General features: G+C 65.5%; 440 protein-coding genes, 3 tRNA genes, 2 other RNA genes, 3 pseudogenes and 2 riboswitches (2 of these 450 only partly in view). Of the genes and pseudogenes, 181 read left to right on the top strand and 267 right to left on the bottom strand.

Going from position 1 to position 446,047, the window contains the following annotated elements; genetic code table 11:
- On the top strand, positions 1-700 hold the 3' portion of the coding sequence (gene lexA, locus PV773_RS05520) for a transcriptional repressor LexA (RefSeq protein ID WP_347965370.1). The gene continues 17 nt to the left of window position 1, outside the view; 700 of the gene's 717 nt are visible here — the last part of the coding sequence; its start codon lies beyond the left edge, outside the window; it ends in the stop codon at positions 698-700.
- Between the two features lie 402 nt (positions 701-1,102).
- Here the strand turns inward: lexA and PV773_RS05515 are convergent, their stop codons facing one another.
- Positions 1,103-3,592: a ComEC/Rec2 family competence protein gene (locus PV773_RS05515; RefSeq protein WP_347965369.1), complete on the bottom strand. Its 2,490-nt coding sequence runs from the start codon at positions 3,590-3,592 to the stop codon at positions 1,103-1,105.
- 109 nt (positions 3,593-3,701) lie between these two features.
- Between PV773_RS05515 and gltX (PV773_RS05510) the strand changes: the two genes are divergently transcribed.
- Together gltX (PV773_RS05510) and gltA are read left to right on the top strand one after the other, a co-directional pair.
- Positions 3,702-5,123 (top strand): glutamate--tRNA ligase, encoded by a 1,422-nt coding sequence (gene gltX, locus PV773_RS05510; protein WP_347965432.1) that lies wholly within the window; start codon positions 3,702-3,704, stop codon positions 5,121-5,123.
- 181 nt (positions 5,124-5,304) lie between these two features.
- Positions 5,305-6,594, top strand: coding sequence for a citrate synthase (gltA, locus tag PV773_RS05505; RefSeq protein WP_340041396.1), 1,290 nt, complete (start codon positions 5,305-5,307; stop codon positions 6,592-6,594).
- A 46-nt stretch (positions 6,595-6,640) separates the two neighbouring features.
- Here gltA and lpxB read toward each other — a convergent pair whose 3' ends face one another.
- The 15 genes and pseudogenes from lpxB to PV773_RS05430 all read right to left on the bottom strand — a co-directional run bounded on the left by lpxB (position 6,641) and on the right by PV773_RS05430 (position 21,154).
- A complete protein-coding gene (gene lpxB / locus PV773_RS05500) occupies positions 6,641-7,807 on the bottom strand; it encodes a lipid-A-disaccharide synthase (RefSeq protein ID WP_347965368.1) in 1,167 nt (388 codons plus the stop codon).
- On the bottom strand, positions 7,804-8,697 hold the full coding sequence (gene lpxI, locus PV773_RS05495; protein WP_347965367.1) for a UDP-2,3-diacylglucosamine diphosphatase LpxI: 894 nt from the start codon (positions 8,695-8,697) through the stop codon (positions 7,804-7,806). The genes lpxB and lpxI overlap by 4 nt, the downstream gene beginning before the upstream one ends.
- Positions 8,684-9,520 carry an acyl-ACP--UDP-N-acetylglucosamine O-acyltransferase gene (gene lpxA, locus PV773_RS05490; protein WP_347965366.1) on the bottom strand — a complete coding sequence of 279 codons (837 nt, stop codon included), beginning with the start codon at positions 9,518-9,520 and terminating at the stop codon, positions 8,684-8,686. The genes lpxI and lpxA overlap by 14 nt, the downstream gene beginning before the upstream one ends.
- Positions 9,521-9,531: 11 nt before the next feature.
- Complete coding sequence (fabZ, locus tag PV773_RS05485; RefSeq protein WP_347965365.1) at positions 9,532-9,996, bottom strand: 3-hydroxyacyl-ACP dehydratase FabZ; 465 nt, start codon at positions 9,994-9,996, stop codon at positions 9,532-9,534.
- Entirely contained in the window at positions 9,989-11,047 is a 1,059-nt protein-coding gene (lpxD, locus tag PV773_RS05480) for a UDP-3-O-(3-hydroxymyristoyl)glucosamine N-acyltransferase (RefSeq protein ID WP_347965364.1), read from the bottom strand. The genes fabZ and lpxD overlap by 8 nt, the downstream gene beginning before the upstream one ends.
- Before the next feature lie 69 nt (positions 11,048-11,116).
- Complete coding sequence (gene bamA / locus PV773_RS05475; RefSeq protein ID WP_347965363.1) at positions 11,117-13,489, bottom strand: outer membrane protein assembly factor BamA; 2,373 nt, start codon at positions 13,487-13,489, stop codon at positions 11,117-11,119.
- Between the two features lie 220 nt (positions 13,490-13,709).
- Positions 13,710-14,849 (bottom strand): RIP metalloprotease RseP, encoded by a 1,140-nt coding sequence (rseP, locus tag PV773_RS05470; protein ID WP_347965362.1) that lies wholly within the window; start codon positions 14,847-14,849, stop codon positions 13,710-13,712.
- A gap of 71 nt (positions 14,850-14,920) precedes the next feature.
- Positions 14,921-15,751, bottom strand: coding sequence for a phosphatidate cytidylyltransferase (locus tag PV773_RS05465; protein ID WP_347965361.1), 831 nt, complete (start codon positions 15,749-15,751; stop codon positions 14,921-14,923).
- Positions 15,752-15,762: 11 nt separating this feature from the next.
- A pseudogene (locus PV773_RS05460) lies at positions 15,763-16,494 on the bottom strand (isoprenyl transferase); the annotation flags it as partial.
- Positions 16,495-16,513: 19 nt separating this feature from the next.
- Positions 16,514-17,068 carry a ribosome recycling factor gene (gene frr, locus PV773_RS05455; RefSeq protein WP_347965360.1) on the bottom strand — a complete coding sequence of 185 codons (555 nt, stop codon included), beginning with the start codon at positions 17,066-17,068 and terminating at the stop codon, positions 16,514-16,516.
- Positions 17,069-17,112: 44 nt separating this feature from the next.
- Positions 17,113-17,835 carry a UMP kinase gene (pyrH, locus tag PV773_RS05450; protein WP_347965359.1) on the bottom strand — a complete coding sequence of 241 codons (723 nt, stop codon included), beginning with the start codon at positions 17,833-17,835 and terminating at the stop codon, positions 17,113-17,115.
- Positions 17,836-17,946: 111 nt separating this feature from the next.
- A complete protein-coding gene (gene tsf, locus PV773_RS05445) occupies positions 17,947-18,867 on the bottom strand; it encodes a translation elongation factor Ts (protein ID WP_347965358.1) in 921 nt (306 codons plus the stop codon).
- Positions 18,868-18,986: 119 nt separating this feature from the next.
- A complete protein-coding gene (gene rpsB, locus PV773_RS05440; protein ID WP_340041372.1) occupies positions 18,987-19,766 on the bottom strand; it encodes a 30S ribosomal protein S2 in 780 nt (259 codons plus the stop codon).
- A gap of 292 nt (positions 19,767-20,058) precedes the next feature.
- Positions 20,059-20,313: pseudogene (locus PV773_RS05435) on the bottom strand (DUF4031 domain-containing protein); the annotation flags it as partial.
- Positions 20,314-20,323: 10 nt separating this feature from the next.
- The gene (locus PV773_RS05430) at positions 20,324-21,154 is read right to left on the bottom strand and encodes a cell envelope integrity EipB family protein (RefSeq protein ID WP_347965357.1); all 831 of its coding nucleotides are present in this window, start codon (positions 21,152-21,154) and stop codon (positions 20,324-20,326) included.
- 143 nt (positions 21,155-21,297) lie between these two features.
- On the opposite strand from PV773_RS05430, the gene PV773_RS05425 reads away from it, so the two are divergent.
- Genes PV773_RS05425 through PV773_RS05415 form a run of 3 tightly spaced genes read left to right on the top strand, consistent with a single transcriptional unit; the run spans position 21,298 to position 23,748 of the window.
- Positions 21,298-21,762, top strand: coding sequence for a RidA family protein (locus PV773_RS05425; protein WP_347965356.1), 465 nt, complete (start codon positions 21,298-21,300; stop codon positions 21,760-21,762).
- A gap of 13 nt (positions 21,763-21,775) precedes the next feature.
- Positions 21,776-22,504: a glycerophosphodiester phosphodiesterase gene (locus PV773_RS05420; RefSeq protein ID WP_347965355.1), complete on the top strand. Its 729-nt coding sequence runs from the start codon at positions 21,776-21,778 to the stop codon at positions 22,502-22,504.
- A 38-nt stretch (positions 22,505-22,542) separates the two neighbouring features.
- On the top strand, positions 22,543-23,748 hold the full coding sequence (locus PV773_RS05415; RefSeq protein WP_347965354.1) for a GNAT family N-acetyltransferase: 1,206 nt from the start codon (positions 22,543-22,545) through the stop codon (positions 23,746-23,748).
- 3 nt (positions 23,749-23,751) lie between these two features.
- Here the strand turns inward: PV773_RS05415 and PV773_RS05410 are convergent, their stop codons facing one another.
- Positions 23,752-24,081: a multidrug efflux SMR transporter gene (locus tag PV773_RS05410; RefSeq protein WP_347965353.1), complete on the bottom strand. Its 330-nt coding sequence runs from the start codon at positions 24,079-24,081 to the stop codon at positions 23,752-23,754.
- Between the two features lie 88 nt (positions 24,082-24,169).
- Here PV773_RS05410 and PV773_RS05405 point away from each other — a divergent pair, with 88 nt between their 5' ends.
- Positions 24,170-24,604: an HIT family protein gene (locus PV773_RS05405; RefSeq protein ID WP_347965352.1), complete on the top strand. Its 435-nt coding sequence runs from the start codon at positions 24,170-24,172 to the stop codon at positions 24,602-24,604.
- Positions 24,605-24,626: 22 nt separating this feature from the next.
- Here the strand turns inward: PV773_RS05405 and PV773_RS05400 are convergent, their stop codons facing one another.
- From PV773_RS05400 to PV773_RS05385, 4 genes are all read right to left on the bottom strand, one after another.
- Positions 24,627-25,763 carry a phosphatase PAP2 family protein gene (locus PV773_RS05400; RefSeq protein ID WP_347965351.1) on the bottom strand — a complete coding sequence of 379 codons (1,137 nt, stop codon included), beginning with the start codon at positions 25,761-25,763 and terminating at the stop codon, positions 24,627-24,629.
- A complete protein-coding gene (locus tag PV773_RS05395) occupies positions 25,760-26,716 on the bottom strand; it encodes a phosphatase PAP2 family protein (protein ID WP_347965350.1) in 957 nt (318 codons plus the stop codon). The genes PV773_RS05400 and PV773_RS05395 overlap by 4 nt, the downstream gene beginning before the upstream one ends.
- Positions 26,717-26,810: 94 nt before the next feature.
- Complete coding sequence (locus tag PV773_RS05390) at positions 26,811-27,158, bottom strand: AzlD domain-containing protein (RefSeq protein ID WP_347965349.1); 348 nt, start codon at positions 27,156-27,158, stop codon at positions 26,811-26,813.
- On the bottom strand, positions 27,155-27,868 hold the full coding sequence (locus PV773_RS05385) for an AzlC family ABC transporter permease (protein ID WP_347965348.1): 714 nt from the start codon (positions 27,866-27,868) through the stop codon (positions 27,155-27,157). Before PV773_RS05385 ends, PV773_RS05390 begins: the two co-directional genes overlap by 4 nt.
- Before the next feature lie 218 nt (positions 27,869-28,086).
- Here PV773_RS05385 and PV773_RS05380 point away from each other — a divergent pair, with 218 nt between their 5' ends.
- A complete protein-coding gene (locus tag PV773_RS05380) occupies positions 28,087-29,337 on the top strand; it encodes a GGDEF domain-containing protein (RefSeq protein WP_347965347.1) in 1,251 nt (416 codons plus the stop codon).
- A gap of 57 nt (positions 29,338-29,394) precedes the next feature.
- Here the strand turns inward: PV773_RS05380 and clpA are convergent, their stop codons facing one another.
- The 3 genes from clpA to PV773_RS05365 form a co-directional block, all read right to left on the bottom strand.
- Entirely contained in the window at positions 29,395-31,866 is a 2,472-nt protein-coding gene (gene clpA, locus PV773_RS05375; RefSeq protein ID WP_347965346.1) for an ATP-dependent Clp protease ATP-binding subunit ClpA, read from the bottom strand.
- Positions 31,867-31,874: 8 nt separating this feature from the next.
- On the bottom strand, positions 31,875-32,204 hold the full coding sequence (clpS, locus tag PV773_RS05370) for an ATP-dependent Clp protease adapter ClpS (RefSeq protein WP_340041485.1): 330 nt from the start codon (positions 32,202-32,204) through the stop codon (positions 31,875-31,877).
- Positions 32,205-32,472: 268 nt separating this feature from the next.
- Complete coding sequence (locus PV773_RS05365) at positions 32,473-32,802, bottom strand: phasin family protein (protein ID WP_347965345.1); 330 nt, start codon at positions 32,800-32,802, stop codon at positions 32,473-32,475.
- A gap of 316 nt (positions 32,803-33,118) precedes the next feature.
- Here PV773_RS05365 and PV773_RS05360 point away from each other — a divergent pair, with 316 nt between their 5' ends.
- Entirely contained in the window at positions 33,119-34,558 is a 1,440-nt protein-coding gene (locus PV773_RS05360; RefSeq protein WP_347965344.1) for a D-alanyl-D-alanine carboxypeptidase, read from the top strand.
- Between the two features lie 41 nt (positions 34,559-34,599).
- On the opposite strand, the gene PV773_RS05355 is transcribed toward PV773_RS05360, so the two are convergent.
- The 5 genes from PV773_RS05355 to PV773_RS05335 form a co-directional block, all read right to left on the bottom strand.
- On the bottom strand, positions 34,600-35,295 hold the full coding sequence (locus PV773_RS05355) for a DnaJ domain-containing protein (protein WP_347965343.1): 696 nt from the start codon (positions 35,293-35,295) through the stop codon (positions 34,600-34,602).
- Positions 35,292-36,023, bottom strand: a complete 732-nt coding sequence (locus PV773_RS05350; protein ID WP_347965342.1) for a VWA domain-containing protein — start codon at positions 36,021-36,023, stop codon at positions 35,292-35,294. The genes PV773_RS05355 and PV773_RS05350 overlap by 4 nt, the downstream gene beginning before the upstream one ends.
- A gap of 64 nt (positions 36,024-36,087) precedes the next feature.
- Complete coding sequence (locus PV773_RS05345) at positions 36,088-36,525, bottom strand: DUF1489 family protein (protein ID WP_347965341.1); 438 nt, start codon at positions 36,523-36,525, stop codon at positions 36,088-36,090.
- A gap of 244 nt (positions 36,526-36,769) precedes the next feature.
- Positions 36,770-38,173, bottom strand: coding sequence for an L-serine ammonia-lyase (locus PV773_RS05340; RefSeq protein WP_347965340.1), 1,404 nt, complete (start codon positions 38,171-38,173; stop codon positions 36,770-36,772).
- A 170-nt stretch (positions 38,174-38,343) separates the two neighbouring features.
- The gene (locus tag PV773_RS05335) at positions 38,344-38,475 is read right to left on the bottom strand and encodes a hypothetical protein (protein WP_347965339.1); all 132 of its coding nucleotides are present in this window, start codon (positions 38,473-38,475) and stop codon (positions 38,344-38,346) included.
- A 317-nt stretch (positions 38,476-38,792) separates the two neighbouring features.
- On the opposite strand from PV773_RS05335, the gene PV773_RS05330 reads away from it, so the two are divergent.
- The gene (locus tag PV773_RS05330) at positions 38,793-39,512 is read left to right on the top strand and encodes a DUF599 family protein (RefSeq protein ID WP_347965338.1); all 720 of its coding nucleotides are present in this window, start codon (positions 38,793-38,795) and stop codon (positions 39,510-39,512) included.
- On the opposite strand, the gene PV773_RS05325 is transcribed toward PV773_RS05330, so the two are convergent.
- The 6 genes from PV773_RS05325 to PV773_RS05300 form a co-directional block, all read right to left on the bottom strand.
- Positions 39,467-40,258, bottom strand: coding sequence for a YdcF family protein (locus PV773_RS05325; RefSeq protein ID WP_347965337.1), 792 nt, complete (start codon positions 40,256-40,258; stop codon positions 39,467-39,469). The two genes, PV773_RS05330 and PV773_RS05325, sit on opposite strands and share 46 nt — an antisense overlap.
- Positions 40,259-40,282: 24 nt before the next feature.
- Positions 40,283-41,848: an amidase family protein gene (locus PV773_RS05320; protein WP_347965336.1), complete on the bottom strand. Its 1,566-nt coding sequence runs from the start codon at positions 41,846-41,848 to the stop codon at positions 40,283-40,285.
- Positions 41,849-41,852: 4 nt separating this feature from the next.
- Positions 41,853-42,314, bottom strand: a complete 462-nt coding sequence (locus PV773_RS05315; RefSeq protein ID WP_347965335.1) for a GNAT family N-acetyltransferase — start codon at positions 42,312-42,314, stop codon at positions 41,853-41,855.
- Between the two features lie 6 nt (positions 42,315-42,320).
- Complete coding sequence (gatC, locus tag PV773_RS05310; protein WP_340041325.1) at positions 42,321-42,608, bottom strand: Asp-tRNA(Asn)/Glu-tRNA(Gln) amidotransferase subunit GatC; 288 nt, start codon at positions 42,606-42,608, stop codon at positions 42,321-42,323.
- A gap of 84 nt (positions 42,609-42,692) precedes the next feature.
- Positions 42,693-43,112 carry a hypothetical protein gene (locus PV773_RS05305; RefSeq protein ID WP_347965334.1) on the bottom strand — a complete coding sequence of 140 codons (420 nt, stop codon included), beginning with the start codon at positions 43,110-43,112 and terminating at the stop codon, positions 42,693-42,695.
- Between the two features lie 38 nt (positions 43,113-43,150).
- Entirely contained in the window at positions 43,151-43,858 is a 708-nt protein-coding gene (locus PV773_RS05300) for a metal-dependent hydrolase (RefSeq protein ID WP_347965333.1), read from the bottom strand.
- A 73-nt stretch (positions 43,859-43,931) separates the two neighbouring features.
- On the opposite strand from PV773_RS05300, the gene ruvX reads away from it, so the two are divergent.
- Positions 43,932-44,417: a Holliday junction resolvase RuvX gene (ruvX, locus tag PV773_RS05295; RefSeq protein WP_347965332.1), complete on the top strand. Its 486-nt coding sequence runs from the start codon at positions 43,932-43,934 to the stop codon at positions 44,415-44,417.
- On the opposite strand, the gene PV773_RS05290 is transcribed toward ruvX, so the two are convergent.
- Entirely contained in the window at positions 44,384-44,695 is a 312-nt protein-coding gene (locus PV773_RS05290) for a DUF6105 family protein (RefSeq protein WP_347965331.1), read from the bottom strand. The two genes, ruvX and PV773_RS05290, sit on opposite strands and share 34 nt — an antisense overlap.
- A 198-nt stretch (positions 44,696-44,893) precedes the next feature.
- Positions 44,894-46,522 (bottom strand): acyl-CoA dehydrogenase family protein, encoded by a 1,629-nt coding sequence (locus tag PV773_RS05285; protein WP_347965330.1) that lies wholly within the window; start codon positions 46,520-46,522, stop codon positions 44,894-44,896.
- A gap of 182 nt (positions 46,523-46,704) precedes the next feature.
- Between PV773_RS05285 and PV773_RS05280 the strand changes: the two genes are divergently transcribed.
- Genes PV773_RS05280 through dprA form a run of 4 tightly spaced genes read left to right on the top strand, consistent with a single transcriptional unit; the run spans position 46,705 to position 50,726 of the window.
- Positions 46,705-47,670: an aspartate carbamoyltransferase catalytic subunit gene (locus tag PV773_RS05280; protein ID WP_347965329.1), complete on the top strand. Its 966-nt coding sequence runs from the start codon at positions 46,705-46,707 to the stop codon at positions 47,668-47,670.
- Positions 47,667-48,953, top strand: a complete 1,287-nt coding sequence (locus PV773_RS05275; RefSeq protein WP_347965328.1) for a dihydroorotase — start codon at positions 47,667-47,669, stop codon at positions 48,951-48,953. Before PV773_RS05280 ends, PV773_RS05275 begins: the two co-directional genes overlap by 4 nt.
- 28 nt (positions 48,954-48,981) lie before the next feature.
- Positions 48,982-49,593 (top strand): glycerol-3-phosphate 1-O-acyltransferase PlsY, encoded by a 612-nt coding sequence (plsY, locus tag PV773_RS05270; protein ID WP_347965327.1) that lies wholly within the window; start codon positions 48,982-48,984, stop codon positions 49,591-49,593.
- Positions 49,590-50,726 (top strand): DNA-processing protein DprA, encoded by a 1,137-nt coding sequence (gene dprA, locus PV773_RS05265; protein WP_347965326.1) that lies wholly within the window; start codon positions 49,590-49,592, stop codon positions 50,724-50,726. Before plsY ends, dprA begins: the two co-directional genes overlap by 4 nt.
- Here dprA and PV773_RS05260 read toward each other — a convergent pair.
- Complete coding sequence (locus tag PV773_RS05260) at positions 50,688-50,894, bottom strand: hypothetical protein (RefSeq protein WP_347965325.1); 207 nt, start codon at positions 50,892-50,894, stop codon at positions 50,688-50,690. The two genes, dprA and PV773_RS05260, sit on opposite strands and share 39 nt — an antisense overlap.
- A 282-nt stretch (positions 50,895-51,176) precedes the next feature.
- Between PV773_RS05260 and topA the strand changes: the two genes are divergently transcribed.
- The 6 genes from topA (at position 51,177) to rpmG (ending at position 58,823) form a co-directional block, all read left to right on the top strand.
- Entirely contained in the window at positions 51,177-53,768 is a 2,592-nt protein-coding gene (gene topA, locus PV773_RS05255; RefSeq protein ID WP_347965324.1) for a type I DNA topoisomerase, read from the top strand.
- A gap of 6 nt (positions 53,769-53,774) precedes the next feature.
- Positions 53,775-56,090: a ribonuclease R gene (gene rnr, locus PV773_RS05250; RefSeq protein WP_347965323.1), complete on the top strand. Its 2,316-nt coding sequence runs from the start codon at positions 53,775-53,777 to the stop codon at positions 56,088-56,090.
- 2 nt (positions 56,091-56,092) lie between these two features.
- Positions 56,093-56,530 carry a DUF983 domain-containing protein gene (locus PV773_RS05245; RefSeq protein ID WP_347965322.1) on the top strand — a complete coding sequence of 146 codons (438 nt, stop codon included), beginning with the start codon at positions 56,093-56,095 and terminating at the stop codon, positions 56,528-56,530.
- Positions 56,531-56,603: 73 nt separating this feature from the next.
- The gene (locus PV773_RS05240) at positions 56,604-57,344 is read left to right on the top strand and encodes an NUDIX hydrolase (RefSeq protein ID WP_347965321.1); all 741 of its coding nucleotides are present in this window, start codon (positions 56,604-56,606) and stop codon (positions 57,342-57,344) included.
- 11 nt (positions 57,345-57,355) lie between these two features.
- Entirely contained in the window at positions 57,356-58,552 is a 1,197-nt protein-coding gene (locus PV773_RS05235; RefSeq protein WP_347965320.1) for an MFS transporter, read from the top strand.
- Between the two features lie 103 nt (positions 58,553-58,655).
- Positions 58,656-58,823 carry a 50S ribosomal protein L33 gene (rpmG, locus tag PV773_RS05230; protein ID WP_019173400.1) on the top strand — a complete coding sequence of 56 codons (168 nt, stop codon included), beginning with the start codon at positions 58,656-58,658 and terminating at the stop codon, positions 58,821-58,823.
- A gap of 414 nt (positions 58,824-59,237) precedes the next feature.
- Here the strand turns inward: rpmG and PV773_RS05225 are convergent, their stop codons facing one another.
- Positions 59,238-60,611, bottom strand: a complete 1,374-nt coding sequence (locus PV773_RS05225) for a PleD family two-component system response regulator (RefSeq protein ID WP_347965319.1) — start codon at positions 60,609-60,611, stop codon at positions 59,238-59,240.
- 30 nt (positions 60,612-60,641) lie between these two features.
- Complete coding sequence (locus PV773_RS05220) at positions 60,642-61,013, bottom strand: response regulator (protein WP_108607955.1); 372 nt, start codon at positions 61,011-61,013, stop codon at positions 60,642-60,644.
- 211 nt (positions 61,014-61,224) lie between these two features.
- On the opposite strand from PV773_RS05220, the gene PV773_RS05215 reads away from it, so the two are divergent.
- The gene (locus PV773_RS05215) at positions 61,225-61,524 is read left to right on the top strand and encodes a DUF3572 domain-containing protein (RefSeq protein ID WP_347965318.1); all 300 of its coding nucleotides are present in this window, start codon (positions 61,225-61,227) and stop codon (positions 61,522-61,524) included.
- Positions 61,521-62,174, top strand: coding sequence for a hypothetical protein (locus PV773_RS05210; RefSeq protein ID WP_347965317.1), 654 nt, complete (start codon positions 61,521-61,523; stop codon positions 62,172-62,174). Before PV773_RS05215 ends, PV773_RS05210 begins: the two co-directional genes overlap by 4 nt.
- A gap of 108 nt (positions 62,175-62,282) precedes the next feature.
- On the opposite strand, the gene folK is transcribed toward PV773_RS05210, so the two are convergent.
- The 3 genes from folK to folP are packed head-to-tail and all read right to left on the bottom strand — an operon-like array spanning position 62,283 to position 63,996.
- Positions 62,283-62,798 carry a 2-amino-4-hydroxy-6-hydroxymethyldihydropteridine diphosphokinase gene (gene folK / locus PV773_RS05205; RefSeq protein WP_347965316.1) on the bottom strand — a complete coding sequence of 172 codons (516 nt, stop codon included), beginning with the start codon at positions 62,796-62,798 and terminating at the stop codon, positions 62,283-62,285.
- Entirely contained in the window at positions 62,782-63,141 is a 360-nt protein-coding gene (gene folB / locus PV773_RS05200) for a dihydroneopterin aldolase (protein ID WP_347965315.1), read from the bottom strand. Before folB ends, folK begins: the two co-directional genes overlap by 17 nt.
- Before the next feature lie 6 nt (positions 63,142-63,147).
- Positions 63,148-63,996 carry a dihydropteroate synthase gene (gene folP / locus PV773_RS05195; RefSeq protein ID WP_347965314.1) on the bottom strand — a complete coding sequence of 283 codons (849 nt, stop codon included), beginning with the start codon at positions 63,994-63,996 and terminating at the stop codon, positions 63,148-63,150.
- Positions 63,997-64,146: 150 nt separating this feature from the next.
- Here folP and PV773_RS05190 point away from each other — a divergent pair, with 150 nt between their 5' ends.
- The gene (locus tag PV773_RS05190; RefSeq protein ID WP_347965313.1) at positions 64,147-64,761 is read left to right on the top strand and encodes a DUF922 domain-containing protein; all 615 of its coding nucleotides are present in this window, start codon (positions 64,147-64,149) and stop codon (positions 64,759-64,761) included.
- Between the two features lie 3 nt (positions 64,762-64,764).
- Here the strand turns inward: PV773_RS05190 and PV773_RS05185 are convergent, their stop codons facing one another.
- From PV773_RS05185 to PV773_RS05175, 3 genes are all read right to left on the bottom strand, one after another.
- On the bottom strand, positions 64,765-65,793 hold the full coding sequence (locus PV773_RS05185; protein ID WP_347965312.1) for an NAD(P)/FAD-dependent oxidoreductase: 1,029 nt from the start codon (positions 65,791-65,793) through the stop codon (positions 64,765-64,767).
- Between the two features lie 84 nt (positions 65,794-65,877).
- Positions 65,878-66,198, bottom strand: coding sequence for a 2Fe-2S iron-sulfur cluster-binding protein (locus PV773_RS05180; protein WP_347965311.1), 321 nt, complete (start codon positions 66,196-66,198; stop codon positions 65,878-65,880).
- A gap of 97 nt (positions 66,199-66,295) precedes the next feature.
- On the bottom strand, positions 66,296-66,670 hold the full coding sequence (locus PV773_RS05175; protein WP_347965310.1) for an Hpt domain-containing protein: 375 nt from the start codon (positions 66,668-66,670) through the stop codon (positions 66,296-66,298).
- Between the two features lie 279 nt (positions 66,671-66,949).
- Here PV773_RS05175 and PV773_RS05170 point away from each other — a divergent pair, with 279 nt between their 5' ends.
- Positions 66,950-73,312, top strand: coding sequence for a kinesin (locus tag PV773_RS05170; protein WP_347965309.1), 6,363 nt, complete (start codon positions 66,950-66,952; stop codon positions 73,310-73,312).
- Positions 73,313-73,526: 214 nt separating this feature from the next.
- Here the strand turns inward: PV773_RS05170 and PV773_RS05165 are convergent, their stop codons facing one another.
- From PV773_RS05165 to PV773_RS05150, 4 genes are all read right to left on the bottom strand, one after another.
- A complete protein-coding gene (locus PV773_RS05165; RefSeq protein ID WP_347965431.1) occupies positions 73,527-74,087 on the bottom strand; it encodes an ABC-type transport auxiliary lipoprotein family protein in 561 nt (186 codons plus the stop codon).
- Between the two features lie 119 nt (positions 74,088-74,206).
- On the bottom strand, positions 74,207-75,580 hold the full coding sequence (locus tag PV773_RS05160) for an MlaD family protein (protein ID WP_347965308.1): 1,374 nt from the start codon (positions 75,578-75,580) through the stop codon (positions 74,207-74,209).
- Between the two features lie 4 nt (positions 75,581-75,584).
- The gene (locus tag PV773_RS05155; RefSeq protein WP_347965307.1) at positions 75,585-76,415 is read right to left on the bottom strand and encodes an ABC transporter ATP-binding protein; all 831 of its coding nucleotides are present in this window, start codon (positions 76,413-76,415) and stop codon (positions 75,585-75,587) included.
- A 1-nt stretch (position 76,416) separates the two neighbouring features.
- A complete protein-coding gene (locus PV773_RS05150; RefSeq protein WP_347965306.1) occupies positions 76,417-77,604 on the bottom strand; it encodes an ABC transporter permease in 1,188 nt (395 codons plus the stop codon).
- Between the two features lie 78 nt (positions 77,605-77,682).
- Here PV773_RS05150 and dgcA point away from each other — a divergent pair, with 78 nt between their 5' ends.
- Positions 77,683-78,666 (top strand): N-acetyl-D-Glu racemase DgcA, encoded by a 984-nt coding sequence (dgcA, locus tag PV773_RS05145; RefSeq protein ID WP_347965305.1) that lies wholly within the window; start codon positions 77,683-77,685, stop codon positions 78,664-78,666.
- Here the strand turns inward: dgcA and PV773_RS05140 are convergent.
- Positions 78,628-79,851, bottom strand: coding sequence for an MFS transporter (locus tag PV773_RS05140; RefSeq protein ID WP_347965304.1), 1,224 nt, complete (start codon positions 79,849-79,851; stop codon positions 78,628-78,630). The two genes, dgcA and PV773_RS05140, sit on opposite strands and share 39 nt — an antisense overlap.
- A 291-nt stretch (positions 79,852-80,142) precedes the next feature.
- Positions 80,143-80,961 (bottom strand): UDP-2,3-diacylglucosamine diphosphatase, encoded by an 819-nt coding sequence (locus tag PV773_RS05135; RefSeq protein WP_340039051.1) that lies wholly within the window; start codon positions 80,959-80,961, stop codon positions 80,143-80,145.
- A gap of 118 nt (positions 80,962-81,079) precedes the next feature.
- Between PV773_RS05135 and PV773_RS05130 the strand changes: the two genes are divergently transcribed.
- The 3 genes from PV773_RS05130 (at position 81,080) to PV773_RS05120 (ending at position 85,545) form a co-directional block, all read left to right on the top strand.
- Positions 81,080-81,859, top strand: coding sequence for an SDR family oxidoreductase (locus PV773_RS05130; RefSeq protein WP_347965303.1), 780 nt, complete (start codon positions 81,080-81,082; stop codon positions 81,857-81,859).
- A 240-nt stretch (positions 81,860-82,099) separates the two neighbouring features.
- Positions 82,100-84,412, top strand: coding sequence for an NADP-dependent malic enzyme (locus tag PV773_RS05125; RefSeq protein WP_347965302.1), 2,313 nt, complete (start codon positions 82,100-82,102; stop codon positions 84,410-84,412).
- A 224-nt stretch (positions 84,413-84,636) separates the two neighbouring features.
- The gene (locus PV773_RS05120; RefSeq protein WP_347965301.1) at positions 84,637-85,545 is read left to right on the top strand and encodes a DUF2865 domain-containing protein; all 909 of its coding nucleotides are present in this window, start codon (positions 84,637-84,639) and stop codon (positions 85,543-85,545) included.
- Here PV773_RS05120 and gltX (PV773_RS05115) read toward each other — a convergent pair.
- Positions 85,463-86,836, bottom strand: coding sequence for a glutamate--tRNA ligase (gene gltX / locus PV773_RS05115; protein ID WP_347965300.1), 1,374 nt, complete (start codon positions 86,834-86,836; stop codon positions 85,463-85,465). The two genes, PV773_RS05120 and gltX (PV773_RS05115), sit on opposite strands and share 83 nt — an antisense overlap.
- 161 nt (positions 86,837-86,997) lie before the next feature.
- Complete coding sequence (locus PV773_RS05110; protein WP_347965299.1) at positions 86,998-88,800, bottom strand: ABC transporter ATP-binding protein; 1,803 nt, start codon at positions 88,798-88,800, stop codon at positions 86,998-87,000.
- Between the two features lie 341 nt (positions 88,801-89,141).
- Here PV773_RS05110 and PV773_RS05105 point away from each other — a divergent pair, with 341 nt between their 5' ends.
- Genes PV773_RS05105 through PV773_RS05095 form a run of 3 tightly spaced genes read left to right on the top strand, consistent with a single transcriptional unit; the run spans position 89,142 to position 90,495 of the window.
- Positions 89,142-89,456, top strand: coding sequence for a metalloregulator ArsR/SmtB family transcription factor (locus PV773_RS05105; protein WP_347965298.1), 315 nt, complete (start codon positions 89,142-89,144; stop codon positions 89,454-89,456).
- Complete coding sequence (locus PV773_RS05100; RefSeq protein ID WP_347965297.1) at positions 89,453-89,839, top strand: SRPBCC domain-containing protein; 387 nt, start codon at positions 89,453-89,455, stop codon at positions 89,837-89,839. Before PV773_RS05105 ends, PV773_RS05100 begins: the two co-directional genes overlap by 4 nt.
- A 35-nt stretch (positions 89,840-89,874) precedes the next feature.
- Positions 89,875-90,495 (top strand): ATP-dependent Clp protease proteolytic subunit, encoded by a 621-nt coding sequence (locus tag PV773_RS05095; protein WP_347965296.1) that lies wholly within the window; start codon positions 89,875-89,877, stop codon positions 90,493-90,495.
- Positions 90,496-90,501: 6 nt separating this feature from the next.
- On the opposite strand, the gene PV773_RS05090 is transcribed toward PV773_RS05095, so the two are convergent.
- Genes PV773_RS05090 through PV773_RS05075 form a run of 4 tightly spaced genes read right to left on the bottom strand, consistent with a single transcriptional unit; the run spans position 90,502 to position 94,675 of the window.
- Positions 90,502-91,737 (bottom strand): MFS transporter, encoded by a 1,236-nt coding sequence (locus PV773_RS05090; protein ID WP_347965295.1) that lies wholly within the window; start codon positions 91,735-91,737, stop codon positions 90,502-90,504.
- 1 nt (position 91,738) lies between these two features.
- Positions 91,739-92,158 carry a GNAT family N-acetyltransferase gene (locus tag PV773_RS05085; RefSeq protein ID WP_347965294.1) on the bottom strand — a complete coding sequence of 140 codons (420 nt, stop codon included), beginning with the start codon at positions 92,156-92,158 and terminating at the stop codon, positions 91,739-91,741.
- A 40-nt stretch (positions 92,159-92,198) separates the two neighbouring features.
- Complete coding sequence (locus PV773_RS05080) at positions 92,199-93,908, bottom strand: NAD+ synthase (RefSeq protein WP_347965293.1); 1,710 nt, start codon at positions 93,906-93,908, stop codon at positions 92,199-92,201.
- 53 nt (positions 93,909-93,961) lie between these two features.
- Positions 93,962-94,675, bottom strand: a complete 714-nt coding sequence (locus tag PV773_RS05075; RefSeq protein ID WP_347965292.1) for a DNA-3-methyladenine glycosylase I — start codon at positions 94,673-94,675, stop codon at positions 93,962-93,964.
- A gap of 95 nt (positions 94,676-94,770) precedes the next feature.
- On the opposite strand from PV773_RS05075, the gene PV773_RS05070 reads away from it, so the two are divergent.
- On the top strand, positions 94,771-95,337 hold the full coding sequence (locus PV773_RS05070) for a DUF1003 domain-containing protein (protein ID WP_347965291.1): 567 nt from the start codon (positions 94,771-94,773) through the stop codon (positions 95,335-95,337).
- On the top strand, positions 95,334-95,915 hold the full coding sequence (locus PV773_RS05065; RefSeq protein ID WP_347965290.1) for a DedA family protein: 582 nt from the start codon (positions 95,334-95,336) through the stop codon (positions 95,913-95,915). Before PV773_RS05070 ends, PV773_RS05065 begins: the two co-directional genes overlap by 4 nt.
- 3 nt (positions 95,916-95,918) lie before the next feature.
- Here the strand turns inward: PV773_RS05065 and PV773_RS05060 are convergent, their stop codons facing one another.
- The 4 genes from PV773_RS05060 to PV773_RS05045 all read right to left on the bottom strand — a co-directional run bounded on the left by PV773_RS05060 (position 95,919) and on the right by PV773_RS05045 (position 98,284).
- Positions 95,919-96,512, bottom strand: coding sequence for a hemerythrin domain-containing protein (locus PV773_RS05060; RefSeq protein WP_347965289.1), 594 nt, complete (start codon positions 96,510-96,512; stop codon positions 95,919-95,921).
- Between the two features lie 40 nt (positions 96,513-96,552).
- Complete coding sequence (locus PV773_RS05055) at positions 96,553-96,912, bottom strand: diacylglycerol kinase (RefSeq protein ID WP_347965288.1); 360 nt, start codon at positions 96,910-96,912, stop codon at positions 96,553-96,555.
- A gap of 49 nt (positions 96,913-96,961) precedes the next feature.
- The gene (locus PV773_RS05050) at positions 96,962-97,759 is read right to left on the bottom strand and encodes a class III extradiol ring-cleavage dioxygenase (protein ID WP_347965287.1); all 798 of its coding nucleotides are present in this window, start codon (positions 97,757-97,759) and stop codon (positions 96,962-96,964) included.
- Positions 97,760-97,864: 105 nt separating this feature from the next.
- On the bottom strand, positions 97,865-98,284 hold the full coding sequence (locus PV773_RS05045) for a GFA family protein (RefSeq protein ID WP_347965286.1): 420 nt from the start codon (positions 98,282-98,284) through the stop codon (positions 97,865-97,867).
- Positions 98,285-98,614: 330 nt separating this feature from the next.
- Between PV773_RS05045 and PV773_RS05040 the strand changes: the two genes are divergently transcribed.
- From PV773_RS05040 to PV773_RS05030, 3 genes are all read left to right on the top strand, one after another.
- On the top strand, positions 98,615-99,679 hold the full coding sequence (locus tag PV773_RS05040) for a GGDEF domain-containing protein (protein WP_347965285.1): 1,065 nt from the start codon (positions 98,615-98,617) through the stop codon (positions 99,677-99,679).
- An 80-nt stretch (positions 99,680-99,759) separates the two neighbouring features.
- Positions 99,760-100,140, top strand: a complete 381-nt coding sequence (locus tag PV773_RS05035) for an MbcA/ParS/Xre antitoxin family protein (protein ID WP_347965284.1) — start codon at positions 99,760-99,762, stop codon at positions 100,138-100,140.
- Positions 100,100-100,870 carry an RES family NAD+ phosphorylase gene (locus tag PV773_RS05030; RefSeq protein WP_347965283.1) on the top strand — a complete coding sequence of 257 codons (771 nt, stop codon included), beginning with the start codon at positions 100,100-100,102 and terminating at the stop codon, positions 100,868-100,870. Before PV773_RS05035 ends, PV773_RS05030 begins: the two co-directional genes overlap by 41 nt.
- 51 nt (positions 100,871-100,921) lie before the next feature.
- Here PV773_RS05030 and PV773_RS05025 read toward each other — a convergent pair whose 3' ends face one another.
- From PV773_RS05025 to rpiA, 4 genes are all read right to left on the bottom strand, one after another.
- Positions 100,922-102,295, bottom strand: coding sequence for a 3-deoxy-7-phosphoheptulonate synthase class II (locus tag PV773_RS05025; protein WP_347965282.1), 1,374 nt, complete (start codon positions 102,293-102,295; stop codon positions 100,922-100,924).
- A gap of 227 nt (positions 102,296-102,522) precedes the next feature.
- Positions 102,523-103,917, bottom strand: a complete 1,395-nt coding sequence (gene gor / locus PV773_RS05020) for a glutathione-disulfide reductase (protein ID WP_347965281.1) — start codon at positions 103,915-103,917, stop codon at positions 102,523-102,525.
- Positions 103,918-104,075: 158 nt separating this feature from the next.
- Positions 104,076-104,630, bottom strand: coding sequence for a DUF2059 domain-containing protein (locus tag PV773_RS05015; protein ID WP_347965280.1), 555 nt, complete (start codon positions 104,628-104,630; stop codon positions 104,076-104,078).
- Between the two features lie 18 nt (positions 104,631-104,648).
- Positions 104,649-105,347: a ribose-5-phosphate isomerase RpiA gene (gene rpiA / locus PV773_RS05010; RefSeq protein WP_347965279.1), complete on the bottom strand. Its 699-nt coding sequence runs from the start codon at positions 105,345-105,347 to the stop codon at positions 104,649-104,651.
- Positions 105,348-105,492: 145 nt separating this feature from the next.
- On the opposite strand from rpiA, the gene PV773_RS05005 reads away from it, so the two are divergent.
- The 3 genes from PV773_RS05005 to PV773_RS04995 all read left to right on the top strand — a co-directional run bounded on the left by PV773_RS05005 (position 105,493) and on the right by PV773_RS04995 (position 106,780).
- On the top strand, positions 105,493-106,176 hold the full coding sequence (locus tag PV773_RS05005; protein ID WP_347965278.1) for a phosphoglycolate phosphatase: 684 nt from the start codon (positions 105,493-105,495) through the stop codon (positions 106,174-106,176).
- 67 nt (positions 106,177-106,243) lie between these two features.
- Positions 106,244-106,318 (top strand) — tRNA-Val (locus tag PV773_RS05000).
- A 210-nt stretch (positions 106,319-106,528) separates the two neighbouring features.
- A complete protein-coding gene (locus tag PV773_RS04995) occupies positions 106,529-106,780 on the top strand; it encodes a hypothetical protein (RefSeq protein WP_347965277.1) in 252 nt (83 codons plus the stop codon).
- Between the two features lie 43 nt (positions 106,781-106,823).
- Here PV773_RS04995 and PV773_RS04990 read toward each other — a convergent pair whose 3' ends face one another.
- Positions 106,824-108,689: a murein L,D-transpeptidase gene (locus PV773_RS04990; protein WP_347965276.1), complete on the bottom strand. Its 1,866-nt coding sequence runs from the start codon at positions 108,687-108,689 to the stop codon at positions 106,824-106,826.
- A 288-nt stretch (positions 108,690-108,977) separates the two neighbouring features.
- Between PV773_RS04990 and PV773_RS04985 the strand changes: the two genes are divergently transcribed.
- Positions 108,978-109,373 carry a rhodanese-like domain-containing protein gene (locus PV773_RS04985; protein WP_347965275.1) on the top strand — a complete coding sequence of 132 codons (396 nt, stop codon included), beginning with the start codon at positions 108,978-108,980 and terminating at the stop codon, positions 109,371-109,373.
- A gap of 5 nt (positions 109,374-109,378) precedes the next feature.
- Here the strand turns inward: PV773_RS04985 and PV773_RS04980 are convergent, their stop codons facing one another.
- Entirely contained in the window at positions 109,379-110,287 is a 909-nt protein-coding gene (locus tag PV773_RS04980) for an alpha/beta hydrolase (RefSeq protein ID WP_347965274.1), read from the bottom strand.
- Positions 110,288-110,336: 49 nt separating this feature from the next.
- On the opposite strand from PV773_RS04980, the gene PV773_RS04975 reads away from it, so the two are divergent.
- Entirely contained in the window at positions 110,337-110,786 is a 450-nt protein-coding gene (locus PV773_RS04975) for a MarR family transcriptional regulator (protein WP_347965273.1), read from the top strand.
- Here the strand turns inward: PV773_RS04975 and PV773_RS04970 are convergent, their stop codons facing one another.
- The 3 genes from PV773_RS04970 to PV773_RS04960 all read right to left on the bottom strand — a co-directional run bounded on the left by PV773_RS04970 (position 110,787) and on the right by PV773_RS04960 (position 112,817).
- Complete coding sequence (locus PV773_RS04970) at positions 110,787-111,674, bottom strand: protein-methionine-sulfoxide reductase heme-binding subunit MsrQ (protein WP_347965272.1); 888 nt, start codon at positions 111,672-111,674, stop codon at positions 110,787-110,789.
- 112 nt (positions 111,675-111,786) lie between these two features.
- A complete protein-coding gene (locus PV773_RS04965) occupies positions 111,787-112,398 on the bottom strand; it encodes a pyridoxamine 5'-phosphate oxidase family protein (protein WP_347965271.1) in 612 nt (203 codons plus the stop codon).
- A gap of 65 nt (positions 112,399-112,463) precedes the next feature.
- Positions 112,464-112,817, bottom strand: a complete 354-nt coding sequence (locus tag PV773_RS04960) for a DUF971 domain-containing protein (RefSeq protein ID WP_347965270.1) — start codon at positions 112,815-112,817, stop codon at positions 112,464-112,466.
- Positions 112,818-112,960: 143 nt separating this feature from the next.
- On the opposite strand from PV773_RS04960, the gene PV773_RS04955 reads away from it, so the two are divergent.
- From PV773_RS04955 to PV773_RS04905, 11 genes are all read left to right on the top strand, one after another.
- Positions 112,961-113,380, top strand: coding sequence for a lysozyme inhibitor LprI family protein (locus tag PV773_RS04955; protein WP_347965269.1), 420 nt, complete (start codon positions 112,961-112,963; stop codon positions 113,378-113,380).
- Between the two features lie 173 nt (positions 113,381-113,553).
- Positions 113,554-114,564, top strand: coding sequence for a GTP 3',8-cyclase MoaA (gene moaA, locus PV773_RS04950; protein ID WP_347965268.1), 1,011 nt, complete (start codon positions 113,554-113,556; stop codon positions 114,562-114,564).
- A 37-nt stretch (positions 114,565-114,601) separates the two neighbouring features.
- Complete coding sequence (locus tag PV773_RS04945) at positions 114,602-115,072, top strand: hypothetical protein (protein WP_347965267.1); 471 nt, start codon at positions 114,602-114,604, stop codon at positions 115,070-115,072.
- Between the two features lie 85 nt (positions 115,073-115,157).
- Positions 115,158-116,078, top strand: coding sequence for a DMT family transporter (locus tag PV773_RS04940; protein ID WP_347965266.1), 921 nt, complete (start codon positions 115,158-115,160; stop codon positions 116,076-116,078).
- 5 nt (positions 116,079-116,083) lie between these two features.
- Positions 116,084-116,701 (top strand): molybdenum cofactor guanylyltransferase MobA, encoded by a 618-nt coding sequence (mobA, locus tag PV773_RS04935; protein ID WP_347965265.1) that lies wholly within the window; start codon positions 116,084-116,086, stop codon positions 116,699-116,701.
- Complete coding sequence (gene mobB / locus PV773_RS04930) at positions 116,701-117,213, top strand: molybdopterin-guanine dinucleotide biosynthesis protein B (protein ID WP_347965264.1); 513 nt, start codon at positions 116,701-116,703, stop codon at positions 117,211-117,213. Before mobA ends, mobB begins: the two co-directional genes overlap by 1 nt.
- A gap of 161 nt (positions 117,214-117,374) precedes the next feature.
- A complete protein-coding gene (locus tag PV773_RS04925) occupies positions 117,375-118,151 on the top strand; it encodes an ABC transporter substrate-binding protein (protein ID WP_347965263.1) in 777 nt (258 codons plus the stop codon).
- A 131-nt stretch (positions 118,152-118,282) separates the two neighbouring features.
- Positions 118,283-118,996 (top strand): ABC transporter permease, encoded by a 714-nt coding sequence (locus PV773_RS04920; protein WP_347965262.1) that lies wholly within the window; start codon positions 118,283-118,285, stop codon positions 118,994-118,996.
- Entirely contained in the window at positions 118,993-119,823 is an 831-nt protein-coding gene (locus PV773_RS04915) for an ABC transporter permease (RefSeq protein ID WP_347965261.1), read from the top strand. The genes PV773_RS04920 and PV773_RS04915 overlap by 4 nt, the downstream gene beginning before the upstream one ends.
- Positions 119,824-119,908: 85 nt before the next feature.
- Entirely contained in the window at positions 119,909-120,778 is an 870-nt protein-coding gene (locus PV773_RS04910) for an NAD(P)-dependent oxidoreductase (protein WP_347965260.1), read from the top strand.
- An 11-nt stretch (positions 120,779-120,789) separates the two neighbouring features.
- A complete protein-coding gene (locus tag PV773_RS04905) occupies positions 120,790-121,491 on the top strand; it encodes a DNA alkylation repair protein (protein WP_347965259.1) in 702 nt (233 codons plus the stop codon).
- Here PV773_RS04905 and PV773_RS04900 read toward each other — a convergent pair whose 3' ends face one another.
- From PV773_RS04900 to PV773_RS04885, 4 genes are all read right to left on the bottom strand, one after another.
- Positions 121,492-121,983 (bottom strand): Lrp/AsnC family transcriptional regulator, encoded by a 492-nt coding sequence (locus tag PV773_RS04900; protein WP_347965258.1) that lies wholly within the window; start codon positions 121,981-121,983, stop codon positions 121,492-121,494.
- 92 nt (positions 121,984-122,075) lie between these two features.
- Positions 122,076-122,708 (bottom strand): uracil-DNA glycosylase family protein, encoded by a 633-nt coding sequence (locus tag PV773_RS04895; RefSeq protein WP_347965430.1) that lies wholly within the window; start codon positions 122,706-122,708, stop codon positions 122,076-122,078.
- Between the two features lie 2 nt (positions 122,709-122,710).
- Positions 122,711-123,322, bottom strand: a complete 612-nt coding sequence (locus tag PV773_RS04890) for a glutathione S-transferase (protein WP_347965257.1) — start codon at positions 123,320-123,322, stop codon at positions 122,711-122,713.
- A 39-nt stretch (positions 123,323-123,361) separates the two neighbouring features.
- Positions 123,362-123,976, bottom strand: a complete 615-nt coding sequence (locus PV773_RS04885; RefSeq protein WP_347965256.1) for a thermonuclease family protein — start codon at positions 123,974-123,976, stop codon at positions 123,362-123,364.
- 76 nt (positions 123,977-124,052) lie between these two features.
- Here PV773_RS04885 and PV773_RS04880 point away from each other — a divergent pair, with 76 nt between their 5' ends.
- Positions 124,053-125,570: a HAMP domain-containing sensor histidine kinase gene (locus tag PV773_RS04880; protein WP_347965255.1), complete on the top strand. Its 1,518-nt coding sequence runs from the start codon at positions 124,053-124,055 to the stop codon at positions 125,568-125,570.
- Between the two features lie 16 nt (positions 125,571-125,586).
- Here PV773_RS04880 and PV773_RS04875 read toward each other — a convergent pair whose 3' ends face one another.
- Positions 125,587-126,582: a nicotinate-nucleotide--dimethylbenzimidazole phosphoribosyltransferase gene (locus PV773_RS04875; protein WP_347965254.1), complete on the bottom strand. Its 996-nt coding sequence runs from the start codon at positions 126,580-126,582 to the stop codon at positions 125,587-125,589.
- Between the two features lie 232 nt (positions 126,583-126,814).
- Between PV773_RS04875 and PV773_RS04870 the strand changes: the two genes are divergently transcribed.
- Complete coding sequence (locus PV773_RS04870) at positions 126,815-127,045, top strand: DUF1289 domain-containing protein (protein ID WP_347965253.1); 231 nt, start codon at positions 126,815-126,817, stop codon at positions 127,043-127,045.
- A 15-nt stretch (positions 127,046-127,060) separates the two neighbouring features.
- Entirely contained in the window at positions 127,061-127,762 is a 702-nt protein-coding gene (locus tag PV773_RS04865; RefSeq protein ID WP_347965252.1) for a TIGR02281 family clan AA aspartic protease, read from the top strand.
- On the opposite strand, the gene dusA is transcribed toward PV773_RS04865, so the two are convergent.
- From dusA to PV773_RS04850, 3 genes are all read right to left on the bottom strand, one after another.
- Positions 127,759-128,763 carry a tRNA dihydrouridine(20/20a) synthase DusA gene (dusA, locus tag PV773_RS04860; RefSeq protein ID WP_347965251.1) on the bottom strand — a complete coding sequence of 335 codons (1,005 nt, stop codon included), beginning with the start codon at positions 128,761-128,763 and terminating at the stop codon, positions 127,759-127,761. The genes PV773_RS04865 and dusA overlap by 4 nt on opposite strands.
- A gap of 123 nt (positions 128,764-128,886) precedes the next feature.
- Positions 128,887-129,327, bottom strand: coding sequence for a YbaN family protein (locus PV773_RS04855; RefSeq protein WP_347965250.1), 441 nt, complete (start codon positions 129,325-129,327; stop codon positions 128,887-128,889).
- A 97-nt stretch (positions 129,328-129,424) separates the two neighbouring features.
- Positions 129,425-130,567, bottom strand: coding sequence for an alpha-hydroxy acid oxidase (locus PV773_RS04850; protein WP_347965249.1), 1,143 nt, complete (start codon positions 130,565-130,567; stop codon positions 129,425-129,427).
- Positions 130,568-130,878: 311 nt separating this feature from the next.
- Between PV773_RS04850 and PV773_RS04845 the strand changes: the two genes are divergently transcribed.
- The gene (locus tag PV773_RS04845; protein ID WP_347965248.1) at positions 130,879-131,409 is read left to right on the top strand and encodes a dihydrofolate reductase family protein; all 531 of its coding nucleotides are present in this window, start codon (positions 130,879-130,881) and stop codon (positions 131,407-131,409) included.
- A gap of 131 nt (positions 131,410-131,540) precedes the next feature.
- Here the strand turns inward: PV773_RS04845 and PV773_RS04840 are convergent, their stop codons facing one another.
- From PV773_RS04840 to PV773_RS04830, 3 genes are all read right to left on the bottom strand, one after another.
- Complete coding sequence (locus PV773_RS04840; protein WP_347965247.1) at positions 131,541-132,338, bottom strand: xanthine dehydrogenase family protein subunit M; 798 nt, start codon at positions 132,336-132,338, stop codon at positions 131,541-131,543.
- A gap of 114 nt (positions 132,339-132,452) precedes the next feature.
- Positions 132,453-134,804, bottom strand: coding sequence for a xanthine dehydrogenase family protein molybdopterin-binding subunit (locus PV773_RS04835; RefSeq protein WP_347965246.1), 2,352 nt, complete (start codon positions 134,802-134,804; stop codon positions 132,453-132,455).
- 119 nt (positions 134,805-134,923) lie between these two features.
- A complete protein-coding gene (locus PV773_RS04830; protein ID WP_347965245.1) occupies positions 134,924-135,424 on the bottom strand; it encodes a (2Fe-2S)-binding protein in 501 nt (166 codons plus the stop codon).
- A gap of 238 nt (positions 135,425-135,662) precedes the next feature.
- Here PV773_RS04830 and PV773_RS04825 point away from each other — a divergent pair, with 238 nt between their 5' ends.
- The gene (locus PV773_RS04825; protein ID WP_347965244.1) at positions 135,663-136,361 is read left to right on the top strand and encodes a fumarylacetoacetate hydrolase family protein; all 699 of its coding nucleotides are present in this window, start codon (positions 135,663-135,665) and stop codon (positions 136,359-136,361) included.
- Between the two features lie 20 nt (positions 136,362-136,381).
- Here PV773_RS04825 and PV773_RS04820 read toward each other — a convergent pair whose 3' ends face one another.
- From PV773_RS04820 to PV773_RS04800, 5 genes are all read right to left on the bottom strand, one after another.
- A complete protein-coding gene (locus PV773_RS04820; RefSeq protein ID WP_347965243.1) occupies positions 136,382-136,873 on the bottom strand; it encodes a MaoC family dehydratase in 492 nt (163 codons plus the stop codon).
- Positions 136,874-136,950: 77 nt separating this feature from the next.
- Positions 136,951-138,459, bottom strand: a complete 1,509-nt coding sequence (locus PV773_RS04815) for an ATP-binding protein (protein ID WP_347965242.1) — start codon at positions 138,457-138,459, stop codon at positions 136,951-136,953.
- Between the two features lie 230 nt (positions 138,460-138,689).
- Positions 138,690-139,121 (bottom strand): TIGR01841 family phasin, encoded by a 432-nt coding sequence (gene phaP, locus PV773_RS04810; RefSeq protein WP_347965241.1) that lies wholly within the window; start codon positions 139,119-139,121, stop codon positions 138,690-138,692.
- A 70-nt stretch (positions 139,122-139,191) separates the two neighbouring features.
- Positions 139,192-140,499: a DUF445 family protein gene (locus PV773_RS04805; RefSeq protein WP_347965240.1), complete on the bottom strand. Its 1,308-nt coding sequence runs from the start codon at positions 140,497-140,499 to the stop codon at positions 139,192-139,194.
- A 70-nt stretch (positions 140,500-140,569) separates the two neighbouring features.
- Positions 140,570-141,142, bottom strand: coding sequence for a GNAT family N-acetyltransferase (locus PV773_RS04800; protein ID WP_347965239.1), 573 nt, complete (start codon positions 141,140-141,142; stop codon positions 140,570-140,572).
- A gap of 221 nt (positions 141,143-141,363) precedes the next feature.
- On the opposite strand from PV773_RS04800, the gene rirA reads away from it, so the two are divergent.
- Positions 141,364-141,822: an iron-responsive transcriptional regulator RirA gene (rirA, locus tag PV773_RS04795; RefSeq protein WP_340038986.1), complete on the top strand. Its 459-nt coding sequence runs from the start codon at positions 141,364-141,366 to the stop codon at positions 141,820-141,822.
- Between the two features lie 2 nt (positions 141,823-141,824).
- On the opposite strand, the gene PV773_RS04790 is transcribed toward rirA, so the two are convergent.
- From PV773_RS04790 to hemP, 5 genes are read right to left on the bottom strand one after another with little or no spacing between them, the layout of a single operon-like run.
- Complete coding sequence (locus PV773_RS04790; protein WP_347965238.1) at positions 141,825-142,616, bottom strand: heme ABC transporter ATP-binding protein; 792 nt, start codon at positions 142,614-142,616, stop codon at positions 141,825-141,827.
- A gap of 19 nt (positions 142,617-142,635) precedes the next feature.
- Positions 142,636-143,745 (bottom strand): iron ABC transporter permease, encoded by a 1,110-nt coding sequence (locus tag PV773_RS04785; RefSeq protein ID WP_347965237.1) that lies wholly within the window; start codon positions 143,743-143,745, stop codon positions 142,636-142,638.
- Positions 143,746-143,755: 10 nt separating this feature from the next.
- A complete protein-coding gene (locus PV773_RS04780) occupies positions 143,756-144,658 on the bottom strand; it encodes an ABC transporter substrate-binding protein (RefSeq protein WP_347965236.1) in 903 nt (300 codons plus the stop codon).
- Positions 144,659-144,663: 5 nt separating this feature from the next.
- The gene (locus PV773_RS04775; protein ID WP_347965235.1) at positions 144,664-145,719 is read right to left on the bottom strand and encodes a ChuX/HutX family heme-like substrate-binding protein; all 1,056 of its coding nucleotides are present in this window, start codon (positions 145,717-145,719) and stop codon (positions 144,664-144,666) included.
- A gap of 11 nt (positions 145,720-145,730) precedes the next feature.
- Positions 145,731-145,955, bottom strand: a complete 225-nt coding sequence (hemP, locus tag PV773_RS04770; RefSeq protein ID WP_347965234.1) for a hemin uptake protein HemP — start codon at positions 145,953-145,955, stop codon at positions 145,731-145,733.
- Between the two features lie 202 nt (positions 145,956-146,157).
- Between hemP and PV773_RS04765 the strand changes: the two genes are divergently transcribed.
- Genes PV773_RS04765 through PV773_RS04755 form a run of 3 tightly spaced genes read left to right on the top strand, consistent with a single transcriptional unit; the run spans position 146,158 to position 149,953 of the window.
- Positions 146,158-148,212: a TonB-dependent receptor gene (locus PV773_RS04765; RefSeq protein ID WP_347965233.1), complete on the top strand. Its 2,055-nt coding sequence runs from the start codon at positions 146,158-146,160 to the stop codon at positions 148,210-148,212.
- Between the two features lie 4 nt (positions 148,213-148,216).
- Entirely contained in the window at positions 148,217-148,663 is a 447-nt protein-coding gene (locus tag PV773_RS04760) for a hypothetical protein (protein ID WP_347965232.1), read from the top strand.
- Positions 148,664-148,672: 9 nt separating this feature from the next.
- A complete protein-coding gene (locus PV773_RS04755; RefSeq protein WP_347965231.1) occupies positions 148,673-149,953 on the top strand; it encodes a TonB family protein in 1,281 nt (426 codons plus the stop codon).
- Positions 149,954-150,110: 157 nt separating this feature from the next.
- Here the strand turns inward: PV773_RS04755 and putA are convergent, their stop codons facing one another.
- A complete protein-coding gene (gene putA, locus PV773_RS04750; protein WP_347965230.1) occupies positions 150,111-153,716 on the bottom strand; it encodes a bifunctional proline dehydrogenase/L-glutamate gamma-semialdehyde dehydrogenase PutA in 3,606 nt (1,201 codons plus the stop codon).
- Between the two features lie 171 nt (positions 153,717-153,887).
- Here putA and PV773_RS04745 point away from each other — a divergent pair, with 171 nt between their 5' ends.
- Positions 153,888-154,340, top strand: a complete 453-nt coding sequence (locus PV773_RS04745; protein ID WP_340038976.1) for an Lrp/AsnC ligand binding domain-containing protein — start codon at positions 153,888-153,890, stop codon at positions 154,338-154,340.
- Here the strand turns inward: PV773_RS04745 and PV773_RS04740 are convergent.
- The 3 genes from PV773_RS04740 to PV773_RS04730 all read right to left on the bottom strand — a co-directional run bounded on the left by PV773_RS04740 (position 154,337) and on the right by PV773_RS04730 (position 158,389).
- Positions 154,337-155,494, bottom strand: a complete 1,158-nt coding sequence (locus PV773_RS04740) for a cytochrome c peroxidase (protein ID WP_347965429.1) — start codon at positions 155,492-155,494, stop codon at positions 154,337-154,339. The genes PV773_RS04745 and PV773_RS04740 overlap by 4 nt on opposite strands.
- A gap of 330 nt (positions 155,495-155,824) precedes the next feature.
- The gene (locus PV773_RS04735) at positions 155,825-157,282 is read right to left on the bottom strand and encodes an NAD-dependent succinate-semialdehyde dehydrogenase (RefSeq protein ID WP_347965229.1); all 1,458 of its coding nucleotides are present in this window, start codon (positions 157,280-157,282) and stop codon (positions 155,825-155,827) included.
- Positions 157,283-157,438: 156 nt separating this feature from the next.
- A complete protein-coding gene (locus tag PV773_RS04730; protein ID WP_347965228.1) occupies positions 157,439-158,389 on the bottom strand; it encodes an AEC family transporter in 951 nt (316 codons plus the stop codon).
- Between the two features lie 160 nt (positions 158,390-158,549).
- Between PV773_RS04730 and PV773_RS04725 the strand changes: the two genes are divergently transcribed.
- From PV773_RS04725 to PV773_RS04700, 6 genes are all read left to right on the top strand, one after another.
- Positions 158,550-159,095 carry a histidine phosphatase family protein gene (locus PV773_RS04725; protein ID WP_347965227.1) on the top strand — a complete coding sequence of 182 codons (546 nt, stop codon included), beginning with the start codon at positions 158,550-158,552 and terminating at the stop codon, positions 159,093-159,095.
- A 123-nt stretch (positions 159,096-159,218) separates the two neighbouring features.
- A complete protein-coding gene (locus PV773_RS04720) occupies positions 159,219-159,527 on the top strand; it encodes an acyl carrier protein (RefSeq protein ID WP_340038972.1) in 309 nt (102 codons plus the stop codon).
- Positions 159,528-159,544: 17 nt separating this feature from the next.
- The gene (locus PV773_RS04715) at positions 159,545-160,735 is read left to right on the top strand and encodes a beta-ketoacyl-ACP synthase (RefSeq protein ID WP_347965226.1); all 1,191 of its coding nucleotides are present in this window, start codon (positions 159,545-159,547) and stop codon (positions 160,733-160,735) included.
- 18 nt (positions 160,736-160,753) lie between these two features.
- Positions 160,754-162,025: a beta-ketoacyl-ACP synthase gene (locus tag PV773_RS04710; protein ID WP_347965225.1), complete on the top strand. Its 1,272-nt coding sequence runs from the start codon at positions 160,754-160,756 to the stop codon at positions 162,023-162,025.
- 42 nt (positions 162,026-162,067) lie between these two features.
- Entirely contained in the window at positions 162,068-163,096 is a 1,029-nt protein-coding gene (locus tag PV773_RS04705) for a zinc-binding dehydrogenase (RefSeq protein WP_347965224.1), read from the top strand.
- 52 nt (positions 163,097-163,148) lie between these two features.
- Complete coding sequence (locus PV773_RS04700) at positions 163,149-164,108, top strand: lipid A biosynthesis lauroyl acyltransferase (RefSeq protein WP_347965428.1); 960 nt, start codon at positions 163,149-163,151, stop codon at positions 164,106-164,108.
- A gap of 5 nt (positions 164,109-164,113) precedes the next feature.
- On the opposite strand, the gene PV773_RS04695 is transcribed toward PV773_RS04700, so the two are convergent.
- From PV773_RS04695 to PV773_RS04675, 5 genes are all read right to left on the bottom strand, one after another.
- Positions 164,114-165,034 (bottom strand): DmsC/YnfH family molybdoenzyme membrane anchor subunit, encoded by a 921-nt coding sequence (locus PV773_RS04695; RefSeq protein WP_347965223.1) that lies wholly within the window; start codon positions 165,032-165,034, stop codon positions 164,114-164,116.
- Positions 165,035-165,037: 3 nt separating this feature from the next.
- Positions 165,038-165,799, bottom strand: coding sequence for a 4Fe-4S dicluster domain-containing protein (locus PV773_RS04690; protein ID WP_347965222.1), 762 nt, complete (start codon positions 165,797-165,799; stop codon positions 165,038-165,040).
- On the bottom strand, positions 165,796-168,636 hold the full coding sequence (locus PV773_RS04685) for a molybdopterin oxidoreductase family protein (protein WP_347965221.1): 2,841 nt from the start codon (positions 168,634-168,636) through the stop codon (positions 165,796-165,798). The genes PV773_RS04690 and PV773_RS04685 overlap by 4 nt, the downstream gene beginning before the upstream one ends.
- A gap of 193 nt (positions 168,637-168,829) precedes the next feature.
- Entirely contained in the window at positions 168,830-169,660 is an 831-nt protein-coding gene (locus PV773_RS04680) for a hypothetical protein (RefSeq protein ID WP_347965220.1), read from the bottom strand.
- Positions 169,661-169,899: 239 nt separating this feature from the next.
- Positions 169,900-170,325 (bottom strand): L,D-transpeptidase, encoded by a 426-nt coding sequence (locus PV773_RS04675; protein ID WP_347965219.1) that lies wholly within the window; start codon positions 170,323-170,325, stop codon positions 169,900-169,902.
- A 308-nt stretch (positions 170,326-170,633) separates the two neighbouring features.
- Here PV773_RS04675 and PV773_RS04670 point away from each other — a divergent pair, with 308 nt between their 5' ends.
- The 8 genes from PV773_RS04670 to PV773_RS04635 all read left to right on the top strand — a co-directional run bounded on the left by PV773_RS04670 (position 170,634) and on the right by PV773_RS04635 (position 179,775).
- The gene (locus PV773_RS04670) at positions 170,634-172,235 is read left to right on the top strand and encodes a flavin monoamine oxidase family protein (protein ID WP_347965218.1); all 1,602 of its coding nucleotides are present in this window, start codon (positions 170,634-170,636) and stop codon (positions 172,233-172,235) included.
- A 50-nt stretch (positions 172,236-172,285) separates the two neighbouring features.
- Entirely contained in the window at positions 172,286-172,699 is a 414-nt protein-coding gene (locus tag PV773_RS04665; protein ID WP_347965217.1) for a cytochrome c, read from the top strand.
- Positions 172,700-172,755: 56 nt separating this feature from the next.
- Positions 172,756-173,253, top strand: a complete 498-nt coding sequence (locus PV773_RS04660; RefSeq protein WP_347965216.1) for a RidA family protein — start codon at positions 172,756-172,758, stop codon at positions 173,251-173,253.
- 115 nt (positions 173,254-173,368) lie between these two features.
- Positions 173,369-174,649, top strand: a complete 1,281-nt coding sequence (locus tag PV773_RS04655; RefSeq protein ID WP_347965215.1) for an acetylornithine deacetylase/succinyl-diaminopimelate desuccinylase family protein — start codon at positions 173,369-173,371, stop codon at positions 174,647-174,649.
- 136 nt (positions 174,650-174,785) lie between these two features.
- Positions 174,786-176,267 (top strand): ABC transporter substrate-binding protein, encoded by a 1,482-nt coding sequence (locus tag PV773_RS04650; protein WP_347965214.1) that lies wholly within the window; start codon positions 174,786-174,788, stop codon positions 176,265-176,267.
- 78 nt (positions 176,268-176,345) lie between these two features.
- Positions 176,346-177,293, top strand: a complete 948-nt coding sequence (locus PV773_RS04645; protein WP_347965213.1) for an ABC transporter permease — start codon at positions 176,346-176,348, stop codon at positions 177,291-177,293.
- A complete protein-coding gene (locus PV773_RS04640; protein ID WP_347965212.1) occupies positions 177,290-178,159 on the top strand; it encodes an ABC transporter permease in 870 nt (289 codons plus the stop codon). The genes PV773_RS04645 and PV773_RS04640 overlap by 4 nt, the downstream gene beginning before the upstream one ends.
- Positions 178,156-179,775, top strand: coding sequence for a dipeptide ABC transporter ATP-binding protein (locus PV773_RS04635; RefSeq protein WP_347965211.1), 1,620 nt, complete (start codon positions 178,156-178,158; stop codon positions 179,773-179,775). The genes PV773_RS04640 and PV773_RS04635 overlap by 4 nt, the downstream gene beginning before the upstream one ends.
- A gap of 9 nt (positions 179,776-179,784) precedes the next feature.
- Here PV773_RS04635 and PV773_RS04630 read toward each other — a convergent pair whose 3' ends face one another.
- Entirely contained in the window at positions 179,785-180,210 is a 426-nt protein-coding gene (locus PV773_RS04630) for a TerB family tellurite resistance protein (RefSeq protein ID WP_347965210.1), read from the bottom strand.
- Between the two features lie 157 nt (positions 180,211-180,367).
- Between PV773_RS04630 and PV773_RS04625 the strand changes: the two genes are divergently transcribed.
- Positions 180,368-181,153 carry a TSUP family transporter gene (locus PV773_RS04625; protein WP_347965209.1) on the top strand — a complete coding sequence of 262 codons (786 nt, stop codon included), beginning with the start codon at positions 180,368-180,370 and terminating at the stop codon, positions 181,151-181,153.
- A 5-nt stretch (positions 181,154-181,158) separates the two neighbouring features.
- Here PV773_RS04625 and PV773_RS04620 read toward each other — a convergent pair whose 3' ends face one another.
- Together PV773_RS04620 and PV773_RS04615 are read right to left on the bottom strand one after the other, a co-directional pair.
- On the bottom strand, positions 181,159-182,628 hold the full coding sequence (locus tag PV773_RS04620; protein ID WP_347965208.1) for a cobyric acid synthase: 1,470 nt from the start codon (positions 182,626-182,628) through the stop codon (positions 181,159-181,161).
- 2 nt (positions 182,629-182,630) lie between these two features.
- Positions 182,631-183,242 (bottom strand): dimethylsulfonioproprionate lyase family protein, encoded by a 612-nt coding sequence (locus tag PV773_RS04615; protein ID WP_347965207.1) that lies wholly within the window; start codon positions 183,240-183,242, stop codon positions 182,631-182,633.
- A 116-nt stretch (positions 183,243-183,358) separates the two neighbouring features.
- Here PV773_RS04615 and PV773_RS04610 point away from each other — a divergent pair, with 116 nt between their 5' ends.
- Positions 183,359-184,537: an isobutyryl-CoA dehydrogenase gene (locus PV773_RS04610; RefSeq protein WP_347965206.1), complete on the top strand. Its 1,179-nt coding sequence runs from the start codon at positions 183,359-183,361 to the stop codon at positions 184,535-184,537.
- A gap of 106 nt (positions 184,538-184,643) precedes the next feature.
- Positions 184,644-185,528 carry a 3-hydroxyisobutyrate dehydrogenase gene (gene mmsB, locus PV773_RS04605; RefSeq protein ID WP_347965205.1) on the top strand — a complete coding sequence of 295 codons (885 nt, stop codon included), beginning with the start codon at positions 184,644-184,646 and terminating at the stop codon, positions 185,526-185,528.
- 313 nt (positions 185,529-185,841) lie between these two features.
- On the opposite strand, the gene PV773_RS04600 is transcribed toward mmsB, so the two are convergent.
- The 3 genes from PV773_RS04600 to PV773_RS04590 all read right to left on the bottom strand — a co-directional run bounded on the left by PV773_RS04600 (position 185,842) and on the right by PV773_RS04590 (position 188,174).
- Positions 185,842-186,222: a hypothetical protein gene (locus tag PV773_RS04600; RefSeq protein WP_347965204.1), complete on the bottom strand. Its 381-nt coding sequence runs from the start codon at positions 186,220-186,222 to the stop codon at positions 185,842-185,844.
- A gap of 109 nt (positions 186,223-186,331) precedes the next feature.
- Positions 186,332-186,745 carry a carboxymuconolactone decarboxylase family protein gene (locus PV773_RS04595; protein ID WP_347965203.1) on the bottom strand — a complete coding sequence of 138 codons (414 nt, stop codon included), beginning with the start codon at positions 186,743-186,745 and terminating at the stop codon, positions 186,332-186,334.
- A gap of 49 nt (positions 186,746-186,794) precedes the next feature.
- Positions 186,795-188,174: an aspartate aminotransferase family protein gene (locus PV773_RS04590; protein ID WP_347965202.1), complete on the bottom strand. Its 1,380-nt coding sequence runs from the start codon at positions 188,172-188,174 to the stop codon at positions 186,795-186,797.
- A 317-nt stretch (positions 188,175-188,491) separates the two neighbouring features.
- On the opposite strand from PV773_RS04590, the gene PV773_RS04585 reads away from it, so the two are divergent.
- The 5 genes from PV773_RS04585 (at position 188,492) to PV773_RS04565 (ending at position 195,526) form a co-directional block, all read left to right on the top strand.
- Complete coding sequence (locus PV773_RS04585) at positions 188,492-188,869, top strand: hypothetical protein (protein WP_347965201.1); 378 nt, start codon at positions 188,492-188,494, stop codon at positions 188,867-188,869.
- Between the two features lie 193 nt (positions 188,870-189,062).
- Positions 189,063-190,637 carry a trimethylamine methyltransferase family protein gene (locus PV773_RS04580; protein WP_347965200.1) on the top strand — a complete coding sequence of 525 codons (1,575 nt, stop codon included), beginning with the start codon at positions 189,063-189,065 and terminating at the stop codon, positions 190,635-190,637.
- Positions 190,638-190,829: 192 nt separating this feature from the next.
- Entirely contained in the window at positions 190,830-191,345 is a 516-nt protein-coding gene (locus PV773_RS04575; RefSeq protein ID WP_347965427.1) for an endonuclease domain-containing protein, read from the top strand.
- The gene (locus tag PV773_RS04570) at positions 191,342-193,915 is read left to right on the top strand and encodes an FAD-dependent oxidoreductase (protein ID WP_347965199.1); all 2,574 of its coding nucleotides are present in this window, start codon (positions 191,342-191,344) and stop codon (positions 193,913-193,915) included. Before PV773_RS04575 ends, PV773_RS04570 begins: the two co-directional genes overlap by 4 nt.
- A gap of 261 nt (positions 193,916-194,176) precedes the next feature.
- Complete coding sequence (locus PV773_RS04565; protein ID WP_347965198.1) at positions 194,177-195,526, top strand: Xaa-Pro peptidase family protein; 1,350 nt, start codon at positions 194,177-194,179, stop codon at positions 195,524-195,526.
- Positions 195,527-195,574: 48 nt separating this feature from the next.
- Here the strand turns inward: PV773_RS04565 and PV773_RS04560 are convergent, their stop codons facing one another.
- Together PV773_RS04560 and PV773_RS04555 are read right to left on the bottom strand one after the other, a co-directional pair.
- Entirely contained in the window at positions 195,575-196,375 is an 801-nt protein-coding gene (locus PV773_RS04560) for a PhnD/SsuA/transferrin family substrate-binding protein (RefSeq protein WP_347965426.1), read from the bottom strand.
- Positions 196,376-196,423: 48 nt separating this feature from the next.
- Positions 196,424-197,434, bottom strand: a complete 1,011-nt coding sequence (locus PV773_RS04555) for a fatty acid desaturase (RefSeq protein ID WP_347965197.1) — start codon at positions 197,432-197,434, stop codon at positions 196,424-196,426.
- Between the two features lie 216 nt (positions 197,435-197,650).
- Between PV773_RS04555 and PV773_RS04550 the strand changes: the two genes are divergently transcribed.
- Both PV773_RS04550 and bmt read left to right on the top strand, forming a co-directional pair.
- A complete protein-coding gene (locus PV773_RS04550; RefSeq protein ID WP_340038941.1) occupies positions 197,651-198,499 on the top strand; it encodes a helix-turn-helix transcriptional regulator in 849 nt (282 codons plus the stop codon).
- 121 nt (positions 198,500-198,620) lie between these two features.
- On the top strand, positions 198,621-199,637 hold the full coding sequence (bmt, locus tag PV773_RS04545; RefSeq protein ID WP_347965196.1) for a betaine--homocysteine S-methyltransferase: 1,017 nt from the start codon (positions 198,621-198,623) through the stop codon (positions 199,635-199,637).
- A gap of 5 nt (positions 199,638-199,642) precedes the next feature.
- On the opposite strand, the gene PV773_RS04540 is transcribed toward bmt, so the two are convergent.
- From PV773_RS04540 to PV773_RS04490, 11 genes are all read right to left on the bottom strand, one after another.
- Entirely contained in the window at positions 199,643-199,963 is a 321-nt protein-coding gene (locus tag PV773_RS04540) for a hypothetical protein (RefSeq protein ID WP_347965195.1), read from the bottom strand.
- Between the two features lie 140 nt (positions 199,964-200,103).
- Complete coding sequence (locus tag PV773_RS04535) at positions 200,104-200,646, bottom strand: PadR family transcriptional regulator (protein WP_347965194.1); 543 nt, start codon at positions 200,644-200,646, stop codon at positions 200,104-200,106.
- A gap of 286 nt (positions 200,647-200,932) precedes the next feature.
- A complete protein-coding gene (locus tag PV773_RS04530) occupies positions 200,933-201,379 on the bottom strand; it encodes a hypothetical protein (RefSeq protein WP_347965193.1) in 447 nt (148 codons plus the stop codon).
- A gap of 118 nt (positions 201,380-201,497) precedes the next feature.
- The gene (locus tag PV773_RS04525; RefSeq protein ID WP_347965192.1) at positions 201,498-203,534 is read right to left on the bottom strand and encodes a VWA domain-containing protein; all 2,037 of its coding nucleotides are present in this window, start codon (positions 203,532-203,534) and stop codon (positions 201,498-201,500) included.
- Between the two features lie 2 nt (positions 203,535-203,536).
- Entirely contained in the window at positions 203,537-204,094 is a 558-nt protein-coding gene (locus tag PV773_RS04520; protein WP_347965191.1) for an RNA polymerase sigma factor, read from the bottom strand.
- 57 nt (positions 204,095-204,151) lie between these two features.
- Positions 204,152-205,330: an NAD(P)/FAD-dependent oxidoreductase gene (locus PV773_RS04515; protein ID WP_347965190.1), complete on the bottom strand. Its 1,179-nt coding sequence runs from the start codon at positions 205,328-205,330 to the stop codon at positions 204,152-204,154.
- Positions 205,331-205,428: 98 nt separating this feature from the next.
- The gene (locus PV773_RS04510; protein ID WP_347965189.1) at positions 205,429-206,160 is read right to left on the bottom strand and encodes a dienelactone hydrolase family protein; all 732 of its coding nucleotides are present in this window, start codon (positions 206,158-206,160) and stop codon (positions 205,429-205,431) included.
- A 68-nt stretch (positions 206,161-206,228) separates the two neighbouring features.
- Positions 206,229-207,539, bottom strand: coding sequence for an MFS transporter (locus PV773_RS04505; RefSeq protein WP_347965188.1), 1,311 nt, complete (start codon positions 207,537-207,539; stop codon positions 206,229-206,231).
- Complete coding sequence (locus PV773_RS04500; RefSeq protein ID WP_347965187.1) at positions 207,536-208,213, bottom strand: FadR/GntR family transcriptional regulator; 678 nt, start codon at positions 208,211-208,213, stop codon at positions 207,536-207,538. Before PV773_RS04500 ends, PV773_RS04505 begins: the two co-directional genes overlap by 4 nt.
- A gap of 96 nt (positions 208,214-208,309) precedes the next feature.
- Positions 208,310-209,005 (bottom strand): hypothetical protein, encoded by a 696-nt coding sequence (locus tag PV773_RS04495; RefSeq protein WP_347965186.1) that lies wholly within the window; start codon positions 209,003-209,005, stop codon positions 208,310-208,312.
- Positions 209,006-209,097: 92 nt separating this feature from the next.
- Positions 209,098-210,672, bottom strand: coding sequence for a trimethylamine methyltransferase family protein (locus PV773_RS04490; RefSeq protein ID WP_347965185.1), 1,575 nt, complete (start codon positions 210,670-210,672; stop codon positions 209,098-209,100).
- Between the two features lie 252 nt (positions 210,673-210,924).
- Here PV773_RS04490 and PV773_RS04485 point away from each other — a divergent pair, with 252 nt between their 5' ends.
- Positions 210,925-211,623 carry a B12-binding domain-containing protein gene (locus PV773_RS04485; protein ID WP_347965184.1) on the top strand — a complete coding sequence of 233 codons (699 nt, stop codon included), beginning with the start codon at positions 210,925-210,927 and terminating at the stop codon, positions 211,621-211,623.
- A gap of 84 nt (positions 211,624-211,707) precedes the next feature.
- Here PV773_RS04485 and PV773_RS04480 read toward each other — a convergent pair whose 3' ends face one another.
- Entirely contained in the window at positions 211,708-211,842 is a 135-nt protein-coding gene (locus PV773_RS04480) for an entericidin EcnAB (protein WP_340038929.1), read from the bottom strand.
- Positions 211,843-211,903: 61 nt separating this feature from the next.
- Between PV773_RS04480 and PV773_RS04475 the strand changes: the two genes are divergently transcribed.
- From PV773_RS04475 to PV773_RS04420, 12 genes are all read left to right on the top strand, one after another.
- A complete protein-coding gene (locus tag PV773_RS04475) occupies positions 211,904-212,542 on the top strand; it encodes a DUF1638 domain-containing protein (RefSeq protein ID WP_347965183.1) in 639 nt (212 codons plus the stop codon).
- 41 nt (positions 212,543-212,583) lie between these two features.
- Positions 212,584-213,159, top strand: a complete 576-nt coding sequence (locus PV773_RS04470) for a DUF4893 domain-containing protein (RefSeq protein WP_347965182.1) — start codon at positions 212,584-212,586, stop codon at positions 213,157-213,159.
- A gap of 127 nt (positions 213,160-213,286) precedes the next feature.
- Positions 213,287-213,946, top strand: coding sequence for an exopolysaccharide biosynthesis protein (locus tag PV773_RS04465; RefSeq protein ID WP_347965181.1), 660 nt, complete (start codon positions 213,287-213,289; stop codon positions 213,944-213,946).
- Between the two features lie 228 nt (positions 213,947-214,174).
- Positions 214,175-214,477: a virulence factor gene (locus tag PV773_RS04460; RefSeq protein ID WP_340038925.1), complete on the top strand. Its 303-nt coding sequence runs from the start codon at positions 214,175-214,177 to the stop codon at positions 214,475-214,477.
- Complete coding sequence (locus PV773_RS04455) at positions 214,470-215,078, top strand: methylenetetrahydrofolate reductase C-terminal domain-containing protein (RefSeq protein WP_347965180.1); 609 nt, start codon at positions 214,470-214,472, stop codon at positions 215,076-215,078. The genes PV773_RS04460 and PV773_RS04455 overlap by 8 nt, the downstream gene beginning before the upstream one ends.
- Positions 215,075-216,175: a methylenetetrahydrofolate reductase gene (locus PV773_RS04450; RefSeq protein WP_347965179.1), complete on the top strand. Its 1,101-nt coding sequence runs from the start codon at positions 215,075-215,077 to the stop codon at positions 216,173-216,175. The genes PV773_RS04455 and PV773_RS04450 overlap by 4 nt, the downstream gene beginning before the upstream one ends.
- Positions 216,176-216,253: 78 nt before the next feature.
- Entirely contained in the window at positions 216,254-217,222 is a 969-nt protein-coding gene (locus PV773_RS04445; RefSeq protein WP_347965178.1) for a methyltetrahydrofolate cobalamin methyltransferase, read from the top strand.
- 227 nt (positions 217,223-217,449) lie between these two features.
- A complete protein-coding gene (locus PV773_RS04440; protein WP_347965177.1) occupies positions 217,450-219,555 on the top strand; it encodes an ASKHA domain-containing protein in 2,106 nt (701 codons plus the stop codon).
- Between the two features lie 196 nt (positions 219,556-219,751).
- Positions 219,752-219,931: a hypothetical protein gene (locus tag PV773_RS04435; RefSeq protein ID WP_347965176.1), complete on the top strand. Its 180-nt coding sequence runs from the start codon at positions 219,752-219,754 to the stop codon at positions 219,929-219,931.
- Between the two features lie 164 nt (positions 219,932-220,095).
- The gene (locus tag PV773_RS04430; RefSeq protein WP_347965175.1) at positions 220,096-220,398 is read left to right on the top strand and encodes a hypothetical protein; all 303 of its coding nucleotides are present in this window, start codon (positions 220,096-220,098) and stop codon (positions 220,396-220,398) included.
- A gap of 140 nt (positions 220,399-220,538) precedes the next feature.
- Entirely contained in the window at positions 220,539-220,721 is a 183-nt protein-coding gene (locus PV773_RS04425) for a hypothetical protein (protein WP_347965174.1), read from the top strand.
- Positions 220,722-220,797: 76 nt separating this feature from the next.
- Complete coding sequence (locus tag PV773_RS04420) at positions 220,798-221,100, top strand: DUF1330 domain-containing protein (RefSeq protein ID WP_347965173.1); 303 nt, start codon at positions 220,798-220,800, stop codon at positions 221,098-221,100.
- Between the two features lie 30 nt (positions 221,101-221,130).
- Here PV773_RS04420 and PV773_RS04415 read toward each other — a convergent pair whose 3' ends face one another.
- A complete protein-coding gene (locus tag PV773_RS04415) occupies positions 221,131-222,030 on the bottom strand; it encodes a LysR substrate-binding domain-containing protein (RefSeq protein WP_347965172.1) in 900 nt (299 codons plus the stop codon).
- Between the two features lie 223 nt (positions 222,031-222,253).
- Here PV773_RS04415 and PV773_RS04410 point away from each other — a divergent pair, with 223 nt between their 5' ends.
- From PV773_RS04410 to PV773_RS04400, 3 genes are all read left to right on the top strand, one after another.
- Positions 222,254-222,433 carry a hypothetical protein gene (locus PV773_RS04410; RefSeq protein WP_347965171.1) on the top strand — a complete coding sequence of 60 codons (180 nt, stop codon included), beginning with the start codon at positions 222,254-222,256 and terminating at the stop codon, positions 222,431-222,433.
- 314 nt (positions 222,434-222,747) lie between these two features.
- Complete coding sequence (locus PV773_RS04405) at positions 222,748-222,888, top strand: hypothetical protein (RefSeq protein WP_347965170.1); 141 nt, start codon at positions 222,748-222,750, stop codon at positions 222,886-222,888.
- A gap of 317 nt (positions 222,889-223,205) precedes the next feature.
- The gene (locus PV773_RS04400; protein WP_347965425.1) at positions 223,206-224,144 is read left to right on the top strand and encodes a GlxA family transcriptional regulator; all 939 of its coding nucleotides are present in this window, start codon (positions 223,206-223,208) and stop codon (positions 224,142-224,144) included.
- Between the two features lie 22 nt (positions 224,145-224,166).
- Here the strand turns inward: PV773_RS04400 and PV773_RS04395 are convergent, their stop codons facing one another.
- The 4 genes from PV773_RS04395 to PV773_RS04380 form a co-directional block, all read right to left on the bottom strand.
- Positions 224,167-225,009 (bottom strand): DUF1194 domain-containing protein, encoded by an 843-nt coding sequence (locus PV773_RS04395; protein ID WP_347965169.1) that lies wholly within the window; start codon positions 225,007-225,009, stop codon positions 224,167-224,169.
- Between the two features lie 136 nt (positions 225,010-225,145).
- A complete protein-coding gene (locus tag PV773_RS04390) occupies positions 225,146-227,707 on the bottom strand; it encodes an FAD-dependent oxidoreductase (RefSeq protein ID WP_347965168.1) in 2,562 nt (853 codons plus the stop codon).
- A 188-nt stretch (positions 227,708-227,895) separates the two neighbouring features.
- On the bottom strand, positions 227,896-228,162 hold the full coding sequence (locus PV773_RS04385; protein ID WP_340038910.1) for a hypothetical protein: 267 nt from the start codon (positions 228,160-228,162) through the stop codon (positions 227,896-227,898).
- A gap of 144 nt (positions 228,163-228,306) precedes the next feature.
- On the bottom strand, positions 228,307-230,790 hold the full coding sequence (locus PV773_RS04380; protein WP_347965167.1) for a mechanosensitive ion channel family protein: 2,484 nt from the start codon (positions 230,788-230,790) through the stop codon (positions 228,307-228,309).
- 195 nt (positions 230,791-230,985) lie between these two features.
- On the opposite strand from PV773_RS04380, the gene PV773_RS04375 reads away from it, so the two are divergent.
- From PV773_RS04375 to soxG, 4 genes are read left to right on the top strand one after another with little or no spacing between them, the layout of a single operon-like run.
- Positions 230,986-232,245, top strand: a complete 1,260-nt coding sequence (locus PV773_RS04375) for a sarcosine oxidase subunit beta family protein (protein WP_347965166.1) — start codon at positions 230,986-230,988, stop codon at positions 232,243-232,245.
- 11 nt (positions 232,246-232,256) lie between these two features.
- Positions 232,257-232,556 (top strand): sarcosine oxidase subunit delta family protein, encoded by a 300-nt coding sequence (locus PV773_RS04370; protein ID WP_347965165.1) that lies wholly within the window; start codon positions 232,257-232,259, stop codon positions 232,554-232,556.
- Positions 232,553-235,549: a sarcosine oxidase subunit alpha family protein gene (locus tag PV773_RS04365; protein ID WP_347965164.1), complete on the top strand. Its 2,997-nt coding sequence runs from the start codon at positions 232,553-232,555 to the stop codon at positions 235,547-235,549. The genes PV773_RS04370 and PV773_RS04365 overlap by 4 nt, the downstream gene beginning before the upstream one ends.
- Complete coding sequence (gene soxG / locus PV773_RS04360) at positions 235,542-236,129, top strand: sarcosine oxidase subunit gamma family protein (protein WP_347965163.1); 588 nt, start codon at positions 235,542-235,544, stop codon at positions 236,127-236,129. The genes PV773_RS04365 and soxG overlap by 8 nt, the downstream gene beginning before the upstream one ends.
- Positions 236,130-236,152: 23 nt before the next feature.
- Here the strand turns inward: soxG and PV773_RS04355 are convergent, their stop codons facing one another.
- A complete protein-coding gene (locus tag PV773_RS04355; RefSeq protein ID WP_347965162.1) occupies positions 236,153-236,584 on the bottom strand; it encodes a DMT family transporter in 432 nt (143 codons plus the stop codon).
- Between PV773_RS04355 and PV773_RS04350 the strand changes: the two genes are divergently transcribed.
- Together PV773_RS04350 and PV773_RS04345 are read left to right on the top strand one after the other, a co-directional pair.
- Positions 236,583-237,650 (top strand): LysR family transcriptional regulator, encoded by a 1,068-nt coding sequence (locus PV773_RS04350; RefSeq protein ID WP_347965161.1) that lies wholly within the window; start codon positions 236,583-236,585, stop codon positions 237,648-237,650. The two genes, PV773_RS04355 and PV773_RS04350, sit on opposite strands and share 2 nt — an antisense overlap.
- A 76-nt stretch (positions 237,651-237,726) precedes the next feature.
- Positions 237,727-238,122 (top strand): RidA family protein, encoded by a 396-nt coding sequence (locus PV773_RS04345; protein WP_347965160.1) that lies wholly within the window; start codon positions 237,727-237,729, stop codon positions 238,120-238,122.
- A gap of 1 nt (position 238,123) precedes the next feature.
- Here PV773_RS04345 and PV773_RS04340 read toward each other — a convergent pair whose 3' ends face one another.
- Positions 238,124-238,834 carry a nitroreductase gene (locus tag PV773_RS04340; RefSeq protein ID WP_347965159.1) on the bottom strand — a complete coding sequence of 237 codons (711 nt, stop codon included), beginning with the start codon at positions 238,832-238,834 and terminating at the stop codon, positions 238,124-238,126.
- A gap of 228 nt (positions 238,835-239,062) precedes the next feature.
- Here PV773_RS04340 and PV773_RS04335 point away from each other — a divergent pair, with 228 nt between their 5' ends.
- Genes PV773_RS04335 through PV773_RS04315 form a run of 5 tightly spaced genes read left to right on the top strand, consistent with a single transcriptional unit; the run spans position 239,063 to position 246,369 of the window.
- Positions 239,063-239,605, top strand: coding sequence for an XRE family transcriptional regulator (locus PV773_RS04335; RefSeq protein WP_347965424.1), 543 nt, complete (start codon positions 239,063-239,065; stop codon positions 239,603-239,605).
- Between the two features lie 21 nt (positions 239,606-239,626).
- Positions 239,627-242,080, top strand: a complete 2,454-nt coding sequence (locus PV773_RS04330; RefSeq protein ID WP_347965158.1) for an FAD-dependent oxidoreductase — start codon at positions 239,627-239,629, stop codon at positions 242,078-242,080.
- On the top strand, positions 242,080-242,745 hold the full coding sequence (locus PV773_RS04325) for an HAD family hydrolase (protein WP_347965157.1): 666 nt from the start codon (positions 242,080-242,082) through the stop codon (positions 242,743-242,745). The genes PV773_RS04330 and PV773_RS04325 overlap by 1 nt, the downstream gene beginning before the upstream one ends.
- Position 242,746: 1 nt before the next feature.
- Positions 242,747-243,928, top strand: a complete 1,182-nt coding sequence (locus PV773_RS04320) for a pyridoxal phosphate-dependent aminotransferase (protein ID WP_347965156.1) — start codon at positions 242,747-242,749, stop codon at positions 243,926-243,928.
- Complete coding sequence (locus PV773_RS04315) at positions 243,925-246,369, top strand: FAD-dependent oxidoreductase (RefSeq protein ID WP_347965155.1); 2,445 nt, start codon at positions 243,925-243,927, stop codon at positions 246,367-246,369. Before PV773_RS04320 ends, PV773_RS04315 begins: the two co-directional genes overlap by 4 nt.
- Position 246,370: 1 nt before the next feature.
- On the opposite strand, the gene PV773_RS04310 is transcribed toward PV773_RS04315, so the two are convergent.
- The 7 genes from PV773_RS04310 to PV773_RS04280 are packed head-to-tail and all read right to left on the bottom strand — an operon-like array spanning position 246,371 to position 252,925.
- Positions 246,371-246,958, bottom strand: a complete 588-nt coding sequence (locus PV773_RS04310) for an NAD(P)H-dependent oxidoreductase (protein WP_347965154.1) — start codon at positions 246,956-246,958, stop codon at positions 246,371-246,373.
- Positions 246,958-247,539 carry an NAD(P)H-dependent oxidoreductase gene (locus PV773_RS04305; RefSeq protein WP_347965153.1) on the bottom strand — a complete coding sequence of 194 codons (582 nt, stop codon included), beginning with the start codon at positions 247,537-247,539 and terminating at the stop codon, positions 246,958-246,960. Before PV773_RS04305 ends, PV773_RS04310 begins: the two co-directional genes overlap by 1 nt.
- Before the next feature lie 8 nt (positions 247,540-247,547).
- Positions 247,548-248,945 carry an FAD-binding oxidoreductase gene (locus tag PV773_RS04300; protein WP_347965152.1) on the bottom strand — a complete coding sequence of 466 codons (1,398 nt, stop codon included), beginning with the start codon at positions 248,943-248,945 and terminating at the stop codon, positions 247,548-247,550.
- A gap of 4 nt (positions 248,946-248,949) precedes the next feature.
- Complete coding sequence (locus PV773_RS04295; RefSeq protein ID WP_347965151.1) at positions 248,950-250,242, bottom strand: cytosine deaminase; 1,293 nt, start codon at positions 250,240-250,242, stop codon at positions 248,950-248,952.
- 2 nt (positions 250,243-250,244) lie between these two features.
- On the bottom strand, positions 250,245-251,096 hold the full coding sequence (locus PV773_RS04290; RefSeq protein WP_347965150.1) for an ABC transporter permease: 852 nt from the start codon (positions 251,094-251,096) through the stop codon (positions 250,245-250,247).
- Positions 251,083-251,907: an ABC transporter ATP-binding protein gene (locus tag PV773_RS04285; protein WP_347965149.1), complete on the bottom strand. Its 825-nt coding sequence runs from the start codon at positions 251,905-251,907 to the stop codon at positions 251,083-251,085. The genes PV773_RS04290 and PV773_RS04285 overlap by 14 nt, the downstream gene beginning before the upstream one ends.
- A 13-nt stretch (positions 251,908-251,920) precedes the next feature.
- A complete protein-coding gene (locus PV773_RS04280; RefSeq protein ID WP_347965148.1) occupies positions 251,921-252,925 on the bottom strand; it encodes an ABC transporter substrate-binding protein in 1,005 nt (334 codons plus the stop codon).
- A gap of 261 nt (positions 252,926-253,186) precedes the next feature.
- Between PV773_RS04280 and PV773_RS04275 the strand changes: the two genes are divergently transcribed.
- Both PV773_RS04275 and PV773_RS04270 read left to right on the top strand, forming a co-directional pair.
- A complete protein-coding gene (locus PV773_RS04275) occupies positions 253,187-253,570 on the top strand; it encodes a RidA family protein (protein ID WP_347965147.1) in 384 nt (127 codons plus the stop codon).
- A gap of 60 nt (positions 253,571-253,630) precedes the next feature.
- Positions 253,631-254,428 carry a creatininase family protein gene (locus tag PV773_RS04270; protein WP_347965146.1) on the top strand — a complete coding sequence of 266 codons (798 nt, stop codon included), beginning with the start codon at positions 253,631-253,633 and terminating at the stop codon, positions 254,426-254,428.
- Here the strand turns inward: PV773_RS04270 and PV773_RS04265 are convergent.
- Both PV773_RS04265 and cobD read right to left on the bottom strand, forming a co-directional pair.
- Positions 254,425-254,940: a tyrosine phosphatase family protein gene (locus tag PV773_RS04265; RefSeq protein WP_347965145.1), complete on the bottom strand. Its 516-nt coding sequence runs from the start codon at positions 254,938-254,940 to the stop codon at positions 254,425-254,427. The two genes, PV773_RS04270 and PV773_RS04265, sit on opposite strands and share 4 nt — an antisense overlap.
- Positions 254,937-255,983 carry a threonine-phosphate decarboxylase CobD gene (gene cobD / locus PV773_RS04260; RefSeq protein WP_347965144.1) on the bottom strand — a complete coding sequence of 349 codons (1,047 nt, stop codon included), beginning with the start codon at positions 255,981-255,983 and terminating at the stop codon, positions 254,937-254,939. Before cobD ends, PV773_RS04265 begins: the two co-directional genes overlap by 4 nt.
- On the opposite strand from cobD, the gene cbiB reads away from it, so the two are divergent.
- Positions 255,982-256,947 carry an adenosylcobinamide-phosphate synthase CbiB gene (gene cbiB / locus PV773_RS04255; RefSeq protein WP_347965143.1) on the top strand — a complete coding sequence of 322 codons (966 nt, stop codon included), beginning with the start codon at positions 255,982-255,984 and terminating at the stop codon, positions 256,945-256,947. The two genes, cobD and cbiB, sit on opposite strands and share 2 nt — an antisense overlap.
- Positions 256,948-256,961: 14 nt before the next feature.
- Here the strand turns inward: cbiB and cobO are convergent, their stop codons facing one another.
- From cobO to PV773_RS04225, 6 genes are all read right to left on the bottom strand, one after another.
- The gene (gene cobO / locus PV773_RS04250) at positions 256,962-257,579 is read right to left on the bottom strand and encodes a cob(I)yrinic acid a,c-diamide adenosyltransferase (RefSeq protein ID WP_347965142.1); all 618 of its coding nucleotides are present in this window, start codon (positions 257,577-257,579) and stop codon (positions 256,962-256,964) included.
- 1 nt (position 257,580) lies between these two features.
- A complete protein-coding gene (gene cobU / locus PV773_RS04245) occupies positions 257,581-258,090 on the bottom strand; it encodes a bifunctional adenosylcobinamide kinase/adenosylcobinamide-phosphate guanylyltransferase (protein ID WP_347965141.1) in 510 nt (169 codons plus the stop codon).
- Positions 258,083-258,847, bottom strand: coding sequence for a CbtA family protein (locus PV773_RS04240; RefSeq protein ID WP_347965140.1), 765 nt, complete (start codon positions 258,845-258,847; stop codon positions 258,083-258,085). The genes cobU and PV773_RS04240 overlap by 8 nt, the downstream gene beginning before the upstream one ends.
- A 15-nt stretch (positions 258,848-258,862) precedes the next feature.
- A complete protein-coding gene (locus tag PV773_RS04235; RefSeq protein ID WP_347965139.1) occupies positions 258,863-259,042 on the bottom strand; it encodes a CbtB-domain containing protein in 180 nt (59 codons plus the stop codon).
- A gap of 35 nt (positions 259,043-259,077) precedes the next feature.
- Positions 259,078-259,272, bottom strand: a riboswitch (cobalamin riboswitch).
- A 67-nt stretch (positions 259,273-259,339) separates the two neighbouring features.
- A complete protein-coding gene (locus tag PV773_RS04230; RefSeq protein ID WP_347965138.1) occupies positions 259,340-260,029 on the bottom strand; it encodes a gamma-glutamylcyclotransferase in 690 nt (229 codons plus the stop codon).
- Positions 260,030-260,092: 63 nt separating this feature from the next.
- Positions 260,093-260,302, bottom strand: a complete 210-nt coding sequence (locus tag PV773_RS04225) for a hypothetical protein (protein WP_347965137.1) — start codon at positions 260,300-260,302, stop codon at positions 260,093-260,095.
- Positions 260,303-260,391: 89 nt separating this feature from the next.
- Here PV773_RS04225 and PV773_RS04220 point away from each other — a divergent pair, with 89 nt between their 5' ends.
- Both PV773_RS04220 and PV773_RS04215 read left to right on the top strand, forming a co-directional pair.
- Entirely contained in the window at positions 260,392-261,390 is a 999-nt protein-coding gene (locus PV773_RS04220; RefSeq protein ID WP_347965136.1) for a DUF1624 domain-containing protein, read from the top strand.
- On the top strand, positions 261,387-261,863 hold the full coding sequence (locus PV773_RS04215) for an isoprenylcysteine carboxylmethyltransferase family protein (protein WP_347965135.1): 477 nt from the start codon (positions 261,387-261,389) through the stop codon (positions 261,861-261,863). Before PV773_RS04220 ends, PV773_RS04215 begins: the two co-directional genes overlap by 4 nt.
- 21 nt (positions 261,864-261,884) lie before the next feature.
- Here PV773_RS04215 and PV773_RS04210 read toward each other — a convergent pair whose 3' ends face one another.
- The 3 genes from PV773_RS04210 to PV773_RS04200 form a co-directional block, all read right to left on the bottom strand.
- Positions 261,885-262,271 (bottom strand): MerR family DNA-binding transcriptional regulator, encoded by a 387-nt coding sequence (locus tag PV773_RS04210; protein ID WP_340038876.1) that lies wholly within the window; start codon positions 262,269-262,271, stop codon positions 261,885-261,887.
- A 157-nt stretch (positions 262,272-262,428) separates the two neighbouring features.
- Positions 262,429-263,856, bottom strand: coding sequence for a magnesium transporter (mgtE, locus tag PV773_RS04205; RefSeq protein WP_347965134.1), 1,428 nt, complete (start codon positions 263,854-263,856; stop codon positions 262,429-262,431).
- A gap of 112 nt (positions 263,857-263,968) precedes the next feature.
- Positions 263,969-264,406: a helix-turn-helix domain-containing protein gene (locus tag PV773_RS04200; RefSeq protein ID WP_347965133.1), complete on the bottom strand. Its 438-nt coding sequence runs from the start codon at positions 264,404-264,406 to the stop codon at positions 263,969-263,971.
- Positions 264,407-264,477: 71 nt separating this feature from the next.
- On the opposite strand from PV773_RS04200, the gene PV773_RS04195 reads away from it, so the two are divergent.
- The gene (locus PV773_RS04195; protein ID WP_347965132.1) at positions 264,478-266,739 is read left to right on the top strand and encodes a heavy metal translocating P-type ATPase; all 2,262 of its coding nucleotides are present in this window, start codon (positions 264,478-264,480) and stop codon (positions 266,737-266,739) included.
- A gap of 218 nt (positions 266,740-266,957) precedes the next feature.
- On the opposite strand, the gene PV773_RS04190 is transcribed toward PV773_RS04195, so the two are convergent.
- A tRNA-Leu gene (locus PV773_RS04190) sits at positions 266,958-267,042 on the bottom strand.
- 207 nt (positions 267,043-267,249) lie between these two features.
- Here PV773_RS04190 and lipB point away from each other — a divergent pair.
- Entirely contained in the window at positions 267,250-267,990 is a 741-nt protein-coding gene (lipB, locus tag PV773_RS04185; RefSeq protein ID WP_347965131.1) for a lipoyl(octanoyl) transferase LipB, read from the top strand.
- A gap of 463 nt (positions 267,991-268,453) precedes the next feature.
- On the opposite strand, the gene PV773_RS04180 is transcribed toward lipB, so the two are convergent.
- The 23 genes from PV773_RS04180 to PV773_RS04070 all read right to left on the bottom strand — a co-directional run bounded on the left by PV773_RS04180 (position 268,454) and on the right by PV773_RS04070 (position 291,854).
- Positions 268,454-269,137 (bottom strand): ABC transporter ATP-binding protein, encoded by a 684-nt coding sequence (locus PV773_RS04180; protein ID WP_347965130.1) that lies wholly within the window; start codon positions 269,135-269,137, stop codon positions 268,454-268,456.
- A complete protein-coding gene (locus tag PV773_RS04175; RefSeq protein ID WP_347965129.1) occupies positions 269,137-270,423 on the bottom strand; it encodes a lipoprotein-releasing ABC transporter permease subunit in 1,287 nt (428 codons plus the stop codon). The genes PV773_RS04180 and PV773_RS04175 overlap by 1 nt, the downstream gene beginning before the upstream one ends.
- Positions 270,420-271,748: a proline--tRNA ligase gene (gene proS / locus PV773_RS04170; protein ID WP_347965128.1), complete on the bottom strand. Its 1,329-nt coding sequence runs from the start codon at positions 271,746-271,748 to the stop codon at positions 270,420-270,422. The genes PV773_RS04175 and proS overlap by 4 nt, the downstream gene beginning before the upstream one ends.
- A 442-nt stretch (positions 271,749-272,190) precedes the next feature.
- Complete coding sequence (locus tag PV773_RS04165) at positions 272,191-272,460, bottom strand: DUF1467 family protein (RefSeq protein WP_347965127.1); 270 nt, start codon at positions 272,458-272,460, stop codon at positions 272,191-272,193.
- Positions 272,457-272,861 carry a methylmalonyl-CoA epimerase gene (mce, locus tag PV773_RS04160; protein ID WP_347965126.1) on the bottom strand — a complete coding sequence of 135 codons (405 nt, stop codon included), beginning with the start codon at positions 272,859-272,861 and terminating at the stop codon, positions 272,457-272,459. Before mce ends, PV773_RS04165 begins: the two co-directional genes overlap by 4 nt.
- 17 nt (positions 272,862-272,878) lie before the next feature.
- The gene (locus PV773_RS04155) at positions 272,879-274,549 is read right to left on the bottom strand and encodes a ribonuclease J (protein ID WP_347965125.1); all 1,671 of its coding nucleotides are present in this window, start codon (positions 274,547-274,549) and stop codon (positions 272,879-272,881) included.
- A gap of 23 nt (positions 274,550-274,572) precedes the next feature.
- Positions 274,573-275,400 (bottom strand): biotin--[acetyl-CoA-carboxylase] ligase, encoded by an 828-nt coding sequence (locus PV773_RS04150; RefSeq protein ID WP_347965124.1) that lies wholly within the window; start codon positions 275,398-275,400, stop codon positions 274,573-274,575.
- Between the two features lie 4 nt (positions 275,401-275,404).
- Positions 275,405-276,841 carry an NADH-quinone oxidoreductase subunit NuoN gene (nuoN, locus tag PV773_RS04145; protein WP_347965123.1) on the bottom strand — a complete coding sequence of 479 codons (1,437 nt, stop codon included), beginning with the start codon at positions 276,839-276,841 and terminating at the stop codon, positions 275,405-275,407.
- 17 nt (positions 276,842-276,858) lie between these two features.
- Positions 276,859-278,364 carry an NADH-quinone oxidoreductase subunit M gene (locus PV773_RS04140; RefSeq protein ID WP_340038855.1) on the bottom strand — a complete coding sequence of 502 codons (1,506 nt, stop codon included), beginning with the start codon at positions 278,362-278,364 and terminating at the stop codon, positions 276,859-276,861.
- The gene (gene nuoL, locus PV773_RS04135; protein ID WP_347965122.1) at positions 278,364-280,352 is read right to left on the bottom strand and encodes an NADH-quinone oxidoreductase subunit L; all 1,989 of its coding nucleotides are present in this window, start codon (positions 280,350-280,352) and stop codon (positions 278,364-278,366) included. Before nuoL ends, PV773_RS04140 begins: the two co-directional genes overlap by 1 nt.
- 10 nt (positions 280,353-280,362) lie before the next feature.
- Positions 280,363-280,671, bottom strand: a complete 309-nt coding sequence (gene nuoK / locus PV773_RS04130; protein WP_340038853.1) for an NADH-quinone oxidoreductase subunit NuoK — start codon at positions 280,669-280,671, stop codon at positions 280,363-280,365.
- Between the two features lie 2 nt (positions 280,672-280,673).
- Complete coding sequence (locus PV773_RS04125) at positions 280,674-281,294, bottom strand: NADH-quinone oxidoreductase subunit J (RefSeq protein WP_340038852.1); 621 nt, start codon at positions 281,292-281,294, stop codon at positions 280,674-280,676.
- 128 nt (positions 281,295-281,422) lie between these two features.
- The gene (gene nuoI / locus PV773_RS04120; protein ID WP_340038851.1) at positions 281,423-281,914 is read right to left on the bottom strand and encodes an NADH-quinone oxidoreductase subunit NuoI; all 492 of its coding nucleotides are present in this window, start codon (positions 281,912-281,914) and stop codon (positions 281,423-281,425) included.
- Entirely contained in the window at positions 281,914-282,957 is a 1,044-nt protein-coding gene (nuoH, locus tag PV773_RS04115) for an NADH-quinone oxidoreductase subunit NuoH (RefSeq protein ID WP_347965121.1), read from the bottom strand. The genes nuoI and nuoH overlap by 1 nt, the downstream gene beginning before the upstream one ends.
- An 8-nt stretch (positions 282,958-282,965) precedes the next feature.
- Positions 282,966-285,047, bottom strand: a complete 2,082-nt coding sequence (nuoG, locus tag PV773_RS04110) for an NADH-quinone oxidoreductase subunit NuoG (protein ID WP_347965120.1) — start codon at positions 285,045-285,047, stop codon at positions 282,966-282,968.
- 140 nt (positions 285,048-285,187) lie between these two features.
- Positions 285,188-285,931 (bottom strand): NADH-ubiquinone dehydrogenase, encoded by a 744-nt coding sequence (locus PV773_RS04105; RefSeq protein ID WP_347965423.1) that lies wholly within the window; start codon positions 285,929-285,931, stop codon positions 285,188-285,190.
- A 92-nt stretch (positions 285,932-286,023) separates the two neighbouring features.
- Positions 286,024-287,325, bottom strand: coding sequence for an NADH-quinone oxidoreductase subunit NuoF (gene nuoF / locus PV773_RS04100; protein ID WP_340038847.1), 1,302 nt, complete (start codon positions 287,323-287,325; stop codon positions 286,024-286,026).
- Complete coding sequence (locus PV773_RS04095) at positions 287,325-287,951, bottom strand: hypothetical protein (RefSeq protein WP_347965119.1); 627 nt, start codon at positions 287,949-287,951, stop codon at positions 287,325-287,327. The genes nuoF and PV773_RS04095 overlap by 1 nt, the downstream gene beginning before the upstream one ends.
- 13 nt (positions 287,952-287,964) lie before the next feature.
- A complete protein-coding gene (locus PV773_RS04090) occupies positions 287,965-289,104 on the bottom strand; it encodes an NADH-quinone oxidoreductase subunit E (RefSeq protein WP_347965118.1) in 1,140 nt (379 codons plus the stop codon).
- Entirely contained in the window at positions 289,105-290,295 is a 1,191-nt protein-coding gene (locus tag PV773_RS04085; RefSeq protein WP_347965117.1) for an NADH-quinone oxidoreductase subunit D, read from the bottom strand.
- A gap of 9 nt (positions 290,296-290,304) precedes the next feature.
- Entirely contained in the window at positions 290,305-290,910 is a 606-nt protein-coding gene (locus PV773_RS04080; RefSeq protein WP_347965116.1) for an NADH-quinone oxidoreductase subunit C, read from the bottom strand.
- 6 nt (positions 290,911-290,916) lie between these two features.
- The gene (locus PV773_RS04075) at positions 290,917-291,498 is read right to left on the bottom strand and encodes an NADH-quinone oxidoreductase subunit B (RefSeq protein ID WP_310317485.1); all 582 of its coding nucleotides are present in this window, start codon (positions 291,496-291,498) and stop codon (positions 290,917-290,919) included.
- Complete coding sequence (locus tag PV773_RS04070) at positions 291,489-291,854, bottom strand: NADH-quinone oxidoreductase subunit A (protein WP_340038842.1); 366 nt, start codon at positions 291,852-291,854, stop codon at positions 291,489-291,491. The genes PV773_RS04075 and PV773_RS04070 overlap by 10 nt, the downstream gene beginning before the upstream one ends.
- Positions 291,855-292,197: 343 nt before the next feature.
- On the opposite strand from PV773_RS04070, the gene PV773_RS04065 reads away from it, so the two are divergent.
- The 8 genes and pseudogenes from PV773_RS04065 to PV773_RS04030 all read left to right on the top strand — a co-directional run bounded on the left by PV773_RS04065 (position 292,198) and on the right by PV773_RS04030 (position 302,806).
- Positions 292,198-293,424, top strand: a complete 1,227-nt coding sequence (locus PV773_RS04065; protein WP_347965115.1) for a winged helix-turn-helix domain-containing protein — start codon at positions 292,198-292,200, stop codon at positions 293,422-293,424.
- Positions 293,420-293,623: riboswitch (cobalamin riboswitch) on the top strand. Its footprint overlaps the gene before it by 5 nt.
- A gap of 111 nt (positions 293,624-293,734) precedes the next feature.
- Complete coding sequence (locus PV773_RS04060) at positions 293,735-294,094, top strand: DUF1636 family protein (protein ID WP_347965422.1); 360 nt, start codon at positions 293,735-293,737, stop codon at positions 294,092-294,094.
- Positions 294,091-295,128 carry a cobalamin biosynthesis protein CobW gene (gene cobW / locus PV773_RS04055; protein WP_347965114.1) on the top strand — a complete coding sequence of 346 codons (1,038 nt, stop codon included), beginning with the start codon at positions 294,091-294,093 and terminating at the stop codon, positions 295,126-295,128. The genes PV773_RS04060 and cobW overlap by 4 nt, the downstream gene beginning before the upstream one ends.
- A gap of 143 nt (positions 295,129-295,271) precedes the next feature.
- Positions 295,272-299,087 (top strand): cobaltochelatase subunit CobN, encoded by a 3,816-nt coding sequence (locus PV773_RS04050; RefSeq protein ID WP_347965113.1) that lies wholly within the window; start codon positions 295,272-295,274, stop codon positions 299,085-299,087.
- Positions 299,084-300,692 (top strand): annotated as a pseudogene (cobG, locus tag PV773_RS04045) (precorrin-3B synthase). The gene PV773_RS04050 and the pseudogene cobG overlap by 4 nt, the downstream one beginning before the upstream one ends.
- The gene (locus PV773_RS04040) at positions 300,667-301,299 is read left to right on the top strand and encodes a precorrin-8X methylmutase (protein WP_347965112.1); all 633 of its coding nucleotides are present in this window, start codon (positions 300,667-300,669) and stop codon (positions 301,297-301,299) included. Before cobG ends, PV773_RS04040 begins: the two are co-directional and overlap by 26 nt.
- Complete coding sequence (locus tag PV773_RS04035) at positions 301,296-302,045, top strand: precorrin-2 C(20)-methyltransferase (RefSeq protein WP_347965111.1); 750 nt, start codon at positions 301,296-301,298, stop codon at positions 302,043-302,045. Before PV773_RS04040 ends, PV773_RS04035 begins: the two co-directional genes overlap by 4 nt.
- A complete protein-coding gene (locus PV773_RS04030) occupies positions 302,042-302,806 on the top strand; it encodes a precorrin-3B C(17)-methyltransferase (protein ID WP_347965110.1) in 765 nt (254 codons plus the stop codon). The genes PV773_RS04035 and PV773_RS04030 overlap by 4 nt, the downstream gene beginning before the upstream one ends.
- Here the strand turns inward: PV773_RS04030 and PV773_RS04025 are convergent.
- Positions 302,770-303,534 (bottom strand): cobalt-precorrin-6A reductase, encoded by a 765-nt coding sequence (locus PV773_RS04025; protein WP_347965109.1) that lies wholly within the window; start codon positions 303,532-303,534, stop codon positions 302,770-302,772. The genes PV773_RS04030 and PV773_RS04025 overlap by 37 nt on opposite strands.
- A 266-nt stretch (positions 303,535-303,800) precedes the next feature.
- Here PV773_RS04025 and cbiE point away from each other — a divergent pair, with 266 nt between their 5' ends.
- Genes cbiE through cobM form a run of 3 tightly spaced genes read left to right on the top strand, consistent with a single transcriptional unit; the run spans position 303,801 to position 306,174 of the window.
- Entirely contained in the window at positions 303,801-305,030 is a 1,230-nt protein-coding gene (gene cbiE / locus PV773_RS04020; RefSeq protein ID WP_347965108.1) for a precorrin-6y C5,15-methyltransferase (decarboxylating) subunit CbiE, read from the top strand.
- Positions 305,027-305,413, top strand: coding sequence for a cobalamin biosynthesis protein (locus PV773_RS04015; RefSeq protein WP_347965107.1), 387 nt, complete (start codon positions 305,027-305,029; stop codon positions 305,411-305,413). The genes cbiE and PV773_RS04015 overlap by 4 nt, the downstream gene beginning before the upstream one ends.
- Positions 305,410-306,174 carry a precorrin-4 C(11)-methyltransferase gene (gene cobM, locus PV773_RS04010; protein ID WP_347965106.1) on the top strand — a complete coding sequence of 255 codons (765 nt, stop codon included), beginning with the start codon at positions 305,410-305,412 and terminating at the stop codon, positions 306,172-306,174. Before PV773_RS04015 ends, cobM begins: the two co-directional genes overlap by 4 nt.
- Here cobM and PV773_RS04005 read toward each other — a convergent pair.
- Positions 306,141-307,256, bottom strand: a complete 1,116-nt coding sequence (locus PV773_RS04005; RefSeq protein ID WP_347965105.1) for a cobalt-precorrin-5B (C(1))-methyltransferase — start codon at positions 307,254-307,256, stop codon at positions 306,141-306,143. The genes cobM and PV773_RS04005 overlap by 34 nt on opposite strands.
- A gap of 53 nt (positions 307,257-307,309) precedes the next feature.
- Here PV773_RS04005 and cobA point away from each other — a divergent pair, with 53 nt between their 5' ends.
- The 6 genes from cobA (at position 307,310) to PV773_RS03975 (ending at position 313,117) form a co-directional block, all read left to right on the top strand.
- On the top strand, positions 307,310-308,095 hold the full coding sequence (gene cobA, locus PV773_RS04000) for a uroporphyrinogen-III C-methyltransferase (protein WP_347965104.1): 786 nt from the start codon (positions 307,310-307,312) through the stop codon (positions 308,093-308,095).
- Positions 308,092-309,405 (top strand): cobyrinate a,c-diamide synthase, encoded by a 1,314-nt coding sequence (locus PV773_RS03995; RefSeq protein WP_347965103.1) that lies wholly within the window; start codon positions 308,092-308,094, stop codon positions 309,403-309,405. The genes cobA and PV773_RS03995 overlap by 4 nt, the downstream gene beginning before the upstream one ends.
- Position 309,406: 1 nt before the next feature.
- Positions 309,407-310,165 carry an adenosylcobinamide-GDP ribazoletransferase gene (cobS, locus tag PV773_RS03990; protein ID WP_347965102.1) on the top strand — a complete coding sequence of 253 codons (759 nt, stop codon included), beginning with the start codon at positions 309,407-309,409 and terminating at the stop codon, positions 310,163-310,165.
- Between the two features lie 24 nt (positions 310,166-310,189).
- Positions 310,190-311,200, top strand: coding sequence for a nicotinate-nucleotide--dimethylbenzimidazole phosphoribosyltransferase (gene cobT, locus PV773_RS03985; protein ID WP_347965101.1), 1,011 nt, complete (start codon positions 310,190-310,192; stop codon positions 311,198-311,200).
- Positions 311,201-311,390: 190 nt separating this feature from the next.
- Positions 311,391-312,377: a sulfate ABC transporter substrate-binding protein gene (locus PV773_RS03980; protein WP_347965100.1), complete on the top strand. Its 987-nt coding sequence runs from the start codon at positions 311,391-311,393 to the stop codon at positions 312,375-312,377.
- Between the two features lie 290 nt (positions 312,378-312,667).
- Positions 312,668-313,117 (top strand): Rrf2 family transcriptional regulator, encoded by a 450-nt coding sequence (locus PV773_RS03975; RefSeq protein WP_347965099.1) that lies wholly within the window; start codon positions 312,668-312,670, stop codon positions 313,115-313,117.
- 477 nt (positions 313,118-313,594) lie between these two features.
- Here the strand turns inward: PV773_RS03975 and PV773_RS03970 are convergent, their stop codons facing one another.
- The 8 genes from PV773_RS03970 to PV773_RS03935 form a co-directional block, all read right to left on the bottom strand.
- Entirely contained in the window at positions 313,595-313,747 is a 153-nt protein-coding gene (locus PV773_RS03970) for a hypothetical protein (protein ID WP_347965098.1), read from the bottom strand.
- A gap of 309 nt (positions 313,748-314,056) precedes the next feature.
- On the bottom strand, positions 314,057-314,329 hold the full coding sequence (locus PV773_RS03965; RefSeq protein WP_347965097.1) for a glycine zipper domain-containing protein: 273 nt from the start codon (positions 314,327-314,329) through the stop codon (positions 314,057-314,059).
- Between the two features lie 185 nt (positions 314,330-314,514).
- Positions 314,515-316,467: an AI-2E family transporter gene (locus PV773_RS03960; RefSeq protein ID WP_347965096.1), complete on the bottom strand. Its 1,953-nt coding sequence runs from the start codon at positions 316,465-316,467 to the stop codon at positions 314,515-314,517.
- Between the two features lie 198 nt (positions 316,468-316,665).
- Entirely contained in the window at positions 316,666-317,604 is a 939-nt protein-coding gene (locus PV773_RS03955; RefSeq protein WP_347965095.1) for a glutaminase, read from the bottom strand.
- A gap of 137 nt (positions 317,605-317,741) precedes the next feature.
- Positions 317,742-317,817 (bottom strand) — tRNA-Lys (locus PV773_RS03950).
- Between the two features lie 102 nt (positions 317,818-317,919).
- Positions 317,920-318,840 carry a PhzF family phenazine biosynthesis protein gene (locus tag PV773_RS03945; protein ID WP_347965094.1) on the bottom strand — a complete coding sequence of 307 codons (921 nt, stop codon included), beginning with the start codon at positions 318,838-318,840 and terminating at the stop codon, positions 317,920-317,922.
- A 215-nt stretch (positions 318,841-319,055) separates the two neighbouring features.
- Positions 319,056-319,772, bottom strand: a complete 717-nt coding sequence (locus tag PV773_RS03940) for a hypothetical protein (RefSeq protein ID WP_347965093.1) — start codon at positions 319,770-319,772, stop codon at positions 319,056-319,058.
- 10 nt (positions 319,773-319,782) lie between these two features.
- Positions 319,783-320,895 carry an endonuclease/exonuclease/phosphatase family protein gene (locus tag PV773_RS03935; protein WP_347965421.1) on the bottom strand — a complete coding sequence of 371 codons (1,113 nt, stop codon included), beginning with the start codon at positions 320,893-320,895 and terminating at the stop codon, positions 319,783-319,785.
- Between the two features lie 154 nt (positions 320,896-321,049).
- Between PV773_RS03935 and PV773_RS03930 the strand changes: the two genes are divergently transcribed.
- Together PV773_RS03930 and PV773_RS03925 are read left to right on the top strand one after the other, a co-directional pair.
- Positions 321,050-321,535 (top strand): BA14K family protein, encoded by a 486-nt coding sequence (locus tag PV773_RS03930; protein WP_347965092.1) that lies wholly within the window; start codon positions 321,050-321,052, stop codon positions 321,533-321,535.
- A 135-nt stretch (positions 321,536-321,670) separates the two neighbouring features.
- Positions 321,671-321,964 (top strand): PilZ domain-containing protein, encoded by a 294-nt coding sequence (locus PV773_RS03925; protein WP_347965091.1) that lies wholly within the window; start codon positions 321,671-321,673, stop codon positions 321,962-321,964.
- A gap of 13 nt (positions 321,965-321,977) precedes the next feature.
- On the opposite strand, the gene PV773_RS03920 is transcribed toward PV773_RS03925, so the two are convergent.
- The 5 genes from PV773_RS03920 to PV773_RS03900 form a co-directional block, all read right to left on the bottom strand.
- Positions 321,978-322,211 (bottom strand): hypothetical protein, encoded by a 234-nt coding sequence (locus PV773_RS03920; protein ID WP_347965090.1) that lies wholly within the window; start codon positions 322,209-322,211, stop codon positions 321,978-321,980.
- A gap of 8 nt (positions 322,212-322,219) precedes the next feature.
- Positions 322,220-323,284 carry a trypsin-like peptidase domain-containing protein gene (locus tag PV773_RS03915; protein WP_347965089.1) on the bottom strand — a complete coding sequence of 355 codons (1,065 nt, stop codon included), beginning with the start codon at positions 323,282-323,284 and terminating at the stop codon, positions 322,220-322,222.
- A gap of 206 nt (positions 323,285-323,490) precedes the next feature.
- Positions 323,491-324,510: a ketol-acid reductoisomerase gene (ilvC, locus tag PV773_RS03910; RefSeq protein ID WP_340038812.1), complete on the bottom strand. Its 1,020-nt coding sequence runs from the start codon at positions 324,508-324,510 to the stop codon at positions 323,491-323,493.
- Between the two features lie 24 nt (positions 324,511-324,534).
- Positions 324,535-325,188, bottom strand: a complete 654-nt coding sequence (locus PV773_RS03905) for a TetR/AcrR family transcriptional regulator (RefSeq protein ID WP_347965088.1) — start codon at positions 325,186-325,188, stop codon at positions 324,535-324,537.
- A 178-nt stretch (positions 325,189-325,366) separates the two neighbouring features.
- Entirely contained in the window at positions 325,367-326,278 is a 912-nt protein-coding gene (locus PV773_RS03900) for a LysR family transcriptional regulator (RefSeq protein ID WP_347965087.1), read from the bottom strand.
- Between the two features lie 89 nt (positions 326,279-326,367).
- On the opposite strand from PV773_RS03900, the gene PV773_RS03895 reads away from it, so the two are divergent.
- On the top strand, positions 326,368-327,423 hold the full coding sequence (locus tag PV773_RS03895; RefSeq protein WP_347965086.1) for an SDR family oxidoreductase: 1,056 nt from the start codon (positions 326,368-326,370) through the stop codon (positions 327,421-327,423).
- 36 nt (positions 327,424-327,459) lie between these two features.
- Here the strand turns inward: PV773_RS03895 and PV773_RS03890 are convergent, their stop codons facing one another.
- The 3 genes from PV773_RS03890 to PV773_RS03880 form a co-directional block, all read right to left on the bottom strand.
- The gene (locus PV773_RS03890) at positions 327,460-328,734 is read right to left on the bottom strand and encodes an NAD(P)/FAD-dependent oxidoreductase (RefSeq protein WP_347965085.1); all 1,275 of its coding nucleotides are present in this window, start codon (positions 328,732-328,734) and stop codon (positions 327,460-327,462) included.
- Positions 328,735-328,801: 67 nt separating this feature from the next.
- Positions 328,802-330,721, bottom strand: coding sequence for a potassium transporter Kup (locus tag PV773_RS03885; RefSeq protein ID WP_347965084.1), 1,920 nt, complete (start codon positions 330,719-330,721; stop codon positions 328,802-328,804).
- 106 nt (positions 330,722-330,827) lie between these two features.
- Positions 330,828-331,568 (bottom strand): pyridoxine 5'-phosphate synthase, encoded by a 741-nt coding sequence (locus tag PV773_RS03880; RefSeq protein WP_347965083.1) that lies wholly within the window; start codon positions 331,566-331,568, stop codon positions 330,828-330,830.
- 119 nt (positions 331,569-331,687) lie between these two features.
- On the opposite strand from PV773_RS03880, the gene PV773_RS03875 reads away from it, so the two are divergent.
- Positions 331,688-332,095 carry an STAS/SEC14 domain-containing protein gene (locus PV773_RS03875; RefSeq protein ID WP_347965082.1) on the top strand — a complete coding sequence of 136 codons (408 nt, stop codon included), beginning with the start codon at positions 331,688-331,690 and terminating at the stop codon, positions 332,093-332,095.
- Here the strand turns inward: PV773_RS03875 and PV773_RS03870 are convergent, their stop codons facing one another.
- The 10 genes from PV773_RS03870 to PV773_RS03825 form a co-directional block, all read right to left on the bottom strand.
- On the bottom strand, positions 332,096-333,223 hold the full coding sequence (locus PV773_RS03870; RefSeq protein WP_340038803.1) for an ATP-dependent RecD-like DNA helicase: 1,128 nt from the start codon (positions 333,221-333,223) through the stop codon (positions 332,096-332,098).
- A 49-nt stretch (positions 333,224-333,272) separates the two neighbouring features.
- A complete protein-coding gene (locus PV773_RS03865) occupies positions 333,273-333,668 on the bottom strand; it encodes a type II toxin-antitoxin system VapC family toxin (RefSeq protein WP_347965081.1) in 396 nt (131 codons plus the stop codon).
- Positions 333,665-333,910 carry a type II toxin-antitoxin system VapB family antitoxin gene (locus PV773_RS03860; RefSeq protein ID WP_347965080.1) on the bottom strand — a complete coding sequence of 82 codons (246 nt, stop codon included), beginning with the start codon at positions 333,908-333,910 and terminating at the stop codon, positions 333,665-333,667. The genes PV773_RS03865 and PV773_RS03860 overlap by 4 nt, the downstream gene beginning before the upstream one ends.
- A gap of 218 nt (positions 333,911-334,128) precedes the next feature.
- On the bottom strand, positions 334,129-334,452 hold the full coding sequence (locus PV773_RS03855; protein WP_347965420.1) for a nitrile hydratase accessory protein: 324 nt from the start codon (positions 334,450-334,452) through the stop codon (positions 334,129-334,131).
- A 13-nt stretch (positions 334,453-334,465) separates the two neighbouring features.
- A complete protein-coding gene (nthB, locus tag PV773_RS03850; RefSeq protein ID WP_347965079.1) occupies positions 334,466-335,125 on the bottom strand; it encodes a nitrile hydratase subunit beta in 660 nt (219 codons plus the stop codon).
- Positions 335,122-335,739, bottom strand: a complete 618-nt coding sequence (nthA, locus tag PV773_RS03845) for a nitrile hydratase subunit alpha (RefSeq protein ID WP_347965078.1) — start codon at positions 335,737-335,739, stop codon at positions 335,122-335,124. The genes nthB and nthA overlap by 4 nt, the downstream gene beginning before the upstream one ends.
- A gap of 47 nt (positions 335,740-335,786) precedes the next feature.
- Complete coding sequence (locus PV773_RS03840) at positions 335,787-336,383, bottom strand: LysE family translocator (protein WP_347965077.1); 597 nt, start codon at positions 336,381-336,383, stop codon at positions 335,787-335,789.
- Between the two features lie 121 nt (positions 336,384-336,504).
- A complete protein-coding gene (locus PV773_RS03835) occupies positions 336,505-337,218 on the bottom strand; it encodes a hypothetical protein (protein ID WP_347965076.1) in 714 nt (237 codons plus the stop codon).
- Positions 337,219-337,375: 157 nt separating this feature from the next.
- Positions 337,376-337,948, bottom strand: a complete 573-nt coding sequence (gene ilvN / locus PV773_RS03830) for an acetolactate synthase small subunit (protein ID WP_347965075.1) — start codon at positions 337,946-337,948, stop codon at positions 337,376-337,378.
- Positions 337,949-338,023: 75 nt separating this feature from the next.
- Positions 338,024-339,808: an acetolactate synthase 3 large subunit gene (locus PV773_RS03825; protein WP_347965074.1), complete on the bottom strand. Its 1,785-nt coding sequence runs from the start codon at positions 339,806-339,808 to the stop codon at positions 338,024-338,026.
- A 367-nt stretch (positions 339,809-340,175) separates the two neighbouring features.
- Between PV773_RS03825 and PV773_RS03820 the strand changes: the two genes are divergently transcribed.
- Positions 340,176-341,993 (top strand): ATP-binding protein, encoded by a 1,818-nt coding sequence (locus tag PV773_RS03820; RefSeq protein WP_347965073.1) that lies wholly within the window; start codon positions 340,176-340,178, stop codon positions 341,991-341,993.
- Between the two features lie 34 nt (positions 341,994-342,027).
- On the opposite strand, the gene PV773_RS03815 is transcribed toward PV773_RS03820, so the two are convergent.
- Positions 342,028-342,816 carry a GGDEF domain-containing protein gene (locus PV773_RS03815; protein WP_347965072.1) on the bottom strand — a complete coding sequence of 263 codons (789 nt, stop codon included), beginning with the start codon at positions 342,814-342,816 and terminating at the stop codon, positions 342,028-342,030.
- 54 nt (positions 342,817-342,870) lie between these two features.
- Positions 342,871-343,815, bottom strand: coding sequence for a tRNA (adenosine(37)-N6)-dimethylallyltransferase MiaA (gene miaA, locus PV773_RS03810; RefSeq protein ID WP_347965071.1), 945 nt, complete (start codon positions 343,813-343,815; stop codon positions 342,871-342,873).
- Between miaA and serB the strand changes: the two genes are divergently transcribed.
- Together serB and PV773_RS03800 are read left to right on the top strand one after the other, a co-directional pair.
- On the top strand, positions 343,799-344,686 hold the full coding sequence (gene serB / locus PV773_RS03805) for a phosphoserine phosphatase SerB (protein WP_347965070.1): 888 nt from the start codon (positions 343,799-343,801) through the stop codon (positions 344,684-344,686). The genes miaA and serB overlap by 17 nt on opposite strands.
- The gene (locus PV773_RS03800; protein WP_347965069.1) at positions 344,683-345,255 is read left to right on the top strand and encodes a GNAT family N-acetyltransferase; all 573 of its coding nucleotides are present in this window, start codon (positions 344,683-344,685) and stop codon (positions 345,253-345,255) included. Before serB ends, PV773_RS03800 begins: the two co-directional genes overlap by 4 nt.
- Before the next feature lie 45 nt (positions 345,256-345,300).
- On the opposite strand, the gene PV773_RS03795 is transcribed toward PV773_RS03800, so the two are convergent.
- From PV773_RS03795 to PV773_RS03775, 5 genes are all read right to left on the bottom strand, one after another.
- Complete coding sequence (locus PV773_RS03795) at positions 345,301-346,815, bottom strand: DegQ family serine endoprotease (RefSeq protein ID WP_347965068.1); 1,515 nt, start codon at positions 346,813-346,815, stop codon at positions 345,301-345,303.
- Positions 346,816-346,936: 121 nt separating this feature from the next.
- Positions 346,937-347,122 (bottom strand): DUF2065 domain-containing protein, encoded by a 186-nt coding sequence (locus PV773_RS03790; RefSeq protein ID WP_340038789.1) that lies wholly within the window; start codon positions 347,120-347,122, stop codon positions 346,937-346,939.
- Positions 347,123-347,130: 8 nt separating this feature from the next.
- Entirely contained in the window at positions 347,131-348,075 is a 945-nt protein-coding gene (locus tag PV773_RS03785) for a protease modulator HflC (RefSeq protein WP_347965067.1), read from the bottom strand.
- A complete protein-coding gene (gene hflK / locus PV773_RS03780; protein WP_340038787.1) occupies positions 348,075-349,172 on the bottom strand; it encodes an FtsH protease activity modulator HflK in 1,098 nt (365 codons plus the stop codon). The genes PV773_RS03785 and hflK overlap by 1 nt, the downstream gene beginning before the upstream one ends.
- A gap of 149 nt (positions 349,173-349,321) precedes the next feature.
- On the bottom strand, positions 349,322-349,843 hold the full coding sequence (locus tag PV773_RS03775; RefSeq protein ID WP_347965066.1) for a dihydrofolate reductase: 522 nt from the start codon (positions 349,841-349,843) through the stop codon (positions 349,322-349,324).
- 340 nt (positions 349,844-350,183) lie between these two features.
- On the opposite strand from PV773_RS03775, the gene PV773_RS03770 reads away from it, so the two are divergent.
- Positions 350,184-350,321: a hypothetical protein gene (locus PV773_RS03770; protein ID WP_347965065.1), complete on the top strand. Its 138-nt coding sequence runs from the start codon at positions 350,184-350,186 to the stop codon at positions 350,319-350,321.
- Between the two features lie 198 nt (positions 350,322-350,519).
- Here PV773_RS03770 and groL read toward each other — a convergent pair whose 3' ends face one another.
- The 4 genes from groL to PV773_RS03750 form a co-directional block, all read right to left on the bottom strand.
- Entirely contained in the window at positions 350,520-352,145 is a 1,626-nt protein-coding gene (gene groL / locus PV773_RS03765; protein ID WP_347965064.1) for a chaperonin GroEL, read from the bottom strand.
- Between the two features lie 184 nt (positions 352,146-352,329).
- Positions 352,330-352,632, bottom strand: a complete 303-nt coding sequence (locus PV773_RS03760; RefSeq protein ID WP_347965063.1) for a DUF982 domain-containing protein — start codon at positions 352,630-352,632, stop codon at positions 352,330-352,332.
- A gap of 178 nt (positions 352,633-352,810) precedes the next feature.
- Positions 352,811-353,605: a thymidylate synthase gene (locus PV773_RS03755; protein ID WP_347965062.1), complete on the bottom strand. Its 795-nt coding sequence runs from the start codon at positions 353,603-353,605 to the stop codon at positions 352,811-352,813.
- 190 nt (positions 353,606-353,795) lie between these two features.
- Positions 353,796-354,107 (bottom strand): DUF2853 family protein, encoded by a 312-nt coding sequence (locus PV773_RS03750; protein ID WP_347965061.1) that lies wholly within the window; start codon positions 354,105-354,107, stop codon positions 353,796-353,798.
- 170 nt (positions 354,108-354,277) lie between these two features.
- Here PV773_RS03750 and ssrA point away from each other — a divergent pair.
- Together ssrA and PV773_RS03740 are read left to right on the top strand one after the other, a co-directional pair.
- Positions 354,278-354,637: a transfer-messenger RNA gene (gene ssrA, locus PV773_RS03745) on the top strand.
- A 125-nt stretch (positions 354,638-354,762) separates the two neighbouring features.
- Entirely contained in the window at positions 354,763-355,308 is a 546-nt protein-coding gene (locus tag PV773_RS03740; RefSeq protein ID WP_347965060.1) for an AAA family ATPase, read from the top strand.
- Between the two features lie 162 nt (positions 355,309-355,470).
- Here PV773_RS03740 and PV773_RS03735 read toward each other — a convergent pair whose 3' ends face one another.
- Positions 355,471-356,676 carry a multidrug effflux MFS transporter gene (locus PV773_RS03735; RefSeq protein ID WP_347965059.1) on the bottom strand — a complete coding sequence of 402 codons (1,206 nt, stop codon included), beginning with the start codon at positions 356,674-356,676 and terminating at the stop codon, positions 355,471-355,473.
- Positions 356,677-356,841: 165 nt separating this feature from the next.
- Between PV773_RS03735 and PV773_RS03730 the strand changes: the two genes are divergently transcribed.
- From PV773_RS03730 to PV773_RS03715, 4 genes are all read left to right on the top strand, one after another.
- Positions 356,842-357,501, top strand: coding sequence for a TetR/AcrR family transcriptional regulator (locus tag PV773_RS03730; RefSeq protein ID WP_347965058.1), 660 nt, complete (start codon positions 356,842-356,844; stop codon positions 357,499-357,501).
- A gap of 92 nt (positions 357,502-357,593) precedes the next feature.
- Complete coding sequence (locus tag PV773_RS03725; protein WP_347965057.1) at positions 357,594-358,127, top strand: SspB family protein; 534 nt, start codon at positions 357,594-357,596, stop codon at positions 358,125-358,127.
- 18 nt (positions 358,128-358,145) lie between these two features.
- Positions 358,146-358,343 carry a DUF4169 family protein gene (locus tag PV773_RS03720; RefSeq protein WP_347965056.1) on the top strand — a complete coding sequence of 66 codons (198 nt, stop codon included), beginning with the start codon at positions 358,146-358,148 and terminating at the stop codon, positions 358,341-358,343.
- On the top strand, positions 358,340-358,576 hold the full coding sequence (locus PV773_RS03715; RefSeq protein WP_347965055.1) for a ribbon-helix-helix domain-containing protein: 237 nt from the start codon (positions 358,340-358,342) through the stop codon (positions 358,574-358,576). Before PV773_RS03720 ends, PV773_RS03715 begins: the two co-directional genes overlap by 4 nt.
- Positions 358,577-358,588: 12 nt before the next feature.
- On the opposite strand, the gene PV773_RS03710 is transcribed toward PV773_RS03715, so the two are convergent.
- Positions 358,589-362,542 carry an AsmA family protein gene (locus PV773_RS03710; RefSeq protein WP_347965054.1) on the bottom strand — a complete coding sequence of 1,318 codons (3,954 nt, stop codon included), beginning with the start codon at positions 362,540-362,542 and terminating at the stop codon, positions 358,589-358,591.
- 193 nt (positions 362,543-362,735) lie between these two features.
- Positions 362,736-364,151 (bottom strand): FAD-linked oxidase C-terminal domain-containing protein, encoded by a 1,416-nt coding sequence (locus PV773_RS03705; RefSeq protein WP_347965053.1) that lies wholly within the window; start codon positions 364,149-364,151, stop codon positions 362,736-362,738.
- 117 nt (positions 364,152-364,268) lie between these two features.
- Here PV773_RS03705 and PV773_RS03700 point away from each other — a divergent pair, with 117 nt between their 5' ends.
- Together PV773_RS03700 and PV773_RS03695 are read left to right on the top strand one after the other, a co-directional pair.
- Positions 364,269-364,748, top strand: coding sequence for a thioesterase family protein (locus PV773_RS03700; protein WP_347965052.1), 480 nt, complete (start codon positions 364,269-364,271; stop codon positions 364,746-364,748).
- A gap of 148 nt (positions 364,749-364,896) precedes the next feature.
- Entirely contained in the window at positions 364,897-365,094 is a 198-nt protein-coding gene (locus PV773_RS03695; RefSeq protein ID WP_340038769.1) for a hypothetical protein, read from the top strand.
- 74 nt (positions 365,095-365,168) lie between these two features.
- On the opposite strand, the gene PV773_RS03690 is transcribed toward PV773_RS03695, so the two are convergent.
- The gene (locus PV773_RS03690) at positions 365,169-366,047 is read right to left on the bottom strand and encodes a dienelactone hydrolase family protein (RefSeq protein WP_347965051.1); all 879 of its coding nucleotides are present in this window, start codon (positions 366,045-366,047) and stop codon (positions 365,169-365,171) included.
- Between the two features lie 264 nt (positions 366,048-366,311).
- Between PV773_RS03690 and PV773_RS03685 the strand changes: the two genes are divergently transcribed.
- Complete coding sequence (locus PV773_RS03685) at positions 366,312-368,810, top strand: UvrD-helicase domain-containing protein (RefSeq protein ID WP_347965050.1); 2,499 nt, start codon at positions 366,312-366,314, stop codon at positions 368,808-368,810.
- Between the two features lie 7 nt (positions 368,811-368,817).
- Here the strand turns inward: PV773_RS03685 and PV773_RS03680 are convergent, their stop codons facing one another.
- On the bottom strand, positions 368,818-369,096 hold the full coding sequence (locus tag PV773_RS03680) for a DNA-binding protein (protein WP_347965049.1): 279 nt from the start codon (positions 369,094-369,096) through the stop codon (positions 368,818-368,820).
- A 186-nt stretch (positions 369,097-369,282) separates the two neighbouring features.
- Between PV773_RS03680 and PV773_RS03675 the strand changes: the two genes are divergently transcribed.
- On the top strand, positions 369,283-369,474 hold the full coding sequence (locus PV773_RS03675; protein WP_347965048.1) for a DUF1059 domain-containing protein: 192 nt from the start codon (positions 369,283-369,285) through the stop codon (positions 369,472-369,474).
- A gap of 89 nt (positions 369,475-369,563) precedes the next feature.
- Here PV773_RS03675 and PV773_RS03670 read toward each other — a convergent pair whose 3' ends face one another.
- The 5 genes from PV773_RS03670 to PV773_RS03650 form a co-directional block, all read right to left on the bottom strand.
- A complete protein-coding gene (locus PV773_RS03670; protein WP_347965047.1) occupies positions 369,564-369,863 on the bottom strand; it encodes a hypothetical protein in 300 nt (99 codons plus the stop codon).
- Positions 369,864-369,992: 129 nt separating this feature from the next.
- Positions 369,993-370,397, bottom strand: coding sequence for a low affinity iron permease family protein (locus tag PV773_RS03665; protein WP_347965046.1), 405 nt, complete (start codon positions 370,395-370,397; stop codon positions 369,993-369,995).
- A 53-nt stretch (positions 370,398-370,450) separates the two neighbouring features.
- Positions 370,451-370,816, bottom strand: coding sequence for a DUF488 domain-containing protein (locus tag PV773_RS03660; RefSeq protein WP_347965045.1), 366 nt, complete (start codon positions 370,814-370,816; stop codon positions 370,451-370,453).
- Positions 370,817-370,849: 33 nt separating this feature from the next.
- Positions 370,850-371,479, bottom strand: coding sequence for a DapH/DapD/GlmU-related protein (locus PV773_RS03655; RefSeq protein WP_347965044.1), 630 nt, complete (start codon positions 371,477-371,479; stop codon positions 370,850-370,852).
- A 36-nt stretch (positions 371,480-371,515) separates the two neighbouring features.
- Complete coding sequence (locus PV773_RS03650; RefSeq protein ID WP_347965043.1) at positions 371,516-372,004, bottom strand: CreA family protein; 489 nt, start codon at positions 372,002-372,004, stop codon at positions 371,516-371,518.
- Between the two features lie 163 nt (positions 372,005-372,167).
- Between PV773_RS03650 and PV773_RS03645 the strand changes: the two genes are divergently transcribed.
- From PV773_RS03645 to PV773_RS03630, 4 genes are all read left to right on the top strand, one after another.
- On the top strand, positions 372,168-372,311 hold the full coding sequence (locus tag PV773_RS03645; protein ID WP_347965042.1) for a hypothetical protein: 144 nt from the start codon (positions 372,168-372,170) through the stop codon (positions 372,309-372,311).
- Positions 372,312-372,339: 28 nt separating this feature from the next.
- Positions 372,340-372,918, top strand: a complete 579-nt coding sequence (locus PV773_RS03640; protein WP_347965041.1) for an SCO family protein — start codon at positions 372,340-372,342, stop codon at positions 372,916-372,918.
- Between the two features lie 19 nt (positions 372,919-372,937).
- The gene (locus PV773_RS03635; RefSeq protein ID WP_347965040.1) at positions 372,938-373,810 is read left to right on the top strand and encodes a 50S ribosomal protein L11 methyltransferase; all 873 of its coding nucleotides are present in this window, start codon (positions 372,938-372,940) and stop codon (positions 373,808-373,810) included.
- 170 nt (positions 373,811-373,980) lie between these two features.
- Entirely contained in the window at positions 373,981-375,810 is a 1,830-nt protein-coding gene (locus tag PV773_RS03630; protein WP_347965039.1) for an aminopeptidase P family protein, read from the top strand.
- Between the two features lie 42 nt (positions 375,811-375,852).
- Here the strand turns inward: PV773_RS03630 and PV773_RS03625 are convergent, their stop codons facing one another.
- The 22 genes from PV773_RS03625 to mraZ all read right to left on the bottom strand — a co-directional run bounded on the left by PV773_RS03625 (position 375,853) and on the right by mraZ (position 402,187).
- Positions 375,853-376,149, bottom strand: a complete 297-nt coding sequence (locus tag PV773_RS03625) for an AzlD family protein (RefSeq protein ID WP_347965038.1) — start codon at positions 376,147-376,149, stop codon at positions 375,853-375,855.
- Positions 376,146-376,817, bottom strand: a complete 672-nt coding sequence (locus PV773_RS03620) for an AzlC family ABC transporter permease (RefSeq protein ID WP_347965419.1) — start codon at positions 376,815-376,817, stop codon at positions 376,146-376,148. Before PV773_RS03620 ends, PV773_RS03625 begins: the two co-directional genes overlap by 4 nt.
- Before the next feature lie 132 nt (positions 376,818-376,949).
- Positions 376,950-379,100: an NAD-dependent DNA ligase LigA gene (ligA, locus tag PV773_RS03615; RefSeq protein ID WP_347965037.1), complete on the bottom strand. Its 2,151-nt coding sequence runs from the start codon at positions 379,098-379,100 to the stop codon at positions 376,950-376,952.
- Between the two features lie 135 nt (positions 379,101-379,235).
- Entirely contained in the window at positions 379,236-380,912 is a 1,677-nt protein-coding gene (gene recN, locus PV773_RS03610) for a DNA repair protein RecN (protein WP_347965036.1), read from the bottom strand.
- A 10-nt stretch (positions 380,913-380,922) separates the two neighbouring features.
- A complete protein-coding gene (locus PV773_RS03605) occupies positions 380,923-381,795 on the bottom strand; it encodes an outer membrane protein assembly factor BamD (protein ID WP_347965035.1) in 873 nt (290 codons plus the stop codon).
- Between the two features lie 183 nt (positions 381,796-381,978).
- Positions 381,979-382,914, bottom strand: a complete 936-nt coding sequence (gene lpxC / locus PV773_RS03600; protein ID WP_347965034.1) for a UDP-3-O-acyl-N-acetylglucosamine deacetylase — start codon at positions 382,912-382,914, stop codon at positions 381,979-381,981.
- Between the two features lie 372 nt (positions 382,915-383,286).
- Positions 383,287-384,978, bottom strand: a complete 1,692-nt coding sequence (ftsZ, locus tag PV773_RS03595) for a cell division protein FtsZ (protein ID WP_347965033.1) — start codon at positions 384,976-384,978, stop codon at positions 383,287-383,289.
- A gap of 72 nt (positions 384,979-385,050) precedes the next feature.
- Complete coding sequence (gene ftsA, locus PV773_RS03590) at positions 385,051-386,361, bottom strand: cell division protein FtsA (protein ID WP_347965032.1); 1,311 nt, start codon at positions 386,359-386,361, stop codon at positions 385,051-385,053.
- The gene (locus tag PV773_RS03585; RefSeq protein WP_347965031.1) at positions 386,358-387,299 is read right to left on the bottom strand and encodes a cell division protein FtsQ/DivIB; all 942 of its coding nucleotides are present in this window, start codon (positions 387,297-387,299) and stop codon (positions 386,358-386,360) included. Before PV773_RS03585 ends, ftsA begins: the two co-directional genes overlap by 4 nt.
- Complete coding sequence (locus tag PV773_RS03580; RefSeq protein ID WP_347965030.1) at positions 387,287-388,213, bottom strand: D-alanine--D-alanine ligase; 927 nt, start codon at positions 388,211-388,213, stop codon at positions 387,287-387,289. Before PV773_RS03580 ends, PV773_RS03585 begins: the two co-directional genes overlap by 13 nt.
- A 317-nt stretch (positions 388,214-388,530) precedes the next feature.
- Positions 388,531-389,541 (bottom strand): UDP-N-acetylmuramate dehydrogenase, encoded by a 1,011-nt coding sequence (gene murB / locus PV773_RS03575; protein ID WP_347965029.1) that lies wholly within the window; start codon positions 389,539-389,541, stop codon positions 388,531-388,533.
- Positions 389,496-390,902, bottom strand: a complete 1,407-nt coding sequence (gene murC, locus PV773_RS03570; protein ID WP_347965028.1) for a UDP-N-acetylmuramate--L-alanine ligase — start codon at positions 390,900-390,902, stop codon at positions 389,496-389,498. The genes murB and murC overlap by 46 nt, the downstream gene beginning before the upstream one ends.
- The gene (gene murG, locus PV773_RS03565) at positions 390,899-392,026 is read right to left on the bottom strand and encodes an undecaprenyldiphospho-muramoylpentapeptide beta-N-acetylglucosaminyltransferase (RefSeq protein ID WP_347965027.1); all 1,128 of its coding nucleotides are present in this window, start codon (positions 392,024-392,026) and stop codon (positions 390,899-390,901) included. The genes murC and murG overlap by 4 nt, the downstream gene beginning before the upstream one ends.
- A 1-nt stretch (position 392,027) precedes the next feature.
- Positions 392,028-393,182, bottom strand: a complete 1,155-nt coding sequence (gene ftsW, locus PV773_RS03560) for a putative lipid II flippase FtsW (protein ID WP_347965026.1) — start codon at positions 393,180-393,182, stop codon at positions 392,028-392,030.
- A complete protein-coding gene (murD, locus tag PV773_RS03555) occupies positions 393,179-394,582 on the bottom strand; it encodes a UDP-N-acetylmuramoyl-L-alanine--D-glutamate ligase (RefSeq protein WP_347965025.1) in 1,404 nt (467 codons plus the stop codon). The genes ftsW and murD overlap by 4 nt, the downstream gene beginning before the upstream one ends.
- A 7-nt stretch (positions 394,583-394,589) precedes the next feature.
- Positions 394,590-395,672, bottom strand: coding sequence for a phospho-N-acetylmuramoyl-pentapeptide-transferase (mraY, locus tag PV773_RS03550; RefSeq protein WP_340038738.1), 1,083 nt, complete (start codon positions 395,670-395,672; stop codon positions 394,590-394,592).
- A 24-nt stretch (positions 395,673-395,696) separates the two neighbouring features.
- A complete protein-coding gene (locus PV773_RS03545) occupies positions 395,697-397,130 on the bottom strand; it encodes a UDP-N-acetylmuramoylalanyl-D-glutamyl-2,6-diaminopimelate--D-alanyl-D-alanine ligase (RefSeq protein WP_347965024.1) in 1,434 nt (477 codons plus the stop codon).
- Complete coding sequence (locus tag PV773_RS03540) at positions 397,127-398,581, bottom strand: UDP-N-acetylmuramoyl-L-alanyl-D-glutamate--2,6-diaminopimelate ligase (RefSeq protein ID WP_347965023.1); 1,455 nt, start codon at positions 398,579-398,581, stop codon at positions 397,127-397,129. Before PV773_RS03540 ends, PV773_RS03545 begins: the two co-directional genes overlap by 4 nt.
- 48 nt (positions 398,582-398,629) lie before the next feature.
- Positions 398,630-400,339, bottom strand: coding sequence for a penicillin-binding protein 2 (locus PV773_RS03535; protein ID WP_347965022.1), 1,710 nt, complete (start codon positions 400,337-400,339; stop codon positions 398,630-398,632).
- On the bottom strand, positions 400,336-400,710 hold the full coding sequence (locus tag PV773_RS03530; RefSeq protein ID WP_347965021.1) for a hypothetical protein: 375 nt from the start codon (positions 400,708-400,710) through the stop codon (positions 400,336-400,338). Before PV773_RS03530 ends, PV773_RS03535 begins: the two co-directional genes overlap by 4 nt.
- Positions 400,711-400,715: 5 nt before the next feature.
- A complete protein-coding gene (gene rsmH / locus PV773_RS03525; RefSeq protein ID WP_347965020.1) occupies positions 400,716-401,732 on the bottom strand; it encodes a 16S rRNA (cytosine(1402)-N(4))-methyltransferase RsmH in 1,017 nt (338 codons plus the stop codon).
- Positions 401,729-402,187 carry a division/cell wall cluster transcriptional repressor MraZ gene (mraZ, locus tag PV773_RS03520; RefSeq protein ID WP_347965019.1) on the bottom strand — a complete coding sequence of 153 codons (459 nt, stop codon included), beginning with the start codon at positions 402,185-402,187 and terminating at the stop codon, positions 401,729-401,731. Before mraZ ends, rsmH begins: the two co-directional genes overlap by 4 nt.
- A gap of 409 nt (positions 402,188-402,596) precedes the next feature.
- On the opposite strand from mraZ, the gene PV773_RS03515 reads away from it, so the two are divergent.
- Complete coding sequence (locus PV773_RS03515; protein WP_347965018.1) at positions 402,597-403,712, top strand: cystathionine gamma-lyase; 1,116 nt, start codon at positions 402,597-402,599, stop codon at positions 403,710-403,712.
- A gap of 225 nt (positions 403,713-403,937) precedes the next feature.
- On the opposite strand, the gene PV773_RS03510 is transcribed toward PV773_RS03515, so the two are convergent.
- From PV773_RS03510 to PV773_RS03490, 5 genes are all read right to left on the bottom strand, one after another.
- A complete protein-coding gene (locus PV773_RS03510; protein WP_347965017.1) occupies positions 403,938-404,210 on the bottom strand; it encodes a type II toxin-antitoxin system ParD family antitoxin in 273 nt (90 codons plus the stop codon).
- A gap of 157 nt (positions 404,211-404,367) precedes the next feature.
- Positions 404,368-404,763, bottom strand: an RNA gene (gene rnpB / locus PV773_RS03505) — RNase P RNA component class A.
- Between the two features lie 82 nt (positions 404,764-404,845).
- Entirely contained in the window at positions 404,846-405,511 is a 666-nt protein-coding gene (locus PV773_RS03500; RefSeq protein WP_347965016.1) for a transglycosylase SLT domain-containing protein, read from the bottom strand.
- 197 nt (positions 405,512-405,708) lie between these two features.
- Positions 405,709-406,476: an N-acetylmuramoyl-L-alanine amidase gene (locus tag PV773_RS03495; RefSeq protein WP_347965015.1), complete on the bottom strand. Its 768-nt coding sequence runs from the start codon at positions 406,474-406,476 to the stop codon at positions 405,709-405,711.
- Complete coding sequence (locus PV773_RS03490; RefSeq protein WP_347965014.1) at positions 406,473-407,192, bottom strand: DnaJ family molecular chaperone; 720 nt, start codon at positions 407,190-407,192, stop codon at positions 406,473-406,475. The genes PV773_RS03495 and PV773_RS03490 overlap by 4 nt, the downstream gene beginning before the upstream one ends.
- A gap of 157 nt (positions 407,193-407,349) precedes the next feature.
- Between PV773_RS03490 and PV773_RS03485 the strand changes: the two genes are divergently transcribed.
- Complete coding sequence (locus PV773_RS03485; RefSeq protein WP_347965013.1) at positions 407,350-408,252, top strand: DMT family transporter; 903 nt, start codon at positions 407,350-407,352, stop codon at positions 408,250-408,252.
- Between the two features lie 50 nt (positions 408,253-408,302).
- On the opposite strand, the gene PV773_RS03480 is transcribed toward PV773_RS03485, so the two are convergent.
- Positions 408,303-408,512 (bottom strand): hypothetical protein, encoded by a 210-nt coding sequence (locus PV773_RS03480; RefSeq protein ID WP_347965012.1) that lies wholly within the window; start codon positions 408,510-408,512, stop codon positions 408,303-408,305.
- 210 nt (positions 408,513-408,722) lie between these two features.
- Between PV773_RS03480 and PV773_RS03475 the strand changes: the two genes are divergently transcribed.
- Both PV773_RS03475 and PV773_RS03470 read left to right on the top strand, forming a co-directional pair.
- Complete coding sequence (locus tag PV773_RS03475) at positions 408,723-409,970, top strand: DUF3419 family protein (protein WP_347965011.1); 1,248 nt, start codon at positions 408,723-408,725, stop codon at positions 409,968-409,970.
- A complete protein-coding gene (locus tag PV773_RS03470; RefSeq protein ID WP_347965010.1) occupies positions 409,967-410,632 on the top strand; it encodes a class I SAM-dependent methyltransferase in 666 nt (221 codons plus the stop codon). Before PV773_RS03475 ends, PV773_RS03470 begins: the two co-directional genes overlap by 4 nt.
- Here PV773_RS03470 and PV773_RS03465 read toward each other — a convergent pair.
- Positions 410,625-412,010 (bottom strand): serine hydrolase, encoded by a 1,386-nt coding sequence (locus tag PV773_RS03465; RefSeq protein ID WP_347965009.1) that lies wholly within the window; start codon positions 412,008-412,010, stop codon positions 410,625-410,627. The genes PV773_RS03470 and PV773_RS03465 overlap by 8 nt on opposite strands.
- Before the next feature lie 222 nt (positions 412,011-412,232).
- On the opposite strand from PV773_RS03465, the gene PV773_RS03460 reads away from it, so the two are divergent.
- Both PV773_RS03460 and PV773_RS03455 read left to right on the top strand, forming a co-directional pair.
- Positions 412,233-413,036, top strand: coding sequence for a GH25 family lysozyme (locus PV773_RS03460; RefSeq protein WP_347965008.1), 804 nt, complete (start codon positions 412,233-412,235; stop codon positions 413,034-413,036).
- 192 nt (positions 413,037-413,228) lie between these two features.
- Positions 413,229-414,407: a lytic murein transglycosylase gene (locus tag PV773_RS03455; protein ID WP_347965007.1), complete on the top strand. Its 1,179-nt coding sequence runs from the start codon at positions 413,229-413,231 to the stop codon at positions 414,405-414,407.
- Between the two features lie 123 nt (positions 414,408-414,530).
- Here PV773_RS03455 and PV773_RS03450 read toward each other — a convergent pair whose 3' ends face one another.
- Positions 414,531-415,754 (bottom strand): alanine racemase, encoded by a 1,224-nt coding sequence (locus PV773_RS03450; RefSeq protein WP_347965006.1) that lies wholly within the window; start codon positions 415,752-415,754, stop codon positions 414,531-414,533.
- Positions 415,755-415,927: 173 nt separating this feature from the next.
- Between PV773_RS03450 and PV773_RS03445 the strand changes: the two genes are divergently transcribed.
- Entirely contained in the window at positions 415,928-416,824 is an 897-nt protein-coding gene (locus tag PV773_RS03445) for a DMT family transporter (RefSeq protein ID WP_347965005.1), read from the top strand.
- A 441-nt stretch (positions 416,825-417,265) separates the two neighbouring features.
- Here PV773_RS03445 and metF read toward each other — a convergent pair whose 3' ends face one another.
- A complete protein-coding gene (metF, locus tag PV773_RS03440; RefSeq protein ID WP_347965004.1) occupies positions 417,266-418,180 on the bottom strand; it encodes a methylenetetrahydrofolate reductase [NAD(P)H] in 915 nt (304 codons plus the stop codon).
- On the bottom strand, positions 418,180-419,187 hold the full coding sequence (locus PV773_RS03435; RefSeq protein WP_347965003.1) for a metalloregulator ArsR/SmtB family transcription factor: 1,008 nt from the start codon (positions 419,185-419,187) through the stop codon (positions 418,180-418,182). Before PV773_RS03435 ends, metF begins: the two co-directional genes overlap by 1 nt.
- A 118-nt stretch (positions 419,188-419,305) precedes the next feature.
- Here PV773_RS03435 and tsaA point away from each other — a divergent pair, with 118 nt between their 5' ends.
- Both tsaA and PV773_RS03425 read left to right on the top strand, forming a co-directional pair.
- Positions 419,306-419,809, top strand: a complete 504-nt coding sequence (tsaA, locus tag PV773_RS03430; RefSeq protein ID WP_347965418.1) for a tRNA (N6-threonylcarbamoyladenosine(37)-N6)-methyltransferase TrmO — start codon at positions 419,306-419,308, stop codon at positions 419,807-419,809.
- Between the two features lie 2 nt (positions 419,810-419,811).
- On the top strand, positions 419,812-420,126 hold the full coding sequence (locus PV773_RS03425) for a DUF2293 domain-containing protein (protein ID WP_340038714.1): 315 nt from the start codon (positions 419,812-419,814) through the stop codon (positions 420,124-420,126).
- An 83-nt stretch (positions 420,127-420,209) separates the two neighbouring features.
- Here PV773_RS03425 and PV773_RS03420 read toward each other — a convergent pair whose 3' ends face one another.
- Positions 420,210-420,806, bottom strand: coding sequence for a TetR/AcrR family transcriptional regulator (locus tag PV773_RS03420; RefSeq protein WP_347965002.1), 597 nt, complete (start codon positions 420,804-420,806; stop codon positions 420,210-420,212).
- Positions 420,807-420,897: 91 nt separating this feature from the next.
- Here PV773_RS03420 and PV773_RS03415 point away from each other — a divergent pair, with 91 nt between their 5' ends.
- Positions 420,898-421,935: a hypothetical protein gene (locus PV773_RS03415; protein WP_347965001.1), complete on the top strand. Its 1,038-nt coding sequence runs from the start codon at positions 420,898-420,900 to the stop codon at positions 421,933-421,935.
- A gap of 170 nt (positions 421,936-422,105) precedes the next feature.
- On the opposite strand, the gene PV773_RS03410 is transcribed toward PV773_RS03415, so the two are convergent.
- The 3 genes from PV773_RS03410 to PV773_RS03400 all read right to left on the bottom strand — a co-directional run bounded on the left by PV773_RS03410 (position 422,106) and on the right by PV773_RS03400 (position 424,645).
- Positions 422,106-422,723 carry a molybdenum cofactor sulfurase gene (locus tag PV773_RS03410; protein ID WP_347965000.1) on the bottom strand — a complete coding sequence of 206 codons (618 nt, stop codon included), beginning with the start codon at positions 422,721-422,723 and terminating at the stop codon, positions 422,106-422,108.
- A gap of 94 nt (positions 422,724-422,817) precedes the next feature.
- Positions 422,818-423,939, bottom strand: coding sequence for a beta-ketoacyl-ACP synthase III (locus PV773_RS03405; protein WP_347964999.1), 1,122 nt, complete (start codon positions 423,937-423,939; stop codon positions 422,818-422,820).
- A 64-nt stretch (positions 423,940-424,003) separates the two neighbouring features.
- Complete coding sequence (locus PV773_RS03400) at positions 424,004-424,645, bottom strand: hypothetical protein (protein WP_347964998.1); 642 nt, start codon at positions 424,643-424,645, stop codon at positions 424,004-424,006.
- A gap of 24 nt (positions 424,646-424,669) precedes the next feature.
- Between PV773_RS03400 and PV773_RS03395 the strand changes: the two genes are divergently transcribed.
- The 5 genes from PV773_RS03395 (at position 424,670) to PV773_RS03375 (ending at position 427,701) form a co-directional block, all read left to right on the top strand.
- Positions 424,670-425,218 (top strand): hypothetical protein, encoded by a 549-nt coding sequence (locus tag PV773_RS03395; protein ID WP_347964997.1) that lies wholly within the window; start codon positions 424,670-424,672, stop codon positions 425,216-425,218.
- Positions 425,211-425,471, top strand: coding sequence for an acyl carrier protein (locus tag PV773_RS03390; RefSeq protein ID WP_347964996.1), 261 nt, complete (start codon positions 425,211-425,213; stop codon positions 425,469-425,471). The genes PV773_RS03395 and PV773_RS03390 overlap by 8 nt, the downstream gene beginning before the upstream one ends.
- Positions 425,464-426,282 carry a hypothetical protein gene (locus tag PV773_RS03385; RefSeq protein WP_347964995.1) on the top strand — a complete coding sequence of 273 codons (819 nt, stop codon included), beginning with the start codon at positions 425,464-425,466 and terminating at the stop codon, positions 426,280-426,282. The genes PV773_RS03390 and PV773_RS03385 overlap by 8 nt, the downstream gene beginning before the upstream one ends.
- A gap of 171 nt (positions 426,283-426,453) precedes the next feature.
- On the top strand, positions 426,454-427,098 hold the full coding sequence (locus PV773_RS03380) for an MT-A70 family methyltransferase (RefSeq protein WP_347964994.1): 645 nt from the start codon (positions 426,454-426,456) through the stop codon (positions 427,096-427,098).
- Positions 427,099-427,101: 3 nt separating this feature from the next.
- On the top strand, positions 427,102-427,701 hold the full coding sequence (locus tag PV773_RS03375; protein WP_347964993.1) for a BglII/BstYI family type II restriction endonuclease: 600 nt from the start codon (positions 427,102-427,104) through the stop codon (positions 427,699-427,701).
- Between the two features lie 28 nt (positions 427,702-427,729).
- Here PV773_RS03375 and ettA read toward each other — a convergent pair whose 3' ends face one another.
- The 4 genes from ettA to PV773_RS03355 all read right to left on the bottom strand — a co-directional run bounded on the left by ettA (position 427,730) and on the right by PV773_RS03355 (position 432,104).
- Positions 427,730-429,379, bottom strand: a complete 1,650-nt coding sequence (gene ettA, locus PV773_RS03370; protein ID WP_340038706.1) for an energy-dependent translational throttle protein EttA — start codon at positions 429,377-429,379, stop codon at positions 427,730-427,732.
- A 305-nt stretch (positions 429,380-429,684) separates the two neighbouring features.
- On the bottom strand, positions 429,685-430,377 hold the full coding sequence (locus PV773_RS03365; protein ID WP_347964992.1) for a DUF2461 domain-containing protein: 693 nt from the start codon (positions 430,375-430,377) through the stop codon (positions 429,685-429,687).
- 42 nt (positions 430,378-430,419) lie between these two features.
- A complete protein-coding gene (locus PV773_RS03360; protein WP_347964991.1) occupies positions 430,420-431,181 on the bottom strand; it encodes an ABC transporter permease in 762 nt (253 codons plus the stop codon).
- Complete coding sequence (locus tag PV773_RS03355; RefSeq protein WP_347964990.1) at positions 431,178-432,104, bottom strand: ABC transporter ATP-binding protein; 927 nt, start codon at positions 432,102-432,104, stop codon at positions 431,178-431,180. The genes PV773_RS03360 and PV773_RS03355 overlap by 4 nt, the downstream gene beginning before the upstream one ends.
- A 200-nt stretch (positions 432,105-432,304) precedes the next feature.
- Here PV773_RS03355 and PV773_RS03350 point away from each other — a divergent pair, with 200 nt between their 5' ends.
- From PV773_RS03350 to PV773_RS03325, 6 genes are all read left to right on the top strand, one after another.
- Positions 432,305-433,237, top strand: coding sequence for an alpha/beta hydrolase (locus tag PV773_RS03350; protein ID WP_347964989.1), 933 nt, complete (start codon positions 432,305-432,307; stop codon positions 433,235-433,237).
- A gap of 88 nt (positions 433,238-433,325) precedes the next feature.
- A complete protein-coding gene (locus PV773_RS03345) occupies positions 433,326-434,501 on the top strand; it encodes a CaiB/BaiF CoA-transferase family protein (protein ID WP_347964988.1) in 1,176 nt (391 codons plus the stop codon).
- Positions 434,498-436,147, top strand: a complete 1,650-nt coding sequence (locus PV773_RS03340) for a thiamine pyrophosphate-binding protein (RefSeq protein ID WP_347964987.1) — start codon at positions 434,498-434,500, stop codon at positions 436,145-436,147. Before PV773_RS03345 ends, PV773_RS03340 begins: the two co-directional genes overlap by 4 nt.
- 102 nt (positions 436,148-436,249) lie before the next feature.
- Complete coding sequence (locus PV773_RS03335; protein WP_347964986.1) at positions 436,250-436,966, top strand: glycosyltransferase family 2 protein; 717 nt, start codon at positions 436,250-436,252, stop codon at positions 436,964-436,966.
- Positions 436,963-437,292: a lipid-A-disaccharide synthase N-terminal domain-containing protein gene (locus tag PV773_RS03330; RefSeq protein ID WP_347964985.1), complete on the top strand. Its 330-nt coding sequence runs from the start codon at positions 436,963-436,965 to the stop codon at positions 437,290-437,292. Before PV773_RS03335 ends, PV773_RS03330 begins: the two co-directional genes overlap by 4 nt.
- A gap of 8 nt (positions 437,293-437,300) precedes the next feature.
- Positions 437,301-438,989 carry a glycosyltransferase family 39 protein gene (locus PV773_RS03325; RefSeq protein WP_347964984.1) on the top strand — a complete coding sequence of 563 codons (1,689 nt, stop codon included), beginning with the start codon at positions 437,301-437,303 and terminating at the stop codon, positions 438,987-438,989.
- A gap of 156 nt (positions 438,990-439,145) precedes the next feature.
- Here the strand turns inward: PV773_RS03325 and PV773_RS03320 are convergent, their stop codons facing one another.
- The 8 genes from PV773_RS03320 to PV773_RS03285 all read right to left on the bottom strand — a co-directional run.
- Positions 439,146-440,117, bottom strand: coding sequence for an ABC transporter substrate-binding protein (locus PV773_RS03320; protein WP_347964983.1), 972 nt, complete (start codon positions 440,115-440,117; stop codon positions 439,146-439,148).
- Positions 440,118-440,165: 48 nt separating this feature from the next.
- On the bottom strand, positions 440,166-441,299 hold the full coding sequence (locus PV773_RS03315) for an ABC transporter permease (protein ID WP_347964982.1): 1,134 nt from the start codon (positions 441,297-441,299) through the stop codon (positions 440,166-440,168).
- Positions 441,296-442,174 (bottom strand): ABC transporter permease, encoded by an 879-nt coding sequence (locus PV773_RS03310; protein ID WP_347964981.1) that lies wholly within the window; start codon positions 442,172-442,174, stop codon positions 441,296-441,298. The genes PV773_RS03315 and PV773_RS03310 overlap by 4 nt, the downstream gene beginning before the upstream one ends.
- Positions 442,175-442,178: 4 nt before the next feature.
- The gene (locus PV773_RS03305) at positions 442,179-442,592 is read right to left on the bottom strand and encodes an endonuclease domain-containing protein (protein ID WP_347965417.1); all 414 of its coding nucleotides are present in this window, start codon (positions 442,590-442,592) and stop codon (positions 442,179-442,181) included.
- 157 nt (positions 442,593-442,749) lie between these two features.
- A complete protein-coding gene (locus PV773_RS03300; RefSeq protein WP_347964980.1) occupies positions 442,750-443,571 on the bottom strand; it encodes an ABC transporter ATP-binding protein in 822 nt (273 codons plus the stop codon).
- Between the two features lie 176 nt (positions 443,572-443,747).
- Positions 443,748-444,404, bottom strand: a complete 657-nt coding sequence (locus PV773_RS03295; RefSeq protein ID WP_347964979.1) for a hypothetical protein — start codon at positions 444,402-444,404, stop codon at positions 443,748-443,750.
- Between the two features lie 16 nt (positions 444,405-444,420).
- Entirely contained in the window at positions 444,421-445,872 is a 1,452-nt protein-coding gene (gene hydA, locus PV773_RS03290) for a dihydropyrimidinase (protein WP_347964978.1), read from the bottom strand.
- Positions 445,873-445,989: 117 nt separating this feature from the next.
- A protein-coding gene (locus tag PV773_RS03285) for a DUF559 domain-containing protein (protein ID WP_347964977.1) crosses the window boundary here: on the bottom strand, positions 445,990-446,047 show its final stretch. It continues 308 nt past the right edge of the window; the window shows 58 of its 366 coding nt (coding positions 309-366); its start codon lies off the right edge, out of view; it ends in the stop codon at positions 445,990-445,992.

Genomic DNA, 446,047 nt, shown 5'->3' with positions numbered 1-446,047 from the left:
ACACGAGCTTCTGCTGTTCATTCATGAGCGGCTGAAGGAGGCGGGCATCCCCCCGTCCTTCGACGAGATGAAGGAGGCGCTCGACCTCGCTTCCAAGTCGGGCATCCATCGCCTGATCACCGCGCTCGAGGAGCGCGGCTTCATCCGGCGCCTGCCGAACCGCGCGCGTGCGCTGGAAGTCATCCGCTTGCCCGACTCGATCGCGCCCGGCCTCAACGCCGCCAGGAAGTTTTCGCCGAGCGTCATCGAGGGCAGCCTGGGGCGCAAGCCCGAGCCGTCGCGTACGCTTTCGGCCGGCAACGACGACGATGCGGCTGCGGCTGTCGCCATTCCGGTGATGGGACGCATCGCCGCCGGCGTACCGATCGACGCCATCCAGCACAGGACGCACTCGATCTCGGTGCCGCCGGACATGATTTCGGGCGGCGAGCACTATGCGCTGGAGGTCAAGGGCGATTCGATGATCGAGGCCGGCATCTTCGACGGCGACACGGTCATCATCCGCAATGCCAGCAACGCCAATCCGGGCGAGATCGTCGTTGCCCTGGTGGACGACGAGGAGGCGACGCTCAAGCGCTTTCGCCGCAAGGGCGCCTCGATCGCGCTCGAGGCCGCCAATCCCGCCTATGAAACCCGCATCTTCGGCCCCGATCGGGTCAAGGTTCAGGGCAAGCTAGTCGGGCTGATCCGGCGCTACTAGGGCAATTCCAAAAAAAAGCGCGAAGCGAGTTTCCGTCCGGGTTTGCGTGGAAGCAAAAAGACAGAGCGTTTTCGCGATTCGAAGAAAAGCGGAAGTGCTCTCGGCTCTGCTCTCCCAGCGCTGGTCAGGAGCGATCGCCTTTCAGGGGCAGCGCACCCGATCAGGGTGCAGCGCATCCGGGCTAGAGAAATTCCGCTTCCCTTCGAATCACGAAAACGCTCTATCTCTTTGTTTTTGCGCAATTCCGGGCGGAAAACCGCTGCGCACTTTTCCTGGTAGCGCGGCGGGCATTTCGACGACTGCATCCCGATGAGGGCATTCCGCGCCTCGCTGCTTTTCTCGGCCGCATTCATGCGACGCCGGCGCGTCTCTGTCTGGCTGCAAGTTGCTTTATGGCGCGGCCTACTCCGCCGGCGGCTTTGCACGGTCCCGGCGGAAGGGCGGCAGGCCGCGCGCCTCACGGGAGAATGCCCGCTGCGCGTGCCATGGCCGATAGGGCTCGGCGATCGCCTTCTGGATTTCGATCCGGCGGCTCGCCTGCTCCCCTTGCGCCGGCAGGAATGCCGCGACGCTGCCGAAGCGTGCCAGGTCGCGCTTGGTGACGACGGTCGTCGCCGAACCTGTGCAGGGGTCCCGCGCCGTCGCGTCATCGATCACGATCAGGCTCGCGACGGCGCAGGCAGGCTTCGCCATTGCCGCATTGCCGGCATAGGCGATCACGGCGCCTGACGGGTGCTCGATGGTGCACAGGCCGCCGCCGCAGACGAAGGCCTGCCGGCGGCCCGGTTTTTCTACCCCTTGCAGGGACATGGCCGCCTCGAGCGCCGAGGCATCCGCCCGATCAGGGGGGGCCTTGGCGTCCGGGGCCGCCTCGCCGCCGGTGCCAAGCGGGCCGACCAGTTCCCCCGCCACAACCGCCCTCTTCCAGCTGTCGGTGACGAATTCGCTCGGACGTGCGCGGTTGACCGCCAGCCTGCCGCCCGCCGTCGGCACGCCGACCAGCCGGCCGTCTTCGGAGATCAATATGTCTGGCGTCCTTGCCTCGCCGAGCAGCAGCAATCCGCTCGCGGCGAACGGCAGGGCGGCCAATTTGAGCCGGGTGGTCGCCATGGAGACAATACAGAGCGCGACCGACACCAGTATCACCGAGCGGACGGAAATCAGGCCGACGGCGTCGACCGGCGACCGCTCGGAGAACCATCGCGCCATGGCGATCATCATGGCCAGGCCGCGCCCCATCGTGTCGAGGAACAGGCCGTCCAGGCCGAGCGGCATGAGCACGCCGGCCGCAACCGCAAAAGGCATCACCAGCACCGAGACGATGGGCATCACCGCCAGGTTGGCGAACAGGCTGAGCGGCGAGATGCGCTGGAAATGCCAGGCCCCGAACACGCTGGTCGCCAGCCCGGCGATCAGCGAGGTCGCCAGGAGCCCGACCGCCAGGGTCCAGAGCCTGCGCCACGTCTTTGCCGCGAGTGAAAGCTGCATCGCCGGCTGCACCCGCTCGGCCTGCCTGTCCGACCACCAGCCATAAGCGCCGACCAGTGCCGCGGTGGCCGCGAACGACATCTGGAAGCTCGGACCGACCACCTCGTGGGGAGACAGGAGAATGACGATGATGGCAGAGATGGCGAGATTGCGCATGGTCAATGCGGCGCGGTCGAACAGCACGGCCGTCAGCATCACGGCGAGCATGATGAAGCTGCGCTGCGCCGCCACTTCGGCGCCGGAAATGGAAAGATAGCCGCCTGTGGAGACGAGGGCCGCCAGGGCGGCGTATTTCTTCACCGGATGCCGCGATGCGAAGGCCGGAAAGGCCGCGAAACCGAGCCGCAGGCCAAGCATGACGGTTCCGGCGACCATGGCCATGTGCAGGCCCGAAATGGAGATGATGTGATAGAGGCCCGTCCGCCGCAGCGCTTCGTTGACCTCCTCGGGAATGCCGCCGCGCACGCCGACCATGAGTGCGGCGGCGATTTCGCCCTCCACGCCGCCGATCCGGTCGCGGATGCGCTGGGCAATGCGGTCGCGACGGTTTCCGAGCCAGGCCTCGATCCCAAGTGCGAACGGAACGGGTTGCGCATCCGCGACCAGTTCCGGCCCCTTCATGAAGAAGCCGCTGGCGCCGAGCCCGTCGAAATAGCTTTCGAAGGAGAAGTCGTAGCTGCCGGGCCGAATCGGACCGGAGGGTGGCATCAGCCGCGCATAGCCGCTGACCAGCGATCCCGCAGCGAGGCCTGCCGGCGCCCGGCGCGCCGTCAGGCGCACGCGATCCGGCGCATAGCGGAGCGCTGGCCGCGCGGTGGCAATGACGTCGATGGTCAGGCGGACTCGCCCTTTGTCGAGCCGGTCGATCCCCACGACGCGGCCCTGCACCTGCGTCGAGATTTCGGCGCCGAGCATTTTCGTGCCCAGGCGGGCGGTTTCGAGCTTTGCCGCGACCATGCCGAGCAGGCAGAGGGCAAGCGCGGCCAGCCCGTAGTGAAGCCATCTCCTGGGGCGCGTGGCGAAAGCCAACGCGGCCACAACCAGGGCTACCGCAGCGATCGGCAGCAAGGCCGGCTCCTCGGCGAGGCTGAAATAGGCCAGCGCCCCAATCGCCAGGAACACCGGGACGAGCAGGTACGCCACGCCGCGGTCGAGCTCGGTCTCGACCGCAGCGGCTAGTGTCCGGGCCGTGAACGGTCCATGGACGACGGTTATGGCTCCTGGCAGCCGCGACAGCAGGCCACCCGGCGGGGCGGTGCGTTCGATTGCGGAGGCTGGCTGCAGGTCGAGCTGGCGCCCCCAGACGAGCGGGGGCAACAACTCCCCCCCGGCGAGCAGGACGCGCTCGGCCGTTTCCGCGACCGGGATTTCGCCGGCTCGCCCCTCCCGCACATGGTCGCCCATCGGGCATGCCCCTTGCGCCCCAGACCTTCTATGCTACATCAACGCCACCGAAACGCCATGCGCCGCCGGTCTCCGGCCGGGCGACGCCATGCCTGCCCTGGAATACGCCATGCCCGTCGTCACCCGCTTCGCCCCCTCGCCTACCGGCTACCTGCATATCGGCGGGGCCCGCACCGCACTCTTCAACTGGCTCTATGCCCGCCACACCGACGGCACGATGCTGCTGCGCATCGAGGACACCGATCGCGAGCGCTCGACCGACGCGGCGACCGCGGCGATCCTCGATGGACTGACCTGGCTGGGACTCACCTGGGAAGGCGAGCCGATCTCGCAATTCGAGCGCGCCCCGCGCCACCGCGAGGTGGCCGAGGAGCTCGTCCGCATGGGCAAGGCCTATCATTGCTACGCCTCGCCGGCCGAGCTCGACGAGATGCGCGAGAAGGCGCGCGCCGAGGGCCGCCCGCCGCGCTATGACGGCCGCTGGCGCGACCGCGACCCGTCGGAGGCCCCCGAGGGCGTCAAGCCGGTCATCCGCATCAAGGCGCCGACCGAGGGCGAGACGCTGGTGCGCGACCGCGTGCAGGGCGACGTGCGCTTCCCCAACAAGGATCTCGACGATTTCATCATCCTGCGCTCGGACGGCGTGCCGACCTACATGCACGCCGTGGTCGTCGACGACCACGACATGGGCGTCACCCACATCATCCGCGGCGACGACCATTTGACCAACGCCGCGCGCCAGACGGTGATCTACGATGCCATGGGCTGGGACGTGCCGGTGATGTCGCACATCCCGCTGATCCACGGCGCCGACGGCGCCAAGCTGTCCAAGCGCCACGGCGCGCTCGGCGTCGACGCCTACCGGGCCATGGGCTACCTGCCGGAGGCTCTGCTCAACTATCTCGCCCGCCTCGGCTGGAGCCATGGCGACGACGAGGTGATGAGCATCGCCGACATGATCAGCTGGTTCGAGATCGAGGACGTCAACAAGGGCGCCGCGCGCTTCGACTTCGCCAAGCTCGAGGCGCTGAACGGCATCCACATGCGCCAGATGGACGACGCCAGGCTGCTCGACATCTTCATCGCCACCCTGCCCTACCTGCCAAATGGCGCAATCGTTACCGAGGGCCTCAACGACCGCACCAGGGCGCAGCTGGTCGACGCCATGCCCGGCCTGAAGGAGCGCGCCAAGACGCTGGTCGAGCTGGCAGACGGTGCCGCCTTCCTGTTCGCCCAGCGCCCGTTGGCCGTCGACGAGAAGGCTGCCGGCCTGCTGGCAGGCCCGGCCAAGGATATCCTCAAGGGCGCCCATGCGGCCCTTTCGACGGTGGCTGGCGCAGACTGGAACGCGGCCTCCGCCGAGGCTGCAATCCGCGAGTTCGCCGGTCGCGAAAATGTGAAACTGGGCGGGGTCGCCCAGCCGTTGCGCGCCGCCCTGACCGGCAAGAGCACGTCCCCCGGCGTGTTCGATGTACTCGCCGTTCTGGGGCGCGACGAAAGTCTGGCCCGCATTTCCGATCAAATCGATTAGGTCAGCAGTGCTTTCCTAATTTTGCATTGTAATGAGGCTTTTGCGGTGCAACATTGCGGCAACAGGCCAATTTGACAGCAGCGGGAAAGCTGGAGGGCGAGACCGAGCGTTCCGGACCTATCGGGTTGCTTGTTAACAAGATTGCGCCGCCCAGCGGCAACTCAGCACTAAGGAGTATGCGATGACAGATTCAACCGCCAAACTGGAGTTCCGCGGCCAGACCCACGAGTTCAAGGTCCGAGGCGGGACGGTCGGGCCGGATGTCATCGACATCGCCTCGCTCTACTCCACCACAGGCGCGTTCACCTACGATCCCGGCTTCACCTCGACGGCAAGCTGCGAGTCGCAGATCACCTTCATCGACGGCGACGCCGGCGTGCTGCTGCACCGCGGCTACCCCATCGACCAGCTCGCCGAGCACGGCGACTTCCTCGAGGTCTGCTACCTGCTGCTCTACGGCGAACTGCCGACCAAGGCCCAGAAGGACGACTTCGACTATCGCGTCACGCGCCACACCATGGTGCATGAGCAGATGTCGCGCTTCTTCACCGGCTTCCGCCGCGACGCCCACCCGATGGCGGTGATGTGCGGCGTGGTCGGCGCGCTGTCGGCCTTCTACCACGACTCGACCGACATCTCCGATCCGCACCAGCGGATGGTCGCCTCGATCCGCCTGATCGCCAAGATGCCGACGATCGCCGCGATGGCCTACAAGTACCACATCGGCCAGCCCTTCATTTACCCGAAGAACGAGCTGAACTTCGCCGCCAACTTCCTGCACATGTGCTTTGCCGTGCCGTGCGAGGAGTACAAGGTGAACCCGGTGCTGGCACGTGCCATGGACCGAATCTTCATCCTGCACGCCGACCACGAGCAGAATGCCTCGACCTCGACCGTGCGCCTCGCCGGCTCGTCAGGCGCCAATCCGTTCGCCTGCATCGCGGCCGGCATCGCCTGCCTCTGGGGCCCGGCTCACGGGGGCGCCAACGAGGCCGCGCTCAATATGCTCTCCGAGATCGGCTCGGTCGACCGCATCCCGGAATTCATCGACCGCGCCAAGGACAAGAACGACCCGTTCCGCCTCATGGGCTTCGGCCACCGCGTCTACAAGCACTACGATCCGCGCGCCAAGATCATGCAGAAGACCACGCACGAGGTGCTCGGCGAACTCGGCATCAAGGACGATCCGATGCTCGACGTGGCGATGGAACTCGAGCGCATCGCGCTGACCGACGAGTACTTCATCGAGAAGAAGCTGTACCCGAACATCGACTTCTACTCGGGCATCACGCTGAAGGCGCTGGGCTTCCCCACCACCATGTTCACCGTGCTGTTCGCGCTCGCCCGCACGGTCGGCTGGATCGCCCAGTGGAAGGAGATGATCGAGGATCCGCGCCAGAAGATCGGCCGTCCGCGCCAGCTCTACACCGGCGCTCCCGAGCGCGACTACGTGCCGATCGCCAAGCGCTGAGCCGGTACGACGTCAATGTGAAACGCCCGCCTTTCGGCGGGCGTTTTCATTTGCGGATATGTCTGAGGACGACCTGGGCCGCCAACTCGCCGGAGGGCCGCTCGGTCGCGAACCGGCGCCTGACCTCGGCAAAGCCGTCCTTCTGCCACTGCCGCAGCGCGCTGTCGGTCAGGAGCCCCTCGAGATGGCGGGCCATCCACTGCGGCCGCACATACTCGTTGTAGGCCTCGATGACCACCGTGCGGTCGGCGACGAGGTTGGGCAGCGAGGCGCTCCACACCGTGATCAGGCGCTGGGCCATGCGCATCACCGCATCGAGCTTGTAGCACGACATCATCGGCACGCCGGAGAGCGCCAGTTCGAGCGACACCGTGCCCGAGGCGATCAGGGCAGCATCGGCCTCGCCGAAGGCCTGCCATTTCTTCTGCGCGTCGAGGATGATTTCCGGCTTGTCGGGCCATTGGCCCGTGATCGACGTGACCATGTCGGCGACATTCGGGACCGTGGGCAGCAGGAGGCGCAGGCGATGCCCGCGCGCCTTGAGGATCGAAACCGTCTCACCGAACGGCCCCAGCAACGCGCGGACCTCGCTGCGGCGCGAGCCCGGCAGCAGCAGGAGGGTCTTCTCGCCGCCTTGTTCCGCCGGATCGCTGCCGTGCTCCTGCATTGCAGCCGCAATCAGCACGCCGGGATCGCTGATCAGCCGATGGCCGACGTAGGTGCCGGGCGGCCCGTCCAGCCTGGCAAGTTCCTTCGGCTCGAACGGCAAGATGCAGAGCACCTCGTCGACATGCGGCCGCATGGCCTTGGCGCGACCGGGTCGCCACGCCCAGACGCTCGGGCAGACATAATGGACGATCGGGATGTCGGGGGCGAGCGCGCGCACCTTCCTGGCGACGCGGAGGGAAAAATCGGGACTGTCGATGGTGATCAGGCAATCCGGCTTCTCGGCCGAGACGAAGCGCGCGGTCTCGCCGATCCGCCGGATCAGACGCGGCAGGTCGCGCAAAATCGCCGACAGGCCCATCAGGGCGATTTCGCCGGCATTGAAGAGCGGCGATAGCCCGAGTTCCTTGAGATGCCGGCCGCCCACTCCCACCAGTCGCACGTCGCGCCCGCTCATCTGGCGCAGGGCACGCACGAGGTCGGCCCCAAGCAGGTCGCCCGATTCCTCGCCCGCCACGATCGCGATCTTGAGCGGCGGCTGGGTCATCGATCCGTCTCCTTGCCGGTGAGGCCGACGACGAACAGGCCGAGCCGGTCGGCCCGCTCCACGAGTTCGCCGAAATCCAGCACGAGCGAGCGTCCGGCCTCGACGCCGATACCGGCAAGCCCCGCGGCATGTGCGGCATCGACGGTCGCAGGACCGATCGTCGGCAGGTCGGCGCGCAGTTCCTGGCCGGGTTTCGCGCATTTGACCAGCACGCCGCGCTTTCGCCCGGCTATCCGGCCGTTGTCGCGCAGGTCGCGCACGCGTTCGAGCAAAAGGTCCGTTCCTTCGATGCCCTCGAGCGCTATTGCACGTCCGCCAACGGCTACGGCCGCCTGCCCGATATCGAGCGCGCCGATGGCACGGGCGGCTTCCAGCCCCGCATTGAGGTCATCCCAATCGGCCGCAAGCGGTGCATGCGCGCCCATGCGGCCTTCAACCGCGAGCAGTTCCGGCACGACCTGGTGGGCACCGACCACCTTGATGCCTTTGTCCTCGATGAGGTCGACCAGGATGCGCAGAAGACCGTCGTCGCCGCGCCGCAAGGCGCGGATGGCGCGCGGCAGGATCGACAGCAGAGACAGGCTGGGGCGTATGGCGCGCCACACTGGCCGCCGGCTCACCCCGCCGGCGAGCACCACATGGGTGATGCCATGGCGCTTGAGCATGGGCAGAAGCCCGGCGAACTGCTCCACGGCTAGCGTGGACCCCGGGTAGGTTTCGAGGCTGGTGCCGGCGTCGGTCTCGCCGGCGATGCGCACGATGAAAGGCACGTGCCCGGCCAAGGCCAGGCTTTCGGCGACGTTGACGGGCAGCCGGCCGCTGCCGGCGACTATGGCGACCTTATCGGCCGCGGCAAGGATTGTCTTCCGCCCAGCCTCAGCTTTCGTCATCGGCGGCGTCGTCGGAGACGGCGTTGCGCAGCGGCGGGACGGTGAAGTGGCGCTTGCCGCGCGCCTGGATGAAATCGAGCATGTCGCGGACGATGGGAGACGTGCCGAACAGCTTCTCGACCTCGGGGATGTTCTCGGCCACCGCCCGGGACGGGTCGAAGATCATCTTGTAGGCCTTGCGCAGCGCGAAGATCTCGGCCCGCGCAACGCCAGATCGCTTCATGCCGATGACATTGAGCCCGCGCAGGCGAGCGCGGTTGCCCATGACCATGCCGTAGGGAATGATGTCGCCGTCGATGATCGCGGCACCGCCGGCGAAGGCGTGATGGCCGATGCGCGTCATCTGGTGCACGGCGACGAGGCCGCCGAGGGTGACGTTGTTGCCGACCTCGACATGGCCGCCGAGGGTGGCGACATTGGCCATGGTGACGTTGTCGCCGACGACGCAGTCATGCGCGATATGCGCGTAGGCGAGGAAGTGGCCGTTGTCGCCGACCGTCGTCTCGCCGCGGCTGCTGTCGCTGCCGAGATGCATGGTCACGCCTTCGCGGATCGTGCAGTTCCTGCCGACCACCAGCGTAGTGCGCCCCCCCTTGTGCTTGTTGTTCTGCGGCGCAGCACCAAGGGTGGCCTGCGGGAAAACCCTGCACCCTTCGCCCAGCGTCGTCGCCCCCATGATCGCGACATGGCTGACCAGTTCGACCCGGTCGCCGATCACGGCATCGGCGCTGACATGACAGAAGGGCCCGACGCGCACGCCTGTGCCGAACTTGGCGCCGGCTTCGACGATGGCCGCGGGATGGATGAATGTCTCGGTCTGCATGACGATTGGTACTATTCCTTGGGCACCATCATCGCTGCAACCTCGGCCTCCGCCACGGTCGCGCCGTCCACCCGCGCGTCGCAGGCGAATTTGAGGATGTTGCCGCGCTTCTTGATCTTCTTGACGTGGATTCGCAACTGGTCGCCGGGCACGACCGGCTTGCGGAACTTCGCCGCATCGACGGTCATCAGGTAGACCAGCGACGGGCTTTCATCGACCACCAGGCGCAAACAGATCGCGCCCGCGGTCTGCGCCATCGCCTCGATGATGAGCACGCCGGGCATCACCGGCTGGCCGGGGAAATGGCCCTGGAAATGCGGCTCGTTGAAGGTGACGTTCTTGATGCCGACGGCGGAGTCGTCGCCGTCTATCTCGACGATGCGGTCGATCAGCAGGAACGGATAGCGATGCGGCAGCAGCTCGAACAGGCCGAGGATATCGACGGCCTCGAGCGTCGTTGTTGCCTGGTCAGTCATTGCCCCCACCCTCTTTGGTCCTGGCCCTGGCCAGCTTCCTGAGCACCGCGAACTCGCGCATCATTTCCTTCATCGGCTTGCCCGGGAAACCGCCCCAGACCTCGCCTGCCGGCACATTGTTCATGAAGCCGCTGCGGGCCGCCAGCTTGGCGCCGTCGCCGACGGTCAGATGGTCCGCCAGCCCGACGCCGCCGCCCATCATCACGTTGTCGCCGATGACGCAGGAGCCCGAAATACCCGTCAGCCCGGCGATGACGCAATTGCGGCCAATGCGCACGTTGTGGGCAATCTGGACGAGATTGTCGATCTTGGTGTTTTCGCCGATGACCGTATCCGCCAGCGCGCCGCGGTCGACGGTGGTATTGGCGCCGATCTCGACATTGTCCTGGATGATGACGCGGCCGATCTGCGGCACCCGTTCCGGCCCCTTGGGGCCGCCGGCAAAACCGAAGCCGTCCTGGCCGATCCGGGCACCGGCATGGACGATGACGCCATTGCCGAGCAGCGCATACTGGATCGAGCTGTGCGGTCCGATGTAGCAATCGCGGCCGACCTGCGCGGAACGGCCGATGACCGCATTGGCCGCAACCACGGTGCCCGTGCCCACTGCGGCATTGGGGCCGATGACGGCACCGGCTTCGACGATCGCCCCCGCCTCGACATGAGCCGTCGGGTCGATATGGGCATGGGGCGAGATGCCGGTCTCGCCGGTCGCGCCCACGGGGCGCTCGGCTGCCGGGTAAAGCATGCGGCCGATGCGGGCGAAGGCCTGCTGGGTTCTGGGCGTGACGAGTGCGGCAATGCTGGCGGGAACGAGGCCGACGACATCCGGCGTGCACAGCACCGCCGCCGCCTTGAGCGTCGCAAGGGGGGCGGCATTGCGCTTGCCGTCGACGAACACCAACGCGCCCTCGCCGCCTTCGGCGGCAGAGGCGATGGTAGTGATGATGATGTGGGAGTGGCCGGGATCTGCGAGCACGGCGCCGGTCAAGTCGGCCACCTCGCCCGCGGTCAAGCGGCGTGACGGCACAAAGAACACCGGGTCCGTCATGAAGTGCTTTTCCAGCTGAGCCGGGCGGGCTTCCGGGCCGTCGAGGCCCGGAAGCATCGTTCCACGCGATTAGAAGCGGGTCGAAATGCCGAAGTTGAATTCCTGGGTGTCGTCGGTGTCTTCCTTCTTGACCGGCACCGCGTAGTCGATACGCAGCGGGCCGAAGGGCGACGCCCAGAGCAGGCCGATACCGACAGAGGCACGCCATTCCATGCCCGTCGAAACGATATCGGTACCCGCGACATCGACCTTGTTGCCATACAGCGTCGCGGCATCCGCGAACACTGCACCACGCAGGCCGAAGCTCTCGGGAACGACCGGGATCGGGAACTGCGCCTCGGCGGAGGCATTGAAATAGGTCGTGCCGCCGAGATGATCCTCGCCATTCTGATCGAACGGACCGATGCCGTTGTACTTGAAGCCGCGGATCATGCGGTCGTTGTTCTTGAAGTGGTCGAACACGCGCAGGCCATCGTCGCCGAAGCCCTGGATGTGACCGCCACCGACCGAAACCAGACCGACGATGTCCATCTCCTCGGAGATCGTCTGGTAGTAGCTGCCGCGGCCCGTGAACTTGACGAACTTCGCATCGCCACCGAGGCCGGCAACTTCGGTCGTGAAGTTGGCGTAGATGCCGTTACGCGGATTCTTCATGTCGTCGATGGTGTTGTAGACCAGCGTGCCGCTGACCGACGACTTGATCCACGGGCTGCGCTCGACGCCATCTATGATCGCAGGCGACACGTCGCAATCAAGATCCGGGCTGTTGGGATCCGTTGCACCGTCGCAATCGTCCGAGAAGGAATATTCTTCCTGCGAGATGTTGTACGCCAGCTGCGTCGAGATGTTGTCCGTGATCGGCAGGCCGAAGCGGATCGTGCCGCCGGTGATGTCGCTGTCGTACTCGTCGTACTTGCGGGTCTGACGATAGATGTCGAAACCTGCAGCGATGCGGCGGCCGAGGAAATACGGCTCGGTGAACGAGAAGCTGTAGTCTCGGGAGTTCTTGCCGCCGCCGGCGGAGAACTTGATGAACTGGCCGCGGCCGAGGAAGTTGCGCTCGGTGATCGAGCCTTCCACCGACGGGCCGGCATTGTCGCCACCCGTCGAGTAGCCGGCGCCGATCGAGAACTCGCCGGTCGACTTCTCGACCAGATCGACCACCAGCACGACCTGGTCCGGCTGCGAGCCGGGGGCCGTCGAAATCTCGACGCGCTCAAAGAAATTAAGCGCTTCAAGCCGCTTCTTCGCGCGCTGGATGAGAACCTGGTTGAAGGCGTCGCCTTCGCTGACGTCGAACTCGCGACGGATGACGAAGTCACGCGTGCGCTCGTTGCCGCGGATCTCGATGCGCTCGACATAGGCCTTGGCGCCCTGGTCGACCGTATAGACGACGTTGATCGTGCGGGTCTCGAAGTTGCGGTCGCCGCGCGGGGTCACCTTGGCGAAGGCATAGCCCTTGCCGGCGACGTTCTCGGTGATCGCGATGATCGAATCTTCGACGTTCTTGGCGTTGTAAACGTCGCCCTTGCGGGTCTCGACCAGCGACTGCAGCGTGGTGCCGTCGATTTCCGGGATGGTGCTTTCCACCGACACGTCGCCGAAGGTGTAGCGCTGACCCTCGTCCACCGTGATGGTGATCGTGTACTGGTTGGTCGCCTCGTCGAGCTCGCCGAAGGCGGACACGACCTGGAAGTCGGCATAACCGCGATTGAAGTAGAAGCGGCGCAGCGCTTCCTCGTCGGCGCGCAGACGATCCTCGTCATAGATGTCGTCGCGCAGCATGAACGACAAGAACGACGAGCGCTTGGTCGAAATCACGTCCGCCAGGCGGCGGTCGCCATAGGCGTTGTTGCCGACGAAATTGATGGCAGCGATCTTGGTGCGGCCGCCTTCGTTGATCTCGTAGACCACGTTGACGCGGTTTTCGCCGAGATCCATGACCTGGGTCGTGACGGTCACGTCGTCCCGACCGACGCGCTTGTAGGCTTCCTTGATCGCCTCGGCATCAGCCTCCATCGTCGCCTGCGAGAAGGCGCCGCGCGGCTTGAGCTGGACGGCAGCGCCCAGCTGGGCGTCCTTCAGCTTCTTGTTGCCCTGGAACAGGACGTTGTTGACGACCTGGTACTCGGACACCTGGACGACGAGCGTCGACCCGACCTGGTTGATGCGGACGTCGGAGAACAGGCCGCTGCCGAACAGCGACTTCACCGCCTCATCGATGTCGGCGTTCGAGAACGTCTTGCCGGGCTTGATGGTGATGTAGTTGCGAATCGTCTCGGCGTCGACGCGCTGGTTACCGCGCACCTCGATCCGGTTGACGACGGCAGCTTCCGCCGCCGAAACGGCGGCAAACTGAACAACGGCCGCGCCAGGCACAGCCAGAGCGGCGGACAGAGCCACCGCGGACGCGGCGCTCGCAAACTTAAATGCTGCCTTCATCGGCCTTTACAACCTTTTCTCGAAGTCCCCACGGCGAGAAAACCGGACGTCGCGGTAAATTTTCCCGTACCGTAATAACCGGATTTTCCCTACACGCAAGGGTTCTGGTTAATTTGCACTTACTTACCCAGCGAGCGTGACTTTCGCGTCACTCATACCGACCGGGATGGTAAATGGTCCCTCAACAGACGCCCTCTCCGCGTCGATTTTCTTCATGAATTCAACATCCAAATAGGTCGTTCCAAAAAACGAATCCCATGAACGCAAGAACCAGAATCATTCCCACCCGATATACAGCCTCCATGGCCCTTTCGGAAACAGGGCGACGGATGACCGCCTCGACCGCGTAGAAAGCCAGGTGGCCGCCATCGAGCGGCGGAATCGGCAGCAGGTTCAGGAACCCGATGCCGACCGACAGCAATGCAACCAGCTGCACCAGCCAGCCGAAGCCCAGCTTGGCCGCCTTGCCGGCCATGTCGGCGATCTTGACCGGCCCGCCGAGCTGGCACTTGTCCTCGCGCCCGAAGACGAAACGCTTCAGGAACTGGCCGGTCCGGGCGATGATCTGGCCGGTTTCTGTGACGGCCTGGACGAAGGCTCCGCCCGGGCCGTAGGTGATGAGCCTCGGCTGACCCAGCTCCTCGTTGTTGACCACGCCGATGACGGCGACCTTGACCTTGTTCCCCAGGGCGTCCTGCTGCTCCATCAGTTCCGGCACGGCGGTGACGGAAACTTCCTTGCCGTCCCGCATCATGACGAAGGCGATCGGATCGCCGCCGCGGCCCGACACCAGGCGCTGGACGTCGGAGAAGGTCTCGACCTGCCTGCCGTCGACGCTGACGAATCGGTCGCCCGGCTGGATGCCGGCCTTGGCCGCGGGGCTTTCTGCACGCACCTCGGCCACCGTGGGCTCCATGACATAGCGGCCATAGGCCGTGAACAGCACGGTGAAGACGGCGATCGTGAGCAGGAAGTTGAACAGCGGCCCGGCAAACACCGTTGCGGCGCGCTTCCAGACGGGCTGGGTGTGGAAGGCTACCTTGCGTTCGGTTGCGCTCAGCCTTTCCGCCTCGCCGCCCTCGGGCGAACTGGTGACGTTCATGTCGCCGACGAATTTGACGTAGCCGCCGAGTGGAATGGCACAGAGCTTCCAGCGTGTGCCGCGCCGGTCATTGAAGCCGATCAGCTCCGGCCCGAAACCGACGGCGAAAGCCTTCACGCCGATGCCGCACCAGCGACCGACGAGGTAGTGCCCCATCTCGTGCACGAACACGACGATCATCAGCACGAACAGGAATGGAACGATCGTGCCGAGCAGCAGGCCATCCGTGCTCAGGAATGCGGGAAGATACTCGCTCAAGTCATGCCCTCAACCACGAACCGCCGCATCACCCCTCCGTCGGGCACCCTTCGGGCACTGCCGCCGGCAACTCAGACCGGAAACAGGGCTTGCGCCGGATGATCGGCCGAACCAGACAGCCACCCGATGACGTATAGGGCAAAAGCCGCGGCGACAAGCCCGTCCACCCTGTCCATCACGCCGCCGTGACCGGGTATGATCGATCCTGAATCCTTGTAGCCATGCCGGCGCTTGACCCACGACTCGAAAAGATCGCCCGCCTGCGAGATCGCCGACAGGAGCAACGCCACGCCGGCGAGCATCGCGACGTTGCCGGCGCCGACTGCGAGCGCGAGCAGAACGCCCGCCACAATGCCGCCTACGGCACCGCCGACAGCGCCGCTGCGCGTCTTGCCGGGCGAAATGGCGGGGGCGAGCTTCGGACCGCCGACGCTGCGGCCGACGAAATAGGCGAAGATGTCGGTCGACCACACCACCGCAAAGAGAAACAGGATGGCGGCGAGGCCAGCTGCGTCATTGCCGCGCAGTAGCGCGAGCGAGAGCCCCGAAAGGGCGGCATAGGCGAATCCCGCAGCGTCCCACGCGCCGGCCTCGCGAATCCGTCCCGACAGCCACAGCACGGCCGCAGACAGGACCGCCAGCCCGATGAGCACGATGGCCGGCGCGCCCAGCGCCAGGGCAACCGCGAAGATGAGAATCAGCGCCTCCGGCACGAAACCGAGCCGGCCCGGCGCCCATGCGCCCTCCGCCCGGGTCCGCGACATGCGCGACCATTCGTAGAAGATGCCGAGCGCGATGCCGGCAGAAAGCAGCCTGAAAGGCAGGCCGCCGGCCCAGGTCAGCGCCAACGCGGCAACGGCCAGGATGACCGCCGAGATGGTCCGGAGCTGAAGATTGCTCATGCCTGCCGCCGTCACAAGGCGATGTCGCGAGCCGCAAGCCCGCCGAAGCGACGCTCGCGGCCGGTGAATTCGCGCAACGCCTCGGCCAAATGCTCGCGCGTGAAATCGGGCCAGTAGCAGGGCAGGAAGACCAGTTCGCTGTAGGCCGACTGCCAGGGCAGGAAATTGGAAAGCCTGACCTCGCCGCTGGTCCTGATCACCAGGTCCGGATCCGGAATGCCCGCGGTATCGAGACGCTCGGCAAAGAGCTCGGGCGTGATCTCCGCGCTAGACAATTCGCCTCTCACGACGGCCTCGGCGAGCTGTCGCGCGGCGCGCGCGATCTCGTCGCGTCCACCGTAGTTGAAGGCGATGACCAGGTTCAGCACCGCGTTGCCGGCCGTCAGCGTCTCGGCTTCCTCCAGCAGGCTTCTGATGTCGGACTGCAGGGTCTGGCGGTCACCGATGACGCGAACCCTGACGCCGGCGTTGTGCAATTCGGCAAGGTCGCGGCGGATGAACAGCTTCAGCAAACCCAGCAGATCGGTGACTTCCGACTTAGGGCGCGACCAGTTCTCCGAGGAAAAGGCGTAGACGGTCAGCCAGGAAATGCCGAGATCGCTGGCGGCGCGGACAGTGTTGCGCAACGCTTCCACGCCAGCGCGATGCCCTGCAACGCGCGGCAGGCCGCGGGCCTTTGCCCAGCGGCCATTGCCGTCCATGATGATCGCGACATGCGCGGGCGTAGTCATCAGTTCGCTTTCGGGCCGGCTCTTCGTCGGCTCAGACTTGCATGATCTCGGCTTCCTTGCCGGCGAGCAGGCTGTCGATCTGGCTGATGGTGTCGTCGGTCAGCTTCTGCACCTTTTCGGACTTGACGCGATGGTCGTCCTGGCTGATGTCGCCATCCTTCTCGGCCTTCTTGAGCGCGTCCATGCCGTCGCGGCGCACGTGACGGGCCGCAACCTTGGCATTCTCGGCATAGGTGTGCGCGATCTTCACCAGTTCCTTGCGGCGCTGCTCGTTGAGTTCCGGCAGCGGGATACGCAGATTGGTGCCGTCGACGATCGGATTGAAGCCGAGATTGGCCTCGCGGATGGCGCGATCGACCGCGCCGACCATCGACTTGTCCCAGACCGAAACCGAGATCATGCGCGGCTCCGGCACGGATACCGTGGCGACCTGGTTGATGGGCATCGCCGAGCCGTAGGCCTGGACGTGGATCGGATCGAGGAGGTTGCTCGAGGCGCGACCGGTGCGCAGCGAAGCGAGGTCGTGCTTGAAAGCGCTGATGGCGCCATCCATGCGCCGCTGGAGATCGTTGTAGTCAAGGCTCATAGCAGTCTCCTTGGTCCCGAATCCCGGGACCACCGTTCATATCCTCAGGCGTCCGCAACAACCGTGCAGTGGCCGCCACCCTTCAATATTTCGCCGAAACCGCCTTTTTCGTGGATCGAATAGACGATTATCGGAATGTTGTTTTCCCGCGCAAGCGCAATCGCCGCCGTATCCATGATGGTCAGGCCCCGGTTTATCACTTCGGCGTGGGTGATGCGCTCGAAGCGCGTCGCGCTCGGGTCCTTCTTGGGATCGGCGGAATAGACGCCGTCGACCTGCGTCCCCTTGAACAGCGCATCCGCGCCGATCTCGGCGGCGCGCAACGCCGCGGCCGAATCCGTGGTGAAGAACGGGTTGCCGGTGCCGCCCGCGAAGATCACCACCTTGCCGGCGTTCATGTAGGCGGTCGCCTGGCGCTGGGAGAAGCTCTCGCAGAGTTCCGGCATGGCGATGGCCGACAGCACGACGGCATCCACGCCGATCTTGACCAGCGACGTGCGCAGCGCCAGCGAGTTGATGATGGTGGCGAGCATGCCCATGTGGTCGCCGGTGACGCGGTCGCCGCCTTTCGAGGCCACGGCCACGCCGCGGAAGATGTTGCCGCCGCCGATGACCACGCCGACCTCGACGCCGAGCGCCCTTGCCTCTGCGATGTCGGACGCGATGCGGTCCACCACCGACACGTCGATACCGAAATGCTGGTCGCCCATCAGGGCTTCGCCGGAGGCCTTGAGCAGAACACGCCTGTAGAGCGGCTTGGCGGTCATGAATTCCTCGCGGCTGTTGAAAGATCGGGAGTTCCGATACACGAAGGGCGCCGCGATGTCACGCGGCGCCCTTGGGCTATCCTCAGGAAGCGCTTGATGCAGCGCTGCTTTTTAGCCCTTAACAGCGGCTGCGACTTCGGCTGCGAAGTCGCTCTCTTCCTTTTCGATGCCCTCGCCGAGAGCGAAGCGGATGTAGCCCGTGATCTTGGCCGGCGCGCCGATCTGCTTCTCGGATTCCTTGAGTGCCGCCTCGACCGTCAGGTCGGGGTTGAGCACGAAAGCCTGCTTCAGCAGCACGACTTCCTCGTAGAACTTGCGCATGCGGCCTTCGACCATCTTCTCGATGATGTTCTCCGGCTTGCCCGACTGGCGGGCCTGATCGGCGAAGATCGCCTTTTCGCGCTCGACGTGAGCGGCGTCGACTTCGTCGGGGGTCAGGGCGAGCGGGTTGGTCGCGGCGACGTGCATGGCGACCTGACGCGCAAAGGCGCGGGCCGCATCATGGTTGCCGGCGGTCTCGATCGCGACAAGGACGCCGAGCTTGCCGAGGTTGTCGGCGACGGCGTTGTGGACGTAGGTCGCAACCACGCCTTCCGAAACCGAGAGCTTGGCCGAACGGCGGAAGCTCATGTTCTCGCCGATGGTGCCGACGGCATCCTTGATGGTGTCGCTGACCGACTTGTCGGAGCCGGGATACTTGGCCGCAGCGACAGCCTCGGTCGTGCCATAGGCGAGTGCGACCTTGGCGACGTTGGCGACGATCTCCTGGAAGGCGGCGTTGCGGGCGACGAAGTCGGTCTCGGAGTTGACCTCGACGACAACGGCTTCGCGGACGCCGGCGTCGACGCCGATCAGGCCTTCGGCCGCCGTACGGCCGGCCTTCTTGTCGGCCTTGGAGATACCCTTCTTGCGCAGCCAGTCGACCGCGGCCTCCATGTCGCCGCCGGTCTCGGCCAGCGCCGCCTTGCAATCCATCATGCCCGCGCCGGTGAGTTCGCGGAGTTCCTTAACCTGTGCTGCCGAAATGCTCATTGTGGCCTCTTTGTTTCTAAATGCGCTGGCGCACCACCGAGGGTTCGATGATGCGCCGTACGCCGGCGCGAGGTATGCGCCAAATCCTGAAAGGAAGGCCGGTCGCCCGGCCTTCGCGATTACGCCTCGGCTTCGCCCGAAGCGGAATTGTCGAGAGCCGGCTCGACCGGAGCTTCGGCCGCTGCGCCGATGTCGACGCCCAGCGCGCCCTGCTGGCGGGCGATGCCGTCGATGGCAGCCTTGGCGATCAGGTCGCAGTACAGCTGGATCGCGCGGGCGGCGTCGTCGTTGCCCGGGATCGGGAAGTCGATCTTGTCCGGGTCGCAGTTCGAATCGATGATCGCGACGACCGGGATGCCGAGACGCTTGGCTTCCTGGATGGCGATCGCTTCCTTGTTGGTGTCGATCACGAACATCAGGTCCGGGGTCGAGCCCATGTCCTTGATGCCGCCGAGGGCCTTGTTGAGCTTCTCGCGCTCACGATCGAGGTTGAGGCGCTCCTTCTTGGTGAAGCCCTGGGCTTCGCCGGCGAGCATCTCGTCGAGCTTGCGCAGACGCTGGATCGAATTCGAGATCGTCTTCCAGTTGGTCAGCATGCCGCCGAGCCAACGCGAGTTGACGTAATACTGGGCCGAGCGCTGCGCGGCATCGGCAACGATGTCCGAAGCCTGGCGCTTGGTGCCGACGAACAGCACGCGGCCGCCGCGCGACACGACGTCCGAAACCTGCTTCAGCGCCTGGTGCAGCAGCGGAACCGTCTGCGACAGGTCGATGATGTGGATGTTGTTGCGGGCGCCATAGATGTAGGGCGCCATCTTCGGGTTCCAGCGGTGGGTCTGGTGGCCGAAGTGAGAACCAGCTTCGAGGAGCTGGCGCATGCTGAAATCAGGCAATGCCATCTGTCATTTTCCTTTCCGGTTAGCCTCCACGGACCATGACGCTTTTTGCTGGATCGCTCTAAACGCCACCGGAGGTCTCAGCCGGATTTCTCCCGGTCGGAAACCAAAGTCCGTGTGTGGAATGCGGCGGCATATAGACGTGTTGCGCCGCGAAGGCAACCCCGCGGACCGCATCGCCTGCCCTGCCCGCTCGGGCACGGGCCGTTCAGCTGCCGGCGGCCCATCGCGAAAGCGTCGGCTCGGGCGGCGCCTGCTTCTCCGCGGGCTTCGGATCGCGCCGCTTGAAGTTGCGGACACGGACCCTCCGGAACACCGCCACGATCTCGTCGCGGCTGCATTCGATCGCGCCGAGCCTGACGGCGCGATCGCGTTCGAAGCCAGTGATGTCGTAATGCGGCGCCGACGTCTTGGGCGGCCCCTGATAGGAGGACTGCTTCAGGCCCAGCTGCGCGGCGAAACGATGCAGCTCCGCCGTGTCGTCGGCGAGCAGGTGGCACCAGCGGTGGCCCACCCACTTCCAGATAGCCGCGTCGACATAGACCGCCACCGGCGCCCGCTTACCGCTTGCACTCGCCCTTGGGCGTGGGGAACAGGGAGAGATTGACCAGCTTGCCGGTCATCGAGAAATCGCCGTAGTCCATGACGAGGTCGCGGGTCAGCCCGTTCTCGTGCAGCTTGAAACTGATGCGGTACTCCGGCACTTCCTCGCCGCTGCCCTTGCTCAGGTCGAAATAGGCGATGTCGACCGGCCAATATTGGTCCTTGGCGAGCCCAGCCAGCACCGGCAGCTCCGGATCGCCGCTCGGTGCCTGGCTCTTCTTGCCGACGATGACGGTGGTGGTCATCACCTTGTCGGCATCTTCGGAACCGTCGAACAGGCTTGTCTCGTAGAAGGTCTCGCCCTTCTCCGCCTTGCCGATCAGTTCGACCAGGTGCTGGGTGGGGAACTGCGTCTTCGCCAGATCCACCACGCCGGCCTGCGGCTTCTCCAACTCGACCTTCACACCGTTGGGCTCGAGCGTCGCGGTGCCCTTCACCTCCCGGTCGAGGGCCTGGTCGACGAAGGACTTGGTGACGAAGGAGAAGGTTTTTCCCTCCGCATCCTCAAAGGTCGTCGTCTGCTGGTCGGTCACGCGCGTATTCTCGCGCGTCGCGATCTGCGTGACGAAACGGAACTTGACCGTGTAGCCCTCGCAAGGCGAGCCGTTGAATTCATAGACCATGCGGCCCGTCAGGCCGGTGATTCCCGACCGGTCCGAGGCCTGGTCGAGCACGAGGTCGTAGACCGCGCGGTGCGGAGCGAGCGCCACAGGGGCGGCAAAGGCAGGCATGGCGCCGAAGGCCGGAGCGGACAGGGTGGCAAGTAGGGCAAGGCGCGCTGCGCGCATATATGAGGCTCCGGTCGGCGCGGCCTGACAGACCGCTGGGAATGATGGTCCACCTTAAAAAAAGTCGTGGCGGAAGCGAGGCAAAAATAGCAGTTTCGGCGCCAACTCACCTTCCACGCCAGACTCAGAGATAAGGAAAGACAATGGGCGAAACAATCGAAAAGCGGCTAAACGATCTCGGTGTCACGCTGCCCGCCGCCGCGGCACCTGCGGCCAACTACGTGCCGTTCATGCAGACCGGCAGCTACGTCTTCACCGCCGGCCAGCTGCCGCTCAAGGATGGCAAGCTCATCGCCTCCGGCCTGGTTGGCCGCGACGTCGACACGGCGGGGGCGAAGGACGCCGCCAAGCAGTGCGCCGTCAACATCCTGGCCCAGGTGAAGGCAGCCCTCGGCGACCTCGAGAAGATCCGCCGCGTCGTCAAGATCACGGTCTTCGTGGCGTCCACCCCCGACTTCACCGAGCAGCACCTGGTCGCCAACGGCGCCTCCGATTTCCTCGTGGCCGTGCTCGGCGAGCGCGGCAAGCATGCGCGTTCGGCGGTCGGCGTGGCCTCGCTGCCGCTCAATGCAGCGGTCGAGATCGAAGCGATCGTCGAAACCGAGTGAACGGATAGTTCCGATGACCGACCTTGCATGGCTGACTGCCCGCCCCATCGCCCACCGCGGCCTGCACGACCTCAACAAGCAATGCTGGGAAAACACGCTGTCGGCATTCGAAAGGGCCGCCCAGCGCGGCTACGCGATCGAATGCGACGTGCATCTGACGGCGGACGGCGATGTGGTCGTCTTCCACGACAATGCACTCGACCGCCTCACCGGCACGGAAGGCTATGTCTGGCAGCGGACCGCGGCCGAATTGGGCGCGCTCCGTATCGGCGGCACCGCCGACCACGTGCCCACGCTCCACGAACTGCTCAGGCTCGTCGACGGTCGCGTGCCGTTGGTGATCGAACTCAAGGGCATTCCGGGCAAGGACGACGGCCTCGTCGCCAAGGTGGGCGCAGCCCTGCGCGACTACCACGGCAAGGCGGCGATCATGTCCTTCGACCACTGGCTGATCCGGGATTTCGCGAGGCATGCCCCGGGCATTCCCGGCGGTCTGACCGCATGGGGCGAGAAGGATCACGAACTCGAGGCGCATTTCTCCATGCTCGCGCACGGGATCTCATTCGTTTCCTACGCGGTCGATCATCTGCCCAACCGTTTCGTCGGCTTCGTGCGCGGGCGTCTCGGCATGCCGGTCATCACCTGGACGGTGCGCGACCGCAACGCGGTCGAGAGGACTTTCGCCCATGCCGACCAGATGACCTTCGAAGGGTTCCTGCCCGACGAGGCGCCAGTCGCCTAACCTCTTGCAACGGCGGCTTTCGAGCGTAAGTAAGGCCAATGACCAATGCGAGCGACGCCGGGGCGAAATTGGCGGATGGCGGATACGCCGTCCGCGTCGCCGCCTCGATCGCAGAGTTCAGCCGCGACGAATGGAGCAGGCTGTCGGGCGCGGCCAAGGGCCAGTCAGGAACGCCTTACAACCCCTTCGTTTCATTCGATTTCCTGAACATCCTGGAAGAGTCCGGCTGCGCCGTCCGCAAGACCGGCTGGCAGGGGCATCATCTGCGGCTGGAAGCCTCGGACGGCACCTTTCTCGGCGCCCTTCCCTGCTACGCCAAATCCCACAGCCAGGGCGAGTATGTGTTCGACCATGGCTGGGCCGACGCCTTCGAGCGCGCCGGCGGACGCTACTATCCCAAGCTGCAGTGCTCGGTTCCGTTCACGCCGGCCACCGGCCCGCGCCTGCTCGCGGTGGCCGAGACCGACGCCACGCGAGCGAGATCGGCGTTGGCGACCGCCCTGCGCAGCGTCGCCGAGGGCTTGGGCGTCTCCTCGGCGCATGTGACTTTCGCCCCGGCCGAAGAGGTCGAGGTCCTCGACGCGGCCGGCTTCCTGCGCCGCACCGACCAGCAGTTCCACTTCATCAACGAAGGCTTTGGCTGCTACGACGACTTCCTGGCGACGCTCGCCTCGCGCAAGCGCAAGGCGCTGAAGAGAGAGCGGCGCGAGGCGCTGGCCGCGGGCATCTCGATCGAATGGCTGACCGGGCGCGACCTGACCGAGGCGGTCTGGGACGACTTCTTCGCCTTCTACATGGACACGGGCGGCCGCAAATGGGGCCGGCCCTACCTCAACCGGACATTCTTCTCGCTGATCGGCGAACGAATGGCCGACGACGTGCTGCTCGTCATGGCCCGCCGCGGCGGCCGCTATATCGCCGGCGCCATCAACTTCATCGGATCGGACACGCTCTTCGGCCGCAACTGGGGCTGCATCGAGGACCACCCGTTCCTGCATTTCGAGGTCTGCTACCACCAGGCCATCGACTTCGCCATCGAGCGCAAGCTCAAGGTCGTCGAGGCCGGCGCCCAGGGCGAGCACAAGCTGGCACGCGGCTACCGCCCCGTCACCACACAGTCGGCCCACTACATCGTGCATCCCGGCCTGCGCCGGGCCGTGGCCGAATATCTAGAGCGCGAGCGGCAAGAGGTCGCCGAAATCGGCGAGTACCTGGAAGACCACGGCCCGTTCCGGCGCGGCTGAGCTTCAGTGCGCGACCGATTTCGAGAACAGGTTGATGACCACCACGCCGGCCATGATGAGGCCGATGCCGAGCAGCGCCGGCAGATCGAGCGACTGACGGAACCACACCCAGGCGATGCCCGTGATGAAGACGATTCCGGCACCCGACCACAGGGCGTAGACGATGCCGACCGGGACGACCCTCAACACCAGGGACAGGTAGTAGAAGGCGAAGCCGTAGCCCGCGAGCGCTATGACCGACGGGACCAGCTTGGTAAAGCCTTGGGTTTCCTTGAGCGCCGAGGTGGCGACGACCTCGAAGGCGATGGCGATGATCAGATAGACGTAGTTCAACTTCGCTCCTCTCGGCCCCTCGCGGCTTGACGTCGTCGGCGCCAGCGCCGAAACATCCACCACGAAATCACATCAAACGGGATAGGCCATGTCGAGCGTCGCTTACGATCCAAACAACGTCTTTGCCAAGATCCTGCGTGGCGAATTGCCGTCGCACAAGCTCTACGAGGACGCCGACACGCTCGCCATCATGGACATCATGCCGCGCGGCGAAGGCCACTGCCTGGTGCTTCCGAAGCAGCCGGCGCGCAACATCCTCGACGTGGAGCCGGAGAGCCTGGCAGCGGTGATGCGCTCGGCCCAGAAGCTGGCGCGCGCGGTGAAGAAGGCTTTCGACGCCGAGGGCGTCACCGTGCACCAGTTCAACGAAAGCGCCGGCGGCCAGGTGGTCTTCCACCTGCATGTGCACGTGATCCCGCGCTTCGAGGGCGTGGCGCTCAAGGCACCGGGCGGGCCGATGGAAAAGCCGGAAATCCTCGCGGCCAACGCCGAGAGGATCAGGGCGGCGCTGGCAAACGCCTGAACCCGCTGGTGCGGACCAAGGCCTACGGTCGAACTGGCTCCGCGACGTGAAGCGGGGCCATTGCGCGGCGGGCTGCGGCGTTGCCGGTCAGGAGCCCAGACAGTTTCCAAAGCAGGGCAACGCCGAATGCCGATGCATATGCATCAATGGCATAGTGCCAGCCCAGATGGACCGATCCGACAAAGATAATCAGGGCGAAGACCGCCGCGGCCGCGGCCAGCCAGCGGTTGATATGCCGGGCTGCAAGAAAGAAAAGCACGCACATCGCGTTGTGGATGGAAGGCATGGCCGAGATGCCCGAAATGATTGTGTCGATATCGTTCACATAGGAAGCCCACAACACGTCGCGGACCTGCAGGGTATTCAGGCCCCAGGCGGCATTTACCGCCTCGAGATTGCGGGTCAACTCGGTGAACGAGGACGGCCCGCCATAGGCGCGATCGTAGAAGATCGGACCGACGGATGACAACGCCGTGGCGAATATGATGCCGAGGACGCCCCAGATAAGCACATAGGTCAGCATGAACCGGTGGCGGATGCCGAACTTGTCCGGCAACCCCATCACCAGTCCCATGGAAAGATACACGGCGAAGAACCACAGGTAGTAGATGCGGTCCAGGATCACCGTTGCAGTTCCGTATCCCAGCACGGCATCGAGCCATCTCCACGGGTCCGTTCCGAAATGCAGATAGCGATCTGCATCACTGAACAAGGCATCGAGCCCATACGGATTGAAAGTCGGGATCGCCGATTTGAAATGACTGAACGAATTCATCAGCAGGCCGGCAGCCACCAGGGCCGGAATGGCCACGGCCGCATTGCGCCGTGTGAACACTTCAGCCCAAAGGTATTCGAAGCTCTTCGAAAGCGATCCCGAGCTAAGCGACCTGATCGCCAGGTAGCCGCATATGGCCAACGCCCAGGCCCCGACGAATGGCCGCAGGCTCTGCGTGATGGACCATGCCATCATTTCAACTGCGCCGGGCAACAGTATCAAACGGGCGGCAACCACAAGCAGAACCGCTCCCAGAAACAGGCCCTGTTCCTTGCAATTCAGGCGAAGGAACTCGGCCAACCTCCGGCCGAGTGACGCATCCCCCACCAGGGTGCGCGGGGCGAGCGAAGGGCCAGGACCATCGCTGAATGGAATCTCGCTCATGAACCCGCCCGAATGAATGTCCGCACCGCGAAGAAGCGACCGGCCAATGCCCACGCCGCGAAGGCGACGGCAATGCCGCCGATCACGTCGACGAGGTGGTGACCACCGTCCACTGGCGTGGAGAAGATCACGGCGAGATTGAGGGCCAACACCAGCCAGAACCACCTGCCTGCCCCCACGAACGCGAGGACGACAAGGACGGAGAGTGTGCTGTGGTAGGAGGGGAAGGCGATGAGGCCACGCGGTTCGTCGAGCGAAATCAGGCGGCCAAGACCATCGCGCAGGTCGAAGAAGGCTTGCTTGTATTCCAAGTCGACGACAGGGTTGTTCGCCGCAATGAAGTCCGGCGATGGTCTGATCGTGCCCAATGCGCCAGCCGCAGGCAGCAAAGCAGAGATGACAATGCAGATCAGCGCGCCAAACATCACCGAAAGCACAAAACGCTGGACCCTCTGGAGGTGTCCCAGCATTCCGACGGCAACAACCGTCAGCGCCACCTGCGAGATCGTGGTCACATAGACCAAGGACGACGCCACACCGAGCCAGGGCCTGTCATTGACGAAGCCCACATAGGCCAGCCAGTCGAAACCCAACTCGGCGTCGATCGCCATCAGCCTGTCGTCGACCAAGGGCAAGCCGATTGAGGTCATCAGGACGCTGAAGACCGCAGCCGATGCGGAAAAGGCCAACAGGAACGCCGTCTCGGTGCAAAGCGTCTCGAACTGCCTTATCGGGCGTTTCACGCGGTAGAACCAGGAAATGGCGACCAATGCGATGGTGACGGCCGCAACCTTCGCCAGGCTGCGCAGATCGAATTCAAAGTCCGACGCGGCGATCCAGATCGTGTCGATGACCACGAGACTGGAAATCAGGGCGATTTTCAGCCGTCCCGCCGTGCCCAGATCCGCTCCAGCGACCTGTATGTGCCTGACCGTCGAATGGATTTCCACCATTTGCCCCTCGCACCCGAGCAGCACATTAGTTAGCGGCGGTTAAGCCCGTGTGAATCCATCCTTGTCACGACGCCCCCTTCGAGCGCGACGGCAGTTAGAACAGGGCGATCCGCCCAAGCAGCACCGCTTCTGCCACGAAGATGCCGACGATGACCTTTCGCCCCAGCAGCATGTAGGCGGCGAAGCCCGCCGCGACGGCGGCCAGGCGCAGCGCGAGCGATGTCTCGGCCAATGCGCCGCTGGGAAAGACGATGAGGTTGCCGATGACCGCAGCGACAAGTGCCGTGGCGAGCGCCCGGACCAGCACGAGCAGGTCGGAATCCTCAGAGAGGCGATCTCCCAGATAGACACCCAGGAAGCGCCAGGCGTCGGTGGCCAGCCAGCCGCCCACCAGGATAAACAGGAACGGCCACCACCATGCATCGAGCGATTGAAACGTCACGCCGGCGCCCTCCGACGCGACAGCTTGTGGAAGATGAACGCGGCGCCACCGCCGATCAGCCCTGCCCCAAGCAGATCGAACCCCGGCGCCACGAGGTGGAGCAAGGGACCGACGACCAGCCCGATGACCATGGCCACGTGCCCTGCCCGCTCGCGCGCCGAGCCCCACAGCGAGGTGAGGAAATACATCGGCGTGAGCAGGAAAAGGGCTGCCGAAACCGCCGGCGGCAAGCTGTCGGCCACCAGGAACACGATCGCGACCACGGCCATGTTGACCAGCACCAGCGTCGAGCCGAGCCCGGCATAGTAGCTGGTGCGCATGTCGCGGGGGATGCCGCGCAGCCGCTCCATGGCGAGCACCCACGAGGTCACGGCGACGAAATGGGAAAGCACGTAGAGCACCCAGCGCGGCGTTTTCGGTCCGCGCAGTTCCGGAACCAGGGCAACCACCATCGGCGCGAGGCGAATGGACGAAAGCGCGACCGCGAAGGCGGCGGCGGGCAGCGAGGCTCCGGACAGGATGGCGCCGACGAGCACGACCTTGGCGGGCAAGGCCCAGACCATGCCGACCATGAACACGGTCTCTGCCAGAGTGAGCCCCGCTTCCTTGGCGAGGCCGGCAAAGCCGACGAAGGCGCTGGCCAGGATGAGGCCCGGAATGGAAACCGCCGTTCGAGCGCCGCGCAGATACCAAAGACGGCGTGAGGTCATGCTCGGCACGGATGGTGGTGGGTCGGGGCAGCCATGCCAAGCCGATAGCACGGCCCTTGCGCCAAGTCAGCGCCGCCGCCCGACCCACGCGACGGTCCTGCCAGCCGATAGGCCCTCGGTCCTGCAGCCATGTCAAAGTTGCGGAAGGCCGCAACGGCATATTGACAACTTACGCACCGTCAACATGTAGAGAAGTCTTGTGGGCAAGCGAGGAAGTCATGTCCGGCACGATTCTGCTAGTGGTGCAGGCTCTGATCTATTTCGCAACCATGGCGGCCGTGTTCCACGCCCGGCACAGGTTCGGCATCGGCATCTTCGTCTGCGTGCTGGGCGTGATGCATTTCCTCGAGACCTATCTGGCCGCGGTCTTCTTCCTGCCGCTGCCCTTCGGCCTCATCTCGCCCGGCTCGACCGTCATGTTCTCGGGCAAGCTGGTGATGTTCCTGCTCCTCTATATCAAAGAGGACGCCGAGACCGTCCGCCAGCCGATCTACGGCCTGCTGATCGGCAACTGCCTGATGGTGGCGCTCGCCCTGATCCTGCGCCTCTACGCCAGCGTCGCCCAACTACCTGGCTACCAGCCGGACCTCACTTTCCTCGACCAGATGGGCCTGCTGATGGTGTGGGGCACGCTGCTTTTGTTCGTCGACAGCATCGCCCTCATCCTGCTCTACGAAAAGCTCGGCCAGCGCATCGCCGGCACGATCTTCAAGCGGGCATTCCTGAGCCTTGCAGTGGTGCTGACTTTCGACCAGCTGCTGTTCTTCATCGGCCTGCGCCTCGTCACGGGCGTGCCGATAAGCGCGCTCTACGGCGGATGGATTGCCAAGATGGGGGCGGCCGCGCTCTACAGCCTGCTGCTTGTCGGCTATCTGCGCTACGTCGAGACCCGCCCCGCCCCTGCCAGCCCAGAGCCGCTGCTCAAGGTCTTCGACAGGCTCACCTTTCGGCACCGCTACGAAGACCTGTTGCAGCGCACCGGCATCGATTCGCTGACCGGCGCGCGCGACCGCGGCCAGTTCGAATCGATGGCGCAGTCGCTGGTCGACCGGGCCATCGGAGCCGGCAAGCCCGTGAGCCTGCTCATGATCGACATCGATCATTTCAAGAACATCAACGACCAGTTCGGTCACGTGACCGGCGACAAGGTCCTGAAGGACGTGGCGCATGCGTTGGCCGGCTCACTGCGCAGCGGCGACTACCTCTTCCGCTACGGCGGCGAGGAATTTGCCGCGATCTGCCAGGACCTGCATGCGGGCGATGCCGCGGTCATGGGCGAGCGCCTGCGCGCCGCGGTCGCGTCGGCCAGCGTCACCGATCTCGGCATGAGCGCCACCGTCAGCATCGGCATCACCACCGTCGAGGGCGGTCCGGCGACAGTTGAGGAAATGACCAAGGACGCCGACAAGTGGCTCTACGAGGCCAAGCGGCGGGGGCGCAACCGCGTCGAGAGCGCAATCCTGGACTGATCGCCGGCGGAATGCCAAAAAAAGAAAGCCCCGTCGCCGGGGCTTTCTTGTCTGATGTCAACCCTTTCTGGGCAATTGCGGAACCAGGCTCCGCTTGCCTCCGTCCTTGCCCTTGGGGTCGGACTTCGGCTTGGTGGCCACGATCTTCTTGGCCGCGGGCTTCTTGGCGGCAGTCCGCTTGGTCTTGGGCCGGTCGGCGGGTTCTTCCTTCTTCGGCTTGACCGGCACGTCGTCGGCCACGGTTTCGAGCTTGAGACCGGTTTCGCCGGTCTCCTTCTTCTCCACTGTGACGCGAACCGTCCCGCCCTTCTTGAGCTTGCCGAACAGGACCTCTTCGGCCAGCGGCTTCTTGATGTGCTCCTGGATGACGCGGCCGAGCGGCCGCGCGCCCATGCGCTCGTCGTAGCCCTTGTCGGCCAGCCAGGCGACCGCCTCTTCCGACAGGTCGAAGGTGACGCCACGCTCGGAGAGCTGGGTCTCCAGCTGCATGACGAACTTCTGCACCACCTGGTGAACGACCGGCACCGGCAGCGAGCCGAACGGGATGATGGCATCGAGACGGTTGCGGAACTCCGGCGAGAACAGCCGGTTGATCGCCTCCATGTCGTCGCCTTCGCGCTTGGACGAGCCGAAGCCGATGGCCGCCCTCGCCATGTCGGAGGCGCCCGCATTCGTGGTCATGATCAGGATCACGTTGCGGAAGTCGATCTGCTTGCCGTTGTGGTCGGTCAGCTTGCCGTGGTCCATCACCTGCAACAGGATGTTGAACAGGTCGGGATGCGCCTTCTCGACCTCGTCGAGCAGGAGCACGCAGTGCGGGTGCTGGTCGACGCCGTCGGTGAGCAGGCCGCCCTGGTCGAAGCCGACATAGCCGGGCGGCGCGCCGATCAGACGGCTCACCGTGTGGCGCTCCATGTATTCGGACATGTCGAAGCGCAGCAGTTCGACGCCCAGCGAGGCTGCGAGCTGCTTGGCGACCTCGGTCTTGCCGACGCCGGTCGGACCCGAGAACAGGTAGGAGCCGATCGGCTTCTCCGGTTCGCGCAGGCCTGCACGCGCCAGCTTGATCGATGCGGCAAGCGCCTCGATGGCCGTGTCCTGACCGTAGACGACGCGCTTGAGCTCGGTCTCGAGGCCGGCGAGCACCTTCTCGTCGTCGGCGGAGACAGTCTTGGGCGGGATGCGCGCCATGGTGGCGATGGTCGCCTCGATCTCCCTGATGCCGATGGTCTTCTTGCGCTTGCCCTCGGGCAGGAGCATCTGCGAGGCGCCGGTCTCGTCGATGACGTCGATCGCCTTGTCCGGCAGCTTGCGGTCGTTGATGTAGCGCGCCGAGAGTTCCACCGCGGCCTTGATCGCCTCGTTGGTGAACTTCACCTTGTGGAAATCCTCATAGTAGGGCTTCAGGCCCTTCATGATCTCGATGGCATCGGCAACCGTCGGCTCGTTGACGTCGATCTTCTGGAAGCGGCGGACAAGCGCCCGGTCCTTCTCGAAGAACTGGCGGAACTCCTTGTAAGTCGTTGAACCGATGCAGCGGATGGCGCCTGACGACAGGGCTGGCTTGAGCAGGTTGGAAGCATCCATCGCCCCGCCCGAGGTGGCGCCGGCGCCGATCACCGTGTGGATCTCGTCGATGAACAGCACCGCGCCGGCATATTCCTCGAGTTCCTTGACGACCTGCTTCAGCCGCTCCTCGAAGTCGCCGCGATAGCGCGTGCCGGCGAGCAGCGTGCCCATGTCGAGCGCGAAGATGGTGGCATCCTCGAGCACTTCCGGCACGTCGCCTTCAACGATTCGCTTGGCCAGGCCCTCGGCGATCGCCGTCTTGCCGACGCCAGGATCGCCGACGTAGAGCGGATTGTTCTTCGACCGCCGGCACAGCACCTGGATGGTGCGGTTGATCTCGGCCTCGCGGCCGATCAGCGGATCGATCTTGCCGGCGCGCGCCTTGGCGTTGAGGTTGACGCAGTAGGCCGTCAGCGCGTCCTGCTGCTTCTTGGTCTTGGCGCTTTCCTCGCCCGCCTCGTTGCCGGGGCCGTGCTGTTCCTCGTCGGCGCCGCGCGGCGTGCGGCCCTCGGTGGCGCCGGGACGCTTGGCGATGCCGTGCGAGATGTAGTTGACCGCGTCGTAGCGGGTCATCTGCTGTTCCTGCAGGAAGTAGGCGGCGTGGCTCTCGCGCTCGGCGAAGATCGCCACGAGCACGTTGGCGCCCGACACTTCCTCGCGGCCGGACGACTGCACGTGGATGACGGCGCGCTGGATGACGCGCTGGAATCCGGCCGTCGGCTTGGAGTCCTCGTCATAGCCGGTGACGAGGTTGTCGAGCTCGGTGTCGATGTAGGTCAGCACCGTCTGGCGCAGTTCGTCGAGATCGACGTTGCAGGCGCGCATGACGGCGGCAGCCTCGGTGTCGTCGATCAATGCGAGCAGCAGATGTTCTAGCGTCGCGTATTCGTGGTGACGCTCGTTGGCGAGCGTCAGCGCCTGGTGCAGCGCCTTTTCGAGGCCTTGGGAGAAAGCCGGCATTCAATACCTCACTTCTTCTCCATCACGCATTGTAGCGGATGCTGGTTCTGTCTGGCAAAATCCATGACCTGAGACACCTTGGTCTCGGCCACCTCATAGGTGTAGATCCCGCACTCGCCGACGCCATGGTTGTGGACGTGCAGCATGATGCGGGTCGCGGCCTCCCTGTCCTTCTGGAAGAAGCGTTCGAGCACATGCACGACGAACTCCATCGGGGTGTAGTCGTCGTTGAGGATGAGGACCCGGTAGAGGCTCGGCCGCTTGGTCTTGGTCTTGCTGCGGGTGATGACTGCCGTTCCGCGGCCGGGGCCGTTGCCGCCCTCGTCACCGTTCTGCATCCGCGCCACATCAAGCCGTGTGGCCTCCAAGCCGATAGTCACCGTGGTCCTGCCCTTCGTCAATTCCGACCCACCTCGTCATGTAGGTGTCACTGGGAGGATTTTAAGCCCTTCTAACGTGCTGACAATATGGCCACTGGACTACCCAGAGCGTTTTGCCCCTTTCGTGAAGCCGCCGACCGCTCTTGCAACAAAAAACCCGGCTGCGGAGGCGCAGCCGGGTCTTTCTTGGCGGATGCTGAGATCCGCCCCCCACTGTTGGGGTCGGTCACTTCGCCTTGGCGACGAGCGACTCGAAGGGCTTGTAGGCGTCCTTGGCCAGTTCGGCGTAGAGTTCGCCGAGCTTGGTCGCCTCGGCGACGAAGCCCTCGTAGGCCTGCTTGACGTAGTCGGCCTGGATCTCGACGGCCTTGTCGAACGACTTGACGCCGAGCAGTTTCTCGAAGGCGGCAGCGCCCGTCTCGAAGCTCTTCTTGGTGTAGTCGGTCGCCTCGGTGGCGATCGCCTGGGCGCCCTTGGAGAGCGAAGCATAGCTCTTCAGGCCGGTGTCCACGAATTCCTTGCCGTACTTGCTGAAATCTTCATAGGTCTGGGTCATCGCTGCATCCTTTCGGGTTGGGAGCGCTGCGCTATGTGATTGTGCGATGCAGCCTACATATTGTGCACCGCACAAATTGTCAACTGACCCTGCGTCATTTGCGAACCTGCGTCATTCCCTAGATTTCGATTTAAGCCCGAGCAAATGTGTGAACGGGGCAGTTACCATAAACGGATTGGTAACGCTGCCGCCCTTAGAGTGCGCGGATATGGGGCAGGAACCTTTGCCGCCCCGAACGCAACGATAATCCAAGGGTGAAACAGTGCGTCAGGCGTTGCCGGGTAAGCTCTTCAAGGCGGCTATCTCATTAAAATCCATGATGGTTTACACGCTCGCGGCAGCGATCGGACTGTCGACGGTCGCCCCTACTTCGGCAGCGAAGGACAGCAGGTACGCAGCCATCGTCATCGACGCCAACACCGGCAAGGTGCTGCATTCGTCGAGCGCCGATTCCCGGCGCTATCCGGCTTCGCTCACCAAGATGATGACGCTCTACATGACCTTCGAAGCGCTTGCGAAGGGCAGGATCCGCAAGGATACACAGGTCGTCTTCTCCAAGAACGCAGCGTCCGAGCCGCCGACCAAGATCGGCGTCAAGGCTGGCAGCTCGATCACGGTCGAGGCCGCGATCCTTTCGCTCGTGACGCGCTCGGCCAATGACGCAGCGACCGCGCTTGGCGAGATGATCGGCGGTTCCGAGGAGAACTTCACCCGCATGATGACCGCCAGGGCGCGCAGCCTCGGCATGAAGGGCACCGTCTTCCGCAACGCCAACGGCCTGCCCAACAGCGCCCAGTTCACCACCGCGCGCGACATGGCGACGCTCGGCATCGCGCTGCGCGAGCATTTCCCGCAGTATTACGGCTATTTCTCGACCCGCTCCTTCGCCTTCGGCCGCCAGCGGATCGCCAACCACAACCGCCTGCTCGGCCGCGTCAAGGGCGTCGACGGCATCAAGACCGGCTACACCCGCGCCTCCGGCTTCAACCTGGTTTCCTCGGTGCAGGACGGCAACCGCAGCCTGGTCGCCGTCGTCATGGGCGGTGCCAGCGGCGCCGGCCGCGACAGCCGCATGGCCGAACTGATCAAGACCTATCTTCCGCAGGCGTCCAGGCGCGGCGGCGGCGGCGATCTGATCGCCAAGGCCGACGTGAGCGCCCCCGAGCCGGTCGTCGCCAAGGTCGCGCTGCCCAAGCAGGAAGTGCCGACGCCGGATCGCCGTCCGCAGGTGGAGCAGCCGATCGAGGTCGCAGCCGTTTCCGACGACGCGCCGGCCGCAGCGGCCGAAGTCGCTCCGGTGGCAGTGCCTGCGCCCAAGCCGACCATCGGCCTCTCCGCCAAGCCCAAGATCGCGATGGCCTCGGCCGAGCGCTTCGGCGGCAACATCCCGTTCCAGATCCGCAAGTCCAAGGAAGTCGTTCCGAGCAACGCCGCCGAGGCCGTCGAGCAGGCATTCGCAGAGCCGTCAGAGGCTCCGGCCGTGGACGCCTTCAAGACCGCCTCCGTGCCGGCCGGCTGGGCCGTCCAGATCGCCTCGTCGCCGAGCGACGCGGAAGCCCGCACCATCCTCGACAAGGCCGCCAAGCAGGTTCCGCAGGTCCTTGCCGACGCATCCGCATTCACCGTGCCCTTCGAAAAGGGTGGCGTGACCTATTTCCGCGCCCGCTTCTCCGGCTTCGATTCGAAGGACGCAGCCTGGAAGGCCTGCAACGCGCTGAAGAAGAAGAAGATCGCCTGCTACGCCATCGCGCAGTAGGCGGTCGCCAATCTCCTGAATTGTATCGCGTCGAAGGAGAGTTAGTGATGATCGGAGAGAAGGACGTCCTTGGCTTCGTTGATCCGCGCCGCCAGGAAAGACGACCCGCCGAGATCGGGATGCAGGCGCTGAATCAGTCGGCGGTGGGCCTTGCGGACATCCGCCGCGGCAGCCCCCGCTTCAAGACCAAGGATCTTGTAGGCCTCCTCCTTAGTCATGGCGCCAGAACCTGGCGGAACACCCAGCCCCTCGTGACCGTCAGGCTTCGCGTCTTCGCGCCAAACGGGAAACCTGCCGTCAAGGTAGGTCTCAAGTAGTTGCCGGCTCTCCGGATCGCCGGAGAGCTCGGCCAGAAGTCCCTTCAGCTCGGCGAGACCGAGCGAGGCGAGCGACTTCCCCTCCTGGCGGCCGGCCAGGACAATCCCGGTCAGAACACCGCTGTCGTGATCGAGTTCCATTTCGAGGGCCGCCGTCCGAACGGTCGATCGGCGCCCCGGCGTCCTGGCTAACGAGCCGCCGCGCCGGCTCGCGGCATACCAGGCCAGCGCCGCCGATATCAGCCCGCCTCCGATCGCGGCGCGCCCCAGAAGCAGCAGCACGACACCGACCAACCCCAGGGCAATCGGACCTGCCATTTTCAGCGCCCGGGCGAGCTTGGCCGCATCGGCCCGCGCAAGCAGGGCGATCAGCGCGGCCGAGGTCAGCAGGACGAACGCAATGACGGCGAACGCGGTCATGGCGAACTGCGCCCCCTCATGTGCTCGATCATCAGCACGTCCTCCGGCCGCCCCCTCGCCTCCAGCGCCTTGATGCCGCCGGTCGCAAAGACTGCGACTGCCGAAAGCAGCTTGGACAGCGTTGCCGCAGCCTTGCGGTCGAACCGGAACCATGCGCCCTTGGACAGCCGCGCTATCTCCTTGAACGCACGTTCGGCCTCGGCATCGTGCCCTTCCTGGAAAACGAAGGCCGGAACGCCGCGCAGGCCCAGCCGGCCTGCCTTGTCGGCGAGTTCATCGACATTTTCCTCCATCGCGTCGCCGATGTAGACGATCGCGTCCACCTTGGCGGCCGTGGTCTCCTTGAGCGCGTGGCTGAGCACCTTGCCGAGCTGCGTCTGGCCGCTGCGGCACTGGATCGAGGTCATCAGGCCTTTGAGGGCAGTTGTATCGGCAACGAACTTCGAAGCCCGGCATTCGCCCAGCCCGCGGAAGTAGACGAGCTGCACGTTGAGCTTGCCGGCCTTGCCGACCGCGTCGAACATCTGACCCTGCAGTTCGCAGGCAAGGTCCCAGGTCGGCTGGCGGCTCATGGTGGCATCGAGCGCGAGGATCAGACGGCCATTGGCCTTGGCCCCAGCAAGCGCGCGCGCCTGGCGCACGAAGGCATCGATCTCCACAGCATCCGAACGGCGCTCCGCCGGAGGGCGGTTCGCGGACGGTGCGAGTGGCTTGCGGTCGTCGCTCATCACCCATCAAGATGTGGCGGCACGCGCCGGCTTGCAAGCCCGTCAATACGGCGGAGCGGTGGCGTCAGAGCAGGCCGAGTTCGGCCAGCTCCAGCCTGAGCTTGGGCGGCATTTCGGCAAGTGCAGCATTGCCCTGGCCGAGATCGGCCGGGGCGTCCTCGGGCTTGAGATAGCGCCACCCCTGGAAGGCGCGGCGCGGTTGCCATTCGGTACGCACGACCGTCGGCTCAAGCACAAGGTGGCAACGCGAAATGCCTTCCGAATCGGTGAAGGGGCGAATCTCCAGCAGGCGCTGGCGGCACTGCACGCTGCCCTTGATCACCCAGTAGAGCGAACCGCCGTCGGTGATCTCCGTGCCCCGCGTCGGCACCATGCGAGTGGTATGGAACTGCTCCGCGGGCTCGCCGGCACGACGCCGTTCATCGAGGCGGAAGGCGATCCAGTCCTCGAGATCCTCGACGCTGTCGCAGCCGACGCAGAGCTTAATTAGGTTGAGTGACATGTTTCGAACATGGGCGCGACAATTGCTGCGGTCAACAACGAACGGGCTCTCGCCCACAGCTCAGGCAGCCTGCGGGCGCGCTCGATCCGACAGCCGTTCGTCCAGGCTCTTGCTTTCGGCTCCGGCAACCACCACCGCTACGGGCAGGCGGAAGAAGGGCTGAGCCAACCTCGCAGATCGATGCGCCGCCCCTCATCCGGCCCTTCGGGCCACCTTCTCCCGGTGAACGGGGAGAAGGAAAACTTCAGCACTCCACCACGTTGACCGCGAGGCCGCCGAGGCTGGTTTCCTTGTACTTCTCGCTCATGTCCATGCCGGTCTGGCGCATGGTCTCGATTGCGGCGTCGAGCGGAACGAAATGCTTGCCGTCGCCCTTGATCGCCAGGGATGCGGCAGTGACGGCCTTCACCGCGCCGAGCGCGTTGCGCTCGATGCACGGAACCTGGACGAGGCCGGCGACGGGATCGCAGGTCATGCCGAGATGGTGCTCGAGCGCGATCTCGGCTGCGTTCTCCACCTGCTCCGGCGTGCCGCCCATGACGGCGCACAGCCCGGCGGCGGCCATGGCCGAAGCCGAACCCACCTCGCCCTGACAGCCGACCTCGGCGCCCGAGATCGAGGCGTTGGTCTTGATGATGCCGCCGACAGCGGCTGCGGTCAGCAGGAAGTCGCGGATGCTCTCCTTGTCGGCCTCGACATGGAAGTGCAGCCAGTAGCGCAGCACCGCCGGCAGCGTGCCGGCCGCACCGTTGGTCGGCGCGGTGACGACGCGCCCGCCGGCCGCGTTCTCTTCGTTGACCGCCATGGCGTAGATCGAAAGCCAGTCGTTGGCGAGCAGCGGATTGGGCCGGTTCTGGCTCCACTGCTCCTGCAGCTTTTCGTGCAGCTGGCGCGCCCGGCGGCGCACCTTCAGCCCGCCCGGCATGATGCCGTCCTGCGACAGGCCACGGTCGATGCACCGGCTCATGGCGTCCCAGATCGCGTCGAGGCCGGCATCGAGCTCGGCCCGCGGCATGTGAACTTCCTCGTTGGCCCGCTTCATCTCGGCGATGGAGAGCCCGCTCCGCGCCGCCATGGCCAGCATCTCGACCGCGTTGGAGAAGGGATAGGGCACGCGCTTGCCCTGGGCGGGCGCCGCGGTCTTGGCCTTCATGCGCTGCAGTTCTTCCTCCGAGACGACGAAGCCGCCGCCGATCGAATAGTAGATGCGCTTGAGCAGCAGCCGGTCGCCGGAATCATAGGCGTAGAAGGCCATGCCGTTGGCGTGGCCGAGCAGCGGCGTCTTCTTGTCGAGCACGAGATCGACGGACGGATCGAAGCGATAGGACGGATGGCCGGGCGGAGACACCCGCTTGTCCTCGGAAACCTCGTCGATGATCGCGTCGGTCTTGTCCGGATCGACCGTCACGGGCGTCAATCCGGTCAGGCCGAGAATGACCGCCCTGTCGGTGCCGTGGCCCACGCCGGTGTAGGCGAGCGAGCCGTGCAGGCTTGCCGCCAGCCTGTCGACCCTGGCGCCGGCCGGACGGGGCCAGTCGCCGCTGAGAACCTCGTCGAGGAAGCGCGCCGCCGCCGTCATCGGCCCCATCGTGTGCGAACTCGACGGACCGATGCCGATCTTGAACAGGTCAAATACCGATAGGAACAAGTTTCACTCCCTGCGGCGACGGCGGTCGCATATCCATGCGATCTTCCCGCCCATTCTACACCAATGCTTGGCACGCTCCGACGCCGCCTGATCATCGCGCGACATTTGCCACATAGCAAAAAAGCGCGGCTCTGCCGCGCTTTTTGTATCCATTCCAGCCTACAATTGGATTAGCCGGCGGTCACGGCCGCCACCTTTTCGGCGTTGCCGCTGACGAGCCAGGCAAGGAGGAGAAAAACCGCAAAACCGAGCACTGCCTTGGCCGTCAAGCCCCAGCAGGATTTCTGAACGCCGTCGTCCATGATGTGTCGCAAGACCCTTGTCGTTGGGCGGGCCGGCGGTTTCGCCGCCTTGCAGCCCGTCCCGAGTGGGACTGCTGGATACGCCCTTGCCGGGGATTGCGCAACGGCAAAAGATGGCGAAACCATGGCAATCAGGGTCGCTTCATCTCGCATCGGGACAGTCATTGTAGTGAATTCAGATATTTAGTCCGGCACGGACGTTAATGCATCATCAACACGTGCGGCGACGGCGTGATGGGTGGACGCTCTCGAAAACGCGCTTCCCGCCGTGCTATCTCTAGCGGATGAGCGGCGATTCTCTTTCGATCTTGGGGCTGATGAGCACACTCGACGTGGCCGCGCTGGCGTTCTTCGTCGCCGGCTGGGTGTTCCACGCCGCGGCGGCCGAGGGCCATGTAGTCAAGCGCATGTCGCTCACGCGCGCGATGAACGCCCAGAGATCCGCCTGGATGGCGACCATGGCGCGCCGCGAGGTCCGCATCGTCGACACCTCGATCATGAACGGCCTGCAGCAGGGCACGGCCTTCTTCGCGTCGAGCTCGCTGATCGCCATCGGCGGCTGCTTCGCGCTGCTCGGTGCGTCCGATCGCGTGCTGGCAGTCTTGAGCGACGTGCCACTGGCGGGCGATACGGCGCGGCCGCTGTTCGAGATCAAGGTCTTCGGCCTGATCGTCGTGCTCGCCTATTCGTTCTTCAAGTTCGGCTGGGCCTATCGCCTGTTCAACTACTGCTCGATCCTGATCGGCGCGGTGCCGCAGCTTCGCGCCGGCGGCGAGCCCGATGACGAGATCGGCCTGGCGGTGATGCGGGCCACGCGCATGAACGTGCTTGGCGGCAAGCATTTCAACGCCGGGCTGCGCGGCGTGTTCTTCTCGCTCGGCTACCTCGGCTGGTTCGTCGACGCCAGCGTCTTCTTCGTCACCACCATGGTGCTGCTGGCGGTGCTGGTCCGGCGCCAGTTCTTCTCCGAAGCCCGGCGGGCCGTCCTGCTTCAGGGACCGGGGAAAGGCTCGTCGATACGGCCGGACAGCCAGTAGGCGAGCAGCCCGGTCCATTCGCGCAAGACCATCGTCGTGTTCTGCAGCGAATCGGCCGGGTTGTCGGCGAACAGGCCGATACCCTCCTGGCCGGACGTGCGGTAGTCGACGGGCCACGCAACAACGGCAAACCCGGCCTTCGCAAACAGCGCCATCGAGCGCGGCATGTGGAAGGCCGAGGTGACGAGCAGCCAGGTCTCGCCCGGCTTCGGCGACACCAGTTGCTTCGAATAGAGCGCGTTCTCGTAGGTGTTGCGGGAGCGGTTCTCGAGGATCAGCCGGTCGCGCGAGACCCCGAGCGCCTCGAGCAGCCGGGGCGCCGTATCGGCATCACCCTCGCCGTCGAGGACCAGCGTGCCGGTGCCGCCCGAGACGACGATCTTCGCCTGCGGGTAACGGCGCGCCAGAACGGCCGTTTCGACGAAGCGATCGCCGCCGCTGTTGAGCTCGTAGCCGCCGCGCGCGAGGTTGATCGCACCCTCGAAGCCGCCGCCGAGCACGACGATGCCGGCCACGTTGTCCGGCGCGGCTGGCCGCGGGTAGCGCTCTTCGAGCGGGGTCAGCAAGGCGGCGCCGAGCGAGGTCCAGGCCGCGATCGCAAGGATCAGGAAGGCCAGGAACGACGCCGTTCGGAGAAGGCGGCGCCGGCCGAGGAAGCTGGCAGCGAGCCCGAACGCCAGCAGGAGGATCGCGAAATTGAGCGGCTGGGCGAAGAACCAGAAGATTTTCGAGAGGTAGAAGAACATCGCCTCAAGGCAGGCGCGAAGCGCCTACCACCACTTCTCCGGCGCGAAGCGTCCGGCCGCCTGCTCGACCGCATGCGCGGTCTGGAACAGCGTCTCCTCGTCGAACGGCCGCCCGATCAGCTGCAGGCCGAGCGGCAGGCCATGGCCGTCGAGGCCGGCAGGCACGGCGATGCCCGGAAGGCCGGCCATGTTCACCGTGACGGTGAAGATGTCGTTGAGGTACATCTTGACCGGATCGGAGGCCATGTCCTGGTCGGCGATGCCGAAGGCGGCCGAAGGCGTTGCGGGGGTGAGGATGACGTCGACGCCGGCGGCGAAGACCTGCTCGAAGTCGCGCTTGATCAGCGTGCGCACCTTCTGCGCCTGCAGGTAGTAGGCGTCGTAGTAGCCGGCCGACAGCACATAGGTGCCGATCATGATGCGGCGCTTGACCTCGCGGCCGAAGCCGGCGGCGCGCGTGTTCTCGTACATCTCGACGATGTCCTTGCCCGGCACGCGCAGGCCGTAGCGGACGCCGTCATAGCGGGCGAGGTTGGACGAGGCTTCGGCAGGCGCCACGATGTAGTAGGCGGGCAGCGCGTATTTGGTGTGCGGCAGCGAGATGTCGACGATCTCGGCACCGGCGTCCTTGAGCCAGGCAATGCCCTTCTGCCACAACGCCTCGATATCGTCCGGCATGCCGTCGACGCGGTATTCCCTCGGGATGCCGACCTTCATGCCCTTGAGCGACTTGCCGATGGCGGCCTCATAGTCCGGCACCGGCAGGTCGACGGACGTCGTGTCCTTCGGATCGACCGAAGCCATCGACTTGAGCAGGATGGCGGCGTCGCGGACGTCGCGGGCGATCGGACCGGCCTGGTCGAGCGACGAGGCGAAAGCGACGGTGCCCCAGCGCGACACGCGGCCGTAGGTCGGCTTGATGCCTACGGTGCCGGTGAAAGCCGCCGGCTGGCGGATCGAGCCGCCGGTGTCGGTGGCCGTGGCACCGGCGCAGAGCCATGCGGCAACGGCGGCGGCCGAGCCGCCGGAAGAGCCGCCCGGCACCAGCTGGGCATTGTCCAGCGTGCGCGCCGTCCTGGCGCCGCCCGCGGAAACGAAGCCGCCGTCGCCCTGATGGGTGGTCGGCGTCACGACCTGATCGAGGCGCGAGCGGCGCCACGGGTTGACCACCGGGCCGTAGTAGGAGGTCTCGTTGGACGAGCCCATGGCGAACTCGTCCATGTTGAGCTTGCCGAGCATGACGGCGCCGTCGGCCCAGAGATTGGCCGTGACCGTCGATTCGTAGCGCGGCTTGAAACCGTCGAGCACATGGCTGCAGGCCTGGGTGTGGACGCCCTCGGTGGCAAAGAGATCCTTGATGCCGAGCGGAATGCCTTCGAGCGCCCCGCCCTCGCCCCTGGCGAGCCTGGCGTCGGATGCCTTGGCCATCTCGCGCGCCGTGTCGGGCGTCGTCGCCACATAGGCGTTGAAGGTCGGGTTGGCCTGCTCGACGGCCGACACATAGGCCTCGGTCAGCTCCGAAGCGGTGATCTCCTTGCCGCGCAGCTTCCCGCGCGCTTCGGCAATCGTCAGTCTGGTCAGATCGGTCATGTGCTCAGCTCGAAAGATTCTTTTCGTAGAAAACCGACCACTGCGAGTCGGGATAGTCGAGTACCGGGCCGCAGCGGCTGAAGCCGGCGCCCTCATAGACCGCCCAGGCGGCCGGATGACGGTCGCCCGTCTCCAGCACCAGGCGGGTAATGCCTTCCTCGCGCGCCATTGCCTCGATCCGGCCGACGATGTCGGCGCCGATCCTTTTGCCGCGGTGGGGCGGGCGCGTGTACATGCGCTTGACCTCGCCAACGCCATCGTCGTGGCGCTTCAGGGCGCCGCAGGCGACCGCCTCGCCGTTGTCGCGGGCGATGAAAACCGTGGTATCCGGCTCGGCCATCTGCTCGGCCGTCATATGGAAGCAGAATTCCGGCGGCGTCAGCTCGAGCAGGGTTGCGTTGAGCTCGGCGATCAGGCCGCGGACCTCATCCTGCAACGGGCTTTCGACGGCGATATCGATGGCCACCGGGGCTTACTCCACCACCTTGGGCACCAGGAAGAAGTTCTCGTCGGTCGCCGGCGCGTTGGCGACGATGTCGGCGGCCTTGTTGCCGTCGGTGACAGCGTCGACGCGCTTCTTCATCTCCATGGGCGTGACCGAGGTCATCGGCTCGACACCGGAAACATCGACCTCGTTGAGCTGCTCGACGAAGCCCAGGATGGCGTTCAGTTCGCCGGTCATGCGCTCGGCATCCTCCTCGCTCACCGCGATGCGGGCGAGATGCGCGACGCGCTTGACTGTCTTGAGATCAACGGACATCGAAAAAACTCCGGCAGACCGGGGGAAAGGATCATTGGCGGCTATAACGGCGCGGCGCGCGCGGCGCAACACGCATGATCGCACTCACGGCATGGTGACGCCGTCGCAGAGGTAGTAGGTGCCGGCATTGCTGACGGCGCCATTCTCGTCGTCCACGGTCCGCACCGAGGTGAGTTCCATCTGCGTCGGGCTGAGTTCGAGGATCGACAAGACGTCGGGGAACAGGTGCCCCGGCTCCTGGCAGAGCGCGGTGACCGCCCAGGCCGGCGAGCGTTGCCCCCTTGCGATGTTCAGGAACTCGCAATTGTACTCGACGCCTTCGATGCCGTTGGCCGACAGCATCAGGTTGCCCTCGTCGATGACCGTTTGCAGCGTTTCCTTCTTGGCCTTGGAGCAAAGCTCCTCGGATTGCAGGTAGACGCCCTTGATGAATTCTTCGGCCGCCGTGACCTCGACACCCAGCACAAGCGCCGGAATGGCTGCAAGCAGTCGCCAATCACGCATCGAAGCCCCCTTTTGTGCGCAGCCGCAGGCCGCCGCGTTCAGATTTCCCTCGCCTCGCCTACCTTCGGCAGCACCACCTCGACGCCCGAGTCCTCCAGCCCGGCGACGAATTTCTCGGCCGTCTGGTCGATGATCGGGAAGCTGCCGTAGTGGCTGGGCAGCACGGTCTCGAAATCGAAGAAGCGCCGGCAGGCGAGCGCCGCCACAGCTCCGCCCATGGTGAAGCGATCGCCGATCGGCACGATGCCGATCTTGGGCTCGTGCAGCTCGTTGATCAGCGCCATGTCGGAGAAGATGTCGGTGTCGCCCATGTGATAGAGCGTGCGCTCGTCCGGGAAATGCAGGATCAGCCCGGCGGGGTTGCCCAGATAGGTGTTGGTGCCGCCCGCGCCGCCGGCGGAGGACGAATGCAGCGCGTTGACGAAGGTGGTTGTGAACCCGCCGCAATCGACGGTGCCGCCGAGATTGCCCGGATTGATCTTCCTGTCGCTGACGCCCTTGCCGACGAGGTACATGCAGATCTCGAAATTGGCGACCAGCATGGCGCCGGTCTTCTTCAGGATTGCCGCGGCGTCGCCGATGTGGTCGTCGTGCCCATGGGTGAGCAGCACATGGGTGACGCCCTCGGCCGCCTGCTCCCACGACTTGCCCCAGGACGGATTGCCGGTGAGGAACGGGTCGATCAGGATCGTCGCGCCCGCCGCCTCGATGCGGAACGCCGAATGTCCGTACCAGGTGAGCTTCATTCGTCCGGCACTCCTCGCAATTTCGTCGGCCAGAGGATAGAACGCCGCCATCGCATGTCAAAAGGAAAGCCGCGTGGCCGTCGTCACCATTGAACAGCTTCCAGCCCTGCTCGCCGGCGGCAAGACACTCGCCGGGCTCGACCTCGGCGACAAGACGATCGGCGTGGCCGTTTCGGACCGCGGGCTGTCCTTCGCGCACCCGCGTCCGGTCATAATGCGCAAGAAGTTCACGCTGGATGCCGGCGCCCTCATCGGGCTCCTGACCAAGGAGAATGTCGCAGCCGTCGTGATCGGGCTTCCCATCAACATGGACGGGTCCGAGGGCCCCCGCGCCCAGAAGTCGCGCGCCTTCGTGCGCAACATCTCGACGTTGACCGAACTTCCGTTCGCCTTCTGGGACGAACGGTTGTCGACGGTGGCGGCAGAGCGGGTCCTGATCGAAATGGACGTCTCGCGCCGGAAACGCGACGAGCGGATCGATTCGGCCGCCGCCGCCTTCATCCTGCAGGGCGTGCTGGACCGGCTTCAGACGCTGGGGGCGGATTCCGCCGGAAAATAACGCGTCCGCAGTGACCGCAACTTCACCGCGATGACCTTGCGGCGGCGGAACGCCCAGATCGCCAGCAGGATCAGCGTGTCGATGACGCAGGCTTTGGCGATCATCCACGGGATCGTGGCCGGGTCGACGCCCAGCACTTCGCCGTAGAGGTCGAAGATCGCGAGGTTCAACGCCCTGCTGAACCAGGGGGTGCCGAAGTTTACGTCGTTGATCGACAGGAAGTACCAGCCCCAGAAGAGCGCCAGTGGTGCTGCCCAGGCCGCGAAAATATAGCGCATCACATGCCGTCCCGGGCCTGGGAGCCCTGGAGTTCGCCGATGTCTGGCCGGTGCCTTGAAACGCGCATGGGGAAATCCCGCCTGTTCGCGGAGGACTGTGATCCCTGCGTCCCCTCCGCGCAACGTAAACCATTCGTTAAGGTTAACAGAGAGACGGGGGATGCAAAGTTGCGTCGCGGCCGACTTCCCCCGGCGTGCTCAGTTTGCCTGGGGATAGAGCGTGTCGATGATCAGGCGGGAATCATGGCGCGCGTCGAGCATGCCGTAGGTGCCGCGCCACTGGCCGGCGAGCCTCGTCTCGATGAAGGCGTCGGCGATGCGCCCTGCCCCCATGCGGCGCAATTCCGCCGCCGCCGCCGAGATGGCCAACTGCTCGGTCAGGATGCGGGCCGAGCCCTCGTCGGAATTGGCCACCTGCATCGCCGCCCGGAGCACGCCCAGGATGCTGCGGCCGCCTGCGCCGAGATCGCGCTCGATGCTCGCCAGCACGTCGTCGAACAGGCCGGGCGCCCTGCCCAGGACGCGCAGGACGTCGAGCGCCATGACGTTGCCGGAACCTTCCCAGATGGCGTTGACCGGCGCCTCGCGATAATGGCGCGCCAGCGCCATCTCCTCGACATAGCCATTGCCGCCCAGGCATTCCATGGCCTCGTAGAGCAGCGCCGGCGAGATCTTGCACACCCAGTATTTCACCACAGGCGTCATGGCGCGCGCGAACGCAGCCTCGCTGCGGTCGCTGGCGGCCTCGTCGAACGAGCGCGCCAGGCGGAAGGCGAGCGCGGTCGCGCCGGCGACGTCGAGCGCCATGTCGGCGAGCACCCGCTGCATCAGCGGCTGGTCGATCAGGTTCTTGCCGAACACCTGGCGATGGCGCGTGTGATGAACCGCCTCGGCAAGCCCCGCCCGCATGATGGCCGAGGACGCCACCGCGCAGTCGAGGCGCGTAAGCGTCACCATGTCCATGATGGTCTTCACGCCGCCGCCGGGTTCGCCCACCAGATCGCCGATGGCATCCTGGATCTCGACTTCGGAGGAGGCGTTGGAGCGGTTGCCGAGCTTGTCCTTGAGGCGCTGGAACTGCAGCCCGTTGGCGGAACCGTCGCTCAGGATGCGGGGCACCAGGAAGCAGGAAAGCCCTTCGGGCGCCTGCGCCAGCATCAGAAAGGCGTCGGACATCGGCGCCGACATGAACCACTTGTGGCCGGTGAGCCGATAGAAGCTGCCGCCGGCACGCTCGGCCCTTGTCGTGTTGGCGCGCACATCGGTGCCGCCCTGCTTCTCGGTCATGCCCATGCCGAGCGTCAGGCCGGCCTTTTCCACAGGCGGCTTCTGCGCCTGGTCGTATTTGCGCGTGGTCACACGCGGCGCCCATTCGCGGAACAGCTTCGGGCTCGCCATCAGCGCGGCGAGCGAAGCGCTGGTCATGGTGATCGGGCAGAGGTGGCCGCATTCGAGCTGGGCGGTGAGATAGAATCGCGCCGCGCGGACCTGGTGCCTGCGTCCGGTCTCGGCCTCGCCGTTTTCCCACACCGACGAATGCAGGCCGCCGGCGATCGAGCGACGCATCAGGGCATGGTAGGCCGGGTGGAACTCGACCTGGTCGATGCGGCGGCCCTGCCGGTCATGGGTCTTGAGCTTCGGCACCTCGCTGTTGGCGAGCCGCGCCAGATCCTGCGCTTCTTGGGTGAAGACGAAGCGCCCCAGCCCGTCCAGATCACGCCGGACAGGTTCCGAAAAATTTTCCGCGATCTGGATCAGCAGCGGATCGCCGCGCCAGGCATTGCTGCCCGTCAGCGGCGGGGGCTGGTTCGGCACGTCCTGCGTCACGCTCGTCCTTCATCGGTCTGGCGACGGCACGAATCCGCTGCCCTTGGCCGGCTTTATAGCCGAAATGCTTATCGATAGCTTATGGCGCAGCTTTCTCGCGACGAAAATCCCGGGGGACAACTTTCGGCATCCAAAAGTCGGCTTGCGGGTCAATTAAGCACAGCCTATAGCAGCGGCTTGAGATGACCGAAGCTCCGCACCTGCCGCTCTATCCGCACCGCCATCTTCTTGGCATACGCGACCTTTCCCCCTCCGACATAGACTTGCTGCTCGATCGTGCCGACGCAGCCGTGTCGATCTCGCGCCAGTCCGAGAAGAAGACCTCGACCTTGAGGGGACGCACCCAGATCAACCTGTTCTACGAAGCCTCGACGCGCACGCAGTCGTCCTTCGAGCTCGCCGGCAAAAGGCTGGGCGCCGACGTCATGAACATGTCGGTGGCAAGCTCCTCGGTGAAGAAGGGCGAGACGCTGATCGACACGGCGATGACGCTGAACGCGATGCGGCCCGACATCCTCATCATCCGCCACCAGTCGGCGGGTGCTGCCGCCCTGCTGGCACAGAAGGTAGGCTGCTCGGTGGTCAACGCCGGCGACGGCGCGCATGAGCATCCGACCCAGGCGCTGCTCGACGCGCTGACCATCCGCCGCGCCAAGGGCAGGATCGGGCGCCTGACCGTGGCGATCTGCGGCGACATCCTGCATTCGCGCGTCGCCCGCTCCAACATCCTCCTGCTCAATGCGCTCGGCGCCCGCGTCCGCGTCGTAGCCCCGTCGACGCTCTTGCCATCGGGCATCGCCCAGATGGGCGTCGAGGTGACCCAGTCGATGGCCGACGGCCTCAAGGACGCCGACGTGGTGATGATGCTGCGCCTGCAGCGCGAGCGCATGGCCGGCGCCTTCGTGCCGTCGGTGCGCGAATATTTCCGCTACTGGGGCCTCGATGCCGAGAAGCTGAAGGCGGCCAAGGAAGACGCGCTCGTCATGCATCCCGGCCCGATGAACCGCGGCGTCGAGATCGCATCCGAAATCGCCGACGGCCCGCAGAGCGTCATCCAGGAACAGGTGGAGATGGGCGTCGCCGTGCGCATGGCGGTGATGGAGGCGCTGCTCGACCCGCGCCGCAACCGCGACGGAATGAACGCATGAGCATCACGGTTTTCCAGCGCGCCCGGGTCGTCGACCCCTCGCGCGGCATCGACGAGACCGGCTCGGTCGTCGTCGACGGCAAGAAGATCATGGCTGCAGGTGCGGCGGCCCTGAACCAGGGTGTGCCGGAAGGCGCCGAGGTCATCGACTGCGCCGGCAAGGCGATCGTCCCGGGCCTCGTCGACGGACGCGTCTTCATCGGCGAACCCGGTGCCGAACATCGCGAGACCATCGCCTCGGCGAGCGTTGCCGCAGCCACGGGCGGCGTCACTTCAATCGTGATGATGCCCGACACCGACCCGGTGATCGACAATGTCGCGCTCGTCGAGTTCGTGCTGCGCACCGCCAAGGAAACGGCATCGATCAACGTCTTCCCGGCAGCCGCCATCACCAAGGGCCTCGACGGCCACGAGATGACCGAATTCGGCCTGTTGCGCGAGGCAGGTGCGGTCGCATTCACGGACGGGCGCCACACCATCGCCAACTCGCTGATGATGCGCCGGGCTCTGACCTATGCGCGCGACTTCGGCGCCGTCCTCGCGCACGAGACGCAGGATGCGGACCTCGCCTCGTCGGGCGTCATGAACGAAGGCCTCTACGCCAGTTGGCTCGGCCTGTCCGGCATCCCGCGCGAAGCCGAAACCATCCCGCTCGAGCGTGACCTGGCGCTGGCCCGGCTGACGCGCGGCAACTACCACGCCGCCAAGATCTCGACCGCGATGGCGGCCGGCGCGGTCGCCCGCGCCAAGGCCGACGGCGCGAAGGTCACGGCAGGCGTGTCGATCAACAGCCTGTCGCTCAACGAGAACGACGTCGGCGAATACCGCACCTTCTTCCGCCTGGCGCCGCCGCTGCGCGCCGAGGAGGACCGGCTGGCCATGATCGAGGCGCTCAGGGACGGCGTCGTCGACATCATCGTCTCCTCGCACGACCCGCAGGACGTCGACACCAAGCGCCTGCCTTTCGCCGACGCCGCCGTCGGTGCGATCGGGCTCGAGACGCTGCTCGCGGTGGCACTGCGCCTGCATCACAACGGGGAGGTCCCGCTCATCCGGCTCATCGAGGCGCTGTCGACGGCACCCGCCAGGCTGTTCGGCCTGCCCGGGGGCACGCTGAGGCCGGGCGCCTCCGCCGACCTCGCGCTCGTCGACCTCGACGAGCCGTGGATCGTACGCGAAACGGATATCCGCTCGCGCTCCAAGAACACCTGCTTCGAAGGCGCGCGGCTCCAGGGCAAGGTCTTGCAAACCATGGTCGCCGGCCGCACAGTATTCGCGGCCTGACGGCCACGGGGGGAGAATAAGTATCTTGATGCCGGACGACATTTTTCCGACGGCGGTGAGCGTGCTGATCGCGGCTGCCGTTTTCGGCTACCTGCTCGGCTCGATTCCATTCGGCCTGCTCTTGACGCGCGCGGCCGGCCTCGGCGACGTGCGCAAGATCGGCTCCGGCAATATCGGCGCCACCAACGTGCTGCGTACCGGCAACAAGAAGCTGGCTGCCGCGACCTTGCTGCTCGATGCGCTCAAGGGCACCGTCGCGGTCCTGATCGCCAGCCGCTGGAGCCACGACGCCGCGATCTTCGCCGGCTTCGGCGCCTTCATCGGCCATCTCTATCCGATCTGGCTGGGCTTCAAGGGCGGCAAGGGCGTCGCCACCTATCTCGGCGTCCTGCTCGGCCTGTCCTATCTCGGCGCGCTCATCTTCGCCGCAACCTGGCTCTTCATGGCACTTGTCAGCCGCTATTCCTCGCTCGCCGCCCTGACCGCGGCAGTGGTCGTCCCCGTCGCCCTCTATCTGACGGACCTTCCCAAGGCGGCAGGCTTGCTCGCGCTGATGAGCGTGATCGTGTTCATTCGCCACCGCGCCAACATCTCGCGGCTGCTTTCCGGCACCGAATCGCGGATCGGAGCCAAGGGATGAGCCAAACCGCCGCCGGGCCGCAACTGAGCGACCGGCAGCGGCTTCACTGGCTGCGCCTCATCCGCACGCCCAATGTGGGTCCGGCGAGTTTCCGCGACCTCATCAACCGCTTCGGCTCGGCCGAGACGGCGATCGAGATGCTACCCGAGGTCATGCGCGCGGGCGGCGCCCCGCGCAGCGTTCGCATCCCTTCCGTGGCCGAAGCCGAGGCCGAGCTGGACGCGGCCCGCCGATTCGGCGCCCGCTTCGTCGCCATCGGCGAGGCCGACTACCCGCCGATGCTCAGGCGCATGGATCACCCGCCTCCCCTCCTCGCACTGAAGGGAACGGCTGCCGTCCTGCACCTGCCGCCGGTGGCCATCGTCGGCGCCCGCAACGCCTCGCTCGCCGGCATCAAGATGGCGCGCACCCTGGCCGCCGAGCTCGGCCGCAACGGCTATGCCGTGATCTCCGGCCTGGCGCGCGGCATCGACACGGCCGCCCACCAGGGCAGCCTCGACACCGGCACCGTGGGCGTGCTGGCCGGCGGCCTGGACCATCCCTATCCGCCGGAAAACAGCGACCTGTGCGACGAGATCGCCGTCCGCGGCGCGATCGTCTCCGAAATGCCGTTCGGCTGGGAGCCGCGCGCGCAGGATTTTCCCCGGCGCAACCGAATCGTCGCCGGCCTCGCGCTCGGGCTGGTGGTGGTCGAGGCGGCGACGCGCTCCGGTTCGCTGATAAGCGCGCGGCTCGCCGCGGAACTTGGCCGCCTGGTATTCGCCGTTCCCGGATCGCCGCTCGATCCGCGTGCGGCCGGGACCAACGGGCTGCTCAAGGAGGGGGCGACGCTGGTAACGGATGCCTCCGACGTGATCGAGGCGCTTGCCCCACTCGCCGGCGGCGAGTTGCCGGCGACGCCGCCGAAGGTCGAGGAGCCCCCGGATTTCGCCGCGGCGCCGCCGCCCGCCGAGGGCGACCGGGCGCGCATCGTCGAGGCCTTGGGGCCGGTTCCGGTCGAAGTCGACGAACTCATTCGCCATACCGGCCTGCATCCGGCGCAGGTCTTCATGGTCTTGCTGGAACTCGACCTAGTCGGCCGCCTCGAGCGCCACTCAGGCGGACGGGTTTCGCTCGTCACGCCGGACGACTGAGGGCCGCTCGCCGCGCAGGATATCGCCCGCCTCGATGTAGGCCATCTCGATGAGATAGGCGAGCATGTGGCAGCGCTCGACTTCGGCCATCTGCCGCAACTGGCCGAGCATCGACTGTATATAATCCAACGTTTCGGCCCGCCGTCGGACGGGCGCGTTCTGATGCATGGCATCACTTTCCTTGAAATTGCCGGGCGAGTGCCAGAACCCACCACGGCATCCGCCGGCGAGATCTTGCTCAACCGGCACTGGTGGAAATATAGCAAATCGACTACAGATTGCAACATCTGCAGGTCAATAACTTTAGGTTGCATTACTGGGCAGACCGCCCGTTTTTGCCCCCCTCCCCTTGACCGGACGAAAAAGGGCGGCCATTTGACGTGCGAATTGAAATCTGTCCGTCACGCGCCTCAGCCGTTGTCCGGCGCTTCACTGGAAAATCAGCCGCATATGGACGTCGTCGTCGTCGAGTCACCCAACAAGGTGAAGAGCATCAACAAGTACCTGGGCCGGAACTATAAGGTTCTGGCCTCGTTCGGTCACGTCCGCGACCTGCCGGCCAAGGACGGATCGGTGAAGCCAGATGACGACTTCGCCATGTCCTGGTCCGTCGACACGGCGTCTGCCAAGCGGCTTTCCGACATCGCCAAGGCGGTCAAGGACGCCGACGGGCTCATCCTCGCAACCGACCCGGATCGCGAAGGCGAAGCCATTGCCTGGCACGTGCTGGAAGTGCTCAAGCAGAAGCGCGTGCTGAAGGACAAGTCGATCAAGCGCGTCGCCTTCAACTCGATCACCAAGCAGGCCGTGCTCGACGCCATCGCCAACCCGCGCGAGATCGATCCGCCGCTGGTGGATGCATACCTGGCGCGACGCGCGCTCGACTACCTCGTCGGCTTCACGCTGTCTCCGGTGCTCTGGCGCAAGCTGCCCGGCGCACGCTCCGCCGGCCGCGTGCAATCGGTGGCGCTGCGCTTCGTCTGCGACCGCGAGGCCGAGATCGAGCGCTTCGTGCGCGAGGAGTACTGGCAGATCGCCGCGATCCTGGGCACGCCGCGCAGCGAGAGCTTCGAAGCCAAGCTCGTCGCCTACGACGGCAAGAAGCTGCAGAAGCTCGACATCTCCTCGCAGGGCCAGGCCGACGACATCAAGGCCATGCTCGAAGGCGCATCGTTCAAGGCGCTTTCTGTCGAGGCGAAGCCTACCAAGCGCAATCCCGCGCCGCCCTTCACCACCTCGACGCTGCAGCAGGCGGCTTCCTCGCGCCTCGGATTCTCGGCGACCCGAACCATGCAGGTGGCCCAGCGCCTCTACGAAGGCATGGACCTCGGCGGCGAGACCACCGGCCTGATCACCTATATGCGTACCGACGGCGTGCAGATGGCGCCCGAGGCGATCGGTGCCGCCCGCGACGCCATCGGCAAGATGTTCGGCGCGAAGTACCTGCCCGAGAAGCCGCGCTTCTACACGACCAAGGCCAAGAACGCTCAGGAAGCCCACGAGGCGATCCGGCCGACGGACTTCAACCGCAGCCCGGCCGAGATGCGCAAATATCTCGATGCCGACCAGGCTAGGCTCTACGAGCTGATCTGGAAGCGCGCCATCGCCAGCCAGATGCAGCCAGCCGAGATCGAGCGCACCACCGTCGAGATCGAGGCGCGCAACGGCGCCAAGCTCGCGGGCCTGCGCGCCATCGGTTCGGTCACCCGCTTCGACGGCTTCATCGCAGCCTACACCGACCAGCGCGACGAGGATTCGGAGGACGAGGAAAACCGCCGGCTGCCCGAGATCCGCGCCGACGAGACGCTGAAGCGCGAAACCATCAACGCCACCCAGCATACGACCGAGCCGCCGCCCCGCTACTCCGAGGCGAGCTTCATCAAGAAGATGGAGGAGCTCGGCATCGGCCGTCCGTCGACCTATGTCGCGACGCTGAAGACGCTCGAAGACCGCGACTACGTGAAGATCGAGAACCGCAAGCTGGTGCCCCAGCCGAAGGGGCGGCTGGTGACGGCCTTCATGGAGAGCTTCTTCGAGCACTATGTCGAGTACGACTTCACCGCCTCGCTGGAGGAGAAGCTCGACGAGGTCTCGGACGGCAAGCTCGCCTGGCGCGACGTGCTGCGCGACTTCTGGAAGGATTTTTCGGGCGCCGTCGACGAGATCAAGGAACTGCGCGTCACCGACGTGCTCGACGCGCTGAACGAGGAGCTGGCGCCGCTGGTCTTCCCGGAACGCGAGGACGGCTCGAATCCGCGCATCTGCCCGAAATGCGGCACCGGCAACCTGTCGCTCAAGCTCGGCAAGTTCGGCGCCTTCGTCGGCTGCTCGAACTATCCCGAATGCGGCTACACGCGCCAACTCGACGGCCCGAACGGCAATGGCGAGAACGGCGGCCTGGAAGACGGCACAAAGGTTCTCGGCACCGACCCCTACACCAGCGAGGAGATCACGCTGCGCAGCGGCCGGTTCGGCCCCTACATCCAGCGCGGCGACGGCAAGGACGCCAAGCGCTCCAGCCTGCCCAAGGGATGGACGCCGGCAACCATCGACCACGAGAAGGCGCTGGCATTGCTGGCGCTGCCGCGCGACGTCGGCCAGCACCCCGAAACCGGCAAGATGATCTCGGCCGGTCTCGGCCGCTACGGCCCCTTCGTGCTGCACGACGGCACCTATGCCAATCTCGAGAGCATCGAGGACGTATTCTCGATCGGCCTAAACCGGGCCGTGACCGTGCTCGCCGAGAAGCAGTCCAAGGGCAAGGGCGCGCGCGGCGGCGGCACGCCGGCAGCGCTCAAGGACCTTGGCGCACACCCCGGCGGCGGCGGCAACGTCACCGTCCGCGACGGCCGCTACGGACCCTATGTCAATTTCGGCAAGGTCAATGCTACCTTGCCGAAGGGCAAGGACCCGGCCTCGGTGACGCTGGAGGAAGCCCTCGTCCTGATCGCCGAGCGAGAGGCGAAAGGCGGGGGAGCCAAGAAGCCGGCGCGCGGCGGAGCCAAGAAACCGGCCAGCAGCAAAGCCAAAAAGAAGGACTGACCCACCTTGGCGCGCAAGATTTCCGGACGAAACGCCGGCTCCAGACGCGCCGCAAGCGACGAGGTCAGGGGCAAGGACGTCTATCGCCCCTCGCGCGACGAGGTTCTCCGCTACATTGCGGAGAATCCGGATCGCAGCGGCAAGCGCGACATCGCCAAGGCTTTCGCGCTCAAGAACGACGACCGCATCTGGCTGAAGAGCCTGCTGCGCGACCTGCAGGACGAAGGGCTGCTCGAGAAGAGCCGCAAGCGCCTGCACCGGGTCGGACAGCTCGCGCATGTCGCGGTGCTCGACATTTTCGGCCGTGACGAGGAAGGCGCGCTTCTGGCCCGCCCGTCGGAGCAGCCGGATGGCCCCGTCGTCCAGATCAGGCTGCCGCGCGGCGGCAACGGGCCAACGCCCGGCGTCGGCGACCGCGTGCTCGCCAAGACCTTTCCGATCGAGGACCACATCGGAACCGAGAACGAACCGGCCTACACCGCGCGGGTGATGAAGGTCTTCGAGAAGCGTACCGACACGGTTCTCGGCATCTTCCGCATCCTCGCCGACGGCACCTTCCGCATCGAGCCGGTCGAGCGCCGCCAGCCCGAACTGGTGGTCGACAAGGAATTCCAGAACGACGCCAAGCCGGGCGACCTGGTCGAGGTCGAGCCGGCCCGCGCGAGCCGCTACGGCCTGCCGCGCGCCAAGGTGCTGTCGGTGCTGGGTTCGCTGACCAACGAGAAGGCGGTCTCGATGATCGCCATCCACGCCCACGAAATTCCGCACATCTTCCCGCAGGAGGTCATTGCCGAAGCCGAGGCCATCCGGCCGGCCACGCTCGACGGACGCGAGGACTGGCGCGACCTGCCGCTCGTCACCATCGACCCGGCCGACGCCAAGGACCATGACGACGCCGTCTATGCCGAGCCGGACACCGACGAGAAGAACGTCGGCGGCGTCATCGTCACCGTCGCCATCGCCGACGTTGCAGCCTATGTGCGGCCGGGCACCGCACTCGACCGCGAGGCATTGAAGCGCGGCAACTCGGTCTATTTCCCCGATCGCGTCGTGCCGATGCTGCCGGAGCGGATCTCGAACGACCTGTGCTCGCTGCGCGAAGGCGTCGACCGTCCGGCGCTCGCGGTGCGGATGACATTCTCCGCCGAGGGCCGCAAGGTAAGGCATTCCTTCCACCGCATCATGATGCGGTCCGCCGCCCGCCTCGCCTATCCGCAGGCCCAGGCCGCGGTCGACGGAACGCCGGACGACAAGACGACACCGATCCTGGAAACCGTCCTCAAGCCGCTCTGGGCGGCATATGACGTGCTCAAGCGCGGCCGCGACGCACGCCAGCCGCTGGAACTCGACCTGCCCGAGCGCAAGATCCTGCTCAAGCCGGACGGCACCGTGGACAGCGTCGTCGTGCCCGACCGCCTCGACGCCCACAAGCTGATCGAGGAGTTCATGATCCAGGCCAACGTCTCGGCCGCCGAGACGCTGGAGAACAAGAAGCAGAAGCTGGTCTACCGCATCCACGACGGCCCCTCGCTCGCCAAGCAGGAATCGCTGCGCGAGTTCCTCCAGACGATCGGGCTGTCGCTGGCGCGCGGCGCCCAGATGCGGCCGAGCCAGTTCAACGGCATCCTCGAGCGCGTCCGCGGCGAAGACAACGAGCAACTGGTCAACGAAGTGGTGCTGCGCTCGCAGAGCCAGGCCGAATACAACCCCGACAATATCGGCCATTTCGGCCTCAACCTGCGCCGCTACGCCCATTTCACCTCGCCGATTCGCCGCTATGCCGACCTCATCGTCCATCGCGCCCTGATCGGCTCGCTCGGCCTCGGCGCCGGCGGGCTGATGCCCTCCGAGGAAGCGCGACTGGAAGAGATCGCCGGGCTGATCTCGCAGACCGAACGCCGCGCCATGGCGGCCGAGCGCGACACCGTCGACCGGCTGATCGCCGGATTCCTGGCCGAGCGTGTCGACGAGACCTTCGACGCCCGCATCTCCGGCGTTACCAAGGCGGGACTATTTGTCCAATTGCCGCAATATGGCGCGGATGGTTTCATCCCCGTGTCATCCTTGGGTGACGATTATTATCACTTCGATGAAGCTGCCCGCTCGCTGTTCGGGGAGCGCACCGGCAAGGGATATCAGCTGGCCGACCGCGTTCAGGTCAGGCTGGTCGAAATCGCCCCGCTCGCCGGCGCCATGCGCTTCGAGATGCTGACCGAACCGAAGCCCCTGCCCGGCTCGAAACGGTCGTTCCACAAGGCGAAGGGGCAACGAACGCGTGCCCGCGCCTCCCAGCCGAGACGAGGACCGCGCGGCAGGAGATGACTATGGAAGAACAGGTTTTCGGCGGCGGACACCAGCAGGTCGACCGGCAGGCGCGCCCGCTGTGGCCCGCGATCAAGCGGGGCCTGTTGGGCAAGTGCCCGAACTGCGGCGAGGGCAAGCTGTTTGCATCCTTCGTCAAGACCGTCGAGCGCTGCGCCGTCTGCGGCGAAGAGATATTCCACCATCGCGCCGACGACCTTCCCGCCTATCTCGTCGTGGTGATCGTCGGCCACATCGTCGTCGGGGCCTTCATGGCGGTGGAGGCGACGAGTTCGCTATCCACCTGGCAGCACCTGGCAATCTGGGTGCCGCTGACCATCATCTCGGCCCTCGCCCTGCTGCGCCCCGTCAAGGGAGCGGTCGTGGGCATGCAGTGGGCACTCTACATGCACGGTTTCGGCGGCGAGGACGACGAGATCAAGGGCCATCCCGAGGCGTGAGCCTCCGCTGGCGCAATGCCCGCCTGCGGCCAAGCGCTTCCCTCCACCCCGACATTCCGTTAGGACAGCCGCGATGGATGGCATCAGCAAAGCAGAACTCGACCGGCTCGAGGCGCGCGAGATGGCGAGCGGCCCCGCTCCGCTCAGGCCGCGCGACGCGGCGACCCTCATCCTCCTCGAACGCAGAGGCGGCGACGTGCTGGTGCTGATGGGACGCCGTCACATGAAGCACGCCTTCATGCCCGGAAAATTCGTCTTCCCCGGCGGCCGCACCGATCCGGCCGACAGCCGCATCCGCGTCGCCGACGAACTGCATCCCATCGAATTGGAAAAACTGCGCGCCGGCATCGGACGCGTCAGCGTGGCCCGCGCCCGTGCCATCGCCCTGTCGGCCATTCGCGAGACCTATGAGGAGGCCGGGCTGCTGATCGGAAGGCGCAGCACCTTCGCCACCACCAAGCCCGACTGGCAGGGGTTTGCCGAACAGGGGGTGGAGCCCGCCCTCGCTCCCCTGCGCTTCATCGCCCGCGCGATCACGCCTCCGGGACGCGTCAGGCGCTTCGACACGCGCTTCCTTTCGGCCTGGCGTAGCGACGTTGCTGTCGAACTGCCGGAAGGCGGGCCGACCAACGAACTCGAGGAACTGGTATGGCTGCCGCTCGAACAGGCGATGCAGGCCGACATTCCCGAGATCACGCGGTCGGTGCTCGGCGATCTCAGGCAGCGGCTGGAGGGCGATCCGGACCTGAGCCCCGGTGGCCGGGTGCCTTTCTACCGCATGCTCAACAAGCGCTTCCGGCGCGTCATTCTGTAGGCCGCCCAGCTATGAACGAGACCATCCGGGAGGCCGAGAGCGACGAGCGCGTGCATTGGCGATCGATTTCAGCCGCCATCGCGTCCATCAGCGTCGTCGGCATAGCCATCGGGCTCGGCATTCCACTGCTCAGCGTGATTCTCGAATCGCGCGGCTATTCGTCGTCGATGATCGGTCTCAACACCGCCGTCGCAGGCATCGCCTCGATCGTCGCGGCCCCTCTGGCTACGCCGATAGCCATGCGCTTCGGTGTCGTCTGGACCATGCTCGCAATGATCTTCGCGGGAGCCCTTGCCTTCGTCGGCTTCCACTTCGCCGGTGCCTTCTGGATGTGGTTTCCGCTCAGGGCCATCCTCCACTTCGCGCTCACCGTGCTGTTCATCCTGTCGGAGTTCTGGATCAGTGCGTGCGCGCCGCCCCATCGCCGCGGCCTTGTGCTCGGCGTCTACGCCACCGTTCTGTCGCTCGGCTTCGCCGCCGGCCCGTGGATCTTTTCCCAGATCGGCAGCGACGGCTTCCTGCCCTTTGGACTGACTTTCGGACTGGTGACGCTGGCTTCGATCCCGGTGCTGCTCGCACGTGCCGAAAGCCCCCGGATCGTCGCCGAAGGCGGCAGCGGCGGCTTCTTCCGCTACATCTGGATCGTGCCCACCGCGACGGCCGCGGTGCTCGTGTTCGGCGCGGTCGAGACCGGCGGCTTCGCGCTGTTTCCGGTCTACGGGCAGCGCATCGGCTACAGCGAGGGCGACGCGGCGATGCTGCTCACCATGATCGGCCTCGGCAACGTCATCCTGCAGATCCCGATCGGCATGATCAGCGACCGCGTGCGCGATCGCCGCACGCTGCTGCTCGTCTGTGCCGCCACCGGCCTGGTCGGCACCCTCGCAATGCCGTGGATCGCAGGCAACTGGCACGTCATGGCCGGCATGCTGTTCGTGTGGGGCGGCGTGGTCGCCGCCCTCTACACCGTGGGCCTCGCCCATCTGGGGGCGCAGCTGTCCGGCCGCGACCTCGCCTCCGCCAACGCCGCCTTCATCTTCTGCTACGGACTGGGCATGATCCTCGGCCCCCAGGCGATCGGCATCTTCATGGATGTGTTCGGCCCCAACGGATTCGGCTGGGCCCTGGCTGTGTTCTTCGCCGGCTACATGGCCCTCGGACTGGGCAGGATCGCCGTGAAATCGAGGCTTTCGCGCTCTGAGGCTTGACTTTCCGGGCGCGATCTTTATGTGTCGCGCCAAGTTTTCCGCGTCCGGGGTCGTTTCCCGTCATGAGGCGGTTGCAACACCAGACATCTAACGGACGAGAATCATGGCCAAGGCTGCAAACATCAAGATCAAGCTTCTGTCGACCGCCGACACCGGTTTCTTCTACGTGACGAGCAAGAACAGCCGCACGAAGACGGAGAAGCTGTCGTTCCGCAAGTACGACCCGGTCGCCAAGAAGCACGTCGAGTTCAAGGAAACGAAGATCAAGTAATTCGGGTCCATATCCGATTGCCAAACGCCGCCCTCCGGGCGGCGTTTTCGTTTGGCACGGCAGCCAGGCGATTTCGCGCGGCCAGACGGCCGCGGCCCCTTGCCTTCGACGATGTTGGCGAAAGTCGGATAAAGGGGGCCGGTCGGCTATCTGGCAGCGGTACGAGGAGGCCACTATGTGCCAGAGCCGGCCGGCCGACCCCACGGACCCAGGAGATGCGGCGGACCTGAGCATCATGGGGTATCGAGCGAACTTGCCGGCCTAGCTCCTCGTGCCGACGTCCGTTCGTGTTCTCATTTCCACAGTCGCGCAAGATTACTTGAAAATCAACACTTTCTTAACCACGGCCGCGAATCGCGTGGAACAAGGTAAACAATTGAGCTTAACGCTACTGACCATTCGGAGGTTGCAGCCCTACGCAGCGCTTGCAACCACCCGATTTCGGCCAGCGGTCTTGGCGTCGTAGAGCGCAAGGTCGGCACGCTTCATCAGGCCGGCGACGCTGTCGCCTTCCTGCCGCAGCGACGACACGCCGACGCTGACGGTGACCGGTATCGGCTTGTCCGCGCCGCTGACTGCAAACGGCGTCTGGGCAACCTCATTGCGGATCCGCTCGGCCACGACCTCGGCGAGAGCCCCGTCCGTGTCGGGCATCACGATCACGAACTCCTCGCCGCCAAATCGGCATGCAAGGTCGATGCCCCGGACGCTTTTCCTCAATCGGCGCGCAAATTCGCGAAGCACCTCGTCGCCACCGTCGTGGCCATAGGTGTCGTTGACCTGCTTGAAGCGGTCGAGATCGGTGATCATCACCGAGAGCGGCCGCCGCCGGGCGACGGCACGCTCGAACAGCTTCGGCAGGTGACCGTCGAGATAGCGGCGGTTGTGCAGGCCGGTCAGCCCGTCGGTGACGGCCATCTCGATGGTCTGGCTGACGCTCTGGCGCAGTTCGTCGTTGTAGCGCTTGCGCCGCACCTGCGTACGCAGGCGTGCAATCAGTTCCTGCGGGTCGAGGGGGCGAACGAGATAGTCGTTGATGCCCAGCTCAAGCCCCCTGATGATGCGCTCGTCCTCCTTGGTCCCGGCCAAGAGCACGATCGGCAGCGAGCGCGTGCGTTCGAGCGAGCGCAGCTGCGAGCACAGCCGCAGCGGGTCGAACGCAGCGAAGCCGGTGGAGACCATGACGCACTCATAACCGCCCTCGGCAGCCTGGAAGAGGCCGGCCTGCGGGTCCAGAGCAAGGTCCACTTCGGCAGCCCCGTCGAGCAATGCGCATATGTGGGAGGCGGACGAAGTCTGCTCGTCGATCAACAGCACCCGTGGCAGCGAATCCTGCAGCAGGCCGGAATGCGACAGCAGACCTTCGACGCCGATCCTGTGGGTGGACGACGCGCGCAGGCGCAATTCGTCGGTCAGCATCTTGAGGCGCACCAGACTCCTGACCCGCGTCACCAGTTGCAGGTCGTTGACCGGCTTGGTGAGGAAATCGTCCGCGCCTGCGTCCAGCCCGCGCACCCGGTCCGCTGCCTGGTCGAGCGCCGTCACCATGACGACAGGGATGTGGGAGGTGGCCGGCTCGGCCTTCAGCCGGCGGCAAACTTCGAACCCGTCCATGCCCGGCATCATGACGTCGAGGAGCACGACATCGACGTTGCCGTTCTCGCAGGCGGAAATGGCGTCAGGTCCGTTCGAAGCCGTCGAGACCTCGAAATACTCGGCAAGCAGCCGGGCCTGGAGCAGCTTAGCGTTTGCCGGAATATCGTCGACAACGAGGATGCGAGCGGTCATGCCGGTACCCTGTGACAACAGGCGAGCATGTCAGGCGTCGCCGAGATAGGATTTTATCGTCTCGATGAAGCGAGGCACCGAGATCGGCTTGGAGATGTAGGCCTCGCACCCGCCCTGGCGGATGCGCTCCTCGTCGCCCTTCATGGCAAACGCGGTGACGGCGATCACCGGGATCGTGTGGAGGTCGTCGTCCTCCTTCAGCCATTTGGTGACCTCCAGCCCCGACACTTCGGGCAACTGGATATCCATCAGGATGAGGTCGGGCCGATGCTTGCGGGCGAGGTCGAGCGCCTCCAGGCCGTTGCGCGTGCGCACGGTCTCGTAACCGCTTGCTTCGATGAGGTCGCGGAAGAGCTTCATGTTGAGCTCGTTGTCCTCGACGATCATCACCTTCTTAGCCATCGAATTTCCGTCCGGATTGCGCGCCGCGATTCGGCAACAATCATCCTGCGCGCCGACCGCGCACGCCAAGCCCGAATCCGACAATAACTCAAGAACATTACGAAACGTAAAACGCCGCTGCCAACCCACGACTGGTTGAACCACGCTTTGCGGGTTGCCGTGCGACCGGCTTGCCGCTACTCCGTGAGGCATGGCAATGATCGGAGCGCACATGCTCAAGGATGACAAACAGCGCGAAAACGCCGAATCCCTGGCGATCCGGGCGCTCGGCTTCGTTGCATCCGATGCCGAACTGCTGCCGCGTTTTCTGGCGATCACCGGCATAGAGCCGCACCAGATCCGCCGCGTCGCGACCGAGCCGGGCTTCATGGCGGGCGTGCTGAACTTCGTCCTTGCGCATGAACCGACGCTGCTGCGCTTTGCGGAAGAGGTGGGCATCGCCCCCGGCGACGTCGCCAAGGCCCTGCGCGCCCTGCCGCTTGGAAACGACGACTACGACCGTTCGACATGAGCGACGATCCCGAGACCGCACGCCAGATCGCCGAACTCGCCCGAGACAGCCGACCGCTGCTGGTGCTGGACGTGGACGAAGTGCTGCTCGAATTCACCGTACCCTTCATGCGCTTCCTCGAGGCACAGGGGTGCGAATTGTTGCTGAGGTCGTTCAGGCTGACCGGCAACATCGTCGACCGCCGGAGCGGCAGCGAACTGAACCAGGAGGCGGTCAGGTCGCTGATCGACGGGTTCTTCCACGCCCAGCGCGAATGGCAGACGGCGACGCTTGGCGCTCGCGAGGCGGTGGCTACTCTGGCAGCAGAGGCGGAGATCGTGATGCTCACGGCCATGCCGCATCGGTATCGCGACGTCCGGCGGCTCCACCTCGACGCGCTGGGATTCCCCTACCCGCTGCTGACGACCGAGACCGCCAAGGGCCCCGCACTCAAGCTGCTGAGGGGCGACAGCGGCCGGCCCGTCGCCTTTGTCGACGACATTCCCCACAACTTGGTGTCGGTGCGCGAGGCGGTCGCCGACGCGCACCTGTTCAACCTGATGGCCTTTAGGGACATGCGCCGGCTGCTGCCCCCGCTTCCCGACGGCATCGTCGTGACCGACGATTGGGACGAAGCCGCCGTGAAGATAGCAGCGGCGCTCGGCCTCTAGCGCATCCGGGCGAGGCCGCGCCCGATCACTCAACGCAGAGAAAAGACAGCCAGTTGGAGCGACATGTTGATGTCGTGTCCAAAGCGGCGAGCTTCACGCGTCATCGCCCTAGGCGCGCCACCAGTCGCGTCCGCTGTCGAGCTTTTCGATGCCGGAACTGTCCAGCCCGAGCGCCCATTCGGCGGCAGTCTTGCCGGCCAGCACCAGGTCCGGCGCGATTTCGGCCAGCGGCACCATCACGAAAGCCCTGTCGAGCATGCGCGGGTGCGGAATCTCCAGCCCGACGTCGCTGACATTCGTGTCGCCGTGCAGGAGCACGTCGATGTCGATCAGGCGCGGCCCCCAGCGCTCGACGCGAACCCGCTTGAGGCGGCGCTCGACGTCGAGGCAGAGCTCGAGCAGTTCGAGCGGCGCGAGCGAGGTCGCCACTTCGGCCGTCACGTTCAGGAAGTCGGGCTGGTCGACCTTGCCCCAGGGCGGCGTCCGGTGCAGCGACGAGACGGAGACGACCCGCGTGCTGCCGCTGGCGTCGAGCAGGTGCAGCGCCGTAGCCATCGTCTTCGCCGGGTCGCCGAGATTGCCGCCCAGGCTGAGAAAGGCGCGCTCCTCAACGTGGCCAGACAACGGTCACCTCTACGTGGTCCAGCACGCCGCGCACCGGCGCATTGGGCTTGCGGACGGTAATCTCCGCCTTCCTGATCTGCGAGAACCTGTCGCAGAGCGCCTTGCCGACCTCCTGCGCCAGCGCCTCGATGAGGAAGCGCCGCTGACCCGTGACGATCTTCTCGATCACCTCGAAGGCGATGCCGTAGTCGACGGTGCTCTGCATGGAATCCTCGTCGAGAGGACGGTCCGGATCGACGGTCAGCTCGGCGTCGACATAAAAGCGCTGGCCGAGCGTCTCCTCCTCGTCCAGCACGCCGTGCCGGGCAAAGAAGGCGCAGTTCTTCATGCGGATCAGGTACATCGGCGGTCAGCTTCCCCGGGAATTGTTCTGGCGCGCCAGCATAGCATCGGCAAAGGCGAGCGCGTCGACGTTGATTGCGACATTGTGGACGCGAAATATACGCGCCCCTTTCATGCGGAGTATGACACTGGTGGCCGCGGTTCCGGCATCGCGGTCGGCGGGTTCGCGCCCGGTGACATGGCCGACGAAGCGCTTGCGCGAGGTGCCGGCGAGCAGCGGATAGCCCAGTTGCGAAAGCTCGTCGAAACGCGCCATCAGGTCGAGGTTCTCGTCGGCCTCCTTGGCGAAGCCGAAGCCCGGATCGAGGACGATCTGCCCCTCACTTACACCCGCCTGACTGGCGATCTCCAGTGAGCGCCGCAGAAACAGCAACTGGTCGTCGATCACGTCCGCCAGCTTCTGGCGTTCGCGGCCGGTATGCATGATGACCAGCCCTGCCCCGGTTTCCGCAGCGATCCTGGCGATGCCCGGCTCGCGCTGCAGGCCCCACACGTCGTTGACGATGTGCGCACCGGCCTCGACCGCCAGGCGCGCGGTCTCCTCGCGATAGGTGTCGATCGAGATCAGCGTGTCACCGGCAGCGGCCAGTGCCGCGATCACCGGCAGGACCCTGTCCTGCTCCTCGGCCGCGGATACGGAAGCTGCGCCGGGCCGCGTCGACTCGCCGCCTACATCGATGATCGACGCCCCTTCGTCGCCCATGCGGCGCGCCTGGTCGAGGGCGCGGTCGAGGCCTTCGAAGCGGCCGCCGTCGGAAAAGCTGTCCGGCGTGACATTGAGGATGCCCATGACGAGCGCCTTGTCGCCCAACTCGACGTGGCGCCCATGCGCCAGTTGCCATCGTATGCCGGTCATGTCGTCGCCACAAAAGAAATCCAAAGCATCGACCGCGTCACGAAATATCAACGCTTCGCACGTCAATTCGCGGACGGTCACTTTTTGCGGCGCCTTGAATTCCGTTGCGCCGCCACCGCCCCTAACGCAAGGTAGGCCAAGAGGCAACTAATGAAGCATCTCCTCCTCGCCGCCATCCTTGCCGTCGGCACCGGCCTTCCGGCCCAGGCTGCCAATGTGTCGAAGAGCTATAGCTACTTTACCATCACCGGCAAAACGCTCGACGAGATCGAAAGCCAGCTCATGACCCGCGGGCCCGAGGTGAAGAGCACCGGAGGGCGGCACCCCGGGGCGACGCAGATGGAGTTCACCACCCGCATCGGCTACTCCGAGGTCAAGGGCGGCTGCGCCATCGTGTCGGCCCACGTCACCGTCAAGGCCAAGGTCATCCTGCCGCGATGGCGGCAGAGCGGCAAGACGGCCCAGGAGGTCAGGCTGATCTGGGACACGCTGTCGGCCGACATCAAGCGCCACGAGGAGAGCCACGTGGTGATCGCCAAGAACCACGCGCGCGAACTCGAACAGGCGTTGCGCGTCATCGGCAAGAACAAGACCTGCCAGGCCGCGGCAGCCGAGGCCAAGGCGACGAGCGAGCGCATCCTCAGCCGGCACGACCGCGCCCAGGCGGAATTCGACCGCATCGAAGGCATCAACTTCGAAAGCCGGATCATGCGGCTGCTGCGCTACAGGCTGGAGCGGATCGACGCGGGCAAGCTCAAGGGCTGAAGCTCAGTCGGGAACGCCGAGCTTCCTGTGCAGGCTGGTCGACGAGGTCGTGTACTGGAAGACGATCCGCTCCTTGGGGCTGACGACGTGCTTGGCCGCCTGGGCCATGAGCGCCGCCTCGTGAAAGCCCGACAGGATCAGCTTCAGCTTTCCCGGATACCAGTTGATGTCGCCGATCGCGAAGATCCCCGGAACCGAGGTCTCGAACTTCTCGGTATCGACCGGGATCTGGTTCTCGTGAAGGTTGAGCCCCCAGTCGGCGACGGGGCCCAGCTTCATCGTCAGACCGAAGAATGGCAGCAGCCGCGTGCACGCGACCTCGACCTCCCCATCCGGTCCCTTGACCTGAATGGAGCGCAATTCACCGCCCTCGCCGTTCAGCCCTGAAACCTGGCCGATGACAAGGTCGATCGCGCCTGAATCGGCAAGCGCATGCATCTTGTTGACGCTGTCGGGCGCGGCACGGAATTCCGGCCGACGGTGTATCAGAGTGACCCGCCTGGCGACGGGCTGGAGGTTGAGGGTCCAATCGAGCGCCGAGTCGCCGCCGCCCACCACCACCACGTCGTGCCCGCGCAGGTCCTCCATGCGCCGCACCGCATACTGGACGCTTGCGCCTTCGAAGGCCTCGATGCCTGGGATCGGCGGTCGCTTCGGCTGGAACGAGCCACCGCCCGCGGCGATCACCACCACCTTCGCCTCGAACACCTCGCCCTCGTCGGTCGTCAGGCGAAAGCCGCCGCCCTCCAGGCGCTGCAGGGCGCTGACCATGCGGTTGAAGGTAAAGTCAGGCTTGAACGGCGCGATCTGCAGCAGCAGCTTGTCGACCAGTTCCTGCGCGTTGATCGCAGGATAGCCGGGAATGTCATAGATCGGCTTTTCCGGATAGAGCTCGGCGCACTGGCCGCCGGGCCGGTCGAGAATGTCGATCAGATGGCAGCGCATGTCGAACAGGCCGAGTTCGAACACCGCGAAGAGCCCGACGGGCCCCGCACCGATGATGAGAACGTCGGTCCTGGTGATTTCGCTCACGGCCACCCTCGCCTCTCATGCACGCAACCGGGACTGTGCATGACGCGACAGTTCATGCCAAGCGAAGCGAACGTCGCCTCGCCGTCAGCCCTGTCGTTCGGGCACGGTGACGACCAGCCCGTCGAGTTCGTCGCGGACCTTGATCTGGCACGACAGGCGCGAATTCGGCCGCACCTCGTAGGCGAAGTCGAGCATGTCTTCTTCCATGGCCTCGGGTTCGCCGACGACCGGCATCCATTCTTCGTCGACATAGACGTGGCAGGTCGCGCAGGCGCAGGCGCCGCCGCACTCGGCCTCGATGCCGGGCACGGCGTTGCGGATCGCGTTTTCCATTACGGTCGAACCGTTCTCCGCCTCGACGTCGAAACGCGTCCCGTCATGGGCAATGTAGCTAAGCTTGGTCATGCTCGTTCCTGAGAGAAGTCACCCGGCAGATAATCACTCCACCGAGCAAGTCAACAGCCGCGCGATTTCGCCGCGTCCTGTCGATTTGCGGACACCGCTAGCGATTGATGGCGGCGATGTAGTCGCGGGCTTCGTCGATCAGTCGCGAAAGGCGCTGCACTGGTGCCGGATCGTCCGGCCGGCTTTCGATCTCGGCGACGCAATCGGCAATGGCGAAAGCGCCCACGCCGCGCGCCGACCCCTTGAGCGCGTGAGCCAGCCTGAGCTTCTCGGCAAGGTCCGACGAGGCCAGGCTGTCGCGCACCGAAAGCGCATGATGAACAAACAAATCGAGCACTTCGCGCTCGATCTCGCGGTCGCCCATCGACTGCCGCCCGAGGTGATCGAGGTCGATCGGACGCCCGCCTGCACTGCCCGAAGATTCGCCGCCCGGTTTGCCGAAGGCCACGGAATCCGTTTCGCGGGCTGCCATTGAAGCCCTGTCCGTCCACTCGCCCATGGGTTGGTAGACTAGGGGCCGCATGTGGATAACCCGTTAACCCCGCAAAGCCAGGAATCCCGCGGAAACGGGGCTCATAATCACTCCAGTGTTAACCTTATATTTAAACTTTTACGTATCCGGGCGAATGCAGGTTTTCTTTACCGGTTTGTGTCACTACGATACGGGCGGTCCATAATGAGCCTCGTACGCGGACAAAAATAGGACAAAAAGTCCAGCAATTCCGCGTCGTTAGTACAGGGTAGCGAAGGCATGGCGAAAAAGTCCACTCCGATCAAGAACATCGATATTGACGTAGCCAAGGAGCTCGAAGAGGCCCTCGACTTCGACCTGACCGGTGCCGATGACGGCGGGTTGGACATGGCTGCCTCGATGGAAGATCTGGAAGCACAGATCTCGCAGGCGGCGGAAGAACTCGCGCGCGAAAGCAATATGCAGAAGCCCGCGCAGCCGAAGAGCGAGCCGGCTCCGGCACGCGCCGCAAGCGTCGTCGCGGAGCCCCCGACCGTATTGCGTCCAGTCGAGACGCGCAGCAGCCAGCCGCTTCAGCCCGAAGGCTTCAAGCCCGCCAACGACGAGCGCCAGAAAGACTACAAGAACCTGCTGCACAGCCTCAACCGGCGTGCGTCCAGCACCGTCTACTGGGCGGTCGGGTTCGTTTCGGTGGCATGGGCGGCCGGCGGCGTAGCGCTGGCCGACCGCTTCGTCACGCCCAGCATCTGGAGCATCAGGTCGCTCGACGACATCCTCGCGCGTCCCAGCCTGCTCGCATTCGCGACCGCGACGGCCGTGCCGATCGCACTGTTCTGGGCCTTTGCCTCGATGGTCCGCCGCGCCCAGGAGATGCGCCTGGCAGCGCAGTCCATGACCGAGGTCGCCTTCCGGCTCACCGAGCCGGAGAACATGGCCCAGGACCGCGTCATGATGGTCAGCCAGGCGGTGCGCCGCGAAGTTGCGGCCATGGGCGAAGGCATCGAGCGCACGCTCGCGCGCGCCGTCGAACTCGAGACCCTCGTCCATACCGAAGTCAGCCAGATCGAACGCTCCTACTCGGAGAATGCCGCGCGCATCCGTTCGCTCGTCGACGGGCTCGGCAGCGAGCGCGAAGCCGTGGTCTCGCACGCCGAGCGCGTCCGCGCCTCGATCGCCGGCGCGCACGAGACCCTGCGCGACGAGCTCGGATCGGCCAGCGACATCATCCGCGACAGCATCATGAATGCGTCGACCAAGCTGTCGATGACCATCACCAATTCCGGAGATGCGCTGATCGACCGCCTGAACGAGGGCGGCATGGGCCTGTTCGAAGCGATCGACGGCCGCCTGGATTCGATCAGCGACCGGCTGTCGACCTCCGGCGAAGCCTTCGCCAGCCTGCTCGACACGCGCATCGCCAAGCTGACCCAGAGCACCGATCACGTAACCCGCTCGCTGACCGAACTGCTCGACGACCGCACCTCGGGCATGGTTTCGCTGCTGGGCGGCGCCGCCAAGACGATCAATTCGGAGTTCGAGACCAGCCTGCACAACATCGAGCGGACGCTGGCGGAGCGCGGCCAGGCGCTCATCGGCGAGTTCCAGACCCGCGCCGAGGCGCTCGACACCGGCACCGCCAAGCTCAACGCCGCACTCGAAGCACGTGCCCGCCAGATCAACGAAACGCTGGTCGAGCGCGCCCGCGAGATCGCCACGACATTCGTCGAGGGCCGCGACTCGCTGTCGGCGATGATCGACCAGGGCAAGACCCAGATCGGCACCGACCTCGCCGACATCATCACCTCGACCTCTACCATGCTGGAATCCCGCGCCAGCGACTTCGCCGGCCGCATGGAGGCCGCGCGCCTGCATGTGTCGCGCGCCTTCGACGGCGACATCCAGCGCCTTTCGGACGCCCGCGTCGGCATCGAGCAGGCCGTCGAGGATCACACCCGCAAGCTGTCGGAAGCACGCGACCGCATGGCCGCGGCCCTCAAGGACGACCTCAGCAAGTTCGCAGAGGGCCGCGCCAGCATCGAGGCCGCCGTCGGTTTCCAGGTGCAGAAGCTGGCAGAAGGCCGCAGCCTGATCTCGCGAGCGCTAGACGACGACATGCGCAAGCTCGAGCAGTCGCGCCAATCCATCGACGACACGCTCAGCAGCCAGTTCAGGCAACTCGCCCAAGGCCGCGAACAGCTCGCCCAGGCGCTCATGGAAGACTCTGAGCGCCTGGTCCAGGCCCGTACGAACATTGACGAAATGGTCGCCGGCCATGTCGGCAAGCTGGCCGAGGGCCGCAACATCCTGTCGCGCGCTCTGGACGCCGATCTCACCAAGCTGGCCGACAGCCGCAGCAGCATCGACGGACTTGTCGCCGGCCAGGTCGAGAAGATCGCGGAAGGCCGCGCCGTGCTGGCCAAGGCGCTGGAGACCGACCTCGAAGGCATCAAGGCCCTCGTCGATGGTCATTCCTCGAAGCTGGCTGCCGACCGCGCCGAGCTGACACGCAGCCTCGAAGCCGACATATCGGGCGTCCACAACCTGATCGAGGCTCACGCCGGCCGGCTGTCGGAAGAACGTACGCTCTTGTCCAAGACGCTGGAATCCGATCTTGCCAAGCTGGCCGAGAGCCGCGCCGGCATCGATGGTCTCGTCGCCGGCCAGGTCGAGAAGCTGGCCGAGGGCCGCGACATCCTCAAGCGGGCGCTCGAATCCGACCTGAACACGATCCGCTCGACCATGTCGGCCCAGGCCGAGCAGCTCGGCGAGGATCGCGCCATGCTTTCGCGCTCGCTCGAAGCCGACCTCGAGAAGGTCCGCGGTCTGGTGTCGAGCCACGCTGACAACCTGGCTTCGGAACGCGGCGCGCTGTCCAAGGCGCTGGAGGACGACCTCGCCAAGCTGGCCGAGAGCCGCACCGGCATCGACGGCCTCGTCGCGGGCCAGGTCGAAAAGCTGGCCGAGGGCCGCGACATCCTCAAGCGTGCGCTGGAGGCCGACCTCAACGCCATCCGCGGCTCGATGTCGGCACAGACGGACAAGCTCGCCGAAGACCGCGCGGCGATGGCCCGAGCGCTCGAGGCCGACCTCGACAACGTCCGGGGCTTGATGTCGGGTCACGCCGATCGGCTGGTGGCCGAACGCGGCGCCCTGTCCAGGGCGCTGGAGGACGACCTCGCCAAGCTGGCGGAGAGTCGTTCGGGCATCGACGGCCTGGTCGCCGCCCAGGTCGAAAAGCTGGCAGAGGGCCGCGATATCCTGCGCCGCGCGCTCGAAGCCGATCTCACCAAGATCGACGGCATGATGCTCGGCCAGGTCGACAAGCTGGCAGCCGGCCGCGACACGCTCACCAAGGCGCTCGAAGCCGACCTGGCCATGCTCAGCGAAAGCCGCGCTACCATCGACGGCATCGTCACCGGCCACGTCGGCAAGCTGGCCGAGGGCCGCGACACCCTGGCGCGCGCGCTGGACCAGGACCTCGGCAAGCTCGCCGACGCGCGGCGCGAGGTCGACCTGGCGATCGCCGGGCATATCGACCAGATCGCCGCCCGCCGCTCCGATATCTCCGACGCGCTCGCTGGCGACATCGAGAAGATCGAGGATGCATTCCGTCGCCAGACCGGCGTCATCGAAGAGCGCACCGGCACCATGGAGCGGGCGCTTTCGCTCGGCATCGACAATGTCCGCGGCGTGCTCGAAAAGAGCGCGGTCTTCGTGGCCGGCGCGCTGCGCGACAAGGTGATGGAAGTCACAGCCGCCCTCAACGAGGAGGCCGGCAGGGCCTTTACCGATGCCGACCGGGTCATCGCCGAGCGCGCCGAGCAGACGTCGAGCGCCCTGCTCTCCCGAGCCGAGGACATCGCCCGCGCCTTCGAGGATGCGGACCGCAGGCTTGCCGCCCGCGCCGAGGAGACGTCGAGCTCGCTGCTCGCCCGTGCCGAGGAAACCGCCGACACGCTGTCGGCCAAGGCGGGCGAGATCGCCCGGACATTCGATACGGCAGACCGCTCGCTCATCGCACGCGCCATCGAGACGGCGGAATCGCTGTCGTCGCGTGCCGGCGACATCCTGCGCAACTTCGACTCCGCCGATGAACGGCTCGCCCTGCGCATCGGGGAATCGGCCGACGCGCTGGCGGCACGCGCCGCCGAACTCGGCCGCATCTTCGATACGGCCGACGAGAAGCTTGCGGCACGCATCGCCGAAGGCGCGGATTCGCTCGGCGACCGTGCCGGCGAACTCAGCCGCATCTTCGATGCCGCCGACGAGCGCATCGCAGCCCGTGTCGCCGACAGCTCGGCAACGCTCGGCAGCCGCGCCGGCGAAATCGTGCGCAACTTCGAGGAGGCCGACGAAAGGCTCGCCGCCCGCGTGTCGCAGACCGCCGACGTGCTGGCGACCCGCGCAGCCGAGATCGGAAGCGCCTTCGAGAACGCCGACAGCCGGATCGCCGCGCGCGTCGAGCAGTCGGCCGACACTTTGCTCGGACGCGCTGCCGAGATCAGCCGCGCCTTCGACGAGGCCGATGGCCGCATTGCAGCACGCATCGATGTGACCTCGCAGTCCCTCTTGGGGCGGGCGACGGAAGTCGGCCAGGCCTTCGACGACGCCGGCCAGCAGCTTGCCGCCCGCATCGCCGAAAGCACATCGGGCATCGGCGAGCACGCGGCGCAGATCGCCAACGCCTTCACCGAGACTGAGCAGCGCGTGGTGGCGCGCGCCCACCGCACGGCAGCCGAACTCGACGCCCGCGCCAAGGCGATCGAGGAAACGCTCGCCAATGTCGACGAGCGCCTCGCCCGCGGTGCGGAAGGCGTCGGAGCGCGCATCGACGAACACCTGTCGAGCGCGCAGAACCGCCTCGCCTACGGCGCCGAATCGATGGGCGAGAAGCTCGCCGAGCAAGTTGCCCAGGCCGAAGCTCAACTGGTCGCCCGCGCCAATGTGATTGCCGAGACCTTCACGGCCGTCGGCCAGCACATCGGCCAGAGCACCAACGAAGCCGCGCGCACCATCGGCACCAACACCCGCGAACTCAACGCCATGCTGGCCGAGCGCTCGAACGAGATCGCCAAGATCCTCGACGAGACCGCCCGTCCGCTGGTCGAGCGTTTCGCCGAGGGCGGCTCGGAGCTGCAGCGGAGCATGGAGGAAGCCACCGCCCGCGCCACCGAGAAGCTGCGCATCGAGAACGCGAGCCTGGTCGACGCCATTTCCAGCCGCACCGCCGAAACCCTGTCGGCGGTCGAGGGCGCCCGGTCGACTTTGGCCGAAAACGTCGCCGACCTCATCGGCCGCATGTCGACCTCGAGCAACCAGCTCGGCGAGCTGATCGAACGCGCGGCGCAGAACCTGGCGACCGTCGACGACCGCCTGACGAGCAGCACCACGGCCTTCTCGGCGACCACCGACAAGGCGGCGCAGACCTTCGCAAGCGCTGCCCGCCTCGTCGATTCGAACACGAACCGCCTGACCGACCTGTCGTCGAGCACGCTGCGCGAGGTGGCCTCCATCGCCACCAAGTTCGATGAGCACAGCCGCCTGCTGTCGAGCGCCTCCAACCTGCTCGCCTCGGCCCAGAGCAATCTCGAACACACGCTCGAGCGGCAGTCGTCGCTGGAGGACCTGGCCGTCGGCCTGGTCAAGAAGTCGGAGGAACTCGAGCGCGTCATGCAGTCGTTCGAGCGCCTCGTCGGCCAGACGCTGGAAAGCGCCGAGGGCAAGACGATGGAATCGGCCGAGAAAATCCGCAGCACCATCGCCGACGTCGTCGAAACCGCCACCAAGCGCTTCGCCGATGCGACCGACGACATGCGCCGCACCGCGGGGTCGATCAAGACCGAGCTCGAAAGTACCCGCGCCGAACTCAAGAAGGGTGTGCTCGACATGCCGCAGGAGGCCAAGGAATCGACCACGGCCATCCGCCGTGCGGTTTCCGAGCAGATCAACGCGCTGAAGGAACTCTCGGCCATCGTCGCCAAGTCGGGCCGCACGGTGGACGTGTCCGACGCATCGCTGCGCACGCCGCCGCAGGCGCCGCGCCGCCCTGCGCCCCAGCCGGAACGCGGCGAGCCGCATGTCCCGCTCAGCGGCGGCACCGGCCTGCGCGGCACGCTCGACATCGAGCGCCCGGCGGCTCCGGCCCAACAGGCTCAGCCGGTGCGCGAACCGGCCAGCCGCGCCCAGCAGGGTGGATGGGTGCGCGACCTCCTGACGGGAGCCTCGCGCGAGCAGGAGCCGGCCCGTCAGGCAGCACAGCCCGAGCCGCGCGCGGTACCGGCGCAACGCTCGCCGCTGCATGTGGTCGAATCGCTCAACTCGCTGTCGGTCGACATTGCCCGCGCGATCGACCACGACGCCTCGATCGAACTGTGGAACCGCTATCGTCGCGGCGAGCGTGACGTCTTCACCCGCAGGCTCTACACGCTGAAGGGCCAGCAGACCTTCGACGAGATCCGCCGCAAGTATCAGGGCGACGCCGAGTTCCGTTCGGCCGTCGACCGCTACTGCGACGACTTCGAGAAGCTGCTCAAGGACGTGTCGCGCAACGACCGCGACAACATGATGACCCAGACCTACCTGACATCGGATACGGGCAAGGTCTACACGATGCTCGCTCACGCCGCCGGCCGCCTGAAGTAGGGCGGCTGCCGGAAGGCAGCAGGACTCCAAGGCAAAGGGCAGCAGGTTCGTACCTGCTGCCCTTTTGCTTTCCGGGTCATGTTTGCAGCGCCGACGTTTACCTCGCCAGCCCAGGCACTTGCTGCCGCTTACAGGATCGAACCACGAGCAAGGCGAGTGGAATTGCCACGTCAGGCACCTACTGCCCTACCTCCCTACTCCCTTGCTGACCTGTTCAGATCAGCGATTCCGTCCATTTGACGATTTCGGCCGCGGCCTGCCCGAAGGCGGCGTCGAGGGCGGCGACATAAGCGTCGTTGCCCGCCCCCGAAACCGGGACGCCGGCCGTGAACACGCGCGAGGCGCGCACCTGGCCGTTGCGATCGTTGAGCAGCCGGACGAACAGGTCGACATCGGAGCGCTCGCCGCCGCCGACCCTGATTTCGAAGCTGCGGATCTCCACGATGACCTGGTAGTCGATCGCCAGCCCTTCGCCGGGCTTGCCGATGCCTATGAAGCCGCCGGCGCGCTGGAACGTCTCCGCCAGCCGGGCCTGGACGATGCGCGGCAGACGGTCGGACCACTGCGCGCCCTTGAGGAACTGGATGGAGCCGGGTGCCGGCTTGATGACGATGCGCTCGCCGTCGAGCGCCTTCAGCGCCGACGGTTCGGCAATGAGGATCTGGCGGCGGCTCTGGCCATCGCGGCCGTCGACGGCCGGCGCGGAAAGCTCAAAGGTGTCGAGCGGCGGCGGCGTGCTGACGAGAAGCGAGGCGCAGCCCGACAGCGCCAGCATGGCCGCAGCAAGCAGCGTTGAAGTTCCACCAGCTTTCACGTGTTGTCCCCGGACACGACTCACTCGCGTAATGCGCGAACCACCCTCCAGACGTGTCATGCTGCGACGGGCCGGCGATGTCAACGACGCACCCGTCCGTCGAACTCGCGTACGGTGCCTTCGCCTCCGGTGATGATGCGTTGCGGATTGCGCTGCAGGTCGGTGATCGCCTCTTCGATGCGGGTGACCGAACGCCGGCTGTCCTGGACCAGCGCCTCGACGTCGCGTAAGCCCTGGCCGGAGAAGCGGGCGAGGCCATCGGTGATCGTGCCGAGCCGGGCATTGAGCGTGTCTGCGACCTGCTTGAAGGCCTTCAGTGTTTCGCTCGCATCGGACATGACGCCCTCGGCCTCGCCGGTGCCGAGGAGCTTGTCGACCTTGGCCAGCACGCCGTCGACCCGCGTGGAGGCCTGGTTGAGCCGCGAGGCCAGTTCCTTGGCATCTGTGACGATCTGGTCGATGTCTTCAGCCCGGTTGCCGAATTTGTCGGTGACCTTGGCGATGTCGGCCGCCACCTTGTCGGCGTTCTCGCTGGCCTTGCGGATGTTTTCGAGCGACTCGCGCACGGTGGCCCCATCGACGCCTTCGAGCGCTCCGTCGAGCTTGGTGAGCGTCTGCTGGGTTTTCTGGGCGAAGTCGTTGATCGACGCGACGGCGGTGTTCACGCCCTTGACGACGTCGTCGATCTGGTCGCTCTGCTCGCCGAGCTTGGTGGTGAAGGTCTCGACGTTGGCGACGATGGTCTTGACCTTGTCCCGGTCCACCGACTTGAGGAGGCTTTCGGCGGCCTCGATGGTGCCGTCGAGCTTGCCCGAAACGCCTGCCAGTTCCTCCGAGAGCGCGCTCACGCTCGCCAGAAACTTGTCGACGCCTTCCGAATTGCGCGCCAGCGACTGCGAGAATTTCTGCGCGTTTGTAACCGTCTCGGTCAGTGGGCCGCGGACGTCGTTGGTGAACCCTTCGAGATTGGTCAGCACCGTGTCCGCACGCTTGAAGATGTCCTGCGCGGTCTGCAGCAGATTGGTGACGGCCGAGGGGTTGGCGACGATCTCGGCGGTCGTGCCTTCGGCCTCGGCCTGGTCGAGCAGGTTCGGCTCGTTGACGTCGGCGCCCTTGAGCTCGATGTTCGCCTGGCCGGTGAGGCCGGCCAGGCCGATATCGGCCTGCGTCGACTGCGTGATCGGCGTCAGCCTGTCGATCTCGGCATCGGCGATCGCCACGCGCGGATTGGTGACGTCGAGATAGACCCGCCGGACGTCGCCGACCTTGACGCCATTGAACAGCACGAAGCTGCCGCGGCTGAGGCCGGAGGCGGAACCGGGAATGCGTACGCGCAGCATCGCCGTCTCGCCGCGCTCGCCGATGGCAGCCGTCCAGTAGACGAAGGCAAAGGCAGCCAGGATCGCGACCAGTGTGAAGATGCCGACGATGACGTAGTTGGCCCGAGTCTCCATCACATCATTCCATCTCTACCCTGGCCGCAAGATCAAGCTGGCGGGCACGCTTTCCACGGAAGTACGACTTAACCCACGGCTCGTCGCTCTTCAGCATGTCATCGATCGTTCCTTCGACGAGCACCTTCTTGTTACCGAGCACGGCGACGCGGTCGCACACCGAAAACAGGCTGTCGAGGTCGTGGGTGACCATGTAGACGGTGAGCCCCATGGTGTCGCGCATCTTGGCGACCAGTTCGTCGAACTCGGCAGCGCCGATCGGGTCGAGACCCGAAGTCGGCTCGTCGAGGAACACGATGTCGGGGTCGAGCGCCAGCGCCCGGGCGAGCGCGGCGCGCTTGATCATGCCGCCCGACAGTTCCGAGGGATATTTGTCGGCGGCATCCGGCGGCAGCCCGACCAGGTCGATCTTGAGCCTGGCGAGCTCGTCCATGAGCTTTCGCGGCAGGTCGAGGTACTCGCGCATCGGAACCTGCACGTTCTCGAGCACGGTCAGCGCCGAAAACAGCGCCCCGTGCTGGAACAGGACGCCGAGCCGCATGTCGATCCTCAGCCTTTCCAGCTCGTTGGCCTTCTCCAGATCGACCCCGAACAGCCTGATCGTTCCCGACTGCTTGCGGATCAGGCCGAGGATGGTACGCAGCAGCACCGACTTGCCCGATCCGGACGCGCCCACAAAGCCGAGGATCTCCCCCCTCCGGATTTCGAGCGACAGCTTGTCGAGAATGACGTTGTCGCCGAACGCGACCGTGAGGTCGCGCACCGAAAGCAGCACCTCGCCCTTGCTCCCGGGATCCTGGATCTCGGCGTGGATGGTATTGGTCCTGCTGCCCATGTCAGAAGTCGATCGCGGCGTAGAACATGGCAAACAGGCCATCGAGGATGATGACCACGAAGATGGCCTTGACCACCGAGGCGGTGACGTGGCGCCCGAGCGACTCGGCGCTGCCGCCGACCTTCAGGCCCTCGACAGAGGCGATGGTGCCGATGATCAGCGCCATGAACGGTGCCTTGATCAGGCCTGCGAAAATGGTGCTGAGGTCGATGGCAACGCGCAGACGCTCGATGAAGGCGGCCGGAGGAATATCTGAATAGAACCAGGCCGTGGCCATGCCGCCGCCGAGCGCTGCAAAGTTGGCGAGGATGGAAAGGCACGGCAGCGCGACGACGAGCGCGACCAGGCGCGGGAAGACCAGCACGCCGATGGGATTGAGGCCGATGACAGTGAGCGCGTCCACCTCCTCGCGCATCTTCATCGAGCCGATCTCGGCGGTGATCGCGCTGCCGGAACGGCCGGCGATCATGATCGCCGTCATCAGCACGCCGAGTTCGCGCAGCACCAGCACGCCGATGAGGTCGACGACGAAGATGTCGGCGCCGAAATAGCTGAGCTGGAACGCGCCCTGCTGGGCGACGATCGCACCGACGATCGTCGACATCAGCAGGACGACGGGGATGGCGCCGACGCCCATGCGGTCGACCTGGTGGAAGATCGCCGCGGGATTGACCGCATGGCCCCGGCCAAGCTTCATCTGGGCGCCGCGGATGGTTGCGCCCAGGATGTTCATCGCAGCGAAAAAATCGTCGCGCATCTCGTAGACGCGTCGTCCGATGGTCTCCAGGAAGCGGATGGCGATGTTGGGGTTTTCCGCCTCGGCCCTGGCGGCCTCGCGGCGCGCCGCCTCGCCGACCGCGCCCAGAAGGATATCAGCCGCTTCGCTGCGCCCTTCGACGCTGACGCGCACGCCCTTCCTTTCGTTGGCGCTGACCAGCCTGTCGATGATCCAGGCACCGGCGGTGTCCATCTTTTCGATGCCGGCGAGGTCGAGCGCCAGGGCCCTAAACCCCGTGCGCGCCTCGATCTTGCGCATCTCGGCGTCGACTAAGGCCACGGTACGGGTCGTCCAGATGCCCGTGAAGACGCAAGCCAGCACGCCGTCGCGCGCCGCCACCGCAACCTGCGGTCGGTGGTTGCTGTCGCCGGTCGCCCCGCTGCTTGCTTCCCGTTTGCCGATGGTCAACATGGCACACTACTTAACGCGTCGGCTGCGGCATGTCGATTTATGCACCTCAGAACCGGCATCCTTGCGGAGCAGTTTTTCATGTCTCGTGTCCTTTCAGTCGCCGCGGAGAGCTTCCCTATTGCTGGAACCTTCACCATTTCCCGCGGATCGAAGACCGAGGCCGACGTAATCACCTGCACGATCGCCGAATCAGGCCGCCTCGGCCGCGGCGAGTGCGTGCCCTACAAGCGCTACGGCGAGACGATGGAGAGCGTGCGCGCGGCGATCGAACTGGCCCGGCGGGCGATCGAGGCAGGCGCCTCCCGCGCCGACCTGCTCGAGCTCATGCCGGCCGGCGCCGCCCGCAATGCGGTCGACTGCGCTCTCTGGGACCTGGAAGCGAAGACCAGCGGCATCCCTGCCGCCGCGAAGCTCGGTCCGGCCGAACCAAGGTCGCTGGAGACGGCCTACACGCTGTCGCTCGCCGAGCCGGAGGCGATGGCGGCACAGGCACGCGCCAACGCCGCCCGGCCGCTGCTCAAGGTCAAGATCGGCGGCGACAACGACATCGCCCGCATCCGCGCGGTCACCCAGGCCGCGCCGAACAGCCGCATCATCCTCGACGCCAACGAGGGCTGGACCGAAGCCAATGTCGCCGGGAACCTCGCGCTTGCCGCCGAACTGGGCATCGCCCTGATCGAGCAGCCCCTGCCCGCCGGCGCCGATGAGATCCTGGCCCGGATACCCCATCCCGTGCCGATCTGCGCCGATGAAAGCGTGCATGTCGCCGCAGACCTCGACGCCCTGCGCGACCGCTACGACGCCATCAACATCAAGCTCGACAAGGCGGGTGGACTCACCGCCGCACTGGAGCTGCGCGACCGTGCCCGCGCGCTCGGCTTCCAGCTGATGGTCGGCTGCATGGTAGGCACGTCGCTCGCCATGGCGCCCGCGGTGCTGCTTGCCCAGGACGCGGAATTCGTCGACCTCGACGGGCCGCTGCTGCTGGCGCGGGACCGCCAGCCCGGCCTCGCCTACGAGGGCTCAGTGGTAGCTCCGCCCTCGCCCGAGCTTTGGGGCTGAACGAGACCCGAGCAAGACCAGGCCGATGGCGAAGGCGGCGACGCCTGCCATGAAGAAGAAGCCGTTGGCGCCGAAGCGATCGTAGAGCGGTCCGGAAATCAAGGTCACCACCGCCATCGACATGCCGTTGGTGAAATAGGCGACGCCCTGCGCGGCACCCGTCTTTTCCTCGGGCACGGACTCGGCGATCAGCTTCTGCACGCCGATCAGCACCAGGGCGGTGGACAGCGCATGCAGGCTTTGCACGGCGAAGAAGCCTGCAACGCCGAGCCCCAGCGGCCAGATCAGCGGATAGGCGAGCCAGCGCAATATCGCGCCCACGCCGGCCAGCACGAGCACGAACGCGGTCGAGCGTCCGCCGAACAGCCGGGCGAAGAGCATGAACATGACGATCTCGGCAGCGACGCCCCAGCTCCACAGCAGCCCGACCACGGTCTCGTTGATGCCGAGCGACTTCCAGTAGATCGATACGAATCCGTACAGAAAACCGTGGCTGGCGATGATGACGCCGGTGCCGCCAGCCATGAGCAGGAAATAGCGGTTGAACAACTTGGGCGCCTGCTGCTGCAAGTCGGTGGCCGACAGCGGCGAGGCGCGTCTCGGCCTGCCGAGGCGCGGCGTGACGAACGACATCAGGAAACAGCCGAGCAGCCCGACGGTGATGATGGCGGGAACGGCGTCGGCTCCGGTCAAAGACAGGATGAACCCCGCTCCGAGGCTGCCGCCGAGAAAAGCGATGGAGCCCCAGATGCGCATCGCCGCATAGTCCGAGCCGTAGCGGCGCACGCCCGACAGGGCCAGCGAATCGGCGATAGGCGCGTGCGGCGTCCAGACGACGGACAAGGCCAGCGAGACCGCGAGCACGACGAAATAGGTCGGCTCGAGGAAATAGCCGAGCGACAGCAACAGCGACGAGACGGCCAGGACCAGGAACACATTGGCGCGGTCCTTCGCCCGATCGGCCATCGCGGCGATCAGCGGCGTGGTGATGACGCGGAGGAACATCGGCGCCGACAAAATGACGGCGATCTGCTCCGGATCGAACCCCTTGGCCTCGAGCCAAAGCGGAAAATAGGGCAGATGCACGCCCATGGGGACGAAGAGCGCCGCGAAGAGCAGCGATATGCGCAGCTCGAAGCGGCGCGGCTTGATCTGCTGTTCGGGCGTGAGCGGCGGAAGGGTCATGGCGGGCATTCGGTCCGGGTGCAGACCCGAACCATGCAAGCCTCACCGATTTGCCCGATCCATTATCACGGGTGCCCGTCGCGCGGAAGCTGTCGACTTGGGCGCAAGGATTGGGCCACGCGCCCTGCGCCGCGGGCTCGTCATCTCGCCGGACGGTCGTTCGCAGGCACCTAGGCGAGTCGAGTGCCGTCGCACCAGCAGGCCGACCGGTGCCGCCTCGATTGCGGCATGGCCAGGCCCCTCGCGCCAGCGACGCGACCTATGGGTTGGATCGCACATGGAAGGGTCCGATCAGGCCGCCTTGCCGACCGCCTGATCGATCGCCACCGGCACGAAGGGCTCGTTCACCAGCCTGCCCGCCATCACATGCGGCCAGCGCAGGATGACGAAGCTGCCGTCGAAATTCTCGGCCACGGCGGTGCAGTTTTCCACCCAATCGCCGGTGTTGATGTACTGGATGCCATCGAAATCCTCGATCGCGGGGTGGTGGATATGGCCGCAGATGACGCCCTCCACTTCCGAGCGCCGGGCTTCCTCGGTCAGGACCTGCTGGAAGGCACCGATGAAGTTCACCGCCTTCTTCACCTTCACCTTGGCCCAGGAAGAGAACGACCAATAGGGCATGCCGAAGGTACGGCGGAAGCGCGCCACCACGCGGTTCGTCGCCATCGCCGCGTCGTAGGCGAAGTCGCCGAGATAGGCGAGCCAGCGCGCATTCTGGACGACGGCATCGAACTGGTCGCCATGGATGACGAGGAAGCGCTTGCCGTCGGCGGCCTCGTGGATGGCGCGGTCGGCGACGACGATGCCGCCGAAATGCACGCCCTGGAAATTGCGGGCGAATTCGTCGTGGTTGCCGGCGATGTAGGTGATCTCGGTTCCCTTGCGCGCCTGGCGCAGCAGCTTCTGGACAACGTCGTTGTGAAGCTGCGGCCAGTGCCACTGCCGGCGCAGGCGCCAGCCGTCGACGATGTCGCCGACCAGGAAGATCTTCTCGGCCTCGTGATGGCGCAGGAAGTCGATGAGGAATTCGGCCTTCGCGGCCTTCGACCCCAGGTGCACGTCGGAGATGAACAGCGTGCGGAAATTGCGTGTGCTCGTGCCGGACATGGCATTCGACCCGTTGCTTTTGCCGTGGCTATGCCCAGATTCATGCAACAGGCGTATGACGGTTGCGGCTCGGGCGCGGCGGTTCTAGGCTGCGCCACCACCGACAGGAGAACGCATCATGGATCTCGGCATCCGCGGGAAGAAGGCTATCGTCTGCGCTTCGAGCAAGGGTCTCGGCAAGGGTTGCGCCATGGCGCTGGCGGAGGCCGGCTGCGAGCTTTTCCTCAACGGTCGCGACGCCCGCGCCCTCAGCCGCACCGCCACCGAAATCCGCCAGCGCTACGGGGTACAGGTAACCGAGATCGTCGGCGACATCTCGGAGCCGGCGGTGCAGAAAGCGCTGCTCGCCGCCTGCCCTGAACCCGATATCCTGGTCAACAACAACGGCGGTCCGCCCTATCGCGATTTCCGCGAACTCGACCGCGAGAAGATCCTCGCCGGCGTCACCAACAACATGGTCACGCCGATCGAACTCATCAAAGCGGTGATCGACGGCATGGCCACGCGCGGCTTCGGCCGCATCGTCAACATCACCTCGCTGTCGGTCTATACGCCAATTCCCGGCCTCGACCTGTCGTCCGGCGCGCGTGCAGGCCTGACGGCTTTCCTAGCCGGCGTGGCGCGTACGGTCGCCGACCGGAACGTCACCATCAACAACATGCTGCCTGGCAAGCTCGACACCGACCGCCTGCGCGGCCCGCACGAACCGGGAAGCATCGAGGACCCAGCGGAAGGTGCCGCGAGGCGCGCCCGCCTCGGCGCCGGCGTCCCCGCCGGCCGGCTCGGCACGCCGGAGGAGTTCGGCCAGATCTGCGCCTTCCTGTGTTCTGTCCACGCGGGTTACATGACCGGGCAGAACATACCGGTCGACGGCGGGCTCTATGTGAGTTCCTTCTAGCCTTCGCGGCGCCTGGACCACCCTATGAACAGGTCAGCCTGCGCGTCCCATGGACGCGCTGCGCCCGCTCAGCCTCACAAAAGACCGAATCTGCATTTCAACCGCCGCCCACAAGTAGCTGGAATGATTGCACTTCCGGCTTTTGAAAGTGATTCAACGTCCATTTGGCCGTTGATGCCTCGAAAATTGCGCAGGCCGTGCTAATAACGGCCTTTGAAACTAATTTTGAAGGAGCTGGACATGGCCGGGGACGACAAGAAGAAGGAGCCGCTGTCGGACCTCGACCAGGCCGCGCTCTTCTTCCACAAGAGCCCCGTCCCGGGAAAGCTGGAGATCCAGGCCACGAAGCCGCTCGGCAACCAGCGCGACCTGGCCCTCGCCTATTCGCCCGGCGTCGCCGCTCCCTGCCTCGCCATCAAGGACGATCCCGAGACTGCCGCCGACTATACCGGCCGTGCCAACCTGGTCGCCGTGATCTCCAACGGCACCGCCGTGCTCGGCCTCGGCAACATTGGCCCACTGGCCTCCAAGCCGGTCATGGAAGGCAAGGCCGTTCTGTTCAAGAAGTTCGCCGGCATCGACGTCTTCGACATCGAGATCGATGCACCCGAGATCGACCAGATGGTCAGCACCATCGCCGCGCTCGAGCCGACCTTCGGCGGCATCAATCTCGAGGACATCAAGGCGCCCGAGTGCTTCGAGGTCGAGGCCCAGCTCAAGGCCAGGATGGACATCCCCGTCTTCCACGACGACCAGCACGGAACCGCCATCATCGTCGCGGCCGCGGTTCTCAACGGCCTCGAACTCGCCGGCAAGAAGATCGAGGACGTCAAGATCGTGACGTCGGGCGCGGGCGCGGCGGCGCTCGCCTGCCTCAATCTCCTGGTCTCGCTCGGCGCCAAGGTCGAGAACATCTGGGTCACCGACCGCTTCGGCGTCGCCTACAAGGGGCGGACAGACGAGATGGACCGCTGGAAGGATCCCTACGTCAAGGACACCAACGCGCGCACCCTCGCCGACGTCATCGGCGGCGCCGACGTGTTCCTCGGCCTGTCCGCGGCGGGCGTGCTTAAGCCCGAACTTCTCACGGAGATGGCGGAAAGGCCGCTGATCCTGGCGCTCGCCAACCCGAAGCCGGAGATCATGCCGGAAGAGGCGCGCGCGGCGCGTCCCGACGCGATGATCTGCACCGGCCGTTCGGATTTCCCGAACCAGGTCAACAACGTGCTCTGCTTCCCCTACATCTTCCGCGGCGCGCTCGACTGCGGCGCACGCGCGATCAACGAGGAAATGAAGATGGCGGCGGTGCGGGCGATCGCAGCCCTTGCCCGCGAAGAGCCGTCCGACGTCGCCGCCCGCGCCTATTCCGGCGAGACGCCGACCTTCGGGCCCGATTTCCTTATCCCCTCGCCCTTTGACCCGCGGCTCATCCTGCGTATCGCGCCCGCCGTCGCCAAGGCGGCCTGCGACAGCGGCGTGGCCAGCCGGCCGATCACCGATTTCACCGCCTATGTCGACAAGCTCAACCGCTTCGTCTTCCGCTCCGGCCTGGTGATGAAGCCGATCTTCTCCAACGCCAAGCAGGCGGCGGCCAAGCGGGTCATCTATGCCGATGGCGAGGACGAGCGCGTGCTGCGTGCGGCCCAGGTCGTGATCGAGGAGAACCTGGCCAAGCCCATCCTCATCGGGCGCCCGCATGTCATCGAGGTGCGCTCGAAGCGCTATGGCCTGCGCATCCGCCCGGGCATCGACTTCGAGGTCATCAATCCCGAGGACGATCCTCGCTACCGCCACTATGTCGACCACCTGATCGAACTCGGCGGCCGGCGGGGCATCACGCCGGAGGCGGCCCGCACCATGGTGCGCACCAACAATACGGTGATCGCCGCGATTGCGCTCAAGCGCGGCGACGCCGACGCCATGATCTGCGGCCTGGAGGGCCGCTTCGAGCGCCACCTGCGCAACGTCCAGCTGATCGTCGGCGTGCGCGAGGGCGTCAAGGACCGCGACCTCTCGGCCCTGTCGATGCTGATCACCCAGCGCGGCGTGCTGTTCTTCACCGACACCTATGTGACGATCGATCCCACCGCGGAGGAGATCGCCGAAATGACCATGCTGGCGGCCGACGAGATCCGCCGCTTCGGCATCGAACCGAAGGCGGCATTGCTGTCGCATTCGAACTTCGGCTCGCGCGAATCGGCCGGCGCACTGAAGATGCGGGAGGCTGCGGCGATCCTGAAGCGCCTCGCCCCGGAGCTTGCCAGTGACGGCGAAATGCACGGCGATTCGGCACTTTCCGAAGCGCTGCGCCACCGCGTCTACCCGCATTCGAGCCTGAAGGGCGAAGCCAACCTCCTGGTGTTCCCGAACCTCGACGCCGCCAACATCGCGCTCACCACGGTCAAGACGATGATGGACGCGCTCCATGTCGGGCCGATCCTGCTCGGAACGGCCCAGCCGGCGCACATCCTGACGCCTTCGGTCACCTCGCGCGGCATCGTCAACATGACGGCGCTGGCCGTGGTCGAGGCCTCGCAGCGGGCTCAGGCGTAGAGCATCTGGAACTCGAGCGCGGCCCCAAGGAACGGTTAACGGGTCGAGGCTAGCCTTTGGCTGCAACAGCGGCTGGTGGCATGTATTGGCGATGCGATAACAAGGAACGCCCTGGCGGCCGCCTGTTGGCGGCCTTCGCCGGTATGGCGTTGGCCCTGCTCGCGGCCGACGGCGCGGTTGCGGCGTCGCGTCTTTGCCGACAGTTGCAGGCGGAGTTGGCGCGGTTGTCGGAAGAAGGTTCGCCGGAGGCGGCACGATACCGGGAAGCGGCGGAAATCCAGCGCAGCGAGATCGACCTGGCCCGCGGCGAGGCCGCCGATTTCGGCTGCGACCGGGCGATCGCCGGCGAGATGATCGCCGAATGCGCGGGCCTGAACGCCAAGATCGACGAGATGGCCCGCAATCTCGAAGACCTGGAGAGCCGGCTGGCCGAGCTTTCCGAGACGCGCGAGCGGGCAAGGCTGCTGGACGCGCTCGCCGCCAATGACTGCCCCCGGCAGGAACCGGATGCCGAGGCAGGTGCGAGCGACCAGGACCTGTTCGAGGAGGTTTTGGGCGGCACGATCATCCGCGGCGGGGCAAGCCGGGACGCGGCGGACGACGGTCGCTATCCCAAGCGGATCGTCATCGGCAAAGGCGAAGGATCGGGCGGCGGCGAATTTCGCACACTCTGCGTCCGAACCTGCGACGGCTATTTTTTCCCGATGTCGAACGGCGCAGCGCTTTCCGACTTCGAGCGCGACCAGAAGAGGTGCGAGGCGGCGTGCCCGGGCACCGAGCTGTTCTATCATCTCGCCGACGGCGAAGCGCAGGAAGACATGGTGTCCGCACGGACGGCCGAACCCTACCGCGAGCTGCCATCGGCCTATCGGTACAAACGGACCGGCCTGCCGCGCACGCCGGATTGCGGCTGCAACGCCAGGCAGGACAGCAGCTTCTCGATCCTCGCGGGTGAAGGCCGGCCGATCCCGCAATCGAACAAGGCGCCAGTCGACGCAGAAAAGCCGATGCCGGCGACGCCGGCAGCCAGGCCCGATCCGGACCGCAAGGTCAGGGTCGTCGGGCCAAAGTTCCTTCCCGACCCACCAGGGGCAACAGATCTGCGAGTTCCGGTCCCGACTCCAGTCCAGTGAGCGCCAACCGCAGCGGCATGAACAGGGCCTTGCCCTTGCGGCCGGTCGCCTTCCGCACCTTGGCGGTCCAGTCCTTCCAGACATCGCCGTCCCATGGCTCTTCGGGCAGCAGATCGAACGCCTGGCCGACGAATTCGCGGTCCTCCTCGGGCAGTTCCGCCGCCTGCTGCGGTCCATCGCGGAGGATGCGCCACCATGTGCCCGCGTCGCTGAGCCTGTCGAGATTGCCGCGCACGGCCACCCAGAACGTCTCCGCATGCTCGCCGCTGATGCCGAGCAGCATCAGCCGGTCGCGCACCTCGGCGAACGGCATGTGATGCAGCAGCGCACGGTTGAGCACGACGAGTTCGTCGGGATCGAACTTGGCGGCAGACTTTGAAGTCGATGCCGGATCGAATTTCTCGGCGAGTTCCGAAAGGTTGGTGGCTGCCGCCACGTTCTCGGACGTGCCCACCAGAACCGCGAGCGACGCCACCGACATCGGCTCGATGCCACCGTCGCGCAGGCTTTCGATCGACAGCGCGCCGGTACGCTTGGAAAGTCCCTCGCCCGACGCTGTCGTCAAAAGGTTGTGGTGCCCGAAGACCGGGGGCTCGGCGCCGAGCGCCTTGAACAGCGCGATCTGGACGCCCGTGTTGGTTACATGGTCGTCGCCCCGGATGATGTGCGTGACACCCATTTCGATGTCGTCCACCACCGACGGCAGCGTGTAGAGGTAAGTGCCGTCCTCGCGCACCAGCACGGGATCCGACAGCGACGCCAGATCGACCGTCTCCTCGCCGCGAACGAGGTCGTTCCAATGGACTTCCGTCCGCTCGGACTCGAATGGATCCGAAACGAAGTTGGGCAGCAGGAAGCGCCAATGCGGCCTGCGGCCATCCTGATCCAGGGCAGCGCGCTCGTCGTCGGTCAGTTTCAGCGCCTCGCGCCCATAGACGGGCGGCATGCCGCGCGTGCGCCGCACCTTGCGGCGCAGGTCGAGTTCCTCCGCCGTCTCGTAGCAGGGATAGAGCAGGCCCGCGGCCTTCAACGTCTCGACGGCGGCGTCGTAGCTCGCAAAGCGGCGCGACTGGTACTCGGTCTGGTCGGGGAAGATGCCGAGCCAATGCAGATCGTAGAGGATCGAGTCGGCGAATTCCTGGCGCGAGCGCTCCGTGTCCGTGTCGTCGAACCGCTGGATGAACCGGCCCCGGTTCCTGAGGGCGAACAGCCAGTTGAAAAGGGCCGTGCGCGCATTGCCGATATGGATGCGGCCGGTGGGCGAAGGAGCAAAGCGAACGGTGACTGTCATGTTCGGGGCGTAGCGGATGGCTTTCACATTGACAAGGCAGCGCCCCCGCCGCGTGCATCCAGAGATAAAGCAAGGCCTCGCCGAATGGAAGCTGACCAAAGGGGCTAAATATAACCGGCGAAACAACAAATGGGCCGCAATCGCTCGCGGCCCATGAGGCGTCAGACGAGGCCCTTGGTGAGTTCCAGGGCTTGGCGCTCGAACAGGCGGCGATAGATGCCGCCATCGAGGCGGACGAGCGCTTCGTGCCGGCCTTCTTCCACGATCTTGCCGCGGTCGAAGACGAGCAGCCGGTCGAGCGCCCGCACCGTCGACAGCCGGTGCGCGATGATCAGCGTCGTGCGCCCCACCATCAGCCGCTCCATCGCCTCCTGGATCAGCACCTCCGATTCCGAATCGAGGCTCGACGTGGCCTCGTCCAGGATCAGGATCGGCGCGTCGGCCAGGAAGGCGCGCGCGATCGCCACACGCTGGCGCTCGCCGCCCGACAGCTTGACGCCGCGCTCGCCCACCAGCGTGCCGTAGCCCTTGGGCAGCCGCTTGATGAAGTCATGCGCACTGGCAAGCTTCGCCGCGTGCTCGATTTGAGCCTGGGACGCGCCGGGCCGGCCATAGGCGATGTTCTCGGCCAGCGAGCGATGGAACAGGATCGGCTCCTGCTGCACGATCGCGATCTGAGAACGCAGCGACGACTGACTGGCCTGGGCAATGTCCTGCCCGTCGATCAGGATCCGCCCCTCGCTCACGTCGTAGAGGCGCTGGACGAGCTTGACGAAGGTCGTCTTGCCCGAGCCCGAGTGCCCCACCAGGCCGACGCGCTCGCCCGGCCGGATCTTCACGGAGAAGTCCCGGTAGAGCGGCAAGGCATGGTTGCCGTAGTGGAAGGTCACGTGATCGAACTCGATGCCGCCGTCGCGGATTTGGATCGGCTCCGCACCGGCGCGGTCGGCGACGCCCAGCGGCTGCGCCTGGATGTCGACCAGTTCCTCCATGTCGTTGACCGAACGCTGCAGGTTGCGGATGTGCATTCCGACATCCCGCAGGTAGCCCTGCAGCAGGAAGAACGAGGTCAGCACGAAGGCCAGGTCGCCCGCGCTCGCCTGTCCGCTCGACCAGAGATAGAGCGCAAAGCCGATGATCGCTGCACGAAGCACCGCCAGGGTGACGTTCTGCGCCGTCCCGTTGAAGGTGCCGCGCATCCAGGTGCGGGCCGTCCGGTGCCGCCACTTGCCGATGACCCTGGCGAGCCGCGCCTCCTCACGCTCTTCGGCGCCGAATGCCTTGACCACCGAGTTGCAGCTGACGGCATCGGCCAACGAGCCGCCGAGCCGCGTGTCCCAGCTGTTGGCGAGGCTGGCGGCCGGCGCGACGAAGCCGAGCGACATCATCACCGTCTGGCCGATGAACAGGAGCGAGCCGACGGCGATGATGAGCCCCATCATCGGCCAGTGCCATCCCAGCAGGACGGTCGAGCCGACCAGCATGACCACCGACGGCAGCAATGCCACCAGCAGCGTGTCGTTGAGCAGGTCGAGCGCCCACATGCCGCGCGTGACCTTGCGCACCGTCGAACCGGCGAAGCTGTTGGCATGCCAGTCGGTGGAGAAGCGCTGAACGCGGTGGAACGCATCGGACGCGATGTCCGACATCATCTTCAAGGTGAGCTCGATGATGCCGCTGAAGGCGATGTGGCGGAACACCAGCGAGCCGGCAGCCAGCGCCAAAAGCGTCAAGAACGCAGCCATGGCAGCATTCCAGGCGACCGCATCGCTGGCCGCGCCGCTGGCGACGGCGTCGATCAGGCGCCCGGAATAGAGCGGGGTCAGCACGTCGGCCATGGTCGAGACCAGCACGGCGGCCGAAATGATGGCGAGCCGCACCGGCTGACGTTGCCAGTGCCGGAAGGTGAATCCGAGAACGCTGCGGAACGCCCCGCCGCGCAGGTCGATACGAAAACGAGTCATGATGTCATTGAGGCGCCGGAACCGACGCCATCCTCGAATAAAGAATGTCCAAAAGCGCGACGAATAATTCTTGCGGAACCAGGAAGTCGCGATACGGCAGCGTCAGGAAAGGGAGACGCCGGAGGCGGTATGCCGGGTCAATGACCCAGGATCATACCTCGGGAGGACATGTCGTATGCTGGCATTAAGACCTCCCTGTTAGTGGCCGCGAAAGATTTGCTTATAACCGAGCATTTCTTCTCCGCCAACCCCCGCGCTGGACCGAAGCTGGTTGTGCCAGAAAGGCGGCTTTTCCGGCAGCCGGCTTGCGCAACAAATAAGTGTATGCTTATCTCATTCGCATGAACGAATCCGACGTCTTCCGTGCCCTCTCAGACCCTACGCGCCGCGCCGTGCTCGACCGGCTGCTGGCCGGCGAGAAGAACGCGACCGAGCTGCGCGAAGGGCTCGAAATCTCTCAGCCGGCCGTCTCGCAGCATATCGCCGTGCTGCGCGGCGCCGGGCTGATCAACGAAGAACGTGCCGGCCGGCACGTGAACTACAGCGTCAACCCCGACGGGCTGAAACCTCTGTTCGACTGGCTCACCCGCTACCGCGCCTTCTGGCCGGACCGCGTCGAACGGCTGAAGGCCCTGCTCAAGGAGATGGACCAATGACGGACATTCTCGTAGCCGACGAGAAGTGCGACGCGATCGTGGTCGAATGCGAACTCGAGGCGGAACCGGAAAAGGTCTGGCGTGCGCTGACCGTGCCGGAACTGGTGTCGGCCTGGCTCGACGTGCCGGCGGCAGACGATGTGGCTGCCGACACAACCGGGCCGGTCTATCGCATCGTCGAGGCCCTGCCCTTCTCGCGCGTCCGCTACGCCTGGAACGACGACTCGGCCGGCGAGCCCGACGGCTTCGTGACCTTCGATCTCGCGGCACAGCCGGGCGGCGGCACATGGCTCCGCCTCACCCACAGCGCTGAAATCGGCCGTAGGCCAGCGGGTGCTGCGGCCAATTCGAACAGCCCGCCGGTCATGGCGCGCGCCGCCTAATTCAAGCAAATCGGAACATGGAAAGGAACTCGCGCATGCGCGACACGATGCAGCTCGTCCCTATTGTCGTTGAGCAATCGCCTCGCGGCGAACGTTCGTTCGATATTTTTTCCCGTCTGCTGCGCGAACGGATCGTCTTCCTCAACGGCGAGGTCAACGACCAGTCGGCTTCGCTGATCTGCGCGCAATTGCTGTTTCTGGAATCGGAAAACCCGAACCGGGAGATCTCCTTCTACATCAACTCGCCCGGCGGCGTGGTCACCAGCGGCTTCGCCATCTACGACACGATGCGCTTCATCCGCTGCCCGGTGTCCACGCTGTGCATGGGCACGGCGGGATCGATGGGCTCCTTCCTGCTGGCGGCCGGCGCGCCGGGCCGGCGCATTGCCCTGCCCAATTCGAGCGTGATCCTGCACCAGCCATCCGGCGGCTTCCGCGGCCAGGCTTCCGACATCGAACGCCACGCCGAGGACATCCTCAAGCTGAAGCGCCGGATGACTCGCCTCTACGCCGAGCATTGCGGCCGCACTGAAGAGGAAGTGGCGCGCGTGCTCGACCGCGACTTCTTCTTCACCGCGGAGGAAGCCCGCGACTGGGGCATCGTCGACCATGTCTACGACAGGCGCGAAATCGTCGAGGGACTTCCGGTGAAGTAGCCCGCCTCAGGCGGTCGCCGGATGCGGCACTGGCTGGTTTCGGTCGCGTACCCGCCGGGACACCCTTTGGAGCAGCAGCGATACGGCGAAGCAATAGGCGCCCATGGCGAGAATCTGGCTCGGAAAACTGACGCCGCCGTCGATGAGGTAGCCGGTGAGGCCCGGCCCGATCGCCGAGGCGAAGACGCCGGCCGATACGATCAGCGCCCGGATCGCACCGAGGTGCCTGAGTCCGTAGACCTCTGGCCAGACGGCGCCGAACAGCGTGGTCGACAAGCCGTTGGACAGGCCCAGCAGCGCCATGAAGCCGAAGGCGCTCCACTGCGCCTCGACGCTGCCGAGCAGCAGGCAGGCAAAGCCGAGAGGCAACAGCACGACCGGCAGCAGCGCCACGCCGGAATACCTGTCGATCAATTGCCCGACCACCAGCGTGAAGATGCTGTTGATGACCGCCGCCACGGCGAAGGAGGATGCGAACACGCCGAGCGACCAGCCGCGCGTTTCCACCAGATGGACCTGGTGGAAGAACACCGACGTGACGATGAAGGCGGGCGCCATCACCCCGAGCATCAGCAGGTAGAAGACAGGATCGCGGACCACCTCGGCGCGGGTCCAGTCGCGGGCATCGACGATGCGCGGCGACGGATCGGAAGCACGCGGGTGCCTGTCGACGGAAACGAGCACGGCAATTGCAGGCAGCGCCACGAGCAGCAGCGCGAAGGCCGCAATCAGCCAGCCCTGCCGCCAGCCGAGCGCGCCGGCGACCGTGACGAAGGCGATGGGCAGCACCGCATCGCCAACATTATGCCCGAGAATGATGGTGGAAAGCGCCCGCCCCCGCTGCGCCGAGAACCGACGCGCGGCGGCCGTGTAGGCCGCGTGGACCATCATGCCCTGCCCGAACAGCCGAAGCAGGTAGATGCTGGCGAAGAGCAGCGCGAGATGGCGCGAAAAGGCCATGCCCATAGCGGCGATGGCCAGCATCGGCACGACGAAGAGGCTGACCTTGCGCACGCTGTGGCGGTCGACGAGCTGGCCCAGATGCGGCAGCGTGAACGCGCTCGCCAGCGTCGCGGCCATGTAGAGCGTGCCGAAGGTGCCGTGCGACAGCCCATATTCGGCGCGGATGTGGCCCGCCGACAGCGAGATGAAGGACGTCTGGCCGAAGGTGGAGAAGCTTGTGAGCAGAAGGCCGCCGGCGAGCCAGCGCGCGTTGTCGCGCACGAAAGTCAGGTAAGACATGCTATCCCGCCGGCAAGCGCGTCCGAGACAGCCGCATGTACAGGCCGTCCGTGGCCGTCACGAAGCCGAACTTCTCATAGAGGCTGTGTGCGTCGGCCGTCCGCAGCGAGAAGCCGGTCACGCTGGCAAGCTCGGGATGGTCGAGCAGCGCCTGGATCAACTTCTTGCCAATGCCGTGGCCGCGCCGCTCCGGCCAAACGATGACGTCGGCGACATAGGCGAAACAGGCGTAGTCGGTGATGACGCGCGCAAAGCCCACCTGCTCGCCGTCGATATAGGCGCCGACGCATAGGGAATTGGCGAAGGCGCGGCGGTGGATATCGTCGCTGCGGTCGTCGCCCCAATAGCTCGCCTTGATGACCTCGGATGTCTTGTCGAAGTCGATCCTGGAGACGTCAAAGCTGATCTCGACCTCGGCCACAGGTTCCTCCGATCGACGGATTTCATTTCGTTTCAGGGGTCTAATCCCGGTCCCTGTACCTGTTCGTGATCGGATAGCGGCGGTCGCGGCCAAAATTCTTCTTGGTGATCTTCACGCCGGGCGCGGCCTGCCGTCGCTTGTATTCGGCGATATAGAGCAGATGTTCGATCTTGTGCACGACCTCCCGGTCATGGCCGCGTGCGACGATCTCGTCGACGCCCATCTCGTTCTCGACGAGGCACTCGAGGATGTCGTCGAGCACCGGATAGGGCGGCAGCGAATCCTGGTCGGTCTGGTTGGGCCTGAGTTCCGCCGACGGCGCCTTGTCGATGATGTTCTGCGGAATGACGATGCCGGAAGGTCCGAGCGCCCCCGGCGGCACATGCGTGTTGCGCCAGCGCGACAGCGCATAGACCTGCATCTTGTAGAGGTCCTTGATCGGGTTGAAGCCGCCGTTCATGTCGCCATAGAGCGTGGCATAGCCGACCGACATCTCGCTCTTGTTGCCGGTGGTCACCACCATCGAGCCGAACTTGTTGGACACCGCCATCAGGATGGTGCCGCGGGCGCGGCTCTGCAGGTTTTCCTCGGTAATGCCTTCCTTGGTGCCCTCGAAAAGCTGCGTCAGGGCATGGGAAAAGCCGTCGACCGGCTCGTGGATCGGCACGATGTCATAGCGGCAGCCGAGCGCGCGGGCGCAATCCTCGGCGTCCTTCAGCGAGTCGGCGGAAGTGTAGCGATAGGGCATCATGATCGCGCGCAGCCGCTCCTCGCCCAGCGCATCGACGGCGAGTGCCGCGCAGATCGCCGAGTCGATGCCGCCGGAAAGGCCTAGCACGACGTTCTTGAAGCCGTTCTTGTTGACGTAGTCGCGCAGGCCGAGCAGGCAGGCGCGGTAGTCGGCCTCCTCGCGGTCGGGGATCTTGGACATCGGGCCTTCGACGCAGGCCCAGCCCTCATGCCCTTGATCTTGCGCGCCTGCGGCATCGCGGCCGCGCTTCCAGGTGGTAATCGCCACCGTCTCCTCGAACTGGCTCATCTGGAAGGCCAGCGAGTGGTCGGCGTTGATGGCAAAGGAGGCGCCGTCGAAGACGAGTTCGTCCTGGCCGCCGAGCTGGTTGGCGTAGAGCAGCGGCAGGCCGCTCTCGATCACCTGGCGGATCGCCACCTGGTGGCGCACGTCCATCTTGGCGCGATAGTAGGGCGAGCCGTTGGGCACGAGCAGGATTTCGGCACCGCTCTCGGCCAGCGTCTCGCAGACGCCGAGTTCGCCCCAGATGTCCTCGCAGATCGGGATCCCGAGCCGCACGCCACGGAAATTGATCGGTCCGGGCATGTCGGGACCGGCCTGGAAGACACGCTTCTCGTCGAACTCGCCATAGTTGGGCAGGTCGACCTTGAAGCGCTCGGCGATGATCTTGCCGCCGTCGGCGACGATGATCGAATTGTGCAGGCCGCTCTTGCGCTTCAGCGGCACGCCGATGATGACGCCCGGCCCGCCATCGGCGGTCTCGGCGGCGAACTCTTCGGCCGCTCGCTCGCAGGCCGCGACGAAGGCCGGCTTCAGCACCAGGTCCTCCGGCGGGTATCCGGCGATGAACAGTTCGGTGAACAGCACGAGGTCGGCGCCCTGGCGCGCAGCATCCGCCCGCGCCTCGCGCGCCTTGGCGAGATTGCCCCTGACGTCACCCACCGTGGGGTTGAGCTGGGCGACTGCGATGCGCAGGATGTCGGGAGATCTTTTCGTCATGTCAGCGGTTTAGCCTGCGTATTGAAGAGGGGCAATGCCGTTCGATTGGGCCATCATTCGCCCATGTAGCTCGCCAGTTCCTCGGCCGGACGGTTGACCCCGATCGACATGGAGAGGATGCGCGAAATGTGTGCCCGCGGCAGCCTGGTCGCGTCCGCCCACTCGTTGATCTGCATCTGGATCTTTGCGAGGTCCTTCTTCGAAGTCGCGGCCTCGCCGATGTCGAGGCCGGCGTCGCGCAAAGCCAGGACCACGTCCTGCGACAGGATGAAGGTGTCCCAGCCGAGCCAGCGCAGCAGATATTGCCCGGTGTTACCGCCGAGCCGGCTGCCATGCTTGCCGAGATAGGCGGTCAGCCCGACTTGATCGTCCGCCGGCCATTCGGCCAGGAACTTGCCGAAGCTGCCGTGCTCCTTCGACACGCGATCCACGAAGGCGGCGTTGTCTCTCACCGATCTGATCTTCTGCGGATTGCGCACGATGCGCTTGTCCGAGGCGAGTTCGTGCCAGAAGTCGTCGGGCTGGAACAAAAGCCGCTTCGGCTCGAAATGAAGGAACGCTTCTTCGAAACCCGGCCACTTCTGCTCGATGACGCGCCAGACGAACCCGGCGGCGAAGACGCGTTCCGCCATGGTCGAGAGGATGCGGTCGTCCGGGACCTCGGCAAGCGCTGCATTGTCGGGCACCGGCCCAAGCAGCGACCGAAGCACGGCTTCGCCGCCCTTGCGCTCTGCCGCCCTCGCCCTGATCTTACCGAAATCCGGCATATGCCCTCCTCTTGCCGCCGCCGTGGCAAAGCGTTGCACTATCTTCGTATAAGGAACTTGCGCTGCCAAGACAGCGGCCCATTTCGGAGCAGGACATGAACAAGACCGTCGCAGAACTGGCCGGCCGCTGGATGACCCACAAGGCCGACGCTCTGAGCGAGCTCGAGCACAAGGTGCTGCAGAGCGCAATCGACCGGAAGCCCGTCGCCCGGAACGTCAACGACAGCATCGCGAGCCGCGAGGGCGGCGGCGACCGCCTGGCAGACGCGATCGCGCGCATTGGCGGCTCGTGGACCTTCATCCTCAGCTTCCTGGCCTTCCTGGTGGCCTGGGCCGGCCTCAATGCCTGGCTGCTGGGGCGCGCGGCTTTCGACCCCTACCCGTTCATCTTTCTCAACCTCGTTCTGTCCATGCTTGCGGCCATCCAGGCCCCGATCATCATGATGTCGCAGAACCGCCAGGCGGAGCGCGACCGGATCGATGCCGCGCACGACTACGCAGTGAACCTCAAGGCCGAGATCGAGATCATGGCCCTGCATGAGAAGCTCGACGAAATCCGCTTCCAGGAAATCATCCTGCTGCGCGAGCGCATCGAAGCGCTTTCTACACAGATCGCGCGGATTGCCGACGCGGGCGCCACCGGCGAACCCTCCGCCAGATGACCGACGCCATCCACTATCTCGTCGAACGCTACGGTCTCCTGGCCGTGTTCATCGGCTGCATGGCCGAAGGCGAGAGCGTGGCCATTCTCGGCGGTTTCTTCGCCCACCAGCAGGTTTTCGCCGCATGGCAGGCGTTTGCGGCGGCCTTCCTCGGCGCATTCTTCGGCGACACGCTGTTCTTCGTCCTCGGACGACGCTTTGCGGGCAACAGATGGGTGCGGCTGATGCGCCGGAGACCCGGATTCAGCCACGCCTACCGGATGGTGCAGGCGCACCCGAAACTTTTCGTGCTCGGCAACCGCTACATCTACGGCATGCGGCTTGCGGGCGGCATCGTGGCGGGCCTGTCGAACATACCCACGGCTCTCTTTCTGGGGCTCAATGCGCTGTCGGCGCTCGTCTGGGCCGGCATTTTCGTGAGCCTAGGCTATGTCTTCGGCGTCGGCGCCGAGCAGATACTGGGCGAGGCGCTGAAGGCCCATCAGCGCCTCTTTATCGCGTTCGGGATCGGCCTGGTGGTCGCGGCCGGCGCATGGCTGCTTGCCCGCCACGTCGCCAGGAAAGAGCCGCAAGAGTAGCCGTCAGCCGATACCGAGGTCCCGCTCGCCGCGGTCCAGGATGAGCGGGATGATCAGATCCTCCTCGTCGGCGAGATGCCTGGTCAGCATGGCGATCAGGCGTGCATTCTCGTCGGCATAGGAATCTGCCGCGAAACGCTGCCTGTCGGCATCCTCGCCAAGCGCGCGGATGAAGGCGTTCGCAGCCTCCGCGTTGCGTGCCAACGCCTCGTGGATGAGGTGATGGTCGGCATCGAGGATTTCGAACCCGCGCTTGAGGCGCTTCTCCGCATCGGCGAAGACCGGGAAATAATGCTGGTCCTCGACATTATGGTGGCCGTCGAGATTGCCGAGGAAGAAGTTGAGGCGAGGCGCGAACCAGCGGGCGAAGCCCTGCGCATCCAGCCGCGCCTCGCGGTAGTCGCCGATACCTTCGGTCAGCATGCCGCCGAGTTCGCGGAACATGTCGTGCCGCTTGAGCCACATCGACGCCATGCCGTGGACGTTGTCGTGGCCGAGCCAATCCTCGCGCGGGTACCTTTCGACGAGCCAGCGCAAATCGTCCGGCAGCCCGGTACGGATTTCAAGATGATGGTTGGGTTGGGCTTTCTCAGCCATGTCGGTCTCCTTTGGTAACCGACATATAGGTATGCCCTGTTCAGATCGGGAGACCGAAGAAACGCTCGGCAATGGCGAAGCCCCAGATGCCGAGCACGATCACGATCGAGATCAGCACCGCGAGCGAGCCGCAATCCTTGGCAAGCTGGATGTCGATGTTGAATTCGCGGCTGACCGCGTCACAGGCGGCCTCGATGCCGGTGTTGAGCACTTCCACGGTGATGAGGAACAGGATGGCGCCGATCAGCAGCGCGTAACCGCTCCAGCTTTCGGCGATGAACCAGCCGATGGGGAGCGCCGCAACCAGCAGCATGACTTCCTGCTGGAATGCCGCCTCGGTGCGGATCAGCCTGGAGAAGGCGCGCACCGAATTCTGGAAAGCCTTGACCAGCCGCTCCATGAAAATCCCCTTGAGTTCGATCGAGGGGCATCATGTAGCGGCTCGGCGGTCAATCGAACAGATAGGAATCGTTGGCGAAGAAACCGTAGTCGACTGAATTGTGGACCCGGCGGCCCTTCGCGCCTTCGCCAGCAGCGCCGTAGGCGAAGAAGATCGGCATCAGATGCTCGTCGGTCGGGTGGTTCTCCGACGGGTAAGGCGCCTTCTCCCTCCAGTGCAGCAGCGCGTCGGCGTCGCCGGCGGCGAGCTTTTCCTCGAACCATTCCGTGAAGGCGTGCACCTTGCCCGCCAGCACCGGATCCAGTTCGGCACCACGCCTCACGGTGGTGAAATAGGCCCGCAGATTGTGCGTGATATGGCCCGAGCCGATCAGGAGGATGCCTTCGTCGCGCAACGGCGCCAGTGCCTTGCCGATGGCATAATGCCAGGCCGCATCGCGGCTGGGGTCGATCGACACCTGCACGATGGGGATGCCGGCGTCCGGGAACGCCAGCTTGAGCGGTGTCCAGGTTCCATGGTCGTAACCGCGCTTTTCATAGGTATGCGGGTTGAGCCCGGCCGTCTCCAGCATGGCGAAGACCCTTTCCGCCAGCGCCGGCTCGCCCCTGGCCGGGTAGACCATCTTGTAGAGCTCGGGCGCGAAGCCGCCGAAATCATAGATCATGCCCGGCTTCGGGTCGGTGACGACCGCGACGCCGTCGGTCTCGAAATGAGCCGAGACGATGACGATGGCCTTCGGCCGGGACGTGAGTTCCGACACGGTCTCGAGATAGTGTCGCGCCGGCGTGTCGGCGAGCACGATGTCCGGACCGCCATGGGAAACGAAGAGTGTGGGCAGCGAAGTCATGTTCTTTCTCCTTGCCCTGGAATATACGCCTCCTCCACTTGCCGCGGCAGTGCATCGCTTTGCGACGAAGCGTTCAACATAAATGAACGAGGTTGGGGAATTCGTTCAACTGACGGGCAGTCTCGTCGTTTGCGACGATCCTTCGAACTGCGGCAACTCGTCGTCGATGTCGTAGTAGGCGCCCTTCTCGGCCACGAAGATGTGGCACAGCCCCGTCAGCGAGGAAGACTCCTCGAACGCTCCGGCCATGATGGAGACGTAGGGCATGTCGTTCGGCTTCCAGAACATCACCGAGCCGCACCGGCTGCAGAAGCCGCGGCGGGCGAGATCGGATGCCGCATACCAGGTGAGGTGCTCTCCGCCTTCGACCTCGATCCTGTCGTCGGCGACATTGGTGGCCGCGTAGTAATGTCCGCTCTGCTTGCGGCACTGCGTGCAGTGGCAATAGATGACGCCGCGCAGTTCACCATGCGCCTTGAAGCGTATGGTGCCGCAGAGGCAGGCTCCTTGATGTGGTTGGCTCATGGTTCACCTCCGTTGCTCGTCAGGCTGCAAGATAGACTGCCGCCCTGCAAGATGAACCCTCGAATGCGACGTCCGATACACTGCTACGTCCCCGATAGGCTTCCGTTGCGTCGGAGAATACACCCTCTGGTAGAAAAATCGGATGCACGACTGTGGAAATTAAGGAAACTTTAGCCTGCCTAAATTAAGCCGGGATACAGGCGACGGATGCAGAGGGGACCTGCAGCGTTGCAAGCATTCACACTTTTACCGCTCGCGCCCCCGAACGGTCGCACGCCAGAACGATGCTGGCGTGCCGGCTGACGGCTGGCCAATCGAAACGGGTCATAGATGCAAACCGCACAAGCCCCGACAGATAGGGGCAATGAGATTGCGAGCACCGTGGTGGCGACGATGGTCCAGATGGGCGTCATCGGCCTGCCGAGGAACTACGAGATATTCTACGAGGCATTGACCGGCTCCAATCCGGCGCTCAGCCTGGAGGTCATCGCGCTCGGCAATCGTCCAACCCAGGAACAGCTGGACGAGATCGGCCGCAAGTTCTTTGCGCAGAACCACGAACAGGGCATCGTCGAACAGGCGCGCGAAATCATCGCCCGCGAGCTCGAGGGCGTCGCGACCCTGCTGCGCAGCGAGCGCAACTACATCGAGCGCTACGGCAAGGTCCTCGACGAGACGTCGAGCGGCTTGAACAGCCGCACCGTCATGTCGCAGGAACTGCTGCAGAAGATCGTCGGCGTCATGTCGGTCGCGACCGCCTCGACCATCGATCACGGCAAGCAGGTGGCGAGCACGCTCGGCGACAAGTCCGCCGAACTCGAAACAGTCAAGTCGAAGCTCGAGGAATACAAGAAGCTCGCCGACACCGATCCCCTCACCCACGTGTGGAACCGCCGCGCCTTCGACAAGCGGATCTCGAAAATCTACAACGACAACCGCGGTGTGCTGTTCAGCGCGCTGATCCTTGCCGACATTGACCGCTTCAAGGAGATCAACGACCGCCACGGCCATCCGGCCGGCGACCAGATCCTGCGCATCATTGCCGACATCTTCCAGAGCAGCGTGCATCAAGACATCTTCGTGGCCCGCACCGGCGGCGAAGAGTTCGCCCTCATCGTCGAGGGCACGACGGAAGAAGCAACCTTCGAGATCGCCGACCGCATCAGGATGCTGGTGGCACAAACCTCGCTGAAGGACGTCCAGCCCGGCTGCGGCCAGGTCACCATCTCGATGGGGGTCTGCATGGCGGCAGACGCCGACAGCGCCGACGACCTCTATGCCAAGGCGGACCGGGCGCTCTACCGCTCCAAGCTGATCGGCCGCAACCGCGTCACGCGCTACTCGACCATCGCCGAGCGACAGGGCAAGAACTGGCTGCTCTACAAGAAGGACTGATCGCGCATCGCGCAAACTGCGGTCACGGGTCTTTCCATATGAATTTCTCTGACTTATATTTGCCAGAGAAAGGAGCCGCCATGCGGAGTCGCTCTCATCCAGCCACGGCGGCGGAGCCCGGCGCCGTCATTACCAAGGCAACGCTGCGCGCCGCCGACCTGCTCGGCATGACCGCCAAGGTGCTTTCCGCGGTCATCGGCGTTTCGGAAGCGACCGTTTCGCGGATGCGCAAGCAGGAGTTCGTACTCGAGGCCGGCGGCAAGCCGTTCGAACTCGCCGTCCTATTCGTCCGCATGTTCCGTGCCCTTGACGCCATCGTGGGCGGTGAGGCGCCCGTCGCCCGGGCCTGGCTGCGCAACGACAACACCGCGCTCGGCGCGGCCCCCGTGGACAGGATCATCACCATAGCCGGGCTCGTCGATGTCATCGCCTATCTGGACGCCCGAAGAGCTCTCGTCTGAGGCCCGCCCGCTCGAAGGTCGCTGCTGGCGGCTCGTGGAGGCCCAGCACCGCGTCTCGACGCTGAAGCTCGTCGACAGCCTCGACGAGCAGGCGCTGCTGGAGCAGCTGATCGAGACCACCAAGCCGCATATTCCGGTGGAGTGCGGCCATCTGCATTATCTCCTGGCGACGCCCTTCCGCTACGGCTCCAACTATCCGACCGGCTCGCGCTTCCGGCGCGCCGGAAGATCGCTCGGCGTCTACTATGCGGCCCAGCGGGTGCAGACTGCGGTGGCCGAGATGGCCTTCTATCGGCTGCTGTTCTTTTCGGAATCGCCCCACACGCCATGGCCGAGCGACGCAGCAGAGTACACGGCATTCGCGGCATCCTTCAAAGCGGCCCGCGCGATCGACCTGACCATGCCGCCATTGTCGAGAGATGCCGAGAGCTGGACGCATCCGACCGACTATGCCGCCTGCCAGCAACTCACCGACGACGCGCGCGGCGGAGGCATCGAGGCTATCCGCTACCGTTCCGTGCGCGATCCGGCCGGCGGCGCCAATCTGGCGCTGCTGACCTGCACCGTCTTCGCCAAGCCGGCCCCCGTCGACCGCCAGACCTGGCGCATCCGCCTCGGTCCATCGGGCGTTCAGGCCATCTGCGAATTCCCCGAGCTCCGCATCGGCTTCGACCGTGGCAGCTTCGCCGGCGATCCCCGCCTCCGGGACATGCGCTGGCCCCGCCAATGAAAAAGGCGCCGGTCGAAACCGGCGCCTTCGGATGAACATCCGACCTGCGGATCAGGCGTTGACGGCCTGCTTCTGCTCGGTCGCGGTGCCCTTGCGCAGCAGCTCCGAAACCAGGAATGCCAGCTCGATGGCCTGGTCGGCGTTGAGGCGCGGATCGCAATGCGTGTGATAGCGGTCCTGCAGTTCTTCCGCCGTGATGGCACGGGCGCCGCCGGTGCATTCGGTGACGTTCTTGCCGGTCATCTCGACATGGATGCCGCCCGGGTGCGAGCCCTCGGAGCGGTGGATGTCGAAGAAGCTCTGCACCTCGCTCAGGATGCGGTCGAACGGACGCGTCTTGTAGCCGGCAGCGGTGATCGTGTTGCCGTGCATCGGATCGCACGACCAGACGACCTTGCGGCCTTCCTTCTCGACCGCGCGGATGAGCTTCGGCAGGTGCTCGCCGACCTTGTCGTGGCCGAAGCGCGCAATCAGGGTGAGGCGGCCAGCCTCGTTCTCCGGGTTGAGCGCATCGATCAGCTTGAGCAGGTTGTCGGGCGTGATCGACGGGCCGCACTTGAGGCCGAGCGGGTTCTTCACGCCACGGCAGTACTCGACGTGGGCGTGGTCGAGCTGACGCGTGCGGTCGCCGATCCAGATCATGTGGCCCGAGGTCGCGTACCAATCGCCCGAGGTCGAGTCGATGCGGGTCAGCGCCTGCTCGTAGCCGAGCAGCAGGGCTTCATGGCTGGTGTAGAAATCGGTCTCGCGCAGCGCGTAGTTGGTCTCCGAGGTGATGCCGACGGCCTTCATGAAGTCCATCGTCTCGGTGATGCGGTTGGCCAGCGCCTCGTAGCGCTCGCCCTGCGGGCTGTTGGAGACGAAGCCGAGCATCCACTTGTGCACGTTCTCCAGGCTGGCATAGCCACCCTGGGCGAAGGCGCGCAGAAGGTTCAGCGTCGCCGCCGACTGGCGGTAGGCCATCTCCTGGCGGGCCGGATCCGGCACGCGCGACTTCTCGTCGAATGCCGGGCCGTTGATGATGTCGCCGCGGTAGCTCGGCAGAGTCACGTCGCCCTTGGTCTCGTTGTCGGCCGAACGCGGCTTGGCGAACTGGCCGGCGATGCGACCGACCTTCACCACCGGCTGCGCGCCGGCGAAAGTCAGCACGACCGACATCTGCAGGAAGACGCGGAAGAAGTCGCGGATATTGTCGGCGCCATGTTCGACGAAGCTCTCGGCGCAGTCGCCGCCCTGGAGCAGGAAGGCCTCGCCATTGGCGACAGCGGCCAACTGCTTCTTCAGCTTTCGCGCTTCACCTGCAAAAACCAAGGGTGGAAAGGTGGCGAGACGGGCTTCCGTTTCTGCGAGAGCCGCAGCGTCCGGATAAGCCGGCACCTGCTGGATCGGCATGCTTCTCCAGGAATTCGGTGACCATTTCGTCATGTTCGCACCCAAAAGTTTCGCCAGCGGGCACCTCACCCGCGCTATGACCCGCCTATTACGGGAACGGGGCTCCTTACACGAAGAAAGGCCTGCATTCTACCCCGGATTGCCAGCGAAACGAAGTTCGCCGGCTTCGCCAACCAATCTGTTGCCGCAACGACAACCGGGGGCACCGATCCGCCCGACGGCTAGCGGCGTTTTCAGTCCGCGGCCGAGCGATTGCGCGGTCAATCGTCCAGGCGAACGCCGTCCTTCACCAGGTAGCTCGGCTTGTACATGGTCACCAGCTCTTCGGCCGCGGTCGGATGCACCGCCATGGTGCGGTCGAAGTCCTCCTTGGTAAGCCGTGCCTTGAGCGCAATGCCGAGCAGCTGCGCCATCTCGCCGGCATCGGGGCCGAGGATATGGGCGCCGACGACGATGCGCGTGTCGGCATCGACCACGAGCTTCATCAGCATCTTTTCCTGGCGTCCCGACAAGGTATGCCGCATCGGACGGAAGCTGGCCCGATAGATTTCGAGGTTCTTGTAACGCTTGGCGGCGTCGTCCTCCGACAAGCCGACGGTCCCGATCTCGGGCTGCGAGAACACCGCGGTCGCGATCGTGTCGTGATCCGGAGCAGTCGGATTGCCCTTGAACGCCGTCTCGATGAAGCACATCGCCTCGTGGATGGCCACCGGCGTCAGCTGTACGCGATTGGTGACGTCACCCACGGCCCAAATGTTGTCGGCGCTGGTGCGCGAATAGGCGTCTACGACGATAGCGCCTACCTTGTCCAGCTCGACGCCGGCCGCCTCGAGACCGAGGTTCTCGGTGTTCGGCGTGCGGCCGATGGCAAGCAGCACCTGGTCGACGGTCAGCGACCGACCGGTGTTCAACTTGACCTCGAGCCGGCCGTCGTCGCGCTTGCTGACCTCCTGCGACACGGAATGCAGCAGGATCCTGATGCCTTTCTGTTCCATCGTCTCGTGAAGCGTGCGCCTGAGATCCATATCGAAGCGGCTCAGGATTTCCTTGCCGCGGTAGACGAGCGTCGTTTCCACGCCGAGGCCGTGGAAGATGTTGGCGAACTCCACGGCGATGTAGCCGCCACCCTCGATCATGATCGCCTTGGGCAGTTCGGGAAGGTCGAACACCTCGTTGGAATAGATGCAATGCTCGTGCCCCGGCAGCGCCGGATGCGTGCTCGGCCGGCCGCCCGTCGCGATCAGTATCTGGTCGGCGGTCACCGTGCGCCCGTCCGCCTCGATGCGGACCGTGTGCCTGTCGACCAGGGTCGCGCGCGAATGGATCGTCTCGCCGCCCGAATTGTCGACGTTGCGCTTGTAGATGGCCTCGAGCCGCGAGATTTCGCGCTCCTTGTTGGCGACGAGCGTCTTCCAGTCGAAGCTGCTCTCGCCCACCGTCCAGCCATAGCCGGCCGCATCCTCGAAATGCTCCGGGAACTGCGAAGCGTAGACATAGAGCTTCTTCGGCACGCAGCCGCGGATGACGCATGTGCCGCCGAACCTGAACTCCTCGGCCAGCGCCACGCGCTTGCCCATCGCCGCCGCCACGCGAGCCGCGCGCACCCCGCCGGAGCCGCCGCCGATGACAAAGAGATCGTAGTCGTACTGAGGCATCGTCTCGTTCCTGCTTTGAACCGGCCGGTCGGGCGGCATCGCGCCCGGCACTCAAGCCTCTGGCGGCTGCGTGGTGCGCCACAGGTAGTGGCAGCCGCCCCAAAAGAAAAGCCCGGCGGATGCCGGGCTTGTCTCGAGTGACGTATGGTCGCGGCCGTTCAGTTCTTCGGCGCTTCCGCCGGAGCCGCGCCCTCGGCCGCCGGAGCCTTGGTCCCGGCCACTGCCTTGAGCTTTTCGCCGACCTGCTGGGCGAGATCGCGGGCGATGCCGTTCTGCCAGATGTCGGCGGCCTTGACCAACTCCCGGGTCGCGATCGGGCCGCTCTCGATCAGCTTCTTGCCGGCTTCCGAATTGTAGAAGGTGGCGATCTCGGTGAGCTCCTGCTCGGTGAACGCACGCGCATAGGCGAGCGCTGATTCCTTCTCCAGGTCGGCGCGGCGCGAGGCGAGCTCAAGCGTCTTCTCGTCGACGGTCTGGGTGATCAGTTCCTGCATGTCGGGATTCTGCTGGATCAGCTGCTGCTTCAGCGCCGCGGCCGCCTGCGGCAGGATCGAATCGAAGGAATCCGTCGCATGGATCGCAGAGATCGCCGCATGCGCGGCCTTGAGGTGGGAGGCGGCGATCTCCTGGGCCTGCGCCGAAAATGCCGTGGCCATGAATGCCGAAGCCGCCACCATGACGGAGAAGCGGCGAAGCCGGTTTGTCAAAATCATGATGAGTAGAACTCCTGTTTAGCGGGCCGGGTGGACGGTTCTGACCCCGTCGGCACCGGCAATGACGGCAACGGTGGCCAGACCCAGAAAGAGACCATGTTCCACGACGCCGGGTATGGCGTGCAGCACATCCGACAGCGCTCTTGTATCCGGAATACGGCCAAAAGATGCATCGATGATGAAATGTCCACCGTCCGTCACGAAGGGCGCTTCACCCGCCATCCGCAGCGTGAGCGGACCGTTGAGGCCGAGCTTTTCAGCGGCCTTGGCGATGGCGATTTCGGTGGCCTTGAGGCCGAACCGGTTGACCTCGATGGGCAGAGGAAAGCGTCCGAGCGCGTCGACGAGCTTCGACTGGTCGGCGATGACGACCATGCGCGCGGAAGCCGACGCCACGATCTTTTCGCGCAGCAGCGCACCGCCGCCGCCCTTGACCAGGGACAGCGCCGGATCGATCTCGTCCGCGCCGTCGATCGTCAGGTCGAGTTCCGGCGTCTCGTCGAGCGTCGACAACGGCACCGACAATTCGCGGCACAATGCTGCCGTGCGTTCGGAAGTCGGCACGCCGACCACCTTCATCCCGCCGGCGACCTTCTCCGCCAGCAGCCGAACGAACTCCTCAGCCGTGGAACCGGTGCCGATGCCGAGCCGCATCCCGCTCTCGACATAACCAAGGGCGGCACGCGCCGCCTCGATCTTCAAAGCCTTGGCATCCATGATATGTTCGCAAAGTTCCCGAATAACGGTCTGGCTCCTAGCATTTTTGCCCGATGGGTCAAAGGCTTTATGGAGTCCGCGGCTTGCACCGAACCCACCTGGGGGCTATCGCCTGCCGCGACGACAACCGACGAAAGCCGTGCCCATGTCCAGACCGATCATCGTTTTCGACCTCGACGGAACCCTTGTCGACACCGCTCCCGACCTGCTCGACAGCCTGAACCACGCACTGGTCGCAGGCGGGCTGATACAGGTGGACGACGCCGCTTTCCGCCGCTTCGTCGGCATGGGCGGCAAGATCATGATCGAACGGGCCTATGCCGCGCAGCAGAAGCCACTCGCAGGCGACGAGAACGAACGGATGCACGATATCTTCCTCGATCACTACACGCTCAACATTCCCGGCCGCTCGCAGCCCTATCCCGGCGTCGTCGCGGCGATGGCACGCTTTGCCAACGCCGGCTATCTGCTTGCCGTCTGCACCAACAAGTACGAGACCCTCGCGCGCAACCTGATCAGCGGGCTCGGCCTTGCCGACCGCTTCGCCGCGATCACCGGGCCCGAAACCTTCGGCATCCGAAAACCCGACCCCAGGCACCTGACCGAAACCATCGCCATGGCCGGCGGCGACGCATCGCGGGCGGTCATGGTCGGCGATTCGGTCACCGACATCGACACGGCCAAGGCAGCCGGCATTCCGGTCGTCGCCGTCGATTTCGGCTACACCGATCGCCATGTCAGCGAATTCGAACCTTCGGCGGTCATCTCGCATTATGACGAGCTGACGCTTGGCCTCGCCGAAAAGCTGATCAGTGCGGGAAGTCGCTAAAGCCGCCTTGACACGACTCCTGCCGCTCCCCTATATCGCCGTCACGTTCGGCCCCAGGGCCAAGGACGGGCGATTAGCTCAGCGGGAGAGCACACCCTTCACACGGGTGGGGTCGTAGGTTCAATCCCTACATCGCCCACCATTCTCTTCGCGCAGATTTTGCCAGACAAGTCGAACCTCGCGCCGCGACGGTACGTCCGTACGGCGTCATGCGGCACCGTCTCCGCAGTCGCAGTCGGGGCAGTCTTGCAGACACTTGACGCTGCGCGCATCATGCCAGCGCGGTCGGAATTCCCGCTTGTCGAACCCACCACCACCCGACCGGCCGCAGGCATCCCGACGGAGGCCGCGCATGCAGGATGCTGCCCAACCAGCCAAGCCAGCCGTCGTCATGGCTTTCAATCGCGACGAACAAGGCGGCCTCACGCCGGCTTTTCCGCCCCGGGAAATGCAGAACCATGACGCCGCCGTGCGGTTTGCCAAGATGATCGAGGACCACCACGCCGGTGTAGTCGTTTGGGCGGGCTCGACCGGTACGCCCGCTGACGATCGCTCCCCGGAAACCGTCCTATATCGTCACGGCGACGTGCCCGGGATGGGATGATCCCGATCAGCCCGAGTGCCGGTATGCCGCTTCGGGCGCCAGATCAGATGCTCGGCGTCCGCGCTGCCTCGGTCTTGGCGAACGCTTCCATCACCCGCGCATCGCGCTCGTAGACATCGCCGAAATAGTCGATCTTGCCGTCGGCTTCGGGCCAGGCGGTGAAATAGGCCACGTAGACCGGAATCTTACGGGTGACCTTTTCGAACGAGTGACCCTGCTTGAGCTTCGCCGCGACATGGTCGACCGTCGTCCCCAGCACGGCAGCCGCCATCCCGCGCGGGTCGGACAGGCGAATGCAGCCGTGGCTGAAGGCGCGGCTGTCGCGATCGAACAGCGCCTTCTGCGGCGTGTCGTGCATGTAGATCGCGTGCTTGTTGGGAAACAGGATCTTGAGTTCGCCGAGCGCATTGGCCTCGCTCGGCGCCTGCCGCACGCTGTAGGGCACCTTGCCGCCGTACTGGCTCCAGTTGATCGCCGAGGACGGAATGCGCTGGCCGCTCGAATCGGTGACCTCGTAGCCGGCACGGTCGAGATAGCCGGGATCGCTGCGCAGGCGCGGTAGCATCTCGTTGACGATGATCGACTGCGGAACGCCCCAATAGGGGTTGTAGTCGACCTGCTCGATCTCGTCCTGGAAGAAGCTCGTCTGGTTGGTGGTCTTGCCGATCACCGTCTTCATCTTGAGCTTTTCAGCACCGCCTTCGAAGTAGCTGGCGGTGAAGGCGGGCTGGTTGATGAACACCCGCGTGCTGCCGAGATCGGACGGCAGCCAGCGCAGTTGCTCCAGGGCCACGAGCACCTTGTCGAGGCGATCGGCCTTCGACGTTCCGGCAAGCACGGCCACCGTGCGCGGGCCGACGACGCCATCGGCCTTGAGCCCTGCCCGCTTCTGCACCGCCTCAAACACCGGCACGAGCTCTGGCACGTAGACTTCGCTGCCGGCCAGGCGAGCCAGCGCTTCGCCGAACTGGCCGCCCATCTCGTCGTCGAGATTGCGCGCGATCAATTGCAGGAGCTTCGGCAGTTCCGCACTCGCCTCCCCCGGCTTCAAGAGCAGCTTGGGATCGACGACGATGTCGTTTTCCTCGCTGGCCCGCAGCGCCTCGAGTTCGACGCGTAGTGCCTGGTACTGAGGGTTCTGCGGATGCTTCAAGTCGAGGAACGCACGGACGTCCGCCGTTTGGCTCAGCGTCTTCAGGACGCCGGCCATGTCGAGCGGCTTGGGCGCGAAATCGTGGTAGCCCGAGATGCGGTTGGGATCGATGCGACCGCCCTGTGCGTCGTGCACGTAGCGCAGCACACGCGCCGACATCGCCATCTCGAAGCGCATCAGTTCCTTCAGCCGGTCGGCGGTGCTCTCGAGCGCATAGGCCGCGGGCGGAACCGACACGGCATAGTCGGCCGGCAGGAGCCCGTGGCTCGCGGCATCGCTCAGCACACGGACGGTGTCCTCGGCACGGCTGTTGGCCGTGGAGCCGGTGACCCAGATGAAGTCGGGATTGGCCGAATAATAGTCGATCAGAGCCTTGGCGATGTCCTTCTCTGCAACGAGATCGGAATCGGCGAGGCTCGGGATGGCCTCACGGAAGGAAGTGCCCGCGAGCGACGGCTCCAGCGACACCGACTGTCCGCCGGCCGCCAGCTTCGAGAAGTCCACCCGCACCATCGGATCGGTCTTGTAGGTGTAGTATGACGGCGCGCTGATCTTGGCGATCTTGGCCGGCGCCCTCTTTGGCAGGGCGCTGGGCGGCGGCGGATACTCGCCGCGAGGCTGGCGCTGCACGCGATTGCCGTTGCCGAACAGGATGTCGAACAAATTCTGGGCGGACGCATCCGGCACGCCGAGCGCAACGCTGGCGGCCAGCGCCGCGGCAAGTGGCAACGGCAATTTGAGGAATGAAATTTTCATTGGTCACCCGTCCCCGCCCGTGACTGTATCGGAATCAGCGAATTCCGCCCGAAGAATTCGTGCTGCCGCATGGCCGATGTAAGGCGCGACAATATCGCTTCGTTGAGACAGCTCATACCGACAGCGTTAATGTTTCATAAATTTGCGCATCACTGTTGCCGAACAGTTTCACACAGCAGGCAGAGTTTGCGGTGGCCGCGCGCCGATGCCACCATGACAGACAGGGCCCCCGGGTGCCATTACTTGGCGTGCCAAGGTGAACCGCACAGAGGGTGACGCGAGGGAAAGATGAAGAAGGGCTACAGGGATCTGCTCGACGAGGCCAACGCCGTGGTCGAGGTCGTCTCGCCCGGCGAAGCCGCGACGCTGCTCGACGACGACGACACGATCTTCGTCGACCTGCGGGACCCGCGCGAGGTCGAGCGCGAAGGGCGCATCCCCGGGGCGCGCCACTGCCCGCGCGGCATGCTCGAATTCTGGATCGACCCGGAAAGCCCGTATCACAAGCCTTTCTTCGCCAGCGGCAGGAACTTCGTCTTCTTCTGCGCCGGCGGCTGGCGCTCGGCACTTGCCGCCAAGACGGCCAAGTACATGGGCCTGGAACCGGTGCGGCACATTCTGGGCGGCTTCACCGCCTGGCGCGACGCCGGACTGCCCACCGAACCCGGCGACGGGAGGAACTGACCGGCCTAGTGCACCAGCACCCGGTCGGATTCGGCAGCCACGAACCCGACGGTCTCGCGAACGACCGATGCGTCGGACAAGATCCGGCGGTGCCCGAGGCCATTCGCCCACAGCATCCTGACGTGGTCGCCTGCGCCCGCCATGGCACGCGCCTCCGCCTCCGGTACCTCGCGGTCATCACGGGCATGGACGACGAGCGTCGGGACGGGCAGTCGCGCCAGCATCTTTGCATTTTCAAAGTCGCGGAGCGGCGTTCCCGTAACCCGTTCGACCCGCGCTTCCAGGACCCGATAGCCCGCCGGCCCGAGGCTGACATGGCGGCCGAACTCGCGGAACAGCCGCGGCATCGAATTCGGTGCGGCGATGAGCACGAGGCGGCTCGTTTCGAGCGGCGCGAAGCGCCCGATCGAGCCGGCCGCGGCATTGACCGCGACCGCACCACCGAACGAATGGCCGACGACCGCGGCGAACGGCCCGAACCACTGACCCGCCAGATGCGCCGCCTCGACTGCACGAGCCATGTCGAGGGCGCGGCCAGTCGAACCGCCATGCCCGGGCAGGTCGAGCGACACCACCTTGAAGCCGGCATCCCGGTGGCCCTCGATCAATGCCCGCATGTATTCGGTGCGCGAGCGCCAACCATGGAGGACCAGCACCGTGCCGGCCGAAGGCCCTTGCCGCGGGCGAAATTCGTGCAGGGCAAGGCAACCGTAGCTGGCCCGGATGCGGTGATGGCGGGCTTCCGCCATGAAGTCGGCCGCACGTTCCACGGCACGCCTTTCCCCGTCGGTCATGGACTTCGGGCTCGGCGTGCGCCGGAAAAGTTCGAACGCCGCGCGGCCGGCGAGCTTCGGCGAGACCAATTCCGCAGCCGCAAGAATCCGGCGGATGACCTTCAGCCCGATTGATGCCATAGTGAGCGCCCATTCGTCCGTTCAATCATGAACATATATTCGTTCAATCATGAACAATAAGCAAGATTTGCCTTGGGACAATCCACGGTTCCGAAACTGGGTCGCGGTGGCAAAGGCATGCCACTCGATGGAGCGCGCGCTGGGTGCGGCGCTGCAGCCGCACGACCTGAAGCCGGCCCAACTCGACGTGCTGATGAATCTCTATCGTCATCCCGGCATGTCGCAGCACGACCTCGCCCGTAAGCTGCTGGTCGGCCGCTCGAACATCACCATGCTCCTGCCGCAGCTCGAAAGGCGCGAACTCGTGCGCCGCGAGGCCGACGGCAAGGATCGGCGAATCATGCGGCTGATCTTGACGGACGATGGCGAGGCGCTGCTGCTACGGGCGCTGAAGTCCTATAGCGCGCTGATCGAGAAGGCGATGAGCGCCTCGACCCCCGAACAATGCGACCTGATCGGATTGCACATGCAGCGCGTGGCAGAGGCTCTGCGGGATTAGTCAGGCCGCGGCCTTGGCCGGAGCCCTTCGCCCTCGCTGAACTTGGGACTTGTCGGGAGCGCGTACGTAGCCGAGCAATGCGACGGCCGCGCCGGCAGCGAGTATCCACCAGGCCGGCCGGACCGAATAGGAAAACTGCAGGTTTGCCGCAAGCACCCGCTCAGGCGGCACGCCGGTCGCGATTCCATACCAGGCGACTTCGACCGCGGCCGTGGCGAGCGCCGCGCCGATCGCGATCGCCAGAAGGACGAGCGCGGAATTGAGGCTGAAGCCGCGCCAGTGGGCCAGCCTGTAAGCCATGAGCAGCAGGAAGAAGCCGGCAATCAACGTCGGCTGGTAGACGTCGGCCTTGGACTGCATGAAGAAGTGCAGCGCCGCCAACATGCCGATGCCGTAGACGATCTTGTGCAGACGGTTCCAATTGGCGCCGAGCTTGCGGATCGCCGCGTCCGTCGACGTCGACCCCAGCGCGACAAGGCCAATAAGGGCGACAAAGCCGATGGTCAGGTAGATTCGCAGCGCGATTTCGCTGGCGACGCGCCACAGGTCCCAGTTCTGGTCGAAGAAATACAGTGTCAGATGGCCGAGCGCATAGCCGAGCGCCGCCACGCCGAGCATCCGCCGAACGAGGATGAGCCGCGGCCATTGTCCGATGCGGCGCAGCGGTGTCACGGCCAGCGACAGGACGAGAAAGCGGATGGCCCAGTCGCCGGTGTGGAGGATCGCGGCATTGAACGGTCGCGGTCCGAGCAGGCTGCTGGTCACCGCACCCTTCGGAAACCCGGCCACGGCATAGTAGGCGAGCAGCAGCGCCGGCACGAGCGTGGCGACGAAGGTCGCCGTCTTGAGCAGCGAGAGGTTTCCGGCGCGGTCCGTCCAAGGCATCATCAACTGAATTCCCAGCTACCTTGCCGGTATACGTACAGAAAACCGGCAAAGTTACGCGCTGGCAATCACTTTATGTTGAGTCCGGCGGCCTTCTGGGCAGCCGTGCCTCTGCCTACCACATGGTCTGGCTGGCGCGCGCCGGCCAGTCGCGGTCATAGGCTGCCCCGTCGATCTTCTCCGCGCTGGTGACGGCCAGGATCTGTCCCGGCGTCGGCAGCGAATTGGGATCCACATGCCGTTCGGCGTTCCACAGGTCGGAGCGGACGATCGCCCGTGCGCACTGGAAATAGACCGCCTCGACCTTGATCACGATCACCGACCGCGCCGGCTTGCCTTCGACGGCGAAGGACGTGCAGAGGTCGGGGGCGACGCTGAGGTGGGCGCGGCCGTTGACGCGCAAGGTCGTGCCCGAGCCCGGCACCAGGAAGAGCAACCCGACCCGCGGGTCGCGGATGATGTTCTTGAGCGAATCGGCTCGATTGTTGCCGCGCCGGTCGGGCATCATCAGCGTCTTCACATCGTGGATGCGGACGAAGCCGGCAAGGTCGCCGCGCGGCGAGCAGTCGAGCCCCTCCGGTCCGCTGGTTGCCAGCCCGACGAAGGGCGATGCCTCGATGAAGGCGGCATATTCCGGGATGATGTGGTCGAGTTCCTTCACCAGCGAGGTCTCGCCGGGAAGGCCATAGAGCGCCTCGAGTTCCTCGACCGTGGTGATGACCGTCATTGTCCCGCCTCGCATCTGCACTTCGTCGCGTCCTGCCTCACCAACATGACGTAGCTACGACGACGTCACCTGTCGCGCGAAAGCCCCTTCTGCGCCAATTCGCCGAGATAGGCCTGCCAGCGTGCGTCCTTCTCGTGGCCGAGCGTGTGCAGATAGTTCCAGGTGAAGATGCCGGTGTCGTGGAAATCGTCGAAGGTGATGCGAACCGCGTAGTTGCCCACCGGCTCGATCTTGAGGATCGCGACGTTCCTCTTGCCCGGCACCGTCACGCGTTGCTCCGGCGAATGCCCCTGCACCTCGGCGGAGGGCGAAAGCACGCGCAGCAATTCGGCCGAAAGCTCGAATGGCGCATGATCGGGAAAGGTGACCGTCAACAGCTTGCGATCCTTGGAGACCCTGAGTTCCTTCGGCGCTGACATATCTGCTCCCTGCTTGTCACCTCCGGTTACGCCGAAACTGCCCGCGAAGGAAGCGGCAAACAGAATGGCTTGGTCTGGAATCCTGCTCGCATCTTGCTAACCTCGACGCGGCCTTGCGAGAGGCCGTCAGCGAGGAGCGGGACATGCGGATTTCAGGGTTGACGCTTTGGCCGATCGCCGGGTTGGCGATCCTGGCGGCGACCGCCGCTCAAGCGGCCGACAATTGCGCCAATGCAAACGATCAGGCGACGATGAACGAATGTGCCGACAAGGCCTTCAGGGCATCGGATGCCGAACTCAACACGCTGTACAGGCAGATCCAGGGCCGGCTGAAAGACGATCCGGGCGCGGCCAAGCTGCTCGTCGCCGCGCAAAGGGCCTGGGTCGGCTTCCGCGACGCCGAGTGCGACTTTTCGAGTTCGGGTGTCGCTCAAGGCTCCATCTACCCGATGACAGTGCTGCAATGCCATGATGGCATGACCCGGCAACGTATCAAGGACTTGCAGAACTACCTCAAATGCGACGAAGGCGACACGAGTTGCCCCATACCGGCCGCAAAATGATGGGCATTCCGCCGCCGGAAATGCAACATTATGGTCGGTACGGGACATCGATTGCCCCGCCAGCCAGCCAAATGTTACCTGTAAGGGTCCTTCGGGCTTGAATGGTAAGGTTTTTTGAACGACATGAAAGGCAGCGGTCTGGGAAACCGCCTGAGGGAGTGAGCAAAGGCAAGATGGGAATTCACGACACCGGCATGATCGATCCCTTCGGTCGCTCGATTACCTATCTGCGCGTGTCGGTGACCGACCGCTGCGATTTCCGCTGCACCTATTGCATGGCGGAAGACATGACCTTCTTGCCCAAGAAGGATCTCCTGTCGCTCGAGGAACTGGATCGCCTGTGCACCGTCTTTGTCGAGAAGGGCGTCAAGAAGCTGCGGCTGACCGGTGGTGAACCGCTGGTGCGCAAGAACATCATGCACCTGATCCGGCAGCTGTCGCGGCATCTCGACAGCGGCGCCCTGGAAGAGCTGACGCTGACCACCAACGGCTCGCAGCTCTCCCGCTTCGCCCGCGAACTGGCCGAATGCGGCGTGCGCCGCATCAATGTCTCGCTCGATACGCTCGACCCGGAAAAGTTTCACGCGGTGACCCGCTGGGGCAACCTCGTCAAGGTGATGGAAGGCATCGACGCGGCGCAGGCGGCCGGCCTGCACGTCAAGCTCAATGCGGTGGCGCTCAAGGACTTCAATGACCATGAGATCCCGGAGATGCTGCGCTGGGCGCACGGCCGTGGCATGGACCTGACCGTCATCGAGACGATGCCGATGGGCGAGATCGACGGCGACCGCACCGACCAGTACCTGCCGCTGTCGCTTTTGAGGGCAAGCCTCGAGCGCCAGTTCACGCTGAACGACATTCCCTTCAAGACCGGCGGCCCCGCGCGCTATGTCGAGGTCGCGGAGACCGGTGGCAGGCTCGGCTTCATCACGCCGATGACGCACAATTTCTGCGAAAGCTGCAACCGCGTGCGCCTGACCTGCACGGGGACGCTCTACATGTGCCTCGGACAGGACGACGACGCCGACTTGCGGACGCCTCTGCGCGCTTCGGAGGGGAATGAACTGGTGTCGACGGCGATCGACGAGGCCATCGGCCGCAAGCCCAAGGGCCACGACTTCGTCATCGACCGTCGCACGAAGCGTCCCGCCGTGGCCCGTCACATGAGCGTAACCGGAGGCTGAGCGGCACCACCGAACAGACTGCCCCGGAGGGGAACGGATGGCTCGCAGTCTTGGAACGTCGCTTTCGGCAGCACTGCTCGCCTGCGCCCTCGCCTCACCTGCCATCGCGAAACCGTTCACCTACACCAACGCGCGCTTCGGCACGTCGGTCACGTTCCCGGGCGAGATATTCACCGGCCAGGCCGAGCCGCCCGAAAATGGCGACGGCATGACCTTCCTGGCGCCGGACGGTGCCAGCCTCGCCGTCTATGGCTCGAACAACGCCCTGGAGCAGTCGCCCAGGCAACTCGCAGACTTCGTCGCGGAGGGGCACGACGTCACCTATCGCAAGGTCGGCAGCAATTGGGTTGTTCTCTCCGGCCGCGACGGCGACGAGATTTTCTACCAGCGCCTCGAACTCGGGCGCGGCGGAGTGATCCACGCCTTTCTGCTCAAGTACCCGGCCTCCGCCAGGAAGAAATACGACGCCCTGGTCTCGCCCCTCGCGTCCAGCCTCGAAGGGCCTTGAGATCGCGTTGGTCCATGCGTTTGCCGTTGCTGTTTTGCGTGGCGGTGCGTAAGCCTTGATCTGCAAGCAGTAGTGGAAGGCCGAATTGCCTCTTTCATCCAACATGCGCGGCGCCCTGTTCATGGTGATCGCCATGGCCGCCTTCACCTTCAACGACACGCTGACCAAGCTCGCGGCGCAGTCGGCCAACATCGGCCAGATCCTGCTGGTTCGCGGCCTGTTCGCTTCGGCTCTGATCGCGGTCCTCGCCTGGCACCAAGGTGCCCTGAAGGGCGTGCGCGACTATCTGCACCCCATGGTGTTGCTCCGCCTCTTCGCCGAGATCTTCGCGACGCTCAGCTTCCTGAGTGCCCTGCCGCATCTGCCGCTGGCCAACATCTCGGCCGTCCTGCAGGCACTGCCCCTGGCTGTGACCATGGGCGCCGCGCTGTTCCTCGGCGAAGGCGTCGGCTGGCGCCGCTGGCTGGCGATCGCCGTCGGTTTCACTGGTGTGCTGATCATCGTGCGGCCGGGCTTCGAGGGCTTCAATGTCTTTTCGCTGCTGGCGCTGGTTTCTGTCGGCTTCTGCGCCCTGCGCGACCTTGCCACCCGACAGATACCGAGCCACGTGCCGTCGCTCTTCGTATCGACCGCGACCTCGATCGCCGTCACGCTCACCGGTGCTGCGACGCTCGTCCCGTTCGGCGGCTGGGCACCCATGTCGGGCGACGTCGTTGGCTACCTTGCCGGCGCTGCCGTGCTGCTGCTGTTCGGCTATCAGTTCGTCATCATGGCGATGCGAGAAGGCGAAGTGTCTTTCATCGCCCCGTTCCGTTACACCGCGCTCATCTGGGCGATCTCGCTGAGCATCGTGGTTTTCGGGGACATTCCGGATCTGCCGATGATCGCGGGCGCCAGCCTCATCGTCGCCTCGGGCCTCTATTCGCTCTACCGCGAACGCGTCGTCGGCAGAAGCCGGCCCGCCGCCGCGAGCACCAGCCCGGCCACGGCTCCGGACGGGATGTGACGCCGATGCGGATCGCGGGGCTCATTCTCGCTGGCGGGCGATCGACCCGGATGGGCGGCACGGACAAGACCCTCCTCGTCCTCGGCGGGCGGCCGATGATCGCGCGTGTGCTCGACCGGCTGCAGCGGCAGGCGTCGCCCATGGCCATCAACACCAACGGCGACCCGTCCGCTTTCGCCCACTTCGGCGTTGACGTCATCGCCGACACCATAGCCGGCCATCAGGGGCCGCTCGCCGGCATACTGGCCGGCATGGAATGGGCAGCGAACCGTTCGACGGGCACGCATCTGCTGAGCGTCGCCGGCGACACGCCGTTCTTCCCTGGCGATCTCGCCGCAAGGCTTGCACATGGTGGATCGGCCGACCGCATCGCCGCTGCGGCCTCCAATGGCCGTGTGCACCCCACCTTTGCGCTATGGCCCGTCTCTTTGCGGCGCACGCTTGCGGAGTTCCTGGAAAGCGGCAATACGCGCAGGGTGATGACCTTCATGGAACAGGCCGGGATGGACGTGGTGGAATTTCAATCGGAAGAGCCCGGGATCGCGCCTCTCGACCCGTTCTTCAACATCAACACGCCCGAAGACCTGGCGGAAGCCGAGCGCCTGCTCGCGGGAGCCAGGTGATGGCGCATCGCGTCTTCGGAATCACCGGCTGGAAGAATTCCGGCAAGACCACGCTGACCGAGCGGCTCGTCACGGAACTGACCAGCCGCGGCTGGAAGGTCTCCACCGTCAAGCATGCGCACCACGACTTCGACATCGACAAGGCGGGCACCGACAGCTTCCGCCACCGCCAAGCGGGCGCCAGCGAAGTCGCCATCGTCTCGGGCCGCCGCTGGGCGCTGATGCACGAACTGCGCGGCGAGGACGAACCGACGCTGGATGATGTTCTTGCCCGCCTGGCGCCCTGCGACCTGGTCCTCGTCGAGGGCTACAAGCGCGAGGGCCATATGAAGATCGAGGCACGCCGCCTCGAGGCCAAGGACCGGTCGCCGCTGTCGGTGAGCGATCCGGCGATCGTGGCCATCGCCGCCGATCACCCCGTCGACGGTGAGCAAGTCCCGGTCTTCCGCATCGACGACATCAGCGCCATCGGCGACTTCATCGAGGCTCGATCCGGCCTGAAAAGGGTGTGACGCTGCGTAATCTCCAGGCCGGCGCAGTTCACGAGAAACACCCGATTCACGATTGATTTTTAACCGAAAACAGTGGGAGTATCGCCGCCAATGCGGAGGGAAACTTCCGTTTGGCCGACCGGATGAACACGGATCGGCCGGAAGAAAGTGGAGAGGAACAAATGGGAACTTCGATGCGTATCGCCTTGGCCGCCACGGCGGCAATTGCGCTCCTGGCCGGAGCCGCGCAGGCGCAGGAGAAGACGATCAAGATCGCCACCGAGGGCGCATACCCTCCCTACAACAGCCTGACCTCCGACGGTAAGCTGGTCGGCTTCGACGTCGACATTGCCAATGCCCTCTGCGACGAAATGAAGGTCAAGTGCGAGATCGTCGCCCAGGAGTGGGACGGCATGATTCCCGCCCTCCAGGCCGGCAAGTTCGACGCCATCATCGCCCAGATGTCGATCACGCCCGAGCGCAAGGAGAAGATCGACTTTTCGAAGAAGTACATCAACACCCCGGCCGTTATCGCCGCCGCCAAGGATAGCGACATCAAGGGCGTGACCAAGGAAGACCTGGCCGGCAAGAAGATCGGCGTGCAGGGGTCGACCATTCACTTCAACTATGCCGAGAAGGTCTACACCGACAGCGAGGTCAAGTCGTACCCGACCGCCGAGGAGTACAAGCTCGACATGGCCAACGGCCGCCTCGATGCCGTCAGCGACGACGCCGTGACCCTGGGCGCTTGGTTGGAAACGGCCGATGGCTCATGCTGCAAGATCGTCGGCACAATTCCGAACATGCCCGAAATCCACGGTGACGGCGCCGGCGTCGGCGTCCGCAAGGGCGATCCGCTGGCCGGCGAGTTCACAGCGGCCATCGCGGCGATCCGCGCCAATGGCAAGTACAAGGAAATCAACGACAAGTACTTCAAGTTCGACGTCTACGGCGACTGAGCCGCGGCCATCTGAAGCTTACCGGATGGCGGGACAAATCCCCGCCGTCCGGCTGGAATCGAGATAACAACGAGCCGCCATGAAAGGCGGGCCGCCTCTGGCAAGCAGAGGCAAAAGGGGACAGCCGGCCGATGCAGAGCATCTGGGCGCTTCTAAGTTTCGGACCGGAAGGCTGGGGTGACGACCTTGCCTACGGTGTCTTCATCACCGTTTCCCTCGCCCTGGTGACGCTGCCGCTGGGGCTCATGATCGGCTTCCTGGTGGCACTCGCCAAGCGGTCCGAGGAGCCGTCGCTGCGGCTTGCGGGCAACATCTACACCACCATCTTCCGCGGCCTGCCCGAGCTTCTGACGCTGTTCCTGGTGTTCTATGGGGCGCAGATCGGCATCCAGCAGCTCGTCCGCCTCGTCAGCCCGGAAACGACCGTCGAGATCAACAGCTTCATCGCCGGCATGGTGGCACTCGGCGTGGTCTTTTCCTCCTACGCCAGTGAAGTCTTCCTGTCCGCCTTCCGGGCCATCCCGCGCGGACAGTATGAGGGCGGTTATTCCGTCGGCCTGTCGCCGCGCCAGACGATGCGACTGGTGATCCTGCCGCAACTGGTGCGCATCGCCCTGCCCGGACTTTCCAATCTCTGGCTGATCCTGCTCAAGGATACCGCGCTCGTATCGGCCGTTGGCCTGACGGACATCGTGCGCCAGGCCAGCATCGCCGCCCGCGTCACCAAGCAGGCGTTCCTGTTCTTCGGCGTTTCGTGCCTGATCTACCTGGCTCTCGCCATCATCTCCTCCTTCGGCATCAACGCCATCGAGCGCCGTGTCGGCAAGCGCGAGGTGGCCAAATGAGCGCCTCGGCCCCAAGCGTGCAGAAAGTGCAGCGCCCCCCGGCCCCGCCCCGCGGCTGGCCCCGGTCGCGCGTGTTCGGCTGGGCCCTTGTGAGTCTCTGGATCCTGCTTGGCCTCGGTCTGGTCGGCTATCTGATCAGAGCCTGGAACCCCGAGCTTTTCAACAAATACGCGCCGTCCTATCTGTCCGGCCTCGGCGTCACTCTCGGACTGGTGGCGATCTCCATCACCATCGGCGCCATCCTGTCGCTGCCGATCTGCTACGCCAGGATGTCGAAGAACCGCGTTCTTTCGGCTATCTCCTACGGCTATGTCTATTTCTTCCGCGGCACGCCGCTACTGGCCCAGACTTTCCTGATCTATTACGGTCTGGGCTCGTTCCGGCCGCAGCTCGAGGCGATCGGGTTGTGGAGTTTTTTCCGCGAGGCCTGGTACTGCGCGATCTTTGCCTTTTCGCTCAACACGGCCGCCTACCAGGCCGAAATCCTGCGCGGCGCCATCGAGAGCGTCGGCAAGGGACAGTGGGAGGCAGCCTCCGCGCTGGGGTTGTCGAAGCTGCAGACCCTCTACAAGGTCGTGCTGCCGCAGGCGCTGATCGTGGCGCTGCGGCCCTACGGCAACGAGATCATCCTGATGGTCAAGGGCTCGGCCATCGTCGCCATCATTACCGTCTACGACCTGATGGGCGAGACGCGGCGCGCCTTCTCGCGCAGCTTCGACTTCCAGACCTACCTATGGGCAGCGTTGTTGTACCTGTCCCTGGTCGAAACCCTGCGCCACGCCATCGACTGGATCGAAAGACGCATCACGCGGCACCTGCACCGATAGGCCTGGACCAAGCCCCGTCATCTTGACGAATCCGCCTCATGGCATAGACCACCGGGTGGACGAACACGCTTGGAAAGGGTCTCGCATGGCATCGGTCGCGTTCCTGGGTCTCGGGGTCATGGGCTATCCCATGGCCGGCCATCTCAAGAACAAGGGCGGGCACGACGTGACCGTCTACAACCGCACGATCGCGAAGGCCGAGCAGTGGGCAGCCCGGCATGGCGGGAGCCACGCGCCGACGCCGGCGGAAGCCGCCGGAGGCAAGGACTTCGTCTTCGCCTGTGTCGGCAATGACGACGACCTGCGCGCCGTCACCATCGGCGAAAACGGCGCCTTCCATGCGATGGAGAAGGGCTCCGTCTTCATCGACAACACCACGGCCTCCGCCGAGGTCGCGCGCGAGCTCGCCGCCGAAGCCGAGGCGCGCGGCTTCCATTTCCTCGACGCCCCTGTCTCCGGGGGCCAGGCCGGCGCCGAAAACGGCGTTCTGACCGTCATGGTCGGCGGCGAACAGGCCGCCTTTGACCGGGCCAAGCCGGTGATCGAGGCCTTTGCCCGAATGGTCGGCCTGATGGGACCGGCGGGCGCCGGCCAGCTCACCAAGATGATCAACCAGATCTGCATTGCCGGCCTCGTGCAGGGCCTCGCCGAAGGCATCCACTTCGGCAAGAAGGCCGGGCTGGACATCGAAAAGGTGATCGACGTCATCTCCAAGGGGGCCGCCGGCTCCTGGCAGATGGAGAACCGCCACAAGACGATGAATGCGGGAAAATACGATTTCGGCTTCGCCATCGACTGGATGCGCAAGGACCTCGGCATCTGCCTCGCCGAGGCGGACCGCAACGGCGCAAGACTGCCGGTGACCGCGCTTGTCGACCAGTTCTACAAGGACGTGCAGGCGATGGGCGGTGGCCGATGGGACACATCCTCGCTTCTCGCCCGGCTCGAGAAGTAGCGCGAGCCCCTATGTCGCTGTCGCCCGCATCGACCACGGACGAGATCGTCGCGCATCTGCGCACGCTCGGCTCCGAGGAGGACCGCGCCGGCATCGCCCGCTTCGGGATCGCCAACGACCGGGCGCTCGGCATTTCCAACGCCGTACTCAGACCGATCGCCAAGGCGCTCAAGCAGGATCACTTGCGTGCGCGGGCGCTGTGGGCCACCGGCATCCGCGAGGCGCGCATCCTCGCGATCTCGACCGACGAGCCGGCGAGGCTGACGCGCGCCGGGGCCGATGCGCTGGCCGCCGACTTCGACAGCTGGGAGATCGTCGACCACGCAGCCTACCTGTTCTGCGAAGCGAGGCTCGCCCACGAGCTCATCCCCGCCTATGCGGCGGACCAGCGCGAATTCGTCCGACGCGCCGCTTTCTCGACCATTGCCACCGCAGCCGTGCATCTCAAGAAGGAGCCGGACGAAACCTTCGTCGGCTGGCTCGATCTGGTCGAGGCACATGCCGGAGACGACAGGAACTTCGTCAAGAAGGCGGTGAACTGGGCACTCAGGCAGGTGGGCAAGCGGTCGCCTGCGCTGCACGCCCCGGCGCTGCGGATGGCAGAGGCGCTCGCCGCCTCGCCCGACAGGACGGCCAGATGGATCGGCAAGGACGCCATGCGCGAACTCACCGATCCGAAGCAGGTCGAACGGCTTGAAGCCAGGAAGGCCTGATCACGCGGCCGACGCCCCGCTCTCCTTGTCGAGGATCATGTAGTCGAGCGGCAGCTCGGTCGTGTACTTGATCTGCTCCATGGCAAACGACGACGAGACATCGCGGATCTCGATCTTGGCGATCAGCCGCTTGTAGAAGGCGTCATAGGCCCCGATATCCGGCACGACCACGCGCAGCAGGTAATCGACGTCGCCGCTCATGCGGTAGAACTCGATGACCTCGGGGAATTCCTGGATCACCTCGGAGAAGCGGCGCAGCCATTCGTGGCTGTGCGAATTGGTGCGGATCGCCACGAAGACGGTAACGCGTGCATTGATCTTCTCGGGCTCGAGCAGCGCCACGCGCCTCTTGATGACGCCTTCCTCCTCGAGTTTCTGGATGCGGCGCCAGCAGGGCGTGGTGGACAGCCCGACTTTCTTGGCGACGTCGGCAACGGCCAGCGTTGCATCCTCCTGGAGGAGGCGAAGAATTTTCCTGTCGAGGCGGTCCATTTTGGGCTCCGTTAGAAAAGGCTCGCCATAATCCTGATATTCAAGAGATCATACAAGAAAGGAATTCTCCACGCACCCCGCATGCGCGGTAATTATTTGCGTTCGATCTGGCCGATGCGATGCCTGATTTCCGCCCGGAGGAAAGGCAGCAATTCCATTTCGAACCACGGATTCCGCTTGATCCAGCCCGTGTTGCGCCAGGACGGGTGGGGCAGCGGCAGGACATGCGGCGCGGATGAACGCGCCCAGGCCGAGCGCCAGTCGGCAACCGTCTCGGTGAGCGAACCGGCCCGCGCCGCCCCCATGTGCCAGTGCTGGGCATACTGGCCGATCGCCAGCACCAGATCGACCTGCGGCATGCCCGCCATCAGTTTGGCGCGCCAGGCCGGGGCGCATTCGCGTCGCGGCGGCAGGTCGCCGCCCTTGGCGTCCTGTCCCGGGAAACAGAAGCCCATCGGCACGATGGCGACTTTCGAAGGGTCGTAGAACTCCTCCGGAGTGACGCCCAGCCAGTTGCGCAGCCTGTCGCCCGAGGCATCGGTGAATGGCGCGCCGCTCAGGTGAACCTTGGTGCCGGGCGCCTGCCCGGCTATCAGGATTCGCGCCGTGGCCGAGGGCACGACCACCGGTCGCGGCTCGTGCGGCAACGGCTTGCCGGACGGTCGTTCCACGCAGATGCGGCAGGCCTTGATCTCGGCAACCAGCCCGCCGAGGTCCGCAGCCATCGTCACGCGGCAGCACTCGGCCGGGAGGCAAGCGCGGCATGCCAACGGCGGACGTTGGAAAATTCCTCGGGCACGGCAATCCGCGCCGGTTTCATGAAGTCGATGGCGATCAGGCCGGTGATGTCGGCGATGGAGAACTGGTCGCCGGCCGCGAATTCGCGTGCAGCGAGTTCCTGGTCGAGCAGTGCCAGGAAATCGATGACCTTGGGCTTGTTGACCTCGCCCCATTCAGGCACCTGCGGCACCTCCCACTCCTTCATTGCCGGATGGATATGGCGGAAGGCAAAGCCCACCGGCAGGAACAGGTTGAGCTCGATCCGCCGCTGCCACATCTCGACCAGTGCCTTGCCGAGCGCGACGCGGCCGAACAGCGCCGGCTCGGGATGAAGCTCCTCGAAGTAGCGGCAGATGGCGACGGACTCCGTGAGGATCGTGCCGTCGTCGAGTTCCAGCACGGGCAGCCGCTGCAGCGGATTGCGCGTGGCAATGCCCGCCTGCTTATGCTCGAAGGCGGCCATGTCGACGCGCACCATCGGCACTTCGAGGCCCTTTTCTGCGAGGAACACGCGCACGCGCCGCGGATTGGGCGCCTTGCCTCCGTCGAACAGCTTCATGATGCCTCCTTGCTTCACGTGCCAAGTATAGGTCGCAAGCTACGAGAATCGAAAGATTTCTCTGAGCCAGTTGAGGATGCGGCCATAGGTGCCGGGCTCGATGTCGGTCATTTCGCCATGAGTAGCGCGCCAGTCGCGCGGCCGGTCGAACTCGCCGGCCCACATGCCCCTTCCGGCCCGGCGCGCTGCAAGCTCTTCGGCCTGGTAGTCGCCATAAGCGACCGCCCAGCCGGCCTGGACCTGCGCCCGGTTGAGATCGATCCCGCCCGCGCTGCATTCGCCGAGCAGCCGGTCGTACTTGTCGCGTTCCCAGCCGGCGCAGGCGACGCGGCGCCCGGCTATGAGCTTCGACAGCGCCTCCCGCGCGCGCCTGCCACAGGCATATTCCTCGCCGTCCTTCCTGCAGACCTGCGCGAACTCGGGCGCATCTATGCCGCGGAGGCGGACGCGTTCGGCGCCGAGCGTGATCGAATCGCCGTCATTGACGATAGCCACGCCTTCAGTGTTGCGCATGTCGAAGCGGTCGAGGCGGGCCGAGACCAGCGCCAGCAGCGCAAGGATGGCGGCAGTCAGGCCATAATCGGCGAGCTTGCGCCAGCGGCTGCGCGGCCGAAATTGCCGCTGCCGCGGTCTGCCGGACCACGAACGGCTCATATGGAAAACAATCCCTTAATCATTCGGACGTAGCGTGGAGAACTAAGGTAAGCGCGCGCGAAAATCGACTTAACACATGCCGTTGCAACGCTCGGACACGGCGGACAAGATCATTGTGGACCGCAGGAAACGCCACCGCAACAGCGATGTTGCGCGTGCCGTGCGCAAGACGCGTGATCGTCTCTCGCAACAACCCGGCGGCCTGGCCTTCGACCGCGAGTTGCTGAAGCAGCACGCCGGGTCGATCGTCGCCAACTCGGCAACGATTCCGCTCCTGGTCGCTGTCCTCGCCGCGACCGCCGTCGCATTCGGCGCCGGCGCCGAGATCCTGGTCTGGGCGATCGCGGCCATTACCGGCTATGTCGGCCTCGCCATTCTTGCCCGCCGCGTCGACAGCGCCCCACCGGCAGAGATTTCGCCGGTGTCCGCGCGCCGCAACTTCCTCGCCGGCCATTTCATCACCGGCCTTGCCTGGGCCTATCTGGCGGCCATGACCTGCCCGGCCTGCGAACCGGGCCAGCTGACGATCGTCAAGGGCGTATCGCTGCTGGTCGCCATGGCCGCCACGGCCATATTGGCCTCTTCGCTGCACGGTGCGCTGGTCGCCACCTTTGCCCTGCCTGTTGCCGCCTATGCCGCTTTCGGGGTCGAGCTCTCCGAACCGCTGGGCATCATGATGGTGGCCCTGCTCGTCGCGGCCCTGCCCTTCTTCGCCTATGTGGCCCGCATCATGAACCGCTCGGCCCTGATGCTGATGTCCTTCCGCTCCGAGATGGACGCGCTCGTCGCCGAACTGGAAACGGCCAAGTCGATGTCCGACGAGGCAAGGCGACGCGCCGAGGATGCCAATCTCGCAAAGTCGCGCTTCCTGGCGACGATGAGCCATGAACTGCGCACGCCGCTCAACGCGATCCTTGGCTTCTCCGAGGTGATGGCAGGCGAGGTACTCGGGCCGATCAACAGCCCGACCTATCGCGAGTATGCGCGAGACATCCACGATTCGGGCCAGCACCTGCTCGACCTCATCAATGAAATCCTCGACCTTTCCCGTATCGAGGCCGGCCGCTACCGGCTCAACGAGGAGCCGCTCGCCCTGCTCTCGGTCGTCGAGGATTGCTGCCACATGATGGAGCTCAAGGCGCGCAACAAGGACCTGCGCATCGTCCAGGACTTCGAGGCGTCGCTGCCGCGCCTGCTCGGCGACGAGCGGGCGGTCCGCCAGATCACGCTCAATCTCCTGTCGAACGCGATAAAATTCTCGCCGACAGGCGGCGAAATACGGGTGCTCGTCGGCTGGACCGCGGGCGGCGGGCAATACATCTCGGTCAAGGACAATGGACCCGGTATCCCGCCCGAGGAGATACCGATCGTCCTCTCCGCCTTCGGCCAGGGCTCGATCGCCATCAAGAGCGCGGAACAGGGAACCGGCCTCGGCCTGCCGATCGTGCAGGGGCTGCTTGCCCTGCACGGCGGCGAGTTCGACCTCAAATCGAAGCTGAGGGAAGGCACCGAGGCGGTCGCGATCTTCCCGCCGGCCAGGGTGATCGATGGCCTACCGACGTCGCTGCCGCGAAGCCTGGCCGCCCGCTCCTAGGGCAGTCCTTCTGCCGTCAGCGTACGGCCGCCGCCATGCCCGAGCTGATCTGGGCCGCCGTCTTGACAAGGCCGGCGGCAAGCCCTGCGCCCACCGCCTCGCCATGGTCGATCCCGAGGCCGAGCAGCGGCCGGGCTCCGAGCTTGGCGAGCAGGCGGGCGTGGCCCGGTTCGGTCGAGACATGCGAGAACATGCAGTGGTCGAGCGCTCTCGAGTCGCAAGCGTAAAGCACTGCCGCCGCCGCCGTCGTGGCGAAGCCGTCGAGCAGCACCGGTATCTTCTCCATGCGCGCTGCAAGGATGGCGCCGGCGATCGCCGCGAACTCGCGCCCGCCCACTCGGCGAAGCGCCTCGAAGGGATCCCTGAGGCGGTCGCCGTGCAAGGCGAGCGCCCGGTCGACGACTGCCGCCTTGCGGGCCTGCATCGCCGCGTCGGCGCCGGAGCCCGGCCCGACCCAGTCCGCGCCTCGGCCGCCAAACAGGGCGGCCGAGAGGGCTGCTGCAACGGTGGTGTTGGCGACGCCGAGATCGCCGATGCAGAAGAGGTCGGTGCCGCCGGCGATCGCCTCCATGCCGAAGGCCATGGTGGCGGCACAGGCGCGCTCGTCGAGCGCCGGCTCGACCGTCATGTCGGCCGTGGGCAGATGCAGGGCCAGGTCGAAGACCTTGAGGCCGAGATCGTTGGCAACGCAGATCTGGTTGATCGCCGCACCGCCTGCTGCGCACAATTCGACACGCTGCGCCGTCGCCTCCATCGCCCGCGGCGACACGCCGTGCACCGCAACGCCATGGTTGCCCGCAAAGATCGCCACCATCGGCTTCAGCACCGATGGCGGCGCACGGCCGCTCCAGCGCGCCAGCCAGGCCGCGATGTCCTCGATGCGCCCGAGCGAGCCCTGCGGCTTGTCGGCCTTGGCAAACAGCGACCACACCTTGCCCGCCTGCGCCACGTCGCCTTCTGGCATGTGCGCGAACAGGTTGCGGAAGTCGTCAAAGGGTTGGGCGCTTGTCATGATCGCTGGGCCTGCCGTTCGGAAATCGTCGCTCGCCGAATAACCCTCCCCGCACGGGAAAACAATCGCGGCATGGCGTCCGATCTGTCGCGACGTCGCGCAGACGACGCGTCACGCCGCTGCGGTGCGGGCTTGCATCATGCGGCATGCTGCACCATCTGGCTGAGGCAGCCTGCATATTGCGGCGGCAAGCGGCAGCGGGCATAAGCAGGCCCATGCACCGGAATTCATGATGACGGCTATAGAATCGCCCTGCATCCTCGTCTGCTCCATCGACACGGCCACCGGCTATTGCTTCGGCTGCGGCCGCACCCGCGCCGAAATTTCCGCCTGGCTCGAGATGACGCCGCAGACGCGCCGCGCGGTGATGGCGGAGCTGCCCGCCCGGCTCGAAACGGTCGAGCGCAAGCCGCGCCGCGAAACGCGCCGCGCACGCATGGCCCGCGAACGCGGCGCAGTCTGAGGACCTTCGAAGCACATGGGCCGACTGTTCTGGATCGTCATCGCGGTGCTCGGCGGCGGATTGCTGCTGCTGATGCTCAACGATTCCGGCGGCGAGACGCTCGGCCTGGACAACGACAGCTTCGGCAGGCTGGTCTATCTCGGCGCGCTGGCGCTGGTCATCGGCGCCGGCATCCTCGGACGCCGCACGCATCTGGGTGCCAGCCTGCGCAGCTTCGCGCTATGGCTGCTCATCGTCCTGGTCCTGGTGGCAGGCTACCAGTACCGGTATGAGCTGCAGGATGTCGCAAGCCGCGTGACCGCCGGGCTCGTGCCCGGCAGCCCGCTGTCGGTGATCGACGGCGACGGCCGCGCCACCGTAACCCTCGACAAGCTTCCGAACGGCCATTTCGGCGCGCGCCTTCAGGTCAACGGCGCGACCATCCAGGCCATGGTGGACACCGGCGCCACCAGCACGGTGCTTACCGCCTCCGACGCCCGCCTCGCCGGCTTCGACCCCGAAAGCCTGAACTTCGCCGTGCCGGTCTCGACCGCCAATGGCGTCGCCCGCGCCGCTCGCGTGACGGTCGAGAGCATCCGGCTCGGCGCGATCGAGCGGAAGAACCTGCCGGTGCTGGTGGCCGACCGCGGACTGGAGCAGAGTCTGCTCGGCATGAATTTCATCGGATCGCTGTCGGGCTTCGACGTCCGCGGCGACCGGATGATTCTGAGAGATTAGGCTGCTTCGCTGGCGGCGCCGAGATCGACGGCGGCAAAGGCCCGGTGCAGCACCTCCGGGCCGGCACCCGCCTTGGTCGCATCCGTCGACAGGATCTGGCGATAGCGCCGCGCCCCGGCATGGCCGTGGAACAGCCCGACCATGTGGCGCGTGACATGTCCGAGGCGTCCGCCGGCGGCAATGTGGCCGGCGGCATAGTCGGCCATGGCATCGATCAGGGCCGCGTAGTCGATGTCCTCCGGCTCTGCTCCGCTCAGCAGCGCATCGGCGCCGCCAAGCACGCTTGGCGTGTGGTAGGCGGCACGGCCGAGCATGACCCCGTCTACCTTTTCGAGATGGGCCCTGCTTTCCTCCAGCGTCTGAACGCCGCCGTTTATGCCGATGAACCGGTTGGGATAATTCTGCTTGAGCCGATAGACCCGATCGTAGTCCAGCGGCGGGATTTCGCGGTTCTCCTTAGGGCTCAGCCCCTCGAGCCAGGCCTTGCGGGCATGCACCCACAGCGCGTCGGCACCCGCGGCAAAGACCTGTGCGGCAAGCGCATCGAGCGCCGGCTCGGGGTCCTGATGGTCGACGCCGATGCGGCACTTCACGGTGACAGGGATCTTCACCGCCGCCTTCATCGCCGACACGCATTCTGCGACGAGTTCGGGCGTCTTCATCAGGCAGGCGCCGAAGGTGCCCGACTGCACGCGGTCGGACGGGCAGCCGACATTGAGGTTGACTTCGTCATAGCCGAAGCCCTCGCCGATGCGTGCCGCCTCGGCAAGCTTCGCCGGATCGGAGCCGCCAAGCTGCAGCGCGATGGGATGCTCGGAGGCGTCGAAACCGAGCAGGCGCTCGCGCGGGCCATGGATGACCGCGTCCGCCACCACCATCTCGGTGTAGAGCAACGCATCCCTGGCGATCCGCCGGTGAAAGTTGCGGCAGCACCTGTCGGTCCAGTCCATCATCGGTGCGACGGCGACTATTTTCGCGCCGTCGGCATAAAGCTTGGTCATGGCTTCTCGAATTCGCGCAGGGCTGCAGATAACGCCGCTCCCTAGCACAACAAGGCTACGGGACCAAATCAGCCAGGGCGCGCCGTAAATTGTCCCCCAATCAAAGGCCGTCGCCAGGTCCCGCTACTCGTCTCCGGGGCCGGCCGCGACATCCGGCTTCGGCTTTGGATCCGGCCGCGTCGCCACATAGGCGGCACCTGCCGCGACGAAGGCCGTCGCCGCTGCTGCGACCAGCGCATCGGGCTTTCCGAGCCAGAACAGCCCATATCCCAGTGCCATGCCGATCCAGGCCGTGACCTTGGCCTTGCGCGGAATGGCGCCCTGTTCGCGCCAGTCGTGCAGCGGCGGACCAAAGCGGGGATGGTCGAGCAGCCAGGCTTCGAAACGCGGCGAAGAGCGCCCGAAGCACCACGCGGCGGCGATCAGGAAGATGGTCGTCGGCATCAGCGGCAGGAATGCGCCGACGATGCCGAGCAAAAGCATGAGCAGGCCCAGGGCCAGGAAACCGGCGCGCCTGGTGTTGAGGGTCGCGATGCCGGCAAGGCGGCGAAACTGCCGTCTCACTGGAGTCGCTCCGAGCCAGGCGCACCTGCGATCGGACGGCTTGCCCCAGGCTCCCGCGGGCCTGGACGGACTGCAGCGCCCGCTTGGCCCTCGCCGGTCATCGCCGCGCGATGATGCGGCCGTCGACGTCCCTGATGTCGCGCAGGCCGCAGAAGGCCATCGTGGTGTCGAGCTCCTTGCGGATGATGTCGAGACAGCTGGTCACGCCCGCCTCGCCGCCGGCACCGAGCCCGTAGAGGAAGGCGCGTCCGATGAACACGCCCTTGGCGCCCAGCGCCACCGCCTTGATGACGTCCTGGCCCGAGCGGATGCCGCCATCCATCAGCACCTCGATGCGGTCGCCGACCGCGTCGACGATCTCGGGCAGCGCCGAAACCGACGAAACCGCGCCGTCGAGCTGGCGCCCGCCATGGTTGGACACGATCAGCGCGTCCGCACCGCTCGCCGCTGCCTTTTCGGCGTCCTCCGCGTCCATGATACCCTTGAGGACCAGCTTGCCGCCCCACTGGTCCTTGATCCACTTGACGTCGTCCCAGCTCAGCGCCGGGTCGAACTGCTCCGCAGTCCAGGACGACAGCGAGCGCAGGTCAGTGACGCCCTTGGCGTGGCCGGCGATGTTGCGGAAGGTGCGCCGGTTGGTGCGCAACATGTTGAAGCACCAGCGCGGCTTGGTGGCGAGGTTGACAATGTTCGGGATGGTCATCCGCGGCGGCGTCGACAGGCCGTTGATGATGTCCTTGTGGCGCTGGCCGAGAATCTGCAGGTCGAGCGTCAGCATGAGCGCCGAGCACTTCGCCGCCTTGGCGCGCTGGATCAGCCGCGAAACGAAATCGCGATCCTTCATCACATAGAGCTGAAACCAGAACGGCTTCGAGGTGTTCTCGGCGACGTCCTCGATCGAGCATATGCTCATGGTCGAGAGCGTGAAGGGGATGCCCGCCTTCTCGGCGGCGCGTGCCGCGTGGATCTCGCCGTCGGCATGCTGCATTCCGGTCAGGCCCGTCGGCGCGATCGCCACCGGCATCGACACCTTTTCGCCCACCATCGTCGTCTCGAGCGTGCGGTTGCGCATGTCGACGGCGACGCGCTGGCGCAGCTTGATCGGCACGAAGTCGCTCTCGTTCTCGCGATAGGTGCTTTCCGTCCACGAGCCGGAATCGCAATAGTCGTAGAACATGCGCGGCACGCGGCGCTTGGCGATAGCGCGAAGATCGGCGATCGAAGTTATCGGGCGCGCCATTCCGTTTTGCTCCACGTCTCGGGACTGCGATGTAACCGTGCGCGGCATGTAAGCCGCCTTGGCGATCCATGCCAAGAGCCAGTCGCCAAGATGTTGGGCCTGCCGCCGCAGACTTTGGTCCTAGGCCGTTAACCCCTAAATCGGAAATGACCGAGGGTGTTTGGGAACGGTATGCCTTGTACCTACAGGCTGGAAAGCGGAACTCCGCTATTGGTCTCACCGACGAAGCGGCGGCCAGATTGTGACCAGCTTCGTTTCTGCGTAGCATCGGCTCAAGCCTTTTGAGGAGCTTGGCGAGGAGATCCTGCAGCATGGCGAAGCTCGTGTTCGCTTTGAACCAGTCCCTGGATGGGTATGTAGATCACACGGAATTTGCGCCCGATCGCGCGCTCTTTCGCCATTTCATCGACGACGTGCGCGGCCTGGCCGGCAGCGTCTACGGTCGGGGCATGTACGAGGTGATGCGGTATTGGGACGAAGACCATTCCGAATGGGACGAGGACGAACGCGAGTACGCTGCGGCTTGGCGGAGCCAACCGAAATGGGTCGTGTCGCGCACGCTGAAGTCCGTCGGCCCGAATGCCACACTTGTCGCAGATGACGTCGAGACGGCGATACGCGGGCTGAAGGCTCGCCTGGATGGGGAGATCGAAGTTTCCGGACCCGAGCTGGCGCGAAGTCTGACCGAGCTAGGTCTCGTTGACGAGTATCGACTGTACATCCATCCCGTCGTGCTTGGTCGCGGCAGGCCGTTCTTCGCCGGCCCGCGGCCGCCGCTGCGCCTCGTGGCGAGCGATCGAATCGGCAGGGACGTGATCAGGTTGACATACGTTCCGGCATAGTCGCGCGGCCAGTCCGGCGGAACTCCAGGAGTGGCAATTTCGACGATGCATCGAATGGCCACCGCGGTCACGCGCCCGGAAAAGTCAAAGGGGCCCGGAGGCCCCTTCGCTGATCCCAGTTCGGCGATCGGTCAGGCGTTTGCCGCGGCGACCGCGCGCCTGGCCATCACGACCACGAGGTTGGCGCGATACTCGGCCGAGGCGTGGATGTCGCTCATCAGGTTCTTGGCCGGGACGGTCACGCCTTCGAGCGCTGAAGCCTCGAATTTCCTGGCAAGTGCTGCCTCGATCTCCTTGGAGCGGAACACGCCATCGTCGCCCGCCCCGGTCACGGCCACGCGCACGCCGTCCTTGCCCTTGGCCGCGAACACGCCGGTCATGGCGTAGCGGGAGGCCGGGTTCGGGAACTTCGCGTAGCCCGCCTTGGCGGGCGCGGTGAAGGTGACGGCGGTGATCACCTCGTCATCCTTGAGCGCGGTCTCGAACAGGCCCTTGAAGAATTTGTCGGCCGGCAGCTCCCGCTTGTTGGTGACGACGGTAGCCCCCAGAGCCAGCATCGCCGAGGGATAGTCCGCCGCCGGATCGTTGTTGGCGATCGACCCTCCGATGGTGCCGCGATGCCGCACGGCCGGGTCGCCGATATGGCTCGCCAGCGCGCACAGCGCCGGGCAGACCTTATTGAGCTTCTCGTCATTGGCGACCTCGGCATGGGTGGTCGTTGCGCCGATGGTGACGGTCTTGCCCGAGACCTTGATGCCCTTGAGCTCGGCGATGTGGGTGAGGTCGACGACATCGGAAGGTGCCGCGAGCCGCGTCTTCATGGCCGGGATGAGCGTCATGCCGCCGGCGAGGAACTTGCCGTCGCCGGCCTTCACCTTCTTGACGGCATCCGCGACCGAGCTGGCGCGATGGTAATTGACGGAATACATCGATCTTTCTCCCTTCGGGGAAAGAGCGAACAGGGAATGGCGAACAGCGATTGGTTCCGCATCCGCCTTCGTCTCTTCCCTAGTCGCTACTCCCTAGTTCCCTGTTCGCTTTTCTCAGTGCTTCGTGCCGGCGCGCAGCGCGGCCCACACCCTGCCCGGCGTCGCCGGCATGTTCAGGTTGTCGTGGCCGAGCGCGTCGGTGATGGCGTTGATGACGGCAGGCGGCGAGCCGATGGCGCCGGCCTCGCCGCAACCCTTGATGCCGAGCGGATTGCCCGGGCACGGCGTGTTGGTGGTCGAGACCTGGAACGACGGCAAATCGTCGGCGCGCGGCATGGTGTAGTCCATGTAGCTCGCCGTAAGCAGCTGGCCAGTTCCATCATAGACGGCCCCTTCCAGCAGCGCCTGGCCGACGCCCTGGGCGATACCGCCGTGCACCTGGCCCTCGACGATCATCGGGTTGATGATGTTGCCGAAGTCGTCGGCTGCCACGAACTGCACGATGTCGGTCTTGCCCGTGTCGGGATCGACCTCGACCTCGCAGATGTAGCAGCCCGCCGGGAAGGTGAAGTTGGAGGGGTCGTAGAAGGCCGTCTCCTTCAGCCCCGGCTCCATGCCCGCCGGCAGGTTGTGCGCGGTGTAGGCGGCGAGCGCCATCTGGAACCACGGCACGCTCTTGTCGGTGCCTGCCACCTTCAATGCACCGTTCTCGATGACGATGTCACCCTCGTCGGCCTCGAGCAGGTGGGCCGCGATCTTCTTGGCCTTGGCCTCGACCTTGTCGAGCGCCTTGACGATCGCCGACATGCCGACAGCACCAGAGCGCGAGCCGTAGGTGCCCATGCCCATCTGCACCTTGTCGGTGTCGCCATGGACGATGGAGACGCTGTCGATCGGCACGCCAAAGCGCTGGTTGACGAGCTGGGCGAAGGTCGTCTCGTGGCCCTGGCCGTGGCTGTGCGAGCCTGTCAGCACCTCGATGGTGCCGACGGCGTTGACCCGGACCTCGGCGGATTCCCACAGGCCGACGCCGGCGCCGAGCGAACCCACCGCCGCCGACGGCGCGATGCCGCAGGCCTCGATGTAGCAGCTCATGCCGATGCCGCGCAGCTTGCCCTTCTTGGCCGCCGCCGCCTTGCGCTTGGCAAAGCCGGCATAGTCGGCCTGCTTCATCGCCGCATCCAGCGAAGCTGCATAGTCGCCCGCGTCATAGTTCATGATGACGGGCGTCTGGTGCGGGAACTGGGTGATGAAGTTGGTGCGCCTGAGGTCCGCCGGCGAGACGCCGAGTTCGCGCGCGGCGATCTCCATCGTCCGCTCGAGCAGGTAGGTCGCCTCGGGCCGCCCTGCCCCGCGATAGGCATCGACGGGTGCTGTGTTGGTGTAGACGGTCCTGACATTGGCGTGGATCGCCGGGATGTCGTACTGGCCCGACAGCAGCGTGGCGTAGAGATAGGTCGGCACGCAGGACGAGAACAACGACATGTATGCGCCGAGATTGGCGATGGTGTCGACCTTGAGCCCGGTGATCTTGTTGTTCTTGTCGAAGGCCATTTCGACCTTGGAGACATGGTCGCGACCATGCGCATCGGTCAGGAAGCTCTCGGTGCGGTCGGCCACCCACTTGACCGGAACGCCGGCGCGCTTGGACGCCCACAGGCAGATGATCTCCTCGGGATAGATATAGATCTTCGAGCCGAAGCCGCCGCCGACGTCGGGGGCGATGACGCGCAGCTTGTTCTCCGGCGCGACGTTGTAGAAGGCGCTCATCACCAGGCGGGCGACATGCGGGTTCTGCGAGGTCGTCCAGCAGGTGTAGTGGTCCTCGGCCTTGTCGTAGTGGCCAAGTGCTGCGCGCGGCTCCATCGCATTGGGCACGAGCCGGTTGTTGTGGATGGTGACCTTCGTCACATGGGCAGCAGCCTTGATCGCCGTATCCACGGCCTTGCCGTCGCCGATCTCCCAGTCGAAGATCAGGTTGCCCTCGGCTTCGGGATGCAGTTGCGGCGCGCCCTTCTTCAGAGCCTCGACGGCGTCGATGACGGCCTTGCGCTCCTTGTAGGTGATCTCGACCGCTTCGGCCGCGTCGCGCGCCTGGCCCTTGGTCTCGGCGACGACGATGACGACCGCGTCGCCGACATAGCGGACCCTGTCGACCGCCAGCGGCGACCAGGCGCCCATCTTCATCGGTGATCCGTCCTTGGAATGGATCATCCAGCCGCAGATGAGATTGCCGATGCCGTCGGCCTTGAGCTGCTTGCCGGTCAGCACGGCAATCACGCCGGGCATGGCCTCTGCAGCCTTGACGTCGATCTTCTTGATGTCGGCGTGCGCATGCGGGCTGCGCGCGAATGCCGCATGTTTCATGCCGGGCACGACCATGTCGTCGACATAGCGGCCGCCACCGGTGATGAACCTCTTGTCTTCCTTGCGCGTCACGCGCGCGCCGATGCCTTCCATTCCCATCTGAATTCTCCTCCGGAGGGGCAGTACGGGAGTAAGGCAATAAGGCAGTAGGTGAGCTTCCGTGGGCGGCAGCTTCTTCCTACTGCCTCACTGCCCTACTGCCCTACTCCCAATTCTGTTCAAGCAGCCTTCTTCGCCTTGCCCTTGGATGCTTTGGCCATCGTCTTCGATGCCGCGAGGATCGCCTTGACGATGTTGTGGTAGCCGGTGCAGCGGCAGATGTTGCCTTCCAGTTCCGCGCGCACGGTCGCTTCGTCCAGGCCTTCGGGGTAGCGGCGGATCATGTCGGTCGCCGTCATGATCATGCCGGGCGTGCAGAAACCGCACTGCAGGCCATGATGTTCCTTGAATGCCGCCTGGACCGGATGAAGGTCGGCGCCGTTGGCAAGGCCTTCAATGGTGGTCACGGTAGAGCCGGAGGCCTGGGCCGCAAGCATGGAGCAGGACTTCACCGCCTTGCCGTCGACATGGACGACGCAGGCGCCGCATTGCGAGGTGTCGCAGCCCACATGCGTGCCTGTCAGCCCCAGATGCTCACGCAGGAAATGTACAAGAAGCGTGCGGTCCTCCACCGCGCCGCTGACCTTTCGGCCATTCACGACCAAAGTAACCTCTGACATGAAACCTCCCACTGTTGCCGCGACCGGCCAGGCAGAACCCCGCACCCGTCAGGTGCGCAAATCCTATCCCTGCAAATTGCGGCTGCAAGCGCCTTTTTGGAGGCCAGACACGCATTGCGTGCAGTCCAGCGCAAATGGGTCCACCGGCATACGCGATCTTTGGAAGGTGCCGGGCTTGCGGGTGACAGTGGCGGCCCGATCGTGCGAGAACGCCGCAACGGTTCCAAGGAGTGACATCGTGTCGGACTTCGTCTTTGCCCCGCCCGCGCCCGCTTCGGTCGCCGTCTCCGGTTCCTCAGACCGTTTCCCGGTGCGGCGCATCTTCTGCGTCGGCCGCAACTATGCCGCTCACGCCCGCGAGATGGGCCAGGACCCCGATCGCGAACCGCCGTTCTTCTTCGACAAGCCCGCGGATGCCGTCACAGACAGTGGCGCGACCATCCCCTACCCGCCTTTGACCGCGAACCTGCACCACGAGATCGAACTCGTGGTGGCCATCGGCAAGGGCGGCTTCCGCATCTCCGTCGCGGAAGCGCTCGACCATGTCTGGGGTTATGGCGTGGGCATCGACTTAACCCGTCGCGACCTGCAGGACAGCGCCAAGAAGATGGGCCGTCCCTGGGATTGGTCGAAGGGCTTCGACCGGTCCGCGCCCTGCGGGCCGCTGCTCCCCGCCGCCACGAGTGGCCATCCGACGCGCGGCCGCGTCTGGCTCGCCGTCAATGGCGACCCCAGGCAAGAGGGCGATCTCACCGAACTGATCTGGACGATCCCCGAGGTGATTGCGATCTGCAGCGAGGCGATGGAACTCGAGCCCGGCGACCTGATCTACACCGGCACACCGGCCGGGGTCGGCGCGGTCAAGGCTGGCGACAGGATCACCGGCGGCGTCGAGGGCATCGGCGAGATCGAGATCGTGATCGGCGCGCCGCGCTGAACCTTGCCGAGCGCGACGGCTCAGGCCGTCGCCTTGCCGCGCCGCTCGTAGAGCATGACCAATGTCTCGGCGACGAGCGCCGGCTTGTCCTCGCCTTCGATCTCGATGGTGTTTTCGGCCTTGAGCAGATACTGCCCCGGCCCCTTGTCTTCCATCGACATCAGCGTCGTGCGCAGGCGAACGCGCGACCCGACCTTGACCGGCGCGATGAAGCGCACCCTGTCGAGGCCGTAGTTGAAGGCGGCAAGCGTGTTTTCCGGAACGACCCCGATCTCCTGCACCAGGGAGCCGACCAGCGACAAGGTCAGGAAGCCGTGGGCGACGGTGGTACGGAACGGGCTGCGCCGCCGCGCCCGCTCGGGATCGACATGGATCCACTGGCGGTCGCCCGTGCAATCTGCAAAGGCGTCTATGCGGCTCTGGTCAACGAGCAACCAATCGGAAACGCCCAGCTCCTGCCCGATATGCGCGCGCAGGTCCTCATAGGTCTCGATCCGCTTCTCCAGGCTCATTTCCCCCACCTCCCAAGCTTGGAGCATTCTGGGAACCATGAAGCCTTCGCTTGTCAACCTCCGCAGCAGCTCATCGCCTACTCGGCCGCCTGGCGCTCCGTGAGGTCATCGGTCCGTTCCGGATCGCCTGGCGCGGTCTCGCAGCCCAGATCGGGGAACGCGACGGATCGCTTGCCGTGGAAGTCGGTGCGCACAACCACCAGCCCCTGCTCTTCGAAATAGGTCAGCAGGCGCCGCGCCCGGCGCGCCGAGTGGCTGCCATAGGCCTGTGCGATCGCGGCGTCGGATGGGCATGGCGCTCGCTTGACCGCCGCCTGCGCGACGATCAGGAACACCGCCTGGAGGTCCTCCGGCAGCGAGGCGGAAAGCACCAGCGCCTGCTGCCAGCTGTCGCTCGAGGCCGTCTCCTCGTCGATGCCCGACCGCGCCACCGCATAGCGGCGGCGGAAGGTCGAAAGCGGCGGCGGCTCGCCCTGCATGCGCTTGATGCGGCAGCGCACGAGAAAGTCCTGGTAGAGCACCGCATCGGTGCGGAAGGCCGCATCCGGGTCCTCGACCATCTCGCGCACGATGGTATCGATCAGCGCCTCGCGTTCGGCCTCGTCGAACAGCGGGAAAATGGGTTCGGCTACAGGTGCGGACGCTTCTGCCTTCACCTGGGTAAGCTGGGCGATGATGTCGGCCGTTGGCGTGGGCGCGGGCGGAGCCTGACGGCGAGCCGGCTGACGCGCTTCCAGGGGAGCCGGCGCGAAGATCAGCTCGCGCGTATCGTCGTTGGCGTCGGGCAACGGCATCAGCTTGGGGCTGACGGAACGCGCGGACGTTTCCACCGGGCCGATGGCGACAGGCAGCGGGCGGCGCGACATCGCCGGTCCAAGCGCCACGAAGTTGCCGCGCGCAAGATCGCGGAACATCTCCGCCTGGCGCCGCTCCATGCCGAGCAGGTCGGCGGCGCGCGCCATGTCGATGTCGAGGAAGGTGCGGCCCATCAGGAAGTTGGACGCCTCCGCCGCGACGTTCTTGGCGAGCTTGGCAAGACGCTGCGTGGCGATCACTCCGGCAAGGCCGCGCTTTCGGCCGCGGCACATCAGGTTGGTCATGGCGCCGAGCGAAATCTTGCGCGCCTCGTCGGACACCTCGCCCGCGACCGCGGGGGCGAAGAGCTGTGCCTCGTCGACGACGACGAGCACCGGGTACCAGAACTCGCGATCGGCATCGAACATGCCGTTTAGGAAGGCGGCCGCGCCGCGCATCTGCTGCTCGACGTCCAGACCCTCCAGGTTGAGCACGACGGAGACGCGGTGCTGGCGGATGCGGCCGGCGATGCGGGTGAGCTCGGCTTCCGTGCGCTGGGCGTCGACCACGACATGGCCGAAGCGGTCGGCCAGAGTGACGAAATCGCCCTCCGGGTCGACGACGCATTGCTGGACCCAGGGCGCGCTCTGCTCGAGCAGGCGGCGAAGCAGGTGCGACTTGCCGGAGCCCGAATTGCCCTGAACGAGCAAGCGGGTCGCCAGAAGCTCTTCGAGATCAAGCTGAGCCTTCGTCCCGCCGGACGCCGACCCCATCTCGATACCTACCTTCATCCTCTTCCTCGGCCGAATGCCGGCGCCGCTTCCGGCAGCGGGAATCAACTGCCGGACCTTCACGCACAGGTTCCAGGTGCTGCAGCGTCTCTGCGAGTCCCAATGACTGGCGAGGCTGCAAATGTGACGGGCATTTCTTAGCACCCGGCGGCCGGCAATGCGCGGCCTGTGTGGCGAAACCCACAGGAGAGCAGAATCCGACGCCCAGCCAGAAGCTTGGTTCAGGTGCGCTATTTCTTCTTTTCGATGCTGTCGCGAATTTCCTCGATCGACTCGTGGATGCGGCTGCGCAGGATGTCGACCGACTCCTCGCCCGATTTGCGCACGATCGCAGCCACTTCGCCGGCGTTCTTGACCGCGGCCTCGAACGAGCGCTTGGCGAAATCGGACTGCTTGGCGAGCATTTCCTGCGGATTGCCGGGAACCCGCAGGCTCTGCGCCGCGTCGGTGATCTCGCGCAACGCGTCCTGCAGCATCTCGCGTTGCTTCGACATCAGCGACGACGCCCCCGAGGCGGTTGCCTTGACCGACCGCTCCAGCGCCTCGAAATTCTTGCGATGATGGCTGACAATGGCCTCGACATCGACTTCGGGCATCTTCAGGTCGCGCCCGAACCTCGCAAACATGTCCATGAAGGATTCCGGTTCCGGCTTCTTCGCCATGGCTTGCTCCCGTCTGCTCCGGGCCTCCCCCGGAGGTGGCAAGGCCAGCATAGACCAGCAAGACGCCCGGTCAATTCGCCAGCAACAGCAACTCCGCGGAATAGAGCACCAGCCCGGCAAGTCCGCCGATCAACATGCCGTTGAAGCGGATGTATTGCAGGTCGCGCCCGACATTGATCTCGATGATGCTGGTCATCTGGCCGAGGTCCCAGCCCTTGACCTGCTCGGCGATGAAGCCGGAAACGCCGTTCTTCTGGCTCTCGACGAAGGACGCCAGGGCAACGACGAAGCCCTCGTTCATGTCGGCCCTGATCTGCTGGTCGCGCGCGAGGTTCTGGCCGATCTCGACGAACAGGCTGGTCAGGTGCCGGCGCGTCATAGAGCGCTCCGCCGCTGCATCCTGCTCGATGAAGCGGCGCATGCTCTCCCACACGTCCCGAGCAAGGTCGCGCAATTCGGGGCGCGCCAGGAAGTTGCGCTTGAACTGCTCAGCCCGCCGCGCATAGTCCGGCGACTGGCGCAGCCGCTCGACGAAGCCATGGACGAAGCTGTCGAACTCGCCGCGCAGAGGATGATCCGGGTCGGCGCGCACCTCCTCGAGCAAGGTCGCGGCCGATGCGACGATGCGCTTCAACAGGTAAGCATCGGCCCTGAACATGTTGAAGACAGATGGCAGCTCGTCGCGGATCTTTTCGCGCATCGCGGCGAGCGCCTGCTCGTCCTTGAGGAAGTTGCCGATGATCTTGGTGAATTCGTCGAGCAGGCGCTGGTGCCGCCGGCCGTCGGTGAAGGCGGACAGCAGCTCCGCAGCGAGCGGCGCCAGGTCGACCTTTCCGATGCGCTCCAGCATCCGCTTGGTGGTGAAGTCACGCAGGCCCGTGTCCTCGACGGCCTGCAGCATTTTCGGCACCAGCCGACCGACGAAGCGGGCGAGCACCTCGGCCTTGGCGCGATCCGACAGCCAGTCGGCCACCAGCGCCGCAAAGTCGACCTCCTTCAGCTTTTGCCGGACAGGCTCCGGTGCGAGGAAGTTGGTTTCGATGAAGCGGCCGAGATTGTCGGCGATGCGGTGCTGATTGGAGGGGATGATCGCCGTATGCGGGATGGGCAGGCCAAGCGGCCGCTTGAACAGCGCGACGACCGCATACCAGTCGGCCAGCCCGCCGATGGTCGCCGCTTCGGCAAAGGCGGCGATAAAGCCGAGCCAAGGCCAGCGCCCCTGGAACGACTTGGCGACCGCGAAGACCAAGACGCACAGCACCAGTGCTGCGGTGGCCAGCAGTTTCGTCCGCCGCAACGCGGCAAGCCTTTCGGCGTCGATGGCCCTGGCGGAGGCGATCGCGCCGGAGGGTGCGACCCGGCTTTGCAATGACGACATCAGGCGCCTTCCCCGTTGAACACAGGGACAATATCGGCACGTCGGCCGGGCGCTTCAATTCGGAAAAGCGTCAGGCCGCGATCGCCTTGCCGGGGCCGCGCTTGCCGAAGTCGGCCGGCAGGCGCATCTCGAAGTCGAATTCCGGCGTGCCCTCGGCGTCCAGTTCGATCACGCCGTGGGCTTCGCCATGCTCGAAGCTGAGCTTGGCGTTGAAGCGGCGCGCTAGCGCCCTCATGGCGCCGTTGTTCGAGTGCGTCGTCACCTGCAGCCGGCTATATGCGAGCCCCCTCGCCTGCGCGATAAGGCGCCGGAAGAGTCGCCCGCCGATACCACGGTGCTGCAACTGACTTTCGACGCTGAACGCGATTTCTGCCGTCGGCTCGCTTTCTTCCGGCCGTTCATGCAGTTCGGCAGCCCCCAGAACCTTGTCGCCCTCGACATAGCCGACCACGGTCACGCCTTCGCGGAAGCAGCGCTCGGCATAGGCGCGCAGGAAATCATCGTCCGTCAATCCGTTGAAGCGGTCACGGCGGCTCTGGTTGTCCAGCCTCAGCAGATGTTCGGCAAATCGGGTCAGATCGGAAGGCCGGAGCTGGCGGATCGTGCCGACCAGGGGGCGCTGAGCAGGTTTGATCTGTTCCATGTCGCAGTCCTCATGGGTTCCTCCCCAGAGTCTTCGACTCCCGACGTGCGCAATATTGTGCAGTGCAAAATGAAATTCAAGCGCCCAGCCCGGTCATGAACGCAAGGCTGGCTTGCGCCGGGAGCGGGACGGCGCGGAAATTGTTGACAGCGCTTGTCTGGAATTATTCTAAGATGTAGGCCATATAAGAAGCCTGTCCGCGCCACTGCGAGGAATCACCGATGCGACTCACACGCCAGACCAACTACGCCATGCGTATCCTCATGTACTGCGCGGCCAATGAAGGACGGCTGAGCCGCGTTCCCGAGATTGCCGCCGCCTACACGGTGTCGGAGCTGTTCCTGTTCAAGATCCTGCAGCCGCTCGTCGAGGCAGGTCTGGTCGAGACCGTGCGCGGCCGCAACGGCGGCGTGCGTCTGGGCAAACCCGCCGACAAGATCTCGCTGTTCGACGTCGTGCGCGTGACCGAAGAGAATTTCGCCATGGCCGAGTGCTTCGAGGCCGACGCCGAGTGCCCGCTGATGGACAGCTGCGGCCTCAACTCGGCATTGCGCGAGGCCCTGAACGCCTTTTTCGAGGTGCTGGGCCGCTACACGATCGCCGACCTCGTCGCCGCCCGTCCGAACATGCGCGACGTGCTGGGCATCAACTTCCCCGCGCCCCAGTCGCTGGCAAGCTGAGTTCAGGCCGCCGCCGACTGCGGCAGCACGAACGGTACGCGAGATGGCGGCAGGGCGCCGACGCGCAGGCGGCAGTCGAACACCCTTTCGATCAGTTCGTCACTGAGCACCTCGTGGGGCGAGCCCCTCGCCGCCAGGCGGCCGCGATGCATGACGCCGATCGTGTCTGCGTACATCGCGGTCAGGTTGAGGTCGTGCAGTATGGCCACGACCGCACCGCCGCGCCGCGCGAAGTCGCGGGCGATCTCCATGATGATCAGCTGGTGTTTGATGTCGAGGCTGGACACCGGCTCGTCGAGGAAGAGGTAGCGCGGCTGCCCGTCGAGCACCGGCGCCCACACCTGGCAGAGGACGCGCGCCAACTGCACACGCTGCTGTTCGCCGCCCGAAAGCTCCTGATAGAACCGTCCCGAAAATCCTTGCAGGTCGACGCGCGCCAGCGCCCGCTCCGGCAGCCTGTCGTCTTCGCCGGCCAATGCGCCTGAACGACCGCCGGTGACGCCGAGCTTGACGATCTCGCGTACCGTGAAGGGAAACGAAAGTGCGGTCGACTGCGGCAGCACCGCGCGCATGGCGGCGGCCTGCCACGGCTTGAGGGACGCGATGTCGCGGCCGTTGAGCGAGGCGTTGCCGGAATACGGCAGCTCGCCGGTCAAGGCCTTCAGCAGGGTCGACTTGCCGGATCCGTTGGGACCGACGATCGCGGCCAGTTCGCCGGGGCGAACGGAGAAGTCGACGTCGGCGACGATCCGCCTGGAGCCGATGTTCACGCAAACCTGACGTGCTTCGAGCATGTTCTTGTCCTTTCCAGCGTCAGAGGTCGACGACGCCGCGCTTGCGCAGCAGGATCCAGAGGAAGAACGGACCGCCCACCGCGGCCGTGACGATGCCGATCGGCAATTCGGCGGGTGCTACGATGGTGCGGCTCACCGCATCGGCGAGCAGCAGCAGGCAGGCGCCGAGAAGCGCCGAGGCCGGCAGCAGGTAGCGGTTGTCCGGACCGATGGCGAGCCTCAGCAGATGCGGCACGACGATGCCGACGAAACCGATGCCGCCGCTGACGGCCACCGCGGCACCGATGGCCGCCGAGACCGCGACGATGGCGATATATTTCAGGCGTTGCACCGGCACGCCGAGATGGGCGGCGGTGGCCTCGCCGAGCGCCATGGCATTGAGCCCCCTGGCGAGGAACGGGGTCGCGGCTAGCGCCGCCACGATGATCGGGCCGGCCGCGCCGATCTTGACCCAGGTGGCGCCGGCGAGCGAGCCGAGCTGCCAGAAGGTCAGGTCGCGCAGCTGCCGGTCGTCGGCCATGTAGACTAGGATGCCGGTCAGCGCGATCGCCATGGCGCCCAGCGCGATGCCGGCGAGCAGCATGGTGGCGATCGAGGTTCGCCCCTGCCGCGTCGCGACGTTGTAGAGGATGATCGTCGTCACCAACCCGCCGAAGAAGGCCGCCAGCGGCAGGGCATAGCTGCCGAATACCGCGGTGAACGGCGCAAGCAGGGTCGAGCCGAGCACGATCACCGAGACGGCGCCCAGGCCCGATCCGGCGGACACCCCGACGAGGCCGGGATCGGCGAGCGGGTTGCGGAACAGACCCTGCATGACGGCGCCCGAAACTGCGAGCGCTGCTCCGATGAGGATACCGAGGATTACGCGCGGCAGGCGGATGTCGTAGACGATGATGGCATCGCGTGCAGACAGCGCCTCGTTGCCCGGATCGACGCCGAACAGCCATGCGCGGAGCAACCCGATCGCCGAGGCATCGGACGCGCCCCAGGTGAGACTGGTGAGCGCCGTCACCGCAAGCATGGCGGCCAGGAGACCTATCACCAACAGTGCCCTGGCGGAACGGTCGCCGCTTACATGACGACCGCCCGCCTCCGCGCCGGCCACGCCGGCAATCGCTTCATCCGTCACTGTATCGGTCCTATCGCTTCACCGCGTCGCCATAGAGCGCCGCAGCGAGGTCCTTGACGGCGCTTGCCGTGCGCGGTCCGAAGCCGAGCAGATAGGCTCCGTCCATCCGGATCAGCTTCCTCGCCTGGCCGGCCGGCGTCGAGGCGATCGCAGGGCTGCCGTAGACCTGCGCATCACCGATGGCGAGCTCGCCCTCGCGGTCCATCATCAGGATGATGTCCGGCCTGGCGGTGAGCGCCGCCTCGTCCGTCAGCTGCTTGTAGCCGGAAAAGCCCTCGACCGCGTTGACCCCTCCGGCCAATGCGATAATGCCGTCGGCGGCGGTGCCGCTGCCGGAAGCCATGATCTTGCCGCCCTGCATGCCGAGGATGAACAGCACCCGCTTTCGCTCGGCCTGCGGGATGTCGGCCGTCAGCGCCTCGGCGGCACTGAGCTGCGCGTCGACCTCCTTGGCCAGCGTTTCGGCCTTCGCCTCGGCATCGAGCGCCTTGCCGACGATCCGGATCTTGTCGACGATACCCTCATGGCTGAAGCCTTCGGGCACGGTGATCAGCGGTATGCTCGCCTTCTTGAGCACATCCACCGCTTCCTTGGGACCGCTGCCCTCGAGCGCGAGGATGCCCGAAGGGTTGACCGAGAGCACGCCCTCCGGCGACAGCGCCCGCATGTAGCCGACGTCGGGCAGCTTGAGGGCCGCTTCGGGATAGACGCTCGTCGAATCGCGCGCGACCAGCGCCTTTTCCTCGCCAAGCGCGTAGACGATCTCGGTGATCGAGCCGCCGACCGTGGCAATCCGCGAGCGATCCGGCAGCACGCCAGGTTCTTCCGCCGTTCGGCCTGCGCCTGCGGTCGACAGCAGGACGAGCCCGATCGCGGCCGAGCGAGCCAGCCCCTTGGTGATCGACATGTTCATTCTCCTTACGCCGCGTTCTGCTGTGCGGCAGCCGGCAGCGTCTCGACGAGGCCACGCCACCCCTGGCGTTCACCCTGCCCTTCCTTCCGCATGCCGAAGAACTGGATGATCATGTCGCCATTGGCGTCATAGGCCTCGACCGAGGTCACATGGCCGTCCTTGTTCGGCTTGCGCACCGCCCAGAGTTCCTGGACGTGGTCGGCGCGCAGATGGAGGTGGAAGGTTTCGTCCATGACGTTGATCCACGGCCCCACCGGCTTGACGTTCTTCACCGAACCCGAGTGGATCTGGATGCAGCCGCGGTTGCCGACGAAGCACATGATCGGCAGCTCCGTCTCGGAAGCCTGGTGGAACATCGTCTGCAGCGCGCCCCCGTCCAGCATCCATGCATAGTCGCGGCCGACCATGCGCATCGCCTCCTGGCGGCCGAGCTTCAGCGACTTGAGCATGCCGAAGAACTGGTGCGTGTCGGTCATGCTGCTCCAGCGCTGGCGCAGCTCGTCGACGCTTGCCGAGCTGTCGTCGGCAGGCTTGTCGAGTGCTGCCGGCACCGTCACCATCGTCGGCTCCTGATCGGCGCTGGCCAGCGCCTCGACCAGCTTCTGATAGGCATAGAGGTTGGACGCAGGGCGCAGATGCACCTTGTGCACGGCATTGCCCGCGGCATCGAAGAACTGCAGGCTGCGGCGAATGTCGTCGCCATCGCGCTTCTCGACGGCAAACCCGTGCGCCCAGGCGCCCGGGAAGATGCGCAGGTCGATCTGCTCGCCCAGCACCATGGCGCTCAGCTTGCCCTGCACCACCTTGTCGTAGACGCCGATCTTCTCGTGCACTGCGCTTTCGTTGCGGGTCAGCGCCATCACCTCGCCGACGGCCTCGAGCCCGGCGAGCAGGTCGTTGACGCGCGGTTCGATGCGAACCACGCCCTCGCCGCAGTGGGCGGCAACCAGTTCCGCCTCGGATATCCCCAGTTGCCCGGCCAGGTCGCGCTCGCGCATCTTGGGGTTGCCCGATCGCGCCCGCCTGATTGCATGCGGGGCGGGTTTCACGCGCTGGTCCATTTTCGAAGCACCTACTTGTTGAGAATGAGCTTGCCCTGACGGGTGATCTTGAGGCGGTAGAGCGCACCGCCGTGGTTGATGCCGATCTCGTAGTCGCCGAGGAACAGCGACTCGCTGGTCAGGGTCCTGACCACCAGGGATTCGGCGATCGGGCGCGTGCCCATCTGCCCTTCCGGGCGCCGGTATCCGTGCCTGTACTGGCCCGAACGGAAGTGGTTCGGATTGTGCGAATTCATCTCATTGCACTCCTTGGTCCACCCATCCAGCCGGACCATTCCGGCGGGCTGAAATGTTCAAATCAAATTGTTGACTCAAACTATCATGTTTACTAGTCAGTGCAATACCGGAGCGAACGAGTCAAGATTAAGACGAACCGGGCAGACGAAAAAGTGCGAGCAAGCAGCGGGCAAGCCAGCATGGGACATTTGGAGTTGGGATATGGGGCTGGTTGCTCGGAACAAGGCTGCTCTTCTGGGCGGAGCGGCGATGATGGTGCTGGCTGGACTGCAGGCCGCGAAAGCCCAGGAAGTCCAGACCAATGAACAGGACAAGAAGGGCCGCGTGACGCTGCTGCAGCGCCTGATCGTGGGTGCCGGCGCCGAAAAGGTGGCCATCGACACGCCACAAGCGGTGTCGGTCATGGAGCAGGAGGACATCGATCAGAAGCAAGCCGAAACGGTCGGCGAACTGGTCAAGACGATCCCGGGCGTCAACGTGTCGGGCTCCGACCGCGCGCTCGGCCAGACCTTCAACATCCGCGGCGTCGGCGGTCCCGAGAGCGGCGGCGAGGAAGGCCGCATCATCGTCAACGTCGACGGGGCGACCAAGTTCTACGAGCAGTACCGCGTGGGCGGCCTGTTCACCGACACCGAGCTGTTCAAGCGCGTCGAAGTGCTGCGCGGGCCCGCGTCGTCCACGCTCTACGGATCGGGCGCGCTGGGCGGCGTCATCAACTTCACCACCAAGGACGCGGCCGACTTTCTGGCCGACGGTCAGAAAGGCGCGCTGCGGCTCAAGTCCGCCTTCGATTCGAATTCCGAAGGCGCGCTTGGTTCGGCGATCCTGGCGACACGCCTCGGCGACAATTTCGAACTGTTGGCCGCTGGCAACTATCGCTACGCCAACGCCTACACCTCCGGAAACGGCACCGAAATCCCCGGCTCCGAGATCGGCGCCCCGTCGGGCCTGCTGAAAGGCACCTATCGCTTCGGCGACAACGACGAGCAGGCCCTGCGTGCATCCTACATGCAGTGGCAGACCGACGAGGACGACCAGTACTATAACCAGACCGGCATCGACGTGCCGCCCGGCTTCGGCACGGTCGACCGCAAGATTACCGACAAGACGGCTATCATCGCTTACGAGAACCCGGCCTCGGACAATCCCTGGCTCGACCTCAAGGTGCAGGCGTCCTTCTCCGACACCGTCAACGACCAGTCGGACGCCACCATCCCCTCGCTCAACCGCACCTTCGGCTACGAAACCTATCAGTTCAGCGTGCAGAACACCTTCGACTATGTAGGCGACAACTTCGTCAATCATCTCACCGTCGGCTCGCAGAGCAACTTCCAGGAGCGGACGACGCTCAAGAGCAAGTCCGGCACCCACCCGCAGGGTACCCGGACGGCAACCGGCGCCTTCATGCAAAACGAATTCATCTGGGACGAGCGCCTGACGCTCATCGCCGGCGCGCGCCTCGACTGGCAAAGGCTGGAGCCGACCGACATCGCCGCGGCCAGCGCCAAGGACCACACGGCCTTCTCCCCGAAGATCGCGGCGCACTACAAGTTCAATGACACCTTTGCCGTGTTCGGGTCGGTAGCCCATACGGAGCGCGTGCCCACCATCGACGAGGTCTTCGATTCGGCGCAGATCGGACGCCCCGACCTCAAGAAGGAACTGTCGAACAACTACGAGGCCGGCGTCGCGGTTTCGCTCTACGACGTGGCCCAGCCGGGCGATGCGGTGCAGCTCAAGACCACCGGCTTCTACAACGACATCACCGACCTGATCACCGACAACGGAAACGGCGCCAATCCGCGCTACACCAACATCGGCGCGGCACGCATCTATGGCGCCGAGGTCGAACTGGCCTATGATTCGGACTACGTCTTCGGCAACGCGGCCTATTCCTACGTGATCGGCGAGGACCTGCTGAAGGACATGCCGCTGAACACCGTCGCGCCGCATGAGTTCGCCTTCACCCTTGGCGGCCGGGTGCCTGATCGCGACCTGTCCTTCGGCTGGACAAGCCGTTTCGTGGCGGCCCAGGACCGCGTCAGCAAACTGCCCAACACGCGCCGGCCCACCTCTTCCTTCGCCACCCACGACATGTTCGTGACGTGGAAGCCGCAGGACGGCGCTTGGAAGGGTTTCGAGACCAACTTCCGCGTCGACAACATCTTCAACGAACAGTACCGCGAGTTCCTCTCGGGCACGGCCGGCAAGGGCCGCACCTTCAAGCTCACCCTCGTCAAGCAGCTGGACTGGTGATGCGATGAGGGAGAACGCCTGGACGTTTCCCATTCTGGCAGCGGCAGTGACTGCCCTCCCTGGGGCAGTGAGTTCAGCTGGGGCGCAAGGCGCCCCGGCAACACCGGAACTGCTGCTCGAACTCAATGCCGCCACCCCATCCGACAAGGGCTGCCGCCTCACCTTCGTGGTCAGCAACAGGCTAGGAGCCGAGCTTTCCCGCGCGGCGTTCGAGATCGCCCTGTTCAACCAAGCAGGCGTGGTCGACCGCCTGACCGTTCTCGACTTCGAGCAACTGCCTGCAGGCAAGACCAAGGTGACACGGTTCGACCTGCCCGGCACCGACTGCACCAAGGTAAACCGCGCGCTGGTCAACCGGGCCACCGACTGTGCCGGCCCCGGCGTGGAGCCGTCGGCTTGCCTGAAGTCGCTGCGGACCGAATCCAAATCCGGCATCGCATTCGGGATTTGAGGGGCTGCCGTGGGACTTGAACCGGCCTTCGCCAAAAGCACCGTCGCCTGGCCGCTGGCCGGCGTCGGGACGTGGCCGATCGAGCCCGACGATCCGGCCTTCGCGATTCCTCACGGCGCCCTCAGGATCTGCGCCAGCGACACGGCGCACAGGACCTACATAGCCGACGCCAGCCCGCTGCTCACGGTACCGGCGAGCGAACCGCTCGCTGCGAAGCCGGCTCCAGCCAAGGCCCGCAGCCGGAAGTGGCTCACGGCGGTACTCGCCTCCGTCGCGCTGCATTCGGCGGTGGCAATGTTCTTCATGACCCGCAACGACAGCGAGCAGATCCTGATCGAGGGAAGTGCCGACGCCGGCATCACCCTGCTCGGCAATGCCGCCGAGGATCAGTCCACCGCAGGCGATCCGTCCGAAATCGACTCAAGGACGGTCACCAACGTGACCATAGTCACCATGCTCGACGCCAAGCCGGTCGAGACGACCGAAGCCGAGGCTCAGCCGGATATTCCGCCTGTGAAGCCGGTCCAACCTGTGGCCCAGGAAACGCCTGCCGAAACGATCCAGCCTGTCACCAGCCAACCGGGCGTGCCGGCGGCCACGGAACCGCTTCCGGAAATCCTCGCGACCGACAGGGTCGCCCCCGTCGAGGAAGACGATGTCGTCCAGAAGCCTGTCGAGATGGCCAATGTCGAGCCTGCAGAGACGAAGGCCGAAGTCGTGCCGGCACCCGACCCTGAAACGGTTGTCGCCGACCCCGAACCGGAACCAGCCAAGCCTGAGGGGAAGCCGGAGCCGGTGAAGAAGGCCGAGCCGAAGCCGGCCAGGAAGCCGGAAACCAAGGCCGAGCAGCCGAAGAAATTGGCAAAGGCGCCCGCGAGAAAAGAGAAGGCCGGATCGGCGGGCAAGAGTCAGGTGGACGCCCGCAAGGGCGATGCCGACGGCGCGGCAAACGGCACCACGGCCGCCAAGGGCAAGAGCGGCAGCAGCACGTCCGCCGGCAACGCATCGGTTTCGAACTATCCCGGCAAGGTTGCGGCCAAGCTGCGCCGCGCCCTGCGCGGCATCTCGCGCGCCGCCAGAGCCAAGGCCCGCAGCGACGTGCAGGTAACCTTCACCGTTGGCGCGTCGGGCGGTGTCGGCGGCATCCGCATCGTCCAGAGTTCCGGGTCGGCCGAACTCGACGCCGCCGCCCTGGAAGTCGTCCGCCGCGCCGCCCCGTTCCCGCCGATTCCTGCCGAGGCAGGCCGGTCCAGCTGGCAGTTCACCCTGCCGCTCGGCATCGGCCGTTGACCATCGGAGAACTTGCGCAACGCGCGCAGGAACGCGCGCTCGGCCGAGCCTTCGGCCATCCGCAATTCAACGGATTTTCGGCGGTCGAAGTCAGGTGACGTGACCGCCGGCGCCTTCAGATTCGAAAGGGGCAGGCCCGAGCCCGCCCCTTTTTTCGCTAGACGGACGCCAGCAGGCTGGCGTTGCCGCCGGCGGCCGTCGTGTCGACGCAGACCGCCCGCTCGTGGGCATAGGCCGCCGGATAGATCACCTCGCTGATCAGCGGAACGATCGGTCCCTTGCGCTCGGCCAGCACCTTGCGGATGATCTTCATGCCTTCCTGCGTGCCGGAATAGGCAACGACATCGACCGCCAGCGCGCGTGCTTCGACCGGATCGGCGCGACCATCGATCGACGAGATCGGCAGTCCCTTGCCCAGCAGCGCCTGCAATGTCGCCGGCGCACCTGGAGCCACCGCCAGTACCGAGCAGCCGGCCGCAAGAGCCTGGATCGCCTGGGCGAGCAGCGTTTCGGCATCAGGTCCAAGCACCAGAACGCGACCGCGCGGATTGAGCGACAGCGTGTTGGCCTCGCCCGTCGGTCCGGGCAGGTCGACCTGGCCGAAGTCGATGGCTGCCGCAGCCGCAATCGCAGCCGCACCCTTGCCGCGCAGATGCTTGCGCAGGATGGCGATGCGGTCGCCGCGCATTGCCCACTCGCCGGCATCGACGAGATTGTCGACCAGCTCGGTCGCCGTCACCTTGCGGCCGTCGGCCGTAACCTGGCCGCTCTCGGCCGCCTTGCGGAAGCGGCGGAGATAGTGGGGACCGCCGGCCTTTGGGCCGGTGCCGGACAGGCCCTCGCCGCCGAAGGGCTGCGAGCCCACCACTGCGCCGATCTGGTTGCGGTTGACATAGATGTTGCCGGCGTGGATGCGGTCGACGATGTGCTGCACGCGGCCCTCGATGCGGGTGTGCAGGCCGAAGGTCAGGCCGTAGCCCTTGCGGTTGATAGCCGAAACCACCTCGTCGATCTGGTCCGCGTCGAAGGTCGCGACATGCAGGACGGGACCGAAGATCTCGCGTTCCATCTCCTCGATGCCCTTGACCCTGAAGACATGCGGGGCGACGAAACGGCCGTCGGCGGGCGCATCGAGCTTGGCGATCAGCTTGCCCTTGGCTTCCATCTTCTCGCAGTAATCGCGGATGCCGCTCTGCGCCTCCTCGTCGATGACGGGACCGACGTCGGTCGACAGCAGCCACGGATCGCCGACGGTGAGCGCGTCCATCGCGCCCTTCAGCATCTCGACCATCTTCTTCTCGACGTCCTTCTGAACGTAGAGCACGCGCAGCGCCGAGCAGCGCTGGCCGGCACTCTGGAACGACGAGGCAAGCACGTCGCGGATCGCCTGCTCGGGCAGAGCGGTGGAGTCGACGATCATGGCGTTGAGGCCGCCGGTCTCGGCGATCAGCATGGCGTCGGGCGCGGCCGTCTCGGCAAGCTGCCGCTCGATGGTCTTGGCAACCTCGGTCGAACCGGTGAAGCAGACGCCGGCAATGCGCGGGTCGGCGGTCAGCGGCGCGCCGACGGTCGGACCGTCGCCGGGCAGCAGCTGGATGACATCTTCCGGAACGCCGGCCTCGCGCATCATCTCGACGGCACGCGCGGCGATCAGCGGGGTCTGCTCGGCAGGCTTGGCTATGACGGTGTTGCCGGTGACGAGGGCCGCCGCGATCTGGCCGGTGAAGATGGCCAGCGGGAAGTTCCACGGCGAAATGCAGACGATGGCGCCGCGTGCCTCGGTGCCCGCTTCGGCCTTCTCGGCCTCGGCAGCGTAGTAGCGCAGGAAGTCGACCGCCTCGCGCACCTCGGCGACGCCATCGGACAGCGACTTGCCGGCCTCGCGGGTGGCAAGCGCGAAGAACTCGGCCGCGTTGGCCTCGTAGAGATCGGCGGTACGGCGCAGGATCGCGGCACGCTCGGCGACGGGCTTCCTGGCCCAGGCCGGCTGCGCCTCGACGGCGATGCGCACGGCCGTGTCCACCTGCTTGGCGGCGGCTTCGGTCACCGTGCCGACGATGTCGGACGGCTTGGCCGGATTGGTCACCTTGCGCGACGCGCCATAGCCGGCGGCGCGCGTGATCGGCTTCGCGACCCAGCGATCGGCACCGTTGAAGCCCGACTTGGCATGGTCGATCGCAGCAAGCGTGGTCGTATCGGTGATGTCCCAGCCCTTGGCGTTCTGACGGCCGGCGCCGAAGATCGCGGCAGGCGTGGGGATCGACGGGTTGGAAGCAGGCCCTTGCGTCTCCACCGTTTCGAGCGGGTCGCGGGCGATGTCCTCGGGCGCCACGTCCTCGTCGGTCAACTGATGGACGAAGGACGAGTTGGCGCCGTTCTCGAGCAGGCGACGAACCAGATAGGCAAGCAAGTCGGAATGTGCGCCGACGGGAGCGTAGATGCGGCAGCGCGTGCCCTCGGCCTTGCGCACCGTCTCGTGCAGGGCTTCGCCCATGCCGTGCAGGCGCTGGAACTCGAAGGACGTGCGGTCCGTGGCCATCGACAGGATGGCGGCAACCGTGTGCGCGTTGTGGGTGGCGAACTGCGGGTAGATGCGGTCGGTCATCGACAAGAGCTTGCGGGCGCAGGCCATGTAGGACACGTCGGTGTTGGCCTTGCGGGTGAACACCGGATAGCCGGGCAGGCCCAGCGTCTGGGCGCGCTTGATCTCGGTGTCCCAGTAGGCGCCCTTGACCAAGCGCACCATGATCTTGCGGTCGAGCTTGTTGGCCAGTGCATAGAGCCAGTCGATGGCGAAGGCCGTGCGCGGACCATAGGCCTGCACGACGACGCCGAAGCCGTACCAGTCGGCGAGATCGGGATGCGCCAGCACGCGCTCGATGACGTCGAGCGACAGGTCGAGACGGTCGGCCTCCTCGGCGTCGATGTTGAGGCCCATGCGGGCGCGCTTGGCGGCAAGGCACAGCGACAGCAGCCGCTCGGCCATCACCGGCAGCATGTCGTCGCGGTGCGAGACCTCGTAGCGCGGATGTAGCGCCGACAGCTTGACCGAAATGCCGTGGTTGTAGCGGATGTCGGGGCCGTTGCTGCCGTTGTCCAGCGACGAGATCGCCTCGGCATAGGCCCGATGGTAGCGCAGCGCGTCGGCCTCGGTGCGGGCGGCCTCGCCCAGCATGTCGAAGGAGTAGAGGTAGCCTTTCTGGATCATCGAGCGGCCGCGCTTGACGGCTTCGGTGATGGTGCGGCCGAGCACGAACTGCTCGCCCATCTCGCGCATGGCGGCGGCAACCGCGGTGCGGATCACCGGTTCGCCGAGACGGCGCACCATGGCGCGCAGGGTGCGCTCGATCGAGCCTTCGCCCTCGTCCAGCACGCGGCCCGTCAGCATCAGCGCCCAGGTCGAGGCGTTGACGAAGATCGAGCTGGAGCCGCCCGAGTGGGCCGACCAGTCATGCGGCGCGATCTTGTCGGCGATGAGGTCGTCCATGGTCTCGGTGTCGGGTACGCGCAGCAGCGCCTCGGCCAGGCACATCAGCGCCACGCCTTCCTTGGTCGACAGGCCGTAGGCCGAGAGGAAGACCTCCATCAGCCGCGGATCGGTCGAGCCGCGAACGGCACGCACGAGGTCGGCGGCGCGCGCCGAGATCGCCTTGCGGTCGTCGACGGACAGGTTGGCGAGAGCCGCCAGCCGCTTCACGGCTGCTGCTTCGTCGGGGAGGTAGTTGGCGCGGATTTCCTGGCGGATGGCGTCGAGCGCTTGCATGGCGATCCTGTGGAGCGGTTGGCATGATGGCGCGGCGGCAGAAGGTGCCGCAGAGCCCTTTGCCGGAAGCTAGCATAACGCCAGCTCGGCAACCGGTCCAAAGAAGTCGACGCGGCAGGCCATATGATCTACCATTGAGGCAAATCGACGACGTTATAGATTACCAAGGCGATGTCAGAAGACCAATTGGACCGCATTGACCGCAATATCATGTTCGCCCTGTCGCGCGACGGCCGGCTGTCCATGGCCGAACTCGCCACAAAGGTCGGCCTTTCCAAGACGCCGGTCCAGGCGCGGGTCAAGCGGCTGGAGAAGGATGGCTACATCAGGGGCTATCAGGCAATCATCGACAGCGAACGCATGGGCGAAGGCCACGTCGCCTTCGTCCAGGTCAAGCTGTCGGACACCCGCTCGGCCGCGCTCGACGATTTCAACCGCGCCGTTCATGCCGTGCGCGAGATCGAGCAGTGCCACATGATGGCGGCGAGCTTCGACTACCTGCTGAAGGTGCGCACCAGGGACATCGCCGCCTACCGCCGCGTGCTCGGCGAGCGCATCTCCGCCCTGCCCCATGTCGCCCAGACGTCGACCTTCGTGGCGATGGAAACGGTCAAGGACCGCTAGTCCGACAGCGTCTTGAGGAACGCCACCAGGGCCGCCCGCTCCTGATCGGACAAGATCAACGGATGAAGCTCCGTCTCGCCCTCGACCGCCCTCGGCGCCGTGGCGTAGTGGTTCACCACCTGCTCCAGCGTCGCGAACTGCCCGGCATGCATGTAGGGCGGACGGTCGCCAACCCCTCGAAGCGACGGCGTCTTGTAGGCACGCACCAGTTCCGGCGAGCCTTTCTGCATGAAGCGCAGCTCGCCGCACGCCTCTTCCCCGCCGTCGCGGAATTTTCCCAGGCAATTGAACGGATCGGCGAACATCTCGCCCAGTACTGAGATGCGGCCGCGATCCTCGGGCAGGTCTGCAACCGGCGGCACACCGGTATTGTGGAACTCATTGTCGGTGAAGCGCGGGCCTATGTGGCAGGTCGAGCACCTGGCCTTGCCGATGAACAGCTTGAGCCCCTGTCGCTCCTCATCAGAAAGATCGTTCTCCGGTGCGGGCATGCCGCCTTTGGCAAGGGCGTCGGCGAAGCGGTCGAACCGGGTCTGGCCATGGACCAGCGAGCGCTCGAAGGCGGCGATGGCCTTGCCGATGTCGGCAAAGACCAGATCGACGCCGTCGCGCTCCGCTTGAGTCATGCCCGCCCAAGCGGCCTGTTCGGCCGGCGTTCCGAACGGCCCGGCGCTCGCCGGCAGGCCGGAAAGATCAGGCAGCGGGCGGAATATCCGTTCGTAGCGCTCGCCGAAACGGCGCTTGAGGTAGTGAGCATAGGCCAGTCGGGTGCCCGCCTGCTCCTTGGGGTTCTCGAGCGGCAGCAGTGCCTGCGCCCAGAGGCTGTCGCGCCGCCCGTCCCAGAACAAGAACGGATCGCGCGCCACGCCCGCCAGTGGCATCGTGCGACGGTTGGTTTCGGCAACACCGACACCGCGCGGAAGATCGTCCTGGAATTGGCGGTCGATCTTGTGACAGGTGCCGCAGGCGACGTTGCCGTCGCGGCTCATGCCTGTGTCGAAGAACAGCGTCGCCCCCAGGGCCGCAGCGCCGGGATCGTCGGCGAAGCGATTGGTGAGATCGGGCGGTAGCGGCGCAAGCGCCGACAGCGACATCGACGCGATGGTGCGCTTTTCGGCATCGTTTAATTCAGGCTCGCTGCTGCCGGCCAGCATCACCACCAGCGAAGCAGCCAAGGCGAGATGTCTGATTGCAGCCGACTTCATTTTCCCGCAGGCGCCTCGCCCTCCTCGCCTCCTGCCGACAACGTTTTCAGCAGATCCGGCATTCCCGAGCGCGCCGACTATAGCCGATGGCAGCAATATCTACTGCAAAGAGGAGTATCTTTATCTCGCCCACGGCCTCGAACTCATGGTCATGGCAAATTTACCAATTAAAACATAATCTTGTATTCATTTCCGGATTTCCCTTGTCAATGCCCGAAAATGAAAACGCGCGATCTCTTGCGAGACCGCGCGCCGATTTTGCAGAAGTTGGCAGACCTCCTAGAAGCCCAGCCCGCCGATGCAGACATATTTGGTGTCGAGATAGTCCTCGATGCCCTGGTGCCCACCCTCGCGGCCGAGGCCGGACTCCTTGACGCCGCCGAACGGCGCCTCGGGCGTGGTGATCAAGCCCTCGTTGACGCCGACCATGCCGTATTTCAGCCCCTCCATCACGCGGAAGGCGCGGCCCAGGTCGCCTGTGTAGAAGTAGCTGGCGAGGCCGAACTCGGTGTCGTTGGCGAGCGCGACGGCCTCCTCCTCCGTCTCGAACTTGAAGACAGGCGCGACGGGGCCGAAGATTTCTTCTTTCATGAACATCATCGCTGGTGTCGCGCCGGAAATGACGGTCGGCTCGAAGAATGACCCGCCGAGCGCATGGCGCTTGCCGCCGGCAACCACCTTGCCACCCTTGGCCGTGGCGTCGGCGATGAACTCCTCGACCTTCTCGACGGCCTTTTCGTCGATCAGCGGGCCCTGCTGCACGCCTGCGTCGAGACCCGAGCCGACCTTGAGCCTGTTCGAGGCCTCGGCCAGCTTCGCCACGAACTTGTCGTAGATGCCCGCCTGGGCGAAGAAGCGGTTGGTGCAGACGCAAGTCTGGCCGGAATTGCGGAACTTCGCGGTGATGGCGCCCTCGACGGCGCGGTCGATATCGGCGTCGTCGAAGACCAGGAACGGCGCGTTGCCGCCGAGTTCCATCGACACCTTCTTCACCGTCGAGGCCGACTTGGCGATCAGCATCTTGCCGACCTCAGTCGAGCCGGTGAAGGTGATCTTCTTGACCAGCGGATTGGCGCAGATCTCGTCGCCGATTTCGCCGGCCGAGCCGGTCAGCACGTTGACCACGCCCTTGGGGAAGCCGACTTCCTCGCACAGCGCGCCCCAGGCCAGGCCCGAATAAGGCGTCTGCGATGCAGGCTTGACCACGGCGGTGCAGCCCGCGGCAAGCGCCGGTCCGAGCTTGCGTGACAGCATCGAGGACGGGAAGTTCCACGGCGTGATCGCGGCAATGACGCCCACCGGCTCCTTGGTGACGAGCACGCGGCGGTCGGCCCATGGCGAAGGCACGACGTCGCCATAGGTGCGGCGCGCTTCTTCCGCGAACCACAGGACATAGGCAGCCGAAGAGCCGACCTCGCCCTTGGCTTCGGTCAGCGACTTGCCCTGCTCGATGGTGAGCAGTTCGGCCAGCGCGTCCTGATTGTCCATGATCGCGTCGTGCAGCTTGCGCAGCAGCTTCGAACGATCGAGCGCCGAGGTCTTGCGGAACGTCTTGAACGCCTCGTTGGCGGCCTCGATGGCGCGGCGGGTCTCTGCGGCCCCAGACCTGGGCACGGTGCCGATCTTCAATCCCGTCGCCGGGTTGATGACGTCGATGGTCTTGCCGGAATCGGCCTGAACCCATTCGCCGTTGATGAGATTGGCCTGCCGCATGAACTGACTGACTTTCTGGAGCATGGCTCGCCTCCCTGTCTGCCTGTCGATGCAGGCTTTTCGTGTCGCTAGAAACATTGGGCGGACGGACGCTTGCCTCCCCGCCACGGCCGTCAGATTAGTATCTTGCCGCAATGTCCGCGATCAACCGCATTATGGCATAGATACGTTGGTCCAGCCTCATCCGAATACGGCAGTTGCAACCGTCAGCCAGAAGGCGGTCGTCACCGCAGCGCAGGCCGTGGCGATGGTCATCTGGTTCGAGGCCAGCGCCTGGCCGGTGCCGAACTGGGTGGCAATGAGGTAGGAATTGACCCCGGACGGAAGGCCGGCGGCGGCGACCGCCACCTTGGCCGTCAGCGGCGGCAGGCCGAGCATCCACGCGAAGGCCAGTGCAACCGCGGGCATCACGAACAGCTTCAGCCCCGAAAGGACCAGCGCCGGCCGGATATTGCCGGAAATCCCGAACTTCCTCAGCCCGAGGCCCATGGCAAACAGCGCCACCGGGCCGGCGACGTTGGCGAGCGCGTCGACGAAGCGATTGGCGAGCGACGGCAGCGGCATGCCCGTGAGGCGCCAGGCAAGGCCCGCGAGGATGCCGATGATGAGCGGATTCCGGAAGATCTTGCGCAGGAAGTCGCCGATGATCCTGAGCGGATGCACGGGTTCGTTGCGGCGCGGCCCGAACAGCTGGAACAGGATGATCGAGGCCATCAACATCGTCGGCAGATGCACCGACACGATCAGCGATAGTATCTCGAAGCCCTCCTGACCGAAGACCCCGAGCATGAAGGGGATGCCGAGCAGCACCAGGTTGGAGAAGGCAGAGGAGACGCCGCCGACCACACCAGCCTGCCCGTCCCGACCGAAGACCCGCGTGGTCACCAGATGACCGGCAGTCCAGGCCACGGCCACTGCCGCGAAGTAGGTGGCCCACAGGCCCCAGGGCGCCGCACCCTGGAAATCGGCGCCCAGCATCGTGCGGAACAGAAGCAGCGGCAGCGCCACCCCGACTGCGAAATGGGATAGCTGGTCCCCGGCCTCGGCCCGCAGATAGCCGGTCGCGCCGGCGAGGTAGCCCAGGGCAACGAGACCGAAGACGAAGAGCACTGTTTCGACGAGTGGTGACATCGGAGCTTGCAAGGTGAGGAATCGCCCGCCAGCATTGCCGCCTATTCCGTCCCGATCAAGTCGGCCGGCGTCTTTCGGCCACCCGCTGCGATTGCCGGCCGCCTTGCCTTTCAATCGGCTTTGGCATCCCTATATCCGCATTGCGAATTCGGGACGATTCATGCTCAGGCTCGTGCTTGCCGTCATAGTATTTCTGGGCGCCCTGCCGGCCCAGGCGACCGAAGCCGGCTGGGCGCTCCTGCGCAACGGCGGCCATGTCGTGCTGCTGCGCCACGCCGCCACGACGGGAACCGTCGAGCCGCCGAGCTTCGACATCGAAAAATGCGCCACCCAGCTCAATCTCTCGGATAGGGGACGCCAGCAGGCCCGCAAGATCGGTGCATTGTTCGCCGCCCGCGCAGCACCCGTCGAGAAGGTGCTTTCCAGTCGCTACTGCCGCACGCTCGAAACCGCCCGCCTTGCTTTCGGCGACCGCATCGTCGAGCCGCTGGCCGCGCTCGATAAGCCCACCGAAGCGACGATCGAGGCCGACGTGGCGGCGGTAAAGGAGATCATCCGCAACTTCTCTGGCTCCGACAACATCGTGCTGGTGACCCATCTCGAGAACATCCAGGCGCTGACGGGCGCATCGGCGCGCGAAGGCGAAGCCGTCATCGTAGGGCTCCAGGGAGAGAAATTGCATGTGCTCGGCCGCATCGTCTTTTGACGCGCCTTCCCCAACGTACGGGAGCAGACGCCTATTGAAGGCACAGGATTTAGCCTTTTCCTGTCCGGAAAAACCGATTAGACAGCCCCACAAAACTATGCGCGCAGAATCTGTCCCGGGTTCATGACCGCCCTCACCAAAGGAAAAGCCGTGTCCACGACCTTCGAGAAAGTCGCCAAGATCATTGCCGAAACCAGCGAGATCGACCTCGACACCATCACGCCCGAGAGCCACACCATCGACGACCTGGGCATCGACAGCCTCGACTTCCTCGATATCGTCTTTGCGATCGACAAGGAATTCGGCATCAAGGTGCCGCTCGAGAAGTGGACGCAGGAAGTCAACGACGGCAAGGCTTCGACCGACGAGTACTTCGTCATGAAGAACCTCTGCGCCAAGATCGACGCGCTCGTCGCGGCCAAGAACGCCTGAGCAGGCGAACGCCGCCCATGGCCAACCGCGACGTCGTCATCACTGGCATCGGCCTCGTCTCCTCGCTCGGCGAAGGCGGCGGGGCGCATTGGGACAAGCTGAGCACGGCCGGTGCCACGCCGGTTATCGATGCCGAGCGCTTCTCGCCCTACACCGTCCACCCCCTTCCGGAGATCGACTGGGGACTGCAGATCGCCAAGCGCGGCGACCAGCGGCAGATGGAGACCTGGCAGAGGCTCGGCACCTACACCGCCGGCATGGCGCTCGACGACGCCGGCATCAAGGGCAACGACGACCTCAGCACGACCATGGACATGGTGGTTGCGGCAGGCGGTGGCGAGCGCGACGAATCCGTCGACGCAGGTGTCCTCGATGCTTCCAACACCCGCAGCGACCGTGGCGTACTGCTCAATGAAAAGTTGACGACCGAGCTTCGGCCGACGCTGTTCCTCGCCCAGCTCTCCAATCTGCTTGCCGGCAACATCTCGATCGTCCACAAGGTCACCGGCTCGTCCCGCACCTTCATGGGCGAGGAAGGTGCCGGCGTCTCCGCCATCGAGACGGCGGCCGCGCGCATCCGTTCGGGCCAGTCGACGCATGTGCTGGTCGGCGGCGCCTTCCAGACCGAACATTGCGACATGTTGCTCGGCTACGAGCTGGCCGGCTATCTGCATCGCGGCCCGTGGAAGCCGGTCTGGCAGCGGCAGGGCTCGGAAGGTGGCGGCGTGGTCACCGGCTCGGGCGGCGCGTTCCTGGTGCTCGAGTCCCGCGAGCATGCCGAGGCCCGCGGCCAGAAGATCTATGCCCGGCTGGGTCCGATCGTGTCCGGCCGCGCCAGGCGCCGCGGCAAGGGCGGCCTGGAGGGAGGTCTCACCGAGCTGCTGGCCAAGATCGAGCTTCCCCAAGGCGACCTGCTGGCGATTTCCGGCGCGTCCGGCGCACACGCCGCGACCGCGGCCGAAAAGGCTGCGCTCGACGCCAATCCCGCGATTGCGGCACGTGCCCTTTCGTCGCTGGCCGGCCACATGAAGGAAGCGCAATTCCCGTTCGCGGTTGCGCTCGCGGCCCTCGCCGTCGACAAGGGCGCCGGCTATCCGGCGTTCGAGGCTGGCGAGAAGGAATTTGCCGGTGCACCGAAAAACGTACTGGCAACAGCCGTCGGCTATCACCAATTCGAAGGCGTGGCGCTCGTCTCCGCGCCGCGCTGAAGGGTGTCAGGACAGAACATGGCCAATCTGAAGGATCATCTCGGCAGACCCGTCGTCGCCGTTACGGGCATCGGCGTCGTCACCTCGCTCGGCGTCGGCAAGGCCGACAACTGGGCGGCGCTGACCGCAGGCAAGTCGGGCATCCACCCGATCACCCGCTTCCCCGTCGACCACCTGAACACCCGCGTCTCCGGCATGGTCGACTTCCTGCCGTCGAGCACCAAGGGCTCCAGCGCCCTGACCTACGAACTCGCGGAAACGGCCGCACAGGAGGCCGTCGCCGAGGCGGGCTTCGACGCGGGCGACTTCGACGGCCCGCTGTTCCTCGCCTCCCCGCCCGTCGAGCTCGACTGGGCCGACCGCTTCGCGCTCTATGCCGGCGACGATCAGGGCTCCGCTTCCGAGCGCCTGCTGCGTGTCGCCCGCAACCTCAATTCGCTCGACATGTTCGACACCTCGCAATTCGGCTCGATTGCCGATCGCCTTGCCGACCGCTTCGGCACACGCGGCCTGCCGATCACGCTGTCGACCGCCTGTGCATCGGGCGCCACCGCCATCCAGCTCGGCGTCGAGGCGATCCGCCGCGGCGAGTGCGACCGCGCGCTGTCGATCGGCGCCGATGGCTCGGCCACCGCCGAGGCGCTGATCCGCTTTTCGCTGCTGTCGGCGCTGTCGACCAACAACGATGTTCCGGAGAAGGCGTCGAAACCCTTCTCCAAGGACCGCGATGGCTTCGTGCTGGCGGAAGGCTCCGCAGCACTGGTGCTCGAGTCGCTGGAAAGCGCGCTTGCCCGCGGCGCCGAGGTGCTCGGCATCCTGCGCGGCTGCGGCGAAAAGGCCGACGATTTCCACCGCACCCGCTCCAAGCCGGACGGTTCGCCGGCCATCGGCGCCGTCAAGGCCGCGCTGGCGGATGCTGGCCTCAGCGAGGACGAGATCGACTACGTCAACGCCCACGGCACCTCGACCCCCGAAAACGACAAGATGGAGCACATGTCGCTGTCGACCGTGTTCGGCGAGCGCATCCGCAAGATCCCGGTGTCGTCCAACAAGTCGATGATCGGCCACACGCTCTCGGCGGCAGGCGCGATCGAGGCCGCTTTCTCGCTGATGACGATGCGCGAGGGCGTAATCCCGCCGACGATCAACTACGACAATCCCGATCCGTCGATCGAGCTCGACGTGGTGCCGAATGTGAAGCGGGAAGCCAAGGTTCGCACCGTGCTCTCCAACTCCTTCGGCTTCGGCGGCCAGAACACCTGCCTTGTCATGGCGCGGGAACCGGTCTAAGCGACCGTCTCAACGTTCCAGAGACAAGGATTTAGCGACACCATGCGCGCATTGCAGCTCGTCGAGGACCGCCGGCTCGAGCAGGTGGACATTGCCCCGCCGCCACCTCCCGGCCTCGGTGAGATCACGCTCCGCATCAAGGCCGTCGCGCTCAACCACATAGACGTCTGGGGCTGGCGCGGCATGGCCTTCGCCAAGCGCAAGATGCCGCTGGTGATCGGCGCCGAAGCCTCCGGCGAAGTCGACCAGGTCGGCCCGGGCGTGACCGGCCTCGCCCCCGGCCAGCTCGCATCGATCTACGGCGCCCGCACCTGCGGCCTCTGCCGCCCCTGCCGCGAGGGCCGCGACAATCTCTGCGAGCACGTTTCGGGCGTGCACGGTTTCCATCTCGACGGTTTCGCCCAGGAAAAGATCAACCTGCCGGCCCGCCTGCTGGTGCCCGCCCCTCCCGGCGTCGACGCCATCGGTGCAGCGGTTGCCCCCGTCACCTTCGGCACCGTCGAGCACATGCTGTTCGACAACGCCAAGCTTGAGCCGGGCGAGACGATCCTGGTGCATGCCGGCGGCTCCGGCATCGGTTCGGCGGCGATCCAGCTCGCCAAGAAGATGGGCTGTACGGTCATCACCACGGTCGGCTCCAACGACAAGATCGAGAAGGCCAAGGCGCTGGGCGCCGACCACGTCATCAACTACCGCGAGGACCGGTTCGAAGGCGTCGTGCGCAAGCTGACCAGGAAGAAGGGCGTCGACGTCGTCTTCGAGCATGTCGGCAAGGACACCTGGGCCGGCTCCATGTTCAGCCTCAGGCGTGGCGGCCGCCTCGTCACCTGCGGCTCGACCTCGGGTGTTTCGACAGACATGAATCTGATGATGCTGTTCCAGCAGCAGCTGAAGATCCTCGGCTCCTTCGGCTGCCGCATGGAGAACATGGCCAATGCCATGCAGAAGATGGCCGCCGGTCTGGTGAAACCGATCATTGATACCGAAGTGGATTTCAACTCCATCGACACGGCGCTCAAGCGCATGGAAGGCCGTGACGTGTTCGGCAAGATCATCCTCCGCATCGACTGAGGATTTTCCCGAATTGCCGCGCAAGAAGGCCAGCAAGATACCCAGTCCGACGATGATGCGGATCATGGGGCGACTACGCCAGCTGAACTACTGGCTGATCGCGCAGGTGGCGCTCGTCGTGCTCAAGCTACTCAGGTTGCTGCCCGTCGACAGGGCGCTGAATTTCGCCGACAGCGCCGCCCGCACCGTCGGCCCCCGGTTCGGCCGTCATCGCGTGGCCGTAGCCAACCTGCGTGCCGCCTATCCCGAAAAGAGCGACACCGAGATCGAGGCCATCGCCCTGGACATGTGGGGCAACATGGGCCGGCTTGGCGCCGAATACATCTTCCTGGACCAGATCTTCGACTTCGATCCGAATGCCGCGGTCCCGGGCCGTATCGAGGTTTCAGGCACCGAAAACTTTGCAAGGATCGCCAACGAGGACAAGCCGCATATCGTCTTCACCGGCCATCTCGGCAATTTCGAGCTGCTGCCGATTGCAGCCGCTACCTTTGGCATGAAGATCACGGCGCTGTTCCGGCCGCCGAACAATCCCTACCTCGCCGAGTACATCTTCTCGACCCGCAGCTCCAGCATGGGCGATCTGCTTGCCTCGCAGCGCGGCGCGTCCTTTGCGCTTGCCGGCATCCTCGACCGCGGGGGCAATGTCGGCGTGCTCGTCGACCAGAAGTTCAATCGCGGGCTGAGAACGACCTTCTTCGGTCGCGAATGCGAGACCAACCCGGTGCTCGCCATGCTGGCGCGCCACTACGACTGCGACGTCTATCCCGCGCACTGCATCAGGTTGCCCGGCAACCGCTACCGCCTGGCCATCGAGGACAAGCTCGACCTGCCCCGCCGCGACGACGGCGCCGTCGACGTCCAGGCGACGACGCAGTTGCTGAATGACACGGTCGAACGCTGGATCCGCGAGGATCCGGGCCAGTGGATGTGGTTCCATAAGCGCTGGGTGCTTTCGCGCGGCAAGAAGCGGAGGGTCAACACTGCCGGCAAGCAGGCCGAGCGCTCCTGACTTCGCTATCCGCCGTAAAAGTTCGTCACGGCGTGGCGTGCTTCGGCGAAGAACAGCCAACGTTCGACGACGATGCCCAAGGCGTATGACGCCACCGCCAGTGCCGACGCGACGGTGGCCACGGCGCCCGCGCCTGAGAATGCGGCAATCGCAAGCAGCACTGTCGGCACGGCCCCACCGGCGATCATCGCCAGATTAGACAGCTTCACCGCATGCTTACGGACGACCTTGAAGCCCATTTCGCGCGTCAGGTAGTTGTCGTTGACATGCGGCCGCTCGAACAGCCGCACGCGGCCGATGCTGCCGAGGCCAGTGGCGCTCTCCGGCGTCGACAGCGGCGCCATGGTGCGCAGCCGGGTCCACCAGGTGCGTTTCGCGCCCCATGCGGCGATCGACGCAGCAATTGCCAACAGCGGAACGAGGATGCCATCGCCGCCCGATGCATAGCCGACCAAGGCCGAGATCACCAGGCCGCCCGCGACGGCGAATAGCAGGTAGCAGAGCGGCGTAAGCTGGGTGTTCCAGGCCTGCACCGCCCGCAGCGAGGCATAGATCATAGCAGTGCAGTAGACCGTCGCAAGGCACATCGCTGCCCCGAGAAACCCGACCGGCGGCAGGTATCGCCCTTCGATCACTGATAGCCAGGCCGATACGGTCAGGGGCGCGAAGGTCGCGATCGCCATCACGCCTTCGCGCGACAGCCAGCTCGAACGCCATTGCGACAGCGCCCGCCAGGCGCGCTGCGGGTTACCGAGATGCAGCGTCGACGACAGCAGGCCGCCGGCGATCATCGCCAGCGCAAGCACGTGCGCGACTTTCGTAGCCACGGCTCCAGGATCGAGCAAACCGAGCCCGAGGATTGCGGCGAGCCCGTAGCCCATGCCGGACAGCGTGGTGAAGATGATGATGGAAGGCGCGGGATGCATATGTCAGATTCGGTCCAGCATGCCGTCGAGCCAGGCGAAAAAGCCCCTGGCCCCGTCGGTATTTTCGGCCAGCACCGCCGAGCTTGCGGCGAGCGGTTTGCGCGCCCGCGGCGGCAGGTACTTGTTGGTGGGCCGGGTGCCCTGCTCCGGCATCAGGTCGAAGCCGCCGCGTTCTGCCACCATCCGCGACACTTCCGAGGATGGATCGCCAAGGTCGCCGTAGTGCCGGGCATTGGCAGGGCATGTCCGCACGCAGGATGGAACCCGGTCGATCTCTTGAAGCGTCTCGTTATAGATGCGGTCGATGCACAGCGTGCATTTTTTCATCACGCCGGCGGCCAGGTCCATTTCGCGCGCGCCATAGGCGCAGGACCATGCGCACAACCCGCAGCCGATGCACTTGTCCTCGTCGACGAGCACGATACCGTCCTCGGCGCGCTTGTAGGAAGCGCCAGTCGGGCAGACGGTCACGCAGGGCGCGTCCTCGCAGTGCAGACAGGATTTCGGAAAATGCACGATACGCGCTTCGCCAGCCTCGCCGATGACCTGTCCGCCCTCCGGCACCACCTCGAAGCTGTGGATGCGGTTGAGGAAGGCACCGGAGACGTCGGCGCCGTACGGATTCTGGTCGGACAATGCGGCGCCGTAGCCACCGGTGTTCCATTCCTTGCAGCTGATGACGCAGGCATGGCAACCGACGCAGACGTCGAGATCGATGACCAGCCCAAGCCTTTTCGGTGTCGGTAGCGAAGGCAGGGTGGTCATTTCGCCCACTCCTGCCCGTAACGCAGTTCATCCACATGCAGCCGCTTCGGCGCAACCGCCGTAAAATGCGGCTCGCTGACCTCGGCCGGCTGGGCCTTCTCGATGCGCACGCGCAGGTCGTACCAAGCTGCCTGCCCGGTGATCGGGTCGGAGTTCGACCAGCGCAGCCCGTCGCCCTTCGGCGGTAGAAGTTCGTGGATCAAGTGGTTCATCAGGAAGCCTTTTTTCGCCTCCGGGGCATCCCTGTCGAGCGCCCACGCGCCCTCGCGCTTGCCGATCGCGTTCCAGGTCCAGATCGTGCTCGGGTTCACCGCCTCCATGCGCGCGATCTCGACCTTGATGCGGCCGTGATGCGAGATGACCCAGACCCAGTCGCCGGTGGCCAGCCCGAGTTCGTCGCAGATCGCGCCGGGCACATAGAGCGGGTTCTTCGAATGTATCTGCCTGAGCCAGGCGTTCATCGAGCCCCAGGAATGGTACATCGCCGCCGGCCGCTGGGTGATGGCATGGTAAGGATACTCGTCCGGGCTTACCGCCGCTTCCTCGAAAGGCCGATACCAGACCGGCAGCGGATCGAAGGTGTCGAGGATGCGCTGCCGGTGCGTTTCGGGCGCCACCGGCTCGCGCGCGCCCTCCGCCGACAGCCGGAATTTCTGCAGCGTCTCCTGGTAGAGCTGGAAGATGACCGGCTTGGGTTCGTCAAAGAAGCCCATGCGCACGCCAAAGTCCTGGTAGGCCCTGTTGGCGTGCTTGAAGAACTGCGCTTCCAGCGGAATATGCGCCGAAAAGAACGAGCCGTTTTCGATGTAGCGCTCGATCTGTTCGGGATTGATCGCCCCTCGCCCGGCACGGTCACCCTTGCTGCCGCGGAAGCCTGCCAGCGGCCCGATTCCCGGCCGGCGTTCGTGGCGGACGATATAGTCGGCATAATCCTTGTAGAGCGGCTTGCCGTGGTTGTCGGCGAAGCCCGGCAATCTCAGCCGGGCGCCGAGATCGAGCAGCACCGTCTGGAAGGGGCGCACGTCGCGATCGGGCTGTACCACCGGCCAGCGTATGGCGTCCTGCACCGCGTCGGGCTCGGAGATCGGCCGATCGAGCAGCGAGATGCAGTCGTGCCGCTCGAGATAGGTCGTGTCGGGCAGCACCAGGTCGGCATAGGCGACCATCTCCGACGAATAGGCGTCCGAGTAGATGATCTTCGGAATGCGGTATTCGCCGGAGGCGGGGTCCTTGTCCTCCAGCATCTTGATGACGCCGGCCGTGTTCATCGACGAGTTCCAGGCCATGTTGGCCATGTAGAGGAACATCAGGTCGACCGGGTACGGATCGCCGGCATACGCATTGGCGATGACCATGTGCATCAGGCCGTGGGCCGAAATCGGCGCATCCCAGGAGAATGCCTTGTCGATACGCATCGGCCGGCCGTCGCCGTCGACCAGAAGGTCCTCCGGCCCGCGCGGAAAGCCGAGATGCGGGCCCGACAGCGGCTTGTTGGAACCGAAATGCTCGGCCTTGCCGTGAGGCGTGGGATGCGCCTCGACCGGCTTCGGGTAAGGCGGCTCGAAGCGGAACCCGCCGGGACAGTCGACAGCCCCGATGAGCACTTGCAGCATGTGGAGCGCCCGCGCCGTCTGGAACCCGTTCGAATGGGCCGACAGGCCCCGCATGGCGTGGAACGACACCGGCCGACCGACGAAGCCGTCGTGGCGCTGGCCGTTGACGTCCGTCCACGGCTGGTGGACGACGATGGCCTCGTCGAAGGCCACGCGCGCGATTTCGGCTGCCAGGCCGCGGATGACCTCGGCTGAAACACCGGTCTCCTTCGCGACCGCCTCCGGCGCATATTGCGGATCGAGGTACTTTTCGGCGAGCAACTGGAACACGGGCACCGCGAAACGGCCGTCCGGCAGCTCGACCCGACCGGAAAGCCCGGCTCGCGCGCCCGAGGTGCCAAGCGGCACGACCTGTTCGGTCACCGTTTCGTGGATCTGGGCCTTGCCGTCCTTGTCGCGCAGGAAGAGGCCATGCTCGGGCGTGCCCGGCGCATCGACCACCAGCCAGGTCGCGTTGGAGTAGCGGACGATGTAGTCGACGTCGATCCTGCGCGCCTTGAGCAGTTCATGGACCAGCGACAGGATCAAGAGGCCGTCGGTGCCCGGACGAATGCCGATCCAGTTGTCGGCGACCGCCGAATAGCCTGTCCGCACCGGATTGACCGAGACGAAGCGGGCGCCGCGCTTCTTGAGCTTGGAAATGCCGATCTTGATCGGATTGGAATCGTGATCCTCGGCCACCCCGAACATGACGAACAGCTTGGTCCGGTCCCAGTCGGGAGCGCCGAACTCCCAGAAGGCGCCGCCGATGGTCATGATGCCCGCCGCCGCCATGTTGACCGAGCAGAAGCCTCCATGGGCGGCATAGTTGGGCGTGCCGAACTGCTGCGCCCAGAAGCCGGTCAACGATTGCGACTGGTCTCGCCCGGTGAAGAAGGCGAGTTTCTTCGGATCGGACTGGCGCACCTCGTCGAGCCATCGAGTGGCGAGCGCCAGTGCCTCGTCCCAGGAGATTTCCTTGAATTCACCCGATCCGCGCGGTCCGGTCCGCAGCATCGGCGCGCGCAGGCGCGCCGGGGCGTAGTGCTGCATGATGCCGGCGGAGCCCTTCGCGCACAACACGCCGCGATTGACCGGATGGTCCCTGTTGCCTTCGATGTAGCGAATCTTTCCGTCCTTGAGATGGACGTCGATGCCGCAGCGGCAGGCGCACATGTAGCAGGTCGTCTTGCGGACCTCGTCGGACACGGGTTCCGAAAGGGCCACGCGCTGTTCAGACTTCATCCGGCAACCTCCCTGCGATGAGTCCTACTCAGGCGCTTGATGAAAGGAAATGCCCGAAAACGTAAGTCTACGGCAAAATTTGTCTAAACCACAGAAGGAACTTAGTTCAGGCAGCTAAAGTCCGGTCCGAAATAGAAAGGCCGGGGAGCCCCCACTCCCCGGCCGTCGCAGGCCCGTCGCTGCGAAATCCTGTCTAGAAGAACAGGTAGCTGGACCGCTGCGTATCCATGGTCGCACCGTTGCGGTCCTCGTCCAGAAGCGTGTCGGCACCGAATGTGGCACGCACGCCAAGGACCAGCTTATGGAGATTGACGCCATCGCTGCTCAGGCCGGTCAGACGGTCGAACTGATAGCGCCCGAAGACCGTCCAAGGCGTGCCGTCAAAACGGTAGTTGCCCTGCAGAGCCGCAGTAACCGAGTCCGCACCATCGGACACGTCGACGGAGCGATAGCCAAGCTCGCCATCGAAGCGCAGATTTGGTTGAACGAAGTAGCGTGCCACGCCGCGAACGCCCCATATATCGGCGTGATCCGATGATCCGGATTCGCGAAGCTGTCCGTAGTAGGCTTGGCCGTATAGCGTGACGTTGTCGAAGTAGACCTGAGCCTCCGGGCCGACCGTGAAGGTATATGCGTCCCCGGGCCCTGAGTCGCCGCCATAGCCGGTGATGGTCGCAAATCCGCCCGCTGCAAAACTGCTGGGATCGCGCCAGTAGGCATGCACGGCGCCGCCATAGCTGTTGAAATCGCCCTCGTCGAACCAAGCGCCATCGGCGAACAGGTCGCCTTGAATGTTCCAGCGCGCGTCTATCGGAAAGTTGAGTCGGGCAGCGCCCCCCGCCACCCATCCACCGTCATTGCCGCCTTCTGCATCGATCCAGAGGCCGCCCAGAAATGCCTCGACATGGCCCGCGATCCGTGGCCCCGACGCGACAGGCTCCTCGGCGATCGGCGCCACCACATCCGCCGCGAATGCGGGAGAGGCAACCACCGCAAGCATCGCACCAGCCAAAAGTCGCTTCATGAAGACCCACCTTACCCCGAAATAGGTAGCCACCTTAATTTAGCACCTGCTTGGCCACTGGCAATTGAGGAGGCACTCACATCTGTCCCGACCGCAGATTTCGTCTCCGGCATGATACAATTCTGCAACAGAGCACAGTCGCCACTGACCATCGGGCAAGTTAAAATCGCAAATATTTCCAATATAGTAGGCGCTGCCCGATGCAGGTTCTTTGGTCGCGAGGCCGGGGCGACGCAGGCTCAGTTTGCGACGATGATCCGGGTGTTGCTGGGCCCGACTTCCCTGACCAGGGAATAGAACCGCGCCGCATTGGCAACATTGAGCCTGACGCAGCCGTGGGAGGCAGGTCGGCCAAGCGACCTCACCGCCCCCGTGCCGTGGATCGCATAGCCACCGTTGTAAAAGACTGAATAGGGCATCGGCGAGTTCTCGTATTTGCTCGAGTACCACATCCGGTGCAGCCGCTTGGGCCGCCAGCTGCCGCGGGGCGTCACGTATCCCCTGCGGGCCGTGGACACCGGCCAGCGATGGATCACCCGCCCGTCGATCGTGACGGTCATGGTCTGCGTCGAAATGTTGACCCTGGCCACAAGAACATCGGCGGCGGCCTGCGCAGGAAATCCAGCAATCGCCAGGACCGCGGCCACGAAGAGAGCTTTGTACATCTCCGCACACTCCCCCGATCGACAGCAACTCTGCCGTACCCGGAGGAATGGGACCACGAAAAGTTGTACGGTTGGTAAATCTAGCGCGAAGAGCACACCCAAACCCGGACTGCCGTCAGAGGCTGTCGAAACGACCTTTGCCGGCTTCGCCTGCGGCACTCCAGCCCCTATCGCCGCCCGGCTCTGGCCTAGTTGACTCGACTTTGCATGAGCATAGGCTGCCTCCCGTGGCTGGAAGGATTTTTCCACGCCGTTCAACAAGACAACGTGCGGCCGTGTGCGGACCGTCGCCCGGAGGATCTTAAATCATGCAACAATCCGAACCATTTAGCGGCATCAGCCGGCGAAATCTGCTTTCGCTGATCGGCCTCACGGCCGGCTCGGCGGCAATGTATCAGGCAATGACCAGCCTCGGTCTGGCAGTCGAATCCGGCTACCGGGGACCGCCAAAACTGGAAGGCGACCCCAAGGGCGCCACCGTGCTGATCCTTGGGTCGGGCCTCGCCGGCATGACTGCGGCGCTGGAACTTCGGCAGGTCGGCTACAAGGTCAAGATCCTCGAATACAACAGCCGTTCGGGCGGCCGTAACTGGACGCTGCGCGGCGGCGACACCTACACCGAACTCGGCGGCGCAACGCAGAAATGCGAGTTCGACGAAGGCTTGTACCTCAATCCCGGACCCTGGCGCATCCCCTACCACCACAACGGCCTGCTGGCCTATTGCCGACGCCTCGGCGTGACGCTGGAGCCGTTCCAGCAGCTCAACCACAATGCGTTCCTGCATTCGTCCAAGGCCTTCGGCGGCAAGCCACAGCGCGTGCGCGACATCAAGATAGACTTCCAGGGGCACGTCTCCGAACTGCTCGCCAAGGTGGCGCATACCGGCAAGCTCGAAGGCGGCGTCACCAAGGAAGACCAGGAGATGCTGCTCGAGGCGCTCCGCTCCTGGGGCGCGCTCGACAAGGACTACGCCTACGCCAAGAGCGTCGCGACCTCCGAGTTCCGCGGCTTTGCCAAGGATCCCGGCGGCGGCCTGACCGCGGTGCCGACACCGAGCGACCCGATCGCGCTCAGGGACATCTTGAGTTCGGGCCTGTGGAGCAACCTTGCCAACTTCGCCCTCTACGAATTCCAGACGACCATGTTCCAGCCGGTGGGCGGCATCGACATGATCGGCAAGGCCTTTACCAAGGAGGTCGGCGATCTCATCACCTATCACGCCAAGGTCACCAAGATTCACCAGGACGACAAGGGCGTCACCGTCACCTACGAGGACCAGCAGAAGCCCGGAACCATGGTCGAGGAAAAGGCCGACTGGTGCATCTGCACCATTCCGCTCACCATCCTCAGCCAGATCGAGCTCAATGTCAGCGCTCCGATGCAGGCCGCCATCGAAGCCGTTCCCTATGCCTCGTCGGTCAAGGTCGGCCTGCAGTTCAAGCGCCGCTTCTGGGAGCAGGACGAGCTGATCTTCGGCGGCGTCAGCTACACCGACCTGCCGATCGCCCAGATTTCCTATCCGAGCACCAGCTTCAACAGCAACGGCAAGGGCGTACTGCTCGGCGCCTACACCTGGAACGGACCGCACTCCTACGAGTTCACCGCTATGCCGCCGGAGGAGCGCGTCAAGCGCGCGGTCGAATACGGCTCCCAGATCCACCCACAATACAAGGACGAGTTCGAGAACGGCATCTCCATGGCCTGGCATCGTTCGCCCTTCACGCTGGGCTGCGCCGGCGACTGGACCGAGGAAGCCCGCAAGGAGCACTACGAGAACCTCTGCAAGATCGACGGGCGCATCGTGCTGGCAGGCGAGCACGCCTCCTACATTCCGGCCTGGATGGAGGGCGCGATCCTGTCGTCGCTCGACGCGATCACCCGGTTGCATCAACGCGTCGTCGCGGGATGACGGCCATGCCTCGCCATCCCTCACCTCCCGTTTTCGCAAGGCACGCCACAATGACCCAGCAACTTGCACGGCCCATCGGCCTTTTCGCCGCGGCGGCGTTCGCAGCCGCCCTTTCCGCAACCGCAGCACTCGCCGATTCTGCCGGTGTGACGCTCAGCGAGGGCGACAATTTCTCGGAGAAGACCGGCCAGGAACTCTACGCCAACGTCTGCCAGGCCTGCCACATGGATCAGGGACAGGGCGCGGTCGGCGCCGGCAAGTATCCGGCGCTGGCCAAGAACGAGAACCTCGCCTCCGGCGCCTATCCCGTCTACGTCGTCCTGCACGGGCTCAAAGGGATGCCGCCCGTCGGCAAGATGATGAGCGACGAGCAGGTGGCCGCAGTGGTCAACTACCTGCGGAGCAATTTCGGCAACGACTACAAGGACGCGGTGACGGTCGAGGACGTTGCCGGCGCCCGCTGAGCTTCGAGACCGCCGGCTCCGGCGGTCTCGCCTGCCTTTCATGATAGGAGAATGTGATGACCAAGATGCAGATCGCTGCCACGCTGGCGGCTGCCCTCCTGCTTGCCGGCAACGCGACGGCCGAGGAGGTCATACGCCACAAGACGCCGAACTCGGACTTTCCGATCGCGCGGGCCGTGGAGGTCCCGGCGGGTAAGACAACAGTCTATGTCAGCGGTGCCGTGCCCTCGGTCGTCGACGAGAAAGCCGACAAGGGCAGCATTGCCGCCTATGGCAATACCAAGACCCAAACCGAATCGGTGCTGAAGTCGATCGACAAGACCCTTGCCGATCTCGGGCTCAAGATGGGGGACGTGGTGAAGATGCAGGTCTTCCTCGTCGGCGATCCCGACAAGGGCGGCAAGATGGATTTCACCGGCTTCATGGAAGGCTACACGCAGTTCTTCGGCACCGAGGAACAGCCCAACCTGCCGGCACGCTCGGTGATGCAGGTCGCGGGCCTGGTCGCGCCCGGCTGGCTGGTCGAAATCGAAGTGACGGCCGTCCGTCCCTGACCGAAAATCTTTGTCCGGTTGCCCCGGCATCAGGGCAACCGGCTGTGCTCGACACGCTTGCCCAGATGCGCAAGACTGGTGGTCGATCAAGGTCAATCGGGTTGATGTCGACCGCATGCACGACAAGCTTTTCAAGACCATAGACGATCGTCGCGACGAAGTGGCGGAGCTTGCCGCGGAACTGATCCGCTTCCCGACCATCAACCCGCCCGGCGACGCCTACGGCCCCTGCGCCGAATACATCGGCCGACGCCTGGCCAAGCGCGGCTTCGGCGTCGAATATGTCCGCGCCGACGGCACGCCCGGCGACACCGACCGCTATCCGCGCATAAACGTGATCGCCCGCTTCGACGGCAGGACGAAAGGCCCGACGGTTCATTTCAACTCGCACATCGACGTGGTCGAGGCCGGCGAAGGCTGGACCCTCGACCCGTTTGCCGGCGTCATCCGCGACGGCCGCGTCTACGGCCGCGGCGCCTGCGACATGAAGGGCGGGCTCGCCGCTTCGATCATCGCCGCCGAAGCCTTCATGGACGTCAACCCCGACTTTCCCGGCGCTATCGAAATTTCGGGCACTGTCGACGAGGAATCCGGCGGTTTTGGCGGCGTCGCCTATCTCGCCGGCAAGGGCTACTTCTCCAAGCCGAAGGTCGACCACGTCATCATCCCCGAGCCGCTGAACAAGGACCGCATCTGCCTCGGCCACCGCGGCGTCTGGTGGGCGGAGATCGAGACCAAGGGCGAGATTGCCCACGGCTCGATGCCGTTCCTCGGCGATTGCGCCGTCCGCCACATGGGCGCGGTGCTGGAAGCCTTCGAACAGGAGCTGTTCCCGGCGCTCGACCGCAAGACGACGCGCATGCCGGTCGTGCCCGAGGGCGCGCGGCGGTCGACCATGAACATCAACTCCGTCCATGGCGGCCAGACGGACGACTTCCGTCCAGGGCTGCCTTCGCCAAACGTGCCCGATTCCTGCCGGCTGACCATCGACCGCCGCTTCCTGCTGGAAGAGAGGATCGAGGACGTGAAGGGCGAAGTGACCAGCATCCTCGAAAGGTTGAAACGAGAGCGGAAGAAATTCGACTACGAAATCCGCGACATCATGGAAGTGCAGCCGCTGATGACGGAGCGCGACGCGCCGGTGCCCTCGGCAATTGCCGAAGGAATCCGGGCGATCTTCGACAGGGAGCCGGAGTACGTCATCTCGCCCGGCACCTACGACCAGAAGCACGTCGCCCGCATCGGCCATCTGTACGATTGCATCGCCTACGGCCCCGGTATTCTCGACCTCGCCCACCGGCCCGACGAGTGGGTGGGCATCGACGACATGGTTCAATCGGCAAAAGTGATGGCCGTCGGCCTCGATATGTTGCTGCGCGGCCAGTTCAAGGGCTGAACAGCCAAGCAACTACGCGCGGCAAGGCAGGAATTCCATTTCGGCAGCGCCGGAGAGATTGCAACAAACTTGATTTACGCGGCCGGAAATTCGCGCTTCTATCCGGCCCGACCACATCGAAGCGGGGAGACCAGAGATGAAGCAGTGGAACACCATTCTCGCAGCCGCCGCGATTGCGCTGGCATCGAGCACCGCCGCCATGGCTGCGCGCACCGACCTGGTGCTGGGTATTCCGCTGGAACCTCCGCATCTCGACCCGACCGCGGGTGCCGCCGCAGCGATCGACGAAGTGCTCTATGCCAATGTCTTCGAGGGGCTGACCCGCATCGGCCAGCGCGGCGAAGTGTTGCCCGACCTCGCGGAGAGCTGGACGATCTCGGATGACGGCGAGACCTATACCTTCAAGCTGCGCTCGGGCGTGAAGTTCCACGACGGCACCGACTTCAATGCCGACGACGTGAAATTCTCGCTCGACCGCGCCCGCGGCGAAAACTCGGTCAATGCCCAAAAGGGCCTGTTCGCGCCGATCGACACCGTCGAGGTCGTCGACCCGGCAACCGTCAAGGTGACTCTCAAGAACCCGCTGGGCTCCTTCCTCTACAATCTCGGCTGGGGCGACGCCGTGATCGTGGCGCCCGAATCGGCCGAAACCAACAAGGAAAAGCCAGTCGGCACCGGCCCGTTCAAGTTCCAGAGCTGGGCGAAGGGCGCGTCGATCACGCTGGTCAAGGCCGACGGCTACTGGGGCGACGCAATCGCGCTCGACAAGGCCGAGTTCCGCATCATCCCGGATGCTGCGGCGGCAATCCCTGCCCTGCTCTCCGGTGACGTGCAGGCCCTGCCCAACTTCCAGCTCGGCGACGCCTTGGCGCAGGTGAAGGCCGATCCGCGTTTCAAGGTCGTGATCGGCACGACCGAGGGCGAGACTGTCCTCTCCACCAACAACAAGCGCAAGCCCTTCGACAACCTCAAGATACGCCAGGCGATTGCCCATGCCATCGACCGCACGGCGATCATCGACGGCGCCTCGGGTGGGCTCGGCACGCCGATCGGCTCGCACTTCGCCCCGCACAATCCTGCCTATGTGGACCTGACCGGCACCTACCCGCATGACGTCGCCAAGGCCAAGGAACTGCTCAAGGAAGCCGGCTATCCGGAAGGCTTCAAGGCGACGCTGAAGCTGCCGCCGGTGGGCTACGCCCGCCAGGGCGGCGAGATCGTCGCCTCGCAATTGCGCGAGATCGGCATCGACCTTCAGATCATTCCGGTCGAATGGGCCGACTGGCTGAAGCAGGTCTTCACCGACAAGGACTACGACCTGTCTATCGTCTCGCACACCGAGCCCAACGACATCGATATCTATTCCCGCAAGGATTACTATTTCGGCTACGACAATCCGGCCTTCAACAAGGTCATCGACGAGCTCAACCTGACTTCGGACGAAGCCAAGCGCACCGAACTCTACAAGCAGGCGCAGAAGATCCTCGCCGACGACGCGGTCAACGGCTTCCTGTTCGAGCTGCCCAAGGTGGGCATCTGGGACGCGAAGGTAGAAGGCCTCTGGGAGAACTCGCCGATCCAGGCCAACGATCTGACCAAGGTCAAGTGGGCCGACTGACGAGAGTTCTGTGAAAAGGCACCGCTCCGCCACGCTCGCGAGCTTTCGGAGCGGTGTTTTCTCGGGCAGTTTGAGCCAATGATCGCCTACCTGCTCAAGCGCCTGCTGATCGGTGCCGCGACCCTCGTGGTCGCGTCGGTCGTGGTGTTCCTGATGCTCGAGGTGGTTCCGGGCGATCCCGCACGACTGATGCTCGGCATGAACGCCTCCGACGCCCAGGTCGAGCTGCTGCGCGAGCAGATGGGGCTCAACCAGCCTTTGATCATCCGCTACCTCGACTGGGCACGCGGCCTGCTGTCGCTCGATTTCGGCAGGTCCTACACCTACTCCGTCCCGGTGATCGACCTGGTCTCCGAGCGTTTGGTGGTTTCGCTGCCGCTCGCCGTGATCGCGCTGACGCTGTCGACGCTGATCGCCATCCCTGTCGGGCTGTTCGCCGCCGCCCGGCGCGGCAAGGCCGCAGATACAGCCGCCATGGCCGTGGCGCAGGTCGGCGTGGCGATGCCCAACTTCTGGTTCGCCCTGCTTCTGGTCTATGTCTTTGCCGTATGGCTGCGGCTGGTGCCGGCCGGTGGTTTCCCCGGCTGGAGCGGCGGCGCATGGCCGGCGCTCAAGGCGCTGATGCTGCCGGCGGCGGCACTTGCTCTGCCGCAGGCAGCGATCCTCAGCCGCGTCACCCGCGCTGCCCTCATCGAGGTGCTCGGCGAGGACTACATCCGAACGGCCCGCGCCAAGGGCATGCCGATGCGCGCGGTGCTCTGGCGCCATGCCTTGCGCAACGCCATGATCCCCGTGCTCACCATCATGGGCCTGCAGTTCGCCTTCCTGCTCGCGGGCACGATCATCATCGAGAACGTCTTCTATCTGCCCGGTCTCGGGCGGCTGGTGTTCCAGGCGATAACCCAGCGCGACCTGATCGTGGTCGAGAGCGTGGTCATGCTGCTGGTCGCCACCGTCGTTCTGGTCAATCTCGTGGTCGACCTGTCCTACGCGCTCGTCGATCCGCGCCTGAGGATGCGCCAATGAGCGAGGCGGTCCACCGCAAGCCCGAAACCCTGGGCGGCTTCGTCGGCAGGGCGCTCGGCAACCGCTCCTTCGTCCTGGGCCTTTTGATCACGCTCGTGGTCGCCGTCATGGCGCTGGCGTCGTTCTTCTGGACGCCGTTCGACGTCACCAGGCTCGTCGTCGCCGACCGCATGCAGCCGCCCTCCTCGGTGCACTGGTTCGGCACCGACCATTTCGGCCGCGACGTGCTGTCGATGATCATGGTCGGCTCGCGCAATTCGATCGCGGTGGCTCTCGTCGCCGTCGGCATCGGCATGGGCGTCGGCGTGCCGCTGGGTTGCTGGGCCGCAGCGCGCGGCGGCTGGCTCGACGAAACCGTGATGCGGCTCAACGACCTGGTCTTCGCCTTCCCGGCCCTGCTGTCGGCCGTGATGATCACGGCCGTCTTCGGCCCCAGCGCCATCAATGCCATCGTCGCCATCGGCATCTTCAACATACCGGTCTTCGCCCGCGTCGCCCGCGCCGGCGCTCTAGCCATCTGGCCGCGCGAATACATCCTCGCCGCACGCGCCGCCGGCAAGGGCCAGGCGCGCATCACCGTCGAGCACATCTTGCCCAACATCGCCAACCTGCTGCTCGTCCAGGGCACCATCCAGTTCGCGCTCGGCATCCTGGCGGAGGCCGGGCTGTCCTATGTCGGGCTCGGCGCCCAGCCGCCGATGCCGAGCTGGGGCCGCATGCTGTTCGACGCCCAGACCGTGATGATGGTCGCGCCCTGGCTGGCGCTGTTCCCCGGCTGCGCCATCCTGCTCACGGTGCTCGGTCTCAACCTGCTCGGCGACGGCATCTCCGACATCTTCGACCCGCGCGCGAGACGCCGGCCATGAGCCTGCTTTCGATCGAAAAGCTGTCGCTCAGGATCGGCAGCCTGCCGGTACTGAAGGACATCGACATCACCATCGCCCCCGGCGAGGTGATGGGACTGGTCGGCGAATCCGGCTCCGGCAAGTCGATGACCGCGCTCGCGGTCATGCGGCTCACGCCAGCCTCCGCCCGAATGAGCGGACGCATCGCCTTCGACGGCATCGACATCCTCGGCGCGACCGAACAGCAGATGTGCGCGCTGCGCGGCGACGATATCGGCATGGTGTTCCAGGAGCCGATGACCGCGCTGAATCCAGTGAAGACGATCGGCGAACAGGTCGCCGAGGGTATCCGATGGCACACGCGGGCAAGCCGCGCCGAGGCCGAGGACCGCGCGCGAAAAATCCTAGACCGGGTGGGCCTGCCCGAACGGAAGTTCCCGCTGTCGCGCTATCCCCACGAGCTTTCGGGCGGCCAGCGCCAGCGCGTCGCCATCGCCATCGCCTGCGCGCTGAAGCCGAAGCTGCTCATCGCCGACGAACCGACGACGGCACTGGACGTCGTGCTGCAGGCGCAGATCCTCGACCTTCTCAAGGAACTGGTCGCCGAGAACAGGATGAGCCTGCTGTTTATCTCGCACGACCTCGCCGTGGTCACCGAGATGGCCGACAGGATCACCATCCTGCGCCAGGGTGCGGTGACCGAGGCCGGCGAAACTGCCCGCACGCTCTCTGAGGCAAGCCATCCCTACACGCGCCAGCTCGCGCTGGCTTCCATGCATATGCCGGCCCGGGCGAAGCCGCATGTCGACGAAGGCGACAACCTGCTCGAGCTCTCCAAAGTCACGCGGGACTATCCCGGCCGTCGCAGGTGGCTGTTCTCGAGGCCAGACCCGGTACGGGCGGTCGACAATGTCTCGCTGACGATGAAGCCCGGCGCTTCGGTGGCGCTTGTCGGCCGCTCCGGTTGCGGCAAGTCCACCCTCGCCCGCATGATCCTTGCGCTCGACAAGCCGACTTCGGGCACCATCAGGTTCCGCGGACTCGACACTACCCGCGCCAGCGACGAGGAATTGAGGCGGCCGCGCCGCAACATGCAGGTCGTCTTCCAGGACCCATACGGGTCATTCGACCCGCGCCACACAGTGGAGCGCCTGGTTGCCGAGCCGCTCCACCTGCTCGATCGCAAGCCCGACCGCAAGGAGCGCCGCGACATGGTTGCCCGTGCCTTGCACGAGGTCGGTCTCGCCCGCTCCGACATGGAGAAATATCCGCACGAATTCTCCGGCGGGCAGCGCCAGCGCCTGTCGATCGCGCGCGCCATCATCACGCGGCCCAGGCTGGTTGTTGCCGACGAGCCGGTTTCCGCGCTCGACGTCTCGATCCGCGCCCAGATCCTCGACCTGTTCGCCGAATTGAACCATCGCCTCGGCGTCGGCTATCTGTTCATCACTCACGACCTGACGGTGGCGCGCGCCATCACCGACGACGTGCTGGTCATGCATGAAGGGCGGATCGTCGAGCGCGGCAAGACGGCCGAGGTGCTGGATCACCCGCAATCGGAAGCAGCCCAGGCGCTGGTATCGGCCGCGCCTGACCTGCATCGGGCGATCGCGCGGAGGCTTCAGGAACAGGGGTGATCCGAAGCCTTACGGCTTTGCGAAATCGACTGGGCTGATGCCCAGCAATTCGAGCGTACGGCGCAGCAGCCTGACCTCGTTTTCCGCTAGATGCGCGTCCGCCTTGGCGATGTCGGCCATATGGCGCGCCAGCAGCTTGCGCCGTTCGACGTCGAGGCCCTGGAACATGGCGATCGCCTGCGCCCCATTGGTCTCGTAGCCGAAGTCGTTGAGATATTCGACGACCGCGTCGATGCTCTCGCCCGAGATGCCGAAGGCTTCGGCGCAGATGCGGCGGAAGGCGGCCATCTCGCTTTCGCTTGCCACGCCGTCGGCGAGGATCATGCGGAATAAGAGTAGCAGTTCGGCCGAAAGCACCGGATCGTCGGCCACCTTGCGCACGCCGGCATCGCCTTCGAACAGCGAACGAATCTGGGCCAGCAGTCCTGTTGCCATGCGAATCCTCTCCCCGTCCGGCGGTTGCTGTCTCCGATATAGAACAAAGCGCTATGAAATACACTTGGACCAATGGCCGGGTTGTCGCACCGCTATTGCACCGGCCTGTCGGCTGTGGTCGAAGGCCCCGGTCCCTTCCAGCACACCGCCGGCGCAGATGTTCGAAATCGCCACCGAAACCATCCTGATCCTGACTGCCGCGGCCTTCATCGCCGGCTTCATCGATTCCATCGCCGGCGGCGGCGGACTGATCACGATCCCGGCGCTTCTGCTCGCCGGCCTGCCGCCGGTTGACGCGCTCGGCACAAACAAGCTGCAGTCGCTGTTCGGTTCCGGATCCGCCACGATGACTTATGCCGCAAAGGGCCACGTCGACGTCCGCAGGCAACTGCCATGGGCCGCAATCTCCTGCATCGGCTCCATCTTCGGCGCGTTGCTGGCGACGGTACTGCCGGGGGACATCTTGCGCGTGCTGATGCCGATCCTGCTGGTCACCATCGCGCTCTATTTCGCCTTCAAGCCGAACATGGACGACGTCGACCGCACCCATCGCATCTCGCCCTTCCTGTTCGGCGTGACCGTGGTGCCGGCAATAGGCTTCTACGACGGCCTGTTCGGCCCCGGCACCGGCTCGTTCTTCATGCTCGCCTTCGTGGCGCTCGCGGGTTACGGCGTGCTCAAGGCGACCGCCCATACCAAGCTGTTGAACTTCGCGTCCAACATCGGCGGCCTGCTCGCCTTTGCCTTCGTCGGTGCGGTCTATTGGAAGATCGGGCTGTTGATGGGCCCAGCCCAGTTCCTCGGCGCGCGGCTCGGCGCGCATATGGCCATGCGCAGCGGCGCCAGGCTCATCAAGCCGCTGCTGGTCAGCACCTGCGTGGCGCTCGCAATCAAGCTTTTGATCGACCCGACCAATCCGCTGCGGCTACTGCTCGGCGTCTGACGTCGCTAGCGCGCCGCCGCGAAGATCGCATCGCAGTCGAGATGGCGTTCCAGCTCGGCGGCGATATCGTCGAGCGCGCGCTCGACTTCGGCCCGGTAGTCGATGCCGCCGCCCCTGATTCCCAGGCTTTCGAGGAAGCGACCGCGAAAGACGTCGGCGTCGAACAGGCCATGGAGATAGGTGCCGCACACCTTCCCGTCCGCCGATGTCGCGCCGTCCTCCACGCCGTTGATGATGGCAGTCGGACGAGCGCAGTCGGGCCCTGTCGTGCGGCCAAGATGGATCTCGTAGCCCGAAAGCGGCTCGTCGTAGCGCACGGAACGTGCCTCGACATTGCGCACGGTCTTTTCCGGTTCCATCACCGTCTCGATGTCCAGAAGCCCGAGCCCCGGCGTTTCCTTGACGCTGCCCTCTATGCCGTGCGGGTCGCGCACCACCCGTCCGAGCATCTGATATCCGCCGCAGATGCCGACCACATGCCCGCCGCGGCGACGATGGGCGTCCAGGTCGCGATCCCAACCATTGTCGCGGAACATGATCAGGTCGCCGATGGTCGACTTGGAGCCGGGAATGACCACCAGCCCGGCATCGTCGGGAAGCGGCTGGCCGGGCGCCACGAACACCACCTCCACCTGCGGCTCGGCCCGCAGCGGGTCGAGGTCGTCGAAATTGGCGATGCGGCCGAGCACCGGCACCGCGACCTTGAGCGCGCGCTTCTCGCCGCCGGCAAGGCGTTCGAGGATGACCGAATCCTCAGACGGCAGCAGGGCCGCGGCCTTGAGCCAGGGCACGACGCCGAAGCAGGGCCAGCCGGTGAAGCGGCTGATCGCCTCGAGGCCTTCGTCAAACAGGCTGGCATCGCCGCGGAACTTGTTGATGAGGTAGCCGACGATCATCCGCCGGTCGTCGTCGGGCAGGATGAGATGTGTGCCCGCCACCGAGGCAATCACACCGCCGCGATCGATGTCGCCGACGAGGATGACGGGCACGTCAGCTCGGGTGGCGAAGCCCATATTGGCGATGTCGCGCGGCCTGAGGTTGATTTCCGCCGGCGAGCCGGCGCCCTCGACGATGACCAGGTCGGCGCCCTCGCCCAGCTTTTCCCAGGAATCGAGCACCGCGCCCATCAGCTGCGGCTTGAGCTGCTGGTAGTCGCGCGCCTTTGCCTGGCCAAAGACCTTGCCTTGCACGATCACCTGGCTGCCGATGTCGCTCTGCGGCTTGAGCAGGACCGGGTTCATGTGGATCGACGGTTTGACCCCGCATGCGATCGCTTGCAGCCATTGCGCCCGGCCGATCTCGCCGCCGCCTGTTTCGCCGGGAAGGTCGGCCACCGCGGCATTGTTCGACATGTTCTGGGGCTTGAACGGCCTGACGCTGAGGCCGCGGTTGCGCGCCGCCCGGCATAACCCAGCAACCAGAACCGTCTTGCCGACATCCGAGCCTGTGCCCTGCAGCATGATCGCCTTGGCCATGGTCACTCGGCTCCCCGGTTGGCGGTGATCGTCGAGCGCTGCGCCAATGGCCCGCCGCGCCAGAGATAGAGCGCAAGCAGCGGCTCCGTACCGGTGCGCATGGCGTGATCGACGTTCGAAGCGTGATGGACGACCTCGTCGGCCCCGCGCATCCGATAGGCAGCGTCCCCCATCCGCCACTCGGTGACGCCGGTCAGCGGAACATAGAGTTCCTCGGCGATGTGGTGATGGTCTGGATACTCGATCCCCGGCCCGAGCACCAGGAAGCCGGCCGCAACTTTGTCGTTGTCGAAATGCCCGCGCGTGCCGAACAGCTCGACCCAGCCGTAATTGTCGATGAAATGCTGGCCGAAATCGACGGCAGTATAGGTCTGCCCCCAGCGGAGCTGGTCCCGGTGCCTTGCAAGCAGTGCCGCCAATGGGCGCGTCGTGTCGGACGCAAGGTCAACGGTGCGGTCGAGAAGACTAGAACATGGGATGGCCTTCGGCTCGAGCGCCCGTGGCGGCATCGCCCAGTCGATATCGGTGAGAAAATCACGGACCGTGGGGACCTCGGCCCTGATTTCCAGATAGTCCCGGAACGCCGCCAGCAGCTCATCAAAAATTGTCGTCACGTCGCCTGTCGCCCACGCATTTTCGCACAGCCGCTCTGTCGGTCATCGGGTTGCGCGGGCGCATCATTGGTCTAGATTGATCGCCGTGCATAGCCAAAAACGTCAGGGAGGCCGACATGGACGCCGCAATCGAAGCGACAGCCGGTCAGTTCGAACTCAACGAGGACCAACTGGCCATCCGTGAAATGGCGGGCAGCTTTGCCGCCGAGCGGGTCGCCCCCTACGCCCTCGAATGGGACAAGGCCAAGCACTTCCCCGAAGACGTCATTCGCGAGACCGGCCAGCTCGGCTTCGGTGGCCTGTATGTCAAGGAGGATGTCGGCGGCTCGGCTCTCAGCCGCCTCGACGCCGTGCTTGTCTTCGAGCAACTGGCACAGGCCTGCCCGGGATTCTCGTCCTTCATTTCCATCCACAACATGGCCGCATCGATGATCGACCGTTTCGGCAACGAGGAGCAGCGCCGGCGCTTCCTGCCCAAGCTGACGTCGATGGAATGGCTGGCGAGCTACTGCCTGACCGAGCCGGGCTCGGGTTCGGATGCGGCGGCTCTCAAGACCAAGGCCGTGCGCAGCGGCGGCAACGGCAGCGACTACGTCCTGAACGGCACCAAGCAATTCATCTCCGGTGCCGGTGACAGTGACGTCTATGTCGCCATGGTGCGTACCGGCGCCGACGGCCCCAAGGGAATTTCGGCACTCGTCGTGCCCAAGGATGCGCCAGGCCTGTCGTTTGGCGCCAACGAGCACAAGATGGGCTGGCACATGCAGTCGACCCGCCAGGTGATCTTCGACGATTGCAAGGTACCGGCCGAAAACCTGCTCTCCGACGAAGGCGCGGGCTTCGGCATCGCCATGGCCGGCCTCGACGGCGGCCGCCTCAACATCGCCGCCTGCTCGGTCGGCGGCGCGCAGTCGGCGCTCGACAAGGCACTCGCCTATGCCGCCGAGCGCAAGGCCTTTGGCCAGACGATCGACCGCTTCCAGGCGCTGCAATTCCGCCTCGCCGACATGGAGACTGAGCTCCAGGCCGCCCGGCTGTTCCTCTATGCCGCCGCCTCCAAGCTCGACCGCAAGGCGCATGACGCCTCGAAGTGGTCGGCCATGGCCAAGCGCTTGGTCACCGACACCGGCTTCAACGTGGCCAACAACGCCCTGCAGATACTCGGCGGCTACGGCTACCTGCACGACTACGGCATCGAGAAGCTGGTACGCGACCTGCGCGTCCACCAGATCCTCGAAGGCACCAACGAGATCATGCGCGTCATCATCGCGCGTCAACTGATCGGTAGGAGCTAGGGGAACAGGGCAGTACGGGAGTAAGGCAGTAAGCTCAGCCTTCGCTTCCTCCCCATACTGCCCTACTCCCGTACTGCCCTATTCCCTTCCACCGGAGGACCTCTCAATGACCACCATCGCCTTCATCGGCCTGGGCAACATGGGCAACCCCATGGCAGCCAACCTCGTCAAGGCCGGGCATGCCGTCCATGGCTTCGACCTGATGCCCGAGCATCTCGAAACGGCAAGGGGCAACGGCGTCGTGGTGATGGCCAACGCGGTGGCGGCGGTGAAGGACGCCGATGTCGTGATCACCATGCTGCCGGCCGGAAAGCATGTGTTGTCGGTCTACGAGGATATCGCGACCAAGGTGAAGAAAGGCGCTCTGCTCATTGATTCCTCGACGATCGATGTCGATTCCGCCCGCAAGGCGCATGCCATCGCCGGCAAGCACCGCCTGCTATCTATCGACGCCCCTGTGTCCGGGGGAACGGGCGGCGCGGCCGCCGGTACCCTGACCTTCATGGCGGGTGGCGCCAAGGCCGCCTTCGACGTGGCCGAGCCGGTGCTGAAGCCGATGGCCGGCCGCATCGTCCATTGCGGCGAGGCGGGTGCCGGCCAGGCCGCCAAGATCTGCAACAACATGATCCTCGGCATCTCGATGATCGGCGTCGCCGAAGCCTTCGTGCTCGCCGAAAGGCTCGGCCTTTCGCATCAGGCGCTGTTCGACGTGGCGTCGACCTCGTCGGGCCAGTGCTGGTCGCTGACTTCCTACTGCCCCGTCCCCGGCCCGGTGCCGAACTCGCCGGCCAATCGCGACTACCAGCCCGGCTTTGCCGCTGCCTTGATGCTGAAGGATCTGAAGCTGTCGCAGGAAGCCGCCCAGCAGGCGGGCGCCGCCACGCCACTCGGCGCCGAGGCGACCCAGCTCTATTCGCTGTTTGCCGGCCAGGGCCATGGCGGCACCGACTTCTCGGGCATCATCAAGTTCCTGCGCGGCGACGCAGGCTGACGACGTCCATATGGCCCGGCAAGATACGAACCCGTTCGGAACAAGTCCGATAGTAGATTGCGCTGGCCGAAGCCTGTAGAAGTCGAAAAAGTTCAAAATTTAGAATTGATTAAGCTCTCGATAACCACGCGGTAACGATGTCCGGTTAAAACGGTTTGCAAGGCGGTCATCGCAGCCGTCGCGCTCCGGATCAGGTCTCGCGTACCGGAGCCGTAACCTTCGCCGGTCAAGCGTTGCGAAGGGCCATGCGTTCAAGTGGCAAAGCCGCGTTCCCGTCCGGGACGCGGTTTTTGCGTTCCGCCCTACCCGCGCTTCAACCGCTCCTGTCAGCCGACTTGACCGACAGCCGCCGGAAGTTCGCCTTCACGCGTTTGCTGGTGGGACGCAGCGCGGCTGCAACCGAACGCTGCGCGGCAACGCCGGTGAGCATCGACGGCGTCTTTCCCGCAAGCACCTCGGGCCAGAACTGCATGGCCGAGTTGAAGTAGGAGATCTGCGCCGCAACGACGCCCTCCGCAATCGCGGCGGTCTTTTCGGTGACCGCCGTCAGGCTTTCGCCCTTGAGCATCTTTCCGGACCTCGCCTCGGTCGCCATCATCGGCAGCCGCATGGCCACGACCATGGGCGCCAGCATCAGGCTGCCGGCAATGGCCGTGGACTGGCGCGAGGCGCGCGCAAACCGCTTGCTGCTCATGCGAACCTCTCCGCCTGCATGCCGTTCCTGTTCAATCTGCAACGGAACGGCAGGTTTATTGTGCACCGCACAATAAACCTGCCGTTGATCGCGAACAAGCGTAAAGCGGCTAGTCCCTGGGTTCGAACTGGATGTCCACCGGCGGGCGCAACGCATTCGCCAGTCGGTTGGTCTCGTTGGCCATGCCGACGACCGCCAGCAGTTCCATCAGCTGCGCCTCGCTGAGGCCCTTGCCGCGTGCCGAAGCGGTATGCGAATAGGTGCAGTATTCGCAGCCATTGGTCGCCGAAACGGCGATGTAGATCATTTCCTTGACCAGCGGGTCGAGCGCGCCGGGCGCCATGACCTCGCGCAACGTCTCCCAGGTGCGCTTCAGCAGCGCCGGGTCGTGTGCCAGCACCTTCCAGAAGTTATTGACCCACTCGACCTTCCGGGTGGCCATGATGTCGTCATAGACGGCTCGAACCGCCTCGTTTGCCTGCTCGTACTCGATCAAAGGCACGATCGGTTTGCCGCTCATCATTTCCTCCCGTTCAAGCAAGCCGGGCAGGCTGCCCTGCCCGGCTCTCGGTTCATGCCTTCCTAAGGTCGCGCTCGGCGAGATCGAGCGCCTTGAGGATGCGATCGCCGGCCATGTCGATGGTAGCGCGGGTCCAGATCAGCGGTGGCGACAGGATCATCGAATCGCCGGTGGCGCGCAGCATCATGCCGTTGGCGATGGCATGGTCGCGCACTGTGACCGCAGCGCTACCGACCGGCGAGAAACGTTCCCTGGTCGCCTTGTCCTTGACGATCTCGATGGCTCCCATGAGGCCGACCGAGCGCACCTCGCCAACGAGGCCGTGGCCGGCGATGCGTTCCTTGAGCATCCGCGCGAAATATGGACCGGTGTCCTTCTTGACCCGTTCGACCAGGCCTTCCCGCTCGATGATCTCGAGGTTCTTGAGCGCCACCGCGCAGGCCACCGGATGCCCCGAATAGGTGTAGCCGTGATAGAACTCGCCGCCCTTCTCCACCAGCGTCGATGCGATGCGATCGCCGACCAGCAGCGCCGAAAGCGGCTGATAGCCGGAGGTCAGCGCCTTGGCGGTGGTGATCGTGTCGGGCTCGATGCCGAAGGTCTGGGCCGCGAACCACTCGCCGGTGCGCCCGTAGCCGGTGATGACCTCGTCCAGCATGAGGAGCACATCGTGCTTGCGGCAGATGCGCTGCACTTCCGGCCAATAGCTTGCCGGCGGGATCTTCACGCCGCCCGCGCCCATGATCGGCTCGCCGATGAAGGCCGCGACGTTCTCGGCACCTGCCTCGACAATGGCGTCCTCGACCGCCTTGGCGGCCCGCAGGCCGAAATCGTCATCGCTCTCGCCCGGTAAAGCGAGTTCGTAGGCATAGGGCATCATTACGTGGACGATGTTCGGCACCGCGCCGCCAAGCTGGTTGTGCATGCCTTCCATGCCGCCGAGCGACGTGCCCGCGACCGTCGAGCCGTGATAGGCCATCTTACGCGAGATGATGCGGTTCTTGTTCGGCTTGCCCTGGAGCGCCCAGTAATGGCGCACGAGCCTGAGCGCGGTGTCGTTGGCTTCCGAACCCGACGAACCATAGAACACCTGGCTGATGTTCTTCGGCGCGAGCTCGGCCAGCTTCCTGGAAAGCAGCACCGGCGTCGGCGTCGTGCACTTGAAGAAGGAGTTGTAGTAGGGCAGCTCCTTCATCTGCGCATAGGCCGCCTCGGCCAGCTCGTTGCGGCCATAGCCGATGTTCACGCACCAAAGGCCCGCCATGCCGTCGAGGATTTCCGTCCCCTCCGAATCATAGATGAACGGGCCTTCGGCGCGGGTGATCATGCGCGACCCGATTTCGCGCAGTTCCTTGTGGTCGGTGAAGGGGTGGAGGTGATGCGCGGCGTCGATCTGCTGAAGCTGCTTCAGCGAATAATTCTGATAGGTCATTGGGTTGTGCCTTCCTCTTGAATCAATCCGGCAGCTGCCGGTGCGGATTCAAGCAAGGCGTGGCGGCGAATAGCCGATGCGCGCGCAGAGTCGGAGAAGCTCCGTGTGCCGCGTGCGCGGCGACGGCTTCGATGCAGCCTGCACAGGAACATGGGCTTGCGGCGCTCTCATACAGTCAATGTAACCCGCGACCTCGTCCAACGACAAGCACAACCAGCCGTTCTCCGGAGTGCCGGAATACCGGGCCTCCCAGGAACGTTGACTGCCTGTAGGCCGGCCTTCCGTCGGCCGAGTCCGATCCCCAGGGAGTCATCAGCATGAAAACCGTAGTTTCAGCCCTCGCCGTCCTGTTCCTGAGCACCGCGGCAAGCCTCGCCGCCGAGCCCGCCAAGGTCATGGATAGCTCAGCCGGCAAGATCTACACCGACGCCAATGGTATGACGCTCTACACCTACGACAAGGACAGCGCCGGCAAATCCGCCTGCAACGGCGACTGCGCCAAGAACTGGCCGCCCTTGATGGCCGCCGACGACGCCAAGGACGAGGGCGAATGGACGCTCGTCACCCGCGACGACGGCTCCAAGATGTGGGCCTATGAGGGCAAGCCCCTCTACACGTTCGCCCAGGACAAGAAGGCCGGAGATGTGACCGGCGACGGCAAGGGTGGTGTCTGGCACGTGGCCAAGGCCGACTGACCTCTCGCCGACCGGCGGCGGTCCGGCGACCGCCGCTGGTCTCATCTGCCTCGCGACAGCGCCGGCTGCGTTCCCGACATTCCGGCATCGCGGCATGTCGCTTCCCTCGCGCTATTGGTCGCCGCTTCCGCAATGAGTGCCGACCGCCCGGTCCAATATGCCCACGACAATTCGACCTGCCGTGAGGATTCCGATGACCGTGGCCCTGACCTCCGCCGAACCGGCTGCCGCCGCCGAACGAGCCCGACGTGGCGGCCGTGCCGGCAAGCGATCCGGCTCTTCGGCTTTCGAGCAGCCGCCTTTCCGACAGCTGAAGATCCCCTTTTCCCCGACGAAACTGGTCTCCGACGACGAGCTGGAATCGATCCACCTCGCCTCGCTCCGCGTGCTCAAGGAGATCGGCGTCGAGGTTCTCCACGACGAGGCGCGCGCCACGATGAAGCGCCATGGCGCCGACGTGGCCGAAGGCTCTCATCGCGTCCGCTTCGACCCCGACATGATCATGGAATACATGGCATCCTGCCCCTCGGAGGTGACGCTTCACGCCCGCAACCCGGCGCACAACGTCCGCTTCGGCGGCGACAACGTCATCTTCGCGCAGATGGCCTCGGCGCCGAATTGTTCGGATACCGATCGCGGCCGCCGCGCCGGCAACCACCAGGACTTCCGCAATCTGGTCAAGCTCGGGCAGATGCACAACATCCTGCATGTCACGGGCGGTTATCCGGTCGAGCCGGTGGACATCCACCCGTCCGTCCGCCACCTCGACTGCCTGCGCGACTTCGCGCTGCTGACCGACAAGGTGTTCCACTGCTACTCGCTGGGCAAGGAACGCAACGTCGACGGCATGGAGATCGCCCGCATCGCCCGCGGCGTCTCGATGGAGCAGTTCGTCGAGGAGCCGTCGGTCCTGACCATCATCAACACCAACTCGCCGCTCAAGCTCGACGTTCCCATGATGGAAGGCATCGTGCAGATGTCGTCGCACGGGCAATTGGTGGTCGTGACGCCATTCACGCTTTCCGGCGCCATGGCTCCCGTGACGATCGCCGGCGCGCTGGTGCAGCAGAACGCCGAGGCGCTCGCCGCCCTCGCCTTCTCGCAGATGGTGCGAAAGGGTGCGCCGGTGGGTTATGGCGGGTTCACCTCGAACGTCGACATGAAGTCGGGTGCGCCCGCCTTCGGTACGCCTGAATACATGAAGGCGCAGCTGGTCGGCGGTCAGCTCGCGCGCCGCTACAACATTCCCTACCGCACCTCCAATGTCTGCGCGGCGAACACCGTGGATGCGCAGGCTGCCTATGAGAGCGTGTTCTCGCTGTGGGGCTGCGTCCAGGGCGGCGGTAATTTCGTCAAGCACGCCGCCGGCTGGCTCGAGGGCGGGCTGACCTGCTCCTACGAAAAGACCATCCTCGACATCGACCTCCTGCAGATGGTGGCGGAGTTCCTGACGCCGCTCGATCTCTCCGAGGACGCGCTCGCCATCGATGCCATCCGTGACGTCGGCCCCGGCGGCCATTTCTTCGGCACCGCCCACACCCAGTCGCGCTACAAGACCGCCTTCTACGCGCCGATCATCTCCGACTGGCGCAATTTCGAGACCTGGGCGGAGGCCGGCTCGCCGACCGCGATCCAGCGCGCCAACCGCATCTGGAAGGAGCGCCTCGCCGCCTACGAGGAGCCGTGGATCGACCCGGCGATCCGCGAGGAGCTCAACGCCTTCGTCGACAAGCGCAAGGCCGAAGGCGGCGCACCGACGGATTTTTGATCCATGGCTTCGCCGGATCGACCCCCACTCCGGTCGGCTCCGCCGACCACCTCTCCCCCGCTCGACGGGGGAGAGGAAGCGCGTTTCGTTCTGGACCGCCACAACATTCCCGAAAGCCGAAAGACAGACGGACCGGGCTCCCTTCCTCTCCCACCGGAGGGGGGAGAGGTGGCGCCGCGAAGCGGCGACGGAGTGGGGGAAGTCGTATCAGCCAATCGTAGCCGCCGCCGGCGAGGCACCACTGCCCGCGCACGCAAGCTTCGCCAAGGTGGAAACAGGGCAGAAGCCCTGCTTTGGCTCGAACTGAAGAACAGGAAGCTCGGCGGCCATCGCTTCACACGCCAATTGCCGATCGGGCCATACTTCGCCGATTTCGCATGTAGGGAGAAGTGGCTGGTCGTTGAAGTCGACGGAAGTCAGCACGCTGAAAGCTCGAGAGACCGCATTCGCGACAATTTCATGCAGTCGCAGGGCTATTCAGTGCTGCGTTTCTGGAACACTGACGTACTCAAGCTCCGCTCCGCGGTCTGCGAGACAATCCTAGCGGCACTGTCCGGTCGGCTGAGCGCGAACATCGAAGCGCAAGACCTTCGATTCGTCGTCGCTCGGACGGCAGTGCCCCCCGTCGAGCATCTCACTCTTAGTCAGCGGGTCGTGCAAAGCGACCCGCACGATTCATCTTCTTCAAACTTGGATATAACCTCATGAAATCCCATGTGAAAGCGGTTGTCATCGGTGGCGGCGTGGTGGGCTGCTCGGTGCTCTACCACCTCGCCCGCGCCGGCTGGACCGACGTCATGCTGATCGAGCGCTCGGAGCTCACCTCCGGTTCGTCCTGGCATGCCGCCGGCGGCTTCCACACCCTCAATGGCGACCCCAACGTCGCCAAGCTCCAGGCCTACACGGTCCAGCTCTACAAGGAGCTGGAGGAGATTTCCGGCCAGTCCTGCTCGCTGCACCTGACCGGCGGCGTCATGCTGGCCGACAGCCCCGAGCGCATGGACTTCCTGCGCCTGGCGCACGCCAAGGGCCGCTACCTCGGCATGGACACCGAGCTGATCACGCCGTCCGAAGCCAAAAAGATGTTCCCGCTGATGGACGAGAAGCACTTCGTCGGCGCCATGTGGGACCCGGTCGAAGGCCATCTCGACCCCTCCGGAACCACGCACGCCTATGCCAAGGCGGCGAAGAAGCTCGGCGCCGAGATCGTGCTGCGCAATCCGGTGAAGGAACTGACGCAGGATCCGGACGGCACCTGGAACGTCATCACCGAACAGGGCACCGTGAAGGCCGAGCACGTCGTCAACTGCGGCGGCCTGTGGGCGCGCGAGGTCGGCCGCATGGTCGGCGTCGAGTTGCCCGTGCTCGCAATGGAGCACATGTACCTGCTCACCGAGCCAATGCCCGAGGTCGAGGCCTTCAACAAGGAAACCGGCCGCGAGATGATCGGCGTGCTCGATTTCAAGGGCGAGATCTACACGCGCCAGGAGCGCAACGGCATCCTGCTCGGCACCTACGAGAAGGCCTGCAAGCCGTGGTCGCCGGTCAACACGCCTTGGGATTTCGGTCACGAACTGTTGGCGCCCGACCTCGACCGCATCGCCCCGTCGCTGGAGATCGGCTTCCAGCACTTCCCGGGCATCGCGAACGCCGGCATCAAGCAGGTCATCAACGGCCCCTTCACCTTCGCGCCCGACGGCAACCCGCTGGTCGGCCCGGTGCAGGGCCTGACCAATTTCTGGTGCGCCTGCGCCGTCATGGCGGGCTTCAGCCAAGGCGGCGGCGTCGGCCTCGCGCTGTCCAACTGGATGGTCCACGGCGACCCCGGCTTCGACGTCTGGGGCATGGATGTCGCCCGCTTCGGCGAATGGGCAGGCCTGCGCTACACCAACGCCAAGGTGCGCGAGAACTACTCGCGCCGCTTCTCGATCCGCTTCCCCAACGAGGAACTGCCGGCCGCCAGGCCGGCACAAACGACGCCGCTCTACGACACCATGGTCGCCAACAACGCGGTCATGGGCGACAGCTGGGGCCTGGAAACGCCGCTCTGGTTCGCGCCGAAGGGGACGGAACCCAAGGACATCGTCTCCTTCCACCGTTCCAACGACTTCGAACACATCGGCAACGAAATCCGGGCGACGCGCGAAAGCGTCGGCGTGACCGAAATCGCCAACTTCGCCAAATACGAGGTCTCGGGCCCTGCCGCCGAGGATTTCCTCAACCGGCTGATGACCAACCGCATGCCGAAGAAGGGCCGCATCGTGCTGACCCCGATGCTGAACGAGTTCGGCCGGCTGATCGGCGACTTCACCATCGCCAAGTCGGGCGATGACAAGTTCATGATCTGGGGCTCGTCGGCGGCGCAGAAGTATCATATGCGCTGGTTCGAAAAGCACCTGCCCAAGGACGGTTCGGTGCGCATCCACCGCTACGACCAGACGCTCGTCGGCCTCTCGATCGCCGGCCCCAAGTCGCAGGCGCTTCTTGCCAAGCTGGTCGACGTCGATGTTTCGAGCAAGGCGTTCCGCTTCATGGATTTCCGCGAGATGGCGGTGGGCGGCGCGCCCTGCATGGTCAACCGCATCACCTATACCGGCGATCTCGGCTATGAAATCTGGATGGCTCCCACCTACCAGCGCCTCGTCTACAAGGCGATCAAAGAGGCCGGCGAGGAGTTCGGCATCGTCGATTTCGGCATGCGTGCCCTGCTTTCCATGCGCCTGGAGAAGAACTTCCCGACCTGGTTCCGCGAACTTCGTCCGATCTACGGGCCGTTCGAGGGCTCCATGGAGCGCTTCATCAAGCTCGAGAAGAACGACTTCATCGGCCGCGAGGCAGCCGCCAAGGAACATGCCGAGGGACCGAAGCTGCGCCGCGTCTCCTTCTATGTCGACGCGCTCGACGCCGACGTGATGGGCGACGAGCCGATCTGGGCGAAGGTCGGCAACAAGGACTTCGGCACGGTCGAGAAGCCGCATGGCTACGGCGCGCCGCGCTTCGACGAGACCGGCAAGGAGGTGCGCGGTTCGGACGCCGCCACCGGCGCATCCGCAGTGCGCGGCATCGTCGACGGCGACTGGCGCGTGGTCGGCTGGGTGACGTCGGGCGGTTACGCCCACTATGTCCAGAAATCGATGGCGCAGGGCTATGTGCCGGCAGCACTTGCCGAAAACGAAGCCGACGGCCTGTTCGAGATCGAAATCCTCGGCAAGCGCCGCCCTGCGCGCATCAATGTCGAGCCGCCCTTCGATCCGAGCGGCGAAAAGATGCGGGGGTAAATAGCCACGCCTTGCCCCCGATGATCGGCAATCACCCCCACTCCGTCGCGCTGCGCGCGCCACCTCTCCCCCTGCCCGGGGGAGAGGAAATGCGCCTCATTCTGCTGGCAGATTGGCCATGAACTTGGCCCAGCACACTCCGGTTTGGAGAAATGAAGGGCGCGCCGACTGCGGCCGCCCTTCCTCTCCCCCGTCGATCGGGGGAGAGGTGGTTTGCGCAGCAAACCGGAGTGGGGGTCGACAACTCCATGATGACCTACGATGAGTGCTGGCACGAACTTCGGCCGCCACCGCAAGATCATGCCTTTCGAACCCGGCTCGACGGAAGCACTGCGCGAACAAGCCCGCACCAAGGCAGCCTCGCTCAACAGCCACGTCCTCGGTTATGGAACGGTCGCCGAGGCCGAGTGGGCGGCGGCGGGCATTGCCGCACCCGATCTTGGCGCCATGCGCCGATACCGTCTCGATCGCATTCGCACTGAGCTCCGGCGGCGCGGCTATGCCGGCGCCCTGCTCTACGATCCCGTCAACATCCGCTACGCCACTGACAGCACCAACATGCAGCTGTGGGTGGCGCACAATCCGACACGCCACTGCTTCGTGGCCACCGACGGCCCGGTGGTGCTGTTCGACTATTTCTCCTGCGAGCACCTGTCCGACCATTCAGGCGTCGTCGCCGAGGTCCGCCCGGCAATGTCGTGGATGTATCTCTACAGCGCCGAACTGACCGCCATGAAGGTAGAGCGCTGGGCTCAGGGCATCGCCGACGTCGTGCGCGAGCACGGCGGCGGCATTGGCCGTATCGCCGTCGACCATCTCGACCATGAGGGCGTCGAGGCGCTTGCCCGGCTCGGCATCTCGGTCGGCAATGGCGAGGCGGTGATGGAGAACGCCCGCCTGATCAAGTCCCCGGACGAGATCCTCTGCATGCGCCGCGCCATCGTCGCCTGCGAGGCGGCCATGGGCGAGATGGAGGCGGCACTCCGCCCCGGCATATCCGAGAATGAACTCTGGGCCGAACTGCACCGTGGCAACATCGCCCGTGGCGGCGAATGGATCGAAACACGGCTCCTGGCCTCGGGCCCACGCACCAATCCATGGTTCCAGGAGTGCTCGTCGCGCATCCTAGAAGCCGGCGACCTCGTCGCCTTCGACACCGACCTCATCGGCCCCTACGGCTTCTGCGCCGACCTGTCGCGCACATGGCTGTGCGGCGACGGGGCGCCCACAGGCGAACAGCGCGACCTCTACAAGATCGCCGCCGACCAGATCGCTCACAATGTCTCGCTGCTGAGGCCAGGCATCGGCTTCCGCGAACTGGTCGAACGTTCGGCGGTGCCGCCGCCCGACTGCTTTCCGGCGCGCTACGGCGTGCTCTACCACGGCGTCGGCCTCGCCGACGAGTACCCGACCCTCCCCCATGCAGCCGACTGGACAATCGACACGCCCGACGGCGAGCTGGAACCTGGCATGGTGCTGTGTGTCGAGAGCTACATCGGCCGCCTTGGCGGGCATGAAGGCGTCAAGATCGAAGAACAAGTGCTCATCACCGAGGCCGGCCATGAGCAGCTCTCCGTCTACCCGCTCGATAGCCGCTTGCTGGGCCGGTGATCCTCGGCTTTTTGAGGCTCCCCCGGAACCCTCAATTGCGTGAGGAACTCAAGCCATTCCGGCAATGATGTCGGTGAGTTTCGCCGGGCCGGGTGTGCTGCCCGCCGTGATGAACGGCAGACCCTTGCGCTTGCCTGTCCAGCCGACGACAACGAGCCCCCTGGCCGCTGGTTCGAAACGCTGTGCCAGCGTCCAGCTCCGGCAATCGACGGTTGCCACATCGGCCCTGCCTTCGACGATGTAGGCGAGCGATGAGCGATGGCCGCCGCTCTCCACCTGCTCGGAGAACATGTCGAGACTTTCGCCCAGAGCCGCAAGATCGCGGGAAATGCCGTCATAACCAGACATTGAATCCCGGCTATTGAAGGCGAAGCGCTTGCCGCGGATGAGCTCCAGCGGGATCTGCGCCGCATTGTCTGCCGTCGCGGCGACTTGCGAGGCGACCGCGCCCGCTCGCATGACGATCGCGCTGGAATAGAGATCGCCACGCCCGCCTTCGATGCCGTCGTAGTTCGGCTGGCCGATGACCCGAACTTCCGCAGCGAGCCCGGTCTTCTCCATGGGTCCCCAGCACGTCTGGCCGACCAGGAGTTGCGGATGCCGGAACAGCGTCGCCAGATCGAAATCTTCTGGGGGCAGTGTTGCCGGGTCGGGAGCGATCACCTCGCCGGCGCGGTTGCGGATTCCCCCTGGAACGGCCGGCATGTCGCGGTTGCATCGGGCAAGACGCTCCGGGGCGTCGTATCCCGCTGCCCGCAGCCTTTCACGCAGGGTTGCCCATTGGGCATCGACGTCCGCCCGAATTTCGGGCCAGTCATACATAGGCAGTGCGGCTATGAAAGTGCTCATGACAATTATTTCAAGCTCAATTGCGTCTGCTGGCAAGCGAAGGGGGGCTCATTCTTTCGGTGGTTCGGCGGGTACGGGCGCCGTACCCAGCCCGTTGACATTGCGCGCCCTGATGCGCGGCGCAAACGCCCTGCCGGCCTCGGGGGTGCGGCGCAGTACGGGATGACACACCGGCTCCTTGGCGCGGAATGCATAGGCGCGGATCAGCGACAGGTAGTTCGGATAGGCATAGCCCTTGTTCATCCTGAGCCACTCGTCGCGGCGCGCGCGAAACAGCGCCGGCAGCTTGTACCAGGCCACGGTGGGGCTCTTGTGGTGCACGAAATGCAGGTTGTTGTTGAGGAACAGGATGGACAGCGGCGAGCGTTCGACGATGATCGTTCGCCCTTCCGGATGCTCGGACCACTGGTGCTCGGCAAAGGTGCGGACGGAGATCACGGAATGTCCGAGCCAGACGGGAACCAGCACGTAGAGCCAGATCGGCATGCCGAAGCCAAACTGGATGACGGGAAGGATCACCGCGAGCCCCGCCCCGTGCAGAAGCCAGGCCTTGCGGATGGCCTTGTCGCCAGCGGCGATCGACTTCGCATCATCGACGAAGAAGCCGATGCAAGACAGAAGCGGCCCGAGCACGAAGCGCCCTGCCATGGTATTGTTGACCTCGAGCACGAACTTCATCGCACCCGGCAGCTGCTCATGCTGCCACAGCGCCCGATAATAGCTCTCGGGGTCATCGAACGGGTCGGTCAGCTTCTCGTCGGCATGGTGGCGCAGGTGAATGGTCTTGAAGCGCCGGTACGGCCAGAGGAGGCCGATCGGAAGCGACACCAGCGCCTCGTTGACCAGCGCATTGCGTGTCGGATGGCCGTGCAGCACTTCGTGCACCAGTGATGACTGAAGCGCCACCGTCAGAGACAGGACAATCAGGGCCACGATGGGAAAGGTCGGCCACAGCAGGCCGCCGGCGACGAGCCAGACGGCATAACAGGCAGCGATGAGAAATACTGTCGGCCACTCCACTGCCGTGGTCGTGCTGCGCCTTTTTCTGCTCTTTGCCATGCTGCTGCCTGCTGTCCCCTCATGCCGGAACCTGATGGTTCCTGACATAAGGTTGTCAGTAATCATGTATGGCTTCAACGCGACAATGCGCACATAATGTTTACATTGCGCTTCTTAGGCCGCAGTTGTTATATTTAGTAAACAGTGCGGAAGCTGAATCTAATTCCCCACGCGGATATGCCGCCGAAAGCAATTCGAATCCAGGAAGGCCCCGCCATGGACAAACGCGATCTCTCCGAAGTGTTCAGGGAACGCATCAAGACGCTGGTTCAGCGCTCAGGGCTCAACCAGTCGGCTTTCGCGGCCTCCATCGACATCGACCGCTCGGCGCTGTCGCAACTGCTGTCTGGCGCCACGACTCGGTTGCCCCGGGCCGAAACGCTGCTGACGATCGCTTCGACCCACAAGGTCTCGCTCGACTGGCTGCTCGGGCTCAGCCAGGACGAAGGCGTCACCGGCGAGATCCGCGAGAGCCTCGAAATCGAGGAGGCGTCGGGCGGCTTCGAGCGAACGCTGATTGCCAAGTGGCACGCGGAAGCGGCGGGGACCAAGATCCGCTACGTGCCGGCCGGCATTCCCGACCTCTTGCGCACGGAGGCGCTGATCGACTACGAGGCCGACATCTCGAAGAAGAGCCGCGAGGCGCAGGCGGGCGAGACGCAATACCGCATCGACTACAACCGCAGGCCGGAGACCGACATGGAGGTCTGCATGCCGCGCCATACGCTGGAGATTTTCGCACGCGGACTGGGCGTCTGGTCGGGCCTTCCCGATCGCGACCGCCGGGCGCAACTGCGTCACATGGCCGACTTGCTCGACGACCTCTATCCGACCTTCCGCCTGTTTCTCTACGACGGTCGGCTTCGGTATTCCGTGCCCTACACGATCTTCGGCCAGGCACGCGCCGCCCTTTACGTCGGCGACATGTATCTGGTGCTCTACGCCACAGAGCCGATCCGCACCCTGACCCGCCATTTCGAGAACCTGATCCGCGCCGCCGACATTAATCCGCACGAGACGGCGGCCTTTGCCCGCAAGCTGGCGACAAGCTTCTTCACCCGCTGATCACCCGCCGGACTGGACACAAGCGCGCGGAGATTGCCTCCGTCGATATGCTGGACATTGACTGGACATAAAGACTTCTTTATATCCTTATCCATCTTCCATTCACATGAAAGCCGTCTCGATGACCGCCAATCCGATCGACGTCCTGCTCGCCGAAAAGGGGATCCTGCTTGCCGACGGCGCCACCGGGACAAACCTGTTCGGCATGGGCCTGGAGGCCGGCGAAGCTCCCGAGCTTTGGAACGAAAGCGCACCCGAGAAGATCGAGACGCTGCACCAGAAGTTCGTCGATGCGGGCGCCGATATCATCCTCACCAATTCCTTCGGCGGCACGCGCCATCGTCTCAAGCTGCATCATGCGCAGGATCGCGTCTTCGAGCTCAACAAGCGCGCCGCCGAGATCGCCCGCTCGGTCGCCGACAAGGCCGGCCGCAAGGTCATCGTCGCCGGCTCCGTCGGCCCGACCGGCGAGCTTTTGGTGCCGCTCGGCGCACTGACCTACGATCAGGCCGTGGAGGCCTTCGCCGAGCAGATCGAGGGGCTGAAGGCCGGTGGCGCCGAAGTCGCATGGATCGAGACCATGTCGGCCCCCGACGAGATCCGCGCCGCGGCCGAGGCCGCGATCCGCGTTGGCCTGCCCTATACCTATACCGGTTCGTTTGACACCGCCGGCCGCACCATGATGGGCCTGTTGCCCAAGGACATCCACGCCGTTGCCGACGGTCTGGCCGAGGCGCCGCTGGGCGTCGGCGCCAACTGCGGCGTCGGCGCGTCCGACATCCTCGCCTCGCTGCTCGACATGACCGCGGCCAAGCCGGAGGCGACCGTTATCGTCAAGGGCAACTGCGGCATCCCCGAGTTTCGCGGAACCGAGATCCACTATTCCGGCACGCCGGAGCTGATGTCGGATTACGTGCGGCTCGCGGTCGACGGCGGCGCCAGGATCATCGGTGGCTGCTGCGGCACCTCGTTCGAACATCTCGCCGCGATGCGCAAGGCGCTCGACGGCCACCGGAAGGACGCGCGCCCGACCGTCGAGACCATCATCGAGCGCATCGGCCCGATGCGCAACAAGCTGGCCGATGCCGGTTCGGGCGAAGGCGGCGAAGGCCGCCGCGAACGCCGCCGCCGCAGCTGACCTGTTCAGCTGTTCTCATCGTAGCGGGCGAGGGCCGACCTGGTGTCGGTCCCTGCCCCTTCGACCGGCCGCATCACCGCAAGCGCGTCCGATATCCGGACGTCCGCAAGCCTTTCCATGACCAGGCCAAATCGCTCGTTGCGCAGCGCGGACAGCGCCGTTCGGTGCGCATCGTCCAAGGCGCTTGTACTGCTGCCGGCCGAGCGCTCGGCTCGAGTGGCTGTTGCGGCCACCAGATTTTCGGCGCGGCCCGCCACGCGGGACTGTGAAACAGCCGAAGCGGGCGCGAACGCCGCCGCGCCAGAAGTCGGACCATCAACCTGCATTCCAAGCCCCCACCTTGCCCGATGGCTGTCCTAGCCGCGGATCGTTGCGATCCGGTTCGTGGAGACGCTGGCTTTTGACTTGAATTGTCGGAAGTTCCCGCCTCACGCGGCGGGAACTCCAGGCTCGGGATTGACGGCCGTCAGAGGTCTTCGAGGTCGCGGCGAGCCTTCTTGAGAATCTCGCGCGCCTTCTCGGCCTGAGCAGCCGTCAGCGAGCCGCTGCGCAGCCGGCTGAACACTGCGAAGTTCAGGGCCTTGACCTCGTCGCCAAGCGCCACGCCACTGACCTGCGTCGAGGCTTCGTCTATCTGGGCATTGATCTTGGCGAGCTCCGCCGCGTTTTCCGCGAGATAGGCCTTGCCCTGCTCGGTGATCGAATAGAGCCGCTTGTTGCCGTCGGCCGCCGACGACACGAGGTCGGCCTCCTCAAGCATCTGCAGCATCGGATATATGGCGCCCGGGCTCGGGCTGTAAGCACCCTGGAATTTGGCTTCCAGCGCCTTGATGATGTCGTAGCCGTGGCGCGGTTCCTCGGCGATCAGGCCTAGCACGACAAGGCGCAGCGCGCCGGGATCGAACATGCGCGGGCCACGGCCGCCGAAGGGGCCGCCACGATGGCGACCGAAGGGACCGCCGCGACCGTGCCGGCCGCCGCCCCTGCCGCCTTCATGCTGGCCCGACATGGACCATTCTCCGCCGCAGCGATGATTGAAATTGGGGTGGTTGAACATGTCTGTGCCTCTCCAGGATGTTCGCTTCATACCGCTATATCTATTCAAAGATATATCTTTTACAAGATAGAACGTAAGGATTTTCCGACGGACGAGTTGCAGCCGCGCGAAAAGGGCCGACGAAGAGCGCCCTCGCCTGCCCACCAAAACAGAATTTTTGTTCTTTATTTCAGCAGCTTACTATCGTCGCGCTCGGAACCACATGAGGCGCGAGCGGAATCCGGTGCCCGCTTGCGACTTACGCCCCAACGACGACGTCAGTCAGGGTCTTACTGAAGTGCTCCTCCTGTCGCTCCAGCCATGCATAGGCCGCCGGCCAGTTGGCCGGATCGACCATTGCGACGGGATGGTTGGACAGGTAACAGAGATTGTAATTGCCGCGCAGGCTGACACCGAGCGCCCGCCCGAGGCCGGGCTCGAAGGCCGCGAGCCGATTGACGGTGGTCGCATAGCTCTCGCCACGCTGACCGCGCACGAACAGCCCGACGCTTCGATTGGTGAGGTAGAGCGAAACGACGAGATCGTCCGAGACATGGCGCCAGCGCGAATAGAGGCTGCCGTGGCGTATCCTGGGATCGCTGCGCCGGGCGAGATAGCCGTCCCAGAATGCCTTGATCTCGCGCGACGACAGCGAGCGAAGGCCGCCATGCGCGATGTCCCATTCGTCCGGTTGCCTGTCGGCCATTCGGCTCTCCGATGCCCCGCCTTCGTGATTTCGGGTGGACGCCTAGAGACCACAAAAGATCGGCCGGCGGAAAGCCCCCTTTCCGCCGGCCGGCCCACCTGCCCAAGCCAGGTCGTTGCTACTGCTTGCTGCCCTGGAGCGAAGACGCCAGCCGCACCAGCGACAGGAATTCGGCGCGATAGCCGTAAGGATCGGCACCGCGCGCCGCCGAGGCGATCTCGGCGATCTTTTCGTAGCCGAGCTTCGATGTCGCATCCTCGTCGCGCAGCTTCTGGCCGAAGGCCGCCACCGCCACCGAGAAGCGCTGGTCGGTGCCGGCCGCTTCGAAGCTCGCGACCTCGTTCGCCTTGCTCACCGGCGTGGTGATCAGCTTGCTGACGTCGCCGTCAGGCGCCTTGTAGCGGATCTTCACGAAGGCATATTCGTCGGCATTGGCGACACCGCCGTTGTTGGTGGCCGCCTGGCCGTAGCGCAGCGGGTCCATGGCAAGCGCCGGGCTGTCCTTGGGCGTGATCTCGTAGATCGCCGTCACCGAATGGCCCGAGCCGATCTCGCCGGCATCGATGCGGTCGTTGTTGAAATCCTCGCGGTTCAGCGCCCGGGTCTCGTAGCCGATCAGCCGATATTCCGCGACCGCCGCCGGATTGAACTCGACCTGGATCTTCACGTCCTTGGCGATCGGGAACAGCGTCGACGACGCATCCTGCACCAGCACCTTCTCGGCCTCCGCCAGCGTATCGATATAGGCCGCAGTGCCGTTGCCGTTCTGGGCGATGGTCTGCATCATCTGGTCGTTGAGATTGCCGCGGCCGAAGCCGAACACCGACAGGAACACGCCCGACTTGCGCTTCTCCTCGATCAGCCGCTTGAGGTCGTCGTCATCGGTCTGGCCGACATTGAAGTCGCCGTCGGTCGCCAGCATCACCCGGTTGACGCCGTCCTTGACGAAGGACTTTTGGGCCAGCCGGTAGGCTTCGCGGATGCCCGCCTCGCCCGCCGTCGATCCGCCCGGTGCCAGCGTGTCGATGGCAGCCAGGATCTTGTCGCGCTCCGCCGCCTTGGTCGGCTCGAGCACGGTCCCGGCGTCTCCGGCATAGGTGACGATCGAAACGGTGTCATCGGCGGCCAGCTTATTGACCAGCAACCGGAAGGCCGAGCGCAGCAGCGGCAGCTTGTCCGGCTCGTCCATCGAGCCCGACACGTCGATCAGGAACACCAGGTTCGCCTTCGGCCGCTGCGCCGGTTGCACGTCGTAGCCCTTGATGGCGACATGCATCAGCTTGGTGTTCTCGTTCCACGGCGTCGGCATGACGCTGACGGCGGTGTTGAACGGCGTCGACGCCAAGTCCGGCCCCTTCCAGTCATATGGGAAGTAGTTGACCATCTCCTCGACCCGCACGGTGTCGGGCTGGGGAAGGATGCCTTCCTTCAGCGAACGGCGGACGAAGGAATAGGACGCCGTGTCGACGTCGATGGAGAAGGTCGAAACCGGATCCTCCAGCGCCGAGCGCACCGGGTTGGTCTTGAAGTCCTCGATGCGGTCGCGATTTTCCTCGCGCGGCATCGGCAGGTCCGACGGGGCGATGGCGCCCTGCGGCTCGGCCATGAGGGTGGGCATGCCCTGAGGCGCGGTCATCCGGACGACGGGCGCCGCCGCGTCGGCCATCGGCGCCGGCGCGGGCATCGCGGGCGCGGCTTCGTTCGTCGCGGCTGCTTCCTCGTCGGCAACGTCCGATTTCGCCCTGGCCGCAGTGAGGGTTTCGGCGATCCGGCCTGCCTCGGCGTTCGGCTTGGCAGCTTGCTGTGCTGCAGTCGACGGCTCGACGCGCTCGCGCGCCTCCTGCTTGGCCTCAGGCGCCGGCAAACGGAACGGCGATTCCTCGATCAGATAGAACGTGGCGTAACCCGCAATCGGCAGGGCGACGAGCCCGGCGAGAGCCGGCGCCGCGATCAGCTTCTTCTGCATGATGTCTCTCCAGAGCTTCCTTGCTCGTTCGGTGAGACGATTGTCCTCGCCCGTTCCTTGGGCCGCCGGAGAGATTTTTTCTTCGTCGTAGGCAGACATGGCAGCCGCCAGCGCGCTCGCCTTCGCCTCGGCATTCGGCGCCGGCGCCTGCATGTTCCTGAGCATGTCGAGTTCGTTGTCGTCGACCATGATCATTCTTCCCCGGCCGAGCGCATCAAGAGCTTCAACCGTTTCTTCGCTTCATGGATGTGCCAGGAGACCGTTGCCTCCGCGATGGCCATGGCCTCGGCCGCATCGGCATGCGACAGGCCCTCGCCATAAACCAAAAGCACCGCGTCGCGCTGCTTGTCCGGCAGCTGGCGTACGGCGGCCCACAAGGCTTCCGTCGGGTCTTCGCCACCCTCTGGTTCGCCCGCGACCAGTGCGTGGACGCCATATGCGGCGGTCTTGGCCATGTCCCTCGACGATTTGCGCAGCGCATCGCGTGCGGCGTTGATGGTCATGGCATAGAGCCAGGTGGTGAAGGCCGAGCCGCCGCGATAGTCCCTGACGGCACGCCCCAGCCGCACGCACACGTCCTGGGCGATGTCCTCGGCATCCGATGCATTGCCGCACCAGCGCCAGGCGACGCGATGGATGAAGTCGTAGTGCCTTCCGACGAGTTCGCCGAAAGCCTGCCTGTCGCCATCGCGCGCTCGTCCGACCAGTTCTGAGTCGGAGGCCTCGCCCTCTTGAAGCGTCATCGCCATCATCGCCACTTGGACGAGAGCTTTTGGGCAATCCTTGGGGTGGTCAAAAGAAAATTTTCAGACCGCCTGTCCGGCCACCCAGCCCGACGACCAGGCCCACTGGAAATTGTAGCCGCCGAGCCAGCCGGTGACGTCGACGACCTCGCCGATGAAATAGAGGCCGGGCACCGATTTGGCCTGCATGGTCTTCTGGTCGAGCACACGCGTATCGACCCCGCCGAGCGTCACCTCCGCCGTGCGGTAGCCCTCCGAACCGGCCGGCTTGATGCGCCACTGATTGACCGCTGCATCGACCGCCTTCAGGTGGGCGTCGTTGAGATCGGCGAGATTGCCATTGAAGCCGAGCCGCTCGGCGATTGTCTGGGCGAGCTTCCTGGGCAGATGTGCGGCAAGGACGGTCTGGACCGCCTGGCGACCGTTGGTACGCTTGGCCTCGCGCAAGAGGCCCGCGACGTCTGCTCCGGGGAGCATCGAGATCGCGATCTCGTCGCCCTCGCGCCAGTAGGACGAAATCTGCAGGATCGAAGGCCCGCTGATGCCGCGATGGGTGAACAGCATCGCCTCGGCAAAGCTCGCCTTGCCGCAGCCGACTTCGGCATCGACGGCGACGCCGGAGAGTGGGGCCAGCTTCGCAAGCGTGTTGGCGTCGAAGGTGAGAGGTACCAGCGCAGGCCGTGTCTCGACCACCGGCAGGCCGAACTGTTCCGCAATCTCATAGCCGAAGCCGGTCGCGCCCATCTTGGGGATCGATTTGCCGCCGCAGGCGACGACAAGCGACGAGCACCGAACCTTGCCGCCGGTCAGCGCAAGTTCGAAGCCGTCGCCGATCCGGCTGACGCCTTCGACCTTGGTGGCGAGCCGCATCTCGACACCGCCGTCGCGCATCTCGGTCACCAGCATGTCGATGATCTGGCGTGCCGAGCCGTCGCAGAACAGCTGGCCGAGCGTCTTCTCGTGATAGGCGATGCCGTAGCGCTCGACGAGACCGATGAAGTTTTTCTGGGTGTAGCGGCTCAGCGCCGAAATGCAGAAATGCGGGTTCTGCGAGAGAAAATGCTTCGGTGCGGCGTTGATGTTGGTGAAGTTGCAGCGGCCGCCGCCGGAAATTCGGATCTTTTCGCCCGGCGCAGCGGCATGGTCGACGATCAGCACCGAGCGGCCGCGCTTGCCGGCCTCGGCTGCACACATCATGCCGGCCGCGCCCGCGCCGATCACCACGACGTCGAATGATTGCATCAAGGCTTTCCACTGGTGAGATCGTCGACGCCCGGTTCAACCCGGGCGCATTTCGCCGGCCTGATAGCCGACCGCGGCGGAATTGGCAAAGCCGGCGGCTAGCCCAGCGTTTCGTCGAACAGCGTCAGCAGGCGCTTCCAGTGTCGTTCGGCGCCGGCGGCATCGTAGACGCCATGGTCGGGAACGCACCAGCCGTGCCCCATGCCGACATAGTTTTCGATGATGTGGTCGACGCCTGCAGAACGCAGTGCCTCGGCGAGCAACGCCGACTGTTCCGGTGGAAAACTGCCATCGACGCCGGCGGAACCGACATAGACGCGCGCCTTGAGCCGGGCCGCGTTGCGGTGCGGGCTATCGGGCGCGTCGCTGGCCAGATTGCCGCCATGGAAACTGGCCGCCGCAACGATGCGGTCCGGATGCGCGGCAGCCGCGTTCAGCGCCCGCGATCCGCCCATGCAGTAGCCGACCGTCCCGATCGGGCCGGATATGCCTTCGGCCGCTAGTGCTTCGATGAACGCGCCGGTATCGCGCATCGTCATCGCCTGGGTGGTGCCGCCGATCAGCGCGCGCAACTCGGCGCGGGTCTTCTCTTCGGCAAACGCGGTCTTGGCATCGAACGGGCCGTAGGCGCCAGCGCGATAGAACAGGTCCGGCACCAGCACTGCATAGCCCTGCCCTGCCAGGCGTTCGGCCATCTGGTCGAGCGCCGGACGCGGCCCGAAGGCATCCATGTAGAGGATGACGCCGGCGCGGGTTTTGTCGACGGACCTGAACAGCCCGGCCCCGGCAATGCCGTCCGGCGTGCTTATTTTGAACTCCCGCTTGGCCATGGCTGATCTCCTTCTGCTCGGCACAGCAGCAAAGATAGGGGCTTGTGCCCTTGCCGCAACGTTCGACGTCAGGGCAGGCTGGAGACGCGGATGGTCCTTGCGCCGACATGAAGGGCGCGGCCGGCCCCCATTCCCATGATGGCGGCGCCGAGCGCCAGCGCGACGAACAGGACCGCGGTGGCAGCAAAGCCGCCGGTCCAGCCGCGGATCAGCCCGACCAGCAGGGGGCCGAAGGCAGCGATCGTATAGCCGACGCCCTGCGCCATGCCGGACAGGTGGGCGGCGACATGCGCGTCCGGGGAACGCAGCACGATCAGTGTCATCGCCGCAGCGATGAGGCCACCCTGGCCGACGCCTTGAAGGACCGCCCAGCACAATACGGTCGAGGTGGGCGCAAAAAGTATGCCCAGCAGCGCGATCACCGCTGCCGCGACGAGCGCGACAGTGACCCCGCGCTGGTCCTTTCGGCGGATGGCGATGGACGGGACCGCCACGCAAGTGACCACCTGAGCCATCACAGACAGCGATACGATCGCGCCAGCGGTCGTGGCATCGAAGCCGCGCTCGCGCAGGATCGGTGCCAGCCAGCCGAAGACGCAATACGCGAGCGCCGACTGCAGGCCCATGAACAGCGTGACCTGCCAGGCCAGACGATCTCGCCAGAGCCCGACGACGCGGAAGCCGCTGTGGCTCGCCTGCCTGCGGCTGCCGAGTGCCTGCGGCGCCCAGACGAGCAGAACGGCGAATGCGGGCACCGCCCATGCGGCCAGTGCGCCGGACCAGGAGCCGGTCAGCCGGTGCTCGATGGGCAGGGTCAGCCCCGAGGCGGAGGCCGCCCCCGCGCAGAGGGCCATGGTGTAGAGGCCGGTCATCATCGCCGCCTTGTCAGGGAAGTCGCGCTTCACCAGGCCGGGCAGCAGCACGTTGCTGACCGCGATCGCCGCACCCGCCATGAAGCTCGCGACGAACAGCAGCGGCACCGAAGCGAGGCCGCGCAGCGCCGTTCCGGCTGTCAGCAGCATGAGTGCGGCAAGCAGCGTCCGCTCGGCACCGTAGCGCTGTGCCAGTTTCGGCGCCAAAGGGGCAAAGAGCCCAAGACACAGCACCGGCAGCGTCGTGAGCAGGCTGGCACCCGCGGTGGTCAGCCCTGTCGCCTGCATCACCTCGGGCAGCAGCACCGAAAGGCTGGAGAACAGCGGCCTGAGATTGAATGCGATCAGCACCAGGCTGGCGCCGAGGACGAATCGCGCGCCACCGCCATGCAACGCAGGCGGTTGCGGCTTGGGCAGGCTGTCCTCCACATCGATCAGTTGGTCGCCGAGGTCGTCGATGGCCACGGCGCGGGCCCGCGAATCGGGCTGGCGGAAGGTCTGGTTCATTGCGAAAGAAGCCGATCGAGTTCGAGAAGCACGGGCGCCATGAAGGCGCGGACGGCGGCAGCCGCCCGATCGGGATCGCCGGAGGCGACGCCGTCGACGATTGCCGCATGGGCCTGCACATCGGGCTCGGGAAGGTCGCTCTCGATCGTCGAGTGGATGGTTTCCGCGATGGCCGCCGTGAAGAAATCGTAGAGTTCGAGCATCGCACGATTGCCCGACGCCTCGACGATGAAGCGATGGAAGGCGATGTCGCGGCGGATGAAGGCCTCGCGTCCGCCATCGGCCACGGTTTCGCGCGCAGCAAGCAGGCCTCGCATCCTCTCGATGTCGGCCGGCACATGGCGCAAGGCCGCCAGGCGTGCTGCCTCCACGTCGAGCGCAGCGCGGGCCTCCCACTGGTCGCGCAGGCCTGAGCGCTTTATCCGGGCGAGCGCAGCAGCCGGGTCGACGGTCGAGCGCACATAGGTACCCGACCCCTGCCTGGTCTCCAGGAGCCCTTGCGAGACCAGCATCCGAACCGCCTCCCGCACCGTGCCGCGGCTGACCAAAAGCATGTCGGACAGCGCCGCCTCGTTCGGAATGCGGCTCCCCAAGGCCCAGCGACCGGCGGCGATCTCGGCTCGCAGGCTCTCGGCTGCACTATCGGCAAGATTGGTGCGAATGGCGGGTTGCATCGGCTCAATGATCAAATCATCTGATGACTTGACCATTAAGCCTGCCGGAAAGGTACGTCAATCGCCGCAAACGCACCGATTGTGCCAAACGAACTGCTACGATCGGAGGCCGGCAAAGCTCTTCATGTGGAAGGCCTGCACTGCCTCCGGATACCGATAGGCGAGACCTTGGGGACAAGCGTTGCGGTCCAGGCAACCACGACTGCGGCAAGCGCCACCCGCTGAAGCCCGCACATGCGCGAGGCAGTCTTCATACGCAAATCCGGATCCCGAATAGGCTCCCACCGGGCAGGATTTAAGGCAGGGTTTTCCAACACATAGATCGCAAAGATGAATCTGTTCGCGAACTTCCGGAGTTTCGACTTCGACATCGAACAGCAGCGCGCCGCGATAAGCGTGCCAAAGCCCGTATTCGGGATGCATGAGGATGCCGAGCGGTGAAGGCCGCAGTCCCTCGGCGCGCATCGCCCATTGCTGGAAGGGCAGATGCGGCCGGTCCGACGGCGAGGCGGCACGGGCGCCGAAGTCTTTCGCGACCTGTCCGATCACCTGTCGCGACCAGCTGTCCAGAGGGTTTTCGAAACCTGCCGGTTGGGTCTCCAGCCAGCGCTCGAAATGTCTCCAGGGCGCGGCTCCCGCCTGCCCTATCAACAGCAAGGATCTGGCCGGCTGCCCGGACGGGCCTGAGGGCGCATCCTCGCCGTCTTCAAAGACAAAACCGCCGCGCGGGATGAGCCCATGCTCGGCCAGCGCGGCGGCGATTTGTCCGGTCGGGCCGCCGTCGTCGGACATCACCCCTTCCGGTCCGGATCGGAGAATGCGCTCCGCCAGACTTCCTTGTGGATGATGTTGGCGACTTTAGCCCCGCCTGTAACGGGCTCCCTTCAAGTGAAGGCGTCGGGCATCGACTCCTTCTTCTTGGCGATGAAGTCCTTGAGGCCGTCGTCGATGCCCGGATCGAGATACGGTGCCTCATAGGTCTCGAGCCAGCGCCGGGCGAGCTCATTGGCACGCTGCGGTGCAGTCTTCTGGCCTTCGGCCAGCCACTGCTCGTAGGAATTGTTGTCGGCAATGCTGGAGCGGTAGAAGGCCGACTGGAAATTCGCCTGGGTGTGGTCGCAGCCGAGGAAGTGGCTGCCCGGACCAACCTGGCGGATGGCGTCCATCGCCTGGCCGTTCTCCGAAAGATCGACGCCTTCGGCAAGCTTCTGCTGCATGCCGAGCTGATCGATGTCCATCATGAACTTCTCGTAGCAGGAGGCGAGACCGCCCTCGAGCCAACCGGCCGAGTGCAGCACGAAGTTCGTGCCGGCGAGCAGCGTCGAATTGAGCGTGTTGGCGCTTTCATAGGCCGCCTGCGCGTCCGGAACCTTCGAAGCGCACAGCGAGCCGCCGGTACGGAACGGCAGGCCGAGACGGCGGGCAAGCTGGGCCGCGCCGTAGGACACCAAGGACGGCTCCGGCGTGCCGAAGGTCGGCGCACCCGACTGCATCGAGATCGACGAGGCGAAGGTGCCGAACAGCACCGGCGCGCCTTTGCGGATCAGCTGCGTGAACGAGGCGCCGGCCAGCACTTCGGCCAGCACCTGCGTCAGCGTGCCGGCCACCGTCACGGGGCTCATGGCGCCGGCGAGGATGAACGGGGTGACGATGCAGGCCTGGTTGTGCCGGGCGTAGACCTTGGCCGCGCCCAGCATGGTCTCGTCGAAGACCATCGGCGAATTGGCGTTGATCAGGCTGGTCAGCACCGTGTTGTTCTCGACGAAATCGTCGCCGAACACGATCTTGGCCATCGAGATGGTGTCTTCGGCGCGTTCGGGGGCCGTGACCGAGCCCATGAACGGCTTGTCCGAATAGCGGATGTGCGAATAGATCATGTCGAGATGGCGCTTGTTCACCGGTACGTCGACCGGTTCGCACACCGTGCCGCCCGAATGGTGGATCGACGGCGCCATGTAGGCCAGTTTCACGAAGTTGCGGAAGTCCTCGATCGTCGCATAGCGGCGGTTGCCGTCGAGGTCGCGCACGAAGGGCGGGCCGTAGACCGGCGCGAACACCGTGCCATTGCCGCCGATCTGCACCGACCGCTCGGGATTGCGCGCATGCTGGGTATAGATGGAGGGCGCGGTCTTCAGCAGTTCGCGGCACAGCCCCTTGGGGAAGTGAACCCGCTCGCCCTTGACGTCGCAGCCGGCTTCTTTCCAGAGCTGCAGCGCCTCGGCGTCGTCGCGGAACTCGATGCCGATTTCTTCGAGCACGGTGTCGGCGTTCTTTTCGATGAGGGCGAGGCCCTCTTCGTCGAGCACCTCGTATACCTTCACCTTGCGGCGGATGTAGGTCAGCTGGGTGCCCGGGCCGCCGCCGCTGCGAGCCGCGCGCCGCGCGGCCGCTCCGCCCCGGTCGCCGCGCCCCCGCCTGCCGCCTGCCTGCTCTTGATCGAGTGACGGGTTCTCGCTCATGATCGTTTCTTCCCTGAATCCGTTTTGCACCGCCCTCGGCGGCTCCTTGCCGGATCGTAGCCAAGCACCCTTAGCGAAACGGCTTGTCAGCGCCAAGAGCTGTCGCAAATTCGACAAGAAATCCGCGAGATTGTCAGTCGCTTTCGTCTTGCAGGAAGTCGCAAATCAGCTATGGATTTGCGGCGCTTACAAGCTAGGTATAGCGCGATAGCCGCACGCCGCTGATTGGCCTGCCCGAGGGAGCCCCCAAAGATGTCCGACGACGAAATCATCCTCTCCGAGCTTTCCGACGACGAACTCGTGCAGCAGATGCACGACGACCTCTATGACGGGCTCAAGGAGGAAATCGAGGAAGGCACCAACATCCTGCTGGAGCGCGGCTGGGAGCCTTATAAGGTCCTGACCGAGGCGCTGGTCGAAGGAATGCGCATCGTCGGCGAGGACTTCCGCGACGGCATCCTGTTCGTGCCGGAAGTGCTGCTCTCGGCCAACGCGATGAAGGCCGGCATGTCGATCCTGCGCCCGCTGCTCGCCGCCACCGGCGCGCCAAAGCAGGGCAAGCTCGTGATCGGAACGGTCAAGGGCGACATCCACGACATCGGCAAGAACCTCGTCGGCATGATGATGGAAGGTGCCGGCTTCGACGTCATCGATCTCGGCATCAACAACCCGGTCGAGAACTACCTGGCCGCCATCGAGGAGCATCAGCCCGACATCATCGGCATGTCGGCGCTGCTGACCACCACCATGCCCTACATGAAGGTGGTCATCGACACGATGAAGGAAAAGGGCATCCGCGACGACTATGTCGTGCTCGTCGGCGGTGCCCCGCTCAACGAAGAGTTCGGCAAGGCCGTCGGTGCCGACGCGTATTGCCGCGACGCCGCGGTCGCCGTCGAAACCGCCAAGGACTACATGAAGCGCAAGCACAACCTGCGCGCTTCCGCCTGATCTGCCATCAGCGAAAAAGGGCCGCGCCTTGCAGCGCGGTCCTGCCGTCACGATCTAAACGAGAATGGCGCGTCGCGGCCGAAACTAATTGACCGTGTCCTCGATGGCGTTGGCGGTGCCCTTTACGTCCTTGCCGACGCCGCGAATTGTGTTGGCGCAGGAGGCGAGCGCGAGCGCGCAGGCGATGACGACGATCGGTGCCAGACGTGACAGTTTCATGGACGGTGTCTCCCTCATTCTGTAGATTCGCCCCTGAACCCCACCCCGCAGAACCGTTTGCATGGGCACGCCGCGAACACAACAACGGAAATCTGCCGACAAGCTGCTGGTCATAGGCTGCGGCATGATCGCGCGCGAGATTCTGGCGGTCAAGCAGCAGTTGGGTCTGGAACACCTCGAGCTGACCTGCCTGCCCGCCGAGTTCCACTTTCATCCCGACCGCATCGCCCCTGCGATGGACAAGGCGATCGCCGAGGCGAAGGCCGAGGGCTACGCGCACATCTATGTCGGCTATGCCGATTGCGGCACCGGCGGCCTGCTCGACCGCGTCTGCGAGAAGCATGGCGTCGAACGCATCGCCGGCCCGCACTGCTTCGCCTTCTATCAAGGCGCCGCGGCCTACGCCCAGGTCGCCGACGCCGACATGATGTCGTTCTACATGACCGACTTCCTTTGCCGGCAGTTCGAGGCATTCTTCATCAGGCCGCTCGGCCTCGACCGGCATCCCGAACTGGTCACCGACTACTTCGGCAACTACGAGAAGCTGATCTATCTCGCCCAGACCGACGACCCGGCGCTCGACAAAGTGGCCGAGGACGCAGCGAAGATGCTCGGGCTCGTCTACGAGCGCCGGGCCACGGGCTATGGCGACATGCCCTCGGCCCTTGCCAAGGCGGCCTCGAACGCCGCAGATCAATAGGGCGTCCGATTCCCCTGGACCGGGCGCCAGGGGAGAATCCGATGATCGTTCGCAAACTCGCGCTCGCCGCCCTTCTGTCGCTGTCCGCCGCCACAGCCCTGGCCGACGGCGTGGTGCAGAAGCTGATGACGCCGGCAGACAAGGCCAGGCTGGAGACGTACGACGCCACCCGCAAGGAAGCGCTTCAGGAGGCCAAGGCCGGCCTGGCGCGCGAAGTCGCCATCCTCGATGCGATCGTGTCGAAGAAGCCCGTGTCCTTTTCCGATTTCGACATGACCGGCGCCTGGCAATGCCGCACCGTCAAGGCGGGCGGCATCGGCGAACTCGTCGTCTATGACTGGTTCCGCTGCCGGGTCAGCGACGACGGCTCCGGCTGGATGCTGGAGAAGCTCAGTGGATCGCAGCGGACGAAAGGCCGTTTCTACACCGACGGCGACACCCGCCTGATCTATCTCGGCTCCGGCTTCGTCGCCGGTGAAAAGCCGGCGGCCTATGGCAAGGGCCCCGACACGGACCAGGTCGGCTATGCCTTCCGCACCGGACCGAGCGCGTGGCGGATCGAGTTCCCTGCCCCCGACTACGAATCCAAGCTCGACATCCTGGAATTTCGCCGCTGACGTTGCAATCGGCGCGCGGCGGCATCACATTGCTGCCTTCAGGCGTCATCAAGGATTAACCTGGCGGTCGCACACTGCGATGGGGACGGCGCGTCGAGAGGCGTGCCGCAGCTGGGCGAAAGGGTTCATGAAGCAGCACATGGACGGCTTCGAGGGGGGAGAGATCGATGCCGCACCGCGTCGGCGGCGCGGGCGTCGGCTTTCGGAAATATTCGCCCAGCTCGCACATGACGCCAAGGACCAGGTTTCGATCGGCGACATCCGCGACACGCTCGGCAAGCGCAGCTTCGCGCCGCTTCTGGTGTTGTTCGCAGCCTTCAACTTGCTTCCACTCCCTCCCGGCGCCTCGGCGGTTCTGGGACTTCCGCTGCTGATCGTGGCCGCCCAGATGACCTTCGGCAGCAGTCGGGCCTGGCTGCCGAGCTTCATCACCAGGCGCTCGCTCAGCGCAGAACAGTTCCGCATAGTCACCGACTGGATCATCCCGCGGCTCATCCGCCTCGAGGAAGTGGTCCGGCCGCGCTACTGGCCGTTCTGGCGCCGGCAGGGCGACCGGGTGATCGGCTTCATCGCGCTCATCCTGTCGGTCTCGATCACCCTGCCGATACCGCTCGGCAATTGGTTGCCCGCCTTCGCCACCGCCTTGCTGGGGTTGGCGCTGTCGGAACGGGACGGCATCCTGTTTGCCGTCGGCAGCGTCGTCGGCGCGGCATCGCTGGCCGTCATCGGAGTGGTCGTTGGCGGAGCCGGTTTCGCCACGCACGCCTTCCTTGCCTGGCTGGGGTGAGCCGCTCCTCGGGCTCCGCCCACCCGCGGCACACATGCTTCTCCTTCCCAATCGCCTGCGCCTTCACGGCAAAATCCAACGCGACGGATTCGGCTCCGCCCGAACCGCCGTCGCACGTCCTCTTCGCGACACCGACACACGTCGCTTTTGAATGCGCGCGCGTCGTCCCATAACAAGCGGCACCCCAATGGTTGCGGCAATGCTCAACACACTGAAAGCGAGACTGAAATGGCCGATCTCATCATCGTCTACTGGCGCGACATCCCCGCACAGGTGATCGTCAAGAAAGGCCGGCAGAACGCCAAGCGCGAACTGCCACTGCGTTTCACGGAGGCGATCGACATGTGTGCGATGCGCACGGGCGCCGGCGACACCGATGCCTATCTGGCGGAGTGGCGCAAGGCCGATCCCGTCCCGGTCGGGGACGACCTCGAGGCCGAGGCCGAGAAGGCGATGGCGGAGCTCGATGCGAAATTCACCCGGGAGCGGCTGGTCGCTCTCGTCAAGGCAGGCGGCAAGGACGATGGTTGACACTCAGCCGAAAACCAACTCGACGGCACACCCCGTCGTCACCCAGGCGACGCTGGTCAAGAAAGCTGCGCCCAAGAGCGACTACAAGCCTGCGGACGTGTCGCCGCAGCGGCGCGTCCAGCGCAGCTACACCGTGCGGCTCTGGTCCGTACGCCATTCGCGCCTTCTCGAGTGGTTCTACGGCCGCTTCGCCGACGCCTTCCTGACGCTTCATCCGCTGTGGAAGAAGATCGGCTACGGCCGCGTCGAGGCCCCCGTGAAATTCGTCGAGAAACACGTCAAGGGCTTCATGTTCGACTGTCGCATGTGCGGCCAGTGCGTGCTGTCCTCGACCGGCATGTCGTGCCCGATGAACTGCCCGAAGCAGTTGCGCAACGGCCCCTGCGGCGGCGTCCGCGCCAACGGCAATTGCGAGGTCGAGCCCGACATGCCCTGCGTCTGGGTGAAGGCCTGGGAGGGCTCGCGCAACATGACCCACGGCGACGCCATCCTCAACGTCCAGAAGCCGGTCGACCAGTCGCTGCGCGAAACCTCGGCTTGGCTGCGGGTTACGGCCCAGGCGGCTGCCGCCAGCGAAGCCGCAACGAAGGAAGTCGCATGACCCCGCCTCGCCCGCGCCACCCCGACGAGAATCCCGAGGGCATCGAACTGCCGCTCGATCCCCTGCCCGGCCATTCGTCGCGTGGACGCCTCGAGCGCGTGCTTCGTCGCGGCGAGTTCGCCGTGACCACGGAGCTCAATCCACCCGACAGCGCCAATCCGCAGGACGTCTACGAGCGGGCGAAGATCTTCGACGGCTGGGTCGACGGCATCAACGCGGTCGATGCCTCCGGCGCCAACTGCCACATGTCTTCGGTCGGCATCTGCGCACTGCTCACCCGCATGGGCTACGCGCCCATCATGCAGATCGCCTGTCGCGACAAGAACCGCATCGCCATACAGGGCGACGTCCTTGGAGCGGCCGCCATGGGTGTCGCCAACATCCTCTGCCTCACCGGCGACGGCGTGCAGGCCGGCGATCAGCCGGGCGCCAAGCCGGTATTCGACCTCGACTCCATGTCGCTGCTCGAAACCATCCGCATCATGCGCGACAACGGCAAGTTCCTGTCGGGCCGCAAGCTGACCACGCCGCCGCAGCTCTTCCTGGGCGCGGCCGTCAATCCCTTTGCCCCGCCCTACGATTTCCGGCCCATCCACCTGGGCAAGAAGATCGCCGCCGGCGCCCAGTTCGTGCAGACCCAGTACTGCTTCGACGTGCCGATGTTCAAAACCTTCATGCAGAAGGCGCGCGACCTCGGCTTCACCGAAAAGGTCTTCGTCCTCTGCGGCGTGGGCCCGCTGGCTTCGGCGAAGACCGCCAAGTGGATCCGTTCCAACGTGCCGGGCATCCATATCCCTGACGCCGTCATCAAGCGGCTCGAAGGCGCCCAGGACCAGAAGAAGGAAGGCAAGCAGCTCTGCATCGACATCATCAACGAGGTGAAGGAAATTCCCGGCGTTTCGGGCGTCCACGTCATGGCGTATCGCCAGGAGGAATATGTAGCCGAGATCGTCGATGAATCGGGCGTGCTCAAGTCGCGCAGCCCATGGAGGCGCGAAGCGCGCGCCGACGACCAGATCGTTGCCGATCGGCTCGACCACCTGCTGCACGACGATGTGACCGAGTCCCAGGTCGAGATGGTGAAATCCGCGCATTGACGCCCCCGGGCGACCTTCGCGCTTGAACTAAAACAGATAACGATATAAAGAAATCTTTATATCTCACGGAGAGGATTCATGACCCGCACGATCGTTGCCTCGGCAACCAAGGAAATCATCATCGGCTTCGATCAGCCCTTCTGCGTGATCGGCGAGCGCATCAATCCCACCGGCCGCAAGAAGCTGGCGGCCGAGATGGTTGCCGGCAACTTCGAGACCGTCATCAAGGACGCACTCGAACAGGCCGCGGCCGGCGCCACCATGCTGGACGTCAATGCCGGCGTGACCGCCGTCGACCCCAACGCGACCGAGCCGGCGCTCCTGGTCCAGACTCTCGAGATCGTCCAGGGCCTCGTCGACCTGCCGCTGTCGATCGACAGCTCCGTGACGGCAGCCATCGAGGCGGCGCTCAAGGTCGCCAAGGGCCGCCCGCTGGTCAACTCCGTCACCGGCGAGGAAGAGAAGCTCGAGGCCATCCTGCCGCTGGTCAAGAAGTACAACGTGCCGGTCGTCGCCATCTCCAACGACGAGACCGGCATCTCGATGGACCCGGACGTCCGCTTCGCGGTTGCCAAGAAGATCGTCGAGCGTTGCGCCGACCACGGCATTCCCGCCCATGACGTCGTCGTCGACCCGCTGGTCATGCCGATCGGCGCGCTTGGCGACGCCGGCCGCCAGGTGTTTGCGCTGCTGCGCCGCCTGCGCGAGGAGCTCAAGGTCAACACCACCTGCGGCCTGTCGAACATCTCCTTCGGCCTGCCGCACCGTCACGGCATCAACTCCGCCTTCATCCCGATGGTGATCGGCGCAGGCATGACGTCCGCCATCATGAACCCCTGCCGCCCTCAGGAGATGGAGGCGGTGCGCGGCGCCAACGTGCTCAACGGCACCGACGAGCACTGCACCACCTGGATCAAGACCTACAAGGACTACAAGCCGGGCGAGCACGCAGCGCCTGCGCCCGTCGCCGTGACATCGCCGACCGACGGCGGAGCCGCAGGCGGACGCCGCCGCGGCGGCCGCGAGGCCCGGATGGCAAGGGGATGATCGGATAAGCCTGTGCTCTACGTCGCCCACCTCGGTCCTGCCGGACATCTCCCCCGCAAGCGGGGAGATCAGGCGGCCGCTTTGTCGTCGTTTCTCCTGAAACCTCGGCAAATGAGGTGGGGCGGCAGTGAAATCCAGTCTCCCCCCTTGTGGGTGAGATGTCCGGCAGGACAGAGAGGGGCGCCATCGAGCAGCGCCCCTGAATGCATTTCGGAAAGCAGCATGCCATGAACTCTCCCGCCAACATCACAGATCCGCTGGTCCTCTTCATGCCCTCGGGCAAGCGCGGCCGGTTCCCGGTGGGAACGCCAGTGCTCGACGCCGCACGCCAGCTCGGCGTCTATGTCGAAAGCGTGTGCGGCGGGCGCGCCACCTGCGGCCGCTGCCAGATCGAGGTGCAGGAAGGCAATTTCGCCAAGCACAAGATCGTGTCGTCGCTCGACCACATCTCGCCCAAGGGCCCGAAGGAGGAGCGCTATGAGCGCGTCCGCGGCCTGCCCGAGGGACGCCGCCTCTCCTGCTCCGCCACGATCCAGGGCGACCTCGTCATCGACGTGCCGCAGGACACGGTCATCAACGCCCAGGTGGTGCGCAAGGCCGCGACCGACCGCGTCATCGAGCGCAACGCCGCCGTCCAGCTCTGCTACGTCGAGGTCGAGGAACCCGACATGCACAAGCCGCTCGGCGACCTCGACCGGCTGAAGGCGGCTCTCGAGAAGGACTGGGGCTGGAAGGACCTGCTGATCGCCCCCCACCTCATTCCTCAGATCCAGAAGATCCTGCGCACCAAGCTGCCCGACCAGCCCGAAGTCAGCCCCGGCAAGTGGGGAGTGACCGCGGTCGTCCACCGCGACATGGATACGTCGCGGCCCTTCATCATCGGTCTGTTCCCCGGTCTCAAGAACGAGGCCTACGGCATCGCCTGCGACATCGGCTCGACCACCATCGCGATGCATCTGGTATCGCTCTTGTCCGGCCGCATCGCCGCGTCCTCCGGCACGTCGAACCCGCAGATCCGCTTCGGCGAGGATCTGATGAGCCGCGTCTCCTACGTGATGATGAACCCCGACGGGCGCGAGGCCATGACCAAGGCCGTGCGCGAGGCGGTCAACTCGCTGATCGGCAAGGTCTGCGAGGAAGGCAACGTCGACCGCAACGACATCTACGACTGCGTCTTCGTCGCCAACCCGATCATGCACCATCTGTTCCTCGGCATCGATCCTACGGAACTCGGCCAGGCGCCGTTCGCGCTGGCCGTGTCGGGCGCGCTGCAGTTCTGGGCGCATGAGGTCGGCATCGAGGTTTCCCAGGGCGCCAGGCTCTACACCCTGCCCTGCATCGCAGGCCATGTCGGTGCCGACGCTGCAGGTGCCACGCTGTCCGAAGGCCCCTATCGCCAGGACAAGATGATGCTGCTTGTCGACGTCGGCACCAACGCCGAGATCGTGCTGGGCAACAGGAACCGCGTCGTCGCCGCCTCTTCCCCGACCGGTCCGGCCTTCGAAGGCGCCGAGATCTCGGGGGGCCAGCGCGCGGCGCCCGGCGCCATCGAACGCGTGCGCATCGACCCGGAAACCCTGGAACCGCGCTATCACGTGATCGGCACCGAGCAATGGTCGGACGAGGAAGGTTTCGACGAGGCCTCCTGGAAGACGGGCGTGACCGGCATCTGCGGCTCGGCGATCATCGAGGTCGTGGCCGAGATGTACCTGTCGGGCATCATCTCGGAAGACGGCGTCATTGACGGCGCGCTCGCCGCCAAGAGCCCGCGCATCATCCCGAACGGTCGTACCTTCTCCTACCTGCTGCGCGAAGGCCGCCAGGGCGAACCGCGCATCACCGTCACCCAGAACGACGTCCGCGCCATCCAGCTGGCCAAGGCGGCGCTCTATGCCGGCGTGAAGCTGCTCATGGAAAAGCAGGCCGTGGAGACGGTGGACACCATCCGCTTCGCCGGTGCTTTCGGCTCCTTCATCGACCCGAAATACGCAATGGTGCTCGGCCTCATCCCCGATTGCGACCTCGCCGAGGTCAAGGCGGTCGGCAACGCTGCCGGCACCGGCGCGTTGATGGCGCTGCTCAACCGCAACCATCGCCGCGAGATCGAAGTCGAGGTGGGACGCATCGAAAAGATCGAGACCGCACTCGAGCCGCATTTCCAGCAGCTCTTCGTCAACGCCATGGCTCTGCCCAACAAGGTCGATCCATTCCCCAAGCTCGCCGAGCAGGTCAAGCTGCCGCCGCGCAGGGCGGTCAGCGAAGGCGATGCCGACGCAGCCGCGCCGCGACGCCGCTCGCGCGAGGAACGCGCCGCCCGCCGCGTCCGCGACTGAGCGTTGAACGCAACGTCCGCACGGCAATTTTCGTGATATGATGGTGTTGCGGACGTGTTTCCGCAACGTAACTGTTCCACCAGCAGTTGCTGATGGAACGAAATCGATACGAAACAAGATCGAACTAAATTCCGATCATCGAACGCCGCCCGTGGGGCTGATGCCCGCACCGGCGGACGGATGAAAGGAAGACGTAATGTCGATCATGAGTACGATTGGCCGCTATGGTGCGGCCATCCGCAAGGCGCGTCGCGATGCCCAGATCGTCCGCTCGCTCAACCAGCTTCCGCCGGAAGTGCAGAAGGATATCGGTTGGCCTGCCCTTGAGGGCGAACCAAGGCGACAGCCCCGTTCGACCGTATTTCCCGGCCATTGAGCCAGAAAGCCTGCGACGCGTCTGTTTCAGTTTCGCTCTCGCAATGAAACACGCCTGCGTCGCAGCGCAATCAATTCGAAACAGAAACGAACATATTCTTCTGCCGGGTCGGCGAGGCATCAAGTCTTGCGTCGCGTCGCCGACCCTCAACCCGGGAGAAGCCCATGTCCATCATCGGTGAGTTCCACCAGTTTGGAGCCGTGCTTCGGCATGCGCGCCGCGACGGCCGTATCGAGGCGATGATGAACCGCCTGCCGCGTGAGTTGCAGATCGAGCTCGGCTGGATCGACGGACGCACTGCTCACGGCACCGGTGTCGCCGGCCAGGTCCACAAATATGGCCGCGTGGCCATGCTGATGGACGGGCTGCCGCTCGACATTCAGGCCGAACTCGGCTGGCCGGTAGGCCCGCTGGCTCCTGCATCGAATGTCATTGCGTTCGACCGGCGGAAAGCGCGCTGCGCATGACCTTCGCCGAAAAGGTCCGCATGCTGCCGCTTCGCCGTCACGGCGCCGGCCGGTCCGCCGCAACCGACCGGCGCCTGCTCGCCTCGCTCAAGCCGGCGTAGCCCACGCCTTTCCGGATTCCTGCATTGGACGGGGCCGAGATGCCAATCTTCGACGAAATCGGCCGCATACGCGCCGGCTACAATCAGGCTCGCCGCGCACGCCGGACGGCCCACATCATGAATGCACTGCCACCTGAGATCCAGCGCGACCTGGACTGGAACCCACCGCCGTCGCTCATGGCCAAGGTTTTCCGCTGGATGTCGGGTTCGATGCGGCGCTGAGCCCAGCCGCGCCGTTCATATCGGCATCGAAATCGGCTACCCTCATCGGCCTCGCGTTCACAAGGGAGGCGCTGCCATGGCTGCCTATCTCATCGCCGACGTCGACGTCACCGACGCCGCAGCTTTCGAGGAATACAAGCGCGAAGTCCCCGCCACTGAACAACGCTACGGCGGAAGATATCTCGGGCGCGGCGGGACGACCAAGGTCCTTGAAGGCGATTGGCAGCCGCACCGCCTCGTCATCGTCGAGTTCCCGGACATGGATTCGCTGATGCGCTGGTACGATTCGCCGGAGTACGGTCGACTGAAGGCGATCCGCGAACGCTGTTCCAGGACGAGGATCATCGCCTTGCAGGGTGTCGAAGCGATAGCCCTCTAGGCTGAGCGCCCGCTGCGCCCCGACGGTTGCCTAGAATTTGCCGGTCAGGTTGAACGCCTCGAAGGCTGCGCGGATGTGATCGGCCGCCGCCTTGACCGGGGCACTTGCTTCGGGCGCCACGATCATCGCCAGGCTGTAGTTGCCGATCTCGGGCATGCCGTCCTTGGGACCCAGTTCGACCAGTTCCTCGCCGAGGAAGGACTTGGGCAATGGTGCGACCGCCAGGTCGGAGAGGATCGCCGACCGCTGGCCGGCCGTATGCGCGCTCATATAGGCGACGCGATAATTGCGGCCCTCCCGGCCCAGCGCCTCGAGCGCCCCTGCCCGCCACGCGCAGCCCTCCTCCCACAGCGACACGGGCAGCGGCTCGCGCATGTGGGCGCAGCCGCCCTTGGCGCCGGCCCAGACGATCGGCTCGGTCAGGAGCACTTCGCTGCCGGCAGCCACCGCCTTGCAAGAATTGGTCAAAAGCGTGATGTCGAGCGCGCGATCGTCCATGCGGCGCCTGAGATTGCTGCTTTGATCGATGACGACGTCGACGGCGATCGCCGGATGCGTCTGCGCGAAGCGCTTGAGCACATGCGGCAGCACGCGTTCGCCAAAATCGTCGGGCGAGCCCAGCCTCACCACGCCGACGATGTCGGGAATGATGAACTTCGACACTGCCTCGCGGTTGATCGCCAGCAGGCGGCGCGCATAGCCAAGCAGCATCTCGCCATCCGTGGTGAGCGACACCGAGCGGGCGTCACGCGCGAAGACGGAGCGGCCGAGGATGTCCTCGAGCTTCTTGATCTGCATCGAGACGGCCGAAGGCGTGCGGAACACGGCGTTCGCGGCCGTGGTGAAGCTGCCAGTCTCGGCGATCGCCACAAAGGTGCGGAGCACATCCAGGTCGAGCAAGGGCAGCGGGTGATTGAGTGGCGCGTTCATGAACTCGTCCTTCAATATTTCTGATCGAAGCCATCATTTCATTTCGTTTGATTGAACCTCATCGGCGAGCGATAGTCAACACCGTCAAAGCAAGCCCAACAGCCGCTTTGAAACGCTCGGAAACGTAGGCGCGGATTGCGCAAGACGGTTCGAAACCAGCGGTGCCCACCGGGCGAGCACCTCAAGCCGGCCTTGACCCGGCTCAGCAGGAAAGGAAGCCGCAATGTCCATTCTCTCGACCATCGGGCGCCTCGCCGCAGAGTTCAACGCAACCCGTGCCCGCTACCTGACCGAACGCTCGATCCGCTCGCTGCCGCTCGAACTGCAGAAGGACATCGGCTGGCCGGAGGTCGCCGATCCCCGCACCGGCTATCGCCGCGGTCGCAGCGGAGAACTGGCCTGACGCAACTGGAAGGGAGCTGTCGCAGATGGAACCGACCTGCCCCTTCCGTGATGCCTGAGCGCACCGTGGGGAACCGTCCATGATGGGCGGCAAATGCCTGCAGAAGCGGGCTTCGGGCCTCCTGTGGTAGCGGACAGCACTCCGCGACGGTCGCAGGCAGCGCACGTCGCAATCCGGCGTCGCTTTTGAGATGAAGCGTTTCGCATTCGCTGCATTCCGCGCTGCAGACAACCACTATATCCGCCTCGTCAAACGAGTTGCCCCACTCCAGAGCGCGAAGGCACCCGTATCAGCCTGATGCATGGAGATCTGTCATGAAGATGTTCGCCCGCCTTTTCGGCCGCCGCCGCCAAGCCGCCCTGTCCACCGCGATCGAGAGGGACCGCCTCGCGCGCACGATGCCCGGCCAGACCGCGGCACTGGCTGCCAATCGGCTCGGCATGCTGGTCGGCTGACCGATCCGGTCCGTCACTCCCGCGGGCCGAGATACTTGACCGCCCTCCGGACAGTCCGGAGCGGCGGTTTGTTTTATTGGGCGGCGGCCATACAAACGCCCACATCTCATAGCCCCGACCGGCTCGCTGCGGCCATGTCGCAGATTTAATTTTAGCGACAGCTTCAAACCCATTGACAGCAAGGGAATTTGCTGTTGTCGCTATGCTATTCGCGACATCAGGTTCGCGCCGTTTCAGGTCAGCGTGAGGGTTCCTTGAACGCCATCAAACATCCGATCAAAAGATCGCTTGTGTTCTTCCTCGTCCCCGACTTCACCATGGTCGCCTTCGCGACGGCTCTCGATCCGCTGCGCATCGCCAACCGCATGCTCGGCTACGAAGCCTACAAATGGCGGCTCGCGAGCATCGACGGCAAGGGCGTGCGCGCCTCCAACGGCGTGGAATGCGCGGTCACCTCCTCGCTCGAGGAGGAGCGCAGGAAGATGTCCGGGCCGGAGCGCCCGTCCATGGTCATCGTCTGCACCGGCATCAATGTCGAGACCTACAGCAACAGGTCGGTCTTCGCCTGGCTGCGCGAGGAGTACAACCGCGGCGTCGCCGTGGGCGGGCTCTGCACGGGGGCCTACGTGCTCGCCAATGCGGGTCTGCTCTCCAACAAACGCTGCGCCATCCACTGGGAGAACCTGCCGGGCTTCTCCGAGGCCTTCCCCAAGGCCAATGTCTACGCCGACCTCTTCGAGGTGGACCAGAACATCTACACCTGCGCCGGCGGTACCGCAGCACTCGACATGATGCTCAAGCTGATCGGCGACGATTTCGACGACAACCTGGTCAACCGGGTGTGCGAACAGGTGCTGACCGACCGCGTGCGCAGCCCGACCGACCGCCAGCGCCTGCCGCTCAGGGCGCGGCTCGGCGTGCAGAACTCCAAGGTGCTCACCATCATCGAACTGATGGAGGCAAATCTGTCCGAGCCTCTGTCGCTGATCGAGATCGCCGATCATGTCGGCCTGTCGCGGCGGCAGATCGAACGCCTGTTCCGCACCGAGATGGGCCGCTCTCCCGCCCGCTACTATCTGGAGATCAGGCTCGACCGCGCCCGCCACCTGCTGATCCAGTCGTCGATGCCGGTCGTCGAAGTGGCCGTCGCCTGCGGCTTCGTCTCGGCGTCGCACTTCTCGAAATGCTATCGGGAACTCTACGCGCGCTCGCCCCAGCAGGAACGGATCGACCGCAAGCAGCTCATCGCCGCCTAGCAGGATCCCCCGACCGGGTTCGTCATCTGCTGTCCCAGAGCCACGACCGGTCGCGCCAGAGCTTCTCGCCGATGAGGCAGTCGAACTTGGGCTGCGCCTGAGCCAGCAGCACGGGCGGGTTGGCCGCCTCCTCGGCCGCCCGCTGAGGCGAATCCGGGCCGGCCAACTCCAGCACGAGCTTGCGGCGAACGGCTTCGGGGAACTGGTTCCAGTCATTGACCGGAATCATGAACGCGCCCGGCCCGCCGATCACGCAGTCGGCGTAGTAACGGTCGAGATCCTCGACATCGTAGGCACTGCCGAAGCCGCCATTGGTCATCAGCGGCAACCCGTTGATGGTGATGCCCTGGGCCACCACGCCGTCGCGGATGATGTCGACCGGCGGGCCCTGGTTGTTGGGACCGTCTCCCGAGATGTCGATCACCCGCTTGGCGCTGCGGAACGCGCTTTCGGCGAAAAGGTCGCTGCCGAATTCGAGCGCGCTCGAGATCGACGTGCGCCGGGCGCTGTTGGGTGGCTTGGCGGTAAGCTGCTGCACCACCCGCTCGGCATCCGCGCGGTTGGCAATGACCGTCCACGGCACGATGACGACCTGGGAAGTCGACCCGGCCCATTCGACATAGGTGACCGCGATCTTGCCGTAGGCACCCTCGGCGATTGCCTCCAGCACCCGTTCATGGGTAAGGGCCGCAGCGTAGCCGTGGCGCTGGATCTCGAGTTCGTCCGGAGACATGGAGAGCGAGACGTCGACCGCCAGGACCAGTTCGACGTCAACCTGTTCGGCGCCAGCGGATTGCGGCGCCAACCCAAGCACCAGCGCCATCGCGGCACTGCCTGCGACAAGAGCTTGAGCCACAGCAGACATTTCCTGAGGGTAAGCGAGAATCGGTGGCTTCAAAAGAAAAGCCCGGGCGAAATCCCGGGCTTTTCATTCACATTTTTGCGAAGTGTGGACTTGGCTCTTGCGGAGCCGGGCCTTTACAGCTTGCCCCGCCCCACCCTCAGCTTCGAGGCTTGAGGTTCTCCGGATCGTAGAGCGGCTTGTAGCCGATGCCGACCACCTCGACCGGATAGGTCTCGGCAAAATACTCGACATTCAGCTTGCGGCCTTCCTGGGCATAGGCATGCGGGAGATAGGCGAGCGCGATGTTCTTGCCGATGGTCGGGCCGAAGGCGATAGAGGTGGTGTAGGAGCGGCGGCCGAGTTCGTCGACCAGCACCTTGCCGGTTTCCGGATCCATGACCGGCAGCGTGCCGACCGGATAGCGCTTGATGCCGTTCCTGTCGGTGTTCTCGGTCATGACGAGCGTGCAGAGCATGGCAGGCTGGTGGTCGCGCGCCTTGTACTCCAGGTGCTTGGCCTTGCCGCGGAAGTCGGCATCCTTGACCTTCGGACGGGCAAGGTCGGCCTCGATGAGGTTGTATTGGGTGAGCAGGTCGGCGTTCTGCAGGCGCAGGCTCTTTTCCATGCGGCGCGAATTGGCGTAGGTCTCGACGCCGAAGGCCATGACGCCGGTCGAGCGCAGCGCATCCCAGACGGCAAGCCCGTCCTCGTACTTCATGTGCAGTTCCCAGCCCTGCTCGCCAACATAGGAGATGCGGAACGCGGTGACGTTCTTGCCGGCGATTTCGATCTGCTTGATCGCAGCGAAGGCGAAATTCTCCTGATCGAGACCGGCCGGGTCCGCCACCACCTTCTTCAGGTTTTCGCGGGCGTTCGGACCCCAGATGCCGATGGTGATGAATTTTTCAGAGGTGTCGGTGATCGTGACGTCAAGGCCGCGATCCTCGGCAACGCGCTTCATGTAGTGGAAATCGCGCGGGCCGGCGTCGGCGCCGTTCACGAGGCGGCAGCGGTCGGCCATGCGGAAGACGGTGAAGTCGGCGCGCACCATGCCCTCGTCGTCGAGGAAGTGGGTGTAGATGCCCTTGCCGATGTTGCCCTCGCCGCCGATCTTGGCGGCGCACAGCCATTCCAGCAGCTCGACATGGTCGGGGCCTTCGATGTCGACCATGTGGAAGTGGCTGAGGTTGACGATGCCGCAATCGTCGCTCATCGCTAGGTGCTCGGCATTGGAAACGCGCCAGAAGTGGCGGCTGTCCCACTCGTTCTCGCGCACCGGCACACGGTTGCCGTACTTCTCCAGGAGATGCTCGTTGGCCTTGTAGCCATGCGCGCGCTCCCAGCCGCCGAGCTCCATGAAGTGGCCGCCGAGCTCGACCTCGCGCTCGTAGAAGGGTGAGCGCTTGATGTTGCGCCCGGTGGCATAGGGCTCGCGGGTGTGGACGGCCGGGAAATAGATCTTCTGGGCGGCCTCGAAGGTGCGGCCCTCGATGAACTTCTCTTCCAGCTGGTGCGGATAGAAGCGGGCGTAGTCGATCGAATTGTGGTCGATCTCGGTGCGGCCGTCGGTCATCCAGTCGGCGATCAGCTTGCCGTAGCCGGGACCGTCCTTCACCCAGATGGCGACGCAGTACCAGAGACCACGCACCTTCTGGCTCTCGCCGCAGGAAGGGCCGCCGGCGGCCGACACCTGCAGCAGGCCGTTGAAGGAGTGGCTTTCGTTGTAGCCGATCTCGCCGAGGATCGGCGTCAGTTCCATGGCGCGCTCCAGCGGTGCCATGATCTGTTCCATGTCGAGGTCGCGCTGCGACGGCGACAGGCGCGCCTCGTGCTTTTCGAGGATCTCGCGCGGGTGGCAGAGGCGCGGATTGGTGGTCTCGTAGTACCCCCACTCGATCTGGCCGCCCTCGGTGGTCTTGGGATCGCCGGTGTCGCGCATATAGGCGGAGTTGCCCTGGTCGCGCAGCAGCGGGAAGCCGATTTCCTTGCCGGTGCCTTCGAACTCGCTGTACGGGCCGAAGAACGTCAGCGGGTGGTCGACCGGCATGACCGGCAGGTCCTCGCCCACCATCTCGGCGATCAGGCGGCCCCAGATGCCGGCGCAGACGACGACGTGGTCGGCCATGATGGTGCCGCGATGGGTGACGACGCCCTTGATGCGCCCAGCCTCGACGATCAGCGAGGTCGCCGGCGTGTTGCCGAACACCTGCAGCTTGCCGGATTTTTCAGCGGCATCGACCAGCTTGCCGGCGACCGTCTGCGAGCGCGGAATGACAAGGCCGGCGTCGGGATCGAACATCCCGCCCATCACCTGATCTTCCTCGATCAGCGGGAACATCGCCTTGATCTCGGACGGCGAGACATAGTGCGCGCGCGTGCCGAACGCCTTGGCGGAGGAAAGCTTGCGCTTGATCTCTTCCATCCAGGTGTCGTCGCCGGTGCGGGCAACCTCGAGCCCGCCGATGCGGGCGTAGTGGCCCATCTTCTCGTAGAAATCGATGGAATACTGCGTCGTCCAGACGGACAGGTAGTCATGGCTGGTCGTGTAGCAGAAGTCCGAGGCATGCGCCGTCGAGCCGATGTCGGTGGGCACGCCCGATTTGTCGATGCCGACGATGTCGTCCCAGCCACGCTCGATCAGGTGATGGGCAATGGATGCGCCCACGATACCGCCAAGCCCGACGATGACGACCTTCGCCCTTTTCGGAAACTCTGCCATTTCCCACGACTCCGAGATGATATTGCGCGCACACTATAGGGCAGTGTCGGGCGATTGCAGCCTGTTTGCGACATTGCGAAAACGGCGCGCGACCTCGGCGGCGGGACCTGTCCGGATCGGATTGAACGGCCGCAAATGGAAAGGGCCGGACAAATGCCGGCCCTTCGTCGAATTGGCGGGATGCGAACCTACTTGATGCGGGCGACGCCGCCGGAGATCTCGACCGTTTCGGAGCCCGTCAGCGCCTCGCGGTCGCCATTGGGCATGGTCACGAAACAGCCGCTCGGGCAGAACTCCACCGTCTCGCCGGCGGCAAGCGCCAGCTCAGACTTGGAGCCGCCTTCCGTCACGATCAGCGTGCGCGGCTCGGAGTCCAGGTTTACAGCGCTCGCGGCATGCGCCGCACCCGACATGGCCAGGAAAAGCGCGCCTGCGGCGACAAGAAACCTATTCATTTCATCATCGGTGTTTCCACCGCCTCTGGTTCATCTTCGCTAGGCATTTTCGCCTTTGCGGATGAGCTTATATGAGTTCGAAGCTGAACGGCAACTGAATGCCTTGTTCATGCCACAATTTGGCAAGGCCCTCCCTCCTCCGCCCTATTCCGGATCGGGTTTCCGCCGCCGCCCGGGCTTGCGTTCCGAAGCCACTGCCGCCGCCCGTTTGCTGCGAGCCTCTTCCTCCTGGGCGACCTGGGCTTCCGCCTGCTCGTCGTCGGCAGGCCATTTTTCGGAAGGCTTGGGATCCTGGGCGCGCGGTGTCGAGGGGATATGAATGTGTTCGCGCGCGAAGGTCTCGAGGATGGCGAAGCGGATGTCGTTCTGGACGGTGTTGCTGGCAAGCACATCGGCCAGGAAGAAGCGAACCTCGAACTCCAGCGCGGCCGTGCCGAAATTGGCGAAGAGCACGAAAGGCTCGGGGTTCTTCAGCACCATCGGGTGCGAACGCACCACGTCGAGCATGATCTCGTGCGCGCGCTTGACGTCGGAGTCGTAGGCAACGCCGACCTTGATGTCGATGCGTCCGAGCTTGTTGCGATGGGTCCAGTTGCCGACCGCGCCGTTGATCAGTTCCGAATTGGGCAGGATCACCGACTGGCGCTGGAAGGTCTCGATCTCGGTGGCGCGCACGCTGATCTTCTTGACCGTGCCCGAGACCTGGCCGGCGACGATCCAGTCGCCGACCTTGAAGGGTCGCTCCGCGAGCAGGATAAGGCCCGAGACGAAGTTCGACACCACGTTCTGCAGGCCGAAACCGATGCCGAGGGAAAGCGCACCGGCAACCAGGGCCAGGTTGGAAAGATCGAGACCGGCCGAAGAAATCGCGATCAGTGCGGCAATGGCGAAGCCCGCATAGCCCACGGCCACCCGGATCGAATTGCGCACGCCGGCGTCGACCTTGCCGCGGGCCATGACCGAGCCGTCGAGCCAGCCCTGGAACCAGCGCGTCAGGAAGTAGCCGATGGCGAAGACGACGATGCCCGACAGGATGCCGACCGGCGAGAAGGTGAACGTGCCGATCTGGAAGCCTGCGCCCACCTTGTAGAGCCAGGTCGTCATGTCCCCCGGCTGAAATCCCCACTGGAACAGGATCAGCGGCACGCCGATGACGATGACGATCAGGTTGATGACGATGCTGGTCACGAGGCCGAGCTGGTCGAGCGTGGTCTCGTCGAGCTTGAACAGCCTCTGGATCCGGCGGCCTACCGTGGTCTTGGCGAAGGCGTCTTCCTCGTTGATCGCCCGCGACGACAGGAAGCCGATATACATGGTGGCGAGGATCGCGCCGGTGACCACGATCTGCTGCGAAACGAAGCGCGCCAGGCCGATATAGCCAAGGAGCGCGGCGGCTATGGTCACGCCGCCGAGCAGGTAGAGGAAGTAGCGGAGCGTCCGCGGCCACGGCTTGGGCTGACCGTTGTCGTCGACGAACGGCTTCACCATGCCGATGAGGACGACGAGCACGCCGATGATGACGGTCGAGACCAGCGCCTCGCCGACCGTCAGCGTGATCGGAGAGCCGAGCACGCGATAGACGGAGCTTAGCAGGTAGTCCAGACCGGTGAAGAAGGCGGTGGCGATGATCAGGAGCATCAGCCAGCGCGCCGCCCCGCTTTCGACCGCGATCAGCCGCCAGTTGGGCAGTTTGGGCGCGAGCACGGCCGTGCCCAGGCGCGAGACGAAGAAGACGATGCCAATGACATAGAACAGCGACGACATCATCGCGCCGATGTCGCCGCGCAGGACGCCGAAATAATCGTAGAGGAAATAGGTGACGCCGAGGAAGACGAGCACCGCGATGGTCTGCATCAACGTCGACCAGAAGGCGACCGAGAGCCGGCTGAGATAGGAGGGATCCTCCACCCTCGCATCCGGCTCGAACAGGCGGCCGAAGAGCCGCCGGCCGCCCATGACGATAACCGCGGCAGCAGCCAGCGCCAGGAAGGTGGCCGCCAGCATGGACTTGAGCTTGAAGCTGACGACGAAGCGAATCCAGGACGACACCGTGCGGTAGAGGTCGCTCATTTCGGTTTCGAAGTTGTCGATGACCTCGAACACCAGCGCGAAATCGATCTCGTAGCGCTTGGTGAGCAGGCTCTGGAACAGGTCCCGCCGGATTTCCGTGATCTGGCCGACTATCTTGTTGATGCGGATCGAGAGATTTTCCGCGACGCCGAGCACGGCATTGATCTCGGCCTTCTCGTTCGTCAGCGCCTTGCGCTCGTTGGTGACTACGTCCGATTCTGCCGGCTGTCCCTCGGCCGGCGGCTTGCCGAGTTGTTCGAGACGCGCGTTGATTTCGGATAGGCGGGGACGGAAGGCAACGCCGCTCTGCAGCAACTCGCGCGACAGCTGTTCGAGCTGGAGACGGATTTCGACCAGGGCGGCATCGTCTTCCTGGCTCTGGTCGAGCTTGCGCTGCAGCGCGTCCACCTTGCCAGTGACGCTGGCGATGACCTCCTGCTGATCCGCGATGACGCCGGCGGGCGCCCTGCCGATGTCCTGCGCGGCGGCCGGCATCCAGCACGCGAATGCAACGAGGATCAATGAAACGGCGACGCGCCGGGCTGCGGAAACGAGCATGTCAGGTCTGCGACTCACTATGTGGATGAAATGCGCGAGGGCGCGCCATTGATAGAGACCGGCATCCGGGCGGGCAAGTCGACCGCAAATCCGGTGGCGGAGGTCGGCCTAGCGAAAGGCCATGGCGAAATATTGGCTTCCGTTTCGCGAACCCGACTATAGTCTCCGCGCACGGATCGAAGGATGGCATTAAGTATGGCGGAATATTCGGCGTTTTCGCTGCTGAGAAACGCGCTCTCGGGCAATCGCGACTGGAAGCCGGCCTGGCGCAAGCCGGCGCCCAAGCCGTCATACGAGGTGATCGTCATCGGCGGAGGCGGCCATGGTCTTTCCACCGCCTATTACCTGGCCAAGGAGCACGGCATCACCAACGTGGCGGTGATCGAGAAAGGTTACCTCGGCTCGGGCAATGTCGGGCGCAACACGACCGCCGTGCGCTCCAACTACCTGCTGCCGCAGAACACGCGCTTCTACGAGCACTCGATGAAGATGTGGGAGAACCTCTCCCACGACCTCAACTACAACGTCATGTTCTCCCAGCGCGGCGTGCTCAATCTTGCCCACACGCCTGCGCAGCTTGACGATCTCGCCCGCAAGGGCAACGCCATGCGCCATCTCGGCACCGACGCACATCTGATGACGCCCGCCGAGATCGCCCGCCGGGTGCCCGGCCTCGACATGTCGCAATCGGCCCGCTTCCCCGTCATCGGCGGGCTGATGCAGGAGCGCGCCGGCACGGCCCGCCACGATGCCGTCGCCTGGGGGTATGCGCGCGGTGCCGACCGCCGCGGCGTCGACATCATCGAGAACTGCGAGGTCACCGGCTTCCTGCGCGACGGCGACCGTGTCGTCGGCGTCACCACCACCCGCGGAGAGATCCGCGCGAAGAAGGTGGCGGTCGCGGTGGCCGGCAGCACTGGCCGCGTGTTGCAGCTTGCCGGCATCGAGCGCATGCCGATCGAGAGCTACGTGCTGCAGGCCTTCGTCTCCGAATCGCTGAAGCCGTTCCTCGACACCGTGCTGACCTTCGGCATGGGCCACTTCTACGTCGGTCAGTCCGACAAGGGCGGCCTGATCTATGGCGGCGACCTCGACGGCTACAACAGCTACGCCCAGCGCGGAAACCTGCCCATCGTCGAGGAGGTGATGAGCGAGATGCTGGCCGTGTTCCCATCTCTCGCCACAGTGCGCGTGCTGCGCTCCTGGGGTGGGGTCTGCGACATGTCGATGGATGGCTCGCCGATCATCACCGCCGGCCCCCTGCCCGGCATGTATCTCAATTGCGGCTGGTGCTACGGCGGCTTCAAGGCCACGCCTGCCTCGGGGCTGTGCTTCGCCTACACGATTGCCAAGGACGCGCCGCACGAACTCACCGCACCCTTCACCCTCGACCGTTTCAGCCGTGGCACCGTCATCGACGACAAGGGCCAGGGGCCGACGCCGCGCCTGCACTAGGGTTCCGATCCATGTTCATCACCTGTCCTTATTGCGGCCCGCGCGATGTTTCCGAATTCGCCTACCAGGGCGACGGCAACCGCACCCGCCCGGACCCCGCCTCGACCGATGAGGCCGCCTGGCACGCCTACGTCTATGACCGGCTGAACCCGGCCGGCGCGCACAACGAGGTCTGGCAACACGCCGGCGGCTGTCGGGCACACGTCGCCGTGGTGCGCGATACGCTCACCCACGAAATTTCAAGCGTCCGATTCGCGCGCGAACATGGCGCGCCTGTCCGCGGACGCCGCAAGCCGGGAGCCAAGGCATGAGCCCGCGCCGTATACCTTCGGGCGGCCGCATCGACCGGCTGCGCACCATCCGCTTCACCTTCGACGGTATTTCCTACACCGGACATCAGGGCGACGCGCTGGCCTCGGCGCTGCTCGCCAATGGCGTCATGCTGTTCGGCCGCTCCTTCAAGTACCATCGCCCGCGTGGCGTACTGACCGCCGGCGTCGACGAACCGAATGCGCTGGTGACTGTGCTGCGCGGTGACGTCCGCGAGCCGAACCTGCCTGCCACGACGGTCGAGATTTATGACGGGCTGGTCGCCGTCAGCCAGAACCGTTTCCCTTCGCTCGCCTATGACGTGAGCGCGGTCAATCAACTCGGCGGCAAGTTCATTTCGGCCGGTTTCTACTACAAGACCTTCATGGGCCCGGCGATCGGCCCGCTCAAGGGCACCCGCTTCTGGATGATGTGCGAGCAGATCATCCGTCGCGCCGCCGGCCTCGGCCGCGCCGGGCATGCGCCCGACCCGTCGCGCTACGAGCGCATGAACGCCTTCTGCGACGTGCTGGTGGTCGGCTCCGGCCCCGCCGGCCTGTCCGCTGCGCGCGAAGCGGCCGCATCGGGGGCGCGCGTCATCCTCGCCGAACTGGATCCTGAATTCGGCGGCTCGGCCAACTGGTCCGGCGAGACCATCGACGGCGAGCCTGCAGCGACCTGGGCGACCGATATCGTCGGCGAACTCAAGGAACACAAGAACGTCCGCCTGCTCAAGCGCACCACCGTCTGGGGCTACTACGACGGCAACACGATTGCCGCCCTGGAGCGTGTCTCCGACCATGAGGCCTCGCCCGCCAAGGGCGCTCCGCGCCACCGCCAGTGGACGATCCGCGCCGGGAGCGTCGTGCTCGCCGCCGGCGCCTTCGAGCGGCCGCTGGTCTTTCCGGGCAACGACCGGCCCGGCGTCATGATGGCGAGCGCGGCGATGCGCTACGCCAACCAGTACGGCGTCCTGCCAGGCGAAAAGATTGCGGTCTTGACCAACAACGACAGCGCTTATCTTGCGGCGGCATCACTTGCCAGGGCGGGTGCCGCGATCGTCGCCTTGATCGACCTGCGCCGGAACGTCAGCGATGCATGCCGCGCCCTGGCGAAAGAGGCCGGAGCCGAATTGCTGACGGGACGAGCCGTCGTCGGCACCGAAGGCGGCAAGAAGCTCACCGGCGTCAAGCTGGCGCATTTCGACGAAACTTCGGGCGTGATCTCGGGCGAGGCGCGCGCGGTCGCGACCGACTGCCTGATCGTGTCTGGGGGCTGGTCGCCGACCATCCATCTCGCCAGCCAGGCCGGAGCGCGTCCGGTATGGGACGCAGAACTGCAGGCCTTCCTGCCGCCCGAGCCCGGCAAGGGCTGGCTCGGCGCGGGCGCCTTCAACGGAACCTTCTCGACGGCCGAAGCCATAGTCGAAGGCTTTGCCGCCGGCCGCAAGGCGGCCGACCTGCCGCCGGTCAAGGTCGATATGTTGCCACAGGTCGAGCCTGCCGCGCTCGACCCTCGCCCCGCGCCGGTGTTCGAGATCCGGGCCAAGGGCAAGGCCTTCGTCGACTTCCAGCATGACGTCACCGCCGACGACGTGCGGCTTGCCCATCTCGAGGGTTTCGTCTCGGTAGAGCATCTCAAGCGCTACACCACGCTCGGCATGGCCACCGACCAGGGCAAGGGCTCCAACGTGCCGGGCCTCGCGATCATGGCCGAAGCCGTCGGCAAGCCGATCCCCGAGGTCGGCACTACGCGGTTCCGCCCGCCATTCGCGCCGGTTTCGGTCGGCTCACTGGCCGCCGAGCGCTTTGGCGACCTGAAGCCGGAGCGCCTGACGCCGATGCATGATTGGCATGTCGAGAACGGCGCGACCATGTATTCGGCCGGCCTCTGGTTCCGCCCGATGATCTATGGCGACCCCGGCGAGACGGTCGAGCAGGCTTATGTCCGCGAGGCAGGAACCACGCGCGACGCCGCCGGCATCGTCGACGTCTCCACCCTTGGCAAGATCGCCGTGCAGGGTCCGGACGCCGCCGAGTTCCTCGATCGCGTCTACACCAACGTCTTCTCCACCCTTCCCGTCGGCAAGGCCCGCTACGGGCTGATGCTGCGCGAAGACGGCATCGCGTTCGACGACGGCACCACCTGGCGGTTGGGCGAAGAAGACTTCCTGATGACCACGACGACAGCCAATGCCGGCAAGGTCATGCAGCATCTCGAATACTTCCTCGACGTCGTCTGGCCCGACCTGAAGGTCCACCTGACCTCCGTGACCGACCAGTGGGCGGGTGCCGCCATCGGCGGACCCAAGGCCCGCGAGATCCTAGCCTCCTGCGTCACCGGCACCAAGGTCGACAACGAGACGCTGCCCTTCATGGGCATCGTCCGCGGCGAGATTGCCGGCGCGCCCGTCATGATCTGCCGCCTCTCCTTCTCCGGCGAGATGGCCTTCGAGGTCTACAGCGGCGCTGGCCACGGCATCCATGTCTGGGAGGCGTTGGTCGAGGCCGGCAAGCCGCACGGCATGGTGCCCTACGGGCTCGAGGCGCTCGGCACCATGCGCATCGAGAAGGGCCATGTCACCGGCGCCGAGATCGACGGGCGGACAACGGGTCGCGACCTGCATCTGGGCTGGATGCTGTCCAAGAAGAAGCCGTTCATCGGCTCCGCGATGATGGACCGCGAAGGGCTCACCGCCCCCGAACGGCTCGAATTGGTGGGGATCGTTTCGCTCGACAACCGGCCGCTCAACGGCGGCGCCCACATCGTCATGCAGGCCGATCCGGAAAACCCGCACGGCTCGCTCGGCCACATCACCGCCGCGTGCTTCTCTCCGGCGCTCGGCAAGTATATCGCGCTGGCGCTGGTCTCGGCCGGCAAGTCGCGCCACGGCAAGCGTGCCCAGGTCTCCGACCCGCTGCGCAACCGCTACGGCCCGGTCGAGATCGTCAGCCACCACTTCTTCGACCCCGAAGGGAAGCGCATGCATGGTTGAGCAGCTTTCACCGCTCGCACAGGCCTTCCGGCCCGGCTCGCACGGCAACTTTGCCGATGGCGTGGGCGTGACCCTGTCCGAGATCGCTCCCGGTTCGATCGTGCAGGTCGCCGCATGGCCTGGAGAGGAAAAGACGCTGATGGGGGCGATCGCCTCGGTCACGAAACTCAGCCTCGCCGATGGCGCGGGTGCCGGCGCGGTCTCTGAACGCCATTCGGCATTCGGCTTCGCGCCCGGAAAGTTCCTCGTCACCGACGCCTCGGAAGGACTGGCCACCGCGCTGGCAGGTGCGGTTCCGTCGAGCACCGGCACAGTCACCGACCTTTCACACGGCCGGACCGCCATCCGCATCGAAGGCGCCAGGGCGGAGTGGGTGCTGGGCAAGCTCTTTGCCGTAGACTTCGAGCAGGCGGCATTCCCAATCGGCTCGGGCATATCGACGGCTCATCACGATATCTTCACCCAGATCCAGCGAAGCGGGGCGGCGCGGTTCGACCTCTACGTCTTCCGCTCCTTCGCCCGCTCGTTCTGGAAGATGCTCTGCCACGCCGCCGACGAGGTCGGCTACGAGGTGGTCTGAGGCAAGTGCGCGGAGAGCGCTTGCTACTCCGCCGTGCCAGCTTCGATCGCGCTCCCAGAACGATTCTGATCAGGTTTGGTGGAGTTCGCCCATTGGGTGACCACCAGGCCGGCGACGATCAGGAGCAGCCCCGCGACGCGCGCAAGCGTGGCGGGCCGCTGCGCAAAATTCATCAGACCGAAGTGGTCGATGAGGAGGGACGTCGCCATCTGGCCGGCGATCACCGCCACGATGAAGCTGGCAGCGCCGACTTTCGGCGAAAGCAGAAGTGCCGCTGTGATGTAGATCACCCCGCCGACGCCGCCGATCCAGATCCACCACGGTCCCTTGAACAGGGCACCCACCATCGGCACCGGCACCCTCGACGCGAGCATGACGGGGACGATCAGCACGACGCTGATGGCGAGCGAAACCAGCGTCGCCCAGAGCGGGTGGCCGAGCAGGCGTCCAAGCATGGCATTGGCGCCGGCCTGGAACGGAACCGCAGCCCCGGCGAGCAAGGCTGCGACCAGCAACGATGAGGACTGCGGCATTGAGTATCTCCGTATCTACTCCCTGGAGATATGCAATCCGCCATACTTATGGAAATTCACAGTTCTTACCGATAACATGCACCGGATGAATAGTCTCTCCGGCATCGACCTCAATCTGCTCGTGGTCCTCGAGGCGCTCCTGGCCGAGCGGCATGTCTCGCGCGCCGCCATTCGCCTCAACCGGAGCCAACCCGCGGTCAGCCACGCGCTTGCGCGCCTGCGCCACCTCCTCGACGACCCGTTGCTGGTCAGACATGGCGGCGGCTTGCAGCCAACGGCACGCGCCATGGAGATCGCGCCCCTGCTTGCCGACGCACTCGATCGCATGCGCCGCCTCCTCGTACCCGCCGGCTTCGATCCGGCGACCGAGAGGCGCACCTTCCGCCTCGCCATGTCGGACTACGGTGCGACCGTGATCCTCCCCCGCCTCCTGCCGGCGTTGCGGACGCAGGCACCCGGCATCGATCTCGAGATCAGCCAGTCGAGCCGCGAGTCGATGACGGCACAGGTGATGGACGGCGAGATCGACCTGGCCTTCGGCGTCTTTCCCACCCTTGAACGATCAATGCGAGCCTTGCAGCTGTTCGACGAGCGATACGCCTGCATGGCTGATTCTACCTCGTTGGGTGGCACGACGAGCATGGATCTCGCCGCCTACCTCACGCGTCCGCATGCCCTCGTGGCTCTGCGCGCCGATGTCGAGAGCGAAGTCGATTCCGCGCTTGCGGCCATTGGCCATAAGCGCCGTGTTGCGCTGCTTCTGCCGCACTGGGGCGCAGCACCCGGCCTCATTGCCGGCACCGATCTCGTGCTGACCGTGGCGCGGCGTATCCTGCCGCCATCGGTCGAGGCCAACGGCATATCCGTCTTCGAACCGCCTTTCGCCATTCCGGCCTTCGGCTTTGAGCAGATCTGGCACAGGCGCCGCGACGGCGACGCCGCGCACCAGTGGCTGCGGGAGACCATCTTGAGCCTTTGTGGAGGCTGACGCCGGAGATTCCTTGACTGCCCCGACTAGCGAGCCGGGCGTGTTCCGGGCAATATGGACTCATTGAGGGGCGACCATGGAATTCATCAATTCGGCGCAAGCCAAGGCGCTCAAGCTGCCATTCAGCCAGGCGGTGCGGGTCGGCGACGTGCTCTACCTCTCGGGCGCGCTCGGCAATCGGCCCGGCACGCTGGAACTCGTGCCCGGCGGCATGGAAGCCGAAACACAGCAGACGATGGAGAACATCAAGGCAGTGCTCGCCGAGAACGGCCTCGGCATGGCCGACATCTTCAAATGCACGGTCATGCTGGCCGACATGGCTAAGTGGCCCGAATTCAACAAGGTCTATGTCGGCTATTTCGACCCTGACCGCTTGCCGGCGCGCTCGGCATTCGGCGCCAATGGCCTGGCGCTGGGTGCTCAGGTCGAACTGGAATGCTGCGCCTACATCGGCAAACGCCCGGGCGCCTGACCTATTTCAGGAACTGAACCCAGTCTTCGAGCGGCGCGCGGTCTGTCCGGAAAGTGCTTTCCGGCTTGCTCGTGTCCTCGTGCCCGAGCGCCATGCCGCAGACGACGACTTCCTCGTCGGGAATGCCGAGCACCGGCCGGATCTGGCGGTGGTAGGGGGCGAACGCCGCCTGCGGGCAGGTATGCAACCCCCTCGCCCGCGCCGCGATCATGATGTTCTGGAGGAACATGCCGTAATCGATCCACGAGCCCTGGTTGAGCCGGCGGTCGATGGTGAAGATCATGCCGACAGGCGCGTCGAAGAAGAGAAAGTTGCGGTCGTGCTGGGCGCGCATCCGGTCGACGTCCCTGCGGCCGATGCCGAGCACCCCGTAGAGGCCGAAGCCGTTGGCGCGACGGCGGCCTAGATAAGGCTCGAAGAACTGGTCGGGATAATATTTGTATTCGTCCCAGACGGCCTTCTCGGCGCGCACGCCGGAATTGAGGATGGCGTCGCTCAGCCGCTGCCTGATCTCGCCGGTGGTGACGTAGACCTTCCAGGGCTGCATGTTGGTGCCCGAGGGTGCGCGCGCCGCCACATCGAGGATGTCGCGGATCACCGCCTCGTCCACTGGCGTGGGCAGGAAGGCGCGCACGGACCGTCGCGAGACGATCGCCTCGTCGACGATCGCCGTCTCGTCACTGTCCTGCGGTCTGTTTTCCGGTGCCAGCATCGGCGGTCCCCATAGCATCGCTGCGCGGACGCCCCTCCAACCGTCCGTGCGCCAGCCTTTGCACCGTAGGCCGGAGTCCCGCAAGCGAAACTTGCCGGGCCATGAAAAATCCCTTGAGAATTTCACAGAACTGGCCTCATATGAAATTCCGATGAGAATTTTCATGCGAGTCAGCCAAACTTGAACCCCACGGCGAATGCCACGACCGAACTTGACGTCGCCGGCGACTTGCTCGCCGCCGATTTGCGGGCGCTGCGCAAGTCGCGCGGGCTGACGCTGGCGGAGATCGCACTGAAGCTCGGCCGCTCGGTCGGCTGGGTCAGCCAGGTCGAGCGCGGCCTGTCGACGCCGTCGATTGGTGACCTCAGGGCTTTCGCCGAGCTGTTCGGCGTGCCGATCAGCCTGTTCTTCGCGCATGAGGCGCCGCTTGAGGCCGAGCGTGGCGTCATCGTCCGCTCGGGCAGGCGCCGGACGCTGGGAACGAGCGATTCGGGACTGGTGGAAGAACTCCTGTCGCCCGATCTCGGCGGCAGCTTCGAAATGCTCCGATCGATCTTCGCACCGGGAGCCGAGCTGGCCGAGCCGGCGACACGCCCCACGGAAGAAGCCGGCTACGTCGTCTCGGGCCGCTTCGACATCGAAATCGACGGCACCTGGCACAGCCTGAATGAGGGCGACAGCTTCCGCTTCGACCACAAGCCGTTCCGCTGGCGGAACCCGGGAACGGCACCGGCCGTAGTCATCTGGGTCGTGGCGCCGCCGGTCTATTGATCGCGTTATCGGGAGGACAACATGGCTGAGTTGCCGAGCACGGCGCGCGTGGTGATCATCGGCGGAGGCGCGGTCGGCGTTTCCTCGCTCTATCACCTCGCCAAGGCCGGCTGGACCGACTGCGTGCTCATCGAAAAGAACGAGCTGACCTCGGGTTCGACCTGGCACGCCGCCGGCAACGTGCCGACCTTCTCGTCGTCCTGGTCGCTGATGAACATGCAGCGCTATTCGACCGAGCTCTATCGCGGGCTAGCGGCCGAGGTCGACTATCCGATGAATTATCACGTCACCGGTTCGATCCGACTGGCCCACACGAAGGAGCGCATGCAGGAATTCCAGCGTGCCAAGGGCATGGGCCGCTACCAGGGCATGGACATCGACGTCATCGGCCTCGACGAGATCAGGTGCCGCTATCCCTTCATCGAGACGCATGACCTCAAGGGTGCGCTCTACGATCCCAGCGACGGCGACATCGACCCGGCCCAGCTGACCCAGGCGCTGGCCAAGGGCGCGCGCGACATGGGCGCCAGGATCGTCCGCTTCTGCCCGGTGATTTCAGTTCGTCGCGACAAGGACGAATGGGTAGTTGCGACCGAACAGGGCGAGATCCGCTGCGAAAAGGTGGTCAACGCCGCAGGCTATCGCGCCGCCGAGGTGGGCAAGATGTTCGGCCGCGACGTTCCGATGATGGTGATGAGCCACCAGTACATCCTCTTCGACGAGATCCCCGAACTCGCTGCCTGGTCGCGCGAGGCCGTCCGGAAGCTGCCGCTGCTGCGCGACGTCGACACCTCCTACTATCTCCGCCAGGAGAAGAACGGCATGAATCTCGGCCCCTATGAGCGCAACTGCCGCGCCCATTGGGCAACGCCTGACGACCGGATGCCTGCCGACTTCTCGTTCCAGCTCTATCCCGACGATCTGGAGCGGCTGGAATGGTATCTCGACGATGCCGTCCGCCGCGTGCCGATCCTCGGCACGGCGGGCCTGTCCAAGATCATCAACGGCCCGATCCCCTATGCGCCCGACGGCAATCCGTTGATCGGCCCGATGCCCGGCGTGCCCAACGCCTTCGAGGCCTGCGTCTTCACCTTCGGCATCGCCCAGGCGGGTGGTGCCGGCAAGGTTCTGGCAGAATGGGTGACGCAGGGCGAGACCGAATGGGACATGTGGTCCTGCGACCCGCGCCGCTTTACCTCGTTCGCCTCTGCCCCCGACTACGCGGTCTCCAAGGGCATGGAGGTCTATGGCCACGAATACGCCATCCATTTCCCGAGGCACGCCTGGCCTGCCGCCCGCAACCGAAAGCTGTCACCTATCCACGACCGGATCGCAGCCCTCGGCGCCCAGTTCAACGCCTACAACGGCTGGGAGCGCGCCACCTGGTACGCCAAGCCGGGCGACGACACCTCCGAAGAATCCACCCAGACCTTCACCCGCTCCGGGCCTTGGGAGAAACGCATCCGAGAGGAGTGCCTCGCCGTTCGCGATGCCGCCGGCATCCTCGACCTGCCCGGCTTCAGCCGCTTCAACCTCGGCGGCCCGGGTGCGGCCGCATGGCTTGAGACGCAGGTCACCGGCTCGGTGCCGAAGGTCGGCCGTATCGGGCTGTGCTACTTCGCCGATGAGCACGGCCGCATCGTCACCGAAATGTCGGTTGTCCGCCATGCCGAAAACCTGATGACGCTGATCACGGCGGCCGTCGCGCAGTGGCACGATTTCGAATGGCTGAAGTCGCACATGCCCGCCGATGCGACCTTCAAGCTGATCGACCGCACAGAGGAATACTCGACCCAGATCCTCGCCGGCCCCCACTCCAGGAAAATCCTGGTCGAGGTCTGCGAGGCCGATCTGGCGGCCCCGTGGCTGACGCATCAGGAGACCACCATCGCCGGGCGCTGGGCCAAGCTGGTGCGCGTTTCCTTCGCCGGCGAACTCGGCTGGGAGATCCACACCAGGGTGGCCGACACTGTCACCGTGTTCGATGCCATATGGGCCGCGGGCCAGAAGCACGGCCTGAAACCATTCGGCATGTTCGCGCTCGACGCGCTGCGGCTGGAAAAGGGCTATCGCGCGTGGAAGGGCGATCTTTCGACCGACTACACTGTCCTGCAGGGCGGGCTCGAGCGCTTCGTCAAATGGGACAAGCCGGAGTTCCGCGGCAAGGCTGCGCTGCTGAGCGAAAAGCAGCAGGGCGTGAAAAAGCGCTTCGTCACGCTGGTGATCGACAGTCCAGGCGAGTGCGACGCGCCCTACATGTCGACGCTCTGGCACAACGGCCAGATTGTCGGTGAGACCACGTCAGGAGGCTGGGGCCACAGGGTGGACAAATCGATCGCGCTGGGCATGCTGCGGGCCGATCTGGCCGTGCCGGGCGTTACCATCGAAATCGAGATTTTCGGGGAGCGCTTCAGTGCCACGGTCCACGAGGACAAGCCCTTGTGGGATCCCGAAAACGAAAGGCTACGCTCATAATGTCCCTTCCCTTCCCCGATCGCGCCTTCGGCGCCTTCATGTTCGACATGGACGGCACCATCCTGAGCTCGATCGCCGCCGCCGAACGCGTCTGGTCCGCCTGGGCGGTCCGGCACGGCCTCGACGTGGAGGCCTTCCTGCCGACCATCCATGGCGTTCGCGCGGTCGAGACGATCCGCAACCTGAACCTGCCCGGCGTCGACGTGATGGCCGAGGTCGAGTTCCTGACGCAGGCCGAGTTCGACGACGTCGAGGGCGTGGTGTCCATCGAAGGCGCTGCCGCGTTCCTCAACGCCCTGCCGCCCGAGCGCTGGGCGATCGTCACCTCCTCGCCGCGCCGGCTTGCCATCCGCAGGCTGGAAGCCGCCGGCCTGCCGGTGCCGCGACTGATGATCACCGGGGAAGACGTCGCCAACGGCAAGCCCGCCCCCGATTGCTTCCTGCTCGGCGCCCAGCGCCTCGGCCAGAAGCCACAGGATTGCCTGGTCTTCGAGGATGCGCCGGCCGGCATCCAGGCCGCCGAGGCCGCCGGCGCCAGGGTCGTGGTCGTCACCGCCACGCACGACCACGCCGGCGACACGCCTCATCCGACGATCGCCGAGTACAGGTCGCTGACGACGCGCCTGAACACTGCCGGCCTGCTGACGCTGGCGGCGGGAGCCTGACATGCCGAAACCATCATCACGCATCTCCGGCATCGTCCCCTCCGGCAAGGACGGCTGGGAAGTGCATTTCGCCGCCATGACGCGCAAGCAGGCCGGCGAAGACATCATCATGCTGTCGGTCGGCGATCACGACTTCGACACGCCGTCCGAAACGGTGGAGGCATGCGTGGAAGCAGTGCGTTCCGGCTTCCACCATTACACGCAGTTGCCCGGCCTGCCGCGCCTGCGCGCCGCCATGGCCAAGGTCTCGGCCCGCTGCACCGGCGTCGATACCGCGCTCGCCGAAATCATCGCCACGCCTGGCGGCCAGGCCTCGCTCTACGCCGCCGTGCAGGCGACGCACGATCCGGGCGACCACGCAGTGGTCGTGGCCCCCTACTATGCCACCTACCCCAGCACCTTCCGGGCCGCGGGCGCCAGCTACACGGTGGTCGAGGCCCATGCCGCCGACGGCTTCCAGCCGCGCGCCGAAGAGATCGAGAAGGCGCTCAAGCCCAACACGCGCTCGATCCTGATCAACACGCCGAACAACCCGACGGGCGCGGTCTACTCGCGCAAGTGCCTGGAAGACATCGCCGAACTCTGCACCCGCCGCGATCTCTGGCTGCTTTCGGACGAGGTCTACTGGACGCTCGGCGGCGGCGAGCACCTGTCGCCGCGTTCCCTGCCCGGCATGGCCGAACGCACGCTGGTCATCAACTCGATGTCCAAGAGCCACGGCATGACCGGCTGGCGCATCGGCTGGCTCACCGCGCCCGCCGATCTCGTGTCGCTGATCATCAACCTCAACCTCGTCACCACCTATGGCCTGACCGATTTCGTCAGCCGCGCGGCGATCGAGGCGCTGGAAGGTGACTTCGGCGTCGAGTGGATCGCCAAGACCTATGCCGACCGGCGCAGCCACTTCCTCGAAGCCATGCGCGGCCTCAACAACGTCACCGTGCGCGGCTCCGAAGGCGGCATGTATGTGATGCTCGACATCAGCGCCATCGAGCCCGACTGCGAGAAGTTCGCCTGGGACCTGCTCGAACGCGAAAAGGTCGCCGTCATGCCGGGCGTGAGCTTCGGCGACGCCGCATCGGGCCACATCCGCATCAGCCTGTGCCAGCCCGACGACGTGCTCAAGGAGGCCGCCGGCCGGCTCAGGCGCTTCGCCAACAGCTACGAGAGGTCTGCCGCATGACCGAAATCCCCGCCCGTGCCCGCGCCGTCATCATCGGCGGCGGCGTGTCCGGCTGCTCCGTCGCCTATCACCTGGCGAAGCTCGGCTGGACCGACATCGTGCTTCTGGAGCGCAAGCAGCTCACTTCAGGCACGACATGGCACGCGGCGGGGTTGATCGGGCAGCTGCGCGCGTCACAGAACATGACGCGGCTGGCGAAGTACTCGGCCGACCTCTACGTCAAGCTCGAGGCCGAGACCGGCGTCGCCACCGGCATGCGCCAGGTCGGCTCCATCACCGTGGCGCTGACCGAGGAACGCAAGCACGAGATCTATCGCCAGGCCTCGCTCGCCCGCGCCTTCAACGTCGATGTGCGCGAGATTTCACCCAGTGAAGTCAAGGAGATGTACCCCCATCTCAATGTATCCGACGTGGTCGGCGCCGTGCATTTGCCGCTCGACGGCCAGTGCGACCCGGCCAACATCGCGATGGCTTTGGCCAAGGGCGCCCGCCAGCGCGGTGCGAGGATCGTCGAGAACGTCAAGGTGTCAAAGGTCCACACCAAAGATGGCCGCGTCTCCGGCGTGTCCTGGGTGCAAGGCAGCGAACAGGGTACGATCGAGACCGACATCGTCGTCAACTGCGCCGGCATGTGGGCGCGCGAACTGGGCGCCCGGAACGGCGTCGCCATCCCGCTTCATGCCTGCGAGCATTTTTATCTCGTCACCGAAGCGATTAAGGGTCTCGGCCGCCTGCCCGTCCTGCGGGTGCCCGACGAGTGCGCCTACTACAAGGAAGACGCCGGCAAGATGATGCTCGGCGCCTTCGAACCGGTTGCAAAACCCTGGGGCATGGACGGCATCCGCGAGGATTTCTGCTTCGACCAGTTGCCCGAGGACATGGACCATTTCGCGCCGATCCTCGAGATGGGTGTGAACCGCATGCCGATGCTGGAGACCGCCGGCATCCATACCTTCTTCAACGGCCCGGAAAGCTTCACCCCCGACGACCGCTATTATCTCGGCGAGGCTCCGGAAGTGGGCGGCTACTGGGTCGCCGCCGGCTACAACTCCATCGGCATCGTCTCCTCTGGTGGTGCCGGCATGGCGCTGGCGCAGTGGATCCGCGATGGCGAGGCGCCGTTCGACCTCTGGGAGGTCGACATCCGCCGCGCCCAGCCGTTCCAGAAGAACCGCAGCTATCTCAAGGAACGCGTTTCCGAAACGCTCGGCCTGCTCTACGCCGACCATTTTCCCTATCGCCAGATGGCAACGTCGCGGAACATCCGCCGCTCGCCACTGCACGAACATCTGAAGGCGCGCGGCGCCGTGTTCGGCGAGGTCGCCGGCTGGGAACGCGCCAACTGGTTCGCCCGCGAAGGCCAGGACCGCGAATACAAATACTCCTGGAAACGGCAGAACTGGTTCGACAACCAGCGCGAAGAGCACCTCGCCGTACGCAACGGCGTCGGCCTGTTCGACATGACCTCGTTCGGCAAGATCAGGATCGAAGGCCGCGATGCCCTTGCCTATCTCCAGCGCCTCTGCGCCAACGACATGGACGTCGAGCCGGGCAGGATCGTCTACACCCAGATGCTCAACCGGCGCGGCGGCATCGAAAGCGACCTGACCGTCACGCGCCTGTCGCCCACGGCCTTCCTGGCCGTCGTTCCGGGCGCGACCTTGCAGCGCGACCTCGCATGGTTCCGCAAGCATCTGTCCGAGGAGTTCGTCGTCATCACCGATGTAACAGCGTCCGAAAGCGTGCTCTGCCTGATGGGTCCGCGCTCGCGCGAACTGATCCAGAAAGTCAGCCCCAACGATTTTTCGAATGAAACCAATCCATTCGGCACCTGGCAGGAGATCGAGATCGGCATGGGCCTCGCCCGCGCCCATCGCGTCACCTATGTCGGCGAGCTCGGCTGGGAGCTCTATGTCCCGACCGATCAGGCGGCCCACGTGTTCGAGGCGATCGAGGAGGCCGGAGCCGATCTCGGCCTGAAGCTCTGCGGCCTGCACACGCTCGATTCCTGTCGTATCGAAAAGGCGTTCCGCCATTTCGGCCACGACATCACTGACGAGGACCATGTGCTGGAAGCCGGGCTCGGCTTTGCGGTGAAGACGAGCAAGGGCGAATTCACAGGCCGCGATGCGGTGCTTCGCAAGCGCGACGCCGGCCTCAGCCGTCGGCTGGTCCAGTTCCGCCTTTCACATCCCGAGCCGCTGCTCTTCCACAACGAGGCCATCGTCCGCGACGGCGAGATCGTCGGCACGATCACGAGCGGAAACTACGGCCACCACCTCGGCGGCGCCGTCGGCCTCGGCTATGTGCCTTGCGCCGATGAGACGGAAGCCGATGTGCTCGGCTCCCGCTACGAGATCGAGATTGCCGGCGAGCGTTTCGCCGCGGAGGCCTCGCTCAAGCCGATGTACGACCCCAGGGCCGAGCGCGCGCGCATTTAGATCAGAAGGCCGTGAGCTTCCGCTTCACGTGGTCGAGGAAGGCGCCGCGCGATTCCGGCGTCGAGCTGTCCATCAGGTAGTGCGCCATGAAAAGCGTACGGCAGCGCCTCGCGCACAGGGCCCTGATGCCGCGCAGGATCGTCTTTCGCCCCGGATGGCCGACGAGATGCGACCACAGCCGCGGCGCGCCGCAGGTCGTCACGACCGCGATCTTGGAGATATTGGTCATCAGTGGCCTGATCGCCCCCTTGCCCTTGGGCAGTTCGAAGGCCACGTCGGTCGCCCAGACGCGATCGAGCCAGCCCTTGAGCATCGCCGGCAACCCGTACCACCAGGTCGGGTAGATGAAGACGATTTCCTCCGCCCACTTGATGTGGTCGATATGGACCTGCAGCACCGGATCGATCGGGGCGCGGTCGTTGTACAACCGCCGCTCGTCGCAGCGCATCACCGGATCGAAGTTCTCGGCATAGAGGTCCAGCAGCCGCGCCTCGCACCCCTTGGCCCTGATCGCCTCCAGCGCGGTCTCGCAGACCGCGGCGCAGAAACTGTCGGGCACCGGATGGCAATAGACGATCAGCACCCGCATCAGAACCGGTCCATCCTGCCAGCCACCTTGCGCATGAAGGCCTTGCGCGTCCTGTCGGTCGAGAGATTCAGTGAGTACTGCGCCAGGTAGCTTACCGGCGCACCCGGACGGACGTTGGCGCGCAGGACCCGCCCGACGAGCTTCCGCGGCGGATCGCCCATCAGCATGGCGCGCAACCGGCTGCCGCCATAGGTCGCGACCGCCACGACCTTGCGGATGTTGTGCAGCATCGGCACCACCATGCCGTCGACAAGCCTGAACGACACCCCTGGCAGGAACACGCGATCGAAGAATCCCTTCAACATGGCCGGATAGCCATAGTTCCAGACCGGGAAGCACAGCACCAGCCCCTCTGCGCTGCGCAGGCGCCGGACATAGGACGCAACCGCATCGCCGTCCGACCTCGCCTCGTGGTAACCGAGCCGTTCGGCCCGCGTCAGCCGCGGATCGAAATCCTCGGCATAGAGATCGCAATCGTCCACTTCGTGCCCGGCTGCCTCGAGCCGCTGCACGATGAGCCTGTGAAGCTCCGCATTGAAGCTCGTCTCGACGGGATGGGCATAGAGCACGAGGATCTTCATCGCGCAGTTCAGCTTGCCTTCTGCAAGCCCTTGAAGAGAAAAGTCTTGCCGCTTCGGTAATCGTAGTTCGGGTTTTCCCAGGCGATCATCTTTCCGGGATTGAGCAGCCCGCTCGGGTCGGCCTCGCGCTTGAAGGCGAGCTGGACGTCGTCCGTCTGCTTCATGCCGCCCTCCTCCAGCGTGAAACGATGCGGGTTGAAGATGGGGCAGCCATTGTCCTCGTGCAGACGGATGATCTCGTCGAGCCGCTCTTCGGTGGTGAACTTCACCAGCGGCAGGCCGAAACAGGTGATGTTGCCGTCGAAGCGGACGAATTCGAGGTGTGAGAAGACCTCGCCGGGGAACATCGCGTCCATCTTCTCCACCAGCGCCAGGTGGTTCGGGAACGGATAGAGCGACTGCAGGTAGGTGATCGACGGATCGACCCGCAGGGCCCTGAGCGTCGTGTGGTTCCAGGCCAGCTCATAGGCCGGCGGCAGGCCCTTGGTGTCCTCGGTGGTCGCCGCGTTGAACACCACCTCGCCGCCCTCGCGGCGGGTGAAGGCGAGGAACGCATCCAGCGAATGCGGTGCCACCATGACCACGCAGATGCTCTGGTCCTCGCGCAGGAAGCGCTGGTGGCGCTTGAAATAGGCGAATGGGACGGGTGCTGCGATCGGCGTGGCCAGCTTGGTCAGGATACCGTCCTGGCAGGCCAGCGCATTGCCGTAGCGGGCGGCGGCCATGAAGCTGTCGAAACCGACGATTACGTCCACCCAGTCGTAGGAAGCGGTCAGCGGCATCTCGACCTCTGTGATGATGCCGTTGGTGCCGTAGGCGTGGGTGACCTTGTGCAGCGCCTCACCGGTCAGTTCGAGGACCTTCGGCTCCGCCTCCATGGTCACGACGCGCAGCCGGAGCACGTTGCCGAAATCGCGCAGGCCGCCGAAATTGATCGAGCCGACGCCGCCCGAGCCGCCGGCGATGAAGCCGCCAATCGAGGCGGTGTTGTAGGTCGATGGGTGAAGCCTGAGTTCCTGGCCGGAATGGGCACGCGTGGAGCGGTCGATGTCGGCCAGCACCGCCCCCGGCTCGCAGACGACCCGGCCAGGCGCAATCGCCGGCACCCGGTTCATCTCGGCGAGGCTGAGCACCACGCCGCCCGAAAGCGGCATCGCCTGGCCGTAGTTGCCCGTGCCGGTGCCGCGCGGCGTGACCGGCACGCCATGCCTGTAGCAGGCGGCGAGCGTGCGGATGACCTCGGCCTCGTTCTTCGGCGAAACGACCATGTCGCCGGTGACATGGTCGAGCTGGCGCTTCAGCACCGGGCTGTACCAGTAGAAGTCGCGGCTCTTCTGCTGCACGATCTTCTCGTTGTCATCGATCTTCACCCCGTCGAGATCGCGCTTAAGCCCGGCAAGGTCCATCGTCTCACCCCATCAGATCGTCGAGTTCGGAATAGTCGGGCAGTGCTGCATCGATCGGCTGTCCGTCGCGCACGACGATCCGGTCCGACTCCGGCCGCGACAAAAGCTCGGTCCAGTTGCGGCCCTTGAAGATGATGAAGTCGGCCGGACCGCCCGCCGCGAGCACGCCCGCGCCGTCGAGCCGCATCACCTGAGCAGGGGTAGCGGTAACCGCCCTCGGCCAGTCGGCCACCGGGTGGTCGAAATGCAGGATGCGCGTCGCCATGCGATAGACCTCGAGCATGTCGAGATCGCCATAGGCGTAGAAGGGATCGCGCACATTGTCGGAGGCGACGCTCACCGGAATGCCGCGCGCCTTCATCTCGTGCAACAGCGTCACGCCGCGCCAGCGCGGCGTCGTCGCGTCGTGCCGCCGGTCCTGCAGGTAGAGATTGCACATCGGTAGCGAAACGACGGCAATCCCGGCCTTGGCGACCTTGTCCAGCGTACCGAGAACCTCCTCGCCCGGCTGGCGCGCCAGCGAACAGCAATGCCCGACGAGGATCTTGCCCTCGAAGCGATGCCGATGCGCGGCCTCGGCGATCCTGCGCAGCGACACAGCACCGACGTCGTCCGTCTCGTCGGCATGGAAGTCGAGGTCGAGGCCGTGTTCGGATGCAGCCCGGAACATGACGTCGAGCAACTCGTCGAGGTCGGGCATCATGTATGTCACCGCGCCCAGCACGCCATGTGCCCCGGCGACGCGCCGCGCCATGCCGGCGAACCAGCCGCGGTCGCGCACCGCCTCGATGCCGAACAGGCAGGCGGCCTGCAACTCGATGCGGCCGCGCCAGCGTTCGCGCATCGCCTCGAAGACCGGCCAGGAAATTTCTTCCTGCGGCGCCACGCTGTCGAGATGCGTGCGCATCGCCTTGGTGCCATGCGCGTAGGCAGTGCGCAGCGAGAAATCCATGCGGCGCGCCACGTCCTCGGCGCTCCAACGCGCCGCGCGGTCGGCCCCAGTCGCGGCCAGTGCGCCCATGAACGAGCCGTCGGGATTGGGCTGGCGCGGCCAGATATGCCCCTTGTCGATGTGGGTGTGGCAATCGACGAAACAAGGCAGGACGATGCGGCCATGGAGGCCGAACCCGCCCGCAACGTTCGTCGCCGCTCCGATGCGGGCGATCCTGCCGTCCGCCACCTCGATGTCGACCAGCGCAAATCCGTCGCCGTCCGCCGCCAGGGAAAGGCCGGGCGCGAGCGACGAATGGATGCGCGCGCTGGACAGACGGTAGGTCCTGGAATTCGGAAAGGTCACGGCTAGCGCTCCTGCTTGAGCGCGCTTTCGTGCCAGCGCCGCAGGATGAGATGGGAAACCAGCGACAGCATGAGGAAGATCAGGATACCTGTCACCGAGATGAGGATAAGAGCCGCAAAGAGTCGCGGCGCGTTGAGCCGGTAGCCGGCCTCGATGATGCGCGAGGCGAGCCCCGAGGACTGGCCGGAGGCGCCGGCAACGAATTCGGCAACCACCGCACCGATCAGCGAGAGGCCGCCTGCGATCTTCAGGCCGCCGAGGAAATAGGGCATCGCCGCCGGCAGGCGCAGGTGCCACAGCTGCTGCCAGCGTGTCGCGCCGTTCATCTTGAACAGATCGCGCAGGTTGCGGTCGACCGAATTGAGGCCGAGCGTCGTGTTCGACAAGATCGGGAAGAACGCCACGATCCAGGCACAGAGGAGCAGCTTGGCCGTCTGGTTGTCGACATAGATGTTGATGAGCGGAAAGATCGCCACGATCGGAGTCACCTGCAGCACGACCGCGAAGGGGAAGAGCGACATCTCCACCCATTTCGACTGGGCGAACAGCACCGCCAGCCCCACGCCGCCGACGACGGCGAGCAGCAGGCTCAGGAAGGTGATCCGCAGTGTCACCAGCAGCGACGAAAACAACAGCGGCGCGTCCTTGAAGAGCGTGTCCAGTACCACGCCCGGCCGCGGCAGGATGTATTGCGGGATCCCGTTCCAGACGCAGATGCGGTCCCACAGCCAGATGGCGAGCACCATGATCGCCAGCGGCAAAAGCCACTTGCCCAGGCGCTCCAGCCGCTCGGCGCGGACACGCCGCGCCTCCTCCGGGTCGAGCACGGCCCCCGCCTGGTCAATGATCGTCATGGCTCGCCCCAACCGTGGAATGGATCGCCGAGGAAAGCACGGCGGACGCGCGCCGGCAAAGTGCTGCGTAGTCGGTAGAGGTTCGGAACGTCTCGTCCCGGGGATAGGGCGCATCGACCGCGAACTCCTCGAACACCCGCCCCGGCCGCGCCGCCATCACCACGATCCGATTCGCCAGGAACACGCTCTCGAACACGCTGTGGGTGACGAAGACCACGGTGAAGCGCTCGTCCTGCCAAAGCTCCAGCAGGTCGTTGTTGAGGCGGAAGCGGGTGATCTCGTCGAGCGCGGCAAACGGCTCGTCCATGAGCAGCAGCCGCGGCTTGGTGACCAGACCGCGCGCGATCGAGACGCGCATCTTCATGCCGCCCGACAGTTCGCGCGGCACCGCCGTCTCGAAGCCGGAGAGGTGGACACGCTCCAGCATCTCCATCACCGCCGGTCGCGCCGCTTCCCGCGACACGCCCCTGAGCCGCAGCGGCAGCCAGACATTGTCGAACACGCTTGCCCAAGGCAGCAGCGTCGGCTCCTGGAAGACGAAGCCGACGCAGTCGCTTCCGAGGGCCTTGTGCCAGTCGAGCGCGCCCGAACTCGGGGAGGACAGCCCGGCGATGATGCGCAGGGCCGTCGACTTGCCGCAGCCGGACGGTCCGAGCAGGCTGACGAAGTCGCCTTCCCGGATCGTCAGGTTGACGTCGCGCAATGCGACGACGCCGTTCGAGAAGCTTTTCCCGACGCCGCGCAGGACGAGCAGCGGATTGCCGCCCTCCACTGCCCCGGTTCTTGCGATGCTGGTCTGCTGGGGCATCATGTTTCGGCTGGTTTCACTTCTTGAGGTCGATGCCGACACCCTTGTTGACGAAGTCGAGTGTATAGGCCTTCGTGATGTCGATCCCGTCGGGGATGACCTTGGCCTTCACCATCTTGTCGTAGAAGCTCTTGACCCGCTCGTCGGTCATGGCGCCGATGCCGAGCTTCTCCGTGTCGCCCGAATCGACGATGCCGTACTTCTTCATCTGCTCGATGGAGAAGCCGATCTGCTCGTCGGTGATGTCCGGGTTATCCTTCTTGATCATCTCGTTGGCGGCCTTGTTGTCGCCGTAGAGATAATTGTACCAGCCCTTGGCCGAGCCATCGACGAAGCACTGCACCACCTGCGGGCGCTCGTCGATCGTCTTCTGCATCGCTTCGATCGTCGTGGCGTAGGTATCGAAACCGTAGTCCGCCAACAAGAAGACGTTGGGCTTGAAGCCGCCTTCCTTCTCCACTGCAAAGGGCTCGGAGGTCACATACCCCTGCTGGATCGACTTCGGGTTGGCGATGAAGGGTGCGGGATTGAAGGTGTAGGGCACGCGCTTGGAGACGTCGAAGCCGTGATCGGTCGCCATCCACAGCAGGAAGCTCTGGGCGCCTTCGTCGCCGATGATGTACTGCTCGGCCTTCGGCAGATCCTCCCACTTGTCCAATCCCTGGCCGGGCTGCGACATCACCACCTGCGGCTCCTTCTGGAACGACGCCGCGACGATGCGGAGCGGGATGTTCTGCTGCACGGCGTCGAACGCCTGGAGCAGGTTGCCGCCCATGTAGAAATCGATCTTGCCGGCGAGCAGCAGCGGACGTCCGCTCACCTGCGGCCCACCCTGGGCGATCGTCACGTCGAGGCCGCAGGCCGCATAGGTGCCGTCGGCAACGGCCTGGTAGTAGCCGCCATGCTCGGCCTGAGCGAGCCAGTTGGTCATGAAGGTGACCTTCTCGGCCGCCGCGGCGCCGAGCGAGGCAGCGACAAGCACCGCCGCCGCCCCTGCCGACACTTTCAGAAATACGCTCATAAGCACCACCCTCCGTTAGCCCCTGCCGACCGCGCCGGGGTCAAGACCGCAACGTTGCTTCAAGCAAGGCACGTGCCAATGTCGCTCCGCGCCGGCTGCAATGGGATTGGCTTCGACTGCGCGGAAAGGCCGGATGGTTCATGCCTTCGGAACGGCACAGTGCCCATTTTTCGGGCGCCTGTCCATGACGCGCCGATCGGAGCAGGGTATCTTGAAACGAAGGTGGTGACGGCTTTAGGTTCCACTTGAATGGAGAGCCCTATGTTGAGATTTCTGCTGCCCAAATCGATCAAGGCGCCATTCGCGCGCTACAGCCACGGCGTCGAGGTTCCGGCGGGCAAGCGGCTCGTGCTGTGCTCAGGCCAGCTCGGCATCGGACCCGACGACACGGTGCCCGAGGACGCCGGCGCCCAGGCCGAGCTCTGCTTCCGCAACATCTCCGCGATTCTCGGCGAGGCGAGCCTGACGCTCAACGACGTCGTGCGCATCAATGCCTACGTCACGGACCGGATCCACATGCGGCCCTACATGGACGCGCGCGACAGGCTGTTCTCCGACCCCGCCCCGGCTTCGACGCTGATGATCGTGTCCGGCTTCACGCGGCCGGAATTCAAGGTGGAAATCGAGGTGATCGCTGCCGGCTGATTGCGCCGGCAGCGCCCAGGACGTAGATCGGCAGCAAGCACCGGAGAAGAGGATCGGACGATGGCGGGAAAGAGAAGATGGTGGGGCGACTACAGGACCACCGAATATGCATCGATCGATCCCGAGAACACCATAGCGGTGCTTCCGGTCGCGGCGATCGAACAGCACGGACCGCATCTGCCCGTCTCGACCGACACGACCATCATGGCCGGCATGCTCGACGAAGTGATCGCGCGCCTGCCCGACGAGCTCGACGTGCGTTTCCTGCCCATCCAGGCGGTCGGCAAGTCGAATGAACATGTCCATGCGCCGGGCACCCTCACCCTGCCGCCGTCGACCCTGATCGACGCCTGGACCGAACTTGGCATCTCCATCGCACGCGCCGGCATCCGCAAGTTCGTGATCGTCAATTCGCATGGCGGCAACGAGGAGATCATGGGCATCGTCACGCGCGAACTGCGCGTGCGCTTCGACATGCTCGCGGTCAAGACGAGCTGGCAGCGTTTCGGCCGGCCGGCCGGCATGTATCCCGAACTGGAGGACCGACACGGCATCCACGGCGGTGACGTCGAGACCTCGCTGATGCTGCATTTCCGGCCCGACCTTGTCGAAATGAGCAAGGCGGAGAATTTCATCTCCAACGTCGCGCGTGCCGAAGAGGCGTTCGAACTGCTGCGCCAGACCGGTACCCATGCCTACGCCTGGGTCGCCTCCGACCTCAACCCGCACGGCGTGGTCGGCAATGCCGCGATCGCCACGGCCGAAAAGGGCCGGCTGACGGCCGAGCACCAGGCCGAGGGCTTCGTCCGGCTCATGCACGACATCCGCAAGGCCAAGCTTTCCGACTGGCTGGCCTAAATCTCCAGACCGAAGGGCACGCCCTCGAAGCAGTCCACGCCACGGCCGATTGCGCCGACCGCGGCGATCATCCGGCCATTGCGGCAGAGGACCTGGTCGGCGACCGCGATCAGCCGCGGATTGGGCGTGGCGGTGGGCGATAGGCGCCGCAGGCTTGCCGCCAGTTCCTCCTCGTCGCGCGAAGGCGCAAGTGCTGCCGCGATGATGTAGGCCGAGGCCGTCGACCGGCTGACGCCGGCATAGCAGTTGATCGCCAGCGGCCGCGCGCGGTTCCAGCTTTCCGCAAATTCCAGAAGCCGGCGCACATGGACCTCGCCGGGCAGCGTCATGCCGTCCTGCTCGGCAGCGATGTCATGCATGTTCAAGAGCAGGTGATCCTCGGCGCGGAGCGATCCCGGCCGCGTCATCTCGGTGCCGGCGGAGAGCAGGGAGATCAGTCGCCCGGCGCCAACGCGAAGGACGGTTTCATCCACTTTCGACAGCGGGCAGACATGGATCGTCGAATTGCTCATCTGCGCATCGCCTGCCGGTCTTGAGCCCAGTCGCCCAGCGCCACCTCGAGCCGCCGCCACTCGACCTCATGCCCGGGCAAGCCGCAGCGCAGTTGCGTCGGCCGGTCGGCGAAGGCGCGCACGAGAATGCCCTCGCGGCCGAGCGCCCGGAACAGCCCGGCGGCGTCGGCGATGTCGACATGGCGGAACAGCGAGGTACCGCCCGTGGTGATCACGCCGGCGCGCGCGAACGCCTGGTCGAGCCGATGCGCGGCCTGGGCGAGCATCGCACGCATATACGTCTGCCAGGCGCCGTCGGAAAGCGCCTTGATGCCGTACTCCAGCGCGGGAATCGCCACGGACCAGGGACCAAGCTCTTCCTCGAGCCGTTCGGCGATCGAGCCATGAGCAATCGCGAAGCCGAGCCTTATTCCCGCAAGGCCATAGAACTTCCCGAAGGAACGCAGGACGACGATGCCACCCTGGTCGACATTGCCGGCAAGGCTTTCGGCGCCTGGGCCGACATCCATGAAGGCCTCGTCGACCACGAGCAACCCGCCCTTCGCCCGCATCTTCTCCCCAAGGCCGAGCAGTTCCAGGCGCGAGATCACCCGCCCGTCGGGATTGTTGGGGTTGACGACGACGGCGAGATTGGCATCCGCAAGGCGCGCAAAGTCGCGGACCTCGGCCACCTCGTGACCGGCGATCGCGGCCGCACGAGCGTGTTCCTGGTAGGTCGGGCCGAGCACGAAGGCGCGGCCAGGCCGCACCAGCGACGCGATGCGCGGCAAAAGGATCTGCGTGCCCGGCGCCGGAACAACGTTGGCTGCCGACGGCGCGCCGTAGGCTGTCGCCGCCACAGCCGCGAGGTCGCGCGCCCTTCCAGGCTCCGGCAGGCGCGACAAGGCTGTGGCGGGCAGTTCGAAAAGCGGATAGGAGTGCGGATTGATCCCGGTCGAAAGGTCGACGAACGGCTCGGGCGCTCCCGGAAACAGCGCCCTCGCCCGCTCCAGGCTGCCGCCGTGATCGACCGTCCCAGTCCTACGTCCTGCAAGAAGCGTCATGTCTTTTCCGCTTGCCTTCCTGTCGCTTCTGGTTGAACTCGGCTTCGGCTATCCGGACCGGCTTGTGCGCAAGATCGGCCATCCGGTCATCTGGATCGGACAGCTGATATCCTTTCTCGACAAGAGCCTCAACCGCGCCACCGATACCGACGCCATGCGCCGCATCTGGGGCGTGGCCGCCCTCGTCGTCATCGTCGCCGTTCCCGCCGCCACGGCATTCGCCATCGAGCGCCTGTTCGGCCTCCTGCCCTTCGGCATTCTCTTGACGGCGATCGCAGCGAGCAGCCTCGTTGCCCAGCGCAGCCTCGGCATCCACGTCCGCGCCGTGGCCGACGCGCTCGACAGCGGCGGTCTTGCCGCCGGCCGCAAGGCCGTGTCCCAGATTGTCGGACGCGACCCCGAACGGCTCGACGAGGCCGGTGTCAGCCGCGCCGCCATCGAAAGCCTGGCCGAGAACTTTTCCGACGGCATCACCGCCCCGGCCTTCTGGCTGGCCGTCCTCGGCTTTGCCGGCGGTGCCGCCTACAAGGCCGCCAACACCGCCGATTCGATGATCGGCCACCGCACCAAGCGCCACGAGGCCTTCGGTTGGGCGGCCGCCCGCTTCGACGACCTCATCAACCTGCCAGCCTCGCGCTTGACGGCGCTCGCAATCGTGCTCGCCGCCTTCCTAGTGCCCGGCGCCGACCCCAAGGCCGCCTGGCACGCGGTCTGGCGCGATGCGAAGCAGCACCGTTCGCCCAATGCCGGCTGGCCCGAGGCCGCCATGGCGGGCGCGCTCGGCCTGGCGCTCGCCGGCCCGCGCAGCTATGGCGGCGTGATGGTCGACGACACCATCATGGGCGCCGGCGGCCGACGCGACGCCAACGCCTCCGACATCCGTGCCGCCTTGCGTCTCTATTGGACGGCCGATGCCATTCTAGTCGGCGCGATCGGAGCGGTCGGATTGGCCATGTGGTTCTGAAGCGGCCCTGCCGCTCAGAACTCGATCCCCTTCTGCGCCTTCACGCCCGCCGAAAAATGGTGCTTGGTGGCGCCCATTTCGGTGACGAGATCGGCCGCCTCCACCAGCGCCGGCTTGGCGTTGCGGCCTGTGACCACGACATGCAGGCCCTCGCGCCGGCCCTTGAGCGCGGCAACCACGGCGTCCAGGTCGAGATAGTCGTAGCGAAGCGCGATGTTGAGCTCGTCGAGCACGACGAGCGAAATGCTCGGATCGGCGAGCAGCTCCTGCGCCTTCGACCATGCCGCCTCGGCAGCGGCGATGTCGCGCTTGATGTCTTGGGTCTCCCAGGTGAAACCCTCGCCCATCGTGTGCCAGACGACACGGTCGCCGAATGCCGCGAAAGCGTCCTGCTCGCCCGAATGCCAGGCGCCCTTGATGAACTGCACCACGCCGACGCGGTGGCCGTAGCCGAGCATGCGCAGCGCCAGCCCGAAGGCCGCCGTCGACTTGCCCTTGCCGGGGCCGGTGTTGACGATCAAAAGGCCCTTCTCGACGATGGTCTTGCCTGCCACCTCGGCATCTTGCACGGCCTTGCGCTTGGCCATCTTGGCGCGGTGCCGCTCGGCTTCCTGGTCGTCGATGGTCTTCATGTCACTTCACCTTCATCGGCAGGCCGGCGACCATGAACAGCACCTCGTCGGCGCCTGCCGCCACCTGTTGATTGAGCCGTCCGGCCGCATCGCGGAAACGGCGGCCAAGCGCATTGTCCGGCACGATGCCGAGCCCGACCTCGTTGGCGACGACGAACCACGGGCCGCGCGGCCGCGCCAGAAGCCCGGCAAGGCTCGAACTCTCGGCTTCGACATCATGGTCCGCGAGCATGTGGTTGGAAAGCCAGAGTGTCAGGCAATCGACCAGCACCGGCACGCCGTCCGGGACGCTGCCGAGCGCGCCGGTGAGATCCAGCGGCGCATCGATCGTATGCCATCCCGCACCGCGCCGGGCGCGATGGATATCGATGCGCTCGCGCATCTCCTCGTCATAGGCTTGCGCCGTGGCGATGTAGGTCCACGGCGCAGGATGCTGGGTCACGAGGCGCTCGGCGTGCGCGCTCTTTCCGGAACGCGCCCCACCGAGCAGGAAAGTCAGCTTCTCAGGCAAGATGCCCGCGCATCGCTTCGCCGCGCTCACCCATGAAGCGGCCGCGCACGAAGCCTGCGACGGCACCGAGGACGACCCAGAACACGAGGTTCGATATCGTGGTGGCGACGACGAAGCTGCGATGCAGGTCCACCGGGATCGGCGTCTCGTGGCTCGCCGGCTGCGGTGCGCCGACGACATGCGGCGCGACGATCAGTGCGACGCCCAGGATGGCGAGCGGCAGCGACTTGCGGAACGCGATGAGCGCAAGGCCCGCGGCGGTGGCGAGCACCGTGAGCGTCCACCAGACCTGGCGGTCGCCTAGGTCGGCCGCCGGCATCGCCGGCAGTTCCGGCGGCAGTCCCAGGCCGGGCGCGAGCGTGAACACGGCGAATCCGGCAAAGCCCCAGAACACGCCCTGGCGCCAGTTGGCGATGCCGCCGGCAAACTCGGAGGCCGCGACCAGGATCAGCGCGAAGGCCACGCCGCTCACCACGTTGGCGAGCGCCGTATAGGCGAAACGTTCGAAACCGTCGGCCGGCGCCCAGGCCTCCGCCTCGGGCTCCTGCGGTGCCGCTGCCTGAGCGTCGGCGGCCGGGGCGGACATTTCGGTCCCGGCGGCCGGCGCCGTGAGATGGTCATGACCGCCGGCGTTCTCGTAGGTCTCTGCCTTGAAGATCAGCGGATCGGTCGAATAGGTCTGGAGCGCGGCCAGGATCACGCCGGCGAATAGGCCGCTGATCGCCGCGATGAACACGACGTTGCGAAACACGGACATATCGAAGAACTTCCGTTAGTGGCAGGGGAACGCCATCGAGTGGCGATAATCGTGGGCCGCGTTGTGCACCACTTCCATCTGCGAGAAGCCGAGGATCCCGACGAAGAACAGTCCGAGCAGCGCCGCCATGGCAAGCTGCATGTTGCGCGACTGGGCAGAAACGCCGGCGCCGATCGCGGAAGAAACAGTCGTCATTTCGATGTCCTTTCGCCCTCCACCCGAGGGCACAGAGTTCATTTCCCGTCGCCGGCAGGTCTCCTGGCTTGCGGATCGACACCCTTCCCCGCCTTCCCGAAGCAAGCTTCAGTGGCCCTTGGGGAGAGCTAACCGCACACAGTTGCGGGGGCAGCCGCGGCTTCGGGCAAAAAACGCCCTCACCGCATTCCCTCTTGATTCCAAACGGAACCGACGACGGCATCGACTATAGAAACAAAACCCGGAAGCGGCAAACCAAATTCCGACGCCGGGCGGCGCGAATGCGGCGTCGGCCAATCAGGCCCTCGCCGCGATCCGCTCGGCGACCAGATGCTGCAGGCGCCACAGATGCCGGTCATGGATCGCCCGCTGCTCGAGGTTTTTCACGACGTTGTAGAGATAGTCCGCCGCCGAGCCCCAATGTCCGCAGCTCGTGGCGATGCGTTCCACCACGTCGTCCTCGGATATGCCGCCGGCATAGGCGCGCCCCCTGCGGTTGGCGACGAAGCCTAGCGCGACCAGCGGCCCTCCCTCCGTGGAGAGATTCAGCCAGCGCGGCGTGTAGGTCGACGGCTTGAGCGTCATCTCGCGTCGGAACAGCTTGTCCAACTGCTGACGGCGGTCGCCATCCATGAGCCGCAGCGCCACCCCCTTGCACTGGCCGCCCCTATCCATGGCCATCATGAGCCCGGGCTGGGTCTTGGTGGCCCGCCAGCGGGTCATGTTCACGCAAAATGAGCGATGCCAGCCGCGCGCCAGCGCCACCTTCTCCTCGGTGTGCTCCACCTCCGGCTTCCAGATCAGCGACCCGTAGGCGAAGAGCCACAGCGGCCCGTCGTCGGGACGGGCGCCCAAGGTCTCCTCGATCATCCTGGCATAATCGTCTTCGTCGAGATGCTGGGCGTCAGGGTCCGGCCCCTCGTCGAATACGTCGCGATGGCAGCGCGCCACCAATTCTTCCGTCAGCGACATAATGCGCCCCGTCATGGTCACCTCTCGCTTCACCCGGTATTCAATCCCTTCCCGAGAGAAATCAAAATCGCACAGCCGTCAGTGCCCGCTCGGCAATGTCGAGATGGCGGCCATTTTCATCGTCTGACGAGCCGAATTCGAACACCGCCACGCATCTGCCAGCACTACGTGACGGTAGCCGAATGCCAGCGCCTCGGATACCAGCTCCAGGCAGGCGTCGCCCTGCACTATCCGGGTGCTGCGTCCGATGGCCGCGATCGATGCGCCATTCGCAGAAACTTTGTGCATCGGCCGCAACTCTACTCACTACCGCCTAGTTTAAACCATTATAGTACTGCATTGGCGCAAGAACGCTCCAGACCGCAAAAGTGATATCCATGACGATCCAACTGTCCGCCGACCTGGCTCCGGCCCGTTCGAAACGCATCTCAACAATCGACATCGTCCGCGGTGTCGCCTTCGTCGCCATGGCGATCTACCACTTTGCCTGGGATCTGGAGTTCTTCGGCTACATGGATCCAGGCACGACCGCCTATGGCGGCTGGAAGATATTCGCGCGCTCCATCGCCTCCAGCTTCCTCTTCCTGGTCGGCGTGAGCCTGGTGATGGCCTACACCAAGGGCTTTCACTGGGGCAGGTACTGGCGCCGCCTTGCCATGGTGGCGGCTGCGGCGCTGCTCATCACCGTGGCGACATGGTTCGCCATGCCGAACACGTTCATCTTCTTCGGCATCCTGCATCAGATCACGCTCGCCAGCGTACTCGGACTCGCCTTCCTGCGCCTGCCGCCCCTGCTGACCCTGGTCGTCGCCGTGCTGGTCATCGCCGCGCCCCAGTTCCTGCGCGCGGATATCTTCAACCACCCGGCGCTGTGGTGGGTCGGCCTGTCGACCGTCGTCCCCCGCTCGAACGACTACGTGCCGCTATTTCCGTGGTTCGGCGCGGTCCTGGCAGGCATCGGCGTCGCCGGGCTTGCCCAAAGGGCCGGCCTGTTCGAGAAGCTCGCGGCGATTCAGGCAGGCGCCTGGTCGCGGCCGCTGACCTTCGTTGGCCGCCACGGCCTCGCCGCCTATCTCATCCACCAGCCGGTGCTGATCTCGCTGGTCTGGGCCTTTGCGCAGTTTTTCCCCGCACAGGTCGAAACCCGGGAGGTGACGTTCCTCAGTTCCTGCCAGCTGTCCTGCGAGCAGACCCGCGACACCGAATTCTGCGCGCGCTACTGTGCATGCGTGCTCGATGACCTGCAGAGGGACGATTCGTTCGATCGCTTCTATGCCGGTGAGCAGAGCGCGGCGCTGACGACACGCGTGCGTGAGACGACGGCCATGTGCACCGCGCGCTCGGACAGCGAAATGCAGAATGGAGGAGTGCAATGACAGATCGTTCCGCCGCCCCCAACAAGGTGCCGTGGCCGCCGATCATCTATCTTGCAGCGATCGCGGTCGCGATCCTGCTCGAGGTCTTTCTCCCGCTCCCGTGGATCACCGAGCCGCTTTCCGATATTCTGTTCGCCGCCGGCGGCCTTGCGGTGGTGGCAGTCATAGCGATCGAGATTTCGGCGATGCGCGCGCTCAAGCGCGGTAACACGACCATCAGGCCGGACAGGGCTTCCGACCATCTGGTCACCGACGGCGCCTTCGCCCTGACGCGCAATCCGATCTATTTCGGCAATACCCTGATGATGATCGGCATCGGCCTGATCGCAGGCAGCATCTGGTTCATCGCCCTGGCCCTGATCGCGGCCTTCGCGACGCAGAAACTCGCCATCGAGCGCGAGGAAAAGCACCTCCAGACCCGCTTCGGCAAGAAATACATCGACTACACGAAAAGGGTCAGGCGCTGGATCTGACCGCGCCCGCAGCGGCAGGCGTCAGGTGGTGACGCCAAGTTCGACCAGGCGCTCGACACAGGATTCCTCCGCCTGGTCCAGCTCGGCCAGCGTTTCTTCCAGATCGCGCCGCTTCTGCCGCAGATCCTCGCGCTTCTCCTCGATCCGCTTGATCATCAGCTTCAGCTGCCCCACTTCGCCGGGCGGTTCCTTGTACATCTGGATGATCTCGCGGATCTCGTTGATCGAGAAGCCGAGTCGCTTGCCGCGCATGATCTGGCGGATGAGATGCCGGTCCGAGGGCCGGAACAGTCGCGTCCTGCCGCGGCGAACCGGAGAGACGAGCCCCTCGTCTTCATAGAAGCGCAACGTCCGCGTCGAGATGTCGAATTCGCGGGTCAGTTCCGTGATCGAATAGTATTCCCGCATTCCCACTCCACCCGACGGGTCATGCCGCGCCGCTTCCTCACCTTGCCGGGGCGCTAGCCGGGGCGGATGCACCGGCAGGCGGACGGCCGCACAGCCGGGCAAATTCTTAGACTTTGTGATTCTCGCACGCGACTTACGTAAAAGTCAATTGACGCGCCTAGCCGGACTGCGCGCCAAGGTGCAGCCACCAGGTGGCGAGGCTGAGAAAGGCGAGAAAGCCGATAACGTCGGTGATCATCGTGGTGAAGATCGACGACGAGATGGCCGGATCCGCGCCCAGCTTGTCCAGGAACAGCGGAATGAGAATTCCGCCGAGCGCCGCGGCGAGCATGTTGAGGATCATGGCCGTGGCGATGACGAAGCCGAGGTCGACGCTCTGGAACCACGTGCCGGCCACCAGCCCGAGGATCGACGCGATGACCGCGCCGTTCAGAAGCCCGACCATCACCTCGCGGCGGATGACGCGACCGGCATTGTAGATGTCGAGGTCGCGGGTGGCGAGCGCACGCACGGTCACCGTCATCGTCTGCGTGCCCGCATTGCCGCCGAGCGAAGCCACGATCGGCATCAGCGCGGCCAATGCCACCATCTCCTCGATGGTGGCGCCGAACATGCTGATGACCGAAGCCGAGACGAAGGCGGTGCCGAGATTGACCAGAAGCCACGGAACGCGCGAGCGCGATGTCGCGGCCACCGTGTCCGACAGTTCCTCGTCGCCCACGCCGCCCATGCGCAGCAGGTCCTCTTCGGCTTCCTGCTGGATGACGTCGACGACGTCGTCGATGGTGAGCACGCCGACCAGGCGCTCGTTCTCGTCGACGACAGCGGCAGACAAGAGGTCGTATTGCTCGAACTCGCGCGCCGCCTCTTCCTGGTCCATCGTCGCCGGGATGGCGTGGCGCGTCTCGTGCATCACCTCCTCGATCTTCACCGCACGCTTGTTGCGCAGGATCTGGTCGAGATCCATCGCGCCCAGCAGCTTGAAGGTCGGGTCGATGACGAAGACCTGGCTGAAGCGGTCGGGAAGCTCCTTGTCGTCGCGCAGGTAGTCGATGGTCTGGCCGATGGTCCAGAAGGGCGGCACCGCGACGAACTCGGTCTGCATGCGCCGACCCGCCGATTCTTCGGGATAGTCGAGCGAGCGGCGCAGCCGGATGCGTTCGGTGAACGGCAGCTGCGCCAGGATCTCGTTCTGATCCTCGGCGTCGAGATCCTCGAGGATGTACACCGCGTCGTCGGAATCGAGTTCTTGGACGGCCTGCGCGATCTGCTCGTTCGGCAGGTTGTCGACGATGTCGAGGCGGATCGCCTCGTCGACCTCGGTCAGCGCCGAGAAGTCGAAGTCGGAGCCCATGAGCTCCACCAGCGCGAGACGCTGTTCCGGAAGCAGCGCCTCCAGAAGATCGCCGAGCTCGGACTGGTGCAGTCCGGCGGCGTCGCGCTTCAGCGTCAGCGTGTCGCGATCGGCGATCGCAGCCCCGATATGGGCTAGGAACGAGTGAAGGATTGCCCCGTCCTCGCCGTAGATCTCGGCGCCGGTGGCCTCGGCGTCAGCGCCGTGCATCTGGTCTTGCTGGGCTTCCATCGGCGCTTCCCGTCTGCGGATTTTCGGGATTCGAGGTGGTTATCCCTAGACCGCAAAGGGCCGGAATATCAAATGAAATGCGCCTCGCGGCGAGCGGCGGCCACAGCCGGTTTCAGCCCTGTCTCAATCGGGACACATGCTCTGCCGAACACTGGCTGTGGTCGGCGAGGACCTCGATGATGCGGCAGTCGCAGATGCGGCCGTGGCCGCATTCGTCGACCATGCGGGCAAGCTCCACCCGCAGCGCCTGAAGCTTCTCGATGCGCCGGTCGACCTCGCGCAGATGCGCCTTGGCGATGCTGTCGGCCTGATGGCACGAGGCCTGCGGCTCCTGCGACATCGCCAGCAATTCGCGGATTTGGTCGACTTCGAAGCCGAGCTCACGGGCATGCCGGATGAAGTTCAGCCGGTCGACCTCGGTCTTGCCGTAGCGCCTCTGGTTGCCTTCGGTGCGCGGCGGCGCATCAATCAGCCCGATCTGCTCGTAGAAGCGGATCGTCGGCACCTTGACGCCGGTGCGCCGCGCCAGCTCGCCGATGGGCAAATTCATCGCAAATACCTCTTGATCCTATAGTGGCTAGAGATTCTAGCATCGCGTCATATAGGATGAAAGGACCGATTATGAATGATGCCAGCATCGCCAAGACGCGTTTCCGCGTCGGCGGCATGGATTGCGCCTCCTGCGCAACCAAGATCGAGAATGCGGTCACCCGCCTGCCCGGCATCACCGAAGTCGGCATCTCGGTTTCAGCCGGTACCATGACCGTCTCCCACAAGGGTCAGGCTCCCTCGGCGGAGATTTCCCGTCAGGTCAAGGCACTGGGCTATACAGTCGCGGAACTCGGCGCGGCGCGGCCGAACGAAAGCAGCTCGAGCAGGCACGTGCACGGGCCGGGCTGCAGCCACGATCACGGCGCCCATGACCATGCTGGCCACGACAATGGCACGTCGACCGGCCACGCCCATGGCGATGGCACGGCGGACGAAACGACGGGCCACGCCCATTTCGACCTCGACGAAGGTCCCTGGTGGTCGTCGCGCAAGGCGAAGCTGACGATCGCCTGCGGCGTGGCCCTGATCGCCGCCTATGCGATCGGTCAGTTGATGCCGCAGCTTGGCCACTGGGCCTTCCTGGTGGCGCTCGCGGTCGGTCTCGTTCCGGTGGCGCGCCGTGCCCTTGCCGCCGCCCGGACCGGCACGCCGTTCTCCATCGAAACGCTGATGACCATCGCCGCGGTCGGCGCGGTCTTCATCGGCGCCACCGAGGAAGCCTCGATGGTGGTGCTGCTGTTCCTGATCGGCGAGCTTCTCGAGGGTGTGGCCGCGCGGCGGGCACGCGCCAGCATCCGGGGCCTTGCCGACCTGGTGCCCAAGACAGCGCTGCTCGAAGAAGGCGGCACCACCCGGGAGGTGCCGGCGGAAGGCCTGAAGGTCGGATCGATTATCCTGATCCGCCCCGGCGACCGCGTCGCCGCCGACGGCATGATCGTCGAAGGCACGAGCACGCTCGACGAAGCGCCGGTGACCGGCGAAAGCGTTCCGAAATCGAAATCCGTTGGTGACGCGATCTTCGCCGGCACGATCAACACCGATGCCGTGCTCAAGGTCAGGGTGACGGCTGCGGCGGCCGACAACACCATCGCCCGCGTCATCAAGCTGGTCGAAGAGGCGCAGGAGAGCAAGGCACCGACCGAACGCTTCATCGACCGCTTCTCGACCTACTACACGCCGGCGGTGCTGGTGGTCGGCGCGCTCGTCGCCATCCTGCCGCCGCTCGTCGGCGGAGGCGATTGGTCGGCATGGATCTACAAGGGCCTCGCCATCCTTCTGATCGGCTGCCCGTGCGCGCTGGTGATCTCGACGCCGGCCGCGATCGCCGCCGGTCTTTCAGCCGGTGCGCGCCGCGGGCTTCTGCTCAAGGGCGGCGCGGTGCTCGAAGGGATGCGCTCCGTCACCACGGTGGCGCTCGACAAGACCGGAACCCTGACCGAGGGCAAGCCCAAGGTCACCGATATCGTCAGCGTCGGCCGCCCCGAGGCGAAGGTGCTCTCGCTTGCCGCGGCGCTCGAAACCGGCTCCAGCCACCCGCTGGCGCTCGCCATCCTCGCCCGCGCCAAGGCGGACGGCGCACCCGTGCCGCCGGCAATGGCGGCCAAGGCCGTCCCCGGCAAGGGTGTGACCGGCAACGTTGGCGGCGAGCAGGTTTTCCTGGCCTCCCCCGGGGCCGCCGAAGCACTGGGCGCCCTTTCGTCCGAATTGAAGCAGCGGATCGCCGCGTTCAACGCCGACGGCAAGACCGTCTCGGTGCTTTTGGTCGACGACCAGGCGGCCGGCCTGCTTGCCATGCGTGACGAGCCGCGTTCCGATGCGATCGCCGCCCTGGCAAGGTTGAAATCGGAAGGGATCGCTACCGTGATGCTGACCGGCGACAACGAAGCCACCGGGCAGGCGATCGGCAAGGGTCTCGGCATAGATGTCCGCGCCGGCCTGCTTCCCGACGACAAGCAGAACTTCGTGCGCGAGCTGCAGAAAAACGGTCAGGTTGTTGCCAAGGTCGGCGACGGCATCAACGACGCGCCGGCCCTTGCCGCCGCCGATTTCGGCATCGCCATGGGCGGCGGCACGGACGTGGCACTCGAGACAGCCGACGCCGCCATCCTTCACGGCCGGGTTTCCGACATCCCCGACATGATTGCCCTGTCCAAGTCCGTGATGGGCAACATTACCCAGAACATCACCATCGCGCTCGGCCTCAAGGCCGTGTTCCTGGTGACGACGATCGCCGGCCTCACCGGCCTGTGGCCGGCGATCCTCGCCGACACCGGCGCCACGGTGCTCGTCACCGCCAACGCCATGCGCCTGCTGGGCTGGCGCGGCCGCTGAGCAGTCGGCGTAGCCTGCCCGGAGCCTCTCCTCCCGCTCCGGGCGGGCCTTTCCTTGCCGTGGTACAGCCACGCGCGCAATGCGATCCTGAATGGCAGGAACGCTCGGCAATCTCTTGGAAAATCTTCGGAAAAACGCGACGGCTTGGAAATTTCCAAGCCGCTCCTCATCGTGGCCTCATGACCACGCATCGAAGCGAAATGTCACTGGAGAGTGACTGGTGCGGTCGAGAAGACTCGAACTTCCACGGGTTGCCCCACAGCGACCTCAACGCTGCGCGTCTACCAATTCCGCCACGACCGCACGTCACGAAAGGGCCGGTCCGAACCGGCTCGCGGCATGTAGCAAATCGTTTCCGGGGAAACAAGCGTCCTGAACGATATTCGTCCATCATTCTTGCTTGCCCTTGGGGAAGCCGGCGAACTTGCCCAAGAAATGTCTGCCAGGAGGCTCCGCACTGGACCTTTCCGGCATCAGCCGCCATATCTGGCGCAACAACGGACCCTGAAAATGACCGAACGCAGCCAGATCGCCACGTCGTTCCTGCCCCTACCGGGCTCGGTCCCCGTCGAATGGCGAATCGAACCGGGGCTGACGCCCTACGATCGGGCCCTCGCCTTCATGGAGGAGCGAGCCGATGCGATTCGCCAAGACACCGCAGGCGAGATGGTCTGGCTCGTCGAGCACCCCCCGATCTACACCGCCGGCACCAGTGCCCAGGAACAGGATCTCGTCGACCCAGACCGCTTTCCGGTATTCAAGTCAGGACGAGGCGGCGAATACACCTACCATGGCCCCGGCCAGCGCGTCGCCTACGTCATGCTCGACCTCAAGCGCCGACGCGAGGACGTCCGCGCCTTCATCGCCGCCCTCGAAGCCTGGATCATCGAGGCGCTCGCAGCCTTCAACGTGAAAGGCGAACGGCGCGAGGACCGCGTCGGCGTCTGGGTCGTCAGGCCCGACCGCCCGCCCCTGCCCGACGGTACGCCCGCCGAGGACAAGATTGCCGCCATCGGTATCCGCCTGCGGCGCTGGGTGAGCTTCCACGGCATCGCCATCAATGTCGAACCGGACCTTGGCCATTTTTCCGGCATCGTGCCCTGCGGGGTGACCGAGCATGGCGTCACCAGCCTGGTCGACCTCGGGCTTCCGGTGCAGATGCAGGATCTCGACGTCGCGCTCAAGATCGCATTCGAGGAGATATTCGGGCCGGCCAACTCGACCGTCGACACGACCCGCAAGAGTGCCTGACCTGCTTCCGGGTCGTCTGCCCACGGCGCTTGACGAACAAGGCGATCGCCCGTCCTGCGTTAGGCTTCGGGGATGTCCCCGCGGCCCGTCTTTCCAGACCCGGATTGGCATCCGGGCAAGCGCCCGCTTCAGAGCGCGCCGATCCACAGCGCCATGGTGACGAGGAAGGTGCTCATGCAGACCATCGAGACGACGTCCTGGATAAGATCGGTCATAACTCGCTCCTGTTTTTAATATGTTCTCAATTTGTTCTCTTTTAGTTCAAATGTCAACGCATGCCATTGCACTCCGGCCGCTTCATGCGGCGGCCAGCGAATCGACGGTAAACAAAGGATTTAGAAGGGCGAGCGCCGCCGCAATCCGTTAAGGATCGCCCAAATGGCCGGGATCTTGGCGGCAGGGACGGGTCGGAGGGATAGACCCGTCCATCATGCGGCTGATGAGTGCGCGAGCGGCGGGACGCCTAGCGCAGCGGCACGACCTTGCCTTCGGACAGGGTCACGCGGCGATCCATGCGTGCGGCAAGTTCATGGTTGTGGGTCGCGATCAGCGCAGCGAGGCCCGATTGCCGTACCAGCGCCGAAAGCGCGTCGAACACATATCCCGCCGTTACCGGGTCGAGATTGCCGGTCGGCTCGTCCGCCAGCAGCACCAGGGGCGCATTGGCAACCGCGCGGGCAATCGCCACCCGCTGCTGCTCGCCGCCGGAAAGCTCTGCCGGCCGGTGCTGGGCACGCTTTCCGATCTTCATGTAGTCGAGCAGTTGGGCAGCCCTCGCGCTCGCCTCCGACTGCTTCAGACCTCTCACCAGCTGCGGCATCATCACGTTCTCGAGCGCCGAGAATTCCGGCAGGAGATGATGGAACTGGTAGACGAAGCCGATGTCATTGCGCCGGATCGCTGTGCGCTGGTCGTCCGAAAGCCGACCGCAGGCGCGGCCATTGACGATGACGTCGCCCCCGTCCGGCCGCTCCAGCAGGCCCGTGGTGTGCAGCAGCGTCGACTTGCCGGCACCCGACGGTGCCACCAGCGCCACCATTTCCCCCGGAGTAAGCGAGAAATTGGTGCCGCTGAGGATCGTCAGCCGACGCGATCCCTGCTCGTAATGGCGCTCGACGCCCTTGAGTTCGATGACGGGGGCGGCCATCACTCGTACCTCAGCGCTTCGACCGGATCGAGTCTGGCTGCGCGCCATGCCGGGAACAGCGTTGCAATGAACGACAGCACGAGCGCCATCAGCACCACGGAAACCGTCTCGCCCACGTCCATCTTGGCCGGCAATTGGCTGAGGAAATAGAGCTCGGGATTGAAGAGCACGGTGCCCGACAGCCAGGAGAAGAACTGGCGGATACGCTCGACATTGAGGCAGATCACGATGCCGAGGACGACGCCGGCGACGGTACCGGTCACGCCGATGGCCGCGCCGGTCATCAGGAATATGCGCAAGATCGCCCCGCGCGTGGCCCCCATCGTGCGCAGGATAGCGATGTCGTGGCCCTTGTCCTTCACCAGCATGATCAGGCCCGAGATGATGTTGAGCGCGGCCACCAGCACGATCAGCGTGAGGATCATGAACATGACGTTGCGCTCGACCTGCAGCGCCGAGAAGAAGGTCTGGTTGCGCTGGCGCCAGTCGGTCATGAAGATCGGCCTTTGTGCCGCCTCCTCCACCTTTGCCCGAAGCGCGTCGACATTGTCCGGGTCGTCGACATAGATCTCGATCGACCCGGCCTTGCCCTCGGAATTGAAGTAGAGCTGAGCCTCGGAGATCGGCATGAAAATGATCGAGCTGTCGTATTCCGACATGCCGACCTCGAAGATGCCGACGATCGGGTACGACTTGACCCGGGGCGTAGTCCCCAGCGGCGTGACGTCGCCGTCCGGCGAAATCAGCGTGATGCTCTCGCCGAGCACCAGCCCCATGCTGTCGGCCATGCGCTTGCCGATGACGACGCCTTCGCTGCCGTCGAAACCGACGATGGAGCCCTGCTTGATGTTGTTGGCGACAATCGTCACCTTGCCGAGGTCATCGCCCCTGATGCCGCGCACCAGCGCGCCCGTGCCGCTGCCGACGCCACCTTGCGCCAGCACCTGCCCTTCCACGAGGGGAATGGCATATTTGACACCGGCCACGCCGTTGATGCGGTCGGCGACCGCCGCATAGTCCTCGAGCGGATTGTCGACGGGCGTCACGATCAGGTGGCCGTTGACGCCCAGGATGCGGGTCAGCAACTCGGCCCGGAAGCCGTTCATCACCGCCATCACCACGATCAGCGTGGCGACGCCCAGCATGATGCCGAGGAAGGAGATGGAGGCGATGACCGAGATCACCGTCTCCTTGCGCTTCGCCCGCAGGTAGCGCCAGGCCACCATACGTTCGAACACCGAGAATGGCCCCGCTCCGGACGGCTTGGCCCCCGCCACTTTGTTCATGCGCCGGCGCCCAGCTTGGCCAGCGCCTGCGCCACCGGCAGCGTCTCGCGCTCGCCGGACTTGCGGTTCTTGATCTCGACTTCGCCGGCGGCAGCCCCTCGCGGACCGACGATCACCTGCCACGGCAGGCCGATCAGGTCGGCTGAGGCGAACTTGCCGCCCGCGCGCTGGTCGGTATCGTCGTAGAGCACGTCCTTGCCTGCCTTGGCGAAGGCTTCGTAGAGCTCGCCGCAGATGCGGTCGCAGTCGCCGTCGCCGACCTTCATGTTGATCAGGCCGATGTCGAACGGCGCCACCGCCTCCGGCCATATGATGCCGTTCTCGTCATGGCTCGCCTCGATGATCGCCGCGATCAGGCGGCTCGGGCCGATGCCGTAGGAGCCCATCGAAACGAAGTGGTCCTTGCCGTCGGGGCCGGTCACCTTGGCGCCCATCGGCTTGGAGTACTTTTCGCCGAAATGGAAGATGTGGCCGACCTCGATGCCGCGCGCCGAGAGCCTGTCGCCTTCCGGCACCTTGGCCCATGCCGCCTCGTCGTGCATCTCCTCGGTCGCCGCATAGGGCGTCGTCCATTCCTTGACGATGCCGCCGATCTGGGCGTCGTCGCCGAAGTTGGTCTCGGCGCCCGGAACCGGCAGGCCGAGGAAGTCGCGGTGGCAGAACACCTGGCTCTCGCCGGTATCGGCCAGGATGATGAATTCGTGGCTGAGGTCGCCGCCGATCGGGCCGGTGTCGGCGCGCATCGGGATCGCCTGCAGGCCCATGCGCGTGAAGGTGCGCAGGTAGGAGACGAACATCCGGTTGTAGGCCGCCTTCGCGCCCTCGTAGTCGAGGTCGAACGAATAGGCATCCTTCATCAGGAACTCGCGGCTGCGCATCACGCCGAAGCGCGGACGCACCTCGTCGCGGAACTTCCACTGGATGTGGTAGAGGTTGAGCGGCAGGTCCTTGTAGGACTTGACGTAGGAACGGAAGATCTCCGTCACCATCTCCTCGTTGGTCGGGCCGAACAGCATGTCGCGCTCATGCCTGTCCTTGATGCGCAGCATCTCCTTGCCGTAGTCGTCGTAGCGGCCGCTCTCGCGCCACAGGTCGGCGGACTGGATGGTCGGCATAAGGATTTCCAGCGCCCCGGCCCGGTCCTGTTCCTCGCGCACGATCCGGCAGACCTTGTCCAGCACACGCTTGCCGAGCGGCAGCCACGAGAAGCTGCCCGCGGCCTGTTGCCTGATCATGCCCGCCCGCAGCATCAGCCGGTGCGAAACGATTTCCGCCTCGCGAGGATTCTCTTTCAGGATGGGCAGGAAATAGCGCGACAGACGCATCGAGTGTTCCATGAAGCGAAAGTGCCGGAATCGGCAGATTGGTGAGGCTTGCTTGAACGCGCTTCATAGCCATTTCATGGCCGAATGGAAACCCGCGCACTCAGCTTCCCGTCGCGTCAGAATGCCCTGATCGTTTGCCCGGCAACGACTGCCCGCGGATTGTGCAATGCAGCATAGGATTGCTCCTATGGAAGCAAAATACCGCGTGACAATTCATTTCCGCTTGGTCTAATGTGCCCCGATAACCGAGAGGGCGGAGAAAAAATCCGCTCTCCTACGCGGTCAAAGTCTTGGGAGGATGCGATCTAGGCGCGGTAACTCGCTGCCGCCGGACACCGGAAAGCAGATCGGACGCGTTTAAATTGCAAGGCCTCGCGCCTTGCATTTTTTTTGCCCGAACATCAGCTTAGGCGGACTTCCTAAACAATGCTGCCAGGTCCCGTTATCTAAGTTCCGGCAGGAAGTTCGGGAAGTCGTCGAACGAATACCCAAGCCCGCGTGTGATGCCGAAGAAGCCGCCCATCAGGACGGCCGTCACCACCGACGTCCACAAGATCGCCCTCAACATATGCGGGCCGCGCGGGGCGCTCGACACCGTTCCGAGGGTAACGTCGTTGTCCTCGTCCTGCGTCTTCAGGCCGAATGGCAGGATGGCGAACAGGGTCAGCCACCAGAAGACGAAGTACATCGCAATGATTGAAACCCAGGTCATGCCTGTTCGAGCTCCACGAGCGTGCCCTGGAAGTCCCTGGGGTGCAGGAAGAGCACCGGTTTGCCATGCGCGCCGATCTTTGGATTGCCGTCGCCGAGCACGCGCGCGCCGGAAGCCTTGAGCCGGTCGCGTGCGGCCAGGATGTCGTCGACCTCGTAACAGACATGGTGCATGCCGCCTGCCGCGTTCTTCTCGAGGAAGGCCGCGATCGGCGAGCCGTCGCCGAGAGGTTCGAGCAGTTCGATCTTGGTGTTGCCCACGTCGATGAACACCACGGTCACGCCGTGCTCGGGCAGCGCCTGCGGCTCGGTTACCCGTGCACCGAGCGTGTCCCGGTAGACGGCGCTCGCCGCCGCCAGGTCCGGCACGGCGATTGCGACGTGATTGAGACGTCCGAGCATCTTCAGTCCTGTTGTCCTCAGCGCGTGACGAACACCGTCACCAGCGGCTTCTTGCCCCAGGCTTCGTTGGCGGCACCACGCACGGCGCGCCGAACCGCTTCCTGAACCAGATCGAGGTCTTTTCGGCGAGCACGGGGTATGGAGTCTACGGCGCCTATTGCCGCATCAAGCATCAATTCTTCGAGCGCGTCGCCGCCGGCGTTGGTTTCGGCGACACCGATGGCCACCAGATCCGGGTCGCCGGACAGTTCGTATTTGTCGTCCAACACCACGTTGACGGCAACGTGGCCGGCAAAAGACAGCTTGCGACGTTCGCGAATGCCCATCGCTTCGTCGGTGCCGATGAGCTTGCCGTCCTTGTAGACACGGCCGAACGGCACCTGGTCGATGATTTCCGCGGCACCTGGCCACAGTCTCAGCATGTCACCGTCGCGGATCTGCGCCACCTCGGGAATACCCGACATCGACATCAGCGATCCCTGGGCGACCAGATGGGCCGCCTCGCCGTGCACGGGCACGCCGATCCGAGGTCGCACCCACTCGTACATGCGCTTGAGTTCGCTGCGGCGAGGATGGCCCGAGACGTGCACCAGCGCGTCGCCGTCCTCGATGATCTTCATGCCCTGGTCGACGAGCAGGTTCTTGATCTCGAGGATCGCCTTCTCGTTGCCCGGAATGGTACGTGAGGAGAACACAACGGTATCGCCCGGCGACAGCGCCACGGTCTTCATCTCGTCGCGCGCCAGCTTCGCAAGTGCTGCCCGCGGCTCGCCCTGGCTGCCGGTGCAGATGACGACCAGGTTCTCGCGCGGGATGTAGCCGTAATCTTCTTCGGAAACGAAATCCGGCAGACCGTCCATGTAGCCGAGCTCGGTCGACACGTCGATGACGCGCTTGAGCGAACGGCCCATCACCAGCACCTGGCGCCCGGCGTCGCGCGCGGCCTCCGCGATCGAGCGGATGCGCCCGACATTGGACGAGAAGGTGGTGACGGCGACACGGCCCTTGGCCTGTTCGATTACTTCCCTCAGCCCCTGCCCGACCTGCTGTTCGGAGGGCGAATCGCCCTCGCGCATGGCGTTGGTCGAATCGCAGACGAGCGCCAGCACGCCCTTGTCGCCATAGGCGCGGAAACGCGCCTCGTCCGTCAGCGGGCCGATCTCCGGCGCCGGATCGATCTTCCAGTCGCCCGTGTGGATCACGGTGCCTGCCGGCGTGGTGATCGCCAGCGACATCGGCTCGGGGATCGAGTGGGTCACGGGGATCGCCTCGATCTCGAACGGCCCGATCGTGAACTTTTCACCGGCACGGAAGATCGTCACCGGGATCTTCGGCGCCCCCTGCTCCGACTGCCGCTTGGCTTCCAGCAAGCCGGCCGTGAACGGCGTCATCCACACCGGCGCCTTGAGCTTGGGCCAGACGTCGTGCAGCGCGCCGTAGTGGTCCTCATGCGCGTGGGTGATGACGATGCCGCGGAGGTTCTTCAACTCCTCCTCGATGAAACGGGTATCCGGCAGCACCAGGTCGACCCCCGGCAGGCCGGCATCGGGAAAGGTCACGCCGACGTCAACGACGATCCACTCGCGCGCATCGGCCGGGCCGAAGCCGTAGAGGGCGAAATTCATGCCGATCTCGCCCACGCCGCCGAGCGGCACGAATACGAGTTCGGCGTTTTCCGCTTTCGCCATACCAGATTTTCCTTTCAGGCCCGTCAGGCCGCGCCGGCCGAGGCCACCGCGCCGAAATGTACATCGCCAGCGGCGATCTTTACCGTCTCACCTTTAGCGTCACGGATGACGAAGCGGCAATCCTCGTCAATGGTTTCGAATACACCGCGCACGACATTTCCTTCGAGCCGCACGGCCACTTCGCTGCCGAGACCGGCAGCGCGCTCCAGCCACTTCCGCCGGATTGCCGCAAGCCCCCGTCCCCCGGCCCAAAGCCTTTCGTTCTCGCTCCAGCCGTCGGACAGCGCGAGGAACAGCGTCTCCGCGTCGACGTCGGATCCGAGGCTGGCGAGCGACGTCGCCGGATAGGGAACGTCGGTGGGATGGGCGACGACGTTGACGCCGATGCCGATCGCGACGGCGAGCCGCCCATGCGGAAGCGTCGTCGATTCAAGCAGGATGCCTGCGAGCTTTGCGCCGGAGGCGAGCACGTCGTTCGGCCATTTCAGCTCGAAACGCTTGACGCCCTGCCCGCTGCCGCCATCGACACCGACGGCAAAGCGTGCGTTCGGAGCGACCGCGTCGAGCGCATCGGCCAGCGCCAGTCCGGCGACGAAGCCGAGCGTCGCGGCATACTGCAGATCGCGGTCCAGGATCGTGAGCAGCGTCGCGGCGAGATTGCCCTCCGGCGTCGCCCAGTTGCGCCCGCGCCGGCCGCGCCCGCTTTCCTGCTTCCTGGAGACGACCCAGAGTTTTCCCGGATCACCGGCCAGTGCCCGCTCCAGTGCCAGCGCATTCGTCGACCCTACCGAGTCATGGGCTTCCAGGCGGAAGCCGGCAGCGCTGGCCGTTGGTGCGAGTTGGAACCCCATGCCGTCAGAAGAACGTCTTCGCAGCGGCTTCCGCCATCTGCCCGACGGGTCCGCCGATCAGCACGTAGAACAGCACGAACGCACCGGAGAGCCCGAGCACGAGGCGGAGCTCGCCGGCCATCGGCTGGAAGCCGCCGACCGGTTCGTCGAACCACATGACCTTGATGATGCGCAGGTAATAGAACGCACCCACGACCGAAGCCAGCATGCCGATGATGGCCAGCGCGTAGAGCTGGGCGTCGATGGCGGCAAGGAAGACGTACCACTTCCCCCAGAAGCCCGCGAGCGGCGGAATGCCGGCCAGCGAGAACATCAGGATGGTGAGGATCGTCGCCATCATCGGGTTGGTGTTCGACAGGCCGGCCAGATCGCTGATCTGCTCGACATTGCCGTCCTTGCGACGCATCGCCAGGATGAAGGCGAAGGTGCCGAGCGTCATGACCATGTAGATCAGCATGTAGATGACGACGCCGCGGACGCCGGCCTGGCTGTTGGCGGCAAGGCCGACCAGCGCATAGCCCATGTGACCGATCGACGAGTAGGCCATCAGGCGCTTGATGTTCTTCTGGCCGATCGCGGCGAAGGCGCCCAGCGCCATCGAAGCGATGGAGATGAAGACCACGATCTGCTGCCAGTCGGGCGCGATCGGCTCGAAGGCGCCGACGGTGACGCGCACGATCAGCGCCATCGCAGCCATCTTCGGGGCGGCCGCAAAGAAGGCGGTCACCGGCGTCGGCGCACCTTCATAGACGTCCGGCGTCCACATGTGGAACGGAACCGCCGAGATCTTGAAGCACAGGCCTGCCAGCACGAACACCAGACCGAAGACCAGGCCGAGCTGACGCTCGCCGCCGGTCAGCGCCGTGGCAACGGCTTCGAAGGACGTGTGGCCGGTGTAGCCGTAGACCAGGCTGATGCCGTAGAGCAGCATGCCCGAGGACAGGGCGCCGAGCACGAAATACTTCAGGCCTGCCTCGGTCGAGCGCACGTTCTCGCGGTTGATCGCGGCGATGACGTAGAGCGCCAGCGACTGCAGCTCGAGCCCGAGATAGAGCGCCAGCATGTCGTTGGCCGAAATCATCAGCAGCATGCCGAGCGTCGACAGCATGACCAGCACCGGATATTCGAACTTGTCGAACTTCTCGGCCTTGGCGAACCCCACCGACATCACCAGCGTGACCACCGAGCCTACCAGCGTCAGCATCTTCATGAAGCGGGCGAACGGATCGGAGACGAAGGCACCGCCGTAGGCCGCACCGTCGCCGCCGAAGACCAGCATCCAGCCACCCGCAGCGATCAGCAGCGCGACGGCCAGGCCGGTGACGGTCGTGTTGGCCCGCTCTCCCGAGAACACGCCGACCATCAGCAGCGCGAGCGCGCCGGCGGCGATGATCAGTTCGGGCGCCGAGAGCGAGAGGCTCGAAAGGAGTTCGGGCGTCATTGTTCGCAAAACCCCTGTCAGTTCGCCGCCGCGGTCTGCGCGGCGTCGATCGATACGGTTACGTTGTTGATCAACGCCTTCACGGAAGCGGCCGTGGCGTCGAAGACCGGCGCCGGGTAGACGCCGTAAAAGATGACCAGGATGACGAGCGGGTAGAGCACCACCTTCTCGCGGCCGGACAGGTCGAACAGGCCCTTCAGGCTTTCCTTGGTCAGCGCGCCGAACACGACGCGGCGGTAGAGCCAGAGCGCATAGGCCGCCGACAGGATCACGCCGGTCGCCGCGAACAGCGCCACCCAGGTGTTGACCTGGAAGATGCCGAACAGCGTCAGGAACTCGCCGACAAAGCCGCTGGTGCCGGGCAGGCCGACATTGGCCATCGTGAAGATCAGGAAGGCCACGGCATATTTCGGCATGTTGTTGACGAGGCCGCCATAGGCCGCGATCTCGCGGGTATGCATACGGTCGTAGACCACGCCGACGCAGAGGAACAGCGCGCCCGACACCAGGCCGTGGCTGAGCATCTGGAAGATCGCGCCCTGCACGCCTTCCTGGTTCATGGCGAAGATACCCATGGTCACGTAGCCCATGTGCGCCACCGACGAATAGGCGATCAGCTTCTTGATGTCCTCCTGCATCAGCGCCACCAGCGAGGTGTAGATGATGGCGATGACCGACAGGGAGAACACCAGCGGGGCAAAGAACTCGGAGGCCAGCGGAAACATTGGCAGCGAGAAGCGCAGGAAGCCGTATCCGCCCATCTTCAAGAGGATGCCTGCCAGGATGACCGAACCCGCCGTCGGCGCCTCGACGTGCGCGTCGGGCAACCAGGTGTGTACCGGCCACATCGGCATCTTCACCGCGAACGAGGCGAAGAAGGCGAGCCACAGCCATGTCTGCATGCTGGCCGGGAAGCCGTATGTCAGCAGGGTCGGGATGTCGGTCGTGCCGGCCTGCCAGAACATCGCCATCACGGCGAGCAGCATGAGCACGGAGCCGAGCAGGGTGAACAGGAAGAACTTGAAGCTCGCATAGACGCGGCGCTTGCCGCCCCACACGCCGATGATGATGAACATCGGGATGAGGACGCCTTCGAAGAAGACGTAGAAGAGCACGATGTCGAGCGCACAGAACACGCCGATCATCATGGTCTCCAGGACAAGGAACGAGATCATGTATTCCTTGACGCGCTTTTCCACCGACTCCCAGCTCGCCAGGATGCACAGCGGCATCAGGAAGGTCGTCAGGATGACGAACAGCATGGAAATGCCGTCGACGCCCATCTTGTACGAGATGCCGGAGTCGAGCCAGGCGGCCTGTTCGACGAACTGGAAGCCCGGCTCCGCATTGTCGAAATAGACCCAGATCAGCAGCGATACCGCGAAGGTGAACACCGTGGTCCAGAGCGCGACGTTGCGGATGTTGCGCCGCGCAGCTTCGCCGTCGTCCCGGATCAGCAGGATCAGGAGCGCGCCGACGAGCGGCAGGAAGGTGACCAGCGAAAGAATGGGAACGCCAGACATCAGAAGGAGCTCCCGAGCATCATCCAGGTAACGAGGGCGGCCACACCGATGAGCATGGCGAAGGCGTAGTGATAGAGATAACCCGTCTGCAGCTTGACGACGCGGCTCGTCACGTCGACGACGCGGGCCGAGATGCCGTCGGCGCCGAAGCCGTCGATGAGCCAGCCGTCACCCTTCTTCCACAGGAAGCGACCGAGCCACTTGGCCGGGCGCACGAAGAGGAAGTCGTAGAGCTCGTCGAAGTACCACTTGTTGAGCAGGAAGGCGTAGAGCCCGCGATGACGCTGAGCCAAAACCTTCGGCATTTCCGGCGAGCGGATGTAGAACAGGTAGGCCATGCCGAAGCCGATGATCATGGCGACGAACGGCGCGAGCTTCACCCACATCGGCACGGTGTGGAACTCGTGCAGGATCTCGTTGGTCTCGAGCGTGAACAGCGCGCCTTTCCAGAACTCGCCATAGGCCTCGCCGATGAACTGCTGGTGGAACATGACGCCCGCAAACAGCGCGCCCACGGCCAGGATGAACAGTGGCACCAGCATCACCGGCGGCGATTCGTGCACGTGGTGCATGACGTCGGCTGTGGCGCGCGGCGTGCCGTGGAAGGTCATGAAGATCAGGCGCCAGGAATAGAAGCTGGTGAAGCAGGCGGCGATGACCAGCGCGGCGAAGGCGAAGCCGGCGACGGCGTTGTGGCCGACGAAGGCGCCTTCGATGATGGCGTCCTTGGAGAAGAAGCCGGCCGTGCCGATGACCGTCGCCGGGATGCCGACGCCGGTGAGTGCCAGCGTGCCGATGACCATCATCCAGTAGGTGCTGGGGATCAGCTTCCTGAGCCCGCCCATCTTGCGCATGTCCTGTTCGTCCGAGACGGCGTGGATCACCGAGCCCGACCCCAGGAACAGCAGCGCCTTAAAGAAGGCATGCGTGAACAGGTGGAAGATCGCGGCCGAATAGAAGCCCATGCCCAGCGCCACGAACATGTAGCCGAGCTGCGAGCAGGTCGAATAGGCGATGACGCGCTTGATGTCGTTCTGCACGAGGCCGACGGTCGCCGCGAAAAAGGCGGTGAAGGCGCCGATGAAGGTCACGACCGTCAAGGCCGTGCCCGACAGTTCGAAAATCGGCGACAGGCGCGCCAGCATGAACACGCCGGCGGTGACCATCGTCGCCGCGTGGATCAGGGCCGAAACGGGCGTCGGGCCTTCCATGGCGTCCGGCAGCCAGGTGTGCAGCGGCACCTGCGCCGACTTGCCCATGGCGCCCATGAACAGCAGCAGGCAGACCACCGTGATCGCATTGGACTTGTCGAGCGCATAGCCGAGGAAGTTCAGAACCGCCTCGCCGTTCTCCGCGACACCTTCGGCCGGCAGATACGAGGCTGCGTTGGCGAAGATGGTGCCCAGATTGACCGAGCCGAACAGCACGAACACGCCGAAGATGCCGAGCAGGAAGCCGAAGTCGCCGACGCGGTTGACGACGAAGGCCTTGATGGCGGCGGCGTTCGCCGAGGGCTTCTTGTACCAGAAGCCGATCAGCAGGTAGGACGCCAGGCCCACGCCTTCCCACCCGAAGAACATCTGGACGAGGTTGTCCGACGTCACCAGCATCAGCATGGCGAAGGTGAACAGCGACAGATAGGCAAAGAAGCGCGGCCGATGCGGGTCGTGGTGCATGTAGCCGATCGAGTAGATGTGCACGAGGGCCGACACGGTGTTGACCACGACCAGCATGACCACCGTCAGCGTGTCGATGCGCAATTCCCAGTTGGCCTGCAGCGCGCCGGAATCGAGGAAGCGCAGCACCGGCACGGTGAACACCTCGACGTCGCCGAGGCCGACCGTGATGAAGGCCACCCAGGACAGCACGGCGGAAACCACCAGCAGCCCGGAAGTGACGTACTCGGATGCCTTCGCACCGATCGCACGGCCGAATAGGCCGGCGATCAGGAAGCCGAGCAGCGGAAGGAAGACGATTGCCTGATACATTTTTGTCCCGTCAGCCCTTCATCATGTTCACGTCTTCGACCGCGATGGACCCGCGGTTGCGGAAGAATACGACCAGAATGGCAAGACCGATCGCCGCCTCGGCTGCGGCCACCGTGAGCACGAACAGCGCGAACACCTGCCCGACGAGGTCGCCGAGCTGGGCCGAGAACGCCACGAAGTTGATATTGACCGCGAGCAGGATGAGCTCGACCGACATCAGGATGACGATGACGTTCTTGCGGTTCAGGAAGATGCCGAACACGCCGAGCGTGAACAGGATCGCCGAAACGGTCAGATAGTGTGAAATGCCCACAACCATGGTCAGATTCCCTTGCCCGTCTCGACCTTCTTGACCTCGATCGCGGTGGCCGGGGTGCGGGCCACCTGCGCGGGGATGCTCTGGCGCTTGACGTTCGGCTTGTGGCGCAGCGTCAGCACGATGGCGCCGATCATGGCGACCAGGAGCACGAGGCCGGCGATCTGGAAGAAGTAGATGTAGTCGGTGTAGAGGATGTCGCCGAGCGCCGCCGTGTTGTGGCGCACCGCGACGTCCGGGGTCGGCTGCGCGACCGTCTCGGCGAGCTTCGGCGCGAAGGCGTACCCGCCGGTGACGACGATCAGTTCGGCGGCGAGGATGAGGCCTACCAGCGCGCCGATCGGGGCATATTGCAGCGCGCCCGACTTGAGCTCGGCGAAGTCGACGTCGAGCATCATGACGACGAACAGGAACAGCACCGCGACCGCGCCGACGTAGACCACCAAGAGGATCATCGCCAGGAACTCGGCGCCGGTCAAAAGGAAGAGGCCTGCTGCGTTGAAGAACGTCAGGATCAGGTAGAGCACCGAATGAACCGGGTTGCGGGCGGAGATGACCATGAAGGCCGACGCCACCGCGATGAAGGCGAAGAGGTAGAAGAATACCGCTTCAAGTCCGTTGAGCATGGGGTTCCCCCGGTTTTCCTTTCGGGCTCGGCGCGCAGCGCCCCACCCTGTTCACGTCCTTGCTCCGCCTCCGGAGCTGGCCGCGCGTTCCTTAGACGAGCCGGCAAGGCCCGTCCATCGTTCAAGCCTCAGCGATACGGCGCATCCATAGCGATGTTGCGCGCGATCTCGCGTTCCCAACGATCGCCGTTCGCAAGCAGCTTGTCCTTGTCGTAGTAGAGCTCCTCGCGCGTCTCCGTCGCGAATTCGAAGTTCGGCCCCTCGACAATGGCGTCGACCGGGCAAGCCTCCTGGCAGAAGCCGCAATAGATGCACTTCACCATGTCGATGTCGTAGCGCACCGTGCGGCGGGTGCCGTCGTTGCGGCGTGGGCCGGCCTCGATGGTGATGGCCTGCGCCGGGCAGATCGCCTCGCACAGCTTGCAGGCAATGCAGCGTTCCTCGCCGTTGGGATAGCGGCGCAACGCATGCTCGCCACGGAAGCGCGGGCTGACCGGCCCCTTCTCGTGCGGGTAGTTCAGCGTGTGCTTCGGCGCGAAGAATTGGCGCATCGACAGGAAGAACGCGCCGACGAAGTCCTTCAGCAGCAGCGACTTGGCGGCTTGGGCTAGAGCTGACATCAGGCGGCTCCGGTAAGCTTGAGTACGGCGGCGGTGATGACGACCATCGCCAGCGAGATCGGCAGGAACACCTTCCAGCCCAGGCGCATCAGCTGGTCGTAGCGGTAGCGCGGCACGAAGGCCTTCACCATGGCGAACATGAAGAACACCATGCACACCTTGAGCACGAACCAGATCACGCCCGGCACCCAGGTGAAGGGCGCGAAGTCGAAGGGCGGCAGCCACCCACCGAGGAACAGGATCGTCGTCAGCGCGCACATCAGCACGATGGCCACGTATTCACCCAGGAAGAACAGCAGGAACGGCGTCGACGAATATTCGATCATGTGACCGGCGACGAGCTCCGACTCCGCTTCGACCAGGTCGAAGGGCGGGCGGTTGGTCTCGGCCAGCGCCGAGATGAAGAAGATCACGAACATCGGGAACAGCACGAGCCAGTTCCAGTCGAGGAACGTGTTCGGCAGGCCGAGACGCGTGCCGATGCCGTCGCCCTGCGACATCACGATGTCGGAGAGGTTGAGCGAGCCGACGGTGAGCAGCACGCAGACGATGACGAAGCCGATCGAGACTTCATAGGACACCATCTGGGCGGCCGAACGCAGCGCGCCGAGGAACGGATACTTCGAGTTCGACGCCCAGCCGCCCATGATCACGCCATAGACCTCGAGCGAAGAGATGGCGAAGACGTAGAGGATGCCGACATTGACGTTGGCGATGGCCCAGCCTTCGCTGACGGGGATCACCGCCCAGGCGGCGATCGCCAGCACGGCGGAAACCACCGGCGCCAGCAGGAACACGCCCTTGTTGGCGCCCGACGGGATCACCGGCTCCTTGAAGACGAACTTCAGCAGGTCGGCGAAAGCCTGCAGGAGCCCCCAGGGACCGACCACGTTCGGGCCGCGACGCAGCTGCACCGCCGCCCAGATCTTGCGGTCGGCATAGAGGATATAGGCGACGAAGATCAGCAGGACGACGATCAGAACGACCGACTTCAAGAGGATGATCAACGCCGGCAGGACGTAGAAGGAGAAGAAGGTATCCATGACAGCCCTTACTCCGCCGCCTGCTTGAAGCCGTTCTTGGCCAATGCCGAACACTCGGCCATCACCGCCGACGCGCGCGCGATCGGGTTGGTGAGGTAGAAATCCTTCACGGTCGAGTGGAAGGCGCCCTTGTTCAGCCGGCCGCCGAGCTTGGCGACCTTGGCGATGTCGTCGTTGTCGCCGGCGGCGATCTCATCGACGCGAGCCATGTGCGGGAACTCGGCATGGAGCCTCGCGCGCAGCTGCTGCAGCGAATCGAACGGCAGCTTGTGGCCAAGCACGTCCGAAAGTGCACGCAGGATCGCCCAGTCTTCCTTGGCCTCGCCAGGCGCAAAGCCGGCGCGGGTGGTCATCTGCACGCGGCCCTCGGTGTTGACGTAGGTGCCCGACTTTTCGGTGTAGGCGGCACCAGGCAGGATGACGTTGGCGCGGTGAGCGCCGGCGTCGCCATGCGTGCCGACATAGACCACGAAGGCGTCGCCCGTCTTCGACATGTCGATCTCGTCGGCGCCGAGCAGGAACAGCACGTCCGTCTCGCCCAGCATGCCGGCAACGTTCTTGCCGCCCTCGCCCGGCACGAAGCCGATGTCGAGGCCGCCGACGCGGGCGGCTGCGGTGTGCAGCACGGCAAAGCCGTTCCAGTCCGGCCGGCTCGCCTTGACGGCACCTGCCAGCTTGGCGGCCTGGCCGAGCACGGCCGCACCGTCGGTACGGGCAAGCGCGCCCTGGCCGACGATGATCAGCGGGTGCGAAGCCTTCTTGAGAACCGAGAAGAACTTGCCGTTGCCTTCGGCCAGATCCTTGAGCGTCTCCGGGCCCGAGCCCAGTTGCTCGTAGTCGTAGCGCAGGTCGCCGACCTCGCCGATGACGGCAACCGGCACCTCGCCGCCGCGCCAGCGCTTGCGGATGCGGGCGTTCAGCACCGAAGCCTCGAAGCGCGGGTTGGAGCCAATGATCAGGATGGCGTCGGCCTGCTCTATGCCCTCGATGGTCGGGTTGAAGATGTAGCTGGCGCGGCCGAGCGACGGATCGAGTGCGGCGCCGTCCTGGCGGCAATCGACGTTCTTCGATCCGAGCGAAGCGATCAGCTGCTTCAGCGCGTACATCTCCTCGACGGTGGCCAGGTCGCCGGCGATGGCGCCGATGCGGTCGGCCGAGGTCTTGGAGACGGTATCCTTGATCGCGCCGAAGGCCTCGGCCCAGGTCGCAGGCACCAGGCGGCCGTTGCGGCGCACATAGGGGCGGTCGAGGCGCTGGGTGCGCAGGCCATCCCAGATGAAGCGGGTCTTGTCGGAGATCCACTCCTCGTTCACCTGCTCGTTGACGCGCGGCATGATGCGCATCACTTCGCGGCCTCTGGAGTCGACGCGGATCGCCGAACCGACCGCATCCATCACGTCGATGGATTCGGTCTTGGTCAGCTCCCACGGACGCGCCTGGAAGGCATAGGGCTTCGAGGTCAGCGCGCCGACCGGGCAAAGATCGATGACGTTGCCCTGCAGCTCGGAGGTCATCGCCTGTTCGAGATAGGTGGTGATCTCGGCGTCCTCGCCACGGCCGATCAGGCCGAGCTCGGAGATGCCGGCCACTTCGGTGGTGAAGCGGACGCAGCGCGTGCAGTGGATGCAGCGCGTCATGATCGTCTTGACCAGCGGGCCGATGTACTTGTCCTCGACCGCGCGCTTGCTTTCCTTGTAGCGCGAACCGTCGAGGCCGAAGGCCATCGCCTGGTCCTGCAGGTCGCATTCGCCGCCCTGGTCGCAGATCGGGCAGTCGAGCGGATGGTTGATGAGCAGGAACTCCATCACGCCTTCGCGGGCCTTCTTGACCATCGGCGTGTTGGTGAAGATCTCCGGCGCCTCGCCATTCGGACCGGGACGCAGGTCGCGCACGCCCATGGCGCAGGAAGCCGCAGGCTTGGGCGGTCCACCCTTCACCTCGACCAGGCACATGCGGCAGTTGCCGGCGATCGACAGCCGCTCATGGAAACAGAAGCGCGGCACTTCCGCGCCCGCCTCTTCCGCCGCCTGCAGCAGCGTATAGTGGTCGGGTACCGAAATCTCTTTCCCGTCGACCTTAAGCTTTGCCATAGCGCCTCAAATCCCGCGGCTAACCCGCATTCCGTCCTGCGAGAGGCGCGGCCTTGGCTGCGCCCCCGAATTCTTCAACTCAGTTTCTAGAGCGCCGCGCGTCCATTCGGACGCGCTAAGGACGCTCTAGCACTTAGACTCTACGCATCGGGCTTTCCGAAAATCGTGTCCGATTTTCGGGCCGATGCGTGGCCGGCAAGCGTGGCCGCCTGCCCTATCCAGTCGTCCCGGCCTATCCGGCCCTTGAAACCCAGGTAGTCGTCCGCCCAGGCCACCTCCGCCGGCGTCCAGGCGGCTATCTGCACCCAGGTCCAGATGCCCAGGCCGTTCAGCACCTGCTCGAGCTTCGGCCCGATGCCGGAGATCGCCTTCAGGTCGTCTGGCGTTTCCGGCCTGTCGACCGAGCGCGGTTGCCTGAAGTCCTCGGGCAGCAGCGTACCGGCTGCTTCCGCGACCGGCGCCTGTTCCACAGGCTCTGCCGGTGCCGCCTCGGCAACCTCAGGCTGCTTCGCCTGCTCCAGCTTGCGTGCCAACGTTTTGACGTCGGCGATCAGCGAGGCGGTGGTGGCCTCGGCCCGCCTGGCTGCCGTTTCGTGCGACGCCGCGACATGCAGGGCGCCGGCGAAGTCGCCGTAGTCCGGCGAGAACATGCGTTGCGCAGCTTCGGTTGCCCCCGTCACGGCTCCCATCCAAACGCCGAACGCGTGGCTGGCGAATCCGACGCCGAGTGCGGAGGCAGCAGCGACGCCTGCGGCAGGATGCACGAAGAGGTTCGCCGCGCCGGCGAACTCCTTCGGCAGCATCATCGCCGCGAAGTCTCTGTTCATCTGCTCCATACGTTCCATGTCAGGCACTGCAACTTCGGGAATGGGAAATGTCGACATCGATAAGCTCCTTGTCGCTTTCGCCGTTCGCCTCTGCCTCGTCGTTTCCTGTTTTGCCATCGGGCCTTGGGCCCGCACTTTCTGATATTTCGTTATTCGGCCGCCATCAGCGGCGCGACGCGGTGCGCATTGCGCGAGAACTCGTCGATGCGCCGTTCGATCTCCGGACGGAAGTTGCGGATCAGGCCCTGGATCGGCCATGCCGCGGCATCGCCCAGGGCGCAGATCGTATGGCCTTCCACCTGCTTGGTGACGTCGAGCAGCATGTCGATCTCGCGCTTCTGCGCCTCGCCGCGCACCAGACGATCCATGACGCGCCACATCCAGCCGGTGCCCTCGCGGCACGGCGTGCACTGGCCGCAGCTCTCGTGCTTGAAGAAGTAGCTCAGCCGCGCGATCGCCTTCACGATGTCGGTCGACTTGTCCATCACGATCACGGCAGCCGTGCCGAAGGACGACTTCTTCTCGCGCAGCCCGTCGAAATCCATCGGGCAGTCGATGATGTCCTCGGCCTTGACCACGGGGCAAGATGCACCACCTGGGATTACCGCCAGCAGGTTGTCCCAGCCGCCGCGGATGCCGCCGCCGTGCTTTTCGACCAGCTCGCGGAAGGTGATGCCCATGGCCTCTTCGACCGTGCAGGGCGTGTTGACGTGGCCGACCAGCATGAACAGCTTGGTGCCGACATTGTTCGGACGGCCGATCGACGAAAACCAGGCTGCGCCGCGGCGCAGGATGGTCGGAGCGACGGCGATCGATTCGACATTGTTCACCGTGGTCGGGCAGCCATAGAGGCCGACATTGGCCGGAAACGGCGGCTTCAGGCGCGGCTGGCCCTTCTTGCCTTCCAGGCTTTCGAGCAACGCCGTCTCCTCGCCGCAGATATAGGCGCCGGCGCCGTGGTGGACGTAGATCTCGAAGTCGTAGCCGTTCTTGTTGTTCTTGCCGATCAGCTTGGCCTCGTAGGCCTCGTCGATCGCCCGCTGCAGCGCCTCGCGCTCACGGATGAACTCGCCACGCACATAGATGTATGCCGCGACCGCGCCCATGGCGAAGCCGGCGAGCAGGCAGCCCTCGACCAGCGTGTGCGGGTCATGGCGAAGGATGTCGCGATCCTTGCAGGTGCCCGGCTCGGATTCGTCGGCATTGACGACCAGGTAGGACGGGCGCCCGTCGCTGGCCTTGGGCATGAACGACCACTTGAGGCCGGTCGGGAAGCCGGCGCCGCCGCGGCCGCGCAGGCCCGACGCCTTCATCTCGTTGATGATCCACTCGCGGCCCTTGTCGATGATGGCCTTGGTGCCATCCCACTGCCCGCGCGCCATCGCTCCGGCCAGCGACTGATCGAAGCGGCCGTAGATGTTGGTGAAAATGCGGTCCTTGTCCTCAAGCATCAGGTGGCGCTCCCGCCTTCTTCGCCGAGCACGCGCTTGGCTATGGTTCTTACGATCAGGCCGCCGAAAACCATCATGCCGGCGGCCTTGAGAATGAGCATGGCAACCGCGGCCAAATCCTTTTGCTGGAAGCCGTCACGGAACGGCGTCAGCGGATCCTGGAATTGCGCCACGGCATCGGTGAACTCGTTGCCCGTGGATTCGACCGCACCGAAGAAGGTCGAATAAACGAAATAGCCGAAACCCAGCAGGGCGCCGACAGCAAAGCGCGGCGACCTGAAAATCTCGGTGCGGGCGGTATGGACATCGTCCACGGACTTGCGAAACCGGTTGAGCACGAAATAGACGATGCCCCCCGCGAGCAGCGTCGCGAGCACGAGGCTGAAAAGATCGCGTTTGCCGGACATCACATAGTATCCGAACGCGAACAACGCCGCCGCGACCGCTCCGAACTTTGGCCAATGCAGCTCTGCGAACGACCCGTGGAACGTCGGGCGTTCGGCTTCGCCTTCGCGGTAGATCACATGCGGACCGGGCTTTTGCTGCGTCGGCGTGCGGCCGGCAAGCGGGCGCGCCGCGTTCGCCGAACGCTGCATATCCTGCCCTCTCTTGCCGAAGCTTCCCATTGCTGCCTGACCCTCAGACCGGCTTCTTGCCGAAGACGCGGATGTATTCGGCCACGCCGCCCTTGGCGAGCGCCTTGGCCTGCTTGACCCAGTCGTCGCGTTCGATGCGACCCTTGAAATTCAGGTAGCCGTCGACCCAATCGCGCTCGGCCTTCTTCCACGCAGCCACCTGCGCAAAGGTGAAGATGCCGAGTTCGTGCAGCGTGCCCTCGATCTTCGGGCCGACGCCGGAGATCAGCTTGAGGTCGTCGACCGCGGCCGGGCGGGCGATACCGGCCGGACGGTTCTTGTCCTCGAGCGACGGCTTGGCCGGAGCAGCGGCCTTATTGGCAGCGGGCTTCGGTGCCGTGACGCTGACGGCCTTCTCGGCCGCCGGTGCCGCCTTGACCTTGGACGGCGACTTCACCGCCGGGCTGGTCTCGATCGCATCGGTCTTGGGCTTGGCTGCATTCGACGGTGGTATCGTCGGTTCGACGGCTGCGACCTTGGCTGCCTTGGCGGCGGCCTTGGCCTCCTTGTCGCGGGTGGTCTTCAGCACACCCTTCTCGTCCTTGAGCGAAGTGAAGCCGGTGATCGGCGCCGAATAGTGGCGGCCGGTCTGCGGGCCGGGCTTCACCTGGTTGCCCTTGCCCGCCTCGAACAGGTCGATGATCTCGGCGAGCCGCTCCGGCGTCAGGTCCTCGTAGGTGTCCTTGAAGATCATGACCATCGGCGCGTTCACGCAGGCGCCAAGGCACTCGACCTCTTCCCACGACAGCGTGCCCGCCTCGTTGGTGTGGAACTGGTCGTGGTGGATCTTCGAACGGCAGACGTCCATCAGCTCTTCCGAGCCGCGCAGCATGCACGGCGTGGTGCCGCAGACCTGGACGTGAGCGCGCGTGCCGACCGGCTTCAGCTGGAACTGCGTGTAGAAGGTCGCGACTTCGAGGACGCGGATGTAGGGCATGCCGAGCATGTCCGCGACGTGCTCGATGGCAGCCTTGGTCACCCAGCCGTCCTGCTCCTGCGCAAGCATGAGCAGCGGGATCACGGCCGACTGTTCGCGGCCCTTGGGGTACTTCTTGATCCAGGTTTTCGCCTGCGAAGTGAACGCCTTGTTGAAGGCGAACGAGGCTGGCTGGACGCTGGCTTCTGCGAGACGGCGGACTGACATTTAGCGGTCGACCTCACCAAACACGATGTCGAGGGAGCCGAGAACGGCCGATATATCCGCCAGCATGTGGCCGCGGCACAGGAAATCCATCGCCTGGAGATGGGCGAAGCCCGGCGCGCGCAGCTTGCAGCGGTACGGCTTGTTTGAGCCGTCGGAAACGAGATAGACGCCGAACTCGCCCTTGGGCGCCTCGACGGCCGCGTAGACCTCGCCGGCCGGCACGCGGTAGCCCTCGGTGTAGAGCTTGAAGTGATGGATGAGCGATTCCATCGAGCGCTTCATGTCGCCGCGCTTCGGCGGAACCACCTTGCCGTCGATGTTCGACACCGGACCGGTGCTCTCCTTGCCGAGCAGCAGGTCGACGCACTGGCGCATGATCTTCGCCGACTGGCGCATCTCTTCCATGCGGATGAGATAGCGGTCGTAGCAGTCGCCGTTCTTGCCGACCGGAATGTCGAAGTCCATCTCCGGATAGCATTCGTAGGGCTGGCTCTTGCGCAGGTCCCAGGCAGCGCCAGAACCGCGCACCATCACGCCCGAGAAGCCCCAGGCCCAGGCGTCGTCGAGCGACACCACGCCGATGTCGACGTTGCGCTGCTTGAAGATGCGGTTGGGGGTCAGGAGCTCGTCGAGGTTCTTCACCGTCTGCAGGAACGGATCGATCCACTTGCCGATGTCCTCGACCAGCTTCTGCGGCAGGTCCTGGTGGACGCCGCCCGGCCGGAAATAGGCCGCGTGCATGCGCGCGCCGCAGGCGCGCTCATAGAACACCATCAGCTTCTCGCGCTCTTCGAAGCCCCACAGCGGCGGGGTCAGCGCTCCGACGTCCATCGCCTGCGTGGTGACGTTGAGCAGGTGCGAAAGGATACGGCCGATCTCGGAATAGAGCACGCGGATCAGCTGGCCGCGCTTCGGCACCTCGATGCCGTGCAGGCGCTCGACCGCCAGCGCAAAGGCGTGCTCCTGGTTCATCGGCGCGACATAGTCGAGCCGGTCGAAATAGGGCACGGCCTGCAGATAGGTCTTCTGCTCGATCAGCTTCTCGGTGCCGCGGTGCAAGAGGCCGATATGCGGATCGACGCGGTCGACCACCTCGCCGTCGAGCTCGAGCACCAGGCGCAGAACGCCGTGCGCGGCCGGGTGCTGCGGGCCGAAGTTGATGTTGAAGTTGCGGACGGAGGTTTCAGCCATTTCGCCGCCTCAATTCGTCTTGGCTTTTTCGTCGCCCGGCAGCACATATTCGGTGCCCTCCCAGGGAGACAAAAAGTCGAAATTGCGGAATTCCTGCTTGAGTTCGACCGGCTCGTAGACGACGCGCTTCTGCTCGTCGTCGTAGCGCACTTCGACGAAGCCGGTGAGCGGGAAGTCCTTGCGCAGCGGGTGTCCTTCGAAGCCGTAGTCGGTCAGAAGGCGGCGCAGGTCGGGATGGCCCGAGAACAGGATGCCGTACATGTCGTAGGCCTCGCGCTCGAACCAGTCGGCGCCCGGATAGACCGGGGTGACGGACGGGACCGGCGTGTCCTCGTCCGTGCGCACCTTGACGCGGATGCGCAGGTTCTGCCGCGGCGACAGGAGGTGGTAGACGACGTCGAAGCGCTTGGCGCGCTGCGGATAGTCGACGCCCGACACATCGATGAACGAGACGAACTGGCACTGCACGTCGTTGCGCAGGAAGGTCAGCACGTCGACGATGTCGGCAGCCTTCACCGTCAGCGTCAACTCGCCATAGGCGAGCACGCTTTCCTCGATGTCAGCGTCGAGCTTTTCCGCGATATAGGCGGCAAGGTCCTTCAGGGCTTCACTCATTTGGGATCACCGCTCGATGGTGCCGGTGCGGCGGATCTTCTTCTGCAGAAGAAGGATGCCGTAGAGGAGCGCTTCGGCGGTCGGAGGACAGCCGGGCACATAGATGTCGACGGGCACGACGCGGTCGCAGCCACGCACCACCGAATAGGAATAGTGGTAGTAGCCGCCGCCGTTGGCGCACGAGCCCATGGAGATGACGTAGCGCGGCTCGGGCATCTGGTCGTAGACCTTGCGCAGCGCCGGCGCCATCTTGTTGGTCAGCGTGCCGGCCACGATCATCACGTCCGACTGGCGCGGAGAGGCGCGCGGCGCGATGCCGAAGCGCTCGGCGTCATAGCGCGGCATCGAGATGTGCATCATCTCGACGGCGCAGCAGGCGAGGCCGAAGGTCATCCACATCAGCGAGCCGGTGCGCGCCCAGGTGATCAGCGCCTCCGACGAGGTGACGAGGAAACCCTTGTCGGACAACTCGTTGTTCAGCTCGCCGAAGAAGGCGTCGTCGGAACCGATGAGCTTGCCGGTGTTCGGATCGATGATGCCTTTCGGCTTCGGCGCGATCAGGGTGCCGGAGGCGTCGTTCAATCCCATTCCAGCGCTCCCTTTTTCCACTCGTAGACGAAGCCGATGGTCAGCACGGCCAGGAAGATCATCATCGACCAGAAGCCAAGCATGCCGATCTCGCCGAAGGACACCGCCCACGGAAACAGGAACGCGACTTCGAGGTCGAAGATGATGAAGAGGATGGACACCAGGTAGAACCGGATGTCGAATTTCATGCGGGCATCGTCGAAGGAGTTGAAGCCGCACTCGTAGGCCGACAGCTTTTCCGGGTCCGGACTGCGGTAGGCGACAAGGAAGGGCGCCACGATGAGGGCAATGCCGACTACGAGCGCCACACCGATGAAAATGACGATGGGCAGATACGAACTCAGGAGAGCGTTCATGCTGCGAATTCCGTTGGTGGCCAATCCACCCAGACTTACAGCACGGGGTCCGTTTCCGGAAGCGCGACGGTTCCTCGCCGGTTCGGACGAAACGGTCGTGCTGCAATGCGGCGACGGTTAGCGCAGGCAGTCGGGCGAAGCAAGCCCAACCTTGTCCGAAAGGTGGCAAACCCCACGGCTGGACCAGAATCCTGGGGCGATCGCCCGTCTTTGATTTCCTTCCATTTTTACTCCACTTTACACTCCTGACAAGTCCCGAACCGCGCTTCTGCTAGCATCTGCAGCAAAGTGCGATTCCTCTACCCCAGCGTCACATTTCCGAAGACTGCGATAGCTTGCCGCAATGACCGAAAAAATCTCCCTGGCCACCGCCCGCCGCATCGCTCTCGCCGCGCAGGGTTTTGCCGATCCGCGGCCGACCGGAGCGATCACGCGACGTCACCTCAAGCGTGTGCTCGACCGCACCGGCCTGTTCCAGATCGATTCGGTCAGCGCCGTCGTCCGCGCCCACTACATGCCGCTCTATTCGCGACTCGGCCCCTATCCTATGGCGCTGCTCGACGATGCCATGCAGCCGAAGAAGCGCATGCTGTTCGAATATTGGGCGCACGAGGCCTCGCTGCTGCCGCTCGAGACCTTTCCGCTGATCCGCTGGCGCATGGAGTGCGCCGATACGGAAATGTATTCGGGCCTGGCCAAATTCGGCCGCGAGCACCGCAGCCAAATCGAAGCGATCTACCGGGAGGTCGTCGACCGCGGACCGATCGCGGCGTCCGATATAGAAGGGGCCAAGGGCTCGGGCGGCTGGTGGGGCTGGAGCCGCGAGAAGCATGCCTTCGAATGGCTGTTCTGGGCGGGCCGCATCACCACCCATTCCCGCCGCGGCTTCGAGCGGCTCTACGACCTGCCCGAACGCGTCCTGCCCGCCGAGATATTCAACCGCCCTGCCCTGCCAGCCGCCGACGCGCATCGCGAACTCCTCAGGATTTCCGCCTGCGCCCACGGCGTCGCCACCGCCATCTGCCTGCGCGACTACTTCCGCCTGTCGCCAGCCGACATGAAGGGCCGTCTGGAAGAGCTGGTCGAGATGGGCGAACTGATTCCCGTCCGCGTCGAGGGCTGGCACCGGCAGGCCTATCTCCACGCCGGGGGGCGCATACCAAGGAAGGTCCAGGCACGCGCCCTGCTCGCGCCCTTCGATCCGCTCGTGTTCGAACGCAGCCGCGCCGAACAGCTCTTCGACTTCCGCTATCGCATCGAGATCTACACGCCGGCTGAAAAGCGCCAGTACGGCTACTACGTAATGCCGTTCCTGCTCGGCGAGCGCATCGTCGCCCGCGTCGACCTCAAGGCCGACCGGCCCGCCGGCGTGCTGCGCGTGCACGCTGCCTATTCGGAGCCATGCGCTCCACCAGAAACCGCGGCCGAACTACACGAAGAACTCAAGCAGATGCGCGACTGGCTCGGCCTCGAGCGCATCGAAGTGACGTCCGCCGGCGACCTCGGGCCGGCGCTGAGCGACATCGTTGGTCGCTCCGCCGCGTTGACTCCACCCCTCGCTACCGCCTAAATCGCCAGTCGACGGTCCTCCGCCCGCAAAGGCGGAGGCTAAGAGGGAATGCGGTGCGGCTTTTTCGGCCAACTCCGCGGCTGTCCCCGCAACTGTGAGCGAAGAGCCGAGCTCGAAGACCACTGGGAGACTTCCCGGGAAGGCGGGCCAAGGCGACGATCCGCAAGCCAGGAGACCTGCCGTCAAAGTTTTTGATCCGAAGGCCTGGCGGGTGTCCCGGGCAAGGAGCCTGGATTTGGACTTCGACGACAATCTTCCGGTCGAATCGTCTGACGCATCCTGCGATGCAGCCGGCGCGCGCGCCTGCGACGTGACCATCCTCGTCTGCTCCTCCTGCCGCGACGAGACCGGCTCTGACGCCCACCCCCGCGCCGGCGCGAAACTTGCCGAGCACGCCCGTATCGCAGCCGGCGGCGACGTCGCCGTGCGCACCGTCGAATGCCTCGGCAACTGCAAGCGCCGCCTGAGCGCGGCACTGATCCGCGACGGCTCCTGGAGCTACGTCTTCGGCGACCTCAGCATTTCCTCTGGCGAAGACCTCGTCACCGGCGCAAGGCTCTTCGCCACCTCGACCGACGGCCTGATCCCCTGGCGCGGCCGCCCCGACAGCCTCAAGCGCGGCCTCGTCGCGCGCATCCCACCACTTGCTCTCATCAAGGAAGACAAATGACCGCCTCCGTCGAACGCGTTCCCTGCACCGTCGTCACCGGCTTTCTCGGCGCCGGCAAGACCACCCTGCTTCGCAACATCCTGGAGAATTCCAAGGGCAAGCGCCTCGCCATCATCGTCAACGAATTCGGCGACGTCGGCATCGACGGCGAGATCCTCAAGGGCTGCGGCATCGACGCCTGCCCGGAGGAGAACATCGTCGAGCTCGCCAATGGCTGCATCTGCTGCACCGTGGCCGACGACTTCGTCCCCGCCCTCGACCAGATCCTGTCGCGTACGCCAAAAGTCGACCACATCCTGATCGAGACCTCGGGCCTCGCTCTCCCCAAGCCGCTGGTTCAGGCCTTCCAGTGGCCGACGGTGAAGAGCCGCGTCACGGTCGATGGCGTCATTGCCGTCGTCGACGGCCCGGCCCTCGCCGACGGCAAGGTCGCCTCCGACATGGAAGCGCTCGCCGCCCAGCGCCAGGCGGATGATTCGCTCGACCACGACGATCCGGTCGAGGAGGTGTTCGAGGACCAGGTCGCCTGCGCCGACCTCATCATTTTGTCCAAGTCAGACCTGCTCGACGAGGCCGGCCATGCGCGTGCCAGCGCCATCGTCGGCGAACATCTCGCCCGCGCCGTCAAGATCGTGCCGTCGGCGCACGGCAAGGTCGACCCGTCGGTGCTGCTCGGCCTCGGCCTCGCCGTCGAGGACGACATCGAGAACCGTAAGACCCACCATGACGGCGCCTTCGACCACGAGCACGACGATTTCGACACCTTCGTCATCGAAATCCCCTCGATCGTCAGCCCCGACGAACTGGCCAAGCGCGTCGCCACCGCCGCCGAGGAAGAAAACGTCCTGCGCGTGAAGGGTTTCGTAGACGTCGGCGGCAAGCCGATGCGCCTGCTCGTCCAGGCCGTCGGACCGCGCGTCAACCACTACTATGACCGCGCCTGGACCGCCGAGGACGACCGCCGCTCGCGCCTCGTGGTCATCGGTCTGAAGGGGCTCGACCGCCCGGCCATCGAGCGTATCCTGGTAGGCTAAGTCTACATGCCCCCTCACCCGACCTCCGCTGCGCTCGGTCGACCTCTCCCCGTCGGGGAGGGGACTTCGCCAATGCCCGCGCTCGCCGGCCCGAAGGGCCGGATGAGGGGGAATTCTCTCGCTGCCTCGGGCGAGGTGCGCTGATGCACATCCTCACCACCACATCCGCCTCGCTCGACGACCTGATCGAGCCCGTGGACCTCAGGCAGAAGCCTGCGGATGTGGTGGCGCTGTCCTTCACCGACAGCGACCTCGCCGGCCTCGCCAGCGCCTGGAAGGCGGATGCCGAAAGCCTGCCGTCGATGCGGCTCGCCAGCCTGCGCGATCTCCGGCACCCGATGTCGGTCGATCTCTGGATCGACAGCGTCGCAGCCCACGCCAAGGTCATCCTAGTTCGCATCCTCGGCGGCCACGACTGGTGGCGCTACGGCTGCGACCGCCTCTCGGCATTGGCGCGCGAAAAGGGCATCGCGCTGGCGCTTCTGCCGGGCGAAAGCCACGACGAGGATCTCAGGCTGATCGAAGCCTCGACGCTGCCGCGCGCAGAACTCGACGCTCTGCTCGGCTATTTCCGCGAGGGCGGACCAGAGAACATGAAGGCGTTGGTCGCCCGGCTGGCGGGGCTGGCGGGTGGCAAAAGCGCGGTTGCGGGCCCTGTCGCGGTGCCGAAAGCGGGAATCTACGATCCCGAGCGGGGCATCGTCGCTGATTTGGAAGCCCTTTTGGCCGGATGGAACAGCGCCTCTTCGCGCCCCCCTCTGTCCTGCCGGACATCTCCCCCGCTAGGGGGGAGATCGGCCGTCACGGACCTCGACTCACATTCTGCAACGCCTCCAATCGGCGACACTGCCGGCGATTGGCCAATCTCCCCCCTTGTGGGGGAGATGTCCGGCAGGACAGAGGGGGGTGTGACAGAGCGCGACGCCTCCCCCATCGTTCCCATCCTTTTCTATCGTTCGATGCTCCTGGCCGCCGACGTCGCCCCGGTAGACGCGCTGGTCGATGCGCTTAAAGCCCAGGGCCTGCGCCCTGCCCCGATCTTCGTTTCCAGCCTCAAGGACAAGGACTCGCTCGCCTTTGTCGAGGCAGCTCTCGCCGACCTGAACCCCGCGGCCATCGTCACCGCCACCGCCTTCGCCGCCGGCGCCGAGCCAGGCGCGGAAACGCTGTTCGACCGCGTCGGCGTGCCGGTGTTCCAGGTCATCGTCGCCACCACCCGCCGCGAAGCCTGGCAAGGCAGCTCGCGCGGCCTCGCGCCCGCCGATCTCGCCATGCATGTGGTGATGCCCGAGATCGACGGCCGCATCCTCGCCGGCGCCATCTCCTTCAAGGCCGAGAGCGAGGTCGACCCGGCGCTTGGCTTCCGCGCCTTCGCCAACCGGCCCGAACCCGACCGGGTCGAGCAGGTTGCCCGCCGCATCGCCGCGCATCTCCGACTCCGGGAGACACCGCGCCATGAGCGCAAGCTCGCGATCCTCATCCCCGACTACCCCAGCGCCCCCGGCCGCACCGGCTATGCCGTGGGCCTCGACGTGCCCTCGAGCGTGCTCGCCATGCTGCACGACCTCAAGGACGCGGGCTACGGCGTTGAATCGATTCCGGAATCGCCACGAGCACTGCTCGACTTGATCGAGGCCGGCGGGCATGGGCTTTCGCTCGACGATTACGTGGCGATGTCCGCGGACCTGCCGACAGAAGCCCGGGACGCGGTCGAAGCTGCCTGGGGACTGCCCGAGGACGAAGCTGAACGCGCAAGCAAGCGCTCTACGTTGCCCCCCTCTGTCCTGCCGGACATCTCCCCCACAAGGGGGGAGATCATGCTGTCATCACCGCTTTCGCCCAAGGAAAAAACGGAGCGCTGGCCAGTCCTGCCGAGCGAGCTTGCGGACCTATCGCCGTACGACAGCAATGTCGCAGAACAAACGGCAACGCCGAAGCTGCCAATCTCCCCACCTGTGGGGGAGATGTCCGGCAGGACAGAGGGGGGCAACGTAGAGCGCGATACCTTCGCGGCCTTTACCGCCCTCCAATCCTTCCCCTTCCGCGCCGCCACCTTCGGCAACATCACCGTCGCCCTCGCCCCCGATCGTGGCCGCTCCGCAGACCGCCGCGCCGACTATCACGACCCGACCCTGCCGCCGCGCCATGCGCTGCTGGCCTTCGGCCTATGGCTACAAAAGTCGCTCGGCATCCACGCCATCGTCCATGTCGGCGCCCATGGCACGCTCGAATGGCTGCCCGGCAAGGCGGTGGCGCTGAGCCAGACCTGCTTTCCCGAGATCGTCACCGGCTCGCTGTCCGTGGTCTATCCTTTCATCGTCTCCAACCCCGGCGAAGCCGCCCAGGCCAAGCGCCGCATCTCGGCCGTCACCCTCGGCCACCTGCCGCCGCCGCTCGCCTCGGCCGGGCTGGACGAACACCAGCAGAAGCTCGAGCGCCTGGTCGACGAATACGCCCAGGCCGACGGCCTCGATCGGCGTCGCCGCGACCGGCTGGCCAAGCTGATCGTCGAGACCGCCTCGCAGACAGGCCTTGCTGCCGAAGCCGGAGTCGCCAGGACAGACGCACCCGACGAGGCACTCCGCCGCATCGACGCCTGGCTCTGCGACCTCAAGGATTTCGCCATCAAGGACGGCCTGCATATCTATGGCCGCGCCGAAGCGGACGAGCCTGACCCGATGCGCTCCAAAAGCGCCGAGGCCGAGCGTCAAAACCTGATCGCGGCCCTCGACGGCCGCCACGTCAAGGCCGGGCCCTCGGGCGCCCCGGCGCGCGGCCGCACCGACGTTTTGCCCACCGGCCGCAACCTATTCACCTCCGACCCACGCACCATGCCGACGCCGACGGCCTTCGACCTCGGCAAGGCGGCTTCCGACGAAATCATGCGCAGCTATCTCCAGAGCCACGGCGAATGGCCCCGCGCGCTGGTCATCGACCTCTGGGGAAGCGCATCGCTGCGCACAGGCGGCGAGGAGATCGCGCAAGGGCTGGCGCTGATGGGCTGCCGGCCGCAATGGGACGCCGCCACAGGCCGTGTTACCGGCATCGAGGTGCTGCCGCCGGCAACGCTCGGTCGCCCACGCGTCGATGTTACCTGGCGCATCTCCGGCCTGTTCCGCGACATGTTCCCGTCTCAGATCGCGCTGGTCGACGCCGCCGCCCGCGCTGTCGCCACCCGCGACGAGGACGACCACGACAACCCGCTCGCCGCCAGCACCCGCGCCGTGGGCAAGGTCGAACCACGCATCTTCGGCTCCTCGCCCGGCACCTATGGCGCCGGCCTCGAAGACCTCTTGTCGAGTGGTGACTGGCAGGCGCGGGAAGAACTCGGCCGCGCCTATCTCGACGCCGCATCGCATGCCTATGGCGGCAGCGACGGCGAAGGCGTTTCCGCGCCAGGCGCCTTTGCCGGCCGCATCGCCGAAGCGGATCTTCTCGTCCACACCGGCGACGACCCCGGCCGCGACATCCTCGAAGGCTCCGCCGACGTCGCCTTCATCGGCGGCTTCTCGGCGGCGGTGGCGGCTCTGGGCAAAAATGCCGACGTCATCGTGCTCGACACGTCCGACCCGCACAAGCCGCGCCCGCGCTCGGTCACCGAGGCGGTCGGCCGCGTCGTGCGGGCGCGTGCCACAAATACGCGCTTCATCGCCGGCCAGATGCGCCACGGCCCCCGTGGCGCTTCGGAATTCGCCGAGACCGTCGACCGGCTGATCGGCTTCGCCGAGACCACCAACGCCATTCCAGGCGCGCTGATCGAGGCCGTCCACGACGCCTATGTCGGCAATGACGCTGTGCGCGACTTCATGCTGCGCGAGAACCCGGCGGCGGCGAAGTTCATCGCCGAGCGCTTCGCCGCCGCCCGCCGGCGCGGCCTGTGGCACCCGCTGCGCAACTCCATCGACGACGACCTCGCCGCCCTCATCGCCGAGGCATCGGCAAAGGAGGTCGCGGCATGACCGGCTTCTCCCGTCGCGGGGCCTGTCCGGCCCTTTCAGCCCCGATGCAGACGGGCGACGGATTACTTGTCCGCATCAATCCGCTCGCTGGAGAACTCGCGCCTAAGACGTTGATCGGACTCTCGGAATCCGCCGCGCGTCATGGCAACGGCATCGTCGAGGTCACCGCCCGCGGCAGCATCCAGATCCGGGGCCTGACGGCGGAAAGCGCGTGCTTGCTGGCCGAGGAAGTCGATGCGCTCGGCATCGCGGTGCGCAACGGCGTGCCCGTCGACACCAGCCCGCTCGCCGGCATCGATCCGGCCGAAATCGCCGACCCGGCGCCGGTCGCGGCAGCCATCCGCGCTGGCATTGAAGATGCCGGCCTTGCCGCACAGCTCGGGCCGAAGGTCTCGGTAGTCGTCGACGGTCGCGGCCGGATCGGGCTCGGTTCGATCATGGGCGACGTCAGGCTGGTGGCGGCTGGCGCCTCGCACTGGCGCCTGTCGGTCGGTGGCGACGAGGCGGTGGCACTCTTCGTCGGTGAATTCGATGCTGATGGTGCATGCGCTGCCACACTGGACATCCTTCACGCTGTCGCCGCGCAGGGTCGCACAGGCCGCGCTCGTGACCTCGATCTGACGCGGGGGATCGCCGCACTAGGAAGGTCGGAAACCTCGGAAACCTCTCTTTCCTTCCCACCCCCCTCTGTCCTGCCGGACATCTCCCCCACAAGGGGGGAGATTACGCCTTCATCTGCGTCTTCGCCAACATTCAACATCAACGTTGCAGGACGAGTGCAGCCGACGACACCGCCAATCTCCCCCCCTGTGGGGGAGATGTCCGGCAGGACAGAGGGGGGTGCGAAGGATCGCGGCATAGCCGCTTTTGGCGTTGCCGATGCGCGGGCCCGTGTTCCCATTCAAGCAGGTGAATCGAATTCTGAGCCAACCGCGCCAACCGATTCATCCCCCATCGGAATCCTCCCCCTCGCAGCCAACCGAATCGCCGTCGGCATCGCGCTCCCCTTCGGCAGCATCGACGCTCCGACCCTGATCGATTTCTGTCAGGCCGCAACGACGGCCGGCGCCACCGGCATCCGCCCCGCCCCCGGCCGCAGCCTGCTCGTCATGGGGCTCGACCGGCCCTCTGCCGCCAGCCTCACCGCCACCGCCAAATCCCTCGGCCTCGTCACCTCGCCGACAGACCCCCGCATCCGCGTCGCCGCCTGCCCCGGCGCGCCGGCCTGCGCGTCGGGCATGATCGCCGCGCGCGACGTCGCCGCTGACATCGCAGCCGACCTCGGCGAAAGCCTCGACCCGCCCCTCTCGCTGCACGTCTCCGGTTGCGCCAAGGGCTGCGCCCATCCCGGCCCGGCCACGCTCACCATCGTCGGTGACGAAAAAGGCGCGGCATTTGTCGTCGGCGGAACGGCGAAGGGCCTTCCGGCCGCCTACACCGCGAGCTATGAAGCCGCGCGCGGCATGAGCCGCCTCACGAAATTGCTCGCCCAGGAGCGCAAGCCGGACGAAGATGCCGCCGCTTGCCTCGCAAGGCTGGGCGCAAAGCGCCTCGCGCAAGCTCTGGCACAGGAATGAACATGGCCGCCTACGACTACATCCATGATGGCACGGCCATCTACGAACGCTCCTTCGCCATCATCCGCGCCGAGGCGGACCTCAAGCGCTTCTCCGAGGACGAGGCCGACGTCGCGGTGCGCATGATCCATGCCTGCGGCCTGGTCGAAGCTGCCCAGCATTTCGTCTTCTCCGAGAACTTCGTCTCTGCAGCGCGTAGCGCCCTGCAGGCCGGCGCGCCGATCTTCTGCGATGCCGAGATGGTGGCGCGCGGCGTCACACGCGCCCGCCTGCCCGCCGACAACGAGGTGATCTGCACCCTGCGCGACCCGCGCACGGCAGATATCGCCAGGGAGATCGGCAACACGCGTTCGGCTGCGGCAATCGACCTCTGGACCGACAGGCTCGCCGGCTCCGTCGTCGCCATCGGCAACGCGCCGACAGCCCTGTTCTACCTGCTCGAAAAGCTGCGTGACGGTGCGCCGAAGCCTGCGGCCATCATCGGCATGCCGGTTGGCTTCGTCGGCGCCGCCGAATCCAAGGACGCGCTGGCCGAGAATTCCTATGGCGTGCCCTACGCCATCGTGCGCGGCCGCCTCGGCGGCAGCGCCATGACGGCCGCAGCCCTCAACTCGTTGGCGAGGCCCGGCGTATGAGCGCTGTTGCGAAGGGCCGCCTGATCGGCGTCGGCACCGGACCCGGCGATCCCGAACTGATGACGGTCAAGGCCGTGCGGGCGCTGGCCGAGGCCGACGTCATCGCGCATTTTTCCAAGCGCGGCGCCAACGGCAACGCCCGCACCATCACCGACGCGCATTTTCGCGACGGCGTGATCGAACTGCCGCTCGTCTATCCGGTCACGGTCGAAATCGACAAGGATCACGACGACTATCGTGCGGCCGTCACGGGCTTCTACGAAGAGTCGGCGCAAGCCGTCGCCGTCCATCTCGACCAGGGGCGCACCGTAGCCATCCTGTCCGAAGGCGACCCGCTGTTCTACGGCTCCTACATGCACCTGCACGTTCGGCTTTCGCATCTCTATCCGACCGAGGTCATCCCCGGCGTCACCGCCATGTCCGGCTGCTGGTCGCAGACCGGCGTGCCGATCGTGCAGGGCGACGACGTGCTGTCGGTGCTGCCCGGCACGATGAGCGAGTTCGAGCTCACCCGCCGCCTCGCCGACACCGACGCCGCCGTCATCATGAAGGTCGGCCGCAACCTGCCCAAGATCCGCAAGGCGCTGGAAGCCACCGGCAAGCTCGGCCGCGCGCTCTATGTCGAGCGCGGCACCATGCCGAACACGCAGCACATGCGGCTCGTCGACAAGGCCGACGACAAGGCCCCATATTTCGCCATCGTTCTGGTGCCGGGCTGGGCCGGCAAGCCGGGAGCGGAAAAGTGAGCGGCCGCCTCGTCGTCATCGGCCTCGGCCCCGGCAATCCGGACCAGATCACGCCGGAAGCCAGCCGCGCCGTCGCCAAGGCGAGCCATTTCTACGGCTACAAGCCTTATCTCGACCGGCTCGAGCTGCGCGCCGACCAGATTCGCGTCGCCTCCGACAACCGTGAGGAAATCTCCCGCTCCAACGCAGCGCTGGAGATGGCAGCGAGCGGCCACAACGTTGCCGTCGTCTCGGGCGGCGACCCCGGCGTCTTCGCCATGGCCGCAGCCGTCTGCGAGGCCATCGAGGCCGGCCCGAAAGAATGGCGCGACATCGACCTCACTGTGGTTCCCGGCGTGACAGCCATGCTGGCGGTCGCCGCCCGCACCGGCGCGCCCCTCGGCCACGATTTCTGCGCCATCAACCTGTCGGACAACCTGAAGCCGTGGGATCTGGTCGAGCGCCGCCTCGTCGCTGTCGCCCAGGCCGGCTTCGTCATCTCGCTCTACAATCCGATCAGCAAGGCCCGCCCCTGGCAGCTCGGCAGCGCCTTGGAGACGCTGCGCGCGCATTTGCCTGCCTCGACACCCGTCATCTTCGGCCGCGCCGCCGGCCGGCCCGACGAGCGCATCGAGATCGTCCCGCTTGGCGAAGCCGACGCATCCAGGGCCGACATGGCGACCTGCGTCGTCGTCGGCTCGCCGGAAACGCGCCTGATCGAACGCGACGGCAAACGTCCGCTGGTCTACACGCCGCGCTTTTCGACTGGTGTGGCGAAATGATCGACCATCTCGGCCATCGCGGGCACGCTCGGGGCGGACGGCATGTCGGGCAGCTGCGGCCGGCGGAACAGGATCACTTCGATGCCGAGTTCCCGCGCCGCCGCGATCTTGCCGTAGGTCGCCTGCCCGCCGCTGTTCTTGGCAACGATGACGTCGATTTTTTGCGTCTTCAGCAGCGCCAGCTCGTCGGCTTCGGCAAACGGTCCGCGCGCCAGTATGTAGGTCGCATCCGGCACGCCAAGCGGCGGCTCGATCGGGTCGACGCTGCGGATGACATAGGCATGCTGAGGGGCGGTCTCGAACGCCGCCACCTCCTGCCGTCCGAGCGCCAGGAACACGCGGCGGGCCTCATCGCCCAGCGCGGCAACTGCTTCCTCGCCATCGTCGACCAACATCCAGCGGTCACCTTCGACCGGCTCCCAGCCGGGACGCCGCAGCGCGAAGATCGGCACGCCGGACAGACGCGCCGCCTCCGCCGCATTGGCCGAGATGCGCGCCGCATAGGGATGCGTGGCGTCGATCAACAGGTCCGTCCTGTGGTCGGCCAGCCAGTCGGCCAGCCCTTGCGCGCCGCCGAAGCCCCCAACGCGCACCGGCACGGGCTGTGCGACAGGGTTTTCGGTGCGGCCGGCCAGCGACAGCGTGATGTCGAGATCGCCGCGCGCGGCCAGCTTCGCCGCCAGCTGCCGCGCTTCGGTGGTACCGCCCAGGATCAAAACCGTCTTCATGATCGTCCGCGTTCGCAAGAAACTGCCCCTCACCCTTACCCTCTCCCCGTAAGGACGGGGAGAGGGGATCGTCAACGTCACCGCCCGTCCTTGTCCCCGGCCGGGAAATCTGTCGTGAACGTCCTGCCGCTCGCCGGGATGTCCTTGTCGCTTGTCGGAAGGTGCCAGCCTCCTGTCGGGAAGAGAGGAACATCGACGTCGCCGCTTCTTCCTTCTCCCCGCCTGCGGGGAGAAGGTGCCGGCAGGCGGATGAGGGGCGACGAGACATGACAATGGTACGTGACGCAGCACAAAGATGGCTGACCGTCGTCGGCATCGGCGAGGACGGTGTGGCGGGTCTCGGCGACGAGGCCAAGCGCGCGATTTTGGCCGCGAGCCACGTCTTCGGCGGCAAGCGCCATCTGGCGCTGGCGGCCGAACTGATCCGCGGCGCGGCCCGCCCCTGGCCGACGCCCTTCGACAGCGAGATGCGCGATGTCGTCGCCCTGCACGGCGAAAACGTCTGCGTGCTGGCGTCGGGCGATCCATTTCTCTACGGCGTCGGCGTCACCTTGGCCCGAGCCGTGCCGCCTACCGAAATGCGCGTATTGCCCGCCCCCTCGTCCTTCTCGCTCGCCGCCTCCAGGCTCGGCTGGGCACTGCAGGACAGCGAGACGATCTCGCTGCACGGCCATGCCATCGACCTGATCCGCCCATTCTTGCATCACGGCGCGCGCATCATCGCGCTCACCTCCGATGGTGAAGCCCCTGCCCAGATCGCAGCGCTCATCGCCGACAGCGGCTTCGGCGCCTCGCGCCTGACCGTGCTCGAAGCATTGGGCGGCGACAGCGAGCGCATCCGAACGGCCCGCGCCAACAGCTTCGGCCTCGAAAACATCAATCCACTCAACGTTTTGGCGCTCGAGATTGAATCAGGTCCTCAGGCACGCGTCCTGCCGCTCGCCTCGGGTCTCGCCGACGATCTGTTCGAGCACGACGGCCAGATCACCAAGCGCGAAATCCGCGCCGTGACGCTATCCACCCTCGCCCCGCGCCGTGGCGAACTGCTGTGGGACATTGGCGGAGGATCAGGCTCGATCTCCATCGAGTGGATGCTCTGCCACCCCTCGCTGCGCGCCATCGCCATCGAGCACAATGCCGAACGCGCCGAGCGGATCGCGCGCAACGCCACCAACTGCGGCGTGCCCGGTTTGACCGTCGTCAGCAGCGCCGCGCCCGAGGCACTGGCCGGCCTGCCCACGCCCGACGTGGTCTTCATCGGCGGCGGGGGCTCGGAACCCGGCGTCTTCGACGCGGCCATCGCGGCGCTCCGCCCCGGCGGCCGGCTGATCGCCAACGCCGTTACGCTCGAAATGGAAGCGCTGCTGCTGGCGCGCCATGCCGCGCTCGGCGGCGAGCTTTTGCGCCTTCAAGTCTCCCGCGCCGCCCCTGTAGGCTCGATGACCGGCTGGCGGCCGGCGATGCCGGTCACGCAGTGGAGCTGGGTCAAGCCATGATGGTTGCAGGCATCGGCTGCCGCAAAGGCGCGGCGCACGAAGACATCCTCTCGGCAATCGAAACCGCGCTCGAAGGCCATGGCCTCGCGGTCACCGCATTGACCGCGCTCGCCACCGCAAGCCTGAAGCGCGACGAGCCCGGCATCCTTGCCGCCGCCCGCCGCCTCGACCTGCCGCTGCTCGTCGTCGATGACGCAGCACTCGCCGCCGCAGAATCCCGCACGCTCAGCCACTCGCAGGCCTCGCAGGAAGCCGCCGGCACGCCGTCGGTATCGGAAGCAGCTGCCCTCGCCGCTGCCGGCACCGATGCCACCCTGCTCGGCCCGCGCACGATTGTCGGCCCCGCCACCTGCGCCATCGCCACTTCTGGAGCCACAGCTTGACCGTACATTTCATCGGCGCCGGCCCGGGCGCGGCAGATCTCATCACGGTACGCGGCAGCCGCCTGCTCGGCTCCTGCCCGGTCTGCCTCTACGCCGGCTCCATCGTCTCGCCGGAGCTTTTGTCCTATTGCCCCACCGACGCCCGGTTGGTCGACACAGCTCCGATGTCGCTCGACGAGATCGAGGCGGAATACGTCGCGGCCCACAAGGCCGGTCACGACGTCGCGCGCCTGCATTCAGGCGACCTCTCGGTGTGGAGCGCCGTCGCTGAACAGATCCGCCGGCTGGAAAGGCACGGTATCCCCTACACGCTGACCCCCGGCGTGCCTTCCTTCGCCGCAGCTGCGGCGGCGCTGAAGCGCGAGTTGACCATCCCCGAAGTCGCCCAGAGCCTGGTGCTGACCCGAACCTCCGGCCGCGCCTCGAAGATGCCGCCGGGCGAAACGCTGGCCGGATTCGGCCGTACTGGAGCGACACTTGCCGTGCACCTGTCGATCCACGCCATCGACCAGGTGGTGGCGGAGCTTGCTCCGCATTACGGGGCGGATTGCCCGGTCGCGGTCGTCTTCCGCGCTTCCTGGCCGGACGAGCGCATCGTCAGGGCCACGCTGTCGACCATCGCAGCCGAACTGGCCAGGGACCCGATCGAGCGCACCGCCATCATCTTCGTCGGGCAGTCGCTGGCGGCCGAGGATTTCCGCGAAAGCTCGCTCTACGACGCCTACTATCAGCGCCGTTTCAGGGGCCGCGACGGGCTATGAGAGGCGGCGAAGGGCGCATGCCCCCTCAACTCCCCCTCGCGGTTGAAGACCAGAATCTCGACCGCGATGTCGGGGTTGTCGAACACGCTTGCGGCCGTGCGCCAGGCAGCGCTTGCCACCGCGTCGCCGATGGCGATGCCGGCCTTCTTCGCCTCGATGAAGGCTTCCGCCACCGTGTTGGCACCCTTGATGCGAGATTCGAGCTCGGCGTCGGCGCCAGCTTCCACAGCAACGCCAGCCAGCCCGTCCAGATCGGCCGAACCGCGGCTCGAATGCAGGTCGAGCAGGCCTTGAGCCAGCTTGGTCATCTTGGCGACGCCGCCGGCGATGGTCACCTTCGGCACCGGATGGGCGCGGATGTATTTCAGCATGCCGCCGACGAAGTCGCCCATGTCGATCAGTTGCACCTCGTGCAAACCATGGAACTTCTGCACGGCCATCTCGGAAGCGTTGCCGGTCGAGCCCGCGACATGGTCGAAGCCCATGGCGCGCGCCACGTCGACGCCGCGATGGATGGAATGGATCCAGGCCGAGCAGGAATAGGGAATGACGATGCCCGTCGTTCCGAGGATCGAGATGCCGCCGAGGATGCCGAGGCGCGGGTTGAGCGTCTTGAGCGCCATCTCCTCGCCGCCGGCGACAGAAATCTCGACCTCGACATCGGCGCCCTCGCCCAGCACCTCGGAGACGACGCCGGCGATCATCTTGCGCGGCACCGGATTGATCGAGGCTTCGCCCGGCGGGATCGGCAGCCCAGGCCGCGTCACCGTGCCCACGCCCTTGCCCGCCCTGAACACCACGCCGCTGCCAGCCGCGCCCGGACGCACCGTGCTCATCACCAGCGCACCGTGCGTCACATCGGGATCGTCGCCGGCATCCTTGACGATGCCGGCCATCGCCCAATCGTCGCCGCGCTCGTGTCTCGCCAGCGTAAAGGCTACGGCCTGGCCGCCCGGCAGCACAATCTCCACCGGGTCTGGAAACACACCGGTCTTCAATGCCATGCATGCTGCCTTGGTGGCGGCGGTGGCGCAGGCGCCGGTGGTCCAGCCGCGCTTGAGCGGACGATCTTCTTCATTCATGACGCGATCTATAGGCTGGCCGAGCCTGCGCGTCATCGCCGAAAGCGACACGCATGAGCCTTGAAACTGCCATCTCGCGTTTGAACTACAAGCCACACCAGCTCAAGCCGGGCCATGTCTGGCTCGCCGGCGCCGGCCCAGGCGATCTCGGCCTGCTGACGCTCGACGTTCTTTCGGCGCTCGCCCAGGCCGACGCGCTGGTGCACGACGCGCTGGTGTCGCCCGAGATCGTCGCCGTCGCCGAGCAGGCGGAAAAGTTCTTCGTCGGCAAGCGCGGCGGCCGGCTGTCGATCCCGCAGGGCGACATCAACGCGCTGCTAATCAGGCTGGCACGCGAGGGCCGCAAGGTCGTGCGGCTCAAGGGCGGCCATCCCTTCGTCTTCGGCCGCGGTGCCGAGGAAGCGCTGGTGCTGACCCGCGAAAACATCCCCTGGCGGGTTCTCTCGGGCATCACCTCGGCCTTCGGCGGCCTGTCCTCGGCGGGCATCCCCGCCACCATGCGCGGCGTCAACGGCGCGATCATCCTGGCCACCGGCTTTGCGGCCGTCAGCGACGACCGCCCCGACTGGGCGGCCCTCGCCCGCACCGGCCAGCCCATCGTCATCTACATGGGCCTGACCCACATGGCCGAAACGGTGGCCGAGCTCATGGCCGGCGGACTGTCGGCTGACACGCCGGCCGCCTTCGTCGAAAACGCCTCGATGCCTCAGGAGCGCACTGTCACCGCCACGCTCGGCACGCTGATCACCACCGCCGAGCGCGAAAAGGTCGTCTCGCCGGCCCTCATCGTCGTCGGCGGCATCGTTTCGCTGCGCGCCGAACTGATGGGACAAAAATGACGGCGCGCGGCCTCATCATCGGCGCCCCGCGCTCCGGCTCCGGCAAGACCAGCGTCACCATCGGACTTTTGCGCGCGCTCGCCCGCCGCGGCATCAAGGTGCGCGGCGCAAAATCCGGCCCGGACTACATCGACCCAGGCTTCCATGCCGCCGCAACCGGCCTGCCCGGCGTCAATCTCGACAGCTGGGCGATGCCACCGTCGCTGCTCAACGCGCTTGCCGCCGACGCATCGGCCGATGCCGAACTGGTGATCCTCGAAAGCGCCATGGGCCTGTTCGACGGCATCCCGGCCGAGAGAGGCCGCTCCGGCTCCGCCGCCGATCTCGCCCGCCTCTACGACCTACCCGTGCTGCTCGTGCTCGACGTGTCGGGCCAGTCGCAGACATCCGCGGCGATCGCCAAGGGCTTTGCCACCTACGATCCCGACGTCCGCATCGCCGGCGTCGTGCTCAACCGCCTCGGCAGCGACCGCCACAGGAAACTAGCCGGCGACGCCATCGCGGCGCTCGGCCTGCCCGTCGTCGGCGCCATCCTGCGCGACCCCACGCTGTCCATCCCCGAACGCCACCTCGGCCTCGTCCAGGCAGAAGAGCACGCCGACCTGTTCGCCCACATCGAAAAGCTCGCCGACATGGTCGAACGCTCGCTTGACCTCGACGCCATCGTCGAACTGGCGACGCCGCTGGCGCCCGTGGCGGGCGACCAGTCATTCGCCTTGCCGCCGCCCGGCCAGCGCATCGCGCTCGCCCACGATGCCGCCTTCACCTTCCTCTACCCGCATGTCGCCGCCCACTGGCGCGCCATGGGGGCCGAACTGGTGCCGTTCTCGCCGCTCGCCGACGAGGGGCCCGACGCCTCCTGCGACGTCTGCTGGCTGCCCGGCGGCTATCCCGAACTGCACGCCGGCCGCCTTGGCGCTGCCGGCAACTTCCTGTCGGGCACGCGCCGTTTCGCCGAAGCGAAGCCCGTCCATGGCGAGTGCGGCGGCTTCATGGTGCTTGGCCGCTCCATCGAGGATGCCGACGGCGTCACCCATCCGATGCTCGGCCTGCTCGGCCATGCCACCAGCTTCGCCAAGCGCAAGATGAACCTTGGCTACCGCCAGGCGACGCTTTCGGCACCCTGCCCGCTCGGCGCAGAAGGCAGCGTCATCCGCGGCCACGAATTCCACTATGCCCAGACGGTCGAGCGCGGTGACGATACCCCGCTGGGTAAATTGGCCGACGGCCAGGGCAATCCGCTCGGCAGCTTCGGCGGCCGTCGCGGGCACGTTACCGGCACTTTCTTCCATGCCATCGCGCGAGGCTGAGATGGTCACGCCGGCGACGCTCTTCGACGACATCCGCCTCGGGCTCGTCTTCTTCACGCGCCTGCCGCTGCCCCATTTCGAGGTCAGGGACCGGTCGCTTGCCGACGCCATCTGGACCGCGCCGCTCGCCGGCCTCGCCGTGGCACACTTGGCGTGGCTCGCCTTTGCCGCGGGCTCTACGGTTGGCCTTGCACCCAACCTTGCCGCAGCCTTGGCGGTTGCAACCGGCATGCTGGTCACAGGCTGCCTGCACGAAGACGGCCTGTCCGACACCGCCGACGGCTTCGGCGGCGGCCGCACGCGCGAGCGCAAGCTCGAGATCATGCGCGACAGCCGCATCGGCAGCTACGGCGCCTGCGCGCTTGCGCTCTCCATCCTCGCCCGCTGGAGCGCGATTGCAGGATTGGAAGACCCCGCGCCCGTATTCGCCGCGCTCGTCGCCGCCCATGTCGGCTCGCGCGCGCTGATCCCGGCCTTCATGCGCCACCTGCCGCAGGCACGCGTCGACGGGCTGGCCGCAGGCGTCGGCGCGGTCGCCGACGAGGTTGTGATCGCAGCACTTGTCATCGGCGGGCTCGGCCTGTTCTTCCTCGGCCTCAAGGGCGCGATCGTCGCCGCACTTTGCCTCGCCGTCCTGTTCTTCGCCTTCAGGAAGCTGTGCCTCGCCCAGATCGGCGGCCAGAGCGGCGATACCATCGGCGCCCTGCAACAACTCGGCGAGATCGCCCTCCTCTTCACCGCATCCGTCATCCTGGCTTGATTCAATTTCGGAGTTTTCGCAGCCATGGCCTTCAAATCGCTCGATGAATTGCGCAGTGCCTGCCTCGACTTGCCGGCCGGCAGCGACGCCGCGGCACAAGCCGTCGCCGCCCGCCAAGACACGCTGACCAAGCCGCGCGGCAGCCTCGGCAAGCTGGAAACCATCGCCGCCTGGCTCGGCCGCTGGCAGGGCCGCGAGATGCCCAGGCTGGATAAGGTCAAGGTCATCGTCTTCGCCGGCAACCACGGCGTCACTGCGCAAGGCGTGTCGGCCTATCCGTCCGAAGTGACGGTGCAGATGGTCGCCAATTTCGCCGGCGGTGGTGCTGCGATCAACCAGCTAGCCCGCCTCGCCGGCGCCGAGCTTTCGGTGATCCCGCTCGACCTCAACCACCCTACCGGGGATTTCACCCAGACCGTGGCGATGAGCGAGACGGAATTCCTCGCCGCCGTCTCCACCGGCTATGAAGCTGTCGACGACGACCTCGACCTCATCTGCTTCGGCGAAATGGGCATCGGTAACACCACCCCGGCAGCTGCAATCGCCGCCGGCCTGTTCGGTGGGAACGGCCGGCTATGGGCCGGCCGCGGTACCGGTGTCGATGACAGCGGCCTCGCCCGCAAGTTCGTGGCGATCGATGCCGGCCTCGCCCGCCACGCAGCAAGCCTCGCAGATCCGCTGGCCGTCGCCGCCACTCTCGGCGGCCGCGAGCTTGCCGCCATTCTCGGCGCCACGCTCGCCGCGCGCCATCATGGCATTCCGGTCCTGCTCGACGGCTTTGTCGTCACCGCGGCGGCCGCGCCGCTGGCGAAGCTCCACCCGCAGGGCCTCGCCCACACGCTTGCCGCCCATGTCTCGGCAGAGGCTGGCCACAGGCAACTGCTCGAAGCTCTCGGGCTCGCGCCGTTGCTCGACATGGGCATGCGGTTGGGCGAAGGCTCCGGCGCCTGCCTTGCCGTCAACATCGTCCGCTCGGCGCTCGAATGCCACGCCAGGATGGCGAGCTTCGCCGAGGCCGGCGTGAGCGACAAATAGTCGGCCGTTGCTCTCTGGACGGCGAGTATTACATCACCCTGGAAACTGATTTCTGGAATCGACCGATCTTTGGGTTTCCGTTCCACGCGATCATGCAGAGGCAACCTGCCTCTGCCTCCTCCTCACGGCCGCTCCCCGCTAACTTGCAGCCACTTAAGAAATTTGCCGCAAGTCTCAGGAGAACGCCCCAATGAAACGCTTCCTACTCGTCGGTGCGGCGCTTGCCGCGATCCTCGCGGGTCCGGCCCAGGCACAGTCCGTCGACAAGATTCTCAACGCCTCCTACGACGTTGCCCGCGAGCTCTTCGCCGCCGAGAACAAGGCATTCGCCGCGGCAAATCCAGGGGTCACCGTCGACCAGTCGCATGCCGGCACCTCCAAGCAGGCACGCTCCATCGTCGAGGGGCTGCAGGCCGACGTCGTCACCTTCAACCAGGTGATCGACATCGATTTCCTGGTCAAGAACGGCCTCGTGTCCGACGACTGGCAGAAGGACTTCCCCAACCAGGCCTCGCCCTTCTATTCGCTGCCGTCCTTCCTCGTCCGCGCCGGCAACCCGAAGAACATCAAGGACTGGTCCGATCTCGTCCGCGACGACGTGCAGGTGATCTTCCCGAACCCCAAGACCTCGGGCAACGCGCGCTACACCTATCTCGCCGCCACCGCCTACGCCAAGGAGGCGTTCAAGGGCGACGAGGCCAAGGTCAAGGAATTCGTCGCCAAGCTGTTTGACAACGTGCCGGTGTTCGACACGGGCGGCCGCGCCGCCACCACCACCTTCGTCGAACGCGGCATCGGCGACGTGCTGATCACCTTCGAAGCCGAGACACGCGGCATCGCCAGGGAGTACGGCACCGAAAAGGTGGAGAGCGTCACCCCCTCGGTCAGCCTGCTCGCCGAGTTCCCGGTCGCCATCGTCGACAAGGTGGTCGACGAGCGCGGCTCGCGCGATCTCGCCAAGACCTATCTCGATTTCCTCTACACCACCGAAGGCCAGCGCATCGCCGCCGAATACGGCAACCGTGTCCATGATGCCGCCGTCGCCGCGGAATTCAAGTCGCAGTTCCCCGACGTCCGCCTCGTGACGGTGGAAGACGTGTTCGGCGGCTGGGACAATATCCAGAAGGAACATTTCGGTCCCGGCGGCCTGCTGGAACAGATCTACGGAAAGCGCTGAACCAGCCGGCGTCGCCGCCGCATATGGGAAAGCCGGCCCGCGCCGGCTTTCGCCATTTTTGACCAGGCGGCGCCGGCCGGGCATCGCGGTTGGCGCCGGTCGCCGGCAATTTGGCGGATCACGCGCCAAAATGGCCGAAACTTGCTGAATCTCAACGTCTTTCGGCTTGTATATCAAGTCGCTGGAATTTATCTCTAATGACAGCCGGAATGCGATGGGGACGAATCGTCATCCGCGGCCCTGTGCAACTCGCTGCGACTGGCAGCCGAAGTCGATGATGCGTTCTCGCAATGCTGACTAAAAAAGGCAAATACGGCCTCAAGGCCCTCGTCCATCTATCGCAACTGCCGCCGGGCCAGCTGGCCTTCGTCGGCGACATCGCCGCCGCCAACAACATCCCGAAAAAGTTCCTCGACGCCATCCTCGGCGAGCTGCGCAATGCCGGCTTCGTCCAGAGCCGCAAGGGCAAGGACGGCGGCTACCGGCTTGCCAAGCCGGCCACCGAGATCAGGATCGGCCATGTCGTGCGTGTGCTCGACGGGCCGCTGGCGCCCATTCCGTGCGCCAGCCGCACCCAGTACCAGCCCTGCGACGACTGCGACGAGGCGACCTGCCAGATCCGCCACATGATGCTGGAGGTCAGGCAGGCCATCGCCGGGGTGCTCGACAACCGCAGCCTGGCCCAGGTCTGCGACGCCGACAACGACGACGTCGTGCCAGGCGTGGTGTATCACGCCTAGGGCCCTAGACGACGCGGCGCAACTGCACCGGATTGCCTCTGCGGCCCGGCGGCGGCGCATCGTGGCGCTTCGACGTCCTGCGGACCTGCGGGATGATCTCCTGGCCGAACGCTTCGATCGCATTGGCGTCATCCTCCCGGCCCTGCCGAAGGGCTGCACTGCAACCGTGACCCGCTCCGTCAGACGTCGCGTCTCTTCCGACCCGCTGGCCGGCAACTCGAACAGACCGGTATGCTTGCCCGCCACCTTCAGTGCCGTACCCGACGGCATGTGCGGTGTCGGAAAAGTAGGAAGGGTGAAGCTCGTCACTGTCGGCAACGCCGCCCGGGGCAACGGGTGATGTCGATCTGCATCGCATCTCCTCCGTCCTGTCAGAAACAGTCTTGTCACCGCCCGCGCCAATGCAGGCGGTACTTTGAAAACCTTCTTCGATTCGATTGAGGGAACAGTGCGCCCATCGGCGCCCAAACGATCCGTCTAGTGGATCAATCCGATCACCATCGCCACGGTGAAGCCGAACGAGACCGTGAAGATGAGGTAGGAAACCAGCTGCGCAACCGTAGCCGGCTTGCCAGCAGTAGCCGCCGACTGTGCGGCGCGGCCACTCGAGAGATACTGGGTCTGTGCCATCGCAATCTCCATCATGCCGTTAGTCTATAAAATTAATAGACTTTGTCGATTGCTAATTTTGGCAAGATTGTGGAACGTCATTTTTCGCCGGCCACTGCGAAGGAGCATTTTGTCCCCGTCTTGAACATCGGATGGTCGGGGCGGAGCCCAACAGTGGGCAATCCGGTCGGCCGCCTGCCAGTCAGGCGGCAAAATGACCGTGCTTCGGCAAGCGGATAGCATCTGAGTCGGCTTGGACGTCCGGACAATCGGCAAGATGCCGAAGGCGCGTCGGCGCCCCCGGCATCTTCGAAGCTATGCAGTTCGCGCTCAGTAATATCCGCGCGGGCATTCCGCGATGTAGGTGCGGCCGTAGCGGTCGCGATAGCGGCACTGGTTGGGCTCGTTGGCCCGGCCGATCAGCGCACCGGCCACTGCGCCGACGGCGCCACCGACAAGCGCACCCTCGGCGCGATTTCCGGGTGCGGCAACGGCACTTCCGATCGCCGCGCCTCCGAGACCCCCGATAGCCGCTCCCTGCTCGGTCTGCGAACAGGCCGCCAGCGTCAAGAGAAGCGCGATACTCACACCAGCCATCTTCATTACCGTCACTCCCAAAAGGTTGCATCGCCCGCCGAACCTACAATGCACGGAGGCGAAAAATGATCCATGACACCTTTTTCGTGCCGGACCGGCGAATCCCTTCGACAGCCGGCATGCAGCCGCATGTCGGCAGCAATCGGGCAGCGATCGGCGGGTGCCGCGGCGGTCCGGGCCTCGGCCGATGATCAGCCGGCCGCCTTTTCCCTGGCCTTGCTGGTGCGCTTTGCCGGCGCAGGGCGCCGCATCTTGCGCCTGGTGGGCCTCAGCGGCACCGCGGGTGCGTCGGCGAGCGCGCCGGTCACGGCGCCCGTGATGTCGAATGCCACGAAGTCGGCATTCAGTTCGCCCGCAAGCCGCTCCGCATCGAGGTCGGGGCTGCTTTCCGACCAAAGCACGATCCCAACCCTGATCGTCGGCTTGAACCGCTTGAGCCGGCGCACCAGGAAGCGTCCGTGGTTCAGCGAATCGGCGTTGAGGAACCCGACGACCGCGCTGTCGACGTCTTCGAGCGAAAGGTTGCGCATGTTGGCCGGCTCGGCCTCCGCATGGCTGGCCGTCCGGGCTTCCGCCCCCTGGACAGTCAGGACCTGGGCAAGCATGGCGGCGGCTGCATCGTCTAGTTCGCCCCGCCCGCCGATGCACAGCACGGATTTGCCCGTCCCGTCCGGCAGCTCCATGCTGGCTTGGCCGTCCTCGGCATCGTCCGATACGTCGCCGTCATCGTCTTCATCTGCCTCGTCCTGCGCGATCTCGCGCAGGTTCGAGACGACCGCCATGGCGCTTTGGGCCACGCGCGTCCGCTGCTCGTCGGTCATCGCGCCCCGTGCCCTGTCGCGTTCGCCGAGCAGCAACGCGGGGATCGCCGCGCCGCCGTAATAGTCGACCAGGTACTCGTCCTCGAGCATCTCCTCGGCATGGTCGGTCGCCTCGTCCGGATCGCCGGCAAGCAGGCGCTGATAGAGCCGCTCCTTGGGATCGAGCACGGGTTCGTTGCCGAACAGCACTTCAAGGAATTCGAACTGCGGAACGTGTTTTCCGAGGACCACCAGGCAGACCGTCAGCGGTGTTGACAGCACCAGCCCGATCGGTCCCCAGAGCCAGGTCCAGAAGATGGCGGCGACGATGATGGCCAGCGGCGACAGCCCGGTCTTCGAGCCGTACAGCCAGGGTTCGATGACGTTGTTGATGACCAGTTCCATGACGAGGAACAGCGCCGCCGCCCACAGCACGAGCGACCAGCCGGGCGCCACGGCGAGCGCCAGGAACAGCGGTAGGATCATCGCGATGGCCGGGCCGATATATGGCACGAAGCGCAACACGACCGCGAGCAGCCCCCACAGGATCGCGTTCGGTATGCCCAGAAGCCACAGACCGATGCCGATGGGGACACCATAGAGCACGTTCACCACCAGCTGCATCAGCAGGTACTGCCCTACCCTCCGCCCCGCGTCCTGCAGCGCCTCCGTGGTCCGGTGCAGGTCGCCGTAGCCGACCAGCCTGATGAACCTGTCGCGCAGGTCCTCGCGCTCCATCAGCATGAAGATGACGACCACGACGACGAGGCCCGCGGTCGCCAGCGGCCCGACAAGCGGCGAGATGAGGTTGCGCAGTGTCTCGATGGGCTTCTGCCGCGTGAAGATTTCGACCAGCAGCGGGTCGGGCCGGGATGGCTGGGCCACAGGCGTCTCGGCCACTTCCGGCTTTTCGATTTCCTGGCCCACGCGCTCGATGACCTTGCTCAGCCTGTCGACGATGCCGCCTTCGCTGCCGGCATCCTTGAGCGAGCGGACTTTCTCGAGGATGTTGGCCTGGTAGGTGGGCACGTTCTCGGCCACTTCGCCCACCTGCGAGACGACCACGAAGCTGAAAGCGCCCACGACGGCAAATGCCGCCAGAACGCAGGCGATGACAGCCGCGAGGCGGGGGATGCCCAGTCGCCGTAGCGACGACACGATGGGCGCCAGGGCGAAGGTCAGGAGTACGGCGATGGCAAGCGGCAGGAAGACGTCGCGTGCGAAGTAGAGTATGGCCACGACCGCCGCAGTGGCGGCGAAGGTCGGCAGTGCGGTCCTCGGATGAGGCCGAAACAGCCGCCGCTCGGCCGTCTGGCCTTGGTTCCTCGGACTGGCCTCGACCATATGCGACCTCCCGACCTCGCCAGCCATGACGGCGTCGGCGAGAGCGCTGCCGCGATCTTCCGGCCGACGGCAGAACAATGACCATCGTCACGGTTCGTTCCTCGGCTTCGGACGGAGGCCTGCGCAACACGTTCCTGCGCAGCCATATTCGCGGATCTTGACGCGGTGTCCAGATGCCGGCGTGGTGCTGCGGGAACGCTAGGCGGACCGGGAGGAGAAGATCGACCAGTTCATCCGCCTGGTCAGTTGCTCCAGGGCGATCGAGCCGAGCATTGAATTGCCGCGAGCATTCAGGCCCGGCGACCAGACGGCGATAGAGGCCACGCCCGGCACGATCGCCAATATGCCGCCGCCGACGCCGCTCTTGCCCGGGATGCCGACCCGGAAGGCGAATTCGCCGGAGCCGTCATAGTGGCCACAGGTCAGCATCAGCGCATTGACGCGCCTGGCACGCTCGCTTGAGACGACGGTATGGCCGGTCGACGGAACCATACCGGCACTCGCCAGGAAGCGCCCGGCATTGGCCAGTTGCAGGCAGCTCATCGCGATGGCGCAATGGTGGAAATAGACCCCGAGCGTCATTTCCGGGGCATGGTGCAGGTTGCCGAAGCCCTTGAGATAGTTGGCGAGGGCAAAATTGCGGTAGCCGGTTACGCGCTCTGAGTTGGCGACGTCTGCGTCGATGACGATGGTGTCGTCATCCGCCACCGTACGCACGAAGCTCAGGATCTCGCCGATCGCCTCGCGCGGCTGGTGGCCGGCAAGCAATATGTCCGAGACGACGATCGCGCCGGCGTTGATGAACGGGTTGCGGGGAATCCCCTCCTCCCGCTCGAGCTGGACGATGGAATTGAACGGCGTTCCGGACGGTTCCCGCCCGACCCGGTTCCACAACGAATCGCCGACGCGCCCGAGCGCCAGAGCCAGGGTGAACACCTTGGAGATGCTCTGCACCGAAAACGGCTCCTCGGCGTCGCCGGCAACCGCCGATGAGCCGTCGTTGAGCACGACGGCTATCCCGAACTTCCCAGGGTCGATCTTGCCGAGTTGAGGGATGTAAGTGGCGACCTCGCCGCGATCCGCCTGGGCGGACATTTCCGCGACGATCTCGTCCAGGACGGCTTGCAGCGTCTGCATCGCGTCTCCTACGCCCCTTCGGAATCGATCCGGCGACCGTCGATCGCTTCTACTCCAACTCCGCCCCGGGAGCAGGTAGCGAAATACCAGGCTTCGTTAGGAAACCTCGCCAACGTCCCAGGTCTTAAGGAGAAAAGTGGTGGGTGCGACAGGGATCGAACCTGTGACCCGCTGATTAAGAGTCAGCTGCTCTACCAACTGAGCTACGCACCCACACAGTCGTTTCAGCGACCGTGGGCGGCATATAGCCAACGCATTTTCGCCTGTCCACCCCATCCGGCACATTTTCTTCGCGACGGCCGAAATTCCTGCGCCTCAGGCCAGCAGAACGCCCTCCGCGACACGCACGGCATGTCCGCCGATGCGGGCAGCCGCCAGCTTTCCGCTAGCCACGTCGATCTCGAGCCTGATTCTGGACGGCCGGCCCATTTCGATTCCCTGCTCGATCCAGAATCGGTGGCTGCCGTCGGTGGGCTGGTCGAAGCGCATGATCGCGCCGGCGAAGGCGGCCGCTGCCGAACCGGTCGCCGGATCCTCGTAGGACGGATTGCCGGGCACGATCATGCGGGCATGGAACGAACTGGTGTGATCCACCGTCTCACGGCCATAGACATAGGCGCTGGCCACCGCGAAGTCGCTCTTCCGCGGCGCGAACTCCATCCAGGCGTCGTTGTTCAGCTTCACCTTCGCCGCGGCCTTGAGGTCGGCCACCGGCACGGCGATGTAAGGCACCCCGGCCGACCACAGCGATACGCGGTGATTCTCAAAGCCGATCTCATGCGGCCCCAGCCCGAGTGCCGCGCCGATGGCCTCCGGATCGGCCGAGAGCGGCAGTTGTTCGGGCAGTCGCGGCACGTCGAATTCGGCGAACAGACCGTTGTCCAGCTTGTCGATGGCGCAGCGCACCAGGCCGATGTTCTCCTCGAGCACGAAAATGCCGGCAAGGTCGTTCCCCTCCGCCATCTCCGACAGCGCGATCGCCGTGCCGACCGTCGGATGCCCGGCAAACGGCATCTCGTAGTCGGGGGTGAAGATGCGCACGCGCGCCTTGTGCGTCGGGTTCTTGGGCGGCAGCACGAAGGCGGTCTCGGACAGGTTGAATTCGCGTGCGATCGCCTGCATTGCAGCCGTATCGAGCCCTTCCGAATCGATCACCACGGCGAGTGGATTGCCGTCGAGAGGACGCTGGGTGAATACGTCGTAGATAAAATACTTGCGTCCAGCTCTCATGTTCATTCCTTCTGCCCTGCCGTCGGCAACGTGAGCGACCGCTTTGTGGAGCTTTTGGGATTTCTCGGAGGCCAATTGGGGGCAGGCTTGGACCGGCTTGTCAATTGGCGGATTGGAAGCTGCGGCGCCACGTCGGCTGCACGTTCGATCGCATTTCGCGCCGCCCTGTGCCGCCTGCCGCCCCGCATCGGACTGTATGGCCGCAGCCCCGCGAGCGTCCCTCAGCCAGGCTGCGAAAAATGCCAGTCCACCAGGGGACGCATGTGCGGCATCAGCCCTTCGGGCAGGTCATTGCGCCCGCGGATGATGACCGGCCCCTCGATCTCCGGATCGGGATCGGCCGCCACGAAGCCCGCGATGCGCTCCGCCAGTTGCTCTGCGGTTTCGCGGGCGCGAAAGCAGCGCACGATCACCGTGCCGCTCTCGACCGACAAGGCATGGCAGCGCTCCTCCCGGCGCGCCTGGCGCAGGTCGAGGCCCGTCTCCTCGCGCACCTCGCGGATCATGTTGTAGTCGAGATCGACCAGCCCCTCGCGAAAGTCCTCCGGCTCGAAGGAACCCGCCGCGAAATAGACCTTCCCGGCATTGGCGGTGTGACTTCCCATGCGGATCGCCACCAGCGCATTGTCGCTGGAGATCAGCATGGCATGCGCAAAGGCGTGCTCGGCGCTGGTGACGGGCTTGAGTTTGCGCCACAGCATGAAGGTGGAGAAGCGCACGGCATGGCAGCGGCCGACGATGCTGTTGTCGCGATAGGCGAGTTCCGACAGCAGTACCACGGTGCCGTCGAACAGGGCCGGGCGATGCGCCTTCTCGGCCTCCCAGTTGGCCGCGATCGCCGCCGCATTGTCGCGTTCGAACGGGTGCTGGGCAGAATCGAGGCGCACGTCGACGACGTCGACCGGCAGGATCACGTTGCGCGGGATGTCGAAGGCCACTTCTGAACTCTCAGGCGATGTCGAGGGTGACGGCCACCGGGCAATGGTCGGAGGCCTTGGGCCGGTCCCAGCCGGCGCGCGGATACCGGTCGACGTCCTGGCCCGGCGGGAAGATGGTGCGCCAGGGCTGGCCGCGCCTGACGATGTCGGGGACCGCCTGCGAATTCATCCGCGCCAAGGAAGGCGAGGCCAGGATGTAGTCGAGCTGGCACAGGTGCCGTTCCTGGGGACCGCGCGTGTGGTAGAGGGTCCAGCGGTCCATATCCGGGCGGCGTTCCACCAGATTTTCCGCGAAGCCGTCGCCCAGGAAGACGTCCAGGCATGAGGCCGTCTCTTCGACCGGTGTGAAGTTGTAGCCTTGGAAGGCGTCGCCGCCGATGACGATGCGCTCGCGGTAGTCGTTGAGGTCGCCGCAGATCACCCACCGCTTGTCGGCGGCGTGGTCCTTGCCGAAGCGGTTCTCGATGATGCGCCGCACCGCCCTGGCCTCGGCATTGCGGATCGGCATCGTCGCCTCGCGCCCGTTGAGGCCGTTGCGCGGCGATCCCATCGACTTGAAGTGCACGGAATAGATCGTCAGCGGTTTGCCGCCGACCTTGACGTCGATCTCCAGGCAGTCGCGACGGAAGATGCGCTCGAACGGCTCCTGACCGAGGGAGGCGAGTTCGGGCGTATGCAGGCCGAACTCCTCGAAGGTCACATGCGCGTGGCTGGTCATGCGCACGAACTCGATCGGCTGGCCGTGTGCGGTCTCGGCCCGCATCATCACGGCGACGTCGATGCCGCGCGAATCGTTGCCGGAGGTCGTGTATTTCTGCTGGTAGCCCTGCCCCACCATCTTGAACAGATAGCCGTATTCGAAGGCCTTGAGCGCCTCGATGTTGTCCACCTCCTGCATGCAGATGATGTCGGCCCTGGTCTCGGCGATCGCCAGCGCGGTGAGTTGGCGCATGTCGTCGGCATGGGCGATCGCCCGGGCCTTCTCGAGCAGTTGGTACTCGGCCTCGCTGCCGATCTCGAACAGGGCCAGCGTCCTGTCCTCGTTCAGCTGGTTGCGATAGCCGGAAAAATCGAACCTGTTCATCAGGTTCTCGACATTGAATGTGGCGAGGCGCAGCGACATGGCGGCGAGCATTGCCTTCATCGCTGCCCAAACACAAGCCCCGCGGAACCTGCACCGTTCATCACACGTTCAGCGTGAAAGGCGCAAAATACGTCATCTCCGTCCAAAAATACGGGGTGTGGGGCCTTTGGGATTCGCACTTCAGGAGACGATCATGACACACGGTCTTTCCACTTTCGCACGCGGGGGGCTCGTGGCCCTCGGCATTGTGGCCGGCATCCCGCTGTCAGCAAGCGCCGCGCCAGTCGCTTTGGCCCGGATGCCTGTGCCTGCGGCAACGCAGCCGGCACTCGACGTCGTGCCCATAAACCACCGCGACGGCGACTACCGGCGCTGGCGGCACTTCCGTCGTTATGACGACGATGATCGCTGGCGGTACCGGCGCTATTCCAGGCGCCACAGCGGCGTGGGCATCTTTCTGAACTTCGGCATTCCGGCCTACCGCTACTACGACCCGTTTTACGACCCGGGCTACTATCGCCCGCGCTACTACGCGCCGCAGCGGCTCTATAGGGCCGGTCCGCTCTCTTCGGCACATATCCGCTGGTGCTACAGCCGCTACCGCTCCTATCGGGCCTGGGACAATACCTTCCAGCCCTATGTCGGCCCGCGGCAGCAATGCTGGTCGCCTTACAGCTGAGGCAGAGCCGTAATCGGATGTGACTGCGGCGCCTGCGGCACCGTCGCAGCGATGCGCCCGTAAATAACATCAAATTTACGGATTTGGCGCAGGCTGCCGGTGCGCGATTCGATGCGCGCGCCCACGAGCCTCCCGATGACCGACGACGCCGCAACCAAACCACCGCGCGAACACCGCAACCGAGTGCTGAAGGGTGCGTCGATCATCACCGGTGTGACCAATTCCGAGATCAGCGTCACCGTCCGCAACCAGAACAGCGGCGGCGCCGAACTTCGCGTCCCGGCCGATGCGCGCGTTCCCGAGCGTTTCCTGCTCTACATTCCGGTGGACGGCATCGGCTATCGTTCAGTCGTCCGCTGGCGCAGGAACGACCGCGTCGGCGTCCAGTTCGAGGGCACCGAGCCCAAGCCGTCCTGGCACTACGGCTAACCGGCGCACGTCGTCAAAAGGCTCTGACGTCTCCGACCACGTCGACCATGACGTCCAGCCCGTCGAAGGTTTTCGGTAGTTGCGCCGCCTGCTTGTTCCTGGCGACCTGAACGTTGAGCGCCAGATCGTCGCGGCCGATGTTGAGGCAAATGCCCACGCCGACCACCCCGTCGAATCCGGCGAACCTTTCCTCGAAAGCCCGCTGGATCTCGATGGCTTCTTTCATCGAGTGCTTGGTGTCAGCCATTCCCAGCCTCAGATCAGCGTCACTCCGAGCTGACTTGTCACCGAGGATATAGGGTTTGCACCCGTTATTCCAACGTTTCCCGGCCCTCCCGAGGCGGAGCCCGCGAACAGCAGCCCCACCGGCCTGCCCTCCTCGTCGACGATCAGCGAGCCGCTGTCGCCGGGACGGCTGAAGGCCCGCGCCGGCGACATGTCCATCTCGATGGCGATCTGCCCGTCGAAACGTGCGACGCCCACGCCCATGTCGACGAGGTAGTTGTTGACGTTGACCGCCCTTACGCGGCCGCGCGTGTGCCTTGTGGTCCGGCCGGTCTTGAAGACGGTCATGCCCGGAACCGCCTCGACCGGTTGTCCGGGCTGGAGGGTGACGGCCGGCCGCGGCTCGTCGGAGCTGTCATAGAGGGTGCGGCGGTCCTCGGCCCGTCCGTGGTCGGTCAGGGCCGCGACCGCGCAATCCACCAGGTTCGGGATGCCGCCGAACTGCACGGGGACGAAACGCAGCAATTCCGCGATCACGTCGGTGGCCGGCCTGCCGCGATCACGCGCTCCCGGCTGCATGATCGTCGTTCCGATCGGGACATTGTTCACGTCGGCCAGAACGTGGTTGTTGGACAAAATGCCGTCGCGGCCGCTGATCTCGTCCCGGCAGAAGCAGCCTAGCGTTCCCGAATATTCGACCGTCGTCGGCGAGATGCTGGCGCCGAGCCGGATCGGATCGTTGCGCAATGTCGTCCACAAGGGTTTCTGCCGGCCGATATAGAGCACCTCGGCTTCGCCCCTGGCGCTCTCGACGATCTGCTCCACCACCCGGCTCTGCAGCTTGTTGCGGCTCTGCACGAGCACCGCCAGCTTCGCCTCGTCGCCATCGGCAAGGCTCACGCCGAGGGCGATGTCCTCGGCGGCGCGCTTTCGCGTCGCCCTCTTGGGACGAGCGGCCTTGGTCTCGAGCAAATAAGGGTCGAGGAAAAGGCCGGGCAGGCCTGGCTCCACTCCCTCCGTGACAGGTAGCTCGACGAAATTGAAGATCGTCGAAAAGATGATTGCCTGAAGTTCCAGCGCGGATTCGAGTCGCATCTCGTCCTCTCCTACGCGCCCGTCCGCCGAATCGGAGCTTAGCAAAAACAAAGGGCCGCGGTCTCTGCCGCGGCCCTTGTCTCCTGCCAGTATGGAAGAAGGTTAGTTCTTCGCCTCGTCGACCAGCTTGTTCTTGGGGATCACCCCGCCTGCCCGCTGCGCAGAGCGCGAGGACAGGCAGAGCAAGACTCCGTGGATCGACAGGCTCAGTTCTTCGCCTTGTCGACAAGCTTGTTCTTGGAGATCCACGGCATCATGCCGCGCAGCTTTGCGCCGACCTCCTCGATCTGGTGGGCGTCGTTGACGCGGCGGATGCCCTTGAAGCGGGCGGCACCCGACTTGTACTCCTGCATCCACTCAGAGGTGAACTTGCCGGTCTGGATGTCCTTGAGGACGCGCTTCATCTCGGCCTTGGTCTCGTCGGTGATGATGCGCGGGCCGGTCACGTACTCGCCCCACTCGGCGGTGTTCGAGATCGAATAGTTCATGTTGGCGATGCCGCCTTCATAGATCAGGTCGACGATCAGCTTCACTTCGTGCAGGCACTCGAAATAGGCCATTTCGGGAGCGTAGCCGGCTTCCACCAGAGTCTCGAAGCCGGCCCGGATGAGCTCGACCAGGCCGCCGCAGAGAACGACCTGCTCGCCGAACAGGTCGGTTTCGCATTCTTCCTTGAAGTTGGTCTCGATGATGCCCGAACGGCCGCCGCCGACGCCGCAGGCGTAGGAGAGCGCGAGGTCGAGGGCGTTGCCCGAAGCGTCCTGGTGAACGGCGACCAGGCACGGCACGCCGCCGCCCTTCTGGTATTCGCCGCGCACGGTGTGGCCGGGGCCCTTCGGCGCGATCATGACGACGTCGACCGAAGCCTTCGGCTCGATCAGGCCGAAATGGACGTTGAGGCCGTGGGCGAAGGCGATGGCCGCGCCGTCGCGGATGTTCGGAGCGATCTCGTCCTTGTAGATGTCGGCCTGCAGCTCGTCGGGCGTCGCCATCATCATCAGGTCAGCCCACTTGGCCGCCTCGGCCACCGTCATCACCTTGAGGCCGTCGGCCTCGACCTTCTTGGCGGTCGCCGAGCCGGCCTTGAGACCGATCACCAGTTCCTTGGCGCCCGAATCCTTGAGGTTCAGCGCATGCGCGCGACCCTGGCTGCCATAGCCGATGATGGCGACCTTCTTGCCCTTGATCAGATTGAGATCGGCATCACGATCGTAATAGACACGCATTGGTGGGTTCCTTCCCGTTTGCAGTCAGAGGGCCTTGGGCCCGGTTTTCGCTCCATGAAGAGCCAGGAACTGCTGCGTCGCGCGCACGGCATCGCCGTCGACCTCCGCCTCAGTCAATTCAATCCGGTCGCCGAGCAGAAGCCTGATCTGCACGTCGCGGGCGACCAGCCCAAAGAATGTCCGGAATGCCGTCTCGGCATCGTCGAATTCGAGTATGCCTGCTTCCCGGCCGGCTTCCAGCACCGGCTTCAACCGCCGGCCCAGCGCGAAACGACCGCGCTCCAGCACGATGGCGCCGAGATCGCGCTTGTCCGAGCCGGCATGGCCGACTGCCACCCGGTTGAGCGCGATCGAGGTGTCGCTGGAAATCACCCGCAGCCAGTCCGACGCAAAGCGCTCCAGGCTGGCGGTGAGTGCGGCAAGGTCGAGGCCCTTGCGGTCAACAGGGGTGACGCGCACCTTGGCTGCCTGCCACTGCACGGTCGCTGTCAGCAGCCCGTCGCGGTCGCCGAACCACTTGTAGAGCGTTTCCTTGGAGCAGCTGGCGCGACGCGCAACCGCCGCCATGGTCAGCCGGTCGCCTTCCTCGACGAGCAGGCGCAGCACGGCGTCGAGCACGTCCTGCTGACGCGCCGTCGGCCCCTCGCCTTCCATCATCTCGGACACTGCCTGCAGCATCTTCGCCCGTATTGGTTTGCGGTCCGGCACCTTTGGCTGATGCCGTACCGTACGTTACGGTTCGGTTGATAGCCCATTCCCCGGGGGACCTGCAATCGGATTCTTGAGGATGGATGCAATTATCGGCCGACCTGTCACGACAGCACGTTGGAGGCTGCGGGGTCTGCCGCCAATTGGCTCAGGCAGCGCCGAGATCGACGGTCTCGGCCAGGAAATCGAGCAACGCCCTCACCCTCGCCGGCACCGGCCCACCACTCCCCAGAAACACAGCATGCACGTCCTCGAGATCGCCTGGATTGGCGCCCTCGAGCACGCTGACCAATCTGCCAGCCGCCAGATCGCCCTGCACCTGGAAAGCCGCAAGTCGAGCCAACCCGAGGCCGGCCAGCGCCAGTTCGCGCAACGCCTCGCCGTCGCTGGCCTGCACGTTGCCGGTCGGCACAACGTCGACGACGGCACCATCCTGCAGCAGCGGCCATGCCGGCATGGTGCGGACATAAGACGGCCCAAGCAGATTGTGCCGCTTCAGCTCTTCGACTGTGCGCGGCATTGCCCGCGTGGCGAAATAGGACGGCGCGCCGACGATCGTCATCCGGGTAGCGCCCAGCTTGCGCGCGACGAGGCTGGAACTCTTCATCGGCCCGGCCCGGATCGCCACGTCGGCACGCGCCTCCAGAAGGTCTACGACCATGTCGGACAAGGCGACATCGACGGATACCTCAGGGTACCTGGCCAGGAACTGCGGCAGCAGCGGCAACAGGAAATGCTTGCCGAACGGTACATTGGCGTTGATGCGCAGGCGCCCGCGCGGCGCCTCGCCGGCTGCCGCGCACTGCTCCGCCTCCCTGAGGTCGGCGAGGATGGCGACGCTGCGCTCGTAGAAGGCGCAGCCTTCCGCCGTCAGCTGCAGACGACGGGTCGAACGGTTGACCAGCCGCGTCCCGAGCCGGTTCTCCAGCCGCGACACCAGTTTGCTGACGGCCGAGGGCGACATCGACAGCGCGCGCGCCGCGGCCGAGAAGCCGCCGCTCTCCACGGCCCGGGCAAACACTTCCATCTCGCCGAAACGATTGACGTCCACGCGCATCATTGTGAATTCACGTCATAAATCCTGAGATCATTCGACGTCTACTTCATCCTGCTAATCCCGTCCATATCAGCGGTCTACAGGAGATCTGGATGATGAAAACCAACACAGCCCTTATCGTCGGTTCCCATGGCGTCATCGGCAGCAACCTGGCCAGCCACCTGGCCGAACTCGGAAACTGGAACATTGTCGGGCTGTCGCGGCGCGGCGGCCCGGATCAGGGCCAAGTTCGCCATATCGCAGTGGATCTGCTGGATCGTCGGGACACAAGGGAAAAACTCGGCGGCCTGAGCGACGTCACCCACATCTTCTATGCGGCCTATCAGGACCGGCCGACCTGGGCGGAACTTGTCGAGCCCAATGTCGCCATGCTGCGCAATACCGTCGACACGGTCGAGCCGATAGCCAGGAACCTGCGCCACATCAGCCTGATGCAGGGCTACAAGGTCTATGGCGCGCATCTCGGGCCGTTCAAGACGCCGGCGCGCGAGACCGACGCCAACCACATGCCGCCGGAATTCAACATAGACCAGCAGGACCTGCTCGAAGACAGGCGGAAGGGCAAGGGCTGGAGCTGGTCGGCGCTGCGCCCTTCGGTGGTCATCGGCCAGGCGCTGGGCAATCCGATGAACCTTGCCATCGCCATTGGCGTCTATGCGTCGGTGTCAAGGGAGCTTGGCCTGCCGCTGCGTTTTCCCGGCAAGCCCGGCGCCTACGACAAGATCATCGAGATGACCGACGCCGGCCTTTTGGCGCGGGCCACTGTCTGGGCCGCAACGGACGAACGCTGCGCCAACCAGGCATTCAACATCACCAATGGCGACCTGTTTCGCTGGAACGAGATGTGGCCGAAGATCGCCGCCAGCTTCGGCCTCGACACGGCCCCACCCCTGCCCATGTCGCTGGACACGATCATGAGTGACAAGCAGCCGCTTTGGGAAAGGATGAAGGCCCGGCATGGGCTGGCCGACACGCTTTACGGCGACGTCTCGTCGTGGCGTTTTGCCGACTTCGTCTTCGGCTGGGACTACGACTTTTTCGGCGACGGCACCAAGGCACGCCGCTTCGGCTTCCACGATTTCGTCGATACAGAGGAGATGTTCCAGCGCGCGTTTGCTGACATGCGGCAGCGCCGGATCATTCCCTGATCCGATGATGGAAGGCATACTGCCTGCACGGTGCCCTTAGCCCAGGGGAATGCTCGCAACGGTCTCGGCTGCCGGACGCAGCCGATCATGCCATGGCGCTTCCCTGAGCCCGATCGGGCCGAAGGGATCGATCAGCGTGCCGGCGACCATCGAGGCAAGGATCTGTGGCGCCGGCGGCACTTTCGCCACCGTCGCCACCAGCCTGTCGCGCAGCAGCGGCAGCAGCACGGAATCCGACTGGTAGAAGGGCGTGAACGCGTAGGACAGCGCCTGGAACAGCCGCACATGCGCGCGGCGCGAGCGGACATAGGCGGTCAGCGCGGCATCGAGAACCCCGTGCCGGCGAAGCGCATGGGCCAGGGCGGCCGCATCCAGAAGGGCCATGTTCGCCCCCTGCCCCAGTTGCGGGCTGGTCGAATGGGCCGCGTCGCCGATCACCGCAAAGCCGCGCGCCGCGGGATGCCGCAACGTGTGCTGGCCGTAACGTGCCAGCGTCAACTGGTCGAAGTCGGTGATCTGGTCGAGATAGGCCGAGCACTCCGGCCAGAGCGACGCGACCCGCGCCTTCCAGGCATCCAGACCCTCGGCGCGAACGCGCTCCGCCGCCGCGGGCTTCAGGCTCCAGAAGAATGCCGCCATGTCGCGCCCAGCCGGCTCGGCCCGGCCGATCGGCAACACGCCGATCATCACGCTGGCGCGGCGGTAGCGCTGGCTCAGCGCATGTTCCTGGAAGCCCGTTGCCCGCCAATCGAGCGAGGCCCAGAAGGCGCCGTATTCGAGCGGCCTGGGCTGGTCCGTCAGCCCGGCGCTGCCGCGCAGCCTGGAGCGCGCGCCCGTCGCATCGACGACGAGGTCGAAACTGCCGAGCGCACGCCCCGAGCCGTCGCGCAGCAGCGGCGCCTCACCTGTTTCGACGGCCGCAAGGTCGATGCCGGTGGCAATGTCGATGCCCTCGCGCCGCGCTGCCCCGTGGAGCACTCCGAAAAGGGCGGCGCGATGCACCGCCACCCCGAAACGCCCGCCGCTCCGGGCGTCGTAGCGAACGTCGAGCACCGTTCGCCCGCTTTCGGCGTCGGTGCCGTGAAGCCTGTCGATGCGGCTGCCGAGATGCAGGGTCTCGTCCAGCAGGCCGAGATCGTCGAGCACGGTTAGCCCCGTCGGCTGCAGGATCAGGCCCGAGCCGAGCGGCTTCGGCTCGTCGAAGCGCTCGAGCACGGTGACGCGGTGCCCGTCGCGCTTGAGATACAGCGCCGCGGCCAGCCCCGCCGGACCGGCGCCAGCGATTGCGATGTGAAGTTTTCGACCGTTCATGAACCCGTCCGCCCGCAACCGACAGTCACGGGCAGATGGTGCGTTGGCAATGCTTCACATTGCCCCGCTAGATCGACACCTGCGTGCCGACTTCGACCACGCGGCCGGTCGGGATCTGGAAATACTCCGTAGCATCGGCGGCCGTACGGGCCAGGCCGATGAACAGCCTGTCCTGCCAGATCGGCATGCCCGAATTGGGCGAGGCCTTCAGCGAACGGCGCGACAGGAAGAACGAGGTCGTCATGATGTCGAACTTCCAGCCCTGCTTGCGGCAGATGGCCAGCGCCTTGGGAATGTTCGGCTGCTCCATGTAGCCGAATTTCAGCTTCACGCGCATGAACAGCTCGTTGACCTGCTCCATCTTGACCCGCTCGCTGTCCGGCACCACCGGTTGCTGGGCGGTCACCACCGAGAGGATGACGTTCTGCTCGTGCAGCACCTTGTAGTGCTTGAGACTGTGCATCAGCGCGGTCGGGGCGCTTTCCGGGTCGCTGGTCAGGAACACTGCGGTGCCCGGAACCAGCTGCGGCTTCTTCTTGCTCAGGTTCTCGGCAAGGAAATCGAGCGGAATCTCGTTCTTGCGCGTCTTCTCGAACAGGTAGCGGCTGCCGCGCACCCATGTCCACATGATGACGATGATGAGGAAGGCGACCGCGAGCGACACCCAGCCGCCCTCGAACACCTTGACGATGTTGGACAGGAAGAAGCCGATGTCGATGAGGGCGAACACGCTAGTGGCAGCGATGACGGTGGCAACCGGCCAGCGCCAGATGCGCAGCATGACGATCGACAGCAGCAGCGTCGTCACCAGCATGTTGCCGGTGACGGAGATGCCGTAGGCCGCGGCCAGCCGGCTCGATTCGCCGAAGCCGACCACCAGCAGCATCACCGCCAACGCCAGCAGCAGGTTGACGCGCGGCATGTAGATCTGCCCGAGCGTCGTCTCCGATGTGTGCAGGATCGCCAGTCGCGGCAGCATGTTGAGCTGCACCGCTTGGCGGGTCAGCGAATAGGCGCCGCTGATGACCGCCTGGCTGGCGATCACGGTGGCGGCGGTGGCGAGCACCACCATCGGCACCAGCATCCAGCCTTCGTTCATCTCGAAGAAGGGATGGCCGACGGTGCCGCCATGGGCGAGCACGAAAGCGCCCTGGCCGGCATAGTTGAGCAGCAGGCTCGGAAAGACGATGGCCAGCCAGGCGAGCACGATCGGCCGCCGGCCGAAATGGCCGAGGTCGGCGTAGAGCGCCTCGGCACCGGTCACGGCCAGGAAGATCGCGCCGATGGTCACGAACGAAACCTCCGGCTGGTTCACCAGGAACTGGACGATGTAGATGGGATTGACCGCAAGCAGGATCTCGGGGTCATCGGCGATGTGCACTATGCCCGCATAGCCGATCGCCAGGAACCAGACGAGCGTGATCGGCCCGAAGATGATCGCCACGCCGCCCGTGCCGAAGCGCTGCACGGCAAACACCAGGGCAAGGATCACCAGGGTCAGCGGCACGACATAGGGATCGAACGCCGGTGTCACGACCTTGAGCCCTTCGACCGCCGACAGCACCGAAATCGCCGGGGTGATGACCGCATCGCCGTAGAACAGCGAGGCGCCGACCATGCCGAGCGCAAGGATCAGGCCCGAGCGCTTGGCATAGCTGCGGCGGGCGAGCGCCATCAGCGACAGCGTTCCGCCCTCGCCGCGGTTGTGGGCGCGCAGCACGAACATGACGTATTTGACGGTGACGATGATCGTGAGCGCCCAGATGATGAGCGACAGCACACCGAGGATATCCTCGCGCGATGCCACCTGTCCGCCCGAGGAGGACGCGACCAGCGCCTCGCGGAAGGCGTAGATCGGGCTCGTCCCGATATCGCCGAACACGACGCCCAGCGCGCCGATGATCAGAAACCTGATGTCCTGGGAATGGGCATCCGTCGGGACGTTCTGCCCGTTCTTTTCCACCTTGCCAGCGTCGGCGTCGGCCATGGACGAGTCTCCGTGAAGCCGCGGGGCTCTACCCTCGCTAGGTGGCAAAAGCAACAGCTGATTTGTAACAGCTAATCTTCAGAAACGCATAGCGGCGACCGGATCGTCACCACCCGCATGCCTTCAGATAGCGCTCGATCGTGCGCGACATGCCGTATTCGAGCGCATCGGCCGTGAGGCCGTGGCCGATCGAGACTTCGGCGAGCGCCGGGATGCGGCCGATCAGCTTCGGCAGGTTGGCGACCGTCAGGTCGTGTCCCGCATTGACCGCCAGTCCTGCCCCCCGCGCTGCGTCGGCAGTCCTGCCAAGCAACTCCAGATGCCTGGCTGCCTGCGCGGGGTCCGCGTGGTTTGCACCGTATGGCCCGGTGAACAGCTCGATCCTGTCGGCACCGGTATCGCGCGCCGCGTTCACGCCGGCCGGGTCCGGGTCGGAGAACAGCGACACGCGAAAGCCGCCCTTCTTCAGGCGCGCCACGATCGGCTTGAGGAACCCTGCCTCCGCCACGAAGTTCCAGCCGTGGTCGGAGGTCGCTTGCGCCGGATCGTCCGGCACCAGCGTTACCTGCTCCGGCTGGTGCTTCTCGACCAGCTCCAGGAAATCCTCTGCCGGGTAGCCCTCGATGTTGAACTCGGCCTTGGGGAACTCGTCGTCGATCAGGGCCCGGATCTCCGGCAGGTCGGTGAAGCGCACATGCCGCTGGTCGGGACGAGGATGCACGGTCAGCCCGTGCGCGCCGGCGGCCAGCGCGATGCGCCCAAGGCCGGTGACGCTGGGCCAGGGCAGGTCCCGCCGGTTGCGCAGCATCGCGATGGCATTGAGATTCACGGAAAGCTTGGCAGGCATCGGCAACTCACGGCAGGTTCGCGTCGTCCCGACCTAGCACGGCCAGGATGGGAACAGAGAGCCTTTTTATGTGTTCCAGCATTCATGGCGCATGCGGCGCCAATTGCGAGGAGGCATTCATGGCATCGATGGATATCCGGCCTGCCGTACGCCGCATCGAAACCGACAGGAACGATGTCTTGGGCTTCGAAATCGTCGGCCGCTTCACCCCGGCAGACTACGAGAACACCTACGGACTGCTCGACGCCGCCTACCGGGGCCAAGACAAGATCGACATCCTGGTACGCGCCGAAGGCTACGAAGGCTTCGACTGGTCGCCGATCTTCAGCAGCTCGACCTGGAAGGAGGAATTCAAGGCATTCAAGCACATACGGCGCTATGCCCTGGTCGGCGGTCCCGCCTGGATAGGCGCGATGATGCGGTTCTTCGCACCTCTGAGCCCCATCGAGATCAGGTATTTCCCGCCGGCGGACGAGGCCAAGGCATGGGCCTGGCTCGGCGCCAGACCGATCGAACCAAGAATCTGATCAGCGTACGATCGTCAGCCGTTCGGCTGCGCGCGTGATCGCCGTGTAGAGCCAGCGCTGGCGCGTGTCCTTGAACGCCCAGCTCTCGTCGAACAGCACGACGTCGTTCCACTGCGAACCCTGCGCCTTATGGACGGTCAGCGCATAGCCATAGTCGAAGTCGTCGTAGCGCTTCTTGGTGCCCCATGGGATGTCCTCGTCGGGATTCTCGAAGGTCTGTTTCAACAGCTTGATCTTGGCGACGCCGCGATCCGGGTCGTCCTCTTCCGGCGCCACCAGGAGGTTGATGCCCGGCTTCACCGTCTCGCGCGACGAGGTCATGACCTTCCACAACGAGCCGTTGAGCAGGCCCTTGGCCGGGTCGTTGCGCAGGCATACCAGCTTGTCGCCGGCCTGCGGATAGCCCGCGGTGAACCCCTTCAGCTCACGCAGCCGCTGATTGTAGCGCCGCCGCGTCCGGTTGGTGCCGACAAGCACCTGATCGGCGCCGAGCACGAGATCCTGGGTCACGTCTTCCTTGCCGATGACCTGGGCCGTGCCATAGTCGCCGCGCATGAACTCGCGGCCCTCGCGCACGTCTAGCGCCAGCCGGATGATCGGGTTGTCGCGCGCCTGGCGATGGATCTCGGTCAGCAGGAAATCCGGCTCATGCTCGGTGAAGAAGCCACCGCCCGAAATCGGCGGCAGCTGCGCCGGATCGCCCAGCACCAGCACCGGCGTCCCGAAGGTCAGCAGGTCGCGCCCGAGTTGCTCGTCGACCATCGAGCATTCGTCGATAACCACGAGCTTGGCCTTGGCGATCGGGCTCTGGCGGTTGAGCGAGAAGGTCGGCGACATCGACGTCTTGCCGGTCGCCTCGTCGGCAATCGCTTCCTCGCCCTTGGGCCGATAGATCAGCGAGTGGATGGTGCGGGCGTTGGTGGCGCCCTTCGAGCGCAGCACCTGGGCGGCCTTGCCGGTGAAGGCGGCGAACTGCACCTGGCCGTCGACATGCTCGGCGAAATAGCGCGCCAGCGTCGTCTTGCCCGTACCGGCATAGCCAAACAGGCGGAAAACCTGCGGCCGCCCGGACTTGAGCCAGCGCGCCACGGCCTGCAGCGCATCGTCCTGCTGAGGAGAGAATTCCATGGGCTCGACTGACAGGATTCGGTGGCGAAGGGCAAGGGATTTGGCCGGTTCAGCCAATGTCGGCATGAGAAAAGTCGGCGCCCTTGTAGATCAGCGACACACCGGAACGACGTGCTGCGGCATAGGAAAAACAGTCGCCAAAGTTCAAGCGAGCCGGATGACCGGTCCCTTTGCCATAACGATCGAACGCCTGTAGCGCCGCGAGATATGTATCCGCTTCAACGGGCTCGATGGAGATCCTGGCACGCGCCAGATAATCGTGCACGATGAAGGTCATTTCTTCGATAGGCGCCTCGCGAATACGGCAAAGTGCCAGCACCGTTTCGAACATCACAAGCGGGGATGTGAAATGCGGCGGCTCGAGCTGAAGCTTGAGAGCGATAGTCTCGCCCTCCGGCTCTGGAGCAATCAGAGCCACCAGAGCGGAGCTATCCACGAAGCTCACTTGCCGTCCTCCTCCCAGAGTTCGTCGTAGAACTGCTTGTCAGCGACCTTCCCGGTCAGTGGATATGCGCCAACCCGTGCCCGTAGGTCTGCCGTACGCTCCCACAATGACTGCTTGCTGTTTTCAGCAGCCAACGCCTCTTCAACAGCCTCCCGGATCGCATCGGTGATGCTAATGCCTCGCCGGCTTGCGAGAGCCCGGACCATACGATCCGTCTCCTCATCTCTAACGTGTAGAATCATATCAACACAACCTTAAAGTGCCAACACACGAATATTATCGTATAGATTTTTAGAACACAAGGAGAACATTCTGAGGTTACCAAAAACCAATCCGACTTGCCGCACTCTAGATGCGGCAGTCAGATTTGCTGAGGAGTTTCATGCACCCCAATGCTGAAACCATGTGCCGCCGACAGCTTTGGGCTGCATCCGCCGCACAAGCGAAGCCGCCGCAACCATTACGAGCCGGGTGACCGCTCCGGATCGTTCGCCAGCAATATCGGCTGGCCATGCGGCGTTGCATGCGCAGCCCGTTCCCAGGCCGAGGTCATGGCGTCGACCTCGTCGTGCCCGGCGAGGCCCTTTTCCGCCAACAGGCGCTCGAGGGCGGCCAGCCAGCGCTCGTAATAGTCGCTGCCGTCGGCGGCGGCCCCAGGCGCTTTCACCTCTGCCGACAACTGCTCCGCCCATTCGCCCCAGCTGAACACGCCGCGCTCATGCAGGGCCACCACCATGGCAAAGGCTTCCGCCTGCCACGGCTCGGAGAACACCGGCTCGTCCATACCGGCAGGCAGGTCATGCCGGCTCAAGATAGCTCTCCCAGGCGTCGATGCTGACCTCGAGCGTCGGATCGGCGCCCTCGCCCCACAATTCTCCGGCCGAAAACACCACCGTGTACACCCATTGCGGGTTTTCGCCCTTCCCGTGCGCGTTGGAGTCGGGAAGCACATAGCCCTCGCGAACGGCGTCGATCATGCCCACTTTGCCTCGCGCATAGCGCGGCAGGCGGGTATGGCCGGTCGGGTGAAAATTCCTGGTCCGCACGCGGTCGCCCGACGAAAACCGCGCCGGCGTCGACACCGGCCGGTCGCACGGCCCGCCCTTGGCCAGAACGGCCGGCACGTTCTCGGCCTTCAGCACCCGCTTCGGCTCGGCCGCCGGGTCGATGGCCTGGCCCGCGGCAAGGTCCCCGGCCGTGACGAAACGGTGCCGCTCGAGCAGCCGCTCCAGCGCCTTGATCCAGATCTCGTAGTAACTCGACGCATAGTAATCGGCCGGATGCAGGCTTTCGCGGGTGAAGCGGCTTTCGTCGATGCTCCAGGCGCCCATCGCCCCGGCGCAGAGCGTCACCCCGAGCGCCCGCTTTTCCCATTCGGCGTGGAAGATCGGCTCGTCCCTTTCGGGCGCGACCGGGCCGAAACCCATCTGCCCGCCAAGGTCGTGAGGACCGTTCATGCGACCTCCCGCGCCACGCCGGTTCCGATCATGGAATCGCGCGTCACCAGGTCGGCGAGCCGCTCCTCGGTCCAGCCTTCCGTGCCCGCCGGCCGCTGCGGCACGACGAGGTAGCGCAGCTCGGCGGTCGAGTCCCAGACCCGGATCTTCCTGTTCTCGGGCACTGTCAGCCCGAACTCTTCCAGAACCCCGCGCGGATCGATCACCGCCCGCGAGCGATAGGGCGGCGCCTTGTACCAGACCGGCGGCAGCCCCAGCACCGACCACGGATAGCAGGAGCACAGGGTGCAGACGACGAGGTTGTGCGTCTCGTCGGTGTTGAACACCGCCTGCATGTGCTCGCCCTGCCGCCCGGTATAGCCGAGCGAGGCTATGGCGGCGGTGGCGTCGCGCTTCAGCCACTCGGCAAAGCTCGGATCGCTCCACGCCTTCGCCACCACGCGTGCGCCGTTGCGCGGGCCGACCTTGGTCTCGTAGGTGTCGACGATAACGTCGATTGCGGCGGGGTCGATCAGCCCCTTGCGGGTGAGGATGGTCTCGAGCGCCCGCACCCGCGCGGCCATCGGGTCGAGTTCGTTGTCGTGGTCGTGGTGATGATCGTGATCGTGCGACATGGCCGGAGGCTATGCCCGGTGGCGAGCCGGCACAAGCGTCCAGCCGGTCACTTGAGCATCGGCCACAGCGTGGCCGCCAAGAGCAGGCCCATGGCGATGTTGAACCATTTCAGCCGCACGGGATCGGCCAGGAAGCCGCGTAGCGCCATGCCGAAACCGGCCCAGCTCGAAACGCTCGGCAGGTTGACCAGCGCAAAGGCGCCCGAGATCAGCAGCACCGACACGAAGGGCGCTTCCGGGCTGGTGTAGACTGCCATGGCGGTCACAGCCATCACCCAAGCCTTCGGGTTGATCCATTGGAAGGCCGCCGCTTCCAGGAAAGTCATCGGCCGCGCCTTGGTTTCCCCGTCCTTGCCGAGCGAGCGCGACATGCCGATGCGCCAGGCGAGATAGAGCAGATAGGCGCCGCCGGCGATCTTGAGGCCGCCATGCAGGATCGGAAAGGTCGTCAGCAACGCGCCAAGCCCGAAACCGACGCCGAGCAGGAGCGACAGGAAGCCGAAGCCTATCCCCAGCATGTGCGGGATCGTGCGCACGAAGCCGAAATTCACGCCCGATGCCAGCAGCATGAAATTGTTCGGCCCCGGCGTGATCGAGGTCACGAACGCATAGACCAGCAATGCAAGGAATGCGTCGTATGTCACCGATCCCTCCCTAAGGGTAATGTTATGTCAGTATTGCTGACCTTATTTGAAAGATTCAACAAGGATCCAGAGACGCCCGAACGGTAAGCCAGATGTGCCGGGAACCCTCGTTGCGGCAAGCTCAATCGCCTCCGCCGCAACCACCGCCGTCGCCGCCGTTGCTGCCACCGCACCCACCGCCACAGCCTTCGCCTTGATCCTTGCGGCGGCGGCGGTTTGGCAGGAACAGGATGCCAGCAACGATGATGCCGACAACCGACAGGGCCACGATTGCCACTTTGTCGATCAGGCCATTGCTCCACAGCAACGAGATGCCGATCCCTATCAGCACCATCGCCACGGAAAAAGGGATTGCGTCCTTAAGATTACTGGTCGGTGGCAAAGCAAATGTTCCAGTCGAAAGGCCCCGGTCGCTCACCGAAGCCTCTGGCCAGATAGCTGTAACAGGCTCCTTGCCGAACTCACTTGCCAGCAGTGACAGCGTCCGTGCATAGGCTTCGCGCAGGGAGCCTTGGCTGTCGGTTGGCCCACTGCTCGGGTAGTGATGCACCTCCCGCCCCAGGGTCTCGCCGCAAAATCTCTTCCAGTAGTCCTTCGTGTACGTCAGATGCAGGTGCCACGCCTTGTCGATCTCGGGCGACGGGCTGAGCAGTTCATCAGATACGCAAACCAGATAGATGAAACGCCTGTATTCATCGACGACAGTCTTCGCGCGCCAGGCAGTCCAGCTGTTTTCAAGCGCCAGTCGCGCTGAAAACGGCGCTTCGGCCAGCGGATCGTCGAAGTTGTAGCTGGCGATCTTGTTCCACAGTTCCGGATTCGTCAGGTCATTCATGGGGCAACTGAAGAGCTGAGCTGAAATGCCCGGAAACTACATGGCCCGAACGTTCTTGCAATCACCTTCGACAACGAAAAGTTGCGGACAGGCAGCCCCGCCACGAGGATGGCGAGGCCGGGCAAGGTTCAGGCGACAAGCGAGTTGCGCTCTGCCCTTACATCCCCTGCGGGCCGCGGTTCATCGCCGCCACGCCGGTGCGGCACACCTCGACCAGGCCGAGCGGCTTCATGATGGCGATGAACTGCTCGATCTTCGACACCTTGCCGGTCAGCTCGAAGATGAAGTGCTCGGTATTGGCGTCGATCACCTTGGCCCGGAAGGCGTCGGCCAGCCTGAGCGCCTCGACGCGGGCGTCCCCGGTGCCCGAAACCTTGACCAGCGCCAGTTCGCGCTCCAGTGCGCCGCCGGTGCCGAGCTCCTGCGCCGTGACGGTCAGGTCGACGACGCGGTGCACCGGCACGATGCGCTCGAGCTGGTGCTTGATCTGCTCGAGCACATGCGGCGTCCCGCGCGTCACGATGGTGATGCGCGACAGGTGCTTCTCGTGCTCGGTTTCCGAGACGGTCAGGCTTTCGATGTTGTAGCCGCGGCCGGAGAACAGGCCGATGACCCGAGCGAGCACGCCGGGCTCGTTGTCGACGAGCACCGACAGCGTGTGCGTCTCCGGCAGCGCCGTCTCCTTGGCGATGAAATAGGCCGAGCCGGTGGGTTGTAGCTGTGCGTTCATGAATGAATCTCGATCTCAGGCTTTTGCGCTAACTCGTTGAATGTGCGGCCTTCATGGAAGGCCGCACGGCAGCCCTCAGACCAGCTCGCGGCCCTTGGCGTCGATGGCGTTGGCCACCGCCTCGTCGGTCGCCTCGTCCGGCAGCAGCATCTCGTTGTGCGCCTTGCCGGAGGGAATCATCGGGAAGCAGTTGGCGAGCGTCGCCACACGGCAATCGAAGATCACCGGCTTCTTCACCGAGATCATCTCCTTGATCGCGTCATCGAGCTCGTCCGGCTTCTCGCAGCGGATGCCGTGGCCGCCATAGGCCTCGGCCAGCTTGACGAAGTCGGGCATCGCCTCGGTGTAGGAGTGCGACAGGCGGTTGCCGTGCAGCAGCTGCTGCCATTGGCGCACCATGCCCATGTAGGAGTTGTTGAGGATGAACACCTTGATCGGCGCATCGTACTGGATCGCCGTGCTCATCTCCTGGATGCACATCTGCACCGAGGCGTCGCCGGCGATGTCGACCACCAGCGCTTCGGGATGCGCGATCTGCACGCCGAGCGCCGCCGGCAGGCCGTAGCCCATCGTGCCCAGGCCGCCGGAGGTCATCCAGCGGTTCGGCTTTTCGAAGCCGTAGTGCTGGGCCGCCCACATCTGGTGCTGGCCGACCTCGGTGGTGATGTAGGTGTCGAGGTGCTTGCTGTTCTCGTAGAGCCGCTGGATGGCGTATTGCGGCATGATCACGTCGCTGTTGGCCTTGTAGGCGTAGCTGTCGCGCGCGCGCCATCTGGCGATCTGCTCCCACCATGGGTAGAGCGCCTTCTTGTCGGCCTTGGCGGTCGCCCGCCACAGGCGGACCATGTCTTCCAGCACCCGGCCGACATCGCCGAGGATCGGCACGTCGGCACGCACGTTCTTGTTGATCGACGACGGGTCGATGTCGATATGGATCTTCTTCGAATTCGGCGAGAACGCGTTCAGGCGCCCGGTGATGCGGTCGTCGAAGCGCGCACCGATGCACACCATGACGTCGCAATCATGCATCGCCATGTTGGCTTCGTAGCTGCCGTGCATGCCGAGCATGCCGAGCCAGTTCTTGCCCGAGGCCGGATAGGCGCCGAGGCCCATCAGCGTCGAGGTGATCGGGAAGCCGGTCAAATCGACCAGTTCGCGCAGGAGGTGGCTCGCCTCGGCACCGGAGTTCACCACCCCGCCGCCCGAATAGATGATCGGCCGCTTTGCGGACGCCATCAGCGCCACGGCTTCTTTCACCCGCTCGAGGTCGCCCTGGACCTTCGGCTGGTAGGAGGTACGCGGCGCCGTCTGCGGCGGCGTGTAAATGCCCTTGGCGAACTGCACGTCCTTGGGGATGTCGACGACCACCGGGCCGGGACGGCCCGTGGTGGCGACGTGGAAGGCCTCGTGCAGGATGCCGGCCAGCTCGTTGACGTCCTTCACCAGCCAATTGTGCTTGGTGCAGGGCCGCGTGATGCCGACCGTGTCGCATTCCTGGAAGGCGTCGGAACCGATCAGCGAGGTCGGCACCTGGCCCGTGATGCAGACAAGCGGGATCGAATCCATCAGCGCGTCCTGCAGCGGCGTCACCGCATTGGTGGCGCCGGGACCGGAGGTTACCAGCATGACGCCCGCCTTGCCGGTCGAGCGCGCATAGCCTTCGGCCGCGTGTCCGGCGCCCTGCTCGTGGCGCACCAGAATGTGCTGGACGTCGTCCTGCTGGAACAGTTCGTCATAGATCGGAAGGACCGCGCCGCCGGGATAGCCGAAGAGGTGCTTGACGCCGTTGTCCTTCAGCGCCTGCACCACCATCTCGGCGCCGGTCATTTCGCGTCGCCCGCTTTCACTATGTCCGCTCATCGGTCCGTCCCGTCTTCTTCTGCCGTTCTCGGCGGTTACTGGTCGTTTAGTCCTGTTTCAGGCAATAAAAAAGGCCCCCGAGGGAGCCTTGCGTCTGCGCATGGGGGGATTTCGCCCGGCGGTTACACCGCCTTGCCCATGCGCGTTCCTACTACGAGAATGAGTGCCGTCTTCATGGGCGCGGACGTTAATGCGGGCCCGGGCGCGCTGTCAACGGCAACGGCGAAAATTTTCCGCAACGTCATTCGACGCCCCATCGTTCAAATTTTCACCGTTCGCTTAACCCTTGCCACACCATGCGACCTCACCCGCCCTTAACCGCGTCGCGCTAGGATTCGCGACAGGGAATTGGGGAAGAAAATCCAAGATGTACGTCGAACGCCAGGTCACGACGGCAAATCCGCAGGAACGGCGGGATCCGTCGCAGGACGACGCCCGCATCCTCGGCAACGTGGTGCAATGCGACGGCGCGCGCGCCGTCATCAGCGCCTATGCCGAAAGCGGCGGCGCGGTGGCGTCGGGACTCTGGACCGTCGGGCGCATGATCTCGATCAACCTCGGCGAGACGCGCACCATCGGGCTGGTCTATTCGATCGGCAAGGCCGACCGCTCCTGGAGCAGCGAGGGCGACAACCCCATAGAGGTGAGCGTCGAACTCATCGGCGAGGTCCGCGATACCGGACCGGACCTGCGCCCGGTCTTCGACCGCGGCATCACCTGCTATCCCCATATCGGCGCCATCGCCCACCGCATCCGCAGCCGTGACCTGCAGGCCGTCTACGACCTCGCCGGCCGCCACAGCGTCACCATTGGCCGGCTGTCGCAGGACGAGACGATCGACGCCTGCATCGCCATCGACGAGACCCTGGCGCGCCATTTCGCTGTTGTCGGCACCACCGGCGTCGGCAAGTCGACCGCGGTCTCGTTGCTGCTGCGCAAGGCGATCGCCGCGCGACCGGACCTGCGCGTGCTGATCATGGACCCGCACAACGAGTTCGCCGCTTCGCTGCCGGAGTACTGCATCAAGATCGACACCAACTCGCTCGACCTGCCCTTCTGGCTGTTCCGTCTGGAGGAATTCGCCGAGGTGCTGTTCCGCGGTCGCGAGACCGACGCCGAAGAGATCGACGTGCTGCGCGACCTCATCCCGGCCGCCAAGAACCTCTACCGCAACCCGCATGGCGGCGCCTTCTTGCGAAGAGGTGCCGACGCGCTGACGGCCGACACGCCCGTGCCCTACCGCATCGCCGATCTCATCAAGCAGATCGACGAGCGCATGGGCATGCTCGAATCCAAGAACGAGCGGCCGATCCTGAAATCGCTGCGCACCCGCATCGAATCCGCCCTCGCCGATCCGCGCTACCGCTTCATGTTCCACTCGCGGCTGATCGAGGACACGATCCACGAGACCATCGGCAACATCTTCCGCGTGCCGACCCACGGTCGCCCGGTGACCTGCTTCGAGATGGCCGGCCTGCCCTCGGAAGTGGTCAACTCGGTCTGCTCGGTGCTGGCGCGCCTCGCCTTCGACCTCGCGCTGTGGAGCGAGGGACGGCTCAAGCTCCTGCTGCTCTGCGAGGAAGCGCACCGCTACATGCCGGCCGACCATCGGCTCGGCTTCGCGCCCACCCGCCATGCGCTGTCGCGCATCGCCAAGGAGGGCCGCAAATATGGCTGCTACCTGGGCGTGATCACCCAGCGCCCAGGCGAACTCGATCCGACCGTGCTTTCGCAATGCTCGACCGTCTTCGCCATGCGGCTCGCCAACGAGCAGGACCAGGCGATCATCCGCTCGGCGATCGCCGATTCCTCAGCCTCCACCTTGTCCTTCCTGTCGTCCATGGGTCAGCGCGAGGCGATCGCCTTCGGCGAGGGCGTCGCCACCACGATGCGCCTCAAATTCGAGAGACTGCCGTCGGAACTGATCCCCGGCGTCTCCAAGCGCGCCGCCGAGGCCGCCTCGGCCGGCAGCGACGAGGTCGATCTCGCCGCGGTCGTCGAACGCCTGCGCAACGTCCCCAGGCCGCCGGCGGCCCTGGGCTTCGCCGATGTCGTCGACACCCAGAAGCAGGCAGGCGATTCCGACTATCGCAAGCCGGCCTCGAGGCCGCAGCCGGACGACGACTTCGACACCCGTTTCGGCCTGCGCCCGACCACTTTCGGGGGCCGGCCGCCGAACGGCTGAGCTGCCGGAGCGATCTGATTTTGCCGGGACGGCGTCACGCGCAGACGCGGTTGCGGCCTTGCCTTTTCGCCTCGTAGAGCTGTTTGTCGGCGCGGCGATAGAATTCCTCCGCCGTCTCCTCCTGGTCCCATAGCGCGAGCCCGACGCTGGAGGTCACGCTGAGCTGGGCGCTGCCGCCTTTGATCTCCAGCGCGGCGATCGCCTTGCGCATCCGCTCGGCAAGACGCTGCAACAGTGCAAGGTCCATGTTCGGCGCCACGATCGCGAACTCCTCGCCGCCCAGGCGCGCAACCACATCGTGATATCGCGTCATGCTCTTCAGGCAGGCGGCCACGGAGCGAAGCACCTCGTCGCCGACGTCGTGGCCGTAGGTGTCGTTGACCTGCTTGAAATGGTCGAGGTCGAGGATCATCAGGCCGACCGGCTTGCCGATGCGGCGGAATTCGCCGAGATATTCCTTGAGCGCATCGTCGAAATAGCGCCGGTTCTGCATGCCGGTCAGCCCGTCGGTGAGCGCCGCCTGTTCGAGGTTGCGCGAACGGGCGCTGAGCGAGGCGGTCATTTCCCGCAGCTTGCCCCCCTCCTTCAGTTGGGTGCGGATGAGCGGCAGGATGAAGAACAGACCGAACGCCACCGTGCCGGCAAGCAGCACGGCGGTCACGAGCAGCAGCACTTGCAGTGATGCGATCGTACCGGCCAGCCCCGACATGTCGACCATGTCAGGATGATCGATCAGGCTCCAGGCATAGAAAGTCGCCAGCGCCGCGGACGAGATCAGCGCAATGAAGAAAAAGAACGCGGTTTCAGCCTTGTGAAAGCGCATGATGCCCCTGTGCAGTCCTCCCGCGCTTATGTCACGGCGGCGCCTTACGGAGGGTTAATCCGGAGGCCGGACCAGGGCCTCGCCGCCTATCCTTCGCCATTCCGGACCGAACTGGTTGCGGAACCAGGTCGACTGCCGTTTGGCATATTGGCGCGTGGCGATCTTTGCCCGCTCGATCGCCTCGTCGAATCCCATCTCGCCCGCCATCGCCGCGGCAAGCTCGCGCACCCCGATCGCCTTCATCGCCGGAAGTTCCGGCGCGAGCCGCATCGCGCCGATCGCCTTCACCTCTTCGAGCGCCCCCGCTTCGATCATCTTGTCGAAGCGTGCGTCGATCCGCTCGATCAGCGCCTTGCGATCGGGTTCGATGACGAGGAAGCGCGCGGTCGCAAGGTCGATCATCGGATGGCCTCGGTCGGCCTGCCATTTGAGGATCGAACGGCCCGAGGCCTGCAGCACTTCGAGCGCCCGCACGATGCGCTGGCCGTCGCTCGCCTTGAGGCGCATGGCCACCTCGGGATCGACCCGCATGAGCAGGCGGTGCAGCCTCGGCGCGCCTTCCTCGTTGAGCCGCCAGCGCCAGCGGTCGCGGACCTCCTGGGGAATGTCCGGCATCTCCGAGATGCCCTCGGCGAGCGCCCGGAAGTAGAGCCCGGTTCCGCCGACGAAGATCGGCCGCTGCGCATCGAAGATGCCGCTGTCGGCGAGCACCGCCACGTCGCGCAGCCAGGCGCCCGTCGAATAGGCCGTGGCCGGCGACACATGGCCGTAGAGGAAGTGGCGTGCCCGGGCGAGTTCCGCAGCACCCGGCCGCGCCGTCAGCACGTCGAGCACGCCATAGACCTGCATGGAATCGGCATTGACGATCACGCCGCCGTCGCGCTCGGCCAGCTTCAGCGCCAGTGCCGACTTGCCGCTGGCGGTCGGCCCGGCTATCAGGGTCGCATTCCTGATGCGCCCCTCGCCTTTCCCGGAATTTTCGATGCCGCTCGTCGCCACGCTGATTTCCCATCCCGACCGCGCTCTGCTGCAGCCGTCTCTTGCCGATAAGGCCATGCGTGGCCTCGGCGCAAGCGGCATTCGCTGGCTGGCCGAAGCCGTCGCATGCGACATCGACCTGCCCGCCGGAATGTCGGCCGAACAGGCAGCCGCAGCGCTGTCGGCGGCGCTCGCCGGCGAGCCCGTCGACTTCGCCGTGCAGGAAAACGCCGAACGTAGGAAAAAGATCCTGATCGCCGACATGGATTCCACCATGATCGACCAGGAATGCATCGACGAACTGGCTGACGAGATCGGCGCCAAGGACCGCGTTGCCGACATCACCGCCCGCTCGATGAACGGCGAGATCGCCTTCGAGCCGGCCTTGCGCGAGCGCGTCGCCCTGCTCGCCGGGCTGGACGCCTCGGTCATCGATCGCATCATCGACAATCGCCTGACACTTGCCTCGGGCGGCAAGGCGCTGGTCGCCACCATGAAGGCGCATGGCGCATATACCGCGCTCGTCTCGGGCGGCTTCGATGTCTTCACCTCGCGCATCGCCGCCAAGCTTGGCTTCGACGAGAACCGCGCCAACCACCTGATCGAGACCGACGGACGCCTCACCGGCCAGGTTTCCGAACCGATCCTCGGCCGCGCCGCCAAGGCCGATGCCCTCTACGAAATCTCGGCCCGCCTCGGCCTGACCCCGTCCGACGCGATCGCCGTCGGCGACGGCGCCAACGACCTCGACATGATCCGTCTGGCCGGCTCGGGCGTAGCGCTGCACGCCAAGCCCTCGGTGGCCGCCGAAGCCAGGATCCGCATCGATCATTCCGACCTGACCGCCCTGCTCTATCTGCAGGGCTACGGCCGCGCCGACTTCGCGCAATGAAGCCGATCCGCACCCAGCGTCTGGTCCTGCGCAACTGGGAAGAGCGCGACCGCGAACTGTTCCATCGCGTCAATTGCGACGACGCCGTGATGGAGTTCTTCCCGATGCGCCGCAACCGGGCCGAGAGCGACGACCTCTTCGACCGGATACGGGGAAACATCGACCGCGACGGCTTCGGCTTCGCCGCGGCCGAAGTTGCCGCCGGCGGCGCGTGCATCGGCTTCGTCGGTATCACCCGCACCGACCTCGAACCCTTCATGCCCAAGGGCACTATGGAGATCGGCTGGAGGCTCGCGCCCGAGCATTGGGGCAAGGGTTATGTCACCGAGGCCGCCGAAGCTTGGCTGGCCCACGCCTTCGACGTCGTCGACGAGGACGTGGTGGTCTCGTTCGCGGTCTGGAACAACCATCGCTCCATCGCCGTCATGCAGCGCCTCGGTATGCGCCACGACGCCACCGGCGACTTCGACCACCCGAGCGTGCCCGGCAGCCACCCGCAGCTTGCGCGGCACGTGCTCTACCGGTTGTCGCGCAGCGAATGGCAGGAACGGAAAAAGGCGACCGTATAGCCGCCTTTCTCATTCGATCTCAATGGCTTGTCCGGATTTCCGGACTCAATCCATCCGCACCGTCACGAACCGCAGCTCGCCGGTCTTGGAGGCCAGCATCAGCAGTGCGTTCTTGCGACCCTGCTCCTTGAGCTTGGCAATGCGGTCCATCACGTCCTTCGGCGTCGAAACCGATTCCTGCGCGATCTCGGTGATCACCTCGCCGGCGGCGATGCCACGCTCGGCCGCGGCCGAATCCTTGGCGACCGAGGTCACCACCGCGCCCGAAACGTCCTGGGCGATGCCGAACTTGGCACGCGTGTCGTCGTTGAGCTCGCCGATCGTCATGCCGAGCACGCTGGCAGTCGCCACCTCGGCGCCCTGGTCGGGAGTTGCCTCGGGCGCGCCGTTCTCGCCCTCGGCCAGCTTCTCGCCGTCCTCGAGCCGGCCGAGCGTCACCTTCACGGTCTGCTCGACGCCCTTGCGCACGATGACGACGTCGACCGCCTTGCCCACCGGGCTCTCGGCGACGACGCGCGGCAGGTCGCGCATCTCGATGACGTCCTTGCCGTCGAACTTGATGATCACGTCGCCGGGCAGGACGATGCCGTTGTCCACCGGCCCGCCTTTGATGATGCCGGCGACCAGCGCGCCCTTGGCCGTCTTCATGCCGAGGCTTTCGGCAATGTCGTCGGTCACCGGCTGGATGCGCACGCCGAGCCAGCCGCGGCGGGTCTCGCCGAAATTGACCAGCTGGTCGACGACGCCGGAGGCGATTTCGGCGGGAATCGAGAAGCCGATGCCGATCGAGCCGCCCGACGGCGAGATGATCGCGGTGTTGATGCCGATGACCTCGCCGCTCATGTTGAACAGCGGTCCGCCCGAATTGCCGCGGTTGATCGCGGCATCGGTCTGGATGAAGTCGTCATACGGGCCCGAATTGATGTCGCGGTTGCGCGCCGAAATGATGCCCACCGTCACCGAGCCGCCGAGGCCGAACGGATTGCCGATCGCCATCACCCAGTCGCCGATCCGCATTTTGTTGGAATCGCCGAACTTCACCGCCGTCAGCGTCTTGCCTTTCGGGTCGACCTTGAGCACGGCGAGGTCGGTCTTGGTGTCGGTACCGACCAGTTCGGCCTTGAGCTTCGAGCCGTCGGAGAAGTTCACCTCGATCTCGTCGGCGTCGGCAATGACGTGGTTGTTGGTCACCACGATGCCCTTCTCGGCATCGATGACGAAGCCCGAGCCCAGCGACTGCACCTTCTGCGCGCCGCCTCCGCCTTCGCCCTCCCGATCCTTGAAGAAGTCGTCGAAGAAGTCCTGGAAGGGCGAGCCCTCGGGCAGCTGTGGCATGGGCACCGCATTCTCGCCCTCGCCGCCCTTGACGGTCTGCGACGTCGAGATGTTGACCACGGCGCCCAAAAGCCCCTCGGCGAGGTCGGCGACCGAATCCGGTCCCTGCTGCTGTGCGAAGGCTGGCGGAACCAGCGAGGGTGCGGCGAGCGCGCCGATCATCAATGCCGTCGTGGCGGCAAGGGAAGCCTTTCGCATGGCGCGCAAAAGGGACTTGGAATTCATTGGAGAAGCCTCCCGGCTGTCTGGCGTTGGTCGCGCCGGGCCTCCCGCGCGCGAAGCGTCATCATGAAAATAAATAAGGCCTGTTTGCGGCCATCGCTATCGGAGAGGCGCAAAAATTCCGTTATCCCCGCACCAGCCACACGATGCCGACGCCGATGGCGATCGCCGCCAGGCCGAACATCCGCAGCGCGTTTTCGGGGATATCCGCCATCTGGGCGGCCATGCGCTTCATCTGCGCGGGAAAGCCGCCATAGACCACGCCCTCGATGACGAGAACCAGGCCTATGGCGACGATCAGGTCCTGCACCGGCGTGACTAGTTGCCGGTGCTGGGAGCGGTGCCCGCCTGCGGGGTGGGTGCAGGCTTCGGTGCAGGCGTCGCGCCGCCGTCCGGGTTGCGGAAGTAGCGGAAGAACTCCGATTCGGGCGACAGCACCATGGTCGTGCCGTTCGGATCGAGGGCCGTGCCGTAGGCGGTCATCGAGCGATAGAACTCGAAGAACTCCGGATCGCGCTGGAAGGCGTTGGCGAAGATCGCGTTGCGCTGGGCTTCGCCCTCACCGCGCAGGATCTCCGATTCCTTCTGCGCCTCGGCGATGATCTCGACCACTTCGCGGTCGGCGCGGGCGCGGATGCGCTGCGCCGCCTCGCGGCCGCGTGCCCGCAGCCTCTCGGCCTCGGCCAGACGCTCGGCCTTCATGCGGTCGTAGGTCTGCTGCGACACCTCGGCCGTCAGGTCGGTGCGGCGTATGCGGACGTCCTCGACCTGCAGGCCGAGCGCATTGGCGTCCGGCTGCAACTGGTCGCGCACGTCGCGCATCATCGACGCACGTTCCTCCGAAAGGGCCGATTCGAAGCCGCGCACGCCATAGACGCGACGAAGTGCGGCGTCGAGGCGGGTGCGCAGACGCTGTTCGGCCAGTTCCACGCTGCCCGAGACCGCCGAGCGGAACTTGCGGGCATCGTTGATACGGTAGGCGACGAAGGCGTCGACGTCGTAGAACTTGCCGCCCGAGACCTGGACGCGGATGTCGTCGAGGTCGAGGCGCATCACGCGGTCCTCGATGACCTGGACATTGTCGGCCTCGAACATCGAGAACGGCGCCTTGAAGTAGATCCCAGGCTCGGCCTTGACGTCGACGATCTCGCCGAAGCGCAGCACGATCGCCTGCTGGCGCTCGTTGACCACGAAGATCGACGAATAGATCAGGAACAGGATGATCGCGGCGAAGACGCCGATGATGGGAAGTCGGTTCGACATTACTGGCCTCCCGCCGCCGGAGCGCGCTTCTGCAGTTCGGGCAGCGGGAGATAGGGCACCACGCCCTGGCCGTTGCCTTGCTCGACGATCACCTTGCCGGAGCCCTGGAGCACCTTTTCCATCGTCTCGAGATAGAGGCGCTTGCGGGTCACTTCGGGCGCCTTGGCGTATTCGTCGTAAACCGAGATGAAGCGCTGCGCCTCGCCTTCGGCCTCCTGCACGACGCGGTTCTTGTAGGCGGCCGCGTCCTCGCGGACCTGTGCCGCCTCGCCGCGTGCCTGGCCGAGTTTCTGGTTGGAGTACTGGTTGGATTCTTCGACGAAGCGATCCTCGTCCTGCTCGGCGCGCTGCACCTCGTCGAAGGCGTCGGCCACCTCGCGCGGCGGCGCGGCATCCTCGATCGAGATCGCGTTCACCGACAATCCCGTGCCGTATTCGTCGAGCGTCGCCTGGATGATGTCGCGCACGTTGGAGGCGATGCCCTGGCGATCGTCGCGGAAGATGTCCTGAGCCGGCCGGCGGCCGACCACTTCACGCATGGCGCTCTCGGCAACCTGGCGCACCATCACGTCGGGTTCGGCGACATTGAACAGATAGGCCTTCGGGTCCGAGACCTGGTAGGCAACCGAGAACTTCACGTCGACGATGTTCTGGTCGCCCGAAAGCATCAGGCCGGACGAGGTGCTGCCCCGCACTTCTCCGATGTCGACGAGCTTTTCGGCGGTGTTGACCTTCTCGACCGTTTCGATCGGCCACCAGTGGAAATGCAGACCCGGCTGCGACAGCTCTTCCTTCGGCTTGCCGAACCGAAGTTCGACCGCGATTTCGTCGGGCTGCACCGTATAGACCGTCTGGAAGGCCCAGAGCGCGACCAGGCCGGCCGCGATCAGGCCGAACAACGCCGGGCTGGATCCGCCGCCGCCAGGGAGCGCGCGCTTCAGCTTGTCCTGGCCGCGCCGGATGATGTCCTCGAGATCGGGGGGCGACCCGGGAGGTCCGCTCGGTCGTGGTCCCTGCCCCCAGGGTCCGCCGCCACCGCCGCCGCCGCCGCCCCAAGGGCCGCCGCTGCCGCCTCCACTCTGATTGTTCCAGGGCATGAATGTCCTTTCGACTGCACGATGACGACGGCCGTGCCTGAAACGGCCGCCCATTTACTGATACCATCTATAGGGATGCAACAACGTGCTTTCAACGCGACGGTCGGCTGCATGCCGTCCTTTCGCTACAGATGTATGAACGAAATCCTTTACTGCGCCGCCGATCGCCTCCGGTAAATGGTATAGCGTGTCGCATGGCTGTCCTTTTCGCCGGCGGGAAACGCCTCCGAACTGGCGACGGACCAGGTGTTCGGGTCTATCTCGGGAAAGCGCGTGTCGCCGTCGGGCGAGGTCAGGACATGGGTGACATGCAGCCGGTCGGCGATCGGCAGCGCCTGGCGATAGATTTCGCCGCCGCCGATCACGCATATCTCGTCGGCGCCGGCCAGGCACCTCCCCCGCGCGGTCGCCAGCGTGACCGCATCCTTCAGGGAATGCACCACCTCGGCCCCCTCGGCGCGATAGCCCTGGTCGCGGGTCACCACGATGTTGATGCGCCCCGGCAGGGGCCGCTTCGGAAAGCTCTCCCACGTCTTGCGCCCCATGACGATCGGCTTGCCCATCGTGTCGGCCTTGAAGCGCTTGAGGTCGCCGGAAAGCCGCCACGGCAGGCCGTTGTCGCGGCCGATCACGCCGTTCTCCGCAATCGCAACGTAGATCACTATGTCCATCGGCCGCATTCCCTGTCCGGGCGAATCTCCGCCCCGCCTCTTGCCCTGCCGGTATCGTAGGGTTGCAGGATCAGAATATCGACATCGCGTTCGGGATAAAAATTCTCGGCCACCATCTCGAAGGTCGTCGCAGCGGCGCACCTTTCCGATGCAATCAAAAGTGAGTCGACACCGGTTCTGGTTGTAGCGCACAGTGAAATTCGAGAGGGAACACAACGATAACGATAAGGGAGGTCGCATGTCCGAGCATGCTAGGTCTCTTTCCCCCGAAGACCTTGAGATGCTGGCGCGGGTTCTTGCCCGAAGCCTGCCTACGGCCCCGACAACGGAAGACCGGGAGATGCAAGCAGCGTCGCTGGTCTGCCTGTTCGGCACCGGCGTGACCGACGAGGTGCGCCTCACCCAACTCATGCGGGGTTGCCGCAGGGTATATCCGCCCCTGCCCTCCCTGAACCTGGAAGCGCCGATCCATCACTGACCCTGCGTGACCGCGAAATGCCGGCGGTTCTCGGCGGCTTCGGCCGCGCGGCTTGCTGTAGCGTCGTCCTCCGGGTGGGCGGCACTGCGCAGCAGCGGCGGCCGGATGAGGCGGCAGGCCCGTGCCGCGCACCGCATTGGTGCGGGCCCCCGCTTCGGAAACTCCGTTGACAGAGACCAGTCCGCGCCACAATGCCGGTCAGAAATCCAATCCCGGGGTCGGCATCGGCGGTGTCGCCTCCTTCTTCGGTCGCTCCGCGATCATCGCCTCGGTCGTCACCAGCAGCCCGGCAACCGAGGCGGCATCCTGGAGGGCGGTGCGCACGACCTTCGCCGGATCGATCACGCCCTGCTTGTAGAGATCGCCGAACAGGTTGGTCTGGGCATTCCAGCCGAACGCGAAATCGGCCTGTTCGCGCAGCTTGCCGACGATGATCGAACCCTCCGCGCCGGCATTCTCGGCGATCTGCCGCACCGGCGTCTCGACCGCGCGGCGCACGATGTCGACGCCCGTCTTCTGGTCGGGATTGTCGGTCTGCACCGTGGCGAGCACACTTGCGGCCCTCAATAGGGCGACGCCCCCGCCGGGCAGGATGCCTTCCTCGACCGCCGCCCGTGTTGCGTGCAGCGCATCGTCGACGCGGTCCTTGCGTTCCCGCACCTCGACCTCGGTCGAGCCGCCCACCCTGATCACCGCCACGCCGCCGGCGAGCTTGGCCAGCCGCTCCTGCAGTTTCTCGCGGTCGTAGTCGGACGTGGTCTCCTCGATCTGTGCCTTGATCTGGGCAATCCGTCGCTGGATCTCGTCCGTCTTGCCCGCGCCTTCCACGATGGTCGTGCTTTCCTTTTCGATGACCACCTTCTTGGCGCGCCCCAGCATGGCGAGGGTCACGTTCTCGAGCTTGATGCCGAGATCTTCCGAGATCGCAGTCCCGCCGGTGAGGATCGCGATGTCCTCCAGCATGGCCTTGCGGCGGTCACCGAATCCGGGCGCCTTGACGGCCGCGATCCTGAACCCGCCCCTCAGCTTGTTGACCACGAGCGTGGCCAGCGCCTCGCCTTCGATGTCCTCGGCGATGATCAGCAGCGGCTGGCCGGACTGGACCACGGCTTCCAGGATAGGCAGCATTGCCTGGAGGTTGCCGAGCTTCTTCTCGTGGATGAGGAGGTAAGGCTCCTCCAGCTCGGCGCGCATCTTGTCCGGATTGGTGACGAAATATGGGCTGAGATAGCCGCGGTCGAACTGCATTCCCTCGACGATCTCGAGTTCCGTCACGGCGGTCTTGGCTTCCTCGACGGTGATGACGCCGGTGTTGCCGACCTTGTCCATCGCTTCCGCCAGGAAGCGCCCGATCTCGGTGTCGCCGTTGGCCGAAATGGTGCCGACCTGGGCGATCTCGTCGTTCCTGGTCACCTTGCGGGCATGGCGCTTCAATTCCTCGACGACGGCCTCGACCGCCTTGTCTATGCCGCGCTTGAGATCCATCGGGTTCATGCCGGCGGCAACCGCCTTGGCGCCCTCCTGGACGATCGCCTGGGCCAGGATGGTCGCCGTCGTGGTACCGTCGCCCGCCACGTCGCTCGTCTTCGAGGCGACCTCGCGCACCATCTGGGCGCCCATGTTCTCGAACTTGTCCTCGAGTTCGATCTCCTTGGCGACCGTCACGCCGTCCTTGGTGATGCGCGGGGCGCCGAACGCCTTGTCGATGACGACGTTGCGTCCCTTGGGGCCGAGCGTGACCTTGACGGCATTGGCGAGGACATCGACGCCGCGCAGCATCTTGGTCCGCGCATCGCCGTGAAACCTGACTTCCTTGGCGGCCATCGTCCTACTCCTTCATCGGCAGCATCGCGTTGGCTGTTCTGGTCGACGTCGAGCCGCCTTACAAAGCCCTGATTTTCACGCGTGGCGGCCCGTCTGGCAACAACTTCCGACTGCACCGCCGCCCTCTCCCGCGGCGACAGGTCGACAGCGCTTCGAAAGGCATACGTGTGCTGCCCGATGGCGGTCAGATAGGTATGTCCCGACCCCGCTTCGGATCTATCTTCCAGGGCTCCAGCGTGACGATGGCCTTCTCGAGGATGCCGGTGGAACGGGCAAATCCGGCAAAGGCGCTGCGCGCCTTTTCCGGCGCCATCGAGCCTTCGCAGGCCGCCCGGCACGCCCTCACGGCCGTCTGGTAGATCGGCCCGCGCCGCGTTTCCGGCCAGGTTCCGAGGAAAGTCAGGGCTTCGTCGATGCAGGCAATTTCACGTATCCGGTCCTCACCCTCCTTCACCAGGACGGGATTGCCGAACGGTTTGGCTTCCATCGCAGTCTCCATGCAACAGAGGCGGCCCGGTCCCACGCCGGGCACGGTATTGATAGGTGAAAAGCACTGCGCACGGCTAGGGGAAAAATGTGCAGATTACGGACCGCCGACTCGCACGCAAGAACGCGCCAGCCGCATTTCGGTTCCGTTGTGTCGCCGGCCTTGCGGCCTGCGCGGCCTACACGGCGATGGGCGCGCGGATGCTGGCGTCGGCGACGTAGCCGTCGAGCCGGAAATCCTCGAAGCGGAAGGCGAAGAGGTCCTTCACCTCGGGATTGATCCACATGGTGGGCAGAGCCTTCGGCGTGCGCCCAAGCTGCTCGCGCGCCTGCTCGAAATGGTTGTGGTAGATGTGCGCGTCGCCCAGGGTATGGACGAAGTCGCCCGGCTTCAGCCCTGTCACCTGCGCCACCATCATCGTCAGCAGCGCATAGGAGGCGATGTTGAACGGCACGCCGAGGAAGATGTCGGCCGAGCGCTGGTAGAGCTGGCACGACAGCCGGCCGTCGGAGACATAGAACTGGAACAGGCAGTGGCACGGCGGCAGCGCCATGGCGTCCACTTCTTCCGGATTCCACGCCGAAACGATCAGCCGGCGTGAATTCGAGTTCTTGCGGATCTGCACCAGAAGGTTGGCGAGCTGGTCGATCTCGCCGCCGTCGCGCGTCGGCCAGGAGCGCCACTGCTTGCCATAGACCGGGCCGAGGTCGCCGTTCTCGTCGGCCCACTCGTCCCAAATCGAGACGCCGTTGTCCTTGAGATACTTGATGTTGGTATCGCCGGCCAGGAACCACAGCAGTTCGTGGATGATCGACTTCAGGTGCAGCTTCTTGGTGGTGAGAACCGGAAAGCCCTTCGCCAGGTCGAAACGCATCTGGTGGCCGAAGACCGAGCGCGTGCCGGTTCCGGTGCGGTCGCCGCGGTCGGAACCGTTTTCCATCACATGGCTGAGAAGGTCGAGATACTGGCGCATCGGTCGGGGCTCGATTCGTGTAGCGCCCGATCATAGCTGCCAAAGGCGCTGGAGGAAACGAACCCCGCGTCGTTTCCCCAGCCGCGCCCGCCGTAGCCGGCCCCATGCCGCTTCGGCGACCGGACACCGGCATTGCTGCCTGACTGCCCGCGTCGCCGGATCAGGCGAAGGCCTGCGGTCTCCCCGGCGCTCAGAGCGCGCCGAGCTTCCCGAGTTCCTTGGCCACCAGATAGTAGAAGGTGACGCGGCTCTTGGTGTTGTCCGCCGACATCGCCTTGCAGACCTTCTCCAGCGCGCCGTCGGCCTTGTTGGCGTCCTCGACGCCGAGCTTCTTGGCGACCCAGCCGGCCTTCACCCGGTCCAGTTCCTTCTGGTCGGTGCAGGAGACGAGCGACGAATCGCGGTTGCGCAGTGCAATTCCCAGGTGCTTGACGATCTTGCTCACCGCCTCGTCCTTGGCGCCGGCGTCGTACTTCTTCACGTCTGCAAGGTAGTCGGTCATGTAAGTCCCCTCCTAGGCGGTTGACTTCTGTTCGGATGCCCCCCGAAGTTCGCCGCTGGCCATGCCTTGCGGCGGGTCGCGAGCTTCGTTTCGCGCATGGCGCGAGTCAACCCCGCCTGTTCGCGTGGACCACAAATCGGTTGCGGATGGAGCGGTCGGCCTGCGGTTCCGCCCTTCCCTTTTGCGCCGAGCCTCCCTATATTCGCCCCGTCAGCTCGACTGACTATGGCGATAAACGGCCGATGAAATAAGCCATTCGGACCCGGGGGCGGTACCCGGCGCCTCCACCAAAAGCCGCCGTCCGACTGCGACGGTTTTTGCTGGGGGCGAAATAGGATCGACGAGGGTGTAAAGATCGGACTTTTGCCCGGCATTGTACCACCGTTATCGGGCTAAACTTATAGTTGCCAACGACAACTATGCGGAAGCACGTCTCGCTGCTTAATGCGGCGCGATAGCTTCAAATCAAGTCCTAGCGGTTCGCACTTCTAGGCGGGGTTCGGAGGTACCTGGCAACAGAAACCTCCACTTCTCCCCCCAGCCGCTTCCCCAATCTGCATTTCGCCGGCCTTCGCTGGCTTTCCGTTGCCGGCATTCATCCGGCGGCGTCAGCCTGCCTGCGCATGGCCGGTCCCGCTCTTTTCGGAGACCCCTCTTGATCCCGGACACCGATCGATTCCACGTACTCACCGGCGGCCCCGGCTCGGGCAAGACGACGCTGATCGACGCCCTCGCCACCGCCGGCCATTCCACCACGTCCGAGGCTGGCCGGGGCATCATCCGCGATCAGATGGCGATCGACGGCCCCGCCCTGCCCTGGCGCGATCCCGCCCTCTTTGCCGAGCTGATGCTGAGTTGGGAAATGCGCTCGCACGCCATGGCCTCCGCACTGCCCGGTCCCGTTTTCTTCGACCGCGGCGTGCCCGATGTCGTTGGCTACCTGCGTCTCGGGGGCCTGCCGGTGCCGGCCCATGTCGAGCAAGCCGCCCGCGGCTATCGCTACGCCAAAACGGTGTTCATCCTGCCGCATTGGCCCGAAATCTTCGCCCGGGACAGCGAAAGAAGGCAGGATGAAGACGAGGCCCGCCGCACCCATGCCAGCATGGTCGTGACCTACGCCGGCTATGGCCATGAACTCGTCGAGGTTCCCAGGCTGCCCGTCGCAGAGCGCCTGCGGTTCGTGCTGGATCGTGTCGAGTAGGAGCGTCTTGCAGCCGGACGGGATCGTCTGGCGTCGCACAAATTCGGCTGCAAAAGACAGTTGGAGCGGCCGAATGGCGGCGTTTGGTCCGGCTCAGGCAAGCATGTCGCTTGGAGGCGCTTCGCCGGAAATGCGGCCGGGCAAGGGCCCGGCCGCACGGTGTCATTCCGCTGGCACTTCGGCCACTTCCCGGCCGCGTCCCAGCGTCACCTGGGCCAGCACGAAGGCGATCACGGCCGAGATGGTGATGCCGAAGACCATCGGCAGCGGCGTGCCGTCGAAGAACAGGCCGGCGATGGCCATGGCGACCGCACCGGTGGCGAAATGCAGCGTGCCCATCAGCGCCGAGGCAGTGCCGGCGATCTCGCCGTGCTCTTCCATCGCCAGCACCGACGTGGTCGGGATGACGAGGCCGAGGAAGCCGTAGCCGATGAACAACAGCGTCGCCAGCACGTCGAGGCGGTCGACGCCCGAGGCGAAGACGGCGAGCAGCACCACCATCGTCGTGGCGTAGCCAACGACCGCGACCCGCACCACCCGCGTCAGCCCGAACCGCTCGGTCAGCAGACCGGTCAGTTGCGACATGCCGATGAAGGCCACCGCGTTGATCGAGAAGAACACGCTGTAGACCGACGGCGACAGTCCGAAATGGTCGATCAGGATGAAGGACGAGTTGGCGAGATAGACGAAGAAGCTGGCGATGCCGAAGCCGCCGATGAAAGTGAGGCCGAGGAAGTTGCGGTCGCCGAGCAGGAAGCGGTAGCCGACGAGCGCACTGCGGATCGAGCTTTCGGCGCGATGTTCGGCCGGACGCGTCTCGTTCAGCGAGGTCGCGAGCAGGATCACCGCCAGCACGGCGGCGCCCGTGACGGTCCAGAACACGGCGCGCCAGCCGAAGCTTTCGATCACCAGGCTGCCGGTCAGTGGCGCCAGGATGGGCGAGACGCTGAACACCAGCATCAGCAGCGACATCAGTCGGGCGGCTTCCGTGCCGGTGTGCAGGTCGCGCACCACGGCGCGCGGCACAACCATGCCCGCCGACGCGCCCAGCCCCTGCAGGAAGCGGAAGCCGATCAGCCATTCGACGTCGGGCGCGAGTGCCGCGCCGACGCCGCCGACGGCGAACAGTCCCAGCCCCAGATAGAGCGGCGCCTTGCGGCCGATCATGTCTGAGATCGGGCCAACCACGATCTGCGCCAGCCCCATGGACAGGAAGAACACCAGAAGGCTCATCTGCACGGCGGCGGTGCCGGCGTTGAGATCGGCGCCGATCGAGGGCAGCGCCGGAAGATACATGTCGATGGCGAACGGTCCGATGGCCGACAAAAGGCCGAGCACGACCGCTACGCGGAGGAATTGAGGTGTCATGGCGTGATTCTTTCGGTCTGGTTTCGGTCGCGGTTGCCGCGACGCGCAATCCAATGACGTTCGACAATCAGTGATTCCGACTCCTCTCGAACCGAAACACCAGATTGAGTACATATTTTTAGACAGACTTGTCCAAATCGTCAATCAGGCGTATATAAAAAATCCATGACACTCGCCGACACTCCTGACATTTCCGTCCACCGCAGCCACAGCGCCAAGCGGCACTCGATCATCGACGCTGCCGCATCCGTCTTCTGTCGCGAAGGTTTCGCCGGCGCCAACATCGACCTCATCGCAGCCGAGGCGGGCGTGTCGCGCCAGACCGTCTACAATCACCACGGCGACAAGGAGAATCTGCTCGTCGCCGTCGTTCGAGAGATCACCGAGCGCATGAGTGCCGGCGTCTTCGAAACACTCGCCACCTTCCCCGACAAGCCGGTCGATCTGGAGGCGGAACTGGTCGCCTTCGCCGTGCGGCTCAACCAGAACTGCATGTGCAATCGCGACGGAAAGTTCCTGCGCAAGCTGCTGCAGGCCGAGGGCTCTCGTTATCCGGAACTCTTCGCCGGCTGGCGCGAGCACGGTCCGGCCAAGACCTGGGCGGCACTTGCCGCGCGCTTTGCCCGGCTTGCGCATGCCGGCTGGCTGGAAATCGACGATCCGGACGTCGCTGCGCGTCAGTTCCTGGCCCTCGTCAATGCCGACCTGCAGATGGCGATGATCTTCGGCGACACGCTTTCGGAAGAGCAGTTGCGGCAGGCCGCGACCAACGCGGTGCGCACCTTCCTCCGCGCCTTCGGCAAGGCGCGTCGGAACACGACCTGAGCAACCCCAATAAGGCGCTATATCTGGTTTACGACAGCCTCAAGCTTGATTACAGGTAAGGGGACGATTCACTCGGACCCCCGCACCGACATATGGCCGAAGATCAGATTCGCTACGACATTCTCGCCCAGGAGGCACTGCGCGGCGTCATGCGCAAAGTCCTGGCGGAAGTCGCGCGCACGGGCCTCCCGGGAAATCACCATTTCTTCATCACCTTCATGACCGGCGCACCGGGCGTGCGCATATCGAGCCGCCTGCGCGAGCGCTATCCGGAGCAGATGACCATCGTCATCCAGTTCCAGTACTGGGACCTGAAGGTCACCGACACCGGCTTCGAGGTCGGCCTTTCCTTCTCCGACGTGCCGGAAAAGCTCGAGATTCCGTTCTCCGCCGTGCGCGGTTTCTACGACCCTTCGGTCAATTTCGAACTCGAGTTCGAGGTCAAGACCGAGGCTGCGGACGACGAAACTCCGGCTCCCGAGCCGGTTGCCATCTCCAAGCCGGCCGAGCACAAGCCCGCTTCGAGGAAAAAGGCCGCGGATTCCGAAGCCAAGGAAGCTCAGGACGAGGCATCGCCCGCCAAGAGCGCCGACGTGGTCTCGCTCGACGCATTCCGCAAGAAGTAGCGATCGGACGAGGAGGCCATGGCCGACATCGTCAATCTCAGGCAGTTCAGGAAGCAGAAGGCGCGCAGCGAGCGGGAGGCAACCGCCGAGCAGAATCGTGCGCTTCACGGACGAACCAAGGCCGAAAGGCAACGAGACCTGCTTGAAGCCGACCGCGCCGGCAAGTTCATCGACGGCCACCGCCGCGACCCCTCCGCTGAAAAGCCGGACCGGTGAGTCTGGTCGAAAAACGCTCGGTGACCATCCGCGGGCATCGCACCAGCTATTCGCTCGAAAAGCCCTTCCATGACGATCTCGTCGCCATCGCGGCGGCGCGCGGCATGGCCCTCGCCGCGCTGATCGCCGAAGTCGACGACCGGCGCCCGCGCGAGGCCAACCTGTCCTCTGCGCTCAGGCTGTTCGTACTGGAAGAAGCAAAGCGCGCCGCCGCCCACGCGCCTGGCAAGTAGCGGGCGCTGCCGCTACTGGCTCTCCAGCGATTTGAAGAACTCTTCGATGGTCTGCGGTTCGAGCTTCTTCTTCGGTAGCACCGGCGGCGCGGCCGGATCGGTGGGCACGGCCGCGTCGGGCAGGTCGAGCGGCCGGACCTCCGGCAGCGGCGCCCGCTCGATCGCGGGGGGCGCTGGCTGCTGTTCGGCCTGGCGCCGCGCCCTGTCTTCGGCCTCGCGCCGCGCCTTGTCCTCGGCCTCGATCCTGGCTTTTTCCTCGGCCTGCCGGGCCTGCTCCAGCACCTGCTGGCGAGCCCGCTCTTCTGCCGCCCGCCGCTCCGCTTTCTCGGCCGCGTGAGCCTCCGCCTCGGCCTGCGCCCGGGCCGCGGCTTCCGCGGCGCGCGCCTCTTCCTGCGCCTTGCGGCGCGCTTCTTCGGCGCGGGCCTTGGACTCCTGCTCGGCTCGTTTGCGCGCTTCCTCGGCCAGCCGGGCCTCCTCGGCAACGCGCTCCCGCTCTGCCTGCAGCGCGGCGAAATAGCGCGTTTCCCGCCGCAGCCGCTGCTTTTCGAGCAGTGCCGACTGCATCGCCTCGACCCGGGCCTGTTCCTTCTCCAGCGCCCGCTGGGTCAGGAACTGCGCCATCGGCTCGCTGTCGAAGCGCCGAACCGTCGCGCCCGGCTTGCCTTCCATCGTGAAGCGCAGCGCTGGTTCCGTCCCCGCGACCTCCTCGTCGCCGGGCGCATAGGCGATGCTGCCGCTGCCGCTCACCTTGCCGCCGCCGAGATCGGCGCGCAGGTCGGCCGTGATGCTCGCGACCGAATTCTTCAGCGTGATCGGCGGCACGCGCAATATGCCGCCTGCGAGCGTGAACGCTACTTCCGCCCGTTCGGCTGCGAAGCTGCCCTCGCCCGCGATCTTCGGCGCGAACTCGGCCACCCGCACGGCATTGATGTCGCGGCCGAGCGCGTCGGCGCGCGCAATCAGCGCAGGCAGCGCATCGGGGTTGAAGCCTTGCAGCGTAATATCGTCCACGCTCGCCGTGCCGGACCCCGACAGAGACGCGGCCAGTCCCCCGACCGACTTGCCGCTCGCCGACAGCGAAGCCGAGAAATCGCCCCTGCCGCCGAGGCCGGCCAGGCCGGGCATCGCCGACACATCCGATCCGTCGAGCTTCAGTTGCGCGGTGAGCAGCGCTGTGCCGCCGTTGTTCTTGAGTTCGGCCTGGCCGTCGAGGTCGCCGCCATAGAGCTTGGCCTTTAGCCCCGAGACACGCAGCGACTGGCCGTCGAGCTTGAGCGCCAGCACCGCGTCGCTGGCCGCGGCCAGCGGCTCGGCCGCAAGCGTGGCGGCGACGATTTCGAGATCGGCGCCGAACGGCGCCGTGGACTTTTGCGCAAATGGCGCCGCCGGCCAGGCGCCCTGGTCGCCCCCGTCCAGCGCGTTCGCGCCGGTCAGCATCTCGGCGAGGCGAGTGAGATCGAGTTCATCCAGGGTCAGCGAACCGCCGAACTGCGGCACGCCGTCGGCAAGGTCGACCGCGATGCTGCCCACCACCGCTCCTTCGTTGACCGTCCCGTCGAGCCGGTCGAGCACGAGCGGCCCGCCGGCATAGCTGGCGTCCGCCGCGAGCTCCACCCGCGTGCCGGTTCCCAGGCCGGGAAGCGACACACCGGAGGTCATCAGCCAGGGCTCGATGTCGGCCGCCTGCAACGTCGCCCGGCCGTTCAGGCTAGGCCCCTCCTGGCGCAGCGCCACCCTTCCCGCAAAGCTCGCGGAGACATCCTCTCCCTTGAAATTCGCGCTCACGTCGAGCCCGCTGCGGGCAGCACCGTCGGCCTTGACCTCGATCTCGCCGGCGCCGACCAATCCCAGCGGCAGCACCGGCAGGCCGGCTAGCGCCAGCAGCGAGGTTGCATCCTCGTTGCGGGCGGAAAGCTCGAGCTTCGCCTGCGCCAGCCCCGCGTCGCCCGAGTACGCCGGTGCGGAAAGCGTCGCGAGCAGCGCCGAGCCGCCCGCCTCGCCCTGCGCGCTGAAGGCCACGCCTGTCGTGCCGTCTCCGTTCTCGACCGCACTCGCCACGACATCGATCCGCGCATCGGCCAGCAGCCCCGGAGTTGCCGCCACCTGTCGCGCGAGCCCGGCAAGCAGCCGGTTTGCCGGCTGCTGCGCGGCCGACAGTTGCACCAGCGGTGCGAGGTCCACGGCCACCACCGAGGCGTCGATATTGCCGGTGGGCGCCGCCGGAAAGTCCTTGATCCTGCCTGTGGCGCTCACCGAGGCGCCAGCCAGTCCGCCGACCGACAGCCTGTCGATCTCGAGTACGCCTTCGCGCAGGCGCAGCGCCGTGTCGACCGTGTCGGCGCGGACGCCGGCAAGGCCCACCGGCCCGGCCCGCACGGCGAGGTCGAGGTCCGTGTCGGCGAAGCGGTTGACGCCCGTGTCGGTCACGAACAGGCTGGCGAAGGCGCGCAGGCCCTCGACGTCGAGTTCCCCGCCGTCGAGCTTCATGGTCACCGAGGCGCGCGCATCGCCCGGCTGCAGGCTGTCCAGCTCGCCCTTGAATTTCGCCGTGCCGAGGATCAGTTCGACATTGTCGAACCTTTGCTGCTCGCGCGTCAGCGCCACCCTGGCCTTGAAGCCGGCGGCCGGCAGCCGCCGCACCGCCTCGTCGACGTCCCTGGCCACCCACGCCGCGAAGCCCGACGGCTGGCCCACCGCCAGCAGGAGGTTGCCGTCGAAGCCGAAGCCGTCGCCGGTGCGCAGGAAGCCGTCGGCCTCGAGCCGGGTTCGGCCAGGCAGGGTCGCCGCCACCGACTTCAGCTTCCAGCCGCCATCGCCCGGTTCGGCCGAGAGCCTGACGTCGCGTATGGTGGTGTCGCCGGTGACGATCGCCGGCAGGTCCACTTCCACCGTTCCCGGGATGGTGGGTTTCGGCAGGCCGGCCAGAACCTGCTCCAGTGCCGAAAGCCGCTGCGACACGGACAGCGCCGCCCCTTCCTGTTCGCCGCCGACGGCCTCGTCGAAGCGCACCTGCGCGCCCTTTGCGGTAATCGAAAACTTCGGCTCCGCCCCGAGGTCGACTACGGCACTGCCATCCGCCGTGTAAGGCTCGTCGAGCGGCCCGGTTTCGAAGCGGAACTCCTCGACGACGAGCCTGGCATGGTCCAGGGCGAACTGGCCCTTCAGCCTGAATCCGGGATCGGCGGGCTTTTCCGGTTTCGCCTTTTGGGTCTCCGCGGCCGGCCTGGGGTCGGGCCCGCTCGCCGTGACGTCGAAGCCGCCGGCATAGAGCACCCGCCCGCCAGGCGCGCTGACATTGCCGTCGCTCTCCAGCGCGAAGCCGTAGCCTGCCGGCGTCGCGCGTACCCTGAGCCGCATCCGGCCGTCGGCGTCCGCCGCACCCGTCGAGGCGGTCAGCCGTGTGGCCACCCCATCGACCCGCAAGTCACCGTCGATCCGCCAGGGGCCGGTGAGCGCCCGCGCCGACACCACCGTATCTATTTCCGACAGCACCAGTTTGCGCGCGCCGGATGCGTGCCGGATAGTCACCTGGCCGTCGGTGACCGTCAGCTTTTCGATGGCGATCTGCCTGACATTGAACGGCGCCGATGGTCTCATCGTCCAGTCGACCGTGCCATCGGCGGCAACGTCGATGATCGCCTTCGGGCGCACCAGCCGCATGTCGAAGATGAAAAACTCGCCGCTGAGCAGCGGGGCGAGTTCGGCATCCATCGAGAAGGTCTCGACCGTCATCGCCGGTTCGGCACCGTCGCCCACGATCACATCGGAAAATGTCACCGACGGAAACGGCAGGATGCGGGCCGTGACCTCGCCCTCGACGGTCACCTTGCGCCCGAGGATCACGCTCGCCTGACGCTCGAAATCGGCCTTGTAGCCCGACCAGTCGACAAAATACGGTCCCACGAGCGCCGCGAACAGCACCAGGACGAACATTCCACCAACGATTACGAACAGGCGAGCGAGCATTGCCTCGGGGCAAATCTTTTCATGCGTCCCGGGCATCTAGCCGAGGAGCGTGGTCATTTGGTGACATGCTGAGCCGCGGCGCGTCAACGCCGCGGCAGGCATGTCCCACAAAAAGCGAAGGCTTCATCCAGGCAATCGGGTTGCCGGCCAGGCACCATGGGCCGAAATCCGACGCCACCGGGTCAACGCCCGCCTATTCCGCCGCCGGCAGGATCTTGCCCGGGTTCATGATGCCGAGCGGATCGAGTGCGGCCTTGATCGCCCGCATCGCCGCCACGCCATGCCCATGCTCGCGCTCCATCAGCCCCATCTTGCCCTGGCCGATGCCGTGCTCGCCGGTCGAGGTGCCGTCCATGGCGATCGCCCGCTCGGCCAGCCGCTTCACGAACTCCTCGGCCCGGCCGATGTCGGCCGGATCGTTCGGATCCATCAGCACCAGCGTATGGAAATTGCCGTCGCCGACATGCCCGACGATCGGCGCGATCAGCCCCAGCCGCTCGATATCGGCCTCGGTTTCGGCGATGCATTCGGCGAGCCTGGAGATCGGCACGCAGGCGTCGGTCGACAATGCGCGGGCGCCGGGACGCAGCGTCTGCGATGCCCAATAGGCGTCGTGGCGCGCCTTCCACAACTTCGACCGCTCCTCGGCCACCTTGGTCCACAAGAACGGCCCGCCGCCATATTCGGCCGCGATCTCGCCAAAGCTCTCCGCTTGCTCGGCAACGCCCGCATCCGAACCGTGGAATTCGAGGAACAGGCAGGGGCTCTCGGGATATTCGAGCTTCGAATAGGTCTTCATCGCCCGCATCTGCAAGGCGTTGACCAGCTCGATGCGTGCCACCGGGATGCCCATCTGGATCGTCGCGATCACTGCCTGGCAGGCCGCCTCGACCGTCGGGAACGGGCAAACCCCGCCCGAAATCGCCTGCGGGATGCCCTGCAGTCTGAGCGTGATCTCGGTAATGATGCCGAGCGTGCCTTCCGACCCCACCAGAAGCCGCGTCAGGTCGTAGCCTGCCGAGCTCTTGCGCGCCCGGTGCGAGGTCACCACCTCGCTGCCGTCCGCCATCACCGCCCTGAGCGACAGCACGTTCTCGCGCATCGTGCCGTAGCGCACCGCATTGGTGCCCGAGGCGCGCGTTGCTGCCATGCCGCCGAGGCTGGCATTCGCGCCCGGATCGATCGGGAAGAACAGGCCGGTGTCGCGCAGATGGTTGTTCAGCGCCTCGCGCGTCACGCCGGCCTCGACCGTGCAGTCGAGATCGTCGGCATTGACCGAGACGATCCTGTCCATCCGCGACGTGTCGACCGAAATGCCGCCGGCGGGCGCATTCACGTGGCCTTCGAGCGACGTGCCCGTGCCGAAGGCGATCACCGGCACGCGGTGCGCTGCGCAAACGCGCACGACCTCCTGCACGTCGGCGGTGCTTTCGGCGAACACCACGCCATCCGGCGCCTGGTTGGGCAGGTAGGTGGTGGTGTGGCCGTGCTGCTCTCTGATCGACTGGCCGGTCTGGAAACGCTCGCCGAATTTCTGCTTGAGGATACCCAGCGCCGCTGCGATCCCCTCCTCGTTGCGGGCCATCGCCTGCAGGTCGCTCAGAGCCATCTTTTCCTCCGCGATTGGAACAGCCTGGCGCCTTGCCGGCACCCTATGCTCCGCTAATCTGCCAGCCCCGGCGGTTTGTCCAGCGCCACCAAAGGCCAAAGTCGAAGAGGATCACCTATGCCAGCCCCGTTCGTCTCGCGCGTCATGGAGGTCGAAAACGACTGGATCGACTACAACGGCCACATGAACATGGCCTATTACAATGTCCTGTTCGACCGCTGCTGCGACCAGGCGCTCGACCTGCTCGGCATGGGCGCTGCTTATGTCCGCGACAGGAAGCTCACCGTCTACACGGCGGAAGTGCATATCTGCTACGTGCAGGAACTGCACCGCGGCGATAAGGTCACGGCGACCTTCCACCTGCTCGACCACGACGAGAAGCGCTTCCGCGTCTACCAGGAACTGCACCATGTCGACGGCTGGCTGGCCGCGACCTCGGAAAACCTGTCGCTCCATGTCGACATGAGCGGCCCGAAAGTGGCTCCCATGCCAGCCGACATCATGGCCAACCTCGAGACGATGCGCGCCGCCCACTCGGCACTGCCCGTGCCCGAGCGCGCCGGCCGGTCGATCGGCATCAGGCGCAAGCCAGCATAGTGGCCTCGGCGCCACAGGCGATTAACCTTACCTGTTCATAACCTGAATCGCAGCCGGCGGTTCGTTGATCGGCCGCCGCCTGGCCCCGAAAATCCGACGCAGCGAAATTGAGTCGCGGCGGCGGGCACCGGACGGCTTGAGGCAAGGCATGCACACGGACATAGAAGCGACGGCCAGCAAACTTGCCTGCGATCCGCGCATCAGCGATTACGATTTCTGGCGCTCGCTCCGGAACCTCAACAACGAGATATTCGAGATCGCCAACAACAACGGGCCGATCCCGATCGAGATGCTGCGCTGGCGCGTCATCCTGCGTCAGGCGCGTTCCAAGCGCGGCGTCGTCTGAATATTCGCCGCGCCGGGCCGCCTGGCCCGGCCGCTCGGGGGCCGATCCCATCGGCCACCCATAGCAAACGGGACCTAGCCCAGCTTCTCCTTCAAGAACCTGATCGTCCGCCCCCAGGCCAGCTCCGCCGCAGCCTTGTTGTAGCGGGCCTCCGACGTGTCGTTGTTGAAGGCGTGCTGCGCCCCTTCGTAGACGAACACCTGGAAATCCTTGCCCGCCTTCTCCAGCGCCGCCTTGTAGGCATCGATGCCGGCGTTGATGCGCTCGTCCATGCCGGCATAATGCAGCAGCAGCGACGCCTTGATCCCGGCGACGGCGGCCTCGTCCTTGGGCTGGGCGCCATAATAGGCGACGCCGGCCTTGAGATCGGGCGCATTGACGGCGAGCAGGTTGACCGTGCCGCCACCCCAGCAGAAGCCCACGGCGCCGACATTGCCGTTGGAAAGCTCGTGCGACTTGAGGAAGGCAACCGTGGCCACGCCGTTCGCCACCGTCTGCGCCGGATCCAGCTCGCCGAACATCTCGCGTGCCTTGTCCTCGTCGGCGGGCGTTCCGCCCAGCGGCGACAGATAGTCGGGCGCGAGCGCGACGAAGCCTTCGAGCGCGATCCTGCGCGCCACGTCGCGGATATGCGGGTTCAGTCCCCGGTTCTCGTGGATGACGATGACGGCGGGCAGCTTGCCCGACTGGTCGGCGGGCCTGACGAGATAGCCCTTCATCTCGCCCGTGCCGCCCGGATAGGCGATGTCCTCGCCCTTCAGCCGCGCGTCGTCCTCGGCCACCATTGCGGCTCGTGCCTGGTTGGCCGCGAGCATCGGGGCGATCGCCGCCGCCGCCGCGGCCGTCCCGGTGAGCCTGGTCAGCTTCTCCATGAAGCCGCGCCGGTCGAGCGTCAGGTGGGTATATTCGTCATAGGCGTCGATCATCGCCTGGGTGATGGCAGGTCCGGTCATGTCGCGCTCCCTGTCTTGCCTGTAACGGCAACGAATTTAGCGCGCGAAATCTTGCCTGCTCTCACTGTTGCGTGATCCGGATCGCCGGAATTGCCACGGTCGGGCGTGCCCGCCCCGCGCTGGCGGCAAAGCTGCAGAGCGGGTCGATCGCCTCGCATTCCAGCGCCGCCACTGGAGGCCCGGCCGCCGACAAGCCGGGCAAAAAGCGGAACAAAACAGAGACGTGGCTGGCCTTTCCGCCCCGAATCACTACATTCGGGGCAAATGTCAGACTTTCCGGACGACATGCCGTTTTTCGACGAGCCCGGCGGATTGCCGCCCCGGCCCGCCGGTGCGCCTGCGCCCGGCGGCATCGCCGCGCGTGCCATGGCCGCCCGCCAGGCGCCGTCCGCGCCCGACTACCTCAAGGGCCTGAACCCCGAGCAGCGCCAGGCGGTCGAGACCACCGAGGGCCCGGTCCTGGTGCTCGCCGGCGCCGGCACCGGCAAGACGCGCGTGCTCACCACCCGCATCGCCCACATCCTGACTACCAGGCGCGCCTATCCCAGCCAGATCCTCGCCGTCACCTTCACCAACAAGGCCGCGCGCGAGATGAAGAGCCGTATCGGCCTGCTCATCGACGAAGCGGTCGAGGGCATGCCGTGGCTCGGCACCTTCCACTCCATCGGCGTCAAGATGCTGCGCCGCCATGCCGAGTTGGCCGGCTTGCGCTCCGACTTCACGATCCTCGACACCGACGACGTCATCCGCCTCATCAAGCAGCTGATCCAGGCCGAGGGCCTGGACGACAAGCGCTGGCCGGCGCGCCAGTTCGCCATGATGATCGACGGCTGGAAGAACAAGGGCCTCGGCCCGTCGGAAATCCCCGAGGGCGACGCCCGTTCCTTCGCCAACGGCAAGGGCCGCGAGCTCTACAAGGCCTATCAGGACCGCCTGCAGACCTTGAACGCCTGCGACTTCGGCGACCTGTTGTGCCATCCGATCCGCATCTTCCGCGCCTACCCGGACGTGCTCAAGGAATACCACAAGCGCTTCAAGTACATCCTGGTCGACGAGTACCAGGACACCAACACCGCCCAGTACATATGGCTGCGGCTGCTGGCGCAGGAAACGGGAGCCCCGGGGCAGAAGAACGTCTGCTGCGTCGGCGACGACGACCAGTCGATCTATGGCTGGCGCGGCGCAGAGGTCGACAACATCCTGCGCTTCGACAAGGATTTTCCGGGCGCCACGGTTATCCGGCTGGAGCGCAACTACCGCTCCACCGCCCACATCCTGGGCGCCGCCGCCCACCTGATCGCCCACAATGAGGGCCGCCTCGGCAAGACGCTGTTCACCGAGCAGGCCGATCCCGACGACGCCAAGGTCAACGTCCACGCCGCCTGGGACTCGGAAGAAGAAGCCCGCGCCGTCGGCGAGACCATCGAGCAGCTGCAGCGCCAGAAGCACAATCTCAACGACATGGCGATCCTCGTCCGCGCCTCGTTCCAGATGCGCGAGTTCGAAGACCGCTTCGTCACGCTCGGCCTGAACTACCGCGTCATCGGCGGCCCGCGCTTCTACGAGCGCCAGGAAATCCGCGACGCCATGGCCTATTTCCGCGTCGTCGCGCAAGGCGCCGACGACCTCGCCTTCGAGCGCATCGTCAACGTGCCCAAGCGCGGCCTCGGCGAGGCCACCATCCGCCAGATCCACGACACGGCGCGCGCGCTCGGCGTGCCCATGCTCCAGGCAGCAAGCCAGCTCGCCGAAAGCGACGAGCTAAAGCCCAAGCCGCGCGCCGCTTTGCGCGAAGTCGCGGCCAATTTCGAGCGCTGGCAGAAGGCGCTCGACAACACGCCCCACACCGAACTCGCCGAGATCATCCTCGAGGAGAGCGGCTACACCGACATGTGGAAGAACGACCGCTCGGCCGAAGCGCCGGGCCGGCTCGAAAACCTCAAGGAGCTCATCCGCTCCATGGAGGAATATGAGTCGCTGCGCTCGTTCCTCGAACATGTCGCGCTCGTCATGGACGCCGAACAGGACGAGCAGCTCGACGCCGTCTCGATCATGACGCTGCATTCGGCCAAGGGCCTCGAATTCGAGACCGTTTTCCTGCCCGGCTGGGAGGAAGGCCTTTTCCCGCACCAGCGCGCGCTCGACGAAGGCGGCCGCTCGGGCCTCGAGGAAGAGCGCCGCCTGGCCTATGTCGGCGTCACCCGCGCCAAGAAGAACCTGCACATCTGGTTCGTCTCCAACCGCCGCATCCACGGCCTGTGGCAGTCGACCATCCCCTCGCGCTTCCTCGAAGAACTGCCCGAGGCGCATGTCGAGGTGGCCGAAGCCGGCAATTCCTACGGCGGCTATGGCGGTGGCGGCCGCAACCCCTACGGCACGTCGCGTTTCGACGATGTCGGCCAGAAATCATTCTCCAACACCTACGCCACGCCGGGCTGGCAACGGGCGCAGCAGAATCGCACCGAGGCCACCGACCGCAACTGGGGCTCGCGCTCCGGCCACTCCGTCGAGCGCATCGGTTATGGCGAGACCGATTCCGGCTTCGGCGCCGGCCGCGGCTCGGTCAAGGGCCGCACCATCGAAGGCGAGCTGGTGGCGAAGTCGGTCGCCACCGAACCCTCGCGCTTCAAGGTCGGCGACCGCGTCTTCCACCAGAAGTTCGGCAACGGCAACATCTCGGCCATCGACGGCAACAAGCTCACCATCAACTTCGACAAGGCCGGCCAGAAGAAGGTGCTGGAGAGTTTCGTCGCGGGCGTGTGAGGTCCCCTTACCTCTCCCCATATTTGTGCAGGATCGAGTTGATCAGCGTCTGATAGGGCATCCCCTCTTCCGCCGCCCTAGCCTTGAGCCGCGCGAGGTCGCGCTCGGGGATCGAGATACGCTGCCGCTTGCCGTCGAGCACGCCCTTGGCCGCCTCGCGCCAGAAGGCGCGGCGCGCCTCGATCTCGCCGGTCGAAACCCATTCGCCGCGTTCAGCGCTGTCGATCAAGTCGCGCTCTTCGGCGGAAGTAATCTTCTTGCCGTCCATGCCCGCAGGATATTTCATTTTGGGCCTCGCGACCAAGGTTAACTCTCCCCGCCCTTTCCCCAGCCAAAAGCGCGGCCCCGCAACAGGACAGCCGCCCCTGATGCATTCGGTCAGGCCGCATCTCCTTTCATGCAGGTTGCCGTACCCGCGCCCCAAGCATAAGATTAGCGCGCGCTGATGTTGTGTCGCAAGGAGGCGAAGACGATGCGCCAATATATCGATTGCCGCGAATACCCCAGTGAAATGAAATGCTCGGTCGCCATTGCGGCCGACAATGAAGAAGAGCTGATCAACGCTGCCGTGCAGCACGCCGTGGCCGTCCATGGCGAAAAGGACACGCCCGAGTTCCGTGCCGAGGTCAGGAAGATCATCCACCCCGGTACGCCGCCGGCCTGAATTCGGAGCGCCGACGCGTCACCAGATGCGCCGGCGCTTGTGCCTTGAAGGGACCCGATCGTCCAACGCCGGAAAAGCAGGCGCCGGGCCTAGCTTGCGACGCGCGTGGTCGCGCGCATCTCCTTCAGCCTTTCGGCTGCTGCGGCGGCAAGTTCGGCATATTGCTCCTCGAGCGCCTCGGCGGCGACCACGACCTCGGGCTCGAAGTCATTGGACTCGAGCACCTGCCGCAGCCGCTCGACGAATTCGGCCTGCTGCTCGAGCGCCGCGAACAGCTTCTTCACCTGGTCGCGGCTGATGTCTGGATTTGCCAGCGTGGCCGGCACCTCGCGTGCCATCTCCGCGCCCGTCTCGGCCTGTTCGTTGAGGATCTTCAACCAGTCAGTCACGGCATGCCCACCCGTCGCGATCTTGGTCCGTAGACGGCAAAGCGTCAACCGGATGTCCGGAGCTAGGTAAAGCGGCTCGTGCCGTGACACGGTCGACAGCCTGTCGACCTCCGCCACTGGCCGCGCCTCTCAGTGTGCCCTTGTTTTGGCCGCCGCATGGTCCGCCTGCCGCGCCTGCTCGTGCCGCTTCGCCGCCGCCTCGCATTTCTCGCGGATCTCTTCCACCTCCGACTCGGTCAGGTGCTCGATGCCGATCAGCGCGTTGCTGGCGCGGCCTACGCGTATCAGCTCGTCCAGCTTGGCCTGGATCGCCACGCCGTCGCGGTTCTGGGTGTTCTGGATCAGGAACACCATCAGGAAGGTTATGATGGTCGTGCCGGTGTTGATGATGAGCTGCCAGGTATCGGAGAAGCCGAAGATCGGCCCCGTCACCGCCCAGACCACGATCACCAGGCAGCAGATCATGAACGCCGACGGCATCCCGGCGGCATAGGCGACCCGGTTGGCAATGCGCGTGAACGGTCGTTCGAACATCGCGGCTTCCTCTGTGCAACGATCAAAACACGAGGACGCGGCAATGGGTTCCGTCACTGGGTCGGCGAGGCCTTCCCCTCCAGGGCCTCCCTGAGCACCACGGCCTGGTTGTGCTCCGCATCGTGCGCGGAAAATACGAGGGTCAGCCGTCCCTTCGCGGCGTGGGCCTGGAGTTCGGCGAGCAGGTCCTGCCGCGCGCCCAGTTCGCCGTGGTAGCGCCGGCGGAACTCCTCCCAGCGGGCCGGGTCGTGCCCGAACCATTGCCGCAGTTCGGTCGAAGGCGCGACCTCCTTCATCCACAGATCGACCGCAGCAGTGGCCTTGGTGATCCCCCGCGGCCATATCCGGTCGACGAGCACCCGCAAGCCGTCGTCCGGCGCCGGGGCCTCGTAGACCCGCTTGATGCGGATTGTCTCCATGCCGGCCTCCCCGTCCGCGCCCGAACGCCGCCGCTAGCTCCAGCGGTCGAGGAAATCCTCGATCGGCAGGCGCTGTATGTCGGGGATCGCCTCGAACAGTCGCTCGGCCGGCCAATCCCACCAGGCGAGCGCCTCGATCCGCGCCACGACCTCGGCCGGAAAGCGCATCTTCAGCCGCCTGGCCGGCACGCCGGCAAAAACCTCGAAGGGCCCGACGTCGCGGGTCACCACCGCATTGGCGCCGATCACCGCCCCGTTGCCAATGCTCACGCCCGGCATGATCACCGCGCCGTGGCCGATCCAGACGTCGTTGCCGACCGTCACCGGCTTCGCCCGCCGCCGCTCGCGGAAATCGCCGTCGACGCCGAGATAGCGGAAATACTCGTTCGGCCGGTAGCTCACCTTGTGCGTCGTCAGCCGTTCCATCGGATGTTCGAGCGCATTGATGCGGGTGTTCGCCGCGATCGAGCAGAATTTGCCGATCGTCGTGTAGATCGCTTCGGCGTGGCGCTCGAAATAGGAATAATCGCCGACCGTCACTTCGCGCAGCACCACGCGCTCGCCGATGGCGACATGCCGGCCGAGCCGACACCCCTTCAGCTCGGCGGTCGGATGGATGCGCGGTTCGTCATCCTTGAAGCGCAGGTCAGCGGGCGTGTCCATATCGCGGCTTTACGCTTGCTGCGTTCGGCCCGCAAGCTACTCGGGCTTGCCCTTGGTCCACACGACCTCCTGGCCGTAGAGCGGCACCGTCGTCATCGACATCTTGGCCGAGCCGTCCTGCACCTGGCGCGAATGGGCGAGATAGATCAGCGTCTGGTTCTGCTTGTCGTAGATGCGGTTCACCACCTGCTCCTTCCAGATCAGGCTGATGCCCTGCTTGAACACCTCCTCGCCGTCCTCGCCCAGATCGATGTCGCTGATGGTGATAGGCCCGGTCTGCCGGCACGAAATCGCCGTGTCGGAGGGATTCTCGAACCAGTTGCCCTTCTGCAGCCTGTCGATCACGCCCCGGTCGAAATAGGAGACGTGGCAGGTCACGCCCTCGACCTTCGGGTCCTTGATCGCCTCGACGATGATGTCGTTGCCGAACCAGTCGACACCGACTTCCCCCACCTGCTGGGCGACGGCCGGAACGGTGGCGCCCAAGGCGAGAGCCGCGGCGAGGGCGGAAAGGCGAAGCCGCATGGAAACCTCCTGAGATCCTGTTGCCACCTTCACTTGGGTCGACGCTGCGCTCCTTGCAAGAGCGTAGCGTCGCCGGGGCGCTGGCGCATGGACCGGCGTCAACATGTCCCTTTTGGTAGGGCTCGCGGCACGCTATGTAGGAAGAATGAAACAGGCTCTGCCCATGTCCATGGCGAAGACGGCGGGGGTCGCGCTCGGCCTGGCCGCGTTTGCGGCGGCCACCGGCCTCGCCTTCGCGTCCTGGCTGGACAACGGCGCGGGTATCTTCATGTCGCTCGTCGAAGCCGGCATGTCCTGGTGCTTCTGAACCTCTCATTCCACGGAATCCTAGACCGATGATGCGCACGATCCTTGCCGGCATTCTGATCCTCATGGCCGCCGGCGTCGGCTGGCTGACCTTCGACTGGTATCGCGGCCAGAACAGCGGCCAGGCTTTCGGCGCGCCCTTCGCGCTCGTCGACCAGAAGGGCCAGGGCATTACCGAGCAGGCTTTCCGCGGCCAGCCGAGCGCCGTCTTCTTCGGCTTCACCAACTGCCCCGAAGTCTGCCCAACCACGCTGGTCGAGCTGGACAGCTGGCTGGAGCAGCTCGGCGACGAGGGCAAGGACATCCGCGCCTATTTCGTCACCGTCGACCCAGAGCGCGACACCGCCGAGGTCATGGACAAATATGTCGGCAACGTCTCCCAGCGCATCACCGGCATCACTGGCGACCCCGAAAAGGTCCGCGCCATGGCCAAGTCCTTCGGCATCTATCTCAAGAAGGTTCCGACCGAAGGCGGCGACTATACGATGGACCACACAGCTTCGGTCCTGCTGCTCGACAGCAAGGGTGATTTCTTCGGCACCATCGCCTATGAGGAGAATCCCACGGCTGCGCTCGCCAAGCTCAAGCGCCTGGCCAACGAAGGCTGACATTTTTCCTGGACAGGACATGCCCCAGACACGGCTGCACATCATCACCGGACGCGAAGCCGCGAGCCGCATCTTCGCCGCCCTCGAGACCGTCTTCGAGGAGGACGGCTGGCCGATCGCCGTGCTCGAGGTCGACGAGGACCGCGACATCCAGGAGGTCTCGCTCTATGCCGACGGCGACATAGCCGACATCGAGCGCCGCATGGCCACCGTGCTGGCCGAAGCCGGCCACGCCGGGCCGATCGGCCGCGAGGTCCTGCCGGACGTCGACTGGGTGGCGAAGTCGCTGGAAGGGCTGAAGCCGGTCGAGGCCGGGCGCTTCATCGTCCATGGCTCGCACGACCGGAGCGAAGTGCGCCCGGGCCAGATCGCCATCGAGATCGAGGCCGGCCTCGCCTTCGGCACCGGCCATCACGGCACGACCGCCGGCTGCCTCGAGATGATCGAGAAGGTCGTGGCCGGCGAGAAGCCGGCAAACGCCCTGGATCTCGGCACCGGCAGCGCCGTGCTCGCCATCGCCGTCGCCAAGCTCGCGCCGATTGCCGTGCTCGCCACCGACATCGATCCGGTCGCCACCGAAGTCGCGGCCGCCAACGTCAGGCTCAACGGTGTGGCCCAGCACGTCGAGACGGCGACGGCGGAAGGGTTCGACGACCCGGTCTTTGCGACGCATGGCCCGTTCGACCTGATCGTCGCCAACATCCTGGCACAGCCGCTGATGCAGCTCGCCCCGGAAATGGCGACCCATCTCGCCCCTGCCGGCTCGCTGATCCTGTCGGGCATCCTCGACCGCCAGCACGACGCGGTGCTCGATGCTTATACGGCGCAGCATTTTCGCCACGTCGAGACGTTCCACCGCGAGGGCTGGGTGACCATTCACCTCAAGCGCTGAAGCTGAAACATCGGCATCTGACTGGCCATGGCCGCTCGGCGGAAGCTGCGCCGGCACGCCCGGGCTGCAGCCCTTGGTGACCCTCATTCGCTTCTGGCCCATGCCCGCGGCGTTGCCAGCCAGGGCCTGCAAAGTTACCTTTACCGAAGATTAAGCATACGGGTACTTCCATGTTCCAGTCCTTCGAATCCGCCGGCGACCCTTCGGTGGGCAAGCCCCGCGTCGCCCTTCTCAGGCAATGGCTCTCCGACAACGGCCTCGACGGCTTCATCGTGCCGCGTGCCGACGAGCACCAGGGCGAGTATGTCGCCCCTCGTTCCGAGCGGTTGAAATGGCTGACCGGCTTCAGCGGATCGGCGGGCGTGGCGATCGTGCTCGCCGGGAGTGCCTTCGTCTTCGTCGACGGCCGCTACACCCTGCAGGTGCGCGACCAGGTCGATCTCGACGTCTTTGCGATCGAAAGTCTCGTCGACAACCCGCCGGCCGCCTGGATCAGGGAGAACCTGCCCAAGAGCGCGCGGCTGGGCTTCGATCCATGGCTGCACACAGTCGGCGACGTCAAGGCCCTCACCGCCTCGGCGGAAAAGGTGGGCGCGACCCTGGTGCCGCTTTCCCGCAATCCCGTCGATGCCATCTGGCAGGACCAGCCCGAGCCGCCGCTGGCTCCGGCCCACATCCATCCGGAGGCCTATGCGGGCGAACTCGCCAAGGACAAGCTGAAGCGCCTGGCGTCGGCCATCGCCGCCGACGGCGCCACCCACGCCGTGCTCACCGACCCGTCGTCACTGGCCTGGACGTTCAACATCCGTGGCGGCGACGTGCCCCACACGCCGCTGGCGCTCGGCTTCGCAGTGCTGGCAGCCGACGGCCGGCACGCCGTCTTCCTCGACAAGCGCAAGCTCGGCCGCACCGAGGAAGCATACCTGACGCAGCTTGCCGCGATCAGGGCTCCCGGCGACCTCGAGAACTTCGTCGCCGACCTTGCTGCCTCTGGCGCCCGGATCGCGCTCGACCCGGCGCTTGCCGCCGAAAGGCTGCGCGCGCTGGTCGAGGACAACGGCGGCACCGTCGTTTCGGCGCCCGACCCGGCCCGCCTCCCCCGCGCCACCAAGAACAGCGCCGAGGTCGCGGGCACGCGGGCGGCGCATCGCCGCGACGGGGCGGCCGTCGCCAAGCTGCTCTGCTGGCTCGACCGGCAGGCGCCCGGCAGCGTCGACGAAATCGCGGTCGTCACCAGGCTCGAGGAATCCAGGCGCATCACCGGCGAGGAAACGCAGATGCCGCTGCGCGACGTCTCCTTCGCCACCATTTCGGGTTCCGGGCCGCACGGGGCCATCATGCACTACCGTGTGTCGCACGCGACGAACCGTGTGCTGGGCGAGGGTGAGCTGTTCTTGCTGGATTCGGGCGCACAATACGAGGACGGCACCACCGACATCACCCGCACCGTTCCCGTCGGCACGCCGACCGAGGAGATGCGCGAGCGCTACACCCTGGTGCTCAAGGGCCTGATCGCGGTCTCTGCGGCGCGCTTTCCCGCCGGCACCCGCGGCGCCGACATCGACCCCCTCGCTCGCAGCGCATTGTGGAAGCGCGGGCTAGACTATGCCCACGGCACCGGGCACGGCGTCGGCTCCTATCTGGCGGTGCACGAGGGTCCGCAGCGCATCGCCAAGACCGGCGTCGAGAAGCTGCTTGCCGGCATGATCCTGTCCAACGAACCGGGCTACTACAAGCCCGGCCAATACGGCATCCGGCTGGAAAACCTGATCCTGGTCACGCGCCCCGACGGGCTTGCGGGCGGCGACATCGCCATGCATGGCTTCGAGACGCTGACGCTGGCGCCCTTCGACCAGCGCATGCTGCGCACCGACCTGCTCACCCGCGAGGAGCTGGACTGGCTGAACGCCTATCATGCCCGCGTCCTGGCCGAGATCGGACCGATGCTCGACGGGGAAACCCTGGCGTGGCTGGAGAAGGCGGCGAAGCCGATCGTCTGAGCGAGGAAAGCCAACCGGACCGCCGCCTGGTGGCGACGGTCCTCAGCCGATGAAGTGCCGCAGCGCTATCAGCACCGCGGCGCCGGCCAGGAACATCGCCATCAGGCTGCCGCGCAGCGACACGGCCGCGGCGACCGCCAGCGCGGCAAGCTCCGATGGGCCGGCCGAGAGCGCCGCCGGCGCCACCAGCGTGGTCAGCACCGCCGCCGGCACCGCGTTGAGCCCGGCCTCGACGCGCGGATGGACGCGCTCGAAGCGCGAAATGACCAGGTGCCCGCCGATCCGCGTCAGATAGGTCGCGACCGCGCCGCCGATGATGATCCACAGCGTCGTGCTCATGCCGTTGCCTCCGCAGCCGCACCAGCCCGCACCGGCAGGGCGGCGGCAAGCAGGACGCCGGCAAGCGCGCCGACAGTGACGTGCCAGGGCGAACCGATCGTCTTGTAGGCGATCATGGACGCCACGGCGCTGGCGACGACGATGGGCAGCCAGCGCGAGCGCTTGCGGAAACTCATGACCAGTCCGAGGAAATAGATCGGCAGCAGGAAATCCAGCCCGAGCGCATGGGGATTGGGGATCAGCCGGCCGAACAGCGCGCCGAGTGCGCTTTCCGCCACCCAGAACACGTAGATGGGCGTCGCCATGCCCATGTACCAGGCGAAGCTCACCTGCTCACCGCTTTCGCCGAGCCGCTCGGTTTCCGCATATTGGGGGTCGACCAGGAAGAAATAGCCGAAGGCCTGCTTGAAGACCGACCAGTGGCTGATGAACTGGCCCACCGCCGCCGAATAGAGCACGTGGCGGAAATTGACCGCGAAGATGGACAGGACCACGAGCCAGGGCGCGACGTTCTGGCCGAACAGCTCGATGCCGACCAGCTGGCTCGCGCCGGCATAGATCGTGGCGCTCATGAACGTCGCCTCGTAGACGGAAAGGCCGTTGTCGACCGCCAGCGCCCCGAACAGGATGGCGAAGGGCGCCGACGCGACCACGACCGGTACGCTCATGCGCACGCCCCGCCAGAACTGACCTTGGCGATTGTTCAAGACTGCGGTCTCCTGCTTAGGGAGGCCCTGAATAGGTCGGCGGGCGCCGCCTGTCACATCAATTCGGTTGAGCCAAGGATCAGCGAAACCGGCTCACGACCGGCCGACCCTTTCGAACCACTGGTCCTCGGTGATCACCTCTATGCCGAGGTCTGTGGCGGTCTTGAGCTTCGAGCCTGCCCCCGGGCCCGCCACCACGAGGTCGGTCTTCTTCGATACCGAGCCTGCGACCTTGGCGCCGAGCTTCTCGGCCATGGCCTTGGCCTCGTCGCGCGACATCTTCTCGAGCGAGCCGGTGAACACCACCGTCTTGCCGGAGACCGGCGACGACACGTCGCCGATGCGCTCCTCGTCGCGCGGCGTGACTTCCGCCAGCAGCGCCTCGACGACCTGGCGGTTGTGCTCCTCGGCGAAGAACTCGACCACCGCCTCGGCGACGATGGAGCCGATGCCGTTGATCGCGATCAGTTCCTGCCAGACGGCATTGCCCTTGTCGCCCTTGCCCTCGGGCATCACGGCGTCCATGCCCGCCGCGCGGAAGGCAGCGAAGCTGATGTAGTGGCGGGCGAGCCGCTTGGCGTTGGTCTCGCCGATGTGGCGGATGCCGAGCGCGAACAGCAGACGCGAGAACTCCACCTCGCGGCGGTCGTCGATTGCCGCAAACAGCTTGCGCGTCGAGGTCGCGCCAAAACCCTCGATGTTCTCAAGCTTGGTCAGCGAGGCCTCCTGGCGCCGCTTGAGCGTGAAGATGTCGGCAGGCGAGCCGATGTGCAGCGACGGGTCCTGCGACTGGAAGAAGAACTCGATCTGCTTTTCGCCCAGGCCCTCGATGTCGAGCGCGTTGCGCGACACGAAGTGGCGGAGCCGTTCCACCGCCTGCGCCGGACAGATCAGCCCGCCGGTGCAGCGCCGCACCGCTTCGCCCTCCTCGCGCACGGCATGGCTGCCGCAGGCCGGGCAGAGCGTCGGGAACTGATAGGACCGCGCATCGGCGGGGCGCTTCTCCAGCACCACGTCGAGGATCTGCGGGATGACGTCCCCTGCCCGCTGCACGATGACCGTGTCGCCGACACGGATGTCGCGCCCCGCACGGATCGCCTGGCCGCTGTTGCCGATGCCCTTGATGTAGTCCTCGTTGTGCAGCGTGGCGTTGGTCACCACCACGCCACCCACCGTCACCGGCTGCAGCCGCGCCACCGGCGTCAGCGCGCCGGTGCGCCCGACCTGGATGTCGATGCCGGTGAGGATGGTCATCGCCTTCTCGGCCGGGAACTTGTGGGCGATGGCCCAGCGCGGGCTGCGCGAGACGAAGCCCAGGCGCTGCTGCAGGTCGAGGCGGTCGACCTTGTAGACGACACCGTCGATGTCGTAGCCCAGCGCCGCTCGGTCGACCTCGATCAGCCTGTATTGCGACAGGAGACCGTCCACGCCGTCGAACACCTTCATCAGCGGGTTGGTCTTGAAGCCGTAGCGGCCGAATGCGGCGACCATGCCCATCTGCGTGTCGGCGGGCATCTCGCTCACCTCGCCCCAGGCATAGGCGAAGAATCGCAGCGGTCGGCTCGCCGTGATCGAAGTGTCGAGCTGGCGCAGCGACCCGGCGGCCGCATTGCGCGGATTGGCGAAGATCTGCCTGCCGGCCTCGCCGTTGCGCCGGTTGAGTTCGGCAAAGTCGGCATGGCTCATGTACACCTCGCCGCGCACCTCGAGCACTTCGGGGAAGTCGCCGTGAAGCACGTTGGGAATGTCGGCGATGGTGCGGGCGTTCGCCGTCACGTTCTCGCCCACCTGCCCGTCGCCGCGCGTCGCCGCCGTCACCAGCCGCCCGCCCTCGTAGCGGATGGAAAGCGACAGGCCGTCGATCTTGGGCTCGGCCGTGATTGCGATTGGCTCTTCGGCGGAAAGCCTGAGGAAACGCCTGATCCGGCCGACGAATTCGCCGACGTCCTCGTCGGCGAAGGCATTGTCGAGCGACAGCATCGGCACGACATGCGTGACCTTGCCGAATTTCTCCGAGACGGCCGCGCCCACGGTCCTGGATGGCGAGTCCTCGCGCACCAGATGCGGGAAGCGCTGTTCGATGGCAAGGTTGCGCCGGCGCAGGGCGTCATAGTCGGCATCCGAGATCGACGGCGCGTCCTCGGCGTGATAGCGCCGGTCGTGCTCGGCGATTTCCTCGGCCAGCCGCCCAAGCTCGACGGCGGCCTCGGCCTCGTTCAGCGAATCGACGGCTTTTTCGGACATGGTGCGGCTCCATCAAACGGCGCGCCACCATAGATCAGGATGCCCGCTCACGGGAGGCAGCCAGGGCGAATTCCACGTCAAATCAGCAGGATCGCGCAGGCTCCTGACAATGACAGCCCATCCACGCCCATGCCTCTAGGAAACCGCTGCGGTGTTCTCGCGAAGCAGGCGCTCGGCTGCCGCCCGCGCCTCCTCGGTGATGGTCGCGCCCGACAGCATGCGCGCGATCTCTTCCTGGCGCGCCGGCCGGTCCATCTCGTGGATGCCGGTCGCGACGCGGTCGGTGTTGCCCTGTTTCGAGATCAGGAAGTGGGTCTCCGCCCGCGCGGCGACCTGCGGCGCGTGGGTGACCGAGAGCACCTGGACGCGGTTGGCGAGCCGCGCCAGCCGCTGGCCGATGGCGTCGGCGACGGCGCCGCCTACGCCGGTGTCGATCTCGTCGAAGACGAGCGTCGGTGCCGACCCGCGATCGGCGAGCGCGACCTTGAGCGCGAGCAGGAAGCGCGACAGCTCGCCGCCGGAAGCGACCTTCATCATCGGCCCGGGCCGTGTGCCCGGATTGGTGCGCACCCAGAACTCGACCTGGTCGATGCCTTCCTGCAGCCGGTTGTCGGCCTCGCTCGACATCTCGACGATGAACTCGGCGCGTTCGAGCTTGAGCGCCGGCAGTTCCGCCATCACCGTCCTGCGCAGGCTCTCGGCGGCCGTCTTGCGCAGTTCGGAGAGATTGGCGGCGACGCGGTCATAGGCGTCGCGGGCGGCGGCGGCCTGTTTTTCGAGCCCGTGCAGGCGTTCCTCGCCGGCATCGAGATCGGCGAGGTCGGCAACCATCGTGTCGCGCAGCCTCGCGAGATCGTCGACGGCGACGTTGTGCTTGCGGGCGGCGGCGCGCAGCGCGAACAGCCGCTCCTCCGCCTTCTCCAGCCGCTGCGGGTCGTATTCGGTGGCGCGCAGCGCCGCGTCGACGCCCGACTGTGCGGCATCGAGCGAGATCATCGCCTCGTCGAGCGACTTCACCACCTCGTCGAGCAGGCCAGGCACCTCGGCCGCCTTGCGCTGCAGCCGGCGCAACAGGCTCGCCAGCTGCGGCAACGGCGACGACGAGCCGGACAGCACGTCCTGCGCATCCTGGATTTCGGAGGCGATCTTCTCGACCCGCATCATCGAGGCGCGCAGTTCCGCGAGCTCGGTCTCCTCGCCCGGCTGCGGATCGAGCTTGCCGAGTTCGGTGACGGCTGCGCGCAGATATTCGGCCTCGCGGGCCGCGGCCTCCACGCGTGCCCGGTGGCGGGACAATTCCTGTTCGGCGTTGCGCCAGAGCTTCCAGGCCTCGGCGGTTGCGCTCGCCTCGCCGACATGGCCGCCGAAGGAATCGAGCACCTCGCGATGCGCGCCGGCATCGACCAGCGCCCGGTCGTCATGCTGTCCGTGGATTTCGACCAGCGCCCTGCCGATATCGCGCATCAGCGTGACGCTCGACGGCTGATCGTTGACGAAGACGCGGGTGCGGCCGTCGCCGGTCTGCACGCGCCGCAGGATGATGTCGCCGTCGTCCTCGATGGCGTTGTCTGCGAGCATCTGCCGGGCGGGATGGTTGCGCGGCACTTCGAAGACGGCCGTCACCTGCCCCTGGCTCGTACCGTGGCGGACGAGCGATGCATCGCCGCGCGCGCCGAGCGCGAGCGACAATGCGTCGAGAAGGATGGATTTGCCCGCGCCGGTCTCGCCGGTGAGCACGGAAAGGCCCGCGTTGAAATCGATGTCCAGCCGTTCGATCAGGACGATATCGCGGATCGACAGTCGCGAGAGCATCGATTTGGGGTCAGGCGTCGCCGGAGAACAGCTTCCCGGCCTTGGAGATCCACGAGCCGGCATTTTCGCGCGGCTCCAGGCCGTTGGTCTGCAACAGCTTGTAGGAGTCCTTGTACCACTGGCTGTCGGGGTAGTTCTGGCCGAGCACCGCGGCGGCCGTCTGCGCCTCCGAGGTCAAGCCCATCGCGTAGTAGGTCTCCGTGAGACGCGCCAGAGCCTCTTCGACATGGCGCGTGTTCGAGTAGGTCTCGACCACGTTGCGGAATCGCTTGGCGGCGGCGATGTACTCGCGGCGCTCGAGATAGTAGCGGCCGATCTGCATTTCCTTGCCGGCGAGCTGGTCGCGGGCAAAGCGGATCTTGTCGTTGGCGTCGTCGACATATTCCGACTGAGGCCAGCGCTGCACGACCTCCTGCATCGCCTCGATGGTGCGCCGCGCTTCCTTCTGGTCCTGGGTGACGTCGCGGATCTGGCGGAAGTAGCTCAGGCCGATGATGTACTGGGCGTAGGCCGCGTCGTCGGTCGAGGGGTAGAGCGACAGATAGCGCTTGGCCGAGTTGATGGCTTCCTCGTAGGAGCCCTGGCGATAGCTGGCGAAGGCACCCATCACCATGGACTTGCGCGCCCACTCCGAATAGGGATGCTGGCGGTCTACGGCCTCGAACTTGCGGCTCGCCTCCTTCAGACGGCCGGCATTGAGGTTGGCGAGGCCCTGATTGTAGAGCACGTCTGCCGGCTCGGTCTGCTCGACATAGGTGGCGAGATCGACATCCGCCTCGCTCGACATGCAACCGGAAAGTGCAAGCCCGGGAACGACGAGCGACAGCGCCACGGCAATCGGCTTCACGCGCAACTTCGGTCCACCGGCACGAATCAATGACATCACAGAATTCCGCCCCTTCGGCGTAGTTTCGCTTTTAGGCAAACGGCCATAGATCACAACTGGCCGCGCCGGGCAACGCTATCTCCGGTCATTCGCGCAATTTTGTGGCACGCGCTAGTCCGTGCCACTTCGCCGGCCAAGTGGTGCAGCAGGGCCACACCACCATTCCGCGAATGCCGGCCGTCACAAGGTCCAGGGCGCGTGGACGGCAGCGCTGACGGCGATCAGTTCAGCCGAGCGACCGCGCTCGCGGCGCGACGTCTCGACGATCTCGAAGGCGGAGCGATCCGAAAGCAGCCGGCGCAGCGCAGCGGCATTCAGCCTGTGGCCGCCGCGATAGGAGCGGAAGCAGCCGATGAAGCGCGCGCCGGCGAGCGCCAAGTCGCCCATGGCATCGAGCGTCTTGTGACGCACGAACTCGTTCGAATGGCGCAGGCCCTCGATGTTGATGATGTGGTTGTCGTCGCCGATGACCACCGAGTTCTCGAGCGACGAGCCGAGCGCGTACCCTGCCGCCCAGAGGCGCTCCACGTCCTTCATGAAGCCGAAGGTGCGGGCGCGCGAAATCTCCCGGCGGAAGATGTCGTCATTGACGTCCGAGGCGAAGGACTGGCGGCCGATGGCCGGGCTCTCGAAATCGATCTCGACCTCGAAGCGGGTTCCGCCATAGGGACGGAACTCGGCCCAGGAGGCGCCGCTCTCGATTCGCACCGGCTTCAGCACGCGGATATAGCGGCGCTTGACGGCAAGCGTCTCGATGCCGGCCTGGTCGATCGCTTCGACGAACTGCGCGGCGCTGCCGTCGAGAATCGGGATCTCGTTGCCTTCGACCTCGATGGCGAGATTGTCGATGCCGAGGCCGAAAAGGGCGGCCATCAGGTGCTCGATCGTCGCCACATGCGCGCCGGCCGGGTCGCCGAGCAGCGTGCAAAGATCGGTTGCACCCACTTCTGACACAATTGCGCGGAACTCTCGGCCATCAACGTGGAACACTACACCCGTGTCGGCATCCGCCGGCACGAAATGGATCGACACGGGCTTGCCGCTATGCACGCCAATGCCCGACAGCGTCGCGCGCGATTTGAGAGTTGTCTGATAGTCCTGCAAGTCGATCCCCATATGCCCGTCCACGTCACGCCCGCTTCGCCATGAAGCGGAACATGACTCTCGTCGGCTTGAATGGACGGTGCCTCATCCCCACAGCACCCGCCCTGCCGACTTCGGAACGCCGCGGCTTCGAACCGAAGCCGGTTGCACGCTCCTCGACTTTGCACACCGCATTTGGCTGAAATAGACTTCCGGCCCGATGCACCAGTCGGCGCGAAGATAGTCTTCCGGCTGATAGACTCCAAATCACGGTTTCTTACTCTGTGTAACTGCGGGGCCGCTTCGACTCGGCCCCTCAACCTTCTGATTTGACTTACCTTTTCATATCAAAAGGCGGGCGTCGAGACGCCCGCCTTTCAATCAGTGTTACCGCTCGTTCACAGTTTAGTTGGCTTGCCGGCGAAGGAACGCCGGAATCTCCAGCTGATCGTCTTCCTGCTGCCTGGGCTGCGGGGCGATCCGGCCCTGCTCGTCGAGCTGGCCGCGGCGCGGCGCATAGAGCTGCGCTTCCTGGCTGGCCACGCGACGCTGCTCGGGAGCCGGCTGGCGCAGGCGCGGTTCGCGCGGCTGTGCCGGCTGGAGCCGCGCCGGCTCTTCCTCGCGGCGGGTCAGGCCGCTGGTCAGGCGCTTGAGCAGCCCCATCGGGCCACGCTCCTCATGATCGACCGGCTGTGCCTTGGCGGCCACCTCGGCTTTCACCATCGGCGGGAAGTCCTCGACGCGAGGCATGCGCGGGGCCGGAGCCGGCTGCATCATCTCGCGTTGAGGTGCCACCTGTTGCTGCACGACGGGCTGCGGGGCCGGCTGGTGGAACTGCGGCTGCGGCTGATAGGCCTGCGGCTGGGGCTGTGCGGGCGGAGCCTGGAACAGCTTGCTCTGCGGGCGGAAGTCCTCGGCCGGGGTCGCGGCACGCGGCTGCGCCATTGCGGCGGCGTTGGATTCGGCCAGGCGGATCGCGTCGGCAACGGGATCGTTGCTGCGCATTTCCATGCGCGGCTGCTCCTGGACGGCAACCTGTGGCTGTGCCGGGCGCACCTCGGCGGCAGGACGCTGCGCCGGCTTCGGCGGCGCCTGGCGGATGGTCAGCGGCGCTGCGGCGATGTCGGCCGCCGACTTGTCGATGCCGGTGGCGACCACCGAGACGCGGATGACGCCTTCGAGATCCTCGTCGAAGGTCGCGCCGAGGATGATGTTGGCATCCTGGTCGACTTCCTCGCGGATGCGGGTCGCGGCTTCGTCGACCTCGAACAGGGTCAGGTCGCGGCCGCCGGTGATCGAGATCAGCAGGCCCTTGGCGCCCTTCATCGAGGTCTCGTCGAGCAGCGGGTTGGCGATCGCGGCCTCGGCGGCGGCCATTGCGCGGCCCTCGCCCGAAGCCTCGCCGGTGCCCATCATCGCCTTGCCCATCTCGCGCATCACCGAACGGACGTCGGCGAAGTCGAGATTGATCAGGCCTTCCTTGACCATCAGGTCGGTGATGCAGGCGACGCCCGAGTAGAGCACCTGGTCGGCCATGGCGAAGGCGTCCGCGAAGGTCGTCTTGTCGTTGGCGAGGCGGAAGAGGTTCTGGTTCGGGATGACGATCAGCGTGTCGACGCACTTCTGCAGCTCTTCGATGCCCATGTCCGCCGTCTTCATGCGGCGCTGGCCTTCGAAGTGGAACGGCTTGGTGACGACGCCGACGGTCAGGATGCCTTTCTCGCGCGCTGCGCGGGCAACGACCGGCGCCGCACCCGTGCCGGTGCCGCCGCCCATGCCGGCGGTGACGAAGCACATATGGGTGTTCGACAGGTGGTCGATGATCTCGTCGATGCACTCCTCGGCGGCGGCGCGGCCGACTTCCGGCTGCGAGCCGGCGCCGAGACCCTCGGTCACGTGCGCGCCGAGCTGGACGAGACGCTCGGCCTTCGACATCGTCAGCGCCTGTGCGTCGGTGTTGGCCACCACGAACTCGACGCCACGCAGGCCGGCGGTGATCATGTTGTTGACGGCGTTGCCGCCGCCGCCCCCCACGCCGAACACCGTGATGCGCGGCTTGAGCTCGGTGATATCCGGCTTCTTGAGATTGATCGTCATTGTCCTCGTCCTTTTTGCCTTTTCAAGCCGTTTCGCCGTACGGCCTTGTATGGGGTCGCCCCCGGTCAATTCCTAAAAACTGTCTCTCAACCACTGACTCATGCGATGCAGTTTTCCGCCCGTTCCCGTCGCCCTGTAACGGGAAATTCCCTTTGCCGCCTGGCTCTCGATGCCGGCCACCTGCGGATAGATCAGCAGTCCCACCGCGGTCGCGAAGGCCGGCCCCTTGGCCGCTTCCGGCAGGCCGGCCACGCCGAGCGGGCGGCCGATGCGCACATTGCGGCCTAGGATGCGGCGCGCCGCCTCGGGCAGGCCGACCAGCTGGCTCGCACCGCCGGTCAGCACGACTCGCTTGCCCACCGCGTTGCCGTAGCCCGACTTGTTGAGCCTGTCGCGGAGCAGTTCGAGCGTCTCGTCGATCCGGGCGCGGATGATGCGCGCCATCACCGAGCGCGGAATCTGCAGCGGCACGTCGCTGTCGTCGGCGCCGATCGGCTGGATGCTGACCAGGTCGCGGTCGTCGGCGCCGGCCGGCAAGGCCGAGCCGTGCATGACCTTGAGCCGCTCGGCGTCCTCCAGACGCGTCGACAGCCCCTTTGCGAGATCCATGGTCACGTGGTTGCCGCCGATAGGAATGGCGTCGGCATGGACGAACTTGCCTTCGGCGAAGACCGACAGCGTGGTCGTGCCGCCGCCCATGTCGATGCAGGCGGCACCCATCTCCAGCTCGTCGTCGACGAGTGCGGCCAGGCCGCTGGCGTAGGGCGTCGCCACCATCTGCTCGACCGACAGGTGCGAGCGGTTGATGCAGAGTTCGAGGTTGCGCAGCGGCGCCAAGTCCCCGCTCAGCACGTGCATGTCGACACCGAGCGTCTCGCCGACCATGCCGCGCGGATCGCGCACGCCACGCTCGGCGTCGAGCGAGAAGGCGACGGGCAAGGAGTGGATCACCTCGCGCTCGGACCGCAACGCCTGCTTGGCACCGGCCGCGAGCACGCGGCTGACATCCGCTTCCTCGACTTCGTGGCCGCCGAGATTGACGGTCGCCGAGAAGGCGTCGCTCTTGATGCGGCCGGCAGAGAGATTGACGATCAGCGAGTCGGCGGTAAGCCCGGCCATGCGCTCGGCGGCGTCGACCGCCAGCCGGATCGCATGCTCGGCGCGGTCGAGGTCGACGACCACGCCCGATTTCACGCCTTGCGACTTCTGGTGGCCGATGCCGATGACCTGCGCCTGATGTGTGCGGCCCTTGAGCAACTGGCTGCCCACGGCAGGCTTCAGCTTGGCCACCACGCAGCAGACCTTGTTCGACCCCACATCGAGCACGGTAAGGATGCCCGAGCGACGTGAAGCTGCATCCTTCTGACCGCCTAGCCAGCTCATATTCTCTTCTCCGCCTTAGCCTTGACGGTCTTTGGCTTGTTCTTCAGCTCGGCCGCGCGGCGCTCGACGGCCTCGGGCGTGAGCTGCACGACCAGCCGGTCGCCAAGACGCATGTCCACGGCCGAGATGTCCCGGCTCAAAAGCCCGTTGTCGCGATCCAGCGCCATCAGTTCGGCAAGCGCCGATTCGACGCCGAATTCCGGCAGCTTGACCGTAATCCCGTTGTCGAGCCTGAGGTCCCAGCGGCGCTCGCCGACGCGGATATAGCTCCTGACGCGCGGCGCCAGCCCCGGCACCTTCTGCACCTGTGCCACGAAACCTGCGGCCTGCTCGGCGGCACCCAGCCCCACCACCATCGGCAGCATCAACTGGCTGCCGCCCGTGAAGGGGGCGATCACCCCGCCCGACTTGTCCACCACGCTGAGCTGGCGGCCATGCTGCCAGATCGCGAAGGCTTCGCGCTCGTCGATGCGGATCTCGATCGAATTGGGATAGACCTTGCGTACGTCGGCGCCGCGCACCCAGGGCAGGCTGACGATGCGCTCGCGCGCCTCGCCGGCATCGAAGCCGACGAGAGAGGTCCAGCCGTTGAGCTCGAGCTTGTCGAGGATATCGATCTCGGAGGTCTCGCGGTTGCCCGAAACCTTGATCTGGTCGACCGCGAAGCCGCTGCGCGCCGTCACCCCCTGAATCATCGTCGGGAAGTGGCCGCCCACATAGGCGCCGTAGAGGGAACTCGCAGCCAGGAAGGAAACCGTCATGATCGACGCCGCATAGCGCGGCGGCGTGAAGTCCCCGCGCCCGAAGCGCGACAGGAAACGGACCGGCTTGCGCAGATACCGCGGCAGCACGAAATGCTCCGCCGACAGGGACAGCCCGAAGGGACCCGGCTTCGCGCCGTGCACCTCCCTGTCATATCCCGTCTTCAACGCAAACACGAAGCGTCCTCCACCATCCAACTCAACAACTCACCAAACGAATGCCCGGCTTGGGCGGCAATCTCGGGCACCAGCGACGTCGGCGTCATGCCGGGTTGCGTATTGACCTCCAGCCAGACGACCTCCCCGTTTTCGGAATGGCGGTCGTCGTACCGGAAGTCAGACCGGGAGACGCCCCGGCACCCGATCGCTTGGTGAGCCTTGAGCGCCAGTCTTTGTATTTTTTGGTAAATAATCGGTGAAACTTTCGCGGGGCATTCGTGCTTTGATCCGCCCGGCACGTATTTTGAATCGTAATCGTAGAAGGCATGCCCCGTCGGCACGATCTCGCAGACGCCCAGCGCCACGTCGCCCATCACCGCGCAGGTCAACTCGCGGCCATGGATGTAGCGCTCCACCATGACCGCCTCGCCGTAGCGCCACTCGGGCGACGAGATGATCTGCGGCGGATGCGACTGATCCTCCTTCACGATCACCACGCCGAAGCTCGACCCCTCGGCCACCGGCTTCACCACATAGGGCGGCGCCATCGGATGCTCGTTGCGGATGGTGAAGCGGTCGAGAACCCTGGATTCGGCCACCGGAATGCCCGCTGCCCTGGCAACCTTCTTGGACTGCTCCTTGTTCATGGCGAGCGCCGAGGCCAGCACGCCCGAATGGGTGTAGGGGATGGCGAGGAATTCGAGGATGCCCTGGATCGTGCCGTCCTCGCCGAAGGGACCATGCAGGGCATTGAACGCAACGTCCGGCTTGAGCGCCGAAAGCACGGTGCCGACATCGCGCCCGACATCGACGCGGCTGACCCGGTAGCCTACCTGCTCGAGCTCATCCGCGCAGGCATTCCCGGACGAAAGGGACACGGGCCGCTCGGACGAGAATCCACCCATCAGGACAGCAACGTGCTTCGACTTCATCTTGCGAGAATCCCCTCTCAACTCAGCACGCAACGCCTTGTTTCCAAAGACTGAATCCGACCTGTCCGGAAGTGGAACCTCCGGATGAAAACGCGGGCCACGCGTCACGCGACTCAAATCAGGAAACGCTTTAGGTCAGAGAATCAGAGACTTGATTCCGTGGCAAGTGCCGATTGGAAATCATTGCGAATTCGTGACCCGGGCGAATCCCGGGCGCCCTCGGATTGGCAACGGCGAGGGGCGAAATTCGGGCAGCAAAAAGCCCCCGGCGCCATGGGCATCGGGGGCTGCGCGGAAACGTTGCTGGGTCAGTCTCCCTATAGCATTTGCCCAAGGAACTCCTGCACTTCGTGACCCTGTTTGAACCTGCCGATGCGCTTGATCTCCCACTGCAGGCGGATGCCGGAATGCTCCAGCACGCGGCCGCGCACGGTCTCGCCGAGATATTCGAGGTCGTAGCCGGTGGCCGTGCCGGTGTTGATCATGAAGTTGCAGTGCATCGGCGACATCTGCGCGCCGCCGATCATCAGGCCCCGGCATCCGGCCTTGTCGATTTCCTTCCAGGCGGAGGTGCCCTCGGGATTCTTGAAGGTCGAGCCGCCGGTCTTCTCGCGGATCGGCTGCACCGTCTCGCGATGATGCTGGACCGCGTCCATGGCTGCCTTGATCGCGTCCTTGTCCTCGCCATAGCCCTCGAACAGCGCCGAAGTGAAAATCAGGCCGGGCGCGGCCGACGAATGGCGGTAGCTGTAGCCCATGTCGGCGTTGGAGAGCACGTGCAGGTTGCCGGCGCGGTCGAGCGCTCGCACCTCGACGACGCGCTCGCGCGTCTCGACGCCGTTGGCGCCCGCATTCATGCGCAGCGCCCCGCCGATGGCTCCGGGGATGCCGTGGTAGAAATGGAAGCCGCCTATGCCGCTGTCGTGGGCGAGTGCCGCCACGCGCTTGTCGGGCGTCGCCGCCCCTGCCCGGATCTGCGTGTCCGACACCGTCTCGGCTTCGCCGAAACCCTTCGCCGACAACCTCACCACGAAGCCGGGAATTCCGCCCTCGCGCACCAGGAGGTTGGAGCCGATGCCCACCACCATGACCGGGATTTCCTCCGGCACGGCCTTCAGGAACGCCGCGAGATCCTCTTCGTCGGCCGGCTGGAACAGCGCGTCGGCGATGCCGCCGGCGCGGAACCAGGTGATCTTCTCCATCTCGGCATTGACGGTCATGCGCCCGCGCAGGCCCGACAGCCGATCGGCGAGTTTGGCGAGAAGCGCTTCTCCTCCGCCCGTCACGACCCACCCCCGGCGAGTTCGCCCGGCAGGGCATAGGCCCATTGCGTGATGTTGCCGGCGCCGAGGAAGACGACGAAATCGCCCGGCTTGGCAAGCTCGCGCACGATCGGCGCGACTGCCGCTGCCCCGTCGATGTAGCGGGCGTCGCGATGGCCGCCGGCGCGGATGCGCGCGGTCAACGCCTCGGAGTTGACGCCGTCGATGGCATCTTCGCCCGCGGCATAGACCGGCGCGACCATGACCGTGTCGGCGTCGTTGAAGCACGCCGCGAAGTCGTCGAACAGATCATGCAGGCGGGTGAAGCGGTGCGGCTGGGCGATGGCGATGACGCGCCCCCCGGTGGCCTCGCGCGCCGCCCTGAGCACCGCCTTGATCTCGACCGGATGGTGGCCGTAGTCGTCGAACACCTCGACGCCGTTCCAGCTGCCGGTGTGCGTGAAGCGGCGCTTGACGCCGCCGAAGGACGACAGCCCGCGCTTCACCGCCTCGGCGGAAATGCCGAGCTCGGTCGCAACGGCGATCGCAGCCGTGGCGTTGGAGACGTTGTGGCGGCCTGGCATCGGCAGGCGAAGGCCTTCGATGGTCGTCGACGACGCCGACTTGCGGTTGCGGATGACCACGTCGAAGACCGAGACCGCGCCGTCCATGCGGTGGTTGGTGAAGCGCACGTCGGCTTGCGCGTTCTCGCCATAGGTGATGACGCGGCGATCCTCGATATGGCTGACCAGCGCCTGCACCTCGGGATGGTCGGTGCACATCACGCCGAAGCCGTAGAAGGGGACGTTCTCGACGAACTGGCGGAACGCGTCGCGCACCTTGTCGAACGTGCCGTAGTGGTCGAGGTGCTCCGGGTCGATATTGGTGACGACGGCGACGTCGGCCGGCAGCTTGAGGAAGGTGCCGTCGCTCTCGTCCGCCTCGACGACCATCCACTCGCCCTCGCCCATGCGCGCATTGGTGCCGTAGGCGTTGATGATGCCGCCGTTGATGACGGTCGGGTCGAGGCCGCCGGCGTCGAGCAGCGTCGCCACCATCGATGTGGTGGTCGTCTTGCCGTGCGTGCCGCCGATCGCCACCGCATTGCGGAAGCGCATCAGCTCGGCCAGCATCTCGGCACGACGGACGATCGGCAGCAGCTTTTCGCGCGCCGCCTTGAGTTCCGGGTTGGACTTCTTGATCGCGGTCGACACCACGATCACCTCGGCGTCGCCCAGGTTCTCGGCCTTGTGGCCGACGAAGCAGTCGATGCCCTTGGCGCGCAGGCGCTGCACGTTGGCGCTGTCGGCCTGGTCCGACCCCTGCACCTTGTAGCCGAGATTGTGCAGCACTTCGGCGATACCGCTCATGCCGATGCCGCCAATGCCGATGAAATGAACGAGACCGATGGTCTGCGGCATCTTCATGGCCGCACTCCCTTCTTGAATTCAGCAACGGGTATGCCGGAGGCAATAGCCTCTGCGAGGTCGGCGAGCAACCTCGTGGCATCCGCCCTGCCCACTGACCTCGCGGCAGCCGCCATCGCCGCCATCCGCTCCGGCTCGACCATCGCGGCGCCGAGAAGGGCAGCGATGCGCTCGGTCGACAGCGTCGACTGCGGGTGCACCTCCGCGCCGCCCGCAGCTGCAAGCCGTGCCGCATTCGCCGCCTGGTCGTGGTCGAGCGCGTGCGGATAGGGCACCAGCAGCGCCGGCCGGCCGATCACCGAAATCTCGGAGACCGTCGACGCGCCAGAGCGCGAGATCACCAGATGGGCAGCGGCCATGCGCTGCGCCATGTCGGTGAAGAACGGCGAGACGTCGGCCTCGATGCCGAGCCTGGCGTAGGCCGCCTTGACCTTGTCGGCGTCCTCGGCGCGGGCCTGCTGGGTGACCCGGAGCCGCTTGCGCTGCGCCTCCGGCAGCATCGCGATCGCGCCCGGCACGGCATCGGAAAAGAACTGCGCACCCTGGCTGCCGCCGAAGACCAGCAGGTTGAAGCGGTCCGAAGCGCCGGAAGCCGCATAGGGCGCCTTGGCCGCCTCGATCACCGCGGGACGCACCGGATTGCCCGTCACCACGGTCTTGGCGCTGTTGGCGCCCGTGTTCTCCGGCAGGAAACCGCCGGCAATGGCGTCGACCCTGCCCGCCAGCGCCCTGTTGGCGCGACCCATCACGGCGTTCTGCTCGTGCACCATGGCCGGCACGCTGCGCCGTGTCGCAGCGTAGAGCGGCGGCAGCGTCGGATAGCCGCCGAAGCCGATCACCACCGCCGGCTTGATCCTGGCGATGACCCGGGACGCCTCGCGCACGCCCCGCCAGATGCTCCAGAACGCGCGCAGCAGCGCTATCGGGTTCTTGGAGCCGATCGTCGCCGAGGGAATGGGATGGATGGCCGCTGCCGGGAATTTTCCGGCGAAGCGCTCCGCCCGGTCGTCGGTGGCGAGGTGCACCTGCCAGCCGCGCGCCGTCAGTTCGTGCGCCAGCGCCTCGGCGGGAAAGAGATGGCCGCCGGTCCCCCCGGCGGCAAGCATGACGGTACCCTTGGCCATCTTATTCGGCCGGGAGCATGCGCCGGCTGTCCGCGCCGAAGCCCGTCTGCCTGAGCTTTTCCGGCTTCTTGCGGGTCAGCGCCAAGACCATGCCCATGGACATGGCGATCGCGATCAGCGAGGAGCCGCCATAGGAGATGAACGGCAGCGTCATGCCCTTGGCGGGCATCAGCTGCAGGTTCACGCTCATGTTGATGATCGCCTGGAAGCCGAACACCACGACGAGCCCCGCCACCGCATAGCGGGTGAAGTCGTCCTGCTCCTTGAGCGCCGTCCTCAAACCACGCAGCACGATGAAGGCGAAGATCGACATGATGGCGAGCAGCAGCACGATGCCGAACTCCTCGCCCGCGACCGAGAAGATGAAGTCGGCATGACTGTCGGGAATGACGCGCTTGACCACGCCCTCGCCGGGCCCGACGCCGAACCAGCCGCCGCTGACGATCGCTTCGCGCCCCATGTCGACCTGGAAAGTATCGCCTTCGCCAGTGAGGAAGCGGTCGATACGGCCGGCGACGTGCGGGAAGAACATGTAGGCAGCAAAGCCGCCGCCGGCGCCGAGCGCGCCGAGCGTGATGATCCAGAACCAGGACATGCCGGCCATGAAGAACATGACGCCCCAGGTTCCCAGCACCAGCATGGTCTGGCCGAAGTCCGGCTGCGCCATGAGCAGCGCAAGCACGACGCCGAGCAGGATCATGGCGAAGAGGTTGCCCGGAATTTCGTGATGGCGCTCATGCTCCGACATCAGCCAGGCGGAGATCACGACGAAGGCGGGCTTGAGGAATTCCGACGGCTGGATGGAGAGGCCGGCGAGCGAGACCCAGCGCCGCGCGCCCTTGACCTCGACGCCCACGAAGAGCACCGCCACCATCAGCACCAGCATGATGCCGAGCATGATGATCGACAGGCGCCTGATCTGCCGCACATCGAGGAAGGAGACCGCGATCATCACCATCAGGGCCGGGATGGTGAAGATGATCTGGCGCGTGGCGAAATGGAACATGTCGAGGCCGATGCGCTGTGCCACCGCCGGGCTCGCGGCGAATGAAAGCACGATGCCCAGCCCCATCAGCATGAGGAACGCCGCGAGGAACCATCTGTCGACGGTCCACCACCACATGGCGACGGGACTTCTGTCGAGACGACTGATCATGGCCTTGCCCCTCCGATAGCGCTGACGCCATCAATAGCATTCACAGCTTGCCTGAAGGCTTCGCCGCGGACCTCGAAATTCTTGAACTGGTCGAAGCTGGCGCAGGCCGGCGACAGCAGCACCACCGCCTCGCCGCTGTCGTCCTTGGCCGCGTCTTCCGCGGCGTGCTCGACTGCGGCAGCCAGCGTTCCGGCGATCTCATAAGGCACCGCCTCGCCCAATGTCGCGGCGAAGGCCGGCGCGGCCTCGCCGATGAGATAGGCGCGCGCGATGCGCGGGAAGAAGCTGCGCAGCGGCTCGATGCCACCTTCCTTCGGCAGGCCGCCGGCGATCCAGTAGATGCGCTGGAAGCTCGACAGGGCCGGTGCCGCGGCATCCGCATTGGTCGCCTTGGAATCGTTGACGAACAGCACGTGCCCCTTGCGCCCCACCTGCTCCATGCGGTGGGCAAGGCCGGGAAAGCTCTCGAGCCCTGCCTGGATTTCCCCGAGGTCCAGGCCGACCCTGAGGCAGGCGGCGACGGCCGCGAGCGCATTCTGGGCATTGTGCTGGCCGCGCAGTGAGCCGATGCCTTCCAGGAAGGCGATGCGGCTGTAGCGCCCGTCGATCGCCTCCATCAGGTCGGTGCCGTCGGCGAAGTAGCCGTCTGTCAGCGGCAGGCGCTTGGAGATGCGGACCACGTCCTTGCCGGCGCGTTCCAGCCGGTCGGCGATCTGGGCGCAATAGACGTCGTCGACCCCGACGATCGCCGTGTCGCTGCCTGCAACCAGCCTTTCCTTGATCGAGGCGTAGTGCTGCATGGTACCGTGGCGGTCGAGATGGTCCGGCGTCAGGTTGAGCAGGATGCCGGCCGTCGGATTGACCGAAGGGGCCAGGTCGATTTGGTAGGAGGAGCACTCCACGACGTAGTGCCGGCCGGCCTCGGGCGGGTCGAGCGTCATCACCGCCCGGCCGATATTGCCGCCCATCTGGGTGTCGCGCCCGGCCGACTGCAGGATATGGGCGGTCAGCGCCGTGGTCGTCGACTTGCCGTTGGTGCCGGTGATCGCCACGAAGGGCGCGGTCGGCGCAGTGGCCAGCCGCTCGCGCGCGAACAGCTCGATGTCGCCGATCACCTCGACGCCGGCGCCGCGGGCCAGTTCCACCGTCCAGTGCGGTTTGGGATGGGTCAGCGGCACCCCGGGCGACAGCACGAAGGACGCGACGGCCGACCAGTCGATGCCGCGCAGGTCGGCCGTGGCTATGCCGTCGGCCGCGGCCCTGGCCACGCTCTCGGGGTTGTCGTCCCAGGCTACGACCTGCGCCCCGCCCTCGGCCAAGGACCGTGCAGTGGCGATGCCGGAACCGCCGAGCCCGAAAAGTGCTACCTGCTTGCCGGCAAATGAGGTGGCTCGGATCATCGCAGCCTCAGCGCAGCTTGAGAGTGGACAGGCCGATCAGCGCCAGGATGACGGCAATGATCCAGAAGCGGATGACCACCTGGCTCTCGGTCCAGCCCAGTTTCTCGAAATGATGGTGGATCGGCGCCATCAGGAACACCCGGCGGCCGGTGAGCTTGAAGAAGCCCACCTGGATGATGACCGACAGCGCCTCCATGACGAACAGGCCGCCGACGATGGCCATGACGATCTCGTGCTTGGTGGCGACCGCCACCGTGCCGATCAGCCCGCCGAGTGCCAGCGAGCCGGTGTCGCCCATGAAGATGGCGGCGGGCGGCGCGTTGAACCAGAGGAAGCCGAGGCCGGCGCCGATGACCGCGCCCAGGATGACCGCCAGTTCGCCGGTGCCGGGCACGAAGTGGATCTGCAGGTACTCTGCGAAGACGGCGTTACCCGACAGGTAGGCGATGACGCCGAAGGACGCCGCGGCGATCATGATCGGCACGATGGCGAGCCCGTCGAGGCCGTCCGTCAGGTTCACCGCATTGCCGGCGCCGACCACCACGAAACAGGCGAAGGGAATGAAGAACCAGCCCAGGTTGAGCAGGAAATCCTTGATGAACGGGAAGGTCAGCGACGACGAGAACGGCGCCTGGCCGTTCTGCATGATGATCCAGGCGGCGATGGCGGCGATCACGAACTCGATGCCCAGGCGCGCCTTGCCCGAAAAGCCGAGATGCGATTGCTTGGTGACCTTCAGATAGTCGTCGTAGAAGCCGATGGCGCCGAAGCCGAGCGTCACGAACAGCACCACCCAGACATAGACGCTGGCGATGTTGGCCCAGAGCAGCGTCGACCCGATGATGCCGGAGAGGATCATCAGGCCGCCCATGGTCGGCGTGCCCGCCTTCTTGAAATGGGTCTGCGGTCCGTCGGCGCGGATCGGCTGGCCCTTGCCCTGCCTCAGGCGCAGCGAGTTGATGATGGCCGGCCCGAAGATGAAGACGATCAGCGCGGACGTGATCAGCGCCCCGCCGGTCCGGAAGGTGATGTAGCGGAAGACGTTGAAGAACGAGACCTTGTCCGCGAAATCGACAAGCAGAGTTAGCATGCGTATCCGTCCCCCGAGACCTTGTCAGGTCGGTGTGGTGTTGCCGGCATGAGCCGGGAAAGTCTTGATCATTGCGTCGACCAGCCGGGAAAAGCCGATGCCCTTCGACGATTTGATCATGATGGCGTCGCCGGGGCGCACCGTGCTCAGAAGCACCGGCTTGAGTTCCTCGACGCCGGCACGATACTCCGCCTTGAACCCCTCGGGCAGCGTATCGGCAAGGGCCTTCATCTCCGGGCCGGCGAGCAGCACCATGTCGGTCCTGGTCGAGCCGATCAGTTCCGCCAGCGCCGAATGCAGCCTGGCCGAATGTGCGCCCAGCTCCAGCATGTCGCCAAGCACGGCGATGCGCCTGCCGCCGGCGACGACGGGCGTGGCGTCGAGAAGCTCGATCGCCGCCTTCATCGAGGCCGGATTGGCGTTGTAGCTTTCGTCGATCAGCGTGATCGGTCCGTTCGGCAGGTGCAGGATGTGGCGCTGGCCGCGCCCGCTGGCCGCCGACATCGAGGCGAGCGCGGTCGCGACGGTGGGCACGTCGGCGCCACAGAGATGCGCCGCTCCCAGCACCGCGAGCGCGTTCTGGACCACATGGCGTCCCGGCACGCCAACGCGGGCCGGCACGTCGCGGCCGGCGACGCGCGCGACGATCATCGAGTGATCGGCCTCGAGCGTGCATTTGAGCAGCCGGAAGGTCGCGCGCGCGTTCTCGCCGTAGCTCATCACGTTGTCGATGCCGGCCGCGCGGGCGAACTTCTCCAGCAGCTTGAAGCGGCCGTCGTCGCGGTTGAGCAGCACCGCTCCGCCGGGCTCCACCCCTTCGAATATCTCGGCCTTGGCCTTGGCGATCTCGTCGAGGCTGCGGAAGAAACCGAGATGGGCGGCCGCGATCAGCGTGATGATCGCGATATGCGGCCGCACCATGCGCACCAGCGGGCTGATCTCGCCGGGATGGTTCATGCCGATCTCGAAGACGGCGTAGTCGCTGTCCTCGGGCATGCGCGCCAGCGTCAGCGGCACGCCCCAGTGGTTGTTGAACGAGGCGACCGAGGCATGCACCTTGCCGACCGAGGACAGCGCATGCCGCAGCGCCTCCTTGGTGCTGGTCTTGCCGACCGAACCGGTGACGGCGATGATGCGCGCGCGCGACCGGGCACGCGCCGCGACGCCGGCCTTCTCGAGTGCCGCGAGCACGTCGGGCACCACGATCATCGGCGCCGTCAGCCGGCCGAGCGCCGGCAGCTTGCTCTCGGCGACGACCAGAAGCCCCGCCCCCGCCTTGATGGCGGCGGTGGCAAAGTCGTGGCCGTCCATCGTGTCGCCCCTGATGGCGAAGAAGGCATCGCCCGGCTCGAGGCTGCGGCTGTCGATGGAAATGCCGGTGATGCCTTCCGGCATCTGCCCGAACGGGCGGCCGCCCGTCGCCTCGACAAGTGCCTCGGAGGTCCACAGCAGGCTCATGCCGGGCTCCCGGCGAGCGCCTTGCGCACTTCCTCATGGTCCGAAAAATGCAGCGTCTGGCTGCCGATCGTCTGGCCTTCCTCGTGCCCCTTGCCGGCGACGATCAGCGTGTCGCCCTCGTGCAGCATGGCGACAGCCTCGTGGATCGCCCGGCGCCGGTCGCCGATCTCGATCGCGCCGGGTGCGGCGGCCATGATCGCCGCGCGGATGGTTTCGGGAACCTCGGAACGCGGATTGTCGTCGGTCACGATGGTGACGTCCGCCAGCCGCGTCGCGATCTCGCCCATGATCGGGCGCTTGCCGCGGTCGCGGTCGCCGCCGCAGCCGAAGACCACGATGACCCGGCCCGTCGTGAACGGCCGCACCGAAGCGAGCACGTTCTCGAGTGCATCAGGCTTGTGGGCGTAGTCGACATAGACGGGCGCCCCGGCCGCGGTGGTGCCGACGAGGTCGAGCCGGCCCGGAGCCCCCTTGAGGTGCTCGAGCGCCGCCAGCGCCCTGGCTGCGTCCGTTCCGGTCGCGATAGCCAGCCCCGCCGCCACCAGCGAGTTGGCGACCTGGAAGTCGCCGGCCAGCGGCAGGTCGACTTCGTGGATGACGCCGCCGCATTCGATCTCGGCGCGCTGCCGGTGGCGTTCGTGCTCCACCCGCTTCAGGCTGAGGAATTCGCCGTGCCTGCCGACCGTCAGCACCTCGAGGCCGGCTGCGCGCGCGGCTTCGATCGTCGGCTGCGACCATGCATCGTCGGCGAAGATCACCGCCGGCGCGCCCTTGGGCAGCAGCGTGTCGAACAGGCGCAGCTTGGCGCGCAGATAGTCTTCGACCGTCGGGTGGTAGTCCATGTGGTCGCGGCCGAGATTGGTGAAGCCGCCGGCTGCGAGCCGCACGCCATCCAGGCGGCGCTGGTCGAGGCCGTGGCTCGACGCTTCCATCGAGGCGTGCGTCACGCCCGCGTCGGCGAGTTCGGCCAGGAGCCTGTGCAGCGCCACCGGGTCCGGCGTGGTCAGTTGGCCGTATTCGTTGCGGCCCGGCGCCACGACACCCGTCGTGCCGATGCTGGCCGCGGCAAAGCCCGCCTGCTCCCAGATCTGGCGCGTGAAGGCGGCGACCGAGGTCTTGCCGCTGGTGCCGGTGACGGCAACCATGGTCCCGGGCTGGCGGCCATAGAACCTGGCCGCGCTCAGAGCCAGGGCCTGGCGCGGGTCGTCGACCAGGATGACGGGCACGCTCACCGTCGAAATCTGGGTTTCCTTCGAGGCAATCACGGCGAGTGCGCCACGTTTGGCCGCATCGGCGGCATAGGCAGCACCGTCGGCCTTGCTGCCGGGCAGGGCAAAAAACAGCGTTCCCGGCGTCACCTGCCGCGAATCCGAGGAAACCCCGCTCGCCTCGACATCGTGGGACAGAACCCCATCGACGGGCAGGATACCGGCAAGGTCTTTTATTTTCATCGAGTTCCGTTCGTCATAAAGCGGCGCGTTCTTTGGCGCGCCTGAGAATCAAGGGTAGGAAGCCAGCGTTGCCTCACCTTCTTGGCCGAATTCTGGCTTCACGCCAAGCAGCGGGGCCGAGCGCCGGATAATGTTGGACGCCATCGGCGCGGCCGTGAGACCGGCCGTGGCCGAGCGGGTGGAACCTTCCATCTTCGGCTCGTCGATGATGGTCAGCACCAGGTACTTCGGATCTTCCATCGGGAAGGCGGCAACGAAGGCATTGAAGTTCTTTTCCTTCGAATAGCGCCCGTTGACAACCTTCTCGGCCGTACCCGTCTTGCCGCCGACGCGATAGCCGGGAACCGTGCCGCGCTTGCCGCCGCCCTCTTCGGCGTTGAGGCGGTAGAGATACTTCATGTCCTCGACGGTCTGCGACTTGACCACTTGCTTGCCGATCGCATTCGCCTCCTCCTGGGTGCGGATCAGGAAGGTCGGCGGCAGCAGCTTGCCGCCGTTCATCAGCGCGGCGGCGCCGACGGCCGTCTGCAGCGGCGTGGTCGAGAACCCATGCCCGAACGCGGCCGTGATCGAGTGCACCCTCTTCCAGACCTTCGGTTCGGTCGGCTTGGCGACCTCCGGCAGCTCCGTCTGCATCCGGTCGAGCAGCCCCATGCGCCTGAGGAATTCGCGATGCGCCTCGACGCCGACGGCCTCGGCCTCGCGCGCCGAGCCGATGTTGGAGGAGTAGATGAACACCTCGGGCACGCTGAGCACCCTGCCCTTGCCGCGGAAGTCGCGGATCGTCTGGCCGCCGATCTTGATCGGCTTGCTCGCGTCGAAGGTGCTCTGCAGCGTCACCTTGCCGGAATCCAGCGCCATCGAGGTGGTGAAGCTCTTGATGGTCGAGCCCATCTCGTAGAGGCCCGCCGACATCCGGTTCAGGCGATCCTGCTGCAGCGCGTTGAACGGGTTGTTGGGGTCGAAATCCGGGACCGAGCCCATGGCCAGCACTTCGCCGGTCCTGACGTCGAGGACGACGGCGCCCGCGGCGATGGCCCGGTACTTCTCGAGCGCGGCGACGATTTCGCTGCGCACGATGTGCTGCACGCGCAGGTCGATCGACAGCCTGACCGGCTTGAGGTCCTTGGCGACGGCCAGGCCCGAAGCCTGGAGATCGGCCAGGCCCTGGTCGTCGATGTACTTTTCCAGGCCGGAAATGCCCTTGTTGTCGACGTTGGTCAGCCCGATGATGTGGGAGGTGGTCTCGCCGGCCGGGTAGAAGCGGCGCTTCTCGGTGCGGAAGGCGATGCCGGGAATGCCCAGCGCCATGATCTCGGCCTGCTGCTTGGGCGTCAGCTGCCGCTTGAGCCAGACGAAGCCGGTGCCGCTCTTCAGCTTGTTGTAGGTCTGCTCGACGTCGAGATCCGGCAGCACGGTCGTCAGCTTCTCGATCGCCTCGTCGGCATCGACGATGCGGCGCGGCTCGGCAAACAGCGAGGCCGTCTTGATGTCGGTCGCCAGCACCTCGCCATAGCGGTCGACGATGTCGGGACGCGAGGCGGTCACGCGCGATTCCGGCCCGGCCGCGGCCTCTGGATCGAGCATGCCGAGATAGACGAGCCGGCCCGCGATGGTGGCGTAGATCGAGAAGAACACGACCATCGTCATGATGACGCGGTTGCGCGTGCGCCCGCCCGTCTTCTTGCGCGCGCTGTCGAACACGATCGCGGCGTCGCCTTCCGCCTTGCGCCGCTTTTTGCCCAGCCAGCCGATCATTGCGATATTCCCCCGGTCAAAATCTGGTCGAGCGTGGTGTCAGCCGTGCCGCCGGATGCTTCGCGCGTCAGGTCTTCGATGGTCAGCGGACGGGCGGGCAGCGCATCCAGGCCGACGATCTGGCGCGCGTCGACGGGCTGGAGCTTCAGCTCGGCCTGGTAGGCATCGGCAAGCGTCTGCAGGCGCGCCGGCTGGGTCAGCAGGCTCCAGTCGGCCTTCAGCAGGTCGATGGTGTCTTCCTCGAAGCGGATCTGCGCCTCGATCTTGTTGACGGCCTTGAGCTGGTTTTCGGCCTCGTCCTTGGTCTTGTAGGTGAACGCCGCGGCGGTAACCATCACGGCGATCAGGACCATGTCGCTGGTACGGAACACGAGTCTTACCTTTCTCCCGTCTGGCCGACGTCGGGAAGCTTCGGAAGCCCGAAGATTGAAAAATCCTCAGCGCGCGCCGGCGCGGCGGTGCGCACGGCAGCACGCAACTTGGCCGAGCGGGCACGCGGGTTGGCGGCGGTTTCGGCGTCGCCCGGCCCAACCGCGCCGCCCGACTTTTCGAAGGTCGTGGCGATCGTTTCGAGTTCCGGCATGTAGCGCGAGCGCGACGGCGCGCTCGACCGGTCGGCGATGAAGCGCTTGACGATGCGGTCTTCCAGCGAATGAAACGTCACGACGACCAGCCGCCCGCCGGGCTTGAGCGCGCACTCGGCGGCGAAGAGCGCCCGGGCCAGCTCGCCAAGCTCGTCGTTGACATAGATGCGCAGCGCCTGGAACACCCGCGTCGCCGGATGGATCTTGTCCTTCGGGCTGCGGCCGATATGGGTCTCGATCGCATCGGCGAGATCGAGCGTACGCTCGAAAGGGCGCTTCTCGCGGCGGCTTTCGATCATCCGCGCGATCCGTCCGGCGTGCCGCTCCTCGCCGAGGAAGCCGAAGATGCGCGCGAGATCGCCCGCCTTGAAGCGGTTGACGACATCGGCCGCGCTCGGTCCCGCCTGGGCCATGCGCATGTCGAGAGGACCGTCGGCGCGGAACGAGAAGCCGCGCGCGGCCTGGTCGAGCTGCATCGACGAGACGCCGATGTCGAGCACCACGCCATCGGCCTGGTCGACATGTTCGTCGAGACTGGAGAAGGGAGCCTGAACCAGCTTCAGCTTGCCGCCGGACTGGCTTTCGAGTGCCCTGCCCGCGGCGATCGCATCGGGGTCGCGGTCTATCGCCACCACCGAAGCGCCGGCCTCCAGGATCGCCCTGGTGTAGCCGCCGGCGCCAAAGGTGCCGTCCACATGCACTTCGCCTTCGGCGGGGCGAAGCGCTGCAAGCACTTCGGCAAGGAGAACCGGGACATGGCGGGCCGGGCCGCCGGTGGCCTGTTGGTCATCCCCGTGACCCGCCATCATTCCGGTCGCTCCCCTTGTGCCGTCCGATGCCGGACTTTCAGCAGCCGTGCGCGCACGTCCGCACCATGGGCACGCAGCCGCTCGGGCTCCCACATCTGGAAGAACTGCCCTCGCCCGACGAAAGCCACTTCCGCCGTGATCCCCGTGTGCTCGCGCAGAAAGTCCGAGACCGATATCCGCCCGTCCTGGTCGAGCTTCAGGAAAGTGCTGTCGCCATGAACGAAGAATGACATGTCGTCCGCCGTCTGCAGGAACGGATCCTCCTGCGCGATGCGCTGCTCGTAGCGGTCGAGCAGATCCAGCCCGCCCACGTCGAGTGCCGGCACGTCGAGCGCACGCAACGCATAGAGCTCGGTATAGCCACGCTTCTGCAGTACGGCACGGAAATGCGCCGGAACGGAGACCCGCCCCTTCGCATCGATCCTGTTCACCGCATTCGACAGAAACCGGTCCATCACATGATACGGCCGCTTCCGCTGCCGCGCCCCTCGTCATCACACCGGCCGCGCCACGCCGGCCCGGCCAGATCCGCAAGCCACTCCCGCCCCCGGCCGAATCCGTACAGCGACCCGCAGCCGCCGCGGCCGCCGGGTCGGCATACGCCTCACCCTTTACTGGAACGAAATCATGGTTACCGATTTGGGATAACATGGGGCAATATGGGCGTCAACGGGAACACGGCACACGATCATGTCGCAACCGGGGGCTGATGAACCCTTTCGCGGCATTCGGATTTTTATGCTCCATTAAGGCTAACGAAGTCTTAGCGTGGCCCAATGCAGCAGCCGAACCGGGCCTTGCTTGGCGCCGACCTGCGCCCTAGCCTCGGCAATGCAGGAAATGCTTCGGGGAGATGCGCAGACCATGACCGAGACGATGAAGAAGCGCGCCGCGTCTCTTGCCCATCTCCGGCGCTCCGGGTTGTCGAAGGGCGACCCCATCCCACTCCCGCTCACCATGGCCGCCATCTACCATTCGCCGGGCGATGCGACGGGCTTCAACCAGTACGGCCGCTTCAGCAATCCCAACTGGGCGGCGGTGGAGGAGATGCTCGGCCACCTCGAAGCCGCACCCTGCGTGGCCTTCCCCTCGGGCATGGGCGCGATCTCGGCGACGTTCTTCGCCCTGCTGAAGGCAGGCGACCGGATCCTGCTGCCGTCCGACGGCTACCACACGACCCGCCTGATGGCGGAGCGCTTCCTCGGCGCTTTCGGCGTCTCCACCAACGTCAGGCCGACATCGTCATTCCTCGACGGCGGCTTCGAAGGCTATCGCCTGGTCTTCCTCGAAAGCCCGTCGAACCCCACGCTCGACATCTGCGACATCAGGGCCGTGGCCGAGGCGGTGCACCGGGCGGGCGGCCTGCTCGTCGTCGACAACACCACGATGACGCCCTTCGGCCAGCGCCCGCTCGACCTCGGCGCCGACGTCGTCGTTGCCGCCGACACCAAGGCGCCGAACGGCCATTCCGACGTGCTGTTCGGCCATGTCGCGAGCCGCCATCCCGGTGTCATCGCAGCCGTGACCGAATGGCGGCAGAATGCCGGCGGCATCCCCGGCCCGTTCGAGGCCTGGCTGGTGCATCGCGGGCTCGAGACGCTGGAACTGCGCTTCGACCGCATGTGCTCCTCGGCCGAAGCTCTCGCCCCGCGGCTCAAGGCCCACCCCGCCGTGAGCGGCCTGCGCTTCCCCGGCCTCGAGGGCGACCCGTCCCACAACCTCGCCCGCGCCCAGATGGAGCGCTTCGGCTTCCTCATCAGCTTCGACCTGGGCTCGGAGCAGAAGGCTGAGGACTTCATCAACGGCTGCGAGCTGATGCACGCCGCCACCTCTTTCGGCGGCGTGCACACCGTCGCCGAGCGTCGCCTGCGCCGCGGCGATGCGGTGACGCCCGGCTTCGTCAGGCTTTCCGTCGGCTGCGAGCCGGTGGAGGAGCTTTGGGCGGCGATGAAAGCGTCGCTGGACAGGATCGGCGGGTGAGCGATCAGGGCGATAGGTCGTCGCCGGTAATGTTGCGGCGGCCGTGCAGCACGCGAAGGATATCCACACCCTCTTCCGCCACGCGATAGAAGATCAGATATTCGCCCTCTCCAAGACACCGGACGCCTTCGGCTATGTCGCTGCATGTCCGGCCGAGTGACGGATGATGCGCCAAGGCATTCCACCGCAGCTCGAAACGGTCCGTCTGATGCGCACCTGCCTGCCTCAAGATCTGATTTGAGCTAGTCGCTTGCGCGCTTCAGCCTTGAGCTGATCCATCGTGTCGAATTGTCCCGGCCCGCTGTCGATGCCCTCCCGCACCAGCGCGCGAAGCTCCTCGAGCGTATAGCCATAGAGTTCGCGCCGCTCCTTCCAGAGCCTGAGCGCGTCGCGGATCACCTCGCTTGCGGAGGCGTATTCGCCGGCCTCGACGGCACCGTCGACGGCGGCCGCCAGCTCGGGCGAAAGCGTGATGCTGCGCTTGTCGATGTGGCCCATGCCGCGCTCCTGGTGATCGGAGCGGGATGGTACGAATAAATCGTACCGCCTTCAAGCGCCCGGGCCCGCATGGCAGGCGGCGGGGCATCCGCCGACATGTCGCAACACCTGGTGCCCGCAGGACAATTCGCTTGCGCGGCCAAGTTGGAAAACAGGCAGCGCCAGCTGGCCTGTAAGCCGGGTTCTGTATGGCCCCCGCGCCTCGCGGCACGGGAACGTGGCGGCCATTCTTCTTGGACGGGCATTGCTGCACGCCTCACGCAACCAACCCGGGCGGCAGGCCGGAAACAGCCCTGAGGGTTGCCCCTCGCACCGCCCCTATTCGGTTTTGCTCCCGGTGGGGTTTACCGTGCCGCTCCTGTTGCCAGTCGCGCGGTGGGCTCTTACCCCACCCTTTCACCCTTGCCGCGGAAACCGCGGCGGTTTGCTTTCTGTGGCACTTTCCCTGGGGTCGCCCCCGCCGGCCATTAACCGGCACCGTGTCTCCATGGAGCCCGGACTTTCCTCACCTGCAGCCTTTCGGCTTCGCAGGTGCGGCCGCCCGGCCAGCTGGCAAGGCGTATAAAGGGATTTGCGCCGGAAAACGCAACCAAAAACGTCGGCGCTTCGCGCGCCTCAGCCTTGGCTGCTTTCCATCAGGCACCGGCCAGGCGGGACTGGACCTTCTTGCAGTAGGCGGCCGAGATCGGGTTCATGCGCTTGGCGCCGTGGCCGGCATTGTACTTGAGGATCGTGCCACAGGTGGCGCCGCCGCTCAGTTCGTGCGCCTTGGCCAGATACAGCATGCCGAACTTGATGTTGGTCTCGGGGTTGAAGAGCCCCTTGGCGGAGCCGCTGTAGCCCATCATGCGCGCCGTCGCCGGCTTGATCTGCATCAGCCCGATCTCGCCGGCCCTGCCGCGCGTGTTCGGGCGGTAGTTGCTCTCCACGCTGATGACGGCATGGGCGAGCGATACCGGCACACCGTAGGCCGAGGCGTAGCGGGCGACGATCTCGCCATACGGCTTGCCAGGGGCGGTGGACTTGGTGGCCTTGGCGGACTTGGCGGCCTGCTCCTTGACGGTCTTGGCGCCCTTGCCGCCAATCGACGCCGTGGTGAACGTATCGATCTCAGCCTTCTTCGAGCAGCCGAACAGATAGGGGCAATCGTCGGCCTTCTTGGGTTCGGCCTTGACGTTCTTGTTCTTGGCGGTCTGTTCGATGATCGTCTTGGAGGCCCTGACAGCGCCTTCCTGGGCGTGAGCGGCAAAAGAAGTCAGGCCGGCGGCTAATGCCACCGCAACAACGGTCAAATTCTTCATGTTATCCTTGTTCTCGACAGGCCGCGCGAACAATATCGCGCAGCATCCCTTCCTAAACGCCGGGGGCTCTCTTCGGAGCATTGGCAGGATTTGCCCGGCGCCTTGCACGGCGATGCATTTGCCGGGCGAACTGGCGGGAAAAAAGGCGCGGCAAGTCACATTAGGTTACAATATGTAACTATGCGAATCACATCGCTTTATTGGTCAAGGCCTTCGGGAAGCTCGGCGATCAGCCGCCTGAGCGTCGACAGCGTCGAGGCGTCGGCAACGCCGTCGACGCAGCGCGTCCGGAAATGTCGTTGAAATGCCTGCACCGTGGTCTCGGTCAGATCGTCGAACCGGCCGGTGATCTCGACCCCGTAGCCGTAGAGCGCGAGCATCGACTGCAGCTCCTCCACCGTCTCTCCGGCATCGCCCGGTTTCAGGCCGGCGCGCCCGTCGCGCGGCGAAGGTGCGACCCAATGCCCTACGCCGGCTTCGAACAGCGCGCGCCACGGGAACTTCTCGCCGGGGTCGATCTTGCGGCCGAGCGCCACGTCCGAATGAGCCAGCACGCGCTGCGGCGCGACCTCGTGGCGCGCGATGATGCCGCGGCAGAGTTCGATGACGGCGCCGATCTGGCGCTTCGGAAAGGCCGGGTAGCCGAAGGCATGGCCCGGATTGACGATCTCGATGCCGATCGAGCAGGAGTTGATGTCGGACTGGCCGCCCCAGGAGCTCTTGCCGGCATGCCAGGCGCGGTCGCCTTCCCGGACCATCTGGACGATGCGCCCGTCCTCGTGGACGAGATAATGCGAGGAGACTTCGCTAACCGGGTCGCACAGCCAGGCTTCGGCGCCCGCCCCCGTCTCCATGCCGGTGTAGTGCAGCACGATCATGTCGGGTTTGACGCCCTCGCGGCGCGGCCCGAAATTGGGCGAGACGCGCACGTCGGCGTGCCGATGATCGGGCGAAAAACCGCTCATACGTGCCGGAGCCCCTTTTCGATCATCTCGTAGGCCGCGTTGATGGCGGCGATGCGCGTGGTGGCGATGCGGATGAATTCCTCGGGCAGTCCGCGTGCGATCAGCCGGTCCGGATGATTGTTGGCGACGAGTTTGCGATAGTGCTTGCGCACGTCCTCGAACGGCTGTCCCCGCTCGATGCCGAGGACGCGATAGGGATCGGTTTCGCCGAGGTCGAGATGGCGCGCCAGGATGGTCTGGTAATGGGCCTCCTCGATGCGGAATATCTGCGAGACGTGGTGCAGGAACGTCCCCTCGCGCTGGTGCATCATCCCGTCTGCCTTGGCGATGTGGAACAGCCCGTCGAGTATGTCCTCCAGCATACCGCAGTTGGGATGGCCGGAGCCGCACAGGCGCGCCATGCGCTGGGCGTATATCTCGTAGCCGGCCACGTCCTGCTGGGCGATGTTGTAGAGGCGCTCCACGTCGCGCGCATGCTTCGGCGGCACCGTGAATATCTCGTAGAAGGCCCGAATCTCGTCCTGCGACACGATGCCGTCGGCCTTGGCCATCTTGGCCGAAAGCGCGATCATCGCCACCGAGAAGGCCACGCGTCGGCGCAGTTCGGCGTCGCCCGAAAAGATGGTCCGGACGGCCTCCACGACGTCTGCGACGCCGTTCGCTGCTGTTGCCGAGATACGCGCGACAAAGTCGCCGAGACGGTCCCAAATCGACATGGCCAGCTTCTTAGGATGAAACACTCGCGAAGGCGAGATGCCAACTTGCGCGCCCGGCAACTTTGTCGGCGACGGGTGCCGGCAGCCTCTGGACCATAATTCTGGACCAACCGAAATCGCACGACGCGCCGCTCCGGCCCGGCTATCGATTACGCCCATGGACGCACGCAATCCCAACCCGCCGGCACCCGCCGTTTCGCGCGAGACGATCGGTCTCGCACTGGGGGCTTTGGGGGTGTTCATCTTCGGCGGAACCCTGCCGGCGACACGCGTGGCGCTGGGCACCTTTTCGCCCTGGTTCATCACCTACGGCCGCGCCGCCATGGCCTCGATCGCGGCAGCGGCGCTGCTCTTGGTGCTGCGCAAGCGCTTCCCCAGGCGAGACGCGCCGGCGCTGTTCCTTGCCGGCCTGCTGCTCGTCTTCGGCTTCCCGATCTTCTCGTCGATCGCCATGCAGACCGTGCCCGCTTCCCATGGCGGTGTCGTGCTCGGCGTCCTGCCGCTCACCACCAGCATCTTTGCCGCGATCATCGGCGGCGAGCGGCCGTCGGCGTTCTTCTGGCTCTGCGGGATATCAGGCGCGGCACTGGTGATAGCCTTCGCCATGCGCGACAACGGCATGACGCTGACCCTCGGCGACCTCTTCCTCCTGCTCGCAGCCCTCTCGGCAAGCCTCGGCTACGTCGTCTCGGGCAAACTGTCGCGCCACATGCCCGGCTGGGAAGTGATCTGCTGGTCCCTGATCCTGACCGCGCCGATCTCCATCCCCGCGGCGATCTGGAGCTGGGACCGGGCCTTCACCCAGGCGTCGCCGGCCGAGACCTTCGCGTTCTTCTATCTGAGCTTCGGTTCGATGTTCCTCGGCTTCTTCGCCTGGAACGTCGGGCTCGGCATGGGCGGCATCGCCCGCGTCAGCCAGGTTCAGCTGCTGCAGTCTTTCGTCACCCTTGCCATCTCCGCCTTCCTGCTTGGCGAACATGTCGGCGCGCAGACCGTGTTGTTCGCGCTCGGCGTCATCGCCATCGTGGCACTGGGGCGGCGGGCCCGCGTGTCGCGCTGAACGAAAAAGGCCGGAGACTGAGCTCCGGCCTTCCTGCCACCCACCGCTGACTATTGCCCGGAGGCATCCGGCTGCACCGGCTTGGGCTGCGTCGGTTCGCTGCCCTGCATGGCGCCGCCGGTGCCAGTCTGCGGCGCCGGCTGCTCGGTCGTTGCCGGCGGCTGGTCCACGCTCTGCGTGGTGGTCTTGTCCGTGTCGCTGCAGGCGGCCACGCCCAAAAGGGCGATCGCCGCGACCGACGCCAGAATGATGTTCCTCATGATCTCTCCTTTCAGTGACACGCCCGCCAGGCGGGCAGTCGGAGACACAATGCGGCGTCCGGCGAGCGGTTTCATAACGTTCGGTGACCGCCTGTCACATTGATAGCCCCGCCGGCCGGCTGTCGCGTGGCCGTCATTGCTCCGTCACCGCGCTGTCATGCCGGTGCGCTACCCGCTGCGCCCAGCAACGAAGTGGGGAATCGCATTTCCATGACCGACGTTTCCGGAGAACTCGTCTTTCGTCGCGGCAGGAAAGTCGGAAAGGCGGTCTACCAGAACCGCCCGCTTTCCAAGGCCGGCATTTCGGAACGGCTCTTCGCCTTGCTCTTTTCGGGCCTCGTCTACCCGCAGATATGGGAGGACCCCGAAGTCGACATGGAGGCGATGCAGCTCTCGGAGGGTCACCGCATCGTCACCATCGCCTCGGGCGGCTGCAACATCCTCGCCTACCTGACGCGTTCGCCCGCACGGATCGACGCCGTCGACCTCAACGCCGCCCACATCGCCCTGAACCGGATGAAGCTGGCGGCGGTCCGCCACCTGCCTTCCCATTCCGACCTGTTCCGCTTTTTCGGCGAGGCGGGCGTCGCGCACAATTCGCATGCCTACGACCGCTTCATCGCGCCCCAGCTCGACGCCACGAGCCGCAGCTACTGGGAGCGCCGCGACTGGCGCGGCCGGCGGCGCATCGCCACCTTCGACGGCAATTTCTACCGCACTGGCCTGCTTGGCGTGTTCATCGCCGCCGGCCACGGCGTCGCCAAGCTCTACGGCGTCGATCCGTCCGGCATCATGCTTGCCGGCGGCCGCGAGGCGCAGCGCCGCTTCTTCGACGAGCAGCTCGCCCCGGTGTTCGAGCGGCGCATGCTGCGCTGGGTTACGTCGCGCAAGGCATCGCTCTTCGGCCTAGGCATTCCGCCCGCCCAGTACGACTCGCTGCTGACCTCGGGCGAGGGCTCCATGGCCGGCGTGCTCAAGGCCCGTCTCGAAAAGCTCGCCTGCGACTTCCCGCTCGAGGACAACTATTTCGCCTGGCAGGCCTTCGCCCGGCGCTATCCGAAGCCTGGCGAGGCGGCCCTGCCCGCCTATCTCGAACAGGCGAACTACGCGACGATCCGCGGCAACGTCGACCGCGTCGCCGTCCACCACGCCAACTTCACCGAGCACCTCGCCGCCAGGGAGGCCGCATCCGTCGACCGCTTCGTGCTTCTCGACGCCCAGGACTGGATGAGCGACGCCCAGCTCAATGCCATCTGGACCGAGATCAGCCGTACCGCGGCGCCGGGCGCCCGGGTGATCTTCCGCACCGCCGCCGAACCGAGCCTGCTCCCCGGCCGGCTGTCGCCCACGCTTCTCGACCAGTGGAGCTACGAAGAGGCGCGGTCGCGCGACTTCACCGCCCGCGACCGCTCGGCCATCTATGGCGGCTTCCACCTCTACGTGAAGAGGCCCGCATGAGCGCCTCCGACTTCTCGTCCGGCCATTCCGGCCTCATGGACCGGGTCTACCGGCACCAGCGCCATTTCTACGACCTGACGCGCAAATACTACCTGCTCGGCCGCGACCGCATGATCGTCGAACTCGACCCTCCGGCTGGCGGCACCGTGCTGGAGCTCGGCTGCGGCACTGGCCGCAACCTCATCCTTGCCGCCCGCCGCTTTCCCGACGCGCATTTCTACGGCCTCGACATCTCCGCCGAGATGCTGGCGACGGCCCGGGCCTCGATCGCCCGGGCCGGTCTGTCCGACCGCATCACGCTTGCCCAGGCCGACGCCACCGCCTTCGACGCCAGGGCGCTGTTCGGCCGCGGCGGCTTCGACCGTGTCTTCGTTTCCTATTCGCTGTCGATGATCCCCGGTTGGGAACGTGCGGTGGCAGCAGCACTGCACGCCGCCGACGGCTCCCTCCACATCGTCGATTTCGGCCAGCAGGAGCGGCTTCCGGGTTGGTTTCGAACGCTCCTGCGCGGCTGGCTTGCGAAATTCCATGTCTCCCCGCGCGAGACGCTGCTTGCCGAGGTCAGCCGCCAGGCGCTGGCCCTGGGACGCAACCCGCACTTCTCGGTGCTCTACCGCGGCTATGCCTGGCTCGTCGTCGTCGACGGGCCAGGGGCTAATTGAGCGCCGCCACCAGCGCCGCCAGCATCGCCTGCGGCTTGTAGTGCAGCGTCGACGGCGTCAGCCCCATCCGCACCACCACCAGCCCTTGCGACGGCACGATCGCCACGCTCTGCCCGTCATGGCCTTGCATCCAGAAGGTGTCCGCGGGCAGGTCGAAGCCCGTGTCGGGATTTTCGCCGGGCGGCGAGCCGCCTTCCGGTCCCCGCAGCCACAGCTGGCCGCGGCCGTATTCGCCGTTCGAGGCGGGCGCCGCCTCGCGCATCCACGCCACGAACCCCTCGGGCAGGATGCGGTTCCCGTCCCAAGTGCCGTCCTGCAGCAGCAACTGGCCGAAGCGTGCCCAGTCATGCGCGCTGGCATACATGTAGGACGAGCCGGCGAAGGTGCCGCGCGCATCCGCCTCCAGGATCGCGCTCTTCATGCCCGCCGGCCCGAACAGCTTTTCCCTCGGCCAGGCTAGCGCCCGCGCCGGATCGCCCACCGCCTCCTGCCACAGGCGCGACAAGAGCAGCGTCGTGCCGCTGGAATAGGAAAACGCCTTGCCGACCTCGCCCGCGAGCGGCTTGGCCGCCGCGAAGCCCGCCATGTCGGTTTCGAGGTAGAGCATGCGCGTCACGTCGGTGACGTCGCCGTAGTCCTCGTTGAAGGCCAGTCCGCTCGACATCGCCATCAGGTCGGCAAGGCTGATCCTGGCGCGTCCGTCGGCCTTCCAGTCTTCGAACAGCGCGGTCTTGTCGACCGACATCCTGCCCTCGCCCACCAGCGTGCCGATGATCGCGGCCGTGACCGTCTTGGTCATCGACCAGCCGAGCAGCGGCGTGGCCTGGCTGAAGCCCTCGCCGTAGCGCTCGCCGACGATCCGGCCGTCCTTCACCACGACGATCGCCCTCATCCCGGGGCCCACCAGGCCGGCATCATCGAGGACCGCACCGACCTCGGGCGCCTGCGACGGCTCTGCCCGCTCGCCCTCGGGCCACAGCGCGTCCGTGTCGGGTGCTGCCGCGACCGGCACCGGTCCGAGCTTTGCCGCTGCAACGTCGCCATCCGGAACGTTCGTGCATCCGGCCCCGTCCTGGGCGATCGCGAGGCCCTTGCCGAACAGCCCGAAGAGCCCGGCACGCACCGTGCCGGCGCTTTCGTCGACATCGACCGACATCAGCCTGAGCAGCGGATGTCCCGGCGCCTGCACGTCGTCGGCCAGCACTTGTTCCGCGTCGCGGCCGGCGATGAAGACGTTGGAGCAGACGATCTTGGCGGCATAGCCGGACCCGACCCGGATCAGCTCCGGCGGGGCGAAGTAGAGCCAGCCGAAGAGCCCCGCCGCCGCCAGGCCCAGCAAAGCCGCGAGCCGCCGCGCTATCCTGCCTGCCATGCGCATCGCTCCCCCTCGCGCCCCCACGCCATCGAAATGCCGTCATTCCTTCCGCAAATCTCGAAGGCTGTCGAGCACGATCAACGGTTTATCAACCATGATCGGCGAGACAGGGAGGGGATATGCGGTCTCGTGGGGAACCGCCATCCAGCGAAAATCTGATTGGTCGCCAGGACCAGCCCCAAAAGCCAGTGGTTCGACCGGTTGCGCCGGTCCCAAGGAGACGTGATGCGCAGCCCTTCGGTCCTTTTGCTGCTCGCCTTCCTCGGCGCCTGTTCGACCGCTGACACCCTGTCCCTGGCGCCTTCCGGCAAATCGTCCACGCTCGCCGGCGGCACGATCAAGAATCCGCGCTTCAGCGACAGCGATCCGCACCAGTGGGACAGCGGCGCACCCTGGACCTACGCCATCCACGGCACCGACGTCTCGAAATACCAGACCTCGATCGACTGGCAGACCGCCAGGGGCAGCGGCATCTCGTTCGCCTTCATCAAGGCGACGGAAGGCGGCGACCGCATCGACGACTATTTCGCCGAGCACTGGCGTGCCACAAGGGCAGCCGGCGTGCCGCGCGGCGCCTATCACTTCTACTATTTCTGCCGCCCGGCGGCCGAGCAGGCGCGCTGGTTCATCCAGAACGTGCCCAACGAGGCCTCGGCGCTGCCGCCCATCCTCGACATGGAGTGGAACCCGGATTCGCCGTCCTGCAAGCTCAGGCCGCCCGCGGCCACCGTGCGCAGCGAGATGAAGACATTCCTCGACATCGTCGAGAAGTATTACGGCAAGAAGCCGATCATCTACACCTCGGTCGACTTCTTCGACGACAACGACCTCTCGACCTTCCGCGGCTATCCCTACTGGCTGCGCTCCGTTGCCGGCCATCCGACCCAGAAATACGGCGACCACCCCTTCACCTTCTGGCAGTACACCGGCACCGGCGTCGTGCCCGGCATAAGCGGCAACGCCGACATCAACGTCTTCAACGGCAGCGAGCAGGCCTGGAAGAAGTGGCTCGCCGCGAACACGCGATAGGCGCGCGGGGCGTCCAGTCCGCCCTGCTCACCACATTTCGCATGGCAGATGCGACAACAAGAGGGAGTGCGGACCCGGCCCCGCTCCTGTAGAAGTCCGGCCAAGCCATCCAGCCTGCCGTTCTGCCTGCTTTTCGCCATCTGGCGCGGGCATGAATCCGGACCTGCCAGGCAAAGCAAGAGACCTCTGCCCATGAAACTGCTCAGCAACGCCTTCGCCGCCCTCCTCGTCACCGCCACCGCACTGCCGGCACTTGCCCAGGAATGCGGCGACGACTTCGCCACCTGGAAGCAGAACCTTGCCAACGAGGCGCGCGCCGCAGGCGTCGGCGAGAAGGGTCTTGCCGCGCTTGACTCAGCAACGCTCGATCCGAAGGTGCTGGAGCGCGACCGTTCCCAGGGCGTCTTCTCGCAGACTTTCGCGCAGTTCTCCGACCGCATGATCAGTGGCTATCGGCTCAAGAACGGCGCCGCCAACCTGCAGAAATATGCCCAGTACTTCGCCAAGGGCGAGCAGGACTACGGCGTGCCCGGCCCTGTGGTCGCCGCCTTCTGGGCGCTGGAGACCGACTTCGGCGCGGTCCAGGGCGATTTCAACTCGCTGAACGCGCTCGTCACGCTGGCGCACGACTGCCGCCGCCCCGGCCTGTTCAGGCCGCAGGTCGTGCCGCTGCTCACGCTGATCGACCGCGGGGTGCTTCCGGCCGACGTCAAGGGCGCCTGGGCCGGCGAGATCGGCCAGACCCAGATCCTGCCGTCCGACTATCTCGCCCGCGGCGTCGACGCCGACGGCGACGGCGTCGTCGACCTGCGCAATACGCCCGCCGACGTCATCCTGACCACCGCGCGCAAGATCGAGTCGCGCGGCTGGAAGCGCGGCCAGCCCTGGATCGAGGAGGTTCGCGTCCCCGCCGAGATGGCTTGGGAAGTGACCGGCCGGACCAACAAGCTGCCCCTCGCAGAATGGATGAAGATGGGCGTCACCAACCGCGACGGCAGCCCGCTCCGTGACAACGGGCTGAAGGCCGGCGTCGTGCTGCCGATGGGCCGCAAGGGACCGGCCTTCCTGGCCTACGACAATTACGACGTCTACCTTCAGTGGAACCAGTCGGCCACCTACACCTTGACCGCCGCGCACCTCGCCGCCCGGCTCGCCGGCCAGCCCGCCTTCGGCCTCGGCAACCCGGATGCGGGCCTCACCGGCGAGGCGATGAAGGCGCTGCAGCAGAAGCTCGCCGACAAGGGCTACGACGTCGGCGGCATCGACGGCATCCTCGGCACCAACACCCGCGAAGCCATCCGCCAGGAGCAGATGCGTCTCAAGCTGCCGGTCGACGGCTGGCCGACGCAGGAACTGCTGGCAAATCTGTGAGTGAGCAGTGAGCAGTGAGCAGTGAGCAGTGAGCAGTGAGCAGTGAAGGACCGATGGCGCGCAGGCGCCGTCAATCTGATCAATCTCCACTCACTACTCACTATTCCCTATTCGCCACGTCCCTCACTCCGCCGCCATCGTCTCCAAGCTGGCAAATCCCTGCGGCGCCTCGCCCTCGTCGAACGGCGTCGTCACCTCCACGAAGGTGTCGGGATAGAAGCCGTTGAAGCGCGTCCGCAGCGACAGCGAATAGGCGCCGATATGGCCGATCTCGATCCAGTCGCCTGTGTCGATGGTCTCGGGCAGCCAGAACGGCCGAGACAGGATGTCGACGGAATCGCAGGTCGCCCCGCACACCTTGAAGGGCACGATGTTGCCGGCATCGCCGTTGCGCGCGCGGATCGCCGGATCGGGGATGAAGCGCGCCGGCAGCGTGATCTTGCCGGTCCATGAATCCGACAGCGATGCCCAGATGCCGTCGTTGATGTAGAGCCGCCGCCCCTTGCGCAGCAGCACGCGCACGATCAGCGACAGGCAGCGCGCCACGATCACGCGGCCGGGCTCCGCCACCAGCGGCATCTCGTCGAAGCCGTATTCCTTCAGGTCGGCGCCGAAGCGCGACATGATCTGCCCGATCGACGGCATGGCCGGCTTGCGGCTGTTCGGGTCGTGGCCGTATTCGGCCGGAAATCCGCCGCCGACGTCGAGGCCGGCGAGGTCGAAGCTCACCCGGTTGCGCACCCAGTCGACCGAAGCCAGCGCCCGCTCGTAGGTGTCGGGGTCCTCGATCTGGCTGCCGACGTGGAAGCACAGGCCGACCTTGTAGCCGTTGCGGTTCAGCCGCTCGGCCAGTTCGACCGCATTGGCCGGCCCCGCCCCGAATTTCTTCGACAATTCATAGGCCGCCGAGCCCTTGGTCTGCACCCGCACGAACACCGAGATCGCGCCCGGGTCGATGTCGAGCGCGCGCACCACGCGGTTCAGCTTGTTGATCTCGTCCTCGTGGTCGACCGAGATGACGCGGATGCCGTAGGTCTCGAGCGCCAGCCTGATGTCCGACTGCGCCTTGACCGGATGCATATAGAGCATCTCGGCGTCCTTCGAGACCTCGCGCACCGCGGCGAACTCGCCCGGAGAGGCGACGTCGAAGGCGGTCACCCCGGCCTCGACCAGCGCCTTGAGCACGATCAGTTCGCCGTTGGTCTTCACCGCATAGGCGGTCTTGCCCGGAAACATCTCCATGAAGGCTTTGGCATCCGTCTTCAGCACTTCCGGCCGGAAGCAATAGACCGGGGCGTCGGGGCGGAGAGCGAGGGCTGCCTCGCGTGCATTCTCGAATCGCTGCATGGAAGCTCCTCGTCTGCCGGCTGGAATCTAACCCAAGCGAACCGCGATGCAACCTGAGCAGATCTGACCGATGCGTTTGGCAGGAGTGTTGCGTCAGGCTGTTGGAATCGGGTGGCCCTACCGGTGAAACGCGCTTAGCGGTCGAATGTGACGAAGCGAAGAAGGGATTCGGCATGAGCGCGCGCGACTGGGCAAGGCTGCTGCTGTTGGGAATGATCTGGGGCGGGTCGTTCTTCTGCGTCGCCATCGCAGTCCCCGAGATCCCGCCGCTCAAGCTGGTGATGTTCCGGGTGCTGATCGCCGGAGCAGCCCTCCACCTCTTCCTGCTCCTGCGCGGTCCGTCCTTCCGGCTGGCCCTGCCCCACGCCGGCATCCTGTTCTTCCTGGCGCTGCTCAACAACGTCGTCCCGTTTTCGCTGATCACCGTCGGCCAGACCGAGATCGGCGCCGGACTCGCCTCGGTCCTCAACGCCACCACCCCGTTCTGGACGCTGATCCTGGCCAACGCCTTCACCAGCGACGAGAAGCTCAACTGGAACAAGCTTGCCGGCACCGCGCTCGGCGTCGCCGGCACCGCCGTCATGGTCGGCCCGGGCGTCGTCGCCGGCCTCGGCGGGCCGGTCTGGGCCAAGTTCGCGCTCGTCGGCGCCTCGCTGTCCTACGCGCTTGCGCTGATGGTCGCCCGCCGGCTGCGCGGCGTTCCGCCGGCGATCATCGCCACCGGCCAGATGACTGCATCCACCATCATCATGATCCCCGTCGTGCTCGCGACCTACGGCACCACGAACCTGTTCGCGGCCAGCGCCGGTGCCTGGCTCGCCACGCTGGCGCTTGCCCTGGTGGCCACCGCCTTCGCCTACATCCTGTTCTTCAAGCTGGTCGCCTCGGCCGGCGCCACCAACACCTCGCTGGTGACGCTGATCGTGCCCGCGAGCGCCATGCTGCTGTCGGTGACGTTCCTCGGCGAACGGCTGGAGCTGTTCGAGATGGGCGGCATGGCGCTGATCGCGCTGGGGCTGGTCACCATCGACGGACGCCTGTTCAGGCGCCGCCAGGCGGCGGGTGCATGACCCCGATCAGGCACAAATCAAAATTGCTGCGGGGCCTTTTGCGCGTCCGACAGGACGCGCGGCACCGGCATGGCTAATCGATTAGCCACAATTTCTCCACAACCGTAACCGCCGTATTTACCGAACAAATCCAAAGGCTAAGCGGAAAAAATTTGTCGTTTTTCTCATAATCCTGTCGCAATGCAGCACATTTTTTTCTTGTGTGTGGCCGAAATGACCCTAGATTCCGCCCTGTGGCTTGCAAAGAGGAGGCTATGCATGGGACTGACTAGGTCAATCAATGCACTCATGATTTGCGCGGCCTTTGCCTTCATAGCCGCGCTGATTGTTGGAGTTCTTCCATAAGGCCGCTCGACGGCGGAAGACGATGACACCTCCAAGGTGGAAGCTTCGAAAAGGCCGGGATCACCCTCCCGGCCTTTTTGATTCGGGGTCGCGCCCTCAGGCCGCGGCCGAGCCCTGCACCACCGTCTGCGGGCGGATGCCGATCATGTGGCACACCGCGACCACCAGGTCGGCCCGGTTCATGGTGTAGAAGTGGAAATCGTTGACGCCGCGCTCGACGAGATCCAGCACCTGTTCGACCGCCACCGCCGACGCCACCAGCGCATGCGTCTGCGGGTCCTTGTCCAGCCCCTCGAAGCGCTCGGCGATCCACTTCGGCACATGCGCGCCGCAGCGGGCCGAGAAGTTGGCCACCTGGGTGAAGCTGTGGACCGGCAGCACGCCCGGTACGATCGGAATGTAGATGCCGGCCTTGCGGGCGCGCTCGACGTAGCGCTCGTAGAGGTCGTTGTCGAAGAAGAACTGGGTGATGGCGCGCGTCGCGCCGTTGTCGACCTTGCGCTTGAGCATGTCGAAATCGGTGGCGAAGTCGGGGCTCTCGGGATGCTTTTCCGGATAGGCCGACACCGAGATGTCGAAGTCGCCCTGGGCCTTCAGCGCGCCCACGAGCTCGGCGCCGTTGGCATAGCCGCCGGGATGCGGCTGGTAGGCCGCGCCCACGCCCTCGGCCGGGTCGCCGCGCAGCGCCACGAAGCGGCTCACACCCATCGCCGCGAACTCGGCGATCACCTGGTCCACCTGCTCGCGGGTGGCGTCCACGCAGGTCATGTGCGCAGCAGGCGTCAGCGTCGTTTCGTCGAGGATGCGCTTGACGGTGCGGGCGGTGCGCTCGCGCGTCGTGCCGCCGGCGCCGTAGGTCACCGACACGAACTGCGGCCTGAGTGGCTCGAGCCGGGTCACGGTGTCCCAGAGGCGTGCCTCCATGTCGTCGTTCTTGGGCGGGAAGAACTCGAAGGAAACGCGGATCTTGTTGCCGATGTCGGAACGCCTGGAAAGATTGTACTGGTTCATCAGGCGGTTTCCCTCGCGGCTTGGATTTCAGGATTGGGGTCGGCGATCAGAAGGCGCTTGTCGCGCGCCAGCCAGAGCTTCACCGTCAGGCTCGCCTTGGCCGAGCTGCGCGGCTCGAACTCCTGCGTCTCCTCGAGCTCCAGGCCGGCCTCCGCCAGCCAGTCGGCCATCTGCCGGTCGGAGAAGCCGAGGCGCTGGTGCGCGTGCTCGGAGCGCAGGAAATCGAGCCCATGCGGGGCGAAATCGACGATCACCAGCCGCCCCGCTGGGCGCAGCAGGCGAGCCGCCTCCTGGATGGCGCGGGCCGGGTCGTCGAGATAGTGCAGCACCTGGTGGATGGTGACGAGGTCGAAGGCGTCGCGCTCGACCGGCGGCGAGAAGATGTCGCCCTGGCGCACCTGCGCGTTGGCGATGCCGGCCTTGTCGAGATTGGCGCGGGCGACCGTCAGCATCTCGCGCGACATATCGATTCCGACGCCCCGGCGGTAGAGCGGCGCGAAGATCTCGAGCAGACGGCCGGTGCCGGTGCCGAGGTCGAGCATCGACTGGAACGGCCGCTTGCCGACGAGCTTGAGCAGGGCAGCCTCGACCGCACGGTCCGGCGCGTGCAGAGAACGGATCTCGTCCCAGCTCGCCGCATTGGCGCTGAAATAGTGCGCCGCCCTCTCCTGGCGCCGGCGCTTGACGTCGTCGAGCCGCTCCAGGTCGCGCGTGACCTGGCCGTCGCCCCTGTCGATGCCGGCGACCAGCCCCTGCACGAAACCCCGCTCCTGATCCGCGTCCGAAAGCCGAAAGAACGCCCAGGACCCCTCCTGGTAGCGGTCGATCAGCCCCGCCTCGAGCAGCAGCTTGAGATGACGCGATACGCGCGGCTGCGACTGGCCGAGGATCTCGGTAAGATCGGACACCGTCAGGTCGCCGCGGGAAAGCAGCGTCAGGATGCGCAGGCGGCTGGATTCGGCGGCCGCCTTCAAGGTATCTACCATCGTATCGAGCGTCACGTGCATCGGCTTATCTCTTGCCAAAAGACATAAACATATCTTTATGTGACGCAGAGAGCGATTGCAACGCCCAATGTCGCATGCGGGCAAGAAAATGGCGCGGCCGTGGGAGGTCATCATGCAGATGTTCGAGCAGCGCGAGGGCGAAGTCGCACTTGCGGGCGATCCGGCCTCCGAGGCGAACGACGCCCGCCTGGCCTTCATCGGCCATATCCGCTCGCCGTGGAAGCGGCGCGAGGACTGCCCCAAGAACATGGATGCCGCGCGCGAAAGGGGCGGCGGCGCGACGGTGCTGGTCGAGGTGCCCTATCGCGCCGGCCTCGCCGGTCTCGGCGGCTTCAGCCATGTCGTGGTCCTCAGCTGGTTTGCGCAGGCGCCGCGGAATCTGATTGTCCAGAAGCCGCGCCATGCCACTGAAGCCAAAGGTGTTTTCGCCCTTCGCTCGCCGGCCCGGCCGAACCCGGTCGGCCTGCATGTCGCCCGCATCGTGTCGCTCGACGTCGAGGCGGGCACGATCGAGCTCGACGCCATCGATGCGCTCGACGGCACGCCTGTCATCGACCTGAAGCCCTATTTCGCCTCGGTCGACGCCTTCCCCGACGCCACGCGCCCGACCAAGGAAGCCTGAGCATGGCAGCCCCCACCGGCCGCCAGCGCGCCGTGGCCAAGTCGCTGACCGCGCTGCTGCCGCTCGCGCCTTACGCCGACACCGAGGTCATCCGCGCCGATGCGCTCGCCGTGCACATGAAGACGCTGCCGCCGTCGATCGCCGTCTGGCTCGCCACCGTCGCCCATGTCCGCCACGCTCATACCGACTACGAGAAGCTGTTGTCCGAGGGCTACGACCGCGATTCCGCCCGCTTCTTCGTCGTCGACCAGATCAACGCCACCCTCACCCGCTGGCGCGCCACCCGTCTGCTCGATGCCGACGACGAGGACGTGTAGCAGGCCACCGGAAGCGCCGCGTATCTTCGGCCAGCCTGCTGGCGGTCGGAGGCCGATCACTCGACCGGCGCCATCCCTGCCCATCAAGACCCTTGGCGACCCGTCAGCCAGTCGACGGTCTTTCTCAGTTCAGTAGCCTGAGCGCTCGGATCGTAATCACGATCGCCGGTCGCCAGGAAACTCGCATCGAACAGCCGCTGTATCCAGCGGGCCGTCCGGTCCGGACCGAACGCCAGCCGGCGCCCGTCGGCGGCCATCCGCTCCAGCAGGCGGGTCAAGGCGGCCCTCAACCTGGCTTCGTCGCCTGCGAGCAGGCGGCCGAACTCCTCGTCGCGATAGGCCTGCAGCACCGCGGCCGCCATCAGGCCGGGCGCCAGCGGGTCCGCCAAGCTGACCACGAGGTGATCCACCAGCAGCTCAAGGCCTGCCTCCGCCCGAAATGCGGTCACCGCTTCCTCGTAGATTGCGGCACTGCGCTCGAAATCGTCGCTGAACACGGCGTGGAAGATGTCGCGCTTGGTCGGGAAGTAATGGAACAGCGTGCCCGAACCGATTCCGGCACGCCTGCAGATCGCCGCGGTCGAGGTGCCGTCCACGCCGTTGGCGGCGAACTCCCCGGCAGCGGCAGCGACGATGTTTGCCCGCCTCAGGGCATGTTTTTCGGGGTCGACGGTTCGCATTGGGTCCAGATGTATCCATTGACAGCCCAAGGCGCCATGGCCATTAATAGAGCAATCACTCTATTAATGGCAAGCGGCCATGGAGCTTCCGATGCCCGATCCCACCAGCCCGCCGCGGATGCAGCGCCTGCCGGCGGTCGTCGGCCTGTTCTTTCTGTCTCCGATCTGCGCCGAATATTTGATCGGCTACGCCGAGAGCATCGGCAACCCCCTGGAGATGCTCGCGGGTCTGCTTGTCCTCGGGCCACTATACGGAGCCGTCGCGGTACTCATCCGGGAATTCGCGCGGCGGGCCGGGCGGGGCTGGCCGTCGATCCTGCTGCTCGGCAGCGCCTTCGGGCTGCTCCAGGCGGGGCTGATCGACCAGAGCCTGTTCAATCCCGAATATGGCGGCGAGGTCGATATTCCCTACTGGGACGCCGAACGGCAGCCTACGCTTGTTCAAAGCCTCGGGGTAAGCGCCAACCATGTGCTGGACTTCGTCGGCGGGCACATCATCTGGAGCTTCGCCGCGCCGATCGCCGTGGTCGAATCCTGCGTGCCCGGGCTTGCCCGCCGCCCCTGGCTCGGCAGGCCTGGCATGGCCGTGATGGTGGCCCTCTACCTGATCGCGGCCGCCCTCGTCTTCAACGATCATCTCGAGACCGAGCAGTTCATGGCGACGCAAACGCAAATGGCGGCCACGGCGGCGATCGCTTTGCTGCTTGCCGTCGCCGCCTTCGCAATTCCGCGGCGCTCCAGCCTCGCAGCCGGCTCGGTCCCGCGACCCTTCTTCATCGGCTTGCTCGCGTTGGCAGCCCTGACCGTGCAAACGCTATCGGCACCGACCTGGTCCGGGATCGTCCTGGCCGCAGCGGCGCTGCTCCTCGCCGGGGCGCTGCTGCTCCATTTTTCCGCCCGGGCGGCCTGGACGCAAAGGCACGTGCTGGCGGCGGCTGGCGCGGCCCTCGTGGTCAATGCCGCCTTCTCCTTTGTCGTCGAACCCCTCGGCAATCCGTCCTACGTGATGAAATACATCTCCAACGCCGCCATCATGCTCGGAGTCCTGTCGCTGCTCGCATGGGCCTTCATGCGGCTGTGCCGGGCGGAAGCCGCCGCGGACCGCGTCGTCTCAGGGGAGAAATCCTAGCCGCCTTCCGAGGCATCCGGCAGGCAGACGCGCCGAAAGGTGAGCGGCCTGCATGTCGCCTTCGGTCTGGCCGCCCATTGCCTGCTCGCACTTGCCAACGCCCCTTCCAACGAACAATACCTGTACGGGAAGTGAGGCTGCCCCTCTCCGGCTGCAAACCGGGGCTTGAACTAAGCCCTGTAGATCCACTGCTCCGGCACGCGCACGATGACCTCCTCGCCGGCGCTGATCACGCCCGGCTTCTCCACCCAGGCGACCAGCCCGCGCAGGCGGCGAGCCACCTTAGGGAACAGCAGCGAGCCGGCATCCTGGTCGGCCATGCGCCCGTGCTCGGCAACCGAGCGTCCGGAGAGCCGGCAGGGCGCGTTCTGGCCGTCGATCTTGAGGGTCACGCCGCCCTTGAAGAACAGCATCGTGCCCGCAGGCAGCATCGACAGCATCGGCACGCCGTCGAGCAGGAGATTGGCCCCGATCCACTCCGGCCGGACCTCGGCGAGCCCCATGCGCTCGGCGATCATGGCCAACTCGTCGGGCGCGACGATCGACAATTGCCGCTCGTTGCGCATCTCGGTGCCGCGCGGATACCAGGGCTCGCGCCCGCCCGAGCGGCGCGTGTGGCCGGCGTGGTAGTCGCCTTCGATGCCCTCGAAGCTCAGCGGCAACGTCTCCACCGCCTGGGTGACGAAGTGATCGAGCGGCGCCGTATAGACGCCGGCGACTTGCGCGGTGAGCTTCCTGCCCGGCAGGATTTCGGCTTCGCCTTCGCGGTGCATCGTCGGATCGAGCATCTTTCGCCTCTCGGTTTCGGACCGCAGCTTTGGCCCGCATCCTCCGGAAAATCCAGACAAAAAGCCTGATCCTTCACATCACCGGCTTTGATCGCTACATCATCCTGACCAGCGCGCCGCCGATCGAATAGCCCGCACCGAAGGCGCAGATCAGCCCGTGGTCGCCCGCCTTCATGTCCTGGTGGTTTTCCTTGAGCGCGACGATGGCGCCGGCGGCGGCCGTGTTGCCCAGCCGTTCGAGCACCATGGGCGCGGTGTCCTGGTCGGCCTCGTGGCCGAGCGCCAGCTTCAGGATCATCGCATTCATGCGCGCGTTCGCCTGGTGCAGCCAGTAGCGGCGCACGTCCGACGGCGTCATGCCGTGGTCGGCGAGGAAGGCGGTGATGAAGCGGTGCGCCGCGTGCGTCACCTCCTTGAACACCTTGTTGCCGACCTGCTTGATCATGTTGCCCTCCATCTCGACGACGGAGGTGCTTTCCTGCCCTGCCCTCAAAAGGAAGCCGAAATTGGTGCGGATGTTGTTGGAGAACTGCGTCCAGTTGCGCGTGTCGAGGATCTCGAAGCGGCCCGGCCGCGTCTCCTTTGGCCCGAGCGCCTCGACCACCAGCGCCACCGAGGCGTCACCGAAGATGAAATGCGTCTGGCGGTCGCGGAAATTGAGATGGCCTGTGATGATCTCGGGCGTGACGATCAGCACGCGCTTCTGTCCGCCCGCGCGCACCAGATTGTTGGCGACGTGCAGGGCCGCCGCCGCCGAGGAGCAGCCGAGATTCATGTCGAAGGCCGCACCCTCGATGCCGAGTTCCTTCTGGATCTCGATCGAGATCGCCGGATAGGGCCGCTGCTGGTGCGAGGCCGCGCAGATCACCATATCGATGTCGGCACCGGTCAGCCCCGCATGGTCGAGCGCCTTGCGCGCCGATGCGACCCCGAACTCCGCTTCCACCGAAAGTGCGTCGTCGGCGCGCGCCGGAATGCGTGGCGCCATGCGTTCCGGATCGAGGATGCCGTCGAGCGTATGCACATGGCGTTGCTTCACGCCCGAGGCATAGACGATGAAATCACTGTCGGACTTCGCCAGCGGCTCCTGCCCGGTCGCCGCGCGCTTCACATTCTCGGTTTCGACCCAGGCGTTGAAGCTGTCGACCAGTTCGTCGTTGCTGATAGAGGCCTCGGGGATTTCGACGCCGATGCCGCTGATGATGACGCGATGCATGAAATACTGTCCGTCCAATTCTCGTGCGGTCAATGCAATACCGCCTGCACAATCCTACTGACGTCTAGCGCATGGCCTGCAATTTCGGAATCGGTTTCGCATGGCCATCATCATCGGCCTTCATGCATTTGAATACCAACTTTCCGCTGAATTCGTGAAAGCTCATGCACGAAATACGCGAACAAGCTTGAGCCACCAAATTGAATCCGCTACGAGGGATGAAATGCATGCCCGGCAGTAGCCAATGCTTAAAATTCATCACGACCCTGAAAGAGCTGATGCATATAGAGCAATGCAGCCGTTTCGTTTCGACGAACAGCTGAGATGCGTCTGTGTTTTCGACAAGGACCTCATCGCGGAGATATTTCGGTCTGATCGTTTCAAGGTCATCGCTTTTGCCGACCATTACCGACAGATAGCGGACCGCACCGCGATAGATTTCGACGCCAGCATTGCCGCACTGCATCACGTGCCGCTGGCCAACGAGGGCGACCATCACCGCCATCTCCGCGGACAGGTCGCGTCGGTCATAGGCGCGGATTCGCGCGGCAAGCTGCGTGCCATCGAAGACTTCATCGCGGCGCTGGCAAGCGAAACCTTCACCGCCGGACGCGAAGTCGATCTGGTGCACGACGTGGCCATGCCGGTCTTCGACAGATTGTTCTCGCTCTGGTTCGGCCTGGCGCAATCCGAACTCGTCGAGCACATGAATGTCTCGCAGGTCTTCGACATGACCATGAGCCTCAACCGGCGCAAGGGCGTGAATGAGCAGGTGGCAGCCATGACACGCGCTTTTGCCGGGCAGCAGGCCCGGCTACCGACGACGCCGGAGATCGCCGTCGCCATGAACATCCTCGGCAACGACGCCCTCATCGGCTCGATCGCGCTGTCATTGTGGCACACACTGTCGCGCAACCCCGGCAAGCGCCTGGATGAAATCGCCTACCCCGACGATCTGCCCTCGACCGGCGTCCCCTTCATCGAGAGGGTAGCCACCGAGGACCTGGAAATCGGCGGCCTCGCCGTGCGCAAGGGGCAGCGCGTCCGGCTGATGATCGACGCGACCGCCTATCACGTCTCCGAAGATGAGGCCGATCTGCTGTTCGGCAAGGGACGCCACCTCTGCCTGGGAAAGCCGGCGACCCTCGCTATCTGGCGCAGCCTGATCAAGGCATTGGCGGCCAACGCACGGCATTTCACCATCGGTGCAATCAGCATGAGGACCGGAGACTACGCCTTCAGCTTCCCCGAACATGCGCGAGTGAGCATCCATGACTGAAGAAATTCGCCGTGCCTGCGTCGAGATGTTCCGCGACATCGCCGGCCTGAACAGCTCGAGCCACGGCACCGGCATTTCGGATGCGCAGATACTGTCCGATCCGATAGATTCCTTCGACGTCGACAGCCTCACCGTCATGGAATACGTCATGGGCCTTGAAGAGCGCTTCGGCGTCCTGCTCGACGAGGAAGCTGTCAACGGCTGCGCCAATGTCGGCGAACTCGCGGCGCTCATCTCGGCCGCGCGTGTTTAGGTTCCGCAGGCGATCCGCCTCCGAGGTCGCGGCCGAGGCGGCCTCCCCCGGCCTTGGGTTGAGGCTGCCGCGCGGCATATCGAAGAATCTCGTCCGTTTCGGCCTGATGAACTCGGCCGAACCGCCGTTGACCCGCTTTGCGCGCACCGAAATCGCAGCCAACGTCAATCTCTACTCGGCCGCGCGCGGCGCCCCCAATCTGGTCGTCGGCTTCACCACCAAGCATGGCTTCATCATGATGGGCGCGTCGCTGTTCCTCCAGGACCTGGACGATGCCGGGCACGATTTCCTGCAGCTTGCCGATCCCCGGCGCGAATTCTTCGACGGCGGCATCGAGGGGTTTGCCTCGTCGCTGCATGATCTCGCATTGCGCGTCGGCGACCTGGCCCTCCGGCGCGGCTACCGGTCGATCACGACCTACGGCACCAGCATGGGCGGATTTCCCGCCATACGAGCCGGCAACCTCATGGCCGCGGACCGGGCGATCAGCGTCGGCGGCAGGTTTACCTGGCATCCCGGATCGATGGCGAAGGGCCTGCGGGTCGGCGCGTTTGATGCGCTGTGCAACTGTCGTTCGCCGCTGCAGACGCCCAGCTATCTCCTCTACAGCACGGGCTGTCGCGAAGACGTCGACCACGCGGCCATGCTCGCCGCGATCGCCCCCGCAAGCCGCAGGATTGGCGTGCCCTGCCGCAAGCACAACTTCCCGATCGCCCTCAAGGACAAGGGAAGGCTAGGCGGCTTTCACGCCGAGATGTTCGATCTCGCCCGCGAGCCCGATCCGGCTCGCATTGCCGCATTGATGGGCTGAGCGGCGGCCACTTGCCTCAGGCACTCGTCGCGCCTCGCCAAGAAGGCTGCAGATGGCAGCAATGTCCACGGGGAAATCGATCGCCTCACAGGACTTCCCAACAAGAATCAGCCATTGTTGACATATGAAGTTTGTTCTGTTTTTGTTCGTACCCAAGTGCGGGGAACTGCTATGAATGCCGAAGCCTTGGAGCCGACAATCGATCTTGTCCGGCGTACTGCCGGGAAGAAGTTTCATACGGTTTTGGCAGACCCGCCCTGGAGATTTATCAACAGAACGGGCAAGGTTGCGCCCGAGCATCGAAGGCTGTCTCGCTATGAGACTATGAGCACTGATGCGATCTGCGCACTCCCTGTTGCCGACCTTACCTATCAGCCAGCTCACCTTTACCTTTGGGTTCCTAACGCCCTACTGCCCGATGGATTGCGAGTGATGACTTCATGGGGATTCGAGTACAAAGCAAATATTGTATGGCATAAAATTCGTAAGGACGGAGGCTCGGACGGACGGGGCGTTGGCTTCTACTTCCGCAATGTGACAGAGCTGTTGTTATTTGGCGTCCGCGGAAAGAATGCTCGAACCGAAGCTCCCGCTCGCAGTCAGGTAAATTATATGTCGTCGCGTAAACGCGAGCATTCTCGCAAGCCAGATGAGCAATATGATCTTATTGAAAGCTGCTCAAAGGGCCCCTACCTGGAAATGTTTGCGCGGGGAACAAGACCCGGATGGACGTACTGGGGCAATCAAGCCGACGAAAGCTACAAGCCTACCTGGAAGACATATGCATATAATTCTACTGTTGAGCCCGCGGAGTAATGATTGAACAAGATTGATCTAATCCCCGGCTGGGATTGCTATGATTGGAGAAATGCAAAAACCATTCTGGAGCACGGCCACACCGCCGAGTGGTTGGAAATACTGCAGGTGCTCAGTGATTTTCGACTACGTCACAGTGACTTGGCTACCCCCGGTGGTAGAAAGAGCCCAATCTCCGGTGCGATCGATTCCGCACTATACGCGATGGGTTGGCGCGAACGAAAATTTGAAACAGCCTTCCTAGTAGACGGCACGAGAAGTGATTCTCCAACCCACAAGGTTGACTGCTTCAAGGGAAAAGTTGCACTCGAAGTTGAATGGAATAATAAAGACCCCTTTTACGACCGAGATCTAAACAACTTTCGACTATTGTACGACCTGCGAGTAGCAGATCTAGGGATTGTAGTCACCCGAGCCACATCCCTGATGGACTTGTTACAGCGAGATGGATTTCAGCTGGGGCGCAATACGGCAGGAACCGGCTCTTCTACGACGCACTTCGACAAGCTCGGACCCCGAATAGTTGGTGGCGGCGCGGGTGGCTGCCCCGTGCTCGTTTTTGCCATGACCCCCGATTTGTACGAGGATGATCGGCCAGCGTAAGAGCCGGCCGATCAGATAAGTTTCCGCATCAGCGCGTCAGGCGCTTGTGGGTCATGCGGTGCGGGGTGGTCGCCTCCGCGCCGAGACGGCGGACCTTGTCCTTCTCGTATTCCTCGAAGTTGCCTTCGAACCACTCGACATGGGCGTCGCCCTCATAGGCGAGCATGTGGGTGGCCATGCGGTCGAGGAACATGCGATCGTGACTGATGATGACGGCGCAGCCGGCATAGGCCTCGAGCGCGTCCTCGAGCGCGCCCAGCGTCTCGGTGTCGAGATCGTTGGTCGGTTCGTCGAGCAAAAGCACGTTGCCGCCGTTCTTCAGCATCTTGGCGAGGTGGACGCGGTTGCGCTGACCACCCGACAGGTTGCCGACCTTCTGCTGCTGGTCGCCGCCGCGGAAGTTGAACGACGAGCAATAGGCGCGGCTGTTCACTTCGTGCTTGCCGAGCTTGATGACCTCGGCGCCGCCGGAGATCTCTTCCCAGACGGTCTTGTTCGGGTCGAGCGCGTCGCGGCTCTGGTCGACATAGCCGAGCTTGACGGTCTCGCCGACATGGATCGAGCCGCTGTCGGGCGTCTCCTGGCCGGTGATCATCCGGAACAGCGTGGTCTTGCCGGCGCCGTTGGGGCCGATGACGCCGACGATGCCGCCGGGCGGCAGCCTGAAGGCCAGGTCCTCGATCAGCAGCTCGTCGCCGTAGCCCTTGTTCAGGCCTTCGACCTCGATGACGCGGTTGCCGAGGCGCTCGATCGACGGAATGACGATCTGCGTGTCGGTCGGCTTGCGGTTCTGCGACTGCTCGACCAGTTCCTCATAGGCCTTGATACGCGCCTTCGACTTGGTCTGGCGTGCCTTGGGCGAGGACGAAATCCACTCGCGCTCGCGCCAGATCGCCTTCTGGCGGGCGTCGTCCTCGCGGCCTTCCTGGATCAGGCGCTTGGCCTTGGCGTCAAGGTACTTGGTGTAGTTGCCCTCGTAGGGGATGCCGCGGCCGCGGTCGAGCTCGAGGATCCAGCCGGTGACGTTGTCGAGGAAGTAGCGGTCGTGGGTGATGATCAGCACCGAGCCCGGATAGTCGCGCAGGTGCTTTTCCAGCCAGCCGGTGGTCTCGGCGTCGAGGTGGTTGGTCGGTTCGTCGAGCAGCAGCAGGTCGGGCTGTTCGAGCAAAAGGCGGCACAGCGCGATGCGGCGGCGCTCGCCACCGGACAGCTGGGTGACCTCGGAATCGCCGGGCGGGCAGCCCAGCGCGTCCATCGCCATCTCGACCTGCTGTTCCAGGTCCCACAGGTTGAGGCGGTCCATCTCGTCCTGCAGACGCGCCCCCTCGTCGGCGGTCTCGTCCGAGTAGTTCATCATCAGCTCGTTGTAGCGCTCGATGATGGCCGTCTTCTTGGCGACGCCTTCCATGACGTTCTCGAACACGGTCTTGTTCGGATCCAGCTTGGGCTCCTGCGCCAGGTAACCGACGGTGGCGCCCTCGGCCAGCCAGGCCTCGCCCGACCATTCCTTGTCGAGGCCGGCCATGATCTTCAGCACGGTCGACTTACCGGCGCCGTTCGGTCCGAGGATGCCGATCTTGGCGTCCGGGTAGAACGACAGGTTGAGGTTATCCAGCACCTTCTTGGTGCCGTAGGACTTGGTCAGTCCCGCCATGTGATAGATGAACTGGCGTGCCACGCGCGCGTATCCTGCTGCTCAGTTGATGGAGAGTTGGCCGCTATGTAGGCGATCCAGCCCGAAACGGCAAATGCTTTCGGGCATCGCCGCCACCACCTGCCAGGTTCGCACTCCGCCGCGCGCCGGCGCGGCGCATGGTGGGGCGCTTGTTTTCCCCACCGGACCATCAGTCGGACTGCCCGTCCAGCGCCTGCAGGATCCGGCGCGCGGCCTTCACCCTTGCCGGGATCGGAAAGTTCCTGTTCGAAAGCGTTTCGGACATGGCTGCAGGCCGAAATCGGCCGCGGCTGATCGTCCCGTCACCGCTAGCCGGCGTGCGTCACGTCCTCGAGCAGCCACTTGCCGATCGGCCAGGTGGCGGCGAAGTGTGCGAGCGCCTGCTCGGCGAAATCGGGCGCCTCGGCGATCGCCGCCGGCAGCTCGATGCCGGCGTAGAGACCTTCGTGCCGGAGAAACCGGGCGCGGGGATGATCGGCATCGAAGCCGCGCGGCACGCTCTTCCTGGTCTCGCCGCCGATCTCGTATTGCCCGTCCACGGCATTGATCGCCGCCATCAGCCGCGCGCCGGCAGCATCCGACACCACCGCCCGGCGAAAATCGTCGAGCAGCTTTCCCTCGAAGCCGTGCATCCCCGAGCCCAGGAAAATCCGTGTCGGCGCGATGCGCAGGTAGAAGCCCGGGCAGTCCCAGCCCTTCCTCCCGCCGTGCCAGAACCAGATGTCGAGGTGGTTCTTGTAGGGCCGCTTGTCCTTCGAGAACCGGACATCGCGATTGATGCGCCCGATCGAACCATTGACCCTCGCCTCGAACTGCACGCCTGGCGATATTTTCCTCAGGCGCGGGCCGATGTCCTCGACGAAGGCCCGGGCCGGCGCCACATAGCCGGCCTCGTAGAGGTCGCGGTTCTGTTCGAACCACGCCTTGGCATTCCTCTCGTCGATGCCGCGCAGGAATTTCAGCGTCTCCGCCGGAAATCCGCCGAACCCGTCGCTGGCCATGGCTTTTCTCCTCCGCCGCCGATTCGAAGGCTGGCGCGACCGTTAGACCTTGATCCGCCAGCCCGTCCGGAAGATCCACCACACCGCGGTCAGGCAGGCGGCAAGGAATACCAGCGTCATGCCGAGGCTGATGCCGACATTGACGTCGGATACGCCGAAGAAACTCCAGCGGAAGCCGCTGACCAGATAGACCACAGGATTGAACAGCGACACCGCGCGCCAGAACGGCGGCAGCATGTCGATGGAATAGAAGCTGCCGCCCAGGAAGGTGAGCGGGGTCACGATCAGCAGCGGCACCAGTTGCAGTTGCTCGAAATTTCCGGCCCAGATGCCGATGATGAAGCCGAACAGGCTGAATGTCACCGCCGTCAGAACCAGGAAGGCCAGCATCCAGACGGGGTGCTGTATTTGGAGCGGCACGAACAGGGATGCCGTCGCCAGGATGATCAGGCCGAGGATGATCGATTTCGATGCCGCCGCCCCGACATAGGAGATGACGATCTCGATATAGGACACCGGCGCCGAGAGCAGTTCGTAGATCGTGCCGACGAACTTCGGGAAATAGATGCCGAAGGAGGCGTTGGAGATGCTCTGCGTCAGCAGCGACAGCATGATCAGCCCCGGCACGATGAAGGCGCCGTAGCTGATGCCGTTGATCTCGCTGATGCGCGAGCCGATGGCCGCGCCGAAGACGACGAAGTAGAGCGAGGTCGAGATGACCGGCGAGACGATGCTCTGCAGCAGCGTGCGCCATGTGCGCGCCATCTCGAACAGGTAGATCGCGCGGATCGCATAAAAATTCATCGCCGTTCCCTCACCAGATTGACGAAGATCTCTTCGAGCGAGCTCTGCTTGGTCTGCAGGTCCTTGAAGCGGATGCCGTTGTCGTTGAGATCCTTGAGCAGCGCCGTGATTCCGGTGCGCTCGCCCTGCGTGTCGTAGGTGTAGACGATCTCGTGGCCGCCCTCGGCCAGTTCCAGCCCGTGGCTGGCGAGTGCCGCCGGCAGGCTGTCGAGCTGGTTCTGCAGCTGCAGCGTCAGCTGCTTGCGGCCCAGCTTGCGCATCAGTTCGGCCTTTTCCTCCACCAGGATGATCTCGCCCTTGGAGATCACCCCCACCCGGTCGGCCATCTGCTCGGCCTCCTCGATGTAGTGGGTGGTGAGGATGATGGTGACGCCGGTCTCGCGCAGCGAGCGAACCACCTCCCACATGTCGCGCCTGAGTTCGACGTCGACGCCCGCGGTAGGCTCGTCGAGGAACAGGATCTGCGGCTCGTGCGACAGCGCCTTGGCGATCATGACGCGCCGCTTCATGCCGCCCGACAGCGTGATGATCTTGTTGTCCTTCTTCTCCCAGAGCGACAGGTCCTTGAGGATCTTCTCGATGTGGGCAGGGTTGGCCGGCTTGCCGAACAGACCGCGGCTGAAGCTGACCGTCGCCCACACCGTCTCGAAGGCGTCGGTGGTCAGTTCCTGCGGCACCAGCCCGATGCGCGAGCGCGCGGCGCGATAGTCGGTGATGATGTCGTGGCCGTCGGCCAGCACCTTGCCTTCGGACGGATTGACGATGCCGCAGATGATGCTGATCAGCGTCGTCTTGCCGGCCCCGTTGGGGCCGAGCAGCGCGAAGATCTCGCCGCGGCGGATGTCCAGGTTGACGTTCTTCAGCGCCGTGAACCCGGACGCATAGGTCTTGGAAAGATTGGAGACGGAAATAATCGGCTGCATGTCGGTCACTTGCGGTTCGGAGGATGCAAGACGCGGACGGCGGGGACGGACCGGCCTGGAAGGTAAGCGAAATATATGGGCTGACTTTGGGCCTGCAAGACCGCCCTTGACGGCTCCTGACATTGTCTTCGTGCAAAGCGCTTCGCATGAGCTTGACGACTGCGGTCTTGTCCCTCAACAGTCCTGCCGGGGAACCAGAAATGCCGTTCGACAGTCGCATCACGCTCGCCTCGCCCACCGGGGCGCAGCTCAACCTTCACATGCGCCGCGCCGAGGCGCCGGCCCGGGCCGTGGTCCAGGTCAATCACGGCCTTGCGGAGCATGCCGCGCGTTATGCCCGCTTCGCCGATTTCCTCGCCGCGCGCGGCTTTCACGTCTACGCCCACGACCACCGCGGCCATGGCGCGACCCGGGCAGCGGATGCCCCCACCGGGCGCTTCGCGGCGAAAGGCGGCGTCGACCTCGTGCTGGCGGATGTGCTCGCCGTGCACGACCACATCGCCGCCGATCATCCCGGCCTGCCGGTCGTGATCTTCGGCCATTCGATGGGCGGGCTGATCGCGCTCAACTTCGTGCTGCGCCATTCCGGCCGCGTCGCTGCCGCCGCCGCCTGGAACGCCAACTTCTCCGCCGGCCTGCTCGGCAGGCTGGCCCAGGCGATCCTCGCCTTCGAGCGCTTCCGGCTCGGCTCCGACGTCCCCTCCCGCATCCTGCCGAAACTCACCTTCGGCGACTGGGCTAAGAAGATCGCGGGCCGCCGCACCGATTTCGACTGGTTGTCGCGTGATCCCGCCGAGGTCGACGCCTACGTCGCCGACCCGCTCTGCGGCTGGGACGCCTCGGTGTCGATGTGGGCAGACGTCTTCGAGCTGATCTTCACGGGTGCCGACGACCGCAACTTCGCCTCCGTGCGCAAGGACCTGCCCTTCAACCTCGTCGGTGGCGCCCACGACCCTGCGACCGATGGCGGCAAGGCCGTCGAGGTGCTTGCCCGGCGCATGCGCCGGATGGGCTTTTCGAATCTCGTTTCAAGGATTTACGCCGAGACCCGCCACGAAAGCCTCAACGAGGTGAACCGCGACGTGGTCATGCAGGACTTTGCCGCCTGGCTGGATGGCGTCTTGCCCACATGAACGGCACGACTGGCCCATTGCAACGTGGTGGCGGGACATAAGGACTCCTGATAGAGCGTGGCCCGACCGAAATGAACTGTGGTGCTTCATGAGCAATCCGCCCCTTAGCGGCGTCCGTGTCATCGAACTTGCCCGCATCCTCGCCGGGCCCTGGGCCGGCCAGCTGCTCGCCGATCTCGGCGCCGACGTCATCAAGGTGGAAAATCCCGACGGCGGCGACGACACGCGCAAATGGGGCCCGCCCTTCGTCACCGGCCACGACGGCGAGAATCTCTCGGCCGCCTACTACCACTCCTGCAACCGCGGCAAGCGCTCGATCGCGCTCGACTTCTCGACGCCCGAGGGTGCCGAGGTGGTGCGCAAGCTGGTCGCCGGCGCCGACGTGCTGATCGAGAACTTCAAGCTCGGCGGGCTGAAGAAATACGGCCTCGACTATGACAGCCTGAAAAGGATCAACCCGAAGCTGGTCTACTGCTCGATCACCGGCTTCGGCCAGTCCGGCCCCTACGCGCCGCGCGCGGGCTACGACTTCATCGTCCAGGGCATGTCGGGCCTGATGTCGATCACCGGCCCCGCCGGCGGCGAGCCGCAGAAGGTCGGCGTCGCCGTCACCGACATCTTCACCGGCCTCTATTCGGTCATCGCCATCCAGGCCGCACTCCGCCACGCCGAGGCCACCGGTGAGGGCCAGCACATCGACATGGCGCTGTTCGACGCCCAGATGTCCGTGCTCGCCAACCAGAACCTCAACTATCTCGTTTCAGGCAACCCGCCGGTGCAGATGGGCAACGCCCACCCCAACATCGCTCCCTACGAGGTGCTGCCGGTCAAGGACGGCCACTTCATCCTCGCTGTCGGCAATGACGGCCAGTTTCAGAAGTTCTGCGCCGTCGTCGGCCTCGAGAACATCGCCACCGACCCGCTGTTCGCCACCAACTCGGCCCGCGTCGCCAACCGCGTCGCGCTGCGCGAGAAGATGGTCGCGGCCCTTGCCGGCTTCGGGCGCGAGGCGCTGCTCGGCTTGCTCGAAAAGGCCGGCGTGCCGGCGAGCCCGATCAACAATATCGGCCAGGCCTTCGCCGACCCGCAGGCGATCGCCCGCGGCATGCGCATGGACCTCGACGACGGCCACGGCAACAAGCTGCCTTCCGTGCGCGCGCCCATGGTCATGTCCGAGACGCCGCTTTCCTACACCCGCCCCTCGCCGCGGCTCGGCGAACACACCGCGGAAATCCTTGCCGAACTGGAGAAGACCGAAAAATGAAGACCGGCGGAACGCTGATCGTCGAGGCCCTCGAAGCCAATGGCGTCGACCGCATGTATTGCGTGCCGGGCGAGTCCTACCTCGCCGTGCTCGACGCGCTGCATGATTCCAGGATCCGCAGCATCGTCTGCCGCCAGGAAGGTGGCGCTGCCATGATGGCCGATTGCCACGGCCGCCTCACCGGCAAGCCGGGCATCTGCTTCGTCACCCGCGGCCCCGGCGCCACCAACGCCTCGGCCGGCGTGCACATCGCCATGCAGGATTCGATCCCGATGATCCTGTTCATCGGCCAGGTCGCGAGCCACGCCAAGGAGCGCGAGGCCTTCCAGGAGGTCAACTACCGGCGCTTCTTCGGCGACATCGCCAAGTGGGTGGTCGAGATCGACGACGCCGCGCGCATTCCGGAGTTGGTCACGCGCGCCTTCTCGGTCGCCACGTCGGGCCGTCCCGGCCCCGTCGTCATCTCGCTGCCCGAGGACATGCTGACCAGCGAGGTCGAAGCGCCCGTCGCCCTGCCCGCCACGCCGGTCGAGACGTACCCGGGCGAACAGGACCTGGCAAAGCTCGAAGCCCTGCTCAACGGCGCCAAAAACCCGTTCGTCATCCTGGGCGGCACGCGCTGGAACGCCGAGGCGGTCGAGCGCATGAAGAAGATCTCGGAGGCCTGGTCGCTGCCGGTCGGCGTCTCCTTCCGCCGCCAGATGCTGTTCGACCACCTGCACGACAACTACGCCGGCGACGTCGGCATCGGCGTCAACCCGAAGATCGCCAAGGCGATCAAGGAAGCCGACGTCGTGCTTTTGGTCGGCGGCCGCTTCGGCGAGATGCCCTCGTCGGACTACACGCTGATCAAGAGCCCCTACCCGGACCAGAAGCTGGTCCACGTCCATGCCGACGCCGACGAGCTTGGCCGCGTCTATCGCCCGACGATTGCCATCAACGCTTCGCCCGCGGCCTTCGTCGAGGCCTTCGCCAAGCGCAAGCCCGCCGCCAGGCCGGCCTGGGCCGAGGCCACCAAGGCGCTGCACTCAGCCTATCTCGAATGGTCGACGCCGCCGCTCACCGGTCCGGGCGCGGTCCAGATGGGCCCGATCATGAACTGGCTGGAAAAGGCCCTGCCCGAGGACGCCATCCTTACCAACGGCGCCGGCAACTACGCCACCTGGGTGCATCGCTTCCACCGCTTCCGCCGTTATGCCACGCAGGGCGCGCCGACCTCGGGCTCGATGGGCTACGGCACGCCGGCGGCGGTCGCAGCCAAAGGCCTGTTCCCCGAGCGCGAGGTCATCGCCTTTGCCGGCGACGGCTGCTTCCTGATGAACGGCCAGGAATTTGCCACCGCCGTGCAATATGGGCTGCCAATCATCGTGATCGTCGTCAACAACGGCATCTACGGCACCATCCGCATGCACCAGGAGCGTGAATATCCCGGCCGTGTCGAGGCGACCGACCTCAAGAACCCGGATTTCGCAGCCCTTGCCAGGGCCTATGGCGGCCATGGCGAGACGGTGCGCGAGACCGACGAGTTCGCCGCCGCCTTCGAACGCGCGCGCTCGAGCGGCAAGCCGTCGATCATCGAGATCAAGCTCGATCCCGAGGCGATCACGCCGATGCGCACGCTGACCGACATCCGGGAGAAGCGCTGATCATTCCCTTGCGGAAAGCGGGAACCGTGGCAAACGCGCGGCTTTGATGCTATTGAGGCCGCGCATTTCCCCGCATTGTTCCGACATTCTCCAGGCAAGCTGATGATATCGATCGTCATTCCGTGCAAGAACGAGGCCGACAACCTGCCGCTCCTGATCGGCGAGGTTCACGCGGCGATGGACGGGCGCGACTACGAGGTCATCGTCGTCGACGACGGCTCGACCGACCGCACGCCCCAGGTGCTCGCCGACCTCGCCGGGTCCGCCGGCCGCCTGCGCCATGTCCGCCACGACCGCTCGGCCGGCCAGAGCGCTGCGGTCCGCTCCGGCGTGTTCGCCGCAAGGGGCGCCATCGTCGTGACCATGGACGGCGACGGCCAGAACGATCCCGCCTATCTGCCCAGGCTCGCCGACGCGCTTGCAGCGGCGGGCCCCAAGGTCGGCATCGCCGCCGGCCAGCGGCTCAAGCGGACCGACACCAGGCTCAAGCAGTTCTCCTCGCGCTTCGCCAACGGCCTGCGCGAGCGCATCCTGCGCGACGGCACGCGCGATTCCGGCTGCGGGCTCAAGGCGCTGCACACCGAGCTGTTCCGCCAGCTGCCCTATTTCGACGGCTGGCACCGCTATCTGCCGGCGCTGGTCATCCGCGAGGGCCGCGCCGTCATCCATGTCGACGTCGTCGACCGCTCGCGCCGTCACGGCAAATCCAACTACGGCATCCTCGATCGCGGCCTGCGCGGCATCCTCGACCTCACCGGGGTCTGGTGGCTGCGCCGCCGCCGCAGGGTCGTGCCAACGGTCACGGAGCTTGGCCAATGACCTTCATTTCCGAACTCGGCACCTGGCTGCACGACGTCTTCGTCGCCCAGTTCAACGGCTGGATCCTGCTCGGCTTCATCGCCCAGGGCATGTTCACCATGCGCTTCGTGGTGCAGTGGCTTGCCTCCGAGCGCGCCAAGCGCTCGGTCGTGCCGGTCGCCTTCTGGTTCTTCTCGCTCGGCGGCGGCGCCCTGCTCCTGATCTACGCCATCCAGCGGCAGGACCCGGTGTTCATCGCCGGCCAGGGGCTCGGCCTGTTCATCTACATCCGCAATTTGTGGCTGATCGCCAATGAGCGCCGCGCCGCCATGGCACAGACGGAGTGACCGGTGGCATGCAGCACGCCGGAATCAATTTCTCCGAGAAGCATCGCAAGGCGCTGACGCCGCTCAACTATCTACTGCTCGCCGTCTTCTGCCTGTTCGCCTTCGCGCCGGGCATCGCCACGTTGCCGCCGACCGACCGCGACGAGTCGCGCTTCGTCCAGGCCACCAGGCAGATGGTCGAGAGCGGCGACTATGTCGACATCCGCTTCCAGGACGAGCCGCGCTACAAGAAGCCGGCCGGCATCTACTGGCTGCAGTCTGCGGCCGTGCTGGTCAGCGGCCAGGGCAGCGATGCGCCGATCTGGGTCTACCGGCTCGTCTCCGTGCTTGCCGGGACGTTCTCGGTGCTGGCGCTCGCCTTCATCGGCGACCGCATGTTCGGCCGCACCGCCGGCCTGATCGCCGGGCTCGGCCTCGCCGGAGCGCTGGTGCTCGGCATCGAGGCGCGCATCGCCAAGACCGATGCGACATTGCTGGCCACGGCCCTCCTCGCCCAAGGGGCGCTCGCCGCCATCTATCTCGGCCATCGCGCCGGCAGGCCTAAGGGCCACGCCAACCGGCTGTTCTGGTTCGCCCAGGGCCTGGCACTGCTCATCAAGGGCCCGGTCGTGCCCTTCCTCAGCGTGCTTACCATAGCAGCTCTCGCCATCTTTGACCGCGACCGCGCCTGGCTGCGCAAATTGCGCCCCTTCACCGGCCTCCTGCTGACCTTGCTCGTCGCCGCCCCCTGGCTGGTCCTCATCACCATCAGGACCGGCGCAGAGTTCTGGCAGGAATCGGTCGGCAAGGACCTGCTCAGCAAGGTCGGTTCCGGCCAGGAATCCCACGGCTTCCCGCCGGGCTACTACTTCCTCACCTATTCGGTGTTCATGTGGCCCTTTGCCCTGGCGGCGCTGGACGGCGGGCTCAAGGCGCTCAACCGTTTCCGCGACGATCCGCGGCTGCTGTTCTGCCTCGCCTGGTACCTGCCCTACTGGATCGCCATCGAGCTCATCCCGACCAAGCTGCCGCACTATGCGCTGCCGGCCTATCCGGCATTGATCCTGCTGATGGCCTGGTCGCTGACCGACCCGGTGGCGTCAGGCATCGTCCAGCCGCGCTGGCAGCTCTGGCTGCGCCGCGTCTGCGCCTTCGGCGTGATCGGCGTCAGCGCCGGCCTGGCGGCGATCGCCACCGGGGTCACGCCCTATTTCCTCGGCCAGTATTCCTGGTGGGGCCAGCTCGCCGGCCTGCTGGTGCTGGTCGCCGCCGCCCTCGGCGCCGGCATGCCCAAGGACCTGTCGCCGCTCCGGCGCACCGGCTTTGCGGCTGCCGCCGCGGCAGCCGCCTTCGGCGTCCTCACCTGGAAGGTGCTGCCGCCGCTCCGGCCCCTTTGGCTCAGCCCGCAGATCGCCGGGCAATTCGAGCAACTGAAGACCTGCCCGACCTCGCGCCTGGTATCCGCCGGCTATGGCGAGCCGAGCCTGGTCTTCCTCGCCGGCACCGATACGCTGCTCACCAGCGGCAAGGGGGCGGCCGAAGCGCTCGCCCAGGATCCTGCCTGCGTCATCGCCGTCGTCTCGGCGGCCGAAACCAAGCGCTTCCTCGACGCCGTGCCGGGCGGCGCTGCCGCGCTCACGGAACTCGGCCGCATCGAAGGCATGAACTATTCCAAGGGCGAGCCCCGCACGCTGACCTTCTACACGCTGGCGAAGTAGCGCGGACGCTTCAGCAGCCCTCTTGGTGAGCCTGTCGAACCACGAGGGCGCCGGGCGCCGCGCTCTGCCTGCTCCAAATCCCGTAGTTCGACAGCCTCACCCAAGAAAGAAAAGGGGCGGACGCCCGCCCCTCTCCTTGCGTGCCTGCGGAGAGCCTTACTTGATCGCCTTGTCGGTGATGGCCGAGGTCCAGGCGCCCGAGGGCTCCTTGGTGACGATCTTCTGGTCGAGCAGCGCCTTGGCGGTGCGCTCGTAGGCCGCCTCGATCAGCTTGCCGTCGGCGTTGTCGATGAGCTTCGCCACCTCGCCCATCATGCGCTTCTGGTGGTTCTCGTCCTGGCCGCCGTTCTCGACCACGATCTCGGCCGCCTCGTCGGGATTGTCGACGGCATACTTCCAGCCCTTCATCGAGGCGCGGACGAACTTCACCATCTTCTCCTCGAAGGCCGGGTCCTTGAGCTTGTCCTCCATCACGTAGAGGCCATCCTCGAGCAGGTCGACGCCCATCGCCGAGTAGTTGAAGACGGTCAGGTCCTCCGCCTTGTAGCCGGCATCGATCAGCTGCCAGTACTCGTTGTAGGTCATCACCGAGATGCAGTCGGCCTGCTTCTGGATCAGCGGCTGCACGTCGAAGCTCTGCTTCAGCACGGTCACGCCGTCCTTGCCGCCCTCGGTCGGGATGCCGAGCTTGTTCATCCAGGCATAGAATGGATATTCGTTGCCGAAGAACCAGACGCCGAGCGTGCGGCCCTTGAAGTCGGCTTCGGTCTTGACCGGGCCGTCCTTCGGGCAGACCAGCTGCATGCCGGCCTTCTTGAACGGCTGGGCGATGTTGACCAGCATCACGCCCTTGTCGCGGGCCGCCAGCGCGCCGCCCATCCAGTCGACGATGACGTCGGCCCCGCCGCCGGCGATCACCTGCTCCGGCGCTATGTCGGGACCGCCCGGCTTGATGTCGACGTCGAGGCCTTCCTCCTCGTAGAAGCCCTTGTCCTTGGCGACGTAGTAGCCGCCGAACTGCGCCTGCGTCACCCATTTGAGCTGCAGCGTCACCTTCTCCGCTGCCATCGCCTGCACCGCGGCCAGCGACATCGCCCCCGCCATCAGTGAAACCACAAGTCTTTTCATCTTCTTTTCCCTCTGAAGTTGGACCGCGGCCCCGCCCCGGAGCTTAGGTCACGCCCGTCCACCACGGACGGACGGATGCCAGAATGTGGTTGCCCTCTCCGCGAGGGCGACCACGCCATAGAAGAGTGAGCCGGCCAGAGCCGCAACCGCGATCTCCGCCCAGACCATGTCGACATTCATGCGCCCGATCTCGGTCGAAATGCGGAAGCCCATGCCGACGACCGGCGTGCCGAAGAATTCGGCCACGATGGCGCCGATCAGCGCCAGCGTCGAGTTGATCTTCAGCGCGTTGAAGATGAACGGGGCCGCGGCCGGCAGCCTGAGCTTGAACAGCGTCTGCCAATAGTTGGACGCATAGGTGCGCATCAGGTCGCGCTCCATGTGGCCGGAGGCGGCGAGACCTGCGACGGTGTTCACCAGCATCGGGAAGAAGGTCATGATGATCACCACGGCCGCCTTCGACTGCCAGTCGAAGCCGAACCACATCACCATGATCGGCGCCACGCCGATGATCGGCAGCGCCGACACCATGTTGCCGATGGGCAGGAGCCCCCTGCGCAGGAACGCCACGCGGTCGGCGAGGATCGCGACGACGAACCCTGCCCCGCAGCCGACGACATAGCCGAACAGCACGGCCTTGAAGATCGTCTGCTGCACATCGGCCGCGAGGATCGGCAGCGAGGTTGCGATGCGGGCCGCGACCGAACTCGGCGGCGGCAACAGGATGAACGGAATGCCCGCGCCGCGCGTCACCGCCTCCCACAGGATCAGGATCCAGGCGCCGAAGATCGCCGGGATCAGCAGGCGCAGGAATGTCCTCGCCTGTTTCGAGCGCGATCGCAACGCCGACAATTCGGCGACGCAGCGCCAGGCGAGCAGCCAGGCGGCCGCCAGAAGCAGGAAATAGGGCATGCGCGCCATGCCTTCGTTGCCGGCAATGCCCGCAATCAGCAGCCAGGCAGCGCCATGGGCACCGATGAAAAGCACGACGGCGCTGGCGACGCCCGAAAACATGGCAAAGGAGGCGACGGCACTCAACGCGATGAGCCCGATGACGAGCGACGTCGTGCCGTTCGACATCGGCACCGCGGCCTCGGCCGCCAGCATGGGCATCGTGGTCATGGCCACGGCACACAGCACCAGGGCCAGCCCGACCTGCCAGGACAGTCTGGAAAAACTCATGCCGGCCTCCCGCCCATGGAACGTTCGACCAATTTGCCGACCAGCCCGACAAGCACCACCAGCATCGCCGCCACGATCGAGCCGGCAACGAGTGCCGCCCAGATGTCGATGGTCTGACTGTAATAGGCCCCCGCGAGCAGCTTCGCGCCGATGCCGGCAACCGCACCGGTCGGCAGTTCGCCGACGATGGCGCCGACGAGGCTCGCCGCCACCGCCACCTTCATCGAGGCGAACAGGAACGGCACCGATGCGGGCACGCGCAGCTTCCAGAAGGTCTGCGAGGCACTCGCATTGTAGGTGTGCATCAGGTCGAGATGCATGATCTCGGGCGAGCGCAGGCCCTTCACCATGCCGACGGCGACGGGGAAGAACGACAGGTAGGTCGAGATCAGCGCCTTGGGGATCAGCCCGGTGATACCAATTGCCGCCAGCACCACGATGATCATCGGCGCAACCGCCAGGATAGGAATGGTCTGCGAGGCGATGATCCACGGCATCAGGCTGCGGTCGAGCGCAAGCACATGCACGATGCCGACCGCGATCAGGATGCCGAGCGCGGTGCCGAAGGCAAAGCCCAGCAGCGTCGACGACAGCGTCACCCACGCGTGGTAAACGAGGCTGCGGTTGCTGGTGACCTTCCTGAGGAAGGTGTTCTCGAAGAAATTCTGGGCCACCTGGTGCGGCGCCGGCATCGTCGGCTTCGGCTGCGACAACGTCTTGCCGATGAACTCCACGGTCCCCGGCGTCTCGCCCGAGCGCCGGTCGAGGTCGCGCTGGAACGGCGCGTTCATGAACACGGCCGCGACATACCAGACGGCCACGAGCGCCGCGAGGATGGTCAGAACCGGGATGATCTTGTCTCTGACACGGTCCATGGCGCTACCCTCGTCCCCCCACCTCTTGTGGAGAGGGATCGAGAGTGGGGGTGTCACGCATCAGCCCAAGCTCCCGCAGTATCTCCTCGATGCAGCCGTTGAACGACGCCTCAAGTTCACCAGTGTTGAAACGAAGTACCTTGTAGCCCTGAGTAGCCGGCCAGTCGTCGCGCACCCTATCTCGCGACAGCCCCGAGGGAGTGAAATGATGCTCGCCGTCAACTTCGATGACGAGACCACTCTCGTGGATCACGAAGTCAACGACATAGGGACCGATCGGCGCCTGCCGGCGCACATGGACACCATACCAGCGCCTGAACTCCCGAAGCTCCGACCAGAGCTTGCGTTCGCCATCGGTCATGCCCCTGCGCAGCCGGCGCGCGCGCGAGATCGTTGATTGTCCAATTCCCGAAGGCATCAAGAATACCCCCACCCCTAGCCCCTCCCCACAAGAGGGAGGGGACCAAATGCGCGCCCGCCTGCGCCCTTCATCGGATGCATGCGCGCCAGAATCCCCCTCCCCCTTGTGGGGAGGGGTTAGGGGTGGGGGTAACGCCTCGCCGCGAGTCCGCGCCTCAATCGTCATAGCTATGCCCTGCCCTCAGGCCGTCGCGGACACGCGCCGCGATCGCCAGGAACTCGGGCGTCTCGCGGATGTCGAGCGGCCGCTCGCGCGGCAGCGTCGATTCGATCACGTCGGTGACACGACCGGGGCGCGGCGACATCACCACGATGCGGGTCGAAAGATACACTGCCTCCGGGATCGAGTGGGTGACGAAGCAGATGGTCTTGTTGGTGTGCCGCCAAAGTTCCAGCAGTTGTTCGTTGAGATGGTCCCGGACGATCTCGTCGAGCGCACCGAACGGCTCGTCCATCAACAGCAGGTCTGCATCAAAGGCGAGCGCACGCGCGATCGAGGCGCGCTGCTGCATGCCGCCGGACAGCTGCCAGGGATACTTCTTCTCGAAGCCGGAGAGGTTGACGAGATCGAGCGTGCGCTTGATGCGCTCCTGCTGCTCGGCCCTGGGCAGGCCGATGATCTCGAGCGGCAGCGCCACGTTGCGTTCGATCGTCCGCCAGGGCAACAGCGCCGCCGCCTGGAACACGTAGCCATAGGCCCGCGCCTCGCGCGCCTGTTCGGGCGACATGCCGTTGATCGAGATCGTGCCCTCGGTCGGCTTCTCGAGGTCGGCGATCACGCGCAGGAAGGTCGTCTTGCCGCAGCCCGAAGGGCCGATGAAGGAAACGAACTCGCCCTTGTTGATGGTCAGGTCGACATTGGAAAGCGCCCGCACCGGGCCGTCATTGGTCTGGAAGGTCAGCCCCAGTTGTCTGGCTTCGACAACCGCGTTCCGTTCGACGCTGGTCGCCGTGGCTTGATTGACTGTCATGAGCATTGCCCGACTTTACCCCACATAGTGCCATCCTCTCCGAAGATGAGGGAAGCGTCCACTTGATCCAGCTTGGCGGAAGAAAACAGCGCTGATCGTTCCGCTGTTTTGCACCAAGCCTTGAAACTACGCGCTCCGTTCGCCCAGGGCGGATCAAACGCCTGAAAGAAAAATCCCTCAGTCTAATCTTCTTCTTCGTCTCTCAGAGGCAGCCAACTGTTGGCGTATTCAATTTCGTACCCCCATTTTTTGTAGTAAGAAACAAGCTCTCGCGCTCTTGATCTTCCTCGACGCAACTCATCTTGCTGCGCTCGAACATCCTTACCCTGAAGAATTTCAGTTCCTTGCCTAAGTTGCATTTCAAGGTAACGAGCCCGATTGAGGCGATCTAAGATAGCATCGACTCCAATATCGTATTGGGCCTCCCGATACTTGTTGCGTCCGACACGCTCGAACTGATGTGTTCGGATGCGAAAGCTGGACTCCGTCGTTTCAGTAAAGTGTATCTTGCCGTGGACAAGAATATTTCGCGCCGACCAAACTTCCTCAAGCCCGCAAACCAAGCTGTTTATGCAGACAAAATCGTCAGCATCGCCACAACTCCTGAGCTTTGGGATCGCGATATAAGCCAAAGCGATTAGATCGATCTTCTCCGCCATGCGGGCAGGAAATGATCGAATGGATGACAACAGTTCCGATCCTTTCATTTCCTTGACTAAAGCAAACAGGAATTGATCGACGACATACTCAAGGCCCGCCATCCTATTGATGTAGTAGCCGATCACTCGGTACACATCGCCATCGGGAACCAGCCCTGCAAGCCGCTTGCTTATCTCCACGCCGCTCCCCGACGCCTCACACGCCCGTCGCCGGGATGCCGGTGCGTTCGACCTTGCGCGGTGCGGTGATTTCCTTCCACTGCGACAGCGCCCGGTTGACCGCGGCATGCGGCTCGCGGGCGACGAACTCGCCATGGCCGGGATGCGCCTTGACCTCGTGCTCCTGGATCGCCAGCTCGCCGCGGGTGAACACGAAGCGCGGCAGACCGGTCACCTCGATGCCCTCGAAGACGTTGTAGTCGATCACCGACTGCTGGCTCTTGGCCGCGATCGTCTTCTTGCGCTTGGGATCCCAGACGATGATGTCGGCGTCGGCCCCTTCGACGATGGCGCCCTTCTTGGGGTACATGTTGAGGATCTTGGCGATGTTGGTCGAGGTCACCGCCACGAACTCGTTCATCGTCAGCCGGCCGGTGTTGACGCCCTTGGTCCACAGGACCGGCATGCGGTCCTCGAGACCGCCGGTGCCGTTGGGGATTTTGGTGAAATCGCCGACGCCGGTACGCTTCTGCGCCGTCGTGAACGAGCAATGGTCGGTCGCCACCACCTGCAGCGAGCCCGCCTGCAGGCCGGCCCACAGCGAGTCCTGGTGCAGCTTGTTGCGGAACGGCGGGCTCATCACCCGGCGCGCCGCATGGTCCCAGTCCTTGTTGAAATATTCGGTCTCGTCGAGCACTAGGTGCTGGATCAGCGGCTCGCCAAAGACGCGCATGCCCTTCTGCCGGGCCCGGCGGATCGCTTCATGCGCCTGCTCGCAGGAGGTGTGCACCACGTAGAGCGGCGAACCCACCATGTCGGCGATCATGATGGCACGGTTGGTCGCCTCGCCCTCCACCTCCGGCGGGCGCGAATAAGCATGCGCCTCGGGGCCGTTGTTGCCCTCGGCCATCAGCTTCGCCTGCAGTTGCGCGACCACGTCGCCGTTCTCGGCATGCACCAGCGGCAGCGCGCCGAGTTCGGCGCAGCGCTTGAACGACGCGTACATCTCGTCGTCGTCCACCATCAGCGCGCCCTTGTAGGCCATGAAGTGCTTGAACGAGGTGATGCCCTTGTCGACGACCTCAGCCATCTCGTTGAACACCTGCTCGCCCCACCATGTGATCGCCATGTGGAAAGAGAAGTCGGAACACGCCTTCGAGGTCTTGTTGTCCCACATCTGCAGCGCTTCGAGCAGCGATTGCCCGGGCGCCGGCAGGCAGAAATCCACCACCATCGTCGTGCCGCCTGAGAGTGCCGCACGCGTGCCGCTCTCGAAGTCGTCGGCCGAATAGGTGCCCATGAACGGCATTTCGAGATGCGTATGCGGATCGATGCCGCCGGGCATGATGTAGCAGCCGGTGGCGTCGAACTCGTGGTCGGCATGCAAATTCTCGCCGATGGCGACGATCTTGCCGTGCTGGATCAGCACGTCGGCCTTCCACGTCCGGTCGGCCGTGACGATGGTGCCGTTTCTGATGACTTTTGTCATTTCGTCAGTTCCCCTATTGCTGCCGCGCTTCTTTGCGAGCGCCTTGGCATTGGTTCGGATCTACCTAGGACCGCCGCACACTGCTCCAGAAGGGCCAGGGGCCGGCGTTCCGAAAACTCACATCACATTCACCTCGCGCAGGATCTCCTCGACGCAACCGTCGAATGAATCCGCC

Origin of the sequence: Mesorhizobium sp. CC13, from assembly GCF_039907765.1 — a bacterium.
Lineage (GTDB): Bacteria > Pseudomonadota > Alphaproteobacteria > Rhizobiales > Rhizobiaceae > Aminobacter.
The sequence above is the reverse complement of the archived record's forward strand: the minus strand, read 5'-3'. Positions and strand labels throughout refer to the sequence as shown.

Coding starts and splice junctions, on each gene's coding strand:
- PV773_RS05515 (WP_347965369.1), bottom strand. CDS start 3,592: ATGGGCGACCATGTGCGGGAGGGGCGAGCCGGCGAAATCCCGGTCGCG.
- gltX (WP_347965432.1), top strand. CDS start 3,702: ATGCCCGTCGTCACCCGCTTCGCCCCCTCGCCTACCGGCTACCTGCAT.
- gltA (WP_340041396.1), top strand. CDS start 5,305: ATGACAGATTCAACCGCCAAACTGGAGTTCCGCGGCCAGACCCACGAG.
- lpxB (WP_347965368.1), bottom strand. CDS start 7,807: ATGACCCAGCCGCCGCTCAAGATCGCGATCGTGGCGGGCGAGGAATCG.
- lpxI (WP_347965367.1), bottom strand. CDS start 8,697: ATGACGAAAGCTGAGGCTGGGCGGAAGACAATCCTTGCCGCGGCCGAT.
- lpxA (WP_347965366.1), bottom strand. CDS start 9,520: ATGCAGACCGAGACATTCATCCATCCCGCGGCCATCGTCGAAGCCGGC.
- fabZ (WP_347965365.1), bottom strand. CDS start 9,996: ATGACTGACCAGGCAACAACGACGCTCGAGGCCGTCGATATCCTCGGC.
- lpxD (WP_347965364.1), bottom strand. CDS start 11,047: ATGACGGACCCGGTGTTCTTTGTGCCGTCACGCCGCTTGACCGCGGGC.
- bamA (WP_347965363.1), bottom strand. CDS start 13,489: ATGAAGGCAGCATTTAAGTTTGCGAGCGCCGCGTCCGCGGTGGCTCTG.
- PV773_RS05465 (WP_347965361.1), bottom strand. CDS start 15,751: ATGAGCAATCTTCAGCTCCGGACCATCTCGGCGGTCATCCTGGCCGTT.
- frr (WP_347965360.1), bottom strand. CDS start 17,068: ATGAGCCTTGACTACAACGATCTCCAGCGGCGCATGGATGGCGCCATC.
- pyrH (WP_347965359.1), bottom strand. CDS start 17,835: ATGACCGCCAAGCCGCTCTACAGGCGTGTTCTGCTCAAGGCCTCCGGC.
- tsf (WP_347965358.1), bottom strand. CDS start 18,867: ATGAGCATTTCGGCAGCACAGGTTAAGGAACTCCGCGAACTCACCGGC.
- rpsB (WP_340041372.1), bottom strand. CDS start 19,766: ATGGCATTGCCTGATTTCAGCATGCGCCAGCTCCTCGAAGCTGGTTCT.
- PV773_RS05430 (WP_347965357.1), bottom strand. CDS start 21,154: ATGCGCGCAGCGCGCCTTGCCCTACTTGCCACCCTGTCCGCTCCGGCC.
- PV773_RS05425 (WP_347965356.1), top strand. CDS start 21,298: ATGGGCGAAACAATCGAAAAGCGGCTAAACGATCTCGGTGTCACGCTG.
- PV773_RS05420 (WP_347965355.1), top strand. CDS start 21,776: ATGACCGACCTTGCATGGCTGACTGCCCGCCCCATCGCCCACCGCGGC.
- PV773_RS05415 (WP_347965354.1), top strand. CDS start 22,543: ATGACCAATGCGAGCGACGCCGGGGCGAAATTGGCGGATGGCGGATAC.
- PV773_RS05405 (WP_347965352.1), top strand. CDS start 24,170: ATGTCGAGCGTCGCTTACGATCCAAACAACGTCTTTGCCAAGATCCTG.
- PV773_RS05400 (WP_347965351.1), bottom strand. CDS start 25,763: ATGAGCGAGATTCCATTCAGCGATGGTCCTGGCCCTTCGCTCGCCCCG.
- PV773_RS05395 (WP_347965350.1), bottom strand. CDS start 26,716: ATGGTGGAAATCCATTCGACGGTCAGGCACATACAGGTCGCTGGAGCG.
- PV773_RS05385 (WP_347965348.1), bottom strand. CDS start 27,868: ATGACCTCACGCCGTCTTTGGTATCTGCGCGGCGCTCGAACGGCGGTT.
- PV773_RS05380 (WP_347965347.1), top strand. CDS start 28,087: ATGTCCGGCACGATTCTGCTAGTGGTGCAGGCTCTGATCTATTTCGCA.
- clpA (WP_347965346.1), bottom strand. CDS start 31,866: ATGCCGGCTTTCTCCCAAGGCCTCGAAAAGGCGCTGCACCAGGCGCTG.
- clpS (WP_340041485.1), bottom strand. CDS start 32,204: ATGCAGAACGGTGACGAGGGCGGCAACGGCCCCGGCCGCGGAACGGCA.
- PV773_RS05365 (WP_347965345.1), bottom strand. CDS start 32,802: ATGACCCAGACCTATGAAGATTTCAGCAAGTACGGCAAGGAATTCGTG.
- PV773_RS05360 (WP_347965344.1), top strand. CDS start 33,119: ATGATGGTTTACACGCTCGCGGCAGCGATCGGACTGTCGACGGTCGCC.
- PV773_RS05355 (WP_347965343.1), bottom strand. CDS start 35,295: ATGACCGCGTTCGCCGTCATTGCGTTCGTCCTGCTGACCTCGGCCGCG.
- PV773_RS05350 (WP_347965342.1), bottom strand. CDS start 36,023: ATGAGCGACGACCGCAAGCCACTCGCACCGTCCGCGAACCGCCCTCCG.
- PV773_RS05345 (WP_347965341.1), bottom strand. CDS start 36,525: ATGTCACTCAACCTAATTAAGCTCTGCGTCGGCTGCGACAGCGTCGAG.
- PV773_RS05335 (WP_347965339.1), bottom strand. CDS start 38,475: ATGGACGACGGCGTTCAGAAATCCTGCTGGGGCTTGACGGCCAAGGCA.
- PV773_RS05330 (WP_347965338.1), top strand. CDS start 38,793: ATGAGCACACTCGACGTGGCCGCGCTGGCGTTCTTCGTCGCCGGCTGG.
- PV773_RS05325 (WP_347965337.1), bottom strand. CDS start 40,258: ATGTTCTTCTACCTCTCGAAAATCTTCTGGTTCTTCGCCCAGCCGCTC.
- PV773_RS05320 (WP_347965336.1), bottom strand. CDS start 41,848: ATGACCGATCTGACCAGACTGACGATTGCCGAAGCGCGCGGGAAGCTG.
- gatC (WP_340041325.1), bottom strand. CDS start 42,608: ATGTCCGTTGATCTCAAGACAGTCAAGCGCGTCGCGCATCTCGCCCGC.
- PV773_RS05305 (WP_347965334.1), bottom strand. CDS start 43,112: ATGCGTGATTGGCGACTGCTTGCAGCCATTCCGGCGCTTGTGCTGGGT.
- PV773_RS05300 (WP_347965333.1), bottom strand. CDS start 43,858: ATGAAGCTCACCTGGTACGGACATTCGGCGTTCCGCATCGAGGCGGCG.
- PV773_RS05290 (WP_347965331.1), bottom strand. CDS start 44,695: ATGCGCTATATTTTCGCGGCCTGGGCAGCACCACTGGCGCTCTTCTGG.
- PV773_RS05280 (WP_347965329.1), top strand. CDS start 46,705: ATGACCGAAGCTCCGCACCTGCCGCTCTATCCGCACCGCCATCTTCTT.
- PV773_RS05275 (WP_347965328.1), top strand. CDS start 47,667: ATGAGCATCACGGTTTTCCAGCGCGCCCGGGTCGTCGACCCCTCGCGC.
- plsY (WP_347965327.1), top strand. CDS start 48,982: ATGCCGGACGACATTTTTCCGACGGCGGTGAGCGTGCTGATCGCGGCT.
- dprA (WP_347965326.1), top strand. CDS start 49,590: ATGAGCCAAACCGCCGCCGGGCCGCAACTGAGCGACCGGCAGCGGCTT.
- PV773_RS05260 (WP_347965325.1), bottom strand. CDS start 50,894: ATGCATCAGAACGCGCCCGTCCGACGGCGGGCCGAAACGTTGGATTAT.
- topA (WP_347965324.1), top strand. CDS start 51,177: ATGGACGTCGTCGTCGTCGAGTCACCCAACAAGGTGAAGAGCATCAAC.
- PV773_RS05245 (WP_347965322.1), top strand. CDS start 56,093: ATGGAAGAACAGGTTTTCGGCGGCGGACACCAGCAGGTCGACCGGCAG.
- PV773_RS05240 (WP_347965321.1), top strand. CDS start 56,604: ATGGATGGCATCAGCAAAGCAGAACTCGACCGGCTCGAGGCGCGCGAG.
- PV773_RS05235 (WP_347965320.1), top strand. CDS start 57,356: ATGAACGAGACCATCCGGGAGGCCGAGAGCGACGAGCGCGTGCATTGG.
- rpmG (WP_019173400.1), top strand. CDS start 58,656: ATGGCCAAGGCTGCAAACATCAAGATCAAGCTTCTGTCGACCGCCGAC.
- PV773_RS05225 (WP_347965319.1), bottom strand. CDS start 60,611: ATGACCGCTCGCATCCTCGTTGTCGACGATATTCCGGCAAACGCTAAG.
- PV773_RS05220 (WP_108607955.1), bottom strand. CDS start 61,013: ATGGCTAAGAAGGTGATGATCGTCGAGGACAACGAGCTCAACATGAAG.
- PV773_RS05215 (WP_347965318.1), top strand. CDS start 61,225: ATGCTCAAGGATGACAAACAGCGCGAAAACGCCGAATCCCTGGCGATC.
- PV773_RS05210 (WP_347965317.1), top strand. CDS start 61,521: ATGAGCGACGATCCCGAGACCGCACGCCAGATCGCCGAACTCGCCCGA.
- folB (WP_347965315.1), bottom strand. CDS start 63,141: ATGTACCTGATCCGCATGAAGAACTGCGCCTTCTTTGCCCGGCACGGC.
- folP (WP_347965314.1), bottom strand. CDS start 63,996: ATGACCGGCATACGATGGCAACTGGCGCATGGGCGCCACGTCGAGTTG.
- PV773_RS05190 (WP_347965313.1), top strand. CDS start 64,147: ATGAAGCATCTCCTCCTCGCCGCCATCCTTGCCGTCGGCACCGGCCTT.
- PV773_RS05180 (WP_347965311.1), bottom strand. CDS start 66,198: ATGACCAAGCTTAGCTACATTGCCCATGACGGGACGCGTTTCGACGTC.
- PV773_RS05175 (WP_347965310.1), bottom strand. CDS start 66,670: ATGGCAGCCCGCGAAACGGATTCCGTGGCCTTCGGCAAACCGGGCGGC.
- PV773_RS05170 (WP_347965309.1), top strand. CDS start 66,950: ATGGCGAAAAAGTCCACTCCGATCAAGAACATCGATATTGACGTAGCC.
- PV773_RS05165 (WP_347965431.1), bottom strand. CDS start 74,087: ATGCTGGCGCTGTCGGGCTGCGCCTCGCTTCTCGTCAGCACGCCGCCG.
- PV773_RS05160 (WP_347965308.1), bottom strand. CDS start 75,580: ATGGAGACTCGGGCCAACTACGTCATCGTCGGCATCTTCACACTGGTC.
- PV773_RS05155 (WP_347965307.1), bottom strand. CDS start 76,415: ATGGGCAGCAGGACCAATACCATCCACGCCGAGATCCAGGATCCCGGG.
- PV773_RS05150 (WP_347965306.1), bottom strand. CDS start 77,604: ATGTTGACCATCGGCAAACGGGAAGCAAGCAGCGGGGCGACCGGCGAC.
- dgcA (WP_347965305.1), top strand. CDS start 77,683: ATGTCTCGTGTCCTTTCAGTCGCCGCGGAGAGCTTCCCTATTGCTGGA.
- PV773_RS05140 (WP_347965304.1), bottom strand. CDS start 79,851: ATGACCCTTCCGCCGCTCACGCCCGAACAGCAGATCAAGCCGCGCCGC.
- PV773_RS05135 (WP_340039051.1), bottom strand. CDS start 80,961: ATGTCCGGCACGAGCACACGCAATTTCCGCACGCTGTTCATCTCCGAC.
- PV773_RS05130 (WP_347965303.1), top strand. CDS start 81,080: ATGGATCTCGGCATCCGCGGGAAGAAGGCTATCGTCTGCGCTTCGAGC.
- PV773_RS05125 (WP_347965302.1), top strand. CDS start 82,100: ATGGCCGGGGACGACAAGAAGAAGGAGCCGCTGTCGGACCTCGACCAG.
- gltX (WP_347965300.1), bottom strand. CDS start 86,836: ATGACAGTCACCGTTCGCTTTGCTCCTTCGCCCACCGGCCGCATCCAT.
- PV773_RS05110 (WP_347965299.1), bottom strand. CDS start 88,800: ATGACTCGTTTTCGTATCGACCTGCGCGGCGGGGCGTTCCGCAGCGTT.
- PV773_RS05105 (WP_347965298.1), top strand. CDS start 89,142: ATGAACGAATCCGACGTCTTCCGTGCCCTCTCAGACCCTACGCGCCGC.
- PV773_RS05100 (WP_347965297.1), top strand. CDS start 89,453: ATGACGGACATTCTCGTAGCCGACGAGAAGTGCGACGCGATCGTGGTC.
- PV773_RS05095 (WP_347965296.1), top strand. CDS start 89,875: ATGCGCGACACGATGCAGCTCGTCCCTATTGTCGTTGAGCAATCGCCT.
- PV773_RS05090 (WP_347965295.1), bottom strand. CDS start 91,737: ATGTCTTACCTGACTTTCGTGCGCGACAACGCGCGCTGGCTCGCCGGC.
- PV773_RS05080 (WP_347965293.1), bottom strand. CDS start 93,908: ATGACGAAAAGATCTCCCGACATCCTGCGCATCGCAGTCGCCCAGCTC.
- PV773_RS05075 (WP_347965292.1), bottom strand. CDS start 94,675: ATGCCGGATTTCGGTAAGATCAGGGCGAGGGCGGCAGAGCGCAAGGGC.
- PV773_RS05070 (WP_347965291.1), top strand. CDS start 94,771: ATGAACAAGACCGTCGCAGAACTGGCCGGCCGCTGGATGACCCACAAG.
- PV773_RS05065 (WP_347965290.1), top strand. CDS start 95,334: ATGACCGACGCCATCCACTATCTCGTCGAACGCTACGGTCTCCTGGCC.
- PV773_RS05060 (WP_347965289.1), bottom strand. CDS start 96,512: ATGGCTGAGAAAGCCCAACCCAACCATCATCTTGAAATCCGTACCGGG.
- PV773_RS05055 (WP_347965288.1), bottom strand. CDS start 96,912: ATGGAGCGGCTGGTCAAGGCTTTCCAGAATTCGGTGCGCGCCTTCTCC.
- PV773_RS05050 (WP_347965287.1), bottom strand. CDS start 97,759: ATGACTTCGCTGCCCACACTCTTCGTTTCCCATGGCGGTCCGGACATC.
- PV773_RS05045 (WP_347965286.1), bottom strand. CDS start 98,284: ATGAGCCAACCACATCAAGGAGCCTGCCTCTGCGGCACCATACGCTTC.
- PV773_RS05040 (WP_347965285.1), top strand. CDS start 98,615: ATGCAAACCGCACAAGCCCCGACAGATAGGGGCAATGAGATTGCGAGC.
- PV773_RS05035 (WP_347965284.1), top strand. CDS start 99,760: ATGCGGAGTCGCTCTCATCCAGCCACGGCGGCGGAGCCCGGCGCCGTC.
- PV773_RS05030 (WP_347965283.1), top strand. CDS start 100,100: ATGTCATCGCCTATCTGGACGCCCGAAGAGCTCTCGTCTGAGGCCCGC.
- PV773_RS05025 (WP_347965282.1), bottom strand. CDS start 102,295: ATGACGAAATGGTCACCGAATTCCTGGAGAAGCATGCCGATCCAGCAG.
- gor (WP_347965281.1), bottom strand. CDS start 103,917: ATGCCTCAGTACGACTACGATCTCTTTGTCATCGGCGGCGGCTCCGGC.
- PV773_RS05015 (WP_347965280.1), bottom strand. CDS start 104,630: ATGATTTTGACAAACCGGCTTCGCCGCTTCTCCGTCATGGTGGCGGCT.
- rpiA (WP_347965279.1), bottom strand. CDS start 105,347: ATGGATGCCAAGGCTTTGAAGATCGAGGCGGCGCGTGCCGCCCTTGGT.
- PV773_RS05005 (WP_347965278.1), top strand. CDS start 105,493: ATGTCCAGACCGATCATCGTTTTCGACCTCGACGGAACCCTTGTCGAC.
- PV773_RS04995 (WP_347965277.1), top strand. CDS start 106,529: ATGCAGGATGCTGCCCAACCAGCCAAGCCAGCCGTCGTCATGGCTTTC.
- PV773_RS04990 (WP_347965276.1), bottom strand. CDS start 108,689: ATGAAAATTTCATTCCTCAAATTGCCGTTGCCACTTGCCGCGGCGCTG.
- PV773_RS04985 (WP_347965275.1), top strand. CDS start 108,978: ATGAAGAAGGGCTACAGGGATCTGCTCGACGAGGCCAACGCCGTGGTC.
- PV773_RS04980 (WP_347965274.1), bottom strand. CDS start 110,287: ATGGCATCAATCGGGCTGAAGGTCATCCGCCGGATTCTTGCGGCTGCG.
- PV773_RS04975 (WP_347965273.1), top strand. CDS start 110,337: ATGAACAATAAGCAAGATTTGCCTTGGGACAATCCACGGTTCCGAAAC.
- PV773_RS04970 (WP_347965272.1), bottom strand. CDS start 111,674: ATGATGCCTTGGACGGACCGCGCCGGAAACCTCTCGCTGCTCAAGACG.
- PV773_RS04965 (WP_347965271.1), bottom strand. CDS start 112,398: ATGACGGTCATCACCACGGTCGAGGAACTCGAGGCGCTCTATGGCCTT.
- PV773_RS04960 (WP_347965270.1), bottom strand. CDS start 112,817: ATGTCAGCGCCGAAGGAACTCAGGGTCTCCAAGGATCGCAAGCTGTTG.
- PV773_RS04955 (WP_347965269.1), top strand. CDS start 112,961: ATGCGGATTTCAGGGTTGACGCTTTGGCCGATCGCCGGGTTGGCGATC.
- moaA (WP_347965268.1), top strand. CDS start 113,554: ATGGGAATTCACGACACCGGCATGATCGATCCCTTCGGTCGCTCGATT.
- PV773_RS04945 (WP_347965267.1), top strand. CDS start 114,602: ATGGCTCGCAGTCTTGGAACGTCGCTTTCGGCAGCACTGCTCGCCTGC.
- mobA (WP_347965265.1), top strand. CDS start 116,084: ATGCGGATCGCGGGGCTCATTCTCGCTGGCGGGCGATCGACCCGGATG.
- mobB (WP_347965264.1), top strand. CDS start 116,701: ATGGCGCATCGCGTCTTCGGAATCACCGGCTGGAAGAATTCCGGCAAG.
- PV773_RS04925 (WP_347965263.1), top strand. CDS start 117,375: ATGGGAACTTCGATGCGTATCGCCTTGGCCGCCACGGCGGCAATTGCG.
- PV773_RS04920 (WP_347965262.1), top strand. CDS start 118,283: ATGCAGAGCATCTGGGCGCTTCTAAGTTTCGGACCGGAAGGCTGGGGT.
- PV773_RS04915 (WP_347965261.1), top strand. CDS start 118,993: ATGAGCGCCTCGGCCCCAAGCGTGCAGAAAGTGCAGCGCCCCCCGGCC.
- PV773_RS04910 (WP_347965260.1), top strand. CDS start 119,909: ATGGCATCGGTCGCGTTCCTGGGTCTCGGGGTCATGGGCTATCCCATG.
- PV773_RS04905 (WP_347965259.1), top strand. CDS start 120,790: ATGTCGCTGTCGCCCGCATCGACCACGGACGAGATCGTCGCGCATCTG.
- PV773_RS04900 (WP_347965258.1), bottom strand. CDS start 121,983: ATGGACCGCCTCGACAGGAAAATTCTTCGCCTCCTCCAGGAGGATGCA.
- PV773_RS04895 (WP_347965430.1), bottom strand. CDS start 122,708: ATGGCTGCGGACCTCGGCGGGCTGGTTGCCGAGATCAAGGCCTGCCGC.
- PV773_RS04890 (WP_347965257.1), bottom strand. CDS start 123,322: ATGAAGCTGTTCGACGGAGGCAAGGCGCCCAATCCGCGGCGCGTGCGC.
- PV773_RS04885 (WP_347965256.1), bottom strand. CDS start 123,976: ATGAGCCGTTCGTGGTCCGGCAGACCGCGGCAGCGGCAATTTCGGCCG.
- PV773_RS04880 (WP_347965255.1), top strand. CDS start 124,053: ATGCCGTTGCAACGCTCGGACACGGCGGACAAGATCATTGTGGACCGC.
- PV773_RS04875 (WP_347965254.1), bottom strand. CDS start 126,582: ATGACAAGCGCCCAACCCTTTGACGACTTCCGCAACCTGTTCGCGCAC.
- PV773_RS04870 (WP_347965253.1), top strand. CDS start 126,815: ATGACGGCTATAGAATCGCCCTGCATCCTCGTCTGCTCCATCGACACG.
- PV773_RS04865 (WP_347965252.1), top strand. CDS start 127,061: ATGGGCCGACTGTTCTGGATCGTCATCGCGGTGCTCGGCGGCGGATTG.
- dusA (WP_347965251.1), bottom strand. CDS start 128,763: ATGACCAAGCTTTATGCCGACGGCGCGAAAATAGTCGCCGTCGCACCG.
- PV773_RS04850 (WP_347965249.1), bottom strand. CDS start 130,567: ATGGCGCGCCCGATAACTTCGATCGCCGATCTTCGCGCTATCGCCAAG.
- PV773_RS04845 (WP_347965248.1), top strand. CDS start 130,879: ATGGCGAAGCTCGTGTTCGCTTTGAACCAGTCCCTGGATGGGTATGTA.
- PV773_RS04840 (WP_347965247.1), bottom strand. CDS start 132,338: ATGTATTCCGTCAATTACCATCGCGCCAGCTCGGTCGCGGATGCCGTC.
- PV773_RS04835 (WP_347965246.1), bottom strand. CDS start 134,804: ATGGGAATGGAAGGCATCGGCGCGCGCGTGACGCGCAAGGAAGACAAG.
- PV773_RS04830 (WP_347965245.1), bottom strand. CDS start 135,424: ATGTCAGAGGTTACTTTGGTCGTGAATGGCCGAAAGGTCAGCGGCGCG.
- PV773_RS04820 (WP_347965243.1), bottom strand. CDS start 136,873: ATGAGCCTGGAGAAGCGGATCGAGACCTATGAGGACCTGCGCGCGCAT.
- PV773_RS04815 (WP_347965242.1), bottom strand. CDS start 138,459: ATGAAGGTAGGTATCGAGATGGGGTCGGCGTCCGGCGGGACGAAGGCT.
- phaP (WP_347965241.1), bottom strand. CDS start 139,121: ATGGCGAAGAAGCCGGAACCGGAATCCTTCATGGACATGTTTGCGAGG.
- PV773_RS04805 (WP_347965240.1), bottom strand. CDS start 140,499: ATGTCGTCATTGCAAAGCCGGGTCGCACCCTCCGGCGCGATCGCCTCC.
- PV773_RS04800 (WP_347965239.1), bottom strand. CDS start 141,142: ATGGAACAGATCAAACCTGCTCAGCGCCCCCTGGTCGGCACGATCCGC.
- rirA (WP_340038986.1), top strand. CDS start 141,364: ATGCGACTCACACGCCAGACCAACTACGCCATGCGTATCCTCATGTAC.
- PV773_RS04790 (WP_347965238.1), bottom strand. CDS start 142,616: ATGCTCGAAGCACGTCAGGTTTGCGTGAACATCGGCTCCAGGCGGATC.
- PV773_RS04780 (WP_347965236.1), bottom strand. CDS start 144,658: ATGAACATGTCGATCACCAAGGGGCTGGCTCGCTCGGCCGCGATCGGG.
- PV773_RS04775 (WP_347965235.1), bottom strand. CDS start 145,719: ATGGACCAGCGCGTGAAACCCGCCCCGCATGCAATCAGGCGGGCGCGA.
- hemP (WP_347965234.1), bottom strand. CDS start 145,955: ATGAATTCGCACAATCCGAACCACTTCCGTTCGGGCCAGTACAGGCAC.
- PV773_RS04765 (WP_347965233.1), top strand. CDS start 146,158: ATGGGGCTGGTTGCTCGGAACAAGGCTGCTCTTCTGGGCGGAGCGGCG.
- PV773_RS04760 (WP_347965232.1), top strand. CDS start 148,217: ATGAGGGAGAACGCCTGGACGTTTCCCATTCTGGCAGCGGCAGTGACT.
- putA (WP_347965230.1), bottom strand. CDS start 153,716: ATGCAAGCGCTCGACGCCATCCGCCAGGAAATCCGCGCCAACTACCTC.
- PV773_RS04745 (WP_340038976.1), top strand. CDS start 153,888: ATGTCAGAAGACCAATTGGACCGCATTGACCGCAATATCATGTTCGCC.
- PV773_RS04740 (WP_347965429.1), bottom strand. CDS start 155,494: ATGCTGGCCGGCAGCAGCGAGCCTGAATTAAACGATGCCGAAAAGCGC.
- PV773_RS04735 (WP_347965229.1), bottom strand. CDS start 157,282: ATGCTCCAGAAAGTCAGTCAGTTCATGCGGCAGGCCAATCTCATCAAC.
- PV773_RS04730 (WP_347965228.1), bottom strand. CDS start 158,389: ATGTCACCACTCGTCGAAACAGTGCTCTTCGTCTTCGGTCTCGTTGCC.
- PV773_RS04725 (WP_347965227.1), top strand. CDS start 158,550: ATGCTCAGGCTCGTGCTTGCCGTCATAGTATTTCTGGGCGCCCTGCCG.
- PV773_RS04720 (WP_340038972.1), top strand. CDS start 159,219: ATGACCGCCCTCACCAAAGGAAAAGCCGTGTCCACGACCTTCGAGAAA.
- PV773_RS04715 (WP_347965226.1), top strand. CDS start 159,545: ATGGCCAACCGCGACGTCGTCATCACTGGCATCGGCCTCGTCTCCTCG.
- PV773_RS04710 (WP_347965225.1), top strand. CDS start 160,754: ATGGCCAATCTGAAGGATCATCTCGGCAGACCCGTCGTCGCCGTTACG.
- PV773_RS04705 (WP_347965224.1), top strand. CDS start 162,068: ATGCGCGCATTGCAGCTCGTCGAGGACCGCCGGCTCGAGCAGGTGGAC.
- PV773_RS04700 (WP_347965428.1), top strand. CDS start 163,149: ATGATGCGGATCATGGGGCGACTACGCCAGCTGAACTACTGGCTGATC.
- PV773_RS04695 (WP_347965223.1), bottom strand. CDS start 165,034: ATGCATCCCGCGCCTTCCATCATCATCTTCACCACGCTGTCCGGCATG.
- PV773_RS04690 (WP_347965222.1), bottom strand. CDS start 165,799: ATGACCACCCTGCCTTCGCTACCGACACCGAAAAGGCTTGGGCTGGTC.
- PV773_RS04685 (WP_347965221.1), bottom strand. CDS start 168,636: ATGAAGTCTGAACAGCGCGTGGCCCTTTCGGAACCCGTGTCCGACGAG.
- PV773_RS04680 (WP_347965220.1), bottom strand. CDS start 169,660: ATGAAGCGACTTTTGGCTGGTGCGATGCTTGCGGTGGTTGCCTCTCCC.
- PV773_RS04675 (WP_347965219.1), bottom strand. CDS start 170,325: ATGTACAAAGCTCTCTTCGTGGCCGCGGTCCTGGCGATTGCTGGATTT.
- PV773_RS04670 (WP_347965218.1), top strand. CDS start 170,634: ATGCAACAATCCGAACCATTTAGCGGCATCAGCCGGCGAAATCTGCTT.
- PV773_RS04665 (WP_347965217.1), top strand. CDS start 172,286: ATGACCCAGCAACTTGCACGGCCCATCGGCCTTTTCGCCGCGGCGGCG.
- PV773_RS04660 (WP_347965216.1), top strand. CDS start 172,756: ATGACCAAGATGCAGATCGCTGCCACGCTGGCGGCTGCCCTCCTGCTT.
- PV773_RS04655 (WP_347965215.1), top strand. CDS start 173,369: ATGCACGACAAGCTTTTCAAGACCATAGACGATCGTCGCGACGAAGTG.
- PV773_RS04650 (WP_347965214.1), top strand. CDS start 174,786: ATGAAGCAGTGGAACACCATTCTCGCAGCCGCCGCGATTGCGCTGGCA.
- PV773_RS04645 (WP_347965213.1), top strand. CDS start 176,346: ATGATCGCCTACCTGCTCAAGCGCCTGCTGATCGGTGCCGCGACCCTC.
- PV773_RS04640 (WP_347965212.1), top strand. CDS start 177,290: ATGAGCGAGGCGGTCCACCGCAAGCCCGAAACCCTGGGCGGCTTCGTC.
- PV773_RS04635 (WP_347965211.1), top strand. CDS start 178,156: ATGAGCCTGCTTTCGATCGAAAAGCTGTCGCTCAGGATCGGCAGCCTG.
- PV773_RS04630 (WP_347965210.1), bottom strand. CDS start 180,210: ATGGCAACAGGACTGCTGGCCCAGATTCGTTCGCTGTTCGAAGGCGAT.
- PV773_RS04625 (WP_347965209.1), top strand. CDS start 180,368: ATGTTCGAAATCGCCACCGAAACCATCCTGATCCTGACTGCCGCGGCC.
- PV773_RS04620 (WP_347965208.1), bottom strand. CDS start 182,628: ATGGCCAAGGCGATCATGCTGCAGGGCACAGGCTCGGATGTCGGCAAG.
- PV773_RS04610 (WP_347965206.1), top strand. CDS start 183,359: ATGGACGCCGCAATCGAAGCGACAGCCGGTCAGTTCGAACTCAACGAG.
- mmsB (WP_347965205.1), top strand. CDS start 184,644: ATGACCACCATCGCCTTCATCGGCCTGGGCAACATGGGCAACCCCATG.
- PV773_RS04600 (WP_347965204.1), bottom strand. CDS start 186,222: ATGAGCAGCAAGCGGTTTGCGCGCGCCTCGCGCCAGTCCACGGCCATT.
- PV773_RS04595 (WP_347965203.1), bottom strand. CDS start 186,745: ATGATGAGCGGCAAACCGATCGTGCCTTTGATCGAGTACGAGCAGGCA.
- PV773_RS04590 (WP_347965202.1), bottom strand. CDS start 188,174: ATGACCTATCAGAATTATTCGCTGAAGCAGCTTCAGCAGATCGACGCC.
- PV773_RS04585 (WP_347965201.1), top strand. CDS start 188,492: ATGAAAACCGTAGTTTCAGCCCTCGCCGTCCTGTTCCTGAGCACCGCG.
- PV773_RS04580 (WP_347965200.1), top strand. CDS start 189,063: ATGACCGTGGCCCTGACCTCCGCCGAACCGGCTGCCGCCGCCGAACGA.
- PV773_RS04570 (WP_347965199.1), top strand. CDS start 191,342: ATGAAATCCCATGTGAAAGCGGTTGTCATCGGTGGCGGCGTGGTGGGC.
- PV773_RS04565 (WP_347965198.1), top strand. CDS start 194,177: ATGAGTGCTGGCACGAACTTCGGCCGCCACCGCAAGATCATGCCTTTC.
- PV773_RS04560 (WP_347965426.1), bottom strand. CDS start 196,375: ATGAGCACTTTCATAGCCGCACTGCCTATGTATGACTGGCCCGAAATT.
- PV773_RS04555 (WP_347965197.1), bottom strand. CDS start 197,434: ATGGCAAAGAGCAGAAAAAGGCGCAGCACGACCACGGCAGTGGAGTGG.
- PV773_RS04550 (WP_340038941.1), top strand. CDS start 197,651: ATGGACAAACGCGATCTCTCCGAAGTGTTCAGGGAACGCATCAAGACG.
- bmt (WP_347965196.1), top strand. CDS start 198,621: ATGACCGCCAATCCGATCGACGTCCTGCTCGCCGAAAAGGGGATCCTG.
- PV773_RS04540 (WP_347965195.1), bottom strand. CDS start 199,963: ATGCAGGTTGATGGTCCGACTTCTGGCGCGGCGGCGTTCGCGCCCGCT.
- PV773_RS04535 (WP_347965194.1), bottom strand. CDS start 200,646: ATGTCGGGCCAGCATGAAGGCGGCAGGGGCGGCGGCCGGCACGGTCGC.
- PV773_RS04530 (WP_347965193.1), bottom strand. CDS start 201,379: ATGGCCGACAGGCAACCGGACGAATGGGACATCGCGCATGGCGGCCTT.
- PV773_RS04525 (WP_347965192.1), bottom strand. CDS start 203,534: ATGGTCGACGACAACGAACTCGACATGCTCAGGAACATGCAGGCGCCG.
- PV773_RS04520 (WP_347965191.1), bottom strand. CDS start 204,094: ATGGCGATGACGCTTCAAGAGGGCGAGGCCTCCGACTCAGAACTGGTC.
- PV773_RS04515 (WP_347965190.1), bottom strand. CDS start 205,330: ATGCAATCATTCGACGTCGTGGTGATCGGCGCGGGCGCGGCCGGCATG.
- PV773_RS04510 (WP_347965189.1), bottom strand. CDS start 206,160: ATGGCCAAGCGGGAGTTCAAAATAAGCACGCCGGACGGCATTGCCGGG.
- PV773_RS04505 (WP_347965188.1), bottom strand. CDS start 207,539: ATGAACCAGACCTTCCGCCAGCCCGATTCGCGGGCCCGCGCCGTGGCC.
- PV773_RS04500 (WP_347965187.1), bottom strand. CDS start 208,213: ATGCAACCCGCCATTCGCACCAATCTTGCCGATAGTGCAGCCGAGAGC.
- PV773_RS04495 (WP_347965186.1), bottom strand. CDS start 209,005: ATGTCCGACGACGGCGGCCCGACCGGACAAATCGCCGCCGCGCTGGCC.
- PV773_RS04490 (WP_347965185.1), bottom strand. CDS start 210,672: ATGAGCGAGAACCCGTCACTCGATCAAGAGCAGGCAGGCGGCAGGCGG.
- PV773_RS04485 (WP_347965184.1), top strand. CDS start 210,925: ATGTCCGACGACGAAATCATCCTCTCCGAGCTTTCCGACGACGAACTC.
- PV773_RS04480 (WP_340038929.1), bottom strand. CDS start 211,842: ATGAAACTGTCACGTCTGGCACCGATCGTCGTCATCGCCTGCGCGCTC.
- PV773_RS04475 (WP_347965183.1), top strand. CDS start 211,904: ATGGGCACGCCGCGAACACAACAACGGAAATCTGCCGACAAGCTGCTG.
- PV773_RS04470 (WP_347965182.1), top strand. CDS start 212,584: ATGATCGTTCGCAAACTCGCGCTCGCCGCCCTTCTGTCGCTGTCCGCC.
- PV773_RS04465 (WP_347965181.1), top strand. CDS start 213,287: ATGAAGCAGCACATGGACGGCTTCGAGGGGGGAGAGATCGATGCCGCA.
- PV773_RS04460 (WP_340038925.1), top strand. CDS start 214,175: ATGGCCGATCTCATCATCGTCTACTGGCGCGACATCCCCGCACAGGTG.
- PV773_RS04455 (WP_347965180.1), top strand. CDS start 214,470: ATGGTTGACACTCAGCCGAAAACCAACTCGACGGCACACCCCGTCGTC.
- PV773_RS04450 (WP_347965179.1), top strand. CDS start 215,075: ATGACCCCGCCTCGCCCGCGCCACCCCGACGAGAATCCCGAGGGCATC.
- PV773_RS04445 (WP_347965178.1), top strand. CDS start 216,254: ATGACCCGCACGATCGTTGCCTCGGCAACCAAGGAAATCATCATCGGC.
- PV773_RS04440 (WP_347965177.1), top strand. CDS start 217,450: ATGAACTCTCCCGCCAACATCACAGATCCGCTGGTCCTCTTCATGCCC.
- PV773_RS04435 (WP_347965176.1), top strand. CDS start 219,752: ATGTCGATCATGAGTACGATTGGCCGCTATGGTGCGGCCATCCGCAAG.
- PV773_RS04430 (WP_347965175.1), top strand. CDS start 220,096: ATGTCCATCATCGGTGAGTTCCACCAGTTTGGAGCCGTGCTTCGGCAT.
- PV773_RS04425 (WP_347965174.1), top strand. CDS start 220,539: ATGCCAATCTTCGACGAAATCGGCCGCATACGCGCCGGCTACAATCAG.
- PV773_RS04420 (WP_347965173.1), top strand. CDS start 220,798: ATGGCTGCCTATCTCATCGCCGACGTCGACGTCACCGACGCCGCAGCT.
- PV773_RS04415 (WP_347965172.1), bottom strand. CDS start 222,030: ATGAACGCGCCACTCAATCACCCGCTGCCCTTGCTCGACCTGGATGTG.
- PV773_RS04410 (WP_347965171.1), top strand. CDS start 222,254: ATGTCCATTCTCTCGACCATCGGGCGCCTCGCCGCAGAGTTCAACGCA.
- PV773_RS04405 (WP_347965170.1), top strand. CDS start 222,748: ATGAAGATGTTCGCCCGCCTTTTCGGCCGCCGCCGCCAAGCCGCCCTG.
- PV773_RS04400 (WP_347965425.1), top strand. CDS start 223,206: ATGGTCGCCTTCGCGACGGCTCTCGATCCGCTGCGCATCGCCAACCGC.
- PV773_RS04395 (WP_347965169.1), bottom strand. CDS start 225,009: ATGTCTGCTGTGGCTCAAGCTCTTGTCGCAGGCAGTGCCGCGATGGCG.
- PV773_RS04390 (WP_347965168.1), bottom strand. CDS start 227,707: ATGGCAGAGTTTCCGAAAAGGGCGAAGGTCGTCATCGTCGGGCTTGGC.
- PV773_RS04385 (WP_340038910.1), bottom strand. CDS start 228,162: ATGAATAGGTTTCTTGTCGCCGCAGGCGCGCTTTTCCTGGCCATGTCG.
- PV773_RS04380 (WP_347965167.1), bottom strand. CDS start 230,790: ATGCTCGTTTCCGCAGCCCGGCGCGTCGCCGTTTCATTGATCCTCGTT.
- PV773_RS04375 (WP_347965166.1), top strand. CDS start 230,986: ATGGCGGAATATTCGGCGTTTTCGCTGCTGAGAAACGCGCTCTCGGGC.
- PV773_RS04370 (WP_347965165.1), top strand. CDS start 232,257: ATGTTCATCACCTGTCCTTATTGCGGCCCGCGCGATGTTTCCGAATTC.
- PV773_RS04365 (WP_347965164.1), top strand. CDS start 232,553: ATGAGCCCGCGCCGTATACCTTCGGGCGGCCGCATCGACCGGCTGCGC.
- soxG (WP_347965163.1), top strand. CDS start 235,542: ATGGTTGAGCAGCTTTCACCGCTCGCACAGGCCTTCCGGCCCGGCTCG.
- PV773_RS04350 (WP_347965161.1), top strand. CDS start 236,583: ATGGCATTGGCGCCGGCCTGGAACGGAACCGCAGCCCCGGCGAGCAAG.
- PV773_RS04355 (WP_347965162.1), bottom strand. CDS start 236,584: ATGCTTGGACGCCTGCTCGGCCACCCGCTCTGGGCGACGCTGGTTTCG.
- PV773_RS04345 (WP_347965160.1), top strand. CDS start 237,727: ATGGAATTCATCAATTCGGCGCAAGCCAAGGCGCTCAAGCTGCCATTC.
- PV773_RS04340 (WP_347965159.1), bottom strand. CDS start 238,834: ATGCTGGCACCGGAAAACAGACCGCAGGACAGTGACGAGACGGCGATC.
- PV773_RS04330 (WP_347965158.1), top strand. CDS start 239,627: ATGGCTGAGTTGCCGAGCACGGCGCGCGTGGTGATCATCGGCGGAGGC.
- PV773_RS04325 (WP_347965157.1), top strand. CDS start 242,080: ATGTCCCTTCCCTTCCCCGATCGCGCCTTCGGCGCCTTCATGTTCGAC.
- PV773_RS04320 (WP_347965156.1), top strand. CDS start 242,747: ATGCCGAAACCATCATCACGCATCTCCGGCATCGTCCCCTCCGGCAAG.
- PV773_RS04315 (WP_347965155.1), top strand. CDS start 243,925: ATGACCGAAATCCCCGCCCGTGCCCGCGCCGTCATCATCGGCGGCGGC.
- PV773_RS04310 (WP_347965154.1), bottom strand. CDS start 246,958: ATGCGGGTGCTGATCGTCTATTGCCATCCGGTGCCCGACAGTTTCTGC.
- PV773_RS04305 (WP_347965153.1), bottom strand. CDS start 247,539: ATGAAGATCCTCGTGCTCTATGCCCATCCCGTCGAGACGAGCTTCAAT.
- PV773_RS04300 (WP_347965152.1), bottom strand. CDS start 248,945: ATGGACCTTGCCGGGCTTAAGCGCGATCTCGACGGGGTGAAGATCGAT.
- PV773_RS04290 (WP_347965150.1), bottom strand. CDS start 251,096: ATGACGATCATTGACCAGGCGGGGGCCGTGCTCGACCCGGAGGAGGCG.
- PV773_RS04285 (WP_347965149.1), bottom strand. CDS start 251,907: ATGATGCCCCAGCAGACCAGCATCGCAAGAACCGGGGCAGTGGAGGGC.
- PV773_RS04280 (WP_347965148.1), bottom strand. CDS start 252,925: ATGAGCGTATTTCTGAAAGTGTCGGCAGGGGCGGCGGCGGTGCTTGTC.
- PV773_RS04275 (WP_347965147.1), top strand. CDS start 253,187: ATGTTGAGATTTCTGCTGCCCAAATCGATCAAGGCGCCATTCGCGCGC.
- PV773_RS04270 (WP_347965146.1), top strand. CDS start 253,631: ATGGCGGGAAAGAGAAGATGGTGGGGCGACTACAGGACCACCGAATAT.
- PV773_RS04265 (WP_347965145.1), bottom strand. CDS start 254,940: ATGAGCAATTCGACGATCCATGTCTGCCCGCTGTCGAAAGTGGATGAA.
- cbiB (WP_347965143.1), top strand. CDS start 255,982: ATGTCTTTTCCGCTTGCCTTCCTGTCGCTTCTGGTTGAACTCGGCTTC.
- cobD (WP_347965144.1), bottom strand. CDS start 255,983: ATGACGCTTCTTGCAGGACGTAGGACTGGGACGGTCGATCACGGCGGC.
- cobO (WP_347965142.1), bottom strand. CDS start 257,579: ATGAAGACCATCGACGACCAGGAAGCCGAGCGGCACCGCGCCAAGATG.
- PV773_RS04240 (WP_347965140.1), bottom strand. CDS start 258,847: ATGTCCGTGTTTCGCAACGTCGTGTTCATCGCGGCGATCAGCGGCCTA.
- PV773_RS04235 (WP_347965139.1), bottom strand. CDS start 259,042: ATGACGACTGTTTCTTCCGCGATCGGCGCCGGCGTTTCTGCCCAGTCG.
- PV773_RS04230 (WP_347965138.1), bottom strand. CDS start 260,029: ATGACGGGGCGCATTATGTCGCTGACGGAAGAATTGGTGGCGCGCTGC.
- PV773_RS04225 (WP_347965137.1), bottom strand. CDS start 260,302: ATGCACAAAGTTTCTGCGAATGGCGCATCGATCGCGGCCATCGGACGC.
- PV773_RS04220 (WP_347965136.1), top strand. CDS start 260,392: ATGACGATCCAACTGTCCGCCGACCTGGCTCCGGCCCGTTCGAAACGC.
- PV773_RS04215 (WP_347965135.1), top strand. CDS start 261,387: ATGACAGATCGTTCCGCCGCCCCCAACAAGGTGCCGTGGCCGCCGATC.
- PV773_RS04210 (WP_340038876.1), bottom strand. CDS start 262,271: ATGCGGGAATACTATTCGATCACGGAACTGACCCGCGAATTCGACATC.
- mgtE (WP_347965134.1), bottom strand. CDS start 263,856: ATGGAAGCCCAGCAAGACCAGATGCACGGCGCTGACGCCGAGGCCACC.
- PV773_RS04200 (WP_347965133.1), bottom strand. CDS start 264,406: ATGAATTTGCCCATCGGCGAGCTGGCGCGGCGCACCGGCGTCAAGGTG.
- PV773_RS04195 (WP_347965132.1), top strand. CDS start 264,478: ATGAATGATGCCAGCATCGCCAAGACGCGTTTCCGCGTCGGCGGCATG.
- lipB (WP_347965131.1), top strand. CDS start 267,250: ATGACCGAACGCAGCCAGATCGCCACGTCGTTCCTGCCCCTACCGGGC.
- PV773_RS04180 (WP_347965130.1), bottom strand. CDS start 269,137: ATGGCCGCCCCCGTCATCGAACTCAAGGGCGTCGAGCGCCATTACGAG.
- PV773_RS04175 (WP_347965129.1), bottom strand. CDS start 270,423: ATGAACAAAGTGGCGGGGGCCAAGCCGTCCGGAGCGGGGCCATTCTCG.
- proS (WP_347965128.1), bottom strand. CDS start 271,748: ATGCGTCTGTCGCGCTATTTCCTGCCCATCCTGAAAGAGAATCCTCGC.
- PV773_RS04165 (WP_347965127.1), bottom strand. CDS start 272,460: ATGACCTGGGTTTCAATCATTGCGATGTACTTCGTCTTCTGGTGGCTG.
- mce (WP_347965126.1), bottom strand. CDS start 272,861: ATGCTCGGACGTCTCAATCACGTCGCAATCGCCGTGCCGGACCTGGCG.
- PV773_RS04155 (WP_347965125.1), bottom strand. CDS start 274,549: ATGGCGAAAGCGGAAAACGCCGAACTCGTATTCGTGCCGCTCGGCGGC.
- PV773_RS04150 (WP_347965124.1), bottom strand. CDS start 275,400: ATGGGGTTCCAACTCGCACCAACGGCCAGCGCTGCCGGCTTCCGCCTG.
- nuoN (WP_347965123.1), bottom strand. CDS start 276,841: ATGACGCCCGAACTCCTTTCGAGCCTCTCGCTCTCGGCGCCCGAACTG.
- PV773_RS04140 (WP_340038855.1), bottom strand. CDS start 278,364: ATGTCTGGCGTTCCCATTCTTTCGCTGGTCACCTTCCTGCCGCTCGTC.
- nuoL (WP_347965122.1), bottom strand. CDS start 280,352: ATGTATCAGGCAATCGTCTTCCTTCCGCTGCTCGGCTTCCTGATCGCC.
- nuoK (WP_340038853.1), bottom strand. CDS start 280,671: ATGGTTGTGGGCATTTCACACTATCTGACCGTTTCGGCGATCCTGTTC.
- PV773_RS04125 (WP_340038852.1), bottom strand. CDS start 281,294: ATGCTCAACGGACTTGAAGCGGTATTCTTCTACCTCTTCGCCTTCATC.
- nuoI (WP_340038851.1), bottom strand. CDS start 281,914: ATGTCAGCTCTAGCCCAAGCCGCCAAGTCGCTGCTGCTGAAGGACTTC.
- nuoH (WP_347965121.1), bottom strand. CDS start 282,957: ATGGATACCTTCTTCTCCTTCTACGTCCTGCCGGCGTTGATCATCCTC.
- nuoG (WP_347965120.1), bottom strand. CDS start 285,047: ATGGCAAAGCTTAAGGTCGACGGGAAAGAGATTTCGGTACCCGACCAC.
- PV773_RS04105 (WP_347965423.1), bottom strand. CDS start 285,931: ATGTCGACATTTCCCATTCCCGAAGTTGCAGTGCCTGACATGGAACGT.
- nuoF (WP_340038847.1), bottom strand. CDS start 287,325: ATGCTTGAGGACAAGGACCGCATTTTCACCAACATCTACGGCCGCTTC.
- PV773_RS04095 (WP_347965119.1), bottom strand. CDS start 287,951: ATGGGAAGCTTCGGCAAGAGAGGGCAGGATATGCAGCGTTCGGCGAAC.
- PV773_RS04090 (WP_347965118.1), bottom strand. CDS start 289,104: ATGTCAGTCCGCCGTCTCGCAGAAGCCAGCGTCCAGCCAGCCTCGTTC.
- PV773_RS04085 (WP_347965117.1), bottom strand. CDS start 290,295: ATGGCTGAAACCTCCGTCCGCAACTTCAACATCAACTTCGGCCCGCAG.
- PV773_RS04080 (WP_347965116.1), bottom strand. CDS start 290,910: ATGAGTGAAGCCCTGAAGGACCTTGCCGCCTATATCGCGGAAAAGCTC.
- PV773_RS04075 (WP_310317485.1), bottom strand. CDS start 291,498: ATGGGATTGAACGACGCCTCCGGCACCCTGATCGCGCCGAAGCCGAAA.
- PV773_RS04070 (WP_340038842.1), bottom strand. CDS start 291,854: ATGAACGCTCTCCTGAGTTCGTATCTGCCCATCGTCATTTTCATCGGT.
- PV773_RS04065 (WP_347965115.1), top strand. CDS start 292,198: ATGACCGAAAAAATCTCCCTGGCCACCGCCCGCCGCATCGCTCTCGCC.
- cobW (WP_347965114.1), top strand. CDS start 294,091: ATGACCGCCTCCGTCGAACGCGTTCCCTGCACCGTCGTCACCGGCTTT.
- PV773_RS04050 (WP_347965113.1), top strand. CDS start 295,272: ATGCACATCCTCACCACCACATCCGCCTCGCTCGACGACCTGATCGAG.
- PV773_RS04040 (WP_347965112.1), top strand. CDS start 300,667: ATGGCCGCCTACGACTACATCCATGATGGCACGGCCATCTACGAACGC.
- PV773_RS04035 (WP_347965111.1), top strand. CDS start 301,296: ATGAGCGCTGTTGCGAAGGGCCGCCTGATCGGCGTCGGCACCGGACCC.
- PV773_RS04025 (WP_347965109.1), bottom strand. CDS start 303,534: ATGAAGACGGTTTTGATCCTGGGCGGTACCACCGAAGCGCGGCAGCTG.
- cbiE (WP_347965108.1), top strand. CDS start 303,801: ATGACAATGGTACGTGACGCAGCACAAAGATGGCTGACCGTCGTCGGC.
- PV773_RS04015 (WP_347965107.1), top strand. CDS start 305,027: ATGATGGTTGCAGGCATCGGCTGCCGCAAAGGCGCGGCGCACGAAGAC.
- PV773_RS04005 (WP_347965105.1), bottom strand. CDS start 307,256: ATGAATGAAGAAGATCGTCCGCTCAAGCGCGGCTGGACCACCGGCGCC.
- cobA (WP_347965104.1), top strand. CDS start 307,310: ATGAGCCTTGAAACTGCCATCTCGCGTTTGAACTACAAGCCACACCAG.
- PV773_RS03995 (WP_347965103.1), top strand. CDS start 308,092: ATGACGGCGCGCGGCCTCATCATCGGCGCCCCGCGCTCCGGCTCCGGC.
- cobS (WP_347965102.1), top strand. CDS start 309,407: ATGGTCACGCCGGCGACGCTCTTCGACGACATCCGCCTCGGGCTCGTC.
- cobT (WP_347965101.1), top strand. CDS start 310,190: ATGGCCTTCAAATCGCTCGATGAATTGCGCAGTGCCTGCCTCGACTTG.
- PV773_RS03980 (WP_347965100.1), top strand. CDS start 311,391: ATGAAACGCTTCCTACTCGTCGGTGCGGCGCTTGCCGCGATCCTCGCG.
- PV773_RS03975 (WP_347965099.1), top strand. CDS start 312,668: ATGCTGACTAAAAAAGGCAAATACGGCCTCAAGGCCCTCGTCCATCTA.
- PV773_RS03970 (WP_347965098.1), bottom strand. CDS start 313,747: ATGGCACAGACCCAGTATCTCTCGAGTGGCCGCGCCGCACAGTCGGCG.
- PV773_RS03965 (WP_347965097.1), bottom strand. CDS start 314,329: ATGAAGATGGCTGGTGTGAGTATCGCGCTTCTCTTGACGCTGGCGGCC.
- PV773_RS03960 (WP_347965096.1), bottom strand. CDS start 316,467: ATGGTCGAGGCCAGTCCGAGGAACCAAGGCCAGACGGCCGAGCGGCGG.
- PV773_RS03955 (WP_347965095.1), bottom strand. CDS start 317,604: ATGCAGACGCTGCAAGCCGTCCTGGACGAGATCGTCGCGGAAATGTCC.
- PV773_RS03945 (WP_347965094.1), bottom strand. CDS start 318,840: ATGAACATGAGAGCTGGACGCAAGTATTTTATCTACGACGTATTCACC.
- PV773_RS03935 (WP_347965421.1), bottom strand. CDS start 320,895: ATGTCGCTGCGCCTCGCCACATTCAATGTCGAGAACCTGATGAACAGG.
- PV773_RS03930 (WP_347965092.1), top strand. CDS start 321,050: ATGACACACGGTCTTTCCACTTTCGCACGCGGGGGGCTCGTGGCCCTC.
- PV773_RS03925 (WP_347965091.1), top strand. CDS start 321,671: ATGACCGACGACGCCGCAACCAAACCACCGCGCGAACACCGCAACCGA.
- PV773_RS03920 (WP_347965090.1), bottom strand. CDS start 322,211: ATGGCTGACACCAAGCACTCGATGAAAGAAGCCATCGAGATCCAGCGG.
- PV773_RS03915 (WP_347965089.1), bottom strand. CDS start 323,284: ATGCGACTCGAATCCGCGCTGGAACTTCAGGCAATCATCTTTTCGACG.
- ilvC (WP_340038812.1), bottom strand. CDS start 324,510: ATGCGTGTCTATTACGATCGTGATGCCGATCTCAATCTGATCAAGGGC.
- PV773_RS03905 (WP_347965088.1), bottom strand. CDS start 325,188: ATGCTGCAGGCAGTGTCCGAGATGATGGAAGGCGAGGGGCCGACGGCG.
- PV773_RS03900 (WP_347965087.1), bottom strand. CDS start 326,278: ATGATGCGCGTGGACGTCAATCGTTTCGGCGAGATGGAAGTGTTTGCC.
- PV773_RS03895 (WP_347965086.1), top strand. CDS start 326,368: ATGATGAAAACCAACACAGCCCTTATCGTCGGTTCCCATGGCGTCATC.
- PV773_RS03890 (WP_347965085.1), bottom strand. CDS start 328,734: ATGAACGGTCGAAAACTTCACATCGCAATCGCTGGCGCCGGTCCGGCG.
- PV773_RS03885 (WP_347965084.1), bottom strand. CDS start 330,721: ATGGCCGACGCCGACGCTGGCAAGGTGGAAAAGAACGGGCAGAACGTC.
- PV773_RS03880 (WP_347965083.1), bottom strand. CDS start 331,568: ATGCCTGCCAAGCTTTCCGTGAATCTCAATGCCATCGCGATGCTGCGC.
- PV773_RS03875 (WP_347965082.1), top strand. CDS start 331,688: ATGGCATCGATGGATATCCGGCCTGCCGTACGCCGCATCGAAACCGAC.
- PV773_RS03870 (WP_340038803.1), bottom strand. CDS start 333,223: ATGGAATTCTCTCCTCAGCAGGACGATGCGCTGCAGGCCGTGGCGCGC.
- PV773_RS03860 (WP_347965080.1), bottom strand. CDS start 333,910: ATGATTCTACACGTTAGAGATGAGGAGACGGATCGTATGGTCCGGGCT.
- PV773_RS03855 (WP_347965420.1), bottom strand. CDS start 334,452: ATGGACGAGCCGGTGTTCTCCGAGCCGTGGCAGGCGGAAGCCTTTGCC.
- nthB (WP_347965079.1), bottom strand. CDS start 335,125: ATGAACGGTCCTCACGACCTTGGCGGGCAGATGGGTTTCGGCCCGGTC.
- nthA (WP_347965078.1), bottom strand. CDS start 335,739: ATGTCGCACGATCACGATCATCACCACGACCACGACAACGAACTCGAC.
- PV773_RS03835 (WP_347965076.1), bottom strand. CDS start 337,218: ATGAATGACCTGACGAATCCGGAACTGTGGAACAAGATCGCCAGCTAC.
- ilvN (WP_347965075.1), bottom strand. CDS start 337,948: ATGAACGCACAGCTACAACCCACCGGCTCGGCCTATTTCATCGCCAAG.
- PV773_RS03825 (WP_347965074.1), bottom strand. CDS start 339,808: ATGAGCGGACATAGTGAAAGCGGGCGACGCGAAATGACCGGCGCCGAG.
- PV773_RS03820 (WP_347965073.1), top strand. CDS start 340,176: ATGTACGTCGAACGCCAGGTCACGACGGCAAATCCGCAGGAACGGCGG.
- PV773_RS03815 (WP_347965072.1), bottom strand. CDS start 342,816: ATGCGCTTTCACAAGGCTGAAACCGCGTTCTTTTTCTTCATTGCGCTG.
- serB (WP_347965070.1), top strand. CDS start 343,799: ATGCCGCTCGTCGCCACGCTGATTTCCCATCCCGACCGCGCTCTGCTG.
- PV773_RS03800 (WP_347965069.1), top strand. CDS start 344,683: ATGAAGCCGATCCGCACCCAGCGTCTGGTCCTGCGCAACTGGGAAGAG.
- PV773_RS03795 (WP_347965068.1), bottom strand. CDS start 346,815: ATGAATTCCAAGTCCCTTTTGCGCGCCATGCGAAAGGCTTCCCTTGCC.
- PV773_RS03785 (WP_347965067.1), bottom strand. CDS start 348,075: ATGTCGAACCGACTTCCCATCATCGGCGTCTTCGCCGCGATCATCCTG.
- hflK (WP_340038787.1), bottom strand. CDS start 349,172: ATGCCCTGGAACAATCAGAGTGGAGGCGGCAGCGGCGGCCCTTGGGGC.
- PV773_RS03775 (WP_347965066.1), bottom strand. CDS start 349,843: ATGGACATAGTGATCTACGTTGCGATTGCGGAGAACGGCGTGATCGGC.
- PV773_RS03770 (WP_347965065.1), top strand. CDS start 350,184: ATGCAAGCAGCGTCGCTGGTCTGCCTGTTCGGCACCGGCGTGACCGAC.
- groL (WP_347965064.1), bottom strand. CDS start 352,145: ATGGCCGCCAAGGAAGTCAGGTTTCACGGCGATGCGCGGACCAAGATG.
- PV773_RS03760 (WP_347965063.1), bottom strand. CDS start 352,632: ATGGAAGCCAAACCGTTCGGCAATCCCGTCCTGGTGAAGGAGGGTGAG.
- PV773_RS03755 (WP_347965062.1), bottom strand. CDS start 353,605: ATGCGCCAGTATCTCGACCTTCTCAGCCATGTGATGGAAAACGGTTCC.
- PV773_RS03750 (WP_347965061.1), bottom strand. CDS start 354,107: ATGACCGACTACCTTGCAGACGTGAAGAAGTACGACGCCGGCGCCAAG.
- PV773_RS03735 (WP_347965059.1), bottom strand. CDS start 356,676: ATGACACCTCAATTCCTCCGCGTAGCGGTCGTGCTCGGCCTTTTGTCG.
- PV773_RS03730 (WP_347965058.1), top strand. CDS start 356,842: ATGACACTCGCCGACACTCCTGACATTTCCGTCCACCGCAGCCACAGC.
- PV773_RS03725 (WP_347965057.1), top strand. CDS start 357,594: ATGGCCGAAGATCAGATTCGCTACGACATTCTCGCCCAGGAGGCACTG.
- PV773_RS03720 (WP_347965056.1), top strand. CDS start 358,146: ATGGCCGACATCGTCAATCTCAGGCAGTTCAGGAAGCAGAAGGCGCGC.
- PV773_RS03710 (WP_347965054.1), bottom strand. CDS start 362,542: ATGCTCGCTCGCCTGTTCGTAATCGTTGGTGGAATGTTCGTCCTGGTG.
- PV773_RS03705 (WP_347965053.1), bottom strand. CDS start 364,151: ATGGCTCTGAGCGACCTGCAGGCGATGGCCCGCAACGAGGAGGGGATC.
- PV773_RS03700 (WP_347965052.1), top strand. CDS start 364,269: ATGCCAGCCCCGTTCGTCTCGCGCGTCATGGAGGTCGAAAACGACTGG.
- PV773_RS03695 (WP_340038769.1), top strand. CDS start 364,897: ATGCACACGGACATAGAAGCGACGGCCAGCAAACTTGCCTGCGATCCG.
- PV773_RS03690 (WP_347965051.1), bottom strand. CDS start 366,047: ATGACCGGACCTGCCATCACCCAGGCGATGATCGACGCCTATGACGAA.
- PV773_RS03685 (WP_347965050.1), top strand. CDS start 366,312: ATGTCAGACTTTCCGGACGACATGCCGTTTTTCGACGAGCCCGGCGGA.
- PV773_RS03680 (WP_347965049.1), bottom strand. CDS start 369,096: ATGAAATATCCTGCGGGCATGGACGGCAAGAAGATTACTTCCGCCGAA.
- PV773_RS03675 (WP_347965048.1), top strand. CDS start 369,283: ATGCGCCAATATATCGATTGCCGCGAATACCCCAGTGAAATGAAATGC.
- PV773_RS03665 (WP_347965046.1), bottom strand. CDS start 370,397: ATGTTCGAACGACCGTTCACGCGCATTGCCAACCGGGTCGCCTATGCC.
- PV773_RS03660 (WP_347965045.1), bottom strand. CDS start 370,816: ATGGAGACAATCCGCATCAAGCGGGTCTACGAGGCCCCGGCGCCGGAC.
- PV773_RS03655 (WP_347965044.1), bottom strand. CDS start 371,479: ATGGACACGCCCGCTGACCTGCGCTTCAAGGATGACGAACCGCGCATC.
- PV773_RS03650 (WP_347965043.1), bottom strand. CDS start 372,004: ATGCGGCTTCGCCTTTCCGCCCTCGCCGCGGCTCTCGCCTTGGGCGCC.
- PV773_RS03645 (WP_347965042.1), top strand. CDS start 372,168: ATGTCCATGGCGAAGACGGCGGGGGTCGCGCTCGGCCTGGCCGCGTTT.
- PV773_RS03640 (WP_347965041.1), top strand. CDS start 372,340: ATGATGCGCACGATCCTTGCCGGCATTCTGATCCTCATGGCCGCCGGC.
- PV773_RS03635 (WP_347965040.1), top strand. CDS start 372,938: ATGCCCCAGACACGGCTGCACATCATCACCGGACGCGAAGCCGCGAGC.
- PV773_RS03630 (WP_347965039.1), top strand. CDS start 373,981: ATGTTCCAGTCCTTCGAATCCGCCGGCGACCCTTCGGTGGGCAAGCCC.
- PV773_RS03625 (WP_347965038.1), bottom strand. CDS start 376,149: ATGAGCACGACGCTGTGGATCATCATCGGCGGCGCGGTCGCGACCTAT.
- PV773_RS03620 (WP_347965419.1), bottom strand. CDS start 376,817: ATGAGCGTACCGGTCGTGGTCGCGTCGGCGCCCTTCGCCATCCTGTTC.
- ligA (WP_347965037.1), bottom strand. CDS start 379,100: ATGTCCGAAAAAGCCGTCGATTCGCTGAACGAGGCCGAGGCCGCCGTC.
- recN (WP_347965036.1), bottom strand. CDS start 380,912: ATGCTCTCGCGACTGTCGATCCGCGATATCGTCCTGATCGAACGGCTG.
- PV773_RS03605 (WP_347965035.1), bottom strand. CDS start 381,795: ATGTCATTGATTCGTGCCGGTGGACCGAAGTTGCGCGTGAAGCCGATT.
- lpxC (WP_347965034.1), bottom strand. CDS start 382,914: ATGGGGATCGACTTGCAGGACTATCAGACAACTCTCAAATCGCGCGCG.
- ftsZ (WP_347965033.1), bottom strand. CDS start 384,978: ATGACGATCAATCTCAAGAAGCCGGATATCACCGAGCTCAAGCCGCGC.
- ftsA (WP_347965032.1), bottom strand. CDS start 386,361: ATGAGCTGGCTAGGCGGTCAGAAGGATGCAGCTTCACGTCGCTCGGGC.
- PV773_RS03580 (WP_347965030.1), bottom strand. CDS start 388,213: ATGAAGTCGAAGCACGTTGCTGTCCTGATGGGTGGATTCTCGTCCGAG.
- murB (WP_347965029.1), bottom strand. CDS start 389,541: ATGGGCCTATGCCCTGCCGGGCGAACTCGCCGGGGGTGGGTCGTGACG.
- murC (WP_347965028.1), bottom strand. CDS start 390,902: ATGAAGATGCCGCAGACCATCGGTCTCGTTCATTTCATCGGCATTGGC.
- murG (WP_347965027.1), bottom strand. CDS start 392,026: ATGGCCAAGGGTACCGTCATGCTTGCCGCCGGGGGGACCGGCGGCCAT.
- ftsW (WP_347965026.1), bottom strand. CDS start 393,182: ATGATCAGTCGTCTCGACAGAAGTCCCGTCGCCATGTGGTGGTGGACC.
- murD (WP_347965025.1), bottom strand. CDS start 394,582: ATGATCCGAGCCACCTCATTTGCCGGCAAGCAGGTAGCACTTTTCGGG.
- mraY (WP_340038738.1), bottom strand. CDS start 395,672: ATGCTAACTCTGCTTGTCGATTTCGCGGACAAGGTCTCGTTCTTCAAC.
- PV773_RS03545 (WP_347965024.1), bottom strand. CDS start 397,130: ATGAGCCTGCTGTGGACCTCCGAGGCACTTGTCGAGGCGACGGGCGGC.
- PV773_RS03540 (WP_347965023.1), bottom strand. CDS start 398,581: ATGAAAATAAAAGACCTTGCCGGTATCCTGCCCGTCGATGGGGTTCTG.
- PV773_RS03535 (WP_347965022.1), bottom strand. CDS start 400,339: ATGATCGGCTGGCTGGGCAAAAAGCGGCGCAAGGCGGAAGGCGACGCC.
- rsmH (WP_347965020.1), bottom strand. CDS start 401,732: ATGATGGCGGGTCACGGGGATGACCAACAGGCCACCGGCGGCCCGGCC.
- mraZ (WP_347965019.1), bottom strand. CDS start 402,187: ATGGACCGGTTTCTGTCGAATGCGGTGAACAGGATCGATGCGAAGGGG.
- PV773_RS03515 (WP_347965018.1), top strand. CDS start 402,597: ATGACCGAGACGATGAAGAAGCGCGCCGCGTCTCTTGCCCATCTCCGG.
- PV773_RS03510 (WP_347965017.1), bottom strand. CDS start 404,210: ATGGGCCACATCGACAAGCGCAGCATCACGCTTTCGCCCGAGCTGGCG.
- PV773_RS03500 (WP_347965016.1), bottom strand. CDS start 405,511: ATGAAGAATTTGACCGTTGTTGCGGTGGCATTAGCCGCCGGCCTGACT.
- PV773_RS03495 (WP_347965015.1), bottom strand. CDS start 406,476: ATGAGCGGTTTTTCGCCCGATCATCGGCACGCCGACGTGCGCGTCTCG.
- PV773_RS03490 (WP_347965014.1), bottom strand. CDS start 407,192: ATGTCGATTTGGGACCGTCTCGGCGACTTTGTCGCGCGTATCTCGGCA.
- PV773_RS03485 (WP_347965013.1), top strand. CDS start 407,350: ATGGACGCACGCAATCCCAACCCGCCGGCACCCGCCGTTTCGCGCGAG.
- PV773_RS03480 (WP_347965012.1), bottom strand. CDS start 408,512: ATGAGGAACATCATTCTGGCGTCGGTCGCGGCGATCGCCCTTTTGGGC.
- PV773_RS03475 (WP_347965011.1), top strand. CDS start 408,723: ATGACCGACGTTTCCGGAGAACTCGTCTTTCGTCGCGGCAGGAAAGTC.
- PV773_RS03470 (WP_347965010.1), top strand. CDS start 409,967: ATGAGCGCCTCCGACTTCTCGTCCGGCCATTCCGGCCTCATGGACCGG.
- PV773_RS03465 (WP_347965009.1), bottom strand. CDS start 412,010: ATGCGCATGGCAGGCAGGATAGCGCGGCGGCTCGCGGCTTTGCTGGGC.
- PV773_RS03460 (WP_347965008.1), top strand. CDS start 412,233: ATGCGCAGCCCTTCGGTCCTTTTGCTGCTCGCCTTCCTCGGCGCCTGT.
- PV773_RS03455 (WP_347965007.1), top strand. CDS start 413,229: ATGAAACTGCTCAGCAACGCCTTCGCCGCCCTCCTCGTCACCGCCACC.
- PV773_RS03450 (WP_347965006.1), bottom strand. CDS start 415,754: ATGCAGCGATTCGAGAATGCACGCGAGGCAGCCCTCGCTCTCCGCCCC.
- PV773_RS03445 (WP_347965005.1), top strand. CDS start 415,928: ATGAGCGCGCGCGACTGGGCAAGGCTGCTGCTGTTGGGAATGATCTGG.
- metF (WP_347965004.1), bottom strand. CDS start 418,180: ATGAACCAGTACAATCTTTCCAGGCGTTCCGACATCGGCAACAAGATC.
- PV773_RS03435 (WP_347965003.1), bottom strand. CDS start 419,187: ATGCACGTGACGCTCGATACGATGGTAGATACCTTGAAGGCGGCCGCC.
- tsaA (WP_347965418.1), top strand. CDS start 419,306: ATGTTCGAGCAGCGCGAGGGCGAAGTCGCACTTGCGGGCGATCCGGCC.
- PV773_RS03425 (WP_340038714.1), top strand. CDS start 419,812: ATGGCAGCCCCCACCGGCCGCCAGCGCGCCGTGGCCAAGTCGCTGACC.
- PV773_RS03420 (WP_347965002.1), bottom strand. CDS start 420,806: ATGCGAACCGTCGACCCCGAAAAACATGCCCTGAGGCGGGCAAACATC.
- PV773_RS03415 (WP_347965001.1), top strand. CDS start 420,898: ATGCCCGATCCCACCAGCCCGCCGCGGATGCAGCGCCTGCCGGCGGTC.
- PV773_RS03410 (WP_347965000.1), bottom strand. CDS start 422,723: ATGCTCGATCCGACGATGCACCGCGAAGGCGAAGCCGAAATCCTGCCG.
- PV773_RS03405 (WP_347964999.1), bottom strand. CDS start 423,939: ATGCATCGCGTCATCATCAGCGGCATCGGCGTCGAAATCCCCGAGGCC.
- PV773_RS03395 (WP_347964997.1), top strand. CDS start 424,670: ATGACCATGAGCCTCAACCGGCGCAAGGGCGTGAATGAGCAGGTGGCA.
- PV773_RS03390 (WP_347964996.1), top strand. CDS start 425,211: ATGACTGAAGAAATTCGCCGTGCCTGCGTCGAGATGTTCCGCGACATC.
- PV773_RS03380 (WP_347964994.1), top strand. CDS start 426,454: ATGAATGCCGAAGCCTTGGAGCCGACAATCGATCTTGTCCGGCGTACT.
- PV773_RS03365 (WP_347964992.1), bottom strand. CDS start 430,377: ATGGCCAGCGACGGGTTCGGCGGATTTCCGGCGGAGACGCTGAAATTC.
- PV773_RS03360 (WP_347964991.1), bottom strand. CDS start 431,181: ATGAATTTTTATGCGATCCGCGCGATCTACCTGTTCGAGATGGCGCGC.
- PV773_RS03355 (WP_347964990.1), bottom strand. CDS start 432,104: ATGCAGCCGATTATTTCCGTCTCCAATCTTTCCAAGACCTATGCGTCC.
- PV773_RS03350 (WP_347964989.1), top strand. CDS start 432,305: ATGCCGTTCGACAGTCGCATCACGCTCGCCTCGCCCACCGGGGCGCAG.
- PV773_RS03345 (WP_347964988.1), top strand. CDS start 433,326: ATGAGCAATCCGCCCCTTAGCGGCGTCCGTGTCATCGAACTTGCCCGC.
- PV773_RS03340 (WP_347964987.1), top strand. CDS start 434,498: ATGAAGACCGGCGGAACGCTGATCGTCGAGGCCCTCGAAGCCAATGGC.
- PV773_RS03335 (WP_347964986.1), top strand. CDS start 436,250: ATGATATCGATCGTCATTCCGTGCAAGAACGAGGCCGACAACCTGCCG.
- PV773_RS03330 (WP_347964985.1), top strand. CDS start 436,963: ATGACCTTCATTTCCGAACTCGGCACCTGGCTGCACGACGTCTTCGTC.
- PV773_RS03325 (WP_347964984.1), top strand. CDS start 437,301: ATGCAGCACGCCGGAATCAATTTCTCCGAGAAGCATCGCAAGGCGCTG.
- PV773_RS03320 (WP_347964983.1), bottom strand. CDS start 440,117: ATGAAAAGACTTGTGGTTTCACTGATGGCGGGGGCGATGTCGCTGGCC.
- PV773_RS03315 (WP_347964982.1), bottom strand. CDS start 441,299: ATGAGTTTTTCCAGACTGTCCTGGCAGGTCGGGCTGGCCCTGGTGCTG.
- PV773_RS03310 (WP_347964981.1), bottom strand. CDS start 442,174: ATGGACCGTGTCAGAGACAAGATCATCCCGGTTCTGACCATCCTCGCG.
- PV773_RS03305 (WP_347965417.1), bottom strand. CDS start 442,592: ATGCCTTCGGGAATTGGACAATCAACGATCTCGCGCGCGCGCCGGCTG.
- PV773_RS03300 (WP_347964980.1), bottom strand. CDS start 443,571: ATGCTCATGACAGTCAATCAAGCCACGGCGACCAGCGTCGAACGGAAC.
- hydA (WP_347964978.1), bottom strand. CDS start 445,872: ATGACAAAAGTCATCAGAAACGGCACCATCGTCACGGCCGACCGGACG.